The organism is Pantoea sp. EKM103V, from assembly GCF_011800365.1.
Lineage (GTDB): Bacteria > Pseudomonadota > Gammaproteobacteria > Enterobacterales > Enterobacteriaceae > Pantoea > Pantoea anthophila.
This window is the reverse complement of sequence record NZ_JAALFQ010000002.1, coordinates 171,657-542,782: the sequence shown is the minus strand read 5'-3', so window position 1 is coordinate 542,782 and position 371,126 is coordinate 171,657. Positions and strand designations below refer to the sequence as shown.

Here is a 371,126-nt window from a genome sequence, read left to right as displayed (position 1 = left end):
CAGGGCATCTCACAGGTCAGCGTTGCCGTCAGCCAGATGGACGGGGTCACGCAGAACAACGCCGCGCTGGTTGAGGAATCATCTTCGGCATCGCAGTCACTGTCTGAGCAGGCGCACGCGCTGCGCGGGATGGTGGAGACCTTCAGGGTATAAGCCGGTCTGCAGGGCGGCCGCGCTGAATCCGGTACCACGACCCTCTGCTCATCTTATTTACCTGGCCGTCACGTGCTGCCAGGTAATACTGAACGACGGGCTTCGCCTGAATCCTGCAGATGACTGCAGCCAGCTAACAGGAAGATTGAAATCCGATGCATGAAAAATATATGCGTGTTACAGAAATCAAGTCACGGACGGATGCGCTGTTCACGCAGCTGAGCGAGGGTGAATACCGGTCACTGGATACCTGGGCTAACAATCTGGTTCACCTGAAGATTGCCTTTGATTCATTCACCCCCTATATGACGGCCCCCCTTTTTCTGGCCTGGATGAATCAGCACGATGCCGTCATGGTATCGGAAATCGCCATGACCGGCCGGGCGCTGATGGCCCTGCAGAACTTTTTCAGGGTGGCATCAGCAAAGCCCCGATGATGCTGCCGGTGACCGGTTTCAGGCTGCCATCCGCAGCCTGTGGCTGCCTGCTCTGAGGTCCGGTTACCCTCCGGCGCTGCTGTTGGCGAGGAGAGACGCTGTCAGGCTGAATAAAGACCCTCAGCAGTACCGTGCATGTGCCGGTAACCACTCTGCGGACCAGAACTTTTCCGGCATACATTATGAACCGTTCAGGAGCCGATACATGAAATCTGACACCCATGACCGGCTCGGCACGGCGGTCTCTGAGACGTCACTGTGCGCCATATACCTGCTCTCCTCATCCGGGGAAGTGCTGAGCTGGAACCGGGGCGCCCGGGATATCAAGGGTTGGGAAAGGCCGGAGATTACAGGACTGCACTTCTCGGTCTTCTACGATGACGATGAGCGGGCCAGGAACGTGCCGGAAGAAAATCTTGCCGCGGCCCGTGAGCACGGACGATATTCTGCAGAGGGCTGGCGCCTGCGCAGGGATGGCAGCGTCTTCAGGGCGCTTGTGGACATCGAGTTTCTTCGCCCGGCAGAAGGTGAGCAGGCTGCTTTCATCAAAATCGTGCGTGACGTATCACGTCACTATGAAGAGAGAGTCGCGCTCAGCAATGCACAGCGGGTTATAAGCCGGCGCGAGGCTGAACTGTCGGATGCCAGTCAGCTGCTGGATGAGATATTCAGCCACACCCCCTGTGCGCTGATTCTGTGTGAAGCGGGCTCGGGGAAAATTGTCCGCACAAATCAGTCTGCCATTCACTCGGCCTGGCTCAGGGCGCCTGTGCTGAGTGGCAACATCCTTAGCCGTCAGTCCGTAACGCGACCGGCGGCCCTGGACGCAATATTCAGACGCGGTCTGCACCTCTCTCCGGGCGACGGACTTGTCGAAACCTTCACTTCCGGAGAGAAGGTGCCTGAAACTGCTCTGAGGATCGCAGCAGAAAGGCTGAAAACCAGCAACGCTGGCGAATTTATTCTTTTTACGGTACTGGATATTACCGCTGAGCATCAGGCTACAGCAAGGTCGACTTATCAGGCCCTGCACGATCCGCTCACGGGCCTGCTGAACCGCCGGGGCATCATGCCGGTGCTTGACGGATTTCTGAAAGACTGTCTGCCTTTTACGCTCATGATACTCGATGTCGACCGCTTTAAACTCGTCAATGATGCACTGGGTCATGCTGCCGGTGACGCGCTGCTTACTGAAATCTCTGACCGGCTGCAGGCCGTCCTGAACACCGGCGATTTACTGGCACGAACGGGCGGCGACGAATTTGTCATTTTCCTGCCCGGTGTGATTGCTGCGGAAGCGGCGGGCGAAACAGCCCGCCGGTTTACCGGCCTGCTGTCGGAGCCGTTTACAATCGGGGACAGGAAAGTAATGTCCGGATGCAGCATCGGTATCTGTCTCAGCAATGGCGACGTGCGGCAGGCAGAAGGTATGCTTGCCGCCGCCGACATTGCGCTGTATGAGGCAAAAGCTGCAGGGCGCAACGGCTACGCGATGTTTTCCTCCCGGCTGGCAAGTGCAGCGGCAGAACGCTTCAGCCTGGAGAATGACCTGCGCAGCGCGCTGGCGAACGGTGAGTTACAGCTCTTTTACCAGCCCGTGGTTAACAGCAGCTCAGGTGTGACGGTGTCTTATGAGGCGCTAATGCGCTGGTATCATCCCGTCAGGGGCAGCGTACCGCCGTCCGTATTTATTCCTTTGGCAGAGCAGACCGGTCTTATCCATGAGGTGGGGGCTTTTGCCCTGAGGCGGGCATGTGCAGAAGTTGCCGGCTGGCCTGACAGCGAACGCATAGCCGTAAACCTTTCGCCCTGCCAGTTTCGCGAGCCCCAGCTGGCCGACATCGTCAGACACGCTTTGCAGCAGAGCGGACTTGAGCCACACCGGCTTGAGCTGGAAATTACTGAGTCGGCCCTGTTTCAACATCCGGAAGACAGCTATCGCGTCATTCATGAGTTAAAGGAAATGGGGGTGCATATAGTACTGGACGACTTTGGCACAGGTTATTCATCACTGAGCTACCTGCGTACCCGGATGTTCAGCAAAATCAAAATTGACCGGTCCTTTATCAGCGATTTAATTTCAGATGCGGGCGCAACGTCAATTGTCGGTGCCGTCCTGATGCTGTGTCGCGAGCTAGGACTGGAGGTGGTGGCGGAAGGCGTTGAAAAAGAAGAACAGGCGGAATGGCTCCGGACGTCCGGCTGTGGGCTGCTGCAGGGCTTTCTCTTTGGCCGCCCGGGGCCACACAGAAAGCAAAACCAGACGCTCTGAGGGGCTTTTGATACATGAAGGTTTTAACGTTAACCACTGTCCGGATAAAACAGGTCACCGCTTAATAAGCGCAATGCCCGAGAGAATGTTATTTTTAAAACGAAAACATAGCGAGCTCTGTTCACCCAAAGTGGTACCCGCGACCGCATTTATAATGTCTGCTTCTGTGCCAGACGCGGACGTTTACTGCATCTGCTCATGTATAACTGAATTCACTGCCAATACATGCCGACATACCGGCAATATCAGCGGCGTTATTCAGGATTCCGGACTGGAGGTAGCACCAGAGACATCCCATTCGCCGCAGAATCGCGCTGAGGGCATCTCAGGGATGCGGCCGGCATTTTAAGTAAAATTCTCTCTAAAAACCTCAATGGTAATTTACACAAATCAGTATTTTCATCTTAGACCCTAAAGAAAAAGTTTTGAACGCCGATAATAATTTTTAAATAAACTTAAATTAATTTCTTTTTTGAGGTGGGGTTATGGCCTGTCATAAAATAAAAATTAACAAACGCTTGATAAATAATAGTTCTATTGTTTATGCATTGATGGCGTGTTTTTTTTCATATAGCGCCTTCTCTTCTGCTTCAGAAAATAATTTGAGTTATAGCAAAGAAACTGCCCAAAACTGGTTAATACGGGGTATGTATATAGACATCAAACCCTTTGATAGTGAATCGCATATTTCTTCAATTGGAGGAAAGATCCAAACACCAGAAAAGAGAATTTTTGGTGTTGAAGGTGTTTATTTTTTCTCAAAAAAAATCTCGTTAGAAATTCAAGGCGGAGTATTGTCAAGAGACTATAGAGTAAAGGATTCAAAAATAGGAAGCTTTGAAATAGGAACTATAGAAAGCAATAGTGTTTCAATGACGGCACAATACCATATAAATACAGAATCAGAGTTATCACCTTATTTTGGCATAGGTATAAATCATGCCTGGGAACGTAAAGTAAAACCAGCCGAGGGCATCCCAGCATTTAAGGTTGGAAGTATCAATAGTCTCATATTGAATGCTGGAATTGATTACAGGATTTCAGAAAGCTGGTTCTTAAATATAGGTGAGAAATACATTCTAAGCCCTGAATACCAGTTTTCGGGTTATGGTTTTAATGCAAGTGTCAAAATGAATACACTGATAACAGGCGTAGGCATAGCATATCTTTTTTGAAAAACAACCTGGAATTATTTTATGATGGATATTGGAACACTTTATTTAAGCAGCGCAATGAGTCGAACAGCCATCTTATTAATATTCCTGGTTCTATTGTTGACTCAACCTAAGAGATCTTATCTATTGCACTGGATTATTGCTCTGGTGTCTTCGAGTGTAGGATCTATGTTGGGCATGATGCATGTAAATGATGCACTGCTAACCATTTCTAATGCAATAATTATTTATCCATTATTCTTCCTGAGCTTGACCGCCTCATTAAGTGGATTACGTATGTTTTATGACAGAAGAGTGTCACCCACATTTTTTATTTTATTAACCTTAGCTCCGACTTTAGTTTATTGCCTGGGGGTGGCATTTAATTTTGCATCGCGCATAAATCTTTCCGGTGTATATTTTATGGCAGCTTTAATAGTCAGCCTGATTCTTTTAGAAATATATGAAACACCGAACAAAAGAATACTGTCACAATACGTAGTTGCTTTAGCATTTTTTTGTTATCTATCAGCCCTTCTACTACCTGCAATTTTGATAGCTATAGGATTAATGCCTGCTAAACAGAACAGCAGTTCAATTACAGCAATGCTATTCGATCAGGCTGCAAGCACCCTGGTTTATTTTGGTTATATAGCCATGAATAGTGAACGTGCAAACATCGCCCTGCAAAAAATGGCAGAAACAGATCCTTTAACAGATCTCATAAACCGTAGAGGTGCTCAATTAATGCTTGACCGACTTAATTCAAGCTTCAAAAGTAATAATTCTTTTAGCATAGTTCTAGGAGATATAGATTACTTTAAAAATATTAATGACACACTAGGTCACAAAGCCGGGGACATTGTGCTTATCGGTGTAGCTGACATCTTGAAATTCAATCTCCGAAAACATGATAAAGCTGTAAGATGGGGAGGGGAAGAGTTTCTGATTATTTTACCGGAAACAAACCACGAGGATGCTTTACAACTTGCCGAAAGGATTCGCATGAATATTGAAGAAAATTTATTTTTATATAGCGATGAAGTTGTAAAGGTAACAATGAGCTTTGGCGTTGCATCAAACACTCCTGATGAAAATAGCTATGAACATATGATAGCGCGCGCTGATCAGGGATTGTACCATGCCAAAAAAACAGGAAGAAATCGTGTCTGCAGCCTTTAAAATAAACTTTATACTTAATATATAACATACATCACAGTAAAAATAGTAAGCATTAATGTGTATATCTCCCAATTTCATATAGTGAAATCCGTGTATTTCATCTTTGTTGATGCTCACAATTTTTATTCATTCCCAAAGGAATAAGTCAGACCAATTCTCGTGCAGCTGGTTCGGCTGAGGTTAAGTCCGAAATAGTCAGCGAAGTTGTATTCGGTTTTAAAAGTAAAGGATGTACAAAGATTATGTCATTCGTCGCAAGTGATAAAGCGTGATCGTTCGCCTCCTTCCATGATTTCCCATGCACAATAACTCTGGCACTCTCTATCTCAATAAGCTGCTTTGCTCTTCAAGAAGTGCTTTACGGCACAACGACAGTGATCGGCAGCCCCAGTTTGCGGACGCAATGTGCCACTGCTATGCCTGCATTGCCGCCAGATGAATTGACAAATGCTGCCGGGAGGATGTTGATAAAAATTTCAGTAATAATGATGAGTTACGACCTTTTGCAGCTTATGATTTCACATATGAATCAGCCAAAATTTACCGTCTCGGGCTCATGAGATAAGTTTCAATCGTCGCAGAGTTTGAACACTGCCTGCTATTGTTAAAGCCTGACTACCCAAACGGCGAAGGTAAGCTTTATGATTAGGAAAAAATTGCAAGGCGGTGCTGGAAACTTAGCAGCAGATCAGAATCGCGCCGCTGAAGCAGGACGCTAAGGTGGGAAGGCAAGCGGTAGAAATTTCAAAAATAATCCTGATAGAGCGGTCGAGGCAGGTCGGAAAGGAGGGATAATAAGCCGTCGGCGTAAATCACAAAATGTTGATAGCTGAATACAGCTTTCACATATTGTAATAGTCAAATTTATCCCCCCAGGTTAATTCAAGGTGACAATGTCGACTTTAATCGAAAAGAGGAGAATGGTTAATTTACCTGAAGCTTGATACGGCTGGAAAAAAACCGCCCGAAGGCGGTTTATTACTATTTGCGTGGTTTACCAGCATCCGAGCGTTTTTCTCTTACTCTACCATCATTGTTACGATCACGGGGCTGTGTACCACCGCCGGGTTTAGGAACAACTACGCCTGGATTGAGTGGTCTTCTGTCCGCCATTTTTCTTTCCTGATAGAATGGCAAAGTTGCCATCTATTTTGATACGCCTGGATTTGAGACCTTTCAATCCTGATGGAATGATATATTGAGCGCCATCAAGTTTTCCTGCAATTGACTACTGACGGTAAGTACTCCTCGCGTCATGCTGCATATAGCCTTCTTAAGCGCACCGTGCCAAAAATGAGCACAGTGCAGCCATCAGAAATGCGTCCAATTATCGTTACCCGTTTCCTCCGGGGCTTTTACCGCCGCTGAATGGACTTCCGGTCGGGCATTAGCAGCATGCCTCTGAACAGCAGCAGGTCTGGCCTGATTGCCTAAGCGGAACACAGACACTGCCTGAAGGAGCAACGCGGCCTGCTCACTGAGGCTTGAAGCGGCGGACGCCGACTCTTCAACCAGTGCGGCATTTTGCTGAGTGGTCGTATCCATTTCTGTGACAGCAATGCCTACCTGTTCAATTCCTCGGGCCTGTTCGGCACTGGCAGAGTTGATTTCTTCTACAGTATCAGTCAATTTCCCGACCGCTGAAAGAATACCGGACATGGTTTCAGACGCATTAACGACAAGTTCATTACCCTGCCCGACGGTTGTTGCATTGGCCGCAATAAGCTGACGAATCTCCCCGGCAGCCGCAGCACTGCGCTGTGCCAGTGAGCGGACTTCGCTTGCCACCACGGCAAACCCCCTGCCATGTTCACCGGCACGCGCCGCTTCCACAGCGGCATTCAGCGCAAGGATGTTGGTCTGGAAAGCTATACCGTCGATAACAGCTGTAATTTCACCAATGCGCCCGGAGCTTTCGCTGATTGATTTCATCGTGCCAGTGATGGCCACTGTCGCCTCACTGCCTTTATTAGCGACATCACGGACACTAACTGCCAGCTGGCCTGCCTGACGGGCGTTATCAGCGTTATTTTTAACAGTCATCCCGAGTTGCGTCATGGTTGCAGCTGTCTGCTCAAGTGCACTGGCCTGCTCTTCAGTACGCTGCGAGAGGTCTGCATTACCCTGCGCAATCTGAGTGCTGGCTGATGCGACATTTTCGGCATTGCTTCTCACCAGACTGACGGTGTTTATCAGTGAGTCCTGCATCTCACCGATAGCTAATAGCAGTTTACCGGTTTCGTCACGATGGTCAGTATGGACCCTGTTACTGAGGTCACCACGGGACACGCGGTGTGCTGCCTTCACGGCATCCTGGAGGGGTCGAGTTATGCTCCGTGTGATAATCCTGGCAGATAGCGCTGCCAGGATAAGAGCCACTGCGCCGGCAGTGGTCAATATCATCAGGGCACCGGCTCGGTCATCGCGCGCCTGTGCTGCGGCTGAATGCATACGCGCTTCCTGAAAGGTCTGCATTTCTTTCAGGGAAGCCATATAGTCGCCCTGAGCCTGATAACGGGGGCCGAAAAGAAGTTGTGTGGCCTCAACACTTTTGTCCTGTTGCGATAGCATCACCACCTCATCAATAAAAGGCAGGAAGAGAGCAGCGCGCGAATTAAGGCGTGCAAAAATCTCTTGTCCCTGAGGCGTGTTTACCTGACTGGCTATAAGATTGATAAGACTATCTACCTCGTGTCTTTCGCCACGGTAATCACTGATGGCTTTTTCTCTTTGTGTGGGGTCGCTGAGTAGAATCGCATTACGGGCGAGGCGGCTCATGTCTGACGTGTAGTACCGGAGTGAAAGTGATGATGAGGCTTTTGTATACAGACTGCCGGATATTTCGTCGTTGGCTCTTCCAAGTGAATCTATTTTTACGATGCCGATGAGCACCATAAATATGACAAGGAGCGCCATAAAGCCGAAAGCAGCGCCGAGACGGATTCCTATTCTGATGTTATTCATAATGATTCCACGGTGTAAGGCACCAGCATTAAGGTATGGCGCTGATGCAAAGGAGTTCTCCTGCTAACAGGAGGTAAGTGGTATGAAGCACCGCAAAATGAGACTGCGGAATCATCTTTATCGGCAAAGCTGAGTAATTGTTCACACTGGCCGCATCCCTGGAAACGTTGACCGCAGAATTCAGGGACATTGAGCGTGATGAAGCATACTTAAATAAGTGTGCAAAGAGATTATGAAAGCAGACATATGTCCTGGTGAGTGCGTAACGGAAATCACGACATTTTCTGTGGGAACTCACTGGTTGCCAGGCTTGCATAATCGTCCGCGAACCTGAGTTATATTACGCCGACAGGCTGCGTTCTGACTCCGGAGTCTCCCGCCGTCATAGTCGACGGGCTCCGGCAGAAGGAGTGCGCAGGATTTATGAAAAAGCACTGTCTCACTCTGAAGCCCAATAACCCGAACTGCTTTTCCGGAAATTTATGTCACGAGTCCCTGCAGAAACCTTATGGGGCAGAAAGGAGAACACAAAAGCTATGCATGAATTATGTAGCTATTGCGGCAGACAACTATAACCAGGCAATTGAATATTGCACCTGCAAGCTGGTTTTAGGCTTATAAAAGACCTGCCGCAGCCTGTTAAACGCTGGGATTAGTATCAGGACAAGAAAAATTAAAGCTCTGGGGTCAGGTCATCAATGTGTAATCGGCCCTAATACAAAGTTCGTTTTTCGCTCCAGGCAGGTGTATATCATTTACCACTTCTGCGTACCACCTGACTGAGTGATAACCTGAACGTATCAGCCGCTGACTCCTGGCAACAGAGTCCTTTAACGGATTTTGACGGTCCTCAAAGCTCGTTAATCCGGCCTGAAGCACAGGTTCCTACCAGGCCTGATGCTAATCAATCCGGCCACGCATGAGGTAAATCATCTCTGCATAATCATAACCGGCCTCGAGGCCGCGGAATGAAGCCAGCCTTTTAACTCCGTCAATCGATATCAGGGCATTATCAGCCGCGGACATCTGCGACTGGTGCTGTTGCAGCATGGAAATTTTTGCGGAGAGATGACGGCTAATGTTGATATAAATCGCACCGCGCGAACTGTCCCAGGAAGAGGAATGTCCCCAGCCTGCCGGTGGATATTCATAAGCAGCTATCAGCCGTAGCGGATTGCCAGGCTTTGTCGGACGGGTGGCGGCCACGCAGCATTGGTAAACCCACTGGTGCTCCTGATGAAAAGATGGAACCGGCATCATTATCAGCTCGGGCTTTATCTCATCTATCAGCTTATCCAGCTGGCTTATGCACACAGACTGACTGGATGAGGCAAGATCGAAGGTTTCCCCTTCCCTGACAAAATTCAGAACTGAATACTGTGCCCCTGCACTCTCCATAGCTGCGGCAAGCTCCTGATGACGCTGAGAGGCGGAAACATAGCATTTACCGCGCAGGTGGTTTTCACCTTTGAGTACCACCACGGCAATATGGACCTCAATACCAGCCTCGGTTGCCCGGGCAATACTGCCACCCAGTCCAAGCTCGGCATCATCGGCATGGGGACTGATGATGAGCCAGCGCTGGCAGGAAAAAAGTTTGTCCATGCTCAGTTAACCCCCTTCATGCCCGCAACCACGCTAAAGGTCTTCACGAAAATGAACATGTCCATGCGTGCTTTACGACGACGGCTGTAATAGCGATCTATTGCAACACGGCGCTGATAAGGCAGATCGTCACGTCCTGATACCTGCCAGAGGCCGGTGATCCCGGGCTTTACCGAGCAGTAGTGGCGATAGCTACGGCCGTACTTATCTTTTTCGTAGGCGGCGATGGGCCGTGGACCGATAACGGACATGTCGCCCAAAAGTACATTAATAAACTGCGGTAACTCATCAATGCTGGTTTTACGGATGAAAGCACCAAAACGGGTTACTCGAGGGTCATTTTTTACCACGCTATAAAGCTGCAGCTCATGACGGATACGCAGCTGTTCACTTTCGGGAACCTTATCCATTGGCAGCATTGATGTAAATTTGATGCAATGAAATACTTGTCCGTTCTGGCCCATTCTGTGATGACGGAACAAGGGGTTCATTCCTGTCAGGAACAAAATCAGTCCGGTGACCAGCATTACTGGCATAAGAAGTAAAAGGCAGAAGGAGGCAACAAAAATATCGAAAAAACGCTTTTTACCCGTCATAAGGTCTCTTTAATAACAGGGTTTCCATAAAAGATGAAAACATATTGTAATGTTGAGACACAGATTGAAATTAAAAATAATGTATGTAAAGAAGTTAGTAAGGCCTAAACCGGCCTTAACTTAAATTAATGTTAATATTCAGTCGCTTAAATGAAATTTAAGCGATAATTTTCAGAGTTTACTCAGATGAGTTTTACAGCAGAACTTGCAATAACTTACTGTTTGGAAACAAGTTACGGGAATCCCACAGGGATTGGTCTTCAGGATCGATTTACGCTGAGCAAACGGATCAGAATATCAGGTCAATCACAACAACGCGGTACATGAAGTAAAATAAAAAAGTGCACAGATACGATGATGCCCGTGAAAATGTCCTATAGTCGGCATTCCGGATATGAAAGAAATTTGCGTGAATGCAGGCTGGCAGCAGGTACATTGGCGCTTTGTTATGTTCATCTCAATCTAACCTCTGCGATTGTCAATGAAACTGGAATGTACTTGACGAATCTGAAGGTAGTTATTATGAGCACGTCCCCGACAAAGTTACTATGGACTATGGGGAACCCGTCAGTTCCTGCATATACATGTTAAAAAAATAATGGCCTTAAGCCCGCTGACGTGCGGGTTGGCTTTTTTAGAACAATCATACTTAAGGTAAGCTTTTCGCTCATAGCAGACTGTAAGCCAGCTGCAGAGACCCCTCAGACGTTACCATATTCCCCCAGCACTCAGCCGGGGAAACATGAAACAGTTAGATAAAGTACAGTTACTCTGATTTGCGTAATCGCAGATATTTCATCTTGTGACTTTCTGCCTTTTTTGACAGATAACGCACACGGAAAATGTCATGCCGCGTAATTACCCCTTTTACCTGCCCTGACCCGGCCTCAGTTACCACCACCATACCCGTTTCTTCATTGAAGAGATGGTCTGCGATGTCACTGCATAAGGTATCAGCATGAGCGCTGATTTGAGGTTCCTCGCCAATTAACTCCTGCAAAGTCATGTCGCTGGCATGCTGTTGCAACTGCCAATGAATCATCTCTTTGCGCGAAACCACCGCAATAAACTGGCCCTGCGCATTCACTACCGGATAATGATGATGCGCGTGCAAATCGCTCATCAAAGCAATCACCTGATGCAATGGCATAGAATCGGGTAAAGTCGCGGGCGCGGCGGTCATAATTTGTTGTGCTTTAGTGGTTTCCAGCGTGTCGGTGGCAAACTCCTGCACAATATGGTGCCCCCGGCGCGCCAGACGTTCGGTAAAGATTGAGCGTGGCATCATTAATACGCTCAGCGCATAAGACGCCACGGCTGCACCTAATGCCACAGGCATCAGCTCAAAACGGCCTGTCACTTCCACAGCAAAGAGCGTTCCTGTCAACGGTGCACGCATAGCACCGCTGAGAATCCCGGACATGCCTGCCATCACCAGCATGCCACCGTAGCCGGGCAGCAGATGTGCCGCCACTGCACCGATTGCGCCACCAATGATCAGCAGCGGTGCCACCACCCCGCCAGAGGTGCCCGACCCAAGAGCTACCAGCCAGACGATACTTTTTACCAGCAGCAGTGAAATGATGATGTTGACTGCAAGCGAACCATCTAACAGGTTTTGTATACTGGCATACCCTGCGCCCAGCACCCGTGGCTGAATGATGCCCCCTACGCCTACAATGACTGACCCCAGCGCGGGCCACCACATCCAGTGGACTGGTAGCTGATGAAACCACTCTTCCAGCCGGTACAGGCTTTTTGATAATGCCACGGCGACCACGCCCGTCAGAGCGCCAATACCGATCGCCGCAAAAAGTTGCATTGGCTGCAGATGAAATTCCGTCTGTAAAGGGAATATGGCACCCGTGCCAATCAGCGCATTGCGCCAGCACCAGGACACTAATACTGCACTGACCACGGGAATAAAACTGCGTGGCTTCCACTCGAATAAAAGAACCTCAAGTGCCAGCATTACCGCCGCGAGCGGCGCGTTAAAGATAGCGGTCATGCCCGCCGCCGCGCCTGCCACAAGCAGGGTTTTACGTTCGGCTGCGCTAAGATGAAATAACTGAGCAAACAAAGAACCGATTGCACCGCCGGTCATGATGATCGGCCCTTCTGCCCCAAACGGGCCGCCACTGCCAATCGACACGGCCGATGAGAGCGGTTTGAGCACTGCCACTTTGGGTGACATCCGGCTTTCGCTGTAGAGAATGGCCTCAATGGCTTCCGGTATGCCGTGACCGCGAATTTTTTCCGAACCAAAACGCGCCATAACACCAATAATCAGGCTGCCCAGCACGGGAGCCGCAACAATGTGTACCGCGTCAGCGTTACCCGGCATCAGGTGCTCAGTAAATGAAAACTGATGGTACCAGAACAGATTGGTCATCAGGGCGATCAGATGCATCAGCACAATTGCACCGAACGCGCCACCCGATCCTATGAGAAGGCCCATCAGCGCGAGTATAATCACGCGCTTTGTTACAGAGTGGTCAGAAAGTTTAGGGCGATGTGGGGAATCGGATAACGTGTCTCGCATCAAATTGCTCCGCTTTACAATGTTAAAACACGCAATTTACATCGCAATACGATACAAATTCAATGAAGGAAGGTTTTCAACATGTCACAAGCGAAGATGAAAGATGTCGATTACGCCCTTCTCGCGAATTTCCGCGCCACATTACGTGCCTTTACGGCTTTCAGTGAAGCGAAGGCACGTAGCATGGGGTTGACGCCGCAGCAGCATCAGGCCCTGCTGACAATACGCGGGACAGCTACAGGCAACGCCACAGTGGGTTATGTAGCAGAACGTCTGATGTTAAAACCGCATAGTGCTTCGGGCTTACTGAGCCGCTTAGAAGAGGCAGGGCTGGTAATACGCGAGCAGGATAAAACCGACCAGCGCAAAACCTTTTTGCGATTAACGGAGGAAGCGGAGCAACTGCTTGAGTCGCTCTCACGAGCCCACCTGGAAGAGTTGAGCAACCTAAAACCGATGTTAATCTCGATGATAAATCAGTTCTGCTGACCTGCTCCCTGCTGACTGATGCATGGCCGGGTTCACAAGCTTTAACCTGCTTAGTAAAAAATGAGAATTTCAGTTTGCTCAGAAAGCGCCTTGCGCACGGTCAGGCCGCTTTGTGCCAAAGCGGAAATTCGCCTACATCTCTTCATCTCATGTACATTGATGAAGGTATAACTGAAAAGCATAGATTGTTTTTATTAATCAATTTGATAAAATACAACCAGCTCGCAATAATAAATAACAACAAGGAATGCATTTTGATAATTGAAATACTTCAAGACTCGGCAGCGACATTCATTAAAAATGATTGCGTAAAAGGCGTTTATACTGAAGAGTTTGAAACATGCTCAATAATTATATTTGAAAGCCTAAATAAGCTACTGATTATCCATGATAGCGCTCAACTTGATTTGGCTGATATTGTTAAAGAAACGAAAAAAATCGGCAAAATAATTAAAGTCAGTCAAATCACCAATTCAAATTATATGCTTGCATCAGAAGAAAACCTTTATTACGCAAATTTTGGCGTAGAAAAGGGTGAGTATTATCGTTCTCAACAATCCCAAAAACACATATCTCGGCTAACAAAAGTCATAAAAAAATTAAACATCAAAATTACTCCATCTTATATCAAAACAAAAAACTCTAAACTGATAATTTCTTCCAAGAACATCCTTAATGATAACGATGCATATATCAACAGTCTAATGCCAACATTAAAGCCTCTACCTGAAAAAGAAAAAAGAAAAGCAATAATCCAACTCAATAATATTTTTTTAGCACCAAACTCGCAAAAACTACCTCTTGATCTTGAATTTAACATCAATGAATATACATCTCCACCAGCATTACTAAAAGGCCGTGACGAGATGAAAGATATATCATCAAGGATGCAGATAGAAGGAGATAATGATTATTGCAACCTACTTGATAAATGGTCTCCATTCTTATTTTAACAGCAAATTTACTGAGTGTTGAGGTATGCACTAGTGAACACTATGAGGTACATTGATTGCATTCATAAATACTGATATGAAAGCAGCTTGCTAATTGCTCCCTCTTGATATTATTAAGGAGCACAAAACCTAAATAAAAGGATATAGAATGAGAAAAGCATTAATTATAGGAAATGGAGAATACGATTATCCAGCAGACAAACTCAGCAATCCAATTAATGATGCAAGTTTGATGAGTGAAGTATTAGGCTTTAAAGGATTTCAAGTACAGACTCATTATAATTTGATCAACTCAGACATGTCCTCTTATTTTCTTTCTTTTTGTAATACCATCAACGAAGGTGATGATGTTGTTTTTTACTTTGCAGGACATGGCGTAGAATTTCGTGATATTAACTACCTACTTTCTGTTGATTTTAGATTATTAGATGTGACAAATTCCATTTCACTTGACAGCATTCAAAATCTTCTTTTCGATAAAAATAAAAGCGGCCTCAAGTTGATCATAATTGATGCATGCAGGAACAACCCAGGTTTATTTGAAGCCCCACCCGCACAAAATTTAAAAGCAAACAACAATGTATTAATAGCATATTCGACGTCATCAGGAAACACTGCAAAAGACGGGCGAAATGGTAATAGCTTATATACTAAATTGTTAGCTGAAAATATAAAGAATTATAATCAAACCTTAAGTTCCATATTCTCTAAAACGAGAGAGGGAGTTATTTTAAAAACAAATTTCTCACAAATACCGTGGGAGTATAGTTCTTTGCTGGAAAGCAAACTATTTTCTTTTGATAACATAAAACCCCCGATTAATTTAGCACGAATAATACAAAACTCAGCCTCTCAAACGTATGCAATGAAATACTTTGATGATATTTTCATTGTGGCTGGTAAATCAAAAAATTTAAGTATTTTCGGTGCATCAAGCTCAGCAGCAAAAAGTAAAACTCTCAAATTTGATAGATATTTTAGTACAATTGAATCTATTGACTTCAACCATAACTATCTAGTTCTGGTAACTGACAGTGATATTTTCTATCTTTTTGATACTGACTTTAATAAGGTCAACGAAGTTAAGATTAACCACTCGTTATTTACAACGCTAATCAACGACTATAATGTTACATTTTTTGCTGGAAACAGTCATATCATACATACACTTGATATTAATTCTGGCATTATGGGTGCTCTTGATATTAAAGAAGAGGTTATAAGACAGGTTTATACTGATGAGGATATGGTTGGATTTATTTGTAATGAATTAACAATAATGAGCATGTCTTGCCAAACAGTTAATCGTAACATATTAGCATTCGGAGGGAGCAATAGTATTTTTTGTGTTAAAAACTTAGAGGACAATACATATCTATTTATTAACACTGATAGAGATCTTTTCTCTTACACATATTCGATATCCTTTTCAAGTGACGGAAAGTTTATAGCAACAGGACATGAAGGCGGTAAATGCATTTTATGGAACGCTGAAAACTATGAAGTTGCAAACATTTTCAATACAAATGAAAACATCGCGAAGAACCATTTTTTTGAGTCTACAGATGAGAGTCATAGCAACCACATACATTGTGTAAGATTTTCTCCAGACTCAAAATACCTCGCCATTTCAACTTCAGAAAGCTCTGTAATATTTTACGATACATCCTATTTTAAAATCATTAATACAATCAATCTTAATATTGAACCATTCTCCATATACGGCATGGAATTTAATAACAAAGGTGATTCACTGGTAGTATCAATGAAAGAAAAAAGCTATATATTCCGTCAATAATAGATATAACCTGATATATTGAACAGCACATCTTTGGATGTTTACAGCTAAAATTTGAATTACATATGGCATTGACATTTATTTTAGGAGAGATACCGACCGTAAACTTCCCCCTTCTCGCTCAAAGCGGGTATTGGCCTGAACAATGTCCGTTAAGTGCCTAAAGCGGTCGCCAGTGTGCAATAAACTCTCCAAATGCTGATGGTTCTTTTGCAGGGATACTTACACTCTTCAATGAAGAAATAGGGTCATACGCACGAAAAGCCAGCGCATCAAAATTCAATCCTCTGCGTTAGCTCATCGGCTATGGGAGGTATATATAGGTTTGGGTTTGATGTGAATGGCTTTGATACTATGTGACTAAAGCGGAAAAGACCGGATTAGTCACTTATTATTTATGAGTAGTGCCACAACTTATTCCGTCTTACATATCATAGTAGTCGATTGGAGAATGTAATTTATAGGAATGAACTCCTCAAAGCGCTCGTCCTTTTGAAATACATGAACTACATTTGGGAATAATTTATAGTCTACAGGGTGTATAGCGTTTGGATTATGGTACATGTATATGGCTGTGCACCATGGTTCTTGATATTCAGGGTCACTTACATCGGCTGAAAATGGATGTGGGACTGCATCCTGATCCGTTTTAACACCACTGACGTACATCTTGAATCCACTCGCCTCCACACCTGCAAGAATTCCCATCCGGTTGAACTTAGGTATAGTTGCTTGAGTAGTAAGTAAAACGGCTGAAACATAATTATTCTGTTCTGAGCCAAAAAAATTCGATTTGATACTTCTATTTTCGTCTGCATGTCTTTCAATAGAAATGCCTGACTCAATGTCAATCCCGTACAAATAGCTATGCAAAGCTTGGCTTGAGAAGGCCATAGACATTCTTTTAGAATAATCCTGCATTGCTATTATAAATGGTTTGTTTTTTGTATGGCTAAGTTGCCAGTAATGAAGTTTCTCTGGCTCAGGGCAATGCCTAACTTTTTTTAACAAACTTCTTGCAAACTTAAAAGGCATGACTTTTAAAACATGTTTTCTTAATTCATTCATCTGCTCATTATTAATGATTTTCCTTTCAAGAGGGGCTTCTTCTTCCGCAATGCTTACAGCTTCTACAGCAATTTCCACACCAAATTTAGATAGTAGAAAGTCTGGTTGGTTATATTCTCTATTCATTTCAAAGTCGAGTTCGTAAAATACAGCATTCAAATACAATTCAAATAGCCTTGAATTAAATGCGTCGCTATGAAAATCTCTGATAAAAATTCCATCAGGATCTTTGAACCAGTAAGCTAGTTCCTCAAGCACAATATAAGCAGGATAATGAAGAGGATCTTCGAGGAGCATTTTAATATAAATGTTTCTTTTTTTCTCTGGAACTTTACTCAAAAATAATGAAAAAGGTTTGGTTGATTCGTCACCTTGCATGAATGTACCGTTCTGGTGCTGAGCCAGCATTTTTGGTACACAATCGTTCAAATCATCAAGCAAGGTATCCATTGAATCAAATGAAGCTAAGACGTTTATTGCTCTGAACTTTTTATCTAAATCTCTACCCAATACTATTGCATTGAAATCCTTATCAATATTGCATTTAATCATCGTAGATAATAATGTCACCCCATCTTTTTCGCATTTAAACCAGCGTATTTCCTCAGAGAATGTCTTAAGATAAGGTGAGCGACCATAAAAGTAAATATCAAATTGTTCTTTACTGATTTCGCTGAATTTTAATCCTGTATTCATAGCAATTCCTTTTCAATAAATAGTTAGGCAGAACCGTATAATCCACATTACCCACCATCGTGCAGACTCGTCGTTCTACGATGCGGTTATGGGCAGGCTTCTTACGCCATTTTTGAACTCAACATGCCAGTTTCAGATCTCACCCTACTGCATAGCCTAAGGATCTGACTCAGTCTTTTTTTAGTGGGCGTAAGCAGCCTAGCGTCGCCATTTTAAAAAAAAATGGTAAGAGCGCTTGCTTCTTCTTAATAGATGAAACCAAGGATAAAAATAAAATAATTTGAGCCACACTCACTAAGAACACGCATGTAAATACTGCAAATTAAGATGTTATCTCAATATTGTTCTCTACTAACGCCTCTGCCTTGACTCGGGTCGGTGTCAGCAGATCTATATGAGTATTAGGTGTATGAATAGAGACGATAATACTATAGCGGGCCTCAGAATTATATCGTTCCAGCGCTTGACGAGTTTTCCACCATCCCTGTCCCGGTAGAACAGCTAAATAGCCACAGTTAGCTAGTTCAGCCGCAGTGCCGCGCCAGATATCCTGATGCAAAGAGCCTTTATGACGGTAACGTGAGCCAAGTTGCCAGTTGCTATCGCTTCCAGAGACGGCGGAAATACCGTCTTCGGTCTCAGCCGCTGCATTAATGCGCATTCTAAATTCATCTAACTGCTCGGTTGGACGCTTCATAGCAAAACGAAGACGGTGCGATGGGTAGTAGAATTTGGAAGCTGAACCTCGTGCTGATGGATTTGGCTCAATGAAATACGACAATGTTACGCGCATTTCCACCGGCATGTCCTGCAAAGCCAATAGCTCATCCTGTGGCCAAGGCAGTGCATGCAGATTCATCTCCCGAGTTCTAATCCCTTTAGACGTACGGTGATAAGGGAATAGTTTGCTCTCCTCAATCAACGCGAGACTGTTATTTTTGCTCCAGATTGCGAGTTCAAGATCGGGGACACCCCATCCACAGTGCCGGATTAATTTAGCATACCCTGCCTGATTGACAGGTGGGTACATCTTAATCATCTGGTCAGTCCATCTAGCTGAATGTGTTATCAGCCCACGTATAGTTTCTGGTCGTAGGTTCGGAAACTGCGCCATCAGTTGTGCTGCCATTCTTGCTGCCAGCGCAGATGCCGCACTTGTTGCGTTGGTGGTTGCGAAAAGGCGGCGATGATGGAAAGCATTGGTTGTCAATAACTCTAAGCATGCAAAATTATCTGCGAATTCACCATTTGATGCAGCGTTGCCGCCTTCAAAGACTACGTCCGGTTTCATGGGCCATACACTTTCCCACATAGTAGAAGTTGAGGTGAAGGGACTTAGTCCGCCTATCGGGGCTAGCGGTTGAAAATCAGCTTCATCGATTGTGCATTTATAGGTGCAGGCTCCAACCGTGAGTGCATTCCACGCTTGCCCAGGGTCATGGATTTGGTTGACCGAAAGGCTGGAAGGATAAGTCAGCCAATGACCGCGATCAAAAATGTTGCCTGCTGAAAGAACGAAAAGACGTGGAAAAGGCTGCTCAGATCCAGAATCTGCAGCTAGCGAGTCGACCATTGCAGACCATGCAGAAGGACGGCCAAAATCACGATAGTCCGTGGCTGTAACAGCGGAGCTGAATACCCTGCGCCGATTACTAAGAATTTCAGGGCGTGTAACTGCTTCGCTGAAGAGATAGGCGTGCTCATGCGCGCCACCAATGCCGTCATTTCCCTGCATGCTCGCGAGTTTGACAGACTCTAGTCGATGAGTAATGGCGAGTGTTTCGTGTTCAGTCAATGCATGGAACATATCGCCATATAAGGCAATACCGGCAAGTCCAGTACCATGATTATCGCGATCGTCTGTCCCCCATGCTTCATTTACCGTATGAACATCATTTTCATGGACCAGCTGCGAGAGCAGTGGATGTGCACGGTTGAGTCCAGAATCAAGCAAACATACATAGGGTACATCCGGATATTCTGGCAACTCAATACGTGCCAGCGCGTCATCAGCCCAGAGGTGCTGCTCGGTTAGCGTGGATCCAGTAAAGAACTCCGCGGTATCTTTTGCCCGGCGAAGTTCAGCCACACAGTTAAGAAGAAGCGCCGATTGTGAGAAAGCATGCTGAGAACCGTACATCCACGTTACTGTCCGCTCTGGAAATTCAACTGTATGCTCACTAGCACTGCACTGGCATGCGATAACTACGTTATGAAAATCGGCAAGAACCGCCGCACGGTTTCCGCGTACTGGTAACCATACTTCCCACCAGAACGCCTCTTCGACATCCTCCGGTAAAAGATTAGGCTTGTCTGTCCAGAGAGATTGAATAGTTGAGAGTCGGATCGCTGATAACGTATTTATCAATGCTCTTCTATCTAGAGAAACATTATCGGCCCGACGCCTATTGGTCAGATAATCATTTAGGTAGTTTTCAAAATGAACGATTTTCCCATCGGGAATGAATACATTCGCTGAAGTTATATTTTCATTTATATGCAGGCTCAAAAGCTCGATACGCTTCGCTTGATCGCGGCCCTTTTCTGAACTTAGGCTTTCAAATGCTAACGCAACGTCAGGTTGACCAACAAACTCAACTTGGATACCAACACCACTCTGAAGTCCTGCGGCATTTTGAATTGTTTTCGCCTGAGTTGCGAAAGACTTTATTTGCTGCAAATGGCCCATCAGCATGTTGCCGTGCTGATGGCGTTCTCTTTCAGGAACGAGAGGCGATGAAATCCCCCCCATTGGCGGTGTAGTGAAGGGTTCTTGATTAGATGTGTTGGGAAGAATAATGTGGCGCTGTCGATTAGCGGCTGGTTCCGTCATGATTTGCTTTGTATTTTCCATTATTTGACAGCGTCAGGCTGACCTGATGACGTTCTTCCAGTGCACGTTTGAGCAGCGCAAGATCCACACTCTGTTTATCACTCATCAGCGCCTCTTTCATTGACTCATCGGCCGCACGGCAAATTTCAGCGTAGCTGAGTCCAATAAGTAATGTATCCAGCCCGCTTTTTCTAAAAGGTTTAGGGATAAAAGATCCTAGACGAGCGCGCAATAACTCAATCGCTTGTTCTGGCGTAGGTAGATGATATTCAATAACGTCATCAAAACGCCGAAATAAAGCATAATCAAGAATTTCAGGATGGTTCGTCGCAGCAACAATAACACTGTTAGAATTGTCCTGCTCAATCATCTGCAGGAAACTGTTAAGCACGCGCCGAATTTCACCGACGTCGTTGGCTAGGCCACGCTGTGAGCCAATAGCATCAAATTCATCGAAGAAATAGACACCACGTATATCAGCCATCGCATCAAAAACCTGACGAAGCTTTGCTGCTGTCTCACCCATAAATTTGGTGATTAAAGCGTCAAATCGTACCTGGAAAAGCGGTACAGCTAGCTCGCCCGCAAGAGCGGAAGCGGTTAAGGTTTTTCCAGTACCGGGGGGACCCACAAGTAAAACTTTACGGCGGGGTGAAAGACCATGTTCACGTATGCGCGTCATCATGCGCTGTTCACGTACGAGTCGATTTAGTTGCGTTTCAGCTGAATCACTTAGCACCATATCGGAGATGCAGTTGTTCGGTTCACTGACGCTTAACAGGTTACCCAGCTCAGTGCGGGATTTTGCTGCATTAGAAAATGGGACGAGTTTTCCGCCCTTATCAGCGGCAAGCTTAGCCTTACCTTTATCAAGCATGCTTAAGAGTTCTTCCGCAAGACGGCCATGACCTTGCTTGGCTTCGTGCGCAGCAACCTGCATAGCCACTGAATAAAAGTGACCATCATCGCGACTTATGTGCGATTTGATAAGCGCTTTAAGTTGGTCTGCACTTGCCACGTTGTTGATCCTATCTCGATGCAAAAATATGGCAAGATGCCATGTTCAGTTTAGCAATGAAGCGGATCTTGGTAAACGATATTCATTGAGAGCACGTTAACAACATATGCAACTTTGCTGATTGCATATAGACAATAAACACTTCATATGTAGCTAACAGAAATGTCAATGACTCTATATCAAAATCACAACCTCACTCAAATCTATCTAAATCTCGTCACAATCTTTAAACGAGCATCCTAATCAAGCTCACAGAGGACTTAATTCAATGCTGTTCGATACCTTACCCGCCCCTGAATCCCTCTGGGATCGTGTAGTCCATGCCAGAAGAGGCCTTGAGTTCACGTCGCGGACGATGACGTTAAGGCGCGCGCTGTCGCTTGTATTTCAGGGAGCGCGCCAGTTTCATTTCCCACTGAATCTGGTTGTAAGCCGCGCCATCAGCCTCCCAGTAAGTCAAAAAATCCGCAGCCTGGCCGGGTCTGGAGGGCCTGAGAGCTCAATGCCGATTTTGCTTGCCGTTCCGCGCAGGCCCGACGACCGTCGCCAGCCCGCGAACATCACAAATTTTTCTGCAGGATGACTTGCCGCGCGTTTGCACCGCTCCCCAGTTTGGTCAGCAGGCATTGTAACCGGACGCAACTTCGGCGCGATTTGATTTTTTGAGGCGTGCATTGGCGTTCTCCTGACGCGCGTTCGGGTGCCTTGATCCATCCTGAGCCGGTCCATATTCGGTCACCCAGTACCTCGCTGGCCTGATGATGATTCAGGCTCTTCAGAATGCCCCCACAGAACGCAATGCAGATAGCCGGCGGTCGATGAACTGGTTTAATTCGTTACCCCCTGAATCCCTCCGGAATCGTGTAATCCATGCCTGAAGAAGCCATGAAGTCCCGGCGGGGACGATGACGTTTAGGCGCGCGCTGTCGCTGGTTTTTCAGGGAGCGAGCCAGTTTCATTTCCCACTGAATCTGGTTGTAAGCCCCTCCATCGGCCTCCCAGAAGGTGACAAAATCAGCAAGTGCGGCCTGGTCTGGAGGGCCTGAAAGTTCTATGCCAATTTTTCGCGCAGTGCGGCTCAGTTCTGGCGAGGGCCGCCAGCCTTCGAACATGACGAATTTTTCAGAGCGGTGCTCTGCCCCCAGTTTGTCCCGGCAAGCCGGTGAGGCTTCATGCAGCTGCACATCCCCGGCCTTCAGGGCGATCAGAGTTGAAACGCGCTCAATGGCATCTGGCAGAACCGAATTTTTGTGACGCGCCTGAGTGGACCTGGTTTTAAGCTCAGGCGCTGGAGGTCCTGAGGACAAGCACGCACCTGCTTTCCCTCCCTCCCCGGTCTGCATCTGCGGCTCATTGCTCTCAGGAGGCGGAGCCGTGGCAGAGTTATCCACAGATTCAAAATTGATTCGCGCTGTGTGTGTGTTGTTTTTAGGTTCTAATGACTGATTCAGTAACCCGTTTTTGGGATCATTCAAACACCCGTTTTTGGGTATATTCCCGTTTTTGGGAACATTACCAGTTTTGGGTTTATTCGCCTTAATGGAACGATCCCCTTTTTGGGTGAATTCAAAATGCAGATTTAGCTTCAGTACACGCACACGTTTTGTGATGCCTTTACGCTCACCGGTATCGATGAGAAGACCCTGCTGAATCATCTCATTTATCCACTTACCGATTGTTTTCTTATCGAGACCGGTGTCGTGCATCAACCTTGTAATGCTTGGATAGCAGCAGTGATGTTCGTCGGCACGATCAGCCAGTGAAAGGAGAAGAAGTTTTTGTGAGGCTTTAAGATTTAGACGCCAGGCCCACTCTGTTGCTGCGCGACTCATTTAGATTTCCTTTTCGAAATAAAATAAGTGGACAGGTAAATTAATAAAAACGCTGTGCTCGTTAAGTCCTTGCCATTGCTTATAATTAATAATCCCAAAAAATTTCGAATTTGATAGCATCAGATGGAGTCTGAAATCATCCAATGACTTAATTCCCTTTGAAGCATTACATTCAGGACAGGAAGGGAAAAGATTTTCAATTTGGTTACTACCACCTGAATTCTTAGGGCAAACGTGGTCAATATGCATGGTTTCAAGCGATAATTTCTTACCGCAGTAAGCGCACTTGCCCTTAAACTTATCATAAACCTTAGTTTTTTTGAGTTTTGAAATTTGCTTTGTCATTTAAATTCACCTGCAAACTATGTTTAGAAATTTCGTTTTTCGTCAGGGAGTTGCGACATCGCCTGACGCGTTGCCGGTTCGCTCCAGTTCATTCTCTGCAAACCGGATAGCGACCTGCATCAGCCAGCGATACTGCTCCTGAGGTATTTTCATCTCCCCTTTCATCACGAAATCCTCAATACCACTGGCGGCCAGTGTTTCCATAATTTCGGGATATTTTTCAGTGCGTCTCAGAACAGTTGAGTCTGCAACATTGAGACGACGGGCAACTTCTGCCTGACGTGTTTTAAAAAGAGCTTTCAGGGCCAGTGTGTGAAGATGTCGCCCCTGAGGTGATGATTCTCGTTTGCGTTTCTTTGCGGCTTCCACAGTCTAAATTCCTTTGCAGACGATAATGACTAAGGCGTCAGCGTGACGCCCTCCTGATTTAACGTTCAAGAAGGGATGTCCGACTTTCATCCAGAATTTTTTGGGCATCAAATTTTCCCAAAGACAGCTTCTCAATGGTCAATGCGTAATGTGTTCGGCCATAAAACTCTGTTTTCGGAAGTGACCCTTTTTTCAACCATTTGTAGACCGCTCGTGGGCTGATCCCGCAGGCTTTTGCTACTTCAACAACTCCAACAGACTTAATTGCAAGGTTAATGACAGACATGAAATCCTCCTCATCAGTACTTTTGGTTCAACTTATAATGAACTGACAGTTTTATCAAGTCAGTCCATATTGTACCCATGGTACATACCGAAACGATTCGTCATGAATTCGCAGCGCGACTCACTGAAGCGCTCAACAACGCAAATTACCCGCTACATGGCCGGGGAGTTATGCTTGCCCAGCGTATGGGCGTTTCATCGAAGGCTGTCAGCAAATGGTTGACCGGGGAATCACTTCCTCGAGCTGCAATGATGAAAAACATTGCTAAAGCTTTAAATGTTGATCCGCTATGGCTTCAACATGGAGATGAGGCAAGCGCTCGTGAACAAAGGTTAATCAACACTCTGATAAGAAACAGATCCCCTTTAATTAGTTGGAAGGAAGCAGATAACTGGAAAGCTTGTATAAAAGAAAACTTTCACACGCTGCGATATTTTTATTCCGGAGCAGCTATGGAGCATGGACATACGTTCTGGTTGGTCGTTAAGGATGATTCTATGACTTCATCTGTAGGCACGTGTGTTCCCAAAGGGAGTCACATTCTGATTGATCCCTATTGCCCCGCTGAAAACGGACATTTTGTCATTGCGAAAATTCAAGCCGCTAAAGAAGCGACCTTTAAACAGTACATTGTTGATGAGGGTACAAACAGGCGTTACCTTAAACCCTTGAATAACAACTATAAACCTATTGAAATTGACGATACCTGTATGTTTATAGGAGTTGTGGTAGAGAGCAGAATGAGTTTAGTCGATCCGGATCCCGCTGAAGACGCTTCCTTCCCGTACGATACCAATAGTTAAAAATACCTTTAAATCAATGGTATGAACTGATAAAGGAAAAGGTTCCAATTTCCTGTACTTTAAGTATTGACGTTTCTCGTACTTTTAGTTCATTATCAGATCAGTAGCTGAACGGCACAGCATACTGTCGGGCGGGGGGAGTGCAGGAGCGCGAGACCCCGAAGTGGCAAAACCCACCTTCCTCTCAGCAAATGAGATGGCACTGCCCAGTGTCATTTCCTTTGTTGATGGAGGTTCTTATGAAGAAACACCGTGTCGTGTGCCCGGTATGTGGTGTCAGGTTTGATCCACTCGCCCCGCAGGTGCACATAAACAGGTATCATCAATCAGTAACGTGCAGAGAGTTAGTCCTGATACGCGACGCCCGGCGTCAGTGCTTCGGGAAAAGTAAGCCCGTGAAAAACAAATCTCCCCTGCTTACCCGGACTCATCGCTGATTCACATCAAACCCTATTTGCATCATTAAACGAGGTGGCCGCGCGAAAGGGTTTATGGATTTGTTCAGAATTATGAAGTCCGGTATCGTTATAAATGCACTGTCAGGCCTGACCTGACTTCATAAAGTACGAAAAGTAGTGGCATACTGACAACGTAATCAAAAAAGAAATACAACACCAAGTGCCTGCAATTTTCCCGCCTCGTGCGGGATTTTTTTTGTCGCAAATATGTTCACCATTCGTTTGAACATCTCAGCCTTACTGGCTCATTCACTACCTACCTCTCTGCCTGAAAGGCAAATCTCTTTAAGGAGTAATTATGTTGTATCGCGAAGCTGCAGTACGTGTCAGTCAGACTGTTCACAACGTCTCACACCTGTTGAACATTTCGGCTGAACAGATGTTCGGTTATGAAAAGGAGGGCAAAGTTACAGGAGAACAGGCCGGTACCCACATGCACAAGGTCAATGTGATCCTGGAAATCCTGTTTACCGAACTGCTGGACCCCATAATTGCTGAATCCTGATTTGGCTCCGCAATACTGCGGTTGTGGCACCGGCGAAAGTGCGACTGATAGTAACGTTTTAAAGACTGACAAAGCGGTTAACTGACAGGCCCGAAGATGCTCAGAAGCCGCCTGTTTCGCGGTTTTAATACATCTTTGAGTGCTTCCGGACAAATCAGACTCAGCCCGCTTCGGCGGGTTTTTTAATGCCATTTTAAAGGATTACATCATGCAAAAAAACAGACCCTCAGACGCGCTGTCATCCAAAGAAATGCAGCGTCTGGCGTTAATCCACCTACATGCCTATCTGAGTGCCTGTCACTGCCGGTCCCGGACTGAAGTGCTTCAGGCACTGACGCAGTGGCAGAACGTGGGGACTGAGTTAGCGGATTTCGTTCGCCATACACGCATCATCATTATTCATTAATACCGTCCAGCCCTGCGGGCCATGTAAACCGTTCCCTGCCCGCAGGGCATTTATCCCTTTCGGAGGTCCTTTATGCAAAACCGTGAAGCCGCGGAACACATCACTGACACTCTGCTGACAGTAGCAAAACATGTCACGACGTCAGTAAACATTATCGATGCCATGAACAGGGAGGGCAAAGTCAGCCGGGAGGAGCTCGCGTTATACCGTCAAAGCGTCCTGGGCGCTCTGGACAGGATGCTTACTGAAAATCTGGCGGGCATCTTTGAGCGATATCCTGATCTGAGGCCCGTATGCGCCTGTTCTGAACCCCCTCAGGAAAATAAGCAGCATGACTGAACCCCGTTTTATTTCATCTCATGAGGCCGCCCGCTGAGGCGGTTTTTTTATGCCAGCAGGAGACACCCTTTGAGCAACCACACACGGCATAGCGGTTTCACTTTTAACCTGAGTTCGTTAAGGCGAAGTATGAAGTTCATCAGTTCCCCGTGCGTGATCAACCGGCGCTTTGTGAAGAGGCTGGCCGCAGCCTGCCTGAACGAAATGAGGGCATCATGATGGCCAAACCGTACGCGCCTGACCGGATAAGGCATCGTGCCAGGCGTACAGAAGATAACTGGCGGGCCGGATTAATTCGTGCCAGACGAACATATCGGGATGGTTATCTGACTCTGCGGGTTACCCCGCAGTGGCGCCTGCTATCCAGAGACAATGGTCAGAGCTGGGAACTGCTGAGCCACGCAGATTATGACAAGCAGATTTGAGCAGGATTTTTTTACAGGATACACCGCCACTGCCTGCAGAGAGGAGAACGACCATGGACGCTAAAGAATTGCATCATCATCTTGAAGCGCACAAACGCTGGCTTTCAAGCGCGGGAGCCGAAGGTAAACGTCTCAACCTGAGCGGTCAGTGTCTGGCTGACGCTGATCTGAGAGGAGCAGAACTTGAACATGCCCTTTTCCTCAGGACGAACTTTGAGGGAGCACAGATGAAATTCGCAAACCTGAGGTTCGCAGTCATGGATAGGTGCAACCTGGCATCTGCCTCATTATTCCGGGCAAAACTCAACAACGCCTCACTTAACAATGCAGAGTTTTTATCTACGGATCTCCGTCAGGCTGACCTTCGGGGTGCCAGCCTGTACGACACAGACCTGCTGAACGTTTTCTTATTCGCCACACGTCTGCCGGCGAAAACCTGGTTAATTCTGGGCGATGTCTACGATATCCAGATTACTCATGGGCTCTGGCTGAAAGCAGGTTGCGAGGTGCATGCGCCGGATAAATGGCGCTCATTTACCCGCCACGAAATTCAGAAAATGGACGGGGAGCGTGCACTCAGCTTTTACCCGCGATTACTGGACATTCTCGACAGTTATCTGGGGAAAGGTCCCCGACCGGACTGGGTGCTGCAGTGATCGACAGAGTTTAAACGTAGTTTTCACATCCAGGAGAATGAGTGATGAAAATTCAGTACACCGCTTCACGTACAGAGGCAACGCTGCATATCAAAACATGCGTGTTCCGGGCTTCTCACCATGAACGTGTGGTCAGAGCGGCGCTCAGGGCTGCACCGGACACGCGGGTTACCCACTCCGGCACATTCGTTATTTACACGCATATCTCAGGAGACCCGGCACAAATCCTGGCAGCAACCCGCGAGGCCCGTCGCGAAGCAGAAGAGTAACACTGAGCTTCATACCGGCAGCGTCAGAACGGCTGAGTCCTCAGCAGTTCGCTATCCCGGCCCCGTAATACTGCCAGCCGTTCCGGCTTCGACATCCTTCAATCTGACTGTTCAGAGGTACATTTCCCATGATGCAAAATCACATCAGGGGCGATGCCGCTTTTGCTCGCCCGTTTAATGCCATCCGCGATATCGAGTTTGCGCCTGAAAACATCGTGACCAGTGCCAGTTTCTCGTCCTCATCATCCCCTGCACTGTCGCCACTGCCGCCTCAGCCCCTGTTACAAATCGCTTTTGATCGTGTTCTCGGCATTCTTCTTCAGGAGGATAAACCATGACGCCTTTTGCACTACTGGAACAACATAAAGACCATCTTGATGCGCAGGAACAGGAAGCTATCAGGAAAGAGCAGTGGATCGATGACGAGGCTCAGCGCCTGATGAATTGTTTTCCTGACTACCTTTACCAGTTCCGGCACTGGAACCTGCACCCAGAGGTACTGAAATGCTGCACCCATCCTGATGCCAGTGAGGAATATATCGGCTTTATCAGAAATCTTGCTTACCTGCATGCGGCACGCAATTACGACCTTCAGGTCCAGCTTGGCTGGGAGGAGCCTGTGTCATGAAACCGGGCATTTATCATGACCTCAGCAATGAGGATTATCACGGCGGACCGGGCGTCAGTAAATCACAGCTGGATGACATCGCTCTCAACCCGGCCATCTATCTGTGGAGCAAACATGCGCCTCTGGATACGGAAAAAACAGGTGCACTGGATATGGGAAGCGCACTGCACTGCATGCTGCTTGAGCCTGAACAGTTCGACAAACGCTTTATTGTGGCTCCCTCCTTTAACCGGCGTACCTCTCAGGGTAAAGCAGACGAAGCAGCGTTTCTGAATGAAACACGCACCCGGAACATAACTGTCATGGATGCAGAGCAGGGCCGGAAGCTTCAGCTGATGAGGGAGAGCGTGCTGGCGCATCATGCTGCACGTTTTTTTCTGGAGGCTGACGGTCACTGCGAATCCTCGATTTACTGGTCAGACAGGGAGACACAAGAGCTCTGTCGTATCCGTCCGGATAAATACCTGACCAGCAGGCCTGTCATTGTCGATGTTAAAAAGGTCAGCGATATGTCGCGCTTTGCCCGGCACATCGAAGAGTTCCGTTACCACGTTCAGGCAGCCATGTACTGCGAGGGTTTTTACCGGTGCTGTGATGCGTATCCGCAGTTTGTTTTCATCGTGGTCAGCGAATCCATCGACTGCGGCCGCTATCCGGTCCGTGTATTTGAGTTGCATGACGATGACATGCGGGCAGGTTTCGATCTCTTCCGCCGCGATTTGAACACCTTCCATGCCTGTCGCCTCAGCAATAACTGGGGCGGCGTTGAAACAATCCAGCGCCCTGCCTGGGCACGTTAACAGGAATATTCACGATGCAGAATCAACTGATGAACACAATGCCTGACAGCACTGATTTAACAGCAACGATATTCAGCCCTGATGCACTGGACAAACTGGTTCGCTTTGCAGAAATCATGGCCAGCAGCAGGGTTACGGTTCCTGCGCATCTTGCCGGAAAACCTGCCGACTGCCTGGCTGTTACGATGCAGGCCATGCAGTGGCGGATGAACCCGTTTGCCGTCGCGCAGAAAACCTTCACAGTAAATGGTGTGCTGGGTTACGAAGCGCAGCTTGTGAACGCCGTGATCACCACCATGGCTCCTACACAGGACCGCCTGCATTACGAATGGTTTGGTCCCTGGGAAAAGGTGATTGGGAGATTCACGGAGAAGACATCATCGAAAGGAAATAAGTTCATCGCGCCGGACTGGACACTGCAGGATGAGTCCGGGTGCGGCGTGCGCGTCCGGGCCACCATGAAAAATGAGCAGGAGCCGCGGGAACTGAAACTGCTGCTCTCCCAGGCGCAGGTGCGGAATTCGACACTCTGGGCCAGCGATCCGCGTCAGCAGCTGGCCTATCTCGCGGTTAAACGCTGGGCCCGGCTTCACTGCCCTGATGTCATCCTGGGGGTTTATACCCCTGACGAACTGGAGCCGTCCGTCCGGACGGAACGTGATATCACACCGCCAGACCATGCCGATTTGAATGCTTACATCAATCAATCCGTCCAGGCTGAGAAGAACATTACACTACCGGACGATGCCGTACCGGAATCAGAGCCTCATTCGGTGTCAGGAGCAGAAACTCCTGTGCATGCAATCCTGCCTGACAGTCCCGCCAGGGCACCCGGACAGTCATCTGATAAGTCCATGCCCTCCCCTGAGCTGGGTCCTGGCAAAAAGCAGAAGTATGCAGACAGCACTACGCGGACGCCAGAGCAAATGCTCGCTGACTTCTGTGAGGCGGCCATGAAGAGTCAGTCGGTCAGTACGCTTACACGCTGCTATGCCTATGCGCAAAAAGTCCTGCAGAAATCAGCGCCTCTGCTTGATAAAGCAACCGACGTGTTTCTGGTCAGGAAAGCCGAGATCGAAGAAGAAGCCGGTAGCTAATGCCCTCATCATTACCGTCAGTTCAGGAGTTATCGATGAATCAAAGTAAGCCTGACAGAACGCGAGCCCGTAATCATCGTTATTACGCCGTCGCTGAGGCTGCTGCATTTGCCGAAAGCAGCGGAAAATATGAACAGGCTTCAAAACTCTGGCTGCGGGCAATGAAACTGGCAAAAAGACCAGTGAATGCCCACTGGGCAGAACACCGCAGTCAGTGTTGTATGAGTGCACTCCGTAATGGATGGTCTTATATAAAAACAAGACCATCCTAACCCCTCTTAGCACGCTCAGGATTAAAAAGTAATATTCATTTTTATGACTTCACGGCCATGTGCAGAAGTGCTAATTTCCTGACAGATACAGATTAACTATGCATGAAGATAAAATTTATTGAGGATTTTAAACCGGACGCATGGCATGACCGTTCAAATCAATATGAAGATGTCACCTATGAATAAAAGACTGTTAAATTACATTGATAACTTTTTATATCATTCTTCAACAGAACCACTGCAGCAACTGGTGCACTTTATTGCAAAGCTTTCCCTGATTTCTTCACCGGTCGCATGGGTCGTGAAACGCCCTGGCATGTCAGAAGACAAGCTCTTTACCTCTCAGAAAGACGCAATGGATTTTCTGGATACGCAGGGTCATAAGGATGACTATATTGCCCCCCTGTTTGCAACACTAAAGGTGGATGTCAGTGCAGGAGAACGACGATACCTGCTCCTGACACCATTGTCCGGGGAGGACGATTAGCCACTGATTAAATTCATTAATTACTGGAATATGAAAACTTCACGGCGTGAATATTGTGGCTGCATTTTAATATTCAGCGCCAGACTACGCAGGAATATTCAAATGACCAAATCCATTAATGTCATTTTCATAATGGCAGCAACACTGTGCTCGCTTCATCTGGCCAGAGGTGAAAGTTTACCGCTGGAAAATGAGCTACAGTCATTCTCTGTTAAAACAGGCGCAACAAGACTTATTTATTTTACTGATTCGAATGGAGCCTCTTTAACAGTCATAAATCCGCAATCCTACCCCATGCTTGTTCAGTCGGAAGTTTTTGCAGAAGATCGGAAAACCCCTGCACCGTTTATTGTTACACCCCCCTTGTTCCGTCTGGATGGGCATCAGCAAAGCCGAATAAAGGTTATCGCAACCCGTAATCACAACGAAGACAGGAAGGAATCACTTAGCTGGCTTTGCCTGACAGGCATCCCACCCGAACCCGACGCAGAATGGACTGATGAGGCAGACAAAAAAAAGCAGGCAGGACAGCGCGCCACACTGTTGACGCAGTTGCGCATTAAAAGTTGTCTGAAACTGCTCACGCGCCCTTCCTCCCTTAAGGGAGCACCCGATGATTTTGCATCGAGCCTGACATGGGAGAAGCACGGTAAGACGCTTACCGTAACAAATCCTACCCCTTTCTTTATGAATCTCAGAAGTATTCAGCTCGGAAAAGAGACGGTGGGCAACCCGGAATATGTTCCTCCAGTGGGTAAGCGGGAACTGAGTGTATCTGCTGACGCCCGCGGGCCGGTGCACTGGCGGCTGATTACGGATTATGGCGGCGACAGCCGGGAATTTACGTCTGACCTCAGCATGAAACCCGGCCACTGACCACCAACACTGCCAGGGATAAACCCATGACTTTTTCGGGACGCCTGATTGTGGCCAGCCTGACGCTGGCTGCTGTTCACGCACAGGGCAGGAGTTATACCTTTAATCCGGTGCTGGTTTCCGGAGGCGGAGCAGAGACTGACCTCTCTGTTTTCAGCCAGGGTAGTCAGTTACCAGGAATGTACCCTGTGGACATATTACTCAATGGCACACTTATCGACTCACGGTCTGTCATGTTCACATTGATGCATGACAAAGATGGACGTCAGGAGCTTGTACCCAGCTTAACCCGTCAAGTTCTTTCAGGTTACGGAGTCCGTATGAAGCATTTCAGAGTTTCAGATAATGAACACCGGACCGGTAATTTTGATTTGTCTCAGATACCGGGCGCGAAGACTGATTTTCACTTTAACGAGCAATCACTGCACATCAGTATTCCCCAGATATATCTTAAACCCGGATTTAAAGGCATCGCCCCCCGCAAACTCTGGGACGACGGCATACCTGCCTTCATCATGAATTACCAGGCCGGTGCTGATCAAAGCTTTATGCGCGGTCATTCAGGAAATACAAACCACTACTCATGGCTGCAGCTTAGCCCCGGTGTGAATGTAGGTGCCTGGCGTCTGAGAAACTTTACCAGCTGGCAGAAAACGGAAGGAAAGCCAGGACACTGGCAGGTCATAAATACTTATCTGGAGCGGGGTATCAGTGACATGAACAGTCGCCTGACGCTGGGTGAGCGTTTTACCTCATCGGAGATCTTCGGAAGCGTCCCTTTTCGTGGGGTCATGCTCGCCTCAGACGACCGCATGGTTCCCTCCAGTCAGTATATGTTTGCCCCTGTCATCCGCGGTGTGGCCAGAACTCAGGCACGGGTAGAAATTAAGCAGAACGGCTACACCATCTATAACCAGATTGTCGCACCGGGCCCCTTTGCACTGACTGATTTCAATTCCACGGGCGCGGGCGGTGATTTTCAAGTAACGGTGTGGGAAGCCGATGGCGCCTCACAGGTTTTCACCGTGCCTTTTCAGACCCCGGCAATCGCCGTTAAAGAAGGTTATCTGCGCTACAGCATGATAGCCGGACAATACCGCCCGTCCGACAGAAATGTCCTCAGAACGCCGGTGCTGGAATCAACGGCCATGTATGGCCTTCCCTATGGCGTCACTCTTTATGGCGGTATTCAGGCAGCAAACCACTATCAGTCGTTATCAACAGGCGCTGGACTGAACATGGGTAGCTGGGGCGCACTGTCCACTGATTTAACCCTGAGTCGCGGGCAGCTCTCTGGTCAGAACACGGTAAACGGACAGTCATGGCGCATGCGTTACAGCAAAGAGATTACTGCGACAAATACATCGTTATCACTGTTTAATGTCCGGTTCAACCAGGCGGATTATCTTTCGCTGGGTGAAACGCTGGATAGCTGGAAAATGAATAAAACGTCAGGAAGCGACGTAATAAGAAACAGAAGGAAAAGCAGCATGGGGGTCTCCGTTAGCCAGGGGCTGGGGAAATGGGGTTATCTGAATGCAGGTGCTGATCACACAACCTTCTGGAACAGCAGCCGGCATAAAACAAGATTCAATGCGGGATACTCTGTGCCAATAAAAGACATGTCGTTGTCATTGAACTGGTTTGCTAACCAGAAGCCGAATTGTCATGGAATGAATCACATCATCAGCCTATGGCTGAGCGTGCCGCTGAAAAAATGGACGGGAGTCGACGCCCGAGCTTCATATCGTTACACGCAGCCCTCTTCCGGCAACACAAATCACTCAGCAGGTTTATACGGTAACGCATTTGATCAGCGTCTGAGCTGGAGTGTCGATCAGCGTTACAATCGGGAAGAAGGAGGCAGTCGTAACAATGGCGACGTGTCTCTCGGATGGACTGGAACCTATGGCAACATCTCAGGTAGTTACAGCTATGACCGTGATTATCAGCAGCGTTCAATAGGCATTGATGGCGGACTTATTGCTCACCGCCATGGATTGACCTTTACTCAGACACTTGGCGAAACTAATGCACTCATTGAGGCGAAAGGTGCTTCAGGAGTGAAAGTCCAAGGTTTTTCAGGCGTCAATACTGATTATCAGGGGTATACAGCACAGCCATACCTAAGTCCTTATCATGAGAATACTCTTTCTTTAGATCCAACATCTCTTTCGAATGATGCGGAGATTACAATCACAGACAGAAAGTTTGTACCTACAGCAGGGGCGGTCATTCCGGTTAAATTTCGAACAAGCATAGGTGCGAAAGCGATCATTACACTTCTGGGGCCTGATGGAATAGAAGTCCCTTTCGGCTCTCTGGTACAAGTTAACTCAGCATCAGGAAGTGAGGGAATTGTTAACAGGGATGGGAAAGTATATTTGTCGGGATTACCGCCCGAAGGACAACTTATCGTCAGAAGTAAAATAAGATCTCTCAAATGTCCCTACCATTTAATAAAAAATGAAAAGGCTCATGGACTGAATTTCCTGACCGTAAAGTGCAAATAAAGGAAAGCATAATGCGCGCTCTATTTAGTAAGAATTTAAAATTTTTAATCATAATATTTATTTTATATAATAGCTACTCAGTAGCAAACACACTAAAACTCATAATAACACCAAAACAGGATTTACATGCGGGAAGAATACATGATGGAGCAGAACTGGCAACAATCCATGTGTCAGGTATGTCAGAACCCTGCTTACTTAATGTATGGATTGAATACCCCAACCAGGAGACCATGCCGGGACACTATATATTGACAGACCGTAATAAAATAGGTGGTGATTTTAATGTAAGACTAATAGGTGATAACTTGAAACCTGACTTTCAGTCAGGGAAAGGCGTGCTAATAGCATTACCATCAAGACTCACCACATTGAATCTTTTGAGCAACGGCGACCAGTCAATAGAAAGCAATGTTTTTTCCATGCAAGTTTCCGCTCAGTGCCTGAACCAGTAAATATAAATTTAGATGAACCTATATCAAGTTAGAATCCTACACTCAATACACTATTTCTACGGAGTCAAAATGAAGTTAATCTACAAATCAATCGCATTAACAATATTATTTTTATGCAAGCCTGTCACAGCTGAATATAAATTCAAACCTGTAGGAGATTCAATAACCCGTTCCGTCGATTTGGTTTTCAAAGAGAACCCTGAACTGATTTTCAGGCTTACACCAAAACCGGACTTAAAGGCGGGAATCAACTTAAACATCAGCCCCGTAGCATTTTTCAACATCACGGCTAAATCACCAATGAATTTGGGGATACGCTGGACCCCAAATTCCGGAACCATCAATAAAGATAATAGATTTATAATAAAAATACCCGGTAAAAATAACCCAAAAAATCAGATTCAGCTTAGTATCACTGGCTATCACGAAACGGCCGGTTATATAGTTGACGGTGACCAATGGTCCTTTCTATCAGAAGGCCCGGTAAAAGAATTCGCAGGGGTTATTACCATTGAGGGCGATCAATCTGTCATTTCTGATACATACACAATTAGTCTGGATGCAGCGGCTTTTATTTCTTAGTGTTATCACTTCCGCTACAATTATTATGCTAATCGTATCGGATAATACATTCATAACCATGAAGCCAGCTCAACCAGATTAGTTGGAGAAGTGTTTGTGGTTCCCGACCAGGCTCTTCGCCTGGTCAACTTTGACCTGGCACAATCGCCAAGCCCTGAACCTGCATTAAAGTGAGCGTGAGACCTTCAACAGCTTTTTACCACTGAGATCAGATTAGGATTTAAACGTTATCATTAAACCTGATAACAGTCACAATCATTACAACAGACGTGATGTGTATTAAACAAACATCGGTCTCGGCCAGCAGAAAGCGGTTGCGACTACGTCAGGTGCCTCATCTGGCGGCTTTGTTCTGCCTGATATCAGCCAGGATGCATGATAGCGTGCACATGCAGCATCATGGTTTTATAATGATTTTTTAATGCTAAGAATAGGGATATTGCATGCTCAAATCCGCGCTCTTTCTCGTTGCCTTTCTCTTTCCTCTGGTCTCTGTCGCCGGGCCCGGTAGTTTCATATTTAAAGTAAATGGCACGAAGGAAACATACTCACCAGAATGCATAAGATCAATAAGTTACGTGGATAGTGATGAGACTGGTTCTGAAAATGTAAATTTCTACCTTAGTGATGAGTGCGGAAGAATGCTCAATGTGACTACAAAGCAGAACATTGGTAAGAAGTTGTCTATTTATGACAAAGGCAATCTGCTTTCCAGCGCCAATATTGTCTCTGTACTCAGGAATACTTTCAGAATCTCCGGTAAAGAGATGGCACGCTTGGTTCTGATGCAGCTTCTTAATGACTATGGGGTTACGCATAATTAGAGGAAAGGCAGAGGAATTAAGCATGGACGAACGCGACAGGATTAACTTAGATTTAGTCGTGTGATAAGTATTACCGGAGCTTTGAGCTGCAGTATCCGGGCGGCACTGGCACGATTAATCACAAGGAGAAAAAGCGGTGAGGTGGATTTTTTTATCTGGGATGTTATTTTCCATGACAGTCGTAGCAGAGGACCGGTCATTCGAAACGCCAGAGGTGAAATGCCTGAATGACCACACCATCCCACTCATTAAGTCAGAAATTCCGCCTAAAGAAATTGTTGATAAGGCCTATGTACTCTGCAGGCCAGAACTGGATGAATGGAAGAAATCGCTGGAACCGTTGCCTGAAGAAATGAAGCAGCACATGCGCAAAGAGCTTTATGACTTCTACATCAGGATGATTGAAAAACGACGAAATTATGAACTCAGCAAAACTGCAAAAGCTTTTCATCGAGACACTCTTTAACGTCTCCGCGACCTGGGTCCTGAGGTCATTGTTCGATGCCGTTTCTATGGAAATCAGACCTGATTTGATATAAGGAGGATGAAAATAGCATACAGACCGAGAACGTGTCCCTTCTGCAACTTCCGGGGACCACGTAAGCACCCTGATGGCAAATTTTCCTGCGATATGTGCGGGCTTGAATGGAAGCCAGAGCAGGATAAGCGCGACAAAGACAAACAGTGAAACCCCGCCTCTGCGGGGTTTTTTTATGGACCGAAAACCGGAGGTAAATCATGGCTAAGCTGCTTACCCTGACTGAGTGGGCGAGCGAGACCTATTCTCATCCGCCTTCCCTGTCCACTCTTCGCCGCTGGGCACGCGAAGGGCGAATCTACCCGTGCCCGGAGTTACATGGCAAAGAGTACCGGCTTCATCCGCAAGCAGTTTATCTCAACCCCCGTAAACGCGTCAGAAATCCGTACGCTCATTCGCATAATGTAATCGGACGTAATCTGCTGATGGAAAAAGTGATATATGATCAAAAGGCCTGAATCTTATGATGCTAACCTCCCCCGTAATCTGACCTACCGCCGCACCCGCAAAACTTACCACTGGCGCAATCCTCATACCGGAAAGGAGTATTCACTGGGTAATGTCTCACGCCGGGAAGCGATTGCTCAGGCTATTGAAGCCAACCATTATCTGGACCGTAATTATGTTCCCTCCGCCCTTTTAAATAAATTACAGGCGCGCCCCGTCATGACAGTGTCTGAATGGCTTTCAGCGTATGAGGCCATCCTTGTCAGGCGCAAGGTAAAACCGGTCACCCTTCGGCTGCGTAAATACCAGCTGAACGCAATCCGGAAATCTTTGGGTGACCTGGCGATGAATGCAGTCACGACCCGCGATATAGCCCTGTTTCTGGATGTCTATGTCACCGAAAATAAACAGACAATGGCAGTCATTCTGCGCAGTGTCCTGAATGATGTGTTCCGTGAGGCAATTGTGGCGGGGGTGATTGAAAGAAATCCGGTTGAACCCACACGGGCAAAACAGCCCAGGGTTCAGAGGAGCCGGCTCTCAGTTGAGCAATTCCGGATGCTGCTGGAGGCCGTACCTGAATCCGAACCCTGGTTTTACCGGGCACTGCTGGTCGCCGTGGTTACTGCTCAGCGCCGGGAGGATATTACCCGCATGAGGTTCTCCGACGTTTGTGAAGGCAGACTGTTCATCACACAGAGTAAGAAAGGCAGTAAGTTAGCCATCCCCGTTGATCTGGCGCTGCCCGATATCGGCATGACACTTAACGACGTGATCGAGTTATGCCAGCGGAATAATCCTTCACCGCATTTTATCTATTCTGCTGCACGACGTCATGGACGCAGACCCGGCCCGGTTCGCCCGGAAAACCTGACGCAGGCATTCACGCGCACGCGGGCCCGTTGCGGTCTGGACGCCTTGCCAAACCCGCCAACCTTTCACGAAATCCGCAGCCTGTCCGGAAGATTATATGAGGCGCATTACGGTCAGGCATTTACACAGCGGCTGCTGGGCCACAGGAATCTGACCATGACTCAGAAGTACCTGGATTCCCGTGGCGATGCGTACGTACTGGTATGATGTATCTGTAATTTCGGACAAATTTCGGACATTTTCGGTCGGGCTGAAATTTGCCTTTTCAACTCATGAGGTTAAGGATATGCTATATACGAAACATATACGTTTTATATAGGATTAGCATGGGTATCGTTAAAATCTCGGATTTGATGCATGAGAATCTGCGCATCGCCAGTCAGGCGATGAGCCGCTCCATCAATGCACAGGCTGAACACTGGCTTAAAATCGGCATGCTGGCTGAACTCTATCCCCAGCAGACCCAACACCAACTGGCGCAGATGCTGATCCGGCTGGAGGTGGAAGGCCGCACCGATATCCGGAACATGCTCCCTGAAGAGATCCTCGCCACACAAGGAGATGTGTCATGAACAGCGTTAAAATTCATACCGCAGCAGAAATCGAGATGGCCCGGGCAGCGGGACAGGCTGCCGCGCAGGTGCTGGCCATGATTACGCCACACGTCCGGCCTGGCATCACCACCGAAGAGCTGGATGATATCTGTCACGACTTTATTGTGAACGAACTGAAGGTGACGCCAGCCAACATCGGCTATCAAGGCTATACCCGCACTACCTGCACCTCGGTCAATCATGTGGTCTGCCACGGCATCCCGGCCGGAAAAAAGCTCAAGGATGGCGATATCGTTAATATCGATGTAGCCGTCATCAAGGATGGCTGGTACGGCGACACCAGCCGCATGTATTTCGTCGGCACGCCATCAGTCCGGGCGAAACGGCTGGTAGAGATTACCTATCAGTCGCTGGTGGCCGGGATCAAAACGGTCCGTCCGGGCGCAACGCTGGGCGATGTCGGCGCCGCAATACAGCGTGTGGCAGAAGCAGCTGGTTTCTCCGTGGTGCGTGAATATTGCGGTCACGGGGTGGGCGAGATTTACCACACCGAACCACAGGTGCTGCACTACGGCACGCCGGGCCAGGGTATGCCACTCAAGGCGGGCATGATCTTCACCATCGAACCGATGATCAATGCCGGTAAAGCGGGCACCAGCGTGCTGTCTGATGGCTGGACGGTGGTGACAAAAGATCGTTCACTCTCGGCGCAGTGGGAGCACACGGTCGCCGTGACGGAAAGCGGCTTCGATCTGCTGACGCCCTGGCCGGAAGGCACCGGTGATTACCCGGCAATTTAATCCAGTGGCCTGAGAGTGTCTCAGGCTCTGGACTTTTTCAGTCGCGAACTTCACTGAGTGTGTTGAGGGAGGAAGCCCGCCAGACATGCACATCATTGCGTCCGGCGCGCTTCACCTGATAAAGCGCCTCATCAGCGCGTCGCAGCCATTCATGAATCGAAGCCGCTTCGCGCGCTGAAGCAATCCCGATACTCACCGAACTCTGAAAAGTGGACGAAGCAGGCAACCGCAGCAAGGTAATGCCTTCCTGGATCTTCTTAGCCAGTCGCAGAATGCTGGCTTCATCGGCCTCACGCACAATGACGCACAGCTCATCCCCGCCAAATCGGGCGGGAATATCTTTCAGACCGACGCTGTTTCGTAACAGTGCCGAAATCTCTGTCAGCAGAAAGTCGCCCGCCTCATGGCCAAACGTGTCATTAACCTGTTTGAAGTGATCCACATCCAGCAGCATGAGCCAGGCGTTGCCCTCGCCTCGCTGAGTGCGCAGAAATTCACTTTCCAGTCGCTGCTCAAACAGACGACGGTTCGGGATTTTCAGGCCGGGGTCCATCAGCGCGATGCGCTCCAGCTCGCGATTCTTCTTACGCAGGCTCAGCGTCAGATTGTGCGAAACCACACTGAGCGCCAGCAGATAAACGCTGGCCAGTGGCAGAGTCAGCCAGGCGGTACGGGTAGAGAAGTTCAGCATGACCGGTGCACCCGCGACTGACCATACCAGCACAAAAGTGAGCAAAAAGGCCTGCAGCGCAGATCTCAGCTGTACCCAGCCGCCCGCGGAATAGCGGTCAGAAATCAGTACGGCCATGATAACCAGTGAGGGGAAAGGACTCAGCGCCATCATCCCCACCCAGACGCCGCCAAAAGCCGCATCCAGCGTCAGACTCTTGCGTTCAAATCCTGTGGGGTCGCGCGATCGTAAGGCCAGCCTGTAGGCGGCATAGGGCCAGACAAACGCGTTGACGAACAGCAGCAGGCAGAGTTCCGCGCATTTCCCCCGCTCCATCAGCACTGACAGGATGGGCAAAAAGCAGAGCAGCGTACCGAGCTGACGCATCATAAACATACGGCGCACGAATCGGCTGGCGCGCCGCCTCAGTTGAGCATCGTCAGGTGTGTAATAGTTCATATGCAGACTGAAGCAGCGAAAGGTTACGTCAGTTTATCCAAACTGGTGAATAAAAGTAATATATTTGCAGAATATTCTTATTGCTGGATTAAGACTGATAGACTACGCGTTAAAGCCGGTATTGTTCGGCTGACAGATGACTGCTGTCACCTGCCAGCACGAGGGTAGGTTTTTATCTGCGGCCCTTAGCAACCGAGGCGGACCAGCTGAAGTCGCTGACTTCACTGGCTGTCAGTGAGGAGGGTTTCTTTTTGCGGAGGGGTTTTTTCGCCTTCAGCGCCTGCGCTTTCTCTTTTTCCTGCTTTGCCGACATAACGATCCGACGCGCTTCACTGCTGAATTCTTTTTCTTTTTTACTATCCGGCTCTTTACCGGTGCGCTGACGATACTTTTCCATCAGCCCTTTAACGGTCTGTTCGACGGCCAGTCGTTCATCAGCGTTGAACTGATCAATGGAAATCATCTTCTTGTCGTTCATAGCAGTCTGTCTCATGGCGAAGGGTGAGATGAGTGTACCGCATTTACGGTTTATTAAGTCAGAAACCGCCTCTGTCCTGCATCTTCTTCACTTTGCAGCGCATTCGTCCCGCTTCATCGGATGGCCATGCGAAAAACAGGGTTGTCTCTTAATATAAAACTAATGTTTATCAGGTTTACTGGCAGTGACCACGTACTGCCGGGAGGCTAACGGAATGACTAAAGAGACCGATCGCCTGTCACAGGCCCTGTTACGGCGGCATGGCATTGGCGTCAGACAGAAACGCATCCACTTTCGGGGACGCGATCTGCTGTTTCAGTTGCGCAATGCCCGTTATGATGTTTTCAACGGTGACCGCTGCATTGCGACCGTGGAAACCAACAATATTCATGACGCCATCAAGCAGTTTAAGGCGCTCGACACACCTGTGGAGAAATAGTCATGCCCGATTACTGCGTGCTTCAGAAAAGCCGTGAAATCATGGCCGTTAATCTCACCCATAAGGACAAGCGGGAGAAATTAACCGCTGGAGGCTACAGAGTGGTATGGGAAGTGATTTTTGCGGATAACGCAGATGCAGCCCTGCTGCGTTATGAGCAGCTACGCCGCGAGGAAGAGCGCGCTCCGCAGAACTTTGCTACGGACTCTGTTATCAGCTCACTGTTTCACCTGATTTCCCATTAATGCGGGCTTAAAAGGCAAAGTGACTGTTAATTCATGTCGTGCCGATTAGAATAAAGGAAATTTCTCCGCACACAGGTTTCTGATGAAAATCTCTATTCAGAAAGAAGATGCGCTGTTTATGCATAACTTCTTTGCTGCGCCCTGCGACACGCTCGACACGCTCGACACAGATTCACCTCAGGCACGACAGATTCAGCAATCGCTTCAGCTGGCTATCCAGCAAAAAGAGGCAGAGGTCGACGGTGACTGGAAACGCACTCTGACGTTTATGCTGCTGTTCCTGTTTTTATATGCTGCGCTCGGTGCCTCGCTGACGCTGGATCTCAGCACCACCACCGGCCATAAGAGCATCGAATATGCGCTGGAGGCGATTCCGGTGCTGATCGCCTTCTCCGGTTTTTTTGTCTCTATTCTCTATCTGTTCCTGACACGCGCCAGCGCGCGTAAACAGCGCAACTGGGAAAATGCCATCCTGGTGCTGGAAAAATATTCCATTGGTAATCTGTTTAAAGCTACCCATACCCAGGGGGGCGGCACCAGTAACTACTCCGTGCCCAATCTCTACATCTCTCTCGCGCTGTTTATCTGCCTGACCTGGCTGGTCACCTATAACTATCTGACCTTCACCACCAGCGGCGTCTTCGGCAGTGTGATTTCGCTGTTCATCAGCACCATGGTCTATGTGATTCTGGATATACAGCTGCTCAAACCTTTCACTCATGCTGCAGAGAAAGAGGAAGCGGCGAAGGATAAAGCGGATGACGCGCAGGCGTAACTAAAACGCCAGAATTGAGAGAATACCCGGCCCGCGAGCCGGGTATTTTTTTGCTGCAACAGGCCCGGTCTGGCTGTAAAGCCCCTTTGCACCCAGCTATCTGAAACCTGATCCAAAAACGAAAAGTATGTTGTAACTATCATTGCTCATTCAGCAAAGCGGGCATCGTAAAGGGCACGCCTTCACAGCGTGCCCCCTGCGTTACCAGCGCGTTTTCTGCATATCAATCACAAAACGATATTTCACATCGCTGGTCAGCATACGTTCAAAGGCCGTTTCGACCTCTTCACCGGTAATCATCTCAACATCCGCCGTGATGTTGTGCTGCCCACAGAAGTCGAGCATTTCCTGCGTCTCCTGAATACTGCCAATTGAGGTGCCGGTAATACTCAGACGGCGGAACACCATCGGTGTCACATTCGGTGACGGATGAGGCTGATCGGGGATACCCACCAGCACCAGCTGACCGTTGGTTTTCAGCGCATTCAGATAGGGATCGAGATCGTGTGGCGCAGCCACGCAGTCCAGAATGATATCCAGCGATGCCTGACAGGCCGCCAACTGGGCCGCGTCACGGGAAACTACCACGTTTTTGGCGCCCAGCCGGCGGGCATCCGCCCCTTTCTCTGGCGAGGTGGTAAATAAGGTGACCTCTGCGCCCAGCGCACTGGCCAGCTTAACCGCCATATGGCCCAGGCCGCCCAGGCCTACTACCCCGACGCGATCCCCCGCTTTGACATTAAAATGGCGCAGCGGTGACCAGACGGTGACGCCCGCGCAGAGCAGTGGTGCCACCGCGTTCAGCGCCAGGTTATCAGGCACCCGCACGACAAAATGGTGATCGGCAATCACATGCTGGGCATAGCCGCCAAAGGTCGTGTTACCGGTGTACTTATCGGTTCCGTTATAGGTCGGCGTAAAGCCTGCCTCACAGTACTGCTCTTCATGCTGCTGGCAGAAATGGCACTCGCGACAGGCGTCAACCATTACGCCGACCCCGGCAATCTCTCCGACCGCAAACTGAGTGACGTTCTCACCCACTGCCACCACCCGGCCGACAATTTCGTGACCCGGCACAAGGGGATAGCGGCTTACGCCCCACTCATTGCGCGCCATATGCAAATCGGAGTGACAGACGCCGCAGTAAAGGATCTCGAATTTAACATCGTCAGCCTGCAGCTCGCGTAACTCCACCTGACCTGCGCGCAGCGGTTGATCTGCCTGACTGGCGACCAGTGCATTAATCTTCATCTGTTGCCTCTTCTCACCTGATGGTCGTAAAGAAAGCGGCACACTATAGACACATGGGATCGGTTTTGGTAGTAGTTACCTTTTGGTTACCACCCTGCTAAGGAGGCAATAATGCCCGCCTGGGTTGATGGAAAACTGCTGTTTTATGCGGATTCACCGCCGCGCCGCCTGCTGGAACTCTTTTCCGTCAAGTGGAGCACGATGGTGCTGCATGCGCTTTATCACTGGCCGGAACACCGTGCGCGCACGGGTGAACTGGAGCGGAGCCTGCAGGGAATTTCAAAGAAGATGCTGATTCAGACGCTGCGCGAGCTGGAGCAGCGCGGGCTGGTTGCACGCCATGTCTGGCAGGTGGTACCGCCGAAAGTGGAGTACAGCCTGACCGCGCTGGGCATGACATTTGCCGGGCCGATTGAGCAGATGTATCAGTGGGGCCTGGAAAATCAGGCTGCGCTGGATGAAATGGAGGATCACGCGCGCAGCCACCGGGAGGCCTGAAGGAGGACCAGGTGGGCCTGTCAGCCCGGCCCGGCCTCACTCAAAGGGAAATTCGCGCGCCAGCACGCGGGAGATCACATTCAGCGCCCCCTCTTCATTGTTGCTTTGCGTCTGATATCGCGCCACGGCGGCGACAGAAGCGGCGGCATTCGCCATTGAGAAACTGAAACAGGCCTGACGCAGCATCTCAATGTCGTTGGCGCTGTCACCGATGGCCAGCACTTCGCAGTCGCTGATGCCCCACTTCTCCTGCAGCAGCGCAATGCCATGCGCCTTGTGGCAGCCAGGAATGATCAGGTCGATAAAGCCAAACCCGCTGGAGACCGGATGCATGATGTTTTCCAGCTCGCCGAGTCTGGCATGCAGCCGTTGCAGCAGGGCATCCACCCCTTTATGCTCCAGATTCAGCGAGAATTTGAAAATTGTATCGTCAATGGCATAGAGGTCATCGCGTTTTTCCAGCCGGTGATAGTGATTTGAGAGCTTAGCCATCACCTCGTCAGAAGCCGATGCGTGCATGTAAGCGCCATTACGCCCGCACACCACCACCGCAATATCGGGTTCATGCGCCAGGATATCCAGAATCTTATGCACCTTCTCGCGGGCCAGCTCGCCACAGAAGATCTCTTCGTTGCAGTCTGAAACCCACGCGCCATTCTCCGCGACGAACGCGATCTCATCTTTGATGTCGGGAAAATAGCGCTGTAACTGGTAGTACTGGTTCCCGCTGGCAACCACAAAACGGATGCCTTTCTGCTTCAGCAGCGCATACTGCCGTGAAAACCGCTGAACGTTGTACGCTTTATCGTCGTCCAGAAAGGTGCCATCCATATCCACCGCAATCATCTTAACCGCCATCTCACCTGCCCCTATAGAGTCGCCGTTCTGTCCTTTCGGCTGATTGATTTGATTCATAAAGCTTACTCGCTGTGTGGATTAATGAGAATGCAAATAGTGACGTTGCTAACGGCTTTCGGAGCCTTCCGGTTCCGGAGTTGTGTTATCACGCACGTTTCGGAGCGTTAAAAAGATGTTAATCTCAGCCGTAAATTACGAATGAAGGTTATTTTAATTACATTCGTAACTCAACCCGAATATTGAGGAGCCTGAGATGCGTGATGAGACCCGATCGACCCCATTGCCGGAAGACGTCAAAGCGTCAATACGCGTAGTGAAACAGCAGTTGCGGCAGCAGATAGGTGATGTTGAAGGCCTGTTCCGGCAGGTGTGTGACAGCATCGAATCGGCGATTGCGGAGGCAAAAGCGGATGAGGAGTGGACGGGCAGCGCCTGGCCAGTGGTGCCGATGCAGGATATTGCTGAGGGACAGGTTTCAGATGAAACCCGGGCGCGGATTAAACGGCGCGGCTGTGTCGTGATTAAGCAGCACTTTCCCCGGGACCAGGCGCTGGCCTGGGATAAGTCAATGCTCGACTATCTGGAGCTCAACCGGTTTGACGAACAGTATCGCGGGCCGGGCGATGATTTTTTTGGCACGCTGGCCGCCTCGCGTCCTGAAATTTATCCTGTTTACTGGTCGCAGGCGCAAATGCAGGCGCGACAAAGCCCGGCAATGGCGCACGCGCAATCTTTCCTGAACAGGTTATGGACCTTCGATTCACAGGGCAAAGAGTGGTTTGACCCGGATGTCAGCATCATCTATCCCGATCGCATTCGCCGTCGCCTGCCTGGCACCACCTCCGGCGGATTAGGGGCTCATACCGATTCCGGCGCGCTGGAACGCTGGCTGCTCCCGGCTTATCAGCAGGTTTTCAGTAAGCTGTTTCACGGTGACTTTGCCGCTTATGACCCCTGGGACGCGGCACACCGCACTGAAGTGGATGAGTATGATCTGCCTGGCACCACCAAATGTTCTGTGTTCCGCACCTTTCAGGGCTGGACTGCCCTCTCTGATATGATCCCCGGTCAGGGCCTGCTGCATGTCGTGCCGGTGCCGCAGGCGATGGCTTATGTGCTGCTGCGTCCACTGCTTTCGGATGTGCCGGAGGATGAGCTCTGCGGTGTCGCCCCAGGCCGGGTCTTGCCGGTTAACGAGCAGTGGCATCCGCACCTGATGGCCGGACTCTGTCCGATACCGGCCTTAGAGGCAGGGGATTCGGTGTGGTGGCACTGTGATGTGATTCACGCCGTGGCGCCAGTCAGGGATCAGCAGGGCTGGAGCAATGTGATGTACATTCCGGCCGCCCCGCTGTGTGAAAAAAACCGCCTCTATGCCCGCCATGTCGCACAGGCGCTGGCGCAGGGCCATTCGCCAGGCGATTTTCCTCCGGAACATTATGAAGCGGCGTGGGATCAACGTTTCAGGCCGGAAGATCTCAATCTTAACGGACGTCGCTCGCTGGATTTAGCCTGATCTGCCCCCGCGCTGCACCGGCGCGGGGAAAACCCTGATACACTGCCACTCCTGTTTTTCTGCGACATCCCATTATGAATCCGCGACATCATCAGATTATTCAACTGGTTAATAGCCGGGGCAGCGTGACGGTGAGTGAACTGTCACAGCTCACCGGGGTTTCTGAAGTTACCGTGCGTCAGGATCTCACGCTGCTGGAGCGTGACCGTCTGCTGCGGCGGGTTCACGGCGCTGCGCTGGCGCTGGACAGCGATAATGTCGGTACCCGCCTGAACACCCGCTATCCCATCAAGCAGGCGCTGGCGCTTCACGCCGCCCGTCTGGTTGAGCCGGGGGAGTCGGTATTTATTGAAGGCGGCAGCACCAACGCCCTGCTGGCGCGCGCGCTGGCCGACCGTGCCGATCTGACCCTGATTACCGTCAGCCACTACATTGCCCAGCTTCTGCGTGAGGCGGCCTGCGAAGTGATTGTGCTGGGTGGGATGCTGCAGAAAAGCAGTGAGTCGGTTGTCGGCCCGCTGACCCGCTACTCCATTCAGCAGGTTCACTTTCACCGGGCATTTGTCGGCGTGGATGGCTGGCATCCGGAAACCGGCTTTACCGGTCGCAACATGCTGCGCTGTGATGTGGTGGATGCCGTTCTGGCAAAAGGGGCGGAAAACTACGCCCTGACCGATGCCTCTAAATTTGGCCAGATCCACCCCTATCCGCTCTCATCCGGTTATCAGGTCGGGCATGTGATTACCGATGAAACGCTGGATGCCGTCACGGCAGAGCAGCTTAAGGCGCGCGCGGTTAACGTGATAACGGTCGCCACGGGTTAAACCGCGCCTGGCCCCTGCGTGACCGAATCGCGCAGCATCAGGCTGGCGGTAAAGGGGGGATGGGCAGACCAGTCACCGCCATCCAGCATGGTCAGCAGGCGATGAATCGTCTCATTGATCATCTCCGTCACCGGCAGTTTCATGCTGGATAATGACGGCGTGATGTAAGGTGCCAGCGGGATATCATCGAAACCGATCACTGAAACCTGATCCGGCACCGCTATCCGGCACGCTGTAAGCCGTTTGATCGCCCCGATCGCCATCTCATCATTACTCGCCACCAGCGCGGAGAAGGATATCCCGCGTGCCAGAAGCGTATCCACGGCCTCCATCCCGCTTTGTGCCGTCCAGCGGCCTGACACAATACGCGCCGGATCGGCGTCGATACCCTGTGCCGCCAGCGCGGCACGATAGCCGGAGAGGCGTTCCACCCCGGTCGGGGAATCGAGCGATCCGGTAATAAAGGCGATGTCGCGATGCCCCTGATTCAGCAGATGACTCACCGCCGTGACGCTCCCGGCATGCTGATCGCTGTAGATGCAGTAGCTTTGATTAACACGCAGACGCCGGTTGATGACCAGGATCGGCTGTTTGTGACGGGAGATAATGGCATCCAGCGCATCAATGGACAGAAAGCGCGGATAGATGATGATGCCGTCGCAGCGCAGATCGAGCAGAAACTGAATCGCCGCCTGCTCCTGCTCCGCCGTATGTTTGCCATCGGCCAGAATCAGCTGGCGGCCCTGCTGCTCCAGTATGCGCGCCGAGTGCGCCATCAGTTCCGTAAAGTAGCTTCCGCTGTAGAGGGTGTTGGTGATCACCAGCCCGATAGTCTGAGAGCTTTTCGTTGCCAGATTGCGCGCCAGCAGATTAGGGCGGTAGCCGGTTTCGGCAATCGCGTCGAGAACTCTCTGACGCTTTTCCTGACCGACATACCCCTTGCCGGAGAGCACGCGTGACACTGTCGCTTTTGAGACGCCCGCCCTGTTCGCCACTTCCTGAATCGTTGCCATGCTGATGCTCCTTTACTGCGTCGTTCTGCAGTCTACCTAAGCCTCTCAATATTGGAAATATTTACCCTCGCGCTCAGCCAGCCTTTGCGCCAATCGCAGGTGACGCCGGTCACAAAACGAAAATCTGGCTGATTTTTGGGCTTGTCCCGGTCATAAAAGCCCTTCATGATTTTGTGAAACCGGTTTCCTATCTGCCTGCATGCAGGCGCAAAAACATAACAACATTGACCGATTTACCCTACAGAGAAGAGCGATCATGCCCAGAAACTATGCCGAGGTGTCACGCGCCATCGTCGATGCGCTAGGCGGCCTCAACAATATCGAAGCCGTAACGCACTGCATGACCCGACTGCGTTTTGTGGTGAAAGATGAAACCCAGGTGGACTATCCCCGGCTGAAAGCGATCGATGGCGTGATGGGCGTGGTTCACAACGATACCCAGTGTCAGGTGATCATTGGCAATAACGTCTCTCAGGCCTTTCAGGCGCTGCAGGCGATGGGTTCCCCTGCCGCCTCATCCACGCCGGTGAAACGCAAAATCACGCTGAAAAGCATCGGCGCAGGCATTCTGGATGCGCTGGTCGGCACGATGTCACCGCTGATCCCGGCCATTATCGGCGGGTCGATGGTTAAGCTGCTGGCGATGATACTGGATATGGCCGGTGTGTTTGAAAAAGGCTCCTCTACGCTGGTGATTCTCAACGTGATTGGTGACGGGGCCTTTTTCTTCCTGCCGGTGATGGTAGCCGCCTCTGCCGCGCTGAAGTTTAAAACCAATATGTCGCTGGCGATCGCCATTGCTGGCGTGCTGGTGCACCCTAACTTTATTGATCTGATGGCGAAAGCGGCGCAGGGTCAGGCCGTGGAATTTGCCTTCATTCCGGTCACGGCGGTGAAATATACCTACACGGTGATTCCGGCGCTGGTGATGACCTGGATCCTGTCACACATTGAGCGCGGCGTGGACCGCATTACCCCGGCCGTCACCAAAAACTTCCTGAAACCGATGCTGATTGTGCTGATTGCCGCACCCATCGCAATCGTGCTGATTGGTCCGATTGGCATCTGGATCGGCAGCGGCATCTCTGCGCTGGTCTACACCGTCCATGGCTATCTCGGCTGGCTCTCGGTCGCGATTATGGGCGCGATCTGGCCCCTGCTGGTGATGACCCGTATGCACCGGGTGTTTACCCCGACCATCATTCAGACCATTGCTGAAACCGGCAAAGAGGGCATGGTGATGCCCTCCGAGATTGGCGCCAACCTGTCGCTGGGGGGATCGTCTCTGGCGGTAGCCTTCCGCACCAAAAACCGGGAACTGCGTCAGACCGCGCTCGCGGCGGCGGCCTCCGCTATCGTTGCCGGCATTTCAGAACCTGCGCTGTATGGTGTGGCCGTCCGCCTGAAACGCCCGCTGGTCGCCTGTCTGATCAGCGGTTTTATCTGCGGCGCGGTAGCGGGGATTGGTGGGCTGGCCAGCCACTCAATGGCGTCGCCTGGCCTGTTTACCAGCGTGCAGTTTTTTGATCCCACCAACCCGATGAGTATTGTCTGGGTCGGTGCGGTGATGGTGTTGTCTGTGGTGCTGTCGTTTGTGCTGACGCTGCTGTTAGGCTTTGAAGATATCCCTGAAACCGACGCCACCACCACGGCACAACCGGCAGCCGTACCCGAACGCGTCAACGCCATTAACAGCCACTAAAGGAAAGGGTCTTACCGACCCGGAAAAGAGGAATGCATGTCTGAATCAAGGTTTCCGCAAGGGTTTTTATGGGGCGGTGCACTGGCCGCCAACCAGAGCGAAGGCGGTTTTCGCGAAGGCGGAAAAGGGTTAACCACCGTCGATATGATTCCGCATGGCCCGCACCGGATGCCGGTCAAACTCGGTCTTGAAAAACGGTTTGCGCTTCGCGACGACGAGTTCTACCCCAGCCATAATGCGATCGATTTTTATCATCGCTACCGGGAGGACATCGCGCTGATGGCGGAGATGGGTTTCAGCGTGTTCCGCACCTCAATTGCCTGGAGCCGTCTCTATCCCAACGGCGATGAGCTGACACCTTGCCCGGAAGGCATTGCTTTTTACCGTTCGGTGTTTGAAGAGTGCCGTAAACATCAGATCGAACCGCTGGTCACCCTCTGCCATTTCGATGTGCCGATGCATCTGGTGACGGAGTATGGCTCGTGGCGTAACCGTAAAATGATCGACTTTTTTGCCCGCTATGCCCGCAGCTGTTTCGAGGCGTTTGATGGTCTGGTGAAGTACTGGCTGACCTTCAACGAGATTAATATCCTGCTCCACAGCCCCTTCTCCGGTGCCGGGCTGGTATTTGAACCCGACGAAAATCCGGAGCAGGTGAAATATCAGGCGGCGCATCATGAACTGGTCGCCAGCGCGCAGGTAACCCGCATTGCGCATGAGGTCAATCCGGCTAACCAGGTTGGCTGCATGCTGGCGGGCGGCAACTTCTACCCCTGGTCGAGTAAACCGGAGGATGTCTGGGCCGCGCTGGAGAAAGATCGTGAAAATCTCTTCTTTATCGATGTGCAGGCACGCGGCGCATATCCCGCCTACGCGGCCCGCCTGTTTCGGGAGAAAGGCGTAACGCTGAAGATCGAGGAAGGTGACGCGGAGATTCTGAAAAACAGCGTCGATTTTGTTTCGTTCAGCTACTACGCCTCACGCTGCGCCTCGGCGGAGATGAACGAGCAGAACAGCAGCGCCGCCAATGTGGTGAAGTCTCTGACGAATCCCCATGTGCCGCGCAGTGAATGGGGCTGGGGCATCGATCCACTCGGATTACGGATCACCATGAACATGATGTATGACCGCTATCAGAAGCCGCTTTTCCTGGTCGAAAATGGTCTGGGCGCACGCGATGAACCCGATGCCAGTGGCGAAATCCATGACGACTACCGCATCAGCTATCTGCGTGAACACATCCGCGCGATGGGTGATGCGATTGAAGATGGCGTGCCGGTCATGGGCTACACCAGCTGGGGCTGCATCGATCTGGTGGCGGCCTCAACCGGCGAGATGAGTAAACGCTACGGTTTTGTCTATGTTGACCGCGACGATCTCGGGCGTGGTACGCTGGCCCGCACGCGTAAGAAGTCATTCTGGTGGTATAAGAAGGTCATTGCCAGCAACGGAGCCGATCTTGAGTGACAACGTCACTTATTGAGTATGGTGTCTGCGGTGATACGCCTGTCAGCGACGCCGCAGGTATGCACTCAACCTGCCGTTGTACTCTGCCGGTAATTATCGTATAACCGATGTCTCCGAGGGGTGTCCTGTTATGGGCTGAGATGGCGTAAGCCGAACCCTTTGAACCTGATCTGGGTCATGCCAGCGAAGGGACGGGTCGGCAGATATTTCTGCGTCATCTCCTGCATCACTCCCTGTTCCAGCCCGTATGCCCGGATCTCCATTGTGACAGGAGATCTGATGACACATCCGCTTTTCGAAACCGGCTTTTACGGTCGTCTGCGTCAGCAGGCTGGCCCTCACTGGCACGCCTATGTGGCACATGACTTTGTACAGCAGCTCGGTCAGGGTACGCTGCCTCCCGCCGCGTTTCGCCATTATCTCACCCAGGATTATCTGTTTCTGCTGCACTTCGCCCGCGCCTGGGGCCTGCTGATAAGCAAGCTCTCCGCGCCGGATGCCCTGCGCAGCGCGACGGCGTCGCTCAACGCCATCGTCAGCGAACTGCCGCTGCATCTGGACTACTGCCAGCAGTGGGGCATCAGTGAAGCGGCAATGGCGAGCGAACCGGAGGCGGTGGAAACGCTCAACTACACCCGCTATGTGCTGGATGTGGGTCACAGTGGCGATGCGCTGGAGCTGCTGACCGCGCTGATGCCCTGTGTCGCCGGGTACGCTGAAACGGGTCTGACCCTGCTACAGGATCCTGCAACCCGCTTCAGCGATAATCCTTATGCGGCGTGGATAGAAAACTACGGCGATGAGTCCTATCTGAACGGCGTTCGCAACGCTCTTTCGCTGTTTGAAACTCTGGCGGGCGAGCGTGCGGCTGAGCAGCGTTTTGCCTCACTGGCGCAGATTTTTACTACGGCCACACGGCTGGAATCCGCGTTCTGGCAGATGGGACTGAATCATGCGGCCAGTCTGCAGGTCCGCCCATGATTGCGTCAGCCTGTTCGGCGCCGCCTGGTATCGCAATCCGTCAGCTGTCACTCAGGTTGGGTCAGCAGCAGCTCTTCAGCCAGCTCACTCTGGAGATTGCGGGTGGCCAGTTTACAGCGTTGCTGGGGGCGAGCGGCGTGGGTAAAAGCAGTCTGATGCGGGTGATTGCCGGTCTGTTACCGCCTTCGTCCGGCCAGGTCAGCGGCAGTGATGGCCTGCCACTGACCGGTCGCATCGCCTGGATGGGACAACAGGATTTGCTCTATCCGTGGCTGACAGTGGAGCAGAACGTTTGTCTGGCCAGCCGCCTGAACGGGGAGAAGCCGGATCGTGAGCGGGCACAGCACCTGCTGGCGCGTGTCGGTCTGAGTCGTTATGCCACCGCTCGGCCCGCGACGCTCTCCGGCGGGATGCGTCAGCGCGCCGCACTGGCTCGCACCCTCTATACCCGCCAGCCCGTGGTGCTGATGGATGAGCCCTTCTCTGCGCTGGATGCCCTGACCCGCAGTCAGATTCAGAAGCTGGCCGCGGAAGTGCTGGCCGGGCACACCGTGTTGCTGATAACGCATGATGCCGCAGAAGCCTGTCGGCTGAGTCATCATCTGCTGGTGATCGGCCCCACGGGTATCGAAGCCTCTCCCTCCCTCCAGGGGCAGCCTCCACGGGCGGCAGAGGATGTCAGCGTCATCCGGAGTCAGGCTGCCCTGCTGAATCAGCTGAGCAGGTTAGCCGGATGACGTCAGGACAACGATCTGGCGGGCTACGCCGGGGTGTGACGCTTTTTACGGGCCTCATCGGATTGTGGTGGCTCGTTACCCTTTCCGTACCCGCTTTTTTGCTGCCCTCACCCCCGGCGGTCGCCACCGCGCTCTGGCAGAACGCCCGCTATCTCAGCCAGCATAGCCTTATCACCCTGACGGAGATCCTCAGCGGCATGACACTGGGCGTGCTGCTGGGCGCCCTGCTGGCGCTGGGGATGTCCCTTTCGCCGCGGTTGCAGCGCTGGATGATGCCGCTGGTGATCACCAGCCAGGCGATCCCGGTGTTTGCGCTGGCGCCCCTGCTGGTGCTCTGGTTCGGCTTCGGGATGAGCGCCAAAGTTGCAATGGCGGTGCTGGTGATCTTTTTCCCGGTGACCTCCGCCTTTTTTGATGGCCTGCGCCGCGTCCCGTCCGGCTATCTCGATCTGGCCCGCACGCTGGGCGCCTCACGCGCGGCTCAGCTGCGTCATGTCAGGCTGCTGGCGGCACTGCCCGCGCTGGGGTCCGGTTTACGGATGGCAGCCGCGGTGGCCCCGATTGGCGCCATTATCGGAGAGTGGGTCGGTTCAGCGGAAGGACTGGGCTACGTCATGCTGAATGCCAATGCCCGGATGCAGAGTGATCTCTGCTTTGCCGCCCTGCTCATTCTGGTGCTGATGACGCTGCTGCTGTGGCTGTTTATCGATTTCCTGCTCCGTCGCCTGATTAGCTGGGCCCCCGAAACGGATTAATGACCTTAACTGACGAGAAAAAGTATGACGAAAATACCGCTCTTTACCCTGCTGCTGGGTGCCGCCTTCGCCACCCCCCTTCAGGCAATGGAAAAACTGACGCTGGTGCTCGACTGGTATATCAATCCCGATCACGCGCCGATCATGGTGGCACAACAGACCGGCGCCTTTGCCGCAGAGGGGCTGGAGGTCAGTATCATTCCCCCTTCCGATCCGGCGCTGCCGCCGCGCCTGGTGGCCGCAAAGCAGGCAGACTTAGCCATCACTTACCAGCCTCAGCTGCATTTCTTCGCCGACAGGGGCCTGCCCCTGATGCGGGTTGGCACCCTGATCAATACGCCGCTGAATACGCTGATCACACTCGACAGATCGATTAAGAGTCCGGGGGCGTTAAAAGGTAAACGCATCGGCTATTCCGTCAGCGGTATTGAGCAGGCGACGCTGGCGACCATGCTGAGCCATGAAGGAGTAAAGGCCGATCAGGTGAGGCTGATTAACGTCAACTTTCAGCTCACCAGCGCCCTGCTGACCGGAAAAGTGGATGCGGTGATCGGTGGCTATCGCAACATCGAAGCGCTGGAGATGAAAGATCAGGGGAAAGATCCGGTGGTGTTTAACGTTGAGGATTATGGCGTTCCGGCTTATGACGAGCTGATCATCGTGGCCCATCGGGATGAGGCGCATTCAGAAAAGATCAGAAAATTTCTGCGGGCACTGAAGAAGGGAAATGCGACGTTACAGGCCCAGCCTGAAGCGAGCTGGCAACGTTTTGCCCGCGCCCATCCGGAACTGAATACGCCGTTAAATCACCAGTCATGGATAGCGACGCTGCCGCTGTTCGCCGCCGATCCGGCAAAACTGGATCGCGCACGCTATCAGGCTTATGAACAATTTCTCTTCGATAACCAGCTGATTAAACGCATGACCCCGGTTGATCGCTACGCCACTGGCAGCGAATAAGAGACCGGCCCGCAGCGTGCGCTGCGGGCCGATTTCCTAGCGGACCTTCTGATAGAGCCAGTGTTCGATGTCACTGGCGGGCAGCGGTTTTGAGAAGAAGTAACCCTGAATTTCGTCACAGCCGTAACTTTTCAGCAGTGCCAGCGTCGACTCGGTCTCCACCCCTTCCGCCAGTACGGTGTAGTTCAGCTCTTTCAGCATCTGAATAATGCACCTGACGATGATTTTAGACGCCTCATCCTCACCCATGCGCGAGATCAGGGAGCGATCGATTTTGATCACATCCAGCGGGATATCCTGCAGGTAGCTGATGTTGCTGTAGCCTACGCCGAAATCATCCAGTGAAATGACAAAGCCGTGCGATTTCAGTGCCTCCAGCCCCTTGATCCCCACATCGCTTTTGGTGATCAGTTCATTCTCCAGACATTCAATACCCATAATTGAGGCGGGGAGCTGCGCGGCCGTCAATTTCGCCAGCAGGTTGTCGGCAAAATCTGCTTTTGAGAAATCACGTTCACTGACGTTAATGGAGACCGGAATCAGATCGTATTCGCGATTCCAGCGCGCCAGTTGCTCTATCGTGTGATCGATGACCCAGTTGGTGAGATCGGAAATCAGATTCGTTTTACCCGCTAATGGAATAAATTCTGAAGGGAAAAGTTCACCCCGCTCAGGATGATTCCAGCGGATGAGTGCCTCCAGCCCGACAGTTTTGCCGGTTCTCAGGCAGATTTTGGGCTGCCAGGCGAGATAAAGCTCTTCATTTTTATGCAGCGCCTGCGCCAGATCGTTCATGATCATAAAGTCTTCGGTGCGGCGTGTATCGTAACTCTCATCAAACACCATCGCGCTGATGTTCTCATCAACCGCTTCGTGCAGCGCGCTTAACGCCTGACGCATCGTTTCATTGGCATCCATCTGCGCTGGCACGAATTCGGTTTCGCCGGTGTGGACATCCAGATCGAGCGTAATATTTTCGGCCAGATCGGCCTTGAGGCCTGTGAACAGCTCAACCATATTCTGCGCAGTATAGCGACCAGACCAGGGCTGAATGATGGCGAAGCGGCCCGGTGCAAAGCTGTAGAGCGTTTCGTTTTCAGCCAGATTGAGTCGGTGAGCGACATCTTCCGCCATCTGCTTCAGCAGTTTCTCCATCGGGGCGATCCCGACGGCACGTGAAAGCTCATACGCGCGAATAATGTCGATGCAGTCGATCAGGATCAGACGAAAGCGGCTATGGGGTGCGGTCAGGGTCAGCTGCTGTATATCGCGCAGCAGGCGGGGACGATTCGGCAGATGCGTGATGACATCGGTAAAGCCCGCATGGTTCCAGGCATCCAGAAACGAGGTGACCAGCGTTGCCAGTGAGCGCAGAACCGTCAGTTTCTCGTCGGTAAAGGGGTGAGGCTCGGTATCCGTGACGCAGAGCGTTCCCAGTACCGAACCTTCAAGATTCTGCAGCGAGACGCCGGCGTAGAAACGGATATGCGGATCGCCTTTCACAAACGGGTGGGTGACGAAGCGCTCATCCAGCAGGGTGTCCACCACCACCAGATGGCCTTCGCCATCAATCACATGGCGGCAAAGTGACTCATCCCGGGTCGATTGCTGAAGATCGAAGTTGCGAGAGGCTTTAATATACTGATTATGGTCGTCAATAATCGAAATGAAGCTGCCTGAGATACCCAGGACCTCACTGGCAAGATTCACAAATCTTTCCAGCACCTCATCCCGGGTTTCATCCGGTGACAGCAGTGCCTTAATAGCACTCAGTCGTTTTACGTCACTGCCATTTTGCTCGTTATGCACGAAACCTCTCCTATGCAGGCGCAAAATTCGAAATAATTTCGCTGCTTAATGCTCAATTAGCGCCCAATTATCAGATAAATAGCGGCTCAATCTGACAGTAATTCCACAGCGAAACAGTGTCGCACGATATCTGAACGCTGTCGAAATCATTTATTGTCCTTACCACGTGCAACCTGCGGCGATTCCGGCCGGAACCCGAGTCCGATGAGGCGACCGGCCATAAACTTCAGAAAGGGCAGCCGACCGATCATCCCGGGGATGCGACTGCTGCCACCGGTTTTCTTTTTGCTCTTTTTGCGGCTCATTTTGATCTGCAAAAACTGCGTGGCAACAGTAGGAAACTGACGGCGCTTCTGCACTTTTTCCAGGTCGCGCAGCTGCAGCTCACCGGCTTTAAGCGGCGCAGTCAGAATATTCGCCGTCGCCACCGCATCCTGGATCGCCAGATTTACACCCACCCCGCCTATGGGCGACATTGCATGCGCCGCATCGCCAATGCAGAGCACGCCAGGCTTTGCCCACTTATCGAGTCGGTCAATGCGGATAGAGAGCAGCTTAAACGCCGCCCAGTCCTCGATTTCCGCCATTCGCGCGGCTTCAAAAGGTGACAGGGCCGCGATCTCCGCTTTAAACGCATCAAGTCCGGCGGCCTGTTTCGCGTCAAACTCCCCCTTTGGGATAGTCAGCCCGCACTGCCAGTAGTCACCGCGATCGATAACGATAAAGTTTCGTCGCGGTCCCGTGTGCCCCACGCCCATATCAGGGTCGTGCGGCTGCCTGCTGAGACGGAACCAGATGACATCCCGTGCCGCGCCAAAAGCCTGACTGGTCAACCCTGCCGCTGCGCGTACCTGAGAATGTCGGCCATCCGCACCCACCACCACTTTGCAGCGGACATGAATGCGCTGATTTCCGCGCAGTGCCGTGACGCCACTGACCGTGCCATTTTCCTCATTAAGCGACTCAAAGGCGGTTGACCGCAGGAGAGTGTAGCCCGGATATCGGGCGCTGTGATCGGCAATAAAATTCAGGAAATCCCACTGCGGCATAAAAGCGATAAAGCGGCACTGAACCGGCAGGCGGGAAAAGTCGGCCATGGTGACTTTCTGGCCGGCAATCTCCGCCTCCAGCTTTTCGACCTTCTGATGCGGCAGCCTGAGAAATGCTTCCAGCAGGCCGAGCTGGTGCATCGTTTCCAGCGTAGAGGGGTGAATGGTGTCACCGCGAAAATCGTGCAGAAAATCGGCGTGCTTTTCGATGACTACCACGCGCACGCCTGCCCGGACGAGCAGATAGCCCAGCATCAGGCCGGCCGGGCCGCCCCCGACAATACAACAGTCAGCGGTGAGGATTTCAGTAGAATGTGGCTGCATGTCGGCTCCCTGTCACGCCAGTATTGCTATGATTATTGCGTCAACCGTGGCGACAACGCCGCAGTCGGTCGATAGTGCGTGGCTCAGACACTGAAAAATCAGGATACGCCAGCCTACCGCGAACGCATGGCGCAAGTGGTTTGTCCACCGCAGGCGAAATAGCCGCTTTCCTCAGCTGAAATTGATCCTGACGTTTGTTTTCACCTTATCTCTCAGTAAACTGGAGCGCTGGTCTGGTTGAACAAGAATCCCTCTCAATGAATGAAGAAATACCGCAACCGGTTTATGTTCCCCGCTCCATCGCGGCACGCAGCCGGATGTTCCGCGCCCTGCTTCACCGCGATAAGACGCCGCTGGCGATGTTGTTTTGCGCTGCGCTGGTCGGTTCGCTGGTTGGCCTGGCCGGGGTAGCCTTTGCCCGCGCCGTTGAGGCTATTCAGCAATGGCGCGCCGACACACTGGTACCCGCCCACTTTCAGGGCTCGACACTCTATGTGGCCGCCTTTGCCATCTCGGCGTTACTGGCGATGGTCGGCTATTTCCTGGTCAGACGCTTCGCCCCCGAAGCCGGTGGCTCCGGTATTCCGGAAATTGAAGGGGCGCTGGAGGAGCTGAGGCCGGTGCGCTGGTGGCGGGTGATTCCGGTGAAATTTTTTGGTGGTATGGGCACGCTGGGTGCCGGAATGGTACTGGGCCGGGAAGGCCCGACGGTGCAGCTGGGCGGCAATATCGGCCGGATGGTGATTGATATTCTCGGGATGCGCAGCAACGAGGCGCGGCATACGCTGCTGGCAACCGGTGCGGCGGCCGGTCTGGCAGCGGCGTTTAACGCGCCGCTGGCGGGCATTCTGTTCATTATTGAAGAGATGCGTCCGCAATTCCGTTATAACCTGATATCCATTAAGGCCGTGTTTACCGGCGTAATTATGGCCAGCATCGTCTTTCGCTGCTTTAACGGCGAACAGGCGGTCATCTCCGTAGGCAAACTGGCGGATGCGCCGGTGCAGACGCTGTGGCTCTACCTGGTGCTGGGCATGATTATCGGGATGGTTGGTGTACTGTTTAATCGCCTGATTTTTCTGACGCAGGATATGTTCGCCCGCTTCTACGCCGGTAAAACCGCACGGGTTGTACTGGCGGGGGGCTTGTTAGGAGGCGGCTGTGGCATTCTGGCGCTGCTGTTCGCCCCAGGAGCGGGTGGCGGTTCAGAACTGATCCCCCAGGCTGTGCATGGCGTCTTCCCCTTCGCGCTGCTGCTGCTGATCTTTCTGGTGAGGCTGATTACCACCCTGCTCTGTTTCAGTTCAGGTGCGCCGGGCGGTATTTTTGCGCCGATGCTGGCGCTGGGAACCCTGCTGGGTACCACGTTTGGTGTGGCGATGACCGATCTCTTTCCGTTCTATCAGCTGGAGCCCGGTACGTTCGCTATTGCGGGAATGGGTGCACTGTTTGCGGCCTCGGTCAGAGCACCTCTTACCGGCATCGTGCTGGTGCTGGAGATGACCGATAACTATCAGTTGATCTTACCGATGATTATCACCTGTCTGGGCGCGACGCTGCTGGCGCAGTTCCTGGGGGGCAAACCGCTCTATTCATCTATTCTGGCCCGCACGCTGGCCCGGCAGTCGGCCGTGACGCCTCCTTAGGCGGACATTCACGCCGCGGGATAAAGGTTCTTATCCCAACCGGCTACCCGCCTCTCAGGGCGGGTAGCCCGGTCACTTACTTGTCATCAAAAAAGTCAGCAGGCATCTGGCCGGGTGCCAGATTGATCACTTCATCATTATCCGGCCCCTCATTTTTCATGTAGGTGACCTTAGCGAACTCAGGAATAATCACGTAGGGGTAAGCGGGGCCTTCGTCACGAAAGCGATGCATATCCTCAATGAAGTCATTCTGATAGCAGATAGTTTTTTCAGGATGCTGACCTTCTCCGGCGATCCACTGCGGAAAGAAGATGGTCCCGTGCAGCAGAGTGCGATTAAGATCGAACAGCAGGCTGACGCAGGTTCCGGTCGGCTCATGCCAGTCTACTTTATAGATACCCGGGGCAAACTGAACCGCGTGCATCTTCTGGTTGGTCACCCAGCGGCCGCCCACCAGCCCCTGATGAATGCGGTAGTCACAGGTCGTTTCGTTACGCGCGTACCACTCATATTTCCAGCCATTATCATAGGTATAGACAAAGTGCGTACCCACGAACTGAGACAGATCGCTGGCAATATCCTCTGGAGATTCTGCAGACATGTTACCCTCTCTGGACAGGCGCCCGAACCGGGCGCAGATAAATGTATAAACCAGCCGGCAAATACTCACTATGGACCAGACTGGCTGAATTGCCATCCAGAGCAGGAAATTGTCATCGGACTGTCACAGAGCCGGATCGGTCATATTGACAGAGAAGGGTCACTGAGCAAGAGTCGATTAAATGCCGGAAAGAAAGATAAAAGCCCTGACTAAGACAGCCAGGGCTTTTAGGTTACTACTGATTTAACATTTACCATTAACTAACTTAATTAACAGGAACAACTTTGGTACAGCTATTTATGAACAGATTCTGCGGATAATAATGAACACGGTTACAGAATGTCACTATTATTAACGGTCTCAACCACCTGAGAGTCTTTCGTGAGACAAAGACAGGTCAGGCCCGTATAAATCTGCACACCCCCATCGCGATATATACTCTTTGATGCGTTGCCTTACATTCATTACGACGTGTAATCCGCAACCGTAACCGTCGTAAAGTCACGTTCAGAACTACGAGGCCTTACATCATCGCGATGCAATACTGCTTATCTCTCAGTGCGTTACTACGACTCGATTTAACAGGATTGTGATTAACTCAAAAGAGCTGATGACAACAATGTTTAACAGAACCGCCGACAACTTAAGCGAATAAGTCCATCGACACCGATAACACCGTTAATTCCCGGTGTGTCAGGGCACTTTCATGCCGCTGATAATTCTTAATCTACCTCTGATATAAATAATGTCAACACTGGAATTTAACCCATGTTTATATCTTCAGTGCTCCGGAAATTTTTCATGGAGTGATAATCGATATATTGATCCTGAATAATTCGGCAGGTAACTATTTTGACAGAGATGATTAAAAGGCGATTACAAGGGCGCCGACAGACGCCCCTGTGAAAGACCTGACTCTATTTTTTCAGACTCGCCAGCAGAACCTTCGCGGTCTCAGAAGAGGAGCCCGGGTTCTGCCCGGTAATCAGCAGACCATCCTGGACAGTGTAGGACTGCCAGTCCTCTCCCCGTGAATAGAGACCGCCATTCTGTTTCAGCGCGTCTTCCACGAGGAATGGCACGACGTCGGTCAGGCCAACGCCCTCCTCTTCACTGTTAGTGAATCCCGTGACTTTCTTCCCCTTAACCAGAGGCGTGCCATCCGGATTTTTCACATCGCGCAATACGCCAGGTGCGTGGCAGACCAGTGCTACCGGTTTGCCAGCCTGCAGGGTCTGCTCAATCAGTGCAATGGAGTGTTTGTCATTTGCCAGATCCCATAGCGGGCCATGGCCGCCCGGATAGAACACAGCGTCAAAGGCATTCGGGCTCACGCTGTCCAGTTTGTGGGTAGAAGCCAGCACCGCCTGCGCAGCCGAATCGCTATGGAAGCGACGGGTATCCGCGGTCTGAGAGTCGGCTTCATCACTTTTAGGATCGAGCGGAGGTTGTCCTCCCTGTGGTGATGCCAGGGTTACGTCTGCACCCGCGTCAAGAAAGGCATAGTAAGGTGCGGCAAACTCTTCCAGCCAGAAACCGGTTTTCTTGCCGGTATTACCCAGCTCATCATGTGAGGTCAAAACCATCAGAATCTTCATGTCCGCTCCCTGTAAGCGTTGCAGGTTAAGAGTTCAGGCGCGTCATACCCGATGTTAATCGCGCCTTCTTCTGTTTTGTCCGTCAGTGGTGACGGACTCTGAGGAATCACTGAAATTTACCGCTTAATATTCGGTGATCCGCAACCCATTATAGTTCATCACTATTCTTTTCGTTTTTCTGCCGGATAGCCGTGTCAGACTCTCTGCAAAGGTTCTCTCACCAGCCTGAGATGAGCACAATCCGGCACAACTAGTTAGCATGATCACGATTACCGCACTAATAGTTAATATAGATATGGTAACTATGGTTATTATTATTCCCATCGGAGGCACACATCCTCCTCATTGATAAACAGGAATATGACCATGAAAAACGTAAAAGCACTTTCAATTGCCGCTCTCGCCACCCTTTCACTGATCTCATTTGGCAGCTTCGCGCAGAGCGTGTCTGTGACCTCCTCAACACTGGATGGCGCAGAGTCAAAAATCGCTGCTCAGGCGCAGGAACAGGGCGCGCAATACAAAATCACCGAAGCGAACACCAACAACCGTGTTCATATGACCGCAGAACTGTATAAATAACGGATGGTCGCAAACGGAATTGCCAGAAGAGGCTGCCCAACGGGCAGCCTTTTTTGTGTCGGTCAGGCGAGGCGTGCGGCTGGTGCGCTGCCGGTGCGCCACCATAAAATCAGTGCCGCCAGGGCGATCACGCCCAGAACAGCAAAGGCGGTGCTGTAGGAGTAACGCGCGGCGATCATGCCCGTCATGGCCGGACTCAGCGCAGCGCCCGCTCCCTGCATCAGCATAATCACGCTTTGCCCGGCGTTAACATGGCCGGAGCCACGCAGCAGAGAGACGATATAACCCGGCACCGCCACCCCCAGGATCCCGGCTGCCACCCCATCCAGTACCTGAACCGGTATAACAAAGAGTGGAGCGGCAAAGCCCGCCGCAATCACCGCGCGCAGCGGTAAGATCATCAGGGCGACCATAATAAAGAGTCGGTAGCCGTGCGTTTCGACCCGTTTAGAGACCCATAGCGCCACCGGAATCATCACCAGCTGCGAGATCACCACCGTTGCCGCAGCAAAGAGGCCAGGGCTGACCGCTGCCTGACCGCCTGCCGAGGCGACGCGCATGCTCAGCATCGGCAGCAGCGCGGCATTGGCAAGATGAAACAGCAGCAGCGTCACACCGGCCACCAGCAGGGCCGGTTTGCGTATCAACATCGATAAGCGCGGCGCGGGTTCACGCTCTTCATTCTGCTCGTAACCGCGGGCAACGTCGTTATCGATCTCATCACCGCGAATCGCTATCGTGGCAACAGCAGCGAAGAGCGCCATCACCGTCATCAGAATAAAGACCGCGCCCATTCCCCAGTACCAGGCTGAAAATCCCGCCAGCAGTGCGGCGATGGTATTCCCGCCGTGATTAAAGGCCTCATTGCGACCCATCTGATGGTTAAAGCCGCGCTGGCCGGTCAGTCCCAGGGTGATGCCCGCCACGGTCGGGCCGATAAAGGCCGCCGCTATTCCCGCCACGATTTGTGAGACCATGGCGGTCCAGGTCTGATTGCTGTACCAGAGCAACAGCGTGGCGACCGTGATCACCAGACAACCCAGCAGCACAATCATTTTCTTGTGTCGGGTGGCGTCGGCCGCGATCCCGGCAGGCAGCGTGGCCAGTAACCCGGCGATGCCGCCGCAGGTCATGACCAGACCGATTTCGTCGGGACGCCAGTGACGCTCCGTCAGAAAGATGCCCAGAAATGGCCCCAGCCCGTCGCGAACATCGGCCAGAAAAAAGCTCATCAAACAGAGCGCGTAGAGAGAACGCTGTGACATGTTATTTCCCTGGAAGGTAAGTGTTAAAGGCAATTGCGCTTCGGTTAAAAAGGAAATTATGTGTTACAACGAGGAAAGTCACATTTCGTTATAGTAACAAAATGAAAAAGGCCACCCGTATCTGGTTACGGGTGGCCATGGCGTGTTTCGCGGTAAATGCGCGGCTTATTTATCGGTGCCGAAACCCTGCTTCAGCAGTGCAGGCAGCACAGCCGGGAAGTAGATGTTTTTGTAATAACCACCGACGCTTGCACTCCAGCTTTCGCCATCGTTGCGGCCGATGTTTTTCCAGTGCTGCACCATCTCATCGTTATAAGCGGCAATCTGCTGCTCCAGCCCCTGGGTTTTATAGGTCTCGTCATGGCGGAAGGTCGCCAGCGGCAGACGGGGTTTCTGATGAGCGGGTTCATCAACATGACCAATGACCACACCTGCCACAGGGAACGTCAGCGGCGGCAGATCCAGCAATGAAATCATCGCTTGCGGATCGCGGCGGATCCCGCCAATTGGCACAATGCCTAATCCTTCTGCGCGCGCGGCAGCCATCACAGAGCCCAGCGCAATCCCGATATCGGTTGAGCCAGAGACGATGCTTTCGATGCTCTGATGCGCGATTTGCTGCTGATCGACCGCAGACATCGCTACGGCAGATTTATGCATATCAAGTACAAAGGTGATGAACACCGGTGCTTTAGCAATCCACGGCTGACCACCCGCAATCGCGGCGATCTCCGCGCGACGGCCTGCGTCACGCGTGATGACGACAGAAACCTGCTGCGAGTTGACCGATGTTGGCGCACGGTAAGCGGTACTGATAATCCGATCCAGTACAGCCTCATCAACGGGTTGCTCAGTGAAACTGCGTTCACTTTTGTGACTTGTGAAAATATCAATCAGATTGCTCATAGTTCCTCCCATTTAAAAAGCAACTATAACAGTAACGTATTCGCACGCTTGGTATTTCGAGGGTTTTTGAGCACCCTTTTGTAACCGTTTTTAAACACGTCTGCGTCTCTGTACACGTTTAAAACGCCGGAGTTAAAGTCACCGAATCACTCACCGCCGGTGCGCTATTTAGTCAGTCCCGTTACCGGACATCTTTTAAGCGCTGTGTGCAACTGACAATGCAATGCTATCTGCTGAAACGCGCCGCCCGGATTGAGCCATTACCCTTCAGGCGATTAACGCCTGCTTCACCGTTTGACCGCGGCTAAAAAGCAGACAGGTAGCCGAGGCTATTATCATACCTGCGGCGTTGACCACTCTTTCCTGAAGTCCCTTTCCATATTCTGACAATTCATCAAAAAGAACCGAAGGTAACCTATTTAAGCGCTTTGTGAATAAACCGATCACACAATTGCGGGACATCTTTCAGGTTATATTGATCAAGCGCATTACTGAAGCGTTAACCGTATTTACATAAAAAGAACGGCCAGATAATGTGAGACATAAAACAGGGATGAATGGTTCGAGGGAATGAGCAATGCCATACAGCCATCAGGTGATAAGATATTTACAGCAAAATAACATTTTAGCTAATCAACTCGATCACGCTGTCTCAGGCGTTAAGGAAGCCGTATTAAATCAGATTGAGATGACAGGCGCTGGCGCCAGACGCTTGCTCTATTACACCTCCTGCTTTACCGATGAATATAAAGATGTTTGCCTGCAGCAAAAGACCGAAGATATTCGCTTTGCGAAAGGTATTTACCACCTATTGCGACATGAAGATATTATTTATGAAATGCTTAATATCTATTTTAATGAGATATTGCGCTATAAAACACCTGAGCAACTACAACATATTAAGCATTTGCTTATGGCAACAAATATTCATATCGCAGCAAGTTCATTGACTAATTTAGGATTTGCATCAGCGACGGCAACTGCAGTTTCATTAGGTTTAAATATTCATCAAAATATAGCAGCTCTTGCAGGACGTATGGGAGGGGGCATCATAATGGCAACGGGTTTTTATGGCATAGTGCAAAAAGCTGCTGATAGTGCTCAAAGCTTACATATTAAATTCCCCGCTTATTATCAGACTTTATACATGCATGAGCTTGAAATGATGTATTTTTTAATAGACCCTCTATTTAAACGTGCTGAGGTATTTCAGCACGTAGCGTCAGACGAAAATATAGCAAACATCATCACCAGGATGATAAGATAATGCTGCTTAATATTATTAAACGACTTCTGAAGCGGATTTTCACTTCACTGATAGGGTTATATGCTCCACAGGCTATAATAATTGCCTATGCCTTATTCCAGATAATACTATTTCCTTCAGCCCCACTCTGGCTTGTGCCAATATTTGCCCTGATAGTGATATATATATTTAGTCGCTATGTGAAGTGGTGAAGTGCCATTAGTTTTTTAACCTCATAAGGAATTGAAAAAATTATGTCTACACCCGCCCATTTATGGCTTGAAGATGAAAACGGTTCTCCCGTCACAGGCAGCTGTCAGATGCCACTGCGGTTGGGCTCCATCGAATTAAAATCGTTCTCTCACGGCGTAACCATACCTGTCGATCCCAGCTGGGGAAAGCTCACGGGAACGCGGGTCCATAGCCCTGTAACGATAGTCAAAGAGTTTGATCAAACAACGCCGCTACTCTACAGAGCAGTCTGTGAAGGCCGGACAATGAAGAAAGGCACTATCCGAATGTATCGCATTCTGGAATCCGGAATCGAAGCCGAATATTTCAATATCATTCTGGAAAATGTCAAATTTACGACAGTCGCACCCTACCTTGCCCCTGGCGGGATGAGCAGTACGCATCTCGAAACGCTGGAATTACGCTATGAGGCAATCACATGGAAATATATGGATGGCAATATCGTATATCGTGATGAGTGGAATAACTACGCGAGATCATAAGTGCTTCTGACTGACTTCACCAATCAACTTCTGAAATTAATAGATAAGACAGTTACGTCACCCCCGAATTTTTGTTATGTCGCAATATTTCCAATACTGTTATCTGCTGCAGTTGCATTACTGCCGTCCTGTGAACAGGTTTAACGAAATGGAGAGTCCGTTACCGTTACACCTGTCGCAGGGAGAAAGCAGCATCCGCGAGCATGCATCACGCCAGCTTCACCGGCATTCGTTTCATCGGGTATGCGTTGAGCGCAGAAGCCATAACTATGCTGCCGTGTCGATGTCAGCCGCCCCAGCGACTTTTCAGATAACTCACCGCCTGCTGAGTCTGCGGCTGATTGAGATAGTTCTCTCTGAAAAGAATGGTGCCGTCGATATGGGGCCAGGACTCATTGAGGTCGAGCTGCTTTCTCAGTTCCGGCACTCCGCCCTGCAGCGTCCAGTCAGGCTCAATCCGCGAAGGCTCGCCCACCTTGTAGAGCGCCAGACCGATGTAAAGCCGGGTTCTGGTGGGCTTCACCACCTCTGCCCACCACTTTGCCAGCACGTCATAACGGGCAGCCTGACGGGAGAACGGCCAGTAGAGCTGTGGCGCGATATAATCCAGCAGCCCCTGCTGAACCCAGCGACGGGTATCCGCATAGGCTTCATCGTAGGCCGCTGCGCCTCGGGTATCTGAACCCGCCGGATCGTGCGACAGGTTGCGCCAGACACCGGCCGGGCTGACACCAAATTCCACCTCCGGCTTCAGCTGTTTAATGGTACGGGAGACCTGCTCAATAAGCTGTTGCGTATTGTGACGCCGCCAGTCGGCTTTGCTGGCGAAGCCCTGCCCGTAACGGCTGAAGGTCTGACTGTCGTTGAGCAGGGAGCCTGCCGATTCCGCATAGAAATAGTCATCGAACTGCACACCGTCGATCGGATAGTGCGCCACCACCTCGGCCACAATACTGGTGATCCAGTCGCGTGCGTCCGGGATGCCGGGATCGAGCACGTAGCGGTCGCCTGCGGTACGAATCCAGTCACGGTGCAGCACAAACACGCTGGCCGGATGAAGAGAGAGCGTGCGGTTCAGCTCACTGGTGGTAGAGGGTTTGATGTTGACCGAAACCCGATAGGGGTTGAACCACGCGTGGACTTTCATACCGCGTTTATGTGCCTCATCCAGCATAAACTGCAGCGGATCGTAACCGGGATCTTCGCCGATTCTGCCGGTCAGCATATCGGACCAGGGCAGAATTTTAGAGGACCAGAGCGCCGTGGCATCGGGCTTCACCTGGAAAAAAACCGTGTTAATTCCCAGGCTTTTCAGTTTATCCAGCTTGTCGATAAGCGACTGCTGCTGCATCCGGATGCGCTCTGCCGGGCTGGCACCATTGACCGATGCGACGGGAGGCCAGTCAAGACGGGATACGGTAGCTAACCAGACGCCGCGCATCGGTTGCCGGGCCTGAGGCTGCACCGGCTGGCTGGCTGGCGGTAACGGCTGTTTCGTGACCGGTGGAAAAGGCGTCACCAGCGACCGCGGCGGCTCAGAGGCGCAGCTGACGAGCAACAGTGCCGCAGCCAGTGCGGCCCCGCGCCTTAACGCCATGCTGGCTGCGGCAGGAATAAGATTCAGTGCGATGATAAACTCCAGTTTTATCTGGTCGGGACGCAAAGAGAAGTATTCTCGGTGACTCTGATTAAATGTCAATGCGTTAGCGCTGGGGACTGAACACAATACCGGTCGCCGCCAGACAGGCTTTGAGGGTGCCAAAAGCATCCTGACACTGCCGTTCATTGACGCAGGCATACCCCAGCAGCAGACCTCGCGTCTCCTGAGAATGCATATAGTACTGCGATAGTGGCCGCACCTTTACGCCGCGCTTCAGCGCCTCGGCGGCAATGGCGACATCATCACTGCCTGCCGGCAGCGGCATCACCAGATGCAGACCGGCTTCATGGTTAAAAGCCGGTAAGAAGGCGGGCCCCAGATAGCGCTCGATTAGCCGACAGAGGAACTGCCGCCGCTGTCGATAAAGCAGCCGCATCCGCCGGATATGCTCCATGTAATGACCCAGCCGGATAAACTCCGCCAGCGCCCGCTGAATCAGCAGATGTCCGCCGCGATAGAGTTCCGCTGCCGCGATGCGCATCGGCTGAGCCAGCGGTTTTGGCACCACCAGATAGCCAATGCGCAGGGCGGGATAGAGCGTTTTACTGAACGTGCCCATGTAAATCACCGGCGCATCGGCTTCCAGCCCCTGCAGCGAGGGATGCGGCTGTCCGGAGAAACGAAATTCGCTGTCGTAGTCATCTTCGACAATCCAGCTCTGATGACGGCGCGCCAGTGTGAGCAACGCCTGACGACGTGCCAGGCTCAGATGCACCCCCAGCGGGTACTGATGGGAAGGTGTGACAAACACCATTTTGGGTGGCGGCCCGCTGTCGGGCACCAGGCCCTGCTCATCCACCGGCATGGCCCGGATTTTCAGGCCATTCATCCGCAGCAGATTGCGTGTCCCCCAGTAGCCCGGCTCCTCCATCCAGACCCGATCGCCTGGGTCGCACAATACCCGCGTGACCAGATCGACCGCCTGGTGAACGCCCTCAGTGATCAGAATCTGATCGGCATCGGCCTGCACGGAACGCGCCACCCGCAGATAATCGACCAGCGCATGACGCAGATCGGGGCAGCCGCCGCCGCTGCTGTAAACCAGCCGATGGACGTCAGGCTCCCGGTTCAGGCGCGCCTGAATCTGACTGAACAGCTTATGGGGAAATTCGGTCACGTCGGGCGCGCCAGGCACAAATGCTCCCCACTGATAAGGGGACGCGGTGGCGTGCCCCAGCAGTGTGGCACCTCGCTTCGACAGGGTGGCCGGTCGCTGCGCCTTCACGACGGCCAGGTCGGCAATCGCATCACTCTGCAGCGAACTCTCCGGCAGCGTCTCGGCAATCCACGTGCCGCTGCCGGTGCGCGCGGTCACGTAGCCCTGCGCCATCAGACTTTCATAGACATGCATGACCGTGTTTCGCGACACGCCGAGTTCACGCGCCAGATCGCGGGTGGGCGGCAAACGACTGCCGCGCGGAAAGACCGCTTCCGTGATCGCGGCCTGCATACAGTTGAGCAGTCGCTGATGCAGGGAACCGGTTTTCATAAACTGTAACCGTGCTAATAGATGATCGGCGTACAAGAGTCGCAATTGGCTCCATCCTTCCTCTGATAATTGGCTCTGGCAACTCACCACGCCTCAGGCATAAATAAACGTGTTTGTCGGGAATTGTAAACACGCATATCAATGAGGTGGATCAAATGAGCGAAAAAAATAACCTGATGCAGGAACGTAAAGCACAGGCTCTGCCTAAGGGCATCGGTACGCTGTGCGACTGGTATGTTGCCCGGGCAGAAAACGCCACCTTATGGGATCAGGCTGGTAACAGCTGGATCGACTTCGCAGGCGGCATCGCCGTGCTGAACACCGGTCATCGCCATCCACGCATCGAGCAGGCGGTGGCCGAACAGTTAACAAAGTTTACCCATACGGCGTTCCAGATCACCCCTTACGAAAGCTATATCGCACTGGCTGAACGCATCAATCAGCGGGTGCCGGTTGCCGGTGCAGCGAAAACCGCCTTCTTTACCACCGGTGCCGAAGCGGTAGAAAACGCGGTTAAAGTGGCGCGTGCCTATACCCGTCGTCACGGCATCATCACCTTTGGCAACGCGTTTCATGGCCGCACCTTTATGACCATGGCCATGACCGGCAAAGTCGCCCCCTACAAGCGCGACTTCGGCCCGATGCCCCCTTCCGTTTTCCACGCCCGCTACCCCAGCGCGGTGCAGGGGATCAGCGTTGAGGCGGCACTGACCAGCCTGGATGAGATTTTCACACAGGACATTGCGCCCCATGATGTTGCGGCAATCGTACTGGAACCGGTGCAGGGTGAAGGCGGATTCCATGCGGCACCGGCAGAATTTATGGTGCAGCTGCGTGAACTGGCTGACCGTCACGGCATCCTGCTGATTGCGGATGAAGTACAGAGCGGATTTGCCCGCACTGGCAGGCTGTTTGCCATGGAACACTATCCGGTGAAAGCCGACATCATCACCATGGCGAAAAGCTTGGCGGGCGGGATGCCCCTCTCCGCCGTGGCCGGTCGCGCTGAGGTGATGGACGCGCCTGCCCCTGGCGGACTGGGCGGTACCTATGCCGGAAATCCGTTAGCCATCGCGGCGGCTCACGCGGTGCTGGATGTGATCGAGGAGGAGCAGCTCTGTCAGCGCGCCGTGGATCTCGGTGGCCGGCTTGTCGCTGAACTGGAGGCGCAGCAGCGCAAACACCCTGATATCGCCGAAGTGCGGGCGCTGGGTTCGATGGTGGCGATGGAGTTCTATCAGGCCAGCACCGCGCAGGCCGTTCAGAAGATGGCGATGGAACAGGGCCTGCTGCTGCTGACCTGCGGCGCGAAAGGCAACGTTATCCGCTTCCTCTACCCGCTTACCATTCCGGATGCCCAGTTCAGCCAGGCGCTGACCCTTCTCTCCACGGTGATCGATCGCTGTGTTGCCCCTGCCGGACACCCTGTCGTCCCGGCATGATTTTACTGGCTCGTTAATCACAAGCCCCTTTCCTGTTCGTCCGGCCAGCATGGCCGGGCGTCCCCCGGAGACGTTGACATGACGATGACTCAGAGTGCGAATGAAGATTCGCTGGCTCAGAACCTGAAACCGCGCCACGTGCGCATGCTCTCGATTGCCGGCGTAATTGGCGCCGGGCTGTTTGTTGGCTCCGGCCATGCTATTTCTGAAGCGGGCCCCGCCGTGCTGATCTCCTATGCAGCCGCCGGGTTGCTGGTTGTGCTGATCATGCGGATGCTGGCGGAGATGGCGGTGGCCTCACCCGATTCCGGGTCATTCTCCACCTATGCGGAGAAAGCGCTGGGACGCTGGGCCGGGTTTACCATCGGCTGGCTCTACTGGTGGTTCTGGGTGCTGGTGATCCCGCTGGAAGCCAATGCGGCAGGCACGATCCTGCACGCCTGGTTCCCTGATGTGGCCATCTGGCAGTTCACCTTCGCCATCACGCTCTTACTGACCATTACCAACCTGCTGAGCGTGAAAAATTACGGTGAGTTTGAATTCTGGTTTGCCCTGATCAAGGTCGTGGCGATCATCCTGTTCCTGGCCGTCGCAGGTGCCGCCGTGTTTGGTCTGCTGCCTGACAGTCACACCAGCGGCCTGTCGCATCTTTATGACACCAACGGCTTCATGCCAAATGGCCTCGGCGCGGTGGTGGCGGCTATCCTGACCACGATGTTCTCTTTTATGGGCACCGAGATTGTCACTATTGCCGCCGCAGAGTCGAAAAATCCCGGCCGGCAGATTACGAAAGCGACTAACTCGGTGATCTGGCGTATCGCGCTGTTCTACCTGCTGTCGATTTTCTTCGTGGTGGCGCTGGTTCCGTGGAATACGCCAGGCCTGGTTGAACAGGGTTCCTGGCAGACCGCTCTGCAGGCGATGAGCATTCCTCATGCCCGGCTGATCGTCGATCTGGTGGTGTTGATGGCGGTGTGCAGCTGTCTGAATTCGGCGCTCTACACCTCCTCGCGCATGCTCTACTCGCTATCACGCCGCAAGGATGCGCCCGCTGCGGCCTCACGCACCAATCGCAGCGGCACACCCTGGGTTGCGGTGCTGCTCTCGACTGCGGCAGCGTTTCTGGCGGTGATCGCCAACTACCTGGCGCCCAGCGCGGTCTTCGAATTTTTACTCGCCACCTCGGGTGCCATTGCGCTGCTGGTCTACCTGGTGATTGCCGCATCCCATCTGGTGCTGCGCAAAAAACGCGAGCAGGCGGGTGAAGTCCTGACTTACCGCATGTGGCTGTTTCCCGGTCTGACCTGGGTCACGATTCTGTTTATCGTCACGGTGCTGGTGATCATGCTGTTTGATCCTAAACACCAGACAGAATTAGTGGCGACGGGCGGTTTAACGCTGGTTATTATTGCGACCAGCCTGCTGCTGCGCCGTAAAAAGGCAGAACAGAAAAGCACGCGCTATTTTGTGCAGCGCTCCTCTGACCCGTCATAATTAACTGAAGCGCATTAACAGTGAAAAAGCCCACCTTTTATAAGGTGGGCTTTTTTTTGCATCTGGTTCCCTGGTGCTGACAAAAAGGGTCTGGCGATATAAGGTTTTCTCTGATACCCACTTTTTCGCTGTGGGTTTGGTAACGTTACTTTTATTCCTGTTTCGCCCCGGGCGCAATCAATTTTCGTCAGAATGGCAAAAAAATTAAAGATAAGTGAGGGACAGAATCCCTCTGGTTTTTTCGGCGTTTAACCAGTGCATCTTCACTTCTGCAGGTAACCTGTTCAGAGAGTGGAGATTTCGGAGATCAGCCGTCGTCAGCGTAGTCTTTCCCCTGCCAGAATCATAACAACTGAACACGACCTGATTCTTTCCGGTGTTCATATCACATGAATCATTCGTCACCATGCCGCGAAAGGTAATCGTGCCTGAATCCGAACCAGCACTTGCTGCCCCGGCGATTGTCATTAAGAGCGTGGTAAAGCCAGCGAGTAAAAATGATTTCATCCTGCATCCTCCTGAATGTGTGTCAGGAGTTATCGGCGCAGATCGCAAAAGATTAAGCACTGAAAAGAGAATTAAATGTAAATCTTCGCCAGCCGGACTTTTCATCGCCCTCGTTTTTTTAACATCGATAGTAAAAAAAGAATTTTTGGCGTTAACGGTATAATTAACATCAACACAGAATAGCAGGAGTTAAACGCAAAGACGGATTAGTGGAAAGGTTAAATAAGCTGAGGCATTTTCTGCAGTGACAGAAATGTGCATGATGATTTTTATTCTGACTGCCTGTTCAAAATAAATATCACTCAGGCGTTCCGGAATGAGAGATATCCGCGCTGCCACTGCGGAATTTACCCGAAATGTTTTCAGCTCATTCCAGATACTGGCTGAACCGCAGCAGATAACCATCCGGATCCTGCAGAAGAAACTCGCGCTGACAGGCGGTTGTCCCGCCGGTGTCATACACCGTATCCCGCAGCGGGCGATAGAGCGGAATACCCTGCTTTTGCACCCGAGTCAGCACGACCTGAATATCATCCACTTCAATCTGAAAATTGATGCCCCGTCCCAGCGGCCAGTGAAGCTCTGCCGTGTTCCAGCCCTGAGGATGAAACTGCTCAATCATCAGTTGCGCCTCGCCATAGCACAGGTAAGCGAAGTCCGGCTGCTGCCGCTGTATTCTCACGCTGAATCCCAGTACCGTCGTGTAAAAATGCAGTGAGGCGGCAAAATCGGTTACGGTGAGTTCTGGCACCATACGATTCCAGTAAAGGGGTTGATTGTCACTCATTTCTTCTTCCCTGTTATCGGTTGTGAGGCTGGCTCAGGCATGACCCAAAAGGTTGCGCTGCAGTTCATTGAGTATCAGCCGCAGTGCTGCAGGCTGATGTTCCCGCGACAGGTAAAGTCCCCAGATGCCAATGCGTCCCGGCTCATAATCGGGCAGTAAGGTGACCAGTTTTCCGCTTTCCAGAGCCTGACGCGCCTCCTGCTCGGGCACCATCGCAATCCCACAGTCTGCACTGGCCGCATCACACAACAGAGAGGAGATCCCGGCGCTGAAATTTCCTTTGACCGCCACCGCCATTTTCTCTCCCTGCGGGGAGGTAAAGTGCCAGCTCTGTCCGGCGAAATGGCTGTAACAGAGGCAGTTATGGTGCGCCAGATCGTCAGGCGTTTGCGGCATCCCGTGCTGCTGCAGATAGGCCGGTGAGGCGCAGAGGACAGAGCAGCAGTCACCCAGGCGGCGGGCGATAGTGCCCGGCTCCGGCGTATCAGTGATGCGGATGGCGAGATCGATCCGTTCACCAATCAGGCTGACAGGCTGATTATTGATCTCCAGCTCGATGCGCAGGGCCGGATAGCGCGCCAGAAAGTCGGGGATCACCGGACCGACAAGGTGGACAGCCGTGAAGTGCGCGCAGGCGATGCGCAATGTCCCGGCGGGTATTCCCTGCGGGGTCTCCTGACGGATCTCCTCCGAAAGGCGTGCCAGCTGGCGGGTCTTTTCCAGAATCGCCTCGCCTGCAGGGGTGATCGTCAGACGACGTGACGAGCGATGCAGCAGACGCGTTCCGGCCCAGCTCTCCATCTCTTCCAGATAACGGCTCACCATGGGACGGGAGATCCCCAGTGCGCGTGATGCCGCACTCAGGCTTCCCAGCTCACAGATCCGGTTAAAAACGGCCGCCGCAGTCACTCTGTCCATCTGTTTTACCTGTTCGGATTATGAAACTCAGCATGTCTGATTTCGGGAATTTTAACAGATGTCAGAATGCGTAAAATAGCGCCACTGACACAAAACATGATCATTTGCGCCGCCCTGTGCGGCGATTACCCTCTGAGGATAAACATGAAAATTGCCGCTCACGCTTTAATTATGATGCTGGCTTCAGCCTCTGCCAGCGCCACGACCCTGAAACTTGAAACCTATAATCCACAGGAAAAGGGCCTGTTTGCCGTTTCATCTACGCTGGTCTCCGGCCCCACCGAAGCCATTCTGTTTGATGCGCAGTTCAGCACGGAGGATGGTGAGAAGCTGGTGGCGATGATTAAACAGAGCGGCAAAAAACTGAAAGAAATCGTGATAACCTCCGGCGATCCCGACTTCTATTTTGGCCTGGAACCGATTGTTAAAGCCTGGCCGGATGTGAAGGTGGTGGCCTCACCCGCTGTGGTGAAACATATTCAGGAGACCCATGAGGCGAAGCTGAAATACTGGGGTCCGCAGATGAAGCAGGGCGCGCCTGACGCGCTGACCGTGCCAGAGGTGACGCATGAGACACGGTTTAGCGTAGACGGTGAAGTGCTGGAGCTGCGTCATCCGGATCAGTATGCCGCTTACGTCTGGATCCCCTCCGCCAGCACCATTCTGGGTGGGACGGCCCTCTCTTCCGGCATTCATGTCTGGACAGCAGACACCCAGACCCCTGAAAGCCGTGCGGCGTGGCGTCATATACTGACAGAGATGCAGACGCTGCATCCGCAGAACGTCATCCCGGGTCACTATCTGGGTGCGCGCCCCGCCGGATCGCAGGCCGTGGATTTTACCCTCAACTACCTGAAGTCCTTTGAGCAGGCGCTGTCGCAGCACAAAACCTCAGCAGAGGTGATTAGCGCCATGACGGCCGCCTGGCCAGGACTGGCCGAGCCGGGTTCGCTGGAGCTCAGCGCGAAAGTGAACACCGGCGAGATGAAGTGGTAAACCCGCAGAGAAACGGCTGACTTTGCGGCACAACGCGGGGTGCACCAGGGCGCTATTTTTTAGCCAGATAGCGCCTGTCATCCCGCGCCTGCAATCGCGCCTCAGTGGGTGTGGGGAAGATGTAGTGAAACAGGTCGCGGTAAAAACTCAGGTGTTTCAGCAGACCTTCCTGAATCGATCGGCTGATATCTTTGATCAGAAATTCCTGCGTGGTGTTGAAGTTCGTCACGCTGAAAAAGGTTTTGTCGTAGACGTTTACCACCCCTTCCCATTTCATCACCTGCTCCTCCGGGGAGAGGCCTTCCGAGACGGTAAAGATCCCCTTGTGGGATTTCACGCCCTGTTTACTGACATAGGTGGTTAAGGCGTCGTAGCCGCGTTTGTTGCGCCAGCGGCAGAATTCGTAGGGCACGTCGTAATGGGGCAGCACAAAGTCCGGGCTGCCAAAATGTTCATCTGCAATCAGGCCATCCAGCGTCACGGTAAAATGCAGAAAGTCCTGCAGAAAATCGAACTGGCGGGTTTTGGTCAGGGTGACATTAATTGAGTAGTGACCGGCCTGCACAAACCAGTAGTTGGTAAAGCCTGTCACCAGAATAGTGAACGCCTGCCAGTCACTGACGCGTCGATCGCCCGCCAGTCCCCTGAAACGGCTGATCATCATCCGTGACTTCGGATGCTGATACGCTTTCAGCAGCGGATCGTTCATACCTTTCAGTAACATCAGGCTCACTCCATGATAGTTTGCGCTTATCCTGCCACGCTCTGATCAGAGTGAAAAGTGTCGCTGTTCTGAATGTGACCGCTGTATGGCCGTGGCGGATGGGGTCCGGCGGAACGACCGGGGAGGTTCAGGATCTTTCACCGCACAGAGCAGGCAGCTGAGAGGCGCGTCCTGATGACGCGCGATGTCCGGCTTATGAGATCACAACTGCGCGAGAGTTTTAAGTGTTTCAGGATTCTGCTGGACCATACGAATCAATAAAACTGCCTGTGCATTAGGTCTGGCTCTGCCCTGCTCCCAGTTCTGATAAGTGGTTTCACCTGTGTGAAGGTAATGAGCAAATACAGCCTGAGAGAGATTGAGTTTTTCACGGACGTCGCGCAACTCCTGCGGCGTAAGGGTAACAGGCGCGCGTTTTGTCACCTTGTGATGCTTCAGCGTGATCTTTCCCTCTTGGTGATCCTGGAGTTCCTGCATCCCCGTCATGAGTTCACTGAAAATATCGCGTTCAGACATGCCTTAGCCCTTTTTTGATCACCTGCAGTGCCGTCGCCAGCGCATCTCGCTGCGCCTTAGTGAGGTCATCGCGTTGATCTTTGTCGTAAATGGTCATCACTAAGATAATCAGGCCGGTATTTCTGAAAGCTGGAAAGTTCGATGAAGAGTGCGTCCATGTCATTCCCTATCCCCAATCAGGGGATAGTTTATCCCTGCATCGGCTAAAATTCAATCATGCCGTCCTTCCTGTCTGGTCTTCCGCCTCCAGCACTTCACTCAACCGCGCCACCAGCGCGCGTACCCGGTGAGGAATAAAACGGGCATCAGGGAAAATGGCGTAGAGATAGCGGTCGGGAAGCCGCCAGTCCGGTAATAGCCGTACCAGCCTGCCGGATGCCAGCGCCTCCGCGCCAATCAGGGTCTGCAATCCGCCAATCCCCAGCCCGGCCTCCAGAGCCTGCCTCAGGGCATCGCTGTTGTTGGCGCGAAACACGCTCTTCACCGGAACAGAGATCCTCTCTGTCGCCGAGAGCAACTGCAGCGGGGCGTCCGGGGAAACGCCGCTGAAACGGACATGGGGATGATGCGCCAGCTCAGCCGGAGTCTGGAGTGTACCGTGACGGGCGATCCAATCAGGGGACGCCACCAGCACGGTTTCAACGGTGGTCAGTACCCGGGCCGCCAGCGTGGTTGGCGGCAACTCACTCAGACGAATCGCCAGGTCAACGCCCTCCGCAATCAGGTCTGACAGACGATCTTCCAGCGCAAGGGTTAACTGCAGGGCCGGATGCGCCTGCTGGAAGGCAATCAGAGACGGCATCAACCGCTGGCCGATGCCGCTCGGTAACTGGATGTGCATCCTCCCGCTCAGCGGTTGCGAGTCGGGCCGCAGTTGCTGCTCCAGCTCCTCCATCGCATTGAGCAGGTGTCTGACCTGCTGCAGATAACGCTGCCCCTGCTCCGTCAGCGCCATGCTGCGGGTGGTGCGGTGCAGCAGCACAACGCCCAGCGCCTCCTCAAGGGCTGCAATCTGCTGACTTACGGCCGATTGTTTCATGCCGTTCTGCCGTGCCGCTGCCGAGAAGGAGCCCGCTTCCGCCACCCGGATGAAGGTCTGAATGGCATTCAGTTTGTTCTGCATTTAATGATTTTCCTGATAAGTGATATCCGGCTGGTGGGATTTAATCAGAATCTTTGGCAGGTGAGAATGCGTTCCGTTACTCAATAAGAGGGGAAGGTAAGCATGACGCAGAAAAACAGGGTGGCATTAGTGGCAGGCGCCAGCGGGATTGTCGGGCAGCAACTCTGCCAGGCGCTGGCTGACAATCACTGGCAGGTCAGGGCGCTGACCCACCGCGCTGCCGCTGCCGGGAGCGGGATTGAAACCTTCCGGGTCGATTTGCGGGATCCGGAGCAGAGTGCGCAGCAGCTCGCTTCGCTGACTGACGTCACGCATCTCTTCTACAGTGCCTGGCTCAGCGCCGCTGACTGGCAGGCGATGGTGGAGCCCAATCTGGTGATGCTGCAGAATCTGGTGCGGGTCATTGAGGCTATCGCGCCGCTTGAGCATGTCAGCCTGATGCAGGGATACAAAGTCTACGGCGCGCATCTGGGCCGGTTCAAAACCCCGGCGCGGGAAAGCGATCCTGGTGTGCCGGGTGCCGAATTTAACGCCGCACAGCTGGCCTGGCTGAGCGCACAGCAGCAGGGTAAAGCCTGGCACTGGAGCGCCCTGCGACCCGGCGTGGTGGGGAGCGAATGGCCGGGCAACAGCATGAATCTGGCCCTGAGTCTGGCGCTGTATGCTTCCCTCTGCCGGGCGGCGCAGCTGCCGTTACGCTTTCCCGGTTCGCTGGCAACCTGGCACAGCATGGTCGATTTTACCGACGCCTCACTGCTTGCCGATGCGACGCTCTGGGCCGCATGTGCGCCCGCGGCGGCCAACCAGGCCTTTAATATCAACAATGGCGACCTCTGGCGCTGGAGTGAACTGTGGCCGGTCATCGCGGCCTGGTTTGAACTGGCAATCGCGCCGCCGGTTACCCTCTCTTTCCGGCAGCTTTTTCAGGATTACCGAGGGCTCTGGCGGAAGATTGCGGAAGAGAACGCCCTGGTGCAGCCCGACATTCTGGCCCTGAGTGATGGAACGTTCGCGGATTTTGTCTTTGGCTGGGATTACGACATGTTTGGTGATGGCAGCAAGCTGCGGCGGGCGGGGTTTCACCACTATCGCGCGACGGATCAGATGTTTTGCGATCTGTCCAGTCGCTTCAGAGCGGCCCGCATCATCCCGTGAGGGGCCGGATCGAGACGCGAGGCAGAGCGCGCAGGGGCGGCGCTCTGCGAGGGCAAGGCCTCAGCGTCCTTTCTTCTTGCGACCCGGCTGGGTAAAGCGCTTGCGTGAGGCACCACCGGCATCCGCTTTTTCAGCCGGTTTCGCCGGGCCTTTCTGCGCTTTTTTTCCCGCCGCAGGTTTAGCAGGCGCTTTGGCTTTCTTAGCCGGTTTTTCTTCAGACGAAGAATTTTCCAGCAGTTTAAACAGCTCAATGAGTTCGTCGTCAGTCAGATCGCGCCACTCGCCCAGCGGTATGCCTTTGAGATTGACATTCATGATGCGGGTACGCTCAAGCTTCGTCACTTCATAGCCAAAGTGCTTACACATACGGCGGATCTGGCGATTCAGCCCCTGCACCAGCGTGATACGGAAGACAAACGGCGCTTCCTTTTTCACTTTGCACTTTTTGGTGACGGTGCCGAGCATGGGCACGCCCGCGCCCATACCGGCAATAAACTCATCGGTGATCGGTTTGTCGACGGTCACCACATACTCTTTCTCGTGGTTGTTACCGGCGCGCAGGATTTTATTGACCAGATCGCCGTGGTTGGTCAGGAAAATCAGGCCCTGAGAATCTTTATCGAGACGGCCAATCGGGAAGACGCGCTTACTATGATTAACGAAGTCGCTGATGTTATCGCGCTCGCCCTCTTCCATCGTGGTGATAATCCCCACCGGTTTATTCAGCGCGATCAGCACCAGATCCTCTTCATCACGCGGCTCGATCAGCTGACCATTCACCTTCACCACATCGCCTGCAAATACCTGCGCGCCCACAGTGGCGCGTTTGCCGTTAATGAAAACGTTGCCCTGCTCGATGTATCGATCGGCGTCGCGGCGGGAGCAGATACCGCTCTCGCTGATGTATTTATTGAGACGAGTTGATGAGTCAGTCAGCATGGTTCCTCCAAAAAACGCGGACTATACCTTACCGGCGTGAGCTTGCGAAGTCTTTGCGCGGGAAACTTGTGGCACGCCCCGCGCAGCAGAACGTCAGAGCGTAATCGCCATCTCCACACAGCGTAACGCACAGCCCGCCAGCTTCGAAGGATAGAGACTTTCGCCCAGAACCCGGAAGCCATGCTGCTGATAAAAGCCGGCAGCATTGGGCGTCGAAGCCAGCGTCAGACGGTGATAGCCACGCTGTAGCGCCTCCGCTTTGATTCTGTCGATAATCCGGCCCGCCAGGCCCTGTCCGGTAAATTCAGGCAGCGTAAAAATCGCCTCCACGCTGGCCGCGCTGAGATCCAGCAATCCGGTCGCAACCGGCTCGCCGGCCGGGCCATCAATCACGAAAAAGGGGTTCTCGCGGATCATCGCCGGAAAGCTGGCGGGCATCCGGTCTGGCGTCCAGGCGGTCAGCACCTCTGGCGGATAGGCATGCTGGCAGCCGTGGCGGATCGCCCGATTTCTGATCTCCCATAAACGATGCGCCTCTTCAGGCGAGGCTTCTCTGACTATCATACTGCCCTCCTTTTGCTGAATACCCGGTTCGCTATCACACCACGTTGTGGCGCACTCGGCTACCTGCAAAACAGGGCTGTTGCATTGGCAAACCGGCTGTTTTCATCCTGCTGCATCTGCAACAGCACCGGCGGCGTCAATCCGGATTCACTGTTGTTAAAACAGCGGCTTACTGACTGGCATGGTTACTGCTTAGCCTTTCCTTTTATATCTGAAAGTTTGGATAAATTTACGTTACCAGTGATTCAGCTATATCAGGAGAGCAACGATGTCAGAAACTCAACCCCTGCAGTTCGCCTACTGGGTGCCGAATGTCTCAGGCGGACTGGTGATCAGTCAGATAGAGCAGCGTACCCGCTGGGATGCCGGATATAACCGGAAACTGGCGCAGATTGCCGAAGAGGCGGGCTTTGACTACGCGCTGACGCAGATCCGTTTTACCGCCGGTTACGGCGCGGACAATCAGCATGAGTCGGTCACCTTTTCTCAGGATCTGCTCAGCCAGACGTCGCGATTGAAAGTAATTGCGGCTCTGCTGCCCGGCCCGTGGAATCCGGTGCTCGCGGCGAAGCAGATCGCCACCATCAGTCATCTCTATGGGCCGCGCATCGCCGTGAATATTGTCAGCGGCTGGTTCCGGGGCGAATTTAAGGCGATCGGCGAACCCTGGCTCGATCATGAAGAGCGTTACCTGCGCTCGGAAGAGTTTATCCGCTGCCTGCGCGGCATCTGGCGCGAAGAGAGCTTTACCTTTGCCGGGGATTTTTATCGCTTTCGCGACTACGCCATGAAACCGAAACCGCTGTCACCGCTGCCGGAAATTTTTCAGGGCGGCAGTTCACGGGCGGCGCGGGATATGGCCGCCCGGGTGTCAGACTGGTACTTCACCAACGGCAATACCCCGGAGGGGGTGCGTCAGCAGGTGGCCGACATCAGGGCGAAAGCCAGCGTCAACCAGCACAAGGTGCGGATCGGCCTGAACGGTTTTGTGATTGCCCGTGACAGTGAGCAGGAGGCGCAGGCGGTGCTGCAGGAGATCATCCGCAAAGCTAACCCGGATGCGGTCAAAGGCTTTCAGCATGAGGTCAGAAATGCGGGCAGCGCATCACCGGAGGGCGAGGGAAACTGGGCGAAATCGTCGTTTGAGGATCTGGTGCAGTATAACGATGGCTTTAAAACCAACCTGATCGGTACACCGCAGCAGATTGCCGAACGGATTATCGCGCTGAAGCGGGCCGGTGTGGATCTGCTGCTGCTGGCGTTTCTGCACTTTCATGAAGAAGTCGAATTCTTCGGACGTGAGGTCATACCCCGGGTGCGTGAGCTGGAGGCGCAGGAAGCGCTGGTCCGCGCATAGCTGCCGCTTTCTTTGCTGGCTGTGCTGCAGGTTATCTGCCGCTCCGCGCTGGCGGGGCGGCAGGTTCAGGACGTCAGCGCCGTTGATCTGCCCGGTTAAAAACGGGCATTCACTCCCACGTTCCACGTCACCTGATGCGTCTCACTGTTACCCGCCACGGCCGAAACGCCCGCAAAAGCATTCACTGCGGCACCCAGCGGCACGCTGGCTCCCACGGCCATGTTGATCCAGTTATCATCCCTGCCATCACTGCTGCGGGTAAAGGCGGTGCGGGTTGATTTCAGTCCGGCCGTTACCGCGGAGTCACTGTCACCAAACTGATGGTTGTAACTGATCTGCGCCCAGGGATTGACCGGCAAATCTTTGCTGTCGATACGCCAGCCCAGGGAGCCGACCTGGGCGTGCAGGGTCTGGTCGCCAAAGCGCATAGAGGTGCTGCTGTTGCCCTCTTCCTGATAGCCGCCGACCCGCGTGTAGTCGAGCGCATAGCTCGCCACCGGCCCGGTCGTGACGTAACGGCCAACGGGAAAGTCCCAGCCGGTCTGCACCCGCATCCCGAGCACTTTCCCGCCACTGTTACCCTGTTCGGTGCGGGTCGCAGGCCCCAGTTTCACCTGGCGTTTAATATCGTCGAAATCCAGATCGGCATAGTGAGCGTCCGCGTTTATCCAGCCGTGGTCGAGGTAGTTCAGCTGGCTCCAGATCGCCACCAGATTACCGCGCAAGCGGTAATCGAAGCGCGACGAGGGCTGCTGGCGCTGCGAGGTGGTGGAGAGCATCGCGCCGGCCTGCCATGCATCGGTCAGCTGATAGCCCACCCCCACGGTGCCGGTGGCGCTGGTGGCATCCCCATCCAGCAGACTGTCGCCACGAAAATCCCGCTGCTGCCCGGCGTAACCGCCAAAAACGGTTAACGTGCCCGCCTCTGCGGGCTGCTGACGCTGCTGCTGCAGATGCCCATCCAGCGTATTCTGCGCATCGCCCACCAGCATTGAGGGGGCACGGCTCAGCGCCGCCACCTGCAGCGGTGCGTTAAGCACTGACTGAATGTAATCGGCGATCAGCGCATGGACGGCCGGGCTGGGATGCAGCCGGTCGGCAAACAGATACTGCTGCGAGGATGAAAATCCCGGCGTGGAAGCGGTGCAGTCCATCGACGACACGCCGGGCGGGCAGGCCATGCCGGCGGTGTTGGTGAGTCCATAGCGGACCGGATTATCGATCACCTCATTAAACAGGCCATTGATATCTACCCGGGCGATGTTGCCGCGGGCCGCCAGCAGCCCCTCCTCTTCGGCCTGATTGTAACGGTCGGTCAGCGCCGAGGCGGCCTCACTCAGTAACCGCCAGGCAGCGATCAGCTGCTGCGCGAGCGCCTCACGGATCGGCGGAATCGCAGAAAGCTGCCCCGCCGCCTCACCCAGAGCCGTTTCAATCGCCTGCTCGCGCGCGGCCCGGTCTGGCGTGGTGCGGGTGCTCAGCGACTGAAACAGCGCCGCCGTGGCCGGTTGCGCGGCGGGTCCGAGCGTCTGCAGAATCGCCTGCAACAGCGCGGGGGTGGCCCCCACGTTGGGCACCGTCGGCACAATCACCGTTCCGGCGCCGGCATCCAGCAACCGGCTAACCTGTGAGGCCGCCGCACCGGCGCTGTTATCGACCAGCTGCCGGGCAGTCAGGGGGGAGAGCGCCGCCGCCGCTAAGTCATTGCCGCCGATCCAGTGGATATAGAGGCCATCGGGATCGGCCCGCCCGCCGCGGGATGCCAGATAACTTTGCAGCTGATCCTGGGTATTAAACAGGGGGTTGATCGCCGGTACCGCGACGGCACCGCCCTCGGCATAGTTGTTTCCGCCCTGCGATGAAGGACGTAAGGTATCGCCCAGCGACTGCGCGACGATCTCGTCATACAGCGGGTGGGTTGCGCCATCATAGGTAAAGCGCCCTACGTTCCCGCCATCGCTCAGGCTGTCGCCAAAGACGGTGAGGTGGCTCCATGCCGCGGCGGGCAACGGTGACAGCAGACTCAGGATCGCACAGCAGAAAAGGGTTTGCGCGTGAAGGGGTTTCATCAGCAGCTCCGCACAGGGGTAAAGGAGGACGAACCGCACCCGATGGCGCGGTTAGCAGTAAGCGTAGTCGTCCGGCGAAAGAGGCTGAGAAAAAGGCGAGATCTGGCTCGCAAAGCGGGAAAAATCTGGCGTGAAAGCGGTCTGCGGCCGCACCGGCTACAGCGGAGTCAGCGCGGCTACTTTTTAGTGGCGGGCTTCAGGCCACGATAGAAATCCTGCAGACGTTTCATGGTTTTGACCGTGCGCTGCGGCATCGCAGAAGCCACCGACAGGATCAGCATCTCCAGACAGACCATGATGGTGCCATGCAGCGGAATGCGTCCTTTTTCACCGCCACGAGGCACGTTGATCACCACATCGGCTTCGCGGGCAAAAAAGGAGTCGGTGGCGTTGGTCAGCAGCACAAGCGGAATGCCGAGCCGTTTCGCCTCACGCACGACCGTTGTCCCCTCCCGGTGTGCCGACTGCTGTGCCATCATCACCAGCACATCGCCCCGCTGCATCGCCAGCATCTGTTCAGCCAGCGCCACACCAGAACGGTTCAGTGAAAAGGCTGGCAGGCCGATGCGGTTAAGCAGCCGCACGCTATAGTCCGCCAGAATGCCCGATGCGTTGATGCCAAAAATCGCGACGGCGCGCGCTTCGCTCAGCAGCGTGACCGCATCCGCGACCGCCACGCGGTTCTGCGGCTGAGAGAGCACCTCACAGGCGTGGCGGTGGCCCGACAGCACAAAGTCGATGGCGCTGCTCACGTCGCTGGTCACCTCACTGACGGTCGTCACCATCTTATCTTCGGAAGTCAGCGCCGGCCCGAACCAGACTTTCAGCGTCTCTTTCAGGTCGCGCAGGCCGCTAAAACCCAGTGCCTGAATCGCGCGGATGACGGTGGCATCTGAGGTCTGATTTGCCAGGGCGATCTCCATCGCCGTGCTCTCCAGCACCGTTTCGCGCTGTTGATCGAGGTAACGGGCTACGGCAAGCAGACGCGGCGAGAGCTGCTTTTCCCTGGCGCGCAGGCGCTCTGCCAGCACATCGGTTCTGTTCTTTACTGTCCGGATCGATTTCATGCTTCACCTGATTCAGGGGGAATTAACTTTTCGTCTCTCAATTACGCTCTCATTTTCACGACCCGATCGGCGAAAAAGATGTAGTGAAAGAGTCGGAGTGTCTGATTATTCACCTGATAACGCTGTGGATTAAGCGTCAACATTCAGACTAAAAATAAGTAATTTAATTATATTACAGACAGATAAACAGAGCTTCACTTAGCCTTCCGCTGAAAATTTGCCTCAGGCGAAATGTAGTATTTTACGATTAAATTATATTTACTACTACACCGGCTGATGATTGAATGATTCTCAATTACAGATGAGAAGCATTGTCGTCGGGGCGGTGAGAGGTTCTTCCCCCCTTCCGGCTTAACGCTTCGCTGTTTAACACACTGCATGTTGCAGAAGACCTCCAGGGAAGCCCTGTGTGACCGACAGAAGGTCATGCCGGGCGTTATTGACCTCAGCTTCAGAAACGAAAAGAAAAATGAAAAACAGTTCAGACTCCCGTTATCCGGCCCGGCACTCTGCTCTGGTCGTGGCGATCTGCGGCAGCATCCTGCTGCCGCAGGCTGAAGCAGCAACCGACAGCGCACCGGATATCACCGTCACCGCAGAGGCGAATCCGGAAGGAAATTACAGCGCCAGCCAGAGCAGCGTTGCCAGCAAAATGCCCACTGCCCGGCTGGATGAAGCGCAGTCGGTCAGCGTGGTGACACAGCAGCAGCTGGAGGATTATCAGGTCAGCTCGCTGGCAGAAGCGATGCGTTTTGTCAGCGGGGTGAGCGAAGCGAACACCCTGGCCGGAACCGAGGATGGCTTTGTGCGACGCGGCTTCGGCAGCAATGCCGACGGGTCGATCTACCGCGATGGAATCCGCAGCAGTCAGGGCCTTAACGTCGATGCCACCACGGAGCGGGTGGAGGTGCTGAAAGGCTCCTCCTCCCTGCTCTATGGCATTCAGAATCCGGGCGGCATCATCAATGTGGTCAGCAAAAAGCCGCAGTACAACTGGCACTCCAGCGTCAGCGGACGCTACACCAGCGAAGGCGGCGGAGCAGGCACGCTGGACGTCACCGGGCCGCTGGGCAAGGGTTTCGCCTTCCGGCTGATTGCCGAAAAACAGAATCAGGATTACTGGCGCAACTTCGGCCGTGAGGAGCACACGCTGGTGGCCCCCTCACTGCAATGGTTTGGTGAGCAGGCCAGCTTTCTGATCAGCTATGCCGACTACCGTTATGATATCCCCTACGATCGCGGCACCGCCTTTATCAATGGCCGGCCGATTGATATCGGCTATAAAGATCGTCTGGATGACAAAGCCAATCACGCCTGGGGACATAACAAAACCCTGAACGCGCACTACGACTGGCAGTTTAACGACGAGTGGACAACCCGTCTGACCCTGGGCTGGAACCAGCGGCGCTATGACAATAATGAAGTGCGGGTGACGGCGGTGAATGCCAGCAGCGGCGTGGTCACGCGCCGTGCCGATGCCAATCGTGGTTTTAACCATAAAACCAAATATGTCAGCTGGGATCTGCTGGGGAATCCAGAAATCCTCGGCATGTCGCACGCGCTGGTGGCAGGGACAGATTATGAGATGAACCAGACCTACCGCGCGCATCAGTATCAGGGCAGGGTCAACCGTCAGTTCAGCTACTTCAGTCCCGACTATGACCTGCTCTCTCCGGTGACCGATGCCAGCACGGAAAACAGAACCGCGGCCAATAACCTGAACCGCATTCACAGCCGTTCACTCTATCTCAAGGACAGCATTTCGCTCTCATCCGACTGGATTGTGGTGCTGGGCGGCCGTTATCAGCACTACGAACAGCGTGCTTCTCGCGGTGTGAATCCGCAGGTGGAAACCCTGAACGATGAGGGAAATAAATTTCTGCCGCAGGCAGGGGTGATCTACAAACTGACGCCCGACCTCTCGTTCTACACCAGCGTCAGCAAGTCGTTTACCCCTTCCACCGACGTGGATGACAATGGCAACGTCGGCAAGCCGGAACAGGGCACCAGCTGGGAGGTTGGCAGTAAATGGCAGCTGTCGCCGAAACTCCTGGCGACCGTGGCTCTCTATCGCATTGATGAAAAGGCGATGTCGCTGAACATCAATGGCAGCACGCGGGCGATTGATAAGGCGCGATCTACCGGCGCGGAGTTTGAGCTGAACGGCGAGATTTCTCCCGGCTGGGATCTCAGCGCCAGCTACAGCTATGACCAGGCGGAGATCGTCAGCGACCGGGTCAATCCGGACAACAACGGCAACCGGCTGCAGAATGCGCCGCGCCAGTCTGGTGCGCTCTATCTGAGTCATGAGATGCAGGTCAGCGGGTTGCCAGGCTCACTGCGACTCGGCGGCGGTGCCCGCTATGTCGGCACCCGTGCAGGCGATCCTGATAACAGCTTTACCCTGCCCGACTATGTGGTGGCAGACACCTTTGTGGCGTGGAACAATCGCCTGTTTGGTGAAAAAACCCAGCTGCGTCTGAATCTGAATAACCTGTTCAACCAGCACTACTACAGTTCAAGCGGCGGCAATCTGCGCGTCCGTGAAGGTGAAACCCGTAACCTGATGGTACAGGCCCGTGTGGAATTTTAAATCGCTGCGTGCCGGGCTGCTGCTCGGCCTGCTCTGCATCAGCGCCGGCGCAGGCGCGCGGACGCTGACCGACATCACCGGTCGCCAGGTGACGCTGCCCGATCATCCGCAACGCATCGTGCTGGGTGAAAGCCGGATGCTCTACAGCGTCGCGCTGCTGACCCCAGGCAATCCGCTGCAGCATATCGTGGGGTGGCCGCTCGACCTGAAAAAGTATGATCCTCAGACCTGGCAGGCTTTTGCCCGCCAGTTTCCGCAGATGCGCGAGATTACGCCACTGGGGCTGGATGGGGTCAATGACATGAACCCTGAACAGGTGATTGCACTCAGACCCGACGTGGTTGTCCTGCCGCAGCTGGCGCGTGACGGTGAAAACGGCGCCCTGCTGGAGAAGATGCTCAGCGCGGCGCATATCCCGGTGGTGAAGATCGACCTGCGGGTTGACCTGCTGAACAATACGGAACGCAGCATGACGCTGCTGGGGGACGTGCTGAATCAGCCGCAGCGGGCTGCTGAGTTTAATCATTTCTACCGCACCCATATGCAGCGCATTGAAACGCGGCTGGCTGATTATCATGGCCCCCGGCCCCGCGTGCTGTTGCAGCTGCATCTTGGCCGACGAAATGAATGCTGCGTGACTTCGGTAAAGGGTAATCTGGGCGACCTGCTGCGCTTTGCCGGCGGGGATAATATTGCCAGCCAGCAGGTCAACGGGGTGTTCGGGCGACTGAGCGAGGAGAGCGTCATCGCCGCCCGGCCCGACTTCTACTTTGCCACCGGCACCGGCAGCGCGGATGAGGCCGGGTCACTTAAACTCGGACCCGACGTCTCCGCCGCGCAGACCCGGCAGAGCCTGCCGGCACTGACCGGTCAGCAGCACGCCCTGAAGCAGCTGACCGCACTGCGGGACGGCCACACCGGGGCGATCTGGCACAACTTCTACCTCAGTCCGTGGCACGTGGTGGCAACCGAGTTCTTTGCCACCACGCTCTATCCGCAGCTGTTCAGCGATGTTGACCCGGAGCAGACGTTGCGTGAACTGTTCCAGCGATTTCTGCCGATCCCCTTCTCCGGCACTTACCTCTACCGGCTGGCACCGGACACGGCGCGGTCAGGCGGCTGACTGGCCGCCGTTTTTGATGCGGACAATATCGGCCATTACCGACAGCGCAATCTCTGCCGGGGTTTTGCTGCCGATAGGCAGACCGATGGGCGCATGGATGCGATCCAGTTCGGCACGATCCATACCGGCGATCTGTTGCAGACGCGCCCGCCGCTTCTCACTGTTTTTGGCTGAGCCCATGATGCCGATGTAGAAGGCAGGGGTGGCAATCGCCTCCATCATGGTCAAATCGTCGATGCGCGGATCGTGGGTCAGCGCCACAATCGCCACCGCCGCATGCGCCCCGTTCAGTTCCAGCCAGCGCGCCGGATGCTGTGACACCAGCGTCACGTTGTCTGCGCCGCCGAAATGGCTCTCCAGCTCCGTCAGCATCTCCGGACGGTGCTCACAGACCCGCACATGGAAACCCAGAATCTGGCCGAGCCGGATGCACTCATAGGCCACGCTGGAATAGCCCGCGACCAGCAGTTCCGGAATCGCTCCCACCGGCAGCACGATCTGCTGCTCGCTGGCATCCAGTGCGGGTAATACCCGACTGGCGGCGATCGTCTCCCACTGCGCCCGTTCACCGGGGCGTATCATTTTTACCAGCGGCTGCTGCCCGCTCAGCGCCCGCTGCATCGCCGTCAGCAGGGCCAGCGTGGCCTCATCGGGCGGCAGAAACTCAATAACGATCTCCAGACTGCCGCCACAGGGCAGGCTGACATCAGGCCGCATTCCGCCTTCGCCGTAACGCACCCGTTGACTGCTGTCGCGGTAAGCCCCGGTAGCCAGCTGCGCCAGAAAATCCTCTTCAATGCAGCCGCCCGACAGCGAGCCGCAACTCTCGCCGGTCTCACTGACCGTCATGAGTGTCCCCGGCGCGCGCGGGGAGGAGCCGTAGGTGCGCAGCACCGTGCAGAGCCACACCGCCCGCCCCGCCTGAGCATGGCTGAGGGCGGCATTAATGACGCGTTGATCCAGCGTTATCATGAGAATTCCTTTATTAACTGCAGATCGGCAGGAAAATCGATGTCACACAGACAGCCGCGATCGTGCAGCGGCAGGCGGACGGCGGACGCGTTCACCAGTGCCTGCGGCCCGCTGTCGCCCTGCAGGCGGCTCAGGACCGGATAACAGTGACGCTGAAAGCCCACCGGATGCCCCGGCCTGCCCGCCACCCAGGGTCGGACGACAGGCGCGTCTGCCAGCGCCGTGCTGACGGCGCGGTAACTCGCGACTGACACAAACGGCATATCTCCCAGCGCAATCAGCCAGCCGTCATAGTCGCGCGTGGCGTTAACGCCTGCCGCGATCGACTCCCCCAGTCCGCCGCTGTCACACAATACCAGCGTGGCGGAGGTGCAGAGCGCCTGAAGCGCAGCGGCGTCGGGACGCGTCACCACGAACAGGTCAAGTCCACTGGCCGCGGCCTGTTCCAGCGTATGTTGCAGCAGCGGTTTGCCATCAAGGCGGGCCAGTAACTTATGCTCGCCCCCCTGCTGACGAAAACGGCGGCTCAGTCCGGCAGCCAGCACAATTAACGCTATCTTCACTCTCTCTCCCTGCAGCGTAAAAACGGGCGCAGCCTTCAGCCTGCGCCCGCCTGACCTCTGTCCGGCCTGCCGGAGCAGGTCAGGAACCGTCTCAGATGATCTTGTCGAGCGTAATCGGCAGATCGCGGACGCGCTTGCCGGTCGCGTGGAACACGGCATTACTGATCGCCGCCGCCACGCCGACAATCCCCAGCTCTCCGACAGCTTTCCCGCCCATCGTGGTCGCCTCAAAATCGGGCTCCCCGACGTTGATCGTGGTAATGCTCGGGATGTCGCCGTTGACCGGCACCAGGTAGTCCGCCAGGTTGTTATTGATCACCCGGCCATTACGCGGATCGATAATGCCCTCTTCCATCAGCGCCTGACCGACCCCCATGATCATCCCGCCAATCCACTGGCTGCGTGCCAGTTTCGGATTGTAGAGACGGCCACTGTCGAGCGCGGCCACCATGCGTTTTACCCGGATGGTGCCGAAATCCTCATCAACCCGCACTTCCACAAACTGCGCGCTCCAGCTGTGCGCCGAAAACGCTTCGGGACGGCTCATGTCATTCAGGTTGCGCACCATCTTGTCGCGCTCACTTTGCGACATATCATCCGGGAAGGTGCCGCCAGTGACCGTGAGACTCTCTGCCGGTGCCAGCGTCGCCAGCTGTGCCAGTGAAACCGCCAGCCCGCTGCGCAGAGTGTGCTGCACGGCGTCGCCTTTCAGCGTGAGCTGAGAGGCGGGGGTGCCATTGAGCGGCGACTGTGGCAGCTCGCTGGCCAGCTTCAGCAGCTGCGCGCGCATTCTTTTAGCAGTGTCATTCACGGCGGCGGTGACGTTACCTGCCAGCTGCGAACCGCCCGCGACGCCGGCGCGCGGTAAGCGGGTGTCACCCAGCTCAACCTCAATGGTGGTGGAGTCGACGCCCAGAATGTCGGCGGCAGTCTGCGCCAGAATCGTGTAGGTGCCGGTACCGATATCTGCGCCTGCACACTGCACCACAAACCGGCCCTGCGGCGTCAGGATGATTTTCGCCTCCGCCGGCAGTTTGTTGACCGGATAGGTGCCGGAGGCCATGCCCCAGCCAATCAGTTCGCGTCCTTCCCGCATTGAGCGCGGCGTCATAATCCGCCTGTCCCAGCCAAACGCCTCTGCCCCTTTCTGATACGCCTCTTTCAGACGGCGCGAACTCCAGGGGAGATCCAGCTGGTAATCTTTATCGGCCCAGTTGCGCAGCCGCAGTTCCAGCGGGTCGATGTTCAGGGCATAGGCCATCTCATCCATGGCCACTTCAAGGCCAAAGGCGCTGGGATTTTCACCCGGCGCACGCATCCAGCCAGGCGTGACGGTGTTGATCGGGCGCACCTGATGCTGAGCGGAGACGTTCTCCACCGCATACATGCGGGCGGTCACCTTGCTGCAGTTCTCGGCGAAGACGTCAATCAGTGACGTTTCACTGAAGCTGCGCTGGATAATCGCCTGAATTTTACCGTCACGCGAGGCGCCCAGCTCCAGCTGCTGCGAGGTAGCCGGACGACCGCCCAGGCCGGTAAAGGTCTGCGGGCGGGTCAGCGACACTTTGATCGGGCGCTTCAGCGCGCGTGACGCCACGCACGCCAGTGCAACGTGGGTGTAAGGCACCGGTTTTGAACCAAAGCCGCCGCCGACGTAAGGCGAGATAATCCGCACGGCTTCGGTTTCAATGCCCATCCACTCGCCGATCTCCACCTGCGCGCCCGCCACCCACTGACTGGGCTCCCAGACGGTGATCCTGCCCTCCTGCCAGTGTGCCACGCAGGCGTGCGGCTCCATCGGCATGTTGTATTCGCGCGGGGTGGTGTAACGCTCGTTCAGACGCACGTCGGCCTGCTGCATCGCCTGCTCTGCGTCACCCATATCGATATCCTGCTTCGACACCGGTTTCGGCTCCACGCCCTCATCAGTGGCGAAAATCAGGCCTCTGGAGGTTTCATACTCAATCTCAACCAGCGAGGCGGCCCAGGTAGCCTGTTCAAAGGTTTCTGCCACCACCAGCCCGATGTTCTGACCATTGTGAATGATCTTATCGTCCTGAATCGGGGTGTAGGTTGACTGCGCTGCGCCACCGTCTGCGATGGCGGTGGGCTTGTTAATTTTCAGGGGGTTCAGATGGGTGTAGACCGCCAGCACGCCTGTGGCCTGCTGCGCTTTTTCCACGGACATCCGGCTGATACGACCGCTGGCGACGGTGGACTGGATGACCACACCATAGAGCGGATTTTCCGGCTGATGCTCGACCGCGTAGCGCGCTTCACCGGTGACTTTCACTTTGCCGTCACCCCGGGAGCGTGCTGCGCCTAATCCCTGAACCGGACTGGCCGTTTCTGGCATAGCCGTGGCGCTGTCGCTGGCGCTGACACTCTGCATGTGCAGCCCCAGGCTGCCCGCCGCTGAGATCGCCGCCGTGGCCTTTAGTAAATCCCGACGCACCTTGTCATTCACGTCACTCATGCGGTTTCTCCTGCTGCCATCAGCGCGCGGGCAATGACCCGCGGCGCCAGTTTTACTTTATAGGCGTTGTGAGCCAGCGCCTGCGTCTCCTGCGTGATCAGCTCTGCGGCCTGGAACACCGTCTCTTCATTGAACGGCTGTCCCTCCAGCGCCTGCTCAACCGACCTGACCCGCCAGGGTTTGGTCGCCACGCCACCCAGCGCAATATGCACCTGGCGCATGACCCCGTTCTCCAGCGTAAAGCCCGCGGCGGCACTGGCGGCGGCAAATTCGTAGGAGCTGCGATCCCGGACTTTCAGGTAGTGTGAGTGACGAAGGGACGTGGTCTGCGGCACTTCGATCGCCACAATGATCTCATCCTCGCGCAGGTCGTGCTCACGATCGGGCGAATCGCCGGGCAGCAGGAAGAAGTCATCAATCGCGATGCGGCGGGTCTCACCCTGCTGATTCTGCACCACCACAATGGCGTCAAACGCCACCAGCGCAACCGCCAGATCGCCCGGATAGACGGCAATACAGCTGTCACTGGCACCCAGAATAGCGTGGTTGCTGTTGACGCCATCCCGTGCGGCACAGCCGGAGCCGGGGTTGCGCTTATTACAGGCAGAGAAGGTCGCCGGGTCGCGGTAGTAGGCGCAGCGGGTGCGTTGACGCAGATTGCCTCCCAGCGTCGCCATGTTGCGGATTTGCGGCGATGCGGCCTGCCAGAGGCTGCCATAGATGGCTGGTGCCCTCTGCTGACACTCAGCATGATCGGCCAGCTGGCTCATGGTGACCAGCGCACCCGCCGTGATGCGGTTTTCATCAAACTGCAGGGTTTTAAGCGTGGTCAGTCCGGTGATGCCAATTAACTGCGGTGGCGTGAAAACCCCACATTTCATCAGATCGAGCTGCGTGGTGCCCCCCGCCAGCAACTGGCTGCCAGCCTGCTGTTTCAGGGCGGCGGCGTCTTCAGGCGACTGCGCTACTTTCCAGCTGAATTCATTCATGCCGACTCCTTCGCCATTTCGGCGGCGGCCTGTTTAATCGCATCCACGATGTGGGGATAGGCGCCGCAGCGGCAGAGGTTGCCGCTCATATATTCACGGATCTCATCCTCTGACCCGGCATGGCCCTCTTTGATACAGGCGACGGCAGACATAATCTGGCCTGGCGTGCAGTAGCCACACTGAAAGGCATCATTTTCCATAAAGCAGCGCTGCACCGGGTGCAGTTCACCTTCGGCGGAGGCCAGCCCTTCGATGCTGGTCACCTGCGCGTTGTTCGCCTGAACCGCCAGGGTCAGACAACTCAGCACTCTTTCACCATTTATCAGCACCGTGCAGGCTCCGCACTGTCCCTGGTCGCACCCTTTTTTCGTGCCGGTCAGATTAAGATGCTCGCGCAGTGCGTCGAGCAGCGTGACCCGCGGGTCGACCTGCATCTGTTGCGGCTGGCCATTGACCTGCATTGTTAGCGATATTTTTTCCGACATTGTCTGCTTCCCATTGTTGGCGGGCTGAAAGATATAGTTTTTATTGGCTTACTGCTGACGGGATCTGAATCGGGGAATAGCGTGATAACCCTAATCTTTACGCGCGTATCTCTGACTTAAGGTTTAGCAGCTTTTTCACAATCTGGCGCAAGGATTGGGGAAAGTCAGCGTTATCCGAAGCGCTGAGCGGCCGAAATGGACATAGCCGCATGGCTTAAAATATTCTAATGCATTGATTTTTATTTTTTTTATCAGGACGTCTTTTGAATACAACCCTAACGGCGGCCTGTGTGACTTTTTCAATAAGATTTTCCGGTAACATCTATCCCGCGGCGATTTTCAGGTGTAGTGGCAGGCTGCAAAGCGACGTTGCATCCCACCTGGACAATCTGCCTGTGTGGGGCTGGCTTTGGGTTCAGGCAGATGGGATGACAGAAAAATATTTTAAATTTCTTTCATCCGTTTTCCCTGCTCATTCGTATTAACAGACAGGGGCACTCTGGCCCTGTCTGCAAACTCAATGAGGGAAGTGAAAATGAAAGCATTCCTGCCAACTCTGATTTTTTCAGCTTTAGTTTTCAGCAGTGCCACTTACGCGGCGAGCATGAGCAGCGACACGGTGATGGTCGGCGGTGCCGCCATGTACCCGTCAAAAAATATCGTACAGAATGCCGTTAACTCAAAGGACCACACCACGCTGGTGGCCGCCGTTAAAGCCGCCGGGCTGGTCCCGACGCTCGAAGGCAAAGGCCCATTCACTGTTTTTGCACCCACCAATGAGGCGTTTGAAAAACTGCCGCAGGGCACGGTCGACTCTCTGCTGAAACCTGAGAACAAAGAGAAACTCACCAGCATCCTGACCTACCATGTGGTCTCAGGAAAACTGGATATGCAAGCACTGGAGAAGAAGATCAAAGCGGGTGGCGGCAAGGCCGAGCTGAAAACGGTAAATGGTGCGTCGCTGTGGGTGATGGCAAATGGCCCGCATAACATCCAGCTTAAAGATGCGCAGGGCAATATTGCCAGCATTACAACGTATGATGTTAACCAGAGTAACGGCGTTATCGATGTGATCGACACCGTGCTGATGCCATAACGCGTTACCTATAGTGTGTGTGGCCACCAGCACGGTGGCCACACCTTTCACAGGGAAGCCGATGACAAAAAATGTGCCCCCGATTCAGGCCGACTTAATGAACCGGATAGCCTGCGGCGACAAAGCGGCACTCGCGCAGCTTTACCGCGTCCTCTCGCCCCGACTTTACGGCATTATTCTGCGGATGGTCAGACGGCGGGACTGGGCAGAAGAGATCCTGCACGATACTTTTATTCAAATCTGGCAGTCAGCAACCTATTACGATGAGCGGCGCAGTGAACCGCACATCTGGCTGAGTCACATTGCCCGTAATCGGGCGATCGATTTCCTGCGTAAACATGAGAACCGGTGCTGCTCCATGGAAGAGATCGGCGAAGCGGAAGCGGGTTTTCAGACATCTCTTCCCGCCGATGAGAGTCATGCAGAGGCGCGGCGGCTTCAGCACTGTATGGCACACTTACCTGCTGAAGAGCGACAAAGCCTCTCGCTCGCCTACTACCGTGGCCTGTCCCAGAGTGAGATTGCCCTCTCCATGAGGCAGCCTGAAGGAACGGTAAAAAGCTGGATCCGGCGCGCGTTAACTCACCTTCGGGAGTGCATAGGCCTATGAATGGTCCCGAACACGACGATCTGATGGCGGCAGAATATGTCCTGGGACTCAGCGACCCGGAAACCCGTCTCAGGCTGGATAAACGCCTGACTGAAGATGACGCCTTTGCCGCGGAGGTGCTGCACTGGCAGAAAGCGTTCAGCGGTATCGATCTGATCACCCCGGAGGCCACACCTCGCGTGGCTGTCTGGCGGCAGATTGAGCGGGATATTAACCGGCACGCTGCCACCACAAAACTGCCGCTCCGCCATCCCGGCTTCTGGCTGGGCTGGGGCCTTGCCGCGGCACTCTCGGGTCTGCTCCTTTTTACTTACCTGAACAAGCCGGGAATCCCCGAGGCGCAGCAGCCGATTGCGGTTCTCAGTGGCACGCAGCCCGATGCACAATTTGTGGTGACGCTGGACAGGGCCGCTTCGCGCCTTCAGCTTTCTGCGCTTAACATTACGCTGCCGCAAAACAAGAACCTGCAGCTGTGGCTGATCAGAGGCAGTGCCCCGCCGCGATCGCTGGGCCTCATTACGCACCCTGACCATAACGTTTTCCCGCTTCCTCCTGGTACGTTAGATCATCAGACGGTCCTGGCGATAAGCCTGGAACCGGTTGGAGGATCAACGTTAAGCGGACCGTCCGGACCGGTCATTTTCCAGGGCAAGGTCACGCGGCCTTCATCGCCAGGCGCATGAGGTGATAAGGCCAGGATCAGAGGTCGCTGCTGCACGCCCGATTTTCGATTCCTTAAAGTCTGATGACTGATTTGCAGCGTTTTTACACTTCATCCGGTTCTTTTTACGCCTTTTTTACGGGCTGAACGTTTTAATTAGCGACTCCGGGCGCCTCTGCGCCCATGTTCAGGGAAGTCGTGGATGAAATGTTTTACTAAGCCCTATTCCATAGCGGGAGGCAGCGATGCTGCCGTGGCTGAGCTTGCTGAACAACAGCGCCTGCGTCTTATCTCACCCCGCAAATGGTTCAGAAATGCCATTGAGGTCAATACGGATCCGGCGCTGCTGAACACGCGCCTGATTGCGCAGTGGCTGGGCGCAACCCTCCCGGATGCCCGCTCACTGACGCTGGCGCTGAACAGCAGCCTCTGTTTTGGTCTTTACCGCAATGACCGACAAATCGGTTTTGCCCGGGTCGTGACCGACATGGTGGAAACCTGGGTGATCAGGAATCTGTTCATTTCGCCCGAGTATCGTTTCGTCGGGCTCGGCTCATGGCTGCTGCACTGTTGCCTGTCACATCCCGGCGCCAGAGGCTGCCGTAATATCATCGCCATGGGCGAGCCCGTTCCGGACTTTTTCGAACGCAACGGATTTATGGCTTTTCCATCATTACCCGGCGTCTACGTGACGACGCTGCATGACGGGAATCACACCCCGGTTTGCACAAACAGCGCCAGCAGGCATTAAGCCGTCGGGGCGCACACGCATGAGCGGTTTTCTTCAGTTTATTCTCCGACCTCCGATTAACAGCGACAGGCTGCGCGGCGCTTTTGCCTGCCTGCAGCCAGCCCTTAAGGAATACATCATGTCAGGCCTGATCCTTGTTTCTCATAATCAGTGTCAACGTTCGACGCTTACAGCTATCTATGACGGCATTCTTTCCCGACAGGGAGGACTCTGGATTAGCTGGGATGGCAAAAGCAGCGTCATCCCTGACGATGCATCAAGACCCTGCGCCGTGCAGCAGACAGGCCAGTATGAAACCGTTACCTTCCCGATGACGCCGGGCGAGCTGAATGAAGGGTATCGCCATTATATTCACAAAGGGCTCTGGCCCGTTTTTCATCAGCGCCCCGACATGGCCCGGTTTTCCGCCAGCGGCTTCCAGGCGTATAAAAGCCTCAACAAAGCCTTTGCGCGCGCGATTTGTGAAAACATCACGCCCGATGATGTTATCTGGATTCAGGATTATCACCTGCTTGGCTGTGCCGCTTTTCTCCGTGAAGAGGGACTGACCCAGGCCGTGGGTTTTTTCCTGCATCAGCCTTTCCCCGCGGGCAGGATATTTGAAACCATTCCTGAATGGCGCTGGCTGACGGAGTCGCTGTTGTGTTGCGATCTGATTGGCTTTCAGACCGTGCAGGATATGAATAACTTTATCGTCTGGCTGGAGGGGGAATTCCGGACTGAACGCCTGGAGTCGCACTGTTTTCGTGTTCACGGCCGGATTATCAGGGTGGGCGTATTTCCGGTGGGGATTGACCTGGATGATGTCCAGGCACTGCGCGAGAGCAACAGCTGTGCCTTTATGGAGATGCAGTGCCGCGACAGCCTGCCGGAAAACAGGGTGCTCAGCGGCGGCCATCTTGATGAGAGTTCAGGCCTGCCTTACCGAATCAGTACCCTTGAAGTGTTGCTGCGCAGACATGACTGCTATCAGAAAAACATTACGCTGCTGCAGCTGGCCTCACCGGCAGCCGGACACGAACATGATGCGTCCGCAGTGGGCCAGGCACTGGAGGCGCGCTGCGGAGAGTTTAACGGGGTACATGGTGCCATGAACTGGTATCCGGTGAACTATCTGACGCAGGCTTACAGCCGCGAGGAACAGGCCGGGATCTATCGTGCCTCACGCGTGGCGCTGGTGACGCCATTAATGGCGGGCATGAGCCTGATGGCCAAAATGTATGTCGCTCTGCAGGACCCGAATAATCCCGGCGTGCTGATCCTCTCCCAGTTTGCTGGTGCAGCCGAGCAGCTGGAGGGTGCCATCACCGTTAACCCTTACGATCCTGACGGCATGGCCAGTGCGGTACATACTGCATTGCAGATGCCGTTACGCGAACGGCGAAATCTGCATGCCCGTCTGATGAACATCCTGCATATACACAACAGCCATGCCTGGGCCGGGTCCTTTTTGCGCATGCTGATTAACGTGCCGGATGAACCGGCGCCAATGCCGCCACCGACGGTTTTTCCACGCCTGAGCAGCAGCCGGGCGAGGTACTGAGTCAGCGCTATCTCCGCGTCCGGGATGATGCGCCTGTATGCATCAACGCCTGTCGCCGGAATAAAAGCAGAGCAGGCTTTTAACCGCTTTTATGCGCAACGTTTTCCAGCTCTTCGCGGGTTGGCCCCTGAAACCAGATGGAACTTATGTGACAGCTTCGCGGTTGAGTCAGCACAAAGTGAATTGTCTCCCACACAGAGCGTCCATTCATCAGGCGCTCTCCCATTCTGGAGCCGTCGTCGACAAACGGCTCAAGCCCCGTCAGTTCAAAATCCGGCGGATAAAGACCCGTAACACGAATGTTTTCTTCGGAAAGCTGCTGGGACAGTTTAGTGGTGAAACCGCTCAGACCCTGTTTACTGGCAAAAAAAGCAGGATGCGCAATGGAGTTCGTAAAACCCGGCATGCCGCAGGCAGTTTGTATGCTCTCCTCCCGCCAGGCGCTAAACTGACTTCGGCCTCCTCTCGCGCCAGCCACACGCAAAGTACCTGACCAAATCCCCTGCCACGGCCTGTGATGACCACTCTTTTTCCTCTAAGCGTGTCGTCCAATTCCATCACCGCATACACCGGCGGCACCGCGTCGGGATTCGCAGGCGTAATTGTCAGCCGCTTCACGTTGTTACGGGCGGCCAGCTGGTCCAGATCGCTGCCGATGGCATAGGCCAACATTGCCGCCTGCGCCGCCTCGTTAATACGCTGGCGCAGCAGGACTTCCCGGTAGGTGTTCTCCTGCAGGTTTTTCACAATCGGTTCAGATTCCAGCGCCAGCACGAGGCGCATGTCGGCCTGTTCATCCGCTGGATAAACGCAATCAGCGCCTCTTTGCGCTCAGCCAGCAGCGTTTCAAAGTTCAGCACCTCAATAACCTGCGGCGAGGACAGCTGAGAAAGGTCAATTACCGCCACTGTTCACCCCCGTTGGTACAGACATAGCAACCGGCGAGCCGTCAGCACGCTGGTCGGTAAGATCAACCTGCATAGAGCCGTCCACATTGAGCGTGATGTTTACCGAGGCCAGCCGGATGCGTGGCTCCCAGCGGCTCAGTGCGGTATAGGTGGCGGCCATTACCTGCAGTTCTGCGGTCATTCAATCATCGCGGACAGCAACGAACCGTAATCACGCTGGGCAATGCGGCTACCTTCTTGGGTGCTCAGGATGTCGCGCATGCTCTGCCGTATGTGGTCAATGTCGGTAATGGCTTCGCCAGTGTCGCGGTTCATGCCTGGGTACATCATTGCAGGCCTCCTTACATATCAGTGCCGGTTTTCATTTGGGCGTGTACGTGCTTATCAGCGATAACGCCGTTAAAACTCATAGAGCCGCCGCCGTGTGTCACATCGTCGTTCATTGTGGTGTCACTGTTGATCCGTGTCTGGCTGGCTTCTATCCCCAGCGCGTAGGTGATCAGCTGAATGCCGTCCTGCGCCTCAATGGGCACGCTTTCAATATTCCTTATCAGCAGCTGGCCGTTTTGCGGCTCGTACTGAAACCAGCCGCCGTCCTTAAACACGGTAGTGGTGCCGTCTTCCGAGTAGTCAGGCGGCGGGAAGGCTTCGGAATAGATGGCAGGTAGCGCAAAGGCAGTTTCGAGGTTGCCGCCCAGGCTCAGCAGCACGACCTGCTCCCCCACGGTGGGCTTCCACCATGTGCGTGTATTACCGGCACGCAGGGTGAGCCAGTTGATCCAGTTGGTTTCGAGGTCGCCCGTTTTCACCCGGCACAGCCAGTTCACCGGGTCCACTTCGGACACGGTCCCGGTGCGGATCAGATTGGTGATAAGGCGCATAATTTCGGTCAATTGTGTATTCATACTTCTAGATTCCATGAAAACGCTTTAATATGCGTTAATTGACCTTTGTGCCATCCACTAAACAACTTGAAGCAAAATCAAGGATAAAGAATGAACATTCATCAAGACGACAATGCTTCATATAGTTATATTCTTAAAACTCTTGAAGGTAGAGCGAGAAAAACGAGGCGTAATGTTTTTGTCTTAATATATTTCCTCGTTATTGTTGTTGCTGGCGTTATACTCATTGCGTATAACATCAAAAATACATCTAACTCTCCATTGGCAAATGCTATTAGTGCTGCAATTGATTCAAACAATAGAGAGAAGCTGAATGGTCTTATTCTACAAGCCTCCAGCGATCAATATTTAACTAAAGTTAAAGAAGGACTTAATTCAAAATCACTTTCTAAGGAAAGAGCTGATAAAGTTGAGAGGGAAGTTAAATCCATGACTGATGATGAAGTTGATAGCCAGCTTCTGTCAAACTGGAGTAACTATATCCGACCATATAAAAGTACTTCAGAAAAAATAGCGGAATCAATAGCTTCTTTGTTTATCAGTTTGAGTATATTAATGTTTATAGCTTACGTGATGAGAGTGCTCCTTGTTTTTATCAAATATTATATGCAGCTTGGGGCTGATCATGAAAACCAACAAATGGCCTTTATGATGAGTAAAGGTGATCATGAAATGTTTTCAAAAAACTTGTCCTTATTTCGAGCGCACAATATCAACCTAGAAAAAACACCCTCCATGCCACAAGAAAAATTGATCATGGGACTAATTGATGTTGCAAAAAATGCAAAGGATAGTATGAAAAAAAGCAAAGAAGAATAGTGATGACTAACTTTTCAAATGGTTTTTTGCATTATTCTAACCACTGAATAAGCAAATTTTTAACTAGCGTTTCTACTTCTTTGTTTACACCTAATAATGATCGCTCCGCATATTTCACCATCGTGCCGCGTCGATTTACCCGGTCCCGTAGGCCGTAGTGATGGACGCGGGCCAGCTTCTGCATCGCCGGAACATAGGCAACCTCTGCGGCGTCTGCGCTCGCCTGCGCCTTGAGGTACTTTGCCGTTTTCATTTTTGCGAACATGCCGCGACGGATGCGCCCCTTTTTGCTGCGGGCGGTTACGCGGCACGGCTGCTCCCATGCGGTGCCGTCCAGGGAACGCTGCGCGGTGATGTTTGCCTGCTGAATCCGGCGCACGTCGCGCGCCACCTCGCGCAACATTTATTTGTGGGCCACTAGTTCCAGCTTCGACAGCCAAAGAGACATCTTTTCGTTATTGCTTTTTCAGTCGACAAGCCATGTGGAAAAGGTTTGAAAGTATGCCCAACGTTTTTCCATGACGACACGCCATAATGAGAAAATAGCTTTATTCGAGTTTGTACAAGATGACAAAAAATTCACTGAGTGGATGCTATGCTTGTTAAATATTAAGCAGCTAATTATTATCAGATTATTTATATGAGACTTTATTTTTTTACCGCTGATTTAGTCGCTGGCTGTCATTTAAGTATCATGGTTATGTTTTATGTAACACCTGGAAATAACGCTACACGCTATAAAAACGAATGAAACATCAAACTCAGATTTTGTGAGTATATTTCCAGACGTGACTTACGGTAGTTTAAGTCACAACGACAAAATACCTGTTTTACGCAATGCGTTCCCGGTTCTGTTAATGCGCTGGGGATTATTCTGAAAAAGAAAGGTGCCCGCTTTGTCAGTGATAACCCTGACCGCGCCGCGCCAGTCATATAATCTGAATAACCGTACATCGCAAATGACGTAATAAAATTTTATGGCAGACATGCTTATTAACCGGCGCCTGCCTGCTATGGCTTATATCGCGTGTTCTGCGCTCAGATTTATGATTGTTTTTCACACGCGCTGCGCTCAACTCAGAGCTGACAGCGTCCCGTTACTCAAGCTAAGAGGATTTATTATGTCGGCATCTGTGATTAAAAACGCGCTTAAAACGACAGCTTTAGCAGCAGTCGTTGTGGCCGGTTTACAGGGCGCTTCGTTTGCAAAAGAGCAGCCTTCTCAGATAATCCCTGATTCAGCTTCAGCCGGAAGCGTATCTGTAAAAAAACCGGGGGCTTCAGTTGATGCAAGCGCGGTAAAACTGGCCGCCTGGCATCACCATCTGGAGATTAACAAAAGCTGTGACGATCCGTCACTGGGTGTGGGTTGCGGAGATGGCGACGCATAACGTCTGAAAAGTGCAGACGCCTTGCAGAGGTGTCTGCACTGATGTGCATCAGATAAAACATTCTGCCTTCGGCCCCTTCGCCTGCCTCCATCATTTACGCCGGCCTTGTCAGCATCTTAAATTCGTACTGAGTGTTATTTCAGAAGTGCTCAGAGAAGAAACGTCATCAGCGATTTTAAAAAAATCCTCGCTATAAATGTCATATCCTGGTGCAAAGTGGTCTTTTGCTAATTTACTAAAAAATAAAGTGAGTATGCTTTGGCGGGTCGTTTTATGAAAACTAACACAACAGGATGGATGAGATGAAACAGGTCAGGATTTACACACTCAAAGACAGACAGTCAGCAGAAATTTATTTCCGTACACACTGGCCCCGGCATACGATTTCTCTTCCCGCTTTTAATATATATGTCAATCATGTCTATCTGAGTGATGAGTGTCAGGTCATTGCTACCGTGACCTATCAGGAGGGAGCCGACATACAGGCTATAAATCAGGAGTATATGACCAGCGAGGCCTTCAGGTCTGACATGAAAGGTTTCGACATGTCCTCAATCCTCCGGGTAGAGGAAATCAGCATTAAAGAAGCCCTTTTCTGACTTCGCGATTTTCTCAGCCAGCATACATACACACCCCTGGCCGTGAATGCATACTCAGGCAGCGTGCAGGTGACTGGCCCGCTTCTGGAACTCAGCGGACCTGACATCACTATTCCGCAGTTCCCTCTGCCCTGCTCGCAGGCCAAATCGGTGCGACAGCCTGACCGGCAGAGTCGCCAGACAGTGCCGGACTGCAGGAAGCCAGTTCACTGAGGAGTTGACCATGAAGATAATAATTCACGATATCACTATTTATTTTGCCCCCTAATGACTGATAAAAACCGTTTGCTTCAGCGTTTGATTTCTCGGCATTCCAGCTGAGGCTACGACACTCATTCTTGAGAGCGAGTTTCGCCATAAAACACATGAGGGATTTACCCGTGCCCTTACCTCTCTCACGCCGGGAGACATACAGCTCTTTAATGTGCAGCTCGCCACTGTACCGCGGCGAGGGATAGAGAATAGTGCAACACGCCAGCCCAGTGATTTCAGCATCGCGACGCGCCCTGAGCACCAGCGTAGCGGAGAGCGGACTGAAGAGTCGGTTACTGAGATAATGCTTCAACAGTGCTTCCTGAATAATGCCCTTACCATAGTAGTGCTCTTCCATCTCGGTAAAAATTTTCACCATGGATTCCCATTCATCTGGCGGACATATTTCTACTGTTACTTCCATGTTTACTCCCTGTCACTGAAAAAATGCCACAGTCGAGCCGGGGTTTAGCCCAACCACAGCCCTTAACTCATTGGCCACATATATAAGTGAGCTTAGCCTTGAGCGAAAAGCGGACGCCCTATAGCGTTACCAGGCGTCCGTTCACCTGAAGTGGACGGATTACTTTACCCGCTTCCCCGTTTCGTCAATAACCTTCTCGCCATCCTCTTTTGTAAACGCGCCTTTCTGACCTTCCGGCAGAATCTCCAGCACGATCTCTGAAGGGCGGCAAAGACGAGTGCCCAGCGGCGAAACCACTATCGGTCGATTAATCAGAAGCGGATATTGAAGCATGAATTCAATCAACTGCTCATCACTGAATGTCTCTTCATCAAGACCCAGACGTTCATAAGGCTCAACGTTTTTACGCAGCAAGGCGCGCACCGTAATCCTCATATCTGCAATAAGTTTGATAAGCTCATCACGGGTCGGGGGCGTGTCGAGATAATAAATTATTGCAGATTCGTTACCGCTGTTGCGGATCATTTCCAGCGTGTTGCGTGAGGTGCCACAGGCCGGGTTGTGATAGATGGTTATGTTGCTCATATCAGTATCTCATTACAAAGTGACAGAGAGCCGCCACGCCAGCGCCGCCAGAGTGACAAACAGAACGGGCACAGTCATGACAATGCCGGTTCGCACGTAATATCCCCAGGTAATCGTGATATTTTTCCGGGCAAGCACGTGCAGCCACAGCAGGGTAGCCAGACTGCCAATCGGGGTGATTTTCGGCCCTAAATCGCAGCCAATCACGTTGGCATAAATCATTGCCTCTTTGACGACACCGGTCGCCGTGCTGCTGTCAATCGACAGCGCGCCAATCAGAACTGTCGGCATATTGTTCATCACTGATGAGAGAAACGCCGTCAGGAAGCCGGTACCGAACGCCGCTGTCCATAAACCCTTGTCTGCCAGCAGATCCAGCACGCCAGACAGATACTCCGTAAGCCCTGCATTGCGCAGGCCATAGACGACCAGATACATGCCAAGCGAGAAAATAACGATCTGCCAGGGTGCACCGCGCAGGACTTTCCCGGTGTTAATGGCATGGCCTCTTTTCGCCACCACAAACAGCACTGCTGCGCCAGCCGCTGCTATCGCACTGACCGGGATCCCCAGCGGTTCCAGAACAAAGAAACCGACAAGCAACAATAACAGGACGATCCAGCCCGCCCTGAAGGTTGCCAGATCTTTTATCGCACTGGCTGGCGTCTTCAGCAGCGAAACGTCATAGGTCGCCGGAATATCCCTGCGGAAGAAGAGATGCAGCATCACCAGCGTGGCCACAATCGCTGCCAGATTCACGGGCACCATCACGGAGGCGTACTGCGTAAAGCCCAGGTCAAAGAAGTCTGCCGAGACGATATTAACCAGGTTAGAAACAATGAGCGGCAGACTGGCCGTATCTGCAATAAATCCTGCCGCCATGATAAAGGCCAGTGTCGTGCCCTGGCTGAATCCCAGCGCGAGCAGCATCGCAATAACAATTGGCGTCAGGATCAGCGCGGCACCGTCATTGGCAAACAATGCAGCAACAGCGGCACCCAGCAGGACTATCCAGGTAAACAAAAGGCGGCCACGTCCGTTACCCCAGCGGGAGACATGCAGAGCGGCCCATTCAAAGAAGCCGGACTCATCGAGCAGCAGGCTGATGATGATGACCGCAATGAATGCCGCTGTCGCATTCCAGACGATATTCCAGACAACGGGAATATCAGCGATATGGATGACGCCGGTTCCGAGCGCCAGCGCAGCTCCGATACTTGCGCTCCAGCCAATACTCAGCCCTCTGGGTTGCCAGATCACCAGTATTAGCGTCAGTAGAAATATCCCTCCAGCCAGTAACATTTCAGACTCCATTACATATGATTACGTGAATATGTTTCCAGCCTCAGCAGGAGGTGCAGGCCGATTTTGCCAGCCATTCTCGCACCTCTTCCCGCAGGCACTGCCAGGACGTCGTGATTGTCTCAGCGGCCCACGCCGGTATATGCGGTGACAGACGATAGTGGACCCACTTACCTTCACGACGATCAAGCACAAGCTTCGCCTCGCGAAGAAGCGCCATATGGCGTGATATTTTGGGCTGTGATTCGGCCGTGGCTGCACAGATATCGCATACGCACAGTTCTCCGGATTCCCGCAGAAGCATCACGATGGCGAGCCGTGTTTCATCCGACAGGATTTTAAAAAGCTGAACAGGCTGTAGCATTTTCCACTCCGCGCCTTCGAAAACATATATGTTAGTTCATATGTGTTGAGTTTAAAATCACCCAATTCCTCCGCAGAAGAAAATGGAACAATTCAGCCCTGACACTGAATGCTTTGATCAGCGCATTGCTGAAGCGGGAGCCACCATCAATCCTGATCTTTTATGGCTCAGCTATGCCGCAGAGTAAGCCGGTCGTCTGCTGACGGCATGGGCGCGATGGTGGAAATCCTGAATCCCTCTGATTTACCCTTGCCTGATGATGCGCCGGAATCGCAACCCAACGTTACCGGGGTGCGCAGTCTGGTCAGGTGGTTAAAGCATGGCAAAAGTTCGACAAAACGGACGAATGAGACCTTCTTCATGGCATGACCGCATCGTCGATGCATTAAACATTCTCCCATTCGGGACTGACTATCGACAGACGTATCTAATCCTGGGCAGTCGGCATCCGGAAGAAAACCCGATAACAGCTCTATTTTCTTCAGATCATTACCGTGATACCGATAAAAGCGATCATTTGACAGAATTATCACGGGAAGCCGATGGAAAGAGTGACTTAAATAAAGGTATTCTGAAATTCATCTGACAAACAGAAACTATTAATCCTATGAATTCAGGCAACAAAAGAGTTCGAGCCTTTCACTTTTCAGCTTTTCGTTATCTCTTTGTGGCTCGCTTGCTTACTGTCCTCGGTAATGGTGTAGCGCCGATTGCTCTGGCATTTGCTGTGCTTGATATGGAAGGCACTATTTCAGAACTGGGTATCGTTGTTGCGACCCGCTCTATCATAAACGTTCTATTTCTGCTCATTGGTGGTGCGCTGGCGGATCGATATTCACGTAGTCGGGTATTACTATTTTCTTCATTGATTGCAGCAATTTCTCAAGGAATTGTCGCATGGTCTGTACTGGATGGTTCTGCGACGGTAATGAGCCTCGCTTTACTGGGAGCCCTGAATGGAGCAGCCGCGGGTATCGCCTTACCTGCATCCTCTGCGCTTATTCCCCAGGTTGTTCCGGTGCACAATTTACGTGAAGCCAATGCCTTAATTCAGTTGGGTATCTATAGTGGCACCGTGCTTGGAGCTTCACTGGGTGGAGTATTGACCAGTTCTGTCGGACCGGGATGGGGACTGGCAATTGACGCATTAGGGTTCGCAGCCGCTGCGCCGCTATATTTTCTGATTCGCGTTTCGTCAGTTAAAGCATGCGCTCCGCAGGATAACATCCTGAAAGACCTGCAAGAAGGATGGAAAGAATTTTCCAGCCGGGCATGGGTATGGTCGATTGTCGTCCAGTTTACCGTTATCAATGCTGCTTTTAGTGGCGTAGTTATGGTACTCGGACCTGTGATTGCTGATACCTCATTTGGACGAACCAACTGGGGAATGATTATTGCAGCACAAAGTGTCGGACTGATTGCAGGTTCGTTTCTGACGTTGCGATGGCGTCCAAGGCGCGATCTTCTCATTGGTGTCATGCTCGTGTCAGTTTGCGCAGTGCCGATTTTCATGCTCAGTCAGCTTGCTTCGGCATCGTGGCTTATGGCAGCTTTCTTTATGGCTGGAGTTTCATTTGGTCTTTTTGGGGTTGTCTGGGCTCAATCTTTACAAACCCATATTCCGCAGGAAAAACTGGCTCGCGTTTACGCCTATGATGCGGTGGGATCGTTTGTGGCCATTCCTTTCGGGGAACTGGTCGCAGGACCATTGGCTACTCATTACGGTTTGAGTAATGTACTTTTAGTTTCAGCGGTAGCCGTTGTCATCGTCACTGTACCCGTAAGCCTGGTGCCTGCGATAAGGAGGCTCGATAACTCTTCACAAATAAAGGTGCATGAGACATAGCCAGACAAAAGCAGCACTATTGGCTGGAAAACGATTCGCTAAGAAAATTTTTCTGAACAAACTGAACCTCTGCTGCCTGTATCCGGCATTTCTGCGGCAGAATTCAGTCATTTCCGGAGGCAAGGTTTAACGTAGTAAGCCTTTCAAAAGAAGTCACAGGAACACGCTATGCGTATGAGTCAGTCGGATAGTTACTGCTGCAATGTTGTATGCCCGACACTTCCGATAATGAAAACCGTCCAGAGCTGACAATCTCCTGACACCAGCGGACCGTGCCTGAAGGAAATGTTTTACTGGCATTACACCCGTTGATAAGGCACTCAGTAAATGGTTTTATCAATAACTATTCATGATTGTTGAATAAGGCCAGAAGCATTGTCATTAGAATCCGCAGAGTGGTTTAGCCGGAATGGCATAGAGTGTTCACGTGTCAGAGCCCGTAACGCTGGCTTTCCGAAACATCTCCACGATGAATATGTCATCAGTGCAAACCTGACGGGGGTAGAGGAAATCTGGCTGGCGGGAAAAACCGCTTATGTCAAAAGTGGGCAGGTTACCTTATACAATCCGGGAACGATTCAGGCTTCACGTTTTGATACTCACGCAGTTGAATTTGTCAGCGTACACATACCTCAGGCTGTGATAAAAAAGCTGGCTGAGGAGGAGAATCTCAATAGCGCTCACGAAGCCCCGGTTCTGCGCGAAGGCATAATCAATAACACCCGCCTGTTTGACGCGCTGACCCGTTTTGCATCATCGGCCCGGCTTGATCGGGGCATGGATGAGGAGCAGGAACTGATTTTACTTTGTGGTGAACTGCTTGAGTCGCCAGCTCTGCTTCAGCAGGGGGATGAGCAGAAAATCAACCTTGTTATTGACTGCCTGCGGGAGCACCTTAGCGTAAGACCGCAGCTGGAGATGCTCGCTCAGCTGGCAGGGATGAGTAAATATCATCTTGTTCGCGTCTTCACCCGGCACACTGGTATGCCGCCTCTGCAATATCACATGCAGCTTCGTCTGCACCATGCCCGCGACCTGCTTCGCAGAAATGTGCATCCGCTTGATGCAGCTCTCATGCTGGGATTTTACGATCAGAGTCATTTCATTAATGCATTTCGCAAAGTGATGGGAATTACCCCCCATCACTATGCTTCGCAGGTCAGATCAGGCCACTATAAATTCCCGGTACCCTGAGACAATCACGTAAAGCGCAAAATAGCTGAATATGATCGCCGAGGCGATAAAGGAATATTTAAGCAGGCGTTGACCCAGCAGTTTGCCGCCAAAACTTCCAACCAGGCACAGGACACACGTCCAGAACATGCCCGCAATGAAAAATCCACCCAGAAACCTGGAGGTAGCGGCAACATTGTGCGGACCCATCCGGGAGATCAGCGCACCGCCCACGGTCGCAAACCAGAGAATGGCCGAGGGAGAGGACATGGCGAGCACTACACCACGCCCGAATTCACGTATGAGCGGACGGGAGTGATGCGTTTCGCTCACGTCAGGCTCCGAAGCGTTTCTGAAAGCAGCTATCAGCATTTTGCCTGCGAACCAGAGAAGCATCGCGCCACCCCCGATCCACAGTATCCAGCGAACGACTTCATACTGAAGCAGTACGGCCATGCCCGCCAGCGCCAGTAGTGCATATGCCAGATCACCCACACACGTCCCCATTCCCAGCCAGAAACCATGAAAATATCCGCGTTGCATGGCAAGGGTGATCATCGCAATATTGGCAATCCCGATATCAAGACACAATGAAAGGCTCAGTAAGAAGCCATTCGAAAACTCGATCATAATGTAAAGCCTCTAATCGTCTTAACATCCTCGTTTACCCGACCAGTTAAGCAGCCGATCGGTAATTCGTATTGGAAGAAATTGCGCGAAGAGGCAGATCGAAGGACACATCGTATCCTTCATCAACGACTTAGCTGAGCCGTAATGTTTAATCGGTTCGCACGTCTGGTCGCCCCCTCTCCTGTCTTGTCCGGACGGGAATCAGTCCGAAGTGTTCCTTCTGTCTCGATAACATCGCCATTTACATCGCTCGCTATTTAATAGTTTACAACAAGGCCATTTGATGTCAGTGTAATCAAACTAAATAGCACACTACTTAATAACAAGCATAAGGAAAGCCGTCATGAAAATGAAAATTACCGCAGGTGCTTTATTGTTAGCCAGTCAGATGACGTCAGCCTGGGCAGATTCTGCTGAAAACGTGCCGCAACCTACCGCTGGCGTGGCGACGTTTCTAAACGCGCTGAACAGCAGTGGCGGAAAGCCCATGGAGAACTTATCCCCTGAAGAGGCCCGCGCAGTACTGACCGGAGCGCAGAAAGGTGCCCCACTGCCGCCCGCCCGGAGCGCTGAAAAAACCATCACGGTAATGGGTAAACCGCTGACGCTGACGGTAGTGAAACCTGCCAGTGCCTCTGGCAAGTTACCGGTGTTCATGTTTTTCCACGGCGGTGGCTGGGTACTGGGTGACTTTCCTACACACGAGCGTCTGGTTCGCGATCTCGTTAATGAGTCCGGTGCTGCCGCGGTATTTGTGAACTACACACCTTCACCTGAAGCCCGTTATCCGGTTGCGATTACCCAGGCTTACGAGGCAACAAAATGGGTGGCCGAACATGGCAGTGAAATTGGCGTGGACGGTAAGCGTCTGGCACTGGTGGGGAACAGCGTGGGCGGAAATATGGTTGCTGCCGTCGCGTTACAGGCTAAACAACATAAATCACCGGCAATTCGCTATGACGTGATGCTGTGGCCTGTTACCGATGCTCATTTTGATGATGCCTCTTACCAGCAATTTGCCAACGGCTATTTTCTGACGCGAAACATGATGAAGTGGTTCTGGGACAACTACACCACCTCAGAAAAGGAGAGGAGTAACATTCTGGCCTCGCCGCTGCGCGCAACTAAAGCCGAGCTGGCGGGTTTACCGCCAACGCTGATTCAGACTGCCGAGCTGGATGTACTGCGTGATGAAGGGGAAGCATTTGGCCGAAAACTGGATGCTGCTGGTGTGCCGGTAACCGTTACGCGCTACAACGGCATGATCCATGACTTTGGTTTGCTGAATGCCCTGAGTAAAGAGCCAACGGTGCGAACGGCGATTAGCCAGGCGTCAGCAGAGCTGAAGGAACATCTTAAGTAAATGCCGTGATTCATGCGTTGTAAAAGGGCGAATCAGCCGGCCAGCGCCGGCTGACTTCTCAGGCTTCAATGCAGTCAGGCATCAGCGACTTATGACTCGTCTCTGTGCAACCTGAATAAGCGGCATACAATGATCGAATTGATTCCTGAGAACCCGAAAAGGCTCTTCATTATAAGATTTTACAGATAGCAAAAAAGCCAGGTGCAGTCGTTGTCGATGATGATAAACGCAAATATTTATTACCGGGTGAGCTAAAAAATCCACTCTGGGCTTATTTATCCGCCAGTACCAGAAAAATTCCATTAGGCGAAAGTTTAATTTCGAAATTATTCAATTTTTCTTAGCCTGAACCAGAGGCAGCGATTCATTCAGCTGCTGTCTGGCTAAATCGTTCATCACTTCGTAAATGACATCTTTCATCCAGTGATGGCCGGGAGTGACACTGCGGCCATGATGAAAATAGGCGTTCAGTCTGTAAGGGGACACAGAAAACGGTACAGGAAAGCAGTTAAAGGACTGCGAACAGAAAAGAGTTTTTATCGCTCTCTCAGGCAAGGTAGTGATCAGTCCTGAGTGTGTAACGATTGCCGGTGCTGACAAAAGACTGGGTAATTCAACCACTATGCGTCGCTTTATGTTCATTTTTGCCAGTTCCTGATCGATAACTCCGCGAACTTCATTCCACGGATTAACAACAATATGCCCTTCCGCCAGAAAATGGTCGAGTGTCAGCCTGCTCTTTATGCGCGGGTGTTTACTATTCACCGCAACGACATAATCATCCGTGAAGCCTTCAATTACGCCAGTCTGGCTGTGATGACGCATACCAGGAGCCTGAAATCCGATAGCGAAATCAACTTTACCGGCAAGAAGTTCGTTCAGAGAATCATGGTGTGTTGAATAAAAAGTTTTAACCGAGACATTTGGCGCTTTCTTCTGCAGGAGAGTAATAAGCGCAGGGAAAAAAACGGCCGCAGTATAGTCTGTGACGGCAAAACGGAATGTCTGGTTACTGGTTTCAGGCTTGAACACGTCTGCAGTTCTGAGGCTGTCTGACATAGCGTTAAGTGCGGCAGATAAACCTGATGCAATGGCCTGAGCCCGCGCAGTAGGCTGCATTTCGCTCCCTTGCCTGATAAAGAGCGAATCATTCAGAGCAATTCTAAGTCTGGATAGTGCATGGCTCAGCGCAGATGGGCTCAGTGCCAGTTCTCCCGCGGCCAGGGTTATCCTGCGATGGCGATAAATGGAGTCAAAAACCAGCAGCAGGTTCATATCGATAGACCTCAATTCCTGATGCATAGTGTTCATTTTCATCCTGAGGATAATGCAGTAGGTTCATCATAATATGTGAGTAAAATAACGAGGTCCAGAATAAGCCATTGAGGAAATAAAATGACCAGTCCAGTTTTCCGTGAAGTTGCCATTTCAGATCTGGATGGATGTTATGCCATCGAAAGCGAAGCTTATGAGGGTGACGAAGCTGCTACACGAGAAAAGATTGCCACTCGTATTCAACGCTATCCGGAGGGTTTTTTATGCGCAGAGCTAAATGGAAAGCTTATCGGCTTCATCAACTGTGGGTGTGCCTGGGAGGTTGTCATGTCTGATGAGGAATTCAAGGAGCTGATTGGTCATAATGCCGATGCGCCAAACGTAGTGATCATGTCCGTTGTGGTTGATCCTGTCTGTCAGGGCAGAGGTTATGCCGGTCAGATGATGCGCGAATTTATTAACCTGATGAGGAAAAAAGATAAAAAAACAATTCACCTTATGTGTAAAACGCATCATATTGAATTTTATGCTAAATTTGGCTTCGACTACATTAAGCCTTCTGATTCAGAACATGGCGGCATGGCATGGCATGAAATGTCCATGACGCTGTAAGTCGGGCCTCCAGACAACCTTTTGAAATGCCACTTTCATTCCCACTAAAAAGTCAGCCAGACGTTCATATGTCAGGTATAAATAATTCACCTGCTATATAAACGTCTCTGCCCAGAGAACTAAAGCACATACATGTCAAACCGCTAATATATCTATCCGATATGCGTTTCACCGCAGCTAAAATGGCATCTCCTCTGCAGCCTGCCCGAACTCAAATCCCTGTGCATAACCGCAATAGGGTTCTCAATTTACACCAGGTCTTATCCTTGCTATATCTTATCTCAAATCAGCGGACACCCTGTCCTCTTAGTCAGACCATGCGTTTATAGGGGGTATCGAAATGAATCAGACCCACTCCGTTCCGGAAATTTATAATCCTGATGTGCCGTACCCAGTGAAGTGTGAGATCGTGACCCAGTTGTGCCGGGCACTGGCTGCCCATAAAAACATGACCCCGGACTATCTGAGGAAGTATCTTCTGGATAAGCTTCATGTGGATTTCGAAAATCTGGATGATAATCCGGTAGGAATGCTGCTCTTATACGAGTACCTCTATTCTCAGCGTCCCCCGGCCTGTGCCGAAGTGAAAGGAAACCTCCACTAAGAATAACCTCTGGCGGGGGTATTTATTTACCGCACCACCCCGCCTGCGAACGCCCCTGTCAGCAATAAAAAACCTCACCCGATGCCGAACGTGGCCGGTAATTTCACTCTGATGAGAAGATACTGCCCCACTGCGCTTCTGCATAACCCGGGGCCGCGCGGGCCGCCGACGCCTGTTGAGATCACTCCGTCAGACGCGCCAGCATTTTGCCTCTGTAAGTATAAATAATTGCGCATATCAGCAGGCTAAGCAAAGCCGTGCAGATAAAGACACCCGCGCCAGTCATCGCCAGCATTACCCCACCGATTAACGGCCCGACAGAAATTCCCAGAGACGACAGCATTGAGGCACCCAGATAAGCCCCCCGATGCGCTGCCGGTGCCAGTTGATCAAGCAGGATGTTCAGGTTCGGCATCAGGATCGCTTCTCCGACACTGAACACACAGGTCACTGTCAGCCAGAGCCAGATGTCCGTCGAACGCGTACAAAAAAAGCAGATTTGCGAAAGTGCGAAAATTAAGCCGCCCAGAAGAATGCGTTTTGGCAGGGAAACCGATGCCAGAAACCGCATGATAAACGTCTGAAAGAGCAGCACGGTGCAGGCATTCGTCACCAGTATCAGAGTAACCAGTTTTATGGCGGCGTCCCCATCCAGTAAAAGGAGATACTGGGGCAGGATGGCTTCGTAATGGATGAATACAATACTGCACAAAATGCTGCACAGCAGCGCGGCAATATAGATTTTGTCCCTGGCAATAATACGTACGACCTGATGCAGTTTTAACGAAACCTCACTGCCAGCCTGTGACGCTTTCAGCAATTTGCCCGCGGGCACAAATAGCAGGACGTAAACGAAAAAAGGAATATATGACAAACCCGTAATCAGGAATGTGCCCTTCTGAGAGGTAAGCCCGAACGCAATTCCGGTCAGCGGACCAAATACCGCGGCGACGTTGATAAGGTAGTAGCGCATTTGCAGAGCAAGCGCTCGGCGGCGGCGGTCCACCAGCAAATCACTCATGAGTGCACGCAGAGGAGGGTCAACCCAGGCAAAGGAAATGCCGATGATCATCAGGCCAATGAAAAACAGTCCGATGCCTGCGGCCTGAGCAAGAATGATATAGCCCAGCGCAGAAAAACCACAGCCCATGAGGAGAATGACGCGTCGACCCAGCCTGTCTGAGATCTGCCCGCCATACATACCCAGCACCACTGAAAACAGTGCGCTGCTGGTCATCGCCACGCCAATCGCAATCGGTGACATATGATAATGCTGTGCCATGATCACGGAGATAAAAGGCCAGGCCATGAAATAGCTGAAGCGGATGACCAGCGTAAAAAAGAGCAGCGCATGAACTGTTGCCGGAAAAGATTTCAGCGTCTGGATTAATCCTGCCGCCGTGCCCTCCTCTGCGACGGGTTTAGTTGTCATAAATCTCCTTATTCTGTTTTATGAATGCATCCCGCGCGCAGCAGCGCATAAGTGATTAAATAGTAATAAAATTATTTCACATGTCGTGCAATACAAATGTTAAAGAAAGGTTTTATTCGCCATCTTATAAGGGAAAGACTCTTTATCTGAGAGCAATGTAAGGGAATGCGCAAAGCAGATAACAGAAAGCCGACATTACTGCTGATATCAGGGCAGCCCTCACCCCAAACCGTTAACAGGCATATCAGAGGAGATTATTGGTTGCTACTCTGAAAGGTAAAAGGTCTGCTCACAACCGGTAACAGGAGGCAAGAAAATGCTGGCTTATATCACGACAGGAACCAATAACTTTCAGCGCTCCGTTGACTTTTATAACGCTCTGTTCGACGTCCTGGGCTATGAACGGCAGCCTGCCTGGACAGAAGGCTGGGCAATGTGGGGGAAAGGAAATAATCCGGATGAAGGATTCAGCTTCTGCCTCTGTCCTCCCTTTGACGGTCAGCCCGCAACGGCGGGAAACGGAACAATGTTCGCTTTCAGCGCCGATAACGCCGACATTGTCAGACGGTTTCATGCCGCTGGCCTCCTTGCGGGAGGAAAGAATGAAGGCGAGCCAGGAACACGAACCGCGTACGGACCCGATTTCTATGTTGCCTATCTGCGCGATCCTGACGGACATAAGCTGGCATGCGTTTATCAGCACTATTCTCCTGAAAAAGATAACCCTGCAGCGGAAGAATAGTCACAGGACGGATAAGATTTTATGGTTTTAACGTCCGGGAAATTCAGCCGTGAAATGAAAAGCTTCCGGCTAATTTTTCAAGGAATATTTAAATCACCCTGAAGCATTAACGCAAAACGGGAAAATTCCAGATTTTCCCTAATAGCCACGCATGCAGACGGGGATTAGTTTATCTCTACCCAGCGTCAACCGTTCACGTTTTTAATGACGAGAAGTCGTTAAAGTCTATAAAGCCTAAATGAGCCGACGCCCGACCTCTTGCAATGAGTGGTGCTATTTTATCTTGCCAGCAGATAAATTCTCTCTTCCAAACGGAATAGTTAATCTGGCTCTGATTTTAACCCTTATCCTTGCTGCGGATGATGTCTGATCCGTTGAGTGCCGGGTCCGGCTCTATAACTTTATTGGGCGCTGGCCGTTGCGTGCCTGAAATAAATAAAGTCGCGCTTTATTTTAAAGGCACCGCCTTCTCACAACCTGGTATATACGGAGATTTCCATGGCATTTTCAGGCACGGGCCGCGTCACGGCTGTTTCGCTGACAAACGGTCAGACACTGTCTCAGTTTACTGCAGACAAATTACACGCTGTTCTGAATGAACCCGCGATTATTACGCTTCAGGGCCCGCCGTCTCAGGTTTCCTCTTATCAGAAACAGGGGCAGGACCTCATTCTCAACCTGCAGGAAAACGACTCGCTTCGCTATCAGAACTTCTTCACTGATTTTGCAGGCCAGCAGAGTACGCTGCGTTTTCAGGAGGGAAATTTACTGCATCAGGCGCGATTTGGCCGGGATTTCACAGCCGATACGCAGAGTGTCGCCACGCTTACGCCAGAGTGGCATTCTTCTGACCATGCGAAATCCTTAACGCCCCTCCCGACCCAGCCTGTGGCAGAGCCTGAGCCCGCCTTATCAACGGTGGAAACCACAGAAAGCCTCTACCTGGCTCCGACAGATCCGGCGTTAAACGGTGCAACTGTCACTCCGGGGGTTAGCGGCAGCGAAAAAAACGCCACCTTAACGCTGGCGTCCACTTCTGAAACTTCCACTTTAAGCGCGCCCGCTGCGTCTGACGATGTGAAGGCAACCACTGCCGCTATCCCGTTACCGGCGCTGACACTGGATCCCGTTACCGGCGACAATGCAGTGAGTTACCAGGAGGGGATCTACGGCATTCTCTTCACCGGCACCGCCGCGCACCTTGCCTCCGGCACTCCGATTGAACTGACGCTGGACGGCAGAACCTGGCAGGGCAGTGTCTATCAGGATAAGTGGCAGGTTCAGCTTTCTGACAGCGACGTCAGGACTATCCAGGACGGCAACCACCTTATTAAAGTCAGCGCAACAGACCCGGAGGGTAACAGTACCAGCCTGAGTCAGAATCTGCTGCTGATTACCCACTACAACGGCAGCAATCCAAAAGTCACCGTTAATGACATCACGCTGGCGGATGCGGTACAGCATGACGGAGACACCTGGTATCTCCTTAGCGGCACCCTGGAAACATCGCTGCCGCTCAAAAACTTTGCGGTGCAGGTTGATGATACCTTTCACTGGAATTATGCGGTGATCCAGCCGGATGGGAGCTGGCGGGCGGAAATCAGCGCGTCGGAGCTGTCTCAGGGTGGCAACAGCCTGTTGTTTGGCGTGCTGGATGGTGCGGGAAACTGGTTTGAACAGAGTGGTTATGTCACAGCCGACCTCACCACGCCGGTTGAGGGCGGGGGTGGCGTTCCGCCGATCACCGACGACAATCCAGCGGATGGCGGCAATACTCCACCAGCCGACGGTGGCACGCCGGTTCCGCCCGTGAGTGCCCCGCCATCTTTAACCATTAACAGCTTTACCGGTGACGGCGTATTAAGCGCCGAAGAGAAACTCACATCACAAACGTTCAGCGGCACCACAGAAAATCTTGCCGCAGAGAGCACGCTGACCATTATGCTGAACGGTCAGTCCTATACGACAACCCTGGCAGCGGATGGCAGCTGGAGCGTCATCCTGCCGGCTGCCGATCTGCAGGCGCTGCCGGTCGGTTCTAACCGCATCAGCGTCACCTTTGAAAACAGCGCTGGCGGTACGACTACCGCCAGCAAAGCGATCACCGTCGAGCCGTCAGTTCCGCCGTCTGATGCAACCCCGCCTCAGCCGACCATCGACACGCCGTTTGGCGATGGACTGATGAACGCCAGTGAGCGCTTTGAACCCGTAACGCTGAGCGGCTCTACCGGCGTGACCGGGGCGGGCCAGAAGATCACCCTGGACGTGGATGGGGTTAACTATGCGGGCACCGTGGACAGCCTGGGCAACTGGTCAGTCTCGCTCTCTGCCCTCCAGCTGGCCGACGCAGAGTTAGCAGAGGGGAACCATATCATCACAGTGACCGCCACCGATCGCTGGGGCCAGTCTGGAACCAGTGAGGCAACCTTTATTACCGATACGCAGGATCCGCTTGTCAGGATTGATCCGCTGGCCGGGGATGGAGTGATCGATAGTCAGGAAATCAACCGCGCGCTGGTGATCGCCGGGAGCAGTGAGGCGGGCAGCACGATTGAGGTTACCTTTGGCGCCCTGCACTGGAGTGGCATCGTCGATCAGAACGGTCAATGGCAGTTCCCGGTGCCTGCAGAAACGCTGCAGGGGATGGAGGAAGGCAGTTACTCTGTCGTGGCCAAAGCAACCGATGAAGCGGGTAACAGCCGCTCTGCCTCAGCAGGCGTGCAAATCTATGCGTCTGACGCGTTACCACAGCTGACGCTGGACCCGGTCACCGGCGACAATGCGGTGAGTTATCAGGAGGGGATGTACGGCATTATCTTCTCCGGTACGGCTGCCCATCTCCCCTCCGGTACCCCGGTTGAACTGATTCTGGACGGCAGAACCTGGCAGGGCAGCGTCTATCAGGATAAGTGGCAGGTTCAGCTCTCTGACAGCGACGTCAGGACTATCCAGGACGGGAACTACCTCATTAACGTCAGCGCAACGGATCTGAATGGTAACAGTACCAGCCTCAGCCAGGATCTGCTGCTGATTACGCATTACAACAGCAGCAACCCAAAGGTGACGGTCAACGACATCACTCAGGCAAATCAGACAGAGCATGACGGTGAGACCTGGTACGTCATCAGCGGCACGCTTGAAGCGCCGCTGCCGCTCCAGACCTTTGCGGTACAGGTTGATGATACCTTTCACTGGAATTATGCGGTGATCCAGCCGGATGGCAGCTGGAGGGCAGAAATCAGCGCGTCGGAACTCTCTCAGGGCGGCAACAGCCTGTCGTTTGGCGTGCTGGATGGCGCGGGAAACTGGTTTGAACAGAGTGGCTATGTCACGGTCGACCTGACTTCACCGGTCAGTGACAACAGCGGCGACCCGATGCCGTCCGTGCCCGATAATCCCACCGACGGCGGCAGTACCCCGCCCGTGGTGGATCACCCCGGCGAGCCTGATCCTGTCATTGATACCCCATTTGGTGACGGCTGGCTCAATCGTGCAGAGAAAAAAGAGGGCGCGACGCTGACCGGCACTACTGGCGTAACCGGTAGTGGTCAGACGGTCACCGTGATGACTGGCGGCAAACATCACCTTGCTGAGGTCAGTGACGATGGTCACTGGAACCTGTCCCTGACGCCGGAGACAATGAAAAAAGGGTTCGGTCATGGTCAGCACGACATTGTCGTGACCGCGACTGACGCAACAGGCCACACGGCTACGATAACCACTACCTATCAGGCAGATGCCTGCGCCCCCAGAATCGCTTTTACCCATCTGACAGAAGGAGAGAAAATCGATCTTAATGCTGGCAGCCTGCAGCAGCGGATATCTGGCACAGGTGAAGCGGGCGATATCGTCACAGTCAGTCTGGGTGACCACCAGTGGCAAACCACCGTTACCAGCAAAGGAAAATGGGCCGTTCAGCCTGAGGCGCTGAATACGCATACCGCTGAACCGGGCGAGTATATGCTTACCGCAAGCATTCGCGATGCGGCAGGTAACGTTAATCACGTTTCGCACGTCGTCGAGCTTTATACGTCCGATCCACAGCCAGCACTTGCGCGCGCGATGGATAGCACTTCCTTTCATCACAACAGTGATGGCCCTATCGACACACCAGAGACACAAAGCGGTGAAACGCCCTCGCCTTCTCTGTTAAATCTGCTTACCCATCTGGACAGCGTTGCCGGTCACGACGCCCTGATGCCGAACGGCTCGCACGAGGCGCTGGACTTTGCCTCGCTCGGGCTGTCAGTCAGCAATAGCGGGGTCATCGACCTGAATGCCTTCAGCAGCAACAGTATTACGCCGGAGCAAAAAGAGCGGTTACCGCTGACTGGCGATACCCGTGAGTTGATGACGATAAAAGAGGCAGAGGGCAATGCGGTTACGCTGAGTACCACCGAAGGCGGTGTCTGGAGTGAGGATGGGCAGCGCAACATTGAAGGACATCAATACGATCTTTATCACACCCCCTCTGCCAGCCATGAGGGTTCGCTGGCTGATCTCCTCATCCAGCATAATCTGTACGCTTAACTGATCTGATCCAGCAGGCCAGGGTGGATTTACTGCCCTGGCCTTTTTCTGTCAGGCGGCTGGTGGTGTTGTGAAAAATCACGCCTGCCGTCAAGCCTCCGCAACAAAATGACAACATTAATAACAAAAAAACATCTTTGTTAAACTTGTGTATAACAAAACTCACCTGTTTCACTAGGCGAAACGGTGTTTTACTGGATAAAATCAATGGAAACAGCAGGGATTCATTTTTATGTCCGCCAGGAAGGCCCAGACACAATCTGAAGTTGATGATTGCACAACAAAAATTACGCAACGTTATTAATTATGTCCTTTTTCAGATAAGGGCGAGCAAAGGAAACGGGTACAGAAAGGAATATCTCTGTGCTCAGGAAGAATCGGTATAAATTTTAAAAGAGCGCCAGATGAAGTCATCCAGACGATCATTTCTTCGGAAAACATTTTCACTCATTCCCATTGCCGCGGTCGCGGGAACAACAGCAGTCAGCGCGGTCGCATCGGCCAAAGAAAAAGGGGAAACGTTTCATTACGTCCCGGTATTTTTTAATAACGACGAGTGGCGGTTCATTTTAGCGGCTACCGACCTGCTGATCCCTGAGGATGAGTTCGGCCCCGGCGCGGTAAGTGAAGGTGTCCCGGTCTACATCGACAGACAGATGGAACTCCCCTACGGTCATGGCTACCTCTGGTATATGAGCCCCCCTTTTCAGGAGTCGATTCCGGAAATGGGCTACCAGACTAATCTGGTGCCGCGCGATATTTACCGCAGAGGGATCGCCAGCCTGAATAAATATTGCCGCGATAATCTCCAGCATAATTTTGCCGATTTAGCCAGAGACAAACAGGAAGCCATTTTACATGACCTGGATGCCGGCAAATTAAGTCTCGACGCTCTCTCCGGAAAACTCTTTTTCTCTCAGTTATTACAAAACACCAAAGAGGGCTATTTAGCCGATCCCGTACATGGCGGTAATCAGACCATGGCATCCTGGAAACTGATCGGTTTTCCGGGCGCACGCGCGGATTTTATTCAGGTGATGGAGAATCCGGACAAACCTTATCCTTTAGGTCCGGTCAGTATTTCTGGTAAGTATGGTGCATTAAAATGACGATTAAAAAAGAACCGGTTGATGTAGTCATTGTTGGCTTTGGCTGGGCGGGCTCGCTGATGGCGATGGAACTGGCATCAACGGGATTGAAGATTGTCGCGCTTGAACGGGGTGAGCAACGGGACACTTATCCTGATTTCGCCTATCCGCGCATCGTTGATGAATTAACCTACGGCGTAAGACTTAAACTCTTTCAGAACATCTCAAAAGAGAGTGTCACGGTCAGGCATACCACTAAAGATACGGCTCTGCCCTATCGCCGTATGGGCTCTTTCCTGCCGGGCGATGGTGTCGGCGGAGCGGGCGTTCACTGGAATGGATTATTGTGGCGTCCTCTGGAAGCCGATCTCAGACTGAAAACGGTCGTCACTGAGAAATATGGTGCCAGCTTTATTCCGGGGGATATGACCCTTCAGGATTACCCTTTCACCTACAGTGAAATGGAACCCTATTTCGATAAGTTTGAGCGGATCTGCGGGGCTTCAGGCCAGGCCGGAAATCTTAATGGAGAGCGCATTGACGGCGGTAACCCGTTCGAAGCGCAGCGTGCGAATCCTTTCCCGACTAAACCGCTGCTTTATCAGTACTCCGCCATGCTGTTTGAAAAAACTGCGAAAGAGATGGGATATAACCCCTTCCCCGGCCCGGCGGCGATATGCACCGAAGCCTACACCAACCCCTATGGTGTCGCACTCGGCGTCTGCAACTATTGCGGTTTTTGTGAAAAATTTGGCTGCTACAACTATTCAAAAGCGTCACCGCAAACCACGATTATTCCGGCGCTCAGGCAGTACGACAACTTTGAGCTGCGCTGTAAATCACACGTGTTACGCGTCAACAAAGACAGTTCGGGCAAACTGGCCACCGGCGTCACCTATATCGATGAAAATGGCCGTGAAGTCGAGCAGCCCGCGTCCGTGGTCATTCTCAGTGCCTTCCAGCTCCATAACGTCCGGCTGCTTTTGCTCTCTAAGATTGGCCAACCCTACAATCCGGAAACCGGCGAAGGCGTGGTTGGAAAGAATTATGCCTATCAGATGCTGGGTGGCGCCAAACTCTTCTTCAATGAAAAGACGTGGTTTAACCACTTTGCCGCTACCGGTGCCTCAGGGGCCTATATAGACAATTACAACAGTGAAAACTTCGATCACGCCGGAGTGGGCTTTATCGGCGGCAGCACCGTCTCTGCCCACGTAACCGGTGGCCGCCCGATTGAACAGACGGTCACGCCGAAGAGCGCGCCCAAATGGGGAACGGGCTGGAAAAAAGCCATCCGTGACAGCTATCTACATAACATGAGCATTGGCGTCAGCTCCTCCGTCATGCCCTATAAACAGTGCTACCTCGACCTCGATCCGACCTACAAAGATGGTTACGGACTGCCGCTGTTAAGGATGACCTTTGACTGGCAGCAGAATGAACTCAGGATGACCCAGTTCATGGCGGGCAAAACGGAAAATATCGTCAAAGCGATCGGACCTGACGCTTACGATATGGGGTTCAAGTCCCTCTCTGCACACTACGACGTTCGCCCTTATCAATCCACTCACACCACCGGCGGCGCCATCATGGGAGACAGCCCGGCGACCAGCGTGGTGAATAAATATCTTCAGTGCTGGGACGTTTCCAACGTTTTCGTGGCAGGCGCAAGCTGCTTCCCGCAAAACCATGCCTATAACCCAACCGGAATCGTCGGCGCGACCACGCTCTTTTCAGCGAACGCCATAAAAACGATCTACCTGAAGAACCCCGGCCCGATGGTTCAGGCTTAAAGGAATAAGACGATGAAGATAACCTGTTTAAAGTTACTGCCCTTATTAACTTTATTGTTTAGCTTCGCCTCTGCTGCGGAAGAGACTGCGCCGGATAACATCAGCAAGGGGAAATATATTGCTACAGCGGGCGACTGCGTTGCCTGTCACTCCATTGCGGGCAGGGCGAGCTTTACCGGGGGGCTGAAGATGTCGACGCCAATTGGCGCGATCTACTCAACCAATATCACCCCCGATAAAGAGACCGGCATCGGTGACTATTCCTACGACGATTTTGCCAAAGCCTTACGCGAGGGCATTGCGAAAGATGGACGTCATCTTTATCCGGCGATGCCCTACACCGCCTATGCCAGAATCAATGATGAGGATATGCATGCGTTATATGACTATATGATGCATGGCGTTCAACCCGTCCACCAGCAGAACATAAAAAGCGACATTCCCTGGCCGCTGAATATGCGCTGGCCTCTGGCCATATGGAACAGCGTTTTTCACGACGATAAGGTTTACGCGCCTGACACCACGAAAAGCGACGCGTGGAACCGGGGTGCCTACCTTGTTCAGGGATTGGGTCACTGTGGCACCTGTCATACCCCGCGCGGCATTGCTTTTCAGGAAAAATCGCTGGATCAGCAGGGAAAAAGTTATCTGACCGGCGGAACACTGGAAGGCTGGCACGCGCCCGACCTGACGGGGAATGTTAAGTCGGGACTGGGCGGCTGGTCGAACGAGGATATCGCGCTATTCCTGAGAACAGGTCGCACCAACACCTCGGCTGCTTTTGGTTCAATGACCGACGTGATTGAGCACAGTACGCAATACTGGAGCCAGTCCGATCTCAATGCGGTTGCAACCTATCTGAAATCAATCGGCTCATCGGCGTCGGAAACGCCTCCTGCACCCCGCAAAGATGCGACAACCGCCGCACTCATCAGGGGCGATGTCAGCATGCCGGGCTCCAGACTCTATATGGATAACTGTTCTGGTTGCCACCGTCTCGATGGCAAGGGGTATGCAAAAACCTTCCCTTCCCTTGCCGGTAACTCTGCGGTCCTGAGTGATGACCCTTCGTCGGTTATCAGCATTGTGCTGCGAGGAGGCAAAATGGCGGTTACAAAGGATGCGGTGACCGGGCTGGCGATGCCAGATTTTGCCTGGCGTCTCAGCGACCAGGAGGTGGCTGACCTGGTGACGTTTGTCCGCAATAGCTGGGGTAATCAGGCTCCTCCAGTGAAAGCGGAACAGGTCGAAAAACTACGTAAAGAGTTGCCCGAACCGACAAAGCCCACTCCTGAAAACCGGAATCAGTAAGCAGCAATAAAAAAACGTCGCGTCCCCTCCGGGCGCGACGTTTTTGTTCACAGGCACCTGCACTGATCTGCTGCCGTCTGCAACCGACAACGCTCCCGAACAGATTCGCGCCCGGATGATGGCCGGTTCGGCTTCAGCCCGTTTCCGCATCGCTGCCGTGATGATGACCTTTAAGACGCTCGCGCTGCCGTGTTTTTCGGCCTGTCACGACCATCGCCACGATAAATACCGCGGCAAACAGCACCACAATGGTCGGCGCGGGCGCGCTGTCGATGAAGAACGAGAGATAAACCCCGCTCAGCGACACCAGCACGGATACCCCGGTTGCCACCAGCAGGGCATGTGAAAAGCGTCGGGTCAGCAGAATCGCGATCGCGCCGGGCGCAATCAATAGCGAGATCGACAGAATAATCCCCACCGCTTTCAGGGTAGCGACGATGGTCAGCGAGACCATACACAGTAAGCCGTAATGCAGCCAGCGCACGGGCAGACCGCTTACCTGTGCCTGCTGCGGGTCGAAGCTGAACAGCATAAAATCACGCCATTTCACCACAATCACCAGCACGATAAGCACGGCGATAATCAGCGTCTGAATGAGGTCCGCTCTGTTAATACCGAGCATGTCCCCGAACAGAATATGGTCGAGATGCACCTCTGGTTTCACCGCGACATAAAGAATCAGCCCCACCGCAAACATGCCTGAGAACACAATCCCCAGCACCGTATCCTGCTTTATACGACTGTTATCCTGCAAATAGCCGCTGGCGACAGCACAGAACAGCCCCGCCACAAACGCGCCTGCCGCCAGCGGTGCCCCCACCATCCAGGCCAGCACAATGCCGGGAAAGACCGCATGACTCATGGCATCGCCCATCAGCGCCCAGCCTTTCAGCACCAGAAACACCGACAGCAACGCACAGGGTATAGACACCACCAGCGCGATGAGCAGCGCATTGTTCATAAATGCGAACTGAAAAGGTTCAGCTATCCACATCAGCCTGCCTCCTTTTTAGCCTGATGCCGGCCACGACGCCGGTTAGCCAGCAGACCATGTCGCGGTGCAAAGATGAATGCCAGCAGAAAGAGCAGCGTCTGGGCGACCACAATAATGCCGCCCGTCGCGCCATCCAGGTAGTAACTCGCCCATGCGCCGAGAAAACTGGTGAGGCTGCCAATCGCCACCGCAATGACCAGCAGTCGCGGGAAGCGGTCGGTCAGCAGCCAGGCCGTTGCCCCCGGCGTCACCACCAGACAGATCACCAGAAACGCGCCGACCGTCTGCAGTGCCGCCACGGTTGAGACCGCCAGCAGGATAAAGAAAAGGATTTTCAGCCGTTCAGGCTGCAGACCAATCGCCCGGGCGTGCTGCTCATCAAAGAAGGTCACCATCAGATCCTTCCATTTAACCAGCAGAACCGCGATCGAGATGCCGCCAATCAGCGCCAGCTGCAGGATATCCGCAGGCGCAATGGCCAGAATATTGCCCAGCACAATGGTCTGAATGTTTACCGCTGTCGGGTTGAGCGACACCATAAACAGGCCAAGACCAAAAAAGGAGGAGAAGATCAGACCGATGATCGCATCCTCCTTCAGGCGGGTGCGCTGATTCAGCAACAGCATGCTGCCCGCCGCCAGGCCACCGGAGAGAAACGCCCCCAGTGCGAAAGGCAGGCCCAGCATATAGGCGCCCGCCACGCCCGGGACGATGGAGTGTGACAGCGCATCACCGATCAGCGACCAGCCTTTCAGCATCAGATAACAGGAGAGAAAAGCGCAGAGTCCCCCGACCATGGCGGAGACCCACATCGCATTGAGCATATAGTGGTAACTGAAGGGCTCCAGCAACAGTTCCATGGTCAGCGCCCCTCCTGGTGTGAACCGCGCGGCGCAATAAAGGGACGCTCATCATCGGTGATGATCTGATCATCCAGCCCTTTCACCATAACGTGACGCAGCACGCCGCTGAATGCGCGTTCAAGGTTAGCAGCCGTGAACGTCGTCTCCGTTGGACCGCTGGCCAGAATGGTGCCTTTTACCATCACGGTGTAGTCGCAGAATGCGGTCACTGACCCCAGATTATGCGTGGAAACCAGCATGGTCTTGCCTTCATCGCGCAGCTCGCCCAGCAGGCTGATGATTCTGGCCTCGGTCTGAACATCCACGCCGGTAAAAGGCTCGTCCAGAAGGATCACACTGCCCTGCTGGGCAATAGCACGCGCCAGAAAGACCCGCTTCTTCTGGCCACCGGAAAGTTCACCAATCTGGCGATGCCGGTATTCGAGCATATCCACCCGCGCCAGCGCCTCCGTCACACTCTGCCGGTCGTGCGCTTTGGGGCGACGCAGCAGGCCCATGTGACCATAACGCCCCATCATCACCACATCCTCTACCAGCACCGGAAAAGACCAGTCCACCTCTTCCGACTGCGGCACATAGGCCACCAGACTCTGACGCAGCGCCTGGCGGGTAGGCATGCCCAGAATCGAGATGCTGCCGCTGGCGAGCCGGACAAATCCCATCAGCGCTTTAAACAGGGTGGATTTCCCCGAGCCATTCACACCCACCAGCGCCGCAATCGATCCACCCGGCACGCTGAAGCTGGCATCCCGCAGCGCGGTATGGCCGTTGCGCCAGGTGACGGTAACATCGGACACCACGATAGTCTCTTTCATTGCGCGGTCTCCCCGGCTTTAAGGCCCTTCACCAGCGTCTCCGTCGTCACGCTGAGCAGATCCAGATAGGTTGGCACCGGACCCTTAGCCTGACTCAGGGAGTCAACGTAAAGCACCCCACCATAATGTGCGCCGGTTTCTCTGGCGACCTGACGGGCAGGCTTGTCGGAGACGGTACTCTCACTGAACACTGCGGGGATGCCCTGCTTCCTGACCTGATCGATCACTTTTCTGACCTGCTGCGGCGTCCCCTGCTGGTCAGAATTGACCGGCCACAGGTAGAGCTCTTTCATCCCCAGATCGCGAGCCAGGTAAGAAAAGGCCCCTTCGCTGGTCACCATCCAGCGTTTGTTCTCCGGGATCCCGGCTATCTGCTGGCGCAGAGGCGCGATCGCAGCACGGATTTTCTGCTTATAGGCGGCGGCATTCTGGCGATAGGTTTCCGCGTTCGCCGGATCATATTTCACCAGCGCATCGCGAATGTTATCGACGTAAATCAGCGCATTGTCCGGTGACATCCAGGCGTGTGGATTCGGTTTACCGTTATAAGGCCCCTCGCCGATCCCGATTGGCGTGATGCCGGCAGAAACAATCACCTCCGGCACCCCCTCCAGGTGCTGATAAAACCGCTCAAACCAGCGCTCCAGATTGAGGCCGTTCGCCATGATGAGCTGTGCGCCCTGCGCGCGTTTTATATCGCCCGGGGTGGGCTGATACTCATGTATTTCAGCCCCCGGTTTAGTGATTGAGGTCACCTCCGCAGCCTCACCCGCCACGTTCTTCGCCATATCCGCGATGACAGTGAACGTCGTCACGATCTTAAATTTTTCTGCAGCATTACTGCTGGTGGCCATCAGTGTGGTCAGCAGCGCACTCAGTAATATCGCGGTGATTTTTTTGAATGGGGCCATACGGCACTCTCCGGAGGTGGTTAAAAACAGAACACAAATAGCCTGAGCTATTTTTTATAGCACAGGCTATACCTGTGCGAAAGCTCACCTGTGTGAAGTTTCTTCAGCGGCGGGTGCCAGATGTGAAGTTATGTAAATACCATGATTAAGATAATGAAAGAGAATGCTTTATTTCTTAACCCCGGGGTCAGTCAGTGAGAACGATGCTGGCAGAAAACAGGCTGTTTATGCCGTTTCGCTTTAAAAGGAGGGCAGGTTAAGCGAATCGGCAAAAATAAGATGATTTGGAAAAGGCGATTCAGCCGGATATCGCCCGTCATGACACGAGCGTCAGAACGCTTTATCCGTTCAGGAAATGGACAATTAATATTATCTTATCGATAGGCTGAATTGATTAAGTTTCTTAATTTTTTTTGCTACAGTTAAAGTTACTTACCGCAATCACCCAGGAGAATATTGTGTATTTTTCCAGCGATGAAAAAGCAAATGTCATCATTGGCGAAGCAGCAATGAACCTGTTTACTGCCGGTCAGGAAGTCAACGTTGAACTGCTGATAAATGAGCTACAGGTCATGGCTAACTCGGAAGTTAATGAGATTCGCCTTGAAAAACTGAAATGTGCGCGTCAGTGGCTGATGGGATTTAAAACCATCGGTTCGCGCGGCAATGCCCCGGCAAACTGGCTTTCCCGATCGTTCGGTAAAGAGTCAGCCATTCCCGCCCCGGCGGATGACATCGTCATTAAACACTGAGCATCGTACTTATCTCCCTGCCGACCTGCTTGTACAGGTCGGAGCGTCAGGGGTGATATCGATACAAAAATCTGGTACAATTTTCACCTCGCCTGACATCCTCGTAACATGCTGTTTTAAAAGCGATAGCATTTTTTGCACAAAAAAATTAACGCTAAAAATTCAAAATCCTGTACAAGTTTTGGAAAGGTGTATAATTTGCATATCCAGAGCGTGGCATTTTTAATCACTCGAGGACATCAACATGCGTCAGAACGGTCAAAGCCCGGAAACGATCAGCGATATTGCCCGTTACTTCAATCAGGCCAGCTCACCTTCCCAACAGGAGACGCTGGGATCGGTTGTCGTTGAAATTCTGCGCGCAGGCCAAACCCTCAGTCGCAAAGCGATCTGTAGCAAGCTTCTGCGTCGCCTCGAGTTCGCCGCCACACCAGAACAAGAGAATCATTTGCATGAATTGATCGCGATGCTTTTTCGCCGCGAAGATTAATGCCCTACCACGGCCCGCAGAGTAACTCAGGACGTCTGCTTTCAGCCCTCGTTCAGGAAGATTCAGTTTAGTTAAGAAGCCCAGCACTGCCTCCCCGTATCAGGTGCCCGCAATCGCACCTCCTGACGGATACGGGCCCGCAGCATGGCCATTGATTCGTAATCAGAGAAGCCAGTATGTACAGAAGTGAAGACGAGAAACTGACAGATGTCATGATCGGCGAAGCCGTTCTGACATTACTCAAGTCAGACAAACCAGTATCCAGCAATGCCCTGATCGCACAGCTTGAAGTGATGGCCGCTGCTGCTCAGAGTGATGCCGCGAAGAGTTCGATTATTCGCAAAGCTATCATTGAAGTCCGTAACGGTATGGTTGCAGCACGCAAACGTGTGAAGGGTGACGTTACCGAACGTGAAAATACTGCACATCGTATGAACAGTGACGGTCCGCCTGACGGCTCCAAAAAACACTGATTGAAAAATGTTGCGTATTTGATGTGCGCGGCTGACTTTAAGCGAAGCGGCAGCCACATTAAAAAAATTTTAGGCCGGCTGGGCAAAACGAAAACAGCGTCTACTCTCGTTTTTGACTTCAACCATTGCGTCTGACTCCTTTTCTTTAGAGAAAGAATAACCATGCAACACTCTTCAACAGATTCATCCATCATTGAATATTTCCGTAGTGAAGGCGATCTGCTTGCTCAGGAAACTGAACTGCTGGGCGCAATCATTCGCGACATTGTGGCTGACCAGGGACGCGTAACCAATAAAGCCATCATCCTCTATCTGATTGCAGAGCTGGAATGCACTTCTGACGTAGTCAGGGGTGATGTGTTGCGTAAGACACTGGAAATTGTGGTAGGCCGCACACCTGACGATGCGGGCATCTGACAGGTGGCCCTGCGCGGCATTGGTAGCGCAGGGTATCTCATTCTCCTATCGCTGATTATTGATTATCCCTGGCTTTTCATTATCACTCCCTTTGACGGCATGTCAGAGCGGATGACTTAATGAAAATACAATTGATATTAATTATCGTATCGCTTTCGCATATTCTGTGAAGCCGGTAAGGCAGAATGAATGATTATGAGCGCTGCAAATATAATGATGCAGAGAACAGGTAGCCTGAAATGCGGCCTCTCTCCGGCAAAAGTTACCGCAGCGTGATAATCAGATTTCTAATAACAGGCGAGAACGGTCAGACTGCCCTTTCAGCTTTAACGCTGAATACTTTGCCGTATATTTTCAGGCCAGGTGAAGGTGGCGGGGTCAGAATAGAAATGAGACTGGAGATGGCACCTCTGACTGGTGCCATCAGCCTTAATGCATTTTGCGGGTGAAGAAGCTGATTGCTTCCAGACACAGTGCTTTCAGCCGGCTGTCACGCGTCTCTTCGCTCAGGCGAAACAGCGCGTCCGTGATGTCGTGAAAATTAACCGGCTCTCCCGCCTTGATTAAATCACTGACTACCGCGCCAACCAGTGCACGGATCTCACTATCGTTGTCGTACTTCACACGACCTCCCAACGGTGTATGAATGTACAGTCTATCATTAGCGAGAAGTAAAAAACAAAAAAGCCGTTACAGCGGAAATATAAGCGAAGCGGCAGAATGTCTATTATTTAGCCAACCCCGGAATCCTCTCGGGCATTATTTCCGGCTAAGATAACAACGGCGTGTTGAATAGCAAAGGCGGCACAAGGGTTATCGCTTTACTTATATTCAGGCGATAAAGCCCCGGCTGAACAGCTTATTTACACGCTTCCGGCTTATTCATTTCCCTGCCAGCCTGCACCACCTCTCATACTGCAACATAACCCATTCGGGTAATATCATGCAGTATGATAAAACAGACTTTATTCTCCGGCTAACGGGCGGGCACATGGCAAAATTCACCCTGAAACAGATCGCTGCCCAGTCGGGACTGAGTCTGGCAACCATCGATCGCGCGCTGCATCAGCGCGGCAACGTGCATGCCCGCACAGAACACCGCATTCAGCAGGCAATAGCCGACCTGGAACTGATGCACAAAGCGGGACTGGCCAGAGGGCGGACGATCTATTTTGACGTCATCATGCATACCCCTGACCGGTTCCAGCCTTTGATCCGTGAGGCTCTCAGCAGCCAGATCGCCAGCTTTGCCGCGTTTAAACTTCAGCTGCGTTTTCACCTCGGGGCAAATCTCACAACAGAGGGGATTAACGCGCTGCTGAATAAAAATGCGCTTCACGGTCACGGGGTCATTCTTAAAGCCGCCTGCGCTGAAGCGCTCTACCCTACCCTTGAAGCCCTGCTGAAACAGCGAGTGCCGGTGGTCACCATGATGAGCGATCTGCCCGGCAGCGCGCGCCTGCGCTACATCGGTATGGATAATTTTGATGCCGGAAAGGTGGCGGCCTTTCTGATGTCAAAATGGCTGCGGGTGACCCGTTCGCACATCCTGGCAGTGACCGGCAGCCATGACTTCATCGGTGAAAGGGAGCGAATCGACGGTTTTCAGCGTGCAATAGCGCAGTTTGCTCCTCAGCATCAGGTGAGCGTGGTCGCTGGCGGATATGGGATTGATGACCGGATGCATCAGTCGGTGACGCGCTTTTTGCAGCAGCATCCGGATGCAGATGCGGTCTATACCGTGGGCGGCGGGAATCCCGGCATTCTGCGCGCTTTTGCCGGAGAGAAGCGCACGCTGAACGCCTTCATCGGGCACGATCCCGATCGCGAGAACTGTGCGCTACTGCATCAGGGTAAAATCGATGCCCTGATCGAGCATAATTTACAGCTCGATGCGCTGCACGCCTTCAGAACCCTGCTGGCGTTTCATGGATTCCTGCCGGCATCTGAGCCACCCGCGCCCTACTCCAGAATCAACATCATCACCCGTTACAACATGACGGCCTGAAAAGCCTCCTCCCGGATAAAAAATCAGCGCTGAACCGGGGCCGGCTGGGGTGACAGCCTGACGTGGTCAATCAGCGCCCGCAGCTTGGGAGCCAGATTTTTGCGGCTGGGAAAGTAGAGATAGAAACCGGCAAACGTGGGCAGCCATTCGTCGAGTAACGTCACCAGCTCGCCCCGATCGATGTAGGGCCGGAAAGTTTCCTCCATCCCAAAACTGATGCCGCCGCCAGCACAGGCGGTGCGGATCATCACGCCCATATCATTGGTCGTCAGTTGCGGATTGACGGCAACATCAAACTCGCGCCCCTGCTCAGCAAACTCCCAGCGGTATGGGGCCAGGCCCGGTTCCTTGCGCCAGCCAATGCAGCGATGATGCACCAGTTCCTGCGGATGTTGCGGCGTCCCTGCACGCGCCAGATAGTGCGGTGACGCCACGGCGACCTGACGCTGAGCAACCGAGACCGGCACCGCAATCATATCCTGAGCAATCACCTCCCCCAGTCGCACCCCCGCATCATAACCCTGCCCGATAATATCAAACTCTTCATCGGTCACGGTGATGTCCAGCTCAACGTGTGGATAGGCGGTGATAAAGCTCGCCAGTAGCTCGCCCCCCAGCATGCGTTCCGCGATGGAGGAGATCGCCAGCCTCAGCTGTCCTCGTGGCTCTGCCGCCAGTTCAGCAATGTCGTTAACGGCGCGATTCAGCGCGCTGATTGCCGGGGCCACCTCGGCATAGAGTCGCTGTCCCGCTTCCGTCAGCTGAACCGACCGCGTCGTGCGCTGCATCAGCGTGATATTGAGCCGGTCCTCCAGCCGCCGCAGACTCTGACTGATGGCCGGACGCGTCACGCCCAGCTGTTCTGCCGCCAGCCGGAAATTGCGCGTCTGTGCCACGATAACAAAAATTTCGAGCGCATTTTTATCACTGTTCATCGGTTAGTTTCAGTTACCAGTCTGTAAAGCGGTTGGTGGATTAACTTTATAATCGACCCGTCGTAAGATCGCCACTCACAACCTGAGTGGAGAAAAAAGATGACGCAGAAAGTGATTTTAATTACCGGTGCATCAAGCGGTATTGGTGCAGGCATTGCACGCGAACTGGCGAAGAGCGATGCCATTCTGCTGCTGGGTGCACGTCGTGAAAGTCGTCTGGCTGCCCTGGCGGAAGAGCTGCGCTTTAATGGTTCTGAGGTGGCAATCAAAGCGCTGGATGTGACACGCCGCGATGACGTCACGCAGTTCGTTGACTATGCGCTGGAGAAATGGGGCCGGGTGGATGTGATGATCAACAACGCCGGCATTATGCCGCTGTCACCGATGGCGTCGCTGCGGGTGGAAGAGTGGGATCAGATGATCGACGTCAATATCAAAGGCGTGCTGTATGGCATTGCGGCGGTACTGCCGTCCATGCTGGCCCGCCAGTGTGGTCACATCATTAACATCGCATCCATCGGCGCGCTGGCGGTGTCGCCTACCGCGGCAGTCTACTGTGCCACGAAGTTTGCAGTGCGGGCGATTTCCGATGGGTTGCGGCAGGAGAACAGCGAGCTGCGCGTCACCTGCGTTCACCCCGGCGTGGTCGAAAGTGAGCTGGCGTCGACAATCACCGATCCGGTAGCGGCGGAGGCGATGCAGCAGTATCGCGCCATCGCGCTGCAGCCGGACGCCATTGGTCGCGCCGTGCGTTATGCGATTGAGCAGCCGGAAGAGGTGGATGTAAACGAAATTGTGGTGCGGCCAACCCGAACCCGGCAGTAAGCAACCGGCCCGATGCACAGAGGACACCGGGCCGGCGCTTTTTTCTGTCAGTAGAGCACCCTGCGGGTACGCTGTACGGTGACGGCGATCGCCGTCAGCGCTACCAGCATCAGGAAAACCCCCAGGCCAACCATGGCATTAAATCCATAGGCCTTGAAGAGCAGCAGTCCGGCGATACAGCCGCTTAAGAAGGAGAAGACCGTGGTCAGATGGGTATGCAGCACCTTCTGGAAAAAGCGACGGTCGTCTGTCTCAAGATGTACAGCGTGCGAAGTGTGAGCAAAAATCCATGAACCCAGCGCAATACCCGCATCGGTCAGCGTCCCGGTAATGTGGGTCGATCTGACACGTCCGTTGGAGAGCTGCGTCGAGGTGGCGTTGTGAATCCCCATCAGGAAGCCCAGCACGATCAGGATCTCTCCGTTATAACTGGGCCGATAGTACATCAGCTCGAAGATCGAGGCCGCCGTCAGTGCCAGCCCCTCCGTCAGAATGATCAGACAGAAAATAGTGCGTAACCGGTATTTATGCCCCACCACCACTGCCAGCCGGGCAACGGTACAGCCAAAAACGAAGGCAATAATCAGTGCCATCAGAAACAGCATGGTGTGGAGATCGCTGGTGGTAACTTCGGCAGAGATCTGCGAGGTGTTGCCGCTCATGTGCGAGGGGAAAAACCCAAACGCCCCCAGCGCCATGGCATTAAGGATACCGGCGGTGGTGGCAAGCACCAGCGCCAGCAGTCGATCTTCGGTATGCGAACGCACTTTCTTCTTTTTTATCAGCACAGGCTACCCCACATCAGGTGATTGCAATAAATCCATAAAACCTAAAGCATACAGCCTGATACGAATAATTCCTGTCAGAACCAGATAACTCTGATGAAATAAGCCATTAATTTTGCTGATTTTTATAAAGCAGATTCAGTTTACTTTTAAAAGTGTCAACGACGCGATGAAACACCGGAGCGCAATCTCAGTCTACGATAAACAGCTGCGCGCCAGCTGACGTAAAGGAACGGTGCGGTTCAGCGTCATCTGCCACCTGATAACTGACACCCGGCGTCAGAACGAAACGGCGGCCATCGGCCAGTTCGGTGTGCAGCTCACCCGACAGGCAGAGCAGAATATGGCCTTTGGTGCACCAGTGATCGGCGACATAGCCCGGTGAATAGTCCACCATCCGCACCCGGATATCGTTGAACTTCACGGTTCGCCAGGTCGCATGCCCCTGCTCGCCGGGATGGACCGTCTCTTCAATCTGATCCCACTGGGTCAGACCAAAGGGCAGATTTTCAATTTTCATCTGTTTTCCTCGCTGACGTCAGGCCAGTGCCTGAATGACCGCCTCTTCGGCGTGGATGAGCGTAGTATCGAACAGCGGGACGCTGGCATCGGTGGCATCCACCAGCAGGGTGATTTCAGTACAGCCCAGAATAATGGCCTCCGCCCCCTGCCCGACCAGCCGCGCCATGATCTCTCGGTAACGGCGACGCGAAGCGGGATTGATCTCGCCCAGACAGAGCTCGTGGTAAATAACCTCATGTACAAAGTGACGATCCTCTTCATCCGGCGTGATCACCGTCAGATCGAATTGTTCCTGAAGCCGCCCGCGATAGAACGCCTGCTCCATGGTGAATCGTGTCGCCAGTAAACCGACCTTACGCAACCCCGCCTGCCGGATACGGCGTCCCGTGGCGTCGGCGATATGGAGCAGCGGTATCGTTGTTGCCGCACTGATTTGCGCGGCCACTTTATGCATGGTGTTGGTACAGAGTACGATGAATTGCGCACCGGCCCGTTCCAGATTGCGCGCCGCGTCGGCCAGTATCTCACCCGCCTGCTGCCATTCTCCCGCCGCCTGCAGCTGCTCAATGCGCTGAAAATCGACGCTGTAGAGCACCAGCTCCGCCGAGTGCAGGCCGCCCAGCCGTTCTTTAACCTGCTGATTGAGTATGCGGTAATAGAGCGCCGTAGATTCCCACGACATACCACCTAACAGACCGATGACTTTCACGATGCTCTCCAGATTCAGGGATGAAAACTCAGCATGCCAGATCGGCGGGGTTCAGCAATCGGTTTGTTCAGATGCAGCATTCAGCGGCCTGAAACGCCAGGCCATGATCATCAGCATCACGACGCCCGCGCTCATGATCAGCCACGCCAGGGAGAGCGATGCGCCGCTGTCGCGCACCCCGCCCGCCACCAGCGGCATCAGGGCCGCAATCAGATATCCGCCCCCCTGCACACGTGACAGCAGAATAGCCGCCTCTCTGGCGTCACGGGCATGATCCAGCGTAACAACCAGCGACAGCGGGAAGAGCGCACCGATACCCGCTCCCAGCAGCAGCGTCGGGATCAGCGGCAGCCTGTCCGGACAGAACACCAGAGTCAGCAGTCCTGCCAGCAGCAGGGCCAGCACACCGAGCAGCAGCGGTCGGCGATCGGGAAAGCGATGTAACGTTGCCGACACGATGAAGCCTGCGGCCACTTCGGTTAATGTCAGGATGGCGAGCAGATAGCCGCTGTGACGCGCACTCCAGCCCTGCTGAATATAAAAGGGAGGCAGCCAGGCCAGCACCAGCGTATAGGCCGCAGTGCCAATACCGAAAAAGATCGTCAGCAGCCCGATCCGCCTGACAGGCAGGTGTCCGGGTTTTGTCGCCCCCACACTCGTTTGCGGCGCACGCCTGACAACCCCCTGCCAGATGAGCAGCGTCACCAGCGCCATGCCGCCGGAGAGCGCCAGCGCAGGCTGCAAACCAAGCCAGGAATAGAGTGGTTCGGCAGTCGCGGCGGTCAGCGCCGCCCCCGCCATGATGCCGGTGCTGAATAGCGCCATCAGCGTTGTTGCAGCGTCAGCAAAGCCTTGCCGGATCAGCGCCGGCATCAGCGCCTGAATCACACCAATCCCTGCCCCGCCCGCCAGCGCGGTAAAGATCAGCTGAGGTACACTCAGGCTAAAACCCCGCCACAGGCAAGCCACCGTCAGACAGAGTAAACCGGCAGCGATGCCCGATACCGGCCCGAGCCGGGCGATCAGCCAGGGACCGGAGAGCGCAGCCACCCCCATCATCGCCACGGGCAGCGTAGTCAGCAGACTGAAGGTCATCGCTGACAGCCCGGCCTGCAGTTGCAACGCCGGAAACAGCGGACCGATAATAGCCAGCATGGGTCGCAGGTTGAGTCCGATAAGAAAGGCAATGGCGGCAAACAAAATGGGGAACAGTGCTGTATTTTTCATCATTGAGGCCCTGAGAGGATTCACAATGACAGCCGCAGGCCGCCATGATTTATCTTAACGTTAAGATAAATCATGGCCGGTGTTAAGCCGTAGCGCACAACCCGACAACATAACCTCAGCAACTACAGGTGATTCATGCAGGACCATATTGATTTCGTTGTCAGCCAGTGGGACAGCGCGATGCCCGAACTCGACGCCTCTTCTATGCAGATTTTCGGCAGGATGCTGCGTCTGATGAAACATCTGGCGAAGGCGCGCAGTCAGGCGCTGGAGCCTTTTGGCTTTCAGGAAGGTGAATTTGATGTGCTGGCTACCCTGCGACGGGCGGGTTCACCCTGGCGTCTGTCGCCAACCCAACTCTATCAGTCCCTGCTGGTCACCTCCGGGGCGATGACGAATCGTCTGAACCGGCTGGAACAGCAGAATCTGATTGAGCGTGTGGCTGCCGCAGGGGATAAGCGTAGCCTGCTGGTCGGGCTGACACCCCACGGGCAGCAGCAGATTGAACGCGCACTGGCGATCCACACCGCCACGCAGGAGGCCGTGCTGGCACCGCTGACAGCGAAAGATCGCGCTGAGCTGGAAAGGCTGCTGAAAAGCTTACTGCTGGCGTTTCCCGGCGAAGCGATGAATTAAAAATGTCTGGCAATGCCAGGGTGCCGTTCACAGTGAACATGACCTTTTGCGCTCGCAGGCGCAGGTACGATGCTCAGCAGGCCAGGCATAAATTCTGCCAAACGGCGTGACCCGTGCGCAGACTTTGTGGCAGGGTACGCGGCCTGCGTCCTGCCCTATCCGGCAGACTGATTTTCACCCAACGCGTGACTGACATGACAAAACTCAAATTCATTCTTCCCCTCCTGCTGATTCTGGCCGCCGCGGCCTGGTGGCTGATGCCGCATGAGAGTGATGAAGAGACGGCCTATTACATCGCCGTGTTCTGCGCCATCAGTCATCAAGATGAACAGCAGCTGGCGCCGCAGATGCAAAAGGTAATCGAGGGCAGTAATTCTGACTATGCGCTGCAGAAAAACAGTTATAAACCCGCGCTGGGCAGCAGCGTGATCGGTCGCTGGCAGCAGCTGACGCCCGATGCAAAAAAGCGCGCCGCAGAAGACAGCGCAGCCTGTCAGGAATTATTAAAGCGCTGATCGCTCTTTCTCGCTAAAGCAACATCTCTGCCGCGGCAGCCCCGCGTGCGAGATAGCCAATGTGATAGCTCTCCTGTCCGTCTGCTGGAGGCTGAACGCTGGCCGAGATCTCCACGCCCTGCCAGCGGCTGATGTCCCAGGCATTGAAGTCTCCCCTGACCGGCAGTGCCGCCAGGTCGGAGTGGGGAGCGATCGTCCAGCGCTTCAGCGTCATAAACCGCGCTTCGGTCAGATGCCTGACCACAGAGTGCCCCTCAAACGCCAGCCAGCTTTCGATGATCGGCCAGCCAAAGTCACTGACCAGAGTGGCAAAACCGGGACTTTGCAGGAAGCGCTGCATCGCACTGGCCTCCTGCCAGAAATAGAGCGGTGCATAGCGGTTTTCATGCAGCGTGCCTTCACTCTGACTGCTGTAAAGAAACGCCTTTGCCACCAGCCCCGGAAATCCCTCCAGCCGGGCGCCATTGTGTCTGATGCGCTCTTTGATGATCGCCATGTCATAATCCGCTGGCAGGGTAAACCGGTAGTGCATCGCAATCATCGCGCCTCCTCCTCTGCCAGCATGCGGCCACCGCTAAAGCTCCACTCCTCGGTGCTGTTGAACTGAAGAATGATCATCACATCGTCAGGGTCGATGGCCATCTCCGCCTGAAGCGCCGTGCAGAGCGCGCGATAAAAGCCCTGCTTCTGATGCCGGGTGCGTGGCCTGCCCGCCAACACCTGAAACAGCACAAACCTGTCACTCCGCCCGCCGCTCAGGTAGTGCCGGTCAAAGACCCGCTGACTGGCCGGCAGCCTTTCTGTCACCTGAAAGCAGTCACGTTCAGGCACATCAAATTCTGCAACCAGCGCCTGCTGAAGGAGGATGGAGAGTTGCGTCAGCGCGGTGTCGCTGTAACTCTCACCTAAGGTAATCCGGGTAAATGGCATCAGGCATTCTCCTCCAGATAGCTCAGGGCGGTAACCGCGGCGGGCCAGCCGGCATAAAAGGCCAGATGGGTGAAGCTCTCAATCAGTTCCTCCTGCGACAGCCCGTTTTGCCGGGCGAAATCGAGGTGCCAGGGCAACTGCTGCACACGACCCAGCGCCGTCAGCGTGGCCAGCGTCAGCAGGCTGCGCTCTCGCGGAGACAGCACGCCGCGCTGCCAGATATCCCCAAACAGCACCTGCTGCGTCAGTTCAGCCAGTTTGGGCGCGCGCTGCGCCAGGGTTTCCCGATCCAGTGAATTTTTCATTGCGCTCTCCTGTGTTGTCAGCGAGAGTGTCGCCTGAGGATATGATCCTGAAAATCAAATTAATCCGCACCTACCATCCACGTTAACAGGACAGTCATGAATAAAGTGCCCGAGTGTCTCGATATGGATGCGCTGCGCAGTTTCGTGGCGGGCATTGACGCAGGCAGTTTTGCCTCCGCGGCGCAGCACCTCTGCCGTTCGACGTCCGCCATCAGCGCGCAGCTTAAAAAACTGGAGCAGCAATGCGGAACAGCACTGGTGATGAAAAAAGGGCGACACCTGCAGCTGACCCGCAGCGGTGAGCAGCTGATGAGCTACGCCAGACGCCTGCTGTCACTGAATGATGAAACCTTGCGGGCCGTGCGAGGCGAAGCATTGCAGGGTGAAATACGCATCGGTATGCAGGAGGATTTTGGCGAGGCGATGATGCCCGCGATTTTGGGCGCGTTTAACCGGCAGCACCCGGAGGTGATGCTGACCGCCCGCGTCGACAGAAATCTGCCACTGCTTACGGCGCTGGCGCGTCATGAACTGGATCTTGCCCTGCTCTGGCAGGCGGAACCGCAGGCTGGCACGCCGCTGATCGGTCAGTGTCCGTTAGCCTGGATTTACCATCCGGACATTGACCTGGCGGGCATGTTACAGCGCGGCGAGCCTTTGCCGCTGGTGGTGTTTGATGCGCCGTGTGTGATGCGTTCGCGTGCCATCGACGCGCTGGACGCAGCCGCTATTCCGTGGCGGGTGGTGTTTACCAGTCACAGTCTTAGCGGGATCTGGGCAGCGTTGCAGGCCGGTCTCGGCGTGACGCTCCGCACCCGCGCCGGTATGCCCGACAGGCTGGTGACGGAATCACAGCGGCTGCCCCCGCCTGGCACGCTGGGCATCGCGCTCGCCCGCGCAGATCGGGGCGAAGATCCGGCGCGCACGCTGCTGCAGCAGCTGATCGCTGAAGCTGCTCTGCCGTTTGTTCAACGCTGACCCGCCGTCAGAATGCCCGCGTAATCAGGGAAGCACAGTACTCCGCAGAGACGTCACGATCGCCGAACAGAATATGGTACATGACGGGCGCCACCACCACATCCATGACGCGATCGATGTCAAAGCCCGCTTCGCCCCGCGCGACAGCTCGGTTGTGCAGGGTTTCAAGATGCTGATAGGTAAACCCGCAACATTTCTGGCTGGCCTCCTCCGCATGACTGTTCATCACGTCGGCCAGCATGTCGCGGCCGACTTTTGACGACATCTCTTCCGCATACTGCTGGATAAACAGGGTAAGATCGCCCTTCATCGACCCGGTATCTTCCGGTTCAGCAATGGGCCGCATCCGCGCTACTGCCACGTCGGCCAGCAGCTGCGTCAGGTCGCCCCAGCGCCGGTAAATCGTGGAGGGCGTCACGCCTGCCTGTTCCGCTATCATCGGCACCGTAATCGCGGAACGGTCAAGCGTCTCAAGCAACCGGTTCACGGTGTTATGCACTTCCGCCTGAATACGCGCACTGCGCCCGCCCTGTCGGACCATCTCCCTCGCCATCTTTTCCTCCTGTCTCATCAGCTTCAGATGTAAAATTAAAGCAACGAAATTGCATTAACGGATTATCGCAGTGTACCGCATCTGAAATTTTACAGGCGTTAAAGCGTGCTACCGAAAGAGGAAGGCGCGTTGCCTGCTCTGAGCCAGTCGCTGCGGGTCAGGGTAAACATCAGGCTCGGCGAGAAGCCCTCCAGATCGTTGACCTTTTTCAGGAAGGTTAATCCGGCTTTCTCCAGCACCCGCCGCGAAGCGAGATGATTTTCGCGCACCACACCCGTAATGACGCTGAGTTCAGCTTCTTCAAAGCCATAGCGTATGGCCCGGCGGGAGAGTTCGGTGGCATAACCTTTTCCCCAGGCGGCTGGCTCAAAACGATAGCCGAGATTATTGGTCTGACGGCCATCGAACTGGCTTCTGAAGACGCCGCCAAAGCCGATAATTTTTTCCGGGTTCGCTTTTTCAAATATCGTCCAGTCGCCAAACCCCTGTTCCCGATACCCCTGCAGGATGCGCTCCATGGACTGCAGAGCATACGATCTGTCGGGCCACGGGCCGCGCGGATTAAATCTGTGTGTTTCAGGGTCGCTGTAGATTCTGAAGAGGTCGTCAATATCTTCCTGGCGGGTAAATCTGTAGAGCAACCGCTCTGATTCCCAATACATTTTCTGCTCCTTGTGGGGACGGAATACGCCGCGGCTTACTTTTATATCAGCAATGTCTTTGGTAACCAACACCGCGCAGGTCAGCCTCCTCTCAGGAGAGAGCAGCGGAGTGCCTTCAGCGCTTTACAGACGGGCCGGTATCACAAATGACAACATAGCTGTTCTGACGCTGCGGTTATTACTGTTAAATTTCTGTTTCATCTGACGCGCCCCGACGGTGGCGTGTCGCCACGGCATCATGGACATTCTGACTGATGAAGAGGATGGAGCCACATGACGGAACAGAGCAGCGTCATCACTGAACTTACCGAACTTGAACGTCTTTACGGCACGGTAGCCCGGCCGTCGATCGCTAAGGTGACGGATCATATCCACCCCGCCTATCGTCCGTTTATCGACGCTTCGCCGTTTGTTGCCCTGGCCACATCGGGACCTGACGGGCTGGATGTGTCACCGCGCGGCGATCCGGCCGGCTTTATCGACATTGAGGATGACAGAACACTTCTGCTGCCAGACCGGCGCGGCAACAACCGCATCGACAGTCTGCGCAACATTCTGCATGACAATCGGGTGGCGCTGCTGTTTCTGATCCCCGGTATTGGTGAGACGTTGCGGGTAAACGGCACAGCCGCAATCAGCACCGATCCGGCGCTGCTGGAACGTTTTGCCGTCAACAACCAGCTGCCAAAAACGGTGCTGCGTATCGCCGTCGACACTGTTTTCTTTCAGTGCAGCCGGGCGATTCTCCGCGCCGGACTCTGGGATGTGACAACGCAGATCCCGCGGCAGAGCCTGCCCAGCACCGGCTCCATTCTCCGGCAGATTGCGGAAATTGATGGTGACGCTTATGACAAAGCGCTGCCAGAACGCCTGAAGAATTCGCTCTATTGATCCTTCGTGCCTGCCGATCGCTTTTCAGGGATCAGCAGGCTCATTGCTGAGAGCAGTAAGAGCTAGCGTCAGGCGAAGCGCGCCAGAATGCTCTTTGCCTGGCTGTAGTCGTAAGAGGTGACTTCAATCTTATTTTCGCTGGGGTCGTTGAAATAGACCGACATCGACACCTCATGGTCACTGATGCTGAACGGGATGCTGCTCGACCTGTGCAATATCTTCAACGTACAAATGGATATGATCGATCTCCGCTATTTTCATGTTCAGGCCTCCTTAAACCCGGTTTCCGGGATACTCACTTAGATTGATTTAATAACATTTCACCCGCCTCTTGCCGTCTCAGCGTCAGATGATTAACGCGCCGGAGAGGCGCGTCATTCAGACAGCAGGATTCGTTAAAGCAAAGATATTGCATTAAGCCCTGAGCAGGCGTATACCTCTTTTAAAGCTAATATTTTGCATTAAGGGACTTATCATGACCCATGCTCTGACGCCTCAGGCCGCAACCCGCACCACGATCTTCAGCTTTACCAGCGCCGCGCTGATCTCCGCCACCAGCAGTGCGCCCACACCGCTCTATCCCCTTTACCGGACTCTTTTTCACCTGACGCCAACGATGCTGACGCTGATTTTTGGTGCCTATGCTTTCGCACTGCTGGCGGCGCTGCTGACGGTAGGAAAAGTGTCCGACTTTACCGGGCGACGTCCGCTGATGTTGCTGGCGCTGGCGCTCAACGCCATTGCCCTGGTGATCTTTATGACCGCCGGGTCGGCGGCAACCCTGATCGCAGCCCGTCTGGTGCAGGGGTTTGCCACGGGAATTGCGTTACCGACATTCGGTGCCAGCCTGCTGGATGCCAGTAAAACACGCGGGCCGCTGCTCAACTCGTTTACCGCGTTTCTGGGGATGACGCTGGGCACCCTCGCGGGCGGCATTCTGGTGAGTCTGGCCCCCTATCCTACCGTAACGCTGTACGCACTCCTGTTGTTACTGATGCTGATTGCCATGGCACTGCTGCCGCTTATCCCTGAAACCATTTCGCCTCAGCCGGGCGTGCTGGCCGCTCTGCGCCCTCAGGTCAGCATACCGCGCCGTGCGCTCGGCCCGTTGTTAAAAGTGGCACCGGTGAATATCGCCACCTGGATGCTCGGCGGTTTCTACCTCTCTCTGATGCCCACGATGGTGGCAAACGCCACCGGGCTCACCTCGCCCTTCATCGGCGGATCGGTTGTTGCGACGCTGATGCTGAGCGCAACGGCAGCGGTCTTTCTCTTTCGTCCGCTGCCGCCCGCCCGCGCACTGGTCATCGGAACGCTGATGCTGATGACCGGCGTGAGCGTGACGCTGACCGGCCTTTCGCTGCATAGCGTGGCCTGGCTTTATATCGGCACCGCCCTCGCGGGCCAGGGGTTTGGTTCTATTTTCGCTAACGTGCTGAAAATCATCATGCAGTTAGCGGAAAGTCATGAACGCGCGGGCCTCTTCTCCGCCTTTCTGATCAAAAGTTATCTCGCGTTTGCCCTGCCCGCGATTGCCGCCGGTATTGTCGCGCCGCATCTCGGACTGACCCGGACGGCCTGGTGCTACGGGATGACCATCCTGGTGCTGGCGATGGTGTCGCTGCTGGCAGTAAGAGGCCGTGCGCTGGCGGGCGCAGCCGGTTCCTGATCCCGGGATGACGCGGCCGGTTAGCAGCCGCGTCATCCACAATCGGCGATTTTCACTTACACTCAACGCATTAATGACTGGTGCAGTTGCTGTGCGATGCCGTGAGAATGATGCCGAAATTCCAATCCGTTCCGGTCCTGGACCGCTTTTCCCTTGCTACCCGGCGCTGGTTTTCTGCCGCCTTTAAAGCCCCGACCCCGGTACAGCAGGCGGCATGGCAGGCCATCGCCAGCGGAGCGCATGCGCTGGTGATTGCCCCTACCGGCTCAGGAAAAACGCTGGCCGCCTTTCTGACCGCCATTGATGCGCTGTTTCAGATCCGGGCAGAGCAGCCCGCACCCTCACGGGAAACCACGACCCGCGTGCTCTACATTTCGCCGGTCAAAGCGCTGGCGGCGGATGTGCAGCGCAACCTGACGCTTCCGCTTGCCGGTGTCTGTGCTGAGCGGCAGGCGCTGGATGAGCCCGCGATCACCCTGACTGTCGGAATGCGTTCCGGCGATACGCCGGCTGCAGAGCGTGCCCGGCTGCTGCGCCGCCCACCCGATATTCTGATCACCACCCCTGAATCGCTGTTTCTGATGCTGACCTCAAAAGCGCGCACGACGCTGCAGGGTGTCACCACGGTTATTGTTGATGAAGTGCATGCTGTAGCGGGTTCGAAGCGCGGCTCTCAGCTCGCCCTGAGTCTGGAGCGGCTGGATGCACTGCTGCCGCGGCCCGCTCAGCGCGTGGGACTCTCCGCCACGGTGCGGCCGGTTGAGCGTATCGCTGCATTCCTGGGAGGCAGCCAGCCCGTCCAGGTGGTTAACCCCTCCTCCGATCGCACCCTGCACCTGACTATCGAAGTGCCGGTGCCGGATATGACGGACATCGCCAGTGACAGCGACCTGAGCGGCGAAACGCCGTCAGCCAGCGGATCGATCTGGCCGCATATCGAAGCACGCATTCTGCAGCAGGTGATGGCCCACCGCGCCACGCTGGTGTTTGTCAATTCGCGAGGGCTGGCTGAAAAACTCACTGCCCGTCTCAATGCGCGTTTTTTTGAAAGGCAGGCGGCGGAAGATCCGGATACCGCAAGCAGCGACAGCCGTGCTGACCCTATCGCCCGCTCGCATCACGGTTCCGTTTCCAAAGAGCAGCGCGCCGGGATCGAATCCGCACTCAAGCAGGGCAGCCTGCGCTGCGTGGTCGCCACCTCCAGTCTTGAACTTGGCATCGATATGGGGCCGGTGGATCTGGTGATTCAGGTAGGCGCTCCGCTCTCGGTCGCCAGCGCTCTGCAGCGCGTGGGGCGAGCCGGACATCAGGTTGGCGGCATGTCAACCGGCATCCTGTTTCCCCGGACGCGACACGATCTGCTGGATGCCGCTGTTACCTTACAGTCGATGCGTGCCGGCCAGCTCGATGCGCTTAGCCCGCCCCTTAATCCGCTGGATATTCTGGCGCAGCAGACGCTGGCAGCCGTTGCCATGGACTCCCTTCAGGCCGAGGCATGGTACAGCCTCGTCTGCCGGGCCGACCCGTTTCGCGGGCTGTCGCGCCGCCTGTTTGACGCCACACTGGATATGCTGGCCGGGAAATATCCCTCGGATGGTTTTGCGCAGCTACGGCCACAGCTGATCTGGGATCGTGAGAGCGGTCTGCTGAGCGCGCGTCCCGGCGCTCAGCATCTGGCCGTGACCAGTGGCGGCACCATTCCCGATCGCGGCATGTTCAGCGTGATGCTGCCGGAAGGCGAAGAGCAGGCTGGCTCGCGTCGCGTCGGGGAGCTGGATGAAGAGATGGTGTATGAGTCGCGCATCAATGACATCATCACCCTGGGCGCCTCCTCCTGGCGGATTCAGCAGATCACACACGACCAGGTGGTGGTGGTGCCTGCTCCGGGCCGTCAGGCTCGTTTGCCCTTCTGGCGGGGAGAAGGGGTTGGCCGGTCGGCCGATGCCGGAGCCAGCCTCGGGCTGTTTCTGCGCCAGCTGAATAACGTCTCCCCGGCTGAGGCGGAGAAACAGCTGCTGTCGCTGGGCCTGAATCCCCATGCAGTGACCAATCTGCTGGCCCTGCTGGCGGATCAACGCACCGCAACCGGCGTCATCCCGGACGACCGGACGCTGCTGATTGAACGCTGCCGTGACGAACTGGGTGACTGGCGGGTCATTCTCCATTCGCCGTGGGGAAAGCGGGTCAATGCTCCCTGGGCACTGGCCATTGCTGCACGTATTGAGCACCGGATGGGCATAGATGCCTCTGTGGCGGCCAGCGATGATGGCATCGTCGCCCGCTTCCCCGCCAGCGAGGAGGAGCCACCGGGCGCGGAACTCTTTGTCTTCGGGAGTGACAGGCTCACGCAGATCGTTACGGAGAGTGTGGGTCACTCTGCGCTGTTCGCCGCCCGCTTTCGTGAGTGTGCCTCGCGCGCGCTGCTGCTGCCCAGGCGCAATCCGGGCAAGCGTTCCCCGCTCTGGCAGCAGCGGCTGCGCGCCTGTCAGTTGCTGGCGGTTGCCAGCGCGCATGATGACTTTCCGATCCTGATCGAGACCGCACGCGAATGTCTGCAGGATGTTTATGACCTGCCTGCCCTGCACCAATTAATGGAGCAGATTGCGCAGGGCGAGGTGCAGTTCAGCGAAGTCACCACCGGACAGCCCTCCCCTTTCGCCGCTCCGCTGCTGTTCGGTTATGTCGCTGAATTTATCTATGCCAGCGATGCCCCTCAGGCGGAACGTCGTGCCTCTCTGCTGTCACTCGACAGCAACCTGCTGGGTGAACTGCTTGGCCAGACCCTCAAGCGTGACCTGCTGGAACCCGCTGTCGTCGCCGGGGTTGAACAGATGTTACAGCGCCGTGATCCCCGCTATCAGGCACAGCACGCCGAAGGCCTCATCGATCTGCTGCGCGATCTCGGTCCGCTCTCCGTAACGGAGATACGAGCACGCTTCAGCGGGGATGCACAGCAGGTCACCGGGGCGTTAACGCAGTTTGCGGCTGCGCGGCGTATCATTCCGGTCATCATCGCGGGTGAAGATCGCTGGGCTGTCATTGAAGATGCTGCCCGGCTGCGCGATGCGCTGGCGGTAGCGTTACCTGATGACCTGCCAGCGACATTTCTGTTATCACCCGCCGCCCCGCTGCATGATCTGATCGGCCAGTATGTACGTACCCATACGCTGTTCACCGCCCGGTCACTGGCAGCCCGCTATGGTCTGGGTGTCGCCGTGGTGAATGAGGTACTGCTGACCCTGCTTCAGCAGGGCAGTCTGCTGAATATGGGATCGGCAGCAGGCGAATCGGAATCGGCGTGGGTCGCCGCCGATATCTTCTCGCGACTGCGACTGCGTTCACTGCAATCAGCACGTGAAGCCACGCGCCCTGTTCCGCCCGCTGTCTGGGTCACTCTGTTGCTGGAGCGCCACGGCGTGCTGAATGAACGGCGTCAGGAGCAGCAGGGTGCCGAGGGCGTGTTGCGGGTCATTGAGCAGCTCGCCGGCGTGCCGTTACCCGCCTCGCTCTGGGAGTCGCAGATCCTGCGCGCCAGAGTGGCCGACTATCAACCCGCCATGCTTGATGAACTGCTCAGCCGTGGCGAGGTGATCTGGTGTGGTCATAAGGCGCTGGGCCACAACGATGGGCTGATCTCGCTGCACCTGACGGAATGTGCCGCGGAGACGCTGCCGGTCATTGACACCACCCAGCCTGTCACGCCGCTGCAGCAGCAGGTTATTGACGCACTCAGCCGGGGTGGCGCCTGGTTTGTTCATGAGATCATGGCGCAGCAGGGGGAGGCAGAGTTGCCGTCTGACAGCCTCTGTGAGGCGCTGTGGCAACTGGTGTGGCAGGGTTATGTCACCGCAGACAGCTGGATTGCGGTGCGGGGCCTGCTCACGACACCCGGTGCATCCCGTGCGCGTCCGGCACGTACCCTGCGCACGCGTTTTGGCCAGCGCTTTACACCTGGCGCGCTGACGGCACGCAGACCGGCGGTCAACACTCTGGCCGGACGCTGGTCGCGGCTCCCGCGTCAGCCGGTTGCGCCTGCCCGACTGGCCCTGTCGCTGGCGGAGAACCTGCTTGACCGCTATGGCGTGATCACCCGCGGCAGCGCGGTCGCTGAACAGGTCCCGGGAGGGTTTCCGGCTCTGCAGCCGGTGTTGCGCAGTATGGAAGATGCCGGCCGGCTGTTACGCGGACGTTTTGTCGACGGTGCGGGCGGTGCACAGTTTGCCGATCAGCAGACGATTGAACGACTGCGCAAGCTGGCAGAGAACCCGGTCGCTGAGGCTGACGCCGTCGTACTGGCGGCACCCGATCCGGCTAATCCGTTTGGCGCGATGCTGAGCTGGCCGGTTCATGGCAGCGGTACACGCCCCACCCGTCGTCCGGGCGGACGCGTGGTGATTGCCGGCGGCGCACTGCTGCTCTACCTGACCCCCGGCGGTAAAGAGTTACTGACCTTTACCGACGATCCCGCACGGCAACAGGCGGCGGTGGCGGCGCTGGGTGCGGCGCTGCAACGGGAAAACTCCGCCATGTTTACGCTGGAGCGGGCAGATGGCAAACCGGTAACCCAGTCTCCCCTGCTTAACGCTTTACGCCACGCCGGTTTTTCGCGGGTGCCACAGGGTCTCAGCTGGTATAGCTGAACACCTGCCGGATCGCTGAATCACCATTACACTTAATCGACATCCACGCAGGAGGTTTTGATGTCAGATACCACCATGACTTTCAAGTTAGGCGATCGCGAAGTTAACCGTCTTGGCTATGGCGCTATGCAACTGGCCGGGCCTGGCGTGTTTGGCCCGGTTAAAGATGAAGCGCGCGCGATACAGGTTTTACGTGACGCCATTGAAGCTGGCGTCAACCATATCGACACCAGCGATTTTTATGGTCCGCACGAAACCAACAAATTAATCAGGAAGGCGCTCCATCCCTATCCGGAAGATCTCTGTATTGTCACCAAAGTGGGGGCTCGTCGTGATGCCAGAGGCGGCTGGCAGGCGGCGATGGAGCCGGAGGCGCTGACCCAGGCCGTAGAAGATAATCTCCGCCACCTGGGCCTGGACGTTCTTGAGGTGGTGAATCTGCGCAGCATGCTGCATCCGGCTAAACCCAAAGAGGGCTCTCTGGCCCCTCAACTGGAGGCACTGCTGGCGTTGCAGGCGCGCGGGCTGATTCGCCACATCGGTCTGAGTAATGTCACGGCTACGCAGATCGCAGAGGCCAGGGCGATGACGCCGATTGTCTGCGTACAGAACATGTATAACCTCGCGCATCGGCAGGATGATGAGCTGGTGGATCAGCTTGCTCAGCAAGGCATCGCCTGGGTGCCTTTCTTCCCGCTGGGCGGTTTTTCTCCCCTGCAGTCGGAGCAACTTAATGAGGTGGCTGCGTTCCTGAACGCCACCCCTATGCAGGTCGCCCTGGCCTGGCTGCTGCGACGTTCGCCCAATATTCTGCTGATACCGGGCACCTCCTCCCCCGCGCATCTGCAGGAGAACCTCGCCAGCCGCAGCCTGGTGCTGTCAGACGAGGTGATGGCAAAACTGAACACACTATAAATCCCGGCCTGCACGCTGCAGGCCGGTTGTGATGCTGCATTCAGAAGTCACTGAGGCAGGCTGCCAGTGGGGGCCTGTCACTGCAGTCAATGTGATGCGTAATGCGCGCGATCATGTAGGGATAGAACGGGTTAGAGGTCGCACGCATAATCGAGTCCAGCCCCACGATCAGCACGGCACTCTCACCGCGCAGCGACAGCGTGCCAAAACTGATGCCGAATTCATTTTTCCTTTCAGGCGCACTGCCATACAGCCCATCCTCCGCCGGAAACGGAATAGCGACATGTGACAGAGAGTAGAGGCCGGCAGGATAGTCGATCGCCAGCGGCGCCCTCTTCTCCTTAGTCTCTCCCGCAGGCACGCTTCGGGTCACCATTTTGAGCGAGGTGGGTGATGCGTTGGTGATGAGGGTCGTGGCGTAATCCCGACGCGCCTCTGGCAACAGCTGACTGACCGCGGTGTAGGAGGAGCGGCGGAATAACGGACTGACGCTGACCGCCTGATTGATATCAAACAGCACCAGCTGACTGCCATTTTCCGGCAGATAGTGATAGAGCGATCGGATGACCGAAGGCGTACTCACCGTCGAGTCCATCACGGACTGAAAGGTCAGCACCGGCGGGAAATCTGACAGTCGCTGGTTACGGGCATGCTGCTGAATCTCCTTCTGCAGCGCCTGCGTCAGCAGCCAGGTCTGGCGGGCTGCGTGTATCGGGAAGGAGTTATATTTAAACGGGTTAAACTCCGGCACGATGTTCAGCCAGGCCGTTTTCGAAAAGGCCGGCAACACAGCGGGCAGACCGGCCATGCCCGCGAAGCGGGCAAAACGGGTTACGCCGATCATCGGCGATAACAGAATCAGCTGCTGCGGCTGACGCAGCGTGGGATCATTCTGGCTGTCGAGGGCATATTTTACGGCCAGCGCCCCGCCGTTTGAGAATCCCACCAGATGCAGAGGCGTCTGCTTGCCTGCCAGCCGCGTCGCTTCTCTTACCGCCAGACGTGTCGCAGCCATCCAGTCCTGCCAGTCAACATCGGTCAGCCCTGCGGGCACCGTCCCGTGACCCGGTAACCTTATCGCGACCGCCACATAGCCCTGCTGACGATACACTTCTGCAACGTGCCGCAGGCTATAGGGACTGTCGGTCAGCCCATGCAACAGGACAACGCTTCCACGGGGTTTGCCGGTCGGGTGCAGAATATAGGAGCGGTTCCAGTCCTGAGCAAAATGGCCCGGATAGATCATGCTGTCGGCAGAGTAGCGGTTGAGCGGGGTTTTCTCATCATCGCTGAGCCGATCAATGACCTGTTGCTTCATCTCATCGAACAGCCGGTTCTCTGCCCTGAGATAGTCGGCATAGCTCGCCTTATCGAGCGCTTCAACGGTCAGCTCATGCGGAACCCAGGTATGCCAGCGCTGTAGCTCAGGTCCGCGTTCTGCTTCATAGATACGAAAAATCAGTAACAGAAGTATCAGCCCCCCAGCCACCAGGATGACATGCCATAGCCTGCGGGAAATGGTTTTCAGCTTCCGGGTCATAGTTCCTTTCCAGAAAAATCAGAATGTACAGCGAACCCTGCGAACGGCACATTGCCGTTACTGTGATGGCCGGGAGTATGAGTGAACGGCCCGTTCAGCGCCTGAGACTCTCTGAATAAAAGCGAGCCAGAACAGCAGCGTTTTCTGAGCCCTCCGCACGGTGAACCCCTTAGGGTTGGTATGCAGAGCAGATGACAAGGGAGTATAGCGCAGCGCCTCAGGCAATCTTTGTCTGCGGTCATGCTTCATCTGACTACCGTTTCTGTAATAACTACCGGGAGTGTAATGCGTTGTTTTCTGGCGATTTCAGCCTGAAATCGCCAGAGCGGTATAAAAACAGACCACACCTCTATGCTGATTACAGTGAACGTTTGTTCTGACGACGCATCAGCCGGAGGAAGAAAAAGGCAGATTGAGGGGAATGCGGAGAGGAAAACCGGATTCGGCGCGTGTGCCGAATCCGGGAGTGGAATTATCAGGCTTCAGCGGCTTTCTGCTTTTCGCCAAACTTCTCTTTCATGTGCGATTCGATCTCTTCCAGACTCTTTCCGCGCGTTTCCGGCACCATCGCCATCACGAAGATAAGCGATCCGACGTTAATCGCGGCAAAGATAAAGAAGGTGGTGCTGCCGGCATATTCCATGATCGGTGGGAAGCCAAACGCGACCACCGCGTTGAAAATCCACTGAAGTGACACTGCACCGCCCGTCAGGACGCCGCGCAGCTGCATCGGGAACAGCTCCGACATCATCAGCCAGTAGACCGGCGAGATGCACATCTGCATGCAGAACAGGAACAGCAGAATACAGGCCAGCGCCAGATAGCTCTGCATCAGGCTGGTGCTCATAAAGGTCAGCACGCTGCCCAGCAGAATCTGCGCGGTGACAACCAGGCAAAGACCGGTGATCAGCATGGTGCGACGCGGGAAGCGACTGATAGCCCAGATGCCGACAAAGGTGGCCAGTACCGATACCACGCCATTACCGATGGTGGCAGCGATCGAGGCACTGGTGCCCAGACCGGTCGACTTCAGGATAATAGGCGTGTAGTACATAAACCCGTTGACGCCGGTGAACTGCGCGACAAAGCCCAGACCGACGCCAATGATCATCAGCCGGATGACCCATTTCTCACGGATCAGGGTTTTTGCATCCGGACCCCGCTCTGCCGCCCTCGCCTGCTTCTTCATTTGCGCCATCTCATGGCGCACCTCACGCGGTGTCTCGCGCAGGTACTTCAGGATCTTTTTCGCCTCTTTCAGTCGACCTTCCGCCACCAGCCAATGTGGCGATGCAGGCACAAAAAAGGTGCCGATAAACAGCAGAAGCCCCGGCACCATCGCAATCGCCAGCATATAGCGCCACAGGTGCTCATCATGCAGCAGATAGCTCAGCAGCGTACTGGCAACGTAGGCGACCAGCTGCCCGGTAACAATCATCAGCTCGTTACGGCTGACCAGTGGCGCACGCAGGCGCGGCCCGGCAATCTCGGCGATAAACACCGGCACAGTCGACGAGCCACCGCCGACAGCGATCCCCAGCAGGAAGCGCATTGCCACCATGACGTTGACCGAAGGTGCCAGCGCAGTTCCCAGAGAACCCAGCACGAAAATCACCGCCAGTGAACGTAACGTAATACGGCGACCAAAGCGGTCAGAGAAGAAACCACTGAGGAAAGAACCGATCGCGGCCCCGAACACCAGCGAAGAGGCGACCAGTCCTTCAGTGAAGGAATTAAGCCCCAGCCCGCCCTGAGCAGGCGGGGACGTCATATAAGGCAATGCACCTGAGATAATGCCGGTGTCGTAACCAAAAGCCAGCGCACCCATCGTCGCCACCAGCACCACCAGAAAAATACGCTGGCGAACCGTATCGGCAGGCGCGTGGTCGCCCGTATCACCCGAGTCTGAAGTATTAATACTCATCATATCCCTGTCATAAAAGTTAAGCGGCCCGCCTGATTAAATTTCATACGGACCAGAAATGGAACATTCGCACCAATTGTGTAAAGAAGTGTAGACGGTATTCTGGAGTTAGCTCTTGCAAAGCACTTTTTATAAAGCGTGACTTTTAAACAGGTTAATCAGCGTGATAGTCGCGCTGACTGACTAACCCTCTGCCGGTGTGATGACATCGCTCAAGGTGATGCTGTCCGGCGGATACCGCGTCAGCTGGCTGGCAGAAATGTGCATTTTCCGATCTTATCCTGACAACCCGGGATGACACCTGAACGGCCTTTTACTGATTGCAGTGGACAGCGCAGGTGGAATATCGACGCACTATCGTTATGACCAGATTGGATGATTGCGCTACCTTATCGATGCCAGTGGCCAGGGGCGAAGTGTGGCGGTAAGTGCAAAGGGACAGCCGTGGGAAGCAGGGCGTAAAGTCTGTCGGTGCAGTACCCGGAACCGATGACTTCCCGATTCACTGTAAACAGTAGCGGGCTTATTGGCGGAGAGAAAAGTTATCCACTTTTTCTGTGGATAACTGAGGGATATTTTCTGAGTATCTTTTCATACTGGCTGACCTTCACCCGTCTATGAAGCAGACAGGCTTCGTTTCTCCTCCTTTCTGTTCATTTGTAAACACCATGCTGGTGACGGGGTAGTAGCGCAAATGGCGATTTCAGGCTGAAATTCTCAGTACATAAAGATTAAATACAACGGGTTAAGGCCAGAATCATCACGCAGACAAGCGCACTTTAACTGAAAGTCCGCCTGGCGGCGCTGGATAATTCTGAGCTAAGGCACGACGACTTAAAATCAGTCAGGCCGGGCTGGTCACTAATGAAGCACCTTAGTGACAGCAGTATGCCGTTACGCTGACCAGGAGGCACGATCCAGCGCAATAAGAAGGTAAAGCAGAGAAAGGCGAGGTTATGCTCTCAGCGTAAACCGGGCGGCAACGAAGCGCGCGTCAAAGGGGCTGATGACGTGGCGATTTCATGACGGCTGAAAGCAGAATTTTCATGAATAAACACATGTTATTCAACAGGTTAATCATTATCCACACGCTGAAATCATGGCGATTTCAGCCTGAAATTCGGCTTTAAGTCGTCTGTCAGACGGTGTATGCAGGGATAACAATAAAAAAAAGCCAGCCCCGAAGGCTGGCTGATGAGAAAAGCATGAACTCAGCGATTGAGATATTTTTTTAGCGTCTCGGCGATGACTTTATCCAGTTCTTCCTGCAGCTCTTTCGACTGCCGGTTAAACTCATAGCTGAACATCCGGCCACGCACCTTTTTGCGGGCAAAGCGATCTTTGTCAGCAAATGACCAGAGCGCCACAGAGTGCGTTTTATCTTTCTCCGGTTCCTTGATCAGCGTCTGGCTCCCCTGACGAATCAGTCGCAGGATGTGATTTTTAATCTCATCCTCCGCCAGACCTTCGCGGGCGCACACCACATCAATTTCCATCGAGATGGCTTCAATCAGCGCCTCTGTGCTTTGTCCTGACTCGTTCAGCTTTTCCGCTGCCTGTAATAACGCTTTATAGTCCGGATAAGTGAGTTCAGCCTGATTAGGGAATAGGGAAATCAGATCGGCAGGGACGCTGGCAGCCTGAAGCGCACGCGTGACTTTTGCCTGAGACAGCCCCTGATTTTCGGCAATCTCTTTTTGGGATAATCCGCCATCCTTCAGCGTCAGCAGCCGCATTCCCACTTCACGCAGGTTATGCTCCCGGGCCGTCTGAATATCCTGCGCCAGTCTGCGCGCCTCATCGGCGGTGACAGGCGATTCGGTTATCAGGACATCTAAGCCAGTCTTGCAGTAAAGCGCAGCGGCACGGCGACGTGAGCCGTCAAGGATCTCAATGCGTCCGTCACGCATCACACCAATCGCAGGGAAAAACTGCTGCAGTTTGATGGTGCGGATAATGTCACGCAGGGAATCAGGTGTCAGTCCTGCCTGATCGCGTCCGTTGGTTTCCATCGTGACAAAGGTTTTGCTTTCAACATCGCCTGCGGCAATGCGTTCAAAACGAAACTGCGCGCGCTTGCCGGTAGCCAGCACGAAAGTCTGACTTTGCTGGCTGTCAGGTGCATCATTTTCCAGTGGCGTCTGGCTGAAGGTTCTGCCAATCGTGATTCTTTTTGCGCTCATACAAACCTCAGTTCAGGCGAATAAATTCGATACGGTCGAAAACGGCTTTTGCAAAATCCTCTGCGGCGGAGCGCGCATTTTTCAGGGCTTCGCTGCTGCCAACGTAGGTCGACGGGTTCGCGGAAATGACCGTATCAAAGGATTCACCACAACGTTCAAAACCATCCAGGCGGGGAAGGGCTGCATCTAGCATATCGCCACCAAAAATCTCTTTTGCCAGGCTGTGGCAGAGTTTGTGGTCTGCTTTATTTGAGAGCTTGGACATAAAGCCGATGTTGCCCTGTAAGCGGCAGGTTGCGCCGGAATCTTCAATAATCGCGATCAGCTCTGGCAGGCGAGTCAGATACTTAAGCGTTGAGTGGAAGTCAACCTGGGCCGGAGGAACCGGCGTCATCAGCAGGTCAGAAGCTGCGATGGCGTTCTTGAGAAACGCATCCAGATGCGGCCCGCTGTCGACAAAGATAAAGTCATAATCTTTTTTCAGCTTAGCGATTACGTTGTCATACAGCACGGCGTGAACGTTCTGCTGTGGCAGATGCTCAGCGCAGAGCTCATCCCAGCGCGAAGCGATAAAGGCATCGTCAATCGAGGCTGGCAGCACATCTACACCGGGAATGATTGAAGGAACGATAAATTCATTAACCAGCTCATCCCGTGAGACATTCTGCAGCATCGCCTGTGCAGCCGTCGCCTCCACCAGCCCCACTGAGCGCTCATGGTTCAGAAACATCGTGGCTGAGGACTGCGGATCAAGATCAATAACCAGGATACGCAAGTCTTCAAACAGCAGATGGGGGTGGGCGCGCAGCGCGTGCGCCAGGGAGACGGTAGAAACGGTTTTGGAAACGCCGCCCTTCAGATTGCCGACAAAGAGGGTGTAGGCTTCACCATGGCGGTCGCGATACTTTGGCACGCCACGATGATGATAAATATCGATAATATTCTGGATCGACATGGCGTACTTAACAGACGTCCCTGCGGCGCGTTTATCAAACTGATAGCCACTCTCTTCCATCTCATTAACGGCATAATCGACGCTGGCTCGGGTCAGTTTAGGCAACTTGGCTAACGCCGCCTTGGCATAGACCTGATAATAGGTATTTTCATGCAGTTCCTGCTTCTGCGCCTGAATCTGCTCGGTGAGGCTGAGCAGCATGCGTTCTGAACGCTGTGCAACCTTCATCACCTGCTTGTCGTCGTTAGCCATAGTTGCTCCAGATATGTAGGATTTACGACTTTATACAGAAATCCTGCACATGAGGCAATAAATTATCTTCTCAACATAATCTGCGTTTTTATGTAACAGCACGGGTTATAGTGAGCTTCATCACACTATTGCTGCAGAGCGGAACGATATCGCGCGCTCAGAACCGGAACATTCACTGTAATCAGCACAACGTTCACTGTAATGAGTGAACCGCTTAAGGGTAAGCAGTGCATCATTGCAATGACAGACAAGAGGGAAAAACAGCAGGCACAGGAAGATAAGCGGAAAACATTCACTGTAATCAGCAGCAGCCTAATCACAATGCCGGTAACGATCGGCTGGATGGCGCGCCAGATCAGAATTGTGCAACCTGCAGATATCTGCATCCAGAGGGAAGAGTCGCTTCGTGGCTCAGCCAGCACAAAGCAAAACGTTCACTGTAATCAGTAGCGTTCAGTCTGCCGACGATGACCAGTCTGATGTTCACTGTAATCAGCAAGGGGAGGTTATAGGCAATGTCAGGCAGAGAGGGCAGGGCAAAGATTCACTGTAATCAGCAATAGTCTGCTGACCTTCTTCGCGGAGGGCAAACATGGCGCGGAACAGCAGATAAAAGGTGAAACTGTCACTTCAGCGGCGGATAGCTAACTGCGTGTGGCTGGTAACGTTCACTGTAATCAGCCGGCCCACTGTGGGCTACTATTCACTGTAGTCGGTAGTTGAACAAAGTCCAGGCTGACATTCACTGTAATCAGCAAAAATGTCAGATCCGGTTTGGCTGCTGTAAGGATTAATCAGGGCCCTGCCTGACGCAGTAACTGACAACCTCCCTGAAAAGGTATCTCTGATTTCCCTGCTAACGTTCACTGTAATCAGCAAACAGGAGCAGGAATTGTTTGTTAACTACCGGGCATTCACTGTAGTCAGTACAACGCTTCCGCTCGTCTCCTGATCAGCATGCAAGCTTCAGGCAGGCGTCAGAAACATTCACTGTAATCAGTAGCGGTCACGCAACGTGCCGCAACCCTGTATCACGGCAGCCTTAGCCTTTAACTGTTCACTGTAATCAGTCACGCAACCCTGCTATTCCGGCCCTGGCGGCAGAGGATCACAGCGCGCTGAACCGGTGCATCATCATCACGCTGCTTTAAAGCAGGGAGAGACTCCTGCATTCACTGTAATCAGCAGCAGGTCAAAAGAGGACGGTTTGGAACGTTCACTGTAATCAGTAAACGTCAGCACAGAAAGGATGCCTTGAAATGTATGTGAGTACACACTTTCTTCTAAGGGTCTGAAAAGGTGGAACCTGCAGGAAAAGGATTATCGCTGTTATCGTTCTGAGAGGTAAAAGGCTACTGATTACAGTGAACGTTGCTGAATACAGTGAATGGGTGGTGGTGACTGATTACAGTGAATGGTCAGGAGAGGCTCGCTTCCCACAGGCAGCGGGAAAGTGACACTGCCACGCGGTCTGCTGATTACAGTGAACGCGAGCCGTTAGTCATCAAATTCGATGTCATCCAGGGAGTCGATACTCTCCAGATTGCTGATGCCATCCAGCTTTGGCGTACGGCTGTGGATAATGAAAAAGACTGAGCGACCACGCTTTACTTCTGAATAGTCCAGATAACCAATCTCTTTCAGCTGCTCCATCGCACGTCGTACCACGTGGTTCTGCGTCGTGGTCTTGGAGCCCAGATTCAGGCGCATGCGCAGGCGTGCCAGTGAGATAGGGGCCGGATTGGTGGGCAGACTCTCCAGGAAGGTATAGAGCGCCTGAGCAGACTCCTTGCGCTTCAGACGGGATATCGCGCGCAGCTGAAGCAGGACTTTATGGTCAAAGTTATAGAGTTCGAACAGCTTTGGGTCAGCCTGAATACGCACGATATCTTTTTCACGATCGTAATAAGCAGACTGAACAAGGTGGGTGTGATACGCCTTGCCATTGCCCTCAAAGGAGAGGGTGTTGGTCGCGATACGGCGTAACGACGCGTCCAGGCGCTTACGCAGTGCGGCTGAAGAGTTTGCCGAGGGAATGCCGCACATCTTCACAAAGTCGATAAAGGGGAGTGTGACGGTATCGCCTTTGGTGGGATAACGGGAAAACGACTGAATGATGCCCGCCCAGGTTTTGAAATCGTTATCCATATCCAGCCGCGCGCCGGTAATGGTAATCTTTTCGTAACCTTCGGCTTTCACCAGCGTCAGGTTCTTCAGCTCTTTAGTCGCATCCGTTGAGGCCATCGCACCGGATTTACCGCGTGCCGTCGATTTCAGGGTCGGCACGAACAGTCCCAGACGCATTAAGGCGACCGGCTGAACGGTATTATTCTTGTTGGGATGAAGCTGAATAACTTCACCACTGTTTTTGGTCACTGACAGAAAAGGTTCTAGCAACGCTTTGTTTTCATTGTCTTTATCTGCCATGGCGTAGGATCTTCATTCTGTGGATGAAAGGGATCGTTTTCTGACTACAGTGAACATTAGCACTGTTTACAGTGAACATGCTACCTGGTACAGTGAATAAAGTACTGATTACAGTGAACACTTTACTGATTATAGTGAACGCGATCACCCTTTAAGCCCTTGGTGGGTGCGGCCTGCGACGATCGGGGATCTCTTAGGATCTCTATATGATCTATTAAGGATCGTTTTTTAGGATCGGGTCACTGTATAAGTGGATAACTTCCTCATTCGCTTATGCTTCAGAAGCGTTCAGGCTGCATCTCGTCTCTCTGCACATTTCGCGGCGGAAGCCGGTTCGCAGCAATCCTGCTACCTGCATTCTCGAAAAATAAACAACTTCCTCACTATTATTCATTTTTCATCATCAACTTCAGCGCGTATCGTCTTTTCATCACTGAAAGAATAAGGAAAGGGCACCATGACTGAACATGTACTCTCACGCAATCCGGCAACCGGCGAAATTCTGGCTCGTTATCCTCTTCAGAGCCCTGCAGAACTTGAACAGGCACTGACAAAAAGCGCCTCTGCCTTTGCCCTGTGGCAGCGCAGCAGCATGGACGATCGCGTTCGTGTCCTGCGTCAGCTGGGCGAACAGATCCGACTGCGGGAAAACGATCTCTCCCGCACCATTACCCTGGAGATGGGCAAACCGATTGCTCAGGCGCGCGCAGAGGTTCTGAAATGCGCGAACTTATGCGACTGGTATGCTGAACATGGCCCGGCCATGCTGGCCGATCAGCCAACGCAGGTTGCTGATGCCTGGCAGCGGTTTCGTCCTCTGGGCGTCATCCTGGCGGTGATGCCGTGGAATTTCCCGCTGTGGCAGGTTCTGCGCGGTGCAGTAAGCATGCTGCTGGCCGGGAACACCTACCTGCTGAAACACGCGCCAAACGTCATGGGAAGCGCCACGCTGATGGCGGAACTCTTTGAAGCAACCGATCTGCCAGCTGGTGGCTTTAACCTGATTAACGTCGACAATGATGGGGTCTCCGTCGCCATCAAGGATGACCGGATTGCCGCTGTTGCGGTGACCGGCAGCGTACGGGCAGGTGCCGCTATTGCCGCACAGGCGGGCGCAGCACTGAAAAAGACCGTGCTGGAACTGGGCGGATCCGATCCCTTCATCGTACTGGCAGACGCCGATCTTGATGAAGCCGTGAAATCAGCCGTCATCGGACGTTTCCAGAACACCGGACAGGTCTGTATGGCTGCCAAGCGCTTTATCGTGGAAGCGCCAATTGCAGAAGCGTTTGAAAAACGCTTCACCGCAGCCGTGCAGGCCCTGACCATGGGCGATCCCCTGGACGAAAAGACGTTCCTGGGCCCGATGGCACGCGTCGATCTGCGCGATGAACTGGATGGTCAGGTTAAGGCGACACTGCGTGAAGGCGCCCGTCTGGTACTGGGCGGCGAGAAAGTAGCAGGGGAGGGGAATTATTATGCTCCGACTATTCTTGCCGATGTTACGCCTGCCATGACCGCTTTCAGAGAGGAGCTGTTCGGCCCCGTCGCCGCCATTGCGGTCGCACGCGATCCACAACATGCACTGGAGATCGCCAACGACAGCGACTTTGGCCTCAGCGCCACCGTCTGGAGCGGTAACGAAGCGATCGCCGATCAGCTGGCGCTGCAGCTGGAAGTCGGGGCCGTCTTTGTGAATGGCAACGGCGCATCCGATCCGCGTGTCACCATCGGCGGCGTGAAAAAAAGCGGCTACGGCCGTGAACTGTCACATTTCGGCGTACATGAGTTCTGTAACGTCCAGACCGTGTGGAAGAATCGCCGCTAAGCGTTACTGTGCAGCCGGAAGATAGGCAGGTGCGGGTCTGGAACCCGCACTGAGCGGACGCAGCAGCCGATGCGGAGCAAAAGCACTCAGCATCGGTGAAGCTGTTCCGCTCAGCATCGCCTCTGCCACCAGCCTGCCCAGCAGCGGGGCAAGGGTCATCCCGCTATGGCTGACCATCAGGTAGACACGTGAAGCATCACTGATATACCCCAGCGCAGGTAGTCCATCGGACGGCCGCGACCGCTGTCCCGTTGCTATCCGCTCAATCCTCGCGCCCTCACACTGCCTGAAAAGCCGCTGCAGGCGTCGCAGCATCTCTTTTCCAATCAGCCCATCAGGAGAAGCCGGACGGGCCGGATCGGCGTGCTGATCCAGATCCAGTGCCTGCAGCATCAGACGACCCGCGCCATCCGGCCGTACATTCAGTTCCGGCGTAATCAGATTGCAGTTGAGCGAGACAGGTAACGGCTGTGTCTGTGCCAGAAAACTGCAGGCAACAGGATCGGCCCGGTTCGCATCGGTCATCGCCAGTTGCAACCCGCACTGGCTCATCAGTTCCGGTGCCCAGCGGCCGGAGGCCAGCACCAGCTGATCCCCCTGCCAGGTTTCACCGCTGGCCAGGGTCAGCTGAACATCGCGGTCTGATTCGGACAGCGTGGTCACCTCATTGTTGCAGACCAGCTGGCCACCACTGGCCCGCAGGTCGGCTATCAGAGAGGCGATAAACAGGCCCGGATAGAGCAGGCATTCCGAAGGAAAAAACCATCCCTGCTGAATGCGAGGATCGAGTCGAAGCTCCGGCAGTGCGCTCAGCAGCGCGGCACGATCGCGGGTTTCGACGGGATAGCGCAGGGCGGAGAGTTTCGCGGCTCGCTGCTCCAGCTGACGCTGAGTGGCTTCATCGCTCGCCCACTCCAGCGTACCGGTTTCCAGCAGCCACTGTGGCGATGACGGGTGTGCAGCCTGCCAGCGCTTGTGTTCGTCAATCGCAGCGGCATTAAGCTCATGGTAACGGGCGGGATCTTTGCCGTTGGCGTTAACCCAGGCATAGCTGATCTGGCTGGTGCCGCAGCCGGGAAGGTTTTTATCAAAGACCGTCACCTGCGCGCCGCGGCGGGAGAGCGACTGCGCGACGGCTAAACCCAGCACGCCGGCACCGATAACGGCAATACGTTGTGGCATAGTTGGCTTCCCCGGAATGAAGATCGGCGGGCGAGGGTCGCCCGCCGGGTCAGTTCACTATTACGGAGCCCGGAAGTGCCGTCAACTCTTCTGTCAGGCCGTCACCTCATCAAACCAGGCGGGCACCGGATCGGGCAGGGTGACCCACTGCTCCGGTCCCATCGCCATCTCCTCAGGGGTCAGCAGCGCCTGTTCCAGCGCGTCCCGTATATGTGCCTCGTCCATCTCAATACCGATAAAGACCAGCTCCTGACGTGCATCCCCGACGCCTTCCTGCCACTGTTCAGCGATGAAGTTAAGGGTGTCCGCATCCTGCGGCCAGTCGGATCGTGGCACGCTGGCCCACCAGCGTCCGGCGTAACCCTGGCGCGCTACCGCACCCGCCTGCGACCAGAGCGCCGCATAACCCGGCCGGCTGGCGAGCCAGAAATACCCTTTAGAGCGGATCACGCCCTCCAGCTGGTGATTGACCACCTGCCAGAAGCGCGCCGGATGAAACGGACGACGGGCGCGCCAGGCAAAACTGCGAATTCCATACTCTTCTGATTCCGGCTGATGCTCACCGCGCAGCGTCTGCAGCCAGCCGGGAGCCTGCGCGGCCCGGTCGAAATCGAACCGGCCGGTGTCGAGCAGCGACGCCAGCGGAACCTGCCCGAATTCGCTGTTTACGATGCGGGCATGGGGATTGAGGGCCCGCAGCATGCCCTGCAGCTGATGCAGCTCCGCCGGGCTGAGCAGATCCGTTTTGTTCAGCACCAGCAGATCACAGAACTCGATCTGATCCACCAGCAAATCCACCACCGCGCGCTCATCCTGCGCGCCCAGCGACTCGCCGCGCGACTGCAGATCGTCCACCGAACGGTAGTCGCGCAGGAAGTTAAAGCCATCCACTACGGTGATCATACTGTCCAGCCGGGCATAGGCGGAGAGGCTTTCACCCTCTTCATCCTCAAACGTAAAGGTTTCCGCCACGGGCAGCGGCTCCGAAATACCGGTGGATTCAATCACCAGATGGTCAAAACGTCCCGCCTGAGCCAGCCTTTTTACCTCTACCAGCAGATCTTCACGCAGCGTGCAGCAGATGCAGCCGTTACTCATTTCAACCAGTTTTTCATCGGTGCGCGACAGCTGCGCACCGCCGTTACGCACCAGGGCCGCGTCAATATTCACTTCAGACATATCATTGACGATGACCGCGATGCGGCGTCCTTCCCGGTTGTTGAGAATATGGTTAAGCAGGGTGGTTTTACCGGCACCGAGAAAGCCGGAGAGAACCGCAACGGGGAGACGCGGATCGTCTGATGTCAGGGTGGAAAGTGGCATAGTATTACCTGTAATGAGTGACCAATAGATATGTTATAACATAACATTTATGGCGCTGTTTTCAACCGGGACGCCAAAAAAGGAGAGGTCATGCAACAACTCACGCTCGTTCCGCGTCTGATGCCTGAAGTCAGGTGTGGCGAAAAACCTCGACGGTGCGCTGGCAGGAGAGCGGGATCGTCACCGGTCCGTTGAGGCTGGTAAATCAGCAGAATGCGGCGGACTCGGTGGTGGTGTGGGTGACGCGGATAGATACCCTGCGGTTATCCGATGTCGCCGCCGCACTGGGAAAAGAGGCAGAGTGGCCGGATGCGGTGCTGCTGGCGGGGATGCGTGAGCACTATCCGGCCATCACGCTGGCGTGTCAGGTGCAGCTGATTACCCACCTGACGCCCGAACAGAGTCAGCCTCTCCTGACCGCAGGGTGATCAGTGATTCTCAATAATCATCATCGCCAGCGTATCCGCTTCCAGTGCGCGGAAAAGATGAGGTTCATCACCCGGATAGGTAATGTAATCCCCGACGTTCAGTTCGACCGCCGTATCGACCGGCCCGACCAGCGCCCGGCCGCGGGCAATAATAATGTGTTCGACCGTATTGGGATTATGCGGATGTGAAACGCGCTCGCTGCCGGGCTGAACTTCCAGCAGGTAGATATCACGCCGGGCACCGGGAGGACAGGAAGCCAGTAAAATGGCCTGATAATCGGCCAGCTCAGCGGTCACCGACAGGCCTTCTCCACGGCGGATCACCTGCAGCTGACGGGTGTCCGGCTCCATCAGGCGCGAAAAGGGGATGTTCAGTGTCACGCAGAGTGACCACAACGTTTCGATGCCGGGATTGCCCACACCGGCCTCCAGCTGTGACAGGGTCGATTTGGCAATCCCGGCACGGCGTGCCACTTCGGCCAGCGACAGGCCTGCCCGCTGACGTTCCCGCACTAATGCACTGGCGATAATGCTGATAGGGGTATTCACTTGCACTCCTGACAGATGCACTGTTTTTTATATCGAACGAAACGTTCGACTTGTAAATCGATTATAACGTGTTCATTATATCGGATTATATGTTCATTATGAGAGGGAGTGATGCTTTTTCCGCACATGCAGGTTCTGGACAAGGGGGTAATCAAAGCGATCTTTCTTGTCTGCGTCGCTGACGGTATTGTCGGTTTATCCTATGGCTCGCTGGCGTCTGCCGACGGATTCCCGCTCTGGGTGCCGCTGGCCCTCTCAACGCTGGTGCTGGCAGGGGCGTCAGAATTTCTGTTCATCGGCATCGTAGCCGGCGGAGGCAGTCCCTTTACCGCTGCCGCGGCGGGCCTGCTGGTGAACGCGCGTCACCTGCCATTTGGCATCGCGGTCAAGGATCTGGTGGGTCAGGGACCACGGGGCTGGTTTGGCTGTCACATTATGAACGATGAAAGCGTAGTCTTTGGCATCTCTCAGCCGCAGCTGGCTCAGCGGCGCTGCGCATTCTGGCTGTGCGGCATCGGTATCGGACTGATCTGGCCGATCACCGTGATGACCGGGGCGATGATTGGTCAGTTCATCCCCGATATTTCGGTCATCGGGCTGGATGCGGTGTTTCCGGCGATTCTTATCGCTCTGATCTTCCCGGCGCTGCGGCAGCGACGCACCCGGATCCCCGCCACCGTTGGCGCGCTGCTGTCACTGGTGGCGACGCCGCTGGTACCGGCAGGCATGCCGGTGCTGTTTTCGCTGCTGGGCCTGCTGACATGGAGATCGCGCAAATGACGCATCAGGGAACCCTCATCGCAGGCATCGCCCTGCTGGCCGCCGGCACCTGGCTGATGCGGTTTGCCGGTGTCAGGCTGGGCAACCGTCTTCCTATCAGTGAGCGCTCACAGCAGATGCTCTCCGATGCTGCGACCATCCTGCTGCTGGCGGTGGCGGCGACCACGACGCTGTTTGAAGGTCACCATTTTGCCGGGGTGGCCCGGGTAGCCGGAGTCGGCTTTGCCCTGCTGTTAGCCTGGCGTCGGGCACCGCTGATTATGATTATTCTCGGAGCGGCGGCGATGACGGCGCTGCTGCGGTTTCTCGGTGTGCCCTGACGACGCGGGCCTCCTCAGACCGAAAAAAGGGGCGGGACGTTGTATTCGGGGCTGGGATCGCGGCATGATGATCCCTTATCTCCTGACAGGAAGTTTTCTATGCCTCGTCCGTTACAGATAGGTCTGCTGCTGTTCCCTGAACTCACCCAGCTTGATTTGACCGGTCCCTGGGAAGTCTTTGCGCGCACGCCGGGCGTGGCGTGCCATCTGATCTGGAAGGATACTCAGCCGGTGCGATCCGATCGTGGCCTGTCGATTGTACCGACCACCACCTTTGAAGCCTGCCCGCCACTGGATGTGATTTTCGTGCCCGGCGGGCCGGGTCAGATTGCGTTGATGTCGGACAAAGAAACGCTGGACTTCCTCCGGCAGCGAGCCGGTGAGGCGCAATGGGTCACCTCGGTCTGCACCGGTTCGCTGGTGCTGGGGGCCGCCGGATTGTTACAGGGCTACCGGGCCACCTCACACTGGAGTTCCCTCGATCAGCTGGCTCTGCTGGGTGCGCAGCCGGTGAGTGAGCGGGTGGTACGGGACCGCAATCGCATCACCGGGGCAGGCGTGACCTCCGGCATCGATTTTGCCCTGACGCTGGTGGCGGAGATTGCAGATGACGCGACAGCCAGAGCGATTCAGCTGCAGATGGAATACGATCCTGCGCCGCCCTATAACAGCGGTTCTCCGCAGAGTGCTCCCCCTCAGGAAGTCGAAGCAGCCCGGACGAAGATGGCGACGTTTATCGCCACGCGCCGTGCGGCCACCGAAGCGGCAGCAGCGCGGCTACAGGCTGATCAGTTTGCGCACGCCGGGGATACGCAGCAGCAGCAGTGACACTGTCATGCTGAATATCAGGGTCAGGGCGATAACCAGCAGCTTATCGCCCAGCGTCTCAATGCGGATCGCTGCGGCCAGCAGTCCAAAAATCAGATAGTGCAGGATGTAAACACCCGTCATGGTCTTTCCCAGCGTGGTCAGCAGCGGCGTCACCCACCGGACGCGCGCCGGCAGCCGGATGGCGTTGATGCTGATGACGATCAGTACCACCAGCAGATAAACCTGTGAACCGGTCAGCAGCACCTCGTTGCTGGTCGCCAGGAAACGCGCAATAAAGTAATACCGCTCGTAGAGCCAGGTAAACAGGTAGACCGCAGGCAGCAGCAGCAGGCTGGTTTTTATCACCCGCGGTGAAGTGAAAAAGGGCATGACCGCCGGTGCGGCCATCAGCCGGCCCGACAGGTAGTAGAGCACCCATGTCCAGATGCGATACTGCGGCGGCAGCGATAAAAAGCGCCTCTCCGGTGAGAGACTGGCAAGCAGGTCATAGGTAAACGCAAAAATCAGCAGCAGAAAAATGAGTGACGCCATCACGCCCGGCCGCCGGACCAGCCGGTCGATCAGGGGATGCGACACATAAATCACGATCAGCGCGATCACAAACCACGGCTGAATCAGATACCCCTTGTGATGCATCCCGGCAAGCCAGAAAAAGCTGAACCAGAAGAGAAAGATCAGCAGAATGCGGCGAATCTTGCCGAGCTGCCACGCGGGGGTATGTTGCTCACCCGCATCCATATAGCCGCTGAGCAGAAAATAGAGCGGCGTGGCGATGGTGGAGACGAAGCTCAGCACGTTGAGCGTCAGGCTGACATCGTAGTAGTACCGGTCGTAACTCTGATAAAGCGTAAAAAACGACACCGCCGTGATGCAGGCCAGCGTCTTCAGCATCGCCAGCCCGCTCTTATTCACCCTGCGCCTCCTGCTCCCGACCGTGGAAGCAGCGATAGAGTACCGGCAGCACCAGCAGCGTCAGCACGGTGGCGAATCCCAGGCCGAAGATAATCACCACCGCCATGCTCTGGAAAAAAACGTCGCGCAGCAGCGGCAGCAGACCCAGCACTGTGGTGAAGGCGGTCAGCATGATAGGGCGCAGGCGTGACGTCGCCGCATCAGTAATCGCCTGCTGCAAGGGTTTCTCCTGACGGAACAGCCGGATCTCTTCAATCAGCACGATCCCGTTGCGGATCAGCATACCCGACAGACTCAGCAGGCCAATCAGCGCCATAAAGCCAAACGGAATACCGGTAAGAAGAAAGCCACAGGTCACGCCAATCAAAGCCAGCGGCACCGTAATCCAGATGGCCACGGCGTCGCGCAGCGAGTTGAACATCAGCACGGTAATGATGAACATCGCCAGGAAGCCCACCGGCAGCGAACTGAGCAGGCCGCTCTGCGCTTCACGCGAGCTCTCCAGCTCGCCACCCCATTCCAGCCGGTAGCCCGCGGGCAGTCTGAGCTGATCGATCTGGGGCCGGACCCGGGCCACCACCTGCGCGGCGGTCAGCCCCGAAGCCGGATCGGGATCGGTCTGCACGGTCAGCACGCGCGTCCGATCGCGACGCATAATCAGCGGATTTTCCCACGCCAGCCGGAAGTCAGTGATCACATTGCTCATTGGCACAAAGTGCTGGAGGGCGCTGCTCCAGAGCTGGATATTCTCAATATGATCGACGCTCTGCCGCTCCTCATCGGCGGGGTAGAGCATCACCGGCATCAACCGCGAACCGTCACGGAAAAGGCCTACCGCGTCACCGCTGAAATTCATCCTCAGCGCCTGGTCAATATCCCGCTTATCAATGCCCAGCTCCTGCCCGCGCAGCGCCGAATAGAGCGGACGGAGCACCTTGCTGCGCTCCTGCCAGTCGTTACGCGCCGGGAAGGCTGAGCCATCAGCCAGGAAAATCGCATCCAGCTGGCTGCCGATATGACGCAGGACTTCAGGATCGGGGCCAATGACCCGCAGTGCGATCGTGCTGTCGCTGGCGCTGCCGAACTGAATGCGCTTAATGCGTGGCCTGACCTGCGGATAGTTTTGCTGGATAAACCTCTCGGTTTTCAGCGACAGCGCCTCCATCTGCCTGCCATCCTTCACCCGCACCATAATCTGAGCGAAGTTGCTGTACTGGCGTGCAGCGTCATAGGTTAGCGTAAAGCGCAGCGCGCCCTGACCGACGGTAGCTACCGTCGCCGCGACGCCCGGTTGCTGATTGATGAAGCGCGCAATGTCCGCTGCCGTATCGGCGGTGTAGTGAATATCGGTGCCGTAGGGCAGCCAGAGATCGGTAAAAAAGATCGGCGTGCCGGAGGAAGGAAAGAAGTTTTGCTTCACCAGGGTAAAGCCATACAGCGACAGGGCTAACAGTGCCACCATCACCGTCAGCGTCGTCAGGCGAAAACGCAACAGACCACCCAGCGCCTTGCGATAGAGCCGGAAAACCACCCCCTGATAAGGCGCAGAGGCGGCGTTCTGCTCAGGCTGAATCGCACCCCGCCGCCGTTCACTCCAGTGGATAAACGCTGGCGTCAGGGTCAGCGCAGTTATCCAGCTCAGCATCAGGGAGATCAGCAGCACCTGAAACAGCGATTTGCAATATTCACCGGTGGAATCCTGCGACAGTCCAATCGGCGCAAAGGCAAGAATCGCGATGACCGTGGCACCCAGCAGCGGCAGGGCACTGCGACGCACCATGCGGGCAACGGCCTGTTGCAGAGGGCGGCCGCGCTGATGATCGATCTTTATCCCTTCTACCACCACAATGGCGTTATCCACCAGCATGCTGAGTGAAATAATCAGCGCACCCAGCGACACCCGCTGCAGCTCGAGGTTAAAAAGAAACATGATCAGAAGCGTACCGAGCACGTTAAGTGCCAGCGAGGCGGCAATCACCATGCCGCTGCGCAGGCCCATAAACAGCAGCAGCGTGCCCACCACGATGGCCAGCGCCATCAGGAAGTTGAGGATAAAGCCGTCGACCGACTGCCTGACTTCGTGCGCCTGGTTATAGAAAACCTTTAGGCTGATCCCCACGGGGGTGTCCTGCTGATCCTGCTTCAGCTTCGCGGTGAGGGCATTGCCGACGTCGATCACATTGACGCCTGGCGCTAACGAAACGCCAATCGCCAGCGCCGCTTCCCCGTCAGCAAAGTAGAGGTTGGCCGGATTATCGGTCACGCCGCGTGTCAGGGTCGCGATATCACGCAGATGGAGATTCTGCGGACTGCCAGCGGGCAGAAGGGGCAGATCAGCCAGATCGTCAGGCGTCACCAGCTCGCCAGTGGGATGAAAGCGGATCGACTCGCTCTCAACCCGCAGCGCACCGGCACTGGCCACGCCATTGTTACGGCTCAGCAGGTCCGCCACGCGCTGCGGCGTTATGCCGTAAGCGGTCATTTTGCTGGTGGAGAGCGCGATGCGGATCTCCTCCTGCTCAACGCCTGCCACCGCCACTTTCGCCACACCCGGCACCAGTACCAGATCGCGGCGCAGCTGATCGGCGTAGTTACGCAGCTCGCTGTTGGTAAAGTCTTTGCCGTGGATGACGAAGAAGTAGCCATAGACGTCGCCAAAGTCGTCGTTGACCAGCGGCGCCTGCACGCCAGGGGGAAACTGCCGGGCCGCATCGCCGACACGGCGGCGCAGCTCATCCCAGATTTGCGGCAGCTGATCGGCCAGATAGCGGGGGTGAATATTTACGGTAATCTGCGACAGGCCGTTGCCTGAAATGGAGGTGACGTTGTCCAGATAAGGCAGGCGTTGCAGCGCATTTTCCAGCGGCAGCGTCACTTCCTCCTCCACCTGCTGCGCGGATGCGCCGGGATAGTGGGTGACAATCACCGCCGACTTAATGGTAAACAGCGGATCTTCGAGCCGGCCGATGTTCAGCAGAGCATAGAGACCGCCCACGCCCAGCAGCAGAATAACCAGCCAGATGCGGACGGGCTTATCAAGAAAATGCGCCTGAATCCCCATTATAACCCCCGCTCACGTTGCCAGATGCGCACCGCTTCACCCTGGCGCAGCTCCTCCACACCGGCGGTGACAATTCGGTCGCCCGGCTTCAGCCCGCTCAGGATCTCGATGCCCTGAGCGGTGAGGCGGCCCGTGGTGACCGGCCTGTCAGTGACGCGCAAGCCGTCGCCCGCTTCGTCGACCAGCCAGACGTGCGGTTGATTCGTCGGGCTGCGATCCGGATTGAAGACCGCCGCCACCGGCACCACCAGCCGCTGCTGGGCGGCGGCATTCGGCAGATTATGCAGCCTGACGCGAACCGAGCCGCTGAGGCCGCTGACGCCCGGAAGATCGGCCGGACGCGGCATGGTCAGCACCACCTGCCAGGTCAGCGTCGCGGCGTTGGTCTGGCTGGTGTGCTCTTTGTACTGCGCGGTAAAAATGCGGCCCGGCAGGGCGTTAAATTGCACTTCAGGCTGATAGTGACGGTTCTGAACGTCCAGTGCGGAGAAGAGGGTTTCCGGCACGGTAAAGATAACGTCCAGCAGATCGGATCGCGTCAGCAGCGCAATGGGTTGACCGGCGGCCACCACCTGATGATTTCGCGCCTGCACTTTTGCTATCACCCCGTCGAACGGCGCGCGCAGGGTGAGAAACTGCAACTCTTCCTGCGCGATTTTCAGGGCCGTCGCGGCGGTGTCGCGGTTCGCTCGCTGCACGTCCATCTCTGACTTCGACACGGCGCTGCGCTGCTCCAGCGTGCGGAAACGCTGAAACTGCCGCTCTGCCAGTTGCAGCGCTGTCTGCCGGTCCCGCACCCGCAGCTTCGCATCGGCATCGTTCAGGCTGGCAAGAACCTGTCCCGCTTTCACCGCGGTGCCATCCCGGATATCGAGCTGAATTAACTGGCCCGGCCGTTTAAAGGCGAGATCGGTATTATCTCCGGCCTGAATACGCGCAGGAAAGACCCGGATATTTTGCGCCATGTCCGATTCAAGCGTAAAAACTTTAACGACGCGGGGCGGCGGCGCTTCCGGTTCTTTTTTTTCATCGCACGCTGTCATAAAAAAACAGCAGAGAAAAACAGAGATAACTTTGCGTTTAATCATTGTCTTCGCCTTAGCTGCAGATATTTCACGGCGGCACGATAAACATGAAGACGTAATTCGCCCTGATGCTTTTCGCAACCGGGATAAAATAAGTTTTGATATTCACTGTCTGCGTTTACCGCAACGGCAACAGGTTTGTGAATCTGTTTTATGCCGCCAGCTGCCTCACCACCAGCCAGGTCAGGAGGCCTGTCAGCGTCGTGGCGGTGACCGCGAAAATAACGAAACCGCAAAGCATGATAATGCTCTGTTTTTTCATCTGCGTTTCCTTTTTCAAGGCTGAATATAAGCCGAAGCACACTGCCTCAGATGACTTAAACCGTAGTTAAACGAAAAGCATCTTGTCATTCTCATAATATAAGTCAGATTTAATTTTGCCCGTTTATGTTATCCATCGGACGTTTCTTACCTAAATATGATATCGGTCATAACCGACGTGCAAGACTTCCCGCAAAATGCGTGCCTTTAATTGCGCCTTTAATTCATCGCTAAATGGCACGAGGTTTATATATGCTAAATAATGATAAGCAGGATAAAGCATCAGCTTTATCTGAGCGCCCCTGGTATCAGCGCAGTGTGACAGAGATATTTTCTGATCTGAAAAGCTCGCCCGCCGGATTATCGACTGCCGAAGCGCAGGAACGTCTGCGGAAGCAGGGCCCGAACGCGCTGCCGCAAAAGGCTGACCAGTCTGCGCTGCTCAAATTCATCGCCCATTTTAAAGATGTTCTGATCTATATCCTGCTGGCGGCGGCGGTGATCACCGCGATGATGGGGCACTGGGTGGATACCTTTGTCATTATTGGCGTGGCCGTGATTAACGCCCTCATCGGCTTTGTTCAGGAGAACAATGCCGAGAAATCACTGAAAAGCATCCAGAATATGCTCGCCAGCGAAGCGATGCTGATTCGGGATGGCAAACAGGTCACGGTGCCGACGCGCGATATCGTGGTGGGTGACGTGGTCATGCTGCGGCCTGGCGATAAAATTCCGGCCGACCTGAGGCTGTATGAAGTGAATAACCTGCGGGTTGAAGAGGCAATTCTCACTGGCGAATCGACCGTGGTCTCAAAAAACAGCGATACGCTCAGCGGCGAAAAATCGCTGGGGGACCGGCTGAATCTGGCCTTCTCCGGCACCACCGTCAGTTCCGGTACTGCATCAGGCGTGGTCATTGCCAGCGGCGGCGACACCGAACTGGGCCATATCAACGCGATGATCAGCGGCATCAGAGAAGCGAAAACCCCGCTGCTGGTGCAGATCGATAAACTTGGTAAGGCAATTTTTCTCATCATCCTGGCGATGATGGTGGTGCTGTTTATCTTTGGCTATCTGCTGCGGGATATCCCGCTGGGCGAACTGCTGCTCTCCGTGATCAGCCTGGCCGTCGCTACCGTGCCGGAAGGTCTGCCCGCCATTATCTCGATCATCCTGTCGCTGGGCGTCCAGTCGATGGCGCGATCCAATGCGATTATCCGGAAATTGCCGACCGTGGAAACGCTGGGCGCCATGTCCGTGATCTGCTCCGATAAAACCGGCACGCTGACCATGAATGAGATGACCGTGAAAGCGGTGGTGCTGGCAAAGAGCCGCTGGCGTGTCAGCGGCAACAGCTACGAACCCAAAGGGGAGATCGTGGCGGAGCAGGGCAGTGTGAATGCGGCGCAGGACCCCCTGTTCCAGCAGTTCCTGCAGGCGGTCGATATCTGTAACGAGAGCCAGCTGCGTCAGGACAGTCAGGGACACTGGACCATCGTCGGTGGCCCGACCGAAGGGGCGCTCAAGGTGCTGGCGGCCAAAGGCCTGACGACCCCGCAGCCGGTGGAAGTGGTCAGCAAACTGCCGTTTGATTCCCTCTACAAATATATGTCCGTCAGCTGTGTGGTTAATGGCGAATCCTGGGTGCTGCTGACCGGCGCGCCAGATGTCCTGCTGACGCTGTGCCAGCAGCAGCAGACCCCGGACGGCCCGGAACCGATTGATCGCGCATACTGGGATGCGGCCATTACCACCTACGCCAGTGAAGGGCTGCGCACCGTCGCTGCCGCCTGGAAGAAAACCGCCGCTCCCGTGACGTCGCTGGATCACGCCGATCTGAAAAGTGAGATGGTTCTGCTGGGGCTGGCCTGCATGATGGACCCGCCTCGTCCGGAAGCCATTGCGGCCATTGATGAGTGCCAGAAAGCAGGCATCCGCGTCAAAATGATCACCGGCGACCATCAGGAAACGGCGATGGCGATTGGTCAGATGCTGGGGATCGGTAACAGCCAGGCCGCCATCACCGGTTATGAGCTGGAGCATATGAACGACGCCGAACTGGCCACGGCCGCGAAAACCTATGACATTTTTGCCCGCACCAGCCCGGAACATAAGCTGCGTCTGGTAAAAGCGCTGGAGGCGAGCGGGGAGATCGTCGGGATGACCGGCGACGGCGTGAACGATGCCCCCGCCCTGAAACAGGCTAACGTGGGCATTGCGATGGGCATCAAAGGCACGGAGGTCACCAAAGAGGCGGCCGATATGATTCTGGCTGACGATAACTTCGCCACCATCGCGGCGGCGATCAAAGAAGGGCGTCGGGTTTATGACAACCTGAAAAAGACCATTCTGTTTGTCATGCCAACCTGTATGGCACAGGGGCTGCTGATCATCATTGCGATTCTGATGGGCAATCTGCTGCCGTTAACGCCGGTTCAGATTCTGTGGATGAACATGGCGACCTCGGCCACGCTGTCATTTGGTCTGGCGTTTGAGCCTGCCGAAGCTAACGTGATGCGCCGGCCACCGCGCAATGTTAAGGCCCACGTTATGGATGTCTACGCCATCTGGCGCGTGGTCTTTGTCAGCCTGCTGATCGCGGTCAGTGCTTTTGTGCTGGAAGCCTGGCTGCAGCCGCGCGGCTATACCCCGGAGTTTATCCGCACCGTGCTGCTGCAGATGCTGGTAACGGCGCAGTGGGTCTATATGCTGAACTGCCGTAACACCGATGGCTTCTCGCTGGATCGCGGTCTGCTGAAAAACCGGGGCCTCTGGCTCGTCACGCTGGTGCTGATTATCCTGCAGGCGATCATCATTTATGTGCCTCTGATGAACACGCTGTTTGGTACCCGCCCGCTGCCGATCAACTACTGGCTGATTTCGCTGCTGGTCGGCATCGCCATTTTTGCCGTGGTAGAGATTGAAAAACGTCTCACCCGCAGCTGGCGGGTGAAAACGCCGTCACTGCGTTAACTCAGAAATCGGGTCCTGCCGGGGATAACTCGCCAGCAGGACTTTTTTGATTAGAAAGGTCAACGGAATGGCCAGTATCCCGCCGGTAATCCCCAGCAGCGACTGCCAGAACAGAAAGGCCAGCAGCTGCGTGGTCAGTGCCAGATTCAGTCGCTTGCCAATCAGCAGCGGTTCAATCACCGAACTCAGACAGAGATTCAGCACCACAAAGAAGAGGGCTACCGCCAGCGCGACCTGCAGATCGAACAGGAGATAGCTCTGGATCACGGGCGGAATGGCCGCCAGAAACGAACCCAGCACCGGCACGTAGTTAAAAATGAACATCAGCACGCCCCAGAAAAAGGCAAACTTCAGCCCGATCAGATGTGCGCCGGCACCCACGATCACCCCACCCAGAATGCTGGTCAGGGTTTTCACCCGGGCATAAATAATGACGCTCTGAATCCCCTCATGTAACGCCAGATAAAAGGCCCGTTGCTCTCCCTGCATACGCCGTTGCAGCGCATTTTTCAGCAGCGGCATCTCATAGAGCATAAACAGCAGCATCAGGAACACCATAATCCACCAGGAGATCACGCCCGGGATCTGCGTCAGAAAGGCGGTGACGATACGTACTATCGCCCCCGCATCCACAAAGGCCAGTAATCTGTCGGGGGTGACCGCAATATCCAGCCGGGCAAAAGCCAGCGTCAGCTGATCCAGTCGGGCGGCCAGCAGCACCGGCGCCTGACGACTGAGCTGCATCAAATCCGGTGTCAGCACCGAGAGTTTCAGGGTAGTGATGACCATGATAAACAGCATCAGGCTGATCACCAGCAGTGACGAGACGATGCGGGGGATGCGCTTTTTATCCAGCCGGGTAATCAACGGGTCAAGCATGATAGCCAGCAGCATCGCCAGCAGAACCTGGTTGATGAGCGGAGCGGCCAGATAGAGGCCTGTCAGAATAAGGGTCAGGCAGGCGAGCATAAACAGCACGCGTGCCAGCGGTGACCCGGGAGTGAACCAGCGTAGTCCCATGATGGGGCTCCTTCAGCTAACAGAAGCAGCAGTATAGATGAGGCGTCAGCCTGACTGCTTTGCGTCAGGTCAGGGGTGAGAGGCCCTTCGCAGGAGGATGAGAAGGGGTGTTAAAAAAGCTTTGCCCGCCAGGTTAAAACGGCTATCTTAAAGGAAATGATCATTTCCTAATGGAATCGACGATGAATAACAACCCCCATCACGAGCGGGGACGACCCCGGGCATTCGATACGGATGCCGCACTGGACAGGGCGATGCTGCTGTTCCGGCAGAAGGGGTATCACGCGACGTCAGTCGGCGATCTCGGGCAGGCGATGCAGCTGACCACCGGCAGCATCTATAAGGCCTTTACCGACAAGCGCACGCTGTTTGCAACCGTCTTTGCCCGCTATCTCTCACTGCGCAACAGCAGTCTGGCCGCGCGGCTGGCCGAATGTGAAACGGGCCGGGAGAAGCTGGCGGCGCTGCTGCGTTTTTATGTCGATTCCGTGCGCGACGTTGAAGGTGAACGCGGCTGTCTGGTCGCGGTCAGTGCCGTTGAGCTGCACACCCTGGATGAGGAACTGGCTGACGCGGTCAGCGCCGCCCTGCTGCGTAATCAGCAAAATCTGCAGCAGCTTATCCGACTGGGTCAGCAGGATGGCTCAGTCAACCCGTCACTGGAGTGTGACGCCACTGCCTCACTGCTGCTCTGCCTGGTGCTGGGCATACGGGTGGCGGGCAAAGTAGCGGCCACCCGGCCCGATGCCAGCATCATTCCGCTGGCGCTGAAAATCGTCGACTGAATTTTTTTGCTCATTAAGGAAATGATCGTTTCCTTATTATCAGGAGGTTTTATGCACGCTTTTGCTCCCTATCAGCACCATTTTGTCCGGACAGATTCACAGCGGCTGCACTACCTTAGCGCAGGCCATGCACAGGCAGAAACCGTGGTGCTGCTCGCCGGTTTTCCGCAGAGCAGCTTCGCCTGGCGGGAGGTGATCCCCCGTCTGGCGAGCCGTTTTCAGGTGATTGCACCTGACCTGCCTGGCCAGGGGGATTCAGACTTCCCGCCCGATGGCTATGACACTGACAGCGTGGCGCAGCATATCGTGGCGCTGCTGGATCAGCTGGGCATCCAGCGCTTTCATCTGGTCGGGCATGATATTGGTGCCTGGGTCGCGTGGGCGCTGGCGGCGGGCTTCAGGGAAAGGGTGAGCTCTCTTGCACTGCTGGATGGCGGCATACCCGGTGTTACCCTGCCGGATTCACTGCCTGTCACGGGTGAAAACGCCGCTAAAATCTGGCACTTCGCCTTTCATGGCCTGAATGATCTGCCGGAAGCGCTGATTGCGGGCAGAGAGGCGATCTACCTGGAGTGGTTTTTTAACCGTAAGGCCGCGAATCCGCATCATATTAATGCGGCGGCGCGTCGTGAATATCTGCGCATCTTTCAGCAGCCCGGCGCGCTGCGCGCCGGACTCGCTTTCTACCGTTCGTTTGAGCGCTCTGCAGAGCAGAATCGCCAGCGCGCGCAAAAAGGGAAACTGGAGATACCGCTGCTGGCAGTCAGTGCCGATCAGGGGTCGATACCGGATATGGCCACACCGTTACGCGCGGTGGCGCAGCCGGTTTACAGTGAAAATATTCTCGACTGTGGCCACTTTATTCCCGACGAACAGCCGGAGAAATTAGCGGAAATACTCTCACTCTTTTTTATGCGGCATCCGGATAAGCCGGAACGGATAAATTAATATCAGGGAAAGTAATGTTGCGAAGTGGATTATTAATATTATTACTTATCCATGACTCTCTCATACGGCTTTCCAATAAATAATTCTATCTTATTGATTTATATTAATTCCTGAAGGCGAATTACGCGTTGCTTTCTGTCACGTGCTGTGAATAAATAAACGGTCATCACCATCCTGTATCAGGATGAAATAAAAATAAGGACCGGCATAGGCATGCCGGTCTGCTATTGCCGGGGCGGCTATGAATCAGGAAAAAGCACGACTGGCCGGGGAAATAAAAGCCAGAGTCAATGAACTTGAATCGCAGTTGGTTGCGATTCGCCGTGATATCCATGCGCATCCGGAATTAGGCTTTGATACGCTGCGCACTGCTCAGGTGGTGACCGACTACCTGCGGGCTCAGGGTCTGGACCCGCAAACCGGCGTCGGCCGCAGCGGCGTTGTCGTGGATATTGTGGGCGCAGAGCCTGGAAAGACGCTGCTGTTGCGTGCCGACATGGATGCGCTGCCCATCCATGAGCAGACGGGTCTGCCGTTTGCCAGCCGCTATCCCGGCAGGATGCACGCCTGTGGTCACGATATTCACACCGCGACGATGCTGGGTGTGGCCACACTCCTGCCGCACTATCGACAGCAACTGAAAGGCCGCGTCCGGCTGATCTTCCAGCCCGCAGAAGAGACGCCTGAGAGCGGTGCCGCAGCGATGATCGCCGATGGCGCGGCAGACGGCGTCGACTGGGCGATAACCCTGCATAACAAGCCTGAACTGACCGCGGGTGAGATTGCGCTGACCCGCGGCGCCAGCACCGCCTCCAGTGACGAGTTTGATGTTACGGTGCAGGGCGTTTCGACCCACGCGGCGCGTCCGCACATGGGCACCGATCCGATCATCGCCACCGTGCATCTCATCAGCCAGTTACAGAGCATCATTTCGCGTGAACGCGATCCGGCGCACTCTGCCGTGTTAACCATCGGACACATTGAGGGCGGCACCACCCACAACATCATTCCTGACAGCTGCCTGTTCCAGGGCACCATCCGGACCAAATCTCCCGAGGTGCGTGCTGCGATGGAAGCCTCGTTTAAACGGATGTGTGAAGGCGTGGCGCTGGCGCAGAATGTGCGGGTTGAGGTGAATTTCCAGCGGGGTGTTCCGCCCCTGATGAATGACGATCGCCTGATTGACGCCCTGGAAGAGATTTTGTCTCATCAGTTCGGTAAAGCCATCATCGCTCAGCCGAGCGCCAGCTTTGGCGCCGAAGATTTTTCACTGTTTACGGAACGGGTACCGGGATGTCAGATCCATATCGGTTCGGCAACCCCGGGCCGTGACGATCACCTGCATAACTCCGACTATCAGCCGGATGAACGCAGTATTGCCGCCGGGACGCAGGCGCTGACCCGCCTTGCCATTGATTTACTCTCCGAATAATAAATGAGGTTTTATGATGATGCGTAACCGTCTGTTCACGGCTTCTCTGACCGTGGCCCTGCTTGCCACGTCTGCATTCAGCCAGGCAAAAGATTTTGGCACCCTGAAGTTTGCTACCGAAGCGGCTTATCCGCCGTTTAATCAGACCACCCCGAGCGGAAAAATCGTCGGCTATGAGCCCGATATGGTGGCGGAGCTGGCTAAGCGGGCAGGTTTCAAATATGAAATCATTGCGCAGAAATGGTCAGGCATGATCCCGGGCCTGATCGACGGCAAATATGATGCGGTGGTCGATGCGGTGACCGTGACGCCGAAACGGGCTGAGGCGATTGACTTCACCCATCAGTACACCGTCAGCGTCTCCAGCTTTGTTACCGCCAAAAACAGCCCGCTGGCCACGCTGCCAGGCAGTGGCACGGTGGTCACGGCCGATGATGACGCGGGCATGAAAAAAGCGATCGACGATCTGAAAACCACTTTCAAAGGCAAAACCATCGCGGTACAGGTCGCCACCATTCAGGCCGATTTCCTGCAGAAATACCTCGGCGATGTCGCCACCATCCGGACCTATCAGGCCGGCCCTGAAACCTTTGCTGACCTGATGAACGGGCGCGTTGACGCGGTAATGGCGTCCCGCACCAACCTCAACGCCTTTGTGAAAAAGCATGCGGATGCGATCAGCAGCAGCGGCTACGGCTTCTCAGGTGGCGTACTGGGCGCGGGCTCGGCGATTGGCCTGCGCAAAGGCAACAGCGAGCTGCAGCAGGTGCTGAATCAGGCGCTGGAGTCGATGATCAAAGATGGCACGCTGAGCAAGCTGTCGATCAAATGGTTTGGCGAAGACGTCGCGCCAAAAGCGTAACCGCGGATGCTGATGAACATTGACTGGCAGATGCTGGGTTTTGGGGACGAGGGCTGGGGCGGCGTGCTGCTTAACGCCGCCGCCGTCACCGTCAGCGTTTCACTCTGCGCCTGGCTGCTGGGTGCGCTGCTCGGCAGCGTCCTCTGCTGGATGCAGATCGCCGGTGCGCGCTGGCAGCAGCGGCTGGCAGCCGGTTACATCACGCTGTTTCGTGGCGTGCCGGAACTGCTGGTGATTTATCTGTTCTACTTCGGCGGACGTCAGGTGGTTTCCGCCGTCGGCACCGCGCTGGGGTTGCAGGGACCGTTCGATGTGAACGGTTTCGTGGCGGGAGCGATTGCCATCGGGCTGATTTCGGGTGCCTATCAGAGCGGCGTATTCCGGGGAGCCTTTTACGCTATTCCGGGTGGAACGCTGGAAGCGGCGACCGTCACCGGGATGGGGCGACTGATGATGTTCCGTCGCATTATCGTCCCGCAGGCGCTGCGCACGGCGCTGCCCGGTATGGGCAACCAGTGGCAATCGGTGATCAAAGAGTCGGCGCTGGTGTCGGTGACCGGACTGGTTGAAACCATGAATCAGGTCTCAACGGCGGCCAACTCGACCCAGATGTCCTTTTTCTTCTACAGCGTGGGTGCCGTGATCTATCTGATTATCACCACCTGCTCCGATATGGTGTTCCGCTACGTGGAGAAATTTGCGATGCGCGGTCAACAGCGCGTGAAAAGCTAGGGAGTCCACGTGGATATCAACTTTTTACAGCAGACGCTGCTGGCGCTGCTGAAGGGATTGCCGCTGACCATCAACCTGGCGCTGCTGTCGCTGCTGGGAGGGGGCGTGCTGGCGCTGCTGCTTAATCTGCTGCGCATGACGCGAGTCGGCAGCCTGTTCTGCCGCTTTTATGTCTGGCTGTTTCGCGGCACGCCGTTGCTGATCCAGATCTTTATGGTCTACTACGGACTCGGCAGTTTACCGGCGGTGCGGGAGAGCCTGTTCTGGCCGCTGCTGCGCGATCCTTACTGGTGCGGTTTGCTGGCGCTGATCCTCAATGATGCCGCCTATACCTCGGAGATCCTGCGCGGCGGGTTGCGGGCTGTCAGCTCGCAGTCACTGGAAGCCGCCAGGGTGTCAGGCATGTCGTCGTACAAAATCTTTACCCGCATCACCCTGCCGATTGCGATCCGTCAGGCGCTTCCGGCTTACAGCAATGAAATCATCTCTATGATCAAGGCGACCTCGCTGGTCAGCACCATCAGCCTGATGGAGATGACCGGCATTGCGGATTCCATCGTCTCTTCCACGTTCCGGGCGCTGGAGGTATTCCTGAGCGCGGCGGTGATCTACCTGATACTGACCATGCTGGTCAGCAAAGGCGTATCAATGCTGGAACGACGCCTGTCACCTTACTACTTTGGAGCACGCTCATGACGGCCCCCACGATTATGCTGAGCCATCTCAGAAAGAGTTATGCGGGACACGAAGTGCTGCACGACATCAGTCTGACTGCCCAGGATGGCGATGTGATTTCGCTGATTGGTGCCAGCGGATCGGGCAAAAGTACGCTGTTGCGCTGCATCCCGTTTCTTGAAGTGCCTCAGGCCGGTGAGATAGCGGTAGGCGAAGTCAGCGTCACGCTGGATAACGCCGATGAAAAACTGAACTGGGAGCAGCGTCGGCGCATTAAGCTGATGCGCATGCAGCTCGGCTTTGTGTTTCAGAGCTTTAATCTGTGGCCGCATAAAACCGTGATGCAGAACATTATTGAAGCCCCGGTTCATGTGCAGAAGCGCAGCCACCGCGAGGCTGTCGAAGAGGCGGAAGCGCTGCTGCACAAGGTCGGGCTGTATGCAAAGCGCGACGCCTGGCCCTCTCAGCTCTCCGGCGGACAGCAGCAGCGTGTGGCCATTGCGCGGGCGCTGGCGCAGCAGCCGAAAGCGATTCTGTTCGATGAGCCGACCTCGGCGCTGGATCCGGAGCTGGTGGGCGAAGTCCTGCGGGTGATCCGCGGCCTGGCGGAAGAGGGGCGCACCATGATTATCGTCACGCATGAGATGGGTTTTGCGCGTGACGTATCGAACAAGGCGGTGTTTCTGCATCAGGGGATCATCGAGGAGTCAGGTTCGCCGGAACAGGTGTTCCTCGATCCCATTTCGCCACGCTGCCGCGCCTTTGTGAACAGTCACTTTGAGCGTAACACCGGTCAAGCAGGCAGGGCCGCGCAGCGCGAATGACACATTAAGAATGTCAGCAATCCCCGGGCGAACGCCGGGGATTGTTACAGCAGCGAACGGGAAGGTTTCATTCAGAAAAACCGCTCCCGCCACGATCTGACCCGGGACTACGCTTTTGCGCCGGGACGGCCTGCGTCTACCATGACCTGCCACTGCTGATAGCTGGGACGCTGCTGGATCTTCAGGTACCACGCTTTCAGCGCCTCACACTCCTCCGGAATAGCCAGATTCACCAGGGCGGCGAATATCATTCCACCAGTGACGGCGATATCGGCCATTGAGAAGGTGTTGCCCGCCACATAGGGCTGTGAGCGTAAAACGCGGTCAAAGTAGTGCATGCCCCTGAGCGCTTTTTCGCCCATCTTCGCACCCCATTCCGGATTCTGATAAAGCTCAACCTCGGGTCCCAGACCTGCGGTGGCATGATGGAAATAGACGCTTACCGCATCCAGAAATTCAATCTCGGCCCGTTTAGTCATCATATGAATCACCCCCTGTTCCAGCGGGGTCACACCCGTCAGAAGGGGATGCTGATCCTGCCGATCCAGATATTGCGTGATTGCCGTACACTCCGCGATTAGCGTCCCATCACTCAGTTCTAACACCGGCAGTGTGCCTGAGTAGTTGATGGCTAGAAAATCCGCCTTTTTATGTTCCCCTTTCCAGAGATTGACCGGAATAAATTCGACCTGAGAAAGCAGACCTTTTTCCGCCAGGGCTATTCTGACCCGGGCAGGATAGGGGCCGTCATACCAGTCGTAGATTTTCATCGAAGGTTGAGTTGAAACGTGTGATACAGCGTCTGAAGAAGTCATGATTTATTTACCTACCTGTCAAATGGTAGGTAGATTGTGGCCAGGGAAATTCGGCCTGTCAATATCTGTCTACCAGTTGGCAGGTAAAAATTTTTTCCCTATACTTCCTCCTCACGTTTCAGAGGAAAACAGCGTTATGAGCTTGAATGCGCGTGAGGCCATCCTGGCAGCCGCAAAGCGTGCTGCGCAGAATCATGGTTACAACGGGATAAATTTCCGCACCATTGCTGACGAAGTCGGCATCAAAAATGCCAGTATCTATTATCACTTCGCCAGTAAGGCAGACCTTGGCGCGGCTGTGGCAAATCGCTACTGGCAGGATACTGCACAGGCTTTACAGACCATCCGGGAGCAAAGTGCCTCTCCCGCTGAAGCCCTGAAGCACTATCCGCAAATTTTCCGGCGTTCTCTGGCTGACGCCAACAGGCTCTGTTTATCCAGCTTCATGGCGGCTGAATATGATGATTTGCCTGAAGAAGTGAAGCGTGAGGTGCAGTATTTCGTCGACGCGAACGTGGCATGGTTGCATCAGGTGCTGAATGAAATGACGCCCGATGACGCACAAAAAAACGCGCAGCGTGCGCTGGCCATCTATACCGCGGTTGCCGGTGCGCAGTTAATTGCCCGCACGCGGCAGGATATTACCCTGTTCGATCATCTGATGGCGACCTATGAGGAGAGCGGCCTGATTCCGCTGCCGACGCAAGCCTGAATATCCCCGCCGGAACGCGTTGTTCAGCGACGGGCGGCAGCCGCTGAGCAGGATTCGCGTCACGACGGATAATGCCTCAGGTCTTAACCGCCTGATGGCGCAGGCCGCCTGCCAGTAGCGTGAAGGCTTCTAGCATCTCTGGCAGCGCCTTTTCCGGGTTGCTGCTGGCTGCAACCCAGAGTGCAGCATTGAGGGCGCTGCTGTTAAGCAGATGTGCGGCGGCATCGGCATCGACCGGCTTAACCGCACCGCTTTCAATCAGCCTGACGAGACGTTCCCGTGTGGCTGCCAGGCAGCTGTTCTGGCTGGGCCACTGTGCAGGATCGCCCAGGAAAGCCGGGCCATCCCGCAGAACGATGCGCTGGACTTCGGCATCCATCGCCAGACGAATGTAGGCGATCCCTTCGGCGATCAGCCTTTCCCACTCATCCGTTACCGAAGCCGCCGCCGCCTGAGCCCGCTGCGCCATTTCCCCATCGACCTGCGCCACCACCGCTGCCAGCAGCCCTGTTTTGTCGCCAAAATTGTGATAGAGCGCGCCGCGAGTCAGCCCGACGCTCGCCGTCAGTTCATCCATTGAGGCCCCGGCAAAGCCCTTTTCAGCAAAGGCTTTCCGTGCTGCTGCGATCAATTTTGCACGGTTTGCTTCCATCGTTTCAGCGCGACTGGCTGCCATAAACTCCTCCAGCTCACATACGCCGCGTATATTATTTGACATACGGCGCGTATGTATTATTAATGTGACATACGCGGCGTATATTAAATCATTCCGGTTTGTGCCGCACCCTGCATTCATTCCGTAACCCGAGGAAACACGATGATCACGCGCGAACCCATTTTTCCCGCTCACCGGCACGCACTTTATCAGCAGCATGGCTATTCCGCGGCAATCCGCTCAGGCGATCTGTTGTTTGTCTCCGGCCAGGTCGGCAGCCGGGCTGACGGCACGCCGGAACCTGATTTCGCGGCCCAGGTCGCCCTCGCATTTGACAATCTGGGGGCGACGCTGGCGGCGGCAGGATGCACCTTTGATGATTTGATCGACGTCACCACATTTCACACCGATCCTGAAAATCAGTTTGCGACGATCATGCAGGTCAAAGCGTCCATCTTTCCGCAACCGCCTTATCCCAACTGGACCGCTGTCGGCGTGACCTGGCTGGCGGGGTTCGATTTTGAGATCAAGGTCATTGCCCGCATTCCCGGATAGCGGAAAGTTCTCGTCACACCATCCTCTGCCAGCGACACTGGCGTTCAGCGGGGCTGTGATCAGTTCTCTTTACGTCCCAGGAAACGCTCTTTCATCAGCGAAAGGGCAATGCCGATATCCAGCACGGGCGAGGGCGGCATGAAACTGGCCTGGCCCAGCGACAGCATATCCGCAAGGTGCGGGTTATCCTGCTTCAGCATGAAGTCAGCCAGCAGCGAGCCCGCCACGGTCTGTTTCGATACGCCCGCGCCGTTACAGCCGCCCGCCGTGCAGATAAATCTGTTCAGCATCCCCCATTGCGGCGCGCCGTTGCGTGTCACGCTCAGGGTGCCGGACCAGGTGTGAGTGATCTTCACGCTGTTCAGGGTGGGATAGAGTTTGCTGAACAGGCGCTGATGGTGTTGCGTCGCCTGATGGGTTTGTGCCGCAGTGACCTGTCCCCGAAGCGCGGGAATAACATGCTGGCGAATCAGAAAACGGCGGTCGGAGGTGAAACGAAAGGTGGCCCCGGCAATGGCATTCACCGGCGTGACGCCCCAGCTCTGCATCGGGGGCAGCGTCGCCAGTTGCGCGTCTGTCAGCGGTTCGGTGATGCTGGCGAAGGTAGCCATAGCGGCCTGACGGGCCAGGCCAGGGCGCAGTTCTGGAGATAACGCGTTGGTCGCCAGCATGACCTGAGCTGTTCTGATTGTGCCAAAAGGGGTCACCACCTCCGCCAGACTGCCGGTACGAATTCCCAGCACGGGTGTATTTTCGAAGCGCTGAACATTTTCCGGTAAATGATGGTGCAGGCCGGCAATCAGCTGCGCTGGATTAACCAGCACACAGCCCGGCGTAAAGATCCCTTTGCTGTAAAAGCGGGTACCGAGTTTATGGTACAGCTCATCGCTGTAAGCCAGCGTCCAGGGTTCATCCATGAGATCGAGATGGCGGCTGTATTCATTTAAAATACGATCGTTGCCCCGTTCCGCCTGACAGTGATATTTCCCCACCTTCTCCCAGTCGCACTGAAGGTTATGCTGCGAAATCTCCTGCTCCAGCTGCCGGATGCCTTCCTGAAGCAGATTCCGGTAAGCATTCGCCTTTTTTAACTCCGCCGTGGAGCTGCCAATATTGTGGGGCAGTCCGATAACAAACCCTGAGTTGCGCGCCGATGCGCTCTCCCTTGTGGTACAGGCATCGACAATAACGATTTTCAGCTCAGGTTTAATTTCTGCCAGGCGGCGCGCAAAAGCGACACCGGCGAACCCCGCGCCGACGATAACCCAGTCTGCTTTAATATCGCCTCGCAGAGCCGGTTGCGGTGCATAAGCGTGCCCGCCCGCAGGCCAGCCCGGTTCATTATGATTAAAAGGTAGTGATGCGTAGCGCAATTCCCTGTGCCCTATAGAAAAATAAAGGAATTTTATAAGGGAAAGCAGGATCGCAGTGCCAGCGGTAACCTGACGAAGATTGATTTCAGACAAATTTCGCGGGCAGAGGTCGCTATTCTCTTTACCGCCTTGCCAGCAGGCGATAAGGATTTCAGATTAAATCACCCGGATTATCTCAGCCGTGACCTGCATGGCGGCTTCATCCAGCGTGCCTTCATTACGGCATAAAACCCAGCCGGTGCGGGCAATTTCACGCTCGAACGCCCGCGTGCATTCGGCATGCTCTTCCAGCCTGTGAAGGACCGTGCTTCCCAGCCCGCGGGAGCGTGCTGCGGCCCGTGACCATGAAATCTCAGGCGCGGTGACCACGCCGACATGCAGGTCCGGTATGCGCACGTCCTGCGCGTGGTTCATCTGCAAAATCTCTGCAAACGGGATCCGCCGGCGAAAGGCCGCGTCGGAGGGATACCAGCGATCCATCAGGATAATGCTGTCGGGCGGCTGGCGGGTCAGCACGTTGCGGGAAATCCACGCCCGGCTGGCCGCTAAGCGCTCACAAACTTCCCGTTCCAGATCCACAGAGGGATCTCTGGCGAGCCGGTTAACCAGCGCCATGGTCTGCGCTCTGTCAGGATCGCTTTTTTTCTCGCAAAGCCGGATCACCTTTCGGTTGTCTGCCCTTAACCGTGCCGTGATCGCTTCCAGCAGGGTCGTTTTACCGGCACCTTTGGGGCCATCCAGAGAAACAAACAGCTGACGATTCATGGTCTGACTGACGGATGAGAGGGGATGTGGGTGAAATCTTTCTTTGCCAGAGACATCTTCTTTCCTGATTGAATGAGCTGATTCTGATCGCGCGATTAATCCTGCAAAGGATAACAGGTTGTCCAGTTGTAGTTGACCTCTGCCAGCATGAGTTCGCCTTCTACCTTCCCGTACTTGAGGGTCTGGCGTGCCAGAAAGAACTGCCGCAGCGGCGCGGGTAAATAAGCCGCGCCGTAGCGCAGCAGGGTCGAGTGCCAGAAGGGGGCCGGCAGGGCGCTGCCGGTGTGACGCATCAGCAACTCTTCTTTCCAGCGGGAGTTGAGAACCTCTTCACAGAAGGCGTGACGCAGGTCTGTTGCCGGCGCGTCGGGGATGCCCGCCAGCAACAGCTGTCCCGGCAACGCGACTAAACGAAGATCTCTGATAACAATGTTTTGCGCGTGAAAACCAGACCAGAGCGCCCTGAGTTCAGCTATTTTTTCCGGCAAAGGTGCGTGCTCAATATAGAGAGGCAGGGTCAGAGGTAAAAAGGTAAAGTGCAGACCCCGCTCCGGCAAGGTATCGGCCAGAGGGTCATCCCGGGTAAGCTGTTTCAGTTCATCCAGCAGCCGTGAAACAGTGGGGGGAACGGCGGGCTGAATGCCGGTTGCCAGGGCCAGCTTCACCGGGTCGTAATAGCTCTCTTTCTTAATCTCCCCAATCCCCGCGTTTTTCGCCCACATCGCGAGCGTTTTCTCACTGGCAGCGTGATAGAGGTTTTGCAGGGTTGCTGAATTCATGACACTCCTTCTGACAGTCGGGGGAAACAGAGACGCAACGTCAATATTATCCCTGCCATCGCGTTCGGGCCAGGCGATTCATTCAGTGATCATTCCGGAAGCGGTTAAGCCTCACCACATACCGGGCTTTATCGGGACTACCGGATCTCCTGATAACGCCTTAACCGGACAACATCGGGACAGATCGGGACAAGCGCGGGCATGAGTCTGGAATCCATGTTGTTGCTCTGCTATTCATGAGGCCGATGACGAAAACGTATGTCTGTTACCGGAGATAAAATGAATTTTTACCGCAGCACAGAATTTACCGGTTCAAAGGCCTGGGACGCTCAGCACATCGCGAGCTTCGGCAATACCAGCGTGAAACTTCACTGGACCGATCGGCCCTATAAGTGGCACATCAACGATGGGCAGGAGGTTTTTGCGGTGATGGATGGGTGTGTTGAAATGCAATATAAAGAACAGGGTGAGATTAAAAGCAGGGTTCTGAATACAGGCGATATTTTCTATGCCAGTGAAGGAACAGAGCATATCGCGCGTCCCCAGGGCGTTGCCCGCGTGCTGGTCATCGAGAAAGAGGAATCGGTTTAAGTGGGGGCGTCATCCCTGTCAACCGGCTAAAGAAGCCGCCGGTGCAGGCGGCTCTGCCAGGGACTGAAACAGGCGTGTGCCCGTTTTCCCGGTCGCGCGGTTAATGCACGGTGGCGGTTTTCGCGGCCGGGCGCTGTGGCAGCAGCACCAGCAACGCGATGATGATCAGGCCCAGCGTCAGCGAGGCACCGTAGCGACTCAGCGCGAGCCCGCCCGAGGCAAGCGGTTTATCCAGAAAATCGCCCACCACTGCACCCAGAGGCCGCGTGAGTATAAAGGCCGCCCAGAACAGCGCAGTGCGCGAAAGCGAGGTAAAGCGACTCGCCGCCCAGATAAGCGCCAGCGCACCCGCAAACAGCAGAATACCGCCATCGTAACCCAGCCCTTCACTGTCTGCCGCCCAGTCACCTAATGCCGTGCCCAGCGTCTGGGAAAACATGATGGTCACCCAGTAGAAGGTTTCAGTGACGCCATTGTTCACCGAACTGACCGCCACCGTGCCGCAGGTTATTTTCCAGAGAAACAGAGAGAGGGTCAGCAGCGTGATCAGCAGCAGAGTGCCACCCGGATAGCCAATATTCAGGGAGCGGTCGGCAAAATCTGCCAGCGTGGTGCCCACCGTGGTGGTCGCCACCACGGTAAACCAGTAAATCCATTTATTGAAACCGGGACGGTTAATCTCCACCACCACCGCGACAAGAAAGATAATGGCAAAAATCAGCGTTCCGGTCAGATATCCCAGATTCATTGACATGGTTACCGCATCGCCGCCGGTTTCACCCAGGGTTGTTGCCGCAATTTTGGTTAACCAGAATGCCGCGGTTACGGCAGGCACTTTACTCAGAGAAAGCGATGCTGTGTTGTTATTTTGCATAGGGTCACGCTCCGGAAAAAGCCCAATATGAGCTAACAGAGCAGGGATGTTATAAGAGTATTCTTAAGGAAAGATGAAGCGCCGGAAAGTGGGGCAGTTAACGCGACAGGGCTAAAGATTCCGGCCTGATGAGCCGATAAACAGGAGCTGATACCTCAGAGACTGCACCCTGTCATAAACGTTCTGCGCACATCCCTGTAAGGATCGCGGCCTCAGAAACAACGGCCAGCCCGGTCCGGGCGCCCGCCATGCGCGATGGCCGGTTTCGCCACAGGCTCACCCAGTGACTGTCGCCTCCTGCCGCGTCAGACGGACATTTACGGTTATAATCAGGTCTGTAGCGACGAGTATTGAGCTTGTTTAGTATCGTCAGCAACATCGGAGTCGGCCGCCATGAACTTAATGATTAAACCCTCTTTCACTGCCGTCTGGTCTACAGACGCTCAGGGTATCTGCGTTGCCAGTCAGGAAACACCGGCTGGCCTGATGCCTGCGCTGAAGGGGGTGACGCTGAGTTCCTGGCTGGAACTGGCGCAGGCTGACGATGATGCAAAGATCGCGCTGCAGCTGACCGCGGCGCTGGAATATCTGACCCCTTTCTACTTTGAAGTGCCTATCCACTGTCTGGACGGTGAAACACGCCGCGTCGTGGTTTCCGGCCTGCCGGAGAGTCTGCCTGGCACCTCCCACCAGAAGTACAACGGCTTCATACTGGATGTGACTGCGCAGCGTAAAGCGCTGGAGGATGCGGTGCGCACGGCGGCGGAATATCGCCTGCTGATCGAGAACAGTACCGATCTGATTGCCCATTGTGATGCGAATGGCAGATACGTCTCGATCTCGCCCTCCTACAGCGAAATGATAGGCTGGAGACCTGAAGAGGTGGTTGGTCAGTTGGTGGTCGATTTCCTGCATCCTGACGATCGCGAATCTGCCTCGGCAGCGCTGGCACATATCTTCAGCGGCGGAATGCTGCCGGATGTGGTTGAAGTACGTAAACGGCATCGTGACGGCCACTACCTCACGCTGGGCACTAAAGCCTGTGGCGTCAGCAATCCCTCTTCAGGCAAAAATATCGGTGCCGTGCTGGTTTCGCGTGACATCACGCGTGACAAGGAAAGGATGCGCAATCTCGAAGAGCTGGCGACCCGCGACCCGCTAACCGGGCTGCCTAATCGCGCCTGGATTAACGAGCAGATTGGCCGAATGCTGGCGGAGACAGAGGATCCGGCTTTCACCACCGTGATGTTTATCGATCTCAATGGATTCAAGGCAGTGAATGATCTCATGGGCCATGCGACAGGGGATGCCTTACTGCAGCAGGTCGGTGAACGGCTGCAGCGCTGCATGCGCCCGGGCGACTCGGTGGCCCGGATGGGCGGCGATGAGTTTATTGTGGCCGCAAAGTGCAGTCATCGCGGGGTGGCATCGGCCATCGCCCTGCGCATTATTGACAGCCTGGAGGCCCCCTTCGTCATCGATAACATGGACGTGCGCATCGGTGCAGCGATTGGCATCAGCCTGGCCCGCTTCGGAACGGCAACGGCGAAAATGCTGTTCGAGCGCGCCGACAAAGCGATGTATCAGGCTAAAGCCCGCCGCGATGGCTCCTATCAGTTTTTTGAGCAGGCAGCCCTGTGATCACTGGCTGTACGAATCCTGTCAGCCGCTGCGCTTAGCGCCATCTCACTCCTGTCTCCCGCACCCGAAGATCACGTCTGCTGTCCCGGCTCACGCTCATCATATCCCTCCTGAGCCTGCTGCATGGTTTCGCCATGTTGCTTCGCCCAGTTGACCAGCGCGACAAACGGGTCCTGCAGGGTTCTGCCCAGAGGCGTGATCGCATACTCCACCGCGACAGGTGAGGAGGCGATCACGTGCCGGCTTATCAGTCCGTTTCGCTCCAGACGGCGTAATGCCTCAGTCAGTGATTTGTGGGTAATGGGATCGAGCCTGCGCTTAATGGCATTAAATCGCGACGGCTGTGAGCACAACACGGTCAGGATTAACACCGACCATTTGTTGGCAACCTGTTCCAGGATCGGGCGGGTACTGTTGATCTCTGCCAGCAGAGCGGTGATATCGGTGGCCATGCGGTTTCCTCAAGGATATCTGGTGTACATCAGGTGCGTAATTGACACTAAATATACGAAATGTATCATCCATCGTTCAACCTCTTTACGGAGTGGCAATGATGAAACTGAGTGGAAAAGTGGTTCTGGTGACCGGTGGCAGCAGCGGTATTGGTCTTGCCATCGCTCGCCGTTTTGTACAGGAAGGCGCACGGGTTTTTATTACCGCCCGACGCGAAGCTCAGCTGGCAGAGGCGGTTACGCTAACCGGCGGTCAGGCTGAAGCGATAGCGGGTGACCTGACGGATGCCAGCGATCTCGCACGTTTGTTCGGGACGATTCAGGCCAGAGCCGGTCGCCTCGATATCCTGGTTAATGCTTCAGGTGTGGCTGTACCGGCAAACCTGGATGAGACCTCAGCAGAGCATATTGACCTTATTTTTGGCCTGAACGTTCGTGCCATGGTGCTGACGGTACAGCATGCTGTCAGGCTCATGGAGGAGGGAGGGGCCATTCTGCTGATCGGTTCCATCGCGGGGGGAATCGCCAATCCGGGTTATGGAACCTATTCTGCCAGTAAGGCCGCTGTTCGCGCTTATGCCCGCACCTGGAACAGCGAACTGGCACCGCGCGGTATCAGGGTCAACACACTCAGTCCGGGTCCGACGGATACGCCGATGTTCGACCAGGCCAGCGATGAGGTAAGGCAGGCACTGAGCGCGCGAATACCGGCAGGGCGGCTGGGCGATCCGGATGAAGTGGCTGCGGCGGCCCTGTTCCTGGTCTCAGACGAAAGCCGTTACATCTGCGGCAGCGAACTGGTGATTGATGGTGGCATGACGGCCTGACGGCCCTGTGCTGAAACCGGTAAACCGGCCTGCCGGGGGCCGGTTTCGCTCACTGAACAGCCCAGAACCTGTCCGTCTTTATTGCTGGACAGCGTCCGCAATCACTCTGGCTGCGCTGGCGAGCACATCTTTACGCGCGGCGGCGCTTTTATCGTGCTGCGTAAAGTAGGTGGTCAGGACGATGGGGGCATGATTTTTCGGCCAGATAACGGCGATGTCATTGGTGGTGCCGTAGTCGCCACTGCCGGTTTTATCGGCCACTATCCAGTCTGCCGGAAGGCCCGCTTTAATACTGGCTGCCCCCGTGGTATTGCCCTTCATCCAGGCTGTCAGTGTGGCTTTCTGATCGTCTTTAAGCGCAGAACCTAAAACAAGTTTGTTAAGACTCGCTGCCATCGCTGAAGGGGTAGTGGTATCGCGAGGATCACCCGGAATCGCGGTGTTGAGGCCTGGCTCATTTCTGTCCAGCCGGAACGTCGTATCACCAAGGGTTCGCGCAAACTGTGTGGCATGCTGCGGGCCGCCCAGATACGCCAGCAGCTTGTTCATCGCCGCGTTATCGCTGTATTGCAGGGCCGCCGCGCTCAGCTCCGCGAGAGTCATCGCCGAACCGATATGCTTCATGGTGACAGGATTGTAATTCACCATATCGTGCTGACTTATATGAATTTTCTTATTAAGTAAAGTATCAGCATTTTTATTTTTTTTTAACCCTTCGCTCTTTTTTAATATCGCAGCAACGGCCATCACCTTACTGGTACTGCACAGTGGAAATCTTTCGTTGCCGCGCCAGGAATATTGCGCACTATCAGACGTATCAATGACGGCCAGGCCGAGCCGGCCTCCGGATTGACGTTCAAGTTTCTCAAACTGATTGTTCAGGGATTGCTGATCGAAAGCCGCATGTGCTGACGCTGAACATCCCGTTGCGGCGAATAACACTATTCCGGCCAGGCGGTTTTTAAATTTATTCATTATTAAACGTTCCCTATACAAAAATTAATTAAATCTGAATTGTCACAAGGCCGTGACTGAATATCGTTCCCCTTAATTACGGGCTTCAAAATAAATCAGTTTTCCGGCGAGTCAAAACGGTATAAATTGATGCCAGTCATAACTTTTTCTGGGGGCTGTAGTGAAAGGGGATATTCCGCTTAACGCTCTGCGTGCATTTGAAGCCTCTGCCCGCCACCTCAACTTTACCCGGGCAGGCATGGAACTGTTCGTTTCGCAGGCGGCGGTCAGCCAGCAGGTCAGGCTGCTTGAAGAGAGGTTAGGGATCACATTATTCAGAAGGCTTTCGCGTGGTCTTGAAATGACCGATGAGGCGCGATTGCTGTTTTCTGAGATTTCTGATGCCTTTCATCGGATTGAGAAAGCCTATCGTCAGTTTGAAGGGGGAGAAGTCAGGGAGGCGCTCACGCTCTCCTGTGTCGGCACCTTTGCGCTGGGCTGGCTTCTGCCGAAAATTGACGATTTCCGGCAACGCCATCCCGCTATCGAACTGAGTATTCAGACCAATAACAATGTGGTGAGCATCGCCGGAGAAGGTGTCGATTTTGCTATAAGATATGGTTCTGGCAACTGGTCGGCATCACATAATCAACTGCTCTTTGACGCTCCGCTGACGCTATTATGCCGGCCAGATACGGCGAAAAGACTTAACCGGCCTGAGGATATTACGGGCGAAAATTTATTGCGATCTTATCGTCATGAAGAGTGGGAAAACTGGTTTGCTGCGGCGGGTATTCCCCCCTTCAGAATTAACGGGCCTGTTCTGGATTCATCGCGTCTGATTATTGATGCCGTATTGATTACCGGGGGCGTTGCGCTGGCACCGGAAATTATGTTTGAACCGGAAATAAAAGGCGGGCTGCTCGTCAGGCCTTTTGATATTTATTCCGGCAATGACGGATACTGGCTGACCTGGCAAAGAGCCCGGAAAATGACGCCGTCGATGCAAATATTCCGTGAGTGGATTATTCAGACCATTATCAGACAGTAGCGCGCCTGATATCGCTGCGCTTCAGAACAGGGCAGAAGCCTGTCGGCAGGCTTCAATTTTCAGAAGGCGCGCTCATCGCGCTGGCAACGCAGCGACAATGGCCGACTCCATCTTCTCAGGGGCGGTGATGGGGGCAAATCGTTTTAGCGGTGTGCCGTCGGGTCCAATCAGGAATTTCGTGAAGTTCCACTTGATTCGGCCACCCGGAATGCCGGGTAACGCCTCTTTCAGATAACGAAACAGCGGGTGTGCCGCGGCCCCGTTGACCTCCACTTTGCCGAACATCGGGAAACTTACGCCGTAATTGATGTGGCAGGTCTGTGCGATATCGTCAGCACTGCCGGGCTCCTGCCTGCCGAACTGATTGCAGGGGAAACCCAGTATCACCAGTCCCTGATCGGCATATCTGCGATAAAGGGTTTCCAGGCCAGCATACTGCGGTGTGAACCCACAGCGGCTGGCGGTGTTGACCACCATCACCGTCCTGCCTGCGTAGTCTGCCATGGAGGCCATCTGACCGTTCAGCAGCGGGGCCGTGAATTGATAAAAGGACGTCATGTCGGAAACCTCAGAACAAAACCGTGTAAGGCGTGATTGTCGCATGGCGCGGCGGGCGGATCACCTGCTGTGCGGCAGTCACCGCAGAGACAAACGCCCGGAGAATGCACTGCTTCGGGCGCCGGTCACTGCCAGGGGGGCGGATAAGACCTGCCGCCCTGATCCTCTGCGCGAGGCAGAGGAATCAGCCGTTGTCGCGGAATCCGGGATAAAGACTCATGCCACCATCTATAAAGAGCGTCGTGCCATGAACGTAATCGGAAAGATCGCTGGCAAGCCAGACCACCGCATTCGCCACATCTTCAGCCGCACCGATGCGGCCATAGGGGATCAGTTTTAACAATGCTTTGCCCGCCTCACCCTGAGTGGTCTCCTCATTAATGGCGGTCGCGATAGCGCCAGGCGCAACCGAGTTAACGCGGATACGCGCCTCACCCACCTCCTGCGCCAGCGTTTTCATCAGCAGGTCTACGCCGCCTTTGGAGGCGGCATAGTTAACGTGTCCGGCCCAGGGAATGAGCTGATGGACCGAACTCATATGAATAATCTTCCCTGCCGCTCTGCTGATTTCCGGACTGTGTCCCTGATCGCGGAACTGGCGCAGCGCAGCCCGCGCACATAAAAACTGCCCGGTCAGGTTTACATCCAGAACGGTATTCCACTCCTCCAGTGTCATATCGATAGAGGGGGCATCTTTCTGCAGGCCTGAGTTAGCCACCAGAATGTCCAGTCTGCCAAACTCAGCAAGGGTCTGCGCAAAGAGATTGTCGACATCTGCCTCTTTCGACACGTCGCCTTTCACCGCGATGGCACGACCGCCACCGGCCCGGATTTTTTCTGCCAGCTCTTTGGCAGGCTCGGCCTGACTGTGATAGTTAATCACCACAGCGGCCTCTTCCTTTGCGAGGGCTTCTGCACAGGCATAGCCGAGGCCTGAACTGGCACCGGTCACCAGCGCAACCTGATTTTTGAGAGATAGATTCATGAGGCTTCCTTATTCAGTAAAGAGTCAATGTATGTTGTGACCGGCCGTTCTGTTCTGTGCGTCACTCAGCGGGAGCTGCGCCGTAAGAGGCTGGGGCACTCAGCTGTTTTTTTGCCGCCAGTCTCTGCGTGAGGCGGAACCGCGACTTCTCGCTGCCACGATTAAAAAGGGCGCAGGGTGATGAATCACTGAATTATAGATGCGAAGTAGAGGCTTAGCCGTGAATGCGCGACGAGCCCTCATCCGGGCATGGTGAGACGGGGCCAGTCTTATTTATCCCGTCCATGAGTGCCAGGGGGATGTCGCTGACCGGGTTTCGTTTTATTCTGACGGTTAAAAGAAAAACGGAGGCTGGCATGATTAGGGTAGAAAAAGCCGATCCCTGCGCCCCGGAGTCGCAACGACTGATAAATGCTCTTTCAGCCGAGCTCGCGGCGATAACCGGCGATGATGGCAGGCGTCACTTTGCAGTGGCTGCTATGGATGAGGAGAGGGCGCTCTGGGTGGTGGCCAGAAATCATCAGGGTGTGGCTGTAGGCTGCGGCGCTATCCGACCGCTTACAGAGACGGTTGCCGAACTGAAGAGAATGTATTCAGACCGCAGTGACGCCGGGATCGGGAGGGCATTACTGACTTTCCTCGAAGAGTCGGCGCTGGGAAGGGGATACACGGAAATCTGGCTCGAAACCCGTGCTGTGAACCATAAGGCTGTCCGTTTTTATCAGAACAGCGGATATAACCGCATCGCAAATTATGGGCCCTACATAAACCGGGAAGAGGCGGTGTGCTTTGCTAAGGTGCTATCGTAGTCATCCTTGCACAGACGCCTTATTTACAGGATAAGTAACGAGTGGTTTGATCTCTTTAAGGACAAACATACTCTGCATCTCTTTGATTCCCGGCAATCTGCGCACCACTGACATGGCAAAATCGGCATAGGAATCCAGATCCGATGCGACAACCTGCAGAAGGAAGTCGGCATCCCCACCGATGCTATAACAGGCCACAACGTCCTCAAGCGCCGTGACTTCCTCTTCAAACTTTCTGGCCTGCGCTTCACTGTGGCTGTCAATGACTACCCGAATGAAAACCATCACGCCCAGACCAATCTTTTTGCGATCCAGAACAGCGCGGTAACCCTTGATCACTTCATCTTCTTCAAGCCTGCGCACTTTGCGCCAGCACGGAGAAGCTGAAACGTTGATCTTCTCCGCCAGTTCCTGATTGGTGACGCGCGCATCGTTCTGCAGAACTTCCAGAATCTTCACATCTGTCGGGCTGAGTGCCATTTAGGGAAATTCCTTTCTGAATGTAATCAATAAGTGGTTATTTCTACCTGAAAACCTGCGCCGGGTAAATGAGATAGGTGACTCTTTCCTCTTTGTTTACGGCATAATTAATTCACCGTTCAGGAGAGATAAGGCAGGATAAGATCCTGTTCAGAGGTCATGCATACTCTTCTCTTTCTCAATCACCTGAATTTATTTTCTGGCTCAAGGCAAAAAAAGAGGGTTTTAAACCTGACTCTTCTCATTATGACCTGCATAAGAGTCTGCTTTACGCTATGCAATTTAAAAGCGGGTGTCAGAGTTTTAATTTCCCTGGCTCCGTTAATTTTCTCTGAAGCGTTCTGGTGGTGTCCAAAACATTAAAGATTATTGCTACATGAATTAGCGGCGCTTTTAATCCGCCGTCCCTCTCTCTTCTATTAAAAACAGGAATGACGATGTCTGGAATCGCTCAGGTAATTTCTTATGTTGCAGCTCTCGGTCTGGCTGCTGCCATCCCCGGCCCCGGAATGACGGCGTTGGTTGCACGTAGTGTCTGTGGGGTTGCTGTTTCCGCTTTTGCTATGCTGGCAGGACTTATTCTGGGGGATTTGATCTATTTAACACTGGCGATATTTGGTCTGGGGGTTATTGGGCAGACTAATGACACTATCTTCACCCTGATTAACTATGCTGCTTCACTCTATTTATGTCTGCTGTCATGGCAGTTCTGGTGCAGTCAGCCGGAGGCGATAAATATTGCACAGAAAACGACAAACAAAGAACTGGCAACAGCCTGGTTTTCAGGGCTGACCATAACGCTTGGGAATCCCAAAACTATCGCTTTCTATCTGGCGATACTGCCTCTTGTCATTTCTCTGGATAATGTGTCATTAAAAATGTGGGGAGGAATGCTGGTGCCCGTGACCGTATTGGTCCTTTTAAGCGTTGGCGCAGTTTTTATTCTTGCCGCGCTCAGAATACGCCATCTGCTCGCCAGTGAAAAAGCGCAACGACGCCTTTTTCGACTGGCCGCATCCATTATGATTCTGGCTGCGTCTGGAATGGTAATAAAGAATCTTTAACTTCCGGCTATATATCCGCAACCCGCTCCCCTGAGAATCGTTGAATGAATGGGCGCTCTGTTCTTCCGCAATCTTAAAGAGCCACTTGCCGTTTTCGGTCAGGAGAATGCAGTGGCATCAAATGCAGCGCGTTCCAGGCAGAGCCTCCATCCGACGCTAATAAGTCAGCAAGGTTGTGATTGAGAGTCCGCATCCATACGCTATATGCGTAAGAAGGCTAAGCAGTCGGGCTCGCCAGGGACGGGGCGTTCGCGACGCCGCGAAGCCAAAACTCAGCGCGGGCTGAAGCACGATAAAGGGAGCGGATAGCGTTAGCAGACCAGTCAGCAGAGCCGTCCTGAATGAGGGATCATGAAACCAGGCCGATCCATCCAGAACAAGCGGTATAAAAGCAAAAATTATCCCTGGATGACGGCCTTTGTTCTCATTACTCTCTCCCGTCGCATTAACCCCGCAAAAAATCTGTCCGGTCTTTATCCTGGTAACGACTTGCCCGTCACATAAACCAGATGTGCTGAATACTTTTTTGTGACAAATAACACAACCTGATTACATCTTCCGGCGGAGACGCTTTTTTATCGTGATAATGGTTTTACTGAGTACATTAATGTTTTACAGAGTACAACAATGCGTTTTGCGTATCACGCGCAAAACGATGACAAAAATGTGAGGATCATCATGTCTGAAAAACAGCACATCACGACTTTCTCTGCCGATATCGAGCAGCAGACCGTAAAAAAGGTGGTCTGGCGCATTTTGCCATTTCTGATTGTCTGTTATCTGATTGCCATTATTGACCGCGGCAACATAGGCATGGCTTCGTTGCAGATGAACGAAGATCTGGGGTTGTCGAAAGCGGTGTTTGGCCTGGCGAGCAGCCTGTTTTTCGTTGGTTACTTCCTGTTTGAAGTCCCCAGCAACCTTGCGATGCAGAAGATTGGTGCAAAGATCTGGATCTCGCGCATCATGGTGTCCTGGGGCATCATCTCGGTCTGTACGGCCTTCGTCGAAAGCGCCAATACGCTCTATGTTCTGCGCTTCTTACTGGGTGCCGCTGAGGCAGGATTTTTCCCGGGCGTCATTCTTTATCTGACCTACTGGATCCCTGGCAAATACCGTGCACGCGTCATCGCGACCTTCATGGTGGCTATCCCGGCCGCAAACTTTATCGGCTCACCTATCTCAGGTCTGATTCTGTCACTCGATGGCTGGCTGGGCATGCGCGGTTGGCACTGGTTGTTCATCCTGGAAGGCATTCCGGCCGTGGTGCTGGGTGTGGCCGCTTTCTTCATGCTGAGCAACCGCCCCTCTGATGCCAGCTGGCTGAATCAGGAGCAGAAAGCCTGGCTGAATACCACGCTGGAAGCGGAAAACGCGAAGAAAAAAGCGATTGGTCACATCTCCCTGTGGAAGCTGCTGCGCCATAAACATATCTGGGTGATGGCGCTGATTTATGCAGGTGCCTCGGCGGCAGGTTCAACGCTGAGCGTCTGGTCTCCGCAGTTGCTGAAATCTTTCGGTCTGGACAACTTCACGACCGGTTTAGTAAATGCGATCCCTTACGGTCTGGCTTCTGTTCTGATGATTGTCTGGGGCAGAAGCTCTGACCGCAGCGGCGAACGTCGCTGGCACACCGCGCTGACACTGTTTTTAATCGCAGGTGGTCTGCTCTCTGCATTCCTGACCAACACGCTGACCGGCAGCGTCGTGATTCTGTCGCTGGTGCTGATTGGTGCTTATTCAATGAAAGGGCCTTTCTGGGCGCTGGCTTCGGGCTGGATGTCATCCACGACGGCTGCGGCGGGTCTGGCTGCTATCGGGGCGATGGCTAACCTGATTGGCGGAGGATTGATGGTTAACGTTTACGGCATCATCAATCAGGCCACCGGCAGTCACACCCTGGCAATGCTGCCACTGGCTGTGCTGTGCAGTGTCGGCGGCATCGCCGTGCTGGTTATGGGACGCACCAAAAAATTAAACATTGAAGTTGAGAATACCGCTTCACCCGTCAGTAAATAACGTTGTCAGCCCGGAGATGCTGCTCGCCGCGTCTCCGGGCTTCTCCCTTCACTCATCCTCCTGCCGCCCCTTTTTCCTGATCGATCTCTTTATAAGCAATACCTCCCTCGCTCACGCAACAGCCATGTTAACTCGCCCATCTTTTCACTGAGCCACGCCTGGCGCTCCTGTAAGCCTGTGGCGGGCTGTCATCCCCTCTGAATGCCATCTGACGAAAGCGGGCCGTATGCAAGGGCTCACCGTCAGCCGGAGGAAGAGTGGTGTAAGGAGCGCTGGTTCAGCCAGAAGGGAGGTGCTGACAATGACTCTGGCCCTGCAGGGACAGGTGACGCTATCTGCGGGTGTTTAAAGCTGGAGTGGCGCGATGTGGCATCTGAATGCTGAGCGCGTCTGTCAGGGGCGTGGCAGGCCACAGGGAGGGCAGAGAGAAAGTTTCAGAGGACAGGGCGGTAAAGCGGCAAGGGCATAGCCTGAAAGCCAGGCAAAAGAGAGAACGCATAAAAAAACCGGCTAAACGGCCCAGGCGCCTGTTTAGCCGGTCAGGAAAAGCCGATCAGGAAACCGGACTTTCGTCTTTCACCGGTTCTGCCAGCACGTTCAGCACGTTTGTGGCTGCCACGGTGCCCATCTTCACGTAGGAGTTATCACTGACGCCACCAATGTGTGGCGACAGAATCACGTTGTCGACATTCTGCCAGATATGCGGGGCGGTCAGCGGTTCTGTGGCAAAGCTGTCCAGCGCCGCCGAGGCGATCGTGCCGTCATTCAGTGCCGCGATCAGGGCTTCATCATCGATTAGCCCCCCGCGAGCCGTATTCACCAGAATGGCGCCTTTTTTACACAACGCCAGCGACTCTGCGTTGATCATCTTTTGGGTCTGTTCTGTCAGCGGGCAGTGCAATGAAATCACATCTGACTGACGCAGCAGATCGTCCAGCGAGGAGGAGACACACTCATCCGGGAAAGTGCGCGCATAGGGATCATAGGCCAGGACGTTCATGCCAAAAGCGCGGCCGATACGGGCCACGCGACCCCCTATCGCCCCCAGACCCACCAGCCCGAGGGTTCTGCCCTCCAGCTCCACGGATTTGTGGGTCGATTTATCCCAGTGTCCCTGACGCATGCGTTGATCCAGGGGGATCACCGATTTAGCGCAGGCCAGGATCAGCGCCCAGGCGTGCTCTGACACGGCAGCCGCGTTGGCACCCGGGGCCGACTGAACACTGATATGACGCTCAGCGGCGGCTTTCTGATCGATGACATCGATGCCACTGCCGTGTTTGGAGATAACGCGCAGAGCGGGCGCGGCGTCCATGATGCGGGCGTTAATCTTGCCGTAGCGGACGATGATCCCCACCGGGTTATGCTGCTGGCAGAGCTGAACCAGAGTCTCTTCGCCCGGCTGTTTGCCTGCATACACAATCGTGAAATCGTCGAGCAGGCTGACTGCCTGCGGCGCCAGATCGCTGGCGGTGACCAGAATGACAGGAGAAGAGGTCGTCATTACAGCACCTCCCCGTCAACCAGCATGCCAGCCGTAAGCAGCGCTTTCTCTAACCAGGGCGCGCGGAGATCGCCGTCGCGAATGGCGGCGATGCGGCTGGTTTCGAAATCCAGTTTTTTCTGCGCCAGTTCGATCAGGGCCGGAACGGCTTCACGAGGCAGCACAACCACGCCATCGATGTCGCCAATCACCAGATCGCCAGGCTGAATCGCTGCGCCTGCTACTGAAACAGGGAAGTTAACCCGTCCTGCAACCGATTTGGTCGGGCCACAGGGATTCAGGCCCGCGGCAAATACCGGGAAGCCATTGGTGCTCAGTGCATCGGCATCACGAACCGCGCCATCGATAATAATCCCGGCAATGCCAGAGGCCTGCGCCTGAGTAGACATAATTTCGCCGATTAATGCGCAGCTGATGTCGCCTTTGCCATCAACCACAATCACATCGCCCGGCTGGGCAATAGCCAGTGCGGCGTGGATAGCGAGATTGTCACCCGGTCTGACTTCAACGGTGATAGCGGGGCCGGCAACTTTCATGGTGTGGGAAAGCGGTTTTACGCGTCCGTGCAGCGTTCCGCGTCGCCCGGCAACATCTGCCAGTATCGCGGCCTGAAACTGAGCAGCCTGTTTTACGAGCTCTGGCGCGATACGGGTAATGTCGCGATTGATGAAGGTATTATCTGCATGTGGCATAGATCATCCTCTTTCGTTTTACCAGGTACAACTTTGTTGTACAATATAAAACTACTATATCTATGTTAATTTGGATCACACCAGTGTTAAGCATTCATTTGTGATGTAAATACGATGTGAATCACAAATTACAGGGTAAACTGCCTGCCGTCGCAAACAGGAGAACCTGCTAATGGGGAATGAAGGCGTAATTGCCGTAGAAAAAGCGCTGGCGCTACTGGATTGTTTCAGGCCTGGCGAAGAGTCACTCACGCTGACCGCGCTGGCCCAGCTTTCCGGGTATCACAAAACGACGGTTTATCGCCTGATGAACTCACTGGAACGCATGAATTACGTTATCCGGCGCGACAACGGGGTTTATACCCTTGGACCGAGACTGCTCTATCTGGGCAAGCTCTATGAACAATCCTTTCATCTTGCGACTATCGTCCAGCCTGAGCTTCATGCCCTGGCGACGGCCACGGGTGAAAGCGCCACCTGGTATGTCATCGAGAAGGATCAGCGACTCTGTCTGTTCCGCGCGGAACCGTCAGAAGGCTTGCGGGAAACGCGTCTGCCCGGAACGTTTCTGCCGCTGGACAATTCAGCCATCGGAAAGGTGCTCCGCTGCTGGGGACGCAGAGAACCGCTGTTTGAGACTCAGCCGGAACTTCCGTTGTTTACCTCCGGTATCCGCGATCCGCATATCGCGTCATTATCACTTCCGGTGTTTGGTGAGGGCGACAATATGCTCGCGGCCCTGGCGCTGACCGGACCCGCTTCACGCCTGACAGAGGCGAAACGCGACGGCGGTCTGGGTAAACTGATGAAAGAGGCGGCGCACAGGCTTTCCCTGAAATCGGGTGCGCGAAAAGCATTCTGCGATGATTTTTATAAGATCTAGCGCAGCGCACCAGCGGTAACGTTACCGCTGGTGAGATAAGCCCGGCACCCGTGCAGATTTGCCGCAACGCCTGGTTCTGTGTGAAGATGACAGGCCCGCGCACGGGTGCGGGTAAATGAATGTCCCGCCCGATCGTGAAAAATCCCCCGCTTTCCCGTCTCAACATGAATTTCCTTCATGTTCGTTGAAATTTAATCACTTTTTTTCACCCGTCCGTTGAGGCATAAAGTAAGAATTGTTAATAACTTTGAGAAATATGAATGCTTGTTAAGGGATAGCAAAGCTGCATAACCCTCTCAGCAACAATTCATATCAGCGACCAGGATACCCGATAGCGATGAACAACGATTTTGCCTTTACCATCAAGCGTATTCGTTTCGACGAAAACTATAACCCTTCAAAAAATACGCGCGCGACGACGAACTTTGCGAATTTAGCGCGTGGCGAAAAGCGTCAGGAAAATCTGCGCAACGCCCTGGTGATGATCGATAATCGTTTTAACTCGCTGGCGCACTGGGACAATCCAAAGGCTGACCGTTACTCCGTTGAACTCGAGATCATTTCTGCGGAGCTGAATCTTCAGGGTGGCGCTGACGGCGAAGCGTTTCCGGCTATCGAAATTTTAAAAACCTATATCGTGGATCATCACACCGGTGAGCGCAGCGAGGGCATTGTGGGAAATAATTTCTCATCCTACGTGCGCGATTATGATTTCAGCGTGGTGCTGGCAGATTTTAATAAAGGGCAGACTGAATTCAGCACGCCCGCGGATTTTGGCCAGCTGCACGGCAACATTTTTAAAAGCTTTGTTAACTCACCGGTCTATAAAGAGAATTTCAGCAAATCACCGGTTATCTGCCTGAGCGTGTCCAGCAAAAACACCTATGTGCGCACCGGCAATCAGCATCCCATTCTGGGCATTGAATATCAGCAGGATGCACCTTCACTGACCGATTTCTACTTCGGGAAAATGGGCCTGAAAGTGCGTTTCTTTATGCCGCAGGGCAGCGTTGCGCCGCTGGCGTTCTATTTCCACGGGGATCTGCTCAGCGATTACACCGACCTTGAGCTGATCGGCACCATCAGCACCATGGAAACGTTCCAGAAGATCTATCGCCCTGAAATCTATAATGCGAATTCCGCTGCCGGTCACTGTTATCAGCCGACGCTGCAGCATCAGGATTACTCTTTAACCCGGATTGTTTACGATCGTGAAGAGCGCAGCCGGCTGGCTGTTGAGCAAGGGAAATTTACTGAGGCCCATTTCATTAAGCCTAACCAGACCCTGCTGGCGCAATGGTCCGCTGAATCCGTTCTTTAATTAAAATTAAAAGGTCACCTGCTATGAAAACCTTATTACCGACATCCACCGCTGGCAGCCTGCCAAAACCCTCCTGGATTGCACAGCCAGAGGTGCTCTGGTCACCCTGGAAACTGCAGGATGATGAGTTAGTGGCGGGTAAATTAGATGCGCTGCGTCTCTGCCTGGACGATCAGGTGCGGGCCGGGATCGATATCGTCAGTGATGGTGAGCAAACCCGTCAGCACTTCGTCACGACCTTCATCGAACACCTCAGCGGCGTGGATTTTGAAAAGCGCGAAGTGGTGCGTATCCGCAATCGTTATGATGCCAGCGTCCCGACCGTGGTGGGTGAAGTCTCCCGCCAGAAGCCGGTCTTTGTCGAAGATGCAAAGGTTCTACGTAAGCTGACCGATCGTCCGATTAAATGGGCGCTGCCGGGGCCGATGACCATGATCGATACCCTCTACGATAACCACTACAAAAGTCGCGAAAAACTGGCGTGGGAATTTGCAAAAATCCTCAACCAGGAGGCAAAAGAGCTGGAAGCCGCAGGTGTGGATATTATTCAGTTTGATGAGCCGGCTTTTAACGTCTTTTTCGACGAAGTCAACGACTGGGGCATTGCGGCACTAGAGCGCGCTGTCGAAGGGCTGAAGTGTGAAACCGCCGTGCATATCTGCTATGGCTATGGCATCAAAGCGAACACCGACTGGAAGAAAACGCTGGGAACCGAGTGGCGCCAGTATGAAGAGGTCTTCCCGAAACTGCAGCGCTCATCGATCGATATTGTCTCGCTGGAGTGTCAGAACTCGCGGGTGCCGATGGATTTGATCGAGCTGATTCGCGGTAAAAAAGTGATGGTCGGCGCCATCGATGTGGCAACCCATAATATTGAGACGCCGGAAGAGGTCGCCAGTACGCTGCGCAAGGCGTTGCAGTTTGTGGATGCCGAAAATCTCTATCCTTCGACCAACTGCGGCATGATCCCGCTGCCGCGTCATGTTGCCAATGGCAAGCTCAACGCATTAAGCGCAGGCGCAGAGATTGTCCGCAGAGAAATTCTGGGCAAATAAGCGCTTCCTGAGCCCGTTCAGTCCGGCGAATGATTTCATTTTCACAATGCGATCGGCCGGACTGAATCTTAATCCTGCTTTTGCCCGTCTCATTTCCCGCTAAACCTCTTCAGCACTGCGCCCGTGTGCGATGACAAATGCGCATATAAACCGCTCAACCTGCCGGATTTCATCCGGACTATCCTGACCTGATCTTTATCGCCGCTGAATGAGATTCCGCCCATCAGGCGGACGACAGCATCACTGGTAAATGTTCGCCACAACCGATATAACAGATTGATAACAATCAATCTCAGAGGCAGTTATGGCGCTTTCGCATGAATTACTCCTGATTTTCACCACCTACTTTGTCGCCACGGCCAGCCCGGGTCCCAGCAATATGGCGATAATGGGAACGGCGATGAAAAAGGGCAGGGGGGCCGCCCTGGCGCTGGCAGCAGGTGTGGTGAGTGGCTCCATGATCTGGGCGCTACTGGCCGCCTGTGGCGTGCTGACGGTGCTGGCCACCTTCGCAAAGTTGCTGATTGTATTGAAGGTTGGCGGCGGGTTATATCTGCTCTGGCTGGCATTTAAAGCGGGTAAATCGGCCCTGCGCCGCACGGAAGCGACAGGCATTGATGCCAGCACTGAGCGGGTCGCCTGGGGCAGACTGTTTCGCCAGGGAATACTCATGCATGTCGGCAATCCCAAAGCGATTCTCACCTGGGTGGCGATCATGTCTTTTGCCCTGAAGCCCGATATGGCTGCCTCCACGGTACCGCTGATCATCGCTGGCTGTGCAACGATCTGTCTGCTGGTGTTCGGCGGATATGCGCTGCTCTTCTCGACGGCGGTAATGAGCGCGTTCTATCGCCGCATTCGTCGCGGACTGGAGGCGCTGTTAGCCTGCTGCTTTGCGCTGGCGGGGCTGAAACTGGTGTTCAGTCGCCACTAAGTCGGGGATGGCCGTTCGCGACATCTGCATGAAAATGGCACACCCTGTGCTGATGCAAACAACGGTTTCGCCAGGGTGTCACTGCGATCAGGGGGGCATCCGCAGCGGTGGCCTCTCTCATTACATCAACAAGGCGGTGAAATGAAAGGCTCGTGTTTGTGTGAAACGGTGGTTTTTGAGCTGGCAGCGCCACCCACGCTTTACTACCGTTGTCACTGTTCGCTGTGCAGAAAGCAGAGCGGAACCGGCTATAACCTGGCGACGCTGGTGAAAGCGGGGGAGTTCCGCTGGACGGGCGGAGAAGATCACCTGGCGTCATGGCAAAAAGCCAGCGGTTATCGCAACGATTTCTGCACCTGCTGTGGCTCCACCGTGCCCAACCCGCTGCGGGACAGGCCTTATGTGTGGATTCCGGTGGGTTTACTCAATGAGGTGGTGGATATGCAGTGTGTCGGCGACTTCTGCACCGATGATGCGATGCCCTGGGACACGACCCGCTCAGCAACCACCCATGCCGGACCGGTGCCGTCGCTGACGGCGCTGCTGACCCATCTGAAACTTGCTGATGAATCGCCATAGTTTCTCTGACGATTTCTGTCTGCATTCCTGGCCGTCGGCTGATTATGCCCCAGGGTATTTTAGCTGAAGTCCCCACTCTTCCGCGCAGATATTCATGGCGCGAGGAGAACTGAGCAGCAGTTTTGGCAGCGTGAGCGAGTCATAGAGCTGCCTGTGCCGCTTCCGGTTCTGAGGGGCGATGCGGATGATGTAGTTTAACATCGCCAGGCTTACCGGCTCTCTGTGAGTCCTGAGTCCCCCGATCCGCGGCGTGGAGGAGTAGCATCGCCGGACATAGCGCAGCAGCGCTAAGGGCACGCTGACATCCAGAAGAATCAGTCCGGTGGCCCGGGCGAGCCGTGCTTCAATACACTTGGTGTAGTTGCCTTCCATGATCCATCTCTCCTGACTGACTGCTTCGGCGTGTAAACGAAGGAACACGTCCGGCTCCCTGGGCACCCACTGACTGCCTGGAATATGATGCAACTGATCCAGGTGCACCACAGGCAGACCTGTTTTGCGTGACAGGGCCTCAGCCAGCGTAGATTTTCCGCTGTTAGAAGGCCCGAGAATACAGATGCGTGGTCCCAGCGCGTCTGACGAGATTAGCCTGTTCACAGATAGCTCCCTGTTAATTCCGATAGATGCGCTATGAGGGTAATTGCGTCTGCATCCGGAACAGCAATCCTACCCCACAGGTTCATCGCCTGGCGATAAGTCTCTCATAACCTGATGAAATCAGGCACAGGACAAATAAAAAGCCCACAAACACATTTACAAATTTAAATGTGTAAATATAATGTCGCCTCTTCAAACACCAGAGGATTTTTTTGTCATGCCATCACTTTTTACCCCCCTGAGCCTGGGCGACCTTCAGCTCCGTAACCGCATCGTTCTGCCGCCGCTGACCCGCTGCCGCAGTGAGCAGCCAAGTAATGTTCCCGGTCCGATGATGGTGGAATATTATCGCCAGCGCGCCGGTGCCGGACTGATGATCACTGAAGGCACCCAGATTGAGCCTCGCGGGCAGGGCTATGCATGGACGCCGGGGATACACAGTGAAGCGCAGATTGCGGGGTGGAAAAAAGTCACCGAAGCAGTGCATCAGGAAGGTGCCACTCTTTTCTGCCAGCTCTGGCACGTGGGGCGGGTGTCCCATAATGAACTTCAGCCAGGAAAAGAGGCCCCGGTTGCGCCGTCAGCTATAGCCGCCGATAACGTCCGGGTCTTTATTGAAACCGGACCGGGTGCCGGAATGTTAACCGCGCCCAGCGAGCCGCGGGCGCTGACGAACGCGGAAGTGAAAGAGATTGTGGCGCTTTACCGGCGGGCGGCGGAAAATGCCAAAGCGGCCGGGTTCGATGGCGTTGAGCTTCACTCCGCCAACGGCTATCTGATTAATCAGTTTATTTCTGAGCACACCAACTTCCGTACGGATGAATATGGTGGCTCGCCTGAGAATCGTCTGCGTTTTCTGCGTGAAGTGGTTGAAGCGGTAAGTTCAGTCTTTGGCAGTCATCGTGTCGGTGTCCGGTTTGCCCCGCTTTTCAGCAGCACGGACGAAGATCGTGTCTATCTGGGCCTGGTCGAAAGTGATCCGCATGCGACTTATATCCGCGCCGCGCAGCTGCTCAATGAGCTGGAAATCGGTTATCTCTCTATCGCCGAGGCGGACTGGGATAACAGTCCTGACCTGCCGGAGAGCTTCCGGATTGCGCTGCGGGAAACCTTCCGCTCGCCCATTATCTACTCAGGCCGTTACACCGCCGAAAAAGCCCAGCGGATGCTGGATAAAGGCTGGGGCGACCTGTTTGGTTTTGGCCGCACCTTTATCGCCAACCCCGATCTGCCCGCGCGGATTAAAGCAGGCAATCCGCTGAATCCTGTGGATCACACCTCCCTGTATGGCGGAACGGAGAAAGGGTATACTGACTACCCTGTTTATCCATCCTGATGTTTTGTGAGGCGGCATGTCACCCGAAGAGGCCCTGAAGTTACTGGCCAATCCCACCAGAATGGCCGTGCTGATGTGGCTCAAAAACCCTGACGAAGCGTTTGCGGGCTATGCCCAGCTCTATCCCTTCGACCAGTATGGCGTCTGTGCCAGTCTCATCCAGGACAAGGCGGGCTTATCACAGCCCGCCACCTCGTTATGCCTGAAAGCCCTGCAGAGTGCCGGACTGGTGGAAACCAGCAAAGTGGGTAAATGGACCTACTATCGCCGCGCCGAACCGCGTATTCGGGAAGTCACCGACGCGGTGACGCACTCCCTGCAGGCGCTGCTATAGACGTCGCCGCGCGCCTCTGAACCGGTAGCGACATCTTTCCTTATCTCGCTCTTTCTGCGTCGCGCCCCTGCACACTGCTTGACGAAGCTGTTCGCTTCACTTACAACTAAACCCGTCAGGGGAGTCTCGCCGGAGAGACTGAGAGGCTGATAGCGCACCCGCGCGGCTCAGCGACCCTTAGAACCTGACCCAGTTGATACTGGCGTAGGAAGACGGGTATCGCATCAGATACTTGCCGCAGGAGCGCATTCGCGTCGCTTCTGCCTATTCCCTCTGTATCACGGGTCTTCGTTAACGGATAACGAGGCGAATGTGACCCACTCAATCCTGAATCTCTCTTCTTCTGTGGCGGGCAGCCAGGGCCGCTGGTCGGTGCTGGGCAGCGGCGTCGCCGGACTCTGTGTCGCCACCCTGCTGGCGGAACGGGGAGAAGCTGTCGAAATTATTACTCAGCCTGACTGCCGGGCAGCCTCGCACTGGGCGGGCGGCATGCTCGCGCCCTGGTGTGAGGCAGAAAGTGCACCGCCAGAGGTGATCGAATGGGGCCAGCATGCCGCGGGCTGGTGGGCAAAGCGTGTGGATGGCGTGGTGCAGCAGGGCACGCTGGTGGTTGCACCGCCGCGTGACAGCCGTGAGCTGACGCGCTTTGCCAGCATGACGCAGCAGCATCAGTGGGTGGCCCCCGGCGACGTTGAACCGGCGCTGGAAAACCGCTTCGCACGCGGCCTTTTCTTCGCCCGGGAAGCGCATCTCGACCCGCGTCGGGCGCTGCAGCAGCTGCAGGATAGGCTCAAAGAAGCGGGCGTGCCGTTTCACAGCGGTCAGCCCGGCGGAAAGATTATCGACTGTCGCGGCATCCACGCCGCCGATCAGCAGCCCGCGTTGCGTGCCGTGCGCGGCGAAATGGTGATCCTCCATACCCCCGACATTTGCCTCTCCCGTCCCGTCCGGCTGCTCCATCCGCGCTTTCCCTGCTATCTGGTGCCTCGTGCCAATGGGCACTTCATGCTGGGTGCCACCATGGTCGAAAGCCATGACAGCAGCCCGATTAGCGCGAAAGCGATGATGGAGCTGCTGAGCGCCGCTTACAGCCTGCATCCGGCGCTGGCTGAAGCGCGGATCGTCGAGAGCGGTACCGGGTTGCGTCCTGCTTACCGGCAGAATCTGCCGGAGGTGCGCTACGAAAATGGCCGCTTCTCGCTCAACGGCCTCTACCGACACGGCTTTTTACTGGCCCCGATAATGGCTGAAAACCTTATGCGGCGACTGACTCAGGAGACACCCCATGCGAATTGAACTCAACGGACGCGCGATTGAAACCGGCGCAACGACCCTGGCGGAGCTGATGCAGGAGCAGCAGATCGATCCGCGCACCGTCGCCACCGCCCTGAACGGTGAGTTTGTGCCGCGCACCCGTTACGCCAGCCAGCGACTTGAGGCCGGGAATCAGCTGGAAATTCTGTCCCCGATGCAGGGAGGTTAATCATGTTTTATCAGTTTGCACCAACATCCCGTTTTCTGCTCGGCACCGCCGGTTACCCCTCGCCGGAGATTCTGCATCAGGCGATCGACGCGTCAGGCGCGGAGATCATTACCGTCAGCCTGCGACGGGAGGGGCGGGAAGGCGCGGCCTTTCGCACGCTGCTGCAACAGCTCAACAAACGCATTCTGCCGAATACGGCCGGCTGCCATTCGGTAAAGGAGGCGGTGACCACGGCGCAGATGGCGCGTGAACTGTTTGATACCCCCTGGATCAAGCTGGAGGTGATAGGTCATGCCGACACGCTGCAACCCGACCCCTTTGCCCTGGTGGAAGCCGCCCGCATTCTCTGCGCTGACGGATTTCAGGTGTTTCCCTACACCACGGAAGATCTGATTGTCGGTGAAAAACTGCTGGAAGCCGGCTGTGAAGTGCTGATGCCCTGGGGGGCGCCGATTGGCTCCGGCCAGGGACTGCGCAATATCGAGGGGCTGCGCGCCATGCGTGCCTGGTTTAAGGATATTCCGCTGATTATTGATGCGGGGATCGGCGCGCCGGGCCAGGCGGCTCAGGCGATGGAGATGGGCTTTGATGGCGTGTTGCTCAACACGGCCGTAGCAAAAGCTCGCGATCCGGTCCGGATGGCCGGTGCCTTTGCCGCCGCGATCCATGGGGGACATGAGGCGTTTCAGGCCGGGCTGATGGAGCAGCGCGATATGGCGTCGGCCTCCACGCCCCTGTTTGGTCTGGCACAGTTCAGTTAAGGAGCGACAATGGATCGTTATCAGCGACAGACGATGTTGCCGGAAATTGGTGAGGCGGGGCAGCAGCGACTGAGCAGGGCGCGGGTGCTGGTTGTGGGCGCGGGCGGGCTCAGCGCCACGCTGCTGCCCCTGCTGGCAGGTGCCGGGGTAGGGTTCATTCGTCTTTACGACGGCGATCGGGTTGAACTGCACAATCTTCACCGGCAGACGCTGTTTGGCGTGGACGATGTCGGGCAGCCAAAAGCCCTCTGCGCACAGCGGGCACTGGCGCAGCGAAACCCTGAGTGTGAAGTCGACGCGCATCCGCAGTCACTGAGCGCCAGTCTGCTGCCGCAGGCGCTGGCGGAGATTGATGTGGTGGTGGATGCGGCGGATAATTTTGCCATTACCTATCAGCTTTCGGACGCCTGTTATGCGCGCGGCCTGCCGCTGATCTGCGCCTCAGTGCTGGGGCGTAAAGGTTATGTCGGCGGATTCTGCGGCGGTGCGCCCGGCTATCGCGCGCTGTTTCCGCACTTGCCCACTGCATCGGCTGACTGTAACACCGCGGGCGTTATGGGGCCTGCGGTGGCCACGCTGGGGGCCATGCAGGCACAGATGGTGCTCACGGTATTACTGAAACTGACGCCTTCACCGCTGGGTTGTATGATCCACTGCGACCTGGCCTCGTGGCATATGCGACAGTTCCGCTTTGACGATGCCCCGAAACCGGAGGCGCCGGGCACGCCGTTCATCGACCTGGCCATGCTCACTGGTGAGGACTGCATTGTGGAGTTGCGCAGCGCCGAAGAGGCCCCGGTCAGCGTGGCGGAAGGGGCGTTGCGCATTCTGCCAGAGCAGATCGCCGGCTGGCAGCCGCCTGCCGATCGACGCGTGGTCCTGGTGTGCGCCAGCGGAATGCGGGCCGCGCGTGCGGCTGAAAATCTTGCCGCACGCGGGGTCACGCGTCTGGCGCTGATGGCGGCAAAGGTGCTGTAACTCCCGGTTCAGATCACCTCGACCAGCTGGAACGTTTCGAAAATCAGCTCCATCTCAGGGTGAAAAGAGCCTTCACGCTGAAAGTATCGCTGATGTTCCTGACGCCAGTAGTCGAGGCTGAGATCGCCTTCACCTTCAAGCATCGCCATCTCCGGCGTCACCCGGTCAAAGCGCGTCAGGAACAGCCCGGTGGTGCGGATCACGCAGACGGGCTGCTGTTCACCGTTGAGAACAATGCTGTAACCGCCCGGCTGGGGCAGTTTTTCCTGATCCTGCCAGCTGGCTGCCGACCCACAGGTGGCCACTTTTTTTCCCGCAATAATCAGCGTACTTAACGCGTTCGCCAGCTCGGGTGAATCACCAAATGCATCGATAATTGCATCCGGATATTTTTCCTGCAGTTGTTCCAGCGTCATCGCCATCAGCAAATCCTTATGAAAAAGGGTGCCTTCCTGCATCATTGCAGAGGCACCGAAAAGGTGTGCAGCCGTTCTCTCTGCAACAGCGCTATCTGAGGAGCAGGCTGCTTGTCGCCGAACAGCTTACCCGGCATTCCGGCAGGAAAACAGGCGAATCTCCGGGATAAGCCGTTTCGCCCGCCGATGTCGTGCACAAGCGCCGCTGTCAGGCCACGCTGTGACTCAGGAGAGACGAACTAGCGTTTCAGGAAGCTCGCCCACTGCTCAATGTCATCACCGCTGCTAATCTCAGGCTGCACCAGGCCGTTAACCATAAAGGTAGGAGAGACGTGAATGCCATTCTGGCGGGCGTATTTGCAGTGCCACTTGATGGCATTCTGCAAATCGGGCCGATCAAATGCCGCCATGGCGTCGACGCCACTGTAGGTTTTCAGGCGTTCCAGAATCTGATTCGGGGTGGCATCACGGTTCGGACCGGTGCAGTGATCGGTAAATTCAAACTCTTCGCGGTGATCGGCAACGGCCTGCATCACCTGTCTGGCGGCCGTTTTACTTTCACAGGCCGCGGCGAGGATATAGCGCACAATGAGACCCGAATAGAGGTGCCACGGCTGGGATTGCAGACGGATCTTCAGAGTGATGTTCTCTTCGCCTGCGTGCGCCAGTAAGGCGTCGAATTTATTGAAAGCGCGAACGGAAAACGGACAGGTAGGTTCCAGAAAGACTTCGAAGACCGCAGGACCCTGACCCCAGACCAGAACATCAGCGTGCTGATTCATTAACCACTCCTTAAGTTTAAACGTAACGGGAAGTCGTTTTACTCTGGCAAATCCGCGGCACAGCAGCCAGTTAAGAATGGGGCTCAATTGTTACAAAAATCGGCAATCAGAAGCGGAGCCGCAGGTAACAGGCGACAGGCAGGCCTCTGAATCGTTAGAATTATCCGTTCTGGCAATCTTCGCCGCGGGTTCTGGACGGCCGCTGGCGAGTCGCTATAGTTAATCAGCAGCGTTCATTCGCCTGAATGAGAAGATCCTTTCTGTGACTTCCTGTCGGGGATACACGGGAAGCGGATACGTGTTAGAAGAGGCTAAATTTGTATACCGATCTCACCTGGAAAACACTCTATCGCATTATTAACCAGACGATCGCGGACATGCTGGATGAACAGCAGACCCTGGATGTCCTGTCACTGCGCGCCCGTCTGCTTGAACGGGCGGAAAAAGAGGAGGATGAGGTGATGGTGCTCTGCTACTGGCAGGCCTGCAAAATACTGAGGCGTTTACCTGCCACCGTGACTGCCAGCCAGTTAATGCTGGCTGCCCGCCATGCTTTTCGTGCGCCGCTGGATAACGATCTGCCCTGAGTGAAGCGGACAGGTGCGCGTCAGCCGTGAACATAACAGAAAGGGCGACGCCTGAACCGGAGAGAGATCCCTGCGGGTCATACCGCATACCTGATTTAACGATGGACTGCTTAAAGATTCCCATTCTGGAATTCATAAATATTTTTTGAAAATATAATGGGTAATTAAAGTGATCATATTATTCATCACATCCTGTCGTTTATTTTCCGACTATTTAAGTCGGGATTGCTGGAATTGATCCTGCTCAATTAACCTCCTCAATATTAAATCTCAGCCCCGGATAAATCTGCTCGTTTAAGTTTCGTCTACCTTTGTTTAATTAATATACCCGCAACATAATAAACAGCGCGTTATTATGTTGGCGCATTATTATCGATGCATATTTATCCATCTGGTGGTTGGTTGCGGCCACTTTGCATGTTCTGAAAAGAGAAACAGTTGATGAATATCAGAAAACGTATTCTGCCAGTGGCGCTGGCGGGCCTTATGATTTCCGGATCAGCATTCGCCACCCCGACTGACGGCCCATCCCCTATTAATACGAATCCGGGAACGGCAGCGGGAACGCAGGGAGCCGGTGGTGAAGTTAAATTTACCGGTGAAATTACCGATGTATCCTGCAACGTGACAACCGCCAGTAGTAAGCAGAGTATTGATTTAGGTAAATGGGCCAAATCCTATTTCGAAAGCCGTACGGAAACCACTGAAACGCCGTTCACTATTTCAGTCACAGACTGCCCGACATCCGTCAAAAAAGTGGCGGTGTTGTTCGATGGCGATAAAGACAGTGGCGACAGTACCCTGCTTAAAGTTGCCAGCGGCGGGGCGTCCGGTGTCGGCGTGAAACTTTATGAAGCTGACCGTCAGACTCAGGTGGCTATCGGCGCCGTCTCCAAAAACGTTGATGTAGTGGCAGCCAGCACGGGGGGGCACGCCGATTTAAAATTCTATGCTGATTACAAAAGTGACGGTGCCGCTATTAATGTGGGCGCGGCCAATGCCGTATCAAATTTTGTGATGGTTTATAACTGATTCATAGCAGGGGCAACCCTGCTTTCCCTCCGTAATTCAATGGCGTAACGCTCTATGATTAAGGTAATAAGAATTATTTCGCTCATTTCGGCGTGTCTGCTTCATCTCGCGGCGCATGCAGGTGTGGTGATGGGAGGGACCCGGGTTATTTTTGCTGAAGGAAAAAAGGAAGCCACGCTGTCGGTAACAAATCAGGATAAGACGACACCCTATCTGATCGAATCCTGGATCGAGAATGCCGATAAAAATAATCACACCCGCGTTCCTTTTATTGTGACGCCCCCGCTGTTTCGGCTGGATGCCAATAAAGAGAACCTGCTCAGGATTAATTATCTGGGCATGCCACTGCCGAAAGATCGGGAGTCTGTTTTCTGGCTGAATGTCAAATCGATCTCACCCACACCGCGCGATAAAAGCAATCAGCTGCAGGTCAATATTAAATCGAAATTTAAACTCTTTTTCCGGCCAAAAGGGCTGGCGGGAAATCCGGCTGACGCCTGGCAGGACATCGCGTTTCGCCAGCAGGGCAACCAGCTGATTGCGCATAACCCGACGCCCTATTTCGTCTCCTTTTATACGCTGAGCGTGAATCATCAGGCGATCAACGATCCCGGTATGATTGGTCCGGGTGAAGATCGTCACTGGACGGTCAGCCATGCCGGCCCGGTGAGCTGGTCTGCCATCAATGACTATGGCGGCGTTACTGAAGAACGTACACGCTGATGGATTTTGTTGTGGTTTTACTGATCTGATGCCGGGGCCTTAACCGTGAAAGTGACGCAGCACGCGCAGTTTAAGAAGAGAAAATATGCAAAGACGAAGCATGCCTCTTCATGGCTGGCGGGTGTACCGGGAGTGATACTGATGGTGTTCTGCCCGTTGCGGGCTGCCCGCGCCGACGACTACTTTAATCCGGCGGCGCTGGAGTTTTCATCCGATCAACACACGGCCGCCGATCTGCACTATTTCGCCCGTGAGGGCGGCCAGCAGCCCGGCACCTATCATGTCTCGCTGTTGCTCAACAACAAAGTGATCGATAGCCGTGATGTCTCTTTTGTTGAGGGCAAAAACGGGCTGATTCCACAGCTGACGGTAGCCGATCTCTCCGCGATGGGGGTAAACGTTGAGGGTTTCTCTGCATTCAGCCACCTGAAGAAAGATGAGGCGATTGCTGAGCTGGGCGATTACATTCCCGATGCCTCAAGTGACTTTGATTTTGCGCACCAGCAGTTAAACCTTTCCATTCCCCAGATTGCCCTGAAGATGAAAGATCGTGACTATGTCGATCCCGCCAGCTGGGATGAGGGCGTATCAGCGGCTTTCGTGGACTATAACCTCTCTGGCAGCAGCGGCCGCAATCAGAATGACCGCTGGAACTCGACGCTGCTGAGCCTGCGCAGCGGGGCTAATCTTGGCGCATGGCGTTTGCGTAACACGTCCAGCTGGCGTTACGATCTGGTCAGTCACTGGCAGTCTCAGACGACCTGGCTGGAGCGGGATCTTAAGACGCTGAAAAGCCAGTTCCGGGTCGGTGATACCTACACCTCGGGTGACGTGTTTGACAGCGTGCAGTTCCGGGGGGTGCAGATGATGTCAGATGACACCATGCTTCCCGAAAGTCAGCGCGGCTTTGCCCCGGTGATCCATGGCATCGCCCACAGTAATGCGCGGGTGACGGTGAGTCAGCAGGGTTATGTGATTTATGAAACCGTGGTCGCACCGGGTGCTTTCGAGATTAAAGATCTCTATCCCACCGCTCAGAGCGGCGATCTTGATATCACTATCCATGAAAGCGATGGTTCGGTGCGCACCTTCACCCAGCCTTACTCTGCGGTGCCTTATATGCTGCGTCAGGGACATCTGAAATATAGCGTCAGCGGCGGTCGTTATCACTATTCAGGCAGTCACAATCTGCGCTCACCTGAATTTGTCCAGTCCACGCTGTTTTACGGACTGCCGCATGACTTTACCGCCTTTGGTGGCGTACAGCTCGCGCAAAACTATCATGCTGTGGCGGCGGGGCTGGGCAAGAGTCTGGGTGATTTCGGCTCGCTGGGAATGGATGTGACCTTCGCCAGCACCCGGTTACCGCAGGGGCTGAGCCGAAGTGGCCAGTCAGTGCGCGCGCAGTATCAGAAAAATTTTGCCTCCACGAATACCACTTTCAGCATGGCCAGCTATCGCTACTCCTCCAGCGGATTTTATGCCTTTAGCGAAGCCAATGCGCTCACCAGCCCGGCGAGCTATGTCGATAACAAGCGCAGTCGTTCAGAAATTGCCGTCTCCCAGGGTATCGGTGACGCTGGCAGTCTCAGTGCGTCTGCCTATATGCAGCGCTACTGGCGATCAAACAGAAACGATCGCACCCTGCATCTGGGTTTCTACAGCAATTATAAAGCCATCTCCTGGGGCGTGGCCTGGTTTTACACCGACTCGACCCAGGCCCGGAAAGCTGACCGCGCTATCTCCTTCAATATTTCGGTTCCACTGAGTGCCTTACTGCCGGACAGTTCGGTCAGTTACAGCATGAATGCCAGCAATCGCGGGGATGTCTCGCAGCAGGTCGGCCTGTCAGGCAGTGCATTGCAGAACAATAACCTGCACTACACCCTGCAGCAGGGCCACGACAGTCAGGGGCAGAATGTGAACAGTAGCGGCTCGCTGGACTATCGCGGCAGTCAGGGCAGCGTCAGTGTCGGAGTTGGTCACGATCGTCACAGTACGCAGTACAGCTATGGCCTCTCGGGCGGGATCGTGGCCCATGCGCACGGCGTGACGCTAAGCCAGCCGCTGGGGGATACCTTCGCGATTGTCCGGGTTCCGGATACCGCCAATGTGGGCATCCAGAGCGGCAGCAATGTGTTCACGGACGGCCGCGGCTATGCAATTGTGCCTTCACTCTCGCCGTATCATGAAAATGCCATCGAGCTGGAAACTGAAACGCTGCCCGACAATGTAGACGTGGAACTGGATGGGCAAACGGCTATCCCGACCCGCGGGGCGATTGTGCTGGCTGACTACGCGACCCATGTGGGGAACCGGGTGCTGTTCACGCTTACCTGGCAGCATACCTTCCCGCCTTTTGGTGCCACAGGGCAGATTGCAATCCATGCCGGGGGGAATCAGAGCAGCACAAGCGGCATTGTCGCAGAAAAGGGCGAACTCTATCTGAGCGGTGTGCCCGCTCAGGGGACGGTTGAAGTGAAGTGGCAGGAGGAGGGGAAACAGAAAAGCTGTCGCGCGCCGTTCCGCCTGTCTGACGCCAGCGGCACGAATCCGGTCAGACTGGTCTCTGCGGTTTGCCAGTAATTCACAGGAGTTTCAGATGAAATCAGTTCAGCGTGTCATTAAAGGGATCGTGCTGCTCATCCCGGCACTGGTCTGCTGGCCCTCTCTGGCCCAGGAGTCGTGTCAGGGGGTGAGTCAGGTGGTCGTGCAGGTGCATAATGTCAACTATGTCCCGGGCGCCGCTGACGGCACCCCCATCTCCGCGCAGATGCCCGTGCAAAGTACCAATGCGTTTACCTGCAATAAAAACAGCGGTGAGCAGGGCTATGCCTGGAAAGATATGGGGTTTCAGATTAATGCTGAAGAGTCGGGATTACAGACCTCAATTGCAGGAGGGCACACGACGCCAATCTATCGCGTACCGGGTGTTGAGAGCATCGGATTCGCGATTGGATTTAAAGAGCCTTCATATTGCAACAGCGGCTTTTTCGACACCACCGGCAAAGGCAAAACCAGTTCGATCTGTAACTCGCAGGTCAGTCCACAGTTCAACGCGGCACACGACATCAAACTGCAGTCCTATGTGGTGTTTTACAAAATTCCGGGGCAGCGTTCCCCGCTGAACCCAGGCAACCAACCCGCGAATGTCGGTGAGGTAAACATCGGTAATGCCAGCCTGAAGGTGGGGAACAGTGCGGCCAGCAGCCAGCCGATCAACGACAGGCCGCAGCTCTTTCTCTCCAGCTTTACGGTGCAATATGGCAGCTGTGCCGTTGTCACATCCCAGTCTGCGATTAACGTCGGGATGGGAAAAGTGAGTAAGGCGGAGTTCACCGGCATCGGCAGCCGGGCGGGAAGCGAAAAAAGTTTCCGGATTCAGGTGATGTGCGAACACAGCGCCGCAGTCAAAGTCGGCTTTTTTGGCATGGCGACCGCTGGCGACAAGGATGCCATCAGCCTGACACCACAGAGTAACGCCGCGTCAGGGGTGGGCATTGCCCTGACCTATGGCCCCGGTCTGCAGGTCGCAGAAGGCCAGCGCGTGCCGCTGAATGTGCCGACCGATCAGCTGCCGGTGCTGACTACCGTCTCCTCACCCGATCAGGCGAAGTCGATGTCGTTTAACGCCCAATATATTCAGACCGACAGCCAGGTGATGGCGGGTAAAGCGGACGGGACCGTCACCTTTAATCTGGTGTATAACTGAGCCGTTGCCGCTGACGCGGATTCACCGGTTATGGCGACCGGTTTCCCTTCCGGGTCCGGCTACCTGGGTTATCCGCTTTATCATCTGCAGTAATTGTTAAAACCCGCCAAACCCGCCCGGCTGTTTTGGCCAATCTCTGTTAAAATTGAACCTCTGCGCCACTTTGCAGGATGCATGTTCGGGAGAAGCTATGTTGTGGATTTGGAATGCCCTGATTGTTCTGGTCACCGTGATCGGCATGGAGATAACGGCTGCGCTGGCGCACAAATATATTATGCATGGCTGGGGCTGGGGCTGGCATCTGTCGCATCATGAGCCGCACAAGGGCTGGTTCGAGGTTAACGATCTTTATGCGGTGGTGTTCGCGGGCCTGTCGATTTTACTGATCTGGCTGGGCAGCACGGGCGTCTGGCCGTTGCAGTGGATTGGCGCCGGGATGACGCTCTATGGCCTGCTCTACTTTATTGTTCATGACGGCCTGGTTCACCAGCGCTGGCCCTTCCGCTATGTTCCGCGTCGGGGTTACTTACGTCGGCTCTATATGGCGCACCGGATGCATCACGCGGTGCGCGGAAAAGAGGGTTGTGTCTCGTTTGGCTTCCTCTATGCGCCACCGCTGTCAAAACTGCAGGCGACGCTGCGTGAACGTCACGGCGTTAAACGGGGCGCTGCCAGAGGTGAGCGGGGCGTGGAGCAGGACGCGCCATCCGGGAAGTAACCGCCTGACCTGACGCCGCCATCAGCATGACCAGTTTCTCGGGTGTGCTGGTGGACAGGCGCTGATCCCACGCCGCTGGCCCTGCCTGAATCACCTTCATGCCGATTTTACGATAGACCTGCTTCGCGGTTGCGATTGCCCATGTCGATCGCAGCGGCAGGCCTGGCAGACCTGCCGTGGCCGAGTGATAGTAGGGCTCGGCCGTTTCAACCAGGCGACGGGCGACGCGGCTCAGTGCCGGACGGTGTTGCGGCGCGGCCAGATTTTCCCGTGTAAGCCCCTCTTCAGCCAGCCACGCTTCAGGCAGATAACAGCGGTCTGCGGCCGCATCTTCGACGATGTCGCGGGCAATGTTGGTCAGCTGAAACGCCAGGCCGAGATCGCAGGCGCGATCCAGTGTGGCCCTGTCGCGCACCCCCATGATCTGCGCCATCATCAGACCGACCACCCCCGCCACGTGATAACAGTAGCGCAGCGTGTCGTCCAGCGTCTGATAGCGGGTCTCACGCACATCCATCGCAAAACCGGCCAGATGAGCAAAGGCGTAGTCAGGCAGAATATCGTGCGCCATCGCCACCTCCTGAAAGGCCGCAAAGGCAGGCTCATGCATCTGCAACCCGGCATAAGCCTGGCGGGTTTTTGTCTCCAGCTGCGCCAGACGCTGTTCGGCGGAGAGCCGCGACGGCGTATCGTTGCTGAAGCCCAGCACCTGATCGTCAATCACATCATCACAGTGACGGCACCAGGCGTAGAGCATCAGCACACTGCGTCGGGTTTTGGCATCGAACAGTTTCGATGCCGTGGCAAAACTTTTTGAACCCACTTCCATAGTTTCTACAGCATGATCGAGCAGTGACGGACTGTTCAAGCCAGATCCTCCAGCATTAATCCTGCCGTGGCTTTCGCCGAGCCCACCACGCCGGGAATGCCTGCGCCAGGATGCGTGCCTGCGCCGACCAGGTAGAGGTTACTGAGGTGTTTGTCGCGGTTATGTGGCCGGAACCAGGCGCTCTGGGTCAGGATGGGTTCAACCGAGAAGGCGGAGCCCTGATAGGCGTTCAGCTCATCGCGGAAATCGAACGGCGTGAAGATGCGGTGCGTCACCAGCTGACTGCGCAGGCCCGGCATGTAGTGCTGTTCCAGATAGTCAAAAATACGGTCGCGCAGGCGCGGACCTTCAACCGCCCAGTCGATATCAGCCGTGCCGAGATGCGGCACCGGGGCCAGCACGTAGTAGCTGCCGCAGCCTTCCGGAGCCAGCGAGGGATCGGTGACGCAGGGGGCATGCAGGTAGAGCGAGAAGTCCTCGGCCAGGCCATCACGATTGAAGATCTCATCGATCAGTTCACGATAGCGCGGGCCGAAGCAGACGGTGTGGTGAGCCAGCTGGTCATGATGATGATTCAGGCCAAAATAGAGCACAAACAGGGAGTTGCTCATGCGCTTGTTCTGCAGTGTCTTTCCCTGTGCCACAGAAGGGGGATGCTGACGCAGCAGATCATGGTACGTATGAACCACGTCTGCGTTGGAGGCGACGGCGCGGGTCGGGAGTACCCGGCCATCTTCGAGATGGACGGCCGTAATCCGGTTTTCCTGCGTTTCCAGCCGGGCCACGCTGGCATTCAGTTCCACTTCACCGCCCAGATCCTCGAACAGTTTTACCATGCCCTGCACCAGTGCGCCCGTGCCGCCGCGCGGAAACCAGACTCCCCATTCACGTTCCAGCGCATGAATCAGCGTGTAGATGGAGGAGGTGGCAAAGGGATTGCCGCCGACCAGCAGCGAGTGAAAGGAGAACGCCTGACGCAGGTGTTCATCCTCAATGTAGCTTGCCACCTTGCTGTAAACACTGCGCCAGGCCTGCAGTTTTGCCAGCTGTGGCGCGGCGCGCAGCATGTCGCGGAACGAGAGAAACGGCACAGTGCCCAGTTTCAGATAGCCCTCGGCGAACACAGCGCGCGAGTAAGCCAGAAAACGGCGATAGCCTTCGACATCACGCGGATTAAAGGCGGCGATCTGCGCTTCCAGTTCGGGCTGATCGTTGTCATAACTGAACACCCTGCCTGACTCCCAGCAGAGACGATAAAAGGGCCTGACCGGCAGCAGCTCAACATAGTCAGCGAGCTTTTTACCCGCCAGCGTAAATAACTCTTCAATCGCGCTGGGATCGGTGATCACCGTCGGGCCGGCATCAAAGGTGTAGCCCTGATCCTGATAAACATACGCCCGGCCGCCTGGCTTATCGCGCTTCTCCAGCAGTCGGGTGGGAATGCCTGACGCCTGAAGGCGAATCGCCAGCGCCAGACCACCAAAGCCTGCGCCAATTACTGTCGTTCTGTTCATTGCATCGCCTGTTGACGGTGAGGAGTCATGATAGCCTGTAACGCCGCCAGTACGGGGACCGGGGGCTTGCCGCTTAAAATACGCAGCCGATCAGGCAAAGTAAGTTTTCCCGCATAAAAACGGGCGATCAGACCTTCGGGAAGGCCATAAAAACGTTGCATCACCTGCCAGCGCTGCCCGGCTGGCCCCGCCAGAAACAGCATCCGGTTCAGCATGCGAAAGAAGCGCTGCTGCTGCCAGGCCTGGGAGGCCACCTGTCTGATAGTGGTGTTGAGTGAGGCCGATGTCATTACGGGCATCTCCGCCAGCCGATCAGCCAGCGCCACTGCCAGCGGCAGTGAGTAGCCGGTGGTGGGATGAAACAGCCCGGCGCGTAAGCCGCTGCAGGGCAGGTCACGCTTCTGCCAGAATGCGTCAACGTCGCCTGTCAGCGTGATGGGCAGGGCACCCTGTTCTTCGCGCAGCAAACGGGCCAGCTGCCAGCCCTGCTGCGCCGCATAGTCACGAATATTCTGGCGGGCGCGTTCACCGTCCAGCGTGGCGCGGTCGATATAATGGGTGTCTTCAATCAGCAGCGTATCGGCCGAAAAGGGCAGGCTGTAGACAAAGCGATAGCCGCCCTGCTGGTCAACCGTGGCATCCATAATAATTGGCGCGGTCAGCCCGTGTGGAGCACTCAGCTGCCACTCCTGTCCGACAAACGATTGAAAGCCCATGCGCAGCGCGCCATCGGGCTGGTAGCCCCGGCCATCAATCACGGCATCCGCTTCCACTACCCGCCCATCGTCCAGCGTAACCGAGTGTGAATCGAGCATTGCAACACGCGTATTCAGCAGCAGGTCAGCAGCAAAGTGATCGCGCATGACCTGAGCGAAGCGCTCTGCGGTGACACAAAAATAGCCACTGTTCAGATGGCGCTGACGTTGCGGAAAGCGCACCTCATAACCGGGCCAGTGATGCACCACCAGCGGGGCGATCCAGCGGTGCTGCGCTTCAGTCAGGTCGTCTGCATGAAAGGACCAGGTGTGATGGGCGCCAGGCTGACTCTCCGCGTCAATCAGCAGTATGCGCAGCGACGGCCGCTGCTGGCGGAGGCGCAGCGCAATCAGCCCGTTGGCCAGACCCGCGCCCACCAGAATCAGATCATACCGTGGCATAGGCACTCCCGTTCAGCACGGGCTGGCGGGTCAGCATCGCCTGCTCGACGATGTCCGCTGCCAGCGAGGCGCCACCCGCCTGACGAAGCGCGGCGCGCAGGGGCTTCATCTGCTCAGCATAGTGCGTATCCGTCAGTAAGGTCTGCAGCTGGCGGGCCATGGCGTGACTGGTGGTAAAACGTGAGGCGCGGCGGCCGATACCGTGCCAGACCACCCTGGCTGCCACGCCCGGCTGATCAAAGGCCAGCGGGATTGTCAGCAGAGGCGTCAGATGGTTAATCGCATCCAGCACCGTGTTCATGCCGCCGTGGGTAATGGCCAGGTCGGCCTGGGCCAGCGCGGCGGCCTGGTCAGCAAAATCGACAACCTGAACATGGCTGGCCTGCGCCAGTTTCTCCGCCTGAAACGGCGACAGGCGGCCACAGTGGGCCAGCAGTAACTGCGCGTCGATCTCCTGACAGGCGCGGACGATCGTTTTAAACAGGCCGTAACGGTGTCCCTGCAGGGTGCCGAGGGAAGCAAAAATGCGCGGCCTGTTGCCATGCGGAAAATAGCGCGGCTGTGCGGCCTGGGGCGCGTCCGGGGCGCGCAGCGGGCCAACAGCATGAAAATGGTCGGGCAGCGCCTGACGGGGGAAATCCAGCGCCGGGATCAGCTGGCTGATCTGTGCCAGCGGAGAAAAACAGTGGTGCAGCTTTTCCCGCGGTGGCAGCCCCATTGCATGGGCGTTACGGGCGATGACCCTGTCGTGGCGGCGCATCAGCCAGTCGTAGATTTTTTCACTGGCACGATAACGTTCGCGCGCCTGATCGCTGGTGCCATAGTCAAACGGCATCACTGCCAGCGGGAAATCCGCTTCACGGTTAAGCGGCAGGGCACAGGCCACCGAAACATAGGGCAGATCGAGCGCCTCAGCGGCCAGCGCGCCGGCCGGCTCCATCTGATCGACAATCACGCCATCCACTGCCAGCGTATTCAGCACCACCGGCAGTTCGCGACAGAGCATATCGCTGCTGCGAGCCATCTCACTGATCAGTTTCAGCATCGACGGGCCAAGGGGGTGTGCAGCCAGCTGCAGGGTATGCGCCAGACTTCCGGCAGGATGCGAGGTTAAGCCCAGCGGAAAAAAGCCGATGCGGCGATCGGTGAGCAGTGCGCTGACGTCCGTCTGCTGGATAAAGGTGATACGGTGTCCGCGTGCTATCAGGGCCTGGCTGAGATGCTGAAGCGCCTGCACATGGCTATAGAAGGGCGGTGCAATAACCGCAAAGTGGCTCATGCAGCATCCTTAACTGACGGCAGCGAGTTTTTTCTCAAACCAGGCCTGAACAAAATGATGGGTGGCGTAACCGTCGCGGCAGGCGGAGAGCAGGTGTTCTCCGGCGCAGCGCAGATGGTCGCGCAGTTGCGATTCCACCGCTTTTGCGCCGAGAAGGTTCACCAGCGTCGATTTTCCCTCATCCTGATGGGCATCTTTACCGGTGTCAGTCATACCGTCAGTGAGATCGTCCAGCAGCTGAAACGCCTGACCGAGATTCAGCGAAAAGCGGTGCAGCTGTTCGCGGGCTTCTTTGGGGGCTTCCGCCACGATAGAGGCCATCTGCATGGAGGCGCAGAACAGGGTGCTGGTTTTGAAGTGATTGGTCATCAGAATGGCGTCGGCGCTGCGGGGTTTATCTCCCTCCGAGAGATCCTTGAACTGCCCCTGCACCAGCCCCTGCATCCCAACCGCCTGAGACAGCTCTGCAACCGCGTCCGTTCTGGCGCTGGCGGTTAAGCCCTCTGCCACCGCGACCAGACCAAAGGCCTTACTCAGCAGGGCCACGGCAGCGAGGATGGCGACATGTTCACCATACTGACAGTGGATGGTAGGGCGTCCGCGCCGCAGCTGCGCATCATCCATGCAGGGCATATCGTCCAGGATCAGCGAAGCGGCGTGCACCATCTCAACCGCGCAGGCGAGGTCAAGCAGACCGGCTGCGCTGGCATTGCACCCCAGATCGCGCGCGGTCAGCAGCAGCAGCAGCGGACGAATACGTTTTCCCGGCGCCAGCGCGCCGTCGCGCATTGCCGCGCCGACCAGATCACGTTCACTGTCGACCGGTAAAAGCTGATCGAGCCGTTGCTCAATATCGTTCAACAGAATCGCTGCATCGCTGTGTATGACATTGACGTGTTTTTCTGCGCAGACCGTCATCAGGGCTGTCCTTATCTACAGAGGAAGTCACAGCAGGTCGAAATGATTCGATGCCATCTTCAATCATCGTCCCCGGCTGCCCCGGCATAGTGGGCAGGTTTTCAAAGAACGGCGGGTAAATCCATTACAACTAAGCGTAGCTTACGGTAATAAAAAATGTCGTGAAATTCAGGAGCATTCCGCGATTTGCGGCGTCAGCCGGGTGAAAACTAAGCGGTTATCAGCCCAGCAATGCCCGTAGCTGTTTCATCACGCTGGCGACGTTGTCAGCAGATAATGCGCCATCTTTAGCGAAGCGCACAATACCTTGCTGATCAACGACCACGACGGCTGCGCTTTCTGGCTGAAGATGCCAGCTATGCGCCGTCACGCCGCTGCTGTCGATGATGAACTGCTGCCAGGGAGCGGCTTTTTTGCTGGAGGCGATGCTGCGCACCACAAAAATGGCGCTGCCGGGCAGGGCGTCGTCGGTATTCACGATGGTGGTGGTCTGAAAGCGATCGCGCGGCAGACTGGCCTGCTGAACGGCCTCAATCAGGGCAGCACTCTGCTCTTTGGCTGAAAGACGGCCCGCGACATGGATCACCAGCCGCACTTTGCCGGTCAGCGCCTGACTGTTCCAGCGCTGGTAGCCGATATCGCCCTGATTCAGCACCATTTCGCCTTTATCGGCCACAAAGACCGGCGGAACCGGCTGGCCGGGTGTCAGGGTGTGGGCGGAAGCAACGCCGGAAAACAGCAGGGCTATCATCAATCCATAATGGCGCACAGGTTCCTCACTTCTTTCTCGGTTTGCGGTGGGCGAGGCGAGCTTTCTCATCAGCAGGCAGAAGATTAGTACCACATCCATGTTTCAGATCAATAAAAGCAGTAAAGAATTAGCCTGAGAATGCAGAGGAAAGTTAATTGCCGGAGGTGGAAGATGAGTGCTGCACTGATGACGTTGCCCGAATTTGCCCGTTACATTGGTATTGCCACGCCGACCCTGGCGCGCGCCTTTTGCTGTCGGGGTTCACTGGATGGGGTGCCGCTGCCGCAGGCACTGGATGATGCGCCGCTGACGCAGCGCCACTGGTTACTCGACGATGTGCGTCAGTTTGACCACGTTTATAAACGGGTTCAGGCGAAGCAGCCCCGTAACCGGGAGTAAGGACGATGATCGCCGCGTGGGAATCGTCCCGCGCGGCGCTTTTAATTGAAGCGTGGCGCTGCCTGCGACCTCACCGGGAAAGGCAGCGCGTTTTTTATGCAGCGTGATCGGGCTTGATCAGGAAGCAGACCAGATTGGCATCCCGGTCACCCGTGATTTCACTCCCGGCCGCCAGCCCGCTGACCGCATCACCCCGACCCAGTCGCGCCTCGCCGATACGAATGCTGCCTTCCAGCACGACGAGATAAGCCACAAAGCCCGGCAGGGCAGGCACGTCCAGCGTGTGGTTGCGCTCCAGCAGGGTGTCATAGATATAGGCTGCCTGACGCAGTTCCAGCGGAGCGTCTGACTCCTCCGGCCCGGCCAGTTCGGTCCAGCCATTACTCATAATGCCCTGATCGCGCTCCAGCACCTGGGTCATCGCTTCACCCCCGGGCTGGGCGGGACGGATAACCGCCTGTAACAGTTCCGCTTCAAACAGAGGCACTGACTCTTCGTACTGAACGCCATCACCCGCATTGACCACCATCACCCGCTTAGCCGAGAGCTGGGTCCGCTCGCCGTTACTGTCCTGATGCTGCATCGATCCCCGCCACAGATAGGTAAAAACCTCTTCATTCCAGTGCTGCTGCATCGGGATCCGGGCATCCAGTTTCAGCGACATCAGATCAACGCTGACCAGCGGGCTTAGTGTCTCGCCAGGTCGCTGACGGCGGACGGTAAAGGGGCCGTACTCAAACAGCTGTTCAGGATTAGCACGCAGGATGTTCATGATTTGCCTTTAAACAGAAGGGTCAGTGACAACGATCATAGCCTTTAGTGAGAGAATGAAAAGCCGGGAAATTTGCCCGGCTTCGTCAGTTATGTTGAAGGAGAGACTGCCAGCGGAGGCGACAGCCTATTTGCCCTGCTCATCGCTTTCACCCAGGAAGAAATACCAGAGTGGAATCGACAGCAGTCCGGTAAAGACCGTGGAGTAGAGCAGAATCATCATCGCCTGCGTGATATACATCGTCAGCGACCAGTGGCTGAAGGGGATCTGATACTGATCAATCACGCCGCCTATCATCGCATTCGCCATCACCGAAATCACAATCAGCGCCAGAACCGTCACGCTGCGCAGAAAATAGCGCATCTCTTTGCGCTTCACGGCGAAGCGGGACTGCACGATCGCCAGCGGCGACTGCTTGTCGGGTGCAATCTCGGTGCGGGCCTGGCTGCGACGCCGGGCGCTGCGCCAGCGCTGAATATCCAGCAGCAGAAACAGCAGCAGGCTGATGCCCATGACCGGCAGGGCATAACCGAGCGCCAGCATCACAATCAGGCTGGTGCCCTGCGCATAGCGTGGCAGCGCCAGCCAGGCGGTTAACAGCGTCTGTGAGGGGTTAATCTGCGGAACCGCCGGACGACGGATCCACCACATGCGGTAGCCCAGCACAATCATCGTGCAGAGTCCGAAGCCAAAGAGGGCCAGAATCAGCTGATTAGGCAGGCCGAACAGCACACCCATGTGCGCATCGACGCCCCAGCGGGTCAGTTTCGCCACCAGCGGGAAGCTGGCGAACGCCACTTTGTCGACCACGGTGAAGTCGGCCGGATTAAGTGAAACGGCATCCACCTGACTTGGCCAGCTGCGGTCAATCTCCGAAACTGTCCATGCCTGTCCGGCGTTTTTAGGCTGGCGCAGTTCGAGTTTTGCCGCCTTCAGTCCTGCCTGACGGGCGGCAGACAGGGCCTGATCCCAGCGGGCATCCGGCTGATTAGGAATGACCCGCGCGGGAGTCTTAGCGGGCATCGTCATGCCCGACATGGTCATCCCTTCCATTGCGCCGCGATGCTCTGCGTGGGGATCGGCAGATTCAGCCGGGGCGTCACCGTTCAGCGCGGTTTTCACCTGCGGCGTTTTCCAGTTCAGGTCGCTGCGCATCTTTTCAATGTTGCTGCCCGCCCACTGCGACCAGGTCAGCCCGGTCACCGAAAAGAAGATCAGGCCCAGGGCCAGCAGCAGTCCCAGCGTGACGTGCCAGTGACGCACGGCGGCAAACCCGCTGCGGACGTTCTTTCGTGTACGGGGAGGGCGGGTCCCGGCCCACAGGATGAGCCCGCCCAGCGCGGCGACCCAGAGCCAGGACGCGGCCAGTTCACTGTAGTTACGGCCGAAATCGCCCAGTAACAAGCCACGATGCAGCTGATCCAGCCACATGCGCAGCGGCAGCACGCCGCTGGTGCCATATACGGTCATATCCCCCCTGACCTGCAGGGTATAAGGATCGATAAACACCGAGCGTGACTCAGAGGGACCCGCATCAGCGGCAGTGAACTGCACCCGCATCGTATCCGCGGGACCCGGCGCGGGACGCACGGCGTAGATGTGCGCTGACAGGCCTGCCCAGGCCCGTGCAGCGGCAACCTGCGCGGAGAGCGGCTGCGGCTCGCCCTGCGCACGGGTCGTCAGGGCATCGTGATAGATCGCCTGTTCCAGCTGCGGAGTCAGAACGTAGAGCGTTCCGGTGAGGGCCGCGATGAAAATAAACGGCGCAATAAACAGACCAATATAAAAATGCAGGCGGCGTAGCAGATTGAACAGCGTGCCGCGTGGTGCAGGGGATGTTTCCTGATAAGAGGACATAGCATTCCACACTTTTCAAAAGACAGGGGCGATCGGGTGACGTTGTCACGCAATCGAAATGTTAGGGTGTCAGTGTGATGCGTAACAGGGCGGTGCCCGGGGGCGATGAAGGCGCAGCGTTCGCCGCCGCCGGAGCGGCGTGACCGCTCGGGGCGGCGGGGCGCGACTGATGAGGCACATCCACCAGATGAACGGGACAAAGTTCCAGAGCATCAGGGGCACATGCACCAGTAAATCACAGTATCCGCAGGCAAAGCCTGCATCGGACATCATCACAGGGTCCATCATGGACATCTCGCCGTGATGATGCATCATCGGCATCTCTGCGCTCATGCTGACGTGCTGCATCCTGGCATGATCTGCCGCAAGGTTTTTAGAGACCATCGGTGCAACAAACAACAGCAGCACGGCCAGTATCGCAATACCGGCTGTGAGTCGTTGTCTGAATAAGCATTTCGGCATCATTTACACAGGCACAATGGGACAAATTTCCGGGCGGCAGTGTAACGCGAAGGGAATAAAAGGGTTAAATAAAGTGGCGGCTGAATCAAAGAAATTCGCACTCTTTGAACATATTCACTTTAATTTCAGCTTCATTTAACTTAGTTGTTATTCACTGAACACATACAGGTAACATCACTGCTGAGCCTGTGGATGACACTCTGAGCAATTAAGGACAGATAATGAAAATAGTTATGCTGGATGGCGATACGCTGCCGCTCTCACTGCCAATCGAACAGCTCCAGGGTGAGTGGGAGATCCGCGCACACACGCCGGTTAATGAGATCGTGTCTGCCCTGCAGGGAGCGACTATCGCGATCACCAATAAAGTTCCGTTACGCGCTGCCACACTCAGGCAACTGCCGGAACTGCGCTTTATCTGTGTTGCCGCAACCGGCTATGACTGTATCGATCTCGACGCCTGTCGCGATCGCGGGATCACCGTCAGCAATGTGCCCGGCTACTCCACGCAGAGCGTCTCCGAGGCGGTAATTGCAGCCCTTTTCGCGCTGCGCCGGCAGTTATTTGACTATGCCAGCACCACCCGCCGGGACTGGCCGCAGGCGCAACACTTCTGTCTGCATCGTCGGCCGATTCAGGATATCGGCGGGGCTATGCTGGGTATCGCGGGCCGGGGCGAAATCGGTCAGGCGGTAGGAAGGCTGGCGCAGGCGCTGGGGATGCAGGTCCAGTTCGCCGAGCGCAAAGGGAGTCAGACTGTGCGTGACGGTTATGTCAGCTTTGAGCAGATGCTGGCCACCAGCGATGTGATTTCACTGCACTGTCCGTTAAGCGATCAGACCCGACAGATGATTGACCGTGAGGCGCTGGCTAAGATGAAACCGCAGGCGCTGCTGATCAATACCGCGCGTGGCGGATTAATCAATGAAGCCGATCTGGCGGCTGCCCTGGCGCAGGGCGTTATCAGCGGAGCGGCGCTGGATGTGCTGAGTAGCGAACCGCCTGCTGCCGATAATCCGCTGCTGGCGGATCTGCCGGGTCTGCTGCTGACACCGCACATTGCCTGGGCAAGCCGCAGTGGCGCAGAGAATCTGGTGAAGGGGGTGATGAAAAATATCGCCGCCTCTCTTCAGGGCGAGCCGATTAACGTGGTGAGCTGAACCCGGTCTGAGTGGGGGCATCTTCGGCAGTTTCGGCATGGGCAGCGCAAGACGCTTTCTGCACTGAAAAGCGGTATGGACCGCCATACCATTCTGCAAATGACCGGGCTGAGCGAAGCGGAACTGGCGGATATCCGTCAAACAGACTGAGACATGCTCTCAGTCTGTTATGCAGACTATGATCCCACTCCCCGGCGTCCGGAGTCGTCGTGCCTGTTCATCATCAAACCGCTCAGCACAGACGACTACTCTACTTAGTCGGGTCCAGGGTCAGAAAATAGAGCGGCCCAGCTTTTCCGTCAGTAACTCCAGCACCGCCGTGCCCGCCAGGGAATTGCCCGCGCCATCGAGTCCGGGTGACCAGACGGCGATGCTCATTTCACCGGGAATAATGGCAATGATCCCGCCACCTACCCCTGACTTTGCCGGCATGCCGACCCGCCAGGCAAATTCGCCCGCGCCATCGTACATCCCGCTGGTGATCATCAGCGCGTTAATCTGGCGCGCCTGACGCGCGGTAATCATCTGGCTGCCATCCAGCGTCCGGCCCTGATTCGCCAGATAGATAAACGTACGTGCCAGTTCAACGCAGCTCATTGACAGTGAGCAGTAGTGAAAATAGGTCTGCATCACGCTGGTCACGTCGTTATCGAAATTTCCGAACGACTTCATCAGCCAGGCAATCGCCGCGTTGCGGGCCGAGTGTTCAAACTCAGAGCGGGCAACGTGGCGGTCATAGTTGATGTCGGGCTGCTGACTCAGCTGCCGGACAATCTCCAGCATACGCTGACGCGGCGCGGTCAGCCGGGTTTCCAGCAGGTCGCAGATCACCAGGGCACCCGCATTAATAAAGGGATTACGCGGTTTACCCTGTTCCAGTTCGAGCTGCACCAGCGAATTAAAAGGCTGACCCGACGGCTCTTTTCCGACCCGCTGCCAGATTTCGCTATCGTCATAGCGGGTCAGCGCCACGGTCAGCGACAGCGCTTTAGAGATCGACTGAATCGAAAAGCGCGTTTGGGCATCGCCCGCCTGAAAGAGGGTGCCGTCAGGCAGGCAGACAGCGATAGCCAGCCGGTCTACGGCCACATCGGCCAGCGCGGGGATATAGTCCGCCACTTTTCCCTGATGAACCAGCGGACGCACCTCATCCAGGATCGCCTGCAACAGCGCATTATTCAGTTCAGACACACTCGCTTCTCCTGTCGCTTCCCGCCGGACGCTGATGCTGTGCATCGGCGACCGGCAGATCATATTGTTAAGGGCCGATGGCGGCATGGCCGCACGTTCAGCTGATGGGTTTTGACTGTGCGGCCAGGGGGGCCAGCAGCATCTGAAGCAGGCTCAGCAGCACCAGTACGCTGAAGGGGATCGTCCAGTTTCCGCTCTGCTCATGGAGCACGCCAAACAACAAAGGACCGAGCGCGGCCAGCGCATAGCCGACGCACTGGGCCATACCGGAGAGCTGTGAAGCCTGACGATGATTGCTGGCCCGCAGATTAAAGAGGGAGAGGCAGAGCACCAGTGAGGCGCCTGCGCCCAGACCGGCAAGTGTCAGCCAGATCGCCGCCCACAGCGGGTTAAGCAGTAGCCCCAGCATGCCCAGAAAGATAGCCGACGAGGCGATGAAGGCGGTGAGGCGGGCATCCTTCACCCGCTTCAGCGCCATCATGCAGCCAAGATTGGCGACAATCGCGATGGCCTGATACCAGAACAACAGCCAGCCCGCCGCGGCCTGACTGAAACCCTGGTCCTGGGCGAACAGCGTAAACCAGTCGATCAGGGTATAAAACGCCAGCGACTGCAGCGCCATAAATAGGGCAATCTGCCAGCCGCCTGCCGAGCGCCACGGATGGCGATGGAGAACTGTCGTCTCGCCGGATGCCTGCTTTAACGGACGCTGGCGTAGCAGTGGCAGCCAGGCCAGCAGCGCAATCAGCCCTGGGATCGCCCAGACCACCAGCGACAGTCGCCAGCCTGCGGAGGAAAGCTGGCTCAGCGGAACGGCAATCCCGGAGGCCAGGCTGGCAGTAATCGACATGGTGGCGGCGTAAAGCCCGATATAGCGGGCGGTATGGGCGGTGAAATCGCGTTTGATCAGCGGAGGCAGCAGGACGTTGGCGGCAGCAATCCCGGCGCTGAGCAGCAGGGTCCCGCCCCATAACGCCGCCTCCACAGGCAGCCAGCGCAACAGGGAACCCGCGGTCATCAAGCAGAGTGCGCCCCACAGGCTGCGTTCGAGCCCGATACGATTGCCGAGCCAGGCGGCTGGTGGCGCAAGCAGGGCAAAGAGCATCAGGGGAATAAAGTTGAACAGACCCGCTTCACCGGCGCTCAGTCCAAAGGTCTGACGAATATCCTGCAGAACCGGGCCGACCACAGTCACCGGTGCGCGAAGGTTGGCCGCGGTCAGCAGCAGCACAAATAAAAAAAATGAGGCGCCGGAGAGCGCAGCATAAGGTTTAACTCTGAGTTGCAGAGGCTTCATGGCAGGGATCATCACAGGCAGCAGCGCTGCGGGGCGTTGGTTAACGTTAACGCTTACGCATCAGAAATGATGTCTGGGCGCTACTTTACTGACCGGCCATCGGCGTGTAAAGCCTTGTTATGCGATGAAATAGCGCAAATGCGATCCCGTAACACAGTGTGCGGGTGTGTCAGTGAAATTCCGGTTCGGGAAAGTGACCGCAGTCATTCTGGCTGGGATTGGTGCCAGGCTGGCAGGTCTGCTGACGGGTTTCTGCCGCCGGGACCGGTTTTTCGGCGCCCCAGGGTCCGCTGCAGGCACTGAGAAGGGAAATCAGAATCGCCACACTGATTACGCGCATATCCGCTCCTTATATGAGTGATGAGCAAGCCGACATCAGCGATCGGCGCAGAGCGGGTCAGTGACGTCTAATCTGAGTGTGGTCGGTAAGGCGAAAATGTCAATTAAAACAGCGCGAACATCAGCGCGACGGGAAAACTCATCGGCCAGGTGGCACCCACCAGAAAGGCGCTGAGCAGTTTAATGCTGAGCTTATCTTTGGCAATGAAGAAGGTGATCAGCGTAGCGAACAGTGCAACAACGGCATAAAAAATCAGCATACCCTGGTACAGTGTCATCAATATCTCCGCAGCATCGTAAAGGTTTTCGCTGCGCATGATGCGGATTTTTGTGATCCAGATCAAGTGACTCAGGGTTTAGCATCTAAAGAAATTATCCGGTCAGGTGGCGCATGCACCGGAACCTGCAGAAAACTCGCGGGCGATTTCAGGCTGAAACGGGCATCAGAAAATCGAGAAAACCTCGGCCGTCACCGCGCTGACTGGCTTTATCCGCCCTGGCGAATCGCGAAAGATCCAGCGCGATAAAAAAGCCCGCTGGCGTGAGCGGGCCTGACGTCAGCGGCGGATAAGCTGGCGCGCGTTAACTCTGACGGTAGAGCGCCATCACCGCCTCAAGATCGGGCGTGCGCGGATTGCCACCGGTACAGACATCATCCAGCGCGGCCTGCGCCAGGGCCGGGATATCGGCCTGCTGCAAACCCACTTCACGTAAGGAACGCGGGATGCCCACATCCCGACAGAGCTGACGAACGGCATCAACCGCGGCCTCCCGCGCCTGCTCCAGCGAGAGGGTGTCGACCTGCTTCACGCCCATTGCGCGCGCAATGTCGCGATACTTTTCGCCGGTCCAGGCGGCATTCCACGCCATCACCTGCGGCAGCAGAATGGCGTTAGCAATGCCGTGTGGCACATCATAAAAGGCGCCCAGCGGATGGGCCATGCCATGAACCAGCCCGAGTCCGACACTGGAGAAACCCATCCCGGCGACATACTGTCCCAGCGCCATCTGCTCCACCGCGTCGGGATCCCCTGCCACCGACTTGCGCAGTGACTGGCTGATAATCTCAATGGCTTTGAGATGCAGCATATCGGTCAGCGTCCAGGCGCCACGCGTGATATAGCCCTCAATCGCGTGGGTCAGCGCATCAATGCCGGTTGCGGCTTTCAGTGAGGCGGGCATGCTCGCCATCATTTCCGCATCAACAATCGCGACTTTCGGAATGGCATGTGGATCGACACAGACAAACTTACGGCGTTTCTCTTCATCGGTAATAACGTAGTTGATGGTGACTTCAGCGGCGGTACCTGCGGTGGTCGGGATAGCGATAATCGGAACGCAGGGATGGCGGGTGGGGACCACGCCCTCCAGGCTGCGTACATCTTCAAATTCGGGATTGTTGATAATCATACCGATCGCCTTGCTGGTATCCTGAGGTGAACCGCCCCCGATCGCTATCAGATAATCTGCGCCCGATGCCCTGAAGGCCGCCACGCCCTGCTGCACCACCCGAATGGTGGGATTGGGTACCACCTCATCGTACACCGCCCAGGCAAGCTGGTGGCTGGCCAGCCGATCGGTCACCCGCTTCAGCGCACCGGCTGCCACCAGTGCACGGTCAGTAACAATCAGGGCTTTGCGCATTCCACGACGCTCTACCTCTTCCGGCAGATGACGTAACGCGCCGGCACCAAACCAGGCCGTTTCATTCATAATCATACGTTGAGTCATAAAAACATCCTCTGTTTGTGAATGCGCTCTAACTTCCGCCATTCCCTATCAGGGTTCTGCGCAGAACCTCTCAGTTTCGGATAAAGATATTTGATAGAAATCAATAAATTAGTCCGTAATGGCGCGATGCCTTTGCCAGATGCCGCGCCGGGCGCTGAACGAGACGGGCTGATACGCCGGGTTTCGCAGTGGATTTCTCCCCGTCTGGTGGTTATGTGCAACACTTGTTTAATCCCCCCTTCGTACGCCCATGAGGAATGAAGAGATGACCCGATTTGTACTGAATAACAAGGACGACCTCGTCGACAGCGCGTTAGATGGCATGATTTACGCCAGCCCGTGGCGCAATCTGGTGCGGCTACAGGTCGCGCCGCGAATCCGCATTGTCATGCGTCGGGACTGGCAGAAACAGCAGGTGGCGCTGATCTCCGGCGGGGGAGCCGGACATGAACCGGCGCATGTCGGATTTATCGGTAAAGGGATGCTGACGGCCGCCGTTTGTGGCGATCTCTTTGCTTCACCCAGCGTAGACGCGGTGTATCACGCCATCGTCAATCTTACCGGGGAAGCCGGATGCCTGCTGATTGTAAAAAATTACACCGGCGATCGGCTTAACTTTGGCCTGGCGGCAGAGAAGGCGCGTAAGGCGGGATACAGCGTCAACATGGTGATTGTCGGTGATGATGTGGCCCTGCCGGAGAATCCTCAGCCGCGCGGATTGGCCGGTACCCTGCTGGTGCACAAGGTGGCGGGCTACGTCGCCGAACGGGGTGATGACCTGGCGGCAGTCACCGCGGCCGCGCAGGCGGCCAGCCAGGCCATCGCGTCGATGGGCGTGGCGCTCTCCGGCTGCCATCTGCCGGATGAGCCGGTCAGCCAGCGGGTGCCGGAAGGCAGTGTCGAAATGGGACTGGGCATTCACGGAGAACCGGGTGTTGAGGTGATGCAGAGCCAGAACAGTCAGCAGATTGTTCAGCAGCTGCTGGAGAAGGTGATGCCGGAGAATGAGGAACCCTGCGCGCTGCTGGTGAATAATCTGGGCGGTATGTCCGCGCTGGAGATGAGTCTGGTGACGCGGGACCTGATTGCGTCACCGCTCAGCCGGGGCAGTAACTATCTGATGGGGCCTGCGCCGCTGATGACCGCACTGGACATGAAAGGGTTTTCCGTGACCTGCATGAGGCTGACTCCCCTCTTCGAAGAGGCCCTCTGCGCGCCGGTTGAGGTCACCGGCTGGGTAACCCCAGTGAGAATCGCCCCACTGGAACCGGTAAGTGCCGCCACTCCGGCCTCAGCCCACCCGGTCCAGCCCTCTGCAAACCCCCAGGTTGCCGCCTGCGTGAACACTATCTGTGAAACCCTGATGGCCTGCGAAAGTGAGCTGAACCGGCTGGATGCGCAGGTCGGGGACGGTGATACCGGTTCGACCTTTGCCGCGGGCGCGCGTCAGATCCAGCGCGAATGTGCCGATAATCAGCTGCCACTGAATGCTTTACCCGAGCTGCTCGCGGTCGCGGGAGAGCGGCTGGCGACGGTGATGGGCGGCTCCAGCGGCGTGCTGATGGCGATCTTTTTTACCGCTGCCGCTCAGCAACTGGCGGAGGGCGATACCCTGCCTGTCGCCCTGCAGCAGGGGCTGGAGAAGATGAAACAGTATGGCGGGGCAAAGCCGGGCGACCGGACACTGATCGATGCACTGCAACCGGCCATTGAGGCGCTGGTGGCGGGTCAGTCACTGGAGGCGGCAGCAGAAGCGGCGCAGCAGGGCAGTGAGGCGACGGCCACCATGGGAACTGCAAAAGCGGGTCGCTCCTCCTATCTGAACAGCACAAACCTCAATGGCGTGCCCGATCCGGGGGCCGTCGCGGTCGCACGCGTCTTTGCGGCCCTGAACAAGGCGAAGTGAAAATGCTGACGCTGCTGTGCGGCCTCTGTCGCGCAGCCGTCAGAGTAAGCAGGCAATGAAACAATGTAGCGGGACAATTTTCTCAGGTGCTATCTGATAAGGAGTGACGGTTGAAAAAATTACTCTGCGCGGCGGCGCTGGCCGTTCTGCCCATGACCACGCTGGCGGCATCCGTGTTTACGTTGCAATCCCGGGACTTCAGCGACAATGCGCTGCTGGACAAAAAGTTTGCCGGTGCCAATAAAAGTAATCCTTCCTGTACCGGGGAGAATGTCTCTCCTGAACTCAACTGGTCGGCTATTCCGGCGGGCACCCGCAGTCTGGCGCTGCTGATGACCGATCCGGTGGGGGCCAGGGGGCTTGGCGTCACCCACATGGTGGCTTACAACATTGCCCCCACGCGTTCATCGTTTGCTCAGGGCGCCCTGACGGAGGGGAAAGGGTATACCGGCGGAAAGAATACGCCGGGAACCACACACTATTATGGCCCCTGTCCGCCAGCGGGTAGCGGTCTGCACCACTATAACTTTGTGCTGATCGCCACCGATTTGCCGCCGGGCCAGTTAAAAGCGGGGTTAACCCAGGCGGAACTGATTGCACAGCTGAAGGGCCATGCGCTGGGCGCGGCCAGTACGGTCGGCCGGTTCAGTAATGAATAACGGAAGGGAGAGGCACAGAGGCGGTATCGGATAGCTTCTGTGCCCCTGTTGTCAGTCGCCGCTGAACATCTCCCGGATACGCGTTGCAATGTGCTGAGTATGGGTCTCCAGCGCGAAATGCCCGCTATCCAGCATCTCAACCACCGCCTGCGGATTGTCACGCTGCCAGGCTGCTGCCCCCGGCGGGATAAAGAAGGGATCGTGTTTCCCCCAGATCACCAGCGTCGGCAGCTGCTTTTGACGGAAAAAGGCCTGAAATTCCGGGTAGCGCTGCAAATTACTGGCGTAATCGAGAAACAGCGCCTGCTGAATCGCTTTATTACCGGGTCGCTCCATCAGCAGGGTGTCCAGCGTATACGTCTCCGGCGCAATTAACTGCGGATCGCTGACGCCATGCGTGTATTGCCACTTGATCGCTTCCGGCGTCAGGACGGTGTTGCGCACCACCTGACCCTTAGCTTCGCTGGGGTCGTCCCAGTAAGCACGCACCGGCGCCCAGGCTTCTCCCAGTCCCTCCAGATAGGCATTGCCGTTTTGCGATATCAGTCCGCTGACACGCTCAGGCCGGGCGAGGGCCAGACGCAGACCGGCAGGGGCACCATAGTCGAAAACATACAGGGCATAACGTTTCAGACCCAGCGCATCCACGAAAGCGGTCAGCGTCTGACCGAGTGCGTCGAAAGTCCAGCTGTAGTGACGCTCAGCGGGAACGTCAGTAAAGCCAAAGCCGGGCAGATCGGGCGCGATAAGGTGAAACCTGTCAGCCAGCAGAGGAATAAGGTGACGAAACTGATGTGACGAGGTGGGAAAGCCATGCAGCAGTAACAGTACCGGGTGGGAAGGATCGCCCGCTTCCCGATAGAAGATATTGACCCCATCGGCCTGCAGATAGCGATGTTTAATAGCGTGGTCGGTCATAGCTGACACTCCTGTAACTGGTAAATTCGTTTATTAGGGGTTACTGATGCTGATTATGCTGCCTTTTGGTAACCTGTCAATGATGATTCAAATGGTTACACGGTCTGTTTGTAACTGTATAATGCGTCTTTTATCGGTGACACAGGTGTCAGGCGAGACTCCCATGAGAGGCATTAACATGGCAGAAACACAATCATCCACCGCGCAGGGGCCGTGGTTTCTGGCCGATCATCCGGCGCTGGACTTCATCAATACCGTCGCCATCGTGGACGGTCAGCCGCACGATTTCTGGCAAACCGATGAGGATGTTGACGCATGGCTTCAGCAGGCCGGACTGGCTACAGACGGCCCGGCAGCGCACTCTGAAGCTGGCACGCTGTTGCAGGCTGCCCGTCAGCTGCGGGACAACATTCGCGACATAGTGCAGCAACAGAAGGCGGGTGAAGCGATAGATGTGCGGGTGCTGAATGCCTGGCTGGGCGAGGCGATCAGCCATATGCAGCTCGTCACAGAGCAGGGGACGTTGCAGATCCGCCGGATTTATCCTGCTCAGAGCGCAATGCAGCGACTGGGGCGGGTTGCAGAACAGGCTGCCAGCCTGCTGGCCCAGGCGGATTTCAGCCGGGTACGCGCTTGTGAACATCCCGCCTGTAACCTGTGGTTTTACGATCGTACCAAAGCGCATCGCCGTCGCTGGTGCAGCATGGCGCTGTGCGGTAATCGGGCGAAAGTGGCGCGTTTCCGGCAGGGCGTGAAGTCAGAGGGATGACGACTCCGGGCGCTGAGGTGATGCCGGAAAAAGAGGAAGAGGCGACAGATAAAAAAACACCCTGCAGAGCAGGGTGTTTTCTAACTTAATGCGCGGCGGGCGCTGAAGGTTTTGAGCGCTTACGCAGCTTATCAATCAGGCGATGTGCTTCCGCTTTGGTCGCCACCGCTGGCGATGAACCGGTGAGCGGCTGCCGGGCGGTTTCACGGACGGTCAGAATAGTCAGCAGACCGATGATACCCGCACCCATCATGTAGTAGGCCGGCATCATGGTGTTTTTACTGGTATCGACCAGCCACGCCGTGATCAGCGGTGTGGTTCCGCCAAACAGTGAGACCGACAGGTTAAAGCCAATGGCCAGCGCACTGTAACGGATATCGGTCGTAAACAGCGCAGGCAGCGTTGAAGGCATGGTGCCGCTGAAGCAGGTGTGCAGCACGCCCAGAATCAGCAGACCGCCGAATACTGCCCACATGTTACCGGAACCGATCAGCATAAAGCTCGGAATCGCGAGCAGGATCAGGCCCACCGCACCAAAGCCAATCACCGGCCGACGCCCGATTCGGTCCGTCCAGCGGCCCCACAGCAGCGTCAGCGGCATCATTACAAACATCGCCACCATCACCAGCAGCAGGCCACTCAGTTCAGGCAGACCCAGTACGCCGGTCAGATAACTTGGCATATAAGAGGTCAGCATGTAGTTAGAGACGTTAAACAGCAGCACCAGACCGATACATTTCAGCATTGGCGCACGGTATTTGCTCAGCATCTGCATCAGGGTCAGGCGCGGTTTGCTCTGCTCCAGCGCCTCCTGTTTTTCCATGTGCTGCTGGAAGGCCGGAGTCTCTTCCAGCTTCAGTCGCACATAGAGACCAAACAGACCCAGCGGCGCGGCGATAAAGAAGGGCACGCGCCAGCCCCAGGACATCATCGCCTCGTTTGACATCAGGGTGGTCATCACCGTCACCAGGCTGGCACCCAGCAGGTAACCACCAATGGTGCCGAACTCCAGGAAGCTGCCCATGAAGCCTCGGCGTTTATCGGTAGAGTACTCCGCAATAAAGGTCGCTGCGCCGCCATATTCCCCGCCGGTCGAAAAGCCCTGGATCAGACGCGCCACCAGCAGCAGGATCGGTGCCATGATGCCAATAGAGGAATAGGCCGGAATCAGGCCGATACAGAATGTGCCAATCGACATCATGATCATCGTCATCGCCAGCACTTTCTGTCGGCCGATACGGTCACCCAGTGGGCCAAACACCAGGCCGCCAATCGGACGGACCAGGAAGGCCGCAGCGAACGTACCAAAGGTGGCGATAAGCTGCACGGCGTTGTTGGCGTCCGGGAAGAAGACCTTGCCGATGATAACGGCGAGGTAGCTGTAAACGCCGAAGTCGAACCATTCCATCGCATTACCTAACGCGGCTGCGCCAACGGCACGCTTCAGCATGTCGTTATCGATCACGGTAATGTCATCAACAGTCAGCTCTTTTTGCTTCCTGTTCCAGAAATGTTTCTTTGCATGGTCAGACGATCTGTTTCTGGTGTCCATAAACTCCTCAACTGCTGAATGAAGGAGTCTTATAGCTTTCGCAGCCGAAAATAAGGGTCAGAAGAAACCGTGGAAATGAAAGCTATAAGAAGCCGAATAAGTTTTAAGTGAAGCGGCAATTAACCGCAGGGGCAAACCTTAGACCACAATTGTAAGGTATTGCAAGTTTTCAGCGGAAATAACTACTTTTACTGACAAAGTCAGCATAGTAATCTTATTCATCTCTGCTTACGGCAATAAACATTTCGTAACATCCGGCGCAGGATGATTCCGGCCAGCAGGCGTCGGCAAGCCTGACGTGCGCCAGAATGTCTCATCCGGCAACCAGAGTAATCTGCGGATCATTTGACTGGGGTGCAGCGCGATATTTCCGTTCGCCGCATATCCATAGCAGGATTAGTTGGTAGTTAACGCATAAATGCAGTGGCAGTGTACTGCTATTCCAGACCAACAGAGTGTTAAACATGGGCGCGTTAACATCAGCAGAATTACCGGTTATTGATTTCGCACTGTTATCGGGAGATCAACAGCAGCAGCAACAGTCACGCGAGAAACTCAGCCAGGCGGCGCGTGAGGTGGGTTTCTTCTATCTGATCAACCACGGGATTGACCGCGCGTTATCCGATGAGGTTCAGCAGGTGGCACGCCAGTTTTTTGCCCTGCCACAGGCGGACAAAAGCGCCGTCAGGATGGCCAATTCGCCTCATTTTCGCGGTTATAACCTGGCTGGCGTGGAAATAACCCGCAGCCAGCCCGATTTTCGCGAGCAGTTTGATATTGGTGCTGAACGCGAAGCGCTGCCCGTGACCGCCGACTCGCCCACCTGGCAACGGATGCAGGGCCCAAATCAGTGGCCTGAAGCCCTGCCGGAACTGCAGACCGTCGTCACCCGCTGGCAGCAGCAGATGACCGCCGTTGCGCTGGAGCTACTGCGCGCTTTTGCCGAAGTGCTCCATCTGCCGCGCAACGCCTTTGACAATCTCTATGGCGACTATCCCAACGAACATATCAAGCTTATTCGCTACCCCGGCCGTAGCGAGGGCGAATCCCGCCAGGGCGTCGGCGCGCACAAAGATTCCGGCTTCCTGACGATGCTGCTGCAGGACGATCAGCCGGGTCTTCAGGTGGAAGTGACGCCGGACAACTGGATCGACGCCTTACCCAAACCGGGCGCGTTTGTGGTGAACATTGGCGAGCTGCTGGAGCTGGCGACCAATGGCTATCTGCGCGCCACCGTTCATCGGGTGGTATCGCCCTCGCAAAGCCGCGAGCGCCTCTCCATCGCCTTTTTCCTCGGTGCGCAGCTCGATGCCGTTGTGCCGATCTACCCGCTGCCCCCACAGCTGGCCGGGCTGGCTCAGGGACCGGCCAGCGATCCGCTCAACCCGCTGCTGCGTGAAGTCGGCTGGAATTACCTCAAAGGCCGGCTGCGTTCGCATCCGGAAGTTGCAGAGCGTTTTTATCCTGAACACACCTCCCACTAAAACCATAAGAGATAAATGATAATGATTAAAAAGCGCGTTCTGGCTCTGGCCGGTCTTTCACTGCTGATTGCTCAAAGTCTGCAGGCTGCGCCGCTGCGCGTGGCTGCGGATCCGGTGCCACATGCCGAAATTCTGGAGTACGTTAAAACGCTGGATCCCAAACTCGACATCAGGATCGTGGAGCTGAGCGGTGGGGTAAACGCCAATGAACTGCTCGCCTCCGGGGATGTGGATGCGAACTACTTCCAGCATCTGCCCTACCTGAAAGATCAGGAAAAGGCGCTGGGTAAGACCTTTGCCGTCGTCGCCAGTGTGCACATTGAGCCGCTGGGCATCTACTCGCGCAAAGTGAAGTCGCTGGCGGCGTTGCCAGAGGGTGCCAGCATTGCGGTACCCAACAACACCACCAACCTGAGCCGTGCGCTGTGGCTGCTGCAGGATAAAGGGGTCATTAAACTCCGGGCGCAGGGTGAAGCGGGCTCCACGCTGGTGACGCCGAAAGATATCAGCGAAAACCCTAAGAAAATCAAAATCATCGAGATTGAATCGCCTCAGTTGCCTCGCTCGCTGGATGATGTTGATGCCGCGATCATCAACGGCAACTATGCGCTGGAAGCGGGGCTGAATCCGGCCAAAGATGCGCTGGGTCTGGAGTCCGCTGCGCATAACCCGTATGCCAACCTGCTGGTCACCACCCCGGCACTGGAAAAAGATCCCCGCGTCGTGCAGCTGGCAAAGGATCTGCGTTCGCCGCAGGTGGCCGCGTTTATCCGGAAAAACTACCAGGGCTCCGTGATTCCGGTCGCGGATAATCAGCATGATTAATATCCGTCACCTCAGCAAACAGTATGCTGGCGCACCCGCGCCAGCGTTAGACGATATCTCTCTCACCATTAGTGAAGGGTCGATCTTCGGCATACTGGGGCGAAGCGGGGCGGGTAAAAGCACGCTGCTGCGCTGCCTGAACCGGCTGGAGAGTCCCTCCAGCGGTCTGATTGAGATCGATGGGGAAGATATCTCCCGGCTGAGTCTGGCGCAGCTCCGTCAGCAACGGCAGCAGATGGGGATGATCTTTCAGCACTTCAATCTGCTCCATTCCCGCAACGTGCGGGACAATATTGACCTGGCGCTGGAGATTGCCGGGATACCCAGGGCCGAACGCCACGCCCGCGTGACTTCGCTGCTGGACCTGGTGGGACTGACAGCCTTTGCAACGGCCTGGCCATCGCAGCTCTCCGGGGGACAGAAACAGCGCGTCGGCATCGCCCGCGCGCTGGCAGCCCGTCCCCGCTACCTGCTGTGCGATGAGGCGACCAGTGCACTGGACCCGGAAACCACCCTCTCCATTCTTGATCTGCTGGCAGATATTCAGCAGCAGCTGAATATCACCATCGTCCTGATCACGCATGAGATGGCGGTCGTGAAGCGTATCTGTGACGGTGCCGCGCTGCTGGAGAAGGGGCAGCTGGTGGAAAGCGGCACCCTCAGCCAGATCATGGGACGCGAGGAGGGCCGTCTCCGCACGATGCTGCTGAAGGATGGCGAGGTGGACAGGGCGTTTATCGAAAAATATCAGCGGGAGGCTCTTACCCGATGCGTAGCATAACCCGCGATCGTTTTCAGGAACTGCTGCTGAATGCCACGGGCGAAACGCTCTATATGGTGCTGCTCGCAGCGCTTTTTACCGTCGCTATCGGATTGCCGGTGGGTGTCCTGCTGTTTCTGACCCGCCCACAGGGTATTCTGCCCGATCGCGCTATCTCTCTCCTGCTGAATACGCTGGTGAATACCGGACGCGCGCTGCCGTTTGTCGTGCTCCTGATCGCGCTTATCCCCTTTACCCGCCTGCTGGTTGGTACCACGCTGGGCAGTACCGCTGCGATCGTACCGATTACCCTGGGGGCGTTTCCCTTCTTTGCGCGCATCGTGGAAAACGCGCTGGATGAAGTCGATCGCGGCCGCATTGAGGCGGTGGTGTCGATGGGGGGCAATCTGTGGCATATCGTCAGCCGCGTGCTGCTGCCGGAGGCGCTGCCTGCGCTGGTGGCAGGGGTCATCCTGACGATTGTGATGCTGATTGGCTTCTCGGCGATGGCCGGCGTGGTCGGCGGCGGCGGACTGGGGGATCTGGCGATTCGCTACGGCTATCAGCGCTTTGATAATCAGATCATGGCAGCGACTATTGTCGTGCTGCTGGCGCTGGTGATGCTGATTCAGAAACTGGGCGACTGGCTGGTGCGCTCGCTAGCTTATCGTCGTTAACGGCTGGCCGCAGGGCGATGACCGGGTTTAACCCTGAATGCGGTCAGCCGAATCTCAGCATACGTTGCCACTTGCTAACCTACTAACCGTAACCTACCTTTAGTAGCTTAATGGCTAATCAGGTAAGGTGACGACGATGCATGCACTCATAGTAACTGCCCATCCCAATCATGATGCTCACACCCATCGCATTGCGGACCAGCTTGCGCAGGGGGTTCTGGCGTCAGGCCACCATACGGTTGAACAGGCTGATCTCGCCGCTGAGGGGTTCGACCCGCGTTTTACGCTCAGCGATCATCAACGTTTTAACGGTGAGGCTGCAACTCCGCCGGATGTGCTGGCCGAGCAGCAGCGGCTGGATCGTGCTGATGCACTGGTGCTGGTCTACCCGATTTACTGGTGGTCATTTCCGGCACAGCTCAAGGGCTGGATCGACCGGGTCTTTATTGCAGGCTGGGCCTTTGACGAGCAGGATGACCGGATAGTGAAGCGCCTCGGACATCTTCCCGTGCATCTGATCGCGCTGGGTGCAGCCGATACGCGAACTTTCATGCGCCGCGGCTATTTCGGCAGCATGCGGAATCTGATCGATCACGGCATCTTTGATTATTGTGGCGCGCCGGTGGTTACCAGCGAGTTGCTACTGACCAGCGACGAGGGATTTCCTGAGTCACACTATCAGCGGGCGCAGCAATGGGGGCAACGGATTTTTGCCCGAGAAGAAAGCGCATGACCGCGAAAAAGTCTGCCCCTAAACGTCTGTCACGCGAGGCGCGTCGCAGACAGCTGTCCGAAGTCGCCTGGCAGATCATGCAGGCCGAAGGCAGCGAGGCGCTGACGCTGGCCCGGGTGGGTGAGGCAGCGGGCGTCAGTAAGCCCGTCGTTTACGATCACTTCACGACCCGTCATGGTCTGCTGGCGGCATTGTATGACGATTTCGACCGCCGCCAGACCGATCGGATGGAAGCAGCCATGGAGGCTGCGCCGATGCAGATGCAGCAAAAAGCGGCCGTGCTCGCAGCCTGTTACGTGGATTGTGTGATGACGGAAGGACGTGAAATTCCTGAACTGCTGTCCGCGCTCAGCACCACGCCTGAACTCGCTGCGGTAAAACGTCACTATCAGCTCGACTTTATCGCCCGCTGTCAGCGCTGGTTTGCTCCGTTTACGGGCAGCAGTGGGATGGCCGAAGCAGGCATGTGGGGCTTGCTGGGGGGCGCGGATGCTATCGCAGGCGCGGTGGCACGGGGCGATATCGATAAACAGGCAGGCGAGCAGGCGATCACCGCGCTTGTCGTGGCGCTGGTGGCAGGCAGCCGTACACCGGCAGAGGAAGCGTAAAAAAAGGCGGCCCGCAGGCCGCCGAATCCTTCAACCACAACAGAGGTTGTGTAAGCAGTGGCAACGTACAATGATGATCGTTTAGCCTTTCACCCCGCCCGCGGTTAAGCCGCTGACCAGCCAGCGCTGGGCCAGCAGGAAGACCAGGGTAATCGGAATCGCAGAGAGCACCGCGGCGGCGGCAAAGTCGCCCCACAGATAGTTCTGCGGATTGAGATACTGCTGCATCCCGACCGCAAGGGTGTAGCTGTTAACATCGCGCAGCAGCAGCGAGGCGACCGGCACCTCTGTCACCGCCGCGATAAAGGCAAGAATAAACACCACCGCCAGAATCGGCACCGACAGCGGCAGCAGCACCAGCCGGAACGCCTGCCACGGGGTGGCACCATCCAGCGCCGCCGCCTCTTCCAGCGAACCGTCGATGGTTTCGAAATAGCCTTTTATCGTCCAGACATGCAGCGCAATGCCGCCAAGATAGGCGAAGATCACGCCGCCATGGGTATTCAGCCCGATGAACGGGAGATACTGGCCGAGCCGGTCAAACAGCGCATAGAGCGCCACCAGCGACAGAACCGCCGGGAACATCTGGAAAATCAGCATCCCCTTCAGCAGGCTGGCACGGCCGGTAAAGCGCATGCGGGCAAACGCATAGGCGCAGGTGGTGGAGAGCGCCACGATGCCCAGCGCACTGATGGCCGCGATCTTAACCGAGTTCCATAACCAGAGCAGCACCGGGAAGGGCGGCGGTGTGACCCGTCCATCCGCATGTTCAACGCTGAAACCCAGCGCCAGACGCCAGTGCTCCCATGAGATCTGCTCCGGGATGAGGCTGCCGGTGGCGAAATTACCGGCGCGCAGCGAAATCGCCACCACCATCAGCAGCGGAAAGAGAATCGCCGCGATAAATAACAGCAGCAGCAGATGCGTGGTCAGCAGACGCAGCCGTTGCGATTTGGGTTGTACCATAGCCATAACAGCTCCTTAAACCTGGTCCCTCAGGCGATTTGATTTGTCAGTCTGAACCCGGATCGTGCTTATCATCCTCACGGTCCGGGTCTGCGCCTGTCGGGCCAGACGCTTAGTCGAATTTCATCCGCGAGGCTTTCAGGTTAATTACCGCCAGCGCACCCACCAGCAGGAATATCAGGGTGGCAATCGCCGCCGCCAGACCAAAGTCCTGCCCGCCGCCGCCTTCAAAAGCGATACGCCAGGTGTAGTTCACCAGCAGATCCGTATACCCGGCTGGCGTGGTGGTACCGAGACGATCGGGCCCGCCGTTGGTCAGTAACTGCACCAGCACAAAGTTATTAAAGTTGAAGGCAAAGCTGGCAATCATCAGCGGCATCAGCGGTTTCAGCAGCAGCGGCAGGGTAATCAGGAAAAAGTTCTGCAATGGGCCTGCGCCATCCATCGCCGAGGCTTCATAGAGATCGTCCGGAATCGCCTTCAGCAGCCCCATGCAGAGGATCATCATGTAGGGGTAGCCCAGCCAGGTATTCACAATGATCAGCATGGTACGCGCCAGCGTCGGATCGCTGAACCAGGCGGGTTTTACACCAAACAGCGCGCTGAGCATCACGTTAATCTCCCCGAAGCTCTGGTTAAACAGCCCCTTGAAAATCAGAATTGAGATAAACGCTGGCACGGCATAGGGCAGGATCAGCATCACCCGGTAAACGGCTTTGCCGCGCAGCGCCTCCCACTGCACCAGACAGGCGAGCACCATGCCGACGGCGACGGTGAGCACCACGGTGATCAGCGAGAAGAAGAGCGTCCAGCCAAAAATCGCCAGGAACGGTTTCTGAATCCCTTCGTCGGTAAAGACCCGCGCGAAGTTTTTCCAGCCGGTATTCACGGTGAAGCCGGGGCTCAGCGTTTCGTTGTCCCATTTGTTCGCGGCGTTGACGGCCTGATAAAAACCGGTCTGCGGATTGGCGCGATAGTGCACGCCACTCTGCTGATTGATCAGCTCATCCGGCGCGCCCACCCGGTAGAGCGGCTGAGTTCCGGAGAACTGGCGCAGCGAACTCATCCGCAGCTGACGGCCATCCGGCAGCTCAGCACGGATCTGGCTCAGCGCCTGGCGATGGGTGGTGATGACCCTCAGGGTCGCCCGCTCACCCGCTGGCGGCGTCGCGGGGGCCATTTTCAGCGTCTGTTCAGCGCCAAACTGAAACGGCGGCGAGACAAAGTCTGCTTTGCCGTCGTTCAGCACCAGCTGCCAGCGGTCGCCTGCCGGGAAGAGTGAGAAACTGACGGCGTCCCCCGACTGGAAGGTGCGGCTCAGCAGTACCTGTTGCGCGCGCTCAAAGGTCAGCTGATTGGTGCTGCTGTAGTTGGTGAACGCAATGGCCACGGTGCAGGCGAGGGGGAACAGGACAAACAGCGCCATCCCGGCCACGCCGGGATAAACATAACGCCACGCATAGGCGCGACGGTTGGCGTAAATCCACAGCCCGGTGGCACTGAGGATCAGCGTCAGCAGCGCAAACAGATATTCGCCCTGCGCGTACATCAGCACCAGCAGATAGCCGACCAGCAGACAGCCCATTCCGATGAGAACGCCCTTTAACAGCAGACTGTGCGTTTTCGGTTTTCCTGACATGATGCGGTTTTCCTTAACGGTCACTCAGGCCGGGTTGCCCCGGCGGCAGGGAAAAATTATTTCTTCAGACGGGCCTGGGCATCTTTCAGTGCGGCGTCAACGCTCTGACGACCGCCCAGGGCATTCAGCGTGGCGGTGCGCATCGCATACCAGAATGCGGCCATCTGCGGGATATTCGGCATGATGTCACCCTGACGGGCATTGGTCATGGTGGCGGCGATACGGGAATCTTTCTCCAGCGTCTGCTGGAACGATTTCAGCGCCACCGCGCCAAGCGGCTTATCTTTGTTGACCGCATCCAGGCCGGCATCGGTCAGCAGGTAGTTCTCCAGGAACTCCTTCGCCAGCTCTTTATTGGGACTGGCGGCGTTGATCCCGGCACTCAGCACACCAACAAACGCCTTAGAGGGTTTACCGTTCAGCGTTGGCAGCGTGGTCACGCCATAGTCGATCCCGCTCTTGTCGATGTTGCTCCATGCCCAGGGGCCGTTGATCGTCATCGCGGTTTCCCCTTTGTTAAAGGCCGCCTCGGCAATCGAATAATCGGTATCCGCATTCAGGGTTTTAGCTTTGACCTGATCGACCAGGAACTGCATCCCGGCTTTCGCGCCCGCGTTATCCACGCCGACATCTTTCACGTCATAGCGCCCGTCGGTCAGCTTAAAGGCGTAAGCTCCGCCAGCGGCCAGCAGTGGCCAGGTGAAGTAGGGTTCCTGCAGGTTGAACATAATGGCGCTTTTGCCCTTAGCGCGCAGTTGCTTATCGAGGCTGGCCATCTCTTCCCAGGTTTTGGGCGGATTAGGCAGCAGCTTTTTGTTGTAGATCAGCGAGAGTGACTCGACCGAGATCGGGTAGCCAATCAGCTTGCCGTCAAAGCGAACCGCATCCCAGGTGAAGGGGAAAATCTTCTGCTGGAAGCTGGCATCCGGGCTGATTTCCGCCAGCAGGCCCGACTGCGCATAGCCGCCAAACCGGTCATGCGCCCAGAAGATAATGTCCGGACCATCGCCCGTCGCCGCTACCTGCGGATACTTCTCTTCCATTTTGTCAGGGTGTTCAACGGTGACTTTGATACCGGTCTCCTGCTCGAATTTCTTACCCACTTCAGCAAGACCGTTATAGCCCTTGTCACCGTTGATCCAGATGACCAGTTTACCTTCCTCAATCTTTGCCATCGCGCTGGCCGAAAAGAGCACGGCAGAGAGGGCCGAGAGGGCCAGAATTCTTGCTCCGGTTTTCATCGTCATAAATTCATCCTGTTAGCGGAAGTGGTGAAGACTCTGTCGGCATCATTGTGCGTATCCACACCGGCATCTCATCCTCCTCTGCTCTACGCCCCGCCGCCCATCACTGTGATCGCGCTGGCAAAAAGCGTCCGGAGCGGGAGATGGCGCGGCAAAAAATCGTGCAGGTCTGCGTGAACGATCACAAAAAACCGCGGCGGCGCGCTGGCTGCCTCGTCCGCCGCGGTTTCTCCTCCTCCCGTCTCCTCCCCCAGTGGATTGCGCTGCGGTGGAGGATGTGACCGCCGGTTTCCTCTCGCATAGTGAGCCCCGGAACCCGTCTGCCGCTGAGCAGACACGAATGTGCAGCTAAGAGGGAAGGGATCATGGCGAGCGTTGTGCTACGCAATGTCACAAAAGCCTGGGGCGAAACGGTGGTGTCGAAAGAGATCGATCTCACCATTCGTGAAGGGGAATTTGTTGTTTTCGTCGGCCCGTCGGGCTGTGGCAAATCGACGCTGCTGCGCATGATTGCCGGACTGGAAACCATCACCAGCGGCGAGCTGCTCATTGGCGACCGGCGCATGAATGAGGTGCCGCCTGCCGAGCGCGGCATCGGCATGGTGTTTCAGTCTTATGCGCTCTATCCGCACCTGTCCGTAGCGGAAAACATGTCTTTTGGCCTGAAACTGGCCGGGGTAAAAAAGGCTGAAATCCATCAGCGGGTCAATCAGGTGGCCGAAATTCTGCAGCTGGCGCACCTGCTCGATCGCCGGCCAAAAGCCCTCTCAGGGGGACAGCGTCAGCGCGTCGCCATCGGCCGCACGCTGGTGGCGGAACCGCGCGTCTTCCTGCTGGATGAACCGCTGTCCAACCTTGACGCAGCCCTGCGCGTTCAGATGCGCATTGAGATCTCTCGTCTGCATAAGCGCCTGAAGCGCACCATGATTTACGTGACCCACGATCAGATTGAAGCGATGACGCTGGCTGACAAAATTGTGGTGCTCGATGCCGGGCGCATCGCGCAGGTCGGCAAGCCGCTGGAGCTCTATCACTATCCCGCCAACCGCTTTGTCGCCGGATTTATCGGCTCACCCAAAATGAATTTCCTGCCGGTCAAAGTGACCGCCACCGCCCTCGATCAGGTTCAGGTCCGTCTGCCGAATCAGCAGCTGGTCTGGCTGCCGGTTGACAGCGCCGGCGTACTGGTCGGCAGCAATATGTCACTGGGCATTCGCCCGGAACATCTGCTCTCCAGCGATATCGCCGACGTCACCCTTGAAGGGGAAGTGCAGGTGGTGGAACAGCTGGGGCATGAAACACAGATCCACATCGAGATTCCCGCAATCCGTCAGAACCTGGTCTACCGCCAGGAGGACGTCGTGCTGGTAAAAGAGGGCGCGATCCTGGCGATTGGCCTGCCGCCCGAGCGTTGTCACCTGTTCCGCGAGGACGGGAGCGCGTGCCGCAGGCTGTACCAGGAGCCGGGTGTGTAGCCCTGCCAAAACAATAAAAGCCATGACCTCAGGAGATAGAAAATGTTAACTCTGCGCAAACTTCCCCTTGCCGTTGCCGTCGCGGTGGGCACGCTCTCCGCCCCGACGATGGCGGTCGATTTCACCGGCTATGCCCGTTCCGGCATCGGCTGGACGGGCAGCGGTGGCGAACAGCAATGTTTCCAGGCCACCGGTGCTCAAAGTAAATACCGTCTGGGCAACGAATGTGAAACCTACGCCGAACTGAAATTAGGCCAGGAAGTGTGGAAAGAGGGCGACAAAAGCTTCTATTTCGACACCAACGTGGCTTACTCCGTAGCCCAGCAGAACGACTGGGAAGCCACCTCACCGGCATTCCGTGAAGCCAACGTAAAAGGGAAAAACCTGATCGATGCGCTGCCAGGATCGACCCTCTGGGCCGGTAAGCGTTTCTATCAGCGTCATGACGTTCATATGATCGACTTCTACTACTGGGATATCTCCGGACCGGGTGCCGGTCTGGAAGATGTCGATCTCGGCTTCGGTAAACTCTCCTTCGCGGCAACCCGCTCTTCGGAAGCGGGCGGTTCTTACACCTTCTCCAGCGATCGTATCCGTGACTTCGCCACCAGCACCGCGAATGACGTGTTTGATGTGCGCCTGGCGGGCCTGGAAACCAACCCGGATGGCGTGCTGGAGCTGGGGGTCGATTACGGTCGTGCCAATGCCCGTGACGACTATCGTCTGGAAGATGGCGCCTCAAAAGATGGCTGGATGTTCACCGCCGAACATACCCAGAGCATGCTCAAGGGCTACAACAAGTTTGTACTGCAGTACGCCACCGACGCGATGACCTCGCAGGGCAAAGGGGTGCCGCAGGGCACCAGTCTCAATAACAACGGTGACATGTACCGCATCCTCGACCACGGGGCGATCTCGCTGGCAGAACGCTGGGACCTGATGTATGTCGCCATGTATCAGAACATCGATCTGGATAACGACCGCGGCACCGAGTGGTACACCGTCGGCGTGCGTCCGATGTACAAATGGACGCCGATCATGAGTACGTTGCTGGAACTGGGCTATGACAATGTGAAGTCACAGCAGGCCAGCGAGCGCAACGGTCAGTACAAAGTGACGCTGGCACAGCAGTGGCAGGCGGGTGACAGCATCTGGTCACGTCCGGCGCTGCGTCTGTTCGCTACCTATGCCAAATGGGATGAGAAGTGGGGCTACAACAAAGACAGCGCCGGCGATCTCACCACCTTCGCCTCGGCTGACTCTACCGGCAACGGCATCCTGACCAACAGCCGCGGTAATAACGATGAATTTACCTTCGGCGCGCAGATGGAAATCTGGTGGTAAACCCGCACCGTTTCTGACGGGCGTGCCTGCACGCCTGATGAATCTCTCTGGTCGCGGTGTGCCATTGCCTGGTGCATGCCGCGACCTGTAATAAGGTACGCATAATGAAAATGAAAAAGACGCTGACTGCACTCTGCCTGAGTGCAACATTACTGGCCGGACAGAGCCTGCCCGCCCTGGCGGACGTCAACCTGGTGCCGCAGGATCTCACCTCCGCCCCGGTTGTCCCTGCTGAAACCCTGCAACATCTGAGCTGGCAGCCGCTGGCCGCCTCACAGACCCAGACGACAAAACTCGCCAGCAGCGGGCAGACGCTCAACGCGCCGCACATTGCCGGACCGGTGGCGGCCTACAGCCTGCCAGCAAATATCGGCGAACTGACGCTGACGCTGAGCAGTGAAGTGGCCAACGGGCAGGTTTTTGCGCCTAACGTGCTGGTACTGGATGAAACTCTGCGGCCCGCCGCCTGGTTCCCCAGCCGCTACTTTACCTACCAGAAGCCAGGCGTGATGGCGGCAGACAGGCTGGAAGGGGTGATGAAACTGACCCCGGCGCTGGGCCAGCAAAAAATTTACCTGCTGGTGTTCACCACCGACAGCGATCTGACCCAGACCACCACCCTGCTCGATCCGGCTAAAGCCTACGCGCAGGGCACCGGCCATGCTGTGCCGGACATTCCCGACCCTATCGCCAGCCACAGCCGGGAGGGCACCCTCAAACTGAAAATGCAGACCAGTTCCGGCTCCTCCATTCTGGTCGGGCCGCTGTTTGGATCGTCCGGTCCCGGCCCGGTCACCGTCGGTAATACTGCGCCTGCGCCCGCTTATCGTTCGGCCCCTGCCGCCACCGCCGCGCCTTTACCAGCGACGAAAACAGCGGCAGAACCGATCATGAGTGACACTGAGCGCTACTTTAATCAGCAGATCACTCAGGCGATAAACAGCGGCAATATCGACAAAGCGCTGAAGCTGCTGGATGAAGCCGAACGGCTGGGTTCCACCTCCGCCCGGCAAACCTTTATCCGTGGTGTTAAAGGCAAGGGGTGAAACTGCCCCGACACCAGGGATGTTGTCCCATCTGGTGCGCTCCGGCGCACCTTTTTTTGGATTGAAATAATGTTGAATGAGGGGAGATATGACCTGTGAGCGGACTAACTAACAGAAATGTCAGGAGAAAGAGCCGTTGTCTGCCATTAAGGTTAAAGCGTTATTCATGCAATACAGCGCGGTCATCCCTGATCCGCGCTGATTTCAGCTTTCCTGATTCATGCTGACTGCTTCCGTCGCGCCGTCAGATCCCGCAACAGTGCACAGGTTTCCGCATCGCTGAACAGCGCCTCCAGCGTGACGCTCAGCTTGCGTCGCCAGTTCGGGTATTCATCGCTGGTGCCGGGGATATTGACCGGCGTGGCCATATCCAGCCAGTCCTCCGGTTGCAGACCCAGCAGGGCGCTGTGACTGTCCGCCAGATAGCGCTGCATCGCCCGGTTCAGCGCCTTGCTCATCCCGGTACGTCCGGCAGACCGTCCGGCCCGTTTTGGCAGGGCGCCCACCTGATGCAGGCTGTTGAGCAGCGCCTGCTTTGCCCGCAGCCGATCCTGATACAGCCCGGCCAGCACCACCTTGTCCGGGTAGAGGCCCAGCCGGGCGCCCGTGGTCAGGTCGTCGCTTTGCCACCAGCCGCGCAGCGTCGGGAGATCGTGGGTGGTCGCGACGGCCATCGCCTGCCGCGGCCAGGCGGCGGGTGGACGAAATCCCGACGGGGAGGTCTGTTCAAACCAGAGCACCTTGTAGGAGTAAACGCCGCCATCCCGCAGCTTATCGACAATCGCCTCCGGCACCGTGCCGAGATCTTCCCCAATCACCATGCAGCGATGTCGCTGGCTCTCCAGCGCAAGAATCGCCAGCAGGTCGTCGATGGGATAGTGAACATAGGCTCCGTGCATCGCCGGTTCCCCGGCCGGTATCCACCAGAGCCGCATCAGCGCCATCACATGATCGATGCGCAGTGCGCCGCAGTGGCGCATATTCGCGCGCAGCAGGGCAATCCACGGCTCCCAGGCGCGCTGCTGCATCACCTGCGGGTCCATCGGCGGCAGTCCCCAGTCCTGACCGCGCGGGCCGAGGATATCGGGCGGGGCTCCGATACTGGCCTCCATGCAGTAGAGGTCGCGATCGCTCCACGTCTCGGCTCCTCCTTTGGCCACCCCGACCGCCAGATCGCGGTAAAGGCCGATGGGCATTGCCTGCTGCTGGCAGCCCTGCCAGCACTCCGCAAACTGCTGCGCGGCCAGCCATTGCAACCAGAGCCAGAAACGCACCTGATCGGCATGCTGCTGCAGAAAGGTTTTCACCGCCGGGCTGGCAGGGTCCTGCAACGCCTCCGGCCACACCGGCCAGCCCCAGCGCTGACTATCCTGCGCAATCTGATCGGCGTGCAGGGCATCAAACAGCGCCTGATGCTGCAGACTGACGCCACCCTCTTTGATAAAGGCGTGGAATACCTGCACCTCAGGATCGCTGGCCTCACGCTGGCTGAACTGCGGCCATGCCAGGCTCAGCGCCGTGATTTTCAGGCGGGTGACCGCCGCATAGTCGACCCACTCCGCGGCGCGCGCCTGCGTCAGCGCCTGCTGTGTCTCCGGCTGCTGCCACCAGGCCTGGGCGGCGCTGCTCTGCCGGAAGTCACTGACCGCATTCACATCGATATAGAGGACATTGAGCCAGCGCCGGGAGGAGGGGCTGTAGGGACTGGCACTCTCCGGGCTGGAGGGAAACAGCGCGTGAATGGGATTCAGCCCGATAAACGCGCCGCCGTGTGCCGCGACAGCGGGCAGCATCCGGCGCAGATCGCCAAAGTCGCCAACGCCCCAGTTCTCCGCCGAACGTAATGTATAGAGCTGCACACAGGCTCCCCACAGCGATTCCCCCGCCTGCAACGCTGGCGGCTCATAGCAGCGGGGCGGAGCAATGATGATCCGGCACGACCATTGCCGGGCGCCCTGCTGCAGCGTCAGCTGATGGTAGCCTTCCGGCAGCGGCGGCAGATGCAGCGGCTGAGCGGGATGACAGCGACCCGAAGTGACTTCTCCCGCCTCACGGGTGAGTTGCCATTGCGCATCCTGCGTCAGCTGAGGGGACAGGCTCAGCAGATCGCCGCTGCGAAAGATCACCACCGGCGGCAGCGGCGTGCTCTGCTGACGCGGTGGCTGCATCACCGCCAGCAGACGCTGGCGGGTCAGGGCCGGGATCGCCTGCGGTCTGCCGTGGGCGTTAATATATTCCGCAGCGATACCCGCCACGGAAAAATCATCCTTAACCAGATTCGTTTTCATGGCGTTCCTCAGCGTTTCGCTTGCCAGATGCGCTGCTGGTAATCGCGGATAGCGCGGTCGGCGCTGAACATCCCGCAGCGCGCGGTATTCAGGATAGTGGCACGGGTCCAGGCGTCCTGATCGCTCCAGAGCGCTTCCACCTGCGCCTGGGCCTCCAGATAGGGCTGGAAGTCGGCCAGCACCAGATAGGGGTCGCCACCCTCCGGGCCAAGACTGTGCAGCATCGCGTCAAAGGCGTGACGATCGCCCTGGCTGAAGGTGCCATCCTCCAGCGCCTGCAGCACCTGGTTAAGCTGCGGATCTTTTTTACGCCACAGAGCGGGATCATATCCGCCAGCTTTTAACGCCACGACCTGTTCAACGGTATGCCCAAAGATAAAGATGTTGTCACTGCCAACCTGTTCAGCGATCTCAACGTTTGCGCCGTCGAGGGTGCCGATGGTCAGGGCACCGTTCAGCGCCAGTTTCATGTTACCGGTGCCGGAAGCCTCTTTGCCGGCGGTCGAGATCTGCTCGGAGAGATCGGCGGCCGGGATCAGCCGTTCCGCGACGGAGACGTTGTAGTCGGGGATAAAGACCACCTTCAGACGGTTACCGATGCGGGGATCGTGATTGACCACCTCAGCCACTTTATTGATGGCATAGATGATGTTCTTCGCCAGGGCGTAACCCGGCGCGGCTTTGGCGCCAAACAGCACCACGCGCGGCACACGATTCGCCTGCGGATCGATCACCAGCGTCTGCCACAGGGCGATGATATGCAGCAGGCTCAGATGCTGGCGTTTGTACTCATGCAGGCGCTTAATCTGCACGTCGAACAGCGCCGTGGGATCGATCGTAATGCCGGTGCGGTTTTTGACCCAGCCGACCAGCGCCTGTTTGTTCTGCTGCTTGATGGCGTGGTATTCGGCGCGGAACGCGGCGTCATCCGCAAAGGTTTCCAGCCCCTGCAGCGCATCCAGATCGTTCAGCCAGGGCGTGTTCAGGGTTCGGGTAATCAGGGCACTCAGCGCCGGGTTGCACTGATTAATCCAGCGACGCGGGGTAATGCCGTTGGTCACGTTATGAAATTTCTCCGGCCAGAGCTGGTGATACTCCGGGAAGAGATCCTGCACCACCAGTTTCGAATGCAGCGCGGCCACCCCGTTTACCGCAAAACCACTGGTGACGCAGAGGTTCGCCATCCGCAGCTGATTATTGTGGACCAGCGCCAGCTTCGCCCATTTCGCCTCATCCTCCGGCCAGCGTGCTGAGACCACGGCTTTCAGCCGGGCGTTGAGCGTGTTAATGATCATCATATGGCGCGGCAGCAGGCTGCGTACCAGCCGGACATCCCAGCACTCCAGCGCTTCCGGCATCAGCGTGTGGTTGGTGTAGGCAAAAGTGTGGCGGGTAATCTGCCAGGCCTGATCCCAGCTCAGTTGGTGCTCATCCAGCAGCAGACGCATCAGCTCCGGGATCGCCAGCGTAGGGTGGGTATCATTCAGCTGAATGACTTCATGATCGGGCAGGGTTTCAATTGACCGTCCGGCCTGATGATGGCGGCGCAGAATATCCGCCAGCGCACAGGCGCACTGAAAATATTGCTGCATCAGACGCAGTTTTTTACCGTTCTGATGATTGTCATTGGGGTAGAGCACCTTCGTCAGTTTTTCAGCGTCGATGCCCTGCTGCTCTGCGCGCAGAAAGTCGCCGTCGTTGAAGCGATTGAGGTTAAACGGCTCAGCATGTTTCGCCTGCCACAAACGCAGCGGCTGGGTAATGCCATTCCGGTAGCCAACGACCGGCAAATCCCAGGCCTCACCCACCAGTTCAAACGCCGGTTGCCACTGAGGCTGCCCTTCTGTGGTGACCACTTTGCCGCCGAGTCCGACCCGAACGTTAAGCGCCGCGTTATGATTGAACCAGGGGTAACGATCGCGCTGCCACTCATCCGGCGTTTCGTGCTGCGCCCCCTGTTCGAAGCGCTGGCGGAACAGGCCATATTGATAGTTGAGGCCATAGCCGGTTGCAGGCTGGCCCACACTGGCCATAGAGTCGAGAAAACAGGCGGCCAGCCGCCCCAGCCCGCCGTTACCCAGCGCCGGATCCGTCTCATTTTCCAGCACGTCAGTCAGCGAAATATGCCACGCAGAGAGCGCGTCATTGACCGCGTCATACCAGCCCAGATTCAGCAGGTTGTTACCGGTCAGACGGCCAATCAGAAACTCCATCGACAGATAGTTAACGTGGCGCTGTGTTGCGGGTGCCGGGGCGCCTGGCTGTGCGGTCAGCATATCCGCCAGCGCACCGCTGAGCGCCTGCCACCACTGTGACGGGGTCATCTCCTGCGGTTCGCGCAGGCCAAAACGCTGCCACTGACGGGTCAGGGCGGCGTTGAACTGAATCGGGTTAAATTCGGGCTGTGTCGTCATGGTTGATCTCCTGGAAAAACAGAAAAAGGGGTCAATATGGCGACAGTGTGCCCGCGCGAAAGCTGGCGCTCCTCCTCCTGAACAGAATTAGCGCAGGAGGATAGGGAGGGTGGAGAGGATGAGGCTAATCCGAAATCGGTTCAGGAGTGTGATAGCGCACACTTTTGTAAAGTTTAATTAATGGGTTTGCTTGCATTCATCTGACGAAATGCTGAACCTGTGTAAGGAATAATTACGAAGCGTAAAATAATGCTGCGCTCGACAAACGGAGATACGCGCGCCCATGTTAATACCCGCTAAACTCAGCCGCCCGGTGCGTCTTGATGGCACCGTCATCCGTGAGCGCCTGCTGCAAAAGCTCACCGCAGCCGGAAACTATCGTCTGGTGCTGGTCACCAGTCCGGCGGGCTACGGCAAAACCACACTGGTGTCACAGTGGGCGGCGGGGAAAAGCGATTTGGGCTGGGTCTCTCTGGATGAGGGCGACAACCAGCCGGAGCGTTTTGCCGATTACCTGATTGCGGCCCTGCAGCAGGCCACCCACGGTGGCTGTCCGCGCAGCGAACAGCTGGCGCAGAAGCGGCAGTATGTCAATCTTAACGCCCTGTTTTCACAGCTCTTTATCGAGCTGGTGGAGTGGCAGCAGCCGCTGTGGCTGATCGTCGATGATTACCACCTCATCACCAATCCGGTGATCCACGATGCGATGCGCTTTTTCCTGCGTCACCAGCCTGAAAATCTGACGCTGATCCTGATGTCGCGCAATCTGCCCCAGCTGGGTATTGCCAACCTGCGGGTGCGCGAGCAACTGATTGAACTGGGCAGTCAGCAGCTGGCGTTTACCCATCAGGAGGCGCGGCAATTCTTCGACTGTCGTCTGGCGGCCCCGCTGGAGAGCGAAGAGAGCAGCCGGTTATGTGACGATGTGGCGGGCTGGGCGACCGCGCTGCAGCTGATTGTGCTGTCGGCGCGGCAGGGAGCCAGTTCGGCTCAGCATTCGGCCCGTCGTCTCTCCGGCATCAATGCCAGCCACCTCTCTGACTATCTGGTGGAGGAGGTCCTGGATCATGTCGATCTCCCCACCCGCCATTTCCTGCTGAAAACCGCGCTGCTGCGCTCCATGAATGATGAACTCATCGCCCGGGTTACCTGCGAAGAGAACGGCCAGATGCGGCTTGAAGAGATCGAGCGTCAGGGGCTGTTCCTGCAGCGCATGGATGACTCCGGCTGCTGGTTCAGTTACCACCCGCTGTTCGGTAATTTCCTGCGGCAGCGCTGTCAGTGGGAACTGGCGGCGGAGCTGCCCGCGCTGCACCGGGCGGCGGCTGAGAGCTGGATGGCGCAGGGTTTCCCTGGCGAGGCGATTCATCATGCGCTGGCGTCCGGCGACGCCAGCATGCTGCGCGACGTGCTGCTGGAGCACGCCTGGACACTGTTCAACCAGAGTGAGCTGCCGCTGCTGGAGAACTCCCTCAGGGCGCTGCCGTGGGAGATGATGCTGGACAACCCGATGCTGGTGCTGCTGCAGGCCTGGCTGATGCAGACTCAGCACCGCTTTTCCGAGGTGGACAGCCTGCTGGCACGCTTTGAACAGGCCAGCCGCTGCGAGATTGACGCGGCGCTGCGCGGCGAATTTAATGCATTACGCGCTCAGGTAGCGATTAACGACGGCAACATCGACGAAGCGGAGCGACTGGCAAAAGTGGCGCTCGACACGCTGCCCGGCAATCGTCACTACAGCCGTATTGTGGCGATGTCGGTGCATGGCGAAGTGATGCATTGCAAAGGCGAGCTGGAGGACTCCCTCAAGCTGATGCGTCAGACCGAGCAGCTGGCGCGCCGCGATGAGGTGTGGCACTACGCCCTCTGGAGCCTGATTCAGCAGAGCGAAATTCTGTTTGCGCAGGGCTTTTTGCAGGCCGCCTACGAGATCCAGAGTCGCGCCTTTGTGCTGGTGGTAGAGCAGCATCTGGCGCAGTTCCCGCTGCATGAGTTTTTGCTGCGCATTCGCGCTCAGTTGCTGTGGGCCTGGGGACGGCTGGAAGAGGCGGAACAGGCCGCCCGCGACGGCATCAGCGTACTGAACGGTTTTCAGCCGCAGCAGCAGATCCAGTGTCTGGGCCTGCTGGTGCAGTGCTCGCTGGCGCGGGGAAATCTGGATAATGCCCGCAGCTATCTTAACCGGCTGGAAAACCTGCTGAACAACGGCAACTGGCACAGCGACTGGATTGCCAATGCCGATAAGGTCCGGGTGATCTACTGGCAGATGACCGGCGACAGTCAGAACGCACGCGACTGGATGCGCCAGACGCCAAAACCTGCCTTTGCCAACAACCATTTTCTGCAGGGGCAGTGGCGCAACATTGCCCGTGCGCAGATCCTGCTGGGTGATGTCAGCCAGGCGGAAGTAGTGCTGGAAGAGCTGAACGAGAATGCCCGCGCCCTGCGCCTGATGAGCGATCTGAACCGCAACCTGCTGCTGCTGAATCAGATCTACTGGCAGACTGAACGCAAAGCGGAGGCGCAGCGTGTGCTGATCGAGGCGCTGAAGCTGGCGCGCAGTACCGGTTTTATCAGTCACTTTGTGATTGAAGGCGAGATGATGGCACAACAGCTGCGGCAGTTGATTCAGCTGAATACCCTGAATGAGCTGGACAGCCATCGCGCCCGCCGCATTCTGCTGGAGATCAACAAATATCACCGTCACAAGTTTGCCCATTTCGATGAGGGGTTTGTCAGCCGGTTGCTCAACCATCCTGACGTGCCGGAGCTGATCCGCACCAGTCCGCTGACACAGCGTGAATGGCAGGTGCTGGGGCTTATCTATTCGGGCTACAGCAACGATCAGATTGCCGGGGAGCTGGCTGTGGCCTCCACTACCATCAAGACCCATATCCGCAATCTCTATCAGAAGCTGGGCGTGTCTCACCGCAGTGAAGCGATGAACCAGGTGCAGTCGCTGCTGAAAATGATGGGCTATGTCTGACGTCTGACGCGATGTCCGTATCCCGGTCAGCATCGCGTCACAATCCCGGTGACAGAAAGACAATATAGTTTTCCACCACCCTGTTTAATTATTCATCCGGTACAATTCTTATTAACGCTGTGTTAATATCCCGGCGCTTATTCAGGCGTCCTGCCGAGCGATCTATTTCCGGGAACGCAGTATGACCGTAAAATATCCTTTTTATCTGAATGCCTGTTTGCTGCATTCCCTGCGCCCTGTCTGCAGAAGCGTCCTGACACTCATTATTCTGCTGCTGCTCATTCCTCATCTGGCTTATGGCGAAATACGGGATGGCAAAGCCAATCGTATCGTCAGCGGAATTATCAGCTTCAGCCACTGGCCCGGCCTGAACAGTCCGCCCCAGTTATGTGTCTTTTCATCGGCACGGCATCTCTCCCTGCCGGAAAATATTACTTCGCCTGCTGCAACCTTTACCGTTGTCTATATAGCGACTGTCAGCCAGCTTGCGACGCACCGGTGCGATGCACTCTATTTTGGCGCGGAAACCTCGCAGCAGCAGGCAAAAACTATTCAGCAGCTAGAGGGCAGAGCGGTGCTTACCCTTGCAGAGAGCAGCCCGGAGTGCACCGTGGGGGCCGCTTTTTGCCTGATATTTCAACCGGACCGAACGCTTTTTTCCGTTAACCTTGACTCACTTGCCAGAAGTGGCGTCAGGGTGAGTCCGGATGTGCTTTTGCTCTCCCGCCAGAGAGTCGAATAATATGAAATTCGATAAAGTAAGAAACGACAAATCATCAATACGTAATAAGCTGCAGAAAATAAGCACAATCAATGCGGCGGTAATATTACTGTTGTGCTGGCTGCTGCTCTCCTCGACCTCGCTGCTCTTCATTAAAAATTATGAGAAATGTAATCTCGAACTGATCGGTTCCACGCTCAGCACGACGCTGACCGCCGCGACCGTTTTTGCCGACAGTTACGACGCGCGTAATAAAATTGAACAGCTCGGTGAGCAGGGTCTTTATGCCTCTGCAAAGCTCGTCACCCGGGATAATATTGAACTGGTTCGCTGGCATGCGCAGCAGGAACCGACGGGCTGGTATTCACGCTGGTTACGCGAGTGGATGTATAGCAAACCGCTTAATGTCGCCATCAATCACGCTGACGTCACGGTCGGCACACTGACGCTGGAAGGGACCGTGACCGGCGCGATGCGATTTATTCGCTACTCCTTCCTGATCCTGACCAGCGGAATGCTGTGTGTGCTGATTGTCTCGCTGATGCTGAGCGCCTTCCTGCATCGGGGGATCGTCGCGACGCTGCGCAACATTACCAGTTCCATTCACTATGTGATCCATTCGGGTGATTTTTCCCTGCGCATACCCGGCAGCCCGACGAGTGAGTTTCAGCTGTTCTCCGATGATCTCAATTCGCTGCTGAAGGAGATGCAGTCGCTGAAGGCTTCGCTGATCCGTGACAATCGCTCGCTGGCGGCCAAAGCGCTGGAAGATCCGCTGACCGGGCTGGCCAATCGCAGCGCCTTTACGGCGCATCTCGCCCGGCTTCTGGATCGACAGCAGGAGAAGGGGCGCTTTGCTCTGCTGTTTCTGGATGGCGACCGTTTCAAGAGCATCAACGACAGCTGGGGTCATGCCGCAGGCGATGACGTTTTAAAAGCGATAGGCTCACGCCTCCTGTCTCTGGCGGCCGATCAGGATCTGGTTGCCCGCTTAGGGGGCGATGAGTTTGCCATGCTGGTGAGCAGTCGCGTCAGTGAGGAGGAGCTTCAGCGTCTGGTGCAGTGCATTCATGAGGTTATCACGCAGGCGATTACGATTGCCGGGGATACGCAGATAACGACCTCGGTGACCGTTGGCTATGCCTGGTCACAGCAGGGTGACACGGTCGCGGCCATTCTCGAACGTGCCGATATGAACATGTACAGGAATAAACGAGCAGGTAAGGCGAAAAGATGAGAATGAAATTTTCCCTGGTATTACTTGTGATGGCGCTGGCGGGCTGTCAGTCGACGGCGCGCTTCAGTGAGGCGCAGATCGCTGCGATGAAAAGCGCCGGCTTTACGCAGAACATGGAGGGCTGGGGATTGGGCCTGTCCGATAAAATCCTGTTTGGTATCAACGAATCCGAACTGACCCCTGCCAGCAAAACGACCATTCAGACGATGGCGAGAAACCTGGCCTCAACCGGTATTGAGCATGTGCGCATTGACGGGCACACCGACAACTATGGCAAACCGGATTACAACCAGCAGCTGTCACTGAAAAGGGCAAACGCGGTCGCGGCACAGTGGGCGCAGGGCGCGGCGATCCCCCCTGAGAATATCATCACACGCGGGTTAGGCATGAGCGCCCCGGTGGCCAGCAACAGCACTCCTCAGGGGCGGGCGCAGAACCGCCGTGTGGCCATCGTCATCACGGCGCCGTAATTCTCCCGGCAGGCCGGACACAGGGTTCCGGCCTCGCTATGACACGACGCTGGCAGGGTGGCGCGCCTGGCGCACGAAGAGAGATTAGCGGATGGTCAGTTCATTCAGCGCCGACAGCAGCGCATCCACTTTGGGCAGAAACTGTTTGCGCCGTGGCCATACCACGCTCAGCGTCAGCCCGTCAGGCTGCAGTTCCGGCAGAATAATGTCGAGTTCACCCGCGTCCACGGCGCGCTGGATCAGCCAGGATGGCATCTGTGCGACACCCAGCCCGGCGATAACCGCCTGCAACTGCGCATCAACGTCCCCGACAGCCAGCCGCCAGGGCACCTCCCGCCAGTGCGCCTGCCCATCCTGAGTAGTAAACAGCCAGGGTTTGGTGCTGCCATCTACCCGCTCATAAAGGATGGCGGGGTGATTCAGCAGCGCCGCCTCATCTTCCGGGCGTCCCTCACGTGCCAGATAAGCGGGTGACGCACAGAACTGCATCTTCTCGCGACCCATATTGCGCCAGCCCAGTGAGGCAGGCAGGTCAGGCGCCCCGCCAATCCGTACTGCGACATCCACCCCCTCTTCAAACAGGTCAACAAAGCGATCGGACAGACTCAGGCTCAGCGCCAGTTCGGGGTGCTGCTGACAAAAGGGCATCAGCAACGGCATGACGTTAAGGCGGCCATAGGTGGTGGGCACAGCCAGCCGCAGGCGGCCGGAAGGAATGGTGCGCTGCGCCGCCAGCACCGCTTCTGCTTCGGCCAGATCCTCCAGCACCCGCAGGCAGGTCTGGTAATAGGCGCTGCCCGCGTCGGTCAGCTGCAGACTGCGCGTCGTGCGTTCCAGCAGGCGCGAGCCTAAGCGTGTTTCCAGCCGGCTGAGGCTTTTACTGACCGCCGAGCCGGTGACATGCAAACGTTCGGCCGCCGCGGTGAAACTGCCGCATTCGACGCTGGCAACAAACGGCAGGATGTCTTTCAGGCGATGATCGTGCATCGATTCGTGAACTCAGGTTGAGAATGATGTGAATAAATGACAGAGATAAGAACTGAATTCTCTATTAGGCTTAGCATTACGCAAATTGAGGAGAAATCAAATGAAAAAGCACGCTTTGATTGTGGGCATCAGCGGCGTAATCGGTCGCGCACTGGCAGACAAATTACAGCAGGAAGGCTGGCAGGTCAGCGGCCTGTCACGCGGCCGCGGTGCCGTGCCAGCGGGCGCGACCAGCCTGACTGCCGATCTGACCGATGCCGATGCGGTGCGTGACGCGCTGAAATCGGTCAAACCGGATGCGCTGTTTTTCAGCGTCTGGGCGCGTCAGGAGAATGAAAAAGAGAATATCCGCGTCAACGGCGGCATGGTGCGCAACGTGATCGAAGCACTGGGCGATCGCCTGCAGGGTTCTCACGTGGCGCTGGTCACCGGACTGAAGCACTATCTGGGCCCGTTTGAAGCCTACGGTAAAGGTGCGGTGCCGGTTACGCCATTCCGCGAAGAGCAGGGCCGTCAGCCGGTTGATAACTTCTACTACGCGCAGGAAGATGAACTGTTCGCGGGCGCTGAAAAGTATGACTATCGCTGGAGCGTGCATCGTCCGCACACCATCATCGGCTATGCGGTAGGCAATGCGATGAACATGGGGCAGACGCTGGCCGTTTACGCCACCCTGTGTAAAGAGAAGGGCTGGCCGTTTATCTTCCCGGGTTCGCCTGAGCAGTGGAACGGTGTGGCGGATATGACCGATGCGGGTCTGCTGGCTGAGCAGCTGCTCTGGGCTGCTACCTCGCCCAATGCCGCTAATCAGGACTTTAACGCCGTAAACGGCGATGTCTTCCGCTGGAACTGGATGTGGCCGAAACTGGCAGAATACTTTGGTATTGAGGCCGCTGACTATCCGGCGCAGATGATGCCGCTGGAAGGGCGGATGGATGAGGCCGCCAGCGCATGGCAGGCGATTGCAGAGAAGCATCAGCTGCGTGAGGCGGATATCAATAAACTCGCCTCCTGGTGGCACACCGATGCCGATCTGGGACGTCCGATGGAAGCCTTTACCGACATGAGTAAGAGCCGCAAAGCGGGCTTTACCGGCTACCGTAGCACGCTGGACTCCTTCACCCAGCTGTTCGATAAGCTGAAAGCGGAAAAAGTGATCCCTGAGTAAAAAACCTGCAGGCGCCCTATCCGGCGCCTGTTTTGTTTCCGGCATATTTGATCATTCAGTGGAGGTTCAGAACCCATGGCGAGATGTTTCATTATCGGGGCTGCGGGCAAGGTGGGTCAGCAGCTGACCCGTCAGCTGAGCAGCAAAGGGCACAGGGTAACGGCACTGCACCGCAAACCGGAGCAGGCTGAGACGTTGCAGGCAACAGGCGCAACGGCTGTGTCAGGCGACCTTCAGCAGCTGAGCGTGGCGGAACTGGCACAGCTGATGGCTGAGCATGATGTCGTGGTGTTTACGGCGGGGGCCGGTGGTGCCGGAATCGCGCTGACCAATGCCGTTGATGGTGAGGGGCTGACACTGGCCGTGGCGGCAGCAGAGCAGGCAGATGTTCCACGCTTTATGCTGGTTTCGGCTTTTCCCGATGCAGGTCGCGGCAAAACCCCTTCAGAGGGTTTTGAGAACTACATGCGGGTCAAACGACAGGCTGATGCTGAGCTGGTGGCGAGCGGCCTGGAGTGGGTGATCCTGCGCCCTGGCACGCTGACTGACGAAGCGGGCAGCGGACGGATTCATGCCGACCTGGCGATCCCCTATGGCGTGGTGCCGCGGGCAGATGTGGCGGCAACCCTGGTCGGGCTGATCGAACAGCCAGCCATTAAATATCAGATCATCGAACTGACTCAGGGCGACAGCCCGATCGATGAGGCGTTGCAGCGGTTGCAGCGTGGCTAATGCCACTATCAGCAGGACGTTAAGCAAGAAAAAAAGGCTCTGCTGGCTCAGGGATCGAGCCTGCACAGAGAGCCCGGTCAGATCGGAAAGACGCAAAAGCTGTCATCCATGACCGCTCGGCCCGCGCGATTACGCACCTCATCCCTGAGGTGCGCCCGTAGCCGGGCCAACGCGTTGCGTTGTTCAAAAACGCTCCCTGCGTTTTTGTCCCTGGCGCGGGACGCTTTCCTCTTCTGACCGGGCTCCCTGTGCCCTGACCTGAGGTGTTGCTGTCAGACTGGGCTGCATGTGGGTTTTGACCCCGTTCCCTGCGCAGGCTCGCTACCACAGCCAGCATGCCTTCCGGGATCATTGCAGAAAAAAGCCCCGATTCCGGGGCTTTTTCATAACTTAACGCATCTCTTACTTCACACATTTCGCGCAGTGCGCGCGCTCAATATGCTGGAAGAAGTCGTTACCTTTATCATCGACCAGGATAAAGGCCGGGAAGTTCTCGACCTCAATCTTCCAGATCGCTTCCATCCCCAGCTCCGGATACTCCACGCACTCCAGACTCTTAATACTCTGCTGCGCCAGCACCGCTGCCGGGCCGCCAATGCTGCCGAGATAGAAGCCGCCATGCTTCTGACAGGCATCCGTCACCTGCTGGCTGCGGTTGCCTTTTGCCAGCATGATCTTACTGCCGCCGTGTGCCTGCAGCAGATCCACGTAGGAGTCCATACGTCCGGCGGTGGTCGGGCCGAGTGAACCGGAGGCGTAGCCTTCAGGCGTTTTGGCCGGGCCAGCGTAATAGACCGGATGATCCTTAATGTACTGCGGCAACCCTTCACCGTTATCGATACGCTCTTTGAGCTTCGCGTGCGCAATATCACGCGCCACAATAATGGTGCCGGTCAGAGACAGACGGGTAGAGACCGGGTAGGCGGAGAGCTGCGCCAGAATCTGCTCCATCGGACGGTTCAGATCAACCTGTAAGACTTCACCTTCGCCCTGCTGACGCAGCGCTTCCGGGATCAGTCGGCCCGGGTTAGCTTCCAGTTTCTCAATCCAGATGCCTTCGCGGTTGATCTTCGCCTTGATGTTACGGTCAGCGGAGCAGGATACGCCCATGCCGACCGGGCAGGAGGCACCGTGGCGCGGCAGGCGAATCACGCGAATGTCGTGCGCGAAATATTTGCCGCCAAACTGTGCGCCCAGACCCAGCTTCTGCGCGGCTTCCAGCAGTTCCTGCTCCAGCTGCACATCACGGAATGCCTGACCATGTTCGTTGCCTTCGGTCGGCAGACCATCATAGTAGTGGGTCGAGGCGAGCTTAACCGTCTTCAGCGTGCTTTCCGCTGAGGTGCCACCGATAACAAATGCGATGTGGTACGGCGGACAGGCGGCCGTGCCCAGGGTGCGCATCTTATCCACCAGGTAATTTTTCAGCTTGCCGGGACTCAGCAGCGCTTTGGTCTCCTGATAGAGATAGGTCTTGTTGGCAGAGCCGCCCCCTTTGGCAATACAGAGGAATTTGTACTCGTCGCCATCCACGCTGTAGAGGTCAATCTGCGCAGGCAGGTTGGTGCCGGTGTTCACCTCTTTGTACATATCCAGTGCGGCGTTCTGGGAGTAGCGCAGGTTATCTTCGATGTAAGTGTTATAGATACCCTGCGACAGCGCGGCCTCATCCCCGCCGCCGGTCCAGACGCGCTGACCCTTTTTACCCATGATGATGGCGGTGCCGGTATCCTGACAGGTTGGCAGCACGCCTTTGGCGGCAATCTCAGAGTTGCGTAAAAACTGCAGGGCAACATATCTGTCGTTGTCGCTGGCTTCCGGGTCAGCAAGGATTGAGGCAACCTGCTGCTGGTGAGCCGGACGCAGCATAAAAGAGGCGTCGTGGAAGGCCTGCTGAGCCAGCAGCGTCAGCGCCTGCGGGTCAACTTTCAGGATCTCCTGACCTTCAAATTCGGCGACTGAGACATGCTCACGGCTCAGCAGATAGTATTCGGTTTCTTCGTGGGACAGCGGAAAAGGGTTCTGATAGACAAAAGGTTTGTTCGACATTTTTTCTCACTTAATGACCGGCTGAACCACCGCGAGCAGGCTGCGGGGCGCAACATCATAGGCGAATTAATCGTTTATTATGCTTCCCCGCCGCGGGTGCAGCGGGGAAGTGCAGGAATGGTATCTTATAACGCGTTGATCTGCATGTTGTATCCGTCAGAACATCCACACCATCCACGGATAGGCAATCACCATCATGGAGACCAGGAAGATAGCGCCGAAGATGGTACCCAGACGCCAGTAGTCTTTAGTCGGCAGATAACCGCTGCCGTAGTAAATCGGACTTGGGCCGGTGCCGTAAGGGGTGATGATGCCCATCACACCCAGAGAGGTACAGAGCATCAGGCAGAAGACCGGCATATTGATGCCAGGAATCGAGGCGGCAATGGTCAGCATGGCTGGTAACAGCGCGGTGGTGTGCGCGGTGGTACTGGCAAACAGGTAGTGCAGCAGGAAGAAGGCGATTAACAGGACGACGGCTGAAATCTGCGGGTCATAGCCCTGCAGCAGCATGCCACCTTCTTTACCTAACCAGGTGATGAAACCAACGCGAGCCAGACCGTCCGCCAGCGCCACCAGGGTAGCGAACCAGGCAAAGGTATTCCAGGCGGGTTTATTGCTGGTGATGTCGTTCCAGCTGAGCACCCCTGTCCACAACATCAGGACCACGACCAGCAGTGCCGCCAGGGCTGGCTCAATCCACGAGGTCGCAAAGATCCACATCAGCAGGGCGCAGACCACGAACACCAGCAGCAGGATCTCATTGCGGGTCAGTCTGCCCAGTTTCTCCAGTTCAGCCATCGCCCATTTTGGCACTTCATCGTTGATTTTGACTTCAGGCGGATAGAACCAGTAAGCCAGCAGCGGCATGGTCAGAATCAGCAGCAGACCCAGCGGCAGGAAGGCCAGGAACCACATGCCCCAGGAGATATCAAAACCGATGATGCTTTTCACCAGCGCCAGGGCCAGCAGGTTGGGTGCCAGTGCAGAGAGGAACATTGAACTGGTGATACAGGCGGCGGTAATGGCGACCCACATCAGATAGGAACCGATTTTGCGGGCGCTTGGGTCATTCGGTTTAGAGCCGTAGAGCGGAGGCAGGTTGGCGATAATCGGATAGATGGTGCCGCCACTACGCGCGGTGTTCGACGGGGTAAAGGGTGCCAGCAACAGGTCAGCAAAGGTAATGGCATAACCCAGCGTCAGGCTGCGGCGACCCAGATATTTCACCAGGATCAGCGCCAGGCGACGACCAAACTGCGTTTTGTCATACCCTGCGGCGAACATAAAGGCACCGAAGATCAGCCAGACCGTGGAGTTACCGAAACCGCTGACCGCCCACTTAAAGGATTCACTGGCGACTTTGAATTTCGGATTAGCCAGCTCTGCCGGGCTGAAAAGCAGGAACTGACTGAACAGCGCGATGACGACAACGCCCGTCAGGCCGATCACGGCGCCGGGCAGAGGTTCAAAGATCAGGCCGACGATGACGCCGACGAAGATGGCGAAGAAGTGCCAGGCATAGGGTTCAAGGCCCGCAGGTGTCGGCACCAGCAACAGCAGCACGGCCACCAGCACCGGCAGAGCCAGCATGATCGCTTTCTTTTTACCCGCGCCCGCAGGTGCGGCTTTTGGGGGTTCAGTTACAGCTGAGAGTGTTTTCATAGTGTTTTATCTGCAAGTTAAGAAGAATACGATTTGCGCCCCGGACCTTCACTGATGAATTTCGTTCTTATTCTTGATAGTGTGAATAAACCGCGATGCACTGATTTTTTTAATCCGCTGCCTGAGGATTGAGCAGCATTTTTAAAAGCCTGTAAATATGATGTGATTTCTGCAAATATAAATTTTGATCCAGATCAAAGAAATTAATTCATTATCCGCGATTTTTTAACATTTATTTTCTATTTATATTTCTGCCACCGGCATTCTGACAATTTTGTGAAGCGGGTCAACAAATGAGCAGGGCGGAAAAGCAGGAGGTTATCACATAACTTTATGATAATGAATGAATTTATTTCAATGTAAACAAATGGTTGATTTTTGGTTACCCTTGATTAACAATAAATATAACTTTAGTTCCGCCATTCAGCAAATAAAAACTCCAGATGCTTTAAAAGTTAAATAAGTAAATTTATCGCTTACGTAAGCAAAGAAAGGCGTATATTAACAGCATGACATCGGACCACTTAATTAAGCGATAATTTGCGTCCGCTAAAAAATTTCCAGACTTTTAAATCTTGGAGTTTATCGCAATGAATACACTCACTCCCATCCTTAATCCACTGACCCTGCCAAATGGCGCCGTGTTAAAAAACCGACTGGTGATGGCCCCGATGACCACCTGTACCGGTTTCTATGACGGCACGGTCACCAGTGAACTGGTTGAATACTATCGCGCACGGGCAGGCAGCATCGGAACCGTGATTGTCGAGTGCTGCTTTATCGATAACCGCGGCCCGGCCTTTCCGGGTGCCATTGCCATCGACAGCGACAATAAAATCCCCGGTCTGAAACGTATTGCGGACGCGATCAAATCTGAAGGTTCTACCGCCATTTTACAGATCTATCACGGCGGCCGTATGGTCGAGCCGGAGCTGATTGGCGGGAAAACCCCGGTTGCGCCGAGCGCCATCGCGGCGCCGCGTGAAGGTGCCACCAAACCGCTGGCGCTCAGCGCAGAAGAAGTCGACACCATGATCACCAAATTTGGTGATGCGGTGAACCGTGCAATCAAGGCGGGTTTCGATGGTGTGGAAATTCATGGCGCCAATACCTATCTGATCCAGCAGTTCTATTCACCCAACTCTAACCAGCGCGATGACAAGTGGGGCGGCAGCCGCGACAACCGCGCCCGCTTCCCGCTGGAAGTGCTGGAAATCACCCACAAGATGGCGGAACGCTTCGCCCACAACTCTTTCATCATCGGCTATCGCTTCTCGCCTGAAGAGATCGAAGTGCCCGGCATTCGCTTTGACGACACCCTCTATCTGCTGGAAAAACTGGCCGCGCGTGGCCTGGATTATGTCCACTTCTCTGTGGGCCAGCTGCTGCGTCCGTCGATTGTGGATACCCAGGACCCGACGCCGCTGATCGAGAAGTACCTCGCCATGCGGTCGCCTGAACTGGCAAAAGTGCCGGTGATTGGCGTCGGCGGCGTTGTAAACCGAGCCGATGCCGAGATGGCGCTGGAAAAAGGCTACGATCTGGTGGCGATTGGTAAAGCCTGTATCGCCTACCCGAACTGGGCTGACCGGATCATCAACAACGAGCACCTTGAACTCTACATCGACAGCAACAAACGCGAAGAGCTGCAGATCCCGGAACCGCTGTGGCGCTTCTCGCTGGTCGACGCGATGATCCGCGACATGAGCGAATCGGGCCGTAAATACAAAGCGGGCGTTTATCAGGAAAAAGTGGAAGCAGAAGCGCTGAAGCTGAAAATCAACGTGACGCTCGACACGGACCGTATCACCGACATTTCACTGGTGCCGGATGACACCCTGGATGTCGATTTCACCACCACGTTTGAAAGCCTGCGTAACCGCATTCTGGTAGCAAACAGCCCGCACGTGGATGCCATTACCGGCGCAACCACCCAGAGTGAGGCGCTGAAAAAAGCGGTTTCACGCGCCATGACCACTTCCAGCAAAGCGCATGTGATTGAAGAGGGGGGCAACCCGAATGCACCGCAGAATTACGATGTGGTGATTGTCGGCAGTGGCGGGGCAGGTCTGGCTGCGGCAATTCAGGCGCACGACGAGGGCTCTCGCGTCGTCATCATCGAGAAGATGCCGACCATCGGGGGTAACACCATCAAGGCGTCGGTCGGTATGAATGCTGCCGAAACCCGCTTCCAGAAACTCAAAGGCATCGAGGACAGCAAAGAGCTGTTCTATGAGGAGACGCTGAAGGGCGGTCAGTTCAAAAATAACCCGGTGCTGCTGCGTGAGTTTGTGGATCTGGCGCCGGAAGCGATCGAATGGCTGGCTAACCACGGAATCGAACTCAACGACATCACCATTACCGGCGGGATGAGCATTGACCGGACGCACCGTCCGGCTGACCGTTCCGCGGTGGGGGGCTTCCTGATCAGCGGTCTGGTGAAAAACATCAACAGCCGTAACATCGAAGTCCTGCTGGAGACCTCAGTCGCAGAAATCCTGTATGAAAATGGCGCAGTCACCGGTGTGAAGGTGGTCGATGAATACAACGACAGCCGCATCCTCTACGCGAAAAGCGTGATTGTGGCGACCGGCGGATTCAGTGCCAACCGCGAGCTGGTGGTGAAATACCGGCCTGAACTCGATGGCTTTGTCACCACTAACCACAAAGGCGCTACCGGCAGCGGGATTGCGATGCTGGAGAAAATCGGCGCGGGCACGGTGGATATGGGCGAGATCCAGATTCACCCAACGGTGGAGCAGACCACCTCTTATCTGGTCTCTGAATCCATTCGCGGCGGCGGGGCTATCCTGGTCAGCCAGGCGGGCAAGCGCTTCTATAATGAAATGGAAACCCGCGACAAAGTCTCGGCGCAGATTATCGCCCTGCCTGAGAAGAGCGCCTGGATTGTGTTTGACGAACAGGTGCGGATGAATAACAAAGCGGCCGACGAGTATATCGCTAAAGGCTTTGTCATCAGCGCGCCTACCGTGGCGGAGCTGGCGGTGAAACTTAACATGGGCGAACATCACACCCTGGAAGCGACACTGGCCCGTTACAACAACTTTGTTATCCAGCAGAAAGATGAAGATTTTGGTCGTCAGACCGCGCTGCGTCACCCGCTGAGTGAAGGTCCCTTCTACGCGATTCGTATCGCACCGGGTGTTCACCACACCATGGGGGGCGTGACCATCGACACCACGACAGCGGTGCTGGACACTCAGAAACAGGTGATCAACGGTGCCTGGGCCTGTGGTGAGGTGGTTGGCGGTATCCACGGCGCGAACCGTATCGGCGGGAACGCCGTCGCCGATATCATCATCTTTGGTATTCTGGCCGGTGGTAACGCCGCCGCTTACGCCCGACGTTAACGGTCCTCTCCGGCATCCGCTTCTGGCGGGTGCCGGTTTTCCCTTTCTGAAGCAGAGTCGCCTATGTTAACTGAAGCGCGTGTCTATGCTTACTCCGCCGTCCTGATGGGGTCACCCATCCTGCTCAAACTCTTCGAAGACAATCAGACCCTGGCCGCACAGGTTTTCCGGCTCATCAGACAGCAGGAGAATCTCTTTACTGTGAACCGCGCCGCCTCTGAGGTGATGGCGATCAACCATGCGGCAGGGCAGCATCCGGTGGTGGTCAGCCAGCCGGTGTTCGATCTTATCGCCTGCGCGCATGCGGTGAGCCTGCTGCCCGACAGCCTGTTTAATCTGGCGATCGGTCCACTGGTGAAGTGCTGGAAAATCGGTTTTCAGGGGCACAGCGTGCCGTCACCAGCGGAGCTTCAAGCTCGCAGGGCGCTCATCGATCCCCATGAGGTCATTCTTGACGCCGACGCCCGCAGCGTAATGCTTGCCAGACCGGGCATGGAGATTGACCTGGGGGCCATCGCCAAAGGCTATATCGCCGATCTTGTGCAGGCCTTTCTGCGCCAGCAGCAGGTCAGCCATGCGCTGATCAATCTGGGCGGCAACGTGCAGACCATGGGGGCACCCCCTGATGAACAGGGCTGGGCAATCGGCCTGAAAAAACCGTTTGGCGCAGCCGACGAGCTGATCGGTGTGATTGGCGTGAACAATCGCTCCGTAGTGACATCCGGCATCTATGAACGTTACTTCGAGCTGAACGGGATCTGTTATCACCATATTCTGGACCCGCGTACCGGGTATCCGCTGGATAACGAACTGCTGAGCGTTACCGTAATTTCTGACCGGTCGCTGGATGGCGATATCTACACCACGCTGCTGTATGGTCTGGGCGTGGAACAGGGCATTGCCTGTCTGGCGGACAAACCGGGTATTGAAGCCCTGTTTGTGACCCGCGACAGGCGGGTCATCTGTTCGTCACAACGTCACTTTTCGTTTCAGCTGCTGGATGACGATTACAGGCTGGTTCACTGACAGTACTGTTTGAGCAGGGTGTGATATTCCGGCTGCAGGCGGTAGCGGTAAACCGGGCGACCGGTGACGCCATAGTGAATGCTGGTGAACAGAATATTGATCTGCGCCAGCCAGATGAGGTATTTGCGGCAGGAGACGCGGGAGATATTCACCTCGGTTGCCAGTTCGTCGGTCGAGAACTCGGTACCCGGATGGGCGTCGATCCACAGGCAGAGCGTCCGCAGCGTCTGCGGCGTCAGTCCCTTCGGCAGTCGTTTCTGTTCGCTGGCCCCTGGCGGGTTGCCATGCAGAAGCTGGTCCACGTCTGACTGCTGGTAAAACTGATGATTATCCATCAGCGACTTCTTCTGTCGCCAGCCGGTGAGCGCCTCTTCAAACCGGGCAAACTGGAAAGGTTTGATCAGGTAATCGACCACCCCGTAGTTAAGTGAGGTTTTGATGGTGGCGGCATCGGCAGCAGACGAGATAATAATCACGTCAACCGGACGGCCTGCGCTGCGGAGCTCCGGGAGCAGGTCGAGGCCGTTTTCCTGCTGCATATAGATATCCAGCAGAATCAGATCCACCTGTGGCTCGGCCTGGGCCAGCCGCTCTTTCGCCTGCTGTAACGTCGAGGCCGTTCCGCAGCAGGTAAATCCCGGGATCTGCCCGATATAGCAGCGGTTCAGCTCCGCGACCATGGCGTCATCATCGACAACTAACACATTAATCATTGGGTAATCATTCCTCTCTCCCACGGAAATTGTACTAAGAATTGGGTAAAGACGCCGGGTTCTGACTCGACGCTGACGCTACCCCCCAGGCTTTCGGTTTGCTGTCTGACCAGAAACAGTCCGACACCGCGATCCTCACCCTTTGTGGAGACGCCCCGTTCAAAGATGGTGTTCAGCTGCGCGGCATCAATGCCGGGACCATCATCACTCACTTCGCAGGCTAACCAGCCATTCTGATAGTGCAGCATGAGGTGGATTTCACCCTCAGTCTCCGGGTCCAGCGCCTCAAGCGCATTCTCAATTAAATTGCCCAGCACCGTAATCAGTACCGCGCTCTGCTCCTCACTGCCGCAGTCAGGCAAAAAACTGGCCTCATCGATAATCAGCTGATGGCCCTCATCGGTAACCCGGTTGATTTTACTGAGCAGGAAACCGGCAATGATCGGCGATTTGATCTTCTGCAGCAGCGAACCGATCTCCGTCTGATAGGCGTTGGCAGTTTTGAGAATGTACTCTTCCATCTGCGCATAGTTTTTCATATGCAGCAGGCCCAGAATGACATGCAGTTTGTTCATGAATTCATGGGACCGCTCACGCAACGCATCCACATAGTTTACCATGCCGTCCAGACGCTGCATCAGCTGGCTGATCTCGGTTTTGTCCCTGAAGGTGGTCACCGCCCCGATAATCCGGTCACGGCTGCGCACCGGTACGGTGTTAGTGATCAGGATGCGATTTCCCAGCGTCAGTTCTTCATCATACCAGGCTTTCCCCGCATGCAGCGCATCCTGCTGGTGGCGGTGCATCACGCTCTCTTCAGCAATCAGATCACCGCTGGCTGGCGTTTTCTGTGTGGTCTCATGCAGCAGTTGCTGCGCGGCCTGATTGATCAGGCTGACGCGGGAGTGATCGTCTACCGCGATCACCCCCTCTTTGATGGAGTTAAGAATGGCCTGGCGCTGCTCAAACAGGCTGGAAATCTCGTGTGGCTCCAGACCCAGCAGGATGGTTTTCAGCCGCCGGACCAGAATCAGGATACCCAGCAGCCCGACCACGCCGCCAAACAGGCTGGTCCAGACGATGTTCCAGCGGCTTTTCGCAATCTGAGCCGCCACATCATTCAGCGCAATGCCGATCGCCACCACGCCGATCTGCTGATGCTGCGCGTCAAACACCGGCGTAAAGACCCGTAACGCTTCCACCAGCACACCATGATTGACCGCCACATTCTCCCGACCGCTCAGGGTGGGATAGATATCGTTACCGACAAAGTGCTTGCCGATCACCGCAGCATTGGGATGCGAAAAGCGAATGCCGCGCATATCCGTCACCACCACAAACAGCAGGCCATTGCGTTTACGCGCCGCCTCAGCCAGCGGCTGGATCTGGCTGCTGCCGTCAGGCAACAGCAATCCCCGCTGGATTTCCGGGCTGTCCGCCAGCGTTCGGGCGACCGCCATCGCCTTATCTTTCAGGTGCGACTGGGCAAAGTTATCGATCTGAACGAAATAGAGCAGATGGACAGCCAGCAGTACGGTGAAGATAACCGCGGTCATCATCAGTGTGGTCAGGGTACTGAGTTTCATGGGTCGTTTCGTCACGGCGTGTCGGTTCTGTGGTTGGCTTGTCATAGGCTTTCAGTACGGATGGGAGATCGCCGGGAAACATACGCTAACTCGCCGCATCAGTACAGTTTTAGCGGCCTGACCGCCGTCGGTTTCAGTAAGAATATTTGTGTTAGGGGATTGTATAATTCAAAGGACACCCTTAATGTGTGGTTAAAATAATCGCTCAATAAAGTAAGCCTTTTGTAATTAAATTAAGGCTAAATTGCTATTTTTAATTTTATAACTAATTTCGCATTAACTCGTAAATAACATTATTTTAAACTTTGAGGACTTTTTTTAACCAGTACGGTCCGAGCTGTAGATTAAAATGATGAATTCACAAAAAGTTATTCCCGCGCTGTCTCTTGCGGCCCTGTTAGTTTCATCCGCACTTCACGCTGAAACCTCACCAGAAAAAACCGATGTTCTGTTAATTGGCGGCGGCATCATGAGCGCCTCCATGGGCACTATGCTGGAAGAGCTGCAGCCTGGCTGGAAACAGATCATGGTTGAGAAGCTGGATGGCGTGGCGCTGGAATCCTCAAACGGCTGGAACAACGCCGGTACTGGTCACTCTGCTAACATGGAGCTGAACTACACGCCTGAGCGTAAAGATGGCTCTATCGACGTGTCCAAAGCGCTGGAAATTAACGAAGCCTTTATGGTTTCACGCCAGTTCTGGACCGCACAGGTCAAAGAGGGCGTGATGCACGATCCGCGCTCTTTCATCAACTCTACACCACACATGAGCTTTGTCTGGGGCGACAACGTCGACTTCCTGACCAAGCGCTATGCTGCACTGCAGAAAACCGCGCTGTTCCAGGGCATGAAATTCTCCACCGATCACAAGCAGATCGAACAGTGGGCGCCGCTGGTTATGGAAGGTCGTGATCCGCAGCAGAAAGTCGCGGCAACCTGGACCCCGGTCGGCACCGATGTTAACTACGGTGAAATTACCCGTCAGCTGATCGGCAGCCTGAAGAAGAATAACAACTTCCGTCTGGAAACCTCCTCTGAAGTTACCGAGTTCAAGCGCAACGGCGACAACTCCTGGCACGTCACCATTAAAGATGTCAAAAATGGCAGCGAGCGCGCGGTCGATGCGAAATATGTCTTTATCGGTGCCGGTGGCGGCGCGCTGAAGTTACTGCAGAAAACCGGCATCCCGGAAGCGGACAACTACGCGGGCTTCCCGGTTGGCGGCTCGTTCCTCGTGACCGAAAACAGCGCGATTGCTAATCGTCACCTGGCGAAAGTCTACGGTCAGGCTTCCACCGGTGCACCACCGATGTCTGTTCCGCATCTGGATACCCGTTATCTGGATGGCAAGCGCGTCGTGCTGTTCGGACCGTTTGCGACCTTCTCTACCAAATTCCTGAAAAACGGCTCGCTGTTTGACCTGCTGAGCACCACCACGACCCACAACATCGTGCCAATGACCGATGTCGGTATTGATAACTTCGATCTGGTGAAATACCTGATCGGTCAGGTGATGCTGAGTGATGAAGATCGCTTCGACGCGCTGAAAGAGTACTATCCGGACGCGAAGAAAGAGGACTGGAAACTGATTCAGGCCGGTCAGCGTGTTCAGATCATCAAGAAAGATGCTGAGAAAGGTGGCGTGCTGAAACTGGGTACAGAAATTGTGACCGATCAGCAGAAAACTGTCGCAGCCCTGCTGGGTGCGTCGCCGGGCGCGTCAACCGCTGCTCCGATCGCCTTAAGCGTGATGCAGAAACTGTTCCCGGAAGAGTTTAAGTCAGCAGAGTGGCAGGCCAAGATCCACAAAATGATTCCTGGTTATGGCCAGAAGCTGAACGACAACGTGCCGTTGCTGCAGCAGGTTTGGAATGAGACTGCGGCAACCCTGCAGCTGACCACGCCGCCTGTGATCAACATGGATGGCAAATCAGCACCGGCGCCAGCGGCTCAGCCTGAGCAGGCAGCGCCTTCAGCCAAACACGATATGGCGCTGTAATCGCGTCCTGATGTGAAAAGCCCGCGCGGGTCACCCTGCGCGGGCTTTTTTATTGCGCGCTGTTCAGTGCCTCAGGCTGACGGCTTGCCGCGTCACGGCTTCCCGGCAGGCGAGCAGTTGCGTTTAGTGTCAGGCAAAGAGGGTGTTTTAAAAAACCGATCCCTTTCAGGATTACCTGAGTTCCAGTGCGTTCATTACCCCGCCAATATCCGCAATAGCTCCTGCCGGTAGCGGCTGAAGAGGCCGGGGCAGACAATCCATGTCGGTCAGTCCTGATATGCCTGCTGCTGCAGACATGACGCGAATACTGCCTTCATATTTACGGAAAAGAGCCCATAAAGGTTCCAGTCGCGTTGTCAGGGTAGTAACAAGCTCATAATCTTTCGCCATTGCGGCTTCAGTAACCTGTTTAGCCATCAGCGGAAATAAACCACCACACACTGAATACCAGACTTCACAGCCAGCATTTAATCCCAGCCCGGCATAAGCGTCTCCGCTGACACCGATGGCCACCCCCGGACGCAGATGTCTTCGTAATGCACTCACTCGCTCAGTCGCTGCTGTCGGGCTGTCAGGAACGCCGGGTATTTTGACCGAATGCACCTTTTCAAGTGATGAGAGACGGCCGTGAAGTTCATCCGTAAAGGTGAAATGAGTCGTGCCGGGATTATCATAAATGCAAACCGGTACAGACACGTGCCGGGTTACGGTTTCGAATAATGAAAAGACCTCTTCATCACGGAGTGGCTGGTAACTGACGGCCGGGAGTAAAAGGGCATCTGCGCCGGCTGCCTGCGCATCATCTGCGAGATGCAGAATGGTATCGGTGCTGACAGCCCCCACACACCATAACAGGGATGTTTCCGGCATGCTGTTTTGCCACAATTGTCACACGCCTGCGCTGCTCCCGGGTCAGATAGGCGTAGCTTCCGGTGGAACCAAGGACGCCTACAGAGTCAACCCTCGCTTCAGTGAGGCGTGAAAGAATATGGCTGAAACCCCTTTCATCCACGCCGCTGGCGGTAACCGGGGTTATTGGAAACGCCGACAGGCCGGTAAACATAAACGTTTCTCCTGAATGATATTAAGGGTGTGATTCTTCGATGAGCGAAACGTCAAACCACAGTCCGGGCATCATTTTTTCCAGACCGTCTGTCAGCATCTTCCCGGCTTCGTTCAGCATCTCCAGCGGCATCTCGGGGAGGCTCTCAAGGATAAACCACATCTGCTGAGCTTCCACGTCCAGGCGGGTTCTGATCCCCTGTCGCCAGTTCCAGCGCCGGCAGGTCACACCGGCATCATCACACCATATAATCTCACCCTGCGAGGGATATTCAATGGCAGGCTCGCCCTCTTTAACGGTATCAAAAGGTTCTGTCCCTTTTGCTACAGCCAGGCGTGGTGTACCCCGATAGGCAGAGATGTTCTCGCCACCGACCGGAACGGCATAACGAAGACTGACAGCATTATAAAGATCAACAATGGGATCGAGCGCCGGCATTGTTCCGTCGCGCAACACGCGCTTACGCAGTGCATCAGCTGAACACGGCGTGCGTTTAGGTTTAGCGCCAAATTTCTGGAAAACTTCGCCCCAGGCGGCCAGATGAGACTCCGCCCATTCTGGCTGACCAGCCAGAACGGTTCTGCATGCATACTGCAGAGCTGCTTCTCCTGCATCGGGATTCATCACCGGTGCGGCTTGCACGACGATACTTAATGCCCGAAATCCAGGTGCAATGCGATAAATTTCAGGAGCGATTGACGGAGATACTCTTAACACGGGATAATCCTTTAATGACCAATTTATATCATGATAATGACCGATGACCAAAAAAGTCAATTTACTGACCGATGCGAATGCTGTTGTCGACACAGTGAATGAAGCCGTATCTCAGCGCATTAAGTTGTTTCGTCAGCAAAAGAAAATGTCTCTTGATGAACTCTCCCGCCGGGCTGGCGTGAGCAAGGGGACCCTGGTTGAGATAGAGGGATGTAGGGCGAATCCCAGTATTGCGGTGCTATGCCGGCTGGCTGCCGCGATGGGGGTTTCAGTGGCTGACTTTGTGGATGTCAGTTCAAAACCGGCAGTCCGCCTTATTTCATCAGATGAAATACCGGAACTATGGAAAGGAGAAAAAGGTGGCAGTGCAAAATTGCTTGCTGGTTCTGGCGGCCCTGATATGACAGAACTCTGGATGTGGGAAATGCAGGCAGGTGAAAAGTTTGCCTCCCCCGGACATACAGAAGGAACGATTGAACTTTTTTATATTCAGGCGGGTTCGCTCACGCTTGGGGTACAGGACCATGAGTACCTGTTAAAAACAGGTTGTTCAGCCGCTGCCAGAACGGATGTTCCTCATTTCTATGAAAACCGGGAGGAAAACCCCTTAGTTTTTTTCATGACTGTTCACGAAAAACAGTCTGCATGATGATGTCCGCTATGAGCGATAAGCGGAAATTCGACAGTAACAGTATGTAATAAGCAGATGTGCCGGCTGATATCAGTGCCTAATAGTCAACAGGGAACAGCTCAGACTGACTCAGCGTTATAAGAAGACTTCTCACCTTGCCGATACAGGTTACTGTAGGATGCAGCCAGATGAGGTTAAATTCACATCTGGCTACCGGATGGGTATCAGAAAGTTTCCCAGTTGGCCTCTGATGCCCTGACGGACGACTGCGGCCTTAACACGGACGTGGCCACCTGAACCCTGGGCGTCAGCAATCCGGAAGTAGGCACACGGAATACGGCAACGGTTTTCTCTAGCTCGAGCGCCTGCTCTTCGAGGCTGCTAGCCGCTGCGGATGACTCTTCAACCAGCGCAGCGTTCTGCTGGGTTGTCGTGTCCATTTCCGTCATGGCCTGCGCAATTTGAGTAATGCCGCGGTTCTGTTCGTCCGACGCAGCGGCAATTTCACCCATGATGTCCCTCACCTGCGACACAGACCTGACAATATCCTCCATCGTATTGCCGGCACGGTTAACCAGCTCGGTACCGTTACTTACCCGGCTCAGAGACTCACTAATCAGCGTCTCAATTTCTTTTGCTGCAAGCGAGCTGCGCTGTGCAAGGTTGCGGACTTCACCGGCAACCACAGCGAATCCGCGCCCCTGCTCGCCGGCCCGGGCCGCCTCGACTGCGGCGTTTAGCGCAAGAATGTTCGTCTGAAAAGCGATGCCGTTAATAACGGAGATGATCTCCCCAATCTTGCCTGAACTCTCACTTATTCCCCCCATGGTGCTAATCACGTCGTTGATGATATCCCCGCCGCGGCTGGCATTATGTGACGCGTCGGTAGCCAACTGGCTGGCGTGATGCGCGTTCTCCGCATTTTGCTTAACCGTGGATGTCAGCTCTTCCATGCTGGCAGCCGTCTCGACCACTGCAGCCGACTGCTGTTCGGTACGTGACGACAAATCGGTGTTGCCGGCCGCAATTTCAGAGGAGGCGCGGGCAACATTATTCACGCCGTCCCTGACCCGTGAGATGATGTCACGCAGGCTCTGGTTCATAGTGCCCACGGCAGTCATCAGCTCGCCAAGCTCATCGGTGCGGGCGCTGGTGATTTCTGACGTCAGGTCACCTTCAGCAATACGTTTTGCAGACGACAGTGTTTCTCTCAGCGGGACGGTGATGCTCCGCGTCATACGCCAGGCAATAATGAGACTGAGAACGATACAGGCAAGGGTTGCAAAACCAATCTGCCATAATGCAGTCTGGATAGAGTTCTGAGCCATCTCTGACTGAAAGAACGCGAGGCCTGTTATGGAGTCATTCACTTTGCCTGCCGCTGCAGTCATATCATCTGAGGCAAGGCTTTCAGCCCGTACCGAAAGGAGATAATTTTCCAACAGGGCGGAGCCTGATAGCGTTTTTTGATCCACTTCCGTCAGTAATGCAGCGAGCGCACCATCAGAAGAGCCTTTAAGCTGCTTAACAAGCGGAGAAATCGACTCCCTGAGCGCAGTGTATTTATCCAGCCCGGCAGACTCTGGCTTTTTGATAAATGCCTGGACATTAAATGCCGCCTGCTCTGTTTTGAAGCTGAGAGAAAGCAGATCCGTAGCCATTTCGGCAGGCTCTGCGGTCTGACTGGAAGCCAGCTTTTCAGCCAGTGAGGCCAGGTCCAGAGCGTGTATCTGACTCAACGCGAGTGCTGCTTTGTCATTGGTCTCAAGAAAGATCCGGCGCTTTTCCTGGTACTGCGCCAGCACTGCGCCCATGAGAGAAAGCCTTTCCGCCCCTTCTGCTGACCATGAGTATTTATCGAGACTGGTTCGTAAACTAAAAAGCTGATTCGTCGCCTCACCGTTAATATCGATAAACTTTTTATCCCGGGTGTACTGGAAAATCGTGCGGTTAAGCCTGGCTTTTGCCAGCGTGTCCAGCATCTGTACGGTAACATCCCGCTTGGCTGAGTTTTCCTGAATACTTAAAAAACAGCGGAGCGCCAGCGCCGCTATGATGACAGAGGCCAGGATGACAAGCGTGAATCCCAGCGCCAGTTTGCCGCCTATTTTCAAATCCGTAATTTTTTTTATAATGTTCATTTAATAAACCCCAGTGTAAATAATACCCCATTCCTGATGTCTTCTCAGGCTCAGATACTGTATCGGTCAAAAAGATGCATTGTTTATGCTTGTTTAAACGTATTTGAAAAAATTTTTTCTTACAGGAAAGAGTCAATCAGTAATACCGCTTCGCTTAAAGCTTTATACTACTTGATGTGATTATCATTTAGGTTATCGTTTGATGCCTAACTTAATTTCGGCGAGGTGTTGTCAGGTGAGTGGAATTAATGAGAGCGTTAATCTGTTATGAAATACAATATAAATAAGGCTCGAGCGAAAAAATGAGTAAGACTGCATTAATCATGCTCAATCACAGTATGCATCCGCAAATAAACTGCACAAGCTTATGATTAATTTTTTAAATATCATGAACCCTGTGGCGAGTTGCCCATTGTCGATAGCTGAATAGGGTTAGAGTCGTGAATGCCTTAGACAGGAATCCATCTTGATAATTTCGCTTTTTAAAATACATAAGTATTTCATTGTGATAGTTGCAAATGTCAGACTTACCTTAAATTATGGCGCGATCATGCCGGCAAACTGTTTCAGGTAGGTCTGCAGCAGCAGTCCTGAAGTAATAAATTAGCTAAGAATCTTCTCTCCAAATACAGTACAGGTAACATGCTGAAAGTCCTACCTTATATCAATCGCTGAATGTTTAGTTGAAGTTACACTTTTACAATGTGGGAATTCGAAACTCAGCCTTCCAATTCCGTCATCTCTGCTGTCTTAGACCGCGTTCATCTATACTGACTATTTCAGTGGGAATTTGTAATTAAGGTCGCGCCATGGTCATCGTTCTTATTCTGATGAGAAAATATGCAGCGCATAGGCTGCAAAAGATGCTTAAGGCATTGCAAGATGCAACCCAGCGCTAAGAGGAGAAGCATTTAAATACGAAACCCTCTAAATACGCTGATTAAACCAGGAGTTTCTGACTTACATGACAGAAAATTTGAGAAATAATAAAATCCTATTTATCCGAAAGAAAAATAATGAAAACAAGTAATTTTGTCTATTCCGCCTTAATTGGCATTCTGTGACGTTTATGGCGCCCCTCGCTGCAGCACGCCTTGCCATGCGCGATACATCGGGAAGTCTCCTACTGCTGGACCGTCCGCTATTTTCAACGCGATTGCCCCAGGCTAAACAGCGAACCGGCAACACTCCCCACTGGGCACATCATGCTCCCGAGCGCCGCTGCTGCCCTGAAAACTTTATCAGCCGCCAGCCATCATTAGCGTGCCCCCGCAGCAACCGGGTCATGCATAAACTGAAATCGATCAGGCGCTGTCAGGAAGGGGACTTGCGACGGCACGCGGTCTGGTCCTTAAGCGGAAAGTAGGGCGCGCTTAAATGAGAAAATATGCGCACGTGCGGCTTCGGCTGCACGTTGCGTATCGCCTGATTCCAGCGCGGCAATGATTTCATTATGCTCAGCGATCACTTCATCCATATGCGCAACGTTGGAAAGGGTGGTGGCCCAGAAGCGCTGCGCTTGTGCATGAATCACGCTAAGGATATCGGCCAGATGGCGATTACCGGCAATCTCGGCCAGGACCTGATGAAACTCGCGATCCAGCAGCATCATCTGTTCGCGGCTGCGTAACTGGCTCGCCTCATCAATTTGCTGATTAAGATGACGCAGACGCTCAAGCTGCGCATCCGTTACCTTCTGGCTGCCAAGCTCAACACAGAGCGTTTCATTTACCAGCCGTACTTCAATCAACTCCAGTGCATCATCAATCGATAATGGCGCCACCATGACACCTTTACGCGGGATAATTTGCAGTAAACCTTCGGTTGCGAGGCGATGAACCGCCTGATTAACCGGTGTGCGGCCTATCGCCAGATCATCCATCACCTGAGCGGTATTAAGGTATTCGCCAGGTTTATAACGCAACGTAATGAGCTTGTGCCTGAAAGCCAGATAGGCTTGTTCATTAAGAGAAAGGCTTTTATCTGCACTGCCTGGGTTCACATTTTCCGCCACTGATTCACTCATCACCACGTTCCTTTTTTTACCTGTAAGACATCTTACACAAAAATCTGGCATGAAAATCGCTAGTTTAAAATTACTGTGAAATTTCACTGTGATTTTTCAACCGGAGGTTTTCTCATGCAGTTGCGATTCTCTACGGGCGACAAAGCCGCGACCACACTGAACGTGGACATTACGCATTTCATTATTGCTGGCTGGGCCGGCCGCGATAAGGAAGCCGTGTTGCACCATATTCGTGAATTAGAAGCCCTCGGCGTGCCCGCACCCGGTGCAGTTCCGCTTTTTTACCGGGTTGCGGTTAATCAGCTCAGCCAGCAATCAGAGCTTGAAGTGGTAGGCGAGCAGACCTCCGGCGAAGCCGAACCCTTCGTTTTCTCGCATCGCGGCGAATTGTGGGTGTCCCTCACGTCTGATCATACCGACCGCCATCTGGAAACTTTTAGCGTCGCGCTCTCTAAGCAGGCGTGTATCAAGCCGGTTGCCAGCGCGGCGTGGCGCATGAGCGACGTTACCGAACACTGGGATGTGCTTGAACTCAGCTCATGGATTAAGGAGCAGGGTAAATGGGTCATCTATCAGCAGGGCACGCTGGCCTCTCTGCTGACACCACAGGATTTGCTTACGCGCTATTTTGCTGGCGGTGTCGTGGAAGAGGGCGTTGCTATGTCCTGCGGCACGCTGGGCGCCATTGGCGGCATCCGGCCATCCAGCCAGTTCCGCATGGCGCTGCATGACCCGGTGCTTAATCGCACGCTGGAACACACTTACACCACCGGCGCGCTGCCGGTGGTGGCATGAGGAGAGCGCCGATGACCACACTCTGGCAAGCCAGTCAGCAGTTGCAGAGCGGCGATGCTACGCCCGAAGCCTTTACTGAATCCGCGTTGCAGGCCGCGCAGGATCCTGAACAACAGGGGGCACTGGTGTTCACGCAACGCTACGCCGCGTCTTGTAGCGCAGCAAACGCCCGCTGGCAGGCACAGCAGGCGCTAAGTCCTATCGATGGACTGCCAGTCAGCATTAAAGATCTGTTCGATGTCGAGGGAGAGGTGACCACGGCCGGTTCACGCTTACTGGCCGATGCGCCCGTGGCGGCTGCCAATGCCAGCGCCGTCGATAAGCTGCTGCTGGCGGGCGCCGCCATCGTCGGTAAAACCACGATGACGGAGTTCGCTTTTTCCGGCTTAGGCATCAATCCCCATTACGGCACGCCAGTCAATCCGTGGCAGCGCGAGCAGCAGCGTATCCCCGGCGGATCGTCCTCTGGCGCGGCCGTGGCGGTTGCTGAGGGCATGTGTCTGGCTGCCGTTGGCACCGATACCGGCGGTTCGGTGCGTATCCCTGCTGCACTCTGTGGCCTGACCGGCTTCAAACCCACGGCAAAGCGCATCAACCAGCGGGGAACGTTACCGCTTTCGACCTCACTCGACAGCATCGGGGTGATCGCGGACGACGTACGCAGCTGCTGGCTGCTGGATAGCGTCATTGCCGATCGGCCGCTGGCGTTACAGTCGCTGGATCTGCGAAACGCGCGCTTTGCTGTGCCACAAACGCGCGTACTGGATGGTCTGGATCAGCATGTGGCGCAGGCCTGGCAGCGAGCCATCACGCTTCTGAAGCAGGCGGGTGCGACAGTTACCGACATCACGTTGCCTGAGCTGGATGAGCTGAATGCTATGAATGCGCGTGGCGGCATTACGGCTTATGAAGCCTGGCAATGGCATAAAAAAAGCGCGCAGGCACACCCTGAAGCTTACGATCCCCAGGTGCTGGTCCGCATCCAGCGCGGCAGCCATCTCACCGTGCAGGATGCCACTGAGCTTTACCAGCAGCGTGCTGCATGGCAACAGCGCATCAACGCAGCGCTAGGGGATTTTGATGCGTTACTCATGCCAACCGTTCCGCTTGTCGCGCCCACTATCGCGTCGCTCAGTGATGCGCAGCGCTATATGGAGATTAACGCGCTGATGCTGCGCAACCCCAGCATTATCAACATGCTGGACGGCTGTGCGCTCTCTTTACCCTGCCATCAACCGGGCTCTGCTCCGGTTGGCCTGAGCCTTGCTTCGATTCATGGTGATGACGCCCGCTTAATCAGCTGGTCGCTTGCCGTGGAAACTGCCCTTAACCGGAGATCCTGATGATGACTCAACCCCACGGCATGCTGTATGTCGCCACCAACATTGGCGCTGAAGATGAGGCTGACTTTAACCAGTGGTATGACCATGAACACGTAGAGGAGCGTGTAGCCATTACGGGATTCCTGAGCGGTACTCGCTATCAGGCAGTTAACGCTGAGTATCGATATCTCGGTTTATATGAAACCGACTCGCTGGACGCCTTTACCAGCGCCGATTATCACGCCGCATTCACGCACCAGACGGCATGGTCGGTGCAGAATCTGCAAAAAATGGTTAACCCCATGCGCCGGGTGAGCACGGTCGTGCACAAGCATGGCAAAGGCACGGGCAATCAGTTAGCGGTGTTGACGCTGCAGGCGATCGATGGCAGTGCGCTAAGCGCCTGGCAGCAGCAAATAAGCCAGACGCCGGGCTACATCTCCTCCTGCGTGCTGATGCCAGACAGCGTCCTGAGTTCGCCGTTACCGAAGGAAAACCAGGATCAGCGGAAAATGCAGCCGATGCTGCTGATTCATTGCAGCGATGCACGGAGCTGCGATCGCCTCGCTGCGGCCGCGGCACAGCTGTTTGCGGGAGAGATACAGCGTTATGCCCTCAACTGGCAGTTAACAAAACAGGAGCTGACCCATGGCTGATACCGATTCTCTGCAACATGCAGCAGGCGCCGTGCGCACCAAATCGAAGACCGGGCGTCTGGCTGCTGCCAGTTCGATTGGCACCGCGCTTGAGTGGTACGACTTTACCGTTTACAACATCATGGCCGCGCTGGTGTTTAACCATATCTTTTTCCCCAGCTTCGATCCGCTGGTCGGCACCATTCTGGCGTTTTCAACCTATGCGGTAGGCTACATTTCACGTCCGCTGGGGGGCTTCGTGTTCGGTCACCTTGGCGATGTCGCGGGGCGTAAAGCGGTGTTGATCATCACGCTGGTGATTATGGGCGTAACCACGGCGCAATGGGCCTGCTGCCGGGCTATGCGGTCTGGGGCATCTGGAGCCCGGTTCTGTTAGTCGCACTGCGGTTTGTGCAGGGCATCGCGCTGGGCGGCGAATGGGCAGGGGCCGTGTTGTTATCGATGGAGCATGGCGACGCGAATAAACGCGGGCGTAACGCCTCCTTTGCGCAGGTTGGTCCATCCTGCGGCACGCTGATCGGCACGGGCTTTATTACGCTGGTCACGGTGATGATGAGCGCCGATCAGTTTCAGGCGTGGGGCTGGCGCATTCCGTTCCTGCTAAGCCTGGTACTGGTGATATTTGGCCTGTGGCTGCGTCGCGGTGTGGAAGAGACACCCACCTTTGTCGCAATGCAGGAACAGGAGAAAACCACGCACACCCCGTTAAAAGAGGTTTTCGTAAACTATCCGAAACAGCTATTTATTGCCGGAGGATCGCGTATCGGCTCTGATGTCCTTTACGCGCTGGTAGTCGTTTTTACGCTGACCTACGTCACCACCGTGCTGCAATTACCGCGTCCCCTGGCGTTAATGGCTACAATGCTGGGCGCAATAGTTAACGCGATTACGGTGCCGATGTTTGGCGCGCTTTCAGACAGGTGGGGACGACGCCCGGTTTACATTACCGGCGCGCTGCTGGCGATTGTATGGTCATTTCTGTTCTTTGTGCTGCTTGATAGCGCGCATCCGGTGTTGATCGTGCTGGCGGTGATTGGCGGTTTGCTGATCCATGCGATGATGTACGGGCCGCAGGCCGCGTTTGTCACTGAGCAGTTTCCGGGACATGTGCGTTACGCGGGTTCATCCCTGGCCTATACCCTGGCGGGCATTGTCGGCGGGGGCTTTGCGCCCCTGATCATCACCACATTATTTAAAGAAATGGGCAGCACGCTGTGGGTCTCTTTGTACGTCAGTCTGGCATTGGCGATTACGCTATTCGCGTTGTGGAAAGCCAGAGAGACTGCTCATCGTCAGGATTAAGATTGTCAGGGCGAAGGATTGCCCTTGTCCGGGCTATCGCTGAAAGTGATGCTGCGCATAATGTTCACCCGCGGGCTTGTTCATGCCGGGATGTGCAGCATCAGTAACAACAGAGGATAAGCTCAGACTCACCCCGGTTCTGCTTCAGAGAAACAAGTGTGCCGCGTTACGCTTTTAGCGAGGCGAGATAGAGCGCTTCCACTTCCGCCCGCGCCCAGGGGGTGCGTCGCAGAAACTTCAGGCTCGATTTCACGCTGGGATCGTTTTTAAAGCAGTTGATGTTGACCCGATTTCCCAGCTCCGCCCAGCCATACTGCGCGACTAAATGGTTGATCTGCATCTCCAGAGTGACGCCGTGCAGAGGATCTTTTGAGGTGTGCGCGTTCATTATCTTTTCGCCTGATTTAGTCAATGGCGCACATCCTGACAACGGTAAAGCGGATGTGCAAGGGCTGAGGATGAAAAAGGTCTGCCACACCGTGCTATCGCCCTTTTTCTGTGTCCGCGCTAACGTGACGGGCAGAAGCGTGCGCAGCCGGGCAGCGATTGTGCTAATCATAAGCGACCCATGATTGACTGAGGATCGCCTGCCATGTCCGCTTCCGATACTGATCTGCTCAGCTCCCCCCGCCGCAAACGTGCCCTGATTGCCGGGTCGGTCGGAAATTTCATTGAATGGTATGAGTTTGCCGTTTATGGCTTCCTGGCTACTCTGATTGCGGAGAACTTCTTCCGGCTTCAGGGCGAATCCGCGCTGACCGGTATCCTGCTGACCTACGCCTCTTTTGCCATCGCCTTTTTCTTCCGTCCGCTTGGCGCCGTGCTGTTTGGCCGGATGGGCGACAGGATTGGGCGCAAGCCCACCCTGATTTTTGTGCTGATCATGATGACGCTGGCCACCGCGGCTATCGGCCTGGTGCCGACCTATGCCCAGCTGGGCGTGCTGGCTCCCCTGATCGTTACCGGGCTGCGTATTCTGCAGGGGCTGTTTGCCGGAGGCGAGTATGGCGGGGCGGTGTCGCTGATGACCGAATTTGCTCCGCCCGGCAGGCGTGGCCTGTATGGTGCCTGGCAATCCTTTACCGTTGCGCTGGGATTGCTGGCGGGTGCAGCGATTGTTGCGCTGCTTTCGCGGCTGCTGACGCCGGAAGAGATGCTGAGCTGGGGCTGGCGCATCCCGTTCTTTGTTGCCCTGCCGCTGGGGGGTATCGCGCTCTGGCTGCGGGCTGGCATGGAGGAGACCCCGGCGTTTATCCGGCAGCAGACGCAGCCCCGCGAAAAAGTGACCGCCAGCCTGAGTGACACCCTGAAAACGATTCTGCTCGGTATCTGCCGGCTGATGGTGTGGTCGGCGGCCGGGTACACCTGGCTGGTGATTATGCCGACCTACCTGCAGGCCTCACTGCACACCGGCTTTAATGAGGCGCTGCTGATTGCGGTGATTTCGAACCTCGGGTTTGCTGTCACGATTATTCCGGCGGGAATGCTGAGCGACAGGATAGGCCGCCGGACGGTGATGGTCTCGGCGGCGATCCTGCTGCTGGTGCTCTCTCTGCCGCTGCTCAACCTGTTGCAGGCTGAGAACACCGCAACCGGGCTGAAAGGGCTGGTGGTCTTTATCGCAGGGGGTGTGGTGGGCCTGCTGGCCGGGCCGGGACCGGCGATGCTGTCAGAGATGTTTCCGACGCGGGTGCGTTATACCGGTCTGGGCCTTGCCTATTCACTCTCTAACGCGCTCTTCTCCGGCTGTGCCGGTCTGATCATCACCGGGCTGATTAAAGAGACGGGCAATCCCGATATTCCCGCCTGGTATGTCATGGCGACCGCACTGGTCAGTATTGTGGCGCTGATGACGCTGAACAAAGACGATCATAAGCGAGCGCTGGATGAGGGGTGACCGCAGGCTCAGCGCCCGGAGGGGGCATTCAGGCTGAAAATCTGATCGCGGTTGTGAACCTTGGTCCCGTGACTATCGGCGATCAGGATGATGGCGGCCATCGCTAACGCCAGAAGGAGGATGAAAATTTTACGCATGATAGTAAATGTGTATTCCTGACAGTTCAGTGAGGTCTGATACCGGGGCCGTAACGGCTGGCCAGCTCGGCTTTAATTACAACACCCATAGAGAGTGCCTGATGGCGGGATCGCATTCTTTGATCCTGATACTGAATTGACCGGAAAGCAGGAAAAGAGGGAAACAGCGGCATAAAAAAAGGGCGCCTTCAGGCGCCCTTCAGAGTTTTAGCAGAACTGTTAAACCAGCTGCTGAGCCGTGGTTTCTACCAGCGTCAGCAGGATTTTAATGTCTTCCAGCGTCACGGTCGGGTTGAGCAGCGTCATCTTCAGACAGGTCACGCCATCGTGCTCGGTCACGCCGACGTTAGCACGGCCCGACTCCAGCAGGGCATCCCCGATACGCTGGTTCAGCAGCGCGATATCCGCGTCGCTGAGGTGCGCCAGATGCGCCGGACGGTAGCGGAACAGCACGCTTGCCAGCTGCGGCTTCATTACCAGCTCCAGCGCCGGCTGCGCATCCACATATGCTGCCACGTGCTGTGCCAGCGTCACACCGTGGTCGATGATGGCGGCATACTGTTTCTGACCCAGGGCTTCCAGACCCATCCACAGTTTCAGTGCATCAAAACGGCGAGTGGTCTGCAGGGATTTCGACACCAGATTCGGTACGCCCTGCGCTTCGTCAAACTCAGAGTTCAGATACGCAGCCTGATAACGCATCAGCTCGTAGTGACGTGCTTCCTTCAGCAGGAAAGCGCCACAGCTGATGGTCTGGAAGAACTGCTTGTGGAAGTCCAGCGTAATGGAGTCCACCAGCTCAATGCCGTCCAGATAGTCGCGATACAGCTCGGAGAGCAGCAGTGCGCCGCCCCACGCCGCATCCACGTGAACCCAGATGTTCTCTTCAGCCGCCAGCGTGGCAATTTCACGCAGCGGATCGATCGCACCGGCATCGGTGGTGCCTGCGGTGGCAACAATCGCCAGAATATGCTCGCCGTTGGCTTTGGCTGCGGCCAGCTTGTGACGCAGGTCATCCATATCCATGCGGGCAAAGCTATCGGTTTTCACCTGCGTGACGGACTGATAACCCAGACCCAGCAGCGCCATGTTCTTCTGAACGGAGAAGTGCGCATTTTCTGAACAGAAGACTTTCATCTTTTTCAGGTCACCGGTTAAGCCATCCTGCTGAACAGAATGACCCTGACGGGCATACCACGCGTCGCGCGCCAGCATCAGGCCCATTAGGTTGCTCTGAGTGCCGCCGCTGGTGAAGACACCGGCATCGCCCGGCTGATAACCCACCTGGGTACGCAGCCATTCGATCAGCTTCATCTCAATCAGGGTTGCAGAGGGAGCCTGATCCCAGGAGTCCATACTCTGGTTAGTGGCGTTGATCAGCACTTCCGCCGCCTGGCTGATCACCAGGCTAGGGCAGTGCAGGTGCGCCACACACTGTGGGTGATGCACCGACAGGCTGTCTTTCAGGAAGTACTCAATGGCACGTTCAATCGCAGCCTGGTTGCCCAGGCCGTCAGGATTGAAGTCCAGCGTAATACGCTCGCGCAGCTCTGCGACGGTTTTTCCCTGATACATCTCAGGTTGTTCCAGCCACTTAACGACCGCCGCGCTACTCTGGGCGATCGCCTGCTGGTAGGCCTCGGTACTCTGAGATGAGGCCGCCAGGATTGGGTTTAACCGGGACATTGCATTCACTCCACTTATACTGGTTTCACGCCAGCTGACAGCAGGGCGTTTTCAAATTTATCCATAAACACGTCAAGTTCAGCATCGGTGATCAGCAGGGAAGGCAGCAGGCGCAATACGCTACCGTGACGTCCGCCGCGCTCCAGGATCAGGCCGTTCTCGAAACATTTCTTCTGTACCAGCGCAGAGAGCTCGCCGTCAGCCGGGAAGCTGCCCATGTGATCAGCGGCTTCGTCAGGTTTCACCAGCTCGATACCGATCATCAGACCCAGGCCACGGACGTTGCCAATCACCGGGTAGCGCTGCTGCAGTTCGTTCAGTTTACCTTTCAGCAGTTCGCCCTGTGCCGCGACTTTATCTGCGATGTTGTTCTCTTTCAGCAGTTTCAGCGTGGTCAGGCCGGTTGCCATCGCCAGCTGGTTTCCGCGGAAGGTGCCGGTGTGGTGACCCGGTGACCAGGCATCGAACTCTTTCTTAATGCCCAGCACGGCCAGTGGCAGACCGCCACCCACAGCTTTGGACATCACGATGATGTCTGGCTCAATACCCGCGTGCTCGAAGGCGAAGAATTTGCCGGTACGGGCAAAGCCTGCCTGAACTTCGTCGAGGATCAGCAGGATGCCGTGCTCCTGGGTGACTTTACGGATGCGCTGCAGCCATTCCGCCGGAGCCGGGTTCACGCCGCCTTCACCCTGAACGGCTTCCAGAATGACCGCCGCAGGTTTACGCACACCGCTCTCAACGTCGTTGATCAGGTTTTCGAAATAGTAAGTCAGCGCTTTCACGCCCGCTTCGCCGCCAATGCCCAGCGGGCAGCGGTAGAGGTGCGGATAAGGCATGAACTGCACTTCCGGCATCATGCCGTCAACGGCTTCTTTCGGTGACAGGTTACCGGTCACTGACAGCGCGCCATGGGTCATACCGTGGTAGGCACCGGAGAAGCTGATAACACCGGAACGGCCGGTGTGCTTTTTCGCCAGCTTCAGCGCTGCTTCCACGGCATCGGCGCCGGACGGGCCGGTAAACTGCAGGCAGTAATCTTTGCCCTGGCCTGGTAACAGGGAGAGCAGATACTCAGAAAACGCGTCTTTTAACGGCGTGGTTAAATCCAGAGTATGTAACGGCAAGCCGCTGGTAATGACATTTTGAATGCTCTGCAGAACGTCTGGGTGGTTATGGCCCAATGCCAGCGTTCCGGCACCCGCAAGACAATCAAGATACTGATTGTTCTCGACGTCGGTGATCCAGACACCCTGTGCTTTCGCAATAGCGAACGGCAATTTGCGCGGATAACTTCGAACGTTAGATTCAAATTCGGCCTGACGGGCTAAATAGGTTTCATTGGTTGCGTTTAATGTCTGTGCATTCGAACTGTCAATACGGACTTTATCCGTCATCATATCTCTCCTACAACCGCGACGGGAGTAACGTCTCAGTTGAATAAATGAATTAAAAAAGTCATGGGTATGTTTAAAGCGCGGCCAATATAGGGGTTTTTAAGGTCCGACTCAATGATTAATTTGATCAGAAAAAAAGTACTTCTTTACTATAGTTATCAACCAGTTGTTGAGATTGTGACCGCATGCTTTACTGCCGTTTCGCTAATGGTTAAATAATAAATGGCGAAAAAACACCGGCTTACAGCTCACAGCCTGTGCTAAGTCAATGATAATAATCTGTGTAAACAGCTGTTTCGGAGGCGAAACGCTATCAAAAAGGGCACTTTTCAGACAGAAAAAGCATAAGTCAGTTTAATTAGCGAAGCTGCATATATACCGCCATAGATGTAATGACCAATTAAAATAATAAACCTTTTTTTAACATTTAATTAAAAACGTCCCGTTGCAGTTGGGTCAGTGCGCGGTTTAATCCCTTTATCCCAGCACACAATCTATAAAGTGGTTTAAATCCGCCAGCGCTTCACGCGCCTTCGCTTCTGAGGGATTAACCGTCAGTAAGTCGGCATAACCGTTAAGCATGGCGCTGATCTGTCTGGCGGTGCGGGCGATATCGGCGCAGCGCAGTGTCCCGTCAGTGACGCCGTCACGGATAATGGTTTCCATCAGTTCCTGCCACTCTGCCGTCATCGTCTCTGCCAGCCCGGCATAGGGCTGATAGTGTGCCGCACTCTGCCAGAAGGAGGCATAAAGCTGCCAGGTGGCATCCGGTGCGGCGGGCAGATGGCTTTCAAAGAGGCGCAGCAGTTTCTGACGCGGCATGAGGCCGGACAGGGAATCTGCGAAGGCTTCATAATCCCGCCGCATGAAGCGCTCCAGTGCGGCCAGACAGAGGCTCTGCCAGTTACTGAAGTAGTGATAAATGTGGCTGCGTGAAATGCCCACCGACTCGGTGAGCTCGCGGGTGGTGACTTTTTCTATCCCTTTCTCAATAAATAATGCTATCGCGGCATCCAGGATTTTTGTCTTCAGTGCTTCTGCTGACGCTTTCATCATGACTCTCACATTGACTTTGAGCAAATGCTCAAATAGACTCTTTTTCATACTTGAGCAACCGCTCAAGGATAACACTATCAGAAACAGAAACGATGTCTTCCTCTAAACTTATCCTTCCCGTTGCGGCTCCCCGCAGCGCTATTCTGACACTGAAAGCGCTTGGCCGTCGCCATCGCCGCAAGCTCTTCTTCACGCTGCTGCTGGTGGTCGCGGAAAATGTCATGTATCTGCTTTATCCGCTGCTGGCGGGCTTTGCTATCAATGCCATCCTCTCCGGCAGAACCTGGCAGGCGTTACTCTATGCGGCGATGGTGTTTACTATGTGGGCGATTGGCGCAGCCCGGCGCAGCGTCGACACCCACACCTTTGCCCGCATTTATGCGGAGCTGGCGGTGCCAGTGATTGTGGCGCAGCGCAGCGAAAATCAGAGCGCGTCGACGATTGCGGCAAGGGTGGCGTTATCACGCGAGTTTGTCGATTTCTTTGAGAAGCATCTGCCGGTGCTGATTACCTCGCTGGCGTCGATGACCGGGGCGGCGGTGATGCTGCTGGCCATTGAGTTCTGGACTGGCGCAGGGTGTCTGGCGATCCTGCTGTTTTTCGCCTGTTTTCTGCCAGGCTTTACCCGCAAAAATGATGCGTTGTTTAATCGACTCAACAACCGGCTGGAGAAAGAGGTGAATTTCGTTACCCATGCGAACGCCGCTTCACTCGGCCGTCATTATGGGGTTTTAGCCAGCCTGCGTATCCGTCTCTCTAATCGGGAAGCCTGCGGTTATCTGGCCATCGGCAGCATGGCCGCGCTGCTGTTTGCTGGCACCATCGCGTTAATGGCGGGCCGGGGTGGCACCAGCGCGGGTCACATCTATTCGGTGATGACCTATATGTGGATGTTTGCCATGAGCCTCGATGATGGCCCTCAGCTGCTGGAGAAGTATTCCCAGCTGAAAGACATCGGCCGTCGGGTAAATACCGGCATGCCGTAGTCGCCTGTGCGGATGGAACGTGCGCCAGATCACAAAATGGGTTGCCATGCGCGGTCTGACTTTTTATAGTCTGGCCGCTTCATCCGGACGGAACACGCTCTGCTTCCTTCCTCCGGCTCACTTCAGTTTTTCAGATCAGGCCATTGGGAATCCATTTTGTTAAGAAAAGATCATAAAACCGACGATGCCGGTTTTGTCCGCTGGGCATTGCTGGCCCTTGCACTGGGCGGCTTCGGCATCGGAACCGGCGAATTCATCATGATGGGCCTGCTGCCGGACGTGTCGCGCTCGCTCGCCATCACCGAACCGCAGGCGGGCAACGCCATCGCCAGTTATGCGCTGGGGGTGGTGGTTGGCGCGCCATTTATTGCGGTGCTGGCGGCGCGGATGGCGCGTAAATCGCTGCTGCTCATCCTGATGGCACTGTTCAGCATCGGCAACGTCGCCAGCGCGATGGCCGACAATTATCACGGCCTGATCGTGGCGCGTTTTCTGACCGGCCTGCCGCACGGCGCTTACTTTGGCGTGGCCTCACTGGTCGCGGCGTCACTGGTGTCGCCGGCGCGGCGGGGGCGTGCGCTGGCCTCGCTGATGCTGGGACTGACGGTGGCCACCCTGATTGGGGTGCCGCTCGGCTCCTGGATAGGTCAGCTGTTCAGCTGGCACGTGGTCTTCACCTTTGTCGGCGCGATTGGTCTGCTGACCTGTCTGCTGATTGGTCGCTATGTGCCTTATACACCCGGCGATACAGAGGCTCATCCGCTGCGTGAACTGGGTGCGCTGAAAAACGCGCAGGTGCTGCTGACTCTGCTGGTGGGCGCCGTCGGTTTTGGCGGCATGTTTGCGATCTTCAGCTATATCGCGCCGACGCTGATTAACATCGCGGGTATCTCTCCCTCGCTGATCCCGTGGGCGATGGTGGCGTTCGGGCTGGGGATGATCATCGGTAATCTGGTCGGTGGCCGTCTGGCGGACGGGCCGGTGCTGAACATTATCGGCTGGACACTGCTCTGGAACGTGCTGGTGATGCTGGCCTTCCCGGTGCTGGTCCAGCATGTGGCAACCGGCCTGCTGGCGACCTTCCTGATCGGCACCTGTTCAGTGCTGCTGCCATCACTGCAGATCCGCCTGATGGATGTTGCCAATGAGTCACAGACCCTGGCAGCCGCGATGAACCATTCGGCGCTGAATATCGCCAATGCGATGGGCGCCTATCTCGGTGGCCTGACGGTGTCGCTGGGTTATGGCTGGCTGTCAACGGCGTGGGTTGGCGTGGCGCTGGGGGTCGGTGGCCTGATGGTCTTTGTAATGACGGCGCGGCATGCCGCCCGCCAGCAGGCTGAACTGGCCTGATAGCCGCCGGGCAGGGCGCAGCGGCAGCCGGGGTTGTCGCTGCGCGGGGCTGGCTGAGACCCGTGGGAAACGGGGTGCAGCCAGCCTCAGAACCGGGTTGCGGCTATGAAGATTCAGCGTTCGTTATCTTTTCCGCCGTTCAGGAAATAAAAAAGGCCAGATAAATCAGTAAAGATGCCTGGCCGTCTGGATGTTAAAATTAAATTAAAATAATGTTTGCTAATGTCGGGCAGGCATGACTTAATAGCGTCATCGGTTTGGAACACAGACCTTATCAAAGCAGTTTTAGTCAAGCAGTCCTCAGTGCAAGCGATATCTCAAGATACCCCTTCTTCGTGAGTCTCCTCCTAAAATCCTGGTAAGTTTATTTCTGGAAGACAGGCCATCTCTGCCACCTTGTGGCTCATTATTAAGGAAGTATCGATGTCGAATAAAATGACTGGTTTAGTAAAATGGTTTGATGCGGGCAAAGGTTTTGGTTTTATCTCCCCGCAGGATGGCAGCAAAGATGTATTCGTTCATTTCTCTGCCATTCAGAGCAACGATTATAAAACCCTCGATGAAGGTCAGCAGGTCGAATTCACCATTGAAAACGGCGCTAAAGGCCCATCAGCGGCAAACGTTGTCCCGATGTAATATCTGATGATCAATGCGGCTTACGATAGCGATGACGGCAACAGCCTGAGCAGTTAAGCGAGCATTGATGATTGAAAAAACCCGCCTTGTGCGGGTTTTTTGCGTTCTGAAGCCTGCCACTAAGCCATTCCCTCCTGACAGGGGATGAGCCGCTGACCTCTTCATGCCGTAAAACGGTGAGAAAAAAAGATAAAATGCCGTCAGCCGGCTCATCGCGGCAGATAGCCGTTTATCGCTGTGCGACTATAGAGGCAAAGAACTTCTCCTGCTGACGTTTACCACCCGGAAGGTTATCTGCTCTATGAACGCCTCTGCTGGCATCGCAATGAAGGTCATGGCTGCGCTAAGCTCCACGCTGATGCTGGCCTGTGTAAAACAACTGGATGGGGCGATACCGGTTGGCGAAGTGATCTTTTTTCGCTCGCTGCTGGCGCTGGTGCCGCTGCTCATCTGGCTGCGTATCCAGGGCAGCGTACTGGACGGCATCCGCACCCGTAACATTCGCGGCCACGTTGTGCGCGGGCTGGCGGGGACCGGTGGGCTCTATTTCAGCTATCTTTCGCTGCTTTATATCTCACTGACGGATGCCACCGCGATCAACTATGCCGCGCCGCTGTTTACCGTGCTGCTGGCGGCACTGCTGCTGCGTGAAAAAGTCCGTCATCACCGCTGGGTTGCCGTCTTTATGGGATTCACCGGCATTCTGGTCATGTTCTCCGGGCATCTCTCGCTGACGCAGCAGGGCAGCTTCTCGCTCTCAGCGTCGGCCGGGATCCTGCTGGCGTTAATGGCCGCATTCTGCACCGCCTGTGCGCTGGTTCAGATCCGCTTTCTTAACGGCAAAGAGAAACCGGGCGCTATTGCTTTCTGGTTCGCCATTACCACTGCCTTAACGTCGCTGGTTACGCTGCCTGCCGGATGGAAGGTGCCGCAGGGCAATCAACTGGCGTTGCTGGTGGGCTGCGGGTTGCTGGGCGGCATCACCCAGATCCTGATGACGCTGAGTCTGCGCTACGCCGAGGCCTCACTACTGGCCCCGTTTGACTACACCACCCTGATCTGGTCGGTGGCGGTGGGCTATCTGCTGCTGGGCAACCTGCCGGACTCTGCCACCGTGGTCGGTGCGATCCTGGTGGTAACAGGCGGTCTCTACGCCGTGCTCTATGAGCGTTACCGTTTCCGCAAAACGCAGATGGCGAATGTCAGCTCGTGATCTGCTGCATCCCGCGCGCGTGTGTAAAGTGCGCAATGATAACGCAGCGTTAATAATTTGTGATCCCGGCGAGAGAAGCTCATTTTGTAATCGATTACTTTTACACTCTGACAAGGTAATCGATGACTCACGGGTGAGGTTCCTATGATTGCAACGGTGCAGGAGAGTGCAGGCCAGCGGGTGCAGCATAAGCTGCTGGTTCCGCGCCTCTCTCTGATGATGTTTATGCAGTTCTTTATCTGGGGCAGCTGGTCGGTGACGCTGGGCCTGGTCATGACCCGCCACAACATGCCGTTGCTGATCGGGGATGCCTTCTCTGCCGGGCCTATCGCCTCGATTCTGTCGCCGTTTGTGCTCGGCATGCTGGTGGATCGCTTTTTCCCTTCCCAGAAGGTGATGGCGGTGATGAATCTGGCCGGTGCGATGATTCTCTGGTTTGTGCCACAGGCGCTTATGGCAGAGAACGGGGCGCTGCTGATCGCGCTCTTATTTGGCTACACGCTCTGCTTTATGCCGACGCTGGCGCTCGCAAACAATATCGCTTTTCACAGCCTCGCCAGCAGTGAGAAGAGTTTTCCTATCGTCAGGGTTTTCGGCACTATCGGCTGGATTGTGGCGGGGATCTTTATTGGTGTCGCCGCCATTGCCGACAGTGTGGCCGTGTTCCAGCTGGCCGCACTCTGTTCCGTGCTGCTCGCTCTTTACAGCCTGACGCTGCCGCACACGCCAGCGCCGGCTAAAGGTCTGCCGTTGAAAGTCCGCGATCTCTTCTGCGCGGATGCCTTTGCCCTGCTTAAACAGCGTCATTTCTTTGTCTTCGCGCTGTGCGCCACCCTGATCTCGATTCCGCTGGGCACCTACTACGCCTTCACCGCCTCCTGGCTGGCGGATGCCGGTGTCCGCAACGTCAGCACACTGATGTCACTGGGTCAAATGTCTGAAATTCTCTTCATGCTGATCATCCCGCTGCTGTTTCGCCGCCTCGGCGTGAAGGCGATGCTGCTGATTGGCATGTCAGCGTGGTTTGTGCGTTATGCCCTGTTTGCACTGGGCATGAGTGATGAGACGCGCACCCTGATCTACCTCGGCATTCTGCTGCATGGCGTCTGCTACGACTTCTTTTTTGTGGTGGGTTTTATCTACACCGATCGCATCGCCGGTGAAAAGGTCAAGGGACAGGCGCAGAGCATGGTGGTGATGTTCACCTATGGCATCGGCATGCTGCTGGGTTCGCAAATCTCCGGCGCGCTCTACAACCATCTGGTTGCGGGTCAGGTGAGTGCGCAGAACTGGGCGCTGTTCTGGTGGATCCCGGCGGGCGCCGCCGCGCTGATCGCGATTATCTTCTTCTTCTCTTTCCGTTACCGTGAATAAGCGCTGGCGGCGCGCAGGAGCGACAGATGAAAACAGTTAAAGGGCCGGGACTCTTCCTGTCACAGTTCATTACCTCTCAGCCTCCGTTCAACTCGCTGGCCGGGCTGGCGGAATGGGCGGCGGGACTGGGATACCGGGCGCTGCAGATCCCCTGCCATCAGCCCGCCATTTTTGACCTTGAACAGGCGGCGGTGAGCCAGACTTACTGTGATGACGTGCGGGGGGTGCTGGCCGATTCTGGCCTCGAAATCAGCGAACTGTCGACGCATCTCGAAGGGCAGCTGATTGCCGTCAATCCCGTCTTCGATAGCGCTTTCGATAATTTTGCACCGGCAACGCTGCGTGGCGATCCTGCCAGGCGCACGGAGTGGGCGATGACCACCCTCAGACGTGCCGCAGCCGCGTCGGAAAGGCTCGGCCTGCGCGCTCACGCCACCTTCTCCGGCTCGCTTGCCTGGCCCTGGTTCTATCCCTGGCCGCCCCACAATGCCGCGCTGTTTGCAGAAGCCTTTGCCGAACTGGCGCGCCGCTGGTTGCCGCTGCTGGACGTTTTTGACCAGCACGGTATTGATCTCTGTTATGAGATCCATCCCGGCGAAGATCTGCATGACGGTGTCACGTTTGAACGTTTTCTGGCTGAGGTCAATCATCATCCCCGCTGCAATATCCTGTTCGATCCCAGCCATCTTCACCTGCAACACATCGATTATCTGCAGTTCATCGACCACTACCATTCACGCATCAAAGCCTTTCACGTCAAGGATGCGGAGTATCAGATTAACGGGCGTAGCGGGGTCTATGGCGGCTATCAGCCCTGGCTGACGCGCGCCGGGCGTTTTCGCTCGCCGGGCGACGGCCAGATAGACTTCGGCGGCATCTTCAGTAAGCTGGCGCAGTATGACTATGACGGCTGGGCGGTACTGGAGTGGGAGTGTTGCCTGAAGGCGGGTGAGACGGGCGCGCGGGAAGGTGCGGCGTTTATCCAGCGTCATATTATTCCGGTGGCCGATCGCGCCTTTGATGATTTTGCCGCGTCCGGTGAAAACCGCCCGTCAGTGCGTCAGCAGCTGGGGCTGGATCGCGACGCGTGAAGTGCGCGGATAACCGGAACCGCACAGGATTAAAACAGGGAGCGCTATGTCTGTTCAGAAAATCGCCCGGATGGCCGGGGTGTCCGTCGCCACGGTTTCCAGAGTGCTGAATAACAGCGACCGGGTTAAACCGGCCAACCGGGAGAAAGTGCTGGCGGCGATAGAAGAGAGCCGCTATCAGCCCAATCTGCTGGCGCGACAGCTGCGCACCGCCCGCAGCTCGATGATTCTGGTGCTGGTCTCCGATATCTCTAACCCCTTCTGCGCTGAAGTGGTTAAAGGCATTGAGACGCAGGCGGAGCAACAGGGGTATCGCATTCTGCTCTGTAATTCGGGGGCCGATATCGCCCGGTCGCGATCCAGTCTGCAACTGCTTTCCGGCAAGATGGTGGATGGCATCATCACCATGGATGCTTTCAGTAAGCTGCCGGAGCTGAGTCAGCTGATTGGCGCTGCGCCCTGGGTGCAGTGCGCCGAACACGATGATGAGGGGCGGGTCTCCTGCGTCGGCATTGACGATCAGCGTGCCGCGCAGGCTGTTGTGCGACATCTGGCCGCCCGGGGACGCCAGCGTATTGCGCTGATCAATCATGATCTGAGCTACAAATATGCCCGGCTGCGGCAGCAGGGCTACCTCCGGCAACTGGAAGAGGAGCAGCGGGAATGGCAGAGCATCATCTGCGCCAGCGCGTTGAGTTTCAGCGCCGGTAAAGCGGCGATGCTTGCGCTACTGGCCGGGGAGACGTGGCCCGATGCGGTGTTTGCCGTGTCTGACACGCTGGCAGCAGGGGCGATGGCGGCGATCCAGCAGGCAGGCCTGCAGATCCCGCAGGATATTGCCGTGGTGGGGTTCGATGGCAGCGACCTGGCGGAGATGGTGTCACCTCCTTTAACGACCCTGGCACAGCCTTCAGGCGTGATGGGTCGTCGGGCCTGCGAGCTGCTGCTGCAAAAAATTGCCCAGCCCGATGTGCCGCCGCAACGGGTGGTGATGCCGGCTGAGCTGGTGGTGCGGGCCAGTGGTTAAAGATGCGGGTTCCGGCACAATGACGGGAGGTGAAGGGACAGCGGGGGATAATCCGGCATGAACCGGCTGCCGCTGGCAAGGCGCGCAGGCGGGTGAAAAGGGCGCAGTCGCGGCTGCGCCCTGTATGGGTCAGAGTGCGTTCAGGAAGGCCAGCAGATCCTGATTCAGCTGATCCTGATGCGTCACCGCAAAACCGTGTGGCGCATTGTCATAAACCTTCAGTTCCGCCCCCTCAATCATCTCCGCCGCCACTTTGCCGGTAGACTCAAACGGAACGACCTGATCGTTGCTGCCATGAATCACCAGCGTTGGTACCTTCACCTTCGCCACGTCTGCACGGAAATCGGTTTCGGCAAAGGCCGTCACGCAATCCACGGTGCTTTTCAGCGAGGCCAGCAGGGCAATGTTCAGCGTCTGCGTCAGGACGCCCTCGGAAACGGTCTGCCCGGCGTTGGTGCCATAGAAGGGGGTGGCAAACTCTTTGATAAACTGGGCACGATCCTTAAGCAGGCCGTCGCGGATACCTTCAAAGACCGACATATCCACCCCCTGCGGATAGTCTGTTGTTTTACCAAAGATGGGTGTGACGGCACCCAGCAGCACCAGCGCCGCCACGCGATCGCTGCCATACTGGCCGATGTAGCGCGTCACGTCGCCGCCACCCATAGAGAAGCCGACCAGCGTCACCTGCTGCAGATCCAGATGGGTGATGAGATCGTTGATATCTGAGGCAAAGGTGTCGTAATTATTGCCGTTCCAGGGTTGATCGGAGCGACCAAAACCGCGGCGGTCAAAGGCAATCACGCGATAACCGCGCCCGGCCAGGAAGTTCATCTGGCTATCCCACATATCCGCGTCCAGCGGCCAGCCGTGACTGAATAAAACAGGCTTGCCGGTGCCCCAGTCCTTAAAATAAATTTGCGTGCCGTCGGTTGCTTTAAAGGTGCTCATGATATTGCCCTCTGTCTGACGTGATGGATGATATGTCGGTGATGCGCCCGTTAAACCGGGGCCACCACCCGCTGAGACGGGTCGGCCTTTCGCCCGCAATTAATAAAGCGTTAACGTGATGCTCAACTGCTGAAAACGCCTCTCAGTCTGTATGCCGGCGGTTAAGACTCTGCATCATCAATAGTAATCCGGTATTCGGGATTCATCATGAGAGGGTAGCACCTGTATGGCTTTCGCCCCTGCAGAGTCTGTCCTGAATTCAGTGGTCCAGAGACGAGCAGATTAAGCAGCAATCTATTACAGGCTAAAGTCGGTTGACCTTTCTCATTCATCATCGAGTGCGGAGATATGAGCTTTTCGTGTTTCTAGTTACAACATACTTTAAAAGTTTTCACCAGCCCACTGAAACATTGTGCAGATAAGGTCAGGTAGCCCGAAGGGGAAGTTCAGCGTAATCAACCCCCCTGAATGAAAGCAGTAAAAAGTCATTACATTTAAAAAAAGCCTTAACTGTCAGCGATTAACCCGAATAAGCGTAGCCGTACAGATGGCGTAGTGGCTAATCCTCACTAAGCTTGTGAGGCAACCCTATAAATTCAGGGGTATTTTTCCAGCCGGAAGCTATTCGCAATGTCGCCATGGGGCTTATATGAGTGAAAATTACTGCACTATTGTTTTCAATGGTGAACGGATGCAGGGCCTGGCCGACCAGCCGCTGATCGATTTTCTGGATGCCCAGGGAAAAAAATTACCTCACGTCTGTTACCATCCGGCGCTGTCGCCCTTACAGAGCTGTGATGTCTGCTGGGTGGAAGCCAACGGTGAGCGGGTGCGGGGCTGTACGCTTCGAACCGAAGAGGGCTTAACGGTGCAGAGTGAAGGCCAGGTGCTGGAGGCGATGCAGCAGGAGGGGATGGATCGCCTGCTTAACCGTCATGAACTCTACTGCACCGTCTGCGAACACAATACCGGGGACTGCACGCTGCATAACGCCGTGGCCGATATGCACATTCCGATTCAGTACTATCCTCATCAGCCCAAGCCCTACGCGAAAGATCACTCTAATCCGTTTTACACCTACGACCCTGACCAGTGCATCCTGTGCGGCCGCTGTGTTGAAGCGTGCCAGAATGTCGAGGTTAACGAGACGCTCTCCATTGACTACACCCAGGCGCACCCGCGTGTGCTGTGGGATGGCGGAACCGAAATCGCCGGCTCCAGCTGCGTCAGCTGTGGTCACTGCGTCACCGTCTGCCCCTGTAATGCGCTGCTGGAAAAAACCATGCAGCCCGATGCGGGGCCTTTTACGGCGATGGATGAAGGGCTGAAGCGCCCGCTTATCGACTTCGTAAAAGCGCTGGAGAACAGCATCGGCATGGAGCCGATCACCGGCGTTTCAAAAATTGATGTGGCACTGCGGCAGTCGGAAATCAAACGGACTAAAACGGTCTGTACTTACTGCGGCGTCGGATGCAGTTTTGAAATCTGGACCCGCGATCGCCACATCCTGAAAATTCAGCCGGTGGCAGAGGCCCCCGCCAACGGTATTTCGACCTGCGTGAAAGGCAAATTCGGCTGGGACTTCGTGAACAGTCCTGAAAGACTGACCACCCCGCTGATCCGTGAAAACGGACGTTTCCGGCCCGCCAGCTGGGATGAGGCGCTGCAACGGGTAGCGGAGGGGTTGCAGGCCGTGGCGCGGCGACACGGCGGGGATGCGATTGGCTTTATCGGCTCCAGTAAAGCCAGCAACGAAGAAGCCTATCTGACGCAGAAAATTGCCCGGCTGATCTTCGGCACTAACAACGTCGACAACTCCTCCCGATACTGCCAGAACCCGGCGACAGAGGGACTGTTTCGCACGGTTGGCTATGGCGGTGACGCCGGAACGATTGCAGACCTGCAGCAGACGGAACTGATAGTCCTGGTGGGCAGTAACCTCTCTGAAAACCACCCGGTTATCGCCTCCCACATCAAACAGAGTCATAAACATCGCGGTCAGAAGCTGCTGGTTGTCGATCCGCGCCGTCATGAAATGGCCGAGCGTGCCGATTGCTATCTGCGCATCCGTCCCGGCACCGATCTGGTGTGGGCCTCAGCGATGGCGAAATATATGTTTGACCACGGTTATGCCGATGAATCATTTCTGGCGCAGCGGGTTAATCAGGTGGGGGCGTACCGGGCTTCACTGGCTCCCTTTACCCTGGCTTTTGCCAGCGAGATTTGTGACCTGAGCGAACCGGCGCTGATCGAAGCCGCAGAGATGATCGGCCAGGCGGGCAGTGCCTGTATCTTATGGGCGATGGGCATCACGCAGCACAGCCACGGCGCAGACACCAGCACGGCACTGTCGAATTTGCTGCTGGTTACCGGCAACTATGGCCGGCCCGGCACCGGTGGCTATCCGATGCGCGGCCATAACAACGTACAGGGCGCCAGTGACTTTGGCTGTCTGAGTAATCTCTACCCTGGCTATGAGAAAGTGACCGATCCGGCAATGCGAGAAAAATGGGCGCGTGCCTGGGGCGTGGCACCGGAAGCGCTCTCCGACAAAGCGGGGGCCGATAACTTTAAAATGGTGAAAGAGGCCGGTGAGGGCACGATTCGCGCAATGTACATCACCGGGGAGGATACGGCGTTTGCCGATGCCGATTCCGCGTCGGTGCACGCTGCCTTCAGTAAACTGGAATTTATGGTGGTGCAGGACATCTTTATGTCGCGCACAGCTGAATTTGCCGATGTCGTCTTACCCGGCTGCCCGAGCGTCGAAAAAGAGGGCACCTATGTCAACACCGAGCGGCGTATCCAGCACTTCTCTCCGGCGATGAAACCCCTGGGTGACAGCCGACCTGACTGGCAGATCTTTACCGAACTCGCAGCCCGACTGGGCCACCCATGGCACTATCCGAATCCCGGTGCGATCATGGCGGAGGCAGCAGGGATTGCAGAAATCTTTGCGGGCGTCAGCTATGAACAGCTGGTCGGCTGGCAGTCGCAGCTCTGGCCGGTGAGCGCGGCGGGCGAAAGCACTCCGCGGCTCTATACCGAGCGGTTTAACTTCCCGGATGGCAAAGCCCGGCTCTATCCGCTGAGCTGGCAGCCTCCCGCCGAGCAGGAGGATGCGGAATATAATCTGCTGCTGAATAACGGCCGGATGCTGGAGCATTTTCAGTCGATGAATCAGACCGGGCAGGGCGGACGCATGCTCTCACTCTCGCCCAACGCCTTTGTGGAGATCTCACCGGCGCTGGCGGCGTCGCGCAGCCTGACCGAAGGGGAGTGGGTGCGTATCACCTCGCGGCGCGGTTCGGTGGATGTGCCGGTTGTCATTACCGAACGCGTGGCCGGTCATATTCTCTTTATGCCAATCCACCACGGAAAGGATGGCGTTAATGCCCTGACCGGGGAACATCACGATCCTGATGTCAACACACCCGCCTATAAAGAGATTGCCGTCAATATGAAGCGCATTGACCGCCGGCCGCAGCCCGATCCGATGCCGCTTCACAACTTCCGGCACGGCAGCCGGACCCCACTCGATCATCTGCCCATTGAGCAAAAGTGGCAGCAGGCCGGCTATCGTGAGCCACCTGAACATGTTGAAAAACCGGAGAAATTTTAATGGCTGAACGGATAAGATATCAGGTTACGCCTGCGCGAACCGAACCGACCGCCAGAGAGGCGATGGATGAGCTGATTGAAAATCTCCACCAGCACGGTTTTCTGCGCCTGGCGAACGATCTGGTGAAGTCGAATAGCGAGGTGGGTAAGATTCTGGTGTCGGGCCTTAATCAGCCCGGCACGCAGAATGCCCTTCAGAACATTTCGCTGCTGATGATGACGCTGGGCAGTGTGCCGCCCGAGCGGTTCAATCATCTGTTGCAGGCGATCCGTGATGCGGCAATGGCCGTCAAACCGGCGCGGGAAGAGGCCCGTCAGGAAAAAGCCGCGCCGGGTATTCGCGGCATCATCCGTCTGCTCAATGATGAGGAGCTGTGGCGCGGCCTGCGACCTCTCCTGACGGCGCTGGATGTCTTCTCTCAGCAGATCGACAGGGAAGAGGAGAAGCCGATCACCCGTTTCAGCGGCAAACCGAGCCGGGAATAGTGCTTCCCGGCTGGCTCAGCGGGTCGGGGTGTAAACCAGATGCCCCGCGATCCCACCGGCGCCGCCATCTTTGGGGTGATTCATGCCATCGGAGACCGGCACGTCGGTGAAATCAAAGGGCGAAACCCCGTCCAGGCAGGCGACGTTCACGCCGAACTGATCGGGTTGCGACCGGCTCTGATGGAAGGTGTAGATGCCACAGACCGAACAGAAGTAGTGTCCCACCTGTTTGCTGTTAAAGCGATATTCGGTGAGCTGTGCGTCACCCTGCGTTAACGCCACGTGGGTGGCAAATACCACGACTGCGCCGCGCATCCGGCAAAATGAGCAGTTGCAGCGGCGCACCGTGTTAAACCCATCTTTCAGCGTCACCCTGAATGCCACTGCGCCACAGTGGCATTGAGCCGTTAGTTCTTCGTGCATTGCCTTCTCCCGTGTCGTAATTCCAGCCAGCTTTCAGCCTACGCCAAAGCCTGAGTTTTGACAGCCTCCGCGCCGGATTTGTTGCTAACACGGAGAGCGGGGGTGGTCAGCGCGGGGTAAAGTGGCTGCTGAGAGTGAACGCCGTCGCGGTTACCTCTCCAGCCTGACCCAGCGGCGGCCCGCCAGCACCGTCAGAGCCACTATGGTCAGGCCTGCGGCCAGATGCATGGAGAAGTCGATGGCATGCAGGTGGGTTTCATGGCATAGCGACAGCAGCATAGATGAGGTGAATGCGCTGCTGCAGCCGGTCAGGGCCAGACTGCGCGCCGGATGGAGTGATCGGGTGCGCTGCAGGGCAACCACGGAGATCAGCATCATCGGCACACTGGCAGAGAGCATAAACAGATAGCAGTGTATCCCTTCACCAAACCGGCCTGCTGCCGCTGGCGGTTCTGACGATGACATGTTGATCAGATTCAGCGCCAGCCAGATCGCCGTCAGCACCGCCGAACCGCGCAGGCTGAGGGGTTTCCTGCCCGCAATGCTCAGTGTAAAGGCCGCCGCCAGCATGTTGCCCGCGATGATAAGTGACAGCACCAGGCCAGCAAGCGCCAGTAACGCGCCGGGCTGTGACCAGTCTGTCTGCCTGGTGTGAAATGCCCAGCTGCTCAGCGCACCGCACGGCAGGGCCAGCGCGATCCAGCCCGCCACGCGCCAGGGTATTGGCCACACCCGTCGTACCGGCTGCGCAGAGGCGCTGAGCTGATTGATTAACTGGTCATGATTTTTCATGATGACCCCGTCCATATTTACGAAGATTAACCATTGCGCGATGCAACAGGGATTTAACCGCAGAGAGCGACTGATGCGTTTCAGCGGCCGCCTGCGCCAGGCTCTGCTCACGCAGATGTACGGATTCAACAATTTCCCGCTGACGCAGCGGAAGGGTGTCCAGATAACCCGAGAGGATATCGGCATCGGCGGCGGTGTCAGCCCCGGCAGCAGGCTGGCGTTGCAGCACCTCCTCATCCTGGACTTCCTGACGTCGGCCATGCTGACGCAGCGCATCAATGGTCCGGGCAGCGGTGATAGCCGCTACCCAGGGGAGGATAGGCCGCTGCGGGTCGTAGGTATGCCGCACCCGGTGGATCGCCAGCAGCGTCTCCTGAATCACATCCTCAGCCAGGGCCTCGTCGCGGATTTTTTTGCACACCAGTGCCCGGATGGCCGGAACCATCGCTTTCAGTAACTGGTTATAGGCCGCTCTGTCGCCCGCCTGTGCGCGTGCCATCAGCGCTGGCCACTGCTGTGCGCGCCGATCAGTTTCTGGCATCGGACATCAGCCGGTCAGCGCCCCAGGCGCATGTTGGTTCAGTCGTTTCAGGTTTTCTTTCCTTTTTCCGTCGCCTTATCCAGCGCTGATATGACAATCCCCGGCGTCAGCACCTGTGGCAGCACTTCCGGTTTCCCCCCGTCAGCCGGGTAGACCACGTAGAGCGGGAGTCCGCCACGACCGAAGTCGCTGAGTGCCTGTTCCACATCAGGATTGTACTGGGTGGAGTCCGCCACCATGTAGATCGTACTGGTGCGCGCCATCGCGGCTTTTACCGCCTGCGTCGACAGCGAGGTGCGGTCGTTGACCTGACAGGTGATACACCAGGAGGCCGTGAAGTTCACTAAAATGGGCTTGCCCTGGCCTTTGATCGCGTCAACGTTTTGCGGTGACCAGGCAACGGCAGCGGCCGCCTGTGAGGCGGTATCTGTGTCGGCAGGCGCGGCGGCAAAACTGTTAAGGTTCATCAAAGGCACCACGACCAGCGCGAGAAAAAACGCGGTGGCAACATGCAGCAGCCCGTGACGCTGACCCATCATACGGCGTTTCTGCGCCATGCCATACAGCCACGCTGCAAAACTCAGCAGCAGGCAGCAGGCCAGAATTGCGGCCAGAGCGGCTGAGCCTGCCTGACGTTCCAGCACCCAGATCAACCAGCCCACCGCGCCGAGCATCGGGAAGGCCAGGCCCTGTTTGAGCGTGTTCATCCAGGCGCCCGGTTTTGGCAGAATCCGCGCCAGTACCGGGAAAAAGGAGATCAGGGTGAAGGGGGCAGCGAAGCCCAGCGCCAGCGCGATAAAGATCACCAGGCTGACCAGCGGGGGCTGCGTCAGCGCGTAGCCTACTGCGCTCGCCATAAAAGGTGCGCTACAGGGCGTGGCGACGATAATAGCCAGCGCGCCGGTCAGTGCCGACCCCACCAGACCACCGCGGTCGCTTCCCACGCCGCCAACCCGCTGTATCGACAGCCCGACTTCAAACAGTCCGAGCAGGTTCAGCGCCGAACCCAGCATCACCAGAATCAGGGCAGCAATGACCAGTGGCGATTGCAGCTGAAAGCCCCAGCCCACCGATGCACCGCCTGCCCGTGCCAGCAGCAGCACCGCCGTCAGGGCGACCATGGTCACCACGACGCCCAGCAGAAACGCCACGCCCTCCGCTCTGGCGTGCGAAGGGGTGGCATGATGGCGGATCAGGCTCAGCGCTTTCAGTGAAATCACCGGAAACACGCAGGGCATGAGGTTCAGTATAATGCCGCCCAGAAAGGCGGCTGCAATCGCAGTCAGCATGATTTACCTGCTCAGATGATGAAGTTATGCCGGGTTGGCCTGACGATATTTCTTAACGGCATCCATGGCTTTCTGGATATGCGCGTCAGGGTTTTTATCGGTGTAGCTCAGCAGGATTTTTCCATCGGGCGCGATGACGTAAGAGGTGCGGTCTGACACCTTCTGCCCCTTCATCTCCATCGTGCTCTTATACTCTGCGGCCACTTTCGCACCCGGATCGGCGGCAACGGTAAACTTGTCACGGCACTCAAGCTGAGAGAACTTCGCAATCTGATCGGTGTTACCCGCGGTCACGCCAATGACGGTCGCACCCAGTTTACTGAACTCGTCGGTCGCTTCAGCAAAATCATGCGCTTCCAGCGTACAGCCCGCACTGAAGGCCGCAGGGAAAAAGTAGAGCACAACCGGGCCTTTTTTCAGGGCCTGTTGCAGTGAAAAGGTGGTGGATTTACCCGCCAGGGCCGCATCCAGTTTAAAATCTGGCGCTTTCTCTCCAGCCTGTAATGCCGCAAAGGCGGAGGTTGCCGGAACACTCAGGGCCAGCAGCGTCACGACAGCCAGGGTTTTCAGGGTCATTTTCATTGGCTTTACTCTCTCCATTGACGATCAGACGGGGTTGTCTGACGTCCCTGTTAACAGGTTCGTTTAAAAGCGGAAAAAGTTGCGGCGTCTGAAAATTTTTTTATCGTTTTTTTAATCCACTGTTATCTGCCGTTTATACGAACAGTGCGTGTCACACGCTGAATCGAGTAAAGCCAGGCCTGTTCAATTTCACAAAATCCGTCGTGATTATTCATTTCCGGACGCTTTTTATGTGATTCAGCCCGCATTACTGTCGCTAAAACAGAGCCATTTCACGTCAGGTGAGCATCGTCACGTTTCTTTTAACCTTCAGTCAGTAAATTTTACTTATGTTATGAAAAAACGATTCAGCTAACGGAGCTATAAATGAAGATTAAACTGGCGTTAACGGTACTGGCGGTGCTGGTTTCAGGTTCTGCTGCGGCAAAAACCTGGGTGCTGACGAGTGCTGAACAGGGCACTGAGCAGGGAAACTGGCAGATTTCCAGCGGTGAGCTGAAGTTGCAGGGTAAACCGTTCAGCATCGAACAGAAAGTGCTTCATGGCGGTAAGCAGGAGGGCAGTAAGATCCTGACGATTCGCAGTCAGGATGGCCTGACCATTACGCTGAGTCCGACCCGCGGGATGAATCTGTTGCGCGTGGAAGGTTTTGGTTCCCGTATGGGCTGGGATTCTCCCGTGAAAGAGGTGGTCAACCCGGCTTACATCAATCTTGAAAGCCGTAATGGCCTGGGCTGGCTGGATGGCTTTAATGAGATGATGGTGCGCTGCGGCTATGAATGGACCGGTCATCCGGTGACGGACGAAGGGCGCATCTATACGCTGCACGGCAAAGCCGGTAACACACCTGTCTCTCAGCTGGAAGTTGAGGTGGCTGACGCAGCACCCCATGAGATCCGCATTCGGGGTCTGATTAAAGAGAGCACCTTTAAGAAAGCCGATTTGCAGACCCTGACCGAACTGCGCTATGTGCCGGGCAGTAACAGCTTCAGCCTGCACGATGTGCTGACCAACCATGCTGACTATCCGCACGACTATCAGATCATCTATCACAGCAACTTCGGCACGCCGATTCTGGAAGAGGGCGCACGCTTCCTGGCACCGATGTCCGGCATCAGTCCGTTCAACGACTATGCCAAAGCCGGATTAAAAGAGTGGCAGACCTATAAAGGCCCGACCAAAGATTTTGATGAGATGGTATTTAACATCAAGCCGCTGTCGGACAGCAATCACCAGACCGTTGCCGCAGTCATCAATAAAGCCGGGACGGGCGGTGCCTCAATTCAGTTTGATACCCGCCAGCTGCCGCTGCTGACCCTGTGGAAAAATACCGACACCCTGAAACAGGGTTATGTCACCGGCATTGAACCCGGTACCAGTTATGCCTATCCGGTGACGATTGAACGTGAGCAGAAGCGCGTGAAGCAGCTGCAGCCGGGTGCAAGCACCGCGTTTGATCTGACTTACACCCTGCTGCACAGCAGCGAGCAGGTCAGTGACGTAGAGAAACGCATCAGGAACATTCAGGGCGAGACGAAGATTGACGAGAGCGAGACGCCGATCGCGAAAGAGTAACGCCCCTGACGTCCCGACGCTGCCGATAGACACGTCGGGATCTTCCTTCTGAACCGGATAACGTCATGAGGCTGTTGAGGGTCTGAAAGCGCGAAAAACCACGCAGCCGGTAAAAATCAGGACCTGGATCGTGTTTGAGGACGCGCTGAAACCCTGCAGCGGATTATTACTGTGCCTTCACTCATTACAGCAGGGCATCACTCATGGTCAGAACACGCCTTATCGCGTTATCCCTTTTATTTTTCTGTGCAGGAGGACAGGCAGCGCCGGGATTCCGGCAGGTGGAGTTATCAGACTCGGCGGGAAGTCCTCTCAGTGTGGCCATCTGGTATCCGGCAATCCAGCAAGGGAAGAGAGAAACGGTCGGAGAAAATGCCGCTTTTGTCGGGGTCAGCGTGATCCCTGATGCCTCCCCGATACCTGGCAGGCATCCTCTCGTTGTGATTTCGCATGGCTACAACGGAAGCTGGAGAAATCTCTCCTGGCTGGCAGACGCCCTGGCCGCGCAGGGATACATTGTCGCCGCTCCCGATCATCCCGGTACGACGACGTTCGATCAGAATCCTGACGCGGCCAAAAAACTGTGGCGGCGCCCCCGTGAACTCTCGCGGGTGATTGATTTCATCAGCCTCCATTCCGATCTTGCTGGCGCGGCGGACACCACACGAATCGCGGCTATCGGGCACTCGCTTGGCGGATGGACGGTGCTTTCACTGGCCGGAGCGCGTTTCGACCCTTCGCTTTTCCTGAGCAACTGTCAGCGATTTCCGCGTCGTGGTGACTGCAGGCTGACAAATAAGCTGGGAATGAATGAGGTGGCCGCACAGGATCGCTTCTCTGATCTTCGTGATAGCAGGATCGGTGCCGTGGTTTCACTCGATGCGGGTTTAGCGCCGGGTTTTACTTCCCAAAGTCTTACCCGAATGACGCTGCCCATTCTTATCCTGGCGGCGGGTAATGACAGCCTGGGAGAGCTGCCTGCGGCGCAGGAGTCTGCCTACATTGCGGATAACCTGCCTGCATCTCTGCACCATTACCGCATCGTTAAGGGCGCTACGCATTTCAGTTTTATGCAGTTATGCAAACCGGGTGGCGAGAAGCTTATAGATGAAGCTTCTCCCGGCGACGGCATCGTGTGTCAGGATGATCGGGGCGCTGACCGCAGAGCACTGCATCAGCAACTGAGGAGCCAAATCACGCTTTTTCTGCAGTCAGCCCTGAATTATCCCGCGCCTGCTGACGATACGCCCCCGGCGACGTTCCGGAAAGCCGCAGGAATTCACGATTAAAATTAGACTTCGTCATAAAGCCTGATTCCATCATGATTTGCGTCACGGGCAGAGCGGTGTTAATCAGCAACGCTTTTGCCCGTTCAACCCTGAATCCATTAATCCACTGTGAAACATTGCACTGTCTGACCGAGTTAACGGCGGCAGAAACATGGCGGGCAGGTATGCCGGTTTTCCTCGCCAGCAGCGCCAGTGTCACATCCGGATTCAGGTAGAGTTCATCCTCACGAACCTGCTTTTCCAGCTTCCTGTATAAGGCGGTCAACTCAGCCGTCCCGGCTCTCTCTTTTTCTCTGTTCTGCTCCTGACCGGGGGCTGACCCGATGAGCGGAGGCGGATTGATGAGTCTGAAGATAAGCGTTCCTACCAGAGGCAGCAGCGCAAATTGCGTAACTGCCACGATCGAGGTGGCATATTTCCCCCCGCTGAAGCCGAAGTCGACAGCAATCAGAAGGTCAGTCAGCGCAGAGGAGCAGAGAAAGAAACCCGCAAACAGCGCGAGCCTGTCAGAGTGAGAAATCTCACCCGGTCGCAGAGAGTGGAAGGGGGGCTTTCCCGTCGCTCTGAAAAGAGCCACGCCATAACTGAAAAACAGTATGCCCAGCACGACATCTGTAGCCGGCGCCCACAGCAGTCGGATCAGTAGTGACAAAACGACGGGTACAAACAGCATCAGCACATAGCGCTTCTGCCTGTGCTCGCCGGGCAGCACGAAACTGCTCCATGCAATAGCGGGCAGAAAAATGGCCATGACTGACTGCAGGTTTCTCAGTAGATCGGAGTGAAACTCCCAGCGCAGCGTATTGGTTAATATCAGGATGAAGCTGGCAAAAAGAAAACGCAGTGCGCCATTATGGCGTGCGCCTGCTGTGCAGAGGGCCGCGATCAGCAAAAGCAAAGCAATCAGCGTAATGACGGGAAAGGGCACCGAGAGCATAGAGGTATAACCAGAACAGGAATTTTACTGAATGATTACATAAATGTCAGAAGGTTGTCTTCTCTGCCGGAAGTCAGTCACCGGATTGACCAGATGCATGCTCATTTAACATAACGGCGCGTCACGACTGACTGTTCATGGCACGCAGCGCCATCCGCAGATGGTGTTCTATAAAATCGGTCTTGAGCGCGCTGTAACGCTGGCTGTCGTTGCGGCACAGTGAAGCTGCCGCCTGTTTAAGTTCAGCGTAATCATCAGCAACCCGTCTGTTTTCTCTCAGGTAATCACGAAAGGCAAGATGCCGCAAAACCTCTTTATCTCCCGCCGAAAACGCATGCAGATGATGACTGCGCTGTTCGCCTCCCTTAGTGAAATATCTGCGTCCGGCAATGCCCGATTCACCGCGCGCAAGGTATCCGGCGCGGCTCAATGCAGGGGAGCAGGTATCCAGCGCATTAATATCAGTTACCTCCAGCAGGATATCAATAATGGGTTTGGCCGCAAGGCCGGGTACTGATGTGCTGCCGATGTGATGGAGGCCGATAACCGCGCCATTCAGCAATGTTTTTAGCATGACACTTTCGGCCGCAAACAGTGCAGGCCATTGATTATCGTAGGGCACAACAACAACAGTTCGCATAGCAGCATGCTCTCTGAATCACTTATTTAACATAAGATAGATTATGCGCATTTAGCAGCCATCTGATTTTATGCCTGCGGCAACGCTGTCTCGTGCAGATGGCGCCATCGTATATTGCCATCATCCTCTGATTCAAACACCACGGTAGAAAAACGGAGCGTGGCGTTTTGTCCCGGAAGCTGCTGCCACTCTTTATAGACGACGGTGGCAGATTTTTCGCCTTCAGCAATGACCTGCATATCGCCGATATCAATGTTCAGACCCGGTCTTGCCCCACGCTGCGTGCGGAAAAAAGTGTTCAGAGCAGCAAAGTCCAGCACGGTGCCGCCCGGTGTCACCATGGAGAACGCAGGACTAAAACGGCCCAGCAGTTTCTCGCAAACGTCATCGTGAGCCGTTTCATCGCCGAGCCAGCGGCTGATCAGCGTATGGGCATCCAGAACTTCCTGACAGTAACGGTTCATTTTTCACTCCTCATTAAGGGTACTAACAACCTTTTGATTTGAAATACGAAAACAGCACAGCACAGGAACGATAGCGCTGCATGCCGCTATAACAAAACAGAGATGATAAGCGCGCATCACCGGGATGCCTGTATTCACCAGCAGATTAAACAAGAGGCTGACCAGTGTGACACCCAGGCAAAAACTGAGTTGCCGGTTGATATTCCATATGGCACTGGCATCAGCCAGATCGTTATGGGTGATTTGAATAAATGCAGAACTCTGAGCCGTGCTGCTACACAAGCTGCCACCCAATCCCATCAACGTGAATGCGATGACAAAAACAACGGCATCTGCTGGCTGGTCTGTCATTGCCAGCATGCCAATGCCTGCGGCCTGCACCAGACATCCAGCGATAAACAGCGGGCGCGGTCCCCAGAGGTTAAATCGCCTGCCGGTCAGACTGATGGCGGCAAAGGAAGCCAGTGACCATGGCAGCATCAGTGCGCCCGCAAAGCCTGCGTGCATAGCAAGCTGGTTTTGCAGATAGAGCATGGTGAGCATACTGACCCCGGTGAACACCCCAGGTATGAACTGATAAATCAGCATAGCGGTCTGCAGAAGCGGCTCCCTGACAAGGTGCAGGTTAATCAGGGGATGGCGCTTTCCCAGCGCGTTCTTCACGTAGCCAGCCAGCGTTATCACACCCATAAGCAGCATCCCTGCCCCCTGAGCAAAGCGGTCAGCTTCACCCAGCGCGGTCAGTCCGAGAAGGATCAGCGTGAGTGCGGTACAGCTGCTGATTAAACCCACCAGGTCCAGAGCTTCAGATGATTCCACCGCCCTCTCTGCTTTCAGCCAGCATGCCGCCAGGACAAACGTCACACCCGCGAGTGGCAGGCTGATCAGGAACACCCAGCGCCAGCTGAGGCTCTCAACTAGGACACCCCCCAACAGAGGCGAAAGTGCAGGTGCGAGCAAAGCAACCAGCATGACGGCAGACGATAACTTTGCGCGTTCACTGCTCCTGTAGAGCTGATAAGTCATCGTCTGACCCAGGGGGATCAACAGTCCACCACCGAGGCCCTGGATGAAACGCCACAGGATGAGCTGAGCCATTGAGGTTGATGCGCCTGTGCCACAGGTGCCAGCCATAAAAACCAGCAGTGAAAGCATAAACAGGCGTCTGGACCCTATACGTCTGGCCAGCCAGCCACTCAGCGGGATGACCAGCGTCAGACCCAGGATGTAACCATTACTTATCCACGCCAGCTGGCTCACCGGTGCATCAAACTGTCTGCCGATCTCAGGGTATGCCACATTGGCGATAAACATATTTACTAAATCGACGAAAAAACCCAGCAGATAAAGGCTGGCCACGCGCCCGCGATAACTCATATTTTTTCCGGCGGAGAGAACAGGATGCACGCAGTATAGGGGGAGCCAGTATGGGGATAAATTCACTCCCGCTTGTTACACTGTCAAAATTATTTTGACAATGGTCTCACCCAAAGGAAGCACAATGATCAATATGCAGCGGCTGGGAATCTTCGTCGCCGTCGTTGGGGCTGGCAGTTTTACCGGGGCCGCTCAGACGCTCGGACTTACCCGGGCCGTCGTGAGCTTCAACATCAAACAGCTTGAAGAAGAGCTGGGTGTCTCGTTACTCGTCAGAAGCACCCGACGTGTTTCAGCCACCGATACCGGCGAACGATTTTATCATCGCTGCCTTCAGCTGCTTCAGGATGCGGAAAGCGTTCTGGAGGATGTTCGCGGCGATCACACAGGGTTAAGCGGCTCACTCAGGATTACGACTACCCCTGAGTATGGTGCGCGCGTCATCGTGCCAGCCCTGGCTGCGTTTGCGGAAAAACACCCTCAGCTACGAATACAGCATGTGTCATCGTCTCAGACCGATGACCTTATTGCCGGGCGCTTTGATGTGGCGATACGACTGGGACATCTTGCCGATTCGACTCATCATGCGCGACGTCTCGATCAATTTGCGATTTATGCGGTTGCAGCGCCCTCTTACCTCAACACCCTGGCTCACTCCGCCATCCAGAATCCCGAACAGCTCGCGTCAGCAACATGGATAGCGCACAGTCGTCTGTCGACGCCCTTAAGCTGGCAGATAGTGACCCCGGATGGAGAAAATGTGCTTCTGAGCGCCCGTCACCCCGCCAGGATTGTCGCCGACAGCGCCTCATCTTTACGGGCTTTTGCGTTATCAGGGGCAGGCGTGGCGATCCTGCCTGAGTGGCTTGTCGCAGATGACATTGCGAATGGCGGATTAGTTCGCTTGCTGGCCGATCATCACTTTCCGCAGCAGGGGATTTATGCGCTCTACCCCAATACGCGCCATGTGCCTGAGAAAGTCCGATCGTTTATCGATTTCCTGCATCAGCGGCTCACGTCCCTCAGAGGGTAATGGTCCGTAATTAAGCAAAAGTTAATACCGCATAAAAACCCGCTAACTCCTTTATTACTATAAGATTTTGCTCTGGTTCAGTGCGGTTATTCGCTGGTGATGGGAGAACCCCCATGTTATTAAATCTGAGGTCACTATGACATTCACCTGACTCCGGGAAATAAACATGAAAAAGAACGTCTCTCTCGCGTTACTGTTTTCGCTCACCGCTTTCTCACAGGTGGCTCTGGCGCAGCAGACGCTGCGCTTCGGGGTTGACCCGACATTCCCCCCTTTTGAATCTAAGGCGGCAGATGGGTCGCTGCAGGGTTTTGACATCGATATTGGTAATGCCATCTGTGCGCAGGCAAAGGTGAAGTGTCAGTGGGTGCAGATGGGGTTCGACAGCAGCATCCCTGCCCTTCAGGCGAAGAAATTTGATGCCATCCTGTCAGCGATGTCGATGACCGATAAGCGTCGCCAGCAGGTGGCTTTCAGTGACATGCTCTATAACACCCCCAGTGCGTTACTGGCACCGGCGGCCAGTAATCTGACGACCGACGTTACCTCATTGCGCGGCAAGACGATCGGGGTGGCTCAGGGCACCATTCAGGAAACGTACGCCAAAACTAAATGGGAAGGCCAGGGCGTGAAAGTCATCTCTTACCCTAATCAGATGGAGGTCTATCCCGATCTGGTTGCCGGGCGTCTCGATGGCAGCCTGGCCAACGCGGTCTCCGCTGAGCAGGGATTTCTCACCACTCAGGAAGGTAAGCCCTACGCCATTAAAGGCACCCTGGTGGATAAAGCGATATTTGGCGATGGTGTGGGTATCGCGTTACGCAAGGGCGATGATGCTAACCTGAAGATGATCAACGCGGCGCTGGCGGAGCTTCATCACAACGGCACCTACGACCAGCTGACCAGAAAGTACTTCAGATTCAGGGTTTACCCGTGACGGTCCCGCGCGACGATGGCAGGCGTCTGGATACTATGGCCTTGCCCGACTATCAGGTTCAGCGCGCACGCTTTCTGGTGGCTGCAGAGCGTACAGGTGCGGTGGTGACCTCTTACCGCCATCCCCTGCCTGGCCCGCAGGGCGAGGCGCTCTATACGGATGTGGCCCGACGGGGTCCTGCCGACGCGTCACGCGTGATGCTGGTTATCTCCGGCATACACGGCGTCGAAGGTTATTATGGTTCGGATTGCCAGATAGCCTGGCTGGAGACGCGCGACGAAAACGCGCTCCCTGCTGACACGGCGCTGGTGCTGGTGCATCTGCTTAATCCCTGGGGCGCGGCCCATCTGCGGCGCGTCAATGAAGATAATATCGATCTTAACCGTCATTTTATCGACTTCAGCCAGCCGCTGCCCGCTAACCCCGCCTACGCCGGGTTACACTCCCTTTATCATGGCGACCGTGACAGCGCTGATCGGCAGCTGACCGAAGTCCTGCGTGACACCGGCTGGCAGGCAGTTAAACGCATTGCAGAAGCGGGACAGTATACGTCTGCTGAAGGCTTTTTCTTTGGCGGAACACAGCCCGCCTGGTCCTTTAACACGATGGCGGAGATCGTTGCGCAGCATCTCTCCGTGGCGAAAACCATCATCAGCTTCGATCTCCACACCGGAGCCGGAGCCTGGGGCCATCCCATGCTGCTCTCCATTGCAGGGCAGCATTATGCCGCCCATGAGTGGGGCAAAGACATTTATGGCGAGTGGCTGACGCTGCTCTATACCGGCGCCGGGCGGGACAGCGCCACCGGCATTACGGCAACCGCGACAGGCTATCTGTCACAGTATCTGCTGACCGCCCTCGACGGCACGCTGATTTTACCGCTGGTGGTCGAATGCGGAACTTATGAAGGGGAAGAGATGCATCGGCGGGTGCGGGACGATCACTGGCTTCATCTCTCTGGCGACCCCGCCAGTGCAGAGGGCCAGAGGATCAAAGCAAACCTTGTCGAAGGATTCTGGCCCTGCGATGCAGACTGGCGGGCGTTAGTGGCTTTCCGCACGCAGCAAATCTTTGAGCGCGGCTGGCGTGCCCTGATTTCACAGTCTGCCGTAAAAAGTCATCCGCGCGGTTTCGGATAGCGCAATGCCGGGCTGCGTGTTGTAAGCCAGCACCGCCAGCATGCGGGTCACCTCACCTTCGGTCGGGGTCACGCGGTGCAGGGCGTTGCGCCCGCGAAACAGCACCAGATCGCCGGGCTCAATCGCCAGGGCCTCGACCGGCTGGCGTTCATCCAGCACCGCCGCGACGCCTGCATAATTCATCTCACCGGCATCGGCATCCCGCAGATCCTTCACATACTGAAACACCCCGCCCGCCTGCGGTTTTTGCACCAGCAGGGTGATAGCAAAAGAGGAGTTGTCAAAGTGCCAGCCCAGCTCCTGGCCGTGAGGCGCATAATGCAGGTTGATCGACGAAAGCGGATCGGCATAGGGATAGAGCGCGTCCTCTCCCAGCACGTCGCACAGGAACTGTTTGAACAGCTCATCCGTATAAAGCTGACGCAGCGGGGAGTCGGTCGCGATAGCGTCATCGGTAATGCAGCCTTTGGTGCTGATCACGTCACGATTGCGCGGATGATCGGCGCTGAAGGCCGCATCAGGTTTCATCAGATAAACGTTATGTTTGCTGAGCGTGTGATAAGCCAGGTGACGCTGCGCGTTGCCCTCCTGAACTATCGCTTCCAGAGCGGCGGTCTGTAAGAACTGACGCAGGACCAGCGCGCCAGCGTGATTTAATTGTTCACGACAGCGGTGACGCCAGCCACGATCGGCCAGCGGATGAAGATCGAGACGAACCAGGGAGTCAGTCATAGCAACAGTTCTCATCATGAGCAGGAGTGATGCTACTCTACCTGTCGCCTGCTAAGCCTGTGTAACGATAAAAACTTAATACCCTGATAAGGAAGCGTTAATGCCTGCCCACTCACCCCGGTTGCCCAAAATCAGTGTTATCCAGTCCTTTAAAGTGGCCGCCGAACTGGGCAGCCTGGCGAAAGCGGCGGCCCAGCTGGCATTGACGCCGGCGGCGGTGAGCCAGCAGATTCGTCAGCTGGAGGAGCAGCTCGGCAGTGCGCTCTTTTTACGCACCCAGAGCGGCGTGATGCTGACTGACACCGGCAAGGCCTATCTGCGTTACGTCACCGAAGCCTTTGATATCCTGCACCTGGGTCAGCAGAATATCCGCCATGCAGCGAAAGCGCCGACACTCACGCTCTATGCCTTACCGGCGCTGGCGTCCAAATGGCTGTTGCCCCGGCTGGCGAGCTGGCGCGCCTGTTGCCCCGATAGCGATCTGTCGTTACACGGCACGCACGCGCAGGTTGATTTCACAGCGATGCCTGCAGACTTCGTCATCTGCTTTGGGGAAGATCGCTATCCGCAGCTGGACAAGCAGTGGTTATTCCATGATGAGGTGCTGCCGGTTGCCAGCCCTGCCTTACTCCAGCGCTATACGCCAGAAACGATCTTCCGTCAGGCACCTTTAATTCACCTCGACTGGGGCAATGAGGGCCGGTTCCTGCCGGACTGGCGAAGCTGGTTTCAGGCCAGAGGCGTGGACGAACCGGCTCCGCAGCCCGCATTCAGTTTCAATCTGACCTCGCTGGCAATTGATGCTGCCGTGGCGGGGGCCGGTCTGCTGCTGGGGCAGCGCCGCCTGATCGCGGCGGAGCTGGCGCGGGGCGAACTGGTGATTGTCGACGATTTCAGTCTGCCGCTGAGCAAACCCTATTATCTTGCCTGGCCGCAGCGCACGCTGAGTCAGCCGGGCAGCGAGGCGCTGATCGGCTGGCTGCGTGAAGCGGGCGCAGGCTAAGAAGCGTTCTGCGTGACAGGTGACCCTGTCACGCAGGGCTGTTAAGACCGATCTTTAAGAATGATGGCTACCCGCTGTCCTGCCCGCACGGCGCTGCCCGGCTGCACGCTGACCTGCTGAATCACCCCGTCACAGGGGGCCAGCAGCGGAATCTCCATTTTCATCGATTCCAGCACCACCAGCGTATCGCCCGCCTTCACGCGGCACCCCGCTGCCGTCTGAACCTGCCACAGGTTGCCAGAAACCGGACTTTCAACGCCCTGCTCCCCGGCCTGAAGCGGCGCGTCTCCCGTTTCCGCCACCTCACTCTCCTGCGTGATGTAATGTGCCTGTCCGCTGGCTATCCAGCGGTCACGCTCAGCATTGAACGCCTGTTGCTGATGTTGACGAAACGCGCTGATGCTCCCGGCTTCACGGTCGAGGAAATGCTGATATTCCGCCAGCCGCAGCGTGCCCTGTTCTATGCGCAGCGGGTAGCGCCCTACGGGAAAATCGCGACGGATCTGCAGCAGCTCATCAGCCGAAACCGGATAGAAACGAATCTGGTCGAAAAAACGCAGCAGCCAGGGCTTACCGCCAAAATCGGCGACATCGCGATAGCGATTCCACATCTGCAGCGTGCGGCCAACAAACTGATAGCCGCCAGGCCCTTCCATACCGTAGACACAGAGATAAGCCCCGCCAATCCCCACCGAGTTTTCGGCCGTCCAGGTGCGTGCCGGATTATATTTCGTCGTGACCAGACGATGGCGGGGATCCAGCGGTGTGGCGACGGGCGCGCCGAGATAGACGTCGCCCAGCCCCATCACCAGATAGTGGGCATCAAACACCGTCTGCCATACGGCCTGCTTATCCGGCAGATCGTTGATCCGGCGGATAAACTCCAGGTTGTCCGGGCACCAGGGGGCGTCCTGCCGCACGGTGGTCATATATTTTTCGACCGCTTTCTGACAGGCGGGATCGTCCCAGGAGAGCGGCAGATGCACCACGCGTGTCGGCACCTGAAGGTCATCACTTGTGCAGACCGCCTCCCATGCCTCCCGCACCCACGCCAGCAGCGCCTCCGGGGTCAGGGTTTCCGGCTGGAAATGGATCTGCAGGGAGCGGATGCCGGGCGTAATATCAACGACCCCCGGACGGGATTGCGCTTCTATCGCCTGCATCAGCGCGTGGATGCGAAAACGCAGCACCAGATCCAGTTCCGGCTCGCCAGCTTCCAGCAGCAGATGCGTATCGCCTGAGAGACGCGCCACCAGACGCTTATCCTCTTTGCCGCAGGTCATCACGACAGGCGACGTAAGCGGTGCCGGCTGCCAGGCGATCGCCTGTGGCTCGAGCGTTGCCAGCTCGGCACGTCCTCCTGCGGCCAGTCGGCGGGCGGTGGGAATGTCCACCGCCACAAACTGCACCTTATCCCCGGCTTTAAGCTGCCCCAGCTGCCAGAGATCCGCTTCGATGACCGTCACCGGGCAGACGAAGCCGCCCAGGCTGGGGCCATCGGGGCCGAGAATGACCGGCATGTCGCCGGTGAAATCCACTGCGCCAATCGCGTAAGGATTATCATGAATGTTGGAAGGATGCAGTCCCGCCTCACCCCCGCTCTCGCGGGCCCAGATCGGCTTCGGTCCAATCAGGCGAACACCGGTACGGCTGGAGTTGAAGTGCACTTCCCATTCGGTGGCAAAGAAAGTCCCGATATAGTCGGGCGTAAAAAACTCCGGCGCGCCGTGGGGGCCATAAATTACCCTCAGCGTGCGCACCGCGGCCAGCCCCGTGCAGAGCGAGGCGGGCAGTGATGTGCCCGTCACGTCTGCCGGGCGCGGTGCCAGGTGAAGTACATCGCCGCTGCGCAGCGCCCGGCCTCCGTGTCCCCCGAACTGGCCGAGCGTAAAGGTGCTTTTGCTCCCCAGATAATCCGGCACCTGAATCCCGCCGCTCAGGCAGAGGTAGCTTCTGACGCCTGAACCTGCGATCGCGCCCAGCTTCAGCGTTGAGCCTGCCGGAACAGCAAAGACAGTATTCATCGGCTGATCGACCCCCTCCAGCGTGACGGGGAGCGGCGCTCCGCAGACCACCGCCTGCACATCGGTATTCAGTTTCAGGGTCGGGCCGTTAAGGGTGATCTCCAGCGCGGCGTCGCCCTCAGCGTTGCCCAGCAGGCGGTTGCCGAAGCGCAGCGCGCGGTCATCCATCGGTCCCGAAGGCGGCACCCCCACCGCCCAGTAGCCCAGACGGCCGGGATAGTCCTGAACGCTGGTCTGGGTTCCGGCACTCAGCACCTCCAGCGTGGCCACCTGATAACCGAGCTGCTCCAGACAGCGGGTCCAGGGTTCCCCCGTGGTGAATGGCGCAAAAGCCAGTATCTGCAGCAGATAGAGGCGATTGGTCTCGACGCCATATAACCGGGTTTCCGCCAGCGCCTGAGCGAGCGTGGCAATGGCTTGGTCGCGAGTAGGACAGCAGGCGATGGTTTTCGCCAGCATCGGGTCGAAAAAGGGCGGCACTTCACTGCCCGCCTCTACCCAGCGGTCGATACGCAGCGTCTTTCCTCCGGCTGGCGGGAAAAAAACATCGGTCAGCAGACCGGGTGATGGCTGAAACTGCCGTCCCGGATCTTCCGCGTAGATCCGGGCCTGAATGGCGTGGCCCTGTGGTTTCAGCGTGGCGGCTAAACGATCCAGCGGCGGGAGCGCCCCGGCGGCCAGTTCGATCATCCACTGCACCAGGTCAACCCCCCACACCTGCTCCGTGACCCCATGTTCGACCTGAAGGCGGGTGTTCACTTCCAGAAAATAGAAGTGCTGCGCCGCGCTGTCATAGACAAATTCCACCGTTCCGGCGCTGCGATAGTTCACCGCTTTGCCCAGCGCGATGGCGGCGGAACAGAGTGCCTCTGCCATGCCGTCAGGCAGATTGGGTGCAGGTGTCTCTTCAATGACTTTCTGATTACGGCGCTGAACCGAGCAGTCACGCACCCCCAGCGCGATCACTCCGCCTTTGCCATCACCGAAAATCTGCACCTCAAGATGACGGGCGCGTTCGATATATTTTTCGAGAAAGACCCCGGCATCGCTGAAGTTGTTATGGCCAAGACGCTGCACCGTGTCAAACGCGTCGGCGAGTTCATCCTCATCGCGGCAGACGCGCATACCGATGCCGCCGCCGCCTGCGGTGCTTTTCAGCATGACCGGATAGCCAACCTGGGCCGCTGCCCGGCGGGCTTCATGGCGGTCCGCCAGCAGTTCACTTCCCTCCAGCAGCGGAACGCCTTCGGCTTTTGCCAGAGCGCGTGCCGTGTGTTTCAGGCCGAAAGTACGCAGCTGCTGCGGCGTGGGGCCGACAAAAATCAGGCCCGCCGCCTCGCACGCCTCGGCAAAGGCGGCATTTTCCGAGAGGAAACCGTAGCCGGGGTGGATCGCTTTCGCCCCGCTCTGCCGTGCGGCGGCGATGATCTTCTCCGCCACCAGATAGGTTTGCGCGGCGGGCCCGTCGCCCAGGCTGATCGCGCTATCCGCCTCACGGATATGCAGGCTGCTCAGGTCAGCCTCAGAGTAAACGGCGATGCCTTTCACCTGCATGGCGTGCAGGGTACGCAGAATGCGGCAGGCGATCGCGCCGCGATTGGCAATCAGTAACGTATCAAACATAGGTGATGCTCACAGGGAGGCGGGTCGTCCCGCAGAATTTGCTATTCCCTGGGGCCGTCCCCGGGGATGACCGGCACCTGACAGTGCAGCGGCGGTAGAGGCAGACAGGCGATCGATCAGAGCGGGAATGTCAGGCCCGGCTGTCGCGCTGTCGGATGCAGATTCAGTTCCACACCAGCACCTCTGCAGGCGTCGGGTTCCAGCCGTTGCAGGGGTTATTGAGCTGGGGACAGTTCGAGATCAGCACCATCACGTCACACGCCGCGATCAGATCAACATATTTGCCGGGGGCTGACAGTCCATCTTCAAAGGTCAGCCGCCCTTCCGGCGTTACCGGAACGTTCATAAAAAAGTTGATATTGGCGCCGATGTCGCGCTTGTGAAGGCGGCCATCATGCAGGCAGGCGCAGAGAAAGTTATCCCGGCAGCTATGCATGTAGCGCTTATCGTGGGCATAGCGCACCGTGTTGCTCTCCTGGGAGCAGGCCCCGCCCAGGGTGTCGTGGCGTCCGCAGGTATCGGCAACCAGGGTCAGCAGCGGATTACCGAGATTGGAGTAGAGCACGCTGCCGGTAGTCAGATAGACCTTTCCCTGACGACGCAGGGTGCGCTGGGGATCGTAACGCTCGCGGGGGTTATCGGCGCGATAGAACAGGGTATCGATCGCCTGGTTACCTTCGAGGTCGAGCAGCCGCAGCCGCTGCCCTTTTTTGACCTCGAACAGACAGGGCTCCCCGGCCGGGATCACATGACGCCAGACTGCCGTTTCAGGATGATAATCAGGGGTAATCGCTGTCATCACAGCCTCCTTACAGGGAAAAGTGTTGGGTGTTTTGCATGGCGCGCTGATTTTCATCGCGGGTGAAAATGGCGTCGCTGAGGGCCTGACCCGCATCGGCCTGATACCAGTTCAGCTGAATCGGGCGCGGCAGATACTCAGTGGCAGGATCCTGAGGGTGAGGCAGCGCGGTCAGGACGATCAGCACGTCCATTGGCGCATACAGCTCAACGAAATCGCCGGGCTGACTGTTGCCTGAAATGAAGGCAAAGCGTCCCGCCTCATCCACCGTGACTTTGCTGAAAAAGTTCACCACCATCAGCAGATCTTCCAGGCCGAGATCCCATTTGCCCATTTCCACCAGCAGGTTATCGACGCCGTTACGGTAGAAACCGTTGCGCAGTTCCTGATAGCGTCCGCTGCCGTACTTGTCGTGCGTCTCGGCGGCGTTAAGGACGCCGCCGAACGGGTCATGCCAGCCGCAGCTGTCCGCCACGATAGCCGCCAGGACGCGACCCATATCAGAGTAAAAACAGTGGCCGGTGGTCAGCCGCGCGGTGTGCTGACCCTTAAGGGTGTCGGGCAGGTTCAGCCGTTCACTTTTTTCGTGCGGATTGAGCATCATGGCGCTGACGTTAGCCCCGCCGTCGATATCGGTCAGGCGCAGGATCCCGCCCTTACGCAGGATCAGCGAGGTATGCGCGCCGCCTGGAATCTGCTCTTCGCGCAGGCTGGGGCCGGAGTGAAAAAGTGCCGTCATTGAGCGTTCTCCTTTAAGGGGTAAATGTTGTCTTTGCGGCCGGTCGCCAGCTGGGACAGCCGCGTCTCGTTGAGCGGAATGTCATAGGTGATACGCGCTCCCCACGCATTGGGTGCCTGGGGATCGAGGCGCACCTTGTCAAAAACCAGCAGCCGGGTGCCCAGGTTGAACCCTTCGGCAAGGTCGTGCGTGACCATAAAGACGTTCATGCGGGTTTCGCTCCAGAGCTGAAGCAGCAGGGCGTGCATATCTTTGCGGATGCCAGGGTCAAGTGCGCCAAAGGGCTCATCCAGCAGCAGCACCCGTGGCTGCATGACAAACGCCTGAGCAATCGCCAGCCGCTGCTGCATCCCGCCCGACAGCTGCGCCGGATATTTGTCGAGCGCATGGCTCAGCCCCACTCGCTCCAGCATCTCTCTGGCCTGCTGACGCGCCTGACGTTTTCGGGCGCCCAGCAGCCGGCCCCACAGCGGTGACGCCGGCAGTTCCAGACCGATGGTGACGTTATCCAGCACGTTGAGATGAGGAAAAACCGAGTAGCGCTGAAAGACCACGCCGCGACTGCGATCGGGCTCCGCGGGCAGCGGCTCACCATCGAGCGTGATGGTGCCGCGCGTTGGTCGCTCCTGACCGAGCAGCAGTCGTAAGAAGGTCGATTTCCCGCAGCCGGAGGCGCCCACCAGCGAGCAGAACTCACCTTCCCTGACCTGCAGATTGATGCGCTCCAGCACCACGTGATCGCCATATTCCTGCCAGATGTTTTTGATATCGATAAAACTCATTCCCGGCCTCCTTCCGCCCACGGGAAACAGGCTTTGTGCAGCTGACGCAGCGCCAGATCCATCAGCCAGGCCAGCAGGGTTATCCAGATGACATAAGGAATGATGACGTCCATCGCCATGTAGCGGCGGACGAGGAAGATGCGGTAACCCAGCCCGGCGGTGGCAGAGATGGCTTCGGCGGAGATCAGGAACAGCCACGCCGAACCCAGCAGCAGGCGCAGCGAGGTGATGAGTCGCGACAGCAGCTGGGGCAGCACCACCCGCAATACCACCGTCCAGCTGTTCGCGCCCAGCGTCTGGGCTTTGATGAAAAGTTCGATCGGGATCTCCCGCGCCCGCTGTTCCAGGTCGCGGGCCAGCATCGGGGTGATGCCGATGACGATGAGCATCACTTTTGACAGCTCATCCAGCCCGAAGACGATAAACAGCATCGGCAGCAGCGCCAGCGGCGGGATCATCGACACGACGGTCATAAACGGCGACAGTGCCGCGCGGGTCATGGGAAACACCCCGGCGGCAATACCGATGCCCAGGCCGATCAGCGCGGAGATCATCAGGCCCGTCAGCAGACGGGTGAGACTGATCAGCGTATCCGCCCACAGCAGAAACTCACCGCTGCGTTTATCGGGCGTTAATGCCATCCGGTCAACCGCGGCGATCATCTGCGACAGACCGGGCAGCAGTTTATCCTGCGGGTTTGCTTCCAGCCGCACCGCCGAGCTGATAAACCAGGCGGCGATCAGCAAGACAAACGGCAACAGCATCAGCGTCAGGCGCATTCCCTGTCGGGGATAACGGTTAATGTGGCGCATGGCGTAAGCTCCTCAGCCCGGAAGTCAGAGCTGGCCTGCCGCGGCCATCTTCAGATAGCTGTCGTCAAAGCGCAGTCTGATGTTGGCTTTGTCCCCGAGGGTCTGATTGCCGGGAAAGGCCATACCGATGAAGTCAGCGCTTTGCGCACCCTCGCCGAGCAGCCCCTTATCAAAAGAGAACTCGGCCACGCGCTGCATGGTTTTTGCCAGGTCGGGCGAGGCGACAAAGGCCTCTGTGGCGGCGGGAGTCGGGAACAGATGGGTGGTTTTGAGCTGTGCCTGATAACCGGCGAGGTCAGTGCCGGAATCCGCGGCCATCGCACTCAGCGCCTGGGAATCGCCCGCCTGCATTTTTGCCATCATCTCAAACCATGCACCGGTCAGCGCTTTGCCCAGTGCGGGGTTATCGTGGAGGGTTTCTGTGTTCACGACCATCATATCGATCAGCTCGCCCGGCACGGCGGAGGAGCTGAACACTTCTGTGGTCTGCGGGCTCTTTTTGATGACGGAAAGCTGCGGGTTCCAGGCCACTGCGGCTTTGACACCGCTGGTGCCAAAGGCGGAGACGATATCGGCATCGGAGGTGTTCACGACCTTAACATCCTTCTCCTGCAGTCCGGCCTTTTCCAGACCGCGTACCAGCAGATAGTGCGATACGGACAGCGCGGGCAGATAAACCGACATGCCTTTCAGGTCGCTGAGTTTTTTATTCACGCCTTTCAGAACGATGCCGTCGTTACCCTCGGAGTAGCTGCCGGTGATCAGCGCCGTGGAATCGACGCCGCCCGCGGCGGGAATGGTCAGGGCATCCATATTTGTCATGGTGCAGCCGTCGAACTGCCCTGCGGTGTACTGGTTGATCGATTCGATATAGTCATTCAGCTGGACGATATTGATTTTAATGCCATATTTGCTGGCCCACTTATCGATGATTTTTTCATTAGCGATCGTGCCCCAGGGCATCCAGCCCGCATAGATGGTCCAGCAGACGTTGAACTCTTTTTTAACTGCGGCGAAAGAGGGCACACTGGCCAGCAGTGCCAGGGAGAGAATGAGCGTGCGGAGAAGGGAAAATGTCTTCATGGTTGACCTCTGGTTGGCACAAAAAAACGGGAGCAGCGCAAGACACCAGATGGTGCCGCTGTCTCCCGGGCTTTTGTCCCGCCGTGTAACCTCGCAGAGGTCGCCAGCTCTCGGACCAGACATTCACCTGCGTGAACCGGAACCCTAGCCAGCTATTCAGTATCAGTTGTGTAGTGCGCTGCTTAATGAACGGGTTATTGCAATTGGCGTACCAGAATTTAAATCCTATTTAATCATGCACTTATAAAGGCTGTAAAACGACAGGCCCCGTGATGGTGAGTCAGCAGCGTGCGTTGCACATAATCAGTGCCGGGATTCACTCCTCTTCAGGATGCCATTTCTGAGCGCAGGTGAACTCAGCTGTGACGCGCCTCGCCTGTCGCTAAAACAGCGGTTTCAGGATGTGGATATGCAGGCTCTGGCGAATCGCTTATCAGGGAAGTGAATAGCGGCGGCGCTGCGGGCGGGATGAATAACGGCAGCGCGCTGCACTGCCGTTTTTGCAAGAGTGTCAGAACTCTTCGGGTTCTCCCGGCAGTGGCTCGGTCAGCGCCTGTCCTTTGACACCGGCATAGGTAATCACCAGTTCGGCGGGCTCCTCCAGCGTGTAGCCGCGGTGCGCACTGTTGACCGTCTCATTCAGCGCTTCTCCGGCGTGGAAGGTACGCTGCTCCCCGCTCGCTTTGTCTTCCACAATCAGGGTGCCTGAAAGGATAAACGCCGCATTCGGCATCGGATGCGTGTGCCACGGCAATGACGTATGGGCAGGCAGTGACAGGCGCATTACGGTCAGTTCCGGCTCGCCGTGCGGATAGGATTCAATGACCTCCCCGTTCCAGGCCTCCCCGCTGCGCATGACTTCAACCGCTTCGATCCCGTTCTTTTCATCTTTTGACATCAGTATTCCCTGTTAACAATCAATGCAATGCTGCAAACCGCAGGCTTTAAGCGTAGAAGAGAATGCGCGGACTGGCTGAGGGGATGTTGACCGGATGAGTGCGCCAGAGGAATAAAACCGCCCGGACCGCCGTGAATGGCATCGGTTAATTCACGGGCATAAGCCGCCAGCCTGATGAATTAATGAACAATATCCGGTATATGGTTATAAGATATATCCCTCCGTCAGTTCGCAACCTTACATTTCTGTATTATCTTTGAAGCCATCAATTCTCTGAGGGATTTCTGATAATGAAAGGTTTGTTTGCCGCATTACTGGCCAGTTCTGTTTTATTATTATCCGCCTGCTCTAAAGATGACGATAACAAAGTCAAAGTGGCGATTAATACCGGGCCGGACGAAGCGATCTGGCAGGTGGTGAAACAGGTTGCAAAAGATAAATATCAGCTCGATGTCGAAGTGCTGAACTTCAATGACTATGTACTGCCGAACGAAGCGCTGAATAACAAGGAAGTCGACGCCAACGCTTTCCAGAGCCTGCCTTATCTGGAAGATCAGTCTAAAGAGCGCGGCTATAAATTTGCGGTAGTTGGCAAGACGTTCGTCTTCCCGATTGCAGCCTATTCGCACAAAATCAAGAACATCAGTGAGCTGCAGAATGGTGCGACAGTGACCATCTCTAACGAAGCTACCACCCTGGGACGCAGCCTGCTGCTGCTGCAGGCGCAGGGCCTGATTAAGCTGAAAGAGGGTGTGGGTTATTTACCCACCTCACTGGATATCATCGAAAATCCAAAAAACCTGAAACTGGTTGAAGTGGATACGCCGCAGCTGACCCGCACGCTGGATGATCCGAACGTGGCGTTCTCGATCATTAATACGAACTTCTCGGCTCAGGCGGGATTATCCGCTCACCGCGATGGTTTATTTATGGAAAGCGCCTCTTCGCCTTACGTCAATGCGCTGGTTTCACGCGAAGACAATAAAGACAGCGATAAAATTCAGAAGCTGAAAGCGGCGCTGCAGTCGCCTGAAGTCGCGGCTAAAGCGGAAGAAGTTTATAAAGGCGATGCAATTAAAGGCTGGTAATCGCCCGCAACGCATCCCTGGGATCAGGAAAATCAAAAAAGGCCGCATTCCGATGCGGCCTTTTTTATGTCAGCACAGTATGAGCGGATGCCTGCGCCTTAACCTCTGCCAGTCACGCCGCGCCAGCCCGCCAGGCCAGAGGCGCCGCTACGCAGCGGCCCCTTTTGGCTGAGCGGAAAGATGCGCTGCCCACAGGCTGGCCACCCATTTCACCCCTTTTGCGGTAAAACGCGCCTGTGAGAAGGCGTGCTGGTTTTCGCCGGTGCCGGTGTGCAGCGTAAAGTAGCCGGCCTGCAGATGGTAATGCTGCGGCGTCAGGGTACCTTTGGCGCGGTACATGATATTGCGCTCCAGCAGAAACTGACGAAACTCCGGCTCTTTCGCTTTCAGCATTTTGCAGAGCTGACGAAAGCCCAGCGAGTCATCCACCTGAACGAAGTTATCAAAGAAGGCGGCCTTAGGCGCGGAGAGAGCCAGCTGCTGCTCCGCCGCCTGACGCTGTTCAAACTGCTCAGCCCAGGCACGTGCAGCCTCAGCCGGGTTGGTAAAGTCCGGCAGATGGGTGGTTCTTTCCCGGTCCTGCCAGCGATCCAGCACTTCGGCCGTAAAGCCTGGCGACAGGCGTGCCACGGCCAGCAGGGAGTCACGCTTGCTCAGGCGGTACTCCTGACGCACCTCCCCTTCGCGCTCATAGTCATTCACTTTGAGCGGCTGAGAAAGACGCTGAGCCGTTTCCAGACTTTTGATTAACCGCTTCACTTCTCCATGTGTAATACCGGTCATCTGAGCCAGCTCACGGCTGCTCATTGTGACCGATTGTTCCAGAGATTTGAGGCTTTCAGTCGAAATCATCATGGGTTCACCCCTCGCTAACGCTACCAATACCCGGCGGGCAGTCCATTTATTATACAAAATACTGTTCAGATATCCAGTATTTTATTTAAGCAGTTTCATAACCGGAAGCTGTTACGCAAACCGGGCGGTGAAAGGGATTTTGCGGGCAGGATCAGGCGTCTGAACGGCTCTGGCGGTTGTCTGACAGGGTTTAATGCCCGCAAAGAGAGGAAAGGTTATTCACACATAATGACAATGGTGGACACAGGCTGTTTACATTACAGTATAGTGATGAGAGTCAGCAGGTTACCGGCCTGTCCGGCTTAACGTTTCATCCGGGGTTCAGGGACGTCATCGCGCTCATTACCACGGGATATTACCTTTTACTGGAGTAAGTCATGCAGCCGTTGAAAGTCGCCTTTATTAAAGCTAACTGGCATAGCGAAATCGTTTCTCAGGTTCTGACCGGATTCGAACAGGAGCTGGAGAGCCGGGGAACCTCCTGTGAGATCAAAACCTGGGATGTGCCAGGCGCATTTGAGATGCCGCTGCTGGCACAGCGTCTGGCGCAGACCGGCAACTTTGATGCGATTGTCTGCGCGGCGCTGGTCGTGGATGGCGGCATCTATCGCCATGACTTTGTGGCTCAGGCGGTGGTGAGTGGTCTGATGCAGGCCCAGCTGGCCACCAACGTGCCGGTCTTCTCGGTCTCCCTGACGCCGCATAACTTCCAGCCTTCGGCGGAGTTTATCGACTTCTACACCCAGCACTTCGTGAAAAAAGGTCAGGAAGCGGCCCGTGCCGTCTGCCAGATCCACGCGCTTGAACTTTAATATGGCCGTAACTCAGCCCGGTTAGCGATAACATCCGGGCCTTTGCGCCATTAAGGAGAAACATTGGAAACTTCACGTCCGCCCTTACCCCCTTTTACCCGGCCTGAAGAGGCGGCAGAGAAAGTGCGTCTGGCTGAGGATGGCTGGAACAGCCGCGATGCCGGGCGGGTAGCCCTGGCCTATTCTGTGGACAGTCAGTGGCGCAACCGCGATACCTTCCTGACCGGCCGCAGTGAGATCATCGCCTTTCTGGAGCAAAAATGGCAGCGGGAGCAGCAGTACCGGCTGATTAAGGAGCTGTGGAGTTTCGATCAAAACCGGATAGCGGTGCGCTTTGCCTATGAATGGCACGATGAGCGGCGGCAGTGGTATCGCTCTTACGGCAATGAGAACTGGGCGTTTGACGAGCAGGGTCTGATGAAGCAGCGCTTTGCCAGCATTAACGATCTGAAAATCAGCGAAGCGCAGCGGCTTTTCCACTGGCCGCAGGGACGACGGCCTGACGATCACCCTTCCCTGAGTGAACTCGGCTTATAACGCGGCGCGTTCAGCGGAGAGCGTTGCTCTCCGCTATCCTCTGCTCAGCCCTGCTCGTCCTTATTCTCGACAAAGGTGGCTTTGTTGCGGGTGACCGTATAGGCCACTTTCTTGACGTCCTGAGGTGACGTGGTCACTTCCACCGGTGCGATGGTGACGCGCCCCATCCCGAACAGCGTCGGTACATAACCTCCAATCTGGTGTTTTCCGGCCGGAACGTGCAGCAGCATGCTTTCGCCATTCGGTAATTTACCGGCATCTTTGCCATCTACCGTCAGGAAGACGCTTGAACCATCATCGGCACGGGTTTTAATGTGTGAGACATCAATCTGCGTCGGACCCGCAGCAAATTCATCTGGCGTATTGCTGGGCGTCTGTTTCGCACAGCCGGTTAATAACGCAGCAACCGTCAACGCGGCGAAGGTAAAACGATAAGGCATTGGGCACTCTTTCTCCTGATCATCAGAACCCCGTATTTTAGTCGTTTGCCTGGCAGATAAAAGAGGAGGAGAGATCGGTATCCTCTTAAAAAAGTTAAAATATCCCTGGATTGCCCGGTATAGTTGCGTAAAGAATTTTTACTGAATAAATAAACAGTCTTTTTTTTCACGAGCCGCAGATATTTTAACCTGCTGATCAGCCTCAATTTACCCGGCTGTTCACGACGAATAAGCGCAGCGTCACGCCGCGTGGCTGCTGTTTTTCCTCCGGAGCCCCCCTGTTCATTAGCGGTTATCAGGTTCATAGTAGACGTTCATCCCCGGTTAACTCCGGCGGCCATTCCCTCAACAGAGGGCACAATATGCTTTTTCATACAACGGAAACGGTCTGTGCAATAACCGGCACGCATCCTGCGAACCTGAAGCGCTGGGTGAAGCAGGGGTTACTGACGCCCAGACAACACGCTGAACACTGGAGTGACGCACAGCTCAGTGAAATCCGCACGCTGGTTGACTTAACTGCCACGGGCGCGACGCCCGAGGAGATCAGACAGGGTCAGCAGACCGCCACCTCGATCATGACCCACGGCTGGGCGGCGCGTAAAGGTGACATGCTCTGGCAGCTTGAGTTCGGGACACCCCTGTCGCTTTCGCGTCAGATGAACAATATGTCCGGTAACTACAGCGGGGATGACTTCATTATTAATCTGCTGCGCCCTCTGAGTGTCTGGCTTCACACAGACCGGCGTCAGGGTGCCACACGCCGTCTTGCCCGGTTTGAAAAAACGGTGCAGCAGCAGGCTGACCTGATGATGCGTGATGCGGCGCGAAACCACGCCTCTGTTCCGCTGTTTCTGGAAGCCGTGAGCGTCATGGACAAAACCGAAATCTGGCTGGAAGCCATTCGTCTGACCGCGATGGGTTTTAGTGTCGAGGTGGACGCCAGTGCCAGCGGACGACCAGCGTTCAACACCGGACGCCATGCGCATCATGTCATGTGGTGTGGTGCTGGCATCAGTCAGGTGATGCAGGACTATTTCAGACAGCAGAGTCAGCAGGGGTATCCCGTTATGCTCAGTGGTCCTGATTGCCGTCTTAGCCTTTCCCGGTCAACCGCTTCAAGCGCTGCCTGACAGCAGGCAGCCTTTCCCCCTCTCCGCTTTTTCCGCGCCAGTGAATATTTTTTTCTGTTAAGAACCGCTTAAGGCGGCTTCGTATACTGTTGTCTCCACCTCCTGACTCATAGATGAGACGACAATGAAAAAGACCTTACTGGCCCTCAGCCTTTGCCTGCTGCCCCTGACCTTCACGGCGGCGCATGCCGACTCTGCGTTAACCGGTTGTGCAGCGAAAAAGCAGGAGATTGAGACGCAGCTCTCCTTTGCCCGACAGCACAATAATTCTCACCAGATTGCCGGGCTGGAAAAAGCGCGGCGTGAGGTTGAAGAGCACTGCACCGAAAGCGGCCTGCTGAAGCAACGTCAGGAAAAAGTGGCCGAAAAGCGCAGTAAGGTTCAGGAGCGTGAACAGGAACTGGCTCAGGCGAAAGCCGAAGAACGCAGTGCCAGCAAAATCCGCAAGCGTGCAGAGAAGCTTGCTGAGGCGCGTCAGGATCTGAAGGAAGCGGAACAGGCACTGACTCACTAATCTGATAAGGCCAGCCAGCGATGCTGGCCTCTTATTTTATAATTTATCCCGCCTGTTTTCTAACCTGCTGAATAATCACCGCTATTCACTTTTTTTGCATTACTTAATGTAATCGGTTGATTACTTATTCTCATGCACTTAATTGGTGCAATAAAGTCAATATCGCGTCGATCAATTCTTTAACTTTTTGAACGCCTTCAAAGAATTGAAAGATAGCGAGTTTTCTCACGCTATTCACAAAATACGCACTTCACGCGCATCATTATTCGCCTTGTGCGGGGTGTAATCAGCAAACTATTCACTTTCTCTGCCCCAGAATGGGGCATGACCCGGTCGGGAACGGGCGCCTGCCACATCTTATTTGTTTCAGGAGTGTTAGATTATGACGGCGCAAAACAGTACGCGCGTCATCCACGGCTCCACACAATAAATAACTTCATTAAGAAAGGTTTTTTATGGATAAGTTATCTTATGCGTCTGAAAGCAGCACATCTGCCTGGTCAACCTACCTGCAGCAAATCGACCGGGTGGCGCCCTATCTGGGCGATCTTTCACGTTGGATAGATACTTTACGTCATCCCAAGCGGGCACTGATTGTCGACATTCCCCTGCAGATGGATGATGGCTCAATTCGCCATTTTGAAGGGTATCGCGTTCAGCACAACCTTTCACGCGGTCCCGGCAAAGGGGGCATTCGCTATCATCCGGATGTCGACCTTAACGAAGTCATGGCGCTTTCCGCCTGGATGACCATCAAGTGTGCGGCCGTCAACCTGCCCTACGGTGGCGCTAAAGGGGGCATCCGCGTCGATCCTTTTAAACTTTCTGAGGGCGAGCTGGAGCGTCTGACACGCCGGTATACCAGTGAGATTGGCATCATCATCGGGCCGCAGAAAGATATCCCGGCTCCGGATGTCGGCACCAACGGTAAAGTGATGGCGTGGATGATGGACACCTACTCCATGAACCTCGGCACCACCGTCACCGGCGTCGTCACCGGTAAACCCATTCATCTGGGCGGCTCGCTGGGCCGTGAGAAAGCCACCGGCCGCGGGGTGTTTATCACCGGACGCGAAGTGGCGCGTCGCGCAGACATTGAAATTGAAGGTGCCCGCGTGGCGGTTCAGGGGTTTGGTAATGTCGGCAGTGAAGCGGCCCGACTGTTTGACGAGGCGGGCGCGCGCGTGGTGGTGATTCAGGATCACACGGCCACCCTGTTCAATGCCGACGGTATCGACATGGCAGCCCTGACGGAATGGCAGATTGCGCACAAGCAGATCGCCGGTTTCCCGGGCGCGCAGAGCATTGAGAAAGAGGCGTTCTGGACGACGGAGATGGACATTCTGATCCCGGCGGCGCTGGAGGGTCAGATTACCCGTGAGCGTGCAGAAGTGCTGAGCTGCAAAATCGTGCTGGAAGGCGCGAACGGCCCCACCTACCCTGACGCCGACGACATGCTCGCTTCGCGCGGCATTATCGTGGTGCCGGATGTGGTCTGCAATGCGGGCGGCGTAACCGTCAGCTACTTCGAATGGGTGCAGGACATGGCCAGCTTCTTCTGGAGTGAAGATGAGATCAATCGTCGCTCAGACAAGATCATGACAGAAGCGATGGTTCACGTCTGGGACAAGTCGAAAGAGAAAGCGTGCTCACTGCGCACCGCGGCCTACATCGTGGCGTGTGAGCGTATCCTGATGGCGCGTAAAGATCGCGGGATCTATCCGGGCTGATCCCGGTGGCGCTGTTGTCTGCAACAGCGCCATTTGCTCTCTACTTCATCAGCACCTGAAACTGCGGGTTAAACTCATCAAAGATGGGCAGCGCGGCGGCACCCAGTGCGGCGGTATCGCTGCCGGTCATGCCGGTCTTCAGTCGCATCGCATTCAGATAGCGTCCGCGAACCGACTGATAGAGTGGCGGTAACTGCGCGACCATCTGCTCCAGCAACGGCGCGGGCATCATCCCGCCGATAATCACCGCTTCTGCATCAAACACCGACTCCAGAATATTGATTGCCTGGCGCAGTGGCGTCTTTATGCTTTCAATCCAGGCACTGAAACGCGCAGGATCAATCTGCAGCAGGTCGTCAGGCAGCGCCCGCATCGGATCGAGGCCGCAGAACTCGTAGGCAGCCTGTAACGAGACATAACGCTCAAGACAGCCCTGATTGCCGCAGTAGCAGTCGCGCCCGCCCGGCTCGACCACGATGTGGCCGATCTCACCCGCGTTATGGGCATGGCCGGTGTAGATGTGGCCATCGGTAAAGATCCCCGCGCCCAGGCCGGTGCCGATATAGAGATAGATAAAGGAGTTAAGCTGACGGGCGATGCCATGAAACCGTTCACCAATGGCGGCCACGGTGGCGTCATTCTCCAGCGTCACCGGCAGGCCACTGATCGCGCCAAGTTCAGCTTCAATATCGACCTGCTCCCAGCCGTTCAGGGTAGTCGGCCCCACCGATGAAATGCCCTCTACGCCGAACGGTCCCGGCATCACCACGCCTATGCCTAACACCTTCTGCCACTGCGCGCCGAGAAAGGCCCGCATCTCCGTCAGCACGTCAGCAATGCACGCCAGGGTGGCAGCAGGCTGGGGCTTCTGCACCAGCAGGAGGCGGCGGAAGTGGACTTCGCCGCTGAGATCGACCAGAACCAGCAGCAGGGTCTGGTGATCGAGGTGAATCCCGATCGACCAGGCACTGGTCGGATTCAGCGTGACCGGAATGGAGGGCTGACCACGCCCGCTGCGGCGTGGCTGGCGGCTGGTCAGCAGTTCAGCCTGCTCCAGCTCTGCAACGATGTTGGAAACGGTCTGCGGCGTCAGCGCCGTCAGCCGTGCCAGTTCGGCACGGGTCAGCTCACCATGCAGACGAATCGCTTCAATCACCACACGGCGGTTATGCGCCCGCGCATGTTCAAGGTTGGTGCCCGAGGTTCTCATGTTGTTTTCCCTTACAGCGCGACCTCACAGTATTGGTATGCGGAGCAATGGAGGCAAACAATATCTTTGATCGTGTACGCAATTTCCGCGGTTCAGGATAGGCAAGGCGGCGATAAAAGCGCAGGCTGGGCGCCAGCGTTGTTACGACGTTGTTAATGTTACCGCCCTTTACTGGCACGTCCTTTGCTTAATTCCTGACAGGTCAGCCTGCCCGCTGACCATTACGCCCCTGATTAAATCAATCAAATTGATTTAATTAACCGACAGCCTGTTGCTGCATAGTGGAGAAGACCATGTCACAGCGTTATACCCCCCGACTCAAAGCCGGCTTTGCCGCCTTACTGATGTTAAGCGCAGGCAGCGCCGCGGCGGCCACGCAGATTAATGCCCTGTTTATGACGCAGGCCGCCTACAGCGAAAATGATATCCGCGCCATGACGCAGAACTTTCAGAAAGCGCATCCGGATGTCAGCGTCAATCTGGAGTTTGTTCCCTATGAAGCACTGCATGACAAGATCGTGGCGGCGCGCGGTGCGGGCGGCAATGGTTATGACGTGGTGCTGTTCGATGCCATCTGGCCGGCAGAATTCAGCCGTTTCGATCTGCTGCAGGATGTCTCATCACGCATTACCCCTGACGAAAAAGAGAAGGTATTCCCGGGTGCGATGAACACGGTGGTCTTCAAAGGCAAAACGCTCGGCATGCCGTGGATCCTCGACACCAAGTACCTCTATTACAACAAAGCGATGCTGGCGAAAGCGGGCATTACGACGCTGCCAGAGACCTGGCAGCAGGTGCTGGATGACGCGAAAATCATCAAAGAGAAAAAGATCGTCACCTATCCGCTCGTCTGGAGCTGGTCTCAGGCGGAAGCGCTGGTGTGTGATTACACCACGCTGGTCTCCGGCTTTGGTGGCCAGTTTTATCAGAACGGCAAGCTCAACTTCTCCAGCCCGGCCTCTCTGAAGGCGCTGGCGCTGATGAAAAGCTCACTCGATCAGGGGCTGAGCAATCCGGCGTCGCGTGAATATCTGGAAGAGGATGTGCGTAAATCGTTCTCCAATGGCGATGCGGCGTTCGCGCTGAACTGGACCTACATGTACAACATGGCCAACGATCCAAAGCAGAGCAAAGTGGCGGGTGAGGTGGGCATCATGCCTGCGCCGGGGGATGCACCGGGCAAAGTGGGTGCGGTCAACGGCTCAATGGGGCTGGGTATCACCAAAGGCAGCAGCCATGCGGATGAAGCGTGGCAGTACATCCGCTATATGACCTCTCAGCCGGTGCAGAATCAATATGCGAAACTCAGCCTGCCGATCTGGAAATCGTCTTATCAGGATGAGGCGGTAAAAAAAGGTCAGGAGAGTCTGATTGCCGCGGCGGATAAATCGCTTAACGTGATGCTGTCACGTCCTGAGACGGCCGACTACTCGCGCCTGTCGAACCAGCTCCAGCAGCAGTTGCAGCAGGTGTTACTGGGCAAAACGTCGGCCCAGGATGCGATGGCGACGGTCGATAAAAGCGCCGCCCGGCTGCGTTAAGGAGTGATGATGCTGAGTCTGCGTCAACGCGAACAGCGTCAGGCATGGGTGCTGCTGGCACCCATGCTGCTGGTGATGCTGCTGCTGACCGCCTGGCCCCTGGTGCGCACAATCTGGCTCAGCTTTACCGATGCTGCGCTGATTGGCAGTGGGGAAACGCCAGGCTGGGTCGGGCTGGAAAACTACCTCTATGCGCTGAGCGATCCCGATTTCCGGGCTTCGATCTGGCGTACCCTCTATTTCACCGTGGTTTCTGTGGTCTGTGAAGGGATCATCGGCGTGCTGGTGGCGCTGCTGCTGAATCAGCGATTCCACGGACGCAACGTGCTGCGGGTGCTGGTGATCCTGCCGTGGGCGCTGCCTACGATTGTCAACGCCATGATGTGGCGGCTGAACTTCAACCCCGACTACGGCAGCATCAACGCCCTGCTCACCCAACTGGGCATTATTGACGGCTATCGCAGCTGGCTGGGGTCGCCGGATGCCGCGCTGAATGCGGTGATGTTTGCAGACATCTGGAAAAACTATCCGCTGGTGACCCTGCTGGTGCTGGCTGCGCTGCAGTCGATCCCCGACGATCTGTTTGAGGCGGCGCGACTGGATGGAGCCTCCGCCTGGCGTCGTTTCCGGGCGATCACCTTCCCGGCGATTGTCGCGCCGCTGGGCGTGGCGCTGGTGTTGCGCACCATCGATGCCTTCAAAATTTTTGACATCATCTATGTGATGACGCGCGGCGGGCCGGTGGACAGCACCAAAACCCTGAGCTTCTTCGTCTATCAGGAGTCGTTCAGCTACCTGCGTGCGGGCAGCGGCGCTGCCTACGCGATCCTGATGACCCTGATGTGCGCCCTGCTGATCACGCTCTATCTGCTGATGTTATGGCATCAGCGCCGCCGGAGTTCCGCCTATGAAAACTAAACTGCGCCAGGGGCTGCGTTACGGGGCTGCGCTGCTGGTCGCCCTCAGCATTCTCGCCCCGATGGGCTGGCTGTTTCTGATGAGCGTCAGTTCCGCCAGCGATCTCTCACGGGTGCCGTTAGAATGGCTGCCGCGCCAGTGGGATTTCAGCCGCTATCAGGGGCTGATTTCGCTGGCACCTGGCCAGCCGGGCGCGATCTTCCTGCATGCACTGGGAAACAGCCTGCTGGTCGCGTCGGTCGCCACGGCGATCTCCCTGCTGCTGGCGATCCCGGCGGCGTTCAGTTTCTCGCGCTACAGCGGTCGCGAGGCCTGGCTTTCCAGCGCCCTGGCGATCTATATGGTGCCGCCCGTGGCCTTTGTACTGCCGCTCTACTTCCTGCTGCAACAGCTGGGGCTGCTCAACACCCGTCCCGGTCTGGTGATGGTCTACTGCTCGCTGATCCTGCCGTTTCTGACCTGGATGCTGAAGAATCAGTTCGACGCCCTGCCCCGTGATATCGAACAGGCAGCCCGGCTGGATGGCCTGCGCTTCTGGCAGGTTCTGCTGCGCATCACGCTGCCGCTGGCAAAACCGGTGCTGGGTGCCGCTGCCCTGTTTGGCTGGCTGCTCGCCTGGGATGAATTTTTTTACGCGCTGCTGTTCACCAGCAATCTGTCGGCCCAGACCCTGCCGGTCGCCATTGCCGGTTTTACCGCCGGGCGGGCGACGGATGACGGGCTGATCGCCGCCATTGGCATTCTGGCATCGGTACCGCCTCTGTTTATCGCCATCTGGCTGCAGAAAACGCTGGTCAGTGGTCTCACCAGCGGGGGAAGTAAGGGATAACTATGAACCATTCCACTGTCGCCACCCTCTATGTGGTGGGTAATATCAACGTCGATTTAATCATGAGTACGCTCAGTGACTGGCCGCAGCGCGGCACCGAAGTGATGCTGCAGCACAGTGAGCTTCGGCCCGGCGGCTCGGCCGGAAACTGCGCGCTGGCGCTGGAGGCGATGCAGGTGCCGCATCGCGCTATCGCCAACCAGGGTAATGATGGTCTGAGTCACTGGCTGGCCAGCCATTTTCCGCACAGTGCGAAGCAGTGGCCGCGCTACGCCTGCGAGACGTCACTGACGGTAGGCGTCACTCACCCCGATAACGAACGCTCCTTTCTCAGCAACTACGGGCACATTACCCTGCTGACCGTCGACGATGTGCTGGCTCAGCTGCCGCCGCAGGCCGTCCCGGGTGACATCGTGCTGCTGTGCGGCACCTTTCTCTGCCTGGAACTTTATGCACACTATCCCGCGCTGCTGGCTACCTTACAGCAGCGTGGTTTTTGTGTGGCGGTGGACACCGGTTGGCCGCCAGCGGGCTGGAGCGATGCCCTTCGCTTACAGATTGCGTCCTGGTTAGCGGACTGCGACTGGCTGCTGCTGAATGAGGTGGAGGCGCTGGGTCTGGCGGGCGCAGAGCTGCTGGAGCAGAGCGGCAAACAGCTGTCAGCCCGGCTCAGCGGCCGCGGCGGATGTGTGATCAAGTGCGGCGCGGAGGGCGCACGCCTCTGGTCTGCCGCCTCTGTGCAATTTGCCGCCGCACAACCGGTGACGGTGGTCGATACCATCGGTGCGGGGGACAGTTTCAATGCCGGTTTTCTCACGGCCCTGCTCTATCAGCACTCCTCTCATACCGCCCTGCGCTGGGGCATTGACGTGGCGTCACAGGCAATCAGTAGCTCACCGCGCCGCTATCCCAGCTGGCAACAACTCCAACTTTCAAATGAGGTGCGCTGACCATGGCCAGTGTTGAACTTGTACAGGTGGCGAAGCGCTACGGTAAACAGAACGTACTGCAGCCGCTGGATTTAACCATTCCTGATGGCACTTTTACCGTGCTGGTCGGTCCCTCCGGCTGCGGTAAATCCACCCTGCTGCGGCTGCTTGCTGGTCTGGATAGCGTCTCTGACGGCGACATCCTGCTCGACAAAAAGCGCATCAACGATCTCGACCCCGCCGACCGGGATATCGCGATGGTGTTTCAGAGCTACGCGCTCTATCCGCACCTGACCGTCGCTGAGAACCTGGCGTTTCATATGCAGGTGAAAAAGGTGAAGCGCGAGGAGCAGAAGAGCAAAATTGCCCGGATTGCGGGCATTCTCGGCATCGATCAGCTGTTGCAGCGCTATCCCCGGGCTTTATCGGGCGGACAGCGGCAGCGCGTGGCGATGGGCCGGGCGATGGTGCGCAACCCGCAGGTGTTTTTATTTGATGAGCCGCTCTCGAACCTGGATGCGCAGTTGCGGATGGAGCTGCGCGCCGAAATCAAATCGCTTCATCAGCGTTTTAAAACCACCATGGTTTATGTCACCCACGATCAGGTCGAAGCGATGACGCTGGCCGATCAGATCGTGGTGATGAAGGATGGCGTTATCGTGCAGCAGGGTGCGCCGCTGGCGATTTATGATCGCCCGGTTAACACCTTCGTGGCGCGGTTTATCGGCTCACCGCCGATGAATCTGCTGGATGCCCGCTTTGAAGTACGGGACGCCGTGCCAGGCGTCTGCTGTGGTGAGCAGTGGCTGCGGCTCCCTTCCCGCTGGCACCGTGCCGCACAGCAGCAGGCGAGTCAGCCGGTCACGCTGGGCGTGCGCCCTCACGATCTGATCACCGATGTCAGCGGGCAACCGGCGACGGTGAATATCGTTGAGATTACGGGGGAGTCGACGCTGTTACATCTGACGTGGCAGGGATTTTTGCTGCATATGCAGCTGAGCGGCCGCAGTGATGCCGTGCCGGGTGGCACGCTGCCGGTAACGGTTAATCCGGACAGGATGCACCTGTTTGATGCCGTCAGCGGTGAGCGCCTGACAGAGGCGTAATGAATCTGCATCAGACAGCCCACACAGAGGGCTAACCCGCCAGGGATGGCGGGTGTTGCGACTTTGCGGAAGAGGTCTGCGCCGTCGCCCTGTCCGGCAGCGACGGCGTTGTCAGTGCGTTTTATGCCAGGTGAAACTGCTCCACCGTCTGCGCCAGCTGCTGCGCCTGATCCTCCAGTGAACTGGCGGCGGCGGACATCTGCTGCACCAGCGCGGCGTTCTGCTGGGTGGTGCCATCCATCTCGTTGACGGCAATCGTGACCTGACTGATGCCACGCGCCTGCTCGTCAGAGGCAGTGACAATCTCACCGATAATCCCCTGCACCGAGTTCACCGCCTGCATCATCTCCTGCATGGTCTTACCGGCATCGTTCACCAGCCGGACGCCGCTTTCGACCCGCACGCTTGACTCTTCGATCAGCGCGCCAATCTCTTTCACAGCGTTGGCACTGCGCTGGGCCAGATTACGCACCTCGCTGGCGACCACGGCAAAGCCGCGTCCCTGTTCACCAGCACGCGCCGCTTCTACTGCCGCATTCAGCGCCAGAATATTGGTCTGGAAAGCGATGCTGTTGATCATCGTGGTGATATCGCCAATTTTTTTCGAGCTGTCATCGATCTGCGCCATGGTCTGCACGACCTCACCGACCAGCGTGGCACCGCGGCTGGCGATGTGCGTGGCGTTTTCGGTCAGGCTGGTCGCCTGCTGTGCGTTGTCGGCGTTCAGACGAATCGTGGCGCTAATCTGCTCCATGCTGGCGGCGGTCTGCTCCAGCGCAGCAGCCTGCTCCTCGGTGCGCGACGCCAGGTTGAGGTTGCCGCTGGCAATTTCCCCCGCTCCCTGACGCACCGATTCACTGGCATCTTTAATCTGTCCGACAATCTGTCGCAGCTGGGTCTGCATGGTCTCAAGGGCAAAGAACAGGCTGCTGCGATCACCCTTCTGCACGGCAATCGCGTTATCCAGTTTGCCATCGGCTACCGCCAGCGCGATCTGAGCCGCTTCAATCGGCTCGCCGCCAATCGGACGCAGCACCTTACGGCTGAACAGCATACCCAGCACCGTACCGACCAGCAGAATGCTCACCACCATCAGGATCACCGCCCACATCAGCTGGCGGTTGGCGGCGGCCATCACCTGGCTGACTGGCGCGACCACACCCAGATACCAGGGCTTATCGCTGTTGCCGATCACGACCGGCTGCCAGGTGACCAGCGCCTCTTCACCCAGTACCCCATCAAAATGCTGCACCACCTTCGAGGTAAAGTTATCGGTTTGTCCTTTCCAGGGTTTTCCGGCCTCCTCTTTAACCGGCGATGAGACCACATTGCCGCCATTGGAGAGCAGCAGCGCATAGCCGGTGCCCTGCCAGGGTTTAATCTGGTTCACTTTCTTTTGCAGCGAGGCCAGCGAAATATCTGACGTGACGACCGCTTTCAGCGTGCCCTGATCCATAATCACCGCAGCAACCGAAGTGAGTAATGTCGGCACGCCGTTATAGGCGTAGCTATAGGGTTCGGTAAGCGTATCTTTTTGAGACTTTTGCGGGATGAGATAGTAGTCGCCCTGTCCCGGCGTGAGGTAAGAAAGCAGAGGATGCATGGCGTAATGGCCTGAGGCATCACGGTCAACAAACCAGGCATAGCGGCCCTGTGGCGCCTGACCCTGCTGGGTGGCGAACTCCGCATCGCGGCCATCGAACGCATTCTGTTCGAATATCACTGACATCGACAGATACTCCGGATTGGCGCGCAGCGCATATTCCATCACTTTGTCCGCTGCCTTGCGATCGGTAATGCCTGCATGCGGTAAAGCGATCAGACTTTGTCCAAGATGACTGGCCACATCGCGTGCATGCGTCAGCTCCTGCTGCACCTGCAGACCCCGGCTCTGGGCAATCTGCTGCAGATACTTCTCTGCCAGCGCTTTCTGCTCTTTACCGGACTGCCAGCTGAGGACACCGATGGTGACGGTAAAGCCCAGCGTGATGGTTAAACCGCCCATGAGCAGCATCTGCGCACGGGTACTCATTTTTTTCTTTTTTAGTAACGAACTGGACATAATTTTTTCCCCTGGAAATGATCCTGCTCTTTACCTCCTTGTGGTTATAGTGCTCCTGAGATCATCTATCGGCGGCGTTTTTTTGAACTTTACCCTGCGCTCAGCCTGCGGCACGCAGAACGCCGCCTGATTATTTCGGGGAAATTGATCGCTAAGGGATTATGTCGTGAATGATGAACGGGATTTTTTTGATCTGCGACAATACAGCCGCTCTCCACAACTGTCAGTTTATGTAAAACATTGCTGCAGACCCTTATCACTGTGGAGAGAAATCAATGATTGGTAAATTCGGTTTAACAGGTGGGTTAATTATCTGGCTGGCTTATGTTGCCTGGATTGTACATTACTACTCAGACACCTTTATTCAGTTCTCCCGCTAAACAGACAGGGCCTTCGGGCCCTTTTTTCTGTCCTCAGGTTCGCCAGCGTATTCTGTGAGCCGATTGTTTGTTATTATCGCCTCATTCTATGAGCCGAATAAGGTGCGTTATTCGGCTCATTTCCTGACCCTGAGCTGACGATGAACACCCACTGGATCTGGCAACAGGCCGACTGGCCCCACTTTCAATGGCAGGATGCCGTGCTGTTACCGCGCCTGCGCCATCTGCAGCAGCAGCGCGGCCTGCTGCTGGGCCGCGCCAGTCTGCACCCCGACAGCGAAAGTCAGACGCTGGATACCCTGCTCAGTAATATCCTCTCCTCATCGGCCATTGAAGAGGAGCGGGTTAACGTGCAGTCGGTCCGCTCGTCGCTGGCGCGGCGGCTGGGCGTCACGGAAGAGCAGCCCTGGCCGGTCTCTGACCGCTCAGAAGGCCTGGCGGCGATGATGCTGGACGCGATCAACAACCGCAGCCAGCCGCTGACGATGGAGCGACTGTATCAGTGGCATCACTGGCTGTTTCCGGCAGATGAATGGACGGTGCAGCGTCTGAGCGTCGGGATGTTGCGTGGCAGCGAGCCGATGCAGGTGGTCTCAGGGCGTATCGACCGGCCTACCGTCCATTTTGAAGCCCCGCCGCGTGACGGACTGGAGCCGCAGCTGGCGCAGTTTATTGCGTGGTTTAACCAGAGCCAGCAGGACGTCATGCTCGACCCGTTGCTGCGGGCCGCGATCTGTCACCTCTGGTTTGTGACTCTGCATCCCTTTGATGACGGCAACGGCCGCATCACGCGGGCACTTACCGACCTGGCACTGGCGCAGGCCGACAGTCAGAGTATCCGTCTCTACGCCATGTCTCCCGCCATTCTGGCGCACCGTGCGGACTATTACCGCATTCTGGAACAGACGCAAAAAGGCGACACCGACATCACCCGCTGGCTGGTGTGGTTTCTGGATATCCTTGATGAGAGCCTGCAACAGGCGATGAGCGTGATTGACCGCACGCAGATTAAGGCGCGATTCTGGCTGCGCTATCAGGGAACGGGACTGAGTCAGGAGCAGGTTAAAGTGCTGAACCGGCTGCTGGATGGCGGCGAGCAGGGATTTGAACAGGGGATCAGCGCCAGTCAGTATCAGAAGGTGGCAAAAGTCAGTAAAGCGACTGCAACCCGACATCTGGCGGATCTGGTCGAAAAAGGGTGCCTTTACCGGCTGGAAGGCGGCGGCAGGAGCACCCGCTATCAGGTTAATACCGGCGAGACACCCTGACTCAGCCGGTTTTGCACGGAGGGAAAAGAGATCGCAGGCAGCGCGATGTCGCTTTCCCGCGGCGATCACCCTTTCAGGGATCCTCCACGGGTGGCGATGACCTCTTTATACCAGTAGAAGCTTTTCTTGCGGCTGCGCGCCAGTGAACCCTCACCGTTGTCGTCGCGATCGACGTAGATAAATCCGTAGCGTTTAGAGAGTTCGGCTTTCGAGGCGCTGACCAGATCGATCGGGCCCCAGCTGGTATAGCCCATGACCTCCACGCCATCTTCAATCGCCTCACGGACCTGCACCAGATGATCGTTGAGGTAGCTGATACGGTAGTCATCCTGCACGACCCCGGTGGCATCGGGTTTATCTTTCGCGCCAAGCCCATTCTCAACGATAAACAGCGGCTTCTGATAGCGATCCCACAGCAGATTGAGCAGCGTGCGCAAGCCGATCGGATCAATCTGCCAGCCCCATTCAGACGCGGGCAGATGGGGGTTCGGCACCATACTCAGGATATTGCCCCGTAGCTGCTGATTCAGCGCGTCATCGGCGGTGACGCAGCCGGTCATGTAGTAGCTGAAAGAGATGAAATCGACGGTCGATTTCAGCGCTTCACGGTCGGCGTCGGTGATCTCCAGGGCGATATGGTTGTCGCGGAAGAAGCGCAACATGTAGCCCGGATAAGCGCCACGGCACTGAACGTCGCCAAAGAATTGCCATGTCCGGTTCTCCTGCAGGGCTTCCAGAACATCTTCGGGTTTGCAGCTCAATGGATAGACCAGCCCACCCAGCAGCATGTTGCCGATTTGGGCGTCAGGGATAATCTCATGGCAGGCTTTTACCGCCAGCGCGCTGGCGACCAGCTGATGGTGAATCGCCTGATACACCTCCCCTTTGCTGGCGGTTTCCGGCAGACCCACTCCGGTCAGAGGGGCATGCAGCGACATGTTAATCTCATTAAAGGTCAGCCAGAGTCTGACTTTATGCCGGTAACGGGTAAATACGGTACGGGCGTAGTGACTGAAGAAATCAATCACCCGCCGATTGCCCCAGCCCCCATACTGCGTCACCAGTCCCCAGGGCATCTCATAGTGTGACAGTGTCACAAGTGGCGTGATGTTGTGCGCGGCCAGCTCGTCAAACAGCCGGTCATAAAAAGCCAGACCCGCCTCGGCAGGCTGCTGCTCATCACCCTGCGGAAAGATGCGTGTCCACGCAATTGAGACCCGCAGGCAGCTGAAACCCATCTCGGCAAACAGGCGGATATCCTCCGGATAGCGGTGGTAAAAATCAATCGCCACATCCTTGAGGCTGTGACTGCCTGGGCCCCGCTCGCAAACCGGACCAAAAATCCCCTGCGGCTGAAGGTCGGAGGTCGAAAGGCCTTTACCCGCCTCACGCCAGGCCCCTTCCACCTGATTTGCGGCAACGGCGCCGCCCCATAAAAATGAATCCGGGAAAGTTTTCATGCTGTTCTCCTGTTATTGATGGCTGAGGCTGAGTAACGGTTGTCCGGCCGTCACGGTGCTGGCTGCAGCCGTGATGACATCAGCGTAGTCATCGCTGTTACTGATAATGATGGGGGTGGTCAGGTCATAGCCGGCATCAAGAATCGCCTGACGATCAAATTCCAGCAGCAGATCGCCCGGTTGAATTTTGTCGCCTGCGCTGACGTGTGCGATAAACGGCTTGCCGTCGAGCTTCACCGTATCGATGCCGACGTGGATCAACAGCTCGACGCCGCTATCACTCAGCAGGCCGATGGCGTGCCGGGTCTGAAACAGCGAGGCGACCTCACCGGCAAATGGCGCGATGACTTTGTTATCAAGCGGAATGATGGCGACACCGCGTCCCAGCAGGCCACTGGCGAACGTGGCGTCCGGCACCTGATCGAGCGCCAGCACGGTGCCAGACAGCGGGGAAAGGATCGCGTTTTCGTCTGAGGAGCGGGCTGTCGCCGCAACAGGGAGGGCGGCTTTGGGCATACCGGCAAGCAGGGTCATGCCGCAGCTCAGAAACAGCGCCAGCACTGTTCCGGCAATCCCGCCCCATAACGTGCCATCGACCCCGGTGGGCGGGATCATCTGCGCAATCGTGAAGACGTTGGCAAAGCCAAAGGAGTAAACGTGTGTGTGGCTGAAGCCAACAATCGCCCCGCCAATAGCACCCGCCACGCAGCCAAAAATAAAGGGACGACGCAGCGGCAGATTGACACCATAGACAGCCGGTTCGGTAATTCCAAAAATCCCTGCCGTTACGGACGAGCCAGCCAGGACCTTCTGCCGGGCATCGCGGCTGCGCAGGAAAATCCCCAGCGCGGCGCCAACCTGACCCATGACGGCGGGCAGCAGCATCGGCAGCATTGAGTCGTGCCCCAGCACCGCCAGGTTGTTGATCATGAGAGGCACCAGCCCCCAGTGCAGACCAAAGATCACACAGACCTGCCACAGCGCACCCATGGCGGCGCCAGCCAGCCAGGGGGCCAGCGCATAAATCCACTGGTAGCCGTTGGCCAGCATCATGCTCAGCCAGGTGGCCACGGGGCCAATCACCAGAAAAGTGAGCGGCACGGTAACGCCCAGGCAGATCAGGGGCGTAAAAAAGTTCTTCATTGAGGCAGGAAGCCGCCTGTTGCTCTGTTTTTCAAGCCAGCAGCTCACCCACGCGGCAAGAATCACCGGAATGACCGACGCACTGTAGTTGAACCAGGTGACAGGGATACCCAGAAACGCGTCCGCCATGGCGCCGGTTTGCTGGCTGGCATTAAAGGCGGCGATCATGGTCGGATGGGTGAGTGCCCCGCCGATCACCATAGTGATAAAGGGATTGCCACCAAACTTCTTACCGGCGGTATAACCCAGCACCAGCGGGAAAAAGAAGAACAGCGCATCACTGGCAGCAAACCAGATTTTATAGGTGCCGCTCTCAACGGAAAGCCAGCCGCAGACCACAGCCAGGGCCAGCAGGCCTTTTAGAATGCCCGAAGCGGCCAGAATGCCGATAAAGGGGGTGAAAATACCTGAAATGATGTCGATAAGTCGGCTGAAGAGATTCCCGCCACTGTCGTTTTCATCCGTTGCGACAGGTGCGTCATCGCGCAGTCCCGCTTCAGCGCGAACCGCCTGCCAGACTGCATGCACATGGTTGCCGATGACGACCTGGAACTGCCCGCCGCTTTCAACCACCATAATCACACCCGGGTTTTTCTTCAGTGCCTCCGCATCCGCCTTCTGACTCTCTTTCAGTCTGAAACGAAGCCGGGTGGCGCAATGCTCCAGGCTGACGATGTTCGCTTTACCACCCACATGGCTGAGGATCTCCTGCGCCAGTTTCTGATATTCCATCTCTCTTTCCTTACAAGCGATGTCCGCAGACATCCGTTGAGGGAGCCAAAAATAAAAAAACCTGAGAACGACCTCTTTTCAGAGGCCGCGCTCAGGTTTTGCCTGCACTACGCAGTAACAATCCAGGTTGAGGGTGTTAACGCCCCTCTTTTCTCACCCGTTCGATATGAATGGCGAGAAACATCATCTCTTCCGCTGTAAGATCGCGCTGATAGCTTTGCTGCAGATGCTGCGCGATCTTCACCGCGCATTTCCACGCTTTGGGATAGTTCTCTTTGACCGCGGTATGGAGTGACACATCATCGTCATCAACGACGGTTCGTGTCAGCATGCGCTGGGCAAAAAACTTCAGATGGGTGACGAACCGCTGGTAACTCAGCGATGACTCGTCGTAGTCCAGCTGCAGCTGATACTTCACCAGTTGCAGAACGTCCTGCATCACCCGCGTCACATCCATCACTTCCGGCATTTCGTTGTTGAGCTGAGCCGTTACCAGATGAAGCGCGATAAATCCGGCTTCATCCTCAGGCAGTTCCACATTCAGACGACGGGCGATGATGGCGCGGGCTTCCTGACCCAGCTCAAACTCCCGGGGATAGAGTCGCCTGATATCCCAGAGCAGCACGTTTTTTATCGCCAGCCCCTTCTTCTGCCGCTCGATGGCAAAGAAACAGTGATCCGTTAATGTGATGTAGAGACTCTCCTGCAGTTTCCCTAATCGCTGTGCTGCCAGGTTGATAATGCGGTCACAGGTCGTCATGACCTCAGCAGGGATCTGGTTCAGTAACTCCTCAAGACGGCGCACCAGCAGATCGCTTTGCAGCGCGAATACTTTCTCAATCTGGGCGGTATCGAGAGTGTCACCGGCACGTTTCTGGAAAGCCAGTCCGCGGCCCATCACGACCTGCTCGCGTCCCTGTTCATCCTGAACCACCACCACATTGTTATTAAGCACTTTGGCGATTTTCATCCAGACCCCAAAAACAAAAAACCTGACCTCCGGCTGACGCCAAAAATCAGGTTTTGCCTGCCTGAGCAGTAACAATCCACCAGGCGCACTCTACCATTTTTAAGGCGGACCTCAATCTGCCTCGGTGAAAAGCGTGACGGCGATCCTGCTCCACAGGAAAATTTAAAATGTCACCACGGTTTTAAGTTCCGTCACCCAGGCATCCTGAGTGCGGGCGATACCCGCCGGGCGATGCCAGTACTGAATGCCGGGCTGCAGTTCCAGCCAGCTGAAGGGACGAGCAAGGCAAAAAAAACCTGAGCGCCTCACAGTGGCAGAAACCGTGAAACGCTCAGGTTTTTCCTGTTAACCAGTAATAACCCTTTGCAGATGATGGGGCCCACACTAATATCGAACGCGGGCAGTGAAAAACCGGGGAATTTCTGTTTGAGAAAAGCGTGAGCGAATTAACATGCCACCGATACTGAGATCGCGACGGCACAATAAAAAACCGGAAATAGACATCCTGAATAATGACAAATAATTTAAACGACTCCTTCCGGATATCAGGCTGGAGAAGATTTATTATTTTATCATGAAAAGAGGTTGGCTTCCGGATTATTGACAGCCTGTCTGGCTTATGCAACCATCAATTGAAGGCGGAATTATTTTGTAATAAATTTGCCATTTATTATTGTGATAAGGAAATTTCAATGCGTGAACTTACTATAAGCGAAGTAAACTCAGTCTCAGGTGGCAACGTTGGTGAAATTATTGTTGGTGGTGTAAAGCTGATTAACGACTTATTCAATACCCCCCTGCTCTCTTTTCCAGGGAGACTTTTGGATGCCATCGGCTTAGGAAGCATTCATCACGCCCTTGACTCGATTGGCTTTGCTATATTTACAACGATTGCTTCATTAGGCAGTGCGCTGGGTGGCGATGCCAGTCAGATTAACTACCATTTCAATGAGGAATGGGGTGATTAAAAATAAGCTATCCGGATATGAAGCCACCGTTTAGGTGGCTTCATTCATAGCGACCGAATGATGACTACAGGGTCGCTTTAAAAAGCCTCATGGTTAAAGGTGAAGAGTAGAGGTAGTGAGGGTCATACTTATCGAGCGTCGCTTTTGCAAAACGCCAGTCATACCCATCGGTGATACCCTGAGTTAAGCTATCAGGAATAAGGGTGTCGATAACCGTCTCATTATCCCAGGCATCTTTTTCTGAATATCCCCAGCCTTTGCTCCACTCAACGCGTACCGTTGCATAATCGCCAGAATAGTGATTGAACACCCACTCTTCCAACTCTCTGAAAAACTTCAGTGAGTCAGGAGTACCAGGCATTGTCAGATTATCCAGCCAGATTGCAACATCCCATTCAGGGTGAGCATCAACAGGCCGGGCTGCGGAGAGTGCAGGAGGAACAGCACCAGCAATATCGGTATCAGCTGGATTATCTAAACCGGTCACACGAATTTCAATCGGACCATTCATGGGATAAGCGTTAGATTTTTTGTAGATATCCACCATGCTCTCATATTTCGCCTTAAATTCACTGAGTACCTTTTGAATGTTCTCTCTGCGGGTGATGATGACATAGCCGTTAGCCGTCACCCGAAGCGTGTCTGGCTTGATATACATCAAGACATCTTTGCTCCACCCCCACAGGTCGCTACTGATTGTCGCACCAAGTCCGATATTGACCAGATTGAACATCAGGTTTCCTAATGAAGGTGTGAGTTCCGGAAAGCCATTGTGAATCTTCCTGACCAAATCGGAAACCTGAACAGGAATATTATCCGAAAAAGGATAGTTAAAGGGAGAATGGACGGGTTTAGATATCCTGTTGTAGGCTGGAGACTCTGTCCAGATTTTTAACCATGGTGTGGTAGTAAACGGAAACCAGATGATCTCAGCACGCCCGCATTTATCCAGATAGGAGGTATAGGTTCTGATACCTTCACCCTCCTGACCAAATAATTCGACGGCGGGAACATTGACAAAACTTTGGCAGCGTAAACGCTTGTTACGCGGCACCTGAAGTTTAACTTCATAAATAAATGCCCTCCCGACATGAATCATAAAGGCTGATATCTCCGGGTTGGTTCTTTCGAACGTTTTCAACACGTACTGCTTAAGATTGTCATCCCATACAATGGCTTTGAGTTCGATAATGTTATTGCTGACGGTTCCCCAGCTCCCCCCTGCGGGGCGTTCCTCATTGACAGAGGGGATGCCGGTTCCATGTCCTCCTATTGCGATGACACCGCCAAGCGTCAGATCGCCTGGTGCAGGCATGCTATAAAAGCCTAATTTCTTTTTCTCAAGGAGAGTAACAAGAGCTTCCATCTGAATGCCGGTCTGCGCCGTGACATAGCCGTAATCACCATGTTTAACTATCGTTGCAGCATTAAGATGTTTCGTCATGTCAACCAGGACAACATCGCTGTTGTCAGCATTATTATCAATAGTCAATCTTGACCAGTTATGCTGAATACCTACCGGGCGAACTTTGAATTTATTATCAACAGCCCAGTTAATGACATCGAGTAATTCAGCACTGGTCTTAGGTGAACATGAGAGAATGTTTTTTCCGGATGTCTCTTTTGACCAGTTTAAAAAATCAGTGCGGAACGTTTTTAACGGGAATGCAGTTGCAATCTGGTTGCTCATAGAATGTCCTTATTTAACCTCTTCAGATTTAACGGTAAACATATCCACCACAGAAAAATGAGACAGACCCACTTATAACAATGGCTTCATACAGACTTAATCCATAATTAACACATATAATACCTCCAAGAAGTCCCCAGAAAATTGAGATGGTCAGCGCAGATAAAAGTGTTTGTATCGTTGGCGCTGCTCTTCCTGCATGAGCACTTAACAGATATCTTGTTACGCCCCCGAAAAAGGATATCAGCAAGAAGATCACCAGCCAGATTGTTTCAGGTTCATTTCTCATATATCTCCCCTGACATGTTAACGCCTCCTGTCGTAACTGGAGTGGATATAGTGATAATGAATATCAGCGCAATGCTCAAATAAAAAACAGAGTGCGGCGTGTAAATTTTCTGAACCAGGTGATTTTCTTTTGTAAAAAGAAGTAGAGCTTTTCATTACAGGTGATAAAAACGAGGTTTTTGGGTATAAAAAACTGAACGCCTTTGCTTTTTGAGTAAGTCAGATTCAAAAGGGGATCTATAATCTGAACTTTTTTTCTCAACAGATAGAAAAGTTGAGAGATATTATTGGCAGAGATGGATTTATATCTTGCTTCCCATACCTGTAAAATTAAATCGGCAACATCAATCTCCCTTGCCTTCCTGCTTTTGATCATAAAAATAAAAAGTGTGAATTCGTTCCTGCTCAGGGAAATTACCTTTCCTTTACAAAACAGGCTTCTGGTTTTTTTATTCACAAGTATAATCAAAATCGAACCTCCTCTCCGTTTTTATGATTTCTATACATGACAGGCGGTAGATGTTAATTAAAAAAAAGTCCAATATGATAATTTTTTTGGAAAGCGCGTTTTTAACGTACAGGTTCATAAAAGAATTAAAAAATTCAGTAGCATCTTCCTGGTCAATGACTGGGGAAGGGTTTTCACATTTTCTTTCCGGACTTAAGCAGGATTTACCCTGTTTCAGGATGCCTTATTTACTGCCAGGAGAGATTGATAGAGGCGGAACAGGCATGCTGACCCTGTCTGAGCACTACTGTCATCACTGATGGGTCGCACAGAATGGCAGAGGGAGAGTGCGGGCAAAGAGTTTTGATGAGCTTATATTTTTCAGAAAAGAATTTTAATGTGCATTACCCCCGCCTGTTCTGTCAGAATCAGAGCGCTCAGGAATAACGATGAACGATGGGACTCATTTAATGAGCTAATACGGATGAGACGGGAAGAGAATCTTAAGTCAGAAACAGCAACGCCGGAAGATTCGCTTCCGGCGTTGTAGTGAAGATTAGGCCGCTTTTACTGCGCGCACTTTCTTCGCCGCAGGCTCATCAGCCTGGTTGTCAGCATCGTCTGAGCGGGAAGCGTGGGTCGTCGCCTCCGGCAGTTTGCTGGTGCGAAGGATATGCTGTACCGACTCTTTCTGCTCAGCAATCAGCAGGCCCAGCGTTTCCGCCTGTGCTTCGTCCATCGCGGGCTGATGCTGTAACAGCCAGTCGGTGAAGGCTTCGGCCATATCGAGCATTTTGTCGTAGGCATCGGCCTCTTTCTTATTGGCAAACGTCATCTTCTCTTCACCCTTTCTGACTACTACAAATTTTGTTTCAACAGCCATCTTTTCGCCCTCAGGTACTGTGTATACATACAGTATATCATGCTCAGTTTGCTTTGCCAGCAGAGAATGGAGTTTATCGGAGATGTGCAATTGAACCTTATCATCGCGCAGGCTTTTCTTCGATCAGGACGTTAATCCGGCGATGGGGTCAGATTCCCCTGTCTGACGCAGCTTCAGGAGAGGGCGGAAAGATTCTGTCAGGAGGGTGGCAGTAAAAACGCTGGAAAGTGTATGGAAAGCGTAAAACAGCAGGTACAATCCGCAAAAAATAAAATTGATGATGATGGCAAAAGGATCAGTTCGCCAATGATTTACGATTGTTTCCTGTACTACGATGAAGATATGCTTCTTGAACTGCGTTTAAATACACTTTATGAGCATGTTGACCGCTTCGTCATCGTTGAATCTCTCTATACTTTCACGGGCAAGCGACGAGAAAAACTTAATTTCAATATTGACCGGTTCGCCGCGTTTCGCGAAAAGATCATCTATGTGATAAATGATTCCGTTCCCACCATTTATCAACATGAATTCCTGTCCGGCAGTTCTGTGGTGAAAGCCGGGGAATCCGATCCGTGGGAAAATGAAACCATTGCGCGTAACAGCATTATGCATGGTCTGCGCCATGCTCAGGACGACGATATCATCATCATTTCCGACGTTGATGAAATTCCTCACCCTGCTGCCCTCACGCAGTTCAGTCGCCGTCATCTGTGCACGACGCTGTATCAGAACTTTTTTAACTATAAATTTAATGTTCAGGTACTCAACGATGATGGCTCGGCGCGCTTATGTCGCCTGCCGAAAATGACGACGATGAAAAACCTTAAGGGCTTTTTTCAGGGACAGCCAGAGTTGTTACGCAACGTGAAGCGTAAAGGCACCCCAATACGGGATAGCTGGTGGCGCTGGAGACTTCTTAAGATGCGCACCCGGATTGTCATGAACGCGGGCTGGCATTTTTCCTGGGTAATGACAGATGCACGCATCAGCGAGAAGATGAAGACAATTTCCCATACAGAAAATAATCTTCCCGAGTTCAATAATCCGGATCACATCCGGCGCTGTGTTGATAAAAATATAGATATCTGGAACCGGCCAAGGAAGATGGTCATCCGGCCTATTGATTATGAATATATGCCGGCCTGGCTGGTAGATAATCAGGAAAAATTCGAAGAGTTTATAAAACGATAAGACCTTTAACCTGACAGCCCGCTTTGAGCGGGCTGTTTTATCGCAACAACCCGCCAAAGGTGGCCGTTTCCAATGGCCTGAATCGTCGCGTTGCTCAGTATACTACTCAGACGCGAACTCAACGGTGAGTTTGCCGCAATCCAGCATGCCGTACTGCTTTCTGCCCGTAACGCGTTCTGCATAAAAAGGGACCAGCCATTGCTCAGCCGGGCCGCTTATCTCTGCGTCAATGAACCGTATGCCCTTCTGGCGGGCGACTTCGGCTGCTTCATGCCAGTTTTGCCAGTCGTTGGGCTGTCTCAGCCAGGCACTCAGCACGGTCTGTTTTGCCTGCTCAACCGTGTAATGTTTGCACGCCGCAAGATTTTCCTCACTGTAGTACTGGTCACCCGTTTTCAGATAGATCAGCGCTCCTGTCCCTGTCAGGGCCAGCAGAACAAGCCCCATAAAACCGATCACTGTACCCTTCACAACACTTCTGATCATAACGCCACGCATTGATTCATTTTTAAGCAGCCACTCTCTGAGCAGGCGATACGGGCATTACACCAGCAACTCTTCCAGGAACTGTGCCAGCGCTTTACGCGGATCATCCTCTTCTGAGACGATCACCTCGATCCCCCACTGCCCCAGCACCTCTTTGGCCACCGGGTTGTTGCGGTTGGTAAACAGGTACGATTTTGGCCGGGCCGTTGCCAGCCCGGTGCGGCCCCACATTTTCGTCAGGCGGTAAAAGAGCAGGCGAATGTTGAAGTCACTGATGCTGTAGCCGACAAACAGCACCGAATTGCCCATCACGTCGTGGGTGAGTTTGATGTCGAGCGGCGAGTCGAAATAGAGACGTTCAAAATAGCTGCTTTCATCCAGCACGATGGAGGTATCGTCGTCGAAATCGCCGTGAAGTTTGATGATATGTCGCTTCTCTTCGGTCAGCGACACCAGATCGGCAGCGTTCGCCACTTTATAATAGGGAACCCCGTGCGCGTCGTGCGCCGCTTCCAGCCAGCGATCGTAGTTAGTGGTGTAGATACGCGAGAAATTACCCTGCGTAATCATGGTATGAATTTCAGAAGAGCGGACATCAATATCGGGCCGGTGCCACTCGCGATCCATCCAGCTGCGCAGCGGACCCAGCGAGCCTTTTTTCTGTTTGTAATACTCCGCCAGCGACAGGTGCGTGCCGTAAGTATTAAAGATTTTTGGATCGTAGCCCAGTTCATGCGCAAGGTGAGCAATCAGCTCATGCCACTCCGGCAGGCCGAAATTGCGTGAGATACCGGCACCGGCAAACAGAATCAGTTTGCCGGAATCATAGGCGCGTTTGAGTTCAGGTTTCATGCCACTCCCCGGGCGGTTTTCAAAAAGGTGGCGAAGCGATCCAGCGCAATGCGCCGCATGGAGATCTCATTCTTGAGTTCACCCATTTCGGCGAAGGTCTGCTCATAGCCTTCGGGAATAAAGACGCAGTCCCACTGAAAGCCGCGCGTGCCGGCGGGTTTTGCCGCGATGGTGCCGCGTAGTTCGCCTGAAAACTGATACATCTTGCGGCCGTCACAGTAACCCAGCACCGTTTTGGCCGTGACGGCCTGGCTGTCGAGTCCCTGCACCAGCGCCGTAAAGCGCTCAGCGTCGAGGCGATTCCAGAAGATGCGGGTCAGACCCGCGGGTAACCCATTCAGGCCATCCAGATAGAGGCCGGTGTGCTCAACAAACAGCGGCCGCCCGATCAGCGCGAAAGCCTTGGTCAGCTTGTCACGCACCAGGTCAAGCTCGTTTTCTGTCTGTATTTCTTCGATGCGACGGGCGATGGGCAGCACTTCGACTCCGACAGGTTCGAGTATCTTGCGCACCTCCGCCAGCTTTTGCTCATTGGCAGAAAGGAATCTGATTTTCATGGGCTTCCAGGGCTGGTACTCCGCCACACAACAGAATTTTTTATGAGTTTGAGGGGGCAGGATAAAACAGTCACGCCGGAGAGTGTAGTGCAATTATCGGGTTATCAGCATGCCGTGCACCAGACCGGTTAGCGCAGAGCAACCGGTCTGGCGGTGTCAGTAAACGATACCCGGCGGGTTTATCAGGGAGTGGTCGACGACCTCATCCTGTTCACCCCAGCGGGCCAGCACCTGCTGATACTGGCCGCCCGCGATGGTGCCATCCAGCGCAGTCTGGAGAGCGGGGGCCAGGCCATTGCCCTTTTTGGTGGTGACGGCGACCCAGGCACGAAACGGCCCGTTGCCCACCAGTCGGGTCTGGCCGCGCGACGCGGCTTTCCAGGCGGCCATGGAGTGCGGGCCAAACAGGGCGTCGGCCCGTCCCGACAGCAGCGTCAGCGTCGCAGAGGCATCATCGGTCAGGTAAATCGGCGTTACGGCAGGCAGACCTTTCGCCCGGTTCTGTGCATCCCAGCTCAGCAGGATCCGCTCCTGATTGGTGCCCGACGACACGATAATGCGCTTCCCGGCAATGTCAGCAGGGGCACCGATCTGTCTGATCGGACTCTCCTTTTTCACCGCGAAAGCGTGGTTGTCAGCACGATAGGTGGCAAAGTCGAACTTCTTCTTACGCTCTTCGGTGACGGCGATATTAAACATTGCCACATCATAGCGTCCGGCGCTGATCCCCAGCGGCCAGTCCTCCCATGAGGCCGGCACCAGCTTCAGCTTTAACCCCAGACTGTCAGCCAGCAGCCTGGCGATGTCGGGGTCGCTGCCGATGCGGGTCACGTTGTCAGAGGCCAGCAGCGCCAGCGGCGGCGAGTTTGTGGCTGAGGTCGCCACGGTCAGGGTACCCGGCTCAATAAAGTGATAGTTCGCCGGAATTTTAGCGATCGCCAGCGGATTAGCCGGAGCATGGATGGGCGTTTCGTTGCGGCGGATGTCGGGCTTTTCCGGGGCGGCCATGGAGAGCGCCGGGATCAGCCCCGCGAATGCCAGCGCCAGAGGCGTCAGGCGCCTCATAAGACGCGCGCCAGGAAGCGACGGGTGCGCTCGTGACGCGGATTGCTGAGCACCTGCTGGGTCGTGCCCTGCTCCACAATCCGGCCATCCACCATAAAGACCACATGGTCAGCCACTTCGCGGGCAAACCCAATCTCGTGCGTCACAATGACCAGCGTGGTGCCGGAGCGCGCCAGCTTCTTGATCACATCGAGCACTTCGCCGACCAGTTCCGGGTCCAGCGCCGAGGTGGGTTCATCGAACAGCATCACCCTGGGATTGAGCATCAGCGCCCGCGCGATAGCGATGCGCTGCTGCTGCCCGCCTGACAGGTGGCGCGGCCAGGCATCGGCTTTGTGGCGCAGGCCGACAATGTCCAGCAGTTCACCGGCCCGCTGAATCGCCGCCTGCCGGGAGAGCTGGCGATGCGCAATCGGAGCTTCAATCAGGTTATCCAGCACGCTCAGGTGCGGGAACAGGTTAAAGTTCTGGAAGACGTAGCCGACGTTAATGCGCTGCCGCAGAATCGCCTGCTCCTTCAGCTCATAGAGCTTGTTGCCGCGCTGCTGATAGCCGATATAGTCGCCATCAATCTGAATAAAGCCTTCATCGACCCGCTCCAGATGATTGATGGTGCGCAGCAGGGTGGATTTACCGGAGCCGGAGGGGCCGAGGATCACCGTGACCGAGCCAGGCGGCAGGGAGAGTGAGACATTATCCAGCGCTTTATGTTTGCCAAAACGTTTACTGACGCCGGTGATGCTGATGGCCCCGCTGGTGTGAGAAAGGCGATAATCAATGGCTTCGGACATGGCTGATCTCCTCGGTCGGTTGAAGTGGCGAGACGCGGTTGCGCCATTGACGCCAGCGAGAGGGTTGCGGTTCACGCGTTACGCTGCGGGCCATCCAGCGTTCTGCATTGTACTGAATGACGGAGAGCACGGTGGTGATAATCAGATACCACGCGGCACCCACCATCAGCAGCGGAATGACCTCCTGATTGCGGTTATAGATCATCTGAATGGTGTAAAAGAGCTCCGGCATGGCCAGCACATAAACCATCGCCGTGCCTTTCGCCAGGCTGATGATCTCATTGAACGTGGTCGGAATAATGGTGCGCAGCGCCTGCGGCAGAATGATGCGGAAGGTGCGGCGCGTGGCAGAGAGGCCGAGCGCAGAAGCCGCCTCCACCTGCCCCTGATCGACACCGAGAATGCCGCCGCGAATGATCTCCGCGCTGTAGGCCGCCTGCACCAGTGTCAGGCCGATGACCGCGGCCGGAAACTGTCCCAGCACATTGATGGTCTGAAACGCGCCCCACGACAGGCCGGTAAACGGAATCCCTATCGAGAGCGTTTCATAGAGATAGGAGAAGTTATAAAGAATAATCAGCACGACGATCAGTGGCAGTGAACGAAACAGCCAGATGTAGCCCCATGCCAGCGTGCTCAGCAGCCAGGAGGAGGAGAGGCGCGCCAGAGCCAGCAGACCGCCAGCCAGCAGGCTGAAGATCGTCCCCAGCAGGGTGAGCAGCAGCGTCTGTCCCAGACCGTGCAGGATCACCGGATCAAAGAACCAGCGTGCAAACACCCCCCACTCCCAGCGCGGATTAAAGGCCACCGACTGCACGACGCCTGCCAGAATAAACAGCGCAACGATCGCGCCAGCGGTGCGTGCCGGATATCGGGCCGGCACCACCTGTAACTGTTGATGCTGAGGTTTACTCATCGTCGATCCTTAACTCGCTTCCGCGACGTTATACACGCCAATCACTTTAATAAAACGCAGTCGCCCGTCATGGGGCGGCTGACCGTAACGCTCCAGATCGCCGCTGAGATCGAACTGAGGCTGATATCCGTGACCGGTGTAGAGCCGGACGGCCTCAGGCTGACGGAAGCCGGTGGTGAGAAACAGCCGCTGATAGCCCGCCTGCAGGGCCCGACGCTCCAGCTCCTGCAGGACCACCAATGCCAGACCCTGACGGCGCAGATCGCTGCGGGTCCAGATGCGCTTAAGCTCGGCGGTCTGCAGGTCATAAGGTTTGTAGGCGCCCATCGCGATGATCTCGCCGTCGCGCTCCAGCACAATAAACAGCCCCTGCGGCGGCAGATACCACTCTGTCAGCTCCTGCTCCTTAAGCCGGGCAAAATAGTCGCCGTAGCGTGCGGCATATTCACCGAACAGGCCGCCCAGGATCGGTTGCAGCTCTAGCGCCTCAGGTGACACCTCGCGAAACGTTAATTCACTCATCTCAGCTCCTTAATCGCCCAGTCCGGCGGGATTAACTTCAGAATGACCAATCTGCTCAACGCCTTCGCCCCAGCGGTTAAGCACCTTCTGATAGTCGCCATTGCCGATCACGCCATTCAGCGCCGTGCTGATCGGTTCGGCCAGACCGCTGCCTTTTTTCACCGTCACTGCAATGTGAGCCGCTTTTGGCCAGCCCCCATCCACACTCCCCACCAGCCGGGTTTTCCCGGTCAATGCCGCCTTCCAGGCCCCGATCACATTCGGCCCGAAATAGGCGTCTGCCCGACCCGACTGGAGCGCCAGCGTCTGTGCGGCATCATCTTTGGCATAGATCGGCGTAAAGGGTTTCAGGCCCTTAGCCTGATTCTCTTTATCCCACGCGAGCAGGATCGCCTCCTGATTGGTGCCGGATCCCACGATGATCCGCAGTCCGGCAATCTCCTCCGCTTTGGTCAGCGACTGAATCGGGCTGCCGGTCCGGACATAAAAGCCCAGCGAGTCTTTGCGATAGGTCGCGAAGTCGAACTTCTCTTTACGTGGCTTCGTCACGGTGATGTTCGAGATCGCCGCGTCATACTTGCCCGAGGCGACGCCGAGCGGCCAGTCCTCCCAGGAGGTCGGGACGACATTCAGCTTCAGTCCCAGGCTGTCGGCGACCAGCCGGGCGATATCCACCTCGCTGCCGAGCAGGGTTTTGTTGTCGTCAGAAAAGACCGTAAGCGGCGGAGAGTTAAGCGCGGCCACCGCCACGGTAAACGCGCCCGGCACCACAAAATGGTGACCGGCGGGCAGCTGCGCGATGGCCTCCGCATTTTTCGCGGTGTTGATCGGCGCTTTGTTGGCTTCCACGCTGACACGCTGGCCGTTGTAGGAGACGCTGGTGCCCTCTGCCAGAGCGTGGCTGCTGGCGGCCAGCATAAGCAGAGCGATGAGACGTAAGGGTTTTTGCATGATCCGGACTCTTATTGTGAGGTGAACTGATTAACGGGAGATTTCAGGGCGAAGCTGTCGCGCAGGGTGGTGCCCGGATAGTCACGGCGCGTCAGGCCGCGTGCCTGCAGAATCGGCACCACCCGATCGACAAAGCGTTCAAAGGTGTCAGGCGTGCCGCCATTGATGATGAAGCCGTCAGTGGCGTGGGTTTCAAACCAGAGCTGCAGGCCATCCGCCACCTCTTCAGGCGTGCCGTGAAACAGGGGGCGCGGGGTGGCCGCTTCCAGTGCCGCCTGACGCAGGGTGTGCCCCTGCGCTTTTGCTTTGCGTTTGATCTCGTCGGTGGTGCTGCGGAAGCTGTTCTGTCCGATGTCGCCGATATCGGGGAACGGCTGATCCAGCGGGTATTGAGAAAAGTCGTGATGGTCAAAGAAGCGTCCAAGGTAGTTCAGCGCATCAGTCACCGAAACCAGCGCCGCAGTGGTCTGGTACTGCTGTTCGACGTCATCGGCGTTATCGCCCACAATCACGCTGACACCCTGAAAGATGTGCAGATCGTCCGGCTGACGGCCATTGGCTACCAGTTGCTGTTTCACATCCTGATAGAAGGCCTGCGCCTCTTCGCGCGTTGGCTGATGGGTAAAGATGGCGTCGGCATGGCGCGCCGCCAGCTTTTTGCCGTCTGCGGATGCGCCCGCCTGGAAGATAATCGGACGCCCCTGCGGCGTACGGCCGATATTCAGCGGCCCCTGCACCTGGAAGAAGTCACCGTGATGATCCAGGGTGTGCAGCTTCGTCGGATCGAAAAACTGCCCGCTCGCCTTGTCCCGCACAAACGCATCCTGCTCCCACGAATCCCACAGCCCTTTCACCACCTGCAGATACTCATCGGCAATGCGGTAGCGCAGCGCATGTTCCGGATGCTGCTGACGGGAGAAGTTTTTTGCCGATCCTTCCAGCGGTGACGTCACCACGTTCCAGCCTGCGCGCCCGCCGCTGAGATGATCGAGGCTGGCGAACTGACGCGCCACGGTGAACGGCTCGCTGTAGGAGGTGGAGACAGTGCCGACCAGCCCCAGATGCTCCGTGACACCGGCCAGCGCCGAGAGCAGCGTCAGCGGCTCAAAGCGGTTAAGAAAGTGGGGAATCGATTTCTCGTTGATAAACAATCCGTCGGCGACAAACAGAAAATCGAGTTTGCCCTGCTCCGCCTTACGGGCGATTTTTCTGGCGTAATCCAGGCTGATGCTGGCATCGGCCTGGGCCGCCGGATGGCGCCAGGCGGACATGTTGCCTGAGGCGCCATGCAGAATGGTGCCCAGCCGAAGTTGTCTTGTGGTCATGATGTTCTCTCTTTTTTAGTCGTCGCGGTGCCTGACGACGCTGTTCAGCACCGTCGTGCGGTTACGGCAGCAGATAAATGCCATTCAGAGTGGAAGGGATGCCGGACATCGCGCACTGAGATGTTGCAGCGCCTGGCGGGCCAGTTGAGCGAAGTAGTCAGCGGCGGGCGCAATCAGCGCCTCGTCGGGGGTAAAGCTGGCGTGATGCAGGCCAAACTCGCTGGCGCTGCCGATGCTGACAAAGGCGCCGGGCACCTGCTGCAGATAAAAAGCAAAGTCTTCACCCAGCAGATGCAGTTCGGCGGTCTGCACCCGATAACCCGCCTGGCGGGCCACATCGCTGCAGAATTCTGCCCAGTGGGGATCGTTGATCAGCACCGGCGGGCCAGGCTGCCAGGTCAGGGTCGCCTGCGCGCCATTGGCCGCGGCAAACTGCTCAACCAGGGTACGCACCCGCTGCTCCAGGTCGGCGCGCACCTGCAGATCGTGCGTACGCGCCGTGCCGCCAAACTCCACCCCGCCCGGCAACACATTCCAGCTTTTGCCGCCGTCGATGCGGGTGATGCTGAGCACCAGGCTGTCGAAGGCGTTGAAACTACGGCTGGTGAGCCCCTGCAGTGCCTGAATAATCTGGCTGGCCGTCACGATGCTGTCGACGCCCTGCTCCGGGTAGGCGGCATGCGCGCCTTTGCCGGTCACGCGGATGATGAATTTGTCGGCATTGGCGTAGAACGCGCCGCTGCGGGTGGCAAACGTACCAAGCGGCAGCGAAGGTTCGTTGTGCATCCCGAAGATAGCCTGCACCTCATCCAGCACGCCCGCCCCGATGAACTGCCGGGCACCACGCGCAATCTCCTCGGCGGGCTGAAACAGGATACGCACCCGTCCGGGCAGGGTGTCGGCCTGAGCCTGAAGCTGCAGGGCCGCGCCCAGCATCACCGCGCTGTGCAGGTCGTGACCGCAGGTGTGCATCACGCCGGGATGACGGGAGTGAAAACGCACCCCGCTCGCCTCATGGATCGGCAGCGCGTCGATGTCGGCGCGCAGAGCAATCACCGTTTCACCCTGGCCGATTTCAGCAACCACGCCGGTTTCCAGCGGGTAATCGCGCAGCCGGATGCCTGCGGCCTGCAGCCAGCCGCGCAGCCGTGCGGTCGTCGCAAACTCCTGACCGGACAGCTCCGGCCAGGTGTGCAGTTCGCGTCGCCATTCAATCAGTTGTGATTCAGGGTACATGATGACTCTCCGCTGGCTGGGGATCAGGCCGCAATCAGATGGTGGGTGGCCAGCAGTTCCAGCGAGCGCTGGCGGGCAACCGGATCGGTGACGGGTGTATCGATGACGAACTCGTCGATAGCAAAGTGATGATGCAGGGCGTCCAGCTGAGCATGCACCTGCGCCGCCGTGCCTTTCAGCAGTGACGGGGTGCGAGGTTCAATCTGATAGTCGCGATAGCCCCCCTGACGCACGAAGCGCTCCGCCTGCTCCAGGCTGGCGACGTTGACACCCGGGCCCCCTTTCACCGCCACATGATAGTGGCGCAGAGAGGCAACCAGCAGGTCAGCTTCAGCGGGCGAGTCAGCCACCACCACCTGAACCGCAACCAGCGCGCGCTGACCGTGACTCAGGCGGGTATAGGTACTCAGCGCATGCTCAAGCAACGCGCGGTCACCATTCAGAT

The 371,126-nt window shown here is 55.5% G+C and carries 347 protein-coding genes, 8 pseudogenes and 3 riboswitches (1 of these 358 only partly in view); of the genes and pseudogenes, 182 read left to right on the top strand and 173 right to left on the bottom strand.

The window, feature by feature from the left end; genetic code table 11:
* Positions 1-323 precede the first annotated feature (323 nt).
* The 5 genes and pseudogenes from HFD97_RS08935 (at position 324) to HFD97_RS08915 (ending at position 6,031) form a co-directional block, all read left to right on the top strand.
* A complete protein-coding gene (locus HFD97_RS08935) occupies positions 324-590 on the top strand; it encodes a hypothetical protein (RefSeq protein WP_167434908.1) in 267 nt (88 codons plus the stop codon).
* 205 nt (positions 591-795) lie between these two features.
* Complete coding sequence (locus tag HFD97_RS08930; RefSeq protein WP_167431850.1) at positions 796-2,862, top strand: bifunctional diguanylate cyclase/phosphodiesterase; 2,067 nt, start codon at positions 796-798, stop codon at positions 2,860-2,862.
* A 485-nt stretch (positions 2,863-3,347) separates the two neighbouring features.
* Positions 3,348-4,037, top strand: a complete 690-nt coding sequence (locus HFD97_RS08925) for an OmpW family protein (protein ID WP_167431849.1) — start codon at positions 3,348-3,350, stop codon at positions 4,035-4,037.
* 21 nt (positions 4,038-4,058) lie between these two features.
* On the top strand, positions 4,059-5,198 hold the full coding sequence (locus HFD97_RS08920) for a GGDEF domain-containing protein (protein ID WP_167431848.1): 1,140 nt from the start codon (positions 4,059-4,061) through the stop codon (positions 5,196-5,198).
* Positions 5,199-5,839: 641 nt separating this feature from the next.
* Positions 5,840-6,031: pseudogene (locus HFD97_RS08915) on the top strand (general stress protein).
* A 478-nt stretch (positions 6,032-6,509) separates the two neighbouring features.
* Here HFD97_RS08915 and HFD97_RS08910 read toward each other — a convergent pair.
* The 4 genes from HFD97_RS08910 to HFD97_RS08895 form a co-directional block, all read right to left on the bottom strand.
* Positions 6,510-8,162, bottom strand: coding sequence for a methyl-accepting chemotaxis protein (locus HFD97_RS08910; protein WP_167431847.1), 1,653 nt, complete (start codon positions 8,160-8,162; stop codon positions 6,510-6,512).
* 900 nt (positions 8,163-9,062) lie between these two features.
* A complete protein-coding gene (locus HFD97_RS08905; RefSeq protein WP_167431846.1) occupies positions 9,063-9,767 on the bottom strand; it encodes a PIG-L deacetylase family protein in 705 nt (234 codons plus the stop codon).
* Positions 9,768-9,769: 2 nt separating this feature from the next.
* Positions 9,770-10,363, bottom strand: a complete 594-nt coding sequence (locus HFD97_RS08900) for a sugar transferase (protein ID WP_167431845.1) — start codon at positions 10,361-10,363, stop codon at positions 9,770-9,772.
* A gap of 766 nt (positions 10,364-11,129) precedes the next feature.
* Positions 11,130-12,905: a chloride channel protein gene (locus tag HFD97_RS08895; protein ID WP_167431844.1), complete on the bottom strand. Its 1,776-nt coding sequence runs from the start codon at positions 12,903-12,905 to the stop codon at positions 11,130-11,132.
* 81 nt (positions 12,906-12,986) lie between these two features.
* Here HFD97_RS08895 and HFD97_RS08890 point away from each other — a divergent pair, with 81 nt between their 5' ends.
* The 3 genes from HFD97_RS08890 (at position 12,987) to HFD97_RS08880 (ending at position 16,145) form a co-directional block, all read left to right on the top strand.
* Complete coding sequence (locus tag HFD97_RS08890; RefSeq protein WP_167431843.1) at positions 12,987-13,394, top strand: MarR family winged helix-turn-helix transcriptional regulator; 408 nt, start codon at positions 12,987-12,989, stop codon at positions 13,392-13,394.
* Positions 13,395-13,648: 254 nt separating this feature from the next.
* Complete coding sequence (locus HFD97_RS08885) at positions 13,649-14,347, top strand: hypothetical protein (RefSeq protein WP_167431842.1); 699 nt, start codon at positions 13,649-13,651, stop codon at positions 14,345-14,347.
* A 148-nt stretch (positions 14,348-14,495) separates the two neighbouring features.
* On the top strand, positions 14,496-16,145 hold the full coding sequence (locus HFD97_RS08880; RefSeq protein WP_167431841.1) for a caspase family protein: 1,650 nt from the start codon (positions 14,496-14,498) through the stop codon (positions 16,143-16,145).
* 414 nt (positions 16,146-16,559) lie between these two features.
* Here HFD97_RS08880 and HFD97_RS08875 read toward each other — a convergent pair whose 3' ends face one another.
* The 8 genes and pseudogenes from HFD97_RS08875 to HFD97_RS08840 form a co-directional block, all read right to left on the bottom strand.
* On the bottom strand, positions 16,560-17,909 hold the full coding sequence (locus HFD97_RS08875) for a hypothetical protein (RefSeq protein WP_167431840.1): 1,350 nt from the start codon (positions 17,907-17,909) through the stop codon (positions 16,560-16,562).
* A gap of 322 nt (positions 17,910-18,231) precedes the next feature.
* Positions 18,232-20,763, bottom strand: a complete 2,532-nt coding sequence (locus HFD97_RS08870) for a S8 family peptidase (protein WP_244319773.1) — start codon at positions 20,761-20,763, stop codon at positions 18,232-18,234.
* The gene (locus tag HFD97_RS08865) at positions 20,723-21,760 is read right to left on the bottom strand and encodes an AAA family ATPase (RefSeq protein ID WP_167431839.1); all 1,038 of its coding nucleotides are present in this window, start codon (positions 21,758-21,760) and stop codon (positions 20,723-20,725) included. Before HFD97_RS08865 ends, HFD97_RS08870 begins: the two co-directional genes overlap by 41 nt.
* A gap of 361 nt (positions 21,761-22,121) precedes the next feature.
* A pseudogene (locus HFD97_RS22480) lies at positions 22,122-22,223 on the bottom strand (DnaT-like ssDNA-binding domain-containing protein); the annotation flags it as partial.
* 373 nt (positions 22,224-22,596) lie between these two features.
* Entirely contained in the window at positions 22,597-23,592 is a 996-nt protein-coding gene (locus HFD97_RS08855) for a helix-turn-helix domain-containing protein (protein ID WP_167431837.1), read from the bottom strand.
* Positions 23,593-23,937, bottom strand: coding sequence for an HNH endonuclease (locus HFD97_RS08850; protein WP_167431836.1), 345 nt, complete (start codon positions 23,935-23,937; stop codon positions 23,593-23,595).
* 42 nt (positions 23,938-23,979) lie between these two features.
* Positions 23,980-24,306, bottom strand: a complete 327-nt coding sequence (locus tag HFD97_RS08845; protein ID WP_167431835.1) for a hypothetical protein — start codon at positions 24,304-24,306, stop codon at positions 23,980-23,982.
* A 58-nt stretch (positions 24,307-24,364) separates the two neighbouring features.
* On the bottom strand, positions 24,365-24,592 hold the full coding sequence (locus tag HFD97_RS08840; protein ID WP_167431834.1) for a helix-turn-helix domain-containing protein: 228 nt from the start codon (positions 24,590-24,592) through the stop codon (positions 24,365-24,367).
* 77 nt (positions 24,593-24,669) lie between these two features.
* Between HFD97_RS08840 and HFD97_RS08835 the strand changes: the two genes are divergently transcribed.
* From HFD97_RS08835 to map, 21 genes are all read left to right on the top strand, one after another.
* Positions 24,670-25,395: a LexA family transcriptional regulator gene (locus HFD97_RS08835; RefSeq protein ID WP_167431833.1), complete on the top strand. Its 726-nt coding sequence runs from the start codon at positions 24,670-24,672 to the stop codon at positions 25,393-25,395.
* Positions 25,396-26,151: 756 nt separating this feature from the next.
* Positions 26,152-26,358, top strand: coding sequence for a hypothetical protein (locus HFD97_RS08830; RefSeq protein ID WP_167431832.1), 207 nt, complete (start codon positions 26,152-26,154; stop codon positions 26,356-26,358).
* A 478-nt stretch (positions 26,359-26,836) separates the two neighbouring features.
* Entirely contained in the window at positions 26,837-27,103 is a 267-nt protein-coding gene (locus HFD97_RS08825) for a hypothetical protein (protein WP_167431831.1), read from the top strand.
* Between the two features lie 478 nt (positions 27,104-27,581).
* The gene (locus HFD97_RS08820; protein ID WP_167431830.1) at positions 27,582-28,184 is read left to right on the top strand and encodes a pentapeptide repeat-containing protein; all 603 of its coding nucleotides are present in this window, start codon (positions 27,582-27,584) and stop codon (positions 28,182-28,184) included.
* A gap of 44 nt (positions 28,185-28,228) precedes the next feature.
* On the top strand, positions 28,229-28,453 hold the full coding sequence (locus HFD97_RS08815; protein WP_167431829.1) for a hypothetical protein: 225 nt from the start codon (positions 28,229-28,231) through the stop codon (positions 28,451-28,453).
* Between the two features lie 128 nt (positions 28,454-28,581).
* Positions 28,582-28,791, top strand: a complete 210-nt coding sequence (locus HFD97_RS08810) for a hypothetical protein (RefSeq protein WP_167431828.1) — start codon at positions 28,582-28,584, stop codon at positions 28,789-28,791.
* On the top strand, positions 28,788-29,081 hold the full coding sequence (gamL, locus tag HFD97_RS08805; protein ID WP_167431827.1) for a host nuclease inhibitor GamL: 294 nt from the start codon (positions 28,788-28,790) through the stop codon (positions 29,079-29,081). Before HFD97_RS08810 ends, gamL begins: the two co-directional genes overlap by 4 nt.
* Positions 29,078-29,881, top strand: coding sequence for a PD-(D/E)XK nuclease-like domain-containing protein (locus HFD97_RS08800; protein ID WP_167431826.1), 804 nt, complete (start codon positions 29,078-29,080; stop codon positions 29,879-29,881). Before gamL ends, HFD97_RS08800 begins: the two co-directional genes overlap by 4 nt.
* A 14-nt stretch (positions 29,882-29,895) precedes the next feature.
* Positions 29,896-30,978, top strand: a complete 1,083-nt coding sequence (locus tag HFD97_RS08795) for a RecT family recombinase (RefSeq protein ID WP_167431825.1) — start codon at positions 29,896-29,898, stop codon at positions 30,976-30,978.
* Positions 30,979-31,013: 35 nt separating this feature from the next.
* Entirely contained in the window at positions 31,014-31,250 is a 237-nt protein-coding gene (locus tag HFD97_RS08790) for an ANR family transcriptional regulator (protein ID WP_167431824.1), read from the top strand.
* Between the two features lie 145 nt (positions 31,251-31,395).
* The gene (locus tag HFD97_RS08785; RefSeq protein WP_244319771.1) at positions 31,396-31,737 is read left to right on the top strand and encodes a hypothetical protein; all 342 of its coding nucleotides are present in this window, start codon (positions 31,396-31,398) and stop codon (positions 31,735-31,737) included.
* 102 nt (positions 31,738-31,839) lie between these two features.
* Complete coding sequence (locus tag HFD97_RS08780) at positions 31,840-32,613, top strand: fimbria/pilus periplasmic chaperone (protein WP_167431823.1); 774 nt, start codon at positions 31,840-31,842, stop codon at positions 32,611-32,613.
* Positions 32,614-32,639: 26 nt separating this feature from the next.
* Positions 32,640-35,126 carry a fimbria/pilus outer membrane usher protein gene (locus HFD97_RS08775; RefSeq protein WP_167431822.1) on the top strand — a complete coding sequence of 829 codons (2,487 nt, stop codon included), beginning with the start codon at positions 32,640-32,642 and terminating at the stop codon, positions 35,124-35,126.
* Positions 35,127-35,137: 11 nt separating this feature from the next.
* Positions 35,138-35,581, top strand: a complete 444-nt coding sequence (locus HFD97_RS08770; RefSeq protein WP_167431821.1) for a hypothetical protein — start codon at positions 35,138-35,140, stop codon at positions 35,579-35,581.
* Between the two features lie 69 nt (positions 35,582-35,650).
* Positions 35,651-36,163 (top strand): hypothetical protein, encoded by a 513-nt coding sequence (locus tag HFD97_RS08765; RefSeq protein ID WP_167431820.1) that lies wholly within the window; start codon positions 35,651-35,653, stop codon positions 36,161-36,163.
* Positions 36,164-36,606: 443 nt separating this feature from the next.
* Positions 36,607-36,987: an Insecticidal toxin complex protein tccz gene (locus HFD97_RS08760; protein ID WP_167431819.1), complete on the top strand. Its 381-nt coding sequence runs from the start codon at positions 36,607-36,609 to the stop codon at positions 36,985-36,987.
* A gap of 136 nt (positions 36,988-37,123) precedes the next feature.
* Entirely contained in the window at positions 37,124-37,453 is a 330-nt protein-coding gene (locus tag HFD97_RS08755; protein ID WP_244319770.1) for a hypothetical protein, read from the top strand.
* Between the two features lie 272 nt (positions 37,454-37,725).
* On the top strand, positions 37,726-37,983 hold the full coding sequence (locus tag HFD97_RS08750) for an excisionase (protein WP_167431818.1): 258 nt from the start codon (positions 37,726-37,728) through the stop codon (positions 37,981-37,983).
* Complete coding sequence (locus HFD97_RS08745) at positions 37,967-39,052, top strand: tyrosine-type recombinase/integrase (protein ID WP_167431817.1); 1,086 nt, start codon at positions 37,967-37,969, stop codon at positions 39,050-39,052. The genes HFD97_RS08750 and HFD97_RS08745 overlap by 17 nt, the downstream gene beginning before the upstream one ends.
* 119 nt (positions 39,053-39,171) lie before the next feature.
* Positions 39,172-39,417, top strand: a complete 246-nt coding sequence (locus tag HFD97_RS08740; protein WP_009092856.1) for a ParD-like family protein — start codon at positions 39,172-39,174, stop codon at positions 39,415-39,417.
* Positions 39,414-40,199 (top strand): type I methionyl aminopeptidase, encoded by a 786-nt coding sequence (map, locus tag HFD97_RS08735; RefSeq protein WP_046102748.1) that lies wholly within the window; start codon positions 39,414-39,416, stop codon positions 40,197-40,199. The genes HFD97_RS08740 and map overlap by 4 nt, the downstream gene beginning before the upstream one ends.
* A 37-nt stretch (positions 40,200-40,236) precedes the next feature.
* Here map and HFD97_RS08730 read toward each other — a convergent pair whose 3' ends face one another.
* Positions 40,237-41,328: a diguanylate cyclase gene (locus tag HFD97_RS08730; RefSeq protein ID WP_167431816.1), complete on the bottom strand. Its 1,092-nt coding sequence runs from the start codon at positions 41,326-41,328 to the stop codon at positions 40,237-40,239.
* A 172-nt stretch (positions 41,329-41,500) separates the two neighbouring features.
* Entirely contained in the window at positions 41,501-41,806 is a 306-nt protein-coding gene (locus HFD97_RS08725) for a hypothetical protein (protein WP_167431815.1), read from the bottom strand.
* 214 nt (positions 41,807-42,020) lie between these two features.
* Here HFD97_RS08725 and HFD97_RS08720 point away from each other — a divergent pair, with 214 nt between their 5' ends.
* The 3 genes from HFD97_RS08720 (at position 42,021) to HFD97_RS08710 (ending at position 43,265) form a co-directional block, all read left to right on the top strand.
* Positions 42,021-42,245, top strand: coding sequence for a hypothetical protein (locus tag HFD97_RS08720; protein ID WP_009092851.1), 225 nt, complete (start codon positions 42,021-42,023; stop codon positions 42,243-42,245).
* Positions 42,246-42,247: 2 nt separating this feature from the next.
* Positions 42,248-42,490 (top strand): hypothetical protein, encoded by a 243-nt coding sequence (locus HFD97_RS08715; RefSeq protein ID WP_167431814.1) that lies wholly within the window; start codon positions 42,248-42,250, stop codon positions 42,488-42,490.
* Between the two features lie 82 nt (positions 42,491-42,572).
* Positions 42,573-43,265, top strand: a complete 693-nt coding sequence (locus tag HFD97_RS08710; RefSeq protein ID WP_167431813.1) for a hypothetical protein — start codon at positions 42,573-42,575, stop codon at positions 43,263-43,265.
* A 201-nt stretch (positions 43,266-43,466) separates the two neighbouring features.
* On the opposite strand, the gene HFD97_RS08705 is transcribed toward HFD97_RS08710, so the two are convergent.
* A complete protein-coding gene (locus HFD97_RS08705; protein WP_167431812.1) occupies positions 43,467-44,516 on the bottom strand; it encodes an NAD(P)-dependent alcohol dehydrogenase in 1,050 nt (349 codons plus the stop codon).
* Between the two features lie 111 nt (positions 44,517-44,627).
* Here HFD97_RS08705 and HFD97_RS08700 point away from each other — a divergent pair, with 111 nt between their 5' ends.
* Positions 44,628-45,014, top strand: coding sequence for a helix-turn-helix domain-containing protein (locus tag HFD97_RS08700; protein ID WP_058957093.1), 387 nt, complete (start codon positions 44,628-44,630; stop codon positions 45,012-45,014).
* Positions 45,015-45,050: 36 nt separating this feature from the next.
* Here HFD97_RS08700 and HFD97_RS08695 read toward each other — a convergent pair whose 3' ends face one another.
* Positions 45,051-45,872 (bottom strand): Cof-type HAD-IIB family hydrolase, encoded by an 822-nt coding sequence (locus HFD97_RS08695; protein ID WP_167431876.1) that lies wholly within the window; start codon positions 45,870-45,872, stop codon positions 45,051-45,053.
* 253 nt (positions 45,873-46,125) lie between these two features.
* Here HFD97_RS08695 and HFD97_RS08690 point away from each other — a divergent pair, with 253 nt between their 5' ends.
* Both HFD97_RS08690 and HFD97_RS08685 read left to right on the top strand, forming a co-directional pair.
* On the top strand, positions 46,126-47,388 hold the full coding sequence (locus HFD97_RS08690; RefSeq protein ID WP_167431811.1) for a DUF1479 domain-containing protein: 1,263 nt from the start codon (positions 46,126-46,128) through the stop codon (positions 47,386-47,388).
* Between the two features lie 74 nt (positions 47,389-47,462).
* Complete coding sequence (locus HFD97_RS08685; protein ID WP_167431810.1) at positions 47,463-48,212, top strand: DNA-binding transcriptional regulator YciT; 750 nt, start codon at positions 47,463-47,465, stop codon at positions 48,210-48,212.
* Here HFD97_RS08685 and HFD97_RS08680 read toward each other — a convergent pair.
* Positions 48,209-49,225, bottom strand: a complete 1,017-nt coding sequence (locus tag HFD97_RS08680) for a LacI family DNA-binding transcriptional regulator (protein WP_167431809.1) — start codon at positions 49,223-49,225, stop codon at positions 48,209-48,211. The genes HFD97_RS08685 and HFD97_RS08680 overlap by 4 nt on opposite strands.
* 256 nt (positions 49,226-49,481) lie before the next feature.
* Here HFD97_RS08680 and ascF point away from each other — a divergent pair, with 256 nt between their 5' ends.
* The 6 genes from ascF to HFD97_RS08650 all read left to right on the top strand — a co-directional run bounded on the left by ascF (position 49,482) and on the right by HFD97_RS08650 (position 55,827).
* Positions 49,482-50,927, top strand: a complete 1,446-nt coding sequence (gene ascF / locus HFD97_RS08675; RefSeq protein ID WP_167431808.1) for a PTS cellobiose/arbutin/salicin transporter subunit IIBC — start codon at positions 49,482-49,484, stop codon at positions 50,925-50,927.
* Positions 50,928-50,963: 36 nt separating this feature from the next.
* Positions 50,964-52,394: a 6-phospho-beta-glucosidase gene (locus HFD97_RS08670; RefSeq protein WP_009092841.1), complete on the top strand. Its 1,431-nt coding sequence runs from the start codon at positions 50,964-50,966 to the stop codon at positions 52,392-52,394.
* A 106-nt stretch (positions 52,395-52,500) separates the two neighbouring features.
* Positions 52,501-52,603, top strand: a riboswitch (TPP riboswitch).
* 70 nt (positions 52,604-52,673) lie between these two features.
* Positions 52,674-53,375: a thiaminase II gene (gene tenA, locus HFD97_RS08665; RefSeq protein WP_111207281.1), complete on the top strand. Its 702-nt coding sequence runs from the start codon at positions 52,674-52,676 to the stop codon at positions 53,373-53,375.
* Positions 53,372-54,112: an ABC transporter ATP-binding protein gene (locus tag HFD97_RS08660; RefSeq protein ID WP_167431807.1), complete on the top strand. Its 741-nt coding sequence runs from the start codon at positions 53,372-53,374 to the stop codon at positions 54,110-54,112. The genes tenA and HFD97_RS08660 overlap by 4 nt, the downstream gene beginning before the upstream one ends.
* Positions 54,109-54,867, top strand: coding sequence for an ABC transporter permease (locus HFD97_RS08655; protein ID WP_167431806.1), 759 nt, complete (start codon positions 54,109-54,111; stop codon positions 54,865-54,867). Before HFD97_RS08660 ends, HFD97_RS08655 begins: the two co-directional genes overlap by 4 nt.
* 24 nt (positions 54,868-54,891) lie before the next feature.
* The gene (locus HFD97_RS08650; protein WP_167431805.1) at positions 54,892-55,827 is read left to right on the top strand and encodes an ABC transporter substrate-binding protein; all 936 of its coding nucleotides are present in this window, start codon (positions 54,892-54,894) and stop codon (positions 55,825-55,827) included.
* 36 nt (positions 55,828-55,863) lie between these two features.
* On the opposite strand, the gene HFD97_RS08645 is transcribed toward HFD97_RS08650, so the two are convergent.
* Positions 55,864-57,636: an EAL domain-containing protein gene (locus tag HFD97_RS08645; protein WP_167431804.1), complete on the bottom strand. Its 1,773-nt coding sequence runs from the start codon at positions 57,634-57,636 to the stop codon at positions 55,864-55,866.
* Between the two features lie 146 nt (positions 57,637-57,782).
* Complete coding sequence (locus tag HFD97_RS08640) at positions 57,783-59,009, bottom strand: FAD-dependent oxidoreductase (RefSeq protein ID WP_167431803.1); 1,227 nt, start codon at positions 59,007-59,009, stop codon at positions 57,783-57,785.
* A gap of 317 nt (positions 59,010-59,326) precedes the next feature.
* Between HFD97_RS08640 and clcA the strand changes: the two genes are divergently transcribed.
* Positions 59,327-60,655 (top strand): H(+)/Cl(-) exchange transporter ClcA, encoded by a 1,329-nt coding sequence (clcA, locus tag HFD97_RS08635; protein WP_244319785.1) that lies wholly within the window; start codon positions 59,327-59,329, stop codon positions 60,653-60,655.
* Positions 60,656-60,731: 76 nt separating this feature from the next.
* Here the strand turns inward: clcA and HFD97_RS08630 are convergent, their stop codons facing one another.
* Complete coding sequence (locus HFD97_RS08630; protein ID WP_167431801.1) at positions 60,732-61,256, bottom strand: phenolic acid decarboxylase; 525 nt, start codon at positions 61,254-61,256, stop codon at positions 60,732-60,734.
* Positions 61,257-62,173: 917 nt separating this feature from the next.
* Positions 62,174-62,854 (bottom strand): type 1 glutamine amidotransferase domain-containing protein, encoded by a 681-nt coding sequence (locus HFD97_RS08625; RefSeq protein ID WP_150029161.1) that lies wholly within the window; start codon positions 62,852-62,854, stop codon positions 62,174-62,176.
* 366 nt (positions 62,855-63,220) lie between these two features.
* Between HFD97_RS08625 and HFD97_RS08620 the strand changes: the two genes are divergently transcribed.
* Positions 63,221-63,436, top strand: a complete 216-nt coding sequence (locus HFD97_RS08620; protein WP_009092831.1) for a YdgH/BhsA/McbA-like domain containing protein — start codon at positions 63,221-63,223, stop codon at positions 63,434-63,436.
* A 62-nt stretch (positions 63,437-63,498) separates the two neighbouring features.
* Here HFD97_RS08620 and HFD97_RS08615 read toward each other — a convergent pair whose 3' ends face one another.
* Together HFD97_RS08615 and HFD97_RS08610 are read right to left on the bottom strand one after the other, a co-directional pair.
* Positions 63,499-64,701, bottom strand: coding sequence for an MFS transporter (locus HFD97_RS08615; protein ID WP_046102768.1), 1,203 nt, complete (start codon positions 64,699-64,701; stop codon positions 63,499-63,501).
* 165 nt (positions 64,702-64,866) lie between these two features.
* Positions 64,867-65,607, bottom strand: coding sequence for a nitroreductase family protein (locus HFD97_RS08610; RefSeq protein WP_167431800.1), 741 nt, complete (start codon positions 65,605-65,607; stop codon positions 64,867-64,869).
* A gap of 577 nt (positions 65,608-66,184) precedes the next feature.
* On the opposite strand from HFD97_RS08610, the gene HFD97_RS08605 reads away from it, so the two are divergent.
* Both HFD97_RS08605 and HFD97_RS08600 read left to right on the top strand, forming a co-directional pair.
* The gene (locus HFD97_RS08605; RefSeq protein WP_150029163.1) at positions 66,185-66,874 is read left to right on the top strand and encodes a hypothetical protein; all 690 of its coding nucleotides are present in this window, start codon (positions 66,185-66,187) and stop codon (positions 66,872-66,874) included.
* A gap of 233 nt (positions 66,875-67,107) precedes the next feature.
* A complete protein-coding gene (locus tag HFD97_RS08600) occupies positions 67,108-67,587 on the top strand; it encodes a type VI secretion system tube protein Hcp (RefSeq protein ID WP_167431799.1) in 480 nt (159 codons plus the stop codon).
* Positions 67,588-67,873: 286 nt separating this feature from the next.
* On the opposite strand, the gene HFD97_RS08595 is transcribed toward HFD97_RS08600, so the two are convergent.
* Both HFD97_RS08595 and HFD97_RS08590 read right to left on the bottom strand, forming a co-directional pair.
* On the bottom strand, positions 67,874-69,250 hold the full coding sequence (locus HFD97_RS08595) for a glycoside hydrolase family 10 protein (RefSeq protein WP_167431798.1): 1,377 nt from the start codon (positions 69,248-69,250) through the stop codon (positions 67,874-67,876).
* A 40-nt stretch (positions 69,251-69,290) separates the two neighbouring features.
* A complete protein-coding gene (locus tag HFD97_RS08590; RefSeq protein WP_185155344.1) occupies positions 69,291-70,781 on the bottom strand; it encodes a PLP-dependent aminotransferase family protein in 1,491 nt (496 codons plus the stop codon).
* Positions 70,782-70,891: 110 nt separating this feature from the next.
* Between HFD97_RS08590 and gabT the strand changes: the two genes are divergently transcribed.
* Entirely contained in the window at positions 70,892-72,178 is a 1,287-nt protein-coding gene (gene gabT, locus HFD97_RS08585; protein ID WP_046102773.1) for a 4-aminobutyrate--2-oxoglutarate transaminase, read from the top strand.
* A gap of 84 nt (positions 72,179-72,262) precedes the next feature.
* A complete protein-coding gene (gene gabP / locus HFD97_RS08580) occupies positions 72,263-73,672 on the top strand; it encodes a GABA permease (RefSeq protein WP_369750604.1) in 1,410 nt (469 codons plus the stop codon).
* Positions 73,673-73,876: 204 nt separating this feature from the next.
* On the opposite strand, the gene HFD97_RS08575 is transcribed toward gabP, so the two are convergent.
* The 3 genes from HFD97_RS08575 to HFD97_RS08565 all read right to left on the bottom strand — a co-directional run bounded on the left by HFD97_RS08575 (position 73,877) and on the right by HFD97_RS08565 (position 75,884).
* On the bottom strand, positions 73,877-74,179 hold the full coding sequence (locus HFD97_RS08575; protein ID WP_150029166.1) for a type 1 fimbrial protein: 303 nt from the start codon (positions 74,177-74,179) through the stop codon (positions 73,877-73,879).
* Positions 74,180-74,546: 367 nt separating this feature from the next.
* On the bottom strand, positions 74,547-74,966 hold the full coding sequence (locus HFD97_RS08570) for a VOC family protein (protein WP_140029334.1): 420 nt from the start codon (positions 74,964-74,966) through the stop codon (positions 74,547-74,549).
* Between the two features lie 33 nt (positions 74,967-74,999).
* On the bottom strand, positions 75,000-75,884 hold the full coding sequence (locus HFD97_RS08565; RefSeq protein WP_167431797.1) for a LysR family transcriptional regulator: 885 nt from the start codon (positions 75,882-75,884) through the stop codon (positions 75,000-75,002).
* Positions 75,885-76,028: 144 nt separating this feature from the next.
* Here HFD97_RS08565 and HFD97_RS08560 point away from each other — a divergent pair, with 144 nt between their 5' ends.
* Complete coding sequence (locus HFD97_RS08560; RefSeq protein WP_167431796.1) at positions 76,029-76,880, top strand: Vmh family MBL fold metallo-hydrolase; 852 nt, start codon at positions 76,029-76,031, stop codon at positions 76,878-76,880.
* 52 nt (positions 76,881-76,932) lie between these two features.
* On the opposite strand, the gene HFD97_RS08555 is transcribed toward HFD97_RS08560, so the two are convergent.
* The 4 genes from HFD97_RS08555 to HFD97_RS08540 form a co-directional block, all read right to left on the bottom strand.
* On the bottom strand, positions 76,933-77,604 hold the full coding sequence (locus HFD97_RS08555) for a hypothetical protein (RefSeq protein ID WP_167431795.1): 672 nt from the start codon (positions 77,602-77,604) through the stop codon (positions 76,933-76,935).
* Positions 77,605-77,805: 201 nt separating this feature from the next.
* Complete coding sequence (locus HFD97_RS08550) at positions 77,806-78,120, bottom strand: DNA-binding transcriptional regulator (RefSeq protein ID WP_046102778.1); 315 nt, start codon at positions 78,118-78,120, stop codon at positions 77,806-77,808.
* Complete coding sequence (locus HFD97_RS08545; RefSeq protein WP_167431544.1) at positions 78,113-78,283, bottom strand: hypothetical protein; 171 nt, start codon at positions 78,281-78,283, stop codon at positions 78,113-78,115. Before HFD97_RS08545 ends, HFD97_RS08550 begins: the two co-directional genes overlap by 8 nt.
* Before the next feature lie 51 nt (positions 78,284-78,334).
* Entirely contained in the window at positions 78,335-79,243 is a 909-nt protein-coding gene (locus tag HFD97_RS08540; RefSeq protein WP_167431794.1) for a LysR family transcriptional regulator, read from the bottom strand.
* 102 nt (positions 79,244-79,345) lie between these two features.
* Between HFD97_RS08540 and HFD97_RS08535 the strand changes: the two genes are divergently transcribed.
* On the top strand, positions 79,346-80,398 hold the full coding sequence (locus HFD97_RS08535) for an SDR family oxidoreductase (protein ID WP_167431793.1): 1,053 nt from the start codon (positions 79,346-79,348) through the stop codon (positions 80,396-80,398).
* Positions 80,399-80,458: 60 nt separating this feature from the next.
* Here the strand turns inward: HFD97_RS08535 and rluF are convergent, their stop codons facing one another.
* On the bottom strand, positions 80,459-81,337 hold the full coding sequence (gene rluF, locus HFD97_RS08530; protein WP_140923264.1) for a 23S rRNA pseudouridine(2604) synthase RluF: 879 nt from the start codon (positions 81,335-81,337) through the stop codon (positions 80,459-80,461).
* Positions 81,338-81,430: 93 nt separating this feature from the next.
* Positions 81,431-81,901 (bottom strand): GNAT family N-acetyltransferase, encoded by a 471-nt coding sequence (locus HFD97_RS08525; protein WP_167431792.1) that lies wholly within the window; start codon positions 81,899-81,901, stop codon positions 81,431-81,433.
* A gap of 268 nt (positions 81,902-82,169) precedes the next feature.
* Here HFD97_RS08525 and sfnG point away from each other — a divergent pair, with 268 nt between their 5' ends.
* Positions 82,170-83,258: a dimethylsulfone monooxygenase SfnG gene (gene sfnG / locus HFD97_RS08520; RefSeq protein ID WP_009092813.1), complete on the top strand. Its 1,089-nt coding sequence runs from the start codon at positions 82,170-82,172 to the stop codon at positions 83,256-83,258.
* A 95-nt stretch (positions 83,259-83,353) separates the two neighbouring features.
* Here the strand turns inward: sfnG and HFD97_RS08515 are convergent, their stop codons facing one another.
* The gene (locus HFD97_RS08515) at positions 83,354-85,327 is read right to left on the bottom strand and encodes an autotransporter outer membrane beta-barrel domain-containing protein (protein ID WP_167431791.1); all 1,974 of its coding nucleotides are present in this window, start codon (positions 85,325-85,327) and stop codon (positions 83,354-83,356) included.
* A gap of 176 nt (positions 85,328-85,503) precedes the next feature.
* The gene (locus tag HFD97_RS08510) at positions 85,504-86,394 is read right to left on the bottom strand and encodes a MurR/RpiR family transcriptional regulator (RefSeq protein ID WP_009092811.1); all 891 of its coding nucleotides are present in this window, start codon (positions 86,392-86,394) and stop codon (positions 85,504-85,506) included.
* A 469-nt stretch (positions 86,395-86,863) separates the two neighbouring features.
* Here HFD97_RS08510 and HFD97_RS08505 point away from each other — a divergent pair, with 469 nt between their 5' ends.
* Positions 86,864-88,987 (top strand): TonB-dependent siderophore receptor, encoded by a 2,124-nt coding sequence (locus HFD97_RS08505; protein WP_167431790.1) that lies wholly within the window; start codon positions 86,864-86,866, stop codon positions 88,985-88,987.
* Entirely contained in the window at positions 88,974-90,110 is a 1,137-nt protein-coding gene (locus tag HFD97_RS08500) for an ABC transporter substrate-binding protein (RefSeq protein WP_167431789.1), read from the top strand. Before HFD97_RS08505 ends, HFD97_RS08500 begins: the two co-directional genes overlap by 14 nt.
* Here the strand turns inward: HFD97_RS08500 and HFD97_RS08495 are convergent.
* The 5 genes from HFD97_RS08495 to HFD97_RS08475 all read right to left on the bottom strand — a co-directional run bounded on the left by HFD97_RS08495 (position 90,099) and on the right by HFD97_RS08475 (position 95,571).
* Positions 90,099-91,082 (bottom strand): XdhC family protein, encoded by a 984-nt coding sequence (locus HFD97_RS08495; RefSeq protein ID WP_167431788.1) that lies wholly within the window; start codon positions 91,080-91,082, stop codon positions 90,099-90,101. The two genes, HFD97_RS08500 and HFD97_RS08495, sit on opposite strands and share 12 nt — an antisense overlap.
* Complete coding sequence (locus HFD97_RS08490) at positions 91,079-91,645, bottom strand: NTP transferase domain-containing protein (protein ID WP_167431787.1); 567 nt, start codon at positions 91,643-91,645, stop codon at positions 91,079-91,081. The genes HFD97_RS08495 and HFD97_RS08490 overlap by 4 nt, the downstream gene beginning before the upstream one ends.
* Positions 91,646-91,736: 91 nt before the next feature.
* Complete coding sequence (locus HFD97_RS08485; protein ID WP_167431786.1) at positions 91,737-94,121, bottom strand: xanthine dehydrogenase family protein molybdopterin-binding subunit; 2,385 nt, start codon at positions 94,119-94,121, stop codon at positions 91,737-91,739.
* Positions 94,118-95,110 (bottom strand): xanthine dehydrogenase family protein subunit M, encoded by a 993-nt coding sequence (locus tag HFD97_RS08480; RefSeq protein WP_111207254.1) that lies wholly within the window; start codon positions 95,108-95,110, stop codon positions 94,118-94,120. Before HFD97_RS08480 ends, HFD97_RS08485 begins: the two co-directional genes overlap by 4 nt.
* Positions 95,107-95,571 carry a (2Fe-2S)-binding protein gene (locus HFD97_RS08475; RefSeq protein ID WP_009092803.1) on the bottom strand — a complete coding sequence of 155 codons (465 nt, stop codon included), beginning with the start codon at positions 95,569-95,571 and terminating at the stop codon, positions 95,107-95,109. Before HFD97_RS08475 ends, HFD97_RS08480 begins: the two co-directional genes overlap by 4 nt.
* Positions 95,572-96,130: 559 nt before the next feature.
* Here HFD97_RS08475 and HFD97_RS08470 point away from each other — a divergent pair.
* The 5 genes from HFD97_RS08470 to HFD97_RS08450 all read left to right on the top strand — a co-directional run bounded on the left by HFD97_RS08470 (position 96,131) and on the right by HFD97_RS08450 (position 100,256).
* Positions 96,131-96,691: a fasciclin domain-containing protein gene (locus HFD97_RS08470; protein WP_167431785.1), complete on the top strand. Its 561-nt coding sequence runs from the start codon at positions 96,131-96,133 to the stop codon at positions 96,689-96,691.
* 61 nt (positions 96,692-96,752) lie between these two features.
* Positions 96,753-97,301 carry a sigma-70 family RNA polymerase sigma factor gene (locus HFD97_RS08465; protein ID WP_046102791.1) on the top strand — a complete coding sequence of 183 codons (549 nt, stop codon included), beginning with the start codon at positions 96,753-96,755 and terminating at the stop codon, positions 97,299-97,301.
* The gene (locus HFD97_RS08460; protein WP_167431784.1) at positions 97,298-97,984 is read left to right on the top strand and encodes an anti-sigma factor domain-containing protein; all 687 of its coding nucleotides are present in this window, start codon (positions 97,298-97,300) and stop codon (positions 97,982-97,984) included. The genes HFD97_RS08465 and HFD97_RS08460 overlap by 4 nt, the downstream gene beginning before the upstream one ends.
* A gap of 180 nt (positions 97,985-98,164) precedes the next feature.
* Positions 98,165-98,713, top strand: a complete 549-nt coding sequence (locus tag HFD97_RS08455; protein ID WP_167431783.1) for a GNAT family N-acetyltransferase — start codon at positions 98,165-98,167, stop codon at positions 98,711-98,713.
* 118 nt (positions 98,714-98,831) lie between these two features.
* Entirely contained in the window at positions 98,832-100,256 is a 1,425-nt protein-coding gene (locus HFD97_RS08450; RefSeq protein WP_167431782.1) for a trehalose-6-phosphate synthase, read from the top strand.
* Positions 100,257-100,790: 534 nt separating this feature from the next.
* Here HFD97_RS08450 and HFD97_RS22165 read toward each other — a convergent pair.
* The 3 genes and pseudogenes from HFD97_RS22165 to HFD97_RS08435 form a co-directional block, all read right to left on the bottom strand.
* Positions 100,791-101,164: pseudogene (locus tag HFD97_RS22165) on the bottom strand (baseplate assembly protein); the annotation flags it as partial.
* A pseudogene (locus HFD97_RS08440) lies at positions 101,151-101,494 on the bottom strand (GPW/gp25 family protein). The pseudogenes HFD97_RS08440 and HFD97_RS22165, both read right to left, overlap by 14 nt.
* Before the next feature lie 11 nt (positions 101,495-101,505).
* The gene (locus tag HFD97_RS08435) at positions 101,506-102,069 is read right to left on the bottom strand and encodes a phage baseplate assembly protein V (protein ID WP_167431781.1); all 564 of its coding nucleotides are present in this window, start codon (positions 102,067-102,069) and stop codon (positions 101,506-101,508) included.
* Positions 102,070-102,159: 90 nt separating this feature from the next.
* Between HFD97_RS08435 and HFD97_RS08430 the strand changes: the two genes are divergently transcribed.
* Positions 102,160-102,888: a hypothetical protein gene (locus HFD97_RS08430; RefSeq protein ID WP_167431780.1), complete on the top strand. Its 729-nt coding sequence runs from the start codon at positions 102,160-102,162 to the stop codon at positions 102,886-102,888.
* A 31-nt stretch (positions 102,889-102,919) separates the two neighbouring features.
* Here HFD97_RS08430 and HFD97_RS08425 read toward each other — a convergent pair whose 3' ends face one another.
* Positions 102,920-103,291: a phage virion morphogenesis protein gene (locus HFD97_RS08425; protein WP_167431779.1), complete on the bottom strand. Its 372-nt coding sequence runs from the start codon at positions 103,289-103,291 to the stop codon at positions 102,920-102,922.
* A 574-nt stretch (positions 103,292-103,865) separates the two neighbouring features.
* Between HFD97_RS08425 and HFD97_RS08420 the strand changes: the two genes are divergently transcribed.
* Positions 103,866-104,279, top strand: coding sequence for a hypothetical protein (locus HFD97_RS08420; protein WP_244319765.1), 414 nt, complete (start codon positions 103,866-103,868; stop codon positions 104,277-104,279).
* Between the two features lie 302 nt (positions 104,280-104,581).
* Positions 104,582-104,878 (top strand): hypothetical protein, encoded by a 297-nt coding sequence (locus HFD97_RS08415; RefSeq protein WP_140029313.1) that lies wholly within the window; start codon positions 104,582-104,584, stop codon positions 104,876-104,878.
* A 109-nt stretch (positions 104,879-104,987) separates the two neighbouring features.
* Here the strand turns inward: HFD97_RS08415 and HFD97_RS08410 are convergent, their stop codons facing one another.
* From HFD97_RS08410 to HFD97_RS08395, 4 genes are all read right to left on the bottom strand, one after another.
* On the bottom strand, positions 104,988-105,554 hold the full coding sequence (locus HFD97_RS08410; RefSeq protein ID WP_167431778.1) for an N-acetyltransferase: 567 nt from the start codon (positions 105,552-105,554) through the stop codon (positions 104,988-104,990).
* A gap of 159 nt (positions 105,555-105,713) precedes the next feature.
* A complete protein-coding gene (arsC, locus tag HFD97_RS08405) occupies positions 105,714-106,139 on the bottom strand; it encodes a glutaredoxin-dependent arsenate reductase (protein ID WP_167431777.1) in 426 nt (141 codons plus the stop codon).
* 12 nt (positions 106,140-106,151) lie between these two features.
* Positions 106,152-107,441, bottom strand: coding sequence for an arsenic transporter (locus HFD97_RS08400; protein ID WP_058957056.1), 1,290 nt, complete (start codon positions 107,439-107,441; stop codon positions 106,152-106,154).
* A gap of 43 nt (positions 107,442-107,484) precedes the next feature.
* Positions 107,485-107,805 carry a transcriptional regulator gene (locus tag HFD97_RS08395; RefSeq protein WP_009092791.1) on the bottom strand — a complete coding sequence of 107 codons (321 nt, stop codon included), beginning with the start codon at positions 107,803-107,805 and terminating at the stop codon, positions 107,485-107,487.
* 319 nt (positions 107,806-108,124) lie between these two features.
* On the opposite strand from HFD97_RS08395, the gene HFD97_RS08390 reads away from it, so the two are divergent.
* From HFD97_RS08390 to HFD97_RS08380, 3 genes are all read left to right on the top strand, one after another.
* Entirely contained in the window at positions 108,125-108,391 is a 267-nt protein-coding gene (locus HFD97_RS08390; protein ID WP_167431776.1) for a hypothetical protein, read from the top strand.
* A gap of 21 nt (positions 108,392-108,412) precedes the next feature.
* Positions 108,413-109,651, top strand: a complete 1,239-nt coding sequence (locus HFD97_RS08385) for an MFS transporter (protein ID WP_167431775.1) — start codon at positions 108,413-108,415, stop codon at positions 109,649-109,651.
* Between the two features lie 375 nt (positions 109,652-110,026).
* Positions 110,027-110,845, top strand: coding sequence for an AraC family transcriptional regulator (locus HFD97_RS08380; protein ID WP_167431774.1), 819 nt, complete (start codon positions 110,027-110,029; stop codon positions 110,843-110,845).
* On the opposite strand, the gene HFD97_RS08375 is transcribed toward HFD97_RS08380, so the two are convergent.
* Positions 110,816-111,454 carry a LysE family transporter gene (locus HFD97_RS08375; protein ID WP_167431773.1) on the bottom strand — a complete coding sequence of 213 codons (639 nt, stop codon included), beginning with the start codon at positions 111,452-111,454 and terminating at the stop codon, positions 110,816-110,818. The genes HFD97_RS08380 and HFD97_RS08375 overlap by 30 nt on opposite strands.
* Positions 111,455-111,797: 343 nt before the next feature.
* On the opposite strand from HFD97_RS08375, the gene HFD97_RS08370 reads away from it, so the two are divergent.
* Positions 111,798-112,817 carry an alpha/beta hydrolase gene (locus tag HFD97_RS08370; RefSeq protein ID WP_167431772.1) on the top strand — a complete coding sequence of 340 codons (1,020 nt, stop codon included), beginning with the start codon at positions 111,798-111,800 and terminating at the stop codon, positions 112,815-112,817.
* A gap of 330 nt (positions 112,818-113,147) precedes the next feature.
* On the opposite strand, the gene HFD97_RS08365 is transcribed toward HFD97_RS08370, so the two are convergent.
* Positions 113,148-114,128 carry a LysR family transcriptional regulator gene (locus HFD97_RS08365; protein WP_167431771.1) on the bottom strand — a complete coding sequence of 327 codons (981 nt, stop codon included), beginning with the start codon at positions 114,126-114,128 and terminating at the stop codon, positions 113,148-113,150.
* Positions 114,129-114,212: 84 nt separating this feature from the next.
* Here HFD97_RS08365 and HFD97_RS08360 point away from each other — a divergent pair, with 84 nt between their 5' ends.
* A complete protein-coding gene (locus tag HFD97_RS08360; RefSeq protein WP_167431770.1) occupies positions 114,213-114,704 on the top strand; it encodes a GNAT family N-acetyltransferase in 492 nt (163 codons plus the stop codon).
* A gap of 340 nt (positions 114,705-115,044) precedes the next feature.
* The gene (locus HFD97_RS08355) at positions 115,045-115,308 is read left to right on the top strand and encodes a hypothetical protein (protein ID WP_167431769.1); all 264 of its coding nucleotides are present in this window, start codon (positions 115,045-115,047) and stop codon (positions 115,306-115,308) included.
* A 181-nt stretch (positions 115,309-115,489) separates the two neighbouring features.
* Here the strand turns inward: HFD97_RS08355 and HFD97_RS08350 are convergent, their stop codons facing one another.
* Positions 115,490-116,740, bottom strand: a complete 1,251-nt coding sequence (locus HFD97_RS08350) for an MFS transporter (protein ID WP_167431768.1) — start codon at positions 116,738-116,740, stop codon at positions 115,490-115,492.
* A gap of 316 nt (positions 116,741-117,056) precedes the next feature.
* On the opposite strand from HFD97_RS08350, the gene HFD97_RS08345 reads away from it, so the two are divergent.
* The 5 genes from HFD97_RS08345 (at position 117,057) to HFD97_RS08325 (ending at position 126,204) form a co-directional block, all read left to right on the top strand.
* The gene (locus HFD97_RS08345) at positions 117,057-117,482 is read left to right on the top strand and encodes a VOC family protein (RefSeq protein WP_140029303.1); all 426 of its coding nucleotides are present in this window, start codon (positions 117,057-117,059) and stop codon (positions 117,480-117,482) included.
* 498 nt (positions 117,483-117,980) lie between these two features.
* Positions 117,981-122,012, top strand: coding sequence for an Ig-like domain-containing protein (locus HFD97_RS08340; protein WP_167431767.1), 4,032 nt, complete (start codon positions 117,981-117,983; stop codon positions 122,010-122,012).
* A gap of 404 nt (positions 122,013-122,416) precedes the next feature.
* The gene (locus HFD97_RS08335) at positions 122,417-123,121 is read left to right on the top strand and encodes a gluconate 2-dehydrogenase subunit 3 family protein (RefSeq protein ID WP_009092780.1); all 705 of its coding nucleotides are present in this window, start codon (positions 122,417-122,419) and stop codon (positions 123,119-123,121) included.
* Positions 123,118-124,893, top strand: coding sequence for a GMC family oxidoreductase (locus HFD97_RS08330; protein ID WP_167431766.1), 1,776 nt, complete (start codon positions 123,118-123,120; stop codon positions 124,891-124,893). The genes HFD97_RS08335 and HFD97_RS08330 overlap by 4 nt, the downstream gene beginning before the upstream one ends.
* Positions 124,894-124,905: 12 nt before the next feature.
* Entirely contained in the window at positions 124,906-126,204 is a 1,299-nt protein-coding gene (locus HFD97_RS08325) for a cytochrome c (protein WP_167431765.1), read from the top strand.
* A 133-nt stretch (positions 126,205-126,337) separates the two neighbouring features.
* Here HFD97_RS08325 and HFD97_RS08320 read toward each other — a convergent pair whose 3' ends face one another.
* The 4 genes from HFD97_RS08320 to HFD97_RS08305 are packed head-to-tail and all read right to left on the bottom strand — an operon-like array spanning position 126,338 to position 129,787.
* Positions 126,338-127,198: a metal ABC transporter permease gene (locus HFD97_RS08320; RefSeq protein ID WP_167431764.1), complete on the bottom strand. Its 861-nt coding sequence runs from the start codon at positions 127,196-127,198 to the stop codon at positions 126,338-126,340.
* The gene (gene sitC / locus HFD97_RS08315; protein ID WP_046102811.1) at positions 127,198-128,058 is read right to left on the bottom strand and encodes an iron/manganese ABC transporter permease subunit SitC; all 861 of its coding nucleotides are present in this window, start codon (positions 128,056-128,058) and stop codon (positions 127,198-127,200) included. Before sitC ends, HFD97_RS08320 begins: the two co-directional genes overlap by 1 nt.
* A gap of 2 nt (positions 128,059-128,060) precedes the next feature.
* Complete coding sequence (locus HFD97_RS08310) at positions 128,061-128,876, bottom strand: manganese/iron ABC transporter ATP-binding protein (RefSeq protein WP_167431763.1); 816 nt, start codon at positions 128,874-128,876, stop codon at positions 128,061-128,063.
* Positions 128,873-129,787, bottom strand: a complete 915-nt coding sequence (locus HFD97_RS08305; protein WP_167431762.1) for a metal ABC transporter substrate-binding protein — start codon at positions 129,785-129,787, stop codon at positions 128,873-128,875. Before HFD97_RS08305 ends, HFD97_RS08310 begins: the two co-directional genes overlap by 4 nt.
* 458 nt (positions 129,788-130,245) lie before the next feature.
* Here HFD97_RS08305 and HFD97_RS08300 point away from each other — a divergent pair, with 458 nt between their 5' ends.
* From HFD97_RS08300 to HFD97_RS08285, 4 genes are all read left to right on the top strand, one after another.
* The gene (locus HFD97_RS08300; RefSeq protein ID WP_009092773.1) at positions 130,246-130,539 is read left to right on the top strand and encodes a hypothetical protein; all 294 of its coding nucleotides are present in this window, start codon (positions 130,246-130,248) and stop codon (positions 130,537-130,539) included.
* A gap of 244 nt (positions 130,540-130,783) precedes the next feature.
* Positions 130,784-131,029 (top strand): regulatory protein YcgZ, encoded by a 246-nt coding sequence (ycgZ, locus tag HFD97_RS08295; protein ID WP_150029233.1) that lies wholly within the window; start codon positions 130,784-130,786, stop codon positions 131,027-131,029.
* A 176-nt stretch (positions 131,030-131,205) separates the two neighbouring features.
* Positions 131,206-131,502, top strand: a complete 297-nt coding sequence (locus HFD97_RS08290; RefSeq protein WP_167431761.1) for a hypothetical protein — start codon at positions 131,206-131,208, stop codon at positions 131,500-131,502.
* Between the two features lie 162 nt (positions 131,503-131,664).
* Positions 131,665-131,919: a biofilm/acid-resistance regulator YmgB/AriR gene (locus tag HFD97_RS08285; RefSeq protein WP_009092770.1), complete on the top strand. Its 255-nt coding sequence runs from the start codon at positions 131,665-131,667 to the stop codon at positions 131,917-131,919.
* Positions 131,920-132,348: 429 nt separating this feature from the next.
* Here HFD97_RS08285 and HFD97_RS08280 read toward each other — a convergent pair whose 3' ends face one another.
* Positions 132,349-132,543 (bottom strand): hypothetical protein, encoded by a 195-nt coding sequence (locus HFD97_RS08280; protein WP_009092769.1) that lies wholly within the window; start codon positions 132,541-132,543, stop codon positions 132,349-132,351.
* Between the two features lie 367 nt (positions 132,544-132,910).
* Between HFD97_RS08280 and HFD97_RS08275 the strand changes: the two genes are divergently transcribed.
* Entirely contained in the window at positions 132,911-133,927 is a 1,017-nt protein-coding gene (locus HFD97_RS08275; protein ID WP_167431760.1) for a substrate-binding domain-containing protein, read from the top strand.
* 23 nt (positions 133,928-133,950) lie between these two features.
* Here the strand turns inward: HFD97_RS08275 and HFD97_RS08270 are convergent, their stop codons facing one another.
* Complete coding sequence (locus HFD97_RS08270) at positions 133,951-134,862, bottom strand: LysR family transcriptional regulator (RefSeq protein ID WP_167431759.1); 912 nt, start codon at positions 134,860-134,862, stop codon at positions 133,951-133,953.
* Positions 134,863-134,961: 99 nt separating this feature from the next.
* Between HFD97_RS08270 and HFD97_RS08265 the strand changes: the two genes are divergently transcribed.
* Positions 134,962-135,687, top strand: a complete 726-nt coding sequence (locus HFD97_RS08265) for an SDR family oxidoreductase (protein WP_046102819.1) — start codon at positions 134,962-134,964, stop codon at positions 135,685-135,687.
* Positions 135,688-135,734: 47 nt separating this feature from the next.
* Here the strand turns inward: HFD97_RS08265 and HFD97_RS08260 are convergent, their stop codons facing one another.
* The 4 genes from HFD97_RS08260 to HFD97_RS08245 form a co-directional block, all read right to left on the bottom strand.
* Positions 135,735-136,475 (bottom strand): YoaK family protein, encoded by a 741-nt coding sequence (locus HFD97_RS08260; RefSeq protein WP_167431758.1) that lies wholly within the window; start codon positions 136,473-136,475, stop codon positions 135,735-135,737.
* A gap of 187 nt (positions 136,476-136,662) precedes the next feature.
* Positions 136,663-136,992: a DHCW motif cupin fold protein gene (locus tag HFD97_RS08255; protein ID WP_058957266.1), complete on the bottom strand. Its 330-nt coding sequence runs from the start codon at positions 136,990-136,992 to the stop codon at positions 136,663-136,665.
* An 18-nt stretch (positions 136,993-137,010) separates the two neighbouring features.
* Positions 137,011-137,703 (bottom strand): aspartate/glutamate racemase family protein, encoded by a 693-nt coding sequence (locus HFD97_RS08250; RefSeq protein WP_009092763.1) that lies wholly within the window; start codon positions 137,701-137,703, stop codon positions 137,011-137,013.
* A gap of 51 nt (positions 137,704-137,754) precedes the next feature.
* Positions 137,755-138,930 (bottom strand): MFS transporter, encoded by a 1,176-nt coding sequence (locus tag HFD97_RS08245; protein WP_167431873.1) that lies wholly within the window; start codon positions 138,928-138,930, stop codon positions 137,755-137,757.
* Positions 138,931-139,065: 135 nt separating this feature from the next.
* On the opposite strand from HFD97_RS08245, the gene HFD97_RS08240 reads away from it, so the two are divergent.
* Together HFD97_RS08240 and HFD97_RS08235 are read left to right on the top strand one after the other, a co-directional pair.
* The gene (locus tag HFD97_RS08240; RefSeq protein WP_167431757.1) at positions 139,066-139,566 is read left to right on the top strand and encodes a MarR family winged helix-turn-helix transcriptional regulator; all 501 of its coding nucleotides are present in this window, start codon (positions 139,066-139,068) and stop codon (positions 139,564-139,566) included.
* Positions 139,567-139,760: 194 nt separating this feature from the next.
* A complete protein-coding gene (locus HFD97_RS08235; RefSeq protein WP_167431756.1) occupies positions 139,761-140,081 on the top strand; it encodes a hypothetical protein in 321 nt (106 codons plus the stop codon).
* 13 nt (positions 140,082-140,094) lie between these two features.
* Here HFD97_RS08235 and HFD97_RS08230 read toward each other — a convergent pair whose 3' ends face one another.
* From HFD97_RS08230 to HFD97_RS08220, 3 genes are read right to left on the bottom strand one after another with little or no spacing between them, the layout of a single operon-like run.
* A complete protein-coding gene (locus HFD97_RS08230) occupies positions 140,095-140,622 on the bottom strand; it encodes a DUF4865 family protein (RefSeq protein ID WP_167431755.1) in 528 nt (175 codons plus the stop codon).
* Complete coding sequence (locus tag HFD97_RS08225; protein WP_058957263.1) at positions 140,619-141,011, bottom strand: tautomerase family protein; 393 nt, start codon at positions 141,009-141,011, stop codon at positions 140,619-140,621. The genes HFD97_RS08230 and HFD97_RS08225 overlap by 4 nt, the downstream gene beginning before the upstream one ends.
* Positions 141,011-141,316 (bottom strand): carboxymuconolactone decarboxylase family protein, encoded by a 306-nt coding sequence (locus tag HFD97_RS08220; protein ID WP_046102826.1) that lies wholly within the window; start codon positions 141,314-141,316, stop codon positions 141,011-141,013. The genes HFD97_RS08225 and HFD97_RS08220 overlap by 1 nt, the downstream gene beginning before the upstream one ends.
* A 96-nt stretch (positions 141,317-141,412) precedes the next feature.
* Between HFD97_RS08220 and HFD97_RS08215 the strand changes: the two genes are divergently transcribed.
* Positions 141,413-142,294, top strand: coding sequence for a LysR substrate-binding domain-containing protein (locus HFD97_RS08215; RefSeq protein WP_150029242.1), 882 nt, complete (start codon positions 141,413-141,415; stop codon positions 142,292-142,294).
* Between the two features lie 7 nt (positions 142,295-142,301).
* On the opposite strand, the gene HFD97_RS08210 is transcribed toward HFD97_RS08215, so the two are convergent.
* Both HFD97_RS08210 and HFD97_RS08205 read right to left on the bottom strand, forming a co-directional pair.
* On the bottom strand, positions 142,302-142,847 hold the full coding sequence (locus HFD97_RS08210; RefSeq protein ID WP_058957261.1) for a TetR/AcrR family transcriptional regulator: 546 nt from the start codon (positions 142,845-142,847) through the stop codon (positions 142,302-142,304).
* 98 nt (positions 142,848-142,945) lie between these two features.
* Positions 142,946-143,509 carry a GNAT family N-acetyltransferase gene (locus HFD97_RS08205; RefSeq protein ID WP_150029243.1) on the bottom strand — a complete coding sequence of 188 codons (564 nt, stop codon included), beginning with the start codon at positions 143,507-143,509 and terminating at the stop codon, positions 142,946-142,948.
* Positions 143,510-143,782: 273 nt separating this feature from the next.
* On the opposite strand from HFD97_RS08205, the gene HFD97_RS08200 reads away from it, so the two are divergent.
* The 4 genes from HFD97_RS08200 (at position 143,783) to HFD97_RS08180 (ending at position 151,624) form a co-directional block, all read left to right on the top strand.
* Complete coding sequence (locus HFD97_RS08200; protein ID WP_167431754.1) at positions 143,783-144,400, top strand: pyridoxamine 5'-phosphate oxidase family protein; 618 nt, start codon at positions 143,783-143,785, stop codon at positions 144,398-144,400.
* A gap of 475 nt (positions 144,401-144,875) precedes the next feature.
* The gene (locus HFD97_RS08190; RefSeq protein WP_167431753.1) at positions 144,876-146,069 is read left to right on the top strand and encodes an MFS transporter; all 1,194 of its coding nucleotides are present in this window, start codon (positions 144,876-144,878) and stop codon (positions 146,067-146,069) included.
* A gap of 110 nt (positions 146,070-146,179) precedes the next feature.
* Positions 146,180-150,709 carry an ATP-dependent helicase gene (locus tag HFD97_RS08185; RefSeq protein ID WP_185155345.1) on the top strand — a complete coding sequence of 1,510 codons (4,530 nt, stop codon included), beginning with the start codon at positions 146,180-146,182 and terminating at the stop codon, positions 150,707-150,709.
* Positions 150,710-150,769: 60 nt separating this feature from the next.
* Complete coding sequence (locus HFD97_RS08180; RefSeq protein ID WP_167431751.1) at positions 150,770-151,624, top strand: aldo/keto reductase family oxidoreductase; 855 nt, start codon at positions 150,770-150,772, stop codon at positions 151,622-151,624.
* 40 nt (positions 151,625-151,664) lie between these two features.
* On the opposite strand, the gene HFD97_RS08175 is transcribed toward HFD97_RS08180, so the two are convergent.
* The 5 genes from HFD97_RS08175 to HFD97_RS08155 all read right to left on the bottom strand — a co-directional run bounded on the left by HFD97_RS08175 (position 151,665) and on the right by HFD97_RS08155 (position 160,905).
* Positions 151,665-153,164 carry a carboxylesterase gene (locus HFD97_RS08175; RefSeq protein ID WP_167431750.1) on the bottom strand — a complete coding sequence of 500 codons (1,500 nt, stop codon included), beginning with the start codon at positions 153,162-153,164 and terminating at the stop codon, positions 151,665-151,667.
* A gap of 475 nt (positions 153,165-153,639) precedes the next feature.
* Positions 153,640-155,088: a sugar porter family MFS transporter gene (locus tag HFD97_RS08170; RefSeq protein ID WP_009092748.1), complete on the bottom strand. Its 1,449-nt coding sequence runs from the start codon at positions 155,086-155,088 to the stop codon at positions 153,640-153,642.
* A gap of 1,211 nt (positions 155,089-156,299) precedes the next feature.
* Positions 156,300-157,271: a ParB family protein gene (locus HFD97_RS08165; RefSeq protein ID WP_167431749.1), complete on the bottom strand. Its 972-nt coding sequence runs from the start codon at positions 157,269-157,271 to the stop codon at positions 156,300-156,302.
* A 7-nt stretch (positions 157,272-157,278) separates the two neighbouring features.
* Entirely contained in the window at positions 157,279-158,478 is a 1,200-nt protein-coding gene (locus HFD97_RS08160; RefSeq protein WP_009092746.1) for an AAA family ATPase, read from the bottom strand.
* A gap of 1,497 nt (positions 158,479-159,975) precedes the next feature.
* Positions 159,976-160,905, bottom strand: a complete 930-nt coding sequence (locus HFD97_RS08155) for a RepB family plasmid replication initiator protein (protein WP_009092744.1) — start codon at positions 160,903-160,905, stop codon at positions 159,976-159,978.
* Between the two features lie 457 nt (positions 160,906-161,362).
* On the opposite strand from HFD97_RS08155, the gene HFD97_RS08150 reads away from it, so the two are divergent.
* A complete protein-coding gene (locus HFD97_RS08150; RefSeq protein WP_167431748.1) occupies positions 161,363-162,733 on the top strand; it encodes an aldehyde dehydrogenase family protein in 1,371 nt (456 codons plus the stop codon).
* 3 nt (positions 162,734-162,736) lie between these two features.
* Here HFD97_RS08150 and HFD97_RS08145 read toward each other — a convergent pair whose 3' ends face one another.
* Positions 162,737-163,915, bottom strand: a complete 1,179-nt coding sequence (locus HFD97_RS08145) for an FAD-binding oxidoreductase (protein WP_167431747.1) — start codon at positions 163,913-163,915, stop codon at positions 162,737-162,739.
* Positions 163,916-164,008: 93 nt separating this feature from the next.
* A complete protein-coding gene (gene zigA / locus HFD97_RS08140) occupies positions 164,009-165,238 on the bottom strand; it encodes a zinc metallochaperone GTPase ZigA (RefSeq protein WP_167431746.1) in 1,230 nt (409 codons plus the stop codon).
* Positions 165,239-165,372: 134 nt separating this feature from the next.
* On the opposite strand from zigA, the gene HFD97_RS08135 reads away from it, so the two are divergent.
* A complete protein-coding gene (locus HFD97_RS08135; RefSeq protein ID WP_244319763.1) occupies positions 165,373-165,666 on the top strand; it encodes a hypothetical protein in 294 nt (97 codons plus the stop codon).
* On the opposite strand, the gene HFD97_RS08130 is transcribed toward HFD97_RS08135, so the two are convergent.
* Positions 165,667-166,215: a helix-turn-helix domain-containing protein gene (locus HFD97_RS08130; protein WP_046102838.1), complete on the bottom strand. Its 549-nt coding sequence runs from the start codon at positions 166,213-166,215 to the stop codon at positions 165,667-165,669. It lies immediately after the preceding gene.
* A gap of 111 nt (positions 166,216-166,326) precedes the next feature.
* Here HFD97_RS08130 and HFD97_RS08125 point away from each other — a divergent pair, with 111 nt between their 5' ends.
* The 3 genes from HFD97_RS08125 to HFD97_RS08115 all read left to right on the top strand — a co-directional run bounded on the left by HFD97_RS08125 (position 166,327) and on the right by HFD97_RS08115 (position 168,143).
* The gene (locus tag HFD97_RS08125) at positions 166,327-166,995 is read left to right on the top strand and encodes an AzlC family ABC transporter permease (RefSeq protein WP_181161934.1); all 669 of its coding nucleotides are present in this window, start codon (positions 166,327-166,329) and stop codon (positions 166,993-166,995) included.
* Positions 166,992-167,315, top strand: a complete 324-nt coding sequence (locus HFD97_RS08120) for an AzlD domain-containing protein (RefSeq protein WP_058957249.1) — start codon at positions 166,992-166,994, stop codon at positions 167,313-167,315. The genes HFD97_RS08125 and HFD97_RS08120 overlap by 4 nt, the downstream gene beginning before the upstream one ends.
* A 99-nt stretch (positions 167,316-167,414) precedes the next feature.
* Complete coding sequence (locus HFD97_RS08115; protein WP_167431745.1) at positions 167,415-168,143, top strand: DJ-1/PfpI family protein; 729 nt, start codon at positions 167,415-167,417, stop codon at positions 168,141-168,143.
* On the opposite strand, the gene HFD97_RS08110 is transcribed toward HFD97_RS08115, so the two are convergent.
* From HFD97_RS08110 to HFD97_RS08100, 3 genes are read right to left on the bottom strand one after another with little or no spacing between them, the layout of a single operon-like run.
* Complete coding sequence (locus HFD97_RS08110; RefSeq protein ID WP_167431744.1) at positions 168,093-169,058, bottom strand: acyltransferase family protein; 966 nt, start codon at positions 169,056-169,058, stop codon at positions 168,093-168,095. The two genes, HFD97_RS08115 and HFD97_RS08110, sit on opposite strands and share 51 nt — an antisense overlap.
* Positions 169,051-172,119 (bottom strand): efflux RND transporter permease subunit, encoded by a 3,069-nt coding sequence (locus HFD97_RS08105; RefSeq protein WP_167431743.1) that lies wholly within the window; start codon positions 172,117-172,119, stop codon positions 169,051-169,053. Before HFD97_RS08105 ends, HFD97_RS08110 begins: the two co-directional genes overlap by 8 nt.
* The gene (locus tag HFD97_RS08100; RefSeq protein WP_244319761.1) at positions 172,119-173,162 is read right to left on the bottom strand and encodes an efflux RND transporter periplasmic adaptor subunit; all 1,044 of its coding nucleotides are present in this window, start codon (positions 173,160-173,162) and stop codon (positions 172,119-172,121) included. The genes HFD97_RS08105 and HFD97_RS08100 overlap by 1 nt, the downstream gene beginning before the upstream one ends.
* Here HFD97_RS08100 and HFD97_RS08095 point away from each other — a divergent pair.
* Positions 173,083-173,490 carry a hypothetical protein gene (locus HFD97_RS08095; RefSeq protein WP_244319789.1) on the top strand — a complete coding sequence of 136 codons (408 nt, stop codon included), beginning with the start codon at positions 173,083-173,085 and terminating at the stop codon, positions 173,488-173,490. The genes HFD97_RS08100 and HFD97_RS08095 overlap by 80 nt on opposite strands.
* A 227-nt stretch (positions 173,491-173,717) precedes the next feature.
* Positions 173,718-176,438 carry a cation-transporting P-type ATPase gene (locus HFD97_RS08090; RefSeq protein ID WP_167431740.1) on the top strand — a complete coding sequence of 907 codons (2,721 nt, stop codon included), beginning with the start codon at positions 173,718-173,720 and terminating at the stop codon, positions 176,436-176,438.
* Here the strand turns inward: HFD97_RS08090 and HFD97_RS08085 are convergent.
* Positions 176,427-177,458: an AI-2E family transporter gene (locus HFD97_RS08085; RefSeq protein WP_167431739.1), complete on the bottom strand. Its 1,032-nt coding sequence runs from the start codon at positions 177,456-177,458 to the stop codon at positions 176,427-176,429. The two genes, HFD97_RS08090 and HFD97_RS08085, sit on opposite strands and share 12 nt — an antisense overlap.
* A gap of 170 nt (positions 177,459-177,628) precedes the next feature.
* Here HFD97_RS08085 and HFD97_RS08080 point away from each other — a divergent pair, with 170 nt between their 5' ends.
* The 7 genes from HFD97_RS08080 to HFD97_RS08050 all read left to right on the top strand — a co-directional run bounded on the left by HFD97_RS08080 (position 177,629) and on the right by HFD97_RS08050 (position 183,716).
* On the top strand, positions 177,629-178,243 hold the full coding sequence (locus HFD97_RS08080) for a TetR/AcrR family transcriptional regulator (protein WP_150029260.1): 615 nt from the start codon (positions 177,629-177,631) through the stop codon (positions 178,241-178,243).
* A gap of 51 nt (positions 178,244-178,294) precedes the next feature.
* Positions 178,295-179,191 carry an alpha/beta fold hydrolase gene (locus HFD97_RS08075; protein ID WP_167431738.1) on the top strand — a complete coding sequence of 299 codons (897 nt, stop codon included), beginning with the start codon at positions 178,295-178,297 and terminating at the stop codon, positions 179,189-179,191.
* Positions 179,192-179,432: 241 nt separating this feature from the next.
* Entirely contained in the window at positions 179,433-180,623 is a 1,191-nt protein-coding gene (locus HFD97_RS08070) for a M20 family metallopeptidase (protein ID WP_046102847.1), read from the top strand.
* 13 nt (positions 180,624-180,636) lie between these two features.
* Positions 180,637-181,485, top strand: a complete 849-nt coding sequence (locus HFD97_RS08065) for a transporter substrate-binding domain-containing protein (RefSeq protein ID WP_009092726.1) — start codon at positions 180,637-180,639, stop codon at positions 181,483-181,485.
* 6 nt (positions 181,486-181,491) lie between these two features.
* Positions 181,492-182,217, top strand: a complete 726-nt coding sequence (locus HFD97_RS08060) for an ABC transporter permease (protein WP_009092725.1) — start codon at positions 181,492-181,494, stop codon at positions 182,215-182,217.
* Positions 182,218-182,226: 9 nt separating this feature from the next.
* Positions 182,227-182,913, top strand: coding sequence for an ABC transporter permease (locus tag HFD97_RS08055; RefSeq protein ID WP_046102848.1), 687 nt, complete (start codon positions 182,227-182,229; stop codon positions 182,911-182,913).
* The gene (locus HFD97_RS08050; RefSeq protein ID WP_167431737.1) at positions 182,910-183,716 is read left to right on the top strand and encodes an ABC transporter ATP-binding protein; all 807 of its coding nucleotides are present in this window, start codon (positions 182,910-182,912) and stop codon (positions 183,714-183,716) included. Before HFD97_RS08055 ends, HFD97_RS08050 begins: the two co-directional genes overlap by 4 nt.
* A gap of 107 nt (positions 183,717-183,823) precedes the next feature.
* Here the strand turns inward: HFD97_RS08050 and HFD97_RS08045 are convergent, their stop codons facing one another.
* Positions 183,824-184,486 carry a glutathione S-transferase gene (locus HFD97_RS08045; protein ID WP_167431736.1) on the bottom strand — a complete coding sequence of 221 codons (663 nt, stop codon included), beginning with the start codon at positions 184,484-184,486 and terminating at the stop codon, positions 183,824-183,826.
* Between the two features lie 181 nt (positions 184,487-184,667).
* Here HFD97_RS08045 and HFD97_RS08040 point away from each other — a divergent pair, with 181 nt between their 5' ends.
* Positions 184,668-185,243, top strand: coding sequence for a TetR/AcrR family transcriptional regulator (locus HFD97_RS08040; protein ID WP_167431872.1), 576 nt, complete (start codon positions 184,668-184,670; stop codon positions 185,241-185,243).
* A 76-nt stretch (positions 185,244-185,319) separates the two neighbouring features.
* Here HFD97_RS08040 and HFD97_RS08035 read toward each other — a convergent pair whose 3' ends face one another.
* Positions 185,320-185,919: a TetR/AcrR family transcriptional regulator gene (locus HFD97_RS08035; RefSeq protein ID WP_046102852.1), complete on the bottom strand. Its 600-nt coding sequence runs from the start codon at positions 185,917-185,919 to the stop codon at positions 185,320-185,322.
* A gap of 141 nt (positions 185,920-186,060) precedes the next feature.
* Here HFD97_RS08035 and HFD97_RS08030 point away from each other — a divergent pair, with 141 nt between their 5' ends.
* Positions 186,061-186,453: a RidA family protein gene (locus tag HFD97_RS08030; protein WP_167431735.1), complete on the top strand. Its 393-nt coding sequence runs from the start codon at positions 186,061-186,063 to the stop codon at positions 186,451-186,453.
* Between the two features lie 59 nt (positions 186,454-186,512).
* Here the strand turns inward: HFD97_RS08030 and HFD97_RS08025 are convergent, their stop codons facing one another.
* From HFD97_RS08025 to HFD97_RS08015, 3 genes are all read right to left on the bottom strand, one after another.
* Positions 186,513-187,826, bottom strand: coding sequence for an FAD-binding oxidoreductase (locus tag HFD97_RS08025; RefSeq protein ID WP_167431734.1), 1,314 nt, complete (start codon positions 187,824-187,826; stop codon positions 186,513-186,515).
* Positions 187,827-187,982: 156 nt separating this feature from the next.
* Positions 187,983-188,660, bottom strand: a complete 678-nt coding sequence (locus HFD97_RS08020) for a dTMP kinase (protein ID WP_341874292.1) — start codon at positions 188,658-188,660, stop codon at positions 187,983-187,985.
* A 26-nt stretch (positions 188,661-188,686) separates the two neighbouring features.
* Entirely contained in the window at positions 188,687-189,370 is a 684-nt protein-coding gene (locus HFD97_RS08015) for a hypothetical protein (RefSeq protein ID WP_167431732.1), read from the bottom strand.
* A 279-nt stretch (positions 189,371-189,649) separates the two neighbouring features.
* On the opposite strand from HFD97_RS08015, the gene HFD97_RS08010 reads away from it, so the two are divergent.
* The gene (locus tag HFD97_RS08010) at positions 189,650-189,961 is read left to right on the top strand and encodes a cupin (protein ID WP_167431731.1); all 312 of its coding nucleotides are present in this window, start codon (positions 189,650-189,652) and stop codon (positions 189,959-189,961) included.
* 100 nt (positions 189,962-190,061) lie between these two features.
* On the opposite strand, the gene HFD97_RS08005 is transcribed toward HFD97_RS08010, so the two are convergent.
* The gene (locus HFD97_RS08005) at positions 190,062-190,835 is read right to left on the bottom strand and encodes a hypothetical protein (RefSeq protein WP_167431730.1); all 774 of its coding nucleotides are present in this window, start codon (positions 190,833-190,835) and stop codon (positions 190,062-190,064) included.
* Between the two features lie 393 nt (positions 190,836-191,228).
* Here HFD97_RS08005 and HFD97_RS08000 point away from each other — a divergent pair, with 393 nt between their 5' ends.
* Positions 191,229-192,476, top strand: a complete 1,248-nt coding sequence (locus HFD97_RS08000) for a sensor domain-containing diguanylate cyclase (RefSeq protein ID WP_167431729.1) — start codon at positions 191,229-191,231, stop codon at positions 192,474-192,476.
* Between the two features lie 71 nt (positions 192,477-192,547).
* Here HFD97_RS08000 and HFD97_RS07995 read toward each other — a convergent pair whose 3' ends face one another.
* Positions 192,548-192,928, bottom strand: coding sequence for a helix-turn-helix domain-containing protein (locus HFD97_RS07995; protein ID WP_009092712.1), 381 nt, complete (start codon positions 192,926-192,928; stop codon positions 192,548-192,550).
* 98 nt (positions 192,929-193,026) lie between these two features.
* Between HFD97_RS07995 and HFD97_RS07990 the strand changes: the two genes are divergently transcribed.
* Entirely contained in the window at positions 193,027-193,755 is a 729-nt protein-coding gene (locus tag HFD97_RS07990) for an SDR family NAD(P)-dependent oxidoreductase (RefSeq protein WP_009092711.1), read from the top strand.
* Positions 193,756-193,833: 78 nt separating this feature from the next.
* On the opposite strand, the gene bla is transcribed toward HFD97_RS07990, so the two are convergent.
* Positions 193,834-194,730: a class A beta-lactamase gene (gene bla, locus HFD97_RS07985; protein WP_167431728.1), complete on the bottom strand. Its 897-nt coding sequence runs from the start codon at positions 194,728-194,730 to the stop codon at positions 193,834-193,836.
* Between the two features lie 160 nt (positions 194,731-194,890).
* Here bla and HFD97_RS07980 point away from each other — a divergent pair, with 160 nt between their 5' ends.
* On the top strand, positions 194,891-195,760 hold the full coding sequence (locus HFD97_RS07980) for a LysR substrate-binding domain-containing protein (RefSeq protein ID WP_111207188.1): 870 nt from the start codon (positions 194,891-194,893) through the stop codon (positions 195,758-195,760).
* A 72-nt stretch (positions 195,761-195,832) separates the two neighbouring features.
* Here the strand turns inward: HFD97_RS07980 and HFD97_RS07975 are convergent, their stop codons facing one another.
* Together HFD97_RS07975 and HFD97_RS07970 are read right to left on the bottom strand one after the other, a co-directional pair.
* On the bottom strand, positions 195,833-196,318 hold the full coding sequence (locus HFD97_RS07975) for a glutathione peroxidase (RefSeq protein WP_167431727.1): 486 nt from the start codon (positions 196,316-196,318) through the stop codon (positions 195,833-195,835).
* Between the two features lie 184 nt (positions 196,319-196,502).
* Positions 196,503-197,303, bottom strand: coding sequence for an SDR family oxidoreductase (locus tag HFD97_RS07970; protein WP_167431726.1), 801 nt, complete (start codon positions 197,301-197,303; stop codon positions 196,503-196,505).
* A gap of 356 nt (positions 197,304-197,659) precedes the next feature.
* On the opposite strand from HFD97_RS07970, the gene HFD97_RS07965 reads away from it, so the two are divergent.
* A complete protein-coding gene (locus tag HFD97_RS07965) occupies positions 197,660-198,112 on the top strand; it encodes a GNAT family N-acetyltransferase (protein WP_167431725.1) in 453 nt (150 codons plus the stop codon).
* On the opposite strand, the gene HFD97_RS07960 is transcribed toward HFD97_RS07965, so the two are convergent.
* Positions 198,113-198,592 (bottom strand): Lrp/AsnC family transcriptional regulator, encoded by a 480-nt coding sequence (locus HFD97_RS07960; protein WP_009092704.1) that lies wholly within the window; start codon positions 198,590-198,592, stop codon positions 198,113-198,115.
* A 437-nt stretch (positions 198,593-199,029) separates the two neighbouring features.
* Here HFD97_RS07960 and HFD97_RS07955 point away from each other — a divergent pair, with 437 nt between their 5' ends.
* Complete coding sequence (locus HFD97_RS07955; protein ID WP_167431724.1) at positions 199,030-199,656, top strand: LysE family translocator; 627 nt, start codon at positions 199,030-199,032, stop codon at positions 199,654-199,656.
* 156 nt (positions 199,657-199,812) lie between these two features.
* Here the strand turns inward: HFD97_RS07955 and HFD97_RS22340 are convergent, their stop codons facing one another.
* Entirely contained in the window at positions 199,813-200,055 is a 243-nt protein-coding gene (locus HFD97_RS22340; protein WP_255461642.1) for a DUF2938 family protein, read from the bottom strand.
* Between the two features lie 279 nt (positions 200,056-200,334).
* Between HFD97_RS22340 and HFD97_RS07945 the strand changes: the two genes are divergently transcribed.
* Entirely contained in the window at positions 200,335-201,675 is a 1,341-nt protein-coding gene (locus HFD97_RS07945; RefSeq protein ID WP_033736842.1) for an MFS transporter, read from the top strand.
* Between the two features lie 553 nt (positions 201,676-202,228).
* Here the strand turns inward: HFD97_RS07945 and HFD97_RS07940 are convergent.
* Both HFD97_RS07940 and HFD97_RS07935 read right to left on the bottom strand, forming a co-directional pair.
* Complete coding sequence (locus tag HFD97_RS07940) at positions 202,229-203,179, bottom strand: hydroxyacid dehydrogenase (protein ID WP_046102874.1); 951 nt, start codon at positions 203,177-203,179, stop codon at positions 202,229-202,231.
* Positions 203,179-203,871: an RraA family protein gene (locus tag HFD97_RS07935; RefSeq protein WP_046102875.1), complete on the bottom strand. Its 693-nt coding sequence runs from the start codon at positions 203,869-203,871 to the stop codon at positions 203,179-203,181. The genes HFD97_RS07940 and HFD97_RS07935 overlap by 1 nt, the downstream gene beginning before the upstream one ends.
* A gap of 172 nt (positions 203,872-204,043) precedes the next feature.
* On the opposite strand from HFD97_RS07935, the gene HFD97_RS07930 reads away from it, so the two are divergent.
* From HFD97_RS07930 to HFD97_RS07910, 5 genes are all read left to right on the top strand, one after another.
* Positions 204,044-204,754, top strand: a complete 711-nt coding sequence (locus HFD97_RS07930) for an IclR family transcriptional regulator (protein WP_009093107.1) — start codon at positions 204,044-204,046, stop codon at positions 204,752-204,754.
* Between the two features lie 337 nt (positions 204,755-205,091).
* Positions 205,092-206,075 (top strand): DUF1852 domain-containing protein, encoded by a 984-nt coding sequence (locus HFD97_RS07925; RefSeq protein ID WP_167431723.1) that lies wholly within the window; start codon positions 205,092-205,094, stop codon positions 206,073-206,075.
* A gap of 23 nt (positions 206,076-206,098) precedes the next feature.
* Positions 206,099-207,130, top strand: a complete 1,032-nt coding sequence (locus tag HFD97_RS07920; RefSeq protein WP_009093105.1) for a methionine synthase — start codon at positions 206,099-206,101, stop codon at positions 207,128-207,130.
* A 304-nt stretch (positions 207,131-207,434) separates the two neighbouring features.
* Positions 207,435-208,064, top strand: a complete 630-nt coding sequence (locus HFD97_RS07915) for a LysE family translocator (RefSeq protein WP_154928949.1) — start codon at positions 207,435-207,437, stop codon at positions 208,062-208,064.
* A gap of 141 nt (positions 208,065-208,205) precedes the next feature.
* Positions 208,206-208,643: a GFA family protein gene (locus HFD97_RS07910; RefSeq protein WP_167431722.1), complete on the top strand. Its 438-nt coding sequence runs from the start codon at positions 208,206-208,208 to the stop codon at positions 208,641-208,643.
* A gap of 42 nt (positions 208,644-208,685) precedes the next feature.
* Here HFD97_RS07910 and HFD97_RS07905 read toward each other — a convergent pair whose 3' ends face one another.
* A complete protein-coding gene (locus HFD97_RS07905; RefSeq protein ID WP_167431721.1) occupies positions 208,686-209,240 on the bottom strand; it encodes an AAA family ATPase in 555 nt (184 codons plus the stop codon).
* 217 nt (positions 209,241-209,457) lie between these two features.
* Between HFD97_RS07905 and HFD97_RS07900 the strand changes: the two genes are divergently transcribed.
* From HFD97_RS07900 to HFD97_RS07875, 6 genes are all read left to right on the top strand, one after another.
* Entirely contained in the window at positions 209,458-210,576 is a 1,119-nt protein-coding gene (locus HFD97_RS07900; RefSeq protein WP_167431720.1) for an alkene reductase, read from the top strand.
* 16 nt (positions 210,577-210,592) lie between these two features.
* Entirely contained in the window at positions 210,593-210,910 is a 318-nt protein-coding gene (locus HFD97_RS07895; RefSeq protein WP_009093099.1) for a helix-turn-helix transcriptional regulator, read from the top strand.
* Between the two features lie 107 nt (positions 210,911-211,017).
* Positions 211,018-211,138, top strand: a riboswitch (TPP riboswitch).
* Between the two features lie 84 nt (positions 211,139-211,222).
* Positions 211,223-212,206 carry an FAD-dependent oxidoreductase gene (locus HFD97_RS07890; protein WP_009093098.1) on the top strand — a complete coding sequence of 328 codons (984 nt, stop codon included), beginning with the start codon at positions 211,223-211,225 and terminating at the stop codon, positions 212,204-212,206.
* Positions 212,196-212,393 (top strand): sulfur carrier protein ThiS, encoded by a 198-nt coding sequence (thiS, locus tag HFD97_RS07885; RefSeq protein ID WP_009093097.1) that lies wholly within the window; start codon positions 212,196-212,198, stop codon positions 212,391-212,393. The genes HFD97_RS07890 and thiS overlap by 11 nt, the downstream gene beginning before the upstream one ends.
* 2 nt (positions 212,394-212,395) lie before the next feature.
* Entirely contained in the window at positions 212,396-213,154 is a 759-nt protein-coding gene (locus HFD97_RS07880; protein WP_009093096.1) for a thiazole synthase, read from the top strand.
* Between the two features lie 9 nt (positions 213,155-213,163).
* Positions 213,164-214,132 (top strand): HesA/MoeB/ThiF family protein, encoded by a 969-nt coding sequence (locus HFD97_RS07875; protein ID WP_167431719.1) that lies wholly within the window; start codon positions 213,164-213,166, stop codon positions 214,130-214,132.
* Positions 214,133-214,140: 8 nt separating this feature from the next.
* Here the strand turns inward: HFD97_RS07875 and HFD97_RS07870 are convergent, their stop codons facing one another.
* Together HFD97_RS07870 and HFD97_RS07865 are read right to left on the bottom strand one after the other, a co-directional pair.
* A complete protein-coding gene (locus tag HFD97_RS07870; protein ID WP_167431718.1) occupies positions 214,141-214,554 on the bottom strand; it encodes an ASCH domain-containing protein in 414 nt (137 codons plus the stop codon).
* 233 nt (positions 214,555-214,787) lie between these two features.
* Positions 214,788-215,330 carry a thioredoxin domain-containing protein gene (locus tag HFD97_RS07865; protein WP_009093093.1) on the bottom strand — a complete coding sequence of 181 codons (543 nt, stop codon included), beginning with the start codon at positions 215,328-215,330 and terminating at the stop codon, positions 214,788-214,790.
* 317 nt (positions 215,331-215,647) lie between these two features.
* On the opposite strand from HFD97_RS07865, the gene HFD97_RS07860 reads away from it, so the two are divergent.
* The 6 genes from HFD97_RS07860 to HFD97_RS07835 all read left to right on the top strand — a co-directional run bounded on the left by HFD97_RS07860 (position 215,648) and on the right by HFD97_RS07835 (position 222,102).
* A complete protein-coding gene (locus tag HFD97_RS07860; protein ID WP_046102883.1) occupies positions 215,648-215,917 on the top strand; it encodes a hypothetical protein in 270 nt (89 codons plus the stop codon).
* A gap of 441 nt (positions 215,918-216,358) precedes the next feature.
* Positions 216,359-216,949: a fimbrial protein gene (locus HFD97_RS07855; RefSeq protein ID WP_009093091.1), complete on the top strand. Its 591-nt coding sequence runs from the start codon at positions 216,359-216,361 to the stop codon at positions 216,947-216,949.
* A 54-nt stretch (positions 216,950-217,003) separates the two neighbouring features.
* Positions 217,004-217,672 carry a molecular chaperone gene (locus tag HFD97_RS07850; protein ID WP_033736783.1) on the top strand — a complete coding sequence of 223 codons (669 nt, stop codon included), beginning with the start codon at positions 217,004-217,006 and terminating at the stop codon, positions 217,670-217,672.
* Between the two features lie 141 nt (positions 217,673-217,813).
* Positions 217,814-220,258: a fimbria/pilus outer membrane usher protein gene (locus tag HFD97_RS07845; RefSeq protein ID WP_167431870.1), complete on the top strand. Its 2,445-nt coding sequence runs from the start codon at positions 217,814-217,816 to the stop codon at positions 220,256-220,258.
* Between the two features lie 16 nt (positions 220,259-220,274).
* A complete protein-coding gene (locus HFD97_RS07840; protein WP_167431717.1) occupies positions 220,275-221,384 on the top strand; it encodes a fimbrial protein in 1,110 nt (369 codons plus the stop codon).
* Between the two features lie 190 nt (positions 221,385-221,574).
* The gene (locus HFD97_RS07835) at positions 221,575-222,102 is read left to right on the top strand and encodes a sterol desaturase family protein (RefSeq protein ID WP_009093087.1); all 528 of its coding nucleotides are present in this window, start codon (positions 221,575-221,577) and stop codon (positions 222,100-222,102) included.
* On the opposite strand, the gene crtB is transcribed toward HFD97_RS07835, so the two are convergent.
* The 6 genes from crtB to HFD97_RS07805 all read right to left on the bottom strand — a co-directional run bounded on the left by crtB (position 222,041) and on the right by HFD97_RS07805 (position 228,550).
* Positions 222,041-222,970: a 15-cis-phytoene synthase CrtB gene (gene crtB, locus HFD97_RS07830; RefSeq protein ID WP_167431716.1), complete on the bottom strand. Its 930-nt coding sequence runs from the start codon at positions 222,968-222,970 to the stop codon at positions 222,041-222,043. The two genes, HFD97_RS07835 and crtB, sit on opposite strands and share 62 nt — an antisense overlap.
* Positions 222,967-224,445, bottom strand: a complete 1,479-nt coding sequence (locus HFD97_RS07825; protein ID WP_046102889.1) for a phytoene desaturase — start codon at positions 224,443-224,445, stop codon at positions 222,967-222,969. The genes crtB and HFD97_RS07825 overlap by 4 nt, the downstream gene beginning before the upstream one ends.
* Positions 224,442-225,602 carry a lycopene beta-cyclase CrtY gene (gene crtY / locus HFD97_RS07820; protein ID WP_167431715.1) on the bottom strand — a complete coding sequence of 387 codons (1,161 nt, stop codon included), beginning with the start codon at positions 225,600-225,602 and terminating at the stop codon, positions 224,442-224,444. The genes HFD97_RS07825 and crtY overlap by 4 nt, the downstream gene beginning before the upstream one ends.
* Entirely contained in the window at positions 225,589-226,881 is a 1,293-nt protein-coding gene (locus HFD97_RS07815; RefSeq protein WP_167431714.1) for a glycosyltransferase, read from the bottom strand. Before HFD97_RS07815 ends, crtY begins: the two co-directional genes overlap by 14 nt.
* A 9-nt stretch (positions 226,882-226,890) precedes the next feature.
* On the bottom strand, positions 226,891-227,799 hold the full coding sequence (locus tag HFD97_RS07810; RefSeq protein WP_046102892.1) for a polyprenyl synthetase family protein: 909 nt from the start codon (positions 227,797-227,799) through the stop codon (positions 226,891-226,893).
* A 220-nt stretch (positions 227,800-228,019) separates the two neighbouring features.
* A complete protein-coding gene (locus HFD97_RS07805; protein ID WP_009093080.1) occupies positions 228,020-228,550 on the bottom strand; it encodes a YtfJ family protein in 531 nt (176 codons plus the stop codon).
* A 171-nt stretch (positions 228,551-228,721) separates the two neighbouring features.
* Between HFD97_RS07805 and HFD97_RS07800 the strand changes: the two genes are divergently transcribed.
* Complete coding sequence (locus HFD97_RS07800) at positions 228,722-228,949, top strand: hypothetical protein (RefSeq protein ID WP_009093079.1); 228 nt, start codon at positions 228,722-228,724, stop codon at positions 228,947-228,949.
* 94 nt (positions 228,950-229,043) lie between these two features.
* Here the strand turns inward: HFD97_RS07800 and HFD97_RS07795 are convergent, their stop codons facing one another.
* From HFD97_RS07795 to HFD97_RS07785, 3 genes are all read right to left on the bottom strand, one after another.
* On the bottom strand, positions 229,044-229,721 hold the full coding sequence (locus tag HFD97_RS07795; protein ID WP_167431713.1) for a pirin family protein: 678 nt from the start codon (positions 229,719-229,721) through the stop codon (positions 229,044-229,046).
* A gap of 126 nt (positions 229,722-229,847) precedes the next feature.
* Positions 229,848-231,578 (bottom strand): DUF2534 family protein, encoded by a 1,731-nt coding sequence (locus HFD97_RS07790; RefSeq protein ID WP_167431712.1) that lies wholly within the window; start codon positions 231,576-231,578, stop codon positions 229,848-229,850.
* A 69-nt stretch (positions 231,579-231,647) separates the two neighbouring features.
* A complete protein-coding gene (locus HFD97_RS07785) occupies positions 231,648-232,040 on the bottom strand; it encodes a DUF2946 domain-containing protein (RefSeq protein WP_033736836.1) in 393 nt (130 codons plus the stop codon).
* Between the two features lie 221 nt (positions 232,041-232,261).
* Between HFD97_RS07785 and HFD97_RS07780 the strand changes: the two genes are divergently transcribed.
* Complete coding sequence (locus HFD97_RS07780; RefSeq protein ID WP_167431711.1) at positions 232,262-233,200, top strand: D-2-hydroxyacid dehydrogenase; 939 nt, start codon at positions 232,262-232,264, stop codon at positions 233,198-233,200.
* 270 nt (positions 233,201-233,470) lie between these two features.
* On the opposite strand, the gene glsB is transcribed toward HFD97_RS07780, so the two are convergent.
* The 5 genes from glsB to fucO form a co-directional block, all read right to left on the bottom strand.
* Positions 233,471-234,436, bottom strand: coding sequence for a glutaminase B (gene glsB, locus HFD97_RS07775; protein WP_167431710.1), 966 nt, complete (start codon positions 234,434-234,436; stop codon positions 233,471-233,473).
* 52 nt (positions 234,437-234,488) lie between these two features.
* Positions 234,489-235,688, bottom strand: a complete 1,200-nt coding sequence (locus tag HFD97_RS07770; protein WP_167431709.1) for an MFS transporter — start codon at positions 235,686-235,688, stop codon at positions 234,489-234,491.
* Between the two features lie 169 nt (positions 235,689-235,857).
* Positions 235,858-236,028, bottom strand: a complete 171-nt coding sequence (locus HFD97_RS07765; RefSeq protein WP_167428668.1) for a hypothetical protein — start codon at positions 236,026-236,028, stop codon at positions 235,858-235,860.
* A gap of 103 nt (positions 236,029-236,131) precedes the next feature.
* On the bottom strand, positions 236,132-236,305 hold the full coding sequence (locus HFD97_RS07760) for a GhoT/OrtT family toxin (protein WP_009093071.1): 174 nt from the start codon (positions 236,303-236,305) through the stop codon (positions 236,132-236,134).
* Positions 236,306-236,609: 304 nt separating this feature from the next.
* Entirely contained in the window at positions 236,610-237,758 is a 1,149-nt protein-coding gene (fucO, locus tag HFD97_RS07755) for a lactaldehyde reductase (RefSeq protein ID WP_167431708.1), read from the bottom strand.
* Between the two features lie 265 nt (positions 237,759-238,023).
* On the opposite strand from fucO, the gene HFD97_RS07750 reads away from it, so the two are divergent.
* A complete protein-coding gene (locus tag HFD97_RS07750; protein WP_167431707.1) occupies positions 238,024-239,664 on the top strand; it encodes a dihydroxyacetone kinase subunit DhaK in 1,641 nt (546 codons plus the stop codon).
* A gap of 110 nt (positions 239,665-239,774) precedes the next feature.
* Positions 239,775-240,323, top strand: coding sequence for a YbhB/YbcL family Raf kinase inhibitor-like protein (locus HFD97_RS07745; RefSeq protein ID WP_167428665.1), 549 nt, complete (start codon positions 239,775-239,777; stop codon positions 240,321-240,323).
* A 51-nt stretch (positions 240,324-240,374) separates the two neighbouring features.
* Here HFD97_RS07745 and HFD97_RS07740 read toward each other — a convergent pair whose 3' ends face one another.
* Positions 240,375-241,241 carry an alpha/beta fold hydrolase gene (locus HFD97_RS07740; RefSeq protein WP_167431706.1) on the bottom strand — a complete coding sequence of 289 codons (867 nt, stop codon included), beginning with the start codon at positions 241,239-241,241 and terminating at the stop codon, positions 240,375-240,377.
* 178 nt (positions 241,242-241,419) lie between these two features.
* On the opposite strand from HFD97_RS07740, the gene HFD97_RS07735 reads away from it, so the two are divergent.
* Complete coding sequence (locus tag HFD97_RS07735) at positions 241,420-242,010, top strand: ABATE domain-containing protein (protein ID WP_167431705.1); 591 nt, start codon at positions 241,420-241,422, stop codon at positions 242,008-242,010.
* Between the two features lie 85 nt (positions 242,011-242,095).
* Here the strand turns inward: HFD97_RS07735 and proP are convergent, their stop codons facing one another.
* The gene (proP, locus tag HFD97_RS07730; protein ID WP_009093065.1) at positions 242,096-243,562 is read right to left on the bottom strand and encodes a glycine betaine/L-proline transporter ProP; all 1,467 of its coding nucleotides are present in this window, start codon (positions 243,560-243,562) and stop codon (positions 242,096-242,098) included.
* A gap of 464 nt (positions 243,563-244,026) precedes the next feature.
* Here proP and HFD97_RS07725 point away from each other — a divergent pair, with 464 nt between their 5' ends.
* The 6 genes from HFD97_RS07725 to HFD97_RS07700 all read left to right on the top strand — a co-directional run bounded on the left by HFD97_RS07725 (position 244,027) and on the right by HFD97_RS07700 (position 248,649).
* Entirely contained in the window at positions 244,027-245,046 is a 1,020-nt protein-coding gene (locus HFD97_RS07725; protein WP_167431704.1) for an isopenicillin N synthase family oxygenase, read from the top strand.
* Between the two features lie 21 nt (positions 245,047-245,067).
* Positions 245,068-245,871, top strand: a complete 804-nt coding sequence (locus tag HFD97_RS07720; protein WP_033736835.1) for a MetQ/NlpA family ABC transporter substrate-binding protein — start codon at positions 245,068-245,070, stop codon at positions 245,869-245,871.
* The gene (locus HFD97_RS07715) at positions 245,864-246,652 is read left to right on the top strand and encodes a methionine ABC transporter ATP-binding protein (RefSeq protein ID WP_167431703.1); all 789 of its coding nucleotides are present in this window, start codon (positions 245,864-245,866) and stop codon (positions 246,650-246,652) included. Before HFD97_RS07720 ends, HFD97_RS07715 begins: the two co-directional genes overlap by 8 nt.
* Positions 246,640-247,308, top strand: coding sequence for a methionine ABC transporter permease (locus HFD97_RS07710; protein WP_167431702.1), 669 nt, complete (start codon positions 246,640-246,642; stop codon positions 247,306-247,308). Before HFD97_RS07715 ends, HFD97_RS07710 begins: the two co-directional genes overlap by 13 nt.
* A gap of 136 nt (positions 247,309-247,444) precedes the next feature.
* On the top strand, positions 247,445-248,041 hold the full coding sequence (locus tag HFD97_RS07705; protein ID WP_058957798.1) for an NAD(P)H-dependent oxidoreductase: 597 nt from the start codon (positions 247,445-247,447) through the stop codon (positions 248,039-248,041).
* Positions 248,038-248,649, top strand: a complete 612-nt coding sequence (locus tag HFD97_RS07700; protein WP_167431701.1) for a TetR/AcrR family transcriptional regulator — start codon at positions 248,038-248,040, stop codon at positions 248,647-248,649. Before HFD97_RS07705 ends, HFD97_RS07700 begins: the two co-directional genes overlap by 4 nt.
* 81 nt (positions 248,650-248,730) lie before the next feature.
* On the opposite strand, the gene malG is transcribed toward HFD97_RS07700, so the two are convergent.
* From malG to malE, 3 genes are all read right to left on the bottom strand, one after another.
* Complete coding sequence (malG, locus tag HFD97_RS07695) at positions 248,731-249,621, bottom strand: maltose ABC transporter permease MalG (RefSeq protein ID WP_009093054.1); 891 nt, start codon at positions 249,619-249,621, stop codon at positions 248,731-248,733.
* A gap of 106 nt (positions 249,622-249,727) precedes the next feature.
* On the bottom strand, positions 249,728-251,254 hold the full coding sequence (gene malF / locus HFD97_RS07690) for a maltose ABC transporter permease MalF (protein ID WP_167431700.1): 1,527 nt from the start codon (positions 251,252-251,254) through the stop codon (positions 249,728-249,730).
* 56 nt (positions 251,255-251,310) lie between these two features.
* Positions 251,311-252,501, bottom strand: coding sequence for a maltose/maltodextrin ABC transporter substrate-binding protein MalE (gene malE / locus HFD97_RS07685; RefSeq protein WP_167431699.1), 1,191 nt, complete (start codon positions 252,499-252,501; stop codon positions 251,311-251,313).
* 362 nt (positions 252,502-252,863) lie between these two features.
* Here malE and malK point away from each other — a divergent pair, with 362 nt between their 5' ends.
* The 3 genes from malK to malM all read left to right on the top strand — a co-directional run bounded on the left by malK (position 252,864) and on the right by malM (position 256,363).
* Positions 252,864-253,973, top strand: a complete 1,110-nt coding sequence (malK, locus tag HFD97_RS07680) for a maltose/maltodextrin ABC transporter ATP-binding protein MalK (RefSeq protein WP_009093048.1) — start codon at positions 252,864-252,866, stop codon at positions 253,971-253,973.
* 42 nt (positions 253,974-254,015) lie between these two features.
* The gene (locus HFD97_RS07675; protein ID WP_009093047.1) at positions 254,016-255,317 is read left to right on the top strand and encodes a maltoporin; all 1,302 of its coding nucleotides are present in this window, start codon (positions 254,016-254,018) and stop codon (positions 255,315-255,317) included.
* Between the two features lie 104 nt (positions 255,318-255,421).
* Entirely contained in the window at positions 255,422-256,363 is a 942-nt protein-coding gene (gene malM / locus HFD97_RS07670) for a maltose operon protein MalM (RefSeq protein WP_150029011.1), read from the top strand.
* 218 nt (positions 256,364-256,581) lie between these two features.
* On the opposite strand, the gene malQ is transcribed toward malM, so the two are convergent.
* Positions 256,582-258,651 (bottom strand): 4-alpha-glucanotransferase, encoded by a 2,070-nt coding sequence (malQ, locus tag HFD97_RS07665; protein ID WP_167431698.1) that lies wholly within the window; start codon positions 258,649-258,651, stop codon positions 256,582-256,584.
* Between the two features lie 8 nt (positions 258,652-258,659).
* Positions 258,660-261,065, bottom strand: coding sequence for a maltodextrin phosphorylase (gene malP / locus HFD97_RS07660; protein WP_167431697.1), 2,406 nt, complete (start codon positions 261,063-261,065; stop codon positions 258,660-258,662).
* 283 nt (positions 261,066-261,348) lie between these two features.
* On the opposite strand from malP, the gene malT reads away from it, so the two are divergent.
* Positions 261,349-264,051: an HTH-type transcriptional regulator MalT gene (malT, locus tag HFD97_RS07655; RefSeq protein ID WP_167431696.1), complete on the top strand. Its 2,703-nt coding sequence runs from the start codon at positions 261,349-261,351 to the stop codon at positions 264,049-264,051.
* An 88-nt stretch (positions 264,052-264,139) separates the two neighbouring features.
* Here the strand turns inward: malT and HFD97_RS22335 are convergent, their stop codons facing one another.
* Positions 264,140-264,409, bottom strand: a complete 270-nt coding sequence (locus HFD97_RS22335) for a hypothetical protein (protein WP_244319787.1) — start codon at positions 264,407-264,409, stop codon at positions 264,140-264,142.
* On the opposite strand from HFD97_RS22335, the gene HFD97_RS07650 reads away from it, so the two are divergent.
* The 3 genes from HFD97_RS07650 to HFD97_RS07640 are packed head-to-tail and all read left to right on the top strand — an operon-like array spanning position 264,305 to position 266,479.
* A complete protein-coding gene (locus HFD97_RS07650; protein ID WP_244319781.1) occupies positions 264,305-264,793 on the top strand; it encodes a YfiR family protein in 489 nt (162 codons plus the stop codon). The two genes, HFD97_RS22335 and HFD97_RS07650, sit on opposite strands and share 105 nt — an antisense overlap.
* A gap of 1 nt (position 264,794) precedes the next feature.
* Positions 264,795-266,009: a diguanylate cyclase domain-containing protein gene (locus HFD97_RS07645; RefSeq protein ID WP_111207147.1), complete on the top strand. Its 1,215-nt coding sequence runs from the start codon at positions 264,795-264,797 to the stop codon at positions 266,007-266,009.
* Positions 266,006-266,479 carry an OmpA family protein gene (locus HFD97_RS07640; protein ID WP_140029219.1) on the top strand — a complete coding sequence of 158 codons (474 nt, stop codon included), beginning with the start codon at positions 266,006-266,008 and terminating at the stop codon, positions 266,477-266,479. The genes HFD97_RS07645 and HFD97_RS07640 overlap by 4 nt, the downstream gene beginning before the upstream one ends.
* 84 nt (positions 266,480-266,563) lie before the next feature.
* Here the strand turns inward: HFD97_RS07640 and HFD97_RS07635 are convergent, their stop codons facing one another.
* The gene (locus tag HFD97_RS07635; RefSeq protein ID WP_009093037.1) at positions 266,564-267,466 is read right to left on the bottom strand and encodes a LysR family transcriptional regulator; all 903 of its coding nucleotides are present in this window, start codon (positions 267,464-267,466) and stop codon (positions 266,564-266,566) included.
* A gap of 100 nt (positions 267,467-267,566) precedes the next feature.
* On the opposite strand from HFD97_RS07635, the gene HFD97_RS07630 reads away from it, so the two are divergent.
* Together HFD97_RS07630 and HFD97_RS07625 are read left to right on the top strand one after the other, a co-directional pair.
* Positions 267,567-268,634, top strand: coding sequence for an SDR family oxidoreductase (locus HFD97_RS07630; RefSeq protein WP_046102918.1), 1,068 nt, complete (start codon positions 267,567-267,569; stop codon positions 268,632-268,634).
* A gap of 75 nt (positions 268,635-268,709) precedes the next feature.
* Positions 268,710-269,366 carry an SDR family oxidoreductase gene (locus HFD97_RS07625; RefSeq protein WP_167431694.1) on the top strand — a complete coding sequence of 219 codons (657 nt, stop codon included), beginning with the start codon at positions 268,710-268,712 and terminating at the stop codon, positions 269,364-269,366.
* A gap of 402 nt (positions 269,367-269,768) precedes the next feature.
* Here HFD97_RS07625 and fumA read toward each other — a convergent pair whose 3' ends face one another.
* Positions 269,769-271,415 carry a class I fumarate hydratase FumA gene (gene fumA, locus HFD97_RS07620; RefSeq protein ID WP_140029216.1) on the bottom strand — a complete coding sequence of 549 codons (1,647 nt, stop codon included), beginning with the start codon at positions 271,413-271,415 and terminating at the stop codon, positions 269,769-269,771.
* A 156-nt stretch (positions 271,416-271,571) separates the two neighbouring features.
* Complete coding sequence (locus HFD97_RS07615) at positions 271,572-273,080, bottom strand: DASS family sodium-coupled anion symporter (RefSeq protein WP_033736769.1); 1,509 nt, start codon at positions 273,078-273,080, stop codon at positions 271,572-271,574.
* Positions 273,081-273,670: 590 nt separating this feature from the next.
* Here HFD97_RS07615 and HFD97_RS07610 point away from each other — a divergent pair.
* Positions 273,671-276,451 (top strand): flavocytochrome c, encoded by a 2,781-nt coding sequence (locus tag HFD97_RS07610; protein ID WP_167431693.1) that lies wholly within the window; start codon positions 273,671-273,673, stop codon positions 276,449-276,451.
* Positions 276,452-276,514: 63 nt separating this feature from the next.
* On the top strand, positions 276,515-277,477 hold the full coding sequence (locus HFD97_RS07605) for an FAD:protein FMN transferase (RefSeq protein ID WP_167431692.1): 963 nt from the start codon (positions 276,515-276,517) through the stop codon (positions 277,475-277,477).
* On the opposite strand, the gene dcuR is transcribed toward HFD97_RS07605, so the two are convergent.
* Both dcuR and HFD97_RS07595 read right to left on the bottom strand, forming a co-directional pair.
* Entirely contained in the window at positions 277,471-278,190 is a 720-nt protein-coding gene (gene dcuR, locus HFD97_RS07600; protein WP_009093030.1) for a two-component system response regulator DcuR, read from the bottom strand. The genes HFD97_RS07605 and dcuR overlap by 7 nt on opposite strands.
* Positions 278,187-279,776 (bottom strand): sensor histidine kinase, encoded by a 1,590-nt coding sequence (locus HFD97_RS07595; protein ID WP_208971007.1) that lies wholly within the window; start codon positions 279,774-279,776, stop codon positions 278,187-278,189. Before HFD97_RS07595 ends, dcuR begins: the two co-directional genes overlap by 4 nt.
* Positions 279,777-280,125: 349 nt before the next feature.
* On the opposite strand from HFD97_RS07595, the gene mqo reads away from it, so the two are divergent.
* Positions 280,126-281,775 (top strand): malate dehydrogenase (quinone), encoded by a 1,650-nt coding sequence (gene mqo, locus HFD97_RS07590; protein ID WP_150029020.1) that lies wholly within the window; start codon positions 280,126-280,128, stop codon positions 281,773-281,775.
* A gap of 171 nt (positions 281,776-281,946) precedes the next feature.
* Here mqo and HFD97_RS07585 read toward each other — a convergent pair.
* Both HFD97_RS07585 and HFD97_RS07580 read right to left on the bottom strand, forming a co-directional pair.
* Positions 281,947-282,838: pseudogene (locus HFD97_RS07585) on the bottom strand (dihydrodipicolinate synthase family protein).
* Between the two features lie 21 nt (positions 282,839-282,859).
* A complete protein-coding gene (locus tag HFD97_RS07580; protein ID WP_167431690.1) occupies positions 282,860-283,555 on the bottom strand; it encodes a B3/4 domain-containing protein in 696 nt (231 codons plus the stop codon).
* 43 nt (positions 283,556-283,598) lie between these two features.
* Here HFD97_RS07580 and HFD97_RS07575 point away from each other — a divergent pair, with 43 nt between their 5' ends.
* Positions 283,599-284,204 (top strand): helix-turn-helix transcriptional regulator, encoded by a 606-nt coding sequence (locus tag HFD97_RS07575; RefSeq protein ID WP_167431689.1) that lies wholly within the window; start codon positions 283,599-283,601, stop codon positions 284,202-284,204.
* A gap of 206 nt (positions 284,205-284,410) precedes the next feature.
* Here the strand turns inward: HFD97_RS07575 and HFD97_RS07570 are convergent, their stop codons facing one another.
* Both HFD97_RS07570 and HFD97_RS07565 read right to left on the bottom strand, forming a co-directional pair.
* Positions 284,411-286,327, bottom strand: a complete 1,917-nt coding sequence (locus tag HFD97_RS07570; RefSeq protein WP_167431688.1) for a methyl-accepting chemotaxis protein — start codon at positions 286,325-286,327, stop codon at positions 284,411-284,413.
* Positions 286,328-287,678: 1,351 nt separating this feature from the next.
* Positions 287,679-288,353: a GntR family transcriptional regulator gene (locus HFD97_RS07565; RefSeq protein ID WP_167431869.1), complete on the bottom strand. Its 675-nt coding sequence runs from the start codon at positions 288,351-288,353 to the stop codon at positions 287,679-287,681.
* A 114-nt stretch (positions 288,354-288,467) separates the two neighbouring features.
* On the opposite strand from HFD97_RS07565, the gene HFD97_RS07560 reads away from it, so the two are divergent.
* The 4 genes and pseudogenes from HFD97_RS07560 (at position 288,468) to HFD97_RS07545 (ending at position 292,428) form a co-directional block, all read left to right on the top strand.
* Complete coding sequence (locus HFD97_RS07560) at positions 288,468-289,148, top strand: DUF2848 domain-containing protein (protein ID WP_167431687.1); 681 nt, start codon at positions 288,468-288,470, stop codon at positions 289,146-289,148.
* Between the two features lie 11 nt (positions 289,149-289,159).
* A complete protein-coding gene (locus HFD97_RS07555; RefSeq protein ID WP_167431686.1) occupies positions 289,160-290,491 on the top strand; it encodes an amidase in 1,332 nt (443 codons plus the stop codon).
* Positions 290,491-291,126, top strand: coding sequence for a DUF4286 family protein (locus tag HFD97_RS07550; protein WP_185155342.1), 636 nt, complete (start codon positions 290,491-290,493; stop codon positions 291,124-291,126). Before HFD97_RS07555 ends, HFD97_RS07550 begins: the two co-directional genes overlap by 1 nt.
* A pseudogene (locus HFD97_RS07545) lies at positions 291,119-292,428 on the top strand (MFS transporter). Before HFD97_RS07550 ends, HFD97_RS07545 begins: the two are co-directional and overlap by 8 nt.
* A 175-nt stretch (positions 292,429-292,603) precedes the next feature.
* On the opposite strand, the pseudogene HFD97_RS07540 reads toward HFD97_RS07545, so the two are convergent.
* Positions 292,604-292,816: pseudogene (locus tag HFD97_RS07540) on the bottom strand (VF530 family DNA-binding protein); the annotation flags it as partial.
* Positions 292,817-293,020: 204 nt separating this feature from the next.
* On the opposite strand from HFD97_RS07540, the gene HFD97_RS07535 reads away from it, so the two are divergent.
* Positions 293,021-294,325, top strand: a complete 1,305-nt coding sequence (locus HFD97_RS07535) for an MFS transporter (RefSeq protein ID WP_167431685.1) — start codon at positions 293,021-293,023, stop codon at positions 294,323-294,325.
* Between the two features lie 356 nt (positions 294,326-294,681).
* Here the strand turns inward: HFD97_RS07535 and HFD97_RS07530 are convergent, their stop codons facing one another.
* The 3 genes from HFD97_RS07530 to HFD97_RS07520 all read right to left on the bottom strand — a co-directional run bounded on the left by HFD97_RS07530 (position 294,682) and on the right by HFD97_RS07520 (position 298,598).
* Positions 294,682-296,148, bottom strand: coding sequence for an aspartate aminotransferase family protein (locus HFD97_RS07530; protein ID WP_058957822.1), 1,467 nt, complete (start codon positions 296,146-296,148; stop codon positions 294,682-294,684).
* Between the two features lie 14 nt (positions 296,149-296,162).
* The gene (locus HFD97_RS07525) at positions 296,163-297,548 is read right to left on the bottom strand and encodes a diaminobutyrate--2-oxoglutarate transaminase (RefSeq protein ID WP_009093017.1); all 1,386 of its coding nucleotides are present in this window, start codon (positions 297,546-297,548) and stop codon (positions 296,163-296,165) included.
* A gap of 474 nt (positions 297,549-298,022) precedes the next feature.
* Positions 298,023-298,598: a TetR/AcrR family transcriptional regulator gene (locus tag HFD97_RS07520; protein ID WP_167431867.1), complete on the bottom strand. Its 576-nt coding sequence runs from the start codon at positions 298,596-298,598 to the stop codon at positions 298,023-298,025.
* 95 nt (positions 298,599-298,693) lie between these two features.
* On the opposite strand from HFD97_RS07520, the gene HFD97_RS07515 reads away from it, so the two are divergent.
* The 7 genes from HFD97_RS07515 to HFD97_RS07485 all read left to right on the top strand — a co-directional run bounded on the left by HFD97_RS07515 (position 298,694) and on the right by HFD97_RS07485 (position 306,281).
* Complete coding sequence (locus tag HFD97_RS07515) at positions 298,694-299,587, top strand: ABC transporter six-transmembrane domain-containing protein (protein WP_167431684.1); 894 nt, start codon at positions 298,694-298,696, stop codon at positions 299,585-299,587.
* Between the two features lie 156 nt (positions 299,588-299,743).
* A complete protein-coding gene (locus tag HFD97_RS07510) occupies positions 299,744-300,940 on the top strand; it encodes an MFS transporter (protein ID WP_150029029.1) in 1,197 nt (398 codons plus the stop codon).
* Positions 300,941-301,363: 423 nt separating this feature from the next.
* Positions 301,364-301,576 (top strand): RNA chaperone/antiterminator CspA, encoded by a 213-nt coding sequence (gene cspA, locus HFD97_RS07505; RefSeq protein WP_003855207.1) that lies wholly within the window; start codon positions 301,364-301,366, stop codon positions 301,574-301,576.
* A 301-nt stretch (positions 301,577-301,877) separates the two neighbouring features.
* Positions 301,878-302,789 (top strand): DMT family transporter, encoded by a 912-nt coding sequence (locus HFD97_RS07500; protein ID WP_154928713.1) that lies wholly within the window; start codon positions 301,878-301,880, stop codon positions 302,787-302,789.
* A 144-nt stretch (positions 302,790-302,933) separates the two neighbouring features.
* Positions 302,934-304,163, top strand: a complete 1,230-nt coding sequence (locus tag HFD97_RS07495) for an MFS transporter (RefSeq protein WP_058957827.1) — start codon at positions 302,934-302,936, stop codon at positions 304,161-304,163.
* Positions 304,164-304,189: 26 nt separating this feature from the next.
* Entirely contained in the window at positions 304,190-305,254 is a 1,065-nt protein-coding gene (locus HFD97_RS07490) for a sugar phosphate isomerase/epimerase (protein WP_167431683.1), read from the top strand.
* A 46-nt stretch (positions 305,255-305,300) separates the two neighbouring features.
* Entirely contained in the window at positions 305,301-306,281 is a 981-nt protein-coding gene (locus HFD97_RS07485; protein WP_150029033.1) for a LacI family DNA-binding transcriptional regulator, read from the top strand.
* 129 nt (positions 306,282-306,410) lie between these two features.
* Here HFD97_RS07485 and HFD97_RS07480 read toward each other — a convergent pair whose 3' ends face one another.
* Entirely contained in the window at positions 306,411-307,232 is an 822-nt protein-coding gene (locus HFD97_RS07480) for an alpha/beta fold hydrolase (protein WP_167431682.1), read from the bottom strand.
* A gap of 649 nt (positions 307,233-307,881) precedes the next feature.
* Between HFD97_RS07480 and fdhF the strand changes: the two genes are divergently transcribed.
* Both fdhF and HFD97_RS07470 read left to right on the top strand, forming a co-directional pair.
* A complete protein-coding gene (gene fdhF / locus HFD97_RS07475; protein ID WP_167431681.1) occupies positions 307,882-310,854 on the top strand; it encodes a formate dehydrogenase subunit alpha in 2,973 nt (990 codons plus the stop codon).
* Positions 310,854-311,339, top strand: coding sequence for a DUF1641 domain-containing protein (locus HFD97_RS07470; RefSeq protein ID WP_167431680.1), 486 nt, complete (start codon positions 310,854-310,856; stop codon positions 311,337-311,339). The genes fdhF and HFD97_RS07470 overlap by 1 nt, the downstream gene beginning before the upstream one ends.
* 15 nt (positions 311,340-311,354) lie before the next feature.
* On the opposite strand, the gene HFD97_RS07465 is transcribed toward HFD97_RS07470, so the two are convergent.
* From HFD97_RS07465 to HFD97_RS07445, 5 genes are all read right to left on the bottom strand, one after another.
* Entirely contained in the window at positions 311,355-311,762 is a 408-nt protein-coding gene (locus HFD97_RS07465; protein ID WP_111207122.1) for a GFA family protein, read from the bottom strand.
* Positions 311,763-311,912: 150 nt separating this feature from the next.
* The gene (locus tag HFD97_RS07460; protein WP_167431679.1) at positions 311,913-312,554 is read right to left on the bottom strand and encodes an NrsF family protein; all 642 of its coding nucleotides are present in this window, start codon (positions 312,552-312,554) and stop codon (positions 311,913-311,915) included.
* The gene (locus HFD97_RS07455) at positions 312,541-313,095 is read right to left on the bottom strand and encodes a sigma-70 family RNA polymerase sigma factor (RefSeq protein WP_140923443.1); all 555 of its coding nucleotides are present in this window, start codon (positions 313,093-313,095) and stop codon (positions 312,541-312,543) included. Before HFD97_RS07455 ends, HFD97_RS07460 begins: the two co-directional genes overlap by 14 nt.
* A gap of 47 nt (positions 313,096-313,142) precedes the next feature.
* Positions 313,143-314,384 (bottom strand): protein-disulfide reductase DsbD, encoded by a 1,242-nt coding sequence (locus HFD97_RS07450; protein WP_150043585.1) that lies wholly within the window; start codon positions 314,382-314,384, stop codon positions 313,143-313,145.
* A gap of 24 nt (positions 314,385-314,408) precedes the next feature.
* Positions 314,409-314,966 carry a peroxiredoxin gene (locus HFD97_RS07445; protein ID WP_150029045.1) on the bottom strand — a complete coding sequence of 186 codons (558 nt, stop codon included), beginning with the start codon at positions 314,964-314,966 and terminating at the stop codon, positions 314,409-314,411.
* Positions 314,967-315,332: 366 nt separating this feature from the next.
* On the opposite strand from HFD97_RS07445, the gene HFD97_RS07440 reads away from it, so the two are divergent.
* Together HFD97_RS07440 and HFD97_RS07435 are read left to right on the top strand one after the other, a co-directional pair.
* Positions 315,333-316,541, top strand: a complete 1,209-nt coding sequence (locus HFD97_RS07440) for an aldose 1-epimerase family protein (protein WP_150029047.1) — start codon at positions 315,333-315,335, stop codon at positions 316,539-316,541.
* A gap of 281 nt (positions 316,542-316,822) precedes the next feature.
* Positions 316,823-317,830, top strand: a complete 1,008-nt coding sequence (locus HFD97_RS07435) for an alpha/beta hydrolase family protein (protein ID WP_370528406.1) — start codon at positions 316,823-316,825, stop codon at positions 317,828-317,830.
* On the opposite strand, the gene HFD97_RS07430 is transcribed toward HFD97_RS07435, so the two are convergent.
* The 4 genes from HFD97_RS07430 to HFD97_RS07415 all read right to left on the bottom strand — a co-directional run bounded on the left by HFD97_RS07430 (position 317,736) and on the right by HFD97_RS07415 (position 321,248).
* Positions 317,736-318,767 carry an AraC family transcriptional regulator gene (locus HFD97_RS07430; protein ID WP_150029049.1) on the bottom strand — a complete coding sequence of 344 codons (1,032 nt, stop codon included), beginning with the start codon at positions 318,765-318,767 and terminating at the stop codon, positions 317,736-317,738. The genes HFD97_RS07435 and HFD97_RS07430 overlap by 95 nt on opposite strands.
* Before the next feature lie 121 nt (positions 318,768-318,888).
* The gene (locus HFD97_RS07425; RefSeq protein WP_150029050.1) at positions 318,889-319,407 is read right to left on the bottom strand and encodes a GrpB family protein; all 519 of its coding nucleotides are present in this window, start codon (positions 319,405-319,407) and stop codon (positions 318,889-318,891) included.
* Positions 319,408-319,475: 68 nt separating this feature from the next.
* Complete coding sequence (locus HFD97_RS07420) at positions 319,476-319,871, bottom strand: DUF4440 domain-containing protein (protein ID WP_167431677.1); 396 nt, start codon at positions 319,869-319,871, stop codon at positions 319,476-319,478.
* A 3-nt stretch (positions 319,872-319,874) separates the two neighbouring features.
* A complete protein-coding gene (locus tag HFD97_RS07415; protein ID WP_167431676.1) occupies positions 319,875-321,248 on the bottom strand; it encodes an MFS transporter in 1,374 nt (457 codons plus the stop codon).
* A gap of 124 nt (positions 321,249-321,372) precedes the next feature.
* Here HFD97_RS07415 and HFD97_RS07410 point away from each other — a divergent pair, with 124 nt between their 5' ends.
* The 3 genes from HFD97_RS07410 to HFD97_RS07400 all read left to right on the top strand — a co-directional run bounded on the left by HFD97_RS07410 (position 321,373) and on the right by HFD97_RS07400 (position 324,357).
* Positions 321,373-322,281 carry a LysR family transcriptional regulator gene (locus HFD97_RS07410; RefSeq protein WP_167431675.1) on the top strand — a complete coding sequence of 303 codons (909 nt, stop codon included), beginning with the start codon at positions 321,373-321,375 and terminating at the stop codon, positions 322,279-322,281.
* Positions 322,282-322,447: 166 nt separating this feature from the next.
* Positions 322,448-323,218 carry an ABC transporter substrate-binding protein gene (locus HFD97_RS07405; protein WP_167431674.1) on the top strand — a complete coding sequence of 257 codons (771 nt, stop codon included), beginning with the start codon at positions 322,448-322,450 and terminating at the stop codon, positions 323,216-323,218.
* A 35-nt stretch (positions 323,219-323,253) separates the two neighbouring features.
* Positions 323,254-324,357, top strand: coding sequence for a DUF2817 domain-containing protein (locus HFD97_RS07400; RefSeq protein WP_167431866.1), 1,104 nt, complete (start codon positions 323,254-323,256; stop codon positions 324,355-324,357).
* Here HFD97_RS07400 and HFD97_RS07395 read toward each other — a convergent pair.
* Positions 324,316-325,089 carry a 2OG-Fe(II) oxygenase family protein gene (locus tag HFD97_RS07395; RefSeq protein ID WP_009092982.1) on the bottom strand — a complete coding sequence of 258 codons (774 nt, stop codon included), beginning with the start codon at positions 325,087-325,089 and terminating at the stop codon, positions 324,316-324,318. The two genes, HFD97_RS07400 and HFD97_RS07395, sit on opposite strands and share 42 nt — an antisense overlap.
* 100 nt (positions 325,090-325,189) lie before the next feature.
* Between HFD97_RS07395 and HFD97_RS07390 the strand changes: the two genes are divergently transcribed.
* Entirely contained in the window at positions 325,190-326,092 is a 903-nt protein-coding gene (locus tag HFD97_RS07390) for a LysR substrate-binding domain-containing protein (RefSeq protein WP_009092981.1), read from the top strand.
* A gap of 41 nt (positions 326,093-326,133) precedes the next feature.
* On the opposite strand, the gene uca is transcribed toward HFD97_RS07390, so the two are convergent.
* The 7 genes from uca to HFD97_RS07355 all read right to left on the bottom strand — a co-directional run bounded on the left by uca (position 326,134) and on the right by HFD97_RS07355 (position 334,852).
* Complete coding sequence (gene uca / locus HFD97_RS07385) at positions 326,134-329,739, bottom strand: urea carboxylase (RefSeq protein WP_167431673.1); 3,606 nt, start codon at positions 329,737-329,739, stop codon at positions 326,134-326,136.
* Positions 329,740-329,902: 163 nt separating this feature from the next.
* Complete coding sequence (locus HFD97_RS07380) at positions 329,903-330,538, bottom strand: urea amidolyase associated protein UAAP2 (RefSeq protein WP_009092979.1); 636 nt, start codon at positions 330,536-330,538, stop codon at positions 329,903-329,905.
* 10 nt (positions 330,539-330,548) lie between these two features.
* Positions 330,549-331,277 (bottom strand): urea amidolyase associated protein UAAP1, encoded by a 729-nt coding sequence (locus tag HFD97_RS07375; protein ID WP_167431672.1) that lies wholly within the window; start codon positions 331,275-331,277, stop codon positions 330,549-330,551.
* The gene (locus HFD97_RS07370) at positions 331,274-332,059 is read right to left on the bottom strand and encodes an ABC transporter ATP-binding protein (RefSeq protein ID WP_058958080.1); all 786 of its coding nucleotides are present in this window, start codon (positions 332,057-332,059) and stop codon (positions 331,274-331,276) included. The genes HFD97_RS07375 and HFD97_RS07370 overlap by 4 nt, the downstream gene beginning before the upstream one ends.
* On the bottom strand, positions 332,056-332,871 hold the full coding sequence (locus tag HFD97_RS07365; RefSeq protein ID WP_167431671.1) for an ABC transporter permease: 816 nt from the start codon (positions 332,869-332,871) through the stop codon (positions 332,056-332,058). The genes HFD97_RS07370 and HFD97_RS07365 overlap by 4 nt, the downstream gene beginning before the upstream one ends.
* A 24-nt stretch (positions 332,872-332,895) precedes the next feature.
* Positions 332,896-333,954 carry a putative urea ABC transporter substrate-binding protein gene (locus HFD97_RS07360; protein ID WP_167431670.1) on the bottom strand — a complete coding sequence of 353 codons (1,059 nt, stop codon included), beginning with the start codon at positions 333,952-333,954 and terminating at the stop codon, positions 332,896-332,898.
* Between the two features lie 60 nt (positions 333,955-334,014).
* A riboswitch (guanidine-I (ykkC/yxkD leader) is annotated at positions 334,015-334,113 on the bottom strand.
* Positions 334,114-334,465: 352 nt separating this feature from the next.
* A complete protein-coding gene (locus HFD97_RS07355; RefSeq protein ID WP_009092973.1) occupies positions 334,466-334,852 on the bottom strand; it encodes a cupin domain-containing protein in 387 nt (128 codons plus the stop codon).
* A 290-nt stretch (positions 334,853-335,142) separates the two neighbouring features.
* Here HFD97_RS07355 and HFD97_RS07350 point away from each other — a divergent pair, with 290 nt between their 5' ends.
* On the top strand, positions 335,143-335,940 hold the full coding sequence (locus HFD97_RS07350; protein WP_009092972.1) for a MetQ/NlpA family ABC transporter substrate-binding protein: 798 nt from the start codon (positions 335,143-335,145) through the stop codon (positions 335,938-335,940).
* A gap of 147 nt (positions 335,941-336,087) precedes the next feature.
* On the opposite strand, the gene HFD97_RS07345 is transcribed toward HFD97_RS07350, so the two are convergent.
* Positions 336,088-336,795 carry a phage antirepressor KilAC domain-containing protein gene (locus HFD97_RS07345; RefSeq protein ID WP_009092970.1) on the bottom strand — a complete coding sequence of 236 codons (708 nt, stop codon included), beginning with the start codon at positions 336,793-336,795 and terminating at the stop codon, positions 336,088-336,090.
* A 377-nt stretch (positions 336,796-337,172) separates the two neighbouring features.
* Between HFD97_RS07345 and HFD97_RS07340 the strand changes: the two genes are divergently transcribed.
* Together HFD97_RS07340 and HFD97_RS07335 are read left to right on the top strand one after the other, a co-directional pair.
* On the top strand, positions 337,173-337,607 hold the full coding sequence (locus HFD97_RS07340) for a 6,7-dimethyl-8-ribityllumazine synthase (protein WP_058958077.1): 435 nt from the start codon (positions 337,173-337,175) through the stop codon (positions 337,605-337,607).
* 63 nt (positions 337,608-337,670) lie between these two features.
* Positions 337,671-338,144 (top strand): nuclear transport factor 2 family protein, encoded by a 474-nt coding sequence (locus tag HFD97_RS07335; RefSeq protein ID WP_009092968.1) that lies wholly within the window; start codon positions 337,671-337,673, stop codon positions 338,142-338,144.
* Positions 338,145-338,188: 44 nt separating this feature from the next.
* Here HFD97_RS07335 and HFD97_RS07330 read toward each other — a convergent pair whose 3' ends face one another.
* Positions 338,189-338,584: a hypothetical protein gene (locus HFD97_RS07330; protein WP_167431669.1), complete on the bottom strand. Its 396-nt coding sequence runs from the start codon at positions 338,582-338,584 to the stop codon at positions 338,189-338,191.
* Positions 338,554-338,889, bottom strand: coding sequence for a hypothetical protein (locus HFD97_RS07325; RefSeq protein WP_167431668.1), 336 nt, complete (start codon positions 338,887-338,889; stop codon positions 338,554-338,556). The genes HFD97_RS07330 and HFD97_RS07325 overlap by 31 nt, the downstream gene beginning before the upstream one ends.
* Before the next feature lie 57 nt (positions 338,890-338,946).
* On the opposite strand from HFD97_RS07325, the gene HFD97_RS07320 reads away from it, so the two are divergent.
* From HFD97_RS07320 to HFD97_RS07310, 3 genes are all read left to right on the top strand, one after another.
* Entirely contained in the window at positions 338,947-339,717 is a 771-nt protein-coding gene (locus HFD97_RS07320) for a MerR family transcriptional regulator (RefSeq protein WP_167431667.1), read from the top strand.
* A 124-nt stretch (positions 339,718-339,841) separates the two neighbouring features.
* Complete coding sequence (locus HFD97_RS07315; RefSeq protein ID WP_167431666.1) at positions 339,842-340,231, top strand: DUF1090 domain-containing protein; 390 nt, start codon at positions 339,842-339,844, stop codon at positions 340,229-340,231.
* A gap of 455 nt (positions 340,232-340,686) precedes the next feature.
* Positions 340,687-341,961, top strand: coding sequence for a Glu/Leu/Phe/Val dehydrogenase (locus HFD97_RS07310; RefSeq protein ID WP_009092964.1), 1,275 nt, complete (start codon positions 340,687-340,689; stop codon positions 341,959-341,961).
* A 40-nt stretch (positions 341,962-342,001) separates the two neighbouring features.
* Here the strand turns inward: HFD97_RS07310 and HFD97_RS07305 are convergent, their stop codons facing one another.
* Entirely contained in the window at positions 342,002-343,171 is a 1,170-nt protein-coding gene (locus HFD97_RS07305; RefSeq protein ID WP_009092963.1) for an ROK family transcriptional regulator, read from the bottom strand.
* Positions 343,172-343,464: 293 nt separating this feature from the next.
* Between HFD97_RS07305 and HFD97_RS07300 the strand changes: the two genes are divergently transcribed.
* The 5 genes from HFD97_RS07300 to HFD97_RS07280 are packed head-to-tail and all read left to right on the top strand — an operon-like array spanning position 343,465 to position 348,494.
* Positions 343,465-344,712: an extracellular solute-binding protein gene (locus HFD97_RS07300; RefSeq protein WP_167431665.1), complete on the top strand. Its 1,248-nt coding sequence runs from the start codon at positions 343,465-343,467 to the stop codon at positions 344,710-344,712.
* Between the two features lie 9 nt (positions 344,713-344,721).
* A complete protein-coding gene (locus HFD97_RS07295) occupies positions 344,722-345,630 on the top strand; it encodes a carbohydrate ABC transporter permease (protein ID WP_058958074.1) in 909 nt (302 codons plus the stop codon).
* The gene (locus tag HFD97_RS07290; protein ID WP_150044527.1) at positions 345,620-346,459 is read left to right on the top strand and encodes a carbohydrate ABC transporter permease; all 840 of its coding nucleotides are present in this window, start codon (positions 345,620-345,622) and stop codon (positions 346,457-346,459) included. Before HFD97_RS07295 ends, HFD97_RS07290 begins: the two co-directional genes overlap by 11 nt.
* 2 nt (positions 346,460-346,461) lie before the next feature.
* On the top strand, positions 346,462-347,409 hold the full coding sequence (locus HFD97_RS07285) for a carbohydrate kinase family protein (protein WP_009092959.1): 948 nt from the start codon (positions 346,462-346,464) through the stop codon (positions 347,407-347,409).
* Between the two features lie 2 nt (positions 347,410-347,411).
* Entirely contained in the window at positions 347,412-348,494 is a 1,083-nt protein-coding gene (locus HFD97_RS07280; protein ID WP_167431664.1) for an ABC transporter ATP-binding protein, read from the top strand.
* A gap of 121 nt (positions 348,495-348,615) precedes the next feature.
* Here HFD97_RS07280 and HFD97_RS07275 read toward each other — a convergent pair whose 3' ends face one another.
* Positions 348,616-350,556: a methyl-accepting chemotaxis protein gene (locus HFD97_RS07275; RefSeq protein WP_150041105.1), complete on the bottom strand. Its 1,941-nt coding sequence runs from the start codon at positions 350,554-350,556 to the stop codon at positions 348,616-348,618.
* Positions 350,557-351,076: 520 nt separating this feature from the next.
* Between HFD97_RS07275 and HFD97_RS07270 the strand changes: the two genes are divergently transcribed.
* Positions 351,077-352,204, top strand: coding sequence for a Fic family protein (locus tag HFD97_RS07270; protein ID WP_167431663.1), 1,128 nt, complete (start codon positions 351,077-351,079; stop codon positions 352,202-352,204).
* A 65-nt stretch (positions 352,205-352,269) separates the two neighbouring features.
* Here HFD97_RS07270 and HFD97_RS07265 read toward each other — a convergent pair whose 3' ends face one another.
* The 4 genes and pseudogenes from HFD97_RS07265 to HFD97_RS22175 form a co-directional block, all read right to left on the bottom strand.
* Positions 352,270-353,664 (bottom strand): glycoside hydrolase family 1 protein, encoded by a 1,395-nt coding sequence (locus HFD97_RS07265; RefSeq protein ID WP_167431662.1) that lies wholly within the window; start codon positions 353,662-353,664, stop codon positions 352,270-352,272.
* Positions 353,665-353,676: 12 nt separating this feature from the next.
* Positions 353,677-355,539: a PTS beta-glucoside transporter subunit IIABC gene (gene bglF, locus HFD97_RS07260; RefSeq protein ID WP_167431661.1), complete on the bottom strand. Its 1,863-nt coding sequence runs from the start codon at positions 355,537-355,539 to the stop codon at positions 353,677-353,679.
* Positions 355,540-355,675: 136 nt separating this feature from the next.
* On the bottom strand, positions 355,676-356,509 hold the full coding sequence (licT, locus tag HFD97_RS07255) for a BglG family transcription antiterminator LicT (protein WP_167431660.1): 834 nt from the start codon (positions 356,507-356,509) through the stop codon (positions 355,676-355,678).
* Positions 356,510-356,671: 162 nt separating this feature from the next.
* Positions 356,672-356,788 (bottom strand): annotated as a pseudogene (locus tag HFD97_RS22175) (carbohydrate porin); the annotation flags it as partial.
* Between the two features lie 413 nt (positions 356,789-357,201).
* Here HFD97_RS22175 and HFD97_RS07245 point away from each other — a divergent pair.
* Positions 357,202-357,477, top strand: coding sequence for a hypothetical protein (locus HFD97_RS07245; protein ID WP_009092952.1), 276 nt, complete (start codon positions 357,202-357,204; stop codon positions 357,475-357,477).
* A gap of 64 nt (positions 357,478-357,541) precedes the next feature.
* Here HFD97_RS07245 and HFD97_RS07240 read toward each other — a convergent pair whose 3' ends face one another.
* The 4 genes from HFD97_RS07240 to HFD97_RS07225 form a co-directional block, all read right to left on the bottom strand.
* Complete coding sequence (locus HFD97_RS07240; RefSeq protein ID WP_167431659.1) at positions 357,542-359,167, bottom strand: cholesterol oxidase substrate-binding domain-containing protein; 1,626 nt, start codon at positions 359,165-359,167, stop codon at positions 357,542-357,544.
* A gap of 28 nt (positions 359,168-359,195) precedes the next feature.
* Positions 359,196-359,456 carry a phage holin family protein gene (locus HFD97_RS07235; RefSeq protein ID WP_167431658.1) on the bottom strand — a complete coding sequence of 87 codons (261 nt, stop codon included), beginning with the start codon at positions 359,454-359,456 and terminating at the stop codon, positions 359,196-359,198.
* Between the two features lie 75 nt (positions 359,457-359,531).
* Complete coding sequence (locus HFD97_RS07230; RefSeq protein ID WP_167431657.1) at positions 359,532-359,924, bottom strand: hypothetical protein; 393 nt, start codon at positions 359,922-359,924, stop codon at positions 359,532-359,534.
* Between the two features lie 535 nt (positions 359,925-360,459).
* On the bottom strand, positions 360,460-360,786 hold the full coding sequence (locus HFD97_RS07225) for a YebG family protein (RefSeq protein WP_046102677.1): 327 nt from the start codon (positions 360,784-360,786) through the stop codon (positions 360,460-360,462).
* A gap of 231 nt (positions 360,787-361,017) precedes the next feature.
* Between HFD97_RS07225 and HFD97_RS07220 the strand changes: the two genes are divergently transcribed.
* Positions 361,018-361,980 carry a benzoate transporter gene (locus HFD97_RS07220; protein WP_167431656.1) on the top strand — a complete coding sequence of 321 codons (963 nt, stop codon included), beginning with the start codon at positions 361,018-361,020 and terminating at the stop codon, positions 361,978-361,980.
* Positions 361,981-362,082: 102 nt separating this feature from the next.
* On the opposite strand, the gene HFD97_RS07215 is transcribed toward HFD97_RS07220, so the two are convergent.
* From HFD97_RS07215 to HFD97_RS07165, 11 genes are all read right to left on the bottom strand, one after another.
* Positions 362,083-362,466, bottom strand: coding sequence for a hypothetical protein (locus tag HFD97_RS07215; RefSeq protein ID WP_167431655.1), 384 nt, complete (start codon positions 362,464-362,466; stop codon positions 362,083-362,085).
* A gap of 57 nt (positions 362,467-362,523) precedes the next feature.
* A complete protein-coding gene (locus HFD97_RS07210) occupies positions 362,524-363,318 on the bottom strand; it encodes an SIR2 family protein (RefSeq protein ID WP_009092947.1) in 795 nt (264 codons plus the stop codon).
* Complete coding sequence (locus HFD97_RS07205; RefSeq protein WP_009092945.1) at positions 363,315-363,875, bottom strand: non-canonical purine NTP pyrophosphatase; 561 nt, start codon at positions 363,873-363,875, stop codon at positions 363,315-363,317. Before HFD97_RS07205 ends, HFD97_RS07210 begins: the two co-directional genes overlap by 4 nt.
* Before the next feature lie 156 nt (positions 363,876-364,031).
* Entirely contained in the window at positions 364,032-364,883 is an 852-nt protein-coding gene (locus HFD97_RS07200) for an ABC transporter substrate-binding protein (protein ID WP_370528409.1), read from the bottom strand.
* Positions 364,884-364,936: 53 nt separating this feature from the next.
* A complete protein-coding gene (locus HFD97_RS07195) occupies positions 364,937-365,731 on the bottom strand; it encodes an amino acid ABC transporter ATP-binding protein (RefSeq protein WP_009092943.1) in 795 nt (264 codons plus the stop codon).
* Positions 365,715-366,647 carry an amino acid ABC transporter permease gene (locus HFD97_RS07190; RefSeq protein WP_046102680.1) on the bottom strand — a complete coding sequence of 311 codons (933 nt, stop codon included), beginning with the start codon at positions 366,645-366,647 and terminating at the stop codon, positions 365,715-365,717. The genes HFD97_RS07195 and HFD97_RS07190 overlap by 17 nt, the downstream gene beginning before the upstream one ends.
* A 9-nt stretch (positions 366,648-366,656) precedes the next feature.
* Positions 366,657-367,169 carry a GNAT family N-acetyltransferase gene (locus HFD97_RS07185; protein ID WP_167431653.1) on the bottom strand — a complete coding sequence of 171 codons (513 nt, stop codon included), beginning with the start codon at positions 367,167-367,169 and terminating at the stop codon, positions 366,657-366,659.
* A gap of 9 nt (positions 367,170-367,178) precedes the next feature.
* Entirely contained in the window at positions 367,179-368,120 is a 942-nt protein-coding gene (locus HFD97_RS07180; RefSeq protein WP_058958193.1) for an ABC transporter substrate-binding protein, read from the bottom strand.
* Positions 368,121-368,131: 11 nt separating this feature from the next.
* Positions 368,132-369,445: an LLM class flavin-dependent oxidoreductase gene (locus HFD97_RS07175; protein WP_167431652.1), complete on the bottom strand. Its 1,314-nt coding sequence runs from the start codon at positions 369,443-369,445 to the stop codon at positions 368,132-368,134.
* Between the two features lie 84 nt (positions 369,446-369,529).
* A complete protein-coding gene (locus HFD97_RS07170; RefSeq protein ID WP_167431651.1) occupies positions 369,530-370,681 on the bottom strand; it encodes an amidohydrolase in 1,152 nt (383 codons plus the stop codon).
* A gap of 23 nt (positions 370,682-370,704) precedes the next feature.
* A protein-coding gene (locus HFD97_RS07165; RefSeq protein WP_167431650.1) for an MsnO8 family LLM class oxidoreductase crosses the window boundary here: on the bottom strand, positions 370,705-371,126 show its 3' portion. It continues 577 nt past the right edge of the window; 422 of the gene's 999 nt are visible here — the last part of the coding sequence; its start codon lies off the right edge, out of view; the stop codon is at positions 370,705-370,707.

Bases quoted from the DNA above. Each gene is read 5' to 3' on its own strand.
- HFD97_RS08935 (WP_167434908.1), top strand. From the start codon at position 324: ATGCGTGTTACAGAAATCAAGTCACGGACGGATGCGCTGTTCACGCAG.
- HFD97_RS08930 (WP_167431850.1), top strand. From the start codon at position 796: ATGAAATCTGACACCCATGACCGGCTCGGCACGGCGGTCTCTGAGACG.
- HFD97_RS08925 (WP_167431849.1), top strand. From the start codon at position 3,348: ATGGCCTGTCATAAAATAAAAATTAACAAACGCTTGATAAATAATAGT.
- HFD97_RS08920 (WP_167431848.1), top strand. From the start codon at position 4,059: ATGATGGATATTGGAACACTTTATTTAAGCAGCGCAATGAGTCGAACA.
- HFD97_RS08910 (WP_167431847.1), bottom strand. From the start codon at position 8,162: ATGAATAACATCAGAATAGGAATCCGTCTCGGCGCTGCTTTCGGCTTT.
- HFD97_RS08905 (WP_167431846.1), bottom strand. From the start codon at position 9,767: ATGGACAAACTTTTTTCCTGCCAGCGCTGGCTCATCATCAGTCCCCAT.
- HFD97_RS08900 (WP_167431845.1), bottom strand. From the start codon at position 10,363: ATGACGGGTAAAAAGCGTTTTTTCGATATTTTTGTTGCCTCCTTCTGC.
- HFD97_RS08895 (WP_167431844.1), bottom strand. From the start codon at position 12,905: ATGCGAGACACGTTATCCGATTCCCCACATCGCCCTAAACTTTCTGAC.
- HFD97_RS08890 (WP_167431843.1), top strand. From the start codon at position 12,987: ATGTCACAAGCGAAGATGAAAGATGTCGATTACGCCCTTCTCGCGAAT.
- HFD97_RS08880 (WP_167431841.1), top strand. From the start codon at position 14,496: ATGAGAAAAGCATTAATTATAGGAAATGGAGAATACGATTATCCAGCA.
- HFD97_RS08875 (WP_167431840.1), bottom strand. From the start codon at position 17,909: ATGAATACAGGATTAAAATTCAGCGAAATCAGTAAAGAACAATTTGAT.
- HFD97_RS08870 (WP_244319773.1), bottom strand. From the start codon at position 20,763: ATGGAAAATACAAAGCAAATCATGACGGAACCAGCCGCTAATCGACAG.
- HFD97_RS08855 (WP_167431837.1), bottom strand. From the start codon at position 23,592: ATGAGTCGCGCAGCAACAGAGTGGGCCTGGCGTCTAAATCTTAAAGCC.
- HFD97_RS08850 (WP_167431836.1), bottom strand. From the start codon at position 23,937: ATGACAAAGCAAATTTCAAAACTCAAAAAAACTAAGGTTTATGATAAG.
- HFD97_RS08840 (WP_167431834.1), bottom strand. From the start codon at position 24,592: ATGTCTGTCATTAACCTTGCAATTAAGTCTGTTGGAGTTGTTGAAGTA.
- HFD97_RS08835 (WP_167431833.1), top strand. From the start codon at position 24,670: ATGGTACATACCGAAACGATTCGTCATGAATTCGCAGCGCGACTCACT.
- HFD97_RS08830 (WP_167431832.1), top strand. From the start codon at position 26,152: ATGTTGTATCGCGAAGCTGCAGTACGTGTCAGTCAGACTGTTCACAAC.
- HFD97_RS08825 (WP_167431831.1), top strand. From the start codon at position 26,837: ATGCAAAACCGTGAAGCCGCGGAACACATCACTGACACTCTGCTGACA.
- HFD97_RS08820 (WP_167431830.1), top strand. From the start codon at position 27,582: ATGGACGCTAAAGAATTGCATCATCATCTTGAAGCGCACAAACGCTGG.
- HFD97_RS08815 (WP_167431829.1), top strand. From the start codon at position 28,229: ATGAAAATTCAGTACACCGCTTCACGTACAGAGGCAACGCTGCATATC.
- HFD97_RS08810 (WP_167431828.1), top strand. From the start codon at position 28,582: ATGATGCAAAATCACATCAGGGGCGATGCCGCTTTTGCTCGCCCGTTT.
- gamL (WP_167431827.1), top strand. From the start codon at position 28,788: ATGACGCCTTTTGCACTACTGGAACAACATAAAGACCATCTTGATGCG.
- HFD97_RS08800 (WP_167431826.1), top strand. From the start codon at position 29,078: ATGAAACCGGGCATTTATCATGACCTCAGCAATGAGGATTATCACGGC.
- HFD97_RS08795 (WP_167431825.1), top strand. From the start codon at position 29,896: ATGCAGAATCAACTGATGAACACAATGCCTGACAGCACTGATTTAACA.
- HFD97_RS08790 (WP_167431824.1), top strand. From the start codon at position 31,014: ATGAATCAAAGTAAGCCTGACAGAACGCGAGCCCGTAATCATCGTTAT.
- HFD97_RS08785 (WP_244319771.1), top strand. From the start codon at position 31,396: ATGACCGTTCAAATCAATATGAAGATGTCACCTATGAATAAAAGACTG.
- HFD97_RS08780 (WP_167431823.1), top strand. From the start codon at position 31,840: ATGACCAAATCCATTAATGTCATTTTCATAATGGCAGCAACACTGTGC.
- HFD97_RS08775 (WP_167431822.1), top strand. From the start codon at position 32,640: ATGACTTTTTCGGGACGCCTGATTGTGGCCAGCCTGACGCTGGCTGCT.
- HFD97_RS08770 (WP_167431821.1), top strand. From the start codon at position 35,138: ATGCGCGCTCTATTTAGTAAGAATTTAAAATTTTTAATCATAATATTT.
- HFD97_RS08765 (WP_167431820.1), top strand. From the start codon at position 35,651: ATGAAGTTAATCTACAAATCAATCGCATTAACAATATTATTTTTATGC.
- HFD97_RS08760 (WP_167431819.1), top strand. From the start codon at position 36,607: ATGCTCAAATCCGCGCTCTTTCTCGTTGCCTTTCTCTTTCCTCTGGTC.
- HFD97_RS08750 (WP_167431818.1), top strand. From the start codon at position 37,726: ATGGCTAAGCTGCTTACCCTGACTGAGTGGGCGAGCGAGACCTATTCT.
- HFD97_RS08745 (WP_167431817.1), top strand. From the start codon at position 37,967: ATGATCAAAAGGCCTGAATCTTATGATGCTAACCTCCCCCGTAATCTG.
- HFD97_RS08740 (WP_009092856.1), top strand. From the start codon at position 39,172: ATGGGTATCGTTAAAATCTCGGATTTGATGCATGAGAATCTGCGCATC.
- map (WP_046102748.1), top strand. From the start codon at position 39,414: ATGAACAGCGTTAAAATTCATACCGCAGCAGAAATCGAGATGGCCCGG.
- HFD97_RS08730 (WP_167431816.1), bottom strand. From the start codon at position 41,328: ATGAACTATTACACACCTGACGATGCTCAACTGAGGCGGCGCGCCAGC.
- HFD97_RS08725 (WP_167431815.1), bottom strand. From the start codon at position 41,806: ATGAACGACAAGAAGATGATTTCCATTGATCAGTTCAACGCTGATGAA.
- HFD97_RS08720 (WP_009092851.1), top strand. From the start codon at position 42,021: ATGACTAAAGAGACCGATCGCCTGTCACAGGCCCTGTTACGGCGGCAT.
- HFD97_RS08715 (WP_167431814.1), top strand. From the start codon at position 42,248: ATGCCCGATTACTGCGTGCTTCAGAAAAGCCGTGAAATCATGGCCGTT.
- HFD97_RS08710 (WP_167431813.1), top strand. From the start codon at position 42,573: ATGAAAATCTCTATTCAGAAAGAAGATGCGCTGTTTATGCATAACTTC.
- HFD97_RS08705 (WP_167431812.1), bottom strand. From the start codon at position 44,516: ATGAAGATTAATGCACTGGTCGCCAGTCAGGCAGATCAACCGCTGCGC.
- HFD97_RS08700 (WP_058957093.1), top strand. From the start codon at position 44,628: ATGCCCGCCTGGGTTGATGGAAAACTGCTGTTTTATGCGGATTCACCG.
- HFD97_RS08695 (WP_167431876.1), bottom strand. From the start codon at position 45,872: ATGGCGGTTAAGATGATTGCGGTGGATATGGATGGCACCTTTCTGGAC.
- HFD97_RS08690 (WP_167431811.1), top strand. From the start codon at position 46,126: ATGCGTGATGAGACCCGATCGACCCCATTGCCGGAAGACGTCAAAGCG.
- HFD97_RS08685 (WP_167431810.1), top strand. From the start codon at position 47,463: ATGAATCCGCGACATCATCAGATTATTCAACTGGTTAATAGCCGGGGC.
- HFD97_RS08680 (WP_167431809.1), bottom strand. From the start codon at position 49,225: ATGGCAACGATTCAGGAAGTGGCGAACAGGGCGGGCGTCTCAAAAGCG.
- ascF (WP_167431808.1), top strand. From the start codon at position 49,482: ATGCCCAGAAACTATGCCGAGGTGTCACGCGCCATCGTCGATGCGCTA.
- HFD97_RS08670 (WP_009092841.1), top strand. From the start codon at position 50,964: ATGTCTGAATCAAGGTTTCCGCAAGGGTTTTTATGGGGCGGTGCACTG.
- tenA (WP_111207281.1), top strand. From the start codon at position 52,674: ATGACACATCCGCTTTTCGAAACCGGCTTTTACGGTCGTCTGCGTCAG.
- HFD97_RS08660 (WP_167431807.1), top strand. From the start codon at position 53,372: ATGATTGCGTCAGCCTGTTCGGCGCCGCCTGGTATCGCAATCCGTCAG.
- HFD97_RS08655 (WP_167431806.1), top strand. From the start codon at position 54,109: ATGACGTCAGGACAACGATCTGGCGGGCTACGCCGGGGTGTGACGCTT.
- HFD97_RS08650 (WP_167431805.1), top strand. From the start codon at position 54,892: ATGACGAAAATACCGCTCTTTACCCTGCTGCTGGGTGCCGCCTTCGCC.
- HFD97_RS08640 (WP_167431803.1), bottom strand. From the start codon at position 59,009: ATGCAGCCACATTCTACTGAAATCCTCACCGCTGACTGTTGTATTGTC.
- clcA (WP_244319785.1), top strand. From the start codon at position 59,327: ATGTTCCGCGCCCTGCTTCACCGCGATAAGACGCCGCTGGCGATGTTG.
- HFD97_RS08630 (WP_167431801.1), bottom strand. From the start codon at position 61,256: ATGTCTGCAGAATCTCCAGAGGATATTGCCAGCGATCTGTCTCAGTTC.
- HFD97_RS08625 (WP_150029161.1), bottom strand. From the start codon at position 62,854: ATGAAGATTCTGATGGTTTTGACCTCACATGATGAGCTGGGTAATACC.
- HFD97_RS08620 (WP_009092831.1), top strand. From the start codon at position 63,221: ATGAAAAACGTAAAAGCACTTTCAATTGCCGCTCTCGCCACCCTTTCA.
- HFD97_RS08615 (WP_046102768.1), bottom strand. From the start codon at position 64,701: ATGTCACAGCGTTCTCTCTACGCGCTCTGTTTGATGAGCTTTTTTCTG.
- HFD97_RS08610 (WP_167431800.1), bottom strand. From the start codon at position 65,607: ATGAGCAATCTGATTGATATTTTCACAAGTCACAAAAGTGAACGCAGT.
- HFD97_RS08605 (WP_150029163.1), top strand. From the start codon at position 66,185: ATGCCATACAGCCATCAGGTGATAAGATATTTACAGCAAAATAACATT.
- HFD97_RS08600 (WP_167431799.1), top strand. From the start codon at position 67,108: ATGTCTACACCCGCCCATTTATGGCTTGAAGATGAAAACGGTTCTCCC.
- gabT (WP_046102773.1), top strand. From the start codon at position 70,892: ATGAGCGAAAAAAATAACCTGATGCAGGAACGTAAAGCACAGGCTCTG.
- gabP (WP_369750604.1), top strand. From the start codon at position 72,263: ATGACTCAGAGTGCGAATGAAGATTCGCTGGCTCAGAACCTGAAACCG.
- HFD97_RS08575 (WP_150029166.1), bottom strand. From the start codon at position 74,179: ATGAAATCATTTTTACTCGCTGGCTTTACCACGCTCTTAATGACAATC.
- HFD97_RS08570 (WP_140029334.1), bottom strand. From the start codon at position 74,966: ATGAGTGACAATCAACCCCTTTACTGGAATCGTATGGTGCCAGAACTC.
- HFD97_RS08565 (WP_167431797.1), bottom strand. From the start codon at position 75,884: ATGGACAGAGTGACTGCGGCGGCCGTTTTTAACCGGATCTGTGAGCTG.
- HFD97_RS08560 (WP_167431796.1), top strand. From the start codon at position 76,029: ATGAAAATTGCCGCTCACGCTTTAATTATGATGCTGGCTTCAGCCTCT.
- HFD97_RS08555 (WP_167431795.1), bottom strand. From the start codon at position 77,604: ATGTTACTGAAAGGTATGAACGATCCGCTGCTGAAAGCGTATCAGCAT.
- HFD97_RS08550 (WP_046102778.1), bottom strand. From the start codon at position 78,120: ATGTCTGAACGCGATATTTTCAGTGAACTCATGACGGGGATGCAGGAA.
- HFD97_RS08545 (WP_167431544.1), bottom strand. From the start codon at position 78,283: ATGACATGGACGCACTCTTCATCGAACTTTCCAGCTTTCAGAAATACC.
- HFD97_RS08540 (WP_167431794.1), bottom strand. From the start codon at position 79,243: ATGCAGAACAAACTGAATGCCATTCAGACCTTCATCCGGGTGGCGGAA.
- HFD97_RS08535 (WP_167431793.1), top strand. From the start codon at position 79,346: ATGACGCAGAAAAACAGGGTGGCATTAGTGGCAGGCGCCAGCGGGATT.
- rluF (WP_140923264.1), bottom strand. From the start codon at position 81,337: ATGCTGACTGACTCATCAACTCGTCTCAATAAATACATCAGCGAGAGC.
- HFD97_RS08525 (WP_167431792.1), bottom strand. From the start codon at position 81,901: ATGATAGTCAGAGAAGCCTCGCCTGAAGAGGCGCATCGTTTATGGGAG.
- sfnG (WP_009092813.1), top strand. From the start codon at position 82,170: ATGTCAGAAACTCAACCCCTGCAGTTCGCCTACTGGGTGCCGAATGTC.
- HFD97_RS08515 (WP_167431791.1), bottom strand. From the start codon at position 85,327: ATGAAACCCCTTCACGCGCAAACCCTTTTCTGCTGTGCGATCCTGAGT.
- HFD97_RS08510 (WP_009092811.1), bottom strand. From the start codon at position 86,394: ATGAAATCGATCCGGACAGTAAAGAACAGAACCGATGTGCTGGCAGAG.
- HFD97_RS08505 (WP_167431790.1), top strand. From the start codon at position 86,864: ATGAAAAACAGTTCAGACTCCCGTTATCCGGCCCGGCACTCTGCTCTG.
- HFD97_RS08495 (WP_167431788.1), bottom strand. From the start codon at position 91,082: ATGATAACGCTGGATCAACGCGTCATTAATGCCGCCCTCAGCCATGCT.
- HFD97_RS08485 (WP_167431786.1), bottom strand. From the start codon at position 94,121: ATGAGTGACGTGAATGACAAGGTGCGTCGGGATTTACTAAAGGCCACG.
- HFD97_RS08480 (WP_111207254.1), bottom strand. From the start codon at position 95,110: ATGAATGAATTCAGCTGGAAAGTAGCGCAGTCGCCTGAAGACGCCGCC.
- HFD97_RS08475 (WP_009092803.1), bottom strand. From the start codon at position 95,571: ATGCAGGTCAATGGCCAGCCGCAACAGATGCAGGTCGACCCGCGGGTC.
- HFD97_RS08470 (WP_167431785.1), top strand. From the start codon at position 96,131: ATGAAAGCATTCCTGCCAACTCTGATTTTTTCAGCTTTAGTTTTCAGC.
- HFD97_RS08465 (WP_046102791.1), top strand. From the start codon at position 96,753: ATGACAAAAAATGTGCCCCCGATTCAGGCCGACTTAATGAACCGGATA.
- HFD97_RS08460 (WP_167431784.1), top strand. From the start codon at position 97,298: ATGAATGGTCCCGAACACGACGATCTGATGGCGGCAGAATATGTCCTG.
- HFD97_RS08455 (WP_167431783.1), top strand. From the start codon at position 98,165: ATGAAATGTTTTACTAAGCCCTATTCCATAGCGGGAGGCAGCGATGCT.
- HFD97_RS08450 (WP_167431782.1), top strand. From the start codon at position 98,832: ATGTCAGGCCTGATCCTTGTTTCTCATAATCAGTGTCAACGTTCGACG.
- HFD97_RS08435 (WP_167431781.1), bottom strand. From the start codon at position 102,069: ATGAATACACAATTGACCGAAATTATGCGCCTTATCACCAATCTGATC.
- HFD97_RS08430 (WP_167431780.1), top strand. From the start codon at position 102,160: ATGAACATTCATCAAGACGACAATGCTTCATATAGTTATATTCTTAAA.
- HFD97_RS08425 (WP_167431779.1), bottom strand. From the start codon at position 103,291: ATGTTGCGCGAGGTGGCGCGCGACGTGCGCCGGATTCAGCAGGCAAAC.
- HFD97_RS08420 (WP_244319765.1), top strand. From the start codon at position 103,866: ATGGCAGACATGCTTATTAACCGGCGCCTGCCTGCTATGGCTTATATC.
- HFD97_RS08415 (WP_140029313.1), top strand. From the start codon at position 104,582: ATGAAACAGGTCAGGATTTACACACTCAAAGACAGACAGTCAGCAGAA.
- HFD97_RS08410 (WP_167431778.1), bottom strand. From the start codon at position 105,554: ATGGAAGTAACAGTAGAAATATGTCCGCCAGATGAATGGGAATCCATG.
- arsC (WP_167431777.1), bottom strand. From the start codon at position 106,139: ATGAGCAACATAACCATCTATCACAACCCGGCCTGTGGCACCTCACGC.
- HFD97_RS08400 (WP_058957056.1), bottom strand. From the start codon at position 107,441: ATGTTACTGGCTGGAGGGATATTTCTACTGACGCTAATACTGGTGATC.
- HFD97_RS08395 (WP_009092791.1), bottom strand. From the start codon at position 107,805: ATGCTACAGCCTGTTCAGCTTTTTAAAATCCTGTCGGATGAAACACGG.
- HFD97_RS08390 (WP_167431776.1), top strand. From the start codon at position 108,125: ATGGCAAAAGTTCGACAAAACGGACGAATGAGACCTTCTTCATGGCAT.
- HFD97_RS08385 (WP_167431775.1), top strand. From the start codon at position 108,413: ATGAATTCAGGCAACAAAAGAGTTCGAGCCTTTCACTTTTCAGCTTTT.
- HFD97_RS08375 (WP_167431773.1), bottom strand. From the start codon at position 111,454: ATGATCGAGTTTTCGAATGGCTTCTTACTGAGCCTTTCATTGTGTCTT.
- HFD97_RS08370 (WP_167431772.1), top strand. From the start codon at position 111,798: ATGAAAATGAAAATTACCGCAGGTGCTTTATTGTTAGCCAGTCAGATG.
- HFD97_RS08365 (WP_167431771.1), bottom strand. From the start codon at position 114,128: ATGAACACTATGCATCAGGAATTGAGGTCTATCGATATGAACCTGCTG.
- HFD97_RS08360 (WP_167431770.1), top strand. From the start codon at position 114,213: ATGACCAGTCCAGTTTTCCGTGAAGTTGCCATTTCAGATCTGGATGGA.
- HFD97_RS08355 (WP_167431769.1), top strand. From the start codon at position 115,045: ATGAATCAGACCCACTCCGTTCCGGAAATTTATAATCCTGATGTGCCG.
- HFD97_RS08350 (WP_167431768.1), bottom strand. From the start codon at position 116,740: ATGACAACTAAACCCGTCGCAGAGGAGGGCACGGCGGCAGGATTAATC.
- HFD97_RS08345 (WP_140029303.1), top strand. From the start codon at position 117,057: ATGCTGGCTTATATCACGACAGGAACCAATAACTTTCAGCGCTCCGTT.
- HFD97_RS08340 (WP_167431767.1), top strand. From the start codon at position 117,981: ATGGCATTTTCAGGCACGGGCCGCGTCACGGCTGTTTCGCTGACAAAC.
- HFD97_RS08335 (WP_009092780.1), top strand. From the start codon at position 122,417: ATGAAGTCATCCAGACGATCATTTCTTCGGAAAACATTTTCACTCATT.
- HFD97_RS08330 (WP_167431766.1), top strand. From the start codon at position 123,118: ATGACGATTAAAAAAGAACCGGTTGATGTAGTCATTGTTGGCTTTGGC.
- HFD97_RS08325 (WP_167431765.1), top strand. From the start codon at position 124,906: ATGAAGATAACCTGTTTAAAGTTACTGCCCTTATTAACTTTATTGTTT.
- HFD97_RS08320 (WP_167431764.1), bottom strand. From the start codon at position 127,198: ATGTGGATAGCTGAACCTTTTCAGTTCGCATTTATGAACAATGCGCTG.
- sitC (WP_046102811.1), bottom strand. From the start codon at position 128,058: ATGGAACTGTTGCTGGAGCCCTTCAGTTACCACTATATGCTCAATGCG.
- HFD97_RS08310 (WP_167431763.1), bottom strand. From the start codon at position 128,876: ATGAAAGAGACTATCGTGGTGTCCGATGTTACCGTCACCTGGCGCAAC.
- HFD97_RS08305 (WP_167431762.1), bottom strand. From the start codon at position 129,787: ATGGCCCCATTCAAAAAAATCACCGCGATATTACTGAGTGCGCTGCTG.
- ycgZ (WP_150029233.1), top strand. From the start codon at position 130,784: ATGCGTCAGAACGGTCAAAGCCCGGAAACGATCAGCGATATTGCCCGT.
- HFD97_RS08290 (WP_167431761.1), top strand. From the start codon at position 131,206: ATGTACAGAAGTGAAGACGAGAAACTGACAGATGTCATGATCGGCGAA.
- HFD97_RS08285 (WP_009092770.1), top strand. From the start codon at position 131,665: ATGCAACACTCTTCAACAGATTCATCCATCATTGAATATTTCCGTAGT.
- HFD97_RS08275 (WP_167431760.1), top strand. From the start codon at position 132,911: ATGGCAAAATTCACCCTGAAACAGATCGCTGCCCAGTCGGGACTGAGT.
- HFD97_RS08270 (WP_167431759.1), bottom strand. From the start codon at position 134,862: ATGAACAGTGATAAAAATGCGCTCGAAATTTTTGTTATCGTGGCACAG.
- HFD97_RS08265 (WP_046102819.1), top strand. From the start codon at position 134,962: ATGACGCAGAAAGTGATTTTAATTACCGGTGCATCAAGCGGTATTGGT.
- HFD97_RS08255 (WP_058957266.1), bottom strand. From the start codon at position 136,992: ATGAAAATTGAAAATCTGCCCTTTGGTCTGACCCAGTGGGATCAGATT.
- HFD97_RS08245 (WP_167431873.1), bottom strand. From the start codon at position 138,930: ATGAAAAATACAGCACTGTTCCCCATTTTGTTTGCCGCCATTGCCTTT.
- HFD97_RS08240 (WP_167431757.1), top strand. From the start codon at position 139,066: ATGCAGGACCATATTGATTTCGTTGTCAGCCAGTGGGACAGCGCGATG.
- HFD97_RS08235 (WP_167431756.1), top strand. From the start codon at position 139,761: ATGACAAAACTCAAATTCATTCTTCCCCTCCTGCTGATTCTGGCCGCC.
- HFD97_RS08230 (WP_167431755.1), bottom strand. From the start codon at position 140,622: ATGATTGCGATGCACTACCGGTTTACCCTGCCAGCGGATTATGACATG.
- HFD97_RS08225 (WP_058957263.1), bottom strand. From the start codon at position 141,011: ATGCCATTTACCCGGATTACCTTAGGTGAGAGTTACAGCGACACCGCG.
- HFD97_RS08220 (WP_046102826.1), bottom strand. From the start codon at position 141,316: ATGAAAAATTCACTGGATCGGGAAACCCTGGCGCAGCGCGCGCCCAAA.
- HFD97_RS08215 (WP_150029242.1), top strand. From the start codon at position 141,413: ATGAATAAAGTGCCCGAGTGTCTCGATATGGATGCGCTGCGCAGTTTC.
- HFD97_RS08210 (WP_058957261.1), bottom strand. From the start codon at position 142,847: ATGGCGAGGGAGATGGTCCGACAGGGCGGGCGCAGTGCGCGTATTCAG.
- HFD97_RS08205 (WP_150029243.1), bottom strand. From the start codon at position 143,509: ATGTATTGGGAATCAGAGCGGTTGCTCTACAGATTTACCCGCCAGGAA.
- HFD97_RS08200 (WP_167431754.1), top strand. From the start codon at position 143,783: ATGACGGAACAGAGCAGCGTCATCACTGAACTTACCGAACTTGAACGT.
- HFD97_RS08190 (WP_167431753.1), top strand. From the start codon at position 144,876: ATGACCCATGCTCTGACGCCTCAGGCCGCAACCCGCACCACGATCTTC.
- HFD97_RS08185 (WP_185155345.1), top strand. From the start codon at position 146,180: ATGCCGAAATTCCAATCCGTTCCGGTCCTGGACCGCTTTTCCCTTGCT.
- HFD97_RS08180 (WP_167431751.1), top strand. From the start codon at position 150,770: ATGTCAGATACCACCATGACTTTCAAGTTAGGCGATCGCGAAGTTAAC.
- HFD97_RS08175 (WP_167431750.1), bottom strand. From the start codon at position 153,164: ATGACCCGGAAGCTGAAAACCATTTCCCGCAGGCTATGGCATGTCATC.
- HFD97_RS08170 (WP_009092748.1), bottom strand. From the start codon at position 155,088: ATGAGTATTAATACTTCAGACTCGGGTGATACGGGCGACCACGCGCCT.
- HFD97_RS08165 (WP_167431749.1), bottom strand. From the start codon at position 157,271: ATGAGCGCAAAAAGAATCACGATTGGCAGAACCTTCAGCCAGACGCCA.
- HFD97_RS08160 (WP_009092746.1), bottom strand. From the start codon at position 158,478: ATGGCTAACGACGACAAGCAGGTGATGAAGGTTGCACAGCGTTCAGAA.
- HFD97_RS08155 (WP_009092744.1), bottom strand. From the start codon at position 160,905: ATGGCAGATAAAGACAATGAAAACAAAGCGTTGCTAGAACCTTTTCTG.
- HFD97_RS08150 (WP_167431748.1), top strand. From the start codon at position 161,363: ATGACTGAACATGTACTCTCACGCAATCCGGCAACCGGCGAAATTCTG.
- HFD97_RS08145 (WP_167431747.1), bottom strand. From the start codon at position 163,915: ATGCCACAACGTATTGCCGTTATCGGTGCCGGCGTGCTGGGTTTAGCC.
- zigA (WP_167431746.1), bottom strand. From the start codon at position 165,238: ATGCCACTTTCCACCCTGACATCAGACGATCCGCGTCTCCCCGTTGCG.
- HFD97_RS08125 (WP_181161934.1), top strand. From the start codon at position 166,327: ATGCTTTTTCCGCACATGCAGGTTCTGGACAAGGGGGTAATCAAAGCG.
- HFD97_RS08120 (WP_058957249.1), top strand. From the start codon at position 166,992: ATGACGCATCAGGGAACCCTCATCGCAGGCATCGCCCTGCTGGCCGCC.
- HFD97_RS08115 (WP_167431745.1), top strand. From the start codon at position 167,415: ATGCCTCGTCCGTTACAGATAGGTCTGCTGCTGTTCCCTGAACTCACC.
- HFD97_RS08105 (WP_167431743.1), bottom strand. From the start codon at position 172,119: ATGGGGATTCAGGCGCATTTTCTTGATAAGCCCGTCCGCATCTGGCTG.
- HFD97_RS08095 (WP_244319789.1), top strand. From the start codon at position 173,083: ATGTCCGATTCAAGCGTAAAAACTTTAACGACGCGGGGCGGCGGCGCT.
- HFD97_RS08100 (WP_244319761.1), bottom strand. From the start codon at position 173,162: ATGACAGCGTGCGATGAAAAAAAAGAACCGGAAGCGCCGCCGCCCCGC.
- HFD97_RS08090 (WP_167431740.1), top strand. From the start codon at position 173,718: ATGCTAAATAATGATAAGCAGGATAAAGCATCAGCTTTATCTGAGCGC.
- HFD97_RS08085 (WP_167431739.1), bottom strand. From the start codon at position 177,458: ATGGGACTACGCTGGTTCACTCCCGGGTCACCGCTGGCACGCGTGCTG.
- HFD97_RS08080 (WP_150029260.1), top strand. From the start codon at position 177,629: ATGGAATCGACGATGAATAACAACCCCCATCACGAGCGGGGACGACCC.
- HFD97_RS08075 (WP_167431738.1), top strand. From the start codon at position 178,295: ATGCACGCTTTTGCTCCCTATCAGCACCATTTTGTCCGGACAGATTCA.
- HFD97_RS08070 (WP_046102847.1), top strand. From the start codon at position 179,433: ATGAATCAGGAAAAAGCACGACTGGCCGGGGAAATAAAAGCCAGAGTC.
- HFD97_RS08065 (WP_009092726.1), top strand. From the start codon at position 180,637: ATGATGATGCGTAACCGTCTGTTCACGGCTTCTCTGACCGTGGCCCTG.
- HFD97_RS08060 (WP_009092725.1), top strand. From the start codon at position 181,492: ATGCTGATGAACATTGACTGGCAGATGCTGGGTTTTGGGGACGAGGGC.
- HFD97_RS08050 (WP_167431737.1), top strand. From the start codon at position 182,910: ATGACGGCCCCCACGATTATGCTGAGCCATCTCAGAAAGAGTTATGCG.
- HFD97_RS08045 (WP_167431736.1), bottom strand. From the start codon at position 184,486: ATGAAAATCTACGACTGGTATGACGGCCCCTATCCTGCCCGGGTCAGA.
- HFD97_RS08040 (WP_167431872.1), top strand. From the start codon at position 184,668: ATGAGCTTGAATGCGCGTGAGGCCATCCTGGCAGCCGCAAAGCGTGCT.
- HFD97_RS08035 (WP_046102852.1), bottom strand. From the start codon at position 185,919: ATGGCAGCCAGTCGCGCTGAAACGATGGAAGCAAACCGTGCAAAATTG.
- HFD97_RS08030 (WP_167431735.1), top strand. From the start codon at position 186,061: ATGATCACGCGCGAACCCATTTTTCCCGCTCACCGGCACGCACTTTAT.
- HFD97_RS08015 (WP_167431732.1), bottom strand. From the start codon at position 189,370: ATGAATTCAGCAACCCTGCAAAACCTCTATCACGCTGCCAGTGAGAAA.
- HFD97_RS08010 (WP_167431731.1), top strand. From the start codon at position 189,650: ATGAATTTTTACCGCAGCACAGAATTTACCGGTTCAAAGGCCTGGGAC.
- HFD97_RS08005 (WP_167431730.1), bottom strand. From the start codon at position 190,835: ATGCAAAATAACAACACAGCATCGCTTTCTCTGAGTAAAGTGCCTGCC.
- HFD97_RS08000 (WP_167431729.1), top strand. From the start codon at position 191,229: ATGAACTTAATGATTAAACCCTCTTTCACTGCCGTCTGGTCTACAGAC.
- HFD97_RS07995 (WP_009092712.1), bottom strand. From the start codon at position 192,928: ATGGCCACCGATATCACCGCTCTGCTGGCAGAGATCAACAGTACCCGC.
- HFD97_RS07990 (WP_009092711.1), top strand. From the start codon at position 193,027: ATGATGAAACTGAGTGGAAAAGTGGTTCTGGTGACCGGTGGCAGCAGC.
- bla (WP_167431728.1), bottom strand. From the start codon at position 194,730: ATGAATAAATTTAAAAACCGCCTGGCCGGAATAGTGTTATTCGCCGCA.
- HFD97_RS07975 (WP_167431727.1), bottom strand. From the start codon at position 196,318: ATGACGTCCTTTTATCAATTCACGGCCCCGCTGCTGAACGGTCAGATG.
- HFD97_RS07970 (WP_167431726.1), bottom strand. From the start codon at position 197,303: ATGAATCTATCTCTCAAAAATCAGGTTGCGCTGGTGACCGGTGCCAGT.
- HFD97_RS07965 (WP_167431725.1), top strand. From the start codon at position 197,660: ATGATTAGGGTAGAAAAAGCCGATCCCTGCGCCCCGGAGTCGCAACGA.
- HFD97_RS07960 (WP_009092704.1), bottom strand. From the start codon at position 198,592: ATGGCACTCAGCCCGACAGATGTGAAGATTCTGGAAGTTCTGCAGAAC.
- HFD97_RS07955 (WP_167431724.1), top strand. From the start codon at position 199,030: ATGTCTGGAATCGCTCAGGTAATTTCTTATGTTGCAGCTCTCGGTCTG.
- HFD97_RS07945 (WP_033736842.1), top strand. From the start codon at position 200,335: ATGTCTGAAAAACAGCACATCACGACTTTCTCTGCCGATATCGAGCAG.
- HFD97_RS07940 (WP_046102874.1), bottom strand. From the start codon at position 203,179: ATGACGACCTCTTCTCCTGTCATTCTGGTCACCGCCAGCGATCTGGCG.
- HFD97_RS07935 (WP_046102875.1), bottom strand. From the start codon at position 203,871: ATGCCACATGCAGATAATACCTTCATCAATCGCGACATTACCCGTATC.
- HFD97_RS07930 (WP_009093107.1), top strand. From the start codon at position 204,044: ATGGGGAATGAAGGCGTAATTGCCGTAGAAAAAGCGCTGGCGCTACTG.
- HFD97_RS07925 (WP_167431723.1), top strand. From the start codon at position 205,092: ATGAACAACGATTTTGCCTTTACCATCAAGCGTATTCGTTTCGACGAA.
- HFD97_RS07920 (WP_009093105.1), top strand. From the start codon at position 206,099: ATGAAAACCTTATTACCGACATCCACCGCTGGCAGCCTGCCAAAACCC.
- HFD97_RS07915 (WP_154928949.1), top strand. From the start codon at position 207,435: ATGGCGCTTTCGCATGAATTACTCCTGATTTTCACCACCTACTTTGTC.
- HFD97_RS07910 (WP_167431722.1), top strand. From the start codon at position 208,206: ATGAAAGGCTCGTGTTTGTGTGAAACGGTGGTTTTTGAGCTGGCAGCG.
- HFD97_RS07900 (WP_167431720.1), top strand. From the start codon at position 209,458: ATGCCATCACTTTTTACCCCCCTGAGCCTGGGCGACCTTCAGCTCCGT.
- HFD97_RS07895 (WP_009093099.1), top strand. From the start codon at position 210,593: ATGTCACCCGAAGAGGCCCTGAAGTTACTGGCCAATCCCACCAGAATG.
- thiS (WP_009093097.1), top strand. From the start codon at position 212,196: ATGCGAATTGAACTCAACGGACGCGCGATTGAAACCGGCGCAACGACC.
- HFD97_RS07880 (WP_009093096.1), top strand. From the start codon at position 212,396: ATGTTTTATCAGTTTGCACCAACATCCCGTTTTCTGCTCGGCACCGCC.
- HFD97_RS07875 (WP_167431719.1), top strand. From the start codon at position 213,164: ATGGATCGTTATCAGCGACAGACGATGTTGCCGGAAATTGGTGAGGCG.
- HFD97_RS07870 (WP_167431718.1), bottom strand. From the start codon at position 214,554: ATGGCGATGACGCTGGAACAACTGCAGGAAAAATATCCGGATGCAATT.
- HFD97_RS07865 (WP_009093093.1), bottom strand. From the start codon at position 215,330: ATGAATCAGCACGCTGATGTTCTGGTCTGGGGTCAGGGTCCTGCGGTC.
- HFD97_RS07855 (WP_009093091.1), top strand. From the start codon at position 216,359: ATGAATATCAGAAAACGTATTCTGCCAGTGGCGCTGGCGGGCCTTATG.
- HFD97_RS07850 (WP_033736783.1), top strand. From the start codon at position 217,004: ATGATTAAGGTAATAAGAATTATTTCGCTCATTTCGGCGTGTCTGCTT.
- HFD97_RS07845 (WP_167431870.1), top strand. From the start codon at position 217,814: ATGGTGTTCTGCCCGTTGCGGGCTGCCCGCGCCGACGACTACTTTAAT.
- HFD97_RS07840 (WP_167431717.1), top strand. From the start codon at position 220,275: ATGAAATCAGTTCAGCGTGTCATTAAAGGGATCGTGCTGCTCATCCCG.
- HFD97_RS07835 (WP_009093087.1), top strand. From the start codon at position 221,575: ATGTTGTGGATTTGGAATGCCCTGATTGTTCTGGTCACCGTGATCGGC.
- HFD97_RS07825 (WP_046102889.1), bottom strand. From the start codon at position 224,445: ATGAACAGAACGACAGTAATTGGCGCAGGCTTTGGTGGTCTGGCGCTG.
- crtY (WP_167431715.1), bottom strand. From the start codon at position 225,602: ATGCCACGGTATGATCTGATTCTGGTGGGCGCGGGTCTGGCCAACGGG.
- HFD97_RS07815 (WP_167431714.1), bottom strand. From the start codon at position 226,881: ATGAGCCACTTTGCGGTTATTGCACCGCCCTTCTATAGCCATGTGCAG.
- HFD97_RS07810 (WP_046102892.1), bottom strand. From the start codon at position 227,799: ATGACGGTCTGCGCAGAAAAACACGTCAATGTCATACACAGCGATGCA.
- HFD97_RS07805 (WP_009093080.1), bottom strand. From the start codon at position 228,550: ATGATAGCCCTGCTGTTTTCCGGCGTTGCTTCCGCCCACACCCTGACA.
- HFD97_RS07800 (WP_009093079.1), top strand. From the start codon at position 228,722: ATGAGTGCTGCACTGATGACGTTGCCCGAATTTGCCCGTTACATTGGT.
- HFD97_RS07795 (WP_167431713.1), bottom strand. From the start codon at position 229,721: ATGAACATCCTGCGTGCTAATCCTGAACAGCTGTTTGAGTACGGCCCC.
- HFD97_RS07790 (WP_167431712.1), bottom strand. From the start codon at position 231,578: ATGTCCTCTTATCAGGAAACATCCCCTGCACCACGCGGCACGCTGTTC.
- HFD97_RS07785 (WP_033736836.1), bottom strand. From the start codon at position 232,040: ATGCCGAAATGCTTATTCAGACAACGACTCACAGCCGGTATTGCGATA.
- HFD97_RS07780 (WP_167431711.1), top strand. From the start codon at position 232,262: ATGAAAATAGTTATGCTGGATGGCGATACGCTGCCGCTCTCACTGCCA.
- glsB (WP_167431710.1), bottom strand. From the start codon at position 234,436: ATGCACAGCATCAGCGTCCGGCGGGAAGCGACAGGAGAAGCGAGTGTG.
- HFD97_RS07770 (WP_167431709.1), bottom strand. From the start codon at position 235,688: ATGAAGCCTCTGCAACTCAGAGTTAAACCTTATGCTGCGCTCTCCGGC.
- HFD97_RS07765 (WP_167428668.1), bottom strand. From the start codon at position 236,028: ATGCGCGTAATCAGTGTGGCGATTCTGATTTCCCTTCTCAGTGCCTGC.
- HFD97_RS07760 (WP_009093071.1), bottom strand. From the start codon at position 236,305: ATGACACTGTACCAGGGTATGCTGATTTTTTATGCCGTTGTTGCACTG.
- fucO (WP_167431708.1), bottom strand. From the start codon at position 237,758: ATGACTCAACGTATGATTATGAATGAAACGGCCTGGTTTGGTGCCGGC.
- HFD97_RS07750 (WP_167431707.1), top strand. From the start codon at position 238,024: ATGACCCGATTTGTACTGAATAACAAGGACGACCTCGTCGACAGCGCG.
- HFD97_RS07740 (WP_167431706.1), bottom strand. From the start codon at position 241,241: ATGACCGACCACGCTATTAAACATCGCTATCTGCAGGCCGATGGGGTC.
- HFD97_RS07735 (WP_167431705.1), top strand. From the start codon at position 241,420: ATGGCAGAAACACAATCATCCACCGCGCAGGGGCCGTGGTTTCTGGCC.
- proP (WP_009093065.1), bottom strand. From the start codon at position 243,562: ATGGACACCAGAAACAGATCGTCTGACCATGCAAAGAAACATTTCTGG.
- HFD97_RS07725 (WP_167431704.1), top strand. From the start codon at position 244,027: ATGGGCGCGTTAACATCAGCAGAATTACCGGTTATTGATTTCGCACTG.
- HFD97_RS07720 (WP_033736835.1), top strand. From the start codon at position 245,068: ATGATTAAAAAGCGCGTTCTGGCTCTGGCCGGTCTTTCACTGCTGATT.
- HFD97_RS07715 (WP_167431703.1), top strand. From the start codon at position 245,864: ATGATTAATATCCGTCACCTCAGCAAACAGTATGCTGGCGCACCCGCG.
- HFD97_RS07710 (WP_167431702.1), top strand. From the start codon at position 246,640: ATGCGTAGCATAACCCGCGATCGTTTTCAGGAACTGCTGCTGAATGCC.
- HFD97_RS07705 (WP_058957798.1), top strand. From the start codon at position 247,445: ATGCATGCACTCATAGTAACTGCCCATCCCAATCATGATGCTCACACC.
- HFD97_RS07700 (WP_167431701.1), top strand. From the start codon at position 248,038: ATGACCGCGAAAAAGTCTGCCCCTAAACGTCTGTCACGCGAGGCGCGT.
- malG (WP_009093054.1), bottom strand. From the start codon at position 249,621: ATGGCTATGGTACAACCCAAATCGCAACGGCTGCGTCTGCTGACCACG.
- malF (WP_167431700.1), bottom strand. From the start codon at position 251,254: ATGTCAGGAAAACCGAAAACGCACAGTCTGCTGTTAAAGGGCGTTCTC.
- malE (WP_167431699.1), bottom strand. From the start codon at position 252,501: ATGACGATGAAAACCGGAGCAAGAATTCTGGCCCTCTCGGCCCTCTCT.
- malK (WP_009093048.1), top strand. From the start codon at position 252,864: ATGGCGAGCGTTGTGCTACGCAATGTCACAAAAGCCTGGGGCGAAACG.
- HFD97_RS07675 (WP_009093047.1), top strand. From the start codon at position 254,016: ATGTTAACTCTGCGCAAACTTCCCCTTGCCGTTGCCGTCGCGGTGGGC.
- malM (WP_150029011.1), top strand. From the start codon at position 255,422: ATGAAAATGAAAAAGACGCTGACTGCACTCTGCCTGAGTGCAACATTA.
- malQ (WP_167431698.1), bottom strand. From the start codon at position 258,651: ATGAAAACGAATCTGGTTAAGGATGATTTTTCCGTGGCGGGTATCGCT.
- malP (WP_167431697.1), bottom strand. From the start codon at position 261,065: ATGACGACACAGCCCGAATTTAACCCGATTCAGTTCAACGCCGCCCTG.
- malT (WP_167431696.1), top strand. From the start codon at position 261,349: ATGTTAATACCCGCTAAACTCAGCCGCCCGGTGCGTCTTGATGGCACC.
- HFD97_RS07645 (WP_111207147.1), top strand. From the start codon at position 264,795: ATGAAATTCGATAAAGTAAGAAACGACAAATCATCAATACGTAATAAG.
- HFD97_RS07640 (WP_140029219.1), top strand. From the start codon at position 266,006: ATGAGAATGAAATTTTCCCTGGTATTACTTGTGATGGCGCTGGCGGGC.
- HFD97_RS07635 (WP_009093037.1), bottom strand. From the start codon at position 267,466: ATGCACGATCATCGCCTGAAAGACATCCTGCCGTTTGTTGCCAGCGTC.
- HFD97_RS07630 (WP_046102918.1), top strand. From the start codon at position 267,567: ATGAAAAAGCACGCTTTGATTGTGGGCATCAGCGGCGTAATCGGTCGC.
- HFD97_RS07625 (WP_167431694.1), top strand. From the start codon at position 268,710: ATGGCGAGATGTTTCATTATCGGGGCTGCGGGCAAGGTGGGTCAGCAG.
- fumA (WP_140029216.1), bottom strand. From the start codon at position 271,415: ATGTCGAACAAACCTTTTGTCTATCAGAACCCTTTTCCGCTGTCCCAC.
- HFD97_RS07615 (WP_033736769.1), bottom strand. From the start codon at position 273,080: ATGAAAACACTCTCAGCTGTAACTGAACCCCCAAAAGCCGCACCTGCG.
- HFD97_RS07610 (WP_167431693.1), top strand. From the start codon at position 273,671: ATGAATACACTCACTCCCATCCTTAATCCACTGACCCTGCCAAATGGC.
- HFD97_RS07605 (WP_167431692.1), top strand. From the start codon at position 276,515: ATGTTAACTGAAGCGCGTGTCTATGCTTACTCCGCCGTCCTGATGGGG.
- dcuR (WP_009093030.1), bottom strand. From the start codon at position 278,190: ATGATTAATGTGTTAGTTGTCGATGATGACGCCATGGTCGCGGAGCTG.
- HFD97_RS07595 (WP_208971007.1), bottom strand. From the start codon at position 279,776: ATGAAACTCAGTACCCTGACCACACTGATGATGACCGCGGTTATCTTC.
- mqo (WP_150029020.1), top strand. From the start codon at position 280,126: ATGATGAATTCACAAAAAGTTATTCCCGCGCTGTCTCTTGCGGCCCTG.
- HFD97_RS07575 (WP_167431689.1), top strand. From the start codon at position 283,599: ATGACCAAAAAAGTCAATTTACTGACCGATGCGAATGCTGTTGTCGAC.
- HFD97_RS07570 (WP_167431688.1), bottom strand. From the start codon at position 286,327: ATGAACATTATAAAAAAAATTACGGATTTGAAAATAGGCGGCAAACTG.
- HFD97_RS07565 (WP_167431869.1), bottom strand. From the start codon at position 288,353: ATGAGTGAATCAGTGGCGGAAAATGTGAACCCAGGCAGTGCAGATAAA.
- HFD97_RS07560 (WP_167431687.1), top strand. From the start codon at position 288,468: ATGCAGTTGCGATTCTCTACGGGCGACAAAGCCGCGACCACACTGAAC.
- HFD97_RS07555 (WP_167431686.1), top strand. From the start codon at position 289,160: ATGACCACACTCTGGCAAGCCAGTCAGCAGTTGCAGAGCGGCGATGCT.
- HFD97_RS07550 (WP_185155342.1), top strand. From the start codon at position 290,491: ATGATGACTCAACCCCACGGCATGCTGTATGTCGCCACCAACATTGGC.
- HFD97_RS07535 (WP_167431685.1), top strand. From the start codon at position 293,021: ATGTCCGCTTCCGATACTGATCTGCTCAGCTCCCCCCGCCGCAAACGT.
- HFD97_RS07530 (WP_058957822.1), bottom strand. From the start codon at position 296,148: ATGTCCCGGTTAAACCCAATCCTGGCGGCCTCATCTCAGAGTACCGAG.
- HFD97_RS07525 (WP_009093017.1), bottom strand. From the start codon at position 297,548: ATGATGACGGATAAAGTCCGTATTGACAGTTCGAATGCACAGACATTA.
- HFD97_RS07520 (WP_167431867.1), bottom strand. From the start codon at position 298,598: ATGAAAGCGTCAGCAGAAGCACTGAAGACAAAAATCCTGGATGCCGCG.
- HFD97_RS07515 (WP_167431684.1), top strand. From the start codon at position 298,694: ATGTCTTCCTCTAAACTTATCCTTCCCGTTGCGGCTCCCCGCAGCGCT.
- cspA (WP_003855207.1), top strand. From the start codon at position 301,364: ATGTCGAATAAAATGACTGGTTTAGTAAAATGGTTTGATGCGGGCAAA.
- HFD97_RS07500 (WP_154928713.1), top strand. From the start codon at position 301,878: ATGAACGCCTCTGCTGGCATCGCAATGAAGGTCATGGCTGCGCTAAGC.
- HFD97_RS07495 (WP_058957827.1), top strand. From the start codon at position 302,934: ATGATTGCAACGGTGCAGGAGAGTGCAGGCCAGCGGGTGCAGCATAAG.
- HFD97_RS07490 (WP_167431683.1), top strand. From the start codon at position 304,190: ATGAAAACAGTTAAAGGGCCGGGACTCTTCCTGTCACAGTTCATTACC.
- HFD97_RS07485 (WP_150029033.1), top strand. From the start codon at position 305,301: ATGTCTGTTCAGAAAATCGCCCGGATGGCCGGGGTGTCCGTCGCCACG.
- HFD97_RS07480 (WP_167431682.1), bottom strand. From the start codon at position 307,232: ATGAGCACCTTTAAAGCAACCGACGGCACGCAAATTTATTTTAAGGAC.
- fdhF (WP_167431681.1), top strand. From the start codon at position 307,882: ATGAGTGAAAATTACTGCACTATTGTTTTCAATGGTGAACGGATGCAG.
- HFD97_RS07470 (WP_167431680.1), top strand. From the start codon at position 310,854: ATGGCTGAACGGATAAGATATCAGGTTACGCCTGCGCGAACCGAACCG.
- HFD97_RS07465 (WP_111207122.1), bottom strand. From the start codon at position 311,762: ATGCACGAAGAACTAACGGCTCAATGCCACTGTGGCGCAGTGGCATTC.
- HFD97_RS07460 (WP_167431679.1), bottom strand. From the start codon at position 312,554: ATGAAAAATCATGACCAGTTAATCAATCAGCTCAGCGCCTCTGCGCAG.
- HFD97_RS07455 (WP_140923443.1), bottom strand. From the start codon at position 313,095: ATGCCAGAAACTGATCGGCGCGCACAGCAGTGGCCAGCGCTGATGGCA.
- HFD97_RS07450 (WP_150043585.1), bottom strand. From the start codon at position 314,384: ATGCTGACTGCGATTGCAGCCGCCTTTCTGGGCGGCATTATACTGAAC.
- HFD97_RS07445 (WP_150029045.1), bottom strand. From the start codon at position 314,966: ATGAAAATGACCCTGAAAACCCTGGCTGTCGTGACGCTGCTGGCCCTG.
- HFD97_RS07440 (WP_150029047.1), top strand. From the start codon at position 315,333: ATGAAGATTAAACTGGCGTTAACGGTACTGGCGGTGCTGGTTTCAGGT.
- HFD97_RS07430 (WP_150029049.1), bottom strand. From the start codon at position 318,767: ATGCTCTCGGTGCCCTTTCCCGTCATTACGCTGATTGCTTTGCTTTTG.
- HFD97_RS07425 (WP_150029050.1), bottom strand. From the start codon at position 319,407: ATGCGAACTGTTGTTGTTGTGCCCTACGATAATCAATGGCCTGCACTG.
- HFD97_RS07420 (WP_167431677.1), bottom strand. From the start codon at position 319,871: ATGAACCGTTACTGTCAGGAAGTTCTGGATGCCCATACGCTGATCAGC.
- HFD97_RS07415 (WP_167431676.1), bottom strand. From the start codon at position 321,248: ATGAGTTATCGCGGGCGCGTGGCCAGCCTTTATCTGCTGGGTTTTTTC.
- HFD97_RS07410 (WP_167431675.1), top strand. From the start codon at position 321,373: ATGATCAATATGCAGCGGCTGGGAATCTTCGTCGCCGTCGTTGGGGCT.
- HFD97_RS07405 (WP_167431674.1), top strand. From the start codon at position 322,448: ATGAAAAAGAACGTCTCTCTCGCGTTACTGTTTTCGCTCACCGCTTTC.
- HFD97_RS07400 (WP_167431866.1), top strand. From the start codon at position 323,254: ATGGCCTTGCCCGACTATCAGGTTCAGCGCGCACGCTTTCTGGTGGCT.
- HFD97_RS07395 (WP_009092982.1), bottom strand. From the start codon at position 325,089: ATGACTGACTCCCTGGTTCGTCTCGATCTTCATCCGCTGGCCGATCGT.
- HFD97_RS07390 (WP_009092981.1), top strand. From the start codon at position 325,190: ATGCCTGCCCACTCACCCCGGTTGCCCAAAATCAGTGTTATCCAGTCC.
- uca (WP_167431673.1), bottom strand. From the start codon at position 329,739: ATGTTTGATACGTTACTGATTGCCAATCGCGGCGCGATCGCCTGCCGC.
- HFD97_RS07380 (WP_009092979.1), bottom strand. From the start codon at position 330,538: ATGACAGCGATTACCCCTGATTATCATCCTGAAACGGCAGTCTGGCGT.
- HFD97_RS07375 (WP_167431672.1), bottom strand. From the start codon at position 331,277: ATGACGGCACTTTTTCACTCCGGCCCCAGCCTGCGCGAAGAGCAGATT.
- HFD97_RS07370 (WP_058958080.1), bottom strand. From the start codon at position 332,059: ATGAGTTTTATCGATATCAAAAACATCTGGCAGGAATATGGCGATCAC.
- HFD97_RS07365 (WP_167431671.1), bottom strand. From the start codon at position 332,871: ATGCGCCACATTAACCGTTATCCCCGACAGGGAATGCGCCTGACGCTG.
- HFD97_RS07360 (WP_167431670.1), bottom strand. From the start codon at position 333,954: ATGAAGACATTTTCCCTTCTCCGCACGCTCATTCTCTCCCTGGCACTG.
- HFD97_RS07355 (WP_009092973.1), bottom strand. From the start codon at position 334,852: ATGTCAAAAGATGAAAAGAACGGGATCGAAGCGGTTGAAGTCATGCGC.
- HFD97_RS07350 (WP_009092972.1), top strand. From the start codon at position 335,143: ATGAAAGGTTTGTTTGCCGCATTACTGGCCAGTTCTGTTTTATTATTA.
- HFD97_RS07345 (WP_009092970.1), bottom strand. From the start codon at position 336,795: ATGATGATTTCGACTGAAAGCCTCAAATCTCTGGAACAATCGGTCACA.
- HFD97_RS07340 (WP_058958077.1), top strand. From the start codon at position 337,173: ATGCAGCCGTTGAAAGTCGCCTTTATTAAAGCTAACTGGCATAGCGAA.
- HFD97_RS07330 (WP_167431669.1), bottom strand. From the start codon at position 338,584: ATGCCTTATCGTTTTACCTTCGCCGCGTTGACGGTTGCTGCGTTATTA.
- HFD97_RS07325 (WP_167431668.1), bottom strand. From the start codon at position 338,889: ATGAACCTGATAACCGCTAATGAACAGGGGGGCTCCGGAGGAAAAACA.
- HFD97_RS07320 (WP_167431667.1), top strand. From the start codon at position 338,947: ATGCTTTTTCATACAACGGAAACGGTCTGTGCAATAACCGGCACGCAT.
- HFD97_RS07315 (WP_167431666.1), top strand. From the start codon at position 339,842: ATGAAAAAGACCTTACTGGCCCTCAGCCTTTGCCTGCTGCCCCTGACC.
- HFD97_RS07310 (WP_009092964.1), top strand. From the start codon at position 340,687: ATGGATAAGTTATCTTATGCGTCTGAAAGCAGCACATCTGCCTGGTCA.
- HFD97_RS07305 (WP_009092963.1), bottom strand. From the start codon at position 343,171: ATGAGAACCTCGGGCACCAACCTTGAACATGCGCGGGCGCATAACCGC.
- HFD97_RS07300 (WP_167431665.1), top strand. From the start codon at position 343,465: ATGTCACAGCGTTATACCCCCCGACTCAAAGCCGGCTTTGCCGCCTTA.
- HFD97_RS07295 (WP_058958074.1), top strand. From the start codon at position 344,722: ATGCTGAGTCTGCGTCAACGCGAACAGCGTCAGGCATGGGTGCTGCTG.
- HFD97_RS07290 (WP_150044527.1), top strand. From the start codon at position 345,620: ATGAAAACTAAACTGCGCCAGGGGCTGCGTTACGGGGCTGCGCTGCTG.
- HFD97_RS07285 (WP_009092959.1), top strand. From the start codon at position 346,462: ATGAACCATTCCACTGTCGCCACCCTCTATGTGGTGGGTAATATCAAC.
- HFD97_RS07280 (WP_167431664.1), top strand. From the start codon at position 347,412: ATGGCCAGTGTTGAACTTGTACAGGTGGCGAAGCGCTACGGTAAACAG.
- HFD97_RS07275 (WP_150041105.1), bottom strand. From the start codon at position 350,556: ATGTCCAGTTCGTTACTAAAAAAGAAAAAAATGAGTACCCGTGCGCAG.
- HFD97_RS07270 (WP_167431663.1), top strand. From the start codon at position 351,077: ATGAACACCCACTGGATCTGGCAACAGGCCGACTGGCCCCACTTTCAA.
- HFD97_RS07265 (WP_167431662.1), bottom strand. From the start codon at position 353,664: ATGAAAACTTTCCCGGATTCATTTTTATGGGGCGGCGCCGTTGCCGCA.
- bglF (WP_167431661.1), bottom strand. From the start codon at position 355,539: ATGGAATATCAGAAACTGGCGCAGGAGATCCTCAGCCATGTGGGTGGT.
- licT (WP_167431660.1), bottom strand. From the start codon at position 356,509: ATGAAAATCGCCAAAGTGCTTAATAACAATGTGGTGGTGGTTCAGGAT.
- HFD97_RS07245 (WP_009092952.1), top strand. From the start codon at position 357,202: ATGCGTGAACTTACTATAAGCGAAGTAAACTCAGTCTCAGGTGGCAAC.
- HFD97_RS07240 (WP_167431659.1), bottom strand. From the start codon at position 359,167: ATGAGCAACCAGATTGCAACTGCATTCCCGTTAAAAACGTTCCGCACT.
- HFD97_RS07235 (WP_167431658.1), bottom strand. From the start codon at position 359,456: ATGAGAAATGAACCTGAAACAATCTGGCTGGTGATCTTCTTGCTGATA.
- HFD97_RS07225 (WP_046102677.1), bottom strand. From the start codon at position 360,786: ATGGCTGTTGAAACAAAATTTGTAGTAGTCAGAAAGGGTGAAGAGAAG.
- HFD97_RS07220 (WP_167431656.1), top strand. From the start codon at position 361,018: ATGGAAAGCGTAAAACAGCAGGTACAATCCGCAAAAAATAAAATTGAT.
- HFD97_RS07215 (WP_167431655.1), bottom strand. From the start codon at position 362,466: ATGATCAGAAGTGTTGTGAAGGGTACAGTGATCGGTTTTATGGGGCTT.
- HFD97_RS07210 (WP_009092947.1), bottom strand. From the start codon at position 363,318: ATGAAACCTGAACTCAAACGCGCCTATGATTCCGGCAAACTGATTCTG.
- HFD97_RS07205 (WP_009092945.1), bottom strand. From the start codon at position 363,875: ATGAAAATCAGATTCCTTTCTGCCAATGAGCAAAAGCTGGCGGAGGTG.
- HFD97_RS07200 (WP_370528409.1), bottom strand. From the start codon at position 364,883: ATGGCCGCCCCGGAAAAGCCCGACATCCGCCGCAACGAAACGCCCATC.
- HFD97_RS07195 (WP_009092943.1), bottom strand. From the start codon at position 365,731: ATGTCCGAAGCCATTGATTATCGCCTTTCTCACACCAGCGGGGCCATC.
- HFD97_RS07190 (WP_046102680.1), bottom strand. From the start codon at position 366,647: ATGAGTAAACCTCAGCATCAACAGTTACAGGTGGTGCCGGCCCGATAT.
- HFD97_RS07185 (WP_167431653.1), bottom strand. From the start codon at position 367,169: ATGAGTGAATTAACGTTTCGCGAGGTGTCACCTGAGGCGCTAGAGCTG.
- HFD97_RS07180 (WP_058958193.1), bottom strand. From the start codon at position 368,120: ATGCAAAAACCCTTACGTCTCATCGCTCTGCTTATGCTGGCCGCCAGC.
- HFD97_RS07175 (WP_167431652.1), bottom strand. From the start codon at position 369,445: ATGACCACAAGACAACTTCGGCTGGGCACCATTCTGCATGGCGCCTCA.
- HFD97_RS07170 (WP_167431651.1), bottom strand. From the start codon at position 370,681: ATGTACCCTGAATCACAACTGATTGAATGGCGACGCGAACTGCACACC.